Annotated in this window: 446 protein-coding genes, 2 tRNA genes, 1 other RNA gene, 8 pseudogenes, 5 riboswitches and 1 other annotated feature (1 of these 463 only partly in view); of the genes and pseudogenes, 328 read left to right on the forward strand and 129 right to left on the reverse strand. The window is 44.2% G+C overall.

All coding sequences use genetic code 11. The features are described 5' to 3' along the window. Positions 1–253, reverse strand: partial view of a YigZ family protein gene (locus GXP75_RS08230; RefSeq protein ID WP_003326713.1) — the 5' portion only. 401 nt of this gene lie to the left of the window's left edge; only the first 253 of its 654 coding nucleotides appear in the window; it begins with the start codon at positions 251–253; its stop codon lies beyond the left edge, outside the window. Positions 254–470: 217 nt separating this feature from the next. Between GXP75_RS08230 and degS the strand changes: the two genes are divergently transcribed. The 30 genes from degS (at position 471) to minJ (ending at position 26,877) form a co-directional block, all read left to right on the forward strand. Next, entirely contained in the window at positions 471–1,634 is a 1,164-nt protein-coding gene (gene degS, locus GXP75_RS08235) for a two-component sensor histidine kinase DegS (protein WP_003326714.1), read from the forward strand. A gap of 76 nt (positions 1,635–1,710) precedes the next feature. Then, complete coding sequence (degU, locus tag GXP75_RS08240; protein WP_003219701.1) at positions 1,711–2,400, forward strand: two-component system response regulator DegU; 690 nt, start codon at positions 1,711–1,713, stop codon at positions 2,398–2,400. Between the two features lie 106 nt (positions 2,401–2,506). Then, positions 2,507–3,349 (forward strand): DegV family protein, encoded by an 843-nt coding sequence (locus tag GXP75_RS08245; protein WP_242556558.1) that lies wholly within the window; start codon positions 2,507–2,509, stop codon positions 3,347–3,349. 106 nt (positions 3,350–3,455) lie between these two features. Further along, entirely contained in the window at positions 3,456–4,853 is a 1,398-nt protein-coding gene (gene comFA / locus GXP75_RS08250; protein ID WP_242556559.1) for an ATP-dependent helicase ComFA, read from the forward strand. 56 nt (positions 4,854–4,909) lie between these two features. Then, positions 4,910–5,206: a late competence protein ComFB gene (gene comFB / locus GXP75_RS08255; RefSeq protein ID WP_242556560.1), complete on the forward strand. Its 297-nt coding sequence runs from the start codon at positions 4,910–4,912 to the stop codon at positions 5,204–5,206. Next, positions 5,170–5,892, forward strand: a complete 723-nt coding sequence (locus tag GXP75_RS08260; RefSeq protein WP_242556561.1) for a double zinc ribbon domain-containing protein — start codon at positions 5,170–5,172, stop codon at positions 5,890–5,892. Before comFB ends, GXP75_RS08260 begins: the two co-directional genes overlap by 37 nt. A gap of 71 nt (positions 5,893–5,963) precedes the next feature. Continuing rightward, positions 5,964–6,383: a TIGR03826 family flagellar region protein gene (locus GXP75_RS08265; protein WP_242556562.1), complete on the forward strand. Its 420-nt coding sequence runs from the start codon at positions 5,964–5,966 to the stop codon at positions 6,381–6,383. Positions 6,384–6,462: 79 nt separating this feature from the next. Next, positions 6,463–6,723: a flagellar biosynthesis anti-sigma factor FlgM gene (gene flgM, locus GXP75_RS08270; protein ID WP_003326722.1), complete on the forward strand. Its 261-nt coding sequence runs from the start codon at positions 6,463–6,465 to the stop codon at positions 6,721–6,723. Between the two features lie 15 nt (positions 6,724–6,738). After that, entirely contained in the window at positions 6,739–7,221 is a 483-nt protein-coding gene (locus GXP75_RS08275) for a flagellar protein FlgN (protein ID WP_061570804.1), read from the forward strand. 16 nt (positions 7,222–7,237) lie between these two features. Beyond that, positions 7,238–8,761 (forward strand): flagellar hook-associated protein FlgK, encoded by a 1,524-nt coding sequence (gene flgK / locus GXP75_RS08280; protein ID WP_242556563.1) that lies wholly within the window; start codon positions 7,238–7,240, stop codon positions 8,759–8,761. Between the two features lie 11 nt (positions 8,762–8,772). After that, positions 8,773–9,669, forward strand: coding sequence for a flagellar hook-associated protein FlgL (flgL, locus tag GXP75_RS08285; protein ID WP_242556564.1), 897 nt, complete (start codon positions 8,773–8,775; stop codon positions 9,667–9,669). A 47-nt stretch (positions 9,670–9,716) separates the two neighbouring features. After that, positions 9,717–10,283 (forward strand): DUF6470 family protein, encoded by a 567-nt coding sequence (locus GXP75_RS08290; RefSeq protein ID WP_242556565.1) that lies wholly within the window; start codon positions 9,717–9,719, stop codon positions 10,281–10,283. A gap of 34 nt (positions 10,284–10,317) precedes the next feature. After that, positions 10,318–10,749 carry a flagellar assembly protein FliW gene (gene fliW, locus GXP75_RS08295; RefSeq protein ID WP_214916329.1) on the forward strand — a complete coding sequence of 144 codons (432 nt, stop codon included), beginning with the start codon at positions 10,318–10,320 and terminating at the stop codon, positions 10,747–10,749. Continuing rightward, the gene (csrA, locus tag GXP75_RS08300; protein WP_003326728.1) at positions 10,743–10,967 is read left to right on the forward strand and encodes a carbon storage regulator CsrA; all 225 of its coding nucleotides are present in this window, start codon (positions 10,743–10,745) and stop codon (positions 10,965–10,967) included. Before fliW ends, csrA begins: the two co-directional genes overlap by 7 nt. A gap of 143 nt (positions 10,968–11,110) precedes the next feature. Continuing rightward, positions 11,111–12,061, forward strand: a complete 951-nt coding sequence (hag, locus tag GXP75_RS08305) for a flagellin Hag (protein WP_242556566.1) — start codon at positions 11,111–11,113, stop codon at positions 12,059–12,061. Between the two features lie 284 nt (positions 12,062–12,345). After that, positions 12,346–12,684 carry a flagellar protein FlaG gene (gene flaG / locus GXP75_RS08310; protein ID WP_242556567.1) on the forward strand — a complete coding sequence of 113 codons (339 nt, stop codon included), beginning with the start codon at positions 12,346–12,348 and terminating at the stop codon, positions 12,682–12,684. 18 nt (positions 12,685–12,702) lie between these two features. After that, a complete protein-coding gene (locus GXP75_RS08315; RefSeq protein ID WP_214916335.1) occupies positions 12,703–14,205 on the forward strand; it encodes a flagellar hook-associated protein 2 in 1,503 nt (500 codons plus the stop codon). Positions 14,206–14,220: 15 nt separating this feature from the next. Then, complete coding sequence (fliS, locus tag GXP75_RS08320; protein ID WP_003326733.1) at positions 14,221–14,622, forward strand: flagellar export chaperone FliS; 402 nt, start codon at positions 14,221–14,223, stop codon at positions 14,620–14,622. Beyond that, positions 14,619–14,960 carry a flagellar protein FliT gene (gene fliT / locus GXP75_RS08325; RefSeq protein ID WP_063638067.1) on the forward strand — a complete coding sequence of 114 codons (342 nt, stop codon included), beginning with the start codon at positions 14,619–14,621 and terminating at the stop codon, positions 14,958–14,960. Before fliS ends, fliT begins: the two co-directional genes overlap by 4 nt. A 9-nt stretch (positions 14,961–14,969) precedes the next feature. Next, positions 14,970–15,347, forward strand: coding sequence for a DUF8042 domain-containing protein (locus tag GXP75_RS08330; protein ID WP_010790069.1), 378 nt, complete (start codon positions 14,970–14,972; stop codon positions 15,345–15,347). 194 nt (positions 15,348–15,541) lie between these two features. Continuing rightward, a complete protein-coding gene (hpf, locus tag GXP75_RS08335; RefSeq protein WP_242556568.1) occupies positions 15,542–16,108 on the forward strand; it encodes a ribosome hibernation-promoting factor, HPF/YfiA family in 567 nt (188 codons plus the stop codon). A gap of 172 nt (positions 16,109–16,280) precedes the next feature. After that, on the forward strand, positions 16,281–18,806 hold the full coding sequence (gene secA, locus GXP75_RS08340; RefSeq protein WP_242556569.1) for a preprotein translocase subunit SecA: 2,526 nt from the start codon (positions 16,281–16,283) through the stop codon (positions 18,804–18,806). A 78-nt stretch (positions 18,807–18,884) separates the two neighbouring features. Continuing rightward, positions 18,885–19,986, forward strand: a protein-coding gene (gene prfB, locus GXP75_RS08345) for a peptide chain release factor 2 (protein ID WP_100198804.1) whose coding sequence is annotated in 2 segments (ribosomal slippage) — positions 18,885–18,956 and positions 18,958–19,986 — 1,101 coding nt in all. Because the reading frame shifts where the segments join, the coding sequence is not laid out codon by codon here. A 269-nt stretch (positions 19,987–20,255) separates the two neighbouring features. Next, complete coding sequence (locus tag GXP75_RS08350; protein ID WP_242556570.1) at positions 20,256–21,104, forward strand: YitT family protein; 849 nt, start codon at positions 20,256–20,258, stop codon at positions 21,102–21,104. Positions 21,105–21,151: 47 nt separating this feature from the next. Next, positions 21,152–21,490 carry a cytochrome c551 gene (cccB, locus tag GXP75_RS08355; protein WP_242556571.1) on the forward strand — a complete coding sequence of 113 codons (339 nt, stop codon included), beginning with the start codon at positions 21,152–21,154 and terminating at the stop codon, positions 21,488–21,490. A 216-nt stretch (positions 21,491–21,706) separates the two neighbouring features. Further along, positions 21,707–22,393 (forward strand): cell division ATP-binding protein FtsE, encoded by a 687-nt coding sequence (ftsE, locus tag GXP75_RS08360; protein WP_003326742.1) that lies wholly within the window; start codon positions 21,707–21,709, stop codon positions 22,391–22,393. Then, positions 22,386–23,276: a permease-like cell division protein FtsX gene (gene ftsX, locus GXP75_RS08365; protein ID WP_003326743.1), complete on the forward strand. Its 891-nt coding sequence runs from the start codon at positions 22,386–22,388 to the stop codon at positions 23,274–23,276. The genes ftsE and ftsX overlap by 8 nt, the downstream gene beginning before the upstream one ends. Positions 23,277–23,407: 131 nt before the next feature. Continuing rightward, the gene (ctpB, locus tag GXP75_RS08370; protein ID WP_214916346.1) at positions 23,408–24,859 is read left to right on the forward strand and encodes a carboxy-terminal processing protease CtpB; all 1,452 of its coding nucleotides are present in this window, start codon (positions 23,408–23,410) and stop codon (positions 24,857–24,859) included. Positions 24,860–25,247: 388 nt separating this feature from the next. Further along, entirely contained in the window at positions 25,248–25,601 is a 354-nt protein-coding gene (swrA, locus tag GXP75_RS08375; protein WP_042870672.1) for a swarming motility protein SwrAA, read from the forward strand. A gap of 76 nt (positions 25,602–25,677) precedes the next feature. Next, entirely contained in the window at positions 25,678–26,877 is a 1,200-nt protein-coding gene (minJ, locus tag GXP75_RS08380) for a cell division topological determinant MinJ (RefSeq protein WP_242556572.1), read from the forward strand. A gap of 45 nt (positions 26,878–26,922) precedes the next feature. On the opposite strand, the gene GXP75_RS08385 is transcribed toward minJ, so the two are convergent. The 4 genes from GXP75_RS08385 to GXP75_RS08400 all read right to left on the reverse strand — a co-directional run bounded on the left by GXP75_RS08385 (position 26,923) and on the right by GXP75_RS08400 (position 32,906). Next, positions 26,923–28,206, reverse strand: a complete 1,284-nt coding sequence (locus GXP75_RS08385) for a BslA/BslB family hydrophobin (protein WP_242556573.1) — start codon at positions 28,204–28,206, stop codon at positions 26,923–26,925. 182 nt (positions 28,207–28,388) lie between these two features. Next, on the reverse strand, positions 28,389–29,723 hold the full coding sequence (locus tag GXP75_RS08390; protein WP_150224528.1) for an MFS transporter: 1,335 nt from the start codon (positions 29,721–29,723) through the stop codon (positions 28,389–28,391). Positions 29,724–29,754: 31 nt separating this feature from the next. Continuing rightward, complete coding sequence (locus GXP75_RS08395; RefSeq protein ID WP_061570790.1) at positions 29,755–30,324, reverse strand: TetR/AcrR family transcriptional regulator; 570 nt, start codon at positions 30,322–30,324, stop codon at positions 29,755–29,757. 77 nt (positions 30,325–30,401) lie between these two features. Beyond that, positions 30,402–32,906, reverse strand: a complete 2,505-nt coding sequence (locus tag GXP75_RS08400; RefSeq protein ID WP_242556574.1) for a PEP/pyruvate-binding domain-containing protein — start codon at positions 32,904–32,906, stop codon at positions 30,402–30,404. Between the two features lie 385 nt (positions 32,907–33,291). Here GXP75_RS08400 and GXP75_RS08405 point away from each other — a divergent pair, with 385 nt between their 5' ends. The 3 genes from GXP75_RS08405 (at position 33,292) to uvrA (ending at position 38,571) form a co-directional block, all read left to right on the forward strand. After that, positions 33,292–33,522: a DUF2198 family protein gene (locus GXP75_RS08405; protein ID WP_003326754.1), complete on the forward strand. Its 231-nt coding sequence runs from the start codon at positions 33,292–33,294 to the stop codon at positions 33,520–33,522. 182 nt (positions 33,523–33,704) lie between these two features. Beyond that, positions 33,705–35,690 (forward strand): excinuclease ABC subunit UvrB, encoded by a 1,986-nt coding sequence (gene uvrB, locus GXP75_RS08410; RefSeq protein WP_242556575.1) that lies wholly within the window; start codon positions 33,705–33,707, stop codon positions 35,688–35,690. A 7-nt stretch (positions 35,691–35,697) separates the two neighbouring features. Beyond that, positions 35,698–38,571, forward strand: a complete 2,874-nt coding sequence (gene uvrA, locus GXP75_RS08415; protein WP_242556576.1) for an excinuclease ABC subunit UvrA — start codon at positions 35,698–35,700, stop codon at positions 38,569–38,571. Positions 38,572–38,579: 8 nt separating this feature from the next. On the opposite strand, the gene GXP75_RS08420 is transcribed toward uvrA, so the two are convergent. Further along, entirely contained in the window at positions 38,580–38,831 is a 252-nt protein-coding gene (locus GXP75_RS08420) for a hypothetical protein (protein ID WP_242556577.1), read from the reverse strand. Between the two features lie 217 nt (positions 38,832–39,048). Between GXP75_RS08420 and GXP75_RS08425 the strand changes: the two genes are divergently transcribed. The 5 genes from GXP75_RS08425 (at position 39,049) to GXP75_RS08445 (ending at position 45,085) form a co-directional block, all read left to right on the forward strand. Beyond that, a complete protein-coding gene (locus tag GXP75_RS08425; RefSeq protein WP_088118051.1) occupies positions 39,049–39,375 on the forward strand; it encodes a hypothetical protein in 327 nt (108 codons plus the stop codon). Between the two features lie 23 nt (positions 39,376–39,398). After that, positions 39,399–40,493: a DUF4097 family beta strand repeat-containing protein gene (locus GXP75_RS08430; RefSeq protein WP_214916361.1), complete on the forward strand. Its 1,095-nt coding sequence runs from the start codon at positions 39,399–39,401 to the stop codon at positions 40,491–40,493. A gap of 4 nt (positions 40,494–40,497) precedes the next feature. Further along, complete coding sequence (locus GXP75_RS08435) at positions 40,498–40,692, forward strand: PspC domain-containing protein (protein ID WP_003326760.1); 195 nt, start codon at positions 40,498–40,500, stop codon at positions 40,690–40,692. Further along, entirely contained in the window at positions 40,693–41,052 is a 360-nt protein-coding gene (locus tag GXP75_RS08440; RefSeq protein WP_003326762.1) for a phage holin family protein, read from the forward strand. Between the two features lie 214 nt (positions 41,053–41,266). Further along, on the forward strand, positions 41,267–45,085 hold the full coding sequence (locus GXP75_RS08445; protein ID WP_242556756.1) for a metallophosphoesterase: 3,819 nt from the start codon (positions 41,267–41,269) through the stop codon (positions 45,083–45,085). Positions 45,086–45,099: 14 nt separating this feature from the next. On the opposite strand, the gene GXP75_RS08450 is transcribed toward GXP75_RS08445, so the two are convergent. From GXP75_RS08450 to nagA, 3 genes are read right to left on the reverse strand one after another with little or no spacing between them, the layout of a single operon-like run. Beyond that, a complete protein-coding gene (locus GXP75_RS08450) occupies positions 45,100–45,831 on the reverse strand; it encodes a GntR family transcriptional regulator (protein ID WP_003326764.1) in 732 nt (243 codons plus the stop codon). Positions 45,832–45,844: 13 nt separating this feature from the next. Continuing rightward, positions 45,845–46,573: a glucosamine-6-phosphate deaminase gene (nagB, locus tag GXP75_RS08455; protein WP_242556578.1), complete on the reverse strand. Its 729-nt coding sequence runs from the start codon at positions 46,571–46,573 to the stop codon at positions 45,845–45,847. Further along, positions 46,573–47,760, reverse strand: coding sequence for an N-acetylglucosamine-6-phosphate deacetylase (gene nagA / locus GXP75_RS08460; RefSeq protein ID WP_214916369.1), 1,188 nt, complete (start codon positions 47,758–47,760; stop codon positions 46,573–46,575). The genes nagB and nagA overlap by 1 nt, the downstream gene beginning before the upstream one ends. Positions 47,761–47,950: 190 nt before the next feature. Here nagA and hprK point away from each other — a divergent pair, with 190 nt between their 5' ends. From hprK to GXP75_RS08485, 5 genes are read left to right on the forward strand one after another with little or no spacing between them, the layout of a single operon-like run. Beyond that, on the forward strand, positions 47,951–48,883 hold the full coding sequence (gene hprK / locus GXP75_RS08465) for an HPr(Ser) kinase/phosphatase (protein WP_061570783.1): 933 nt from the start codon (positions 47,951–47,953) through the stop codon (positions 48,881–48,883). Positions 48,884–48,894: 11 nt separating this feature from the next. Then, the gene (gene lgt / locus GXP75_RS08470; protein WP_242556579.1) at positions 48,895–49,704 is read left to right on the forward strand and encodes a prolipoprotein diacylglyceryl transferase; all 810 of its coding nucleotides are present in this window, start codon (positions 48,895–48,897) and stop codon (positions 49,702–49,704) included. Between the two features lie 23 nt (positions 49,705–49,727). Next, positions 49,728–50,666, forward strand: coding sequence for a nucleoside recognition domain-containing protein (locus GXP75_RS08475; RefSeq protein ID WP_061570781.1), 939 nt, complete (start codon positions 49,728–49,730; stop codon positions 50,664–50,666). Next, entirely contained in the window at positions 50,663–51,316 is a 654-nt protein-coding gene (gene ppaX / locus GXP75_RS08480) for a pyrophosphatase PpaX (RefSeq protein ID WP_214916374.1), read from the forward strand. Before GXP75_RS08475 ends, ppaX begins: the two co-directional genes overlap by 4 nt. A gap of 3 nt (positions 51,317–51,319) precedes the next feature. Next, a complete protein-coding gene (locus GXP75_RS08485; protein WP_242556580.1) occupies positions 51,320–51,838 on the forward strand; it encodes an acyltransferase in 519 nt (172 codons plus the stop codon). 19 nt (positions 51,839–51,857) lie between these two features. Here GXP75_RS08485 and GXP75_RS08490 read toward each other — a convergent pair. Both GXP75_RS08490 and GXP75_RS08495 read right to left on the reverse strand, forming a co-directional pair. Then, positions 51,858–52,217, reverse strand: a pseudogene (locus tag GXP75_RS08490) (pectate lyase); the annotation flags it as partial. A gap of 211 nt (positions 52,218–52,428) precedes the next feature. Next, complete coding sequence (locus GXP75_RS08495; RefSeq protein ID WP_242556581.1) at positions 52,429–53,145, reverse strand: C39 family peptidase; 717 nt, start codon at positions 53,143–53,145, stop codon at positions 52,429–52,431. A 257-nt stretch (positions 53,146–53,402) separates the two neighbouring features. Here GXP75_RS08495 and GXP75_RS08500 point away from each other — a divergent pair, with 257 nt between their 5' ends. The 21 genes and pseudogenes from GXP75_RS08500 to GXP75_RS08600 all read left to right on the forward strand — a co-directional run bounded on the left by GXP75_RS08500 (position 53,403) and on the right by GXP75_RS08600 (position 72,846). Then, positions 53,403–54,578 carry an ATP phosphoribosyltransferase regulatory subunit gene (locus GXP75_RS08500; RefSeq protein WP_242556757.1) on the forward strand — a complete coding sequence of 392 codons (1,176 nt, stop codon included), beginning with the start codon at positions 53,403–53,405 and terminating at the stop codon, positions 54,576–54,578. Continuing rightward, positions 54,571–55,212, forward strand: a complete 642-nt coding sequence (gene hisG, locus GXP75_RS08505) for an ATP phosphoribosyltransferase (RefSeq protein ID WP_214916378.1) — start codon at positions 54,571–54,573, stop codon at positions 55,210–55,212. Before GXP75_RS08500 ends, hisG begins: the two co-directional genes overlap by 8 nt. Continuing rightward, on the forward strand, positions 55,209–56,492 hold the full coding sequence (hisD, locus tag GXP75_RS08510; protein ID WP_242556582.1) for a histidinol dehydrogenase: 1,284 nt from the start codon (positions 55,209–55,211) through the stop codon (positions 56,490–56,492). The genes hisG and hisD overlap by 4 nt, the downstream gene beginning before the upstream one ends. Next, complete coding sequence (gene hisB, locus GXP75_RS08515) at positions 56,489–57,073, forward strand: imidazoleglycerol-phosphate dehydratase HisB (RefSeq protein ID WP_242556583.1); 585 nt, start codon at positions 56,489–56,491, stop codon at positions 57,071–57,073. The genes hisD and hisB overlap by 4 nt, the downstream gene beginning before the upstream one ends. Beyond that, positions 57,074–57,712: an imidazole glycerol phosphate synthase subunit HisH gene (gene hisH, locus GXP75_RS08520; protein ID WP_242556584.1), complete on the forward strand. Its 639-nt coding sequence runs from the start codon at positions 57,074–57,076 to the stop codon at positions 57,710–57,712. Next, positions 57,709–58,446: a 1-(5-phosphoribosyl)-5-[(5-phosphoribosylamino)methylideneamino]imidazole-4-carboxamide isomerase gene (hisA, locus tag GXP75_RS08525; RefSeq protein WP_242556585.1), complete on the forward strand. Its 738-nt coding sequence runs from the start codon at positions 57,709–57,711 to the stop codon at positions 58,444–58,446. The genes hisH and hisA overlap by 4 nt, the downstream gene beginning before the upstream one ends. Further along, a complete protein-coding gene (gene hisF / locus GXP75_RS08530) occupies positions 58,443–59,201 on the forward strand; it encodes an imidazole glycerol phosphate synthase subunit HisF (RefSeq protein WP_242556586.1) in 759 nt (252 codons plus the stop codon). Before hisA ends, hisF begins: the two co-directional genes overlap by 4 nt. Continuing rightward, the gene (gene hisIE, locus GXP75_RS08535; RefSeq protein WP_242556587.1) at positions 59,198–59,824 is read left to right on the forward strand and encodes a bifunctional phosphoribosyl-AMP cyclohydrolase/phosphoribosyl-ATP diphosphatase HisIE; all 627 of its coding nucleotides are present in this window, start codon (positions 59,198–59,200) and stop codon (positions 59,822–59,824) included. Before hisF ends, hisIE begins: the two co-directional genes overlap by 4 nt. A 35-nt stretch (positions 59,825–59,859) precedes the next feature. Then, positions 59,860–60,066: pseudogene (locus GXP75_RS08540) on the forward strand (DUF6792 domain-containing protein); the annotation flags it as partial. 351 nt (positions 60,067–60,417) lie between these two features. Next, positions 60,418–60,927 (forward strand): GNAT family N-acetyltransferase, encoded by a 510-nt coding sequence (locus tag GXP75_RS08545; protein ID WP_396022449.1) that lies wholly within the window; start codon positions 60,418–60,420, stop codon positions 60,925–60,927. 299 nt (positions 60,928–61,226) lie between these two features. Next, positions 61,227–61,514, forward strand: coding sequence for a hypothetical protein (locus GXP75_RS08550; protein WP_242556588.1), 288 nt, complete (start codon positions 61,227–61,229; stop codon positions 61,512–61,514). A 218-nt stretch (positions 61,515–61,732) separates the two neighbouring features. Then, positions 61,733–63,502 (forward strand): ABC transporter ATP-binding protein, encoded by a 1,770-nt coding sequence (locus GXP75_RS08555; protein WP_242556589.1) that lies wholly within the window; start codon positions 61,733–61,735, stop codon positions 63,500–63,502. A 184-nt stretch (positions 63,503–63,686) separates the two neighbouring features. Next, a complete protein-coding gene (locus GXP75_RS08560) occupies positions 63,687–65,147 on the forward strand; it encodes a tetratricopeptide repeat protein (RefSeq protein WP_214916401.1) in 1,461 nt (486 codons plus the stop codon). A gap of 394 nt (positions 65,148–65,541) precedes the next feature. After that, on the forward strand, positions 65,542–66,957 hold the full coding sequence (gene cwlO, locus GXP75_RS08565) for a peptidoglycan DL-endopeptidase CwlO (RefSeq protein ID WP_214916403.1): 1,416 nt from the start codon (positions 65,542–65,544) through the stop codon (positions 66,955–66,957). A gap of 225 nt (positions 66,958–67,182) precedes the next feature. Then, positions 67,183–68,133 (forward strand): thioredoxin-disulfide reductase, encoded by a 951-nt coding sequence (trxB, locus tag GXP75_RS08570; RefSeq protein WP_242556590.1) that lies wholly within the window; start codon positions 67,183–67,185, stop codon positions 68,131–68,133. Between the two features lie 335 nt (positions 68,134–68,468). Beyond that, positions 68,469–68,936, forward strand: coding sequence for an 8-oxo-dGTP diphosphatase (locus GXP75_RS08575; RefSeq protein WP_035175302.1), 468 nt, complete (start codon positions 68,469–68,471; stop codon positions 68,934–68,936). A gap of 26 nt (positions 68,937–68,962) precedes the next feature. Further along, positions 68,963–69,850 (forward strand): RNase adapter RapZ, encoded by an 888-nt coding sequence (gene rapZ / locus GXP75_RS08580; protein WP_010790026.1) that lies wholly within the window; start codon positions 68,963–68,965, stop codon positions 69,848–69,850. A gap of 1 nt (position 69,851) precedes the next feature. Continuing rightward, the gene (locus tag GXP75_RS08585; RefSeq protein ID WP_061570952.1) at positions 69,852–70,805 is read left to right on the forward strand and encodes a gluconeogenesis factor YvcK family protein; all 954 of its coding nucleotides are present in this window, start codon (positions 69,852–69,854) and stop codon (positions 70,803–70,805) included. Positions 70,806–70,828: 23 nt separating this feature from the next. After that, complete coding sequence (gene whiA, locus GXP75_RS08590; RefSeq protein ID WP_003326796.1) at positions 70,829–71,779, forward strand: DNA-binding protein WhiA; 951 nt, start codon at positions 70,829–70,831, stop codon at positions 71,777–71,779. A gap of 24 nt (positions 71,780–71,803) precedes the next feature. After that, positions 71,804–72,061, forward strand: coding sequence for an HPr family phosphocarrier protein (locus GXP75_RS08595; protein ID WP_003326797.1), 258 nt, complete (start codon positions 71,804–71,806; stop codon positions 72,059–72,061). Positions 72,062–72,084: 23 nt separating this feature from the next. Then, a complete protein-coding gene (locus GXP75_RS08600) occupies positions 72,085–72,846 on the forward strand; it encodes an arylamine N-acetyltransferase (RefSeq protein ID WP_242556591.1) in 762 nt (253 codons plus the stop codon). 45 nt (positions 72,847–72,891) lie between these two features. Here the strand turns inward: GXP75_RS08600 and GXP75_RS08605 are convergent, their stop codons facing one another. After that, positions 72,892–73,293 (reverse strand): ribonuclease, encoded by a 402-nt coding sequence (locus tag GXP75_RS08605; protein ID WP_395939650.1) that lies wholly within the window; start codon positions 73,291–73,293, stop codon positions 72,892–72,894. Between the two features lie 230 nt (positions 73,294–73,523). Between GXP75_RS08605 and GXP75_RS08610 the strand changes: the two genes are divergently transcribed. The 4 genes from GXP75_RS08610 (at position 73,524) to GXP75_RS08625 (ending at position 78,082) form a co-directional block, all read left to right on the forward strand. After that, positions 73,524–74,237 (forward strand): response regulator transcription factor, encoded by a 714-nt coding sequence (locus tag GXP75_RS08610; RefSeq protein ID WP_242556592.1) that lies wholly within the window; start codon positions 73,524–73,526, stop codon positions 74,235–74,237. After that, positions 74,231–75,292 carry a HAMP domain-containing histidine kinase gene (locus GXP75_RS08615; protein WP_242556593.1) on the forward strand — a complete coding sequence of 354 codons (1,062 nt, stop codon included), beginning with the start codon at positions 74,231–74,233 and terminating at the stop codon, positions 75,290–75,292. The genes GXP75_RS08610 and GXP75_RS08615 overlap by 7 nt, the downstream gene beginning before the upstream one ends. A gap of 95 nt (positions 75,293–75,387) precedes the next feature. After that, positions 75,388–76,167 carry an ABC transporter ATP-binding protein gene (locus GXP75_RS08620; RefSeq protein WP_242556594.1) on the forward strand — a complete coding sequence of 260 codons (780 nt, stop codon included), beginning with the start codon at positions 75,388–75,390 and terminating at the stop codon, positions 76,165–76,167. Further along, positions 76,142–78,082 (forward strand): FtsX-like permease family protein, encoded by a 1,941-nt coding sequence (locus GXP75_RS08625; protein ID WP_242556595.1) that lies wholly within the window; start codon positions 76,142–76,144, stop codon positions 78,080–78,082. The genes GXP75_RS08620 and GXP75_RS08625 overlap by 26 nt, the downstream gene beginning before the upstream one ends. Positions 78,083–78,119: 37 nt before the next feature. On the opposite strand, the gene GXP75_RS08630 is transcribed toward GXP75_RS08625, so the two are convergent. Then, positions 78,120–79,094, reverse strand: coding sequence for a 2-hydroxyacid dehydrogenase (locus tag GXP75_RS08630; protein ID WP_277990700.1), 975 nt, complete (start codon positions 79,092–79,094; stop codon positions 78,120–78,122). A gap of 408 nt (positions 79,095–79,502) precedes the next feature. Here GXP75_RS08630 and GXP75_RS08635 point away from each other — a divergent pair, with 408 nt between their 5' ends. Both GXP75_RS08635 and GXP75_RS08640 read left to right on the forward strand, forming a co-directional pair. After that, positions 79,503–80,087 carry a beta-class carbonic anhydrase gene (locus GXP75_RS08635; RefSeq protein ID WP_061570760.1) on the forward strand — a complete coding sequence of 195 codons (585 nt, stop codon included), beginning with the start codon at positions 79,503–79,505 and terminating at the stop codon, positions 80,085–80,087. 18 nt (positions 80,088–80,105) lie between these two features. Next, complete coding sequence (locus GXP75_RS08640; RefSeq protein WP_242556596.1) at positions 80,106–81,716, forward strand: SulP family inorganic anion transporter; 1,611 nt, start codon at positions 80,106–80,108, stop codon at positions 81,714–81,716. A 26-nt stretch (positions 81,717–81,742) separates the two neighbouring features. Here GXP75_RS08640 and GXP75_RS08645 read toward each other — a convergent pair whose 3' ends face one another. Continuing rightward, the gene (locus GXP75_RS08645; RefSeq protein WP_242556597.1) at positions 81,743–82,063 is read right to left on the reverse strand and encodes a MazG-like family protein; all 321 of its coding nucleotides are present in this window, start codon (positions 82,061–82,063) and stop codon (positions 81,743–81,745) included. A 115-nt stretch (positions 82,064–82,178) separates the two neighbouring features. Between GXP75_RS08645 and GXP75_RS08650 the strand changes: the two genes are divergently transcribed. Together GXP75_RS08650 and GXP75_RS08655 are read left to right on the forward strand one after the other, a co-directional pair. Continuing rightward, the gene (locus GXP75_RS08650) at positions 82,179–82,754 is read left to right on the forward strand and encodes a TIGR00730 family Rossman fold protein (RefSeq protein ID WP_061570757.1); all 576 of its coding nucleotides are present in this window, start codon (positions 82,179–82,181) and stop codon (positions 82,752–82,754) included. 83 nt (positions 82,755–82,837) lie between these two features. After that, a pseudogene (locus tag GXP75_RS08655) lies at positions 82,838–83,446 on the forward strand (DJ-1/PfpI family protein). A gap of 33 nt (positions 83,447–83,479) precedes the next feature. Here GXP75_RS08655 and clpP read toward each other — a convergent pair. Next, positions 83,480–84,076: an ATP-dependent Clp endopeptidase proteolytic subunit ClpP gene (gene clpP / locus GXP75_RS08660; RefSeq protein ID WP_003326811.1), complete on the reverse strand. Its 597-nt coding sequence runs from the start codon at positions 84,074–84,076 to the stop codon at positions 83,480–83,482. A gap of 285 nt (positions 84,077–84,361) precedes the next feature. Here clpP and GXP75_RS08665 point away from each other — a divergent pair. Together GXP75_RS08665 and GXP75_RS08670 are read left to right on the forward strand one after the other, a co-directional pair. Continuing rightward, positions 84,362–84,437, forward strand: a tRNA-Arg gene (locus GXP75_RS08665). Positions 84,438–84,601: 164 nt separating this feature from the next. Continuing rightward, the gene (locus GXP75_RS08670; protein ID WP_242556598.1) at positions 84,602–85,087 is read left to right on the forward strand and encodes a DinB family protein; all 486 of its coding nucleotides are present in this window, start codon (positions 84,602–84,604) and stop codon (positions 85,085–85,087) included. Positions 85,088–85,174: 87 nt separating this feature from the next. On the opposite strand, the gene speG is transcribed toward GXP75_RS08670, so the two are convergent. The 7 genes from speG to GXP75_RS08705 all read right to left on the reverse strand — a co-directional run bounded on the left by speG (position 85,175) and on the right by GXP75_RS08705 (position 92,059). Beyond that, positions 85,175–85,702 carry a spermidine N1-acetyltransferase gene (gene speG, locus GXP75_RS08675; RefSeq protein ID WP_242556599.1) on the reverse strand — a complete coding sequence of 176 codons (528 nt, stop codon included), beginning with the start codon at positions 85,700–85,702 and terminating at the stop codon, positions 85,175–85,177. A 25-nt stretch (positions 85,703–85,727) separates the two neighbouring features. Further along, complete coding sequence (locus GXP75_RS08680) at positions 85,728–86,042, reverse strand: DMT family transporter (protein WP_003326815.1); 315 nt, start codon at positions 86,040–86,042, stop codon at positions 85,728–85,730. Then, a complete protein-coding gene (locus tag GXP75_RS08685) occupies positions 86,042–86,377 on the reverse strand; it encodes a DMT family transporter (protein WP_010790011.1) in 336 nt (111 codons plus the stop codon). The genes GXP75_RS08680 and GXP75_RS08685 overlap by 1 nt, the downstream gene beginning before the upstream one ends. An 82-nt stretch (positions 86,378–86,459) precedes the next feature. Then, a complete protein-coding gene (locus GXP75_RS08690; RefSeq protein WP_242556600.1) occupies positions 86,460–87,044 on the reverse strand; it encodes a TetR/AcrR family transcriptional regulator in 585 nt (194 codons plus the stop codon). Positions 87,045–87,149: 105 nt separating this feature from the next. Continuing rightward, the gene (gene aspP / locus GXP75_RS08695; RefSeq protein ID WP_242556601.1) at positions 87,150–88,712 is read right to left on the reverse strand and encodes an aspartate/proton symporter AspP; all 1,563 of its coding nucleotides are present in this window, start codon (positions 88,710–88,712) and stop codon (positions 87,150–87,152) included. A 186-nt stretch (positions 88,713–88,898) separates the two neighbouring features. Continuing rightward, positions 88,899–90,464, reverse strand: a complete 1,566-nt coding sequence (locus GXP75_RS08700) for a glycoside hydrolase family 32 protein (RefSeq protein WP_214916433.1) — start codon at positions 90,462–90,464, stop codon at positions 88,899–88,901. Positions 90,465–90,634: 170 nt separating this feature from the next. Beyond that, positions 90,635–92,059 carry a glycoside hydrolase family 68 protein gene (locus tag GXP75_RS08705; protein ID WP_242556602.1) on the reverse strand — a complete coding sequence of 475 codons (1,425 nt, stop codon included), beginning with the start codon at positions 92,057–92,059 and terminating at the stop codon, positions 90,635–90,637. A 518-nt stretch (positions 92,060–92,577) separates the two neighbouring features. Here GXP75_RS08705 and GXP75_RS08710 point away from each other — a divergent pair. After that, positions 92,578–92,715 carry a GNAT family N-acetyltransferase gene (locus GXP75_RS08710; RefSeq protein ID WP_242556603.1) on the forward strand — a complete coding sequence of 46 codons (138 nt, stop codon included), beginning with the start codon at positions 92,578–92,580 and terminating at the stop codon, positions 92,713–92,715. Between the two features lie 163 nt (positions 92,716–92,878). Here the strand turns inward: GXP75_RS08710 and GXP75_RS08715 are convergent, their stop codons facing one another. Genes GXP75_RS08715 through GXP75_RS08730 form a run of 4 tightly spaced genes read right to left on the reverse strand, consistent with a single transcriptional unit; the run spans position 92,879 to position 96,123 of the window. Next, positions 92,879–93,868 carry an ABC transporter permease gene (locus GXP75_RS08715; RefSeq protein ID WP_242556604.1) on the reverse strand — a complete coding sequence of 330 codons (990 nt, stop codon included), beginning with the start codon at positions 93,866–93,868 and terminating at the stop codon, positions 92,879–92,881. Further along, a complete protein-coding gene (locus tag GXP75_RS08720; RefSeq protein ID WP_061570750.1) occupies positions 93,862–94,608 on the reverse strand; it encodes an ABC transporter permease in 747 nt (248 codons plus the stop codon). The genes GXP75_RS08715 and GXP75_RS08720 overlap by 7 nt, the downstream gene beginning before the upstream one ends. Positions 94,609–94,618: 10 nt before the next feature. Beyond that, positions 94,619–95,557, reverse strand: a complete 939-nt coding sequence (locus GXP75_RS08725) for an ABC transporter ATP-binding protein (RefSeq protein WP_242556605.1) — start codon at positions 95,555–95,557, stop codon at positions 94,619–94,621. Then, positions 95,554–96,123, reverse strand: a complete 570-nt coding sequence (locus tag GXP75_RS08730; protein ID WP_061669219.1) for a MarR family winged helix-turn-helix transcriptional regulator — start codon at positions 96,121–96,123, stop codon at positions 95,554–95,556. The genes GXP75_RS08725 and GXP75_RS08730 overlap by 4 nt, the downstream gene beginning before the upstream one ends. A gap of 263 nt (positions 96,124–96,386) precedes the next feature. Between GXP75_RS08730 and GXP75_RS08735 the strand changes: the two genes are divergently transcribed. Next, on the forward strand, positions 96,387–96,944 hold the full coding sequence (locus GXP75_RS08735; protein WP_242556606.1) for a C1q-like domain-containing protein: 558 nt from the start codon (positions 96,387–96,389) through the stop codon (positions 96,942–96,944). 162 nt (positions 96,945–97,106) lie between these two features. Then, a pseudogene (locus tag GXP75_RS21605) lies at positions 97,107–97,214 on the forward strand (cytochrome P450); the annotation flags it as partial. Positions 97,215–97,449: 235 nt separating this feature from the next. Here GXP75_RS21605 and GXP75_RS08740 read toward each other — a convergent pair. Together GXP75_RS08740 and slrR are read right to left on the reverse strand one after the other, a co-directional pair. Then, positions 97,450–98,922 (reverse strand): carboxylesterase/lipase family protein, encoded by a 1,473-nt coding sequence (locus GXP75_RS08740; RefSeq protein WP_242556607.1) that lies wholly within the window; start codon positions 98,920–98,922, stop codon positions 97,450–97,452. Between the two features lie 168 nt (positions 98,923–99,090). Continuing rightward, entirely contained in the window at positions 99,091–99,546 is a 456-nt protein-coding gene (gene slrR, locus GXP75_RS08745; protein ID WP_010789998.1) for an HTH-type transcriptional regulator SlrR, read from the reverse strand. A gap of 244 nt (positions 99,547–99,790) precedes the next feature. Between slrR and GXP75_RS08750 the strand changes: the two genes are divergently transcribed. The 15 genes from GXP75_RS08750 to GXP75_RS08820 all read left to right on the forward strand — a co-directional run bounded on the left by GXP75_RS08750 (position 99,791) and on the right by GXP75_RS08820 (position 115,541). Next, the gene (locus GXP75_RS08750; RefSeq protein ID WP_242556608.1) at positions 99,791–100,519 is read left to right on the forward strand and encodes a YveK family protein; all 729 of its coding nucleotides are present in this window, start codon (positions 99,791–99,793) and stop codon (positions 100,517–100,519) included. Further along, a complete protein-coding gene (gene epsB, locus GXP75_RS08755; protein ID WP_003326833.1) occupies positions 100,509–101,189 on the forward strand; it encodes a protein tyrosine kinase EpsB in 681 nt (226 codons plus the stop codon). Before GXP75_RS08750 ends, epsB begins: the two co-directional genes overlap by 11 nt. A gap of 233 nt (positions 101,190–101,422) precedes the next feature. Further along, entirely contained in the window at positions 101,423–103,243 is a 1,821-nt protein-coding gene (locus GXP75_RS08760) for a polysaccharide biosynthesis protein (RefSeq protein ID WP_214916450.1), read from the forward strand. An 11-nt stretch (positions 103,244–103,254) separates the two neighbouring features. Further along, positions 103,255–104,394 (forward strand): glycosyltransferase family 4 protein, encoded by a 1,140-nt coding sequence (locus GXP75_RS08765; protein WP_214916453.1) that lies wholly within the window; start codon positions 103,255–103,257, stop codon positions 104,392–104,394. After that, entirely contained in the window at positions 104,391–105,233 is an 843-nt protein-coding gene (gene epsE, locus GXP75_RS08770) for a glycosyltransferase EpsE (RefSeq protein WP_242556609.1), read from the forward strand. The genes GXP75_RS08765 and epsE overlap by 4 nt, the downstream gene beginning before the upstream one ends. Next, positions 105,226–106,374, forward strand: coding sequence for a glycosyltransferase family 1 protein (locus GXP75_RS08775; RefSeq protein ID WP_242556610.1), 1,149 nt, complete (start codon positions 105,226–105,228; stop codon positions 106,372–106,374). Before epsE ends, GXP75_RS08775 begins: the two co-directional genes overlap by 8 nt. Positions 106,375–106,377: 3 nt before the next feature. Continuing rightward, the gene (gene epsG, locus GXP75_RS08780) at positions 106,378–107,481 is read left to right on the forward strand and encodes a biofilm exopolysaccharide biosynthesis protein EpsG (RefSeq protein ID WP_088118011.1); all 1,104 of its coding nucleotides are present in this window, start codon (positions 106,378–106,380) and stop codon (positions 107,479–107,481) included. 23 nt (positions 107,482–107,504) lie between these two features. After that, complete coding sequence (locus GXP75_RS08785; RefSeq protein ID WP_242556611.1) at positions 107,505–108,542, forward strand: glycosyltransferase family 2 protein; 1,038 nt, start codon at positions 107,505–107,507, stop codon at positions 108,540–108,542. A gap of 4 nt (positions 108,543–108,546) precedes the next feature. After that, entirely contained in the window at positions 108,547–109,617 is a 1,071-nt protein-coding gene (locus GXP75_RS08790; protein WP_242556612.1) for a polysaccharide pyruvyl transferase family protein, read from the forward strand. Beyond that, on the forward strand, positions 109,614–110,642 hold the full coding sequence (locus tag GXP75_RS08795) for a glycosyltransferase (RefSeq protein ID WP_242556613.1): 1,029 nt from the start codon (positions 109,614–109,616) through the stop codon (positions 110,640–110,642). The genes GXP75_RS08790 and GXP75_RS08795 overlap by 4 nt, the downstream gene beginning before the upstream one ends. Positions 110,643–110,644: 2 nt before the next feature. Further along, entirely contained in the window at positions 110,645–112,162 is a 1,518-nt protein-coding gene (locus GXP75_RS08800; RefSeq protein ID WP_242556614.1) for an MATE family efflux transporter, read from the forward strand. Beyond that, positions 112,159–112,767 (forward strand): sugar transferase, encoded by a 609-nt coding sequence (locus GXP75_RS08805; protein WP_242556615.1) that lies wholly within the window; start codon positions 112,159–112,161, stop codon positions 112,765–112,767. Before GXP75_RS08800 ends, GXP75_RS08805 begins: the two co-directional genes overlap by 4 nt. Then, positions 112,764–113,402 carry an acetyltransferase gene (locus tag GXP75_RS08810; protein WP_214916475.1) on the forward strand — a complete coding sequence of 213 codons (639 nt, stop codon included), beginning with the start codon at positions 112,764–112,766 and terminating at the stop codon, positions 113,400–113,402. The genes GXP75_RS08805 and GXP75_RS08810 overlap by 4 nt, the downstream gene beginning before the upstream one ends. Positions 113,403–113,418: 16 nt before the next feature. Further along, positions 113,419–114,591 (forward strand): DegT/DnrJ/EryC1/StrS family aminotransferase, encoded by a 1,173-nt coding sequence (locus GXP75_RS08815; RefSeq protein ID WP_214916477.1) that lies wholly within the window; start codon positions 113,419–113,421, stop codon positions 114,589–114,591. Continuing rightward, positions 114,570–115,541, forward strand: coding sequence for a polysaccharide pyruvyl transferase family protein (locus tag GXP75_RS08820; RefSeq protein WP_242556616.1), 972 nt, complete (start codon positions 114,570–114,572; stop codon positions 115,539–115,541). The genes GXP75_RS08815 and GXP75_RS08820 overlap by 22 nt, the downstream gene beginning before the upstream one ends. Before the next feature lie 9 nt (positions 115,542–115,550). On the opposite strand, the gene yvfG is transcribed toward GXP75_RS08820, so the two are convergent. Next, positions 115,551–115,769, reverse strand: a complete 219-nt coding sequence (yvfG, locus tag GXP75_RS08825; RefSeq protein ID WP_214916481.1) for a protein YvfG — start codon at positions 115,767–115,769, stop codon at positions 115,551–115,553. 76 nt (positions 115,770–115,845) lie between these two features. Between yvfG and rpoN the strand changes: the two genes are divergently transcribed. Further along, positions 115,846–117,156 (forward strand): RNA polymerase factor sigma-54, encoded by a 1,311-nt coding sequence (gene rpoN / locus GXP75_RS08830; protein WP_242556617.1) that lies wholly within the window; start codon positions 115,846–115,848, stop codon positions 117,154–117,156. A gap of 34 nt (positions 117,157–117,190) precedes the next feature. Here rpoN and lutP read toward each other — a convergent pair whose 3' ends face one another. After that, positions 117,191–118,879 carry an L-lactate permease LutP gene (gene lutP / locus GXP75_RS08835; RefSeq protein WP_242556618.1) on the reverse strand — a complete coding sequence of 563 codons (1,689 nt, stop codon included), beginning with the start codon at positions 118,877–118,879 and terminating at the stop codon, positions 117,191–117,193. A gap of 232 nt (positions 118,880–119,111) precedes the next feature. On the opposite strand from lutP, the gene lutR reads away from it, so the two are divergent. Beyond that, a complete protein-coding gene (lutR, locus tag GXP75_RS08840; protein ID WP_061570729.1) occupies positions 119,112–119,831 on the forward strand; it encodes an L-lactate utilization/bacilysin biosynthesis transcriptional regulator LutR in 720 nt (239 codons plus the stop codon). 85 nt (positions 119,832–119,916) lie between these two features. Here lutR and GXP75_RS08845 read toward each other — a convergent pair. Continuing rightward, positions 119,917–120,177 (reverse strand): annotated as a pseudogene (locus GXP75_RS08845) (SpoIIE family protein phosphatase); the annotation flags it as partial. A gap of 202 nt (positions 120,178–120,379) precedes the next feature. Here GXP75_RS08845 and GXP75_RS08850 point away from each other — a divergent pair. The 5 genes from GXP75_RS08850 (at position 120,380) to GXP75_RS08870 (ending at position 126,271) form a co-directional block, all read left to right on the forward strand. Further along, positions 120,380–121,096 carry a (Fe-S)-binding protein gene (locus GXP75_RS08850; RefSeq protein ID WP_242556620.1) on the forward strand — a complete coding sequence of 239 codons (717 nt, stop codon included), beginning with the start codon at positions 120,380–120,382 and terminating at the stop codon, positions 121,094–121,096. A 24-nt stretch (positions 121,097–121,120) separates the two neighbouring features. Continuing rightward, on the forward strand, positions 121,121–122,566 hold the full coding sequence (lutB, locus tag GXP75_RS08855) for a lactate utilization iron-sulfur protein LutB (RefSeq protein ID WP_061570726.1): 1,446 nt from the start codon (positions 121,121–121,123) through the stop codon (positions 122,564–122,566). Beyond that, a complete protein-coding gene (locus GXP75_RS08860; protein WP_214916490.1) occupies positions 122,563–123,285 on the forward strand; it encodes a LutC/YkgG family protein in 723 nt (240 codons plus the stop codon). The genes lutB and GXP75_RS08860 overlap by 4 nt, the downstream gene beginning before the upstream one ends. A gap of 188 nt (positions 123,286–123,473) precedes the next feature. Further along, positions 123,474–124,499 carry a glycosyl hydrolase family 18 protein gene (locus tag GXP75_RS08865; protein WP_396022456.1) on the forward strand — a complete coding sequence of 342 codons (1,026 nt, stop codon included), beginning with the start codon at positions 123,474–123,476 and terminating at the stop codon, positions 124,497–124,499. Between the two features lie 118 nt (positions 124,500–124,617). Beyond that, positions 124,618–124,859, forward strand: a binding site (T-box leader). Positions 124,860–124,927: 68 nt separating this feature from the next. After that, positions 124,928–126,271 (forward strand): amino acid permease, encoded by a 1,344-nt coding sequence (locus tag GXP75_RS08870; RefSeq protein WP_242556621.1) that lies wholly within the window; start codon positions 124,928–124,930, stop codon positions 126,269–126,271. 44 nt (positions 126,272–126,315) lie between these two features. Here GXP75_RS08870 and GXP75_RS08875 read toward each other — a convergent pair whose 3' ends face one another. Next, the gene (locus GXP75_RS08875; RefSeq protein ID WP_242556622.1) at positions 126,316–127,236 is read right to left on the reverse strand and encodes a DMT family transporter; all 921 of its coding nucleotides are present in this window, start codon (positions 127,234–127,236) and stop codon (positions 126,316–126,318) included. Positions 127,237–127,334: 98 nt separating this feature from the next. Here GXP75_RS08875 and GXP75_RS08880 point away from each other — a divergent pair, with 98 nt between their 5' ends. Together GXP75_RS08880 and GXP75_RS08885 are read left to right on the forward strand one after the other, a co-directional pair. Continuing rightward, entirely contained in the window at positions 127,335–128,207 is an 873-nt protein-coding gene (locus GXP75_RS08880; RefSeq protein WP_214916500.1) for a LysR family transcriptional regulator, read from the forward strand. 271 nt (positions 128,208–128,478) lie between these two features. After that, on the forward strand, positions 128,479–129,489 hold the full coding sequence (locus tag GXP75_RS08885; protein ID WP_242556623.1) for an LLM class flavin-dependent oxidoreductase: 1,011 nt from the start codon (positions 128,479–128,481) through the stop codon (positions 129,487–129,489). A gap of 62 nt (positions 129,490–129,551) precedes the next feature. Here the strand turns inward: GXP75_RS08885 and araR are convergent, their stop codons facing one another. Beyond that, positions 129,552–130,637 carry an arabinose utilization transcriptional regulator AraR gene (gene araR / locus GXP75_RS08890; protein WP_242556624.1) on the reverse strand — a complete coding sequence of 362 codons (1,086 nt, stop codon included), beginning with the start codon at positions 130,635–130,637 and terminating at the stop codon, positions 129,552–129,554. A 208-nt stretch (positions 130,638–130,845) separates the two neighbouring features. On the opposite strand from araR, the gene araE reads away from it, so the two are divergent. From araE to GXP75_RS08975, 17 genes are all read left to right on the forward strand, one after another. Beyond that, positions 130,846–132,270 (forward strand): arabinose-proton symporter AraE, encoded by a 1,425-nt coding sequence (araE, locus tag GXP75_RS08895; RefSeq protein ID WP_150224682.1) that lies wholly within the window; start codon positions 130,846–130,848, stop codon positions 132,268–132,270. Positions 132,271–132,557: 287 nt separating this feature from the next. After that, positions 132,558–133,595 (forward strand): gapA transcriptional regulator CggR, encoded by a 1,038-nt coding sequence (cggR, locus tag GXP75_RS08900; RefSeq protein ID WP_150224681.1) that lies wholly within the window; start codon positions 132,558–132,560, stop codon positions 133,593–133,595. Positions 133,596–133,628: 33 nt separating this feature from the next. After that, complete coding sequence (gene gap / locus GXP75_RS08905; protein WP_003326869.1) at positions 133,629–134,636, forward strand: type I glyceraldehyde-3-phosphate dehydrogenase; 1,008 nt, start codon at positions 133,629–133,631, stop codon at positions 134,634–134,636. Between the two features lie 320 nt (positions 134,637–134,956). Beyond that, a complete protein-coding gene (locus GXP75_RS08910; protein ID WP_214916504.1) occupies positions 134,957–136,141 on the forward strand; it encodes a phosphoglycerate kinase in 1,185 nt (394 codons plus the stop codon). A 29-nt stretch (positions 136,142–136,170) separates the two neighbouring features. Next, positions 136,171–136,932 (forward strand): triose-phosphate isomerase, encoded by a 762-nt coding sequence (gene tpiA, locus GXP75_RS08915; RefSeq protein WP_003326872.1) that lies wholly within the window; start codon positions 136,171–136,173, stop codon positions 136,930–136,932. Continuing rightward, complete coding sequence (gene gpmI / locus GXP75_RS08920; RefSeq protein ID WP_242556625.1) at positions 136,925–138,460, forward strand: 2,3-bisphosphoglycerate-independent phosphoglycerate mutase; 1,536 nt, start codon at positions 136,925–136,927, stop codon at positions 138,458–138,460. The genes tpiA and gpmI overlap by 8 nt, the downstream gene beginning before the upstream one ends. Before the next feature lie 27 nt (positions 138,461–138,487). Beyond that, positions 138,488–139,780: a phosphopyruvate hydratase gene (gene eno, locus GXP75_RS08925; protein ID WP_013390661.1), complete on the forward strand. Its 1,293-nt coding sequence runs from the start codon at positions 138,488–138,490 to the stop codon at positions 139,778–139,780. A 226-nt stretch (positions 139,781–140,006) separates the two neighbouring features. Beyond that, entirely contained in the window at positions 140,007–141,284 is a 1,278-nt protein-coding gene (locus tag GXP75_RS08930; RefSeq protein WP_242556626.1) for a M28 family peptidase, read from the forward strand. Positions 141,285–141,544: 260 nt separating this feature from the next. After that, entirely contained in the window at positions 141,545–142,879 is a 1,335-nt protein-coding gene (locus GXP75_RS08935; RefSeq protein WP_242556627.1) for a nucleotide sugar dehydrogenase, read from the forward strand. 48 nt (positions 142,880–142,927) lie between these two features. After that, positions 142,928–144,058, forward strand: coding sequence for a DegT/DnrJ/EryC1/StrS family aminotransferase (locus GXP75_RS08940; protein WP_242556628.1), 1,131 nt, complete (start codon positions 142,928–142,930; stop codon positions 144,056–144,058). Continuing rightward, entirely contained in the window at positions 144,055–144,984 is a 930-nt protein-coding gene (locus tag GXP75_RS08945) for an NAD-dependent epimerase/dehydratase family protein (RefSeq protein WP_214916518.1), read from the forward strand. Before GXP75_RS08940 ends, GXP75_RS08945 begins: the two co-directional genes overlap by 4 nt. Continuing rightward, positions 144,950–146,203 carry an aminotransferase class V-fold PLP-dependent enzyme gene (locus tag GXP75_RS08950; protein WP_242556629.1) on the forward strand — a complete coding sequence of 418 codons (1,254 nt, stop codon included), beginning with the start codon at positions 144,950–144,952 and terminating at the stop codon, positions 146,201–146,203. Before GXP75_RS08945 ends, GXP75_RS08950 begins: the two co-directional genes overlap by 35 nt. Positions 146,204–146,219: 16 nt before the next feature. After that, positions 146,220–147,098 carry a peptidoglycan bridge formation glycyltransferase FemA/FemB family protein gene (locus GXP75_RS08955; RefSeq protein ID WP_242556630.1) on the forward strand — a complete coding sequence of 293 codons (879 nt, stop codon included), beginning with the start codon at positions 146,220–146,222 and terminating at the stop codon, positions 147,096–147,098. Beyond that, positions 147,071–147,826, forward strand: coding sequence for a WbqC family protein (locus GXP75_RS08960; protein ID WP_242556631.1), 756 nt, complete (start codon positions 147,071–147,073; stop codon positions 147,824–147,826). Before GXP75_RS08955 ends, GXP75_RS08960 begins: the two co-directional genes overlap by 28 nt. After that, on the forward strand, positions 147,792–148,469 hold the full coding sequence (locus GXP75_RS08965) for a PIG-L deacetylase family protein (protein ID WP_214916525.1): 678 nt from the start codon (positions 147,792–147,794) through the stop codon (positions 148,467–148,469). The genes GXP75_RS08960 and GXP75_RS08965 overlap by 35 nt, the downstream gene beginning before the upstream one ends. Before the next feature lie 7 nt (positions 148,470–148,476). After that, on the forward strand, positions 148,477–149,397 hold the full coding sequence (locus GXP75_RS08970) for a TIM barrel protein (protein ID WP_214916527.1): 921 nt from the start codon (positions 148,477–148,479) through the stop codon (positions 149,395–149,397). Further along, the gene (locus tag GXP75_RS08975) at positions 149,372–150,607 is read left to right on the forward strand and encodes an MFS transporter (RefSeq protein WP_214916530.1); all 1,236 of its coding nucleotides are present in this window, start codon (positions 149,372–149,374) and stop codon (positions 150,605–150,607) included. Before GXP75_RS08970 ends, GXP75_RS08975 begins: the two co-directional genes overlap by 26 nt. A 52-nt stretch (positions 150,608–150,659) precedes the next feature. Here GXP75_RS08975 and GXP75_RS08980 read toward each other — a convergent pair whose 3' ends face one another. Beyond that, complete coding sequence (locus GXP75_RS08980; protein WP_242556632.1) at positions 150,660–151,124, reverse strand: GNAT family N-acetyltransferase; 465 nt, start codon at positions 151,122–151,124, stop codon at positions 150,660–150,662. A gap of 121 nt (positions 151,125–151,245) precedes the next feature. Between GXP75_RS08980 and GXP75_RS08985 the strand changes: the two genes are divergently transcribed. After that, a complete protein-coding gene (locus GXP75_RS08985; protein WP_242556633.1) occupies positions 151,246–153,045 on the forward strand; it encodes a zinc ribbon domain-containing protein in 1,800 nt (599 codons plus the stop codon). Positions 153,046–153,085: 40 nt separating this feature from the next. Here GXP75_RS08985 and GXP75_RS08990 read toward each other — a convergent pair whose 3' ends face one another. After that, positions 153,086–153,787, reverse strand: a complete 702-nt coding sequence (locus GXP75_RS08990) for a zinc ribbon domain-containing protein (protein WP_214916539.1) — start codon at positions 153,785–153,787, stop codon at positions 153,086–153,088. Between the two features lie 248 nt (positions 153,788–154,035). On the opposite strand from GXP75_RS08990, the pseudogene GXP75_RS08995 reads away from it, so the two are divergent. Then, positions 154,036–154,582: pseudogene (locus GXP75_RS08995) on the forward strand (NAAT family transporter). Positions 154,583–154,604: 22 nt separating this feature from the next. Here the strand turns inward: GXP75_RS08995 and GXP75_RS09000 are convergent. After that, positions 154,605–155,165: a GbsR/MarR family transcriptional regulator gene (locus GXP75_RS09000; RefSeq protein ID WP_010789958.1), complete on the reverse strand. Its 561-nt coding sequence runs from the start codon at positions 155,163–155,165 to the stop codon at positions 154,605–154,607. 262 nt (positions 155,166–155,427) lie between these two features. Between GXP75_RS09000 and opuCA the strand changes: the two genes are divergently transcribed. Genes opuCA through opuCD form a run of 4 tightly spaced genes read left to right on the forward strand, consistent with a single transcriptional unit; the run spans position 155,428 to position 158,871 of the window. Further along, positions 155,428–156,567, forward strand: a complete 1,140-nt coding sequence (opuCA, locus tag GXP75_RS09005; RefSeq protein WP_242556634.1) for an osmoprotectant ABC transporter ATP-binding protein OpuCA — start codon at positions 155,428–155,430, stop codon at positions 156,565–156,567. A gap of 21 nt (positions 156,568–156,588) precedes the next feature. After that, positions 156,589–157,242, forward strand: coding sequence for an ABC transporter permease (locus GXP75_RS09010; protein ID WP_010789956.1), 654 nt, complete (start codon positions 156,589–156,591; stop codon positions 157,240–157,242). 13 nt (positions 157,243–157,255) lie between these two features. Continuing rightward, positions 157,256–158,173: an osmoprotectant ABC transporter substrate-binding protein gene (opuCC, locus tag GXP75_RS09015; protein ID WP_242556635.1), complete on the forward strand. Its 918-nt coding sequence runs from the start codon at positions 157,256–157,258 to the stop codon at positions 158,171–158,173. 17 nt (positions 158,174–158,190) lie between these two features. Next, positions 158,191–158,871: a glycine betaine/carnitine/choline/choline sulfate ABC transporter permease OpuCD gene (opuCD, locus tag GXP75_RS09020; RefSeq protein ID WP_063638003.1), complete on the forward strand. Its 681-nt coding sequence runs from the start codon at positions 158,191–158,193 to the stop codon at positions 158,869–158,871. Between the two features lie 37 nt (positions 158,872–158,908). On the opposite strand, the gene GXP75_RS09025 is transcribed toward opuCD, so the two are convergent. Then, positions 158,909–159,442 (reverse strand): GbsR/MarR family transcriptional regulator, encoded by a 534-nt coding sequence (locus GXP75_RS09025; protein ID WP_003326896.1) that lies wholly within the window; start codon positions 159,440–159,442, stop codon positions 158,909–158,911. Between the two features lie 285 nt (positions 159,443–159,727). Between GXP75_RS09025 and GXP75_RS09030 the strand changes: the two genes are divergently transcribed. From GXP75_RS09030 to GXP75_RS09045, 4 genes are read left to right on the forward strand one after another with little or no spacing between them, the layout of a single operon-like run. Then, entirely contained in the window at positions 159,728–160,873 is a 1,146-nt protein-coding gene (locus GXP75_RS09030) for a betaine/proline/choline family ABC transporter ATP-binding protein (RefSeq protein WP_242556636.1), read from the forward strand. A gap of 14 nt (positions 160,874–160,887) precedes the next feature. Then, positions 160,888–161,541: an ABC transporter permease gene (locus GXP75_RS09035; RefSeq protein ID WP_010789951.1), complete on the forward strand. Its 654-nt coding sequence runs from the start codon at positions 160,888–160,890 to the stop codon at positions 161,539–161,541. Continuing rightward, entirely contained in the window at positions 161,531–162,472 is a 942-nt protein-coding gene (gene opuBC / locus GXP75_RS09040; protein WP_277990702.1) for a choline ABC transporter substrate-binding lipoprotein OpuBC, read from the forward strand. The genes GXP75_RS09035 and opuBC overlap by 11 nt, the downstream gene beginning before the upstream one ends. 18 nt (positions 162,473–162,490) lie before the next feature. Further along, positions 162,491–163,174 carry an ABC transporter permease gene (locus GXP75_RS09045; RefSeq protein ID WP_003326901.1) on the forward strand — a complete coding sequence of 228 codons (684 nt, stop codon included), beginning with the start codon at positions 162,491–162,493 and terminating at the stop codon, positions 163,172–163,174. Between the two features lie 41 nt (positions 163,175–163,215). Here the strand turns inward: GXP75_RS09045 and GXP75_RS09050 are convergent, their stop codons facing one another. From GXP75_RS09050 to rghR, 4 genes are all read right to left on the reverse strand, one after another. Continuing rightward, the gene (locus tag GXP75_RS09050) at positions 163,216–164,916 is read right to left on the reverse strand and encodes a methyl-accepting chemotaxis protein (RefSeq protein WP_242556638.1); all 1,701 of its coding nucleotides are present in this window, start codon (positions 164,914–164,916) and stop codon (positions 163,216–163,218) included. A gap of 144 nt (positions 164,917–165,060) precedes the next feature. After that, positions 165,061–165,381, reverse strand: a complete 321-nt coding sequence (gene catR, locus GXP75_RS09055; RefSeq protein ID WP_003326903.1) for a catDE operon transcriptional regulator CatR — start codon at positions 165,379–165,381, stop codon at positions 165,061–165,063. Positions 165,382–165,480: 99 nt separating this feature from the next. Further along, complete coding sequence (locus GXP75_RS09060) at positions 165,481–165,900, reverse strand: helix-turn-helix domain-containing protein (protein WP_242556759.1); 420 nt, start codon at positions 165,898–165,900, stop codon at positions 165,481–165,483. Between the two features lie 40 nt (positions 165,901–165,940). After that, complete coding sequence (gene rghR / locus GXP75_RS09065; RefSeq protein WP_242556639.1) at positions 165,941–166,345, reverse strand: transcriptional repressor RghR; 405 nt, start codon at positions 166,343–166,345, stop codon at positions 165,941–165,943. A gap of 196 nt (positions 166,346–166,541) precedes the next feature. On the opposite strand from rghR, the gene GXP75_RS09070 reads away from it, so the two are divergent. From GXP75_RS09070 to ssrA, 6 genes are all read left to right on the forward strand, one after another. Continuing rightward, positions 166,542–166,730 carry a helix-turn-helix transcriptional regulator gene (locus tag GXP75_RS09070; protein WP_087941799.1) on the forward strand — a complete coding sequence of 63 codons (189 nt, stop codon included), beginning with the start codon at positions 166,542–166,544 and terminating at the stop codon, positions 166,728–166,730. 163 nt (positions 166,731–166,893) lie between these two features. Beyond that, complete coding sequence (secG, locus tag GXP75_RS09075) at positions 166,894–167,124, forward strand: preprotein translocase subunit SecG (protein ID WP_003326907.1); 231 nt, start codon at positions 166,894–166,896, stop codon at positions 167,122–167,124. Between the two features lie 132 nt (positions 167,125–167,256). Next, positions 167,257–167,997, forward strand: coding sequence for an alpha/beta hydrolase (locus tag GXP75_RS09080; protein ID WP_242556640.1), 741 nt, complete (start codon positions 167,257–167,259; stop codon positions 167,995–167,997). A gap of 18 nt (positions 167,998–168,015) precedes the next feature. Further along, entirely contained in the window at positions 168,016–170,355 is a 2,340-nt protein-coding gene (gene rnr / locus GXP75_RS09085; RefSeq protein WP_242556641.1) for a ribonuclease R, read from the forward strand. A 144-nt stretch (positions 170,356–170,499) separates the two neighbouring features. Next, the gene (gene smpB / locus GXP75_RS09090) at positions 170,500–170,970 is read left to right on the forward strand and encodes an SsrA-binding protein (RefSeq protein ID WP_003326910.1); all 471 of its coding nucleotides are present in this window, start codon (positions 170,500–170,502) and stop codon (positions 170,968–170,970) included. Between the two features lie 164 nt (positions 170,971–171,134). Then, positions 171,135–171,496: a transfer-messenger RNA gene (gene ssrA, locus GXP75_RS09095) on the forward strand. An 880-nt stretch (positions 171,497–172,376) separates the two neighbouring features. Here ssrA and GXP75_RS09100 read toward each other — a convergent pair. Beyond that, positions 172,377–172,724 carry an Ig-like domain-containing protein gene (locus GXP75_RS09100; protein WP_214916562.1) on the reverse strand — a complete coding sequence of 116 codons (348 nt, stop codon included), beginning with the start codon at positions 172,722–172,724 and terminating at the stop codon, positions 172,377–172,379. A gap of 362 nt (positions 172,725–173,086) precedes the next feature. Here GXP75_RS09100 and GXP75_RS09105 point away from each other — a divergent pair, with 362 nt between their 5' ends. From GXP75_RS09105 to azoRB, 3 genes are all read left to right on the forward strand, one after another. Next, positions 173,087–173,416, forward strand: coding sequence for a MarR family winged helix-turn-helix transcriptional regulator (locus GXP75_RS09105; RefSeq protein ID WP_313897119.1), 330 nt, complete (start codon positions 173,087–173,089; stop codon positions 173,414–173,416). 16 nt (positions 173,417–173,432) lie between these two features. Beyond that, complete coding sequence (locus tag GXP75_RS09110; protein WP_242556642.1) at positions 173,433–175,373, forward strand: FUSC family protein; 1,941 nt, start codon at positions 173,433–173,435, stop codon at positions 175,371–175,373. Positions 175,374–175,532: 159 nt separating this feature from the next. After that, positions 175,533–176,168 (forward strand): FMN-dependent NADH-azoreductase AzoRB, encoded by a 636-nt coding sequence (gene azoRB, locus GXP75_RS09115; RefSeq protein ID WP_061570692.1) that lies wholly within the window; start codon positions 175,533–175,535, stop codon positions 176,166–176,168. Between the two features lie 42 nt (positions 176,169–176,210). Here azoRB and GXP75_RS09120 read toward each other — a convergent pair whose 3' ends face one another. Beyond that, positions 176,211–177,311, reverse strand: a complete 1,101-nt coding sequence (locus GXP75_RS09120) for an oxidoreductase (RefSeq protein ID WP_277990703.1) — start codon at positions 177,309–177,311, stop codon at positions 176,211–176,213. 104 nt (positions 177,312–177,415) lie between these two features. On the opposite strand from GXP75_RS09120, the gene csoR reads away from it, so the two are divergent. The 6 genes from csoR (at position 177,416) to GXP75_RS09150 (ending at position 184,071) form a co-directional block, all read left to right on the forward strand. Beyond that, positions 177,416–177,721, forward strand: coding sequence for a copper-sensing transcriptional repressor CsoR (csoR, locus tag GXP75_RS09125; protein ID WP_003326920.1), 306 nt, complete (start codon positions 177,416–177,418; stop codon positions 177,719–177,721). Between the two features lie 77 nt (positions 177,722–177,798). After that, complete coding sequence (copZ, locus tag GXP75_RS09130; protein ID WP_010789932.1) at positions 177,799–178,008, forward strand: copper chaperone CopZ; 210 nt, start codon at positions 177,799–177,801, stop codon at positions 178,006–178,008. Positions 178,009–178,089: 81 nt separating this feature from the next. After that, entirely contained in the window at positions 178,090–180,501 is a 2,412-nt protein-coding gene (gene copA, locus GXP75_RS09135) for a copper-exporting P-type ATPase CopA (RefSeq protein ID WP_242556643.1), read from the forward strand. A 254-nt stretch (positions 180,502–180,755) separates the two neighbouring features. After that, positions 180,756–182,867 (forward strand): heavy metal translocating P-type ATPase, encoded by a 2,112-nt coding sequence (locus tag GXP75_RS09140; protein WP_242556644.1) that lies wholly within the window; start codon positions 180,756–180,758, stop codon positions 182,865–182,867. 111 nt (positions 182,868–182,978) lie between these two features. After that, positions 182,979–183,650 carry a disulfide bond formation protein BdbD gene (gene bdbD / locus GXP75_RS09145; RefSeq protein ID WP_242556645.1) on the forward strand — a complete coding sequence of 224 codons (672 nt, stop codon included), beginning with the start codon at positions 182,979–182,981 and terminating at the stop codon, positions 183,648–183,650. A gap of 1 nt (position 183,651) precedes the next feature. After that, a complete protein-coding gene (locus GXP75_RS09150) occupies positions 183,652–184,071 on the forward strand; it encodes a disulfide oxidoreductase (protein WP_003326925.1) in 420 nt (139 codons plus the stop codon). Positions 184,072–184,102: 31 nt separating this feature from the next. On the opposite strand, the gene GXP75_RS09155 is transcribed toward GXP75_RS09150, so the two are convergent. Continuing rightward, complete coding sequence (locus GXP75_RS09155; RefSeq protein ID WP_106047057.1) at positions 184,103–184,912, reverse strand: zinc-dependent metalloprotease; 810 nt, start codon at positions 184,910–184,912, stop codon at positions 184,103–184,105. A 300-nt stretch (positions 184,913–185,212) separates the two neighbouring features. On the opposite strand from GXP75_RS09155, the gene GXP75_RS09160 reads away from it, so the two are divergent. From GXP75_RS09160 to GXP75_RS09180, 5 genes are all read left to right on the forward strand, one after another. Continuing rightward, entirely contained in the window at positions 185,213–185,821 is a 609-nt protein-coding gene (locus GXP75_RS09160; protein ID WP_010789927.1) for a trimeric intracellular cation channel family protein, read from the forward strand. Positions 185,822–186,012: 191 nt separating this feature from the next. Then, positions 186,013–188,334, forward strand: a complete 2,322-nt coding sequence (gene helD / locus GXP75_RS09165) for an RNA polymerase recycling motor HelD (RefSeq protein ID WP_242556646.1) — start codon at positions 186,013–186,015, stop codon at positions 188,332–188,334. Positions 188,335–188,659: 325 nt separating this feature from the next. Continuing rightward, complete coding sequence (locus tag GXP75_RS09170) at positions 188,660–190,477, forward strand: assimilatory sulfite reductase (NADPH) flavoprotein subunit (RefSeq protein ID WP_242556647.1); 1,818 nt, start codon at positions 188,660–188,662, stop codon at positions 190,475–190,477. A gap of 27 nt (positions 190,478–190,504) precedes the next feature. Next, positions 190,505–192,226, forward strand: coding sequence for an assimilatory sulfite reductase (NADPH) hemoprotein subunit (cysI, locus tag GXP75_RS09175; protein ID WP_242556648.1), 1,722 nt, complete (start codon positions 190,505–190,507; stop codon positions 192,224–192,226). Positions 192,227–192,554: 328 nt separating this feature from the next. Next, on the forward strand, positions 192,555–194,570 hold the full coding sequence (locus tag GXP75_RS09180) for a Na+/H+ antiporter (protein ID WP_242556649.1): 2,016 nt from the start codon (positions 192,555–192,557) through the stop codon (positions 194,568–194,570). Between the two features lie 65 nt (positions 194,571–194,635). On the opposite strand, the gene GXP75_RS09185 is transcribed toward GXP75_RS09180, so the two are convergent. Further along, complete coding sequence (locus tag GXP75_RS09185; protein WP_242556650.1) at positions 194,636–195,121, reverse strand: stress protein; 486 nt, start codon at positions 195,119–195,121, stop codon at positions 194,636–194,638. 372 nt (positions 195,122–195,493) lie between these two features. Between GXP75_RS09185 and GXP75_RS09190 the strand changes: the two genes are divergently transcribed. Then, a complete protein-coding gene (locus GXP75_RS09190) occupies positions 195,494–196,324 on the forward strand; it encodes an aldo/keto reductase (RefSeq protein ID WP_003326936.1) in 831 nt (276 codons plus the stop codon). Positions 196,325–196,382: 58 nt separating this feature from the next. Here GXP75_RS09190 and GXP75_RS09195 read toward each other — a convergent pair whose 3' ends face one another. The 3 genes from GXP75_RS09195 to modA all read right to left on the reverse strand — a co-directional run bounded on the left by GXP75_RS09195 (position 196,383) and on the right by modA (position 198,377). Then, positions 196,383–196,808, reverse strand: a complete 426-nt coding sequence (locus GXP75_RS09195; protein WP_214916587.1) for a VOC family protein — start codon at positions 196,806–196,808, stop codon at positions 196,383–196,385. 113 nt (positions 196,809–196,921) lie between these two features. Next, complete coding sequence (gene modB / locus GXP75_RS09200; RefSeq protein WP_242556651.1) at positions 196,922–197,614, reverse strand: molybdate ABC transporter permease subunit; 693 nt, start codon at positions 197,612–197,614, stop codon at positions 196,922–196,924. Beyond that, complete coding sequence (modA, locus tag GXP75_RS09205) at positions 197,586–198,377, reverse strand: molybdate ABC transporter substrate-binding protein (RefSeq protein WP_214916591.1); 792 nt, start codon at positions 198,375–198,377, stop codon at positions 197,586–197,588. The genes modB and modA overlap by 29 nt, the downstream gene beginning before the upstream one ends. A gap of 119 nt (positions 198,378–198,496) precedes the next feature. Between modA and GXP75_RS09210 the strand changes: the two genes are divergently transcribed. Next, a complete protein-coding gene (locus tag GXP75_RS09210; protein ID WP_214916593.1) occupies positions 198,497–199,423 on the forward strand; it encodes a substrate-binding domain-containing protein in 927 nt (308 codons plus the stop codon). Between the two features lie 32 nt (positions 199,424–199,455). Here the strand turns inward: GXP75_RS09210 and GXP75_RS09215 are convergent, their stop codons facing one another. Further along, positions 199,456–201,312: an LTA synthase family protein gene (locus GXP75_RS09215; RefSeq protein WP_214916595.1), complete on the reverse strand. Its 1,857-nt coding sequence runs from the start codon at positions 201,310–201,312 to the stop codon at positions 199,456–199,458. Between the two features lie 47 nt (positions 201,313–201,359). Further along, on the reverse strand, positions 201,360–201,887 hold the full coding sequence (locus GXP75_RS09220) for a metal-dependent hydrolase (RefSeq protein ID WP_061570675.1): 528 nt from the start codon (positions 201,885–201,887) through the stop codon (positions 201,360–201,362). A 176-nt stretch (positions 201,888–202,063) separates the two neighbouring features. Here GXP75_RS09220 and GXP75_RS09225 point away from each other — a divergent pair, with 176 nt between their 5' ends. The 3 genes from GXP75_RS09225 (at position 202,064) to GXP75_RS09235 (ending at position 204,520) form a co-directional block, all read left to right on the forward strand. Further along, a complete protein-coding gene (locus tag GXP75_RS09225; protein ID WP_214916597.1) occupies positions 202,064–202,495 on the forward strand; it encodes a MarR family winged helix-turn-helix transcriptional regulator in 432 nt (143 codons plus the stop codon). Positions 202,496–202,573: 78 nt separating this feature from the next. Then, positions 202,574–202,714 (forward strand): small acid-soluble spore protein SspJ, encoded by a 141-nt coding sequence (gene sspJ, locus GXP75_RS09230; protein WP_003326945.1) that lies wholly within the window; start codon positions 202,574–202,576, stop codon positions 202,712–202,714. A gap of 115 nt (positions 202,715–202,829) precedes the next feature. Beyond that, positions 202,830–203,009: riboswitch (Lysine riboswitch) on the forward strand. 107 nt (positions 203,010–203,116) lie between these two features. Then, positions 203,117–204,520, forward strand: a complete 1,404-nt coding sequence (locus GXP75_RS09235) for an amino acid permease (RefSeq protein WP_061570673.1) — start codon at positions 203,117–203,119, stop codon at positions 204,518–204,520. A gap of 135 nt (positions 204,521–204,655) precedes the next feature. Here the strand turns inward: GXP75_RS09235 and GXP75_RS09240 are convergent, their stop codons facing one another. Next, positions 204,656–205,606 (reverse strand): iron-hydroxamate ABC transporter substrate-binding protein, encoded by a 951-nt coding sequence (locus tag GXP75_RS09240; RefSeq protein WP_242556652.1) that lies wholly within the window; start codon positions 205,604–205,606, stop codon positions 204,656–204,658. A gap of 240 nt (positions 205,607–205,846) precedes the next feature. On the opposite strand from GXP75_RS09240, the gene GXP75_RS09245 reads away from it, so the two are divergent. The 6 genes from GXP75_RS09245 to GXP75_RS09270 all read left to right on the forward strand — a co-directional run bounded on the left by GXP75_RS09245 (position 205,847) and on the right by GXP75_RS09270 (position 211,956). Further along, on the forward strand, positions 205,847–206,881 hold the full coding sequence (locus GXP75_RS09245) for a FecCD family ABC transporter permease (protein WP_242556762.1): 1,035 nt from the start codon (positions 205,847–205,849) through the stop codon (positions 206,879–206,881). Further along, on the forward strand, positions 206,881–207,891 hold the full coding sequence (locus GXP75_RS09250) for a FecCD family ABC transporter permease (RefSeq protein WP_242556653.1): 1,011 nt from the start codon (positions 206,881–206,883) through the stop codon (positions 207,889–207,891). The genes GXP75_RS09245 and GXP75_RS09250 overlap by 1 nt, the downstream gene beginning before the upstream one ends. A gap of 18 nt (positions 207,892–207,909) precedes the next feature. Next, entirely contained in the window at positions 207,910–208,719 is an 810-nt protein-coding gene (locus tag GXP75_RS09255; protein ID WP_242556654.1) for an ABC transporter ATP-binding protein, read from the forward strand. Between the two features lie 151 nt (positions 208,720–208,870). Continuing rightward, positions 208,871–210,064 carry an efflux RND transporter periplasmic adaptor subunit gene (locus GXP75_RS09260; RefSeq protein WP_242556655.1) on the forward strand — a complete coding sequence of 398 codons (1,194 nt, stop codon included), beginning with the start codon at positions 208,871–208,873 and terminating at the stop codon, positions 210,062–210,064. Next, positions 210,048–210,737 (forward strand): ABC transporter ATP-binding protein, encoded by a 690-nt coding sequence (locus GXP75_RS09265; RefSeq protein ID WP_003326952.1) that lies wholly within the window; start codon positions 210,048–210,050, stop codon positions 210,735–210,737. Before GXP75_RS09260 ends, GXP75_RS09265 begins: the two co-directional genes overlap by 17 nt. Beyond that, entirely contained in the window at positions 210,730–211,956 is a 1,227-nt protein-coding gene (locus GXP75_RS09270) for an ABC transporter permease (protein ID WP_242556656.1), read from the forward strand. The genes GXP75_RS09265 and GXP75_RS09270 overlap by 8 nt, the downstream gene beginning before the upstream one ends. Before the next feature lie 88 nt (positions 211,957–212,044). Here the strand turns inward: GXP75_RS09270 and GXP75_RS09275 are convergent, their stop codons facing one another. The 3 genes from GXP75_RS09275 to GXP75_RS09285 all read right to left on the reverse strand — a co-directional run bounded on the left by GXP75_RS09275 (position 212,045) and on the right by GXP75_RS09285 (position 213,944). Then, positions 212,045–212,437, reverse strand: a complete 393-nt coding sequence (locus GXP75_RS09275; protein WP_061570666.1) for a YrvL family regulatory protein — start codon at positions 212,435–212,437, stop codon at positions 212,045–212,047. Between the two features lie 70 nt (positions 212,438–212,507). Continuing rightward, on the reverse strand, positions 212,508–213,665 hold the full coding sequence (locus GXP75_RS09280) for an oxalate decarboxylase family bicupin (protein WP_242556657.1): 1,158 nt from the start codon (positions 213,663–213,665) through the stop codon (positions 212,508–212,510). Positions 213,666–213,788: 123 nt separating this feature from the next. Continuing rightward, a complete protein-coding gene (locus GXP75_RS09285; RefSeq protein WP_003326957.1) occupies positions 213,789–213,944 on the reverse strand; it encodes a YvrJ family protein in 156 nt (51 codons plus the stop codon). 207 nt (positions 213,945–214,151) lie between these two features. On the opposite strand from GXP75_RS09285, the gene GXP75_RS09290 reads away from it, so the two are divergent. From GXP75_RS09290 to GXP75_RS09310, 5 genes are all read left to right on the forward strand, one after another. Continuing rightward, entirely contained in the window at positions 214,152–214,682 is a 531-nt protein-coding gene (locus GXP75_RS09290; RefSeq protein WP_088118517.1) for a sigma-70 family RNA polymerase sigma factor, read from the forward strand. Between the two features lie 3 nt (positions 214,683–214,685). Beyond that, complete coding sequence (gene rsoA / locus GXP75_RS09295) at positions 214,686–214,919, forward strand: sigma-O factor regulator RsoA (RefSeq protein ID WP_061570663.1); 234 nt, start codon at positions 214,686–214,688, stop codon at positions 214,917–214,919. Between the two features lie 124 nt (positions 214,920–215,043). Beyond that, positions 215,044–215,763, forward strand: coding sequence for a response regulator transcription factor (locus GXP75_RS09300; protein ID WP_061570662.1), 720 nt, complete (start codon positions 215,044–215,046; stop codon positions 215,761–215,763). Beyond that, the gene (locus tag GXP75_RS09305; RefSeq protein WP_214919003.1) at positions 215,760–217,502 is read left to right on the forward strand and encodes a HAMP domain-containing sensor histidine kinase; all 1,743 of its coding nucleotides are present in this window, start codon (positions 215,760–215,762) and stop codon (positions 217,500–217,502) included. The genes GXP75_RS09300 and GXP75_RS09305 overlap by 4 nt, the downstream gene beginning before the upstream one ends. A gap of 77 nt (positions 217,503–217,579) precedes the next feature. Beyond that, positions 217,580–218,458 (forward strand): SMP-30/gluconolactonase/LRE family protein, encoded by an 879-nt coding sequence (locus tag GXP75_RS09310; RefSeq protein WP_242556658.1) that lies wholly within the window; start codon positions 217,580–217,582, stop codon positions 218,456–218,458. A 39-nt stretch (positions 218,459–218,497) separates the two neighbouring features. Here the strand turns inward: GXP75_RS09310 and GXP75_RS09315 are convergent, their stop codons facing one another. After that, positions 218,498–219,289 carry an SDR family NAD(P)-dependent oxidoreductase gene (locus GXP75_RS09315; protein ID WP_242556659.1) on the reverse strand — a complete coding sequence of 264 codons (792 nt, stop codon included), beginning with the start codon at positions 219,287–219,289 and terminating at the stop codon, positions 218,498–218,500. A gap of 155 nt (positions 219,290–219,444) precedes the next feature. Further along, positions 219,445–219,583, forward strand: a riboswitch (cobalamin riboswitch). Positions 219,584–219,685: 102 nt separating this feature from the next. Here GXP75_RS09315 and GXP75_RS09320 point away from each other — a divergent pair. From GXP75_RS09320 to liaR, 11 genes are all read left to right on the forward strand, one after another. Beyond that, positions 219,686–220,639, forward strand: coding sequence for an ABC transporter substrate-binding protein (locus GXP75_RS09320; RefSeq protein WP_214919007.1), 954 nt, complete (start codon positions 219,686–219,688; stop codon positions 220,637–220,639). Then, complete coding sequence (locus GXP75_RS09325) at positions 220,602–221,666, forward strand: FecCD family ABC transporter permease (protein WP_242556660.1); 1,065 nt, start codon at positions 220,602–220,604, stop codon at positions 221,664–221,666. The genes GXP75_RS09320 and GXP75_RS09325 overlap by 38 nt, the downstream gene beginning before the upstream one ends. Then, the gene (locus GXP75_RS09330) at positions 221,659–223,002 is read left to right on the forward strand and encodes an ABC transporter ATP-binding protein (RefSeq protein WP_242556661.1); all 1,344 of its coding nucleotides are present in this window, start codon (positions 221,659–221,661) and stop codon (positions 223,000–223,002) included. The genes GXP75_RS09325 and GXP75_RS09330 overlap by 8 nt, the downstream gene beginning before the upstream one ends. A gap of 27 nt (positions 223,003–223,029) precedes the next feature. Then, positions 223,030–223,611, forward strand: a complete 582-nt coding sequence (locus GXP75_RS09335; RefSeq protein WP_242556662.1) for a cob(I)yrinic acid a,c-diamide adenosyltransferase — start codon at positions 223,030–223,032, stop codon at positions 223,609–223,611. Positions 223,612–223,796: 185 nt separating this feature from the next. Beyond that, a complete protein-coding gene (locus tag GXP75_RS09340; protein ID WP_150224998.1) occupies positions 223,797–225,068 on the forward strand; it encodes an MFS transporter in 1,272 nt (423 codons plus the stop codon). Positions 225,069–225,224: 156 nt separating this feature from the next. Further along, on the forward strand, positions 225,225–225,605 hold the full coding sequence (locus GXP75_RS09345; protein ID WP_214919013.1) for a protein liaI: 381 nt from the start codon (positions 225,225–225,227) through the stop codon (positions 225,603–225,605). Between the two features lie 19 nt (positions 225,606–225,624). Continuing rightward, a complete protein-coding gene (liaH, locus tag GXP75_RS09350; RefSeq protein ID WP_214919014.1) occupies positions 225,625–226,302 on the forward strand; it encodes a stress responsive protein LiaH in 678 nt (225 codons plus the stop codon). 108 nt (positions 226,303–226,410) lie between these two features. Next, positions 226,411–227,280: a LiaG family protein gene (gene liaG / locus GXP75_RS09355; RefSeq protein WP_242556663.1), complete on the forward strand. Its 870-nt coding sequence runs from the start codon at positions 226,411–226,413 to the stop codon at positions 227,278–227,280. Positions 227,281–227,316: 36 nt separating this feature from the next. Further along, complete coding sequence (gene liaF / locus GXP75_RS09360) at positions 227,317–228,048, forward strand: cell wall-active antibiotics response protein LiaF (RefSeq protein WP_242556664.1); 732 nt, start codon at positions 227,317–227,319, stop codon at positions 228,046–228,048. Continuing rightward, positions 228,045–229,130: a two-component system sensor histidine kinase LiaS gene (gene liaS / locus GXP75_RS09365; protein WP_214919017.1), complete on the forward strand. Its 1,086-nt coding sequence runs from the start codon at positions 228,045–228,047 to the stop codon at positions 229,128–229,130. Before liaF ends, liaS begins: the two co-directional genes overlap by 4 nt. Next, positions 229,105–229,740 (forward strand): two-component system response regulator LiaR, encoded by a 636-nt coding sequence (gene liaR / locus GXP75_RS09370; RefSeq protein WP_061570649.1) that lies wholly within the window; start codon positions 229,105–229,107, stop codon positions 229,738–229,740. The genes liaS and liaR overlap by 26 nt, the downstream gene beginning before the upstream one ends. Before the next feature lie 34 nt (positions 229,741–229,774). On the opposite strand, the gene GXP75_RS09375 is transcribed toward liaR, so the two are convergent. From GXP75_RS09375 to gerAA, 3 genes are read right to left on the reverse strand one after another with little or no spacing between them, the layout of a single operon-like run. Next, a complete protein-coding gene (locus GXP75_RS09375; protein ID WP_214919019.1) occupies positions 229,775–230,893 on the reverse strand; it encodes a Ger(x)C family spore germination protein in 1,119 nt (372 codons plus the stop codon). After that, positions 230,890–231,987, reverse strand: a complete 1,098-nt coding sequence (locus GXP75_RS09380; RefSeq protein ID WP_214919021.1) for a spore germination protein — start codon at positions 231,985–231,987, stop codon at positions 230,890–230,892. Before GXP75_RS09380 ends, GXP75_RS09375 begins: the two co-directional genes overlap by 4 nt. Beyond that, complete coding sequence (gene gerAA / locus GXP75_RS09385) at positions 231,962–233,404, reverse strand: spore germination receptor protein GerAA (protein ID WP_061570647.1); 1,443 nt, start codon at positions 233,402–233,404, stop codon at positions 231,962–231,964. The genes GXP75_RS09380 and gerAA overlap by 26 nt, the downstream gene beginning before the upstream one ends. Before the next feature lie 118 nt (positions 233,405–233,522). Between gerAA and GXP75_RS09390 the strand changes: the two genes are divergently transcribed. Next, positions 233,523–233,708: a YvzF family protein gene (locus GXP75_RS09390; RefSeq protein WP_003326981.1), complete on the forward strand. Its 186-nt coding sequence runs from the start codon at positions 233,523–233,525 to the stop codon at positions 233,706–233,708. Between the two features lie 68 nt (positions 233,709–233,776). Next, on the forward strand, positions 233,777–235,165 hold the full coding sequence (fumC, locus tag GXP75_RS09395) for a class II fumarate hydratase (protein ID WP_061570646.1): 1,389 nt from the start codon (positions 233,777–233,779) through the stop codon (positions 235,163–235,165). A gap of 39 nt (positions 235,166–235,204) precedes the next feature. Here the strand turns inward: fumC and GXP75_RS09400 are convergent, their stop codons facing one another. Next, positions 235,205–236,080 carry a TetR/AcrR family transcriptional regulator gene (locus GXP75_RS09400; RefSeq protein ID WP_214919024.1) on the reverse strand — a complete coding sequence of 292 codons (876 nt, stop codon included), beginning with the start codon at positions 236,078–236,080 and terminating at the stop codon, positions 235,205–235,207. Positions 236,081–236,267: 187 nt separating this feature from the next. Here GXP75_RS09400 and spxO point away from each other — a divergent pair, with 187 nt between their 5' ends. Beyond that, on the forward strand, positions 236,268–236,432 hold the full coding sequence (gene spxO / locus GXP75_RS09405) for an anti-adapter protein SpxO (RefSeq protein WP_003326984.1): 165 nt from the start codon (positions 236,268–236,270) through the stop codon (positions 236,430–236,432). Between the two features lie 24 nt (positions 236,433–236,456). Here spxO and cssS read toward each other — a convergent pair whose 3' ends face one another. Further along, positions 236,457–237,815 carry a two-component system sensor histidine kinase CssS gene (gene cssS, locus GXP75_RS09410; RefSeq protein WP_239814590.1) on the reverse strand — a complete coding sequence of 453 codons (1,359 nt, stop codon included), beginning with the start codon at positions 237,813–237,815 and terminating at the stop codon, positions 236,457–236,459. Further along, positions 237,812–238,489, reverse strand: coding sequence for a two-component system response regulator CssR (gene cssR / locus GXP75_RS09415; protein ID WP_214919026.1), 678 nt, complete (start codon positions 238,487–238,489; stop codon positions 237,812–237,814). Before cssR ends, cssS begins: the two co-directional genes overlap by 4 nt. A 275-nt stretch (positions 238,490–238,764) precedes the next feature. On the opposite strand from cssR, the gene GXP75_RS09420 reads away from it, so the two are divergent. Continuing rightward, positions 238,765–240,132, forward strand: coding sequence for a S1C family serine protease (locus GXP75_RS09420; RefSeq protein ID WP_242556665.1), 1,368 nt, complete (start codon positions 238,765–238,767; stop codon positions 240,130–240,132). A gap of 44 nt (positions 240,133–240,176) precedes the next feature. Here the strand turns inward: GXP75_RS09420 and GXP75_RS09425 are convergent, their stop codons facing one another. Then, positions 240,177–240,638 (reverse strand): Dps family protein, encoded by a 462-nt coding sequence (locus GXP75_RS09425; protein ID WP_061570641.1) that lies wholly within the window; start codon positions 240,636–240,638, stop codon positions 240,177–240,179. 90 nt (positions 240,639–240,728) lie between these two features. Then, positions 240,729–241,571, reverse strand: a complete 843-nt coding sequence (locus GXP75_RS09430) for an oxidoreductase (RefSeq protein WP_242556666.1) — start codon at positions 241,569–241,571, stop codon at positions 240,729–240,731. Positions 241,572–241,730: 159 nt separating this feature from the next. Here GXP75_RS09430 and GXP75_RS09435 point away from each other — a divergent pair, with 159 nt between their 5' ends. From GXP75_RS09435 to GXP75_RS09450, 4 genes are all read left to right on the forward strand, one after another. Next, positions 241,731–243,515 (forward strand): M3 family oligoendopeptidase, encoded by a 1,785-nt coding sequence (locus GXP75_RS09435; protein ID WP_242556667.1) that lies wholly within the window; start codon positions 241,731–241,733, stop codon positions 243,513–243,515. 140 nt (positions 243,516–243,655) lie between these two features. After that, positions 243,656–244,099, forward strand: coding sequence for a YusW family protein (locus GXP75_RS09440; protein ID WP_214919032.1), 444 nt, complete (start codon positions 243,656–243,658; stop codon positions 244,097–244,099). A gap of 220 nt (positions 244,100–244,319) precedes the next feature. Then, positions 244,320–245,141, forward strand: a complete 822-nt coding sequence (locus GXP75_RS09445) for an ABC transporter ATP-binding protein (protein ID WP_242556668.1) — start codon at positions 244,320–244,322, stop codon at positions 245,139–245,141. Between the two features lie 74 nt (positions 245,142–245,215). Beyond that, on the forward strand, positions 245,216–245,458 hold the full coding sequence (locus GXP75_RS09450; RefSeq protein ID WP_003326994.1) for a YusU family protein: 243 nt from the start codon (positions 245,216–245,218) through the stop codon (positions 245,456–245,458). Between the two features lie 132 nt (positions 245,459–245,590). Here the strand turns inward: GXP75_RS09450 and GXP75_RS09455 are convergent, their stop codons facing one another. The 4 genes from GXP75_RS09455 to GXP75_RS09470 all read right to left on the reverse strand — a co-directional run bounded on the left by GXP75_RS09455 (position 245,591) and on the right by GXP75_RS09470 (position 248,478). Further along, a complete protein-coding gene (locus GXP75_RS09455; RefSeq protein ID WP_242556669.1) occupies positions 245,591–247,219 on the reverse strand; it encodes an MDR family MFS transporter in 1,629 nt (542 codons plus the stop codon). A gap of 22 nt (positions 247,220–247,241) precedes the next feature. Further along, entirely contained in the window at positions 247,242–247,688 is a 447-nt protein-coding gene (locus tag GXP75_RS09460) for a MarR family winged helix-turn-helix transcriptional regulator (protein WP_034717770.1), read from the reverse strand. A gap of 187 nt (positions 247,689–247,875) precedes the next feature. Then, the gene (locus tag GXP75_RS09465; protein ID WP_003327001.1) at positions 247,876–248,208 is read right to left on the reverse strand and encodes a spore coat protein; all 333 of its coding nucleotides are present in this window, start codon (positions 248,206–248,208) and stop codon (positions 247,876–247,878) included. A gap of 12 nt (positions 248,209–248,220) precedes the next feature. Continuing rightward, complete coding sequence (locus tag GXP75_RS09470; RefSeq protein ID WP_010789878.1) at positions 248,221–248,478, reverse strand: hypothetical protein; 258 nt, start codon at positions 248,476–248,478, stop codon at positions 248,221–248,223. A 97-nt stretch (positions 248,479–248,575) separates the two neighbouring features. On the opposite strand from GXP75_RS09470, the gene GXP75_RS09475 reads away from it, so the two are divergent. Beyond that, a complete protein-coding gene (locus GXP75_RS09475) occupies positions 248,576–249,484 on the forward strand; it encodes a proline dehydrogenase family protein (protein WP_242556670.1) in 909 nt (302 codons plus the stop codon). Between the two features lie 29 nt (positions 249,485–249,513). On the opposite strand, the gene GXP75_RS09480 is transcribed toward GXP75_RS09475, so the two are convergent. Then, entirely contained in the window at positions 249,514–249,654 is a 141-nt protein-coding gene (locus GXP75_RS09480; protein WP_003327004.1) for a YuzL family protein, read from the reverse strand. Between the two features lie 197 nt (positions 249,655–249,851). Between GXP75_RS09480 and GXP75_RS09485 the strand changes: the two genes are divergently transcribed. From GXP75_RS09485 to GXP75_RS09610, 26 genes are all read left to right on the forward strand, one after another. Beyond that, positions 249,852–252,230 carry a 3-hydroxyacyl-CoA dehydrogenase/enoyl-CoA hydratase family protein gene (locus tag GXP75_RS09485; RefSeq protein WP_242556671.1) on the forward strand — a complete coding sequence of 793 codons (2,379 nt, stop codon included), beginning with the start codon at positions 249,852–249,854 and terminating at the stop codon, positions 252,228–252,230. A gap of 10 nt (positions 252,231–252,240) precedes the next feature. Beyond that, positions 252,241–253,416 carry an acetyl-CoA C-acetyltransferase gene (locus tag GXP75_RS09490; RefSeq protein WP_003327007.1) on the forward strand — a complete coding sequence of 392 codons (1,176 nt, stop codon included), beginning with the start codon at positions 252,241–252,243 and terminating at the stop codon, positions 253,414–253,416. Between the two features lie 14 nt (positions 253,417–253,430). Beyond that, entirely contained in the window at positions 253,431–255,215 is a 1,785-nt protein-coding gene (locus GXP75_RS09495) for an acyl-CoA dehydrogenase family protein (RefSeq protein WP_242556672.1), read from the forward strand. Between the two features lie 109 nt (positions 255,216–255,324). Next, a complete protein-coding gene (locus GXP75_RS09500) occupies positions 255,325–255,681 on the forward strand; it encodes an arsenate reductase family protein (RefSeq protein WP_003327009.1) in 357 nt (118 codons plus the stop codon). 64 nt (positions 255,682–255,745) lie between these two features. After that, entirely contained in the window at positions 255,746–256,129 is a 384-nt protein-coding gene (gene gcvH / locus GXP75_RS09505; protein WP_003327010.1) for a glycine cleavage system protein GcvH, read from the forward strand. Between the two features lie 61 nt (positions 256,130–256,190). Next, on the forward strand, positions 256,191–256,427 hold the full coding sequence (locus tag GXP75_RS09510; RefSeq protein ID WP_106045557.1) for a YusG family protein: 237 nt from the start codon (positions 256,191–256,193) through the stop codon (positions 256,425–256,427). A 74-nt stretch (positions 256,428–256,501) separates the two neighbouring features. Further along, entirely contained in the window at positions 256,502–256,855 is a 354-nt protein-coding gene (locus GXP75_RS09515) for a toprim domain-containing protein (RefSeq protein WP_003327013.1), read from the forward strand. A 20-nt stretch (positions 256,856–256,875) separates the two neighbouring features. Continuing rightward, the gene (locus GXP75_RS09520; RefSeq protein WP_003327014.1) at positions 256,876–257,196 is read left to right on the forward strand and encodes a thioredoxin family protein; all 321 of its coding nucleotides are present in this window, start codon (positions 256,876–256,878) and stop codon (positions 257,194–257,196) included. Between the two features lie 107 nt (positions 257,197–257,303). After that, positions 257,304–257,648 carry an SCP2 sterol-binding domain-containing protein gene (locus GXP75_RS09525; protein WP_003327015.1) on the forward strand — a complete coding sequence of 115 codons (345 nt, stop codon included), beginning with the start codon at positions 257,304–257,306 and terminating at the stop codon, positions 257,646–257,648. 118 nt (positions 257,649–257,766) lie between these two features. Continuing rightward, a riboswitch (SAM riboswitch) is annotated at positions 257,767–257,873 on the forward strand. A 108-nt stretch (positions 257,874–257,981) separates the two neighbouring features. After that, positions 257,982–259,007 (forward strand): methionine ABC transporter ATP-binding protein MetN, encoded by a 1,026-nt coding sequence (metN, locus tag GXP75_RS09530; RefSeq protein ID WP_150225019.1) that lies wholly within the window; start codon positions 257,982–257,984, stop codon positions 259,005–259,007. After that, positions 259,000–259,668, forward strand: a complete 669-nt coding sequence (locus tag GXP75_RS09535) for a methionine ABC transporter permease (RefSeq protein ID WP_214919042.1) — start codon at positions 259,000–259,002, stop codon at positions 259,666–259,668. The genes metN and GXP75_RS09535 overlap by 8 nt, the downstream gene beginning before the upstream one ends. A gap of 13 nt (positions 259,669–259,681) precedes the next feature. After that, positions 259,682–260,500: a methionine ABC transporter substrate-binding lipoprotein MetQ gene (gene metQ, locus GXP75_RS09540; protein WP_242556673.1), complete on the forward strand. Its 819-nt coding sequence runs from the start codon at positions 259,682–259,684 to the stop codon at positions 260,498–260,500. 128 nt (positions 260,501–260,628) lie between these two features. Beyond that, positions 260,629–260,970, forward strand: coding sequence for a carboxymuconolactone decarboxylase family protein (locus GXP75_RS09545; RefSeq protein WP_373687782.1), 342 nt, complete (start codon positions 260,629–260,631; stop codon positions 260,968–260,970). 191 nt (positions 260,971–261,161) lie between these two features. Beyond that, positions 261,162–261,314, forward strand: a complete 153-nt coding sequence (locus GXP75_RS09550; protein ID WP_106034020.1) for a YuzK family famiily protein — start codon at positions 261,162–261,164, stop codon at positions 261,312–261,314. Positions 261,315–261,494: 180 nt separating this feature from the next. Next, complete coding sequence (gene sufC, locus GXP75_RS09555; protein WP_061570628.1) at positions 261,495–262,280, forward strand: Fe-S cluster assembly ATPase SufC; 786 nt, start codon at positions 261,495–261,497, stop codon at positions 262,278–262,280. A gap of 17 nt (positions 262,281–262,297) precedes the next feature. Further along, the gene (sufD, locus tag GXP75_RS09560; protein WP_061570627.1) at positions 262,298–263,611 is read left to right on the forward strand and encodes a Fe-S cluster assembly protein SufD; all 1,314 of its coding nucleotides are present in this window, start codon (positions 262,298–262,300) and stop codon (positions 263,609–263,611) included. After that, complete coding sequence (gene sufS, locus GXP75_RS09565; protein WP_061570626.1) at positions 263,611–264,831, forward strand: cysteine desulfurase SufS; 1,221 nt, start codon at positions 263,611–263,613, stop codon at positions 264,829–264,831. Before sufD ends, sufS begins: the two co-directional genes overlap by 1 nt. Next, positions 264,821–265,264, forward strand: a complete 444-nt coding sequence (gene sufU / locus GXP75_RS09570) for a Fe-S cluster assembly sulfur transfer protein SufU (protein WP_003327025.1) — start codon at positions 264,821–264,823, stop codon at positions 265,262–265,264. Before sufS ends, sufU begins: the two co-directional genes overlap by 11 nt. Before the next feature lie 20 nt (positions 265,265–265,284). Then, complete coding sequence (gene sufB / locus GXP75_RS09575) at positions 265,285–266,682, forward strand: Fe-S cluster assembly protein SufB (protein WP_003327026.1); 1,398 nt, start codon at positions 265,285–265,287, stop codon at positions 266,680–266,682. A 283-nt stretch (positions 266,683–266,965) separates the two neighbouring features. Further along, entirely contained in the window at positions 266,966–268,111 is a 1,146-nt protein-coding gene (locus tag GXP75_RS09580; RefSeq protein ID WP_242556674.1) for an NAD(P)/FAD-dependent oxidoreductase, read from the forward strand. A gap of 76 nt (positions 268,112–268,187) precedes the next feature. Next, a complete protein-coding gene (locus GXP75_RS09585) occupies positions 268,188–268,562 on the forward strand; it encodes a nucleotide excision repair endonuclease (RefSeq protein WP_214919045.1) in 375 nt (124 codons plus the stop codon). Positions 268,563–268,775: 213 nt separating this feature from the next. Next, positions 268,776–269,762, forward strand: a complete 987-nt coding sequence (locus GXP75_RS09590; protein ID WP_242556675.1) for an SIS domain-containing protein — start codon at positions 268,776–268,778, stop codon at positions 269,760–269,762. A gap of 79 nt (positions 269,763–269,841) precedes the next feature. Continuing rightward, positions 269,842–271,110 (forward strand): ABC transporter substrate-binding protein, encoded by a 1,269-nt coding sequence (locus GXP75_RS09595; protein ID WP_242556676.1) that lies wholly within the window; start codon positions 269,842–269,844, stop codon positions 271,108–271,110. A gap of 59 nt (positions 271,111–271,169) precedes the next feature. After that, positions 271,170–272,048 carry a carbohydrate ABC transporter permease gene (locus tag GXP75_RS09600; protein ID WP_003327032.1) on the forward strand — a complete coding sequence of 293 codons (879 nt, stop codon included), beginning with the start codon at positions 271,170–271,172 and terminating at the stop codon, positions 272,046–272,048. Position 272,049: 1 nt separating this feature from the next. Further along, positions 272,050–272,949: a carbohydrate ABC transporter permease gene (locus GXP75_RS09605; protein ID WP_010789866.1), complete on the forward strand. Its 900-nt coding sequence runs from the start codon at positions 272,050–272,052 to the stop codon at positions 272,947–272,949. Between the two features lie 12 nt (positions 272,950–272,961). After that, positions 272,962–273,816 (forward strand): fructoselysine 6-kinase, encoded by an 855-nt coding sequence (locus GXP75_RS09610; protein WP_242556677.1) that lies wholly within the window; start codon positions 272,962–272,964, stop codon positions 273,814–273,816. A 30-nt stretch (positions 273,817–273,846) separates the two neighbouring features. Here GXP75_RS09610 and frlR read toward each other — a convergent pair whose 3' ends face one another. Continuing rightward, a complete protein-coding gene (gene frlR, locus GXP75_RS09615) occupies positions 273,847–274,575 on the reverse strand; it encodes a transcriptional regulator FrlR (RefSeq protein WP_214919048.1) in 729 nt (242 codons plus the stop codon). 180 nt (positions 274,576–274,755) lie between these two features. Here frlR and GXP75_RS09620 point away from each other — a divergent pair, with 180 nt between their 5' ends. Beyond that, positions 274,756–275,865, forward strand: a complete 1,110-nt coding sequence (locus tag GXP75_RS09620) for an ABC transporter ATP-binding protein (RefSeq protein ID WP_242556678.1) — start codon at positions 274,756–274,758, stop codon at positions 275,863–275,865. 95 nt (positions 275,866–275,960) lie between these two features. On the opposite strand, the gene GXP75_RS09625 is transcribed toward GXP75_RS09620, so the two are convergent. The 3 genes from GXP75_RS09625 to GXP75_RS09635 all read right to left on the reverse strand — a co-directional run bounded on the left by GXP75_RS09625 (position 275,961) and on the right by GXP75_RS09635 (position 278,724). Further along, the gene (locus tag GXP75_RS09625) at positions 275,961–276,629 is read right to left on the reverse strand and encodes a Type 1 glutamine amidotransferase-like domain-containing protein (RefSeq protein WP_242556679.1); all 669 of its coding nucleotides are present in this window, start codon (positions 276,627–276,629) and stop codon (positions 275,961–275,963) included. 89 nt (positions 276,630–276,718) lie between these two features. Continuing rightward, positions 276,719–277,591 (reverse strand): endonuclease I family protein, encoded by an 873-nt coding sequence (locus GXP75_RS09630; RefSeq protein ID WP_242556680.1) that lies wholly within the window; start codon positions 277,589–277,591, stop codon positions 276,719–276,721. A 92-nt stretch (positions 277,592–277,683) separates the two neighbouring features. After that, positions 277,684–278,724 carry an anthranilate phosphoribosyltransferase gene (locus GXP75_RS09635; protein ID WP_242556681.1) on the reverse strand — a complete coding sequence of 347 codons (1,041 nt, stop codon included), beginning with the start codon at positions 278,722–278,724 and terminating at the stop codon, positions 277,684–277,686. Between the two features lie 209 nt (positions 278,725–278,933). On the opposite strand from GXP75_RS09635, the gene allC reads away from it, so the two are divergent. From allC to GXP75_RS09655, 3 genes are all read left to right on the forward strand, one after another. Continuing rightward, positions 278,934–280,175 (forward strand): allantoate deiminase, encoded by a 1,242-nt coding sequence (gene allC / locus GXP75_RS09640; protein ID WP_242556682.1) that lies wholly within the window; start codon positions 278,934–278,936, stop codon positions 280,173–280,175. An 18-nt stretch (positions 280,176–280,193) separates the two neighbouring features. After that, positions 280,194–281,444: a pyridoxal-phosphate-dependent aminotransferase family protein gene (locus GXP75_RS09645; RefSeq protein WP_242556683.1), complete on the forward strand. Its 1,251-nt coding sequence runs from the start codon at positions 280,194–280,196 to the stop codon at positions 281,442–281,444. Positions 281,445–282,131: 687 nt separating this feature from the next. Next, positions 282,132–283,328 carry an MFS transporter gene (locus GXP75_RS09655; RefSeq protein WP_106045541.1) on the forward strand — a complete coding sequence of 399 codons (1,197 nt, stop codon included), beginning with the start codon at positions 282,132–282,134 and terminating at the stop codon, positions 283,326–283,328. A 181-nt stretch (positions 283,329–283,509) separates the two neighbouring features. Here the strand turns inward: GXP75_RS09655 and GXP75_RS09660 are convergent, their stop codons facing one another. From GXP75_RS09660 to GXP75_RS09670, 3 genes are read right to left on the reverse strand one after another with little or no spacing between them, the layout of a single operon-like run. After that, a complete protein-coding gene (locus GXP75_RS09660) occupies positions 283,510–284,262 on the reverse strand; it encodes an ABC transporter permease (RefSeq protein ID WP_003327052.1) in 753 nt (250 codons plus the stop codon). Next, entirely contained in the window at positions 284,259–285,200 is a 942-nt protein-coding gene (locus GXP75_RS09665) for an ABC transporter ATP-binding protein (RefSeq protein ID WP_242556684.1), read from the reverse strand. The genes GXP75_RS09660 and GXP75_RS09665 overlap by 4 nt, the downstream gene beginning before the upstream one ends. A 19-nt stretch (positions 285,201–285,219) precedes the next feature. Then, the gene (locus GXP75_RS09670; RefSeq protein WP_003327054.1) at positions 285,220–285,522 is read right to left on the reverse strand and encodes a winged helix-turn-helix domain-containing protein; all 303 of its coding nucleotides are present in this window, start codon (positions 285,520–285,522) and stop codon (positions 285,220–285,222) included. A 253-nt stretch (positions 285,523–285,775) separates the two neighbouring features. Here GXP75_RS09670 and GXP75_RS09675 point away from each other — a divergent pair, with 253 nt between their 5' ends. The 12 genes from GXP75_RS09675 (at position 285,776) to GXP75_RS09730 (ending at position 295,878) form a co-directional block, all read left to right on the forward strand. Then, positions 285,776–287,086 carry a YcaO-like family protein gene (locus GXP75_RS09675; protein WP_061570610.1) on the forward strand — a complete coding sequence of 437 codons (1,311 nt, stop codon included), beginning with the start codon at positions 285,776–285,778 and terminating at the stop codon, positions 287,084–287,086. Positions 287,087–287,105: 19 nt separating this feature from the next. Next, on the forward strand, positions 287,106–287,771 hold the full coding sequence (locus GXP75_RS09680; RefSeq protein ID WP_003327057.1) for a TOMM precursor leader peptide-binding protein: 666 nt from the start codon (positions 287,106–287,108) through the stop codon (positions 287,769–287,771). After that, positions 287,768–289,492 carry a SagB family peptide dehydrogenase gene (locus tag GXP75_RS09685; RefSeq protein ID WP_242556685.1) on the forward strand — a complete coding sequence of 575 codons (1,725 nt, stop codon included), beginning with the start codon at positions 287,768–287,770 and terminating at the stop codon, positions 289,490–289,492. Before GXP75_RS09680 ends, GXP75_RS09685 begins: the two co-directional genes overlap by 4 nt. Beyond that, on the forward strand, positions 289,492–290,220 hold the full coding sequence (locus tag GXP75_RS09690; protein WP_242556686.1) for a nitroreductase family protein: 729 nt from the start codon (positions 289,492–289,494) through the stop codon (positions 290,218–290,220). Before GXP75_RS09685 ends, GXP75_RS09690 begins: the two co-directional genes overlap by 1 nt. Positions 290,221–290,263: 43 nt before the next feature. Next, positions 290,264–290,434, forward strand: coding sequence for a thiocillin family RiPP (locus GXP75_RS09695; protein WP_003327060.1), 171 nt, complete (start codon positions 290,264–290,266; stop codon positions 290,432–290,434). Between the two features lie 42 nt (positions 290,435–290,476). Continuing rightward, on the forward strand, positions 290,477–290,635 hold the full coding sequence (locus GXP75_RS09700) for a thiocillin family RiPP (protein ID WP_003327061.1): 159 nt from the start codon (positions 290,477–290,479) through the stop codon (positions 290,633–290,635). 16 nt (positions 290,636–290,651) lie between these two features. Further along, the gene (locus GXP75_RS09705) at positions 290,652–290,819 is read left to right on the forward strand and encodes a thiocillin family RiPP (protein ID WP_003327063.1); all 168 of its coding nucleotides are present in this window, start codon (positions 290,652–290,654) and stop codon (positions 290,817–290,819) included. Positions 290,820–290,836: 17 nt separating this feature from the next. Then, entirely contained in the window at positions 290,837–291,007 is a 171-nt protein-coding gene (locus tag GXP75_RS09710; RefSeq protein ID WP_117588294.1) for a thiocillin family RiPP, read from the forward strand. 41 nt (positions 291,008–291,048) lie between these two features. Next, a complete protein-coding gene (locus GXP75_RS09715; RefSeq protein ID WP_003327066.1) occupies positions 291,049–291,222 on the forward strand; it encodes a thiocillin family RiPP in 174 nt (57 codons plus the stop codon). Between the two features lie 98 nt (positions 291,223–291,320). Then, a complete protein-coding gene (locus tag GXP75_RS09720) occupies positions 291,321–292,451 on the forward strand; it encodes a PqqD family peptide modification chaperone (RefSeq protein WP_242556687.1) in 1,131 nt (376 codons plus the stop codon). A gap of 5 nt (positions 292,452–292,456) precedes the next feature. Continuing rightward, a complete protein-coding gene (locus GXP75_RS09725) occupies positions 292,457–294,994 on the forward strand; it encodes a lantibiotic dehydratase (protein WP_242556688.1) in 2,538 nt (845 codons plus the stop codon). Then, positions 294,991–295,878: a thiopeptide-type bacteriocin biosynthesis protein gene (locus GXP75_RS09730; RefSeq protein ID WP_242556689.1), complete on the forward strand. Its 888-nt coding sequence runs from the start codon at positions 294,991–294,993 to the stop codon at positions 295,876–295,878. The genes GXP75_RS09725 and GXP75_RS09730 overlap by 4 nt, the downstream gene beginning before the upstream one ends. Positions 295,879–295,914: 36 nt before the next feature. On the opposite strand, the gene GXP75_RS09735 is transcribed toward GXP75_RS09730, so the two are convergent. From GXP75_RS09735 to GXP75_RS09760, 5 genes and pseudogenes are all read right to left on the reverse strand, one after another. Continuing rightward, positions 295,915–296,550, reverse strand: coding sequence for a hypothetical protein (locus GXP75_RS09735; protein WP_214919064.1), 636 nt, complete (start codon positions 296,548–296,550; stop codon positions 295,915–295,917). A gap of 4 nt (positions 296,551–296,554) precedes the next feature. Next, on the reverse strand, positions 296,555–296,845 hold the full coding sequence (locus GXP75_RS09740) for a hypothetical protein (RefSeq protein ID WP_010789844.1): 291 nt from the start codon (positions 296,843–296,845) through the stop codon (positions 296,555–296,557). Beyond that, on the reverse strand, positions 296,842–297,390 hold the full coding sequence (locus GXP75_RS09745) for an RNA polymerase sigma factor (protein ID WP_214919065.1): 549 nt from the start codon (positions 297,388–297,390) through the stop codon (positions 296,842–296,844). The genes GXP75_RS09740 and GXP75_RS09745 overlap by 4 nt, the downstream gene beginning before the upstream one ends. A gap of 231 nt (positions 297,391–297,621) precedes the next feature. Further along, positions 297,622–297,714 (reverse strand): annotated as a pseudogene (locus tag GXP75_RS09750) (hydroxyisourate hydrolase); the annotation flags it as partial. A gap of 327 nt (positions 297,715–298,041) precedes the next feature. Then, the gene (locus GXP75_RS09760) at positions 298,042–299,637 is read right to left on the reverse strand and encodes a PucR family transcriptional regulator (protein ID WP_242556690.1); all 1,596 of its coding nucleotides are present in this window, start codon (positions 299,635–299,637) and stop codon (positions 298,042–298,044) included. 173 nt (positions 299,638–299,810) lie between these two features. On the opposite strand from GXP75_RS09760, the gene GXP75_RS09765 reads away from it, so the two are divergent. Beyond that, positions 299,811–301,154, forward strand: coding sequence for an allantoinase (locus GXP75_RS09765; protein WP_214919068.1), 1,344 nt, complete (start codon positions 299,811–299,813; stop codon positions 301,152–301,154). A 315-nt stretch (positions 301,155–301,469) separates the two neighbouring features. On the opposite strand, the gene GXP75_RS09770 is transcribed toward GXP75_RS09765, so the two are convergent. Continuing rightward, on the reverse strand, positions 301,470–302,636 hold the full coding sequence (locus tag GXP75_RS09770) for an MFS transporter (RefSeq protein WP_242556691.1): 1,167 nt from the start codon (positions 302,634–302,636) through the stop codon (positions 301,470–301,472). Between the two features lie 763 nt (positions 302,637–303,399). Here GXP75_RS09770 and GXP75_RS09775 point away from each other — a divergent pair. The 6 genes from GXP75_RS09775 to yunB all read left to right on the forward strand — a co-directional run bounded on the left by GXP75_RS09775 (position 303,400) and on the right by yunB (position 308,133). After that, the gene (locus GXP75_RS09775; RefSeq protein ID WP_214919071.1) at positions 303,400–303,759 is read left to right on the forward strand and encodes a YunG family protein; all 360 of its coding nucleotides are present in this window, start codon (positions 303,400–303,402) and stop codon (positions 303,757–303,759) included. A 37-nt stretch (positions 303,760–303,796) separates the two neighbouring features. Beyond that, a complete protein-coding gene (locus tag GXP75_RS09780) occupies positions 303,797–304,648 on the forward strand; it encodes a DUF72 domain-containing protein (RefSeq protein ID WP_003327080.1) in 852 nt (283 codons plus the stop codon). 18 nt (positions 304,649–304,666) lie between these two features. Further along, positions 304,667–305,488: a sulfite exporter TauE/SafE family protein gene (locus GXP75_RS09785; protein ID WP_214919073.1), complete on the forward strand. Its 822-nt coding sequence runs from the start codon at positions 304,667–304,669 to the stop codon at positions 305,486–305,488. A 19-nt stretch (positions 305,489–305,507) separates the two neighbouring features. Continuing rightward, complete coding sequence (locus tag GXP75_RS09790) at positions 305,508–306,896, forward strand: bifunctional metallophosphatase/5'-nucleotidase (RefSeq protein ID WP_242556692.1); 1,389 nt, start codon at positions 305,508–305,510, stop codon at positions 306,894–306,896. A gap of 63 nt (positions 306,897–306,959) precedes the next feature. Continuing rightward, a complete protein-coding gene (locus tag GXP75_RS09795) occupies positions 306,960–307,265 on the forward strand; it encodes a YunC family protein (RefSeq protein ID WP_214919076.1) in 306 nt (101 codons plus the stop codon). A gap of 67 nt (positions 307,266–307,332) precedes the next feature. After that, complete coding sequence (yunB, locus tag GXP75_RS09800) at positions 307,333–308,133, forward strand: sporulation protein YunB (protein ID WP_214919077.1); 801 nt, start codon at positions 307,333–307,335, stop codon at positions 308,131–308,133. Positions 308,134–308,171: 38 nt separating this feature from the next. Here the strand turns inward: yunB and lytH are convergent, their stop codons facing one another. Continuing rightward, positions 308,172–309,152, reverse strand: a complete 981-nt coding sequence (lytH, locus tag GXP75_RS09805) for an L-Ala--D-Glu endopeptidase (RefSeq protein ID WP_214919078.1) — start codon at positions 309,150–309,152, stop codon at positions 308,172–308,174. Positions 309,153–309,384: 232 nt separating this feature from the next. On the opposite strand from lytH, the gene lipA reads away from it, so the two are divergent. Beyond that, positions 309,385–310,281, forward strand: coding sequence for a lipoyl synthase (gene lipA / locus GXP75_RS09810; protein ID WP_106045521.1), 897 nt, complete (start codon positions 309,385–309,387; stop codon positions 310,279–310,281). A 31-nt stretch (positions 310,282–310,312) separates the two neighbouring features. Here lipA and GXP75_RS09815 read toward each other — a convergent pair whose 3' ends face one another. Further along, a complete protein-coding gene (locus GXP75_RS09815; RefSeq protein ID WP_242556693.1) occupies positions 310,313–310,951 on the reverse strand; it encodes a YhcN/YlaJ family sporulation lipoprotein in 639 nt (212 codons plus the stop codon). Positions 310,952–311,068: 117 nt separating this feature from the next. Here GXP75_RS09815 and GXP75_RS09820 point away from each other — a divergent pair, with 117 nt between their 5' ends. Genes GXP75_RS09820 through GXP75_RS09830 form a run of 3 tightly spaced genes read left to right on the forward strand, consistent with a single transcriptional unit; the run spans position 311,069 to position 312,602 of the window. Further along, positions 311,069–311,344, forward strand: a complete 276-nt coding sequence (locus GXP75_RS09820) for a YutD family protein (RefSeq protein ID WP_003327089.1) — start codon at positions 311,069–311,071, stop codon at positions 311,342–311,344. A 21-nt stretch (positions 311,345–311,365) separates the two neighbouring features. Beyond that, a complete protein-coding gene (locus GXP75_RS09825) occupies positions 311,366–311,800 on the forward strand; it encodes a DUF86 domain-containing protein (protein WP_214919080.1) in 435 nt (144 codons plus the stop codon). 31 nt (positions 311,801–311,831) lie between these two features. Further along, a complete protein-coding gene (locus tag GXP75_RS09830) occupies positions 311,832–312,602 on the forward strand; it encodes a TIGR01457 family HAD-type hydrolase (RefSeq protein ID WP_003327091.1) in 771 nt (256 codons plus the stop codon). 31 nt (positions 312,603–312,633) lie between these two features. On the opposite strand, the gene GXP75_RS09835 is transcribed toward GXP75_RS09830, so the two are convergent. Beyond that, positions 312,634–313,134, reverse strand: a complete 501-nt coding sequence (locus tag GXP75_RS09835) for a phosphatidylglycerophosphatase A family protein (RefSeq protein ID WP_106045517.1) — start codon at positions 313,132–313,134, stop codon at positions 312,634–312,636. A 152-nt stretch (positions 313,135–313,286) separates the two neighbouring features. On the opposite strand from GXP75_RS09835, the gene cotNH reads away from it, so the two are divergent. The 5 genes from cotNH to GXP75_RS09860 all read left to right on the forward strand — a co-directional run bounded on the left by cotNH (position 313,287) and on the right by GXP75_RS09860 (position 319,909). Further along, complete coding sequence (gene cotNH / locus GXP75_RS09840) at positions 313,287–314,303, forward strand: spore coat-associated protein CotNH (RefSeq protein WP_242556763.1); 1,017 nt, start codon at positions 313,287–313,289, stop codon at positions 314,301–314,303. Between the two features lie 244 nt (positions 314,304–314,547). Continuing rightward, positions 314,548–315,849, forward strand: a complete 1,302-nt coding sequence (locus GXP75_RS09845; RefSeq protein ID WP_003327094.1) for a homoserine dehydrogenase — start codon at positions 314,548–314,550, stop codon at positions 315,847–315,849. Then, positions 315,849–316,907, forward strand: a complete 1,059-nt coding sequence (gene thrC / locus GXP75_RS09850) for a threonine synthase (RefSeq protein ID WP_242556764.1) — start codon at positions 315,849–315,851, stop codon at positions 316,905–316,907. Before GXP75_RS09845 ends, thrC begins: the two co-directional genes overlap by 1 nt. Then, complete coding sequence (thrB, locus tag GXP75_RS09855) at positions 316,904–317,833, forward strand: homoserine kinase (RefSeq protein WP_061570591.1); 930 nt, start codon at positions 316,904–316,906, stop codon at positions 317,831–317,833. The genes thrC and thrB overlap by 4 nt, the downstream gene beginning before the upstream one ends. Positions 317,834–317,932: 99 nt before the next feature. Beyond that, the gene (locus tag GXP75_RS09860; RefSeq protein WP_242556694.1) at positions 317,933–319,909 is read left to right on the forward strand and encodes a S9 family peptidase; all 1,977 of its coding nucleotides are present in this window, start codon (positions 317,933–317,935) and stop codon (positions 319,907–319,909) included. A 42-nt stretch (positions 319,910–319,951) separates the two neighbouring features. Here GXP75_RS09860 and GXP75_RS09865 read toward each other — a convergent pair whose 3' ends face one another. Further along, positions 319,952–320,287, reverse strand: coding sequence for a NifU family protein (locus GXP75_RS09865; protein WP_170316251.1), 336 nt, complete (start codon positions 320,285–320,287; stop codon positions 319,952–319,954). A gap of 108 nt (positions 320,288–320,395) precedes the next feature. Between GXP75_RS09865 and GXP75_RS09870 the strand changes: the two genes are divergently transcribed. After that, entirely contained in the window at positions 320,396–320,722 is a 327-nt protein-coding gene (locus tag GXP75_RS09870; RefSeq protein WP_061570943.1) for a YuzD family protein, read from the forward strand. Positions 320,723–320,758: 36 nt separating this feature from the next. Here the strand turns inward: GXP75_RS09870 and GXP75_RS09875 are convergent, their stop codons facing one another. Together GXP75_RS09875 and GXP75_RS09880 are read right to left on the reverse strand one after the other, a co-directional pair. Further along, positions 320,759–321,271, reverse strand: coding sequence for a phenolic acid decarboxylase (locus tag GXP75_RS09875; protein WP_242556695.1), 513 nt, complete (start codon positions 321,269–321,271; stop codon positions 320,759–320,761). Between the two features lie 218 nt (positions 321,272–321,489). Beyond that, positions 321,490–322,557 (reverse strand): NAD(P)/FAD-dependent oxidoreductase, encoded by a 1,068-nt coding sequence (locus GXP75_RS09880; protein ID WP_003327101.1) that lies wholly within the window; start codon positions 322,555–322,557, stop codon positions 321,490–321,492. A 265-nt stretch (positions 322,558–322,822) separates the two neighbouring features. Here GXP75_RS09880 and GXP75_RS09885 point away from each other — a divergent pair, with 265 nt between their 5' ends. From GXP75_RS09885 to GXP75_RS09905, 5 genes are all read left to right on the forward strand, one after another. Further along, complete coding sequence (locus GXP75_RS09885; RefSeq protein WP_003327102.1) at positions 322,823–323,059, forward strand: YuzB family protein; 237 nt, start codon at positions 322,823–322,825, stop codon at positions 323,057–323,059. A gap of 159 nt (positions 323,060–323,218) precedes the next feature. Further along, the gene (locus tag GXP75_RS09890) at positions 323,219–324,433 is read left to right on the forward strand and encodes a NupC/NupG family nucleoside CNT transporter (protein ID WP_242556696.1); all 1,215 of its coding nucleotides are present in this window, start codon (positions 323,219–323,221) and stop codon (positions 324,431–324,433) included. 122 nt (positions 324,434–324,555) lie between these two features. Beyond that, entirely contained in the window at positions 324,556–325,410 is an 855-nt protein-coding gene (gene dapF / locus GXP75_RS09895) for a diaminopimelate epimerase (protein ID WP_242556697.1), read from the forward strand. A gap of 79 nt (positions 325,411–325,489) precedes the next feature. Continuing rightward, a complete protein-coding gene (locus GXP75_RS09900) occupies positions 325,490–325,852 on the forward strand; it encodes a HesB/IscA family protein (RefSeq protein ID WP_003327108.1) in 363 nt (120 codons plus the stop codon). Between the two features lie 357 nt (positions 325,853–326,209). After that, on the forward strand, positions 326,210–327,166 hold the full coding sequence (locus tag GXP75_RS09905) for an alpha/beta hydrolase (protein ID WP_242556698.1): 957 nt from the start codon (positions 326,210–326,212) through the stop codon (positions 327,164–327,166). Between the two features lie 185 nt (positions 327,167–327,351). Here the strand turns inward: GXP75_RS09905 and guaC are convergent, their stop codons facing one another. Beyond that, a complete protein-coding gene (guaC, locus tag GXP75_RS09910; RefSeq protein ID WP_150225055.1) occupies positions 327,352–328,332 on the reverse strand; it encodes a GMP reductase in 981 nt (326 codons plus the stop codon). A gap of 287 nt (positions 328,333–328,619) precedes the next feature. Here guaC and GXP75_RS09915 point away from each other — a divergent pair, with 287 nt between their 5' ends. Continuing rightward, a complete protein-coding gene (locus tag GXP75_RS09915; protein WP_003327110.1) occupies positions 328,620–328,763 on the forward strand; it encodes a hypothetical protein in 144 nt (47 codons plus the stop codon). 35 nt (positions 328,764–328,798) lie between these two features. Here GXP75_RS09915 and yumC read toward each other — a convergent pair whose 3' ends face one another. Continuing rightward, on the reverse strand, positions 328,799–329,800 hold the full coding sequence (gene yumC, locus GXP75_RS09920) for a ferredoxin--NADP reductase 2 (protein WP_010789819.1): 1,002 nt from the start codon (positions 329,798–329,800) through the stop codon (positions 328,799–328,801). A 380-nt stretch (positions 329,801–330,180) separates the two neighbouring features. Here yumC and GXP75_RS09925 point away from each other — a divergent pair, with 380 nt between their 5' ends. The 4 genes from GXP75_RS09925 (at position 330,181) to GXP75_RS09940 (ending at position 332,861) form a co-directional block, all read left to right on the forward strand. Next, positions 330,181–331,404, forward strand: a complete 1,224-nt coding sequence (locus tag GXP75_RS09925) for an NAD(P)/FAD-dependent oxidoreductase (RefSeq protein ID WP_150225056.1) — start codon at positions 330,181–330,183, stop codon at positions 331,402–331,404. A gap of 177 nt (positions 331,405–331,581) precedes the next feature. After that, positions 331,582–331,725: a YuiA family protein gene (locus GXP75_RS09930; protein ID WP_157883205.1), complete on the forward strand. Its 144-nt coding sequence runs from the start codon at positions 331,582–331,584 to the stop codon at positions 331,723–331,725. Positions 331,726–331,778: 53 nt separating this feature from the next. Next, positions 331,779–332,099 (forward strand): YuiB family protein, encoded by a 321-nt coding sequence (locus GXP75_RS09935; protein WP_003327113.1) that lies wholly within the window; start codon positions 331,779–331,781, stop codon positions 332,097–332,099. Positions 332,100–332,204: 105 nt separating this feature from the next. After that, a complete protein-coding gene (locus GXP75_RS09940) occupies positions 332,205–332,861 on the forward strand; it encodes a 3D domain-containing protein (RefSeq protein ID WP_150225057.1) in 657 nt (218 codons plus the stop codon). Positions 332,862–332,966: 105 nt separating this feature from the next. Here GXP75_RS09940 and GXP75_RS09945 read toward each other — a convergent pair whose 3' ends face one another. After that, positions 332,967–333,443, reverse strand: coding sequence for a divergent PAP2 family protein (locus GXP75_RS09945; RefSeq protein WP_003327115.1), 477 nt, complete (start codon positions 333,441–333,443; stop codon positions 332,967–332,969). A gap of 159 nt (positions 333,444–333,602) precedes the next feature. Here GXP75_RS09945 and GXP75_RS09950 point away from each other — a divergent pair, with 159 nt between their 5' ends. Both GXP75_RS09950 and GXP75_RS09955 read left to right on the forward strand, forming a co-directional pair. Then, positions 333,603–335,102 carry a leucyl aminopeptidase gene (locus tag GXP75_RS09950; protein WP_242556699.1) on the forward strand — a complete coding sequence of 500 codons (1,500 nt, stop codon included), beginning with the start codon at positions 333,603–333,605 and terminating at the stop codon, positions 335,100–335,102. Positions 335,103–335,254: 152 nt separating this feature from the next. Next, the gene (locus GXP75_RS09955; protein WP_242556700.1) at positions 335,255–336,583 is read left to right on the forward strand and encodes a Na+/H+ antiporter family protein; all 1,329 of its coding nucleotides are present in this window, start codon (positions 335,255–335,257) and stop codon (positions 336,581–336,583) included. Between the two features lie 69 nt (positions 336,584–336,652). Here the strand turns inward: GXP75_RS09955 and GXP75_RS09960 are convergent, their stop codons facing one another. Continuing rightward, complete coding sequence (locus GXP75_RS09960; protein WP_242556701.1) at positions 336,653–337,255, reverse strand: biotin transporter BioY; 603 nt, start codon at positions 337,253–337,255, stop codon at positions 336,653–336,655. Between the two features lie 99 nt (positions 337,256–337,354). Between GXP75_RS09960 and GXP75_RS09965 the strand changes: the two genes are divergently transcribed. Then, positions 337,355–337,951, forward strand: a complete 597-nt coding sequence (locus GXP75_RS09965; protein ID WP_061570576.1) for a sulfite oxidase-like oxidoreductase — start codon at positions 337,355–337,357, stop codon at positions 337,949–337,951. A gap of 103 nt (positions 337,952–338,054) precedes the next feature. Here the strand turns inward: GXP75_RS09965 and GXP75_RS09970 are convergent, their stop codons facing one another. Beyond that, positions 338,055–338,240: a DUF4177 domain-containing protein gene (locus GXP75_RS09970; RefSeq protein WP_003327123.1), complete on the reverse strand. Its 186-nt coding sequence runs from the start codon at positions 338,238–338,240 to the stop codon at positions 338,055–338,057. A gap of 66 nt (positions 338,241–338,306) precedes the next feature. Next, positions 338,307–338,753 (reverse strand): YrvL family regulatory protein, encoded by a 447-nt coding sequence (locus GXP75_RS09975; protein WP_242556702.1) that lies wholly within the window; start codon positions 338,751–338,753, stop codon positions 338,307–338,309. A 445-nt stretch (positions 338,754–339,198) separates the two neighbouring features. On the opposite strand from GXP75_RS09975, the gene GXP75_RS09980 reads away from it, so the two are divergent. From GXP75_RS09980 to GXP75_RS10010, 7 genes are all read left to right on the forward strand, one after another. After that, positions 339,199–340,059, forward strand: coding sequence for an alpha/beta hydrolase (locus GXP75_RS09980; protein ID WP_242556703.1), 861 nt, complete (start codon positions 339,199–339,201; stop codon positions 340,057–340,059). 377 nt (positions 340,060–340,436) lie between these two features. Further along, complete coding sequence (locus tag GXP75_RS09985; protein ID WP_106045503.1) at positions 340,437–341,222, forward strand: 2,3-dihydro-2,3-dihydroxybenzoate dehydrogenase; 786 nt, start codon at positions 340,437–340,439, stop codon at positions 341,220–341,222. A gap of 24 nt (positions 341,223–341,246) precedes the next feature. Continuing rightward, positions 341,247–342,494: an isochorismate synthase DhbC gene (gene dhbC, locus GXP75_RS09990; RefSeq protein WP_242556704.1), complete on the forward strand. Its 1,248-nt coding sequence runs from the start codon at positions 341,247–341,249 to the stop codon at positions 342,492–342,494. A 3-nt stretch (positions 342,495–342,497) separates the two neighbouring features. Beyond that, positions 342,498–344,126, forward strand: coding sequence for a (2,3-dihydroxybenzoyl)adenylate synthase (locus GXP75_RS09995; protein ID WP_242556705.1), 1,629 nt, complete (start codon positions 342,498–342,500; stop codon positions 344,124–344,126). 42 nt (positions 344,127–344,168) lie between these two features. Then, positions 344,169–345,104: an isochorismatase gene (locus tag GXP75_RS10000; protein WP_242556706.1), complete on the forward strand. Its 936-nt coding sequence runs from the start codon at positions 344,169–344,171 to the stop codon at positions 345,102–345,104. Between the two features lie 14 nt (positions 345,105–345,118). Then, positions 345,119–352,303 carry an amino acid adenylation domain-containing protein gene (locus tag GXP75_RS10005; protein WP_242556707.1) on the forward strand — a complete coding sequence of 2,395 codons (7,185 nt, stop codon included), beginning with the start codon at positions 345,119–345,121 and terminating at the stop codon, positions 352,301–352,303. Continuing rightward, positions 352,300–352,521 carry an MbtH family protein gene (locus GXP75_RS10010; RefSeq protein WP_061570567.1) on the forward strand — a complete coding sequence of 74 codons (222 nt, stop codon included), beginning with the start codon at positions 352,300–352,302 and terminating at the stop codon, positions 352,519–352,521. Before GXP75_RS10005 ends, GXP75_RS10010 begins: the two co-directional genes overlap by 4 nt. 155 nt (positions 352,522–352,676) lie before the next feature. Here GXP75_RS10010 and GXP75_RS10015 read toward each other — a convergent pair whose 3' ends face one another. From GXP75_RS10015 to GXP75_RS10025, 3 genes are all read right to left on the reverse strand, one after another. Continuing rightward, positions 352,677–353,354: a YukJ family protein gene (locus GXP75_RS10015; RefSeq protein WP_242556708.1), complete on the reverse strand. Its 678-nt coding sequence runs from the start codon at positions 353,352–353,354 to the stop codon at positions 352,677–352,679. A 122-nt stretch (positions 353,355–353,476) separates the two neighbouring features. Next, a complete protein-coding gene (gene ald, locus GXP75_RS10020) occupies positions 353,477–354,613 on the reverse strand; it encodes an alanine dehydrogenase (protein ID WP_061570565.1) in 1,137 nt (378 codons plus the stop codon). 110 nt (positions 354,614–354,723) lie between these two features. Continuing rightward, a complete protein-coding gene (locus GXP75_RS10025; protein WP_061570941.1) occupies positions 354,724–355,953 on the reverse strand; it encodes a sporulation transcriptional activator AdeR in 1,230 nt (409 codons plus the stop codon). 466 nt (positions 355,954–356,419) lie between these two features. On the opposite strand from GXP75_RS10025, the gene GXP75_RS10030 reads away from it, so the two are divergent. The 16 genes from GXP75_RS10030 (at position 356,420) to GXP75_RS10105 (ending at position 374,604) form a co-directional block, all read left to right on the forward strand. After that, a complete protein-coding gene (locus GXP75_RS10030) occupies positions 356,420–356,713 on the forward strand; it encodes a WXG100 family type VII secretion target (RefSeq protein WP_010789801.1) in 294 nt (97 codons plus the stop codon). Positions 356,714–356,781: 68 nt separating this feature from the next. Then, the gene (gene yukD, locus GXP75_RS10035; protein ID WP_010789800.1) at positions 356,782–357,021 is read left to right on the forward strand and encodes an ESX secretion system protein YukD; all 240 of its coding nucleotides are present in this window, start codon (positions 356,782–356,784) and stop codon (positions 357,019–357,021) included. Between the two features lie 14 nt (positions 357,022–357,035). Beyond that, positions 357,036–358,364: a type VII secretion protein EssB gene (essB, locus tag GXP75_RS10040; protein ID WP_242556709.1), complete on the forward strand. Its 1,329-nt coding sequence runs from the start codon at positions 357,036–357,038 to the stop codon at positions 358,362–358,364. Between the two features lie 60 nt (positions 358,365–358,424). Continuing rightward, on the forward strand, positions 358,425–362,909 hold the full coding sequence (gene essC / locus GXP75_RS10045; protein ID WP_242556710.1) for a type VII secretion protein EssC: 4,485 nt from the start codon (positions 358,425–358,427) through the stop codon (positions 362,907–362,909). Next, positions 362,906–366,106 (forward strand): type VII secretion protein EsaA, encoded by a 3,201-nt coding sequence (gene esaA, locus GXP75_RS10050; protein WP_242556711.1) that lies wholly within the window; start codon positions 362,906–362,908, stop codon positions 366,104–366,106. Before essC ends, esaA begins: the two co-directional genes overlap by 4 nt. A gap of 7 nt (positions 366,107–366,113) precedes the next feature. Further along, positions 366,114–366,590 (forward strand): type VII secretion protein EssA, encoded by a 477-nt coding sequence (gene essA / locus GXP75_RS10055; protein ID WP_242556765.1) that lies wholly within the window; start codon positions 366,114–366,116, stop codon positions 366,588–366,590. Between the two features lie 61 nt (positions 366,591–366,651). Beyond that, entirely contained in the window at positions 366,652–367,383 is a 732-nt protein-coding gene (locus tag GXP75_RS10060) for a (S)-benzoin forming benzil reductase (RefSeq protein WP_242556712.1), read from the forward strand. 214 nt (positions 367,384–367,597) lie between these two features. Then, on the forward strand, positions 367,598–368,128 hold the full coding sequence (locus GXP75_RS10065) for an HD domain-containing protein (RefSeq protein WP_003327139.1): 531 nt from the start codon (positions 367,598–367,600) through the stop codon (positions 368,126–368,128). Between the two features lie 188 nt (positions 368,129–368,316). Next, entirely contained in the window at positions 368,317–368,553 is a 237-nt protein-coding gene (locus tag GXP75_RS10070) for a YuzF family protein (protein ID WP_003327140.1), read from the forward strand. A gap of 240 nt (positions 368,554–368,793) precedes the next feature. After that, the gene (locus tag GXP75_RS10075) at positions 368,794–369,891 is read left to right on the forward strand and encodes an AI-2E family transporter (RefSeq protein ID WP_242556713.1); all 1,098 of its coding nucleotides are present in this window, start codon (positions 368,794–368,796) and stop codon (positions 369,889–369,891) included. 72 nt (positions 369,892–369,963) lie between these two features. Further along, positions 369,964–370,185, forward strand: coding sequence for a spore germination protein (locus GXP75_RS10080; protein WP_061570559.1), 222 nt, complete (start codon positions 369,964–369,966; stop codon positions 370,183–370,185). A 70-nt stretch (positions 370,186–370,255) separates the two neighbouring features. Beyond that, positions 370,256–370,504: a YueH family protein gene (locus GXP75_RS10085; protein WP_242556714.1), complete on the forward strand. Its 249-nt coding sequence runs from the start codon at positions 370,256–370,258 to the stop codon at positions 370,502–370,504. Between the two features lie 190 nt (positions 370,505–370,694). Beyond that, entirely contained in the window at positions 370,695–371,093 is a 399-nt protein-coding gene (locus tag GXP75_RS10090) for a YueI family protein (RefSeq protein WP_003327144.1), read from the forward strand. A gap of 107 nt (positions 371,094–371,200) precedes the next feature. Next, a complete protein-coding gene (locus GXP75_RS10095) occupies positions 371,201–371,752 on the forward strand; it encodes a cysteine hydrolase family protein (protein ID WP_242556715.1) in 552 nt (183 codons plus the stop codon). Between the two features lie 15 nt (positions 371,753–371,767). Beyond that, entirely contained in the window at positions 371,768–373,234 is a 1,467-nt protein-coding gene (locus GXP75_RS10100) for a nicotinate phosphoribosyltransferase (RefSeq protein WP_088117879.1), read from the forward strand. Positions 373,235–373,371: 137 nt separating this feature from the next. Next, entirely contained in the window at positions 373,372–374,604 is a 1,233-nt protein-coding gene (locus tag GXP75_RS10105) for an EAL and HDOD domain-containing protein (RefSeq protein ID WP_150225076.1), read from the forward strand. Between the two features lie 18 nt (positions 374,605–374,622). On the opposite strand, the gene GXP75_RS10110 is transcribed toward GXP75_RS10105, so the two are convergent. Further along, positions 374,623–374,982 (reverse strand): YuzC family spore coat inner layer protein, encoded by a 360-nt coding sequence (locus GXP75_RS10110; RefSeq protein WP_214919115.1) that lies wholly within the window; start codon positions 374,980–374,982, stop codon positions 374,623–374,625. A 459-nt stretch (positions 374,983–375,441) separates the two neighbouring features. Between GXP75_RS10110 and degQ the strand changes: the two genes are divergently transcribed. The 6 genes from degQ to GXP75_RS10140 all read left to right on the forward strand — a co-directional run bounded on the left by degQ (position 375,442) and on the right by GXP75_RS10140 (position 380,228). Next, positions 375,442–375,585: a degradation enzyme regulation protein DegQ gene (degQ, locus tag GXP75_RS10115; RefSeq protein WP_003327149.1), complete on the forward strand. Its 144-nt coding sequence runs from the start codon at positions 375,442–375,444 to the stop codon at positions 375,583–375,585. Between the two features lie 183 nt (positions 375,586–375,768). Then, positions 375,769–376,629, forward strand: a complete 861-nt coding sequence (locus GXP75_RS10120) for a polyprenyl synthetase family protein (protein WP_214919220.1) — start codon at positions 375,769–375,771, stop codon at positions 376,627–376,629. Positions 376,630–376,644: 15 nt separating this feature from the next. Continuing rightward, positions 376,645–376,806: a competence pheromone ComX gene (locus GXP75_RS10125; RefSeq protein WP_010789788.1), complete on the forward strand. Its 162-nt coding sequence runs from the start codon at positions 376,645–376,647 to the stop codon at positions 376,804–376,806. A gap of 7 nt (positions 376,807–376,813) precedes the next feature. After that, positions 376,814–379,108 carry a sensor histidine kinase gene (locus GXP75_RS10130; protein ID WP_242556716.1) on the forward strand — a complete coding sequence of 765 codons (2,295 nt, stop codon included), beginning with the start codon at positions 376,814–376,816 and terminating at the stop codon, positions 379,106–379,108. A gap of 80 nt (positions 379,109–379,188) precedes the next feature. Then, entirely contained in the window at positions 379,189–379,830 is a 642-nt protein-coding gene (gene comA / locus GXP75_RS10135; RefSeq protein ID WP_061570552.1) for a two-component system response regulator ComA, read from the forward strand. A 17-nt stretch (positions 379,831–379,847) separates the two neighbouring features. Next, positions 379,848–380,228: a hotdog fold thioesterase gene (locus tag GXP75_RS10140; protein WP_061570551.1), complete on the forward strand. Its 381-nt coding sequence runs from the start codon at positions 379,848–379,850 to the stop codon at positions 380,226–380,228. A 38-nt stretch (positions 380,229–380,266) separates the two neighbouring features. On the opposite strand, the gene mnhG is transcribed toward GXP75_RS10140, so the two are convergent. Genes mnhG through GXP75_RS10175 form a run of 7 tightly spaced genes read right to left on the reverse strand, consistent with a single transcriptional unit; the run spans position 380,267 to position 386,035 of the window. Then, positions 380,267–380,641: a monovalent cation/H(+) antiporter subunit G gene (gene mnhG, locus GXP75_RS10145; RefSeq protein WP_214919116.1), complete on the reverse strand. Its 375-nt coding sequence runs from the start codon at positions 380,639–380,641 to the stop codon at positions 380,267–380,269. Next, a complete protein-coding gene (locus GXP75_RS10150; RefSeq protein WP_061570549.1) occupies positions 380,625–380,909 on the reverse strand; it encodes a Na(+)/H(+) antiporter subunit F1 in 285 nt (94 codons plus the stop codon). Before GXP75_RS10150 ends, mnhG begins: the two co-directional genes overlap by 17 nt. Then, positions 380,909–381,385 carry a Na+/H+ antiporter subunit E gene (locus GXP75_RS10155; protein ID WP_214919117.1) on the reverse strand — a complete coding sequence of 159 codons (477 nt, stop codon included), beginning with the start codon at positions 381,383–381,385 and terminating at the stop codon, positions 380,909–380,911. The genes GXP75_RS10150 and GXP75_RS10155 overlap by 1 nt, the downstream gene beginning before the upstream one ends. A 5-nt stretch (positions 381,386–381,390) precedes the next feature. Next, positions 381,391–382,872, reverse strand: coding sequence for a Na+/H+ antiporter subunit D (locus GXP75_RS10160; protein ID WP_061570547.1), 1,482 nt, complete (start codon positions 382,870–382,872; stop codon positions 381,391–381,393). Further along, positions 382,865–383,206 (reverse strand): Na(+)/H(+) antiporter subunit C, encoded by a 342-nt coding sequence (locus GXP75_RS10165; protein WP_003327160.1) that lies wholly within the window; start codon positions 383,204–383,206, stop codon positions 382,865–382,867. The genes GXP75_RS10160 and GXP75_RS10165 overlap by 8 nt, the downstream gene beginning before the upstream one ends. Beyond that, complete coding sequence (locus GXP75_RS10170; RefSeq protein ID WP_003327161.1) at positions 383,206–383,637, reverse strand: Na(+)/H(+) antiporter subunit B; 432 nt, start codon at positions 383,635–383,637, stop codon at positions 383,206–383,208. The genes GXP75_RS10165 and GXP75_RS10170 overlap by 1 nt, the downstream gene beginning before the upstream one ends. Continuing rightward, positions 383,615–386,035, reverse strand: coding sequence for a Na+/H+ antiporter subunit A (locus GXP75_RS10175; RefSeq protein WP_242556717.1), 2,421 nt, complete (start codon positions 386,033–386,035; stop codon positions 383,615–383,617). Before GXP75_RS10175 ends, GXP75_RS10170 begins: the two co-directional genes overlap by 23 nt. 243 nt (positions 386,036–386,278) lie before the next feature. Here GXP75_RS10175 and GXP75_RS10180 point away from each other — a divergent pair, with 243 nt between their 5' ends. Then, positions 386,279–386,494 (forward strand): hypothetical protein, encoded by a 216-nt coding sequence (locus GXP75_RS10180; RefSeq protein ID WP_214919119.1) that lies wholly within the window; start codon positions 386,279–386,281, stop codon positions 386,492–386,494. Positions 386,495–386,535: 41 nt separating this feature from the next. Here GXP75_RS10180 and GXP75_RS10185 read toward each other — a convergent pair whose 3' ends face one another. The 7 genes from GXP75_RS10185 to malK form a co-directional block, all read right to left on the reverse strand. Next, positions 386,536–387,876, reverse strand: coding sequence for a 2-hydroxycarboxylate transporter family protein (locus GXP75_RS10185; protein ID WP_010789780.1), 1,341 nt, complete (start codon positions 387,874–387,876; stop codon positions 386,536–386,538). 152 nt (positions 387,877–388,028) lie between these two features. Then, positions 388,029–388,988: a guanosine ABC transporter permease NupQ gene (gene nupQ / locus GXP75_RS10190; RefSeq protein ID WP_214919120.1), complete on the reverse strand. Its 960-nt coding sequence runs from the start codon at positions 388,986–388,988 to the stop codon at positions 388,029–388,031. After that, entirely contained in the window at positions 388,989–390,035 is a 1,047-nt protein-coding gene (locus tag GXP75_RS10195; RefSeq protein ID WP_214919121.1) for an ABC transporter permease, read from the reverse strand. Continuing rightward, positions 390,028–391,560, reverse strand: a complete 1,533-nt coding sequence (locus GXP75_RS10200; RefSeq protein WP_242556718.1) for an ABC transporter ATP-binding protein — start codon at positions 391,558–391,560, stop codon at positions 390,028–390,030. The genes GXP75_RS10195 and GXP75_RS10200 overlap by 8 nt, the downstream gene beginning before the upstream one ends. Positions 391,561–391,707: 147 nt before the next feature. Next, positions 391,708–392,787: a BMP family lipoprotein gene (locus GXP75_RS10205; RefSeq protein ID WP_214919123.1), complete on the reverse strand. Its 1,080-nt coding sequence runs from the start codon at positions 392,785–392,787 to the stop codon at positions 391,708–391,710. A 506-nt stretch (positions 392,788–393,293) separates the two neighbouring features. Next, the gene (locus GXP75_RS10210) at positions 393,294–394,001 is read right to left on the reverse strand and encodes a response regulator (RefSeq protein ID WP_003327170.1); all 708 of its coding nucleotides are present in this window, start codon (positions 393,999–394,001) and stop codon (positions 393,294–393,296) included. After that, complete coding sequence (gene malK / locus GXP75_RS10215) at positions 393,994–395,592, reverse strand: malate sensor histidine kinase MalK (RefSeq protein ID WP_214919124.1); 1,599 nt, start codon at positions 395,590–395,592, stop codon at positions 393,994–393,996. Before malK ends, GXP75_RS10210 begins: the two co-directional genes overlap by 8 nt. 174 nt (positions 395,593–395,766) lie before the next feature. On the opposite strand from malK, the gene GXP75_RS10220 reads away from it, so the two are divergent. Then, positions 395,767–396,324 carry a YufK family protein gene (locus tag GXP75_RS10220; protein WP_061570538.1) on the forward strand — a complete coding sequence of 186 codons (558 nt, stop codon included), beginning with the start codon at positions 395,767–395,769 and terminating at the stop codon, positions 396,322–396,324. A gap of 16 nt (positions 396,325–396,340) precedes the next feature. On the opposite strand, the gene GXP75_RS10225 is transcribed toward GXP75_RS10220, so the two are convergent. From GXP75_RS10225 to GXP75_RS10235, 3 genes are all read right to left on the reverse strand, one after another. Continuing rightward, complete coding sequence (locus GXP75_RS10225) at positions 396,341–396,754, reverse strand: thiol-disulfide oxidoreductase DCC family protein (RefSeq protein WP_214919125.1); 414 nt, start codon at positions 396,752–396,754, stop codon at positions 396,341–396,343. A 20-nt stretch (positions 396,755–396,774) separates the two neighbouring features. Next, entirely contained in the window at positions 396,775–398,649 is a 1,875-nt protein-coding gene (locus GXP75_RS10230; protein ID WP_214919126.1) for a transglycosylase domain-containing protein, read from the reverse strand. Positions 398,650–398,741: 92 nt separating this feature from the next. After that, positions 398,742–399,950: an MFS transporter gene (locus tag GXP75_RS10235; protein ID WP_313897120.1), complete on the reverse strand. Its 1,209-nt coding sequence runs from the start codon at positions 399,948–399,950 to the stop codon at positions 398,742–398,744. Between the two features lie 182 nt (positions 399,951–400,132). Here GXP75_RS10235 and kapD point away from each other — a divergent pair, with 182 nt between their 5' ends. Continuing rightward, positions 400,133–400,750 carry a 3'-5' exonuclease KapD gene (kapD, locus tag GXP75_RS10240; RefSeq protein ID WP_061570535.1) on the forward strand — a complete coding sequence of 206 codons (618 nt, stop codon included), beginning with the start codon at positions 400,133–400,135 and terminating at the stop codon, positions 400,748–400,750. A gap of 26 nt (positions 400,751–400,776) precedes the next feature. On the opposite strand, the gene kapB is transcribed toward kapD, so the two are convergent. The 3 genes from kapB to GXP75_RS10255 form a co-directional block, all read right to left on the reverse strand. After that, positions 400,777–401,163, reverse strand: coding sequence for a kinase-associated lipoprotein KapB (kapB, locus tag GXP75_RS10245; RefSeq protein ID WP_061570534.1), 387 nt, complete (start codon positions 401,161–401,163; stop codon positions 400,777–400,779). A gap of 44 nt (positions 401,164–401,207) precedes the next feature. Next, entirely contained in the window at positions 401,208–402,497 is a 1,290-nt protein-coding gene (locus GXP75_RS10250) for a sensor histidine kinase (protein ID WP_242556720.1), read from the reverse strand. Between the two features lie 133 nt (positions 402,498–402,630). Beyond that, entirely contained in the window at positions 402,631–403,794 is a 1,164-nt protein-coding gene (locus GXP75_RS10255; RefSeq protein ID WP_242556721.1) for a MalY/PatB family protein, read from the reverse strand. A gap of 86 nt (positions 403,795–403,880) precedes the next feature. Between GXP75_RS10255 and GXP75_RS10260 the strand changes: the two genes are divergently transcribed. Further along, a complete protein-coding gene (locus tag GXP75_RS10260) occupies positions 403,881–404,141 on the forward strand; it encodes a DUF1871 family protein (protein WP_061570531.1) in 261 nt (86 codons plus the stop codon). A 25-nt stretch (positions 404,142–404,166) separates the two neighbouring features. Here the strand turns inward: GXP75_RS10260 and GXP75_RS10265 are convergent, their stop codons facing one another. Then, positions 404,167–404,988 (reverse strand): alpha/beta fold hydrolase, encoded by an 822-nt coding sequence (locus tag GXP75_RS10265; protein ID WP_242556722.1) that lies wholly within the window; start codon positions 404,986–404,988, stop codon positions 404,167–404,169. Positions 404,989–405,137: 149 nt separating this feature from the next. On the opposite strand from GXP75_RS10265, the gene GXP75_RS10270 reads away from it, so the two are divergent. From GXP75_RS10270 to yugI, 3 genes are all read left to right on the forward strand, one after another. Next, positions 405,138–405,638: an Lrp/AsnC family transcriptional regulator gene (locus GXP75_RS10270; RefSeq protein ID WP_003327184.1), complete on the forward strand. Its 501-nt coding sequence runs from the start codon at positions 405,138–405,140 to the stop codon at positions 405,636–405,638. Next, entirely contained in the window at positions 405,639–406,802 is a 1,164-nt protein-coding gene (locus GXP75_RS10275; RefSeq protein WP_242556723.1) for an aminotransferase, read from the forward strand. A gap of 197 nt (positions 406,803–406,999) precedes the next feature. Next, positions 407,000–407,392: a S1 domain-containing post-transcriptional regulator GSP13 gene (gene yugI, locus GXP75_RS10280; protein WP_003327186.1), complete on the forward strand. Its 393-nt coding sequence runs from the start codon at positions 407,000–407,002 to the stop codon at positions 407,390–407,392. Between the two features lie 134 nt (positions 407,393–407,526). Here the strand turns inward: yugI and GXP75_RS10285 are convergent, their stop codons facing one another. Beyond that, entirely contained in the window at positions 407,527–407,763 is a 237-nt protein-coding gene (locus GXP75_RS10285) for a DUF378 domain-containing protein (RefSeq protein WP_003327187.1), read from the reverse strand. A gap of 135 nt (positions 407,764–407,898) precedes the next feature. Here GXP75_RS10285 and GXP75_RS10290 point away from each other — a divergent pair, with 135 nt between their 5' ends. From GXP75_RS10290 to GXP75_RS10310, 5 genes are all read left to right on the forward strand, one after another. Continuing rightward, complete coding sequence (locus tag GXP75_RS10290) at positions 407,899–409,062, forward strand: iron-containing alcohol dehydrogenase (protein WP_003327188.1); 1,164 nt, start codon at positions 407,899–407,901, stop codon at positions 409,060–409,062. 120 nt (positions 409,063–409,182) lie between these two features. Beyond that, complete coding sequence (locus tag GXP75_RS10295) at positions 409,183–410,355, forward strand: iron-containing alcohol dehydrogenase (RefSeq protein WP_061570527.1); 1,173 nt, start codon at positions 409,183–409,185, stop codon at positions 410,353–410,355. Between the two features lie 109 nt (positions 410,356–410,464). Next, positions 410,465–411,817: a glucose-6-phosphate isomerase gene (locus GXP75_RS10300; protein ID WP_003327190.1), complete on the forward strand. Its 1,353-nt coding sequence runs from the start codon at positions 410,465–410,467 to the stop codon at positions 411,815–411,817. A 71-nt stretch (positions 411,818–411,888) separates the two neighbouring features. After that, on the forward strand, positions 411,889–412,257 hold the full coding sequence (locus GXP75_RS10305) for a hypothetical protein (RefSeq protein ID WP_242556724.1): 369 nt from the start codon (positions 411,889–411,891) through the stop codon (positions 412,255–412,257). A gap of 79 nt (positions 412,258–412,336) precedes the next feature. Further along, entirely contained in the window at positions 412,337–412,741 is a 405-nt protein-coding gene (locus tag GXP75_RS10310; protein ID WP_003327193.1) for a YugN-like family protein, read from the forward strand. On the opposite strand, the gene GXP75_RS10315 is transcribed toward GXP75_RS10310, so the two are convergent. Both GXP75_RS10315 and GXP75_RS10320 read right to left on the reverse strand, forming a co-directional pair. After that, positions 412,738–413,724 (reverse strand): potassium channel family protein, encoded by a 987-nt coding sequence (locus tag GXP75_RS10315; protein ID WP_242556725.1) that lies wholly within the window; start codon positions 413,722–413,724, stop codon positions 412,738–412,740. The two genes, GXP75_RS10310 and GXP75_RS10315, sit on opposite strands and share 4 nt — an antisense overlap. Continuing rightward, complete coding sequence (locus GXP75_RS10320; RefSeq protein ID WP_082786645.1) at positions 413,721–413,975, reverse strand: protein mistic; 255 nt, start codon at positions 413,973–413,975, stop codon at positions 413,721–413,723. The genes GXP75_RS10315 and GXP75_RS10320 overlap by 4 nt, the downstream gene beginning before the upstream one ends. Before the next feature lie 133 nt (positions 413,976–414,108). On the opposite strand from GXP75_RS10320, the gene GXP75_RS10325 reads away from it, so the two are divergent. The 7 genes from GXP75_RS10325 to GXP75_RS10355 all read left to right on the forward strand — a co-directional run bounded on the left by GXP75_RS10325 (position 414,109) and on the right by GXP75_RS10355 (position 420,173). Further along, positions 414,109–414,372: a YuzI family membrane protein gene (locus GXP75_RS10325; protein WP_003327198.1), complete on the forward strand. Its 264-nt coding sequence runs from the start codon at positions 414,109–414,111 to the stop codon at positions 414,370–414,372. Between the two features lie 43 nt (positions 414,373–414,415). After that, a complete protein-coding gene (locus GXP75_RS10330; RefSeq protein WP_003327199.1) occupies positions 414,416–415,093 on the forward strand; it encodes a zinc metallopeptidase in 678 nt (225 codons plus the stop codon). A 43-nt stretch (positions 415,094–415,136) separates the two neighbouring features. Next, complete coding sequence (locus GXP75_RS10335) at positions 415,137–416,426, forward strand: hemolysin family protein (protein WP_003327200.1); 1,290 nt, start codon at positions 415,137–415,139, stop codon at positions 416,424–416,426. A gap of 239 nt (positions 416,427–416,665) precedes the next feature. Next, entirely contained in the window at positions 416,666–418,327 is a 1,662-nt protein-coding gene (locus GXP75_RS10340) for a glycoside hydrolase family 13 protein (protein ID WP_242556726.1), read from the forward strand. A gap of 118 nt (positions 418,328–418,445) precedes the next feature. Then, on the forward strand, positions 418,446–418,844 hold the full coding sequence (locus GXP75_RS10345; RefSeq protein WP_061570522.1) for a secondary thiamine-phosphate synthase enzyme YjbQ: 399 nt from the start codon (positions 418,446–418,448) through the stop codon (positions 418,842–418,844). Positions 418,845–418,860: 16 nt separating this feature from the next. Further along, positions 418,861–419,886, forward strand: coding sequence for a nitronate monooxygenase (locus GXP75_RS10350; RefSeq protein WP_242556727.1), 1,026 nt, complete (start codon positions 418,861–418,863; stop codon positions 419,884–419,886). Between the two features lie 32 nt (positions 419,887–419,918). Then, positions 419,919–420,173 carry a hypothetical protein gene (locus tag GXP75_RS10355; protein ID WP_242556728.1) on the forward strand — a complete coding sequence of 85 codons (255 nt, stop codon included), beginning with the start codon at positions 419,919–419,921 and terminating at the stop codon, positions 420,171–420,173. 14 nt (positions 420,174–420,187) lie between these two features. On the opposite strand, the gene GXP75_RS10360 is transcribed toward GXP75_RS10355, so the two are convergent. Then, a complete protein-coding gene (locus GXP75_RS10360; protein WP_061570520.1) occupies positions 420,188–420,925 on the reverse strand; it encodes a protein-glutamine gamma-glutamyltransferase in 738 nt (245 codons plus the stop codon). A 170-nt stretch (positions 420,926–421,095) separates the two neighbouring features. Here GXP75_RS10360 and GXP75_RS10365 point away from each other — a divergent pair, with 170 nt between their 5' ends. The 11 genes and pseudogenes from GXP75_RS10365 (at position 421,096) to GXP75_RS10410 (ending at position 436,430) form a co-directional block, all read left to right on the forward strand. Further along, the gene (locus tag GXP75_RS10365; RefSeq protein ID WP_242556729.1) at positions 421,096–423,084 is read left to right on the forward strand and encodes a HAMP domain-containing methyl-accepting chemotaxis protein; all 1,989 of its coding nucleotides are present in this window, start codon (positions 421,096–421,098) and stop codon (positions 423,082–423,084) included. Between the two features lie 325 nt (positions 423,085–423,409). Beyond that, positions 423,410–424,309: pseudogene (locus GXP75_RS21610) on the forward strand (cache domain-containing protein); the annotation flags it as partial. Positions 424,310–424,426: 117 nt separating this feature from the next. Beyond that, positions 424,427–425,254, forward strand: coding sequence for a methyl-accepting chemotaxis protein (locus GXP75_RS21615; protein ID WP_396022457.1), 828 nt, complete (start codon positions 424,427–424,429; stop codon positions 425,252–425,254). Between the two features lie 176 nt (positions 425,255–425,430). Continuing rightward, positions 425,431–427,413, forward strand: a complete 1,983-nt coding sequence (locus GXP75_RS10375; protein WP_106045467.1) for a methyl-accepting chemotaxis protein — start codon at positions 425,431–425,433, stop codon at positions 427,411–427,413. Positions 427,414–427,534: 121 nt separating this feature from the next. Beyond that, on the forward strand, positions 427,535–429,523 hold the full coding sequence (locus GXP75_RS10380) for a methyl-accepting chemotaxis protein (protein WP_242556731.1): 1,989 nt from the start codon (positions 427,535–427,537) through the stop codon (positions 429,521–429,523). 132 nt (positions 429,524–429,655) lie between these two features. After that, positions 429,656–431,725: a bifunctional aldolase/short-chain dehydrogenase gene (locus tag GXP75_RS10385; protein WP_242556732.1), complete on the forward strand. Its 2,070-nt coding sequence runs from the start codon at positions 429,656–429,658 to the stop codon at positions 431,723–431,725. A gap of 100 nt (positions 431,726–431,825) precedes the next feature. Continuing rightward, entirely contained in the window at positions 431,826–432,590 is a 765-nt protein-coding gene (locus GXP75_RS10390; RefSeq protein WP_242556766.1) for a DeoR/GlpR family DNA-binding transcription regulator, read from the forward strand. Between the two features lie 154 nt (positions 432,591–432,744). Further along, the gene (gene rhaB, locus GXP75_RS10395; RefSeq protein WP_242556767.1) at positions 432,745–434,187 is read left to right on the forward strand and encodes a rhamnulokinase; all 1,443 of its coding nucleotides are present in this window, start codon (positions 432,745–432,747) and stop codon (positions 434,185–434,187) included. A gap of 36 nt (positions 434,188–434,223) precedes the next feature. Beyond that, complete coding sequence (rhaM, locus tag GXP75_RS10400; RefSeq protein ID WP_242556733.1) at positions 434,224–434,538, forward strand: L-rhamnose mutarotase; 315 nt, start codon at positions 434,224–434,226, stop codon at positions 434,536–434,538. 29 nt (positions 434,539–434,567) lie between these two features. Then, positions 434,568–435,842 (forward strand): L-rhamnose isomerase, encoded by a 1,275-nt coding sequence (rhaA, locus tag GXP75_RS10405; protein ID WP_242556734.1) that lies wholly within the window; start codon positions 434,568–434,570, stop codon positions 435,840–435,842. Positions 435,843–435,905: 63 nt separating this feature from the next. Next, on the forward strand, positions 435,906–436,430 hold the full coding sequence (locus GXP75_RS10410) for a type 1 glutamine amidotransferase domain-containing protein (protein WP_061570511.1): 525 nt from the start codon (positions 435,906–435,908) through the stop codon (positions 436,428–436,430). 42 nt (positions 436,431–436,472) lie between these two features. On the opposite strand, the gene GXP75_RS10415 is transcribed toward GXP75_RS10410, so the two are convergent. Further along, positions 436,473–437,456 carry a Gfo/Idh/MocA family protein gene (locus tag GXP75_RS10415; RefSeq protein ID WP_242556735.1) on the reverse strand — a complete coding sequence of 328 codons (984 nt, stop codon included), beginning with the start codon at positions 437,454–437,456 and terminating at the stop codon, positions 436,473–436,475. Positions 437,457–437,744: 288 nt separating this feature from the next. Between GXP75_RS10415 and GXP75_RS10420 the strand changes: the two genes are divergently transcribed. The 6 genes from GXP75_RS10420 to GXP75_RS10445 all read left to right on the forward strand — a co-directional run bounded on the left by GXP75_RS10420 (position 437,745) and on the right by GXP75_RS10445 (position 443,665). Then, entirely contained in the window at positions 437,745–438,911 is a 1,167-nt protein-coding gene (locus tag GXP75_RS10420) for an AI-2E family transporter (RefSeq protein ID WP_106045460.1), read from the forward strand. Positions 438,912–439,001: 90 nt separating this feature from the next. Further along, a complete protein-coding gene (locus tag GXP75_RS10425; protein WP_242556768.1) occupies positions 439,002–439,832 on the forward strand; it encodes an undecaprenyl-diphosphate phosphatase in 831 nt (276 codons plus the stop codon). A gap of 295 nt (positions 439,833–440,127) precedes the next feature. Continuing rightward, a tRNA-Ala gene (locus GXP75_RS10430) sits at positions 440,128–440,200 on the forward strand. A gap of 321 nt (positions 440,201–440,521) precedes the next feature. Beyond that, positions 440,522–442,105 carry an MFS transporter gene (locus tag GXP75_RS10435; RefSeq protein WP_242556736.1) on the forward strand — a complete coding sequence of 528 codons (1,584 nt, stop codon included), beginning with the start codon at positions 440,522–440,524 and terminating at the stop codon, positions 442,103–442,105. Positions 442,106–442,438: 333 nt separating this feature from the next. Further along, a complete protein-coding gene (locus tag GXP75_RS10440; protein WP_242556737.1) occupies positions 442,439–443,284 on the forward strand; it encodes a glucosaminidase domain-containing protein in 846 nt (281 codons plus the stop codon). Positions 443,285–443,404: 120 nt separating this feature from the next. Beyond that, entirely contained in the window at positions 443,405–443,665 is a 261-nt protein-coding gene (locus tag GXP75_RS10445) for a YiaA/YiaB family inner membrane protein (RefSeq protein ID WP_010789278.1), read from the forward strand. A gap of 34 nt (positions 443,666–443,699) precedes the next feature. Here GXP75_RS10445 and GXP75_RS10450 read toward each other — a convergent pair whose 3' ends face one another. The 4 genes from GXP75_RS10450 to cudC all read right to left on the reverse strand — a co-directional run bounded on the left by GXP75_RS10450 (position 443,700) and on the right by cudC (position 447,381). Then, on the reverse strand, positions 443,700–445,037 hold the full coding sequence (locus GXP75_RS10450) for a TrkH family potassium uptake protein (protein ID WP_242556738.1): 1,338 nt from the start codon (positions 445,035–445,037) through the stop codon (positions 443,700–443,702). 6 nt (positions 445,038–445,043) lie between these two features. Continuing rightward, positions 445,044–445,712 (reverse strand): potassium uptake protein KtrA, encoded by a 669-nt coding sequence (ktrA, locus tag GXP75_RS10455; RefSeq protein WP_061570498.1) that lies wholly within the window; start codon positions 445,710–445,712, stop codon positions 445,044–445,046. Between the two features lie 80 nt (positions 445,713–445,792). Then, positions 445,793–445,942: riboswitch (cyclic di-AMP (ydaO/yuaA leader) on the reverse strand. A 130-nt stretch (positions 445,943–446,072) separates the two neighbouring features. Then, complete coding sequence (gene bslA / locus GXP75_RS10460; protein ID WP_242556739.1) at positions 446,073–446,612, reverse strand: biofilm surface layer hydrophobin BslA; 540 nt, start codon at positions 446,610–446,612, stop codon at positions 446,073–446,075. 211 nt (positions 446,613–446,823) lie between these two features. Continuing rightward, positions 446,824–447,381, reverse strand: a complete 558-nt coding sequence (gene cudC / locus GXP75_RS10465; RefSeq protein ID WP_061570496.1) for a transcriptional regulator GbsR — start codon at positions 447,379–447,381, stop codon at positions 446,824–446,826. Between the two features lie 202 nt (positions 447,382–447,583). Here cudC and betB point away from each other — a divergent pair, with 202 nt between their 5' ends. The 3 genes from betB (at position 447,584) to GXP75_RS10480 (ending at position 450,958) form a co-directional block, all read left to right on the forward strand. Further along, positions 447,584–449,056, forward strand: a complete 1,473-nt coding sequence (betB, locus tag GXP75_RS10470; protein WP_242556740.1) for a betaine-aldehyde dehydrogenase — start codon at positions 447,584–447,586, stop codon at positions 449,054–449,056. A gap of 17 nt (positions 449,057–449,073) precedes the next feature. After that, positions 449,074–450,282: a choline dehydrogenase gene (gene gbsB / locus GXP75_RS10475; RefSeq protein ID WP_010789274.1), complete on the forward strand. Its 1,209-nt coding sequence runs from the start codon at positions 449,074–449,076 to the stop codon at positions 450,280–450,282. Between the two features lie 94 nt (positions 450,283–450,376). Beyond that, the gene (locus GXP75_RS10480; protein ID WP_242556741.1) at positions 450,377–450,958 is read left to right on the forward strand and encodes an MOSC domain-containing protein; all 582 of its coding nucleotides are present in this window, start codon (positions 450,377–450,379) and stop codon (positions 450,956–450,958) included. Between the two features lie 21 nt (positions 450,959–450,979). Here GXP75_RS10480 and GXP75_RS10485 read toward each other — a convergent pair whose 3' ends face one another. Beyond that, entirely contained in the window at positions 450,980–451,459 is a 480-nt protein-coding gene (locus tag GXP75_RS10485; RefSeq protein ID WP_242556742.1) for a DinB family protein, read from the reverse strand. 223 nt (positions 451,460–451,682) lie between these two features. On the opposite strand from GXP75_RS10485, the gene GXP75_RS10490 reads away from it, so the two are divergent. The 4 genes from GXP75_RS10490 (at position 451,683) to GXP75_RS10505 (ending at position 455,798) form a co-directional block, all read left to right on the forward strand. Further along, complete coding sequence (locus tag GXP75_RS10490) at positions 451,683–452,210, forward strand: NfeD family membrane protein (RefSeq protein ID WP_061570492.1); 528 nt, start codon at positions 451,683–451,685, stop codon at positions 452,208–452,210. An 18-nt stretch (positions 452,211–452,228) separates the two neighbouring features. Next, complete coding sequence (floT, locus tag GXP75_RS10495; protein WP_003327223.1) at positions 452,229–453,779, forward strand: flotillin lipid rafts scaffold protein FloT; 1,551 nt, start codon at positions 452,229–452,231, stop codon at positions 453,777–453,779. A gap of 176 nt (positions 453,780–453,955) precedes the next feature. Then, positions 453,956–455,143 (forward strand): processed acidic surface protein, encoded by a 1,188-nt coding sequence (locus tag GXP75_RS10500; RefSeq protein WP_242556743.1) that lies wholly within the window; start codon positions 453,956–453,958, stop codon positions 455,141–455,143. A gap of 64 nt (positions 455,144–455,207) precedes the next feature. Next, positions 455,208–455,798, forward strand: a complete 591-nt coding sequence (locus tag GXP75_RS10505; protein ID WP_061570489.1) for a class D sortase — start codon at positions 455,208–455,210, stop codon at positions 455,796–455,798. Positions 455,799–455,834: 36 nt separating this feature from the next. Here the strand turns inward: GXP75_RS10505 and thiT are convergent, their stop codons facing one another. Further along, positions 455,835–456,413: an energy-coupled thiamine transporter ThiT gene (thiT, locus tag GXP75_RS10510; RefSeq protein WP_106045445.1), complete on the reverse strand. Its 579-nt coding sequence runs from the start codon at positions 456,411–456,413 to the stop codon at positions 455,835–455,837. A 98-nt stretch (positions 456,414–456,511) separates the two neighbouring features. Continuing rightward, a riboswitch (TPP riboswitch) is annotated at positions 456,512–456,613 on the reverse strand. Positions 456,614–457,318: the final 705 nt, after the last annotated feature.

Genomic DNA, 457,318 nt, shown 5'->3' on the forward strand with positions numbered 1-457,318 from the left:
CCTCAAGCATAGGCACGCCGGCTGTGCCGCTTGGCTCTCCGTCGTCATTCGCTTTTTGGATATGATCGGTTTCGCCAATCATATAAGCAGAACAGTTATGGGTGGCATTCCAGTGCTGTTTCTTTATATCCTGAATAAATTCCTGTGCCTCTTTTTCAGAAGAAACACGGCTTAAATGGCAGATAAACCGGGATTTTTCAATCACAATTTCGTGTTCACCTGCTTCTTTCACAGTTAAATAGCTGTGCAGCATGCTTGCTGACCCTCCTGACAGGCATAAATACCTGCTTTTACAAATTCGAACAGGCTTTAGAATTTTTGTGCGTATTTTGTTATTATTAGAATAAGAAAATATATAAAAATGTTTTTTTCTTGAATATACGCATTCTTTCATTATAATTCGACACAAATTGCAGATCAATTACATTTATAATAAAAATATATGACATCACCGTTACGGAGGGAGATCTATGAATAAAACAAAGATGGATTCCAAAGTGCTGGACTCTATTCTAATGAAGATGCTAAAGACCGTTGACGGGAGCAAGGACGAGGTTTTTCAGATCGGGGAACAGTCCCGCCAGCAGTATGAGCAGCTGGTTGAAGAATTGAAACAAATCAAACAGCAGGTATATGAAGTGATTGACCTTGGTGATAAGCTAGAAGTGCATACCCGCCATGCCAGAAACCGTTTATCAGAGGTCAGCCGCAATTTTCATAGATTCAGTGAAGAGGAAATCCGCAATGCCTATGAAAAAGCACATAAACTTCAAGTCGAACTGACAATGATTCAGCAGCGTGAAAAGCAGCTGCGGGAGCGCAGGGATGATTTAGAACGCAGGCTGTTAGGCCTTCAGGAAATTATTGAACGGTCAGAATCGTTAGTCAGCCAAATTACTGTGGTGTTAAACTATCTGAATCAGGATTTGCGGCAAGTCGGATTGCTTCTAGCAGACGCTCAGGCGAAACAGGACTTTGGATTGAGGATTATTGAAGCCCAAGAAGAAGAAAGAAAAAGAGTTTCCAGAGAAATTCATGACGGTCCCGCGCAGATGCTGGCAAATGTGATGATGAGATCCGAATTAATCGAACGGATCTTTCGCGACCGGGGCACTGAAGACGGTTTTCAGGAAATTAAAAACCTGCGGCAAAATGTGCGAAATGCCCTTTACGAAGTCAGAAGGATTATATATGATTTAAGACCGATGGCTCTAGATGATTTGGGTCTGATCCCCACGCTGAGAAAATATCTTTATACAACCGAGGAGTACAACGGAAAGGTCAAAATACATTTTCAGTGCATCGGTGATACGGAAGATAAGCGAATAGCGCCTCAGTTTGAAGTCGCGCTCTTCAGGCTCGCACAGGAAGCAGTGACTAACGCATTAAAGCATTCAGAATCAGAAGAAATAACAGTCAAAGTTGAGGTCACAAAAGATTTTGTTATCTTAATGATAAAGGATAACGGAAAAGGCTTTGATGTGAAGGATACTAAACAGAAAAAGAATAAATCATTTGGTTTGCTTGGGATGAAAGAGAGAGTAGACTTGCTTGAGGGGACTATTACGATAGACTCTAAAATAGGTCTTGGGACATTCATCATGATAAAGGTTCCATTATCTCTTACTCTATAATTTGTAAAATAGAGCCAAAAGGCATATTGACCGAATAGCAGAGTATATAGAACAATAACATAAGGAGGCGTGGCTTGTGACTAAAGTAAATATTGTTATTATCGACGACCATCAATTATTTCGTGAAGGTGTTAAGCGAATATTAGATTTTGAACCTACCTTTGAAGTGGTAGCAGAAGGTGACGATGGAGATGAGGCAGCTCGTATTGTTGAGCACTATCATCCTGACGTAGTCATTATGGATATTAATATGCCGAATGTAAATGGTGTGGAAGCTACTAAGCAGCTTGTAGAGCTGTATCCCGAATCAAAAGTAATTATCTTGTCTATTCATGATGATGAAAATTATGTGACACATGCCTTAAAAACAGGCGCAAGAGGTTATCTGCTGAAAGAAATGGACGCTGATACTTTGATCGAAGCAGTTAAAGTGGTGGCGGAAGGCGGTTCATATCTCCATCCGAAGGTCACTCACAATCTTGTAAACGAGTTTCGACGTCTTGCAACAAGCGGTGTTTCTGCCCATCCTCAGCATGAGGTTTATCCGGAAATTCGGAGACCATTACATATTCTAACCAGGCGGGAATGTGAAGTGCTGCAAATGCTTGCAGACGGTAAAAGCAACCGCGGTATAGGTGAATCACTATTTATTAGTGAAAAAACAGTCAAAAATCATGTCAGCAATATTTTGCAAAAAATGAACGTAAACGATCGGACGCAAGCAGTTGTGGTCGCGATTAAAAATGGCTGGGTAGAAATGAGATAGGATAAGCGAGACTTGCCTTTTATGGCAGGTCTTTTTTATAATGAAAAATATTTGTATTCTTAAATATGAAAAAGATCAAGTAATCTATAAGGCAGGTAACAAAGACATGAAGATTGCTGTGGTAACAGACAGTACCGCGTATATTCCAAAAGAAATAAGAGAGCAGAATCATATACATATGATTCCTCTTAATGTTGTATTCGGAAACGAATCCTATCGTGAGGAAACAGAAATCGATTGGCGAAGCTTTTACAAGGAAGTAAAAAAACATGATGAGCTTCCCACAACATCACAGCCGGCCTTTGGTGAGCTGCTTGCTTTGTATGAAGAGCTTGGAAAAACGTACGATGCCGTTATTAGCATTCATCTTTCAAGCGGGATAAGCGGCACATACAACAGTGCGGCCTCTGCTAATGCAATGGTGGATAATATTGAAGTTTATCCGTTTGACTCTGAGATAAGCTGTCTTGTCCAAGGCTTTTTTGCAATTAAAGCAGCGCAGTTGATTAAAAGAGGGTACGCTCCTGAAGACATTTTAAAAGAGCTGGATGAAATGAAAAAAACACAGCGGGCGTATTTTATGGTCGATGATTTAGCCCATCTTCAGCGAGGCGGGCGTTTAAGCAGTGCGCAGGCTTTTATTGGGGGCCTTCTAAAGGTAAAGCCTATTTTGCATTTTGACAATAAGCTAATTGTTCCTTTTGAAAAGATCCGAACACGTAAAAAAGCGATTTTGCGGATATATGAGCTTTTGGAAGAAGATGCAAGCAAAGGATTGCCGATGAAGGCGGCCGTAATCCATGCCAACAGGGAAGAAGAAGCTGATGAAATCATTAAAGAGCTTTCTGCAAAGTATCCGCACGTCGATTTTTATAACAGTTACTTTGGCGCGGTTATCGGCACGCATCTGGGCGAAGGCGCGATCGGTATCGGCTGGTGTTTTATGTAATCGGAAATCTCCGTTTTAGAGGCGGAGGTTTTTTTATATTCTGTTTTTTTAGATTGGACAGAGAATTTTCGGTCAGGCATACTTTTTCCCAAGGAGGCAATGCGTTATGCAGACTGAGTTGAAAAAGAAACCTTTATTCTCTGCTGATCTGCAGCAGTTCCTTCATCAGCGCCACTTGCTTAGAACTGAAATCCCATTCTCTGAGGAAATTATCAACTGGCATATTGAGCATGGTTTTATTTCCGCTGAAAAATCAATCATCAAAAATAAAAAGGGTTATTTTTGTAACAGGTGCGGCCAAAATGACCAGCGGTATTTTTCTTCCTACTGGTCATGCTCAGATGAAAAAAATCAAATGTATTGCCGTTCGTGTGTCATGATGGGAAGAGTAAGCGAGAACATTTTCTTATATTCATGGATAAAGGAGGTGGAAGCAAGGTGGCAGCCTATAAAACTTACTTGGGAAGGTAAACTCTCTCTTGGGCAGCAAAAAGCCGCGGATATTTTAATTGACGCGATAACCAAAAGGGAAGAGCTTCTTATTTGGGCTGTTTGCGGCGCAGGTAAAACCGAAATATTATTCCCGGGCATTGAGTTTGCGTTAAATCAGGGATTTCGTGTATGTATTGCAACACCGCGCACCGATGTCGTACTAGAGCTTACCCCAAGGCTGAAAACCGCCTTTCAGACCTCAAAGGTCTCAGCCCTTTACGGAGGGAGTGAAGATAATGGGAGCTTGTCCCCGCTGATGATTTCAACGACACATCAGCTATTACGTTACAAAGAAGCATTTGACGTCATCATCATAGACGAAGTTGATGCTTTTCCTTATTCTGCTGATCAAACTCTCCAGTTTGCTGTTCAAAAAGCAAGAAAGAAAAACAGCACTCTCATTTATTTAAGTGCAACACCTTCCAAAGAATTAAAAAAGAAAGCGCATATAGGGAAGTTAAAATCGGTTCGCATACCCGCAAGACATCATCGGAAACCATTGCCTGAACCACGTTTTTGCTGGTGCGGAAACTGGCAAAAAAAATTAGCCGGAAGCAAAATTCCGAAACAGGTGAAAATATGGGTAGAACAGCATGTGAAAGAAGGCAGACCTGTTTTTTTATTTGTGCCGTCTGTTTCCGTTTTAGAGAAGGTTACTGCCTGTTTCGCCGACATGAGATATCGAACAGCGGGTGTTCATGCGGAAGATAAGAACCGAAAAGAGAAAGTACAGCAATTCAGGGACGGCCGGCTTGACGTATTAATCACAACGACCATATTAGAAAGAGGGGTTACTGTTCCAATGGTGCAGACTGGCGTATTGGGAGCTGAATCGCCTATATTTACTGAGAGCGCACTCGTCCAAATCGCCGGAAGGACAGGGCGGCATAAAAAATATGCTCAGGGTGACGTCATATATTTTCACTTTGGAAAAACAAAGAGTATGATAGATGCCAGAAAACATATAAACGAAATGAATAAATTGGCAAGAAAAAACGAATTAATAGACTAGTTAATTTGTAAAAACATGTTACAGTATACTCAAACATTCAACGAGGAGCTGTAAAAATGCTTGTCAATTCAAAAGAAATCGTGATGAAAGAGCTTCTTGACCGTTATATTGATCAGCTTCATATGAAATGCACATGCCCAGTATGCATGAATGATGTACTGGCACTTTCTTTAAACCAAGTGAAACCAAGCTATGTTACAGATAAAAAAAAGATTGCGTATAACAAAGCCGAACTTGTTGATAAACAGAAAAATACGGCGATGCTTGTTATATTGGCTGAATCGGCTGCTATCGTGTCAGCCGGCCCAGGCGATAATTGTGTGACGAAAAAAAGGGAGGAGCAAAAAAGCTGAACTGCTTATTGTGTGATTCGCAGTTTTCTCAATCTCTTACGTGGAGATCTTTATTTTTATTAGAGCCGGACGAAAAGGTCTGTCATCCGTGCAAAAGACAATTACAAAGGATCACAGGAACGGTTTGCCCTTCATGCGGCAGACCTCAAAACACAAATGAAAAATGCCCCGATTGCACCGAATGGGAATCAAGGATTGATAGAGGCTTCCTTTTAAGCCGAAACCGTTCTGTTTATGTATATAATGAGATGATGAAAGAATCGCTGGCCCGTTTTAAGTTCAGAGGAGACGCAGAGCTTTTGCATGTTTTTAAGACTGATTTTGCATCGGAATTTTCAACTGTCTATCCTGAAAAAAGCTATGTGCTTATTCCAATCCCGCTGAGTGAGGAACGGAAAGCAGAGCGCGGGTTTAACCAGTCAGAACTTCTGGCGAAATGTTTAGACCGGCCCATCATTCATTCCCTAACCCGTCTGGATAATGAAAAACAATCCAAGAAAAACAAAGCGGAACGGCTCCTTTTCAAACGTGTCTTTGATACTGAAATTAATTCCGTTGCAGATATGGATGTCATATTAATCGACGATCTTTATACCACAGGCGCTACCTTACACCATGCAGCCCGTTGTTTATTGGAAAAAGGAAAAGCAGGCTCTGTGTCCTCTTTTACTTTAATCAGAAGCTAAATCATTCTGTATTTGTGCCGATATAATTTTTAGAAATATAACAGGCATATTAAAGAATAGGAGTTAAAACGATGGGTGAACTGGCGAATTGTCCAAAGTGCAATGCTTTATTTTTAAAAACAAAGCTGCAAACTGTATGTCAGGCGTGTATTAAGGAAGAAGAAAAAGCATTTGAAACTGTATATAAATTTTTACGAAAACAAGAAAACCGGCAATCCACACTTAACCGCATTACCGAGGAAACAGGTGTGGAAGAAGAGCTGATTTTAAAATTCATCAGACAAAAAAGAATTCAAATCACTCATCTTCCGAACTTGGCATATCCTTGTGAAAGGTGCGGTACATCAATACGGGAAGGCAAATTCTGCAAGGCTTGCCAGTCAGATATTGAGGGGCAAATGGACCGTTTGAACCAAGAAACCGCTGCGAAATCAAAGGGCGGAAATGGTACTAAAGACACATACTATGCCTATAATACCAAAAACAGCTGATTCCCTAAACTAACTGAAAACGCAGTCGATAAAAGGGTTAGATTGTTTAAAGACTGCAACGGAAAGCGAGAGGAATCCTATGAAAATCAATCAATTTGGAACACAATCCGTTAATCCATATCAAAAAAATTACGATAAACAAGCCGTGCAAAAAACATCTGCACAGCCTAAAGATAAAGTTGAAATTTCTTCACAGGCAAAAGAACTCCAAAATGCATCAGACATTAAGTCTCGTCAGGAAAAAATTGCACAGCTTAAAGCCGAGATTGAAAACGGGTCCTATAAAGTGGACGGAAACAGCATTGCGGAAAACATGGTGAATTTTTATAAAAAGCAATAAAAAAGGAGAAAGCCGATGTCAGCAAAGCCAATTATTGAACAATTAAAGCGACTTTGCGTTCTGCATGAACATTTGCTCACGCTTTCTGAAGAAAAAACCGAAGCGCTAAAGGCCGGCAAAACAAAAGAGCTTTCTAACATTTTGACAAAAGAGCAAAAATATATACAAGCAATTGGACAAGTAGAAGAAGAACGGATGAAAGCAACTTCTGAATTTTTGGGTTTTGGTAAAAACAATACAGTTACAGCATGCATAAAAAAGGCTTCCGGTAAGGAAAAAACCGAGCTTGAACAGTTATTTCAATCGCTTTCTGAACAGCTTAACGGCTTAAAGGAAATAAATGAGCTGAATAAACAGCTTACGAAACAGGCATTGCAATTTATCTCCCTTACGTTTGATATGCTTGTTCCCCAGGAGAATAACATTAATTACGGACAATCAGTTCAAGCAAACCATCCGGCGGGAAGCCGATTAAAATTATTTGATTCACAAGCTTAGAACGGAGGATTTGAACATGTCATCGACCTTTATGGGCCTTGAAACAGCAAGGCGGGCGCTAAGTGCTCAGCAGGCTGCTTTAAGCACCACAGCTAATAATGTTGCCAACGCAAATACAGATGGCTACACAAGACAAAGGGTCTCATTAGAGGCAACAAGCTCGTTTCCTGCTGTTTCAAAAAACGCGGAAAAAGTAGCGGGACAAATAGGAACCGGTGTAGAAGCGAAGTCAGTTGAAAGGATAAGAGACAGCTTTCTTGACTATCAATATCGGTTACAGAATAACAACTCGGGATATTATGATACTAGGGCTAAAGCTCTCGGGCAAATGGAAGGTGTAATGAATGAAACCGATGACAGCGGTTTAAGCAGTGTGCTTAATTCTTTTTGGAAGTCATTACAGGAATTAACAAACAATTCAAATGAAGACAGCGCACGTTCTGTTGTTTCTCAAAAAGGACAGGATGTTGCTGGTACATTTAATCATATTTCTGAGTCACTTACAAATGTTCAGTCAAATTTAAAAACTGAACTTGATAGCAGTGTCTTAGATGTTAACTCCCTGCTGTCTCAATTAAACAGTTTAAATCAGCAGATTGCACAGGTCGAACCATCGGGAAATCTTCCAAACGGCTTGTATGATCAAAGAGATGTGCTTCTTGATAAATTGTCATCTTTAGTTGATATAAAGGTCAGCTATAATAAATCAGGTGGAAATGCACTTGCCTCATCTGAAGGTACTGTATCAATTGAAATCCTTGATAAGAACAAACAGTCTCTTGGAACTGTTTTGGACGGGAAAGATTACAAGGCTACAGAGTTAAAAGTAAATTATGATGAAGAAACCGGCCTGGCAAAAAGTGTGTCTATCGGGGATTCCGAGATACAGGCAGATTCATTCAGCAGCAACGGCTCTTTGTTAGGTTTTATCCAATCATACGGGTATGTGACGGCAGATGGAGAAGAAAAAGGCATTTATCCAGAAATGCTTTCTGATCTTGATAACATGGCGCTTGAATTTGCTAAAGCTTTTAATGAGGTGCACAGAAATGGCTTAACCGCCAGCGGTGAACAAGGCGGCGATTTCTTTGACTTTAGCAGCGGGGAAGCGAATCCTGCAAAAGGAGCAGCCGCTAAGATTAAAGTGACTGACAGCATTATAAATTCAAAAGGCCAAAACATTGCTTTTTCATTAAGCGGCGAAGCTAACGATAATTCAAATGCCACAAAACTAGCAAGTGTTTTAACCGGTAATATAACAATTAGCGGAAAGAAAACCACGGTTTTAGATTACTATGCAAGTTTAATAGGCGAATTAGGCATCAAAACACAAGAGGCGAACCGTTTAGCGGCTAACACAGAAACACAGCTGAATGCTGCTGATTTAAACCGCCAGCAAATGAGTGCAGTCTCATTAGACGAAGAAATGACCAACATGATTCAATTTCAGCATGCATACAATGCTGCCGCGCGAATGGTTACATTACAAGATGAAATGCTTGATAAAGTGATAAACGGCATGGGTGCCGGCGGAAGATAGGTGACGGGTAAATGAGAGTAACACAAGGTATGATTCAGCAAAACTCCTTGCGCTATATTGGTTCAAGCTACGCTAAGCTTGATAAACTTCAATCTCAAGTTTCATCAGGTAAAAAAATCTCTAAGGCTTCTGATGATCCGATTGTTGCTATGAAAAGTTTAAAATATAATACGCAGTTATCTCAGGTTAAACAATACCAAAGCAATGCTTCACAAGCCTTTACTTGGCTCGAAAATACAGAAACGAACATTACTGAAGGTATTGATGTATTGTCAAAAGTAAGGGATCTTGTCGTTCAAGCTAAAAATGGCCAAAATGGCGAGGCTGAATTAAAATCTATAGGCGTTGAAGTTAATCAACTAAAAGAACAGCTTCTTAATATAGCCAATACACAGGTAAATGGACGCTATATATTTAATGGAACTAATTCAGATAGCCCTCCGGTAGTGGATAATGGTGATGGAACTTATACCATACCTGACGCAGATGATGTCAATGTCAATATTTCAAGTAATATGACTTTAAAGGTGAACTCAGATCCGAAATCTGCCTTCGGAGGTACATCAGCAAGCGGTCAAAATGTATTTGAAATGCTTGAATCGCTTGAAAATGCATTAAATTCAGGATCGGTAGACGATATGAAATCAACTTTATCAGACATTGATCAGTTTACTGACGGCATGAGCGCCGAACGTTCTGATATTGGTGCGCGATATAACCGATTAGAATTAATCAATAAACGCTTAGAGACACAGGAAGAGACGGCTACAAAAGTATTATCTGATAATGAAGACGTAGAACTTGAAAAAGTGATAACCGATTTTATTGCTCAGGCAAGTGTTCACAGAGCAGCACTGGCTGTAAATGCGAAAATCGTTCAGCCTACATTGATTGACTTTTTAAAGTAAGCGGCTCTTAATGAGTCCGCTTTTTTTACAATTTAGGAGGCATTATGATGGAGATACCGATGTTAGCCATGCAAAGTATTCCTGCCAAAATTAGTTTGACAACAATTCCGGCCAGCGTAAAAATGGAGCAGCCTGAAGCGGATTTAAAAATCGAACAGCCCGAGGCTGAACTGGATATGTCAGTAACACCTTCAAAACTTACGATAGATCAAACAAAAGCTTGGGAAGACTTAGACAGGAAACATATATTTAAAAGGATAGAAGAAGCTGCACAAAAAGGCCGTCAAGATGTACTTAATGGAATAGCAAGAGCTGCAGATGAAGGAGACGAGCTCATGAGGATTGAAAATGGAGGAAACCCGATTGCTTCCCAGGCGAAACGAAACGCTGCCCATCATCCTATTGAATTGGGTAAAAATTTCACTCCATCTCTTTCAAGAGTAAAAGTCGATTACACGCCATCGGAGCTTCATATAAATGTAACGCCGCATAAACCGGTTATTCAGGCAGCGCCGCGTAAACCAATCATTGATTATACGCCCGGAAACGTTAAGGTTGACATGCTGCAATATCCTGATTTAAAAATAGATGTAGTATATCCTAAAAAAGCGTAAGGTTGAAAAGTAAAAATGAAAAGGATCGTGAACAATGTTCATTAAAACAAAATACCATGGCCAAACGAACGTTAAAGAAGAACAAATGATTGTTTTTGAAAGCGGGCTCCCTGGATTTTCAGAAGAAAAACAGTTTGTCATTTTGCCGCTTTCAGAAGACTCTCCGTTCGTTGTTTTGCAGTCAGTCGTAACAGAGAACCTTGCGTTTATTGTCGTAAGTCCGTTCGTCTTTTTTAAAGATTACGAATTTGATCTTAGTGAATCCGCAGCAGAGCTTTTGGAGATTGAAAATATTGAAGATGTTGAAGTCATGACAATATTAACAATGGAAGAGCCTTTTGAGAAATCAACAGCGAATTTGCTAGCTCCAATTATTGTGAATCGTAAAAATATGCTGGCAAAGCAAGTAGTATTACACAACTCCTCATATACGACAAAGCATCCGATCGGAGGAGAATCATGTTAGTTTTATCTCGGAAAATCAATGAAGCGATTCAAATTGGCGATGATATTGAAGTGAAAATTATTGCTGTTGAAGGAGATCAGGTGAAATTGGGCATCGATGCTCCAAAGCATATTGATATTCACAGAAAAGAAATCTATTTGACGATTCAAGAAGAAAACAATCGGGCAGCTTCTTTTTCCAACAATCTATTATCTGCGCTATCCTCACAAAAAAAGTGAGGATTTTTTTCTTTTTTGTATTAATAAATTTAAGCACAGTCCGATATTAAATATGTAACCGGCAGGGAGTACATTGGACTTCAGCCGTTACATCACATAGCACAAGGACGTGCTATAAAACATATTCAGGGAGGAACAACAAAATGAGAATTAATCACAATATTGCGGCATTAAACACGTACCGCCAGCTTTCAGCAAACAGCAATGCTTCACAAAAAAACATGGAGAAACTTTCTTCAGGTCTTCGCATCAACCGTGCTGGAGATGACGCTGCTGGTCTTGCGATTTCTGAAAAAATGAGAGGACAAATCAGAGGTCTGGACATGGCTTCTAAAAACTCTCAAGACGGAATCTCTCTTATCCAAACAGCAGAGGGTGCATTAACTGAAACTCACTCTATCCTTCAACGTGTGCGTGAACTAGCTGTTCAAGCTAACAACACAGGTACTCAAGATACTACTGATCTTGGAGCAATTCAAGATGAGATCGGTTCTTTACTAGAAGAAATCGGTGGCGTTGACGGAGCAAGTAAAGGTATCTCTGACCGTACTCAATTTAACGGCAAGAACCTACTTAATGGTGATTTCAGTTCTGCAAGCGGAAATCAGCTTCAATTCCAAATTGGCGCAAACGACCAACAAACTCTTACAGTAAACATCGAGGACATGTCTGTTAAATCTCTTGGAACAGCAGATACAACAAACGCTGCTGGGGACGCAGTAGCAGGATTTAAAATTGCTGACTTAGACGTTACAAAACTAACTGGAAAAGCGGCAGATGGCGCTGATCTATCAGACGAAGACAAAGCAAAATTCTCTTTTGAGAACCAACTTTCTGCTATTGACGCAGCGACTAAACAAGTTTCAACTCAACGTTCAAAACTTGGTGCGGTTCAAAACCGTCTAGAGCATACAATCAATAACCTTGGTGCTTCTTCTGAAAACTTAACAGCTGCTGAGTCTCGTATCCGTGACGTAGACATGGCTAAAGAAATGAGCGAGTTCACTAAGAACAACATTCTTTCTCAAGCTTCTCAAGCTATGCTTGCTCAAGCGAACCAACAGCCGCAATCAGTTCTTCAATTGTTACAATAACAGCACGTTCACAAAGACCTTAGCTTTGCTAAGGTCTTTTTTTTGTAGAAATAAATATCTCCTTTCATTAATCTTCTTCGTCAGCGTCTTCAATTTAAGATGATTTTTATTCTGAAACCGATCCTTATGTTAAAATGAAATTTTTCATAAAATGAGTTGAACTATTTACTCTTTTACTCATCATTTTACTATGAATCAACATGAGTTTTTTTCCAAAAAAACATGTAATTTAACTGAACTTAGTCGATATAAACGGTAGATCATCAAATGGGGGATGGTTAAAATTGAATATTGAACGTTTTACATCATTTGAATCTATTTGGGATGCTTATCATACTCGTATGGTAAGTGGTCGAGATGAAGAGGCGGTAAAAAACGGAGCAGCTTCGGAGCAAGGGGTGTCTTCACAAGTTGAACAAACGATACAGAAAGCCAACAAGCTTTTGGAGCCGTCCCAAGTTCATCTTAAGTTCGAGCTTCATGAAAAGTTAGATGAATATTACGTGAAGGTCGTTGACAGCAAAACAGAAGCGGTTATCCGTGAAATCCCGCCAAAACAATGGCTTGATTTTTATGCGGCTATGGCTGAGTTTATAGGATTACTAGTTGATAAATCAATGTAAGATAGGAGTTGTTTGGGTATGGTAACAAGAATAACAGGTTTGGCTTCAGGTATGGATGTTGATGAAATCGTCAGCAATTTAATGAAAACGGAGCGTGTACCGCTAGATAAACTGACACAAAAAAAGCAGCTTCTTGAATGGCAGCGTGACAGCTATCGGGAAGTCAATACAAAAATAAGTGAATTACAAAATTATATTTCGAAAAATACGTTAACCTATCCAAGTGTATATAATAGTAAAACAGTTACAAGTTCAAATGAAGCAGTTGTGACAGCTACTGCGGCCGGCAGCGCTCAAAATACATCAACATCAGTTGAAGTAGCTAAACTTGCGACTTCTTCCACATATAAATCTTCCAATTATACAAGCTACACGGCTGGTGATTACAGTTTATCATTTAATGTCACCGCGCCAGGTGAAACTGAGGCAAAAACTGTAGATATCAGCATCAGCAGTACAGACACAATTGATAAGGTGATTGCTAAGATTAACAAATCAAATTTAGGGGTATCTGCTTTTAAAGACAAGATTTATAACGGTTCTGAATATGTTGAAACGATTGCTTTCTCATCAAAAGCGACTGGAGCAGGGGGCAGTATTCAGGCAGCAGATGATACGACTGCGGGCTTTATGTCCAATCAGCTCGGATTTACACTTGATGCTGAAAATAAACTTACTGCTGATCAAAAAGGGCAAAATGCAGAAGTGAAAATCAACGGTTTTACAATGGAAAAAACCTCTAATACTTTTGCTGTAAACGGTGTAACTTACACACTAAAGGGCACAACGGAAAAAACCGGTCCCATTACAACTTCCGTTTCTACTGATGTAGACGGTATTTATAATAAAATTAAGGATTTCGTTACTAAATATAATGAATTAATTGACGGCATCAATGAAAAGCTGCAACAAACAAAATACAGAGATTATACTCCTTTAACATCTGAGCAAAAAGAGGCGATGTCAGATAAAGAAGTTGAGCTGTGGGAAGAAAAAGCAAAAAGCGGCCTTTTAAGAAATGATAGTATTTTAAGCGGCGGAACAAACCAAATGAGGACTGACTTCTATTCAAACGTCACTGTAGATGGAAAATCCTATCAATTAACCGAATTCGGCATTACTACCTCAAGTACTTATTTAAAAAGAGGACACTTAGAGATAAATGAAGAAAAGCTGAAAGCAAAAATAGAAGAAGATCCTCAAAGTGTGGTTAATTTGTTTGCGGGCGGTTCGAGCAGCAGCAGTTATGGTGAAAAAGGCATTATTAACCGTTTAAATGACTCATTAAAAAATACAGTCAAAAGCATAGAAAACAAAGCCGGAAATTCAACGATGACTAACAATAATTTCTCAATCGGCAAAAGTCTTAATACGGTCAGTACCGATATCACAAGTTTGAAGGACCGTCTCGCAAATATCGAAAACCGCTATTATACAAAATTCACTGCAATGGAGACGGCGATTCAAAAAATGAATGAGCAATCAACCTATTTAACGCAATTTCTTTCACAATCTATGTAATTCGGAGGGTAAAAAATGGCAATCCAAAATCCTTATACAGCTTATCAGCAAAATTCTATTAATACCGCAACTCCAGGTGAATTGACGCTTATGTTGTATAACGGCTGTTTGAAATTTATAAAACTTGCAAATCAAGCTATTCATTTGGGTGATATGGAAAGTAAAAATGTAAATCTCATCAAAGCACAAAACATTATTCAGGAATTAAATATTACTCTTAACCGTGACATTGAGCTTTCCGGTTCAATGGGAGCGATGTATGAATATATTCACCGTAAATTGGTAGAAGCGAATATACAAAGTGATAAGGATATTTTGGCTGAAATTGAGGGTTACATTACTGATTTTCGTGATGCGTGGAAACAGGCGATTCAAATCGAGCGCAAAGACCGGCACGGATCAGGCGGAATTGTATGAGGAAAACGGAGCTGTTATACAGTGAAACGAAGAACATGCTGACACATATACAAGGGACGTCTGAAAGTGACGAACTCGTTAAAGAAATCGAAGATTTTCTTTCGAAACGAGAAGGTTTAATCAATCAGATATCGCTTCCTCTTTCAGATGAAGAAAAAAATCAGATCAAACTTGTATTAACGTGGGATCAGCAGATTGTTCAGGAAATGCAAAGAATTAAGCTGTCTTTAAAAAGTGAGCTGCATAAGCTGAAAAAAAAGCGTGCCGTACATACAACGTATTTAAATCCGTATAACAACATCACGGTTGACGGGCGTTATTATGACAAGCGTAAATAGGTGAGTGCCTTGAACAGAATTGAAGATTATACGCTTTTATCAGCCTATTACCATCTTCTTTTTACAATCGATGAGGGACTTTGTTATTTGATTGAGGCAGACCAAAATTTGGCGAAAACAGAAGGGGATCGGATTTATCATGATCTGATCCAAGCTTTTTTCTATTTGGACTCAACGCATTCTCTTCTTCTCCGCATATTGAAGACGAAGTGCGCCGAAATATGCATTCGAGCTTTTGACGAGGTTTTCGCTGATTTTGATCACTTGGTTTCTTTCACCTTCCCATCTCGGGAATTTTGTGCTTATTTAAAAGAACATTTTCTTATACATTATAGAAAATGGATGCTTACCATCCATCAATGCATGGAACCCTTTATTATGAATTAGATGATATAAGGACAGTTCTTTTTCTCTTTTAAACCGCATATACATATACCTCAGATTAGCTGCTATTCGGGAAAATCGCCCTTAATTCGACAAAGTTCACTGAATCTTCACACAAGGTTTACGTTTCAGCAGGAATTGTAAAGGGTAAAAGAGAAATAGATACATATCCTTATATAAAAGGGAGGCGTTCTTTGATGAACTATAACATCAGAGGAGAAAATATTGAGGTTACACCCGCGTTAAAGGATCATGTTGAGAAGAAGATCGGCAAGCTGGAGCGTTATTTTGAACACAGCGTGAATGCCGATGTAAACGTCAACTTGAAGTTCTATAATGATAAAGAATCTAAGGTTGAGGTTACCATTCCAATGACTGATCTGGCGCTTCGGTCTGAGGTGCATAACGAGGATATGTACAATGCAATTGATCTCGCAACGAACAAGCTGGAACGTCAAATAAGAAAGCATAAAACAAAGGTGAATCGCAAATTCCGCGAGCAGGAATCACCGAAACATTTATTCACGAACGGCAGCGCGTCTGAAACAGACGTTGCGGTTCAGGATGAAATAGACGAGGACAGCCCGGAAATTGTCCGTCAAAAACGGTTCAATTTAAAACCGATGGACAGTGAGGAAGCCATTTTACAAATGAACATGCTCGGCCATAGTTTCTTTGTTTTCACGAATGCAGAAACAAATCTGACAAACGTAGTATACCGGAGAAATGATGGGAAATATGGCTTGATTGAACCAAACGAATAATAAGCAGCCCAGCCTTCCGTGATTTTCGCGGAGGGTTTTTTTCTTCATTATTAATTGCAAATTCTTTGGAAATAACAGAAGGTATGATATGATAATGAGAGGTATACATGGACCAGTAAATCATTTAAAACATGCACTGAAAAAGACATGTGAAGATAGAGGAGCGTTATAGATGCTTGGAATTTTAAATAAAGTGTTTGATCCGACAAAACGTACGCTGAATAGATACGAAAAAAAAGCGAATGAAATTGATGCGATCAGAGGAGATTATGAAAATCTTTCTGATGATGCATTGAAACATAAAACCATTGAATTTAAGGAGCGCCTTGAAAAAGGAGAGACGCCGGACGATCTTCTGGTTGAAGCGTTCGCGGTCGTACGGGAAGCTTCCCGCCGCGTAACCGGTATGTTCCCGTTTAAGGTTCAGCTTATGGGGGGCGTCGCTCTTCATGACGGGAATATTGCGGAGATGAAAACAGGGGAAGGGAAAACGTTAACTTCCACGCTGCCTGTTTATTTAAACGCGTTATCCGGAAAAGGCGTACACATCGTGACGGTCAACGAATACTTGGCAAGCCGTGACGCTGAGCAGATGGGAAAAATTTATGAATTTCTCGGTTTGTCCGTCGGCTTGAATTTAAATTCCATGACGAAAGAAGAAAAACGTGAAGCGTATGCGGCTGACATCACGTACTCTACAAATAATGAACTCGGTTTCGATTATTTAAGAGATAACATGGTGCTTTACAAAGAACAGATGGTGCAGCGGCCGCTTCACTTTGCCGTAATTGACGAGGTCGATTCCATTCTTGTCGATGAAGCCAGAACACCGCTTATTATTTCCGGACAAGCTGCAAAATCAACCAAGCTGTATGTGCAGGCTAATGCCTTTGTCCGTACGTTGAAGGCTGAGAAGGATTTCACCTATGATGTGAAAACAAAAGGCGTACAGCTGACGGAAGAAGGAATGACCAAAGCCGAGAAAGCATTTGGCATTGACAACTTGTTTGATGTCAAAAACGTCGCGCTTAACCATCATATCAACCAAGCCTTAAAAGCGCATGCCGCCATGCAGAAGGACGTTGACTATGTGGTAGAGGACGGACAGGTTGTGATCGTCGATTCCTTTACGGGCCGTCTCATGAAAGGCCGCCGTTACAGTGAAGGTCTTCACCAGGCCATCGAAGCGAAGGAAGGGCTTGAGATCCAAAATGAAAGCATGACCTTAGCTACGATCACATTCCAAAATTACTTCCGGATGTATGCAAAGCTTGCCGGTATGACCGGTACTGCAAAAACAGAGGAAGAGGAATTCCGCAACATATACAATATGCAGGTTGTGACGATTCCGACAAACCAGCCGGTTGTTCGTGATGACCGTCCTGATTTAATTTACCGTTCAATGGAAGGAAAGTTTAAGGCCGTTGCAGAAGATGTTGCCCAGCGTTATATGACAGGACAGCCCGTTCTGGTCGGAACTGTTGCTGTTGAAACATCTGAATTAATTTCGAAGCTTTTGAAAAACAAAGGCATTCCGCATCAAGTCTTAAATGCGAAAAACCATGAACGGGAAGCCCAAATTATTGAAGAAGCCGGACAAAAAGGCGCTGTCACTATTGCCACTAATATGGCGGGGCGCGGTACGGATATTAAACTTGGCGAAGGTGTGAAGGAACTTGGCGGACTTGCTGTCGTCGGTACGGAACGCCATGAATCGCGCCGGATTGATAACCAGCTGCGAGGACGTTCAGGCCGTCAGGGAGATCCTGGTATTACACAATTTTATCTTTCTATGGAAGATGAATTAATGCGCAGGTTCGGTGCCGAACGCACGATGGCGATGCTTGACCGATTTGGAATGGACGATTCCACTCCGATTCAGAGCAAAATGGTTTCACGCGCAGTGGAATCATCACAAAAACGTGTCGAAGGAAATAACTTTGATTCACGTAAACAGCTCCTGCAATACGATGATGTTCTTCGCCAGCAGCGTGAAGTTATTTATAAGCAGCGCTTCGAAGTGATTGACTCAGAAAACTTGCGCGATATCGTCGAGAATATGATTAAATCGTCTCTTGAACGGGCTATCGCCGCTTACACGCCAAAAGAAGAGCTTCCGGAGGAATGGAAGCTGGACGGGCTTGTTGAACTGGTGAACACCACTTATCTTGATGAGGGCGTGCTTGAGAAGAGCGACATTTTCGGAAAAGAGCCAGATGAGATGCATGAGCTGATTATGGATCGGATTCTGACAAAATATAATGAAAAAGAAGAGAATTTCGGCGCTGAGCAAATGCGTGAATTTGAAAAAGTAATCGTGCTTCGCGCGGTTGATTCAAAATGGATGGATCATATTGACGCTATGGATCAGCTTCGTCAAGGTATTCATTTGCGGGCATACGCGCAGACTAACCCGCTTCGTGAGTATCAAATGGAAGGCTTTACGATGTTTGAGCATATGATCGCGTCTATCGAAGATGAAGTTGCGAAGTTTGTGATGAAAGCTGAAATTGAAAGCAACCTTGAACGTGAAGAGGTTGTACAAGGCCAAACAACGGCTCACCAGCCGCAAGACGGCGACGAATCCAAACAGGCAAAAAAAGCGCCTGTTCGTAAAGTAGTGGATATCGGCCGGAATGCGCCATGCCATTGCGGAAGCGGAAAAAAATATAAAAATTGCTGCGGCCGGACTGAATAGGTTCGCGCGTGAGCGTAATGACCGGGGCGCGCCGGAGGCACATCCGGCGCCCTCGGATCTTTTAATGAGGTGAATGAAATGGAATTATCTGAAATCAGGGCAGAACTTGAAAATATGGCTTCTCGTTTAGCTGACTTTAGGGGGTCTCTTTGACCTCGAAACAAAGGAAACTCGAATCGCTGAGCTAGATGAGCAAATGGCTGATCCGGAATTTTGGAACGACCAGCAAAAAGCTCAGACGGTTATTAATGAAGCAAATGGATTGAAGGATTATGTCAATTCTTATAAAAAATTGAGTGAATCGCATGAAGAGCTTCAAATGACTCACGATCTTCTGAAGGAAGAGCCAGATGAAGAACTTCAGCTTGAGCTGGTGAAGGAATTAAAGACTTTGACGAAGGAATTCAATGAGTTTGAACTTCAGCTTCTTCTCAGCGAACCGTACGACAAAAATAACGCCATCTTGGAACTTCATCCGGGTGCCGGCGGTACAGAGTCCCAGGATTGGGGTTCTATGCTTCTGCGAATGTACACAAGATGGGCTGAGCGAAGAGGTTTTAAAGTTGAAACGCTTGATTATCTCCCGGGTGATGAAGCCGGAATTAAGTCAGTCACGCTGCTGATTAAAGGGCACAATGCTTATGGATATATAAAAGCGGAAAAAGGCGTGCACCGTCTTGTGCGTATTTCTCCGTTTGATTCATCCGGCCGCCGCCACACATCCTTTGTTTCGTGTGACGTGATGCCGGAATTCAACGAAGAAATTGATATTGATATCCGCACGGAAGATATTAAAGTCGATACGTATCGTGCAAGCGGAGCTGGCGGCCAGCACGTCAATACGACGGATTCCGCCGTTCGGATTACTCACTTGCCGACGAATGTGGTTGTCACATGTCAAACTGAGCGCTCACAAATTAAAAACCGTGACAGAGCAATGAAAATGCTAAAGTCTAAGCTGTATCAGCGAAGAATTGAAGAACAGCAGGCGGAACTTGACGAAATTCGCGGAGAACAAAAAGAAATCGGCTGGGGAAGCCAAATCCGCTCTTACGTCTTCCATCCGTATTCGCTTGTAAAAGACCATCGTACGAATACAGAGATGGGTAACGTTCAAGCGGTCATGGACGGAGACATTGACGTATTTATAGATGCGTATCTACGCTCCAAGCTTTCTTAGGAAAAAACACACCTGTTAGTCGGGTGTGTTTTTTTGATGAATAAATAGACCAGCCTGCTGCACCGAAAATGAAAAAGGAAAATCTAACCAATTGCAAAATTAACCGGAGGCTTTTTGATTGTGGGACGACAGCATTTAGAAGAGTCCCGCTTCTTTTCATTTGATCCGCTGCTGCTTTAGCATATTAATACGGTATTTGGGTGTTATTTACTTCTTTCACGGGAAGGATTAAAATGCTATCGAAGCAATTGAAAGAACGGAGGATTTATATGAATGGAATGCCAAACAAGGGATTACAGATTTTTCGGGATTATATCTATATTCTTATAGGGGCAGCTATTACGGGTGTGTGTTTTAACGTATTCTTGCTTCCGAACCGGATTGCGGCAGGCGGAGTAAGCGGGATCAGTACGATTTTACAGCCATTTGGTTTTGAGGCTGCCTATGTGCAGTGGATTTTTAACATTCCTTTATTTATCGCTGGTGTAGTGATCCTTGGAGGAAAGTTTGGTCTGAAGACTTTGGCGGGTTCTATCTTTTTGCCGTTTGTGGTGTTTTTAACAAGGGATCTGCAGCCTGCCACCAATAATGAATTGTTGGCGGCTATTTTTGGAGGCGTCGGAATCGGGACGGGAATCGGCATTGTTTATCGTGGAAAAGGCTCAACAGGAGGCACGGCTCTTGCCGCACAAATCATCCATAAGTATACAGGTTTGTCTTTGGGCACATGCCTCGCGACGATTGACGGTTTAATCGTTGTTGCCGCTATGCTTGTGTTTAACATCGAACAGGGTCTATTTGCGATGCTTGGCGTGTATGTATCAAGTAAAACGATTGATGTGGTGCAGGTGGGCTTCAACCGTTCGAAAATGGCGCTGATCATTACGAAGGATGAGGAAGCTGTCAGAGAAGCGGTTTTTAAGAAAATTGACAGAGGGGTCACCAAGATTTCTGCGGTCGGCGGTTATACAGATGATGAACGGCCGATTTTAATGTGTGTAGCCGGCCAAACCGAATTCACAAAACTGAAACAAGTCGTCAAACAAATTGATGAGTCTGCTTTCGTGATTGTTACAGATGCAAGCGAGGTGCTTGGAGAGGGTTTCAAACGCGCGTGAACGGGGTTATAATATGGTTGAGTTCGTAAAGGAGTTGCTTTTCACAAATGAAATCAAAACTAGCGATACTAATGATTGTGTTTGCCATGTCAGTTCTATTGGCGGCCTGCGGATCTAATGATTCAAAGGAAGAGAAGTCAGATACCGGCAGCAGCACGGAAGCCTCTGCCTCTGAAGGAGAAGAGCTTTATCAGCAAAGCTGCATAGGATGCCACGGCAAGGATTTAGAAGGCGTTTCAGGACCTAATCTCCAAGAGGTCGGCGGAAAATACGATGAAGAAAAAATTCAAAGCATTATTGAAAAAGGAAGAGGCAATATGCCGGGCGGACTAGTTGATGATGCCGAAGCCGCTTCCATCGCCAAATGGCTGTCAGAGAAAAAGTAGTGGCTAAAAATCTTTGCCGAATCTTGAGGCAAAGATTTTTTATTTAACAGATGAAAAGAAACTGTAATAGTATTATGTCTAAATTTGACGTATAATGAAGTGTGTTGAAAAAGGAAACTTTCAGATTTTTCATCTTTTTACATATGAACGGGTCATAAAGCTGTCAAAGAATCCGAAGTGTATGACATAAAAAGACATAAAAGATTAGGTGATTACATGATAGAAATGAAAGAGGTATATAAGGCGTATCGTAACGGCGTAAAAGCGATCAACGGGATAACAATCGCCATTCACCCCGGTGAATTTGTTTATGTAGTAGGGCCGAGCGGAGCAGGCAAATCTACTTTTATCAAAATGATATACAGAGAAGAAAAGCCGACAAAGGGCCAAATATTAATTAACAATAAAGATCTCGCCTCTGTAAAGGAAAAAGAGATTCCTTTCGTGCGGCGAAAAATAGGCGTAGTCTTTCAGGACTTTAAGCTTTTGCCGAAGCTGACGGTATTTGAGAACGTTGCGTTTGCTTTGGAAGTCATCGGCGAACAGCCGTCTGTGATCAAAAAGCGGGTGCTTGAGGTGCTTGATCTTGTGCAGCTGAAACATAAAGCGAGACAATTTCCGGATCAGCTCTCAGGCGGGGAGCAGCAGCGTGTTTCCATCGCAAGGTCTATCGTCAACAATCCTGACGTTGTCATTGCCGATGAACCAACGGGGAACTTGGACCCTGATACGTCTTGGGAAGTCATGAAGACGCTGGAAGAGGTCAATAACCGCGGAACAACTGTCGTAATGGCGACACATAATAAAGAAATCGTGAACACCATGAAGAAACGGGTCATTGCAATCGAAGACGGTGTCATTGTGCGTGATGAGTCAAGAGGGGAGTATGGTTCTTATGATTAAAATTCTCGGGCGGCATTTGCGTGAGAGTTTTAAATCTCTCGGCAGAAACACGTGGATGACATTTGCGTCTATCAGTGCGGTAACCGTAACGCTGATTTTAGTCGGCGTGTTTTTAGTGATTATGCTTAATCTGAACAATATGGCGTCTAACGCCGAAAAAGAAGTGGAAATCAAAGTGTTGATAGATTTGACAGCAGATAAGAAAGCGCAAGGCACGCTGGAGGATCAAATCAACGATATTTCAGGTATTCAAAGCGTCAGTTTTTCTTCTAAGGAAAAAGAACTTGATAGCTTGGTCGACAGTTTTGGAGACAGCGGACAGTCCTTAACGATGCAGGACCAGGAAAACCCGCTGAATGACGCATTTGTCGTGAAAACTTCAGATCCGCATGATACACCTAACGTGGCAAAGAAAATAGAAAAACTGGACCACGTGTACAAGGTGACGTACGGAAAAGAAGAAGTCAGCCGTTTGTTTAAAGTGGTCGGCGTCTCACGAAACATCGGGATCGCTCTTATTATCGGTCTGCTGTTTACGGCTATGTTCTTAATTTCCAATACGATTAAGATTACGATTTTCGCCAGAAGAAAAGAAATTGAAATCATGAAGCTTGTAGGCGCCACGAACTGGTTTATCCGCTGGCCGTTTTTCCTTGAAGGACTGCTGCTCGGCGTATTCGGCTCGGTAATTCCGATCGCCCTTGTGTTAAGTACGTATCAATCCTTAATCAGCTGGGTAGCTCCGAAGGTTCAAGGTTCGTTTGTTTCCCTTCTGCCGTATAATCCGTTTGTGTTTCAAGTGTCGATTGTGCTGATCTTGATTGGCGCAGTCATTGGAGTATGGGGAAGTTTGACCTCTATCCGCAAATTCTTGCGAGTATAAATATAGTAAAGTCAGTCCAATGCGGACTGGCTTTTTTGTTTTTCTCTGATTTACATGAAATGTCCATCCTTTACATATACTATCTCTAGGTTTTCATAAAGACAGTCTGGCACAACAGGAGGAGGTAAAGGATGAATCAAAAAATAATCGCTTTTATAGCAGCGGGGAGTCTGCTGTTTGGCGGAGCCGGCGTTGTCGCAGGAATGAACATGCCTCACGCAGAAAAGCCTCAAGCACAAGCGGTAACAGCGGCAGCACAGTCAGACCGCTCCGATTCTGATAGAACCGAGGCAATGGATAAAATTGAAAAGGCGTATGATTTAATTTCGAATGAATACGTAGAGAAGGTTGATAGGCAAAAATTACTGGAAGGTGCCATACAAGGCATGCTGTCTACGTTAAATGACCCTTATTCCGTTTATATGGACAAGCAGACTGCTAAGCAGTTTTCCGATTCGCTTGATTCCTCATTTGAAGGAATCGGCGCAGAAGTAGGGATGGACGAAAACAAAATCATTATCGTTTCTCCATTTAAACAATCACCGGCTGAAAAGGCGGGGCTGAAACCGAATGATGAAATTATCAGCATTGACGGGGAAGCGATGTCGGGCAAGGATTTAAATGACGCAGTGCTGAAAATAAGAGGCAAGAAAGGTTCCAGCGTCTCTATCAAGATTCAGCGCCCGGGAACGAAGAAGCAATTGTCTTTCAACATTAAGAGAGAAGAGATTCCGCTTGAAACGGTTTTTTCTTCCGTCAAAAAAACGCAGGGCCATTCGGTTGGATATATCGCGATTTCTACATTTTCTGAGCATACAGCCGAGGACTTTTCAGAGGCGCTAAAGAAGCTGGAGAAAAAAGGAATCGAAGGGCTTGTCCTCGATGTCCGCGGTAATCCGGGCGGATACTTACAGAGCGTTGAAGAGATTCTCAAACAATTTGTAACTAAAGATCAGCCCTACATCCAAATTGCGGAACGGAACGGCGATAAGAAACGTTACTTCTCAACTTTAAAGCAAACAAAACCATATCCCGTGAATGTGATTACTGATAAAGGGAGTGCTTCCGCTTCTGAAATCTTGGCCGGCGCGTTAAAAGAAGCAGCGCATTATGATGTAGTCGGTGATACGTCATTTGGGAAAGGAACCGTTCAGCAGGCAGTACCGATGGGGGATGGCAGCAATATTAAGCTGACGCTTTATAAATGGCTGACACCTAACGGAAACTGGATTCATAAAAAGGGAATCAAGCCGACCATCGCTATCAAACAGCCTGATTACTTCGAGGCAGGCCCGCTGCAGTTAAAGCAGCCGCTCAAATTGGATATGAACAATGAAGACGTGAAGCATGCGCAAGTGCTGTTAAAAGGCCTCAGCTTTGATCCGGGCAGGGACGATGGTTATTTCAGTGAAGGAATGAAAAAGGCTGTTCTTGCTTTTCAAGATCAAAACAAGCTGAATAAATCCGGAGTGATTGATCAGAGAACGGCGGAGAAAATGAACCAGCTGATCGACGTGAAAAAAACTGATGAAAAAAATGATTTACAGCTGCAAACTGCGCTAAAATCATTATTTGTAAAATAGAGGGAGACGGCAGATGCCGTCTCCTATTCCTATGGACTTAAAAGAAAATGATTAAAAAGTCACATATTTTTTGTGTTTTTGACAGGATATTTAAAAATTTTTCACATATAAACATTTATAAAGGACAACAAATGCCCGATATCAATATATGAGAGAGACTTTCTAACGAGAAAATATGTATTTAAAATGAAACTTTTGCAAGTTGTCTATTAATGGTTTAATTCCTACAATAGAAGAAGGTTCTAAAAAGAACAGTTATTTCATGTTTTGGACAGCTGCACTAATCGTATTGAAAAGAATAACGTTAGCGAGAATGCTTGTAGCACCGCCAGTGCCGCTGTTTGTGCTGGTCCGTGCTTAACTGTATGAAGAAAATGGGGGTTCACAATTGAAGAGGGCAAGTATTGTGCGTGAAAAAAAATACTATGAATTAGTGGAACAATTAAAAGACCGAACACAAGACGTAACATTTTCAGCTACAAAAGCACTAAGTCTTCTAATGCTCTTTAGCAGATATTTAGTCAATTACACAAATGTAGAATCAGTGAACGATATTAATGAGGAATGCGCCGAGCATTATTTTAATTATTTAATGAAAAATCATAAACGGTTGGGAATCAATCTGACAGACATAAAACGATCAATGCTCCTCATCGGCGGTGTGTTGGACGTCGAGGTAAACCATTATTTAAAGGATTTCTCTCTGTCTAATGTGACGCTCTGGATGAATCAGGAGAGATAAACCTTTTAAGATATCCAAGCCATTTATAATTTGGTAGAATAATATTAAAATGCTTGGCTTGAGGCGGTGAACGAAAGTGTCTGTTGAATGGGCAATTGAACTGTTAAAAAGCGCGGGGCTGTTTTTTTTACACCCGCTTTTCTGGTTTTTCATGATCATAAGCCTTGCTTGCGGATATGCAAGGATTAAACGGGAGCGAAAAACATTTCATACGAGAATTGCCGATATTTACGATGAGCTGAAATTTACATATACAAAAGGGCTCATCCCCGGCATTATTCTTTCAGTGATCATGTTTGGGCTCGGGATATCGGTTCCGCTCGGCATGCTCGGGATCATTGCCGTTGTAACGGCTGCCGCAGCGCTGGTCTTACGCGCAAACTGGCTGTCTGCTGCTTATATTGTCGGTGTGAGTATGATCATTGGCTTTGGCCTCAGCCTTTTTCAGGCAGAGCCTTTTTTGAATCGGTTTCCGCAAGGCTTCGAAATCAATTGGCCGGCTATAGCCGTTTTGCTGGGTCTATTGGTCATTACGGAAGGTGCGGCTGCTTATCGTTCGGCACATGTGAAGACATCGCCGGCTCTGGTTGTAAGCAGCCGGGGCCTGCCGATCGGACAGCAGATATCTAATCGTGCTTGGCTGCTGCCGCTGTTTATCCTGGTGCCGGGTAACGGATTAGAATCAAATTTGTCCTGGTGGCCTGTGTTTTCAGTTCCTGGAGGATCTTTCCACCTTATCTGGATTCCTTATATCATAGGATTTGGACAAAGGGTACAGGGATCGCTTCCGGCAATCAGCATTAAGACTACTGCGAAACGGATCGCGATACTGGGTCTGGTGATTACGGCTTTTGGCGCGGCAAGTATCTGGTGGACGCCATTTGCGGGAGCGGCCGTATTGACGGCGGTGTTCGGCCGGATATTCCTGTCGCTGAAGCAGCGGTTGAACGACAATGCGGCCCCTTTTTATTTTTCCAAACGGGATCAGGGCTTAATGGTGCTCGGAATTATCCCGAATACGCCTGCGGAGGATCTGGAGCTGAAAATCGGCGAGATTATTACGAAGGTGAATGGTACATCCGTCAAGCACGTGTCTGATTTTTATGAAGCCCTCCAAAATAACAGGGCGTTCGTAAAGCTGGAAGTCATCGGGTTAAATGGGGAGATTCGTTTCGATCAGCGTGCGACTTATGAAGGAGAGCACCACGAATTGGGAATTCTTTTCGTAAAGGATAACCATGAAGAAGAAGAAAATATAACCGCTTTGCAAGGATAAAACAGTCCGGTGTTACGTGAAAAACGTTGACACCGGACTGTTTTTTTAGATCCGCAAGGCAATGCCTCCGGGATAAATTTCTGATGTGATGGTATTCACCACTGTATCAGAGGCGGTATCAATCACGGAAATGAGGTTGCTCAGCAGGTTTGTTACGTAGATTCTTGAGCCGTCGGGCGTACATGCGGCGCTGTATGGGTATAAACCCACCTGTATGGACGCCGTGATTGTGTTTGTTGCTGTATTTAAAACAGACACATCACTGCCGCTTGAATTCAAGATATAAACCTTCTCACCGTCCGGAGTAACTGTCAGCCCAATGGGATTTTGGCCCGTGCCGACATTCTGCAAAATGGTTTTTGTGCTTGTATCTATGATAGAAATATTGTTGCTGTTCAAATTTGTTACATAGGCAGTTGTTCCGTCAGGAGAAAAAGCGACATCCGCCGGGGAGCTGCTTGTTATTAAAATCGTTGCTGTTACTGTATTTGTCGCCGTATCGATCACAGAGATATTGTTGCAGTTCGTGTTGACGACATAAACGGACTGTCCGTCGGGTGATACGTCAAGGCTTGATGGCAAAAGCCCAACGGGAATGATCTTAATGACGGCGTTAGTCTGAGTGTTGATCACATATACATTGCTGCTTTGCTGGTTTGCCACATAGGCAAAGTTTCCGTTAGGGGTAATCACAATGCTATACGGTACAGCACCCACTTGTATTTTTGTCAGTTCGCTATTGTTTTCCGTTCTGATCACGGAAACGCTGTTTTCTCCCGAGTTGCAAATATAAATGAGGTTTCCGTTGGGGGTAAGGGCAATGCCAAGCGGAGCCGCGCCGGCCGGAATATATTCTGAAACTGTATTAGAGGTTCGGTTTATAGCGGAGATATTATTGCTTAAAAAGTTAGTCACGTATGCGAAGGTTGCCGGTTCAATATATAATTCAGTCATTGCCGGAAGCAATGAGCCGATGATTAAAACCGTATTTTCTGCTGAAAAGGAATAGATCCCTTCAGCCGGCAGGGTTTTATTTTTAAGTGTCAGCGTAAACTGCGCAATTCCGAGAATATCTAGGGTGAGAGGCAGTGTGACTTTTCTGCCGCCTTCAGAAATTTGCGAAGCTGATAGAGCGGAATTGTTGATTGTATCATTTGTTGTCGCAGTAAAACCTTCAGGCAGTTTGAATACGACACCGCCTAAAGACAGCACTGAATTAGGCGAATACGTGACGATAAGATCGGTAGTTGTCCCTTCCGCATCATTTTGGACGGCAGTAATTGTTAAAGAAGGCGCGAGCGGCCGAAATTGGTCTTGAGGCTGAACCATATCAATTCCCCTTTTCTCTTTGCGTATTTGAAAGCTTGGGAATAGAGTCTGGCAGAATGAGAGTCAGATACAGTACCTTATGCAGACGAAAATCGAAAAGCAACTCTGATAGAAAAGATTAAGCAGAAAAACTATACAACGAAAATAAAAAAGGTTCTGAGATGATCTCAGAACCCGAACGATTACGCTGAATTTTTTTGAACGCTGGCTGTTTCAGCAGGCTTAATTCCGAGAGAAACAAAAATACCGATGACTGAAACGCCGATTAAGATGATAAATAGGATATGAAATCCGGAAATCAGACCGATAAGAGCGGAAGAAGTAATGCTTCCGAAATATCGAAAGGTTGAAAAGATACCCGAGGCTGTTCCGGACATGCCGGCATCTACTGTTGATAGAGAAGAAACCTGCATGCTTGTTAAACCGACGCCTGAAGCGAGTCCTCCTAAAATAAGTGAAACCATTAAAAATACAATGGAATGGGACTGACTCAGCAATAAGAATAAAATATTGGCTCCCGCCATCATGGCAAAGGAGAGAAAGATGACCTTTCGAGCGCCCCATTTATTATGCAGCTGAGCGCCGACCCAGTTGCTTGCCGACATGAAAATAGAAAATACGGACAGCGCCATACCGCTTTTGGAAGTTTCAAGCCCAAACTGGCTCGTCATAAATAAAGGCATGATCAGCAATACGGCATACATCATCAGATTACTTAACATAACTGATAGATTCGCATTGGTGAAAGTTGAGTTTTTAAATAAGGATAAATCAATGACCGGGTGCTTCGTTCGGAGCTCCCGTCTGAAAAAAAGCGGGACGAACAAGAGAATCAGCAGACCGTAAATCAGATATCCCCAAGATTCAGCGTTCTTTGTGAGTAGAATAATAGAGATAATGCTTACGGCAAGCAAGGCAGAGCCAATAATGTCCAGCGGCGCATCTGATTTTTTTTCTTTGTATTTTGGAAACATGGTCATTGCCGTAAATAATGCAATGGCCAGAAACGGGATATTAACCCAAAAGATTGAATGCCAGCTAAAGCTGTCGATCAAGATCGAACCGATAAACGGGCCGAGAGCAGCACCGAGTCCCGCGCCGAGCCCGAAAAATCCAAATACTTTCGGCAGACGCTTTTCCGAGACCACGTGCCGGATAATCGCAATGCTGTTCGGCGTCAGAAGCGCGCCGCCGACAGCCTGTAATGCGCGAAATACATTTAATAATAACAGGCTTGGTGAGAGGGCGCATCCCAAGGAAGCGATGAGAAAAAGGCCGACTCCCCATAAATACATCGTTTTGTTTCCGTACATATCGCCGAGCTTCCCTGCAATCGGCTGGGTAACTGCCATGACAATCAGATAGACAGTCACCACCCACGTGATGCTGGCGAGTGATTCATCATACGTATTTGATATAGATGAAAGCGCAACTGCAATCATCGTTGAGTTAATGGGAACGAGTATGGCTCCCAGCAAAAGAGAAACGATCAGCGCCCATTCTTTCCTTGAACCCATTGGTATCCTCCTTACTTTGTCTGCCAGAGGTTTAACGGGCTAAAATTCCTTCGATAAAAATATTGGTGCTATGTTTAATCATTTTATCCTGAGGCAGTGTAATCACTCTTTGCCCTAACTGGAGACGGTGTATAAAATAGCCGAAAATGATAGACATAAAAACATCTGCATTCGCCTCTTCATTTCCTTTGTGAATGATTCCTTTTTCCCCTAATTCCTTAAAGTAGTCCATAAGCAGATGTTTCATGGCTTGGGGATATTGTGTTACATGGTTGATGACTTCTTCAAACATGGCCGGTTCCCTAAAGCTGATATGAAAAATATCCTTTTTTCGTTCAAGCTCTGCCAGCAAACAAGTTCCGATATGAAGCAAATCATTATGCGGGTCACCTGTCGTTTTTCCAATAATGCTGCTCATGCTTTGAGAATGCTGGGAAATGAGTGCTTTCATTAATCCTTGCTTGTTTTTGAAATTGCGGAAGATCGTGGCTTCACTCACATTTGCCTTCTCTGCAATTTCTTTTGTTGTGGTTGCGCGATAGCCATTTTTGACAATCAGCTGCATCGCGGCATCAAGGATTCTGCGGTTTGTCGGTCTCAATACGTTTCACCTCACGAATATACTGGCAGGACAAGTATACACCTGTCCTGCCGGTATAATAAAGAGGCAGCCGGCATTTAAGCGCGGCTGACGATGGTGATCTTGCCGCTGGTGCCGTCCACTGTGACAACATCTCCGTCCCGCAGCCTGTCAGTTGCTGCACGCGTGCCGAGAACAGCAGGTAATCCGTACTCTCTCGCAATAATCGCCGCATGGGACAAAATTCCGCCTGTGTCCGTTATGACGGCTTTGGCATCTTGAAACAGACTGGTCCATAGCGGAGTAGTCATTTTGCAAACAAGCACATCTCCCGGTGAGAAGCGGGAAAACTCATTGGCATCCCGGATCACTTTGACCGGACCGCTTACAATGCCGCTTGAAGCAGCAACGCCGTAAATATGATCCTCTGTATTCTTTTCATCTTCGGTAACCGAGCCGACGATGTCTTCTGCAGCCTTCAGCTGTTCCGCCGTCGGTGATCCGAGATAAGAAGGGGCGTGAACCAATTCATACTCTTTAAATACCTCTCTCCGTTTTGCTGCTTTAGCCTGGAGCGGAACAGGGTGTAAAAGGGCGTTTTCGATTTCGTCATCGTATAAATACCACAGGTCCTCTTTGTCATCAATAACACCGCTGTCTGTAAGCATTTCGCCGATTCTCAGCAGAAAGATTCTTGCCTTTGCATCAAGCATCGCATCAATATAAAAATGATGGTCGTCACGGATGACAGATGAATTCAGCATCCATTGATAATAACGGTCATATTCCTTTCGGAAGGCTTCATCTTCTATCTGCTGCAAAAATTCATTGTACAGCTGCTTTCTTTTTTCAATTGTTTTGTTAAACTCATTGTCAAAGTGATAGCCATTGCGAACATAATTTTGGATGTGGGACAGGGCGTAATAAGGGTTTTCAGCCCAGATCTGTTCAATAAGATCATGGCTTTTCACTGATCTCCAGCCATACTCCCGCAAAAATTCATTTACCTTATCCAAGAAAAGCTTTCCGTCACTTGTTTGCGACAGCGTCTCTTGCAGCTCTTCCGCTTGATGAGTTTCAAATACTTTTTTCAGAGCTGTGTTCTTTTTGACTTCAATAGAAAGCAGCCACAGATGCCGGTCTGTTTCCAAGGATTTGTTCATTTTTCCTGTCAGCATCTCATGAAAATGGGAATTCTCCGTGTCTCCCTGAACTTGCTGATACATGGTTTCCAGCTTCGTATTCAGGAGTAATTGCGGGAAGACGATATTGAAGTGTTCATCATAGGCTTCCATATAAAATGCCTTTAGTTTCTTAAAGGCGTTCAGCGCGCTTTCCGGTGTGTGTGAGGCTGCTGACTGTTCATCTAATGTTTCATAAAAAGGCAGAAAGGTTTTGTTGAGAATGTCGTACATCCGCTCAGCCAAATGAGGAAACAGTTCTTCAGCCGCTTCGGCAGCCTTTGCAGCTTCGGTCGGGTTTCCGCCTTTTTGTTTCGAATAAATATGGCCCCGGTACTGTTTCACTTCTTCAATCGTTACACCGATCGGAAATTGCTCGGAACGTTTTTTCAGCCCGTGCTCCATTGCAGGAATAATAAGAGAAGAGAATAACGGGCTGATCGGTCCTTCAATGTTTGACTCCATGTTCAGCCAGAAATCGTTCATATCCTCCTTGGTGATCATGAAATCACGTTCTTCCTCAGCAGCTTCTTTATCTTGGTCAATGGTTGTAATCGGGCGGGCTTGAAGAAGATATAGTGTGTTTTCGGCGATTCCAAATTCCAGATCAACCGGAAACCCATACAATGCCTCGGTCTTTTTCGTTAAGGCAGCAAGTTCCCGTATGTGCTCGTCATTAAGGCAATAGCGATTCCGCATTTCTTCGTTTGTTTCTCTTTCAGCAATGCCTTCAGATTGAGAAACCATATACAATTCCTTTAAGCCCATCTCTTTTTGAATGGCGAATGAATCTTTACTCACGATGAATGTGTCGGGTGTCACGCTGCCGGAAACAATCGCTTCACCAAGACCGTAGCTTGCGCTGATTAATAATTCTCCGTCATCGTGTGTGACCGGATTGCGGCTGAAAATGACACCTGATACTTCAGATTCGATCAGCCCTTGAACCACGACGCCCATTAACGGCTTACCATGATTATTTTTCATTTTTTCTTTATAGCGGCCGACTCTGGCAGAGAAAAAAGAAGCCCAGCATTCCTTTACTTTTCCGAGAAATTCATCTTCTGTTTTAACATTTAAGTATGTTTCATACTGGCCTGCGAAAGAAGCGCCTTCTAAATCCTCTGAAGCGGAAGAGGACCGGACGGCAACAGACGCGTAGGATTCCCTGAGTTCATAAAAGGAAGCCGTAAGCTCATTCTTCAGTTCATCTGAGAATATGCCGTTAATGATGTTGTTTTCAATGTCTTCTTTTGTTTCATGAAGCTGGTTATCCTCCATAAAACGCGCCAAGGCATTGGTTTGAATGATGAAACCGTCTGGAACGGGAAGACCGTTTTTGGTCATCTTAATCAGGTTCATGCCCTTTGCGCCAGCCAATTGACTGGATTCTTCAGCTTTGTTAAACAGTACTGAATACATGTTTCATAACCCCCTCTTTCCGTCGATATACAGGATGTTTTTCTTTTTTTATATCCTGAAAAAGTAAAAGCACTCTGGAGCCTGTCTTCAAAAATGATAGTGAGCACTATCATCCAATTGTAGAGGGTAAGGAAAATGCTGTCAAATACAATAAGTCCTAAATAAAGTTAATAATTAAGTTGGTTAGAGTGATAATAGTTTCAGGAGAAGGTGGGCTATTTGGCTCACTTATGCTGATGTAGAGGTTTAGAAGAATCATTGCAAAAAGATGATTGAACCATGCTAAAAACGGGTATTGTGTATAAAGAGGGAACGATTGCATCATTGTCCGATTCTTCTTTTTTTACTATAATCAGATGAGATGAAGAATCGGAGGAGGGTTTTTGTGATAACAAAAGCCGTTTTTGCATTAGTTTTTCCTTTTATGCTTGTAGTCCTTTTTACGAGAGTCACATTTAATCATTATGTGGCAATTGCTCTTACAGCCGCACTGCTATTTGCCTCCTATTTAAAAGGCTATACGGAAACGTATCTGATCGTGGGGTTAGATGTGGTGTCACTTGTTGCCGGCGGGTTATACATGGCGAAAAAAGCCGCAGAAAAAAAGGAAGAATAACACGGCCATCATATATAAAGAGATGAATTCCTGCTTTTGCCTGAAGAAAGCAGGTTTTTTATACGGAAAATCAAAATGGAAATAAATAACCATCGAACTTTAGTTCGTATTTTTAGCGATTTTGCTCTTCATTGTGTTACTATATCAATAGGAAGATTTCGTAAAGAAACGGAGGCTTATTTGTGAAAGATCGCTTTGAGTTAGTCTCGAAATACCAGCCCCAGGGAGATCAGCCGAAAGCTATAGAAAAGCTTGTCAAAGGAATTCAAGAAGGAAAGAAACACCAGACTCTTCTGGGCGCGACGGGTACGGGTAAAACATTTACGGTGTCCAACCTGATTAAAGAAGTCAACAAACCGACACTTGTAATTGCCCATAACAAAACGCTTGCGGGCCAGCTTTACAGCGAGTTCAAGGAGTTTTTTCCTAACAACGCTGTCGAGTATTTTGTCAGCTACTATGATTACTATCAGCCGGAGGCATACGTTCCTCAAACGGATACATTTATAGAAAAAGACGCAAGCATTAATGATGAAATTGATAAGCTCAGACACTCCGCAACATCGTCTCTTTTTGAACGCAGAGACGTCATTATCATTGCGAGTGTTTCTTGTATATACGGTCTCGGTTCACCGGAAGAATACCGTGAAATGGTGCTTTCGCTCAGGACGGAAATGGAGATTGAACGCAACCAGCTGCTCAGAAAGCTTGTTGACATCCAATATGCCCGCAATGATATTGATTTCCAGCGGGGAACGTTCCGGGTGCGCGGAGATGTCGTGGAAATTTTCCCGGCGTCACGCGACGAGCATTGTATACGGGTCGAATTTTTCGGAGATGAGATTGAACGGATCAGAGAAGTGGATGCGCTGACCGGGGAGATCCTCGGCGACCGCGACCATGTCGCTATTTTCCCGGCTTCCCACTTCGTCACACGAGCCGAAAAAATGGAAAAAGCCATTCTTAATATTGAGAAAGAGCTTGAGGAGCAGCTGAAAGTCATGCATGAGAACGGCAAGCTCCTTGAAGCGCAGCGATTGGAGCAGCGGACAAGGTACGATCTTGAAATGATGCGGGAAATGGGATTCTGCTCCGGCATCGAGAACTATTCAAGGCACTTGACGCTTCGTCCGGCAGGTTCCACGCCATATACGCTTCTCGACTACTTCCCCGATGATTTTATGATCGTTGTCGATGAGTCGCATGTGGCAATTCCCCAGGTCCGCGGAATGTTTAACGGAGACCAAGCGAGAAAGCAAGTGCTGGTGGATCACGGATTCCGTCTGCCTTCAGCGCTTGACAACCGTCCGCTCCGTTTCGAAGAATTTGAAAAGCATATGCACAATATTGTTTATGTATCAGCAACGCCAGGCCCTTATGAAATAGAGCATACACCGGAAATGATCGAGCAGATTATCCGGCCGACCGGGCTTCTTGATCCGATTATTGAGGTGCGTCCGATTGAAGGACAGATTGATGATTTGATCGGTGAAATTCAAGCCAGAACCGAACGGAATGAAAGAGTGCTTATCACCACGCTGACGAAGAAAATGTCTGAGGATCTGACAGATTATCTGAAAGAGATCGGCATTAAGGTCAATTATCTTCATTCCGAGATTAAGACGCTGGAACGGATTGAAATCATCCGGGATCTCCGGCTCGGCAAGCATGATGTTCTTATCGGAATCAACCTGCTGAGAGAAGGGCTTGATATTCCTGAAGTATCCCTTGTCGCTATTTTGGATGCGGATAAGGAAGGTTTCCTCCGGTCAGAACGCTCTTTGATCCAGACCATTGGGCGGGCGGCAAGAAACGCGGAAGGCCGCGTCATCATGTATGCCGATAAAATGACAAAATCAATGGAAATTGCTATAAACGAAACGAAACGCCGCCGTGAGCAGCAGGAGCATTTTAATGAGGAGCACGGCATTACGCCGCAAACGATTAATAAAGAAATACGCGACGTCATCCGCGCGACAGTAGCTGCTGAAGATAAAGAAGAATATAAAACAAAAGCAGCGCCGAAACTGGCGAAAATGACGAAAAAAGAACGCCAGAAAGTCGTTGAACAAATGGAACTGGAAATGAAGGAAGCAGCCAAGGCGCTTGACTTTGAAAGAGCCGCGGAGCTTCGCGATTTACTTTTAGAGCTAAAAGCGGAAGGATGATGAAAGAATGGCTATGGATCGGATAGAGGTGAAGGGAGCAAGGGCGCATAACCTGAAAAACATAGATGTGACCATTCCGAGAGACCAGCTCGTAGTGGTGACTGGACTGTCGGGTTCCGGTAAATCCTCCCTTGCTTTTGACACCATATATGCAGAGGGGCAGCGGCGCTATGTGGAGTCGCTTTCTGCCTATGCCCGCCAATTTTTAGGCCAGATGGATAAGCCGGATGTCGACGCGATTGAGGGTTTATCCCCGGCTATCAGCATTGATCAAAAAACCACGAGCCGCAACCCGAGATCAACTGTCGGGACGGTGACAGAAATTTATGATTATCTGCGCCTGCTGTACGCAAGGGTGGGAAAACCGCACTGCCCAGAGCATGGAATTGAAATTACATCACAGACGATTGAGCAGATGGTCGACCGGATTTTGGAGTATCCGGAGCGGACGAAGCTTCAGGTGCTTGCGCCGATTGTGTCCGGCAGAAAAGGCGCCCATGTAAAAGTGCTTGAGCAAATTCGAAAACAAGGGTATGTCAGAGTTCGGATTGACGGCGAAATGGCCGAGCTTTCTGAAGAGATAGAGCTTGAAAAAAATAAAAAGCACTCCATTGAAGTTGTCATTGACCGGATTGTAGTGAAAGAAGGCGTCGCGCCGCGGCTGTCAGATTCATTAGAGACAGCGCTACGTTTAGGCGAAGGCCGTGTCATGATTGACGTAATGGGCCAGGAAGAGCTGATGTTCAGCGAGCACCACGCCTGCCCGCATTGCGGTTTTTCAATCGGCGAGCTTGAGCCGCGCTTGTTTTCGTTTAACAGTCCGTTTGGCGCTTGCCCTACTTGTGACGGGCTGGGAATGAAGCTTGAGGTCGATTCGGACCTTGTCATTCCGAATAAAGACCTGTCATTGAAGGAAAATGCGATCGCGCCATGGACGCCGATCAGCTCACAATATTATCCTCAGCTGCTTCAGGCGGTATGCAGCCACTACGGGATTGATATGGAAGTGCCGGTGAAGGAATTGCCCGATCACCTGCTGGATAAAGTGTTGTACGGAAGCGGCAATGAACAGATTTATTTCAAATACGAAAATGACTTTGGCCAGGTTCGTGAAAATTATATTGAATTTGAAGGTGTATTGCGCAATATTAAGCGGCGTTATAAAGAGACGAGCTCAGACTACATCCGCGAACAGATGGAGCAATACATGTCACAAAAACCTTGCCCGACGTGCAAAGGCTATCGTTTAAAGAAAGAAGCGCTTGCCGTTTTAGTAGACGGCCGGCATATCGGAAAGATTACAGAGCTGTCTATAGCAGACGCGCTGCAATTTTTCAATGGTCTTAGCCTTTCGGAAAAAGATATGCAGATTGCGGACTTGATTTTGCGTGAAATCATCGAACGGCTCAGTTTTCTTGATAAAGTCGGACTGGATTATCTCACGCTGAGCCGTGCTGCGGGAACGCTGTCCGGAGGAGAAGCCCAGCGAATCAGGCTCGCGACGCAAATTGGCTCGCGTTTGTCGGGAGTGCTTTATATTTTGGACGAGCCGTCAATCGGCCTTCATCAGCGAGATAATGACCGATTGATCAGCGCGCTGAAAAATATGAGAGATCTCGGAAACACGCTGATTGTCGTTGAGCACGATGAGGATACGATGATGGCTGCCGATTATTTGATTGATATCGGCCCCGGCGCCGGCGTTCATGGCGGGCAAGTGATTTCGGCAGGCACGCCGAAAGAGGTTATGGCTGATAAAGACTCATTAACCGGGAGTTATTTATCGGGGGAGAAATTTATCCCGCTGCCGCCTGAAAGAAGAAAACCGGACGGCCGCTTCATTGAAATTAAAGGCGCATCGGAAAACAACCTGAAAAAAGCGAATGCGAAATTCCCGCTTGGAACATTCACAGCGGTTACGGGGGTTTCCGGTTCAGGAAAAAGTACACTCGTAAATGAAATTCTGCACAAGGCTTTGGCGCAAAAGCTTCATAAAGCGAAAGCGAAGCCGGGAAGCCATAAAGAAATAAAGGGATTAGACCATCTTGATAAGGTCATTGATATTGACCAGGCGCCGATTGGGCGGACACCGAGATCAAACCCGGCAACATACACCGGTGTGTTTGACGATATCCGCGACGTGTTTGCGCAGACGAATGAAGCGAAAGTCCGCGGCTATAAAAAAGGGCGTTTCAGTTTTAATGTAAAAGGCGGACGCTGTGAAGCCTGCCGCGGCGACGGAATTATTAAGATTGAGATGCATTTCCTTCCGGATGTGTATGTCCCATGCGAGGTATGCCATGGAAAACGCTACAATCGGGAAACCCTTGAGGTCACCTACAAAGGGAAAAGCATTTCCGATGTGCTGGATATGACAGTTGAATATGCTCTTTCTTTCTTTGAAAATATCCCGAAAATCAAACGTAAGCTTCAGACACTTTTCGATGTGGGACTGGGTTATATTACACTCGGCCAGCCCGCGACTACCTTATCCGGCGGAGAAGCGCAGCGTGTGAAGCTGGCATCTGAGCTGCACAAGAGATCAACCGGCCGCACGCTGTACATTTTAGATGAGCCGACAACAGGTCTGCATGTCGATGATATCGCACGGCTTTTGATTGTGCTTCAGCGTCTCGTGGATAACGGGGATACGGTACTCGTGATCGAGCATAACCTTGATATTATTAAAACGGCTGATTACATTGTGGATCTCGGTCCGGAAGGCGGAGCAGGGGGCGGAACGATCGTAGCCTCGGGAACGCCCGAAGATGTAATGGAAGTAAAAGAATCGTATACCGGCCATTATTTGAAACCAGTTGTGGAGCGTGACAGAAAACGGATGAAGGCGCTCATTAAAGCAAAAGAAACCGTTACACCTTAACCCTCTTTTTAGAGGGTTTTTTTATGCAGATGGCGGTCTTCGTCTTTGAGCTGCCGGCTCAAGTCCATTAAATCATGAAGGATATGTGTGCTGCTGCTGTCCAGAAGCACTTTTATATATTGAATATCATGAGAGATGGGCAGAGGCGCGTTAATTTGTTCAAGCTCAGCGATCATTTCGCGGTTCATTCTTTTTTGTTCATGTATCAGTTTTAAAAGTGAATTTTGTGTTACTGTATAATCACCAGGTTTCTTTTGCATTATTTTCACCCTCCTTGATTACGATCAGCTTTTTTACATATTGTAAAGGGTACAGGTGAAAGAATCTACATTCAAAACTTATAAAAACAAATTTGCGCAAATGGAAGCATGCCCATAGAATGAAAATGAAACCTAAACATCTTTCATACGTATAAATAAGGAAAAGGTCCCTGACCAATGGTCCCGGACAGCCAATTATTATAGGAGTGTGAATGAATTGAATCGTAATCAAGCATTGATAGCATCACTTTGTTATTTCAGTGTGTTTATCGCACCTCTTATTGTTCCGATTGTTGCTTATTTCGTCGTTGATGAGAAAGAGACAAAGCGGCACGCCGTCCGTTCTCTGGTTTCTCATATTATCCCTTTTTTCGGATGGATCTTTCTCATTGCTGCTTTTATCGGTGGAGCGATTGTTGCCGGTGAAGAAAGTATGATGCCGGTATTTCTTTTAATCGGCGGAGCGATTGTTTATTTCTTAATTGTGATCGGCATTATCATTTGGAATGTCATCCAAGGTATTAAGGTTTTACGCCAGGCATAAGAAAATTAGGGGAGGAGATCAATATGAAACAAGAAAAAGAACGAATATTGAAGCTCGTGGAAGAAGGAAAACTGACGGCCCAGGAAGCACTCACCCTTATTGAAAAGCTGGACAGCGAATATAAAGAAAAAGAAAACAAAATCACTTCGTTATCAACGGATGTTCATGAAGCGGATGAGTCATTTGCCGCAAATAAAGAAGGACAAAAGCCATCCATCGGCGCTAAGCTGTTCGATTGGATTGACTCTGCTGTGAAAAAGGTCAAAGAGGTTGACTTGGATTTGAATTTCGGGCATGCGTTTGATGTGCAGCATATTTTTCAATTTAAAGAAACCGATTTTTCCAGTATGGAACTTCAAATCGCAAACGGCAGCGTCAATATCGTGCCGTGGGATGACAGCGATGTCCGAGCCGAGTGCCATGCGAAGGTATTTCGCGCCGATAGCCAGGAAGCGGCAAGAGACGCATTTCTCCAGCATATTGAATGTGAAGCGAAAGGAAGCAAGTTTTTCATCCGGACAGAAAAGAAAACGATGAAAACGAATGTGACCTTATACATTCCGCAAAAGCAGTATGATAAGATTCGGGTGAAACTGTTTAACGGGCCGATAAGAGGGGAACATTTACATGTAAAAGAGTTCTCAGCCAAAACGACAAACGGTGTACTGTCCTTTTCCCATTTAACTGCTGAAAAAGCGTCTGCTGAAACGGCCAACGGGCAAATTAAACTGGCAAATCACAGCTGCGGCACAATAGAAGCTGAAACCATTAACGGATTGATCGACTTACGGGGAAAAAGCGAGTCGGTTGATGTTCAAAGTTTTAACGGAAATATCGCGGTCACTGTGACAGAACCTGATTGCCGTTCGATTTATACAAAAACAACGACCGGCAATGTGGAGCTTGCGATTCCAAACGATGTTGCAGTAAAGGCTGAGCTTAAAAGCAATCTCGGCTCGCTGTCCCACGAGCTGCTGGATGTTGAGATGCTGAAAGAAAAAAACGAAACGATTCAAAAAGAAATGATGTTTACTTCAAATCAAGGACATGATCAAAACATCGCCATATTCTCAGAATCATTAACAGGCGCTATTAAACTAAAGCATACACAGAGGTGATAAAATGAAAAAGCTTTATCGTTCGAAAAAGAATAAGATGATAGCCGGTGTAGTCGGCGGGCTTGCTGATTACTTAAATATGGACGCATCACTGCTTAGAATTATTACAGTGATTTTAGCATTCGTTACAAGCGGAATCGTTCCGCTTGTTTATATCATATGGATTTTTGCCGTTCCGTCAGAAAAGGAAATCGGATAAATGGTGAAATGGGCAGTCAGCATTTTAGTTAATGCATTATTACTAATTGTTATTGCCGGATACTTTGATTCCGTTCATGTCAGCAGTATTGGAGCGGCCATTATTGCCAGCCTCATTTTGTCTGTTCTAAATGTGCTGGTCAAGCCATTTTTAATCATTTTAACATTGCCTGTTACAGTGGTGACGCTTGGTCTGTTCTTATTTATCATCAATGCGATTACCTTGATGATGACCGCGGCACTGATGGGAGACAGCTTCCAAATCGACGGCTTCGGCACGGCGATCTGGGCGTCAGTTGTACTCTCGGTTTTTCATCTGCTGATTCAAAAAGGAATTTTAGAACCGCTTGGAAAAAAATAAAAAAGCCGCTGATCTGGCGGCTTTTTTGTTATGTCTTTTAAAGAAATTTCAATTTAATGGTGCATTATTTACATAAAACACTACATAAGCTGCATCCTCCCGACGCAAAATACATTCAGAGGGAGGTGCTTTTGTGAAATATAAAATGCCCATTTTAGTTCTTATCAGCCTGTTTGGTTTTGTTCCCGCTGTGAGCGCCGAAGGTTTTTTGCCAATGAAAAATAATGGACCTTCTTTTCCTATTCTGAAACAGGAATCTGTCCAAACGCCACATTACATACCGCTGCTTGAAAACCCTCCTCAAATTGAAGTGAAGTCTGAAATGAAGGAAAACCTGCTCATTCAGGCTCAAGTGCGTGACCCTGAGTATCAAGCTTTTTCTGCCTTTCTGTTTTATAAACAAAGTAATGAACTGGGCTATAAGATGGTGCCGATGGATGCCGGTCCCGGGGCTTTGCGGCAATTTGTCGCGCGGATTCCGAAGCGGTCTATATGGAATAGCGAGATCGAATATTATATCGTGCTCTCCAATGGAAAACAGCAGGTGGAAACGGACACAAAGAAGCTGAAACTTGAGGGCTATCGGGCTGATCTGGACCATATTCCGGAGCTATTGATCACAGAGCTTGCCATTGATACGAAAAACGCCGGGGGAGCCGATGGTTTTGAGTTTATTGAAATTTATAACACGACTGACAGGTCCATTGATTTTAAAGATTACAATATTCGGTACCGCTACCCGAAGGAAGGTCCTGAATCAGACTTGATATGGAAGCCTGAAAATGAACACATTATCATCCCATCAGGCGGCTCGCATGTTTTTTGGCTGAAAAATCAAGCAAGTGCTGAATTAACGGCGGCTGATTTTAATCAGTACTATCGTACGTCGTTGATTGAAGGAAAAAACCTGACTGTTATCGAAGGCACAGAAGGGATGGCCAATTCCCGGCCGCGCGCGGTTGCCATATCAACCAATACGGGAAAAGATATAGCAGTAGCGCATTATCGAAAAAATGTCTTACAGCGGCTGTCATCGGTGCTTTACAAATACCCGCTCAACGGCACAACGGAGCTGCTGAATATCTCAACCGGAGAGAAAAAGCCTGCGCCGGGTTCGGTGTTGCGGGCGCAGGTGCCGGAGCAAAAACGGACAACAATGCCCGACAAAGAAAAGCCGGTCATCGAGGATTTAACCGACCGCAAGCCTGTCCGTCCTGCTGAAAGCATTGAATTACGGGCTGATATACACGACCGCAGCCTTGTCAAAACGGCGGCCTTTTATTATCGGACGGATGAGACAAAGCCGTTCAAGCGCATTCTTGCTGAAAAAGACCGCAACGACAATTTGTATCATTATATCGTTTATTCCCCGGAACTGATTGGAAAGGACCAGCTTGAGTATTACGTGGCCGCGGGTGACGGGACGAATGAAGCAAAAACACCGGTCAAAATGGTTGATATCAAGCAAACAAGCAAGTCGCACGGACTTAGGGTGAATCTTGAAAATCGCGATACATTATCTGGGATTCAATATCTGAAGGCAACGTCTGATGAACGAAAGGACAGAATAAAGCTGTGGATTGACGGAAAAGAACAAAAGACAGAGCCGTCAATGGAAAAGGAGGCGTATTTTGCGTTTGACACCCGTAAAACGAATCTCTATTTTAAAAATGCTGTGATAATGGGAGACAAGGTGCTGAAAATTTTTGATGACACCACTCACCGATACCGGACATATTCCGTTCCGCTGCCGGAGCCGCTCCTGCAAAAAGGAAAACAGCAGCAGCGCATCACGATTCGATCGGGATCAAAGGTATCCCCGTTCGATACGGCAGAAAACCGCGATGATTTCTTGGTGAAAAACGTCCGATTGGTTTTATCAGATGGTACCGTCATCAGGGATTCAACGATTTTACCGAATAAGGAACTGTTTATCGGGGATAATCAGCGCGCAGATAAAAGCAGGCAGTTTCATTTTCATCTCCCGGACGAGCTGTTTACGTCGCGCTTGCTTGAGCTGGACACGGCAAAGCTGTCTGAAGGAGCCCATCTTATCGCAGCCTCCGACGGTAAGGAAGAGCTCAATCTGACGGTACGGGTGGATAATACAGGACCGGCAATTAAGCCGAACATTACCGGCGGACAAACCTACAAAGGAAACGTCGTTCTTCAAGCCGATATTTATGATAAGTGGAGCAAGATTGAAGAGGTAAAGGCTTCACTTGATAATGAAGATATTACGCTGCCTTACCATACATCGAGTTCGGAGCTTGCTCCCGGAAAACACGTGCTGAAAATAACAGCCGTTGATTTGGCGGGGAATGAGTCGGTGACAGAGCGCACGTTCACCACAGAAAAAGAGCATCCGGAGCAGCCGGAACTCGTGGAAAGTAAAGCCGGCAAAGATAAATCGCGTGTTTCTGTACGGGTAAAAGATCCGACAAAGGACGACATGGATATTTCCTTTTATCAGGGCTTTCAATATACGGCGCGTGACCGCGGCAGCATGAAAGTCTTTACACATGCTTCACTGACTGAACCGCCTAAAAGCTTTATACCGCCAAATGAGTCGCTGCTTACAAATAGAGAGATGGAACAGATTTCAGCTGCTGACGGAAAGACGATACAAACTGAACACCAGAACCTATTTCCTTATCATCGGTTTGAAGTGGAGGTTGATCCGTCAATTGACGGAAATGATGTGACAGAAGCAGTCTGGAAGGGAAGCTCATTGCCGGGAAGAAAAGTGACCATGTATGCTTGGAATTACCGGATGCTTCAATGGCAGGCGATAGACAGCTTTGTTGCAAAAGACAAAAAACAATTTACCCTAAAGGCTTCTGTAACTGCCGCCGATTATGTCAGACATGAGAAAATGAATGTGATTGTACAGGATGAAATCCCGGCGCCAAAGGATATGTACACCTTTGTCTGGATGTCGGATACGCAATATTACGCGGAAAGCTATCCGCACATTTTTGATAAGCAAACGGCATGGATCAAAAATAATCAAAAGAAGCTCAATATTAAATATGTCTTCCATACAGGAGATATTGTTGATGATTCCGCACAGGAAAAGCAATGGAAAAACGCCGACAGGTCGATGCGTGTGCTGGATGACAGCGGCATTCCGTATGGCGTATTAGCGGGAAATCACGATGTCGGCCATAAAGACGGATCTTATAAAGCCTTTGGCAAATATTTCGGCAGCCATCGCTTTGAAGGAAAGCTGCACTATGGTGAATCGTATAAAAATAATCGCGGCCATTACGATCTAATATCGAGCAACGGCAACGATTTTATTATGTTGTATATGGGCTGGGGTATCACAGATGAAGATATTGCCTGGTTCAATCAAGTATTGAAAAAATATCCCGACCGTACGGCGATTCTCTCTTTCCATGAATATTTGCTGGTGAGCGGAAACAGAAGCCCGATCGGAGAGAAAATTTTCAAAAACGTAGTCAAACCGAATCGAAACGTTGTCGCAGTGTTAAGCGGCCATTACCATAGCGCCATGAGAAAAACGGATGCCCTTGATGATGACGGGGACGGTAAGCCTGACCGCCTTGTCCATCAAATGCTGGCTGATTATCAAGGAGGGCCTGAGGGAGGACAGGGGTATGTACGGATCATGCAATTTGATCAAGCGAATGATCAAGTGCATGTATCAACCTATTCTCCGTATCTGGATGACCAGAATTATTATGACTCCGAAACATACGGCGATAAGGATGAATTCTCTATTGGAATGAAGCTGAAGCCGCGAACGAAAAAGGTAGAAACCGATTACTTTGAATTAAATGTGTATACTGACAGTCTTCTCGGTAAAAAAGAGAAGGTGAAAAGCGGAGATACGGCAGAATTCGAGTGGGAGAATCTTCAGCCGGATTCCATATATTACTGGTACACAATCGTTGAAGATGCATATAACGGCAAAACAAAATCACCGATCTGGAAATTGGCTACGAAGAAAGCAAAACAGCGCCCGGCTCCCGATCAGTTTGATTTCAGGCATGTCTCCAATCCTTAGGATTGGAGATGTTTTTATTTAAGCCGGTCCATATAATGCACAAATGTATAGCGATCGCCCCGGTATATTGATTTTACATGCTCGAAGGCAATCCCGCTTTGCAGGTAGGTGGTTCTTTTGATCAGGAGAACGGGCGCCCCCTTCTTGATTTCCAGCAATTTTGCCTCTTCCTGAGTTGCCGCGCTCGGTTCAAGCTCTTGCTTGGCATGAGAAATCGGCGAGCTGTTATATTGTTCGATGTGTTCATAAATGGATGTTTGGAAATGTGAGTCATGTAACTCACCGGCCATGTCAAACGGAATGTAGGAAGCTTCAATCGCCATCGGAATATCATTTGCGAGCCGGACGCGAATGACTTTGTGGATTTTGGACGGGTGTTCGCAATCCAATATGCCGGCCAGTTCCGCTGTAGAATCAATAAGCTCATAGTCAACAAGCTTGCTGCTCGGCACCATTCCGCGGCTTTTCATATCTTCGGTAAAGCTTGTCAGCCCTTGGAGCGTTTGTTCCATTTTCGGCCTGCTGACAAAGGTTCCGCGTCCCTTTTGCCGGTATAGAAAGCCTTCATTCACAAGGTTTGACAGAGCTTGCCGCACCGTCATTCTGCTGATGCCGAATTGTTCGGAATACTCGCGTTCAGAAGGCAGCGGCGCATCCGGCTGAAGCTCTCCGTTTTTAATTTGGCTCTTTAATTGTTCCATAATCTGATAATAAATCGGAATGGGAGATTGTTTATCAATGTGCATGTGTCAGATCCTTTCAATGTCTTAGTGAAGCGGCTTCTTTATCAATCAAGACTGAGACATGAGGATGTAAATGCAGCGCTGATGCAGGACACTCTTCACTGATTTTGCCGTCTAAAAGCGTTTTTACAGCGGCGGCTTTGCTTTTTCCTGAAGCGATTAAGACGATGCGCTTGCTGGACAAGATTGTTTCAATGCCCATCGTGATCGCTTTTTTCGGTACGTCATCAATGGAAGGAAAATATCGCGCGTTTGCCTGCCTTGTCTGTTCGTTCAGCTCCACGGAATGGGTGTGTGATTTGAATGATGTTCCCGGTTCATTAAATCCGATATGGCCATTTTGCCCGATGCCGAGAAGCTGAATGTCCGCGCCTCCGAGCGATTCAATAAGTCTGTCATATCGTTCGCACTCAGCTTCAACGTCCTCGGCTTTCCCATTAGGAAGAAAATGCCTGCTTTTTTCGCTGTCGATATGCTGAAACAAATGAGTATTCATATAATGATGATAGCTGTTTGGATCCTCTGAAGAAATTCCGGCGTACTCATCCAGATTAATCGTTGTAATGTTTTTAAAGGAAAGACCCTCTGTTTTATGAAGCCGAACCAGCTCACGGTACACGCCCTCCGGTGTTCCGCCAGTTGCCAGTCCGAGGACGGCGTCCGGCTTTTGGCGCACTGTTTCCGCTAAAATGTCGGCAGCCTTTCTGCTTAGATCTTCATAAGAATGACATTCGAATATATTCATTACCAGTCAGCCTCCTTTGATTGAAAAGCGATTTCTCCGCGGCAAATGGTCAAGAGCACTTCGCATTTGCTGTTCAATATCACTGCGTCGGCGTCTTTGCCTATTGCAACGCTGCCTTTTCGGTGAAAAAGACCGAGCTGCTTTGCCGCATTTGCAGATGTCATATTCGCTATATCCATCCATGTGCAGTTTGTAAACCTCCGCATATGTCCGGCGCCTTCGTTCATCTTTAAAATAGATCCGGCAAGCGTCCCGTCAGAAAGAAGAGCTGTTTTGTCCCTGACGGTCACATTTTGGCCGCCGAAATCATATTCACCGTCTTCAAGTCCTTTCGCGCGCATCGAATCAGTGATCATCAGAAGCTTTTTGCTGCCCTTCGCCAAGAACGCCAGCTTTGCGGCTAACGGGTGGGAATGAATGCCGTCAGTGATCAGCTCTGTGAAAAACCCGTCATGTGTAAGCGCGGTGCCCATAACTCCCGGCTCGCGGTGATGAAACGGGCTCATTGCATTATATAAGTGAGTGATATGCTGAACTCCTGCTTCAGCGGCTTTTAATAGGAGTTCTGAGTCCGCATCGGTATGTCCCATTGAAGGGATGATGGATTGTTCTTTTAGATAACGAATCAGTTCAAAGTCCTTATCTTCTTCAGGCGCAAGCGTCACGACTTTAATCAAACCGTCTGCCAGATGCTGCCACTTCTGAAAGAGTGTAATGTCAGCCGGTCTGATCCATTTTTTCGGCTGCGCTCCCGCTCTTTTCGGGGAGACGAAGGGGCCTTCTAAATGAATCCCGAGCATATCTGCGCCTGGCGCCGAGGAACCTTCGGCAGCCTTCCATTCCTTCGCATTGAGCAGTGCTTGTTCAATTTGCTCATGGTTTTGGGTAATGGTTGTGGCTAAAAAGCTTGTCGTCCCTTCCTCAGGAAGACGCGCGGACAATGTGCGGAGAGCAGAAAAGCTTGCGTCCATTGTATCAGCGCCATACCCGCCGTGAATGTGAATATCAATCATCCCGGGGAGCATGAATGATTCTTCCGGCGCGTGCATTTCGTTATCATAAGGTTCAGCAGGTTTTTCTTTTGACACGGAAGTAATGATTCCTTGTCTGATCCCGACAAAACCGTTTTTAATGATGGCATTCTCCGTGACAATATGAACATTGCTGATGAGGAGACTTTCTTCCATCGTTCATCCCGCCTTTCAGGAAACTGTTGTTACCTTTTATTCTACCCCTTTTAAGACTAGTTATCTAGACCACTGCTCACCTTGTTTTCCTTGTCTTTTATAAATTGTGTTTTAGGTTCATACTTGAAAGTGATAAAATGAAATATATTGTGAGCAAGCTTGGGTCAGCCCGGAACAGGAGGAACATATCGTGGCAAAAGTTCGTACAAAAGATGTGATGGAACAGTTCAATTTAGAACTAATCAGCGGTGAAGAAGGTATTAACCGTCCGATTACGATGAGCGATTTATCAAGACCCGGCATTGAAATTGCGGGATATTTTACATATTACCCGAGGGAACGGGTGCAGCTGTTGGGAAAAACAGAGCTTTCTTTCTTTGAACAGCTGCCTCAAGAGGAGAAAAAACAGAGAATGAATTCACTATGCACGGATGTGACGCCTGCTATTATCCTTTCGAGAGATATGCAGATTCCGCCTGAACTCATAGAGGCGTCCGAAACAAACGGAGTGCCGGTGCTCAGGTCACCGCTGAAAACGACAAGGCTGTCAAGCAGACTGACAAACTTTCTTGAAAGCAAGCTTGCGCCTACCACGGCGATTCACGGTGTGCTGGTTGATATATATGGCGTCGGCGTGCTGATTACTGGCAAAAGCGGCGTAGGGAAAAGCGAAACAGCCTTGGAGCTTGTGAAAAGAGGCCACCGCCTTGTTGCGGATGACTGTGTGGAAATCAGACAGGAAGATCAGGATACACTTGTCGGCAACGCGCCTGATTTAATTGAGCATTTGCTTGAAATCAGAGGGCTTGGCATTATTAATGTGATGACACTGTTTGGAGCCGGCGCCGTCAGAAGCAATAAGAGAATTACAATCGTGATGAATCTTGAGCTTTGGGAGCAGGGGAAACAATATGACCGTCTCGGCCTGGAAGAAGAAACGATGAAAATTATTGATACAGACATTACAAAACTGACGATTCCAGTACGCCCCGGCAGAAACTTGGCTGTCATCATTGAAGTGGCCGCCATGAACTTCCGATTGAAGCGGATGGGCCTGAACGCAGCTGAGCAATTCACAAGCAAGCTGGCGGATGTCATTGAAGACGGCGAACAAGACGAATAGGAGTTGGCAATATGAATGAAGCGATAAAACCACTGAATCCAATTGCTTTTGAACTGGGGCCTTTTGCCGTTCATTGGTATGGGATTATCATTGGAATAGGCGCACTATTGGGCTTATGGATAGCGATAAAGGAAAGTGAAAAACGAGGTTTGCAGAAAGATACCTTCATTGATCTCGTCCTGTTTGCGATTCCGATTGCAATTCTGTGCGCGCGGGCATATTATGTCATCTTTGAATGGGATTATTATTCTGAGCACCCGGGGGAGATCATTCAGATCTGGAATGGCGGCATCGCGATTCACGGCGGTCTGATCGGTGCGATTGTGACAGGGTATGTATTTTCAAGAGTGAAGAATCTCTCTTTCTGGAAGCTTGCTGATATTGCAGCGCCAAGCATTTTGCTCGGTCAGGCGATCGGCCGCTGGGGCAACTTTGTCAATCAGGAAGCGCACGGAGGATCTGTGACCAGGGGATTTTTAGAAAGTCTGCATTTGCCGGACTTTATTATTAACCAGATGTACATAAACGGGCAATATTATCATCCTACTTTTTTATATGAGTCATTATGGAGCTTTGTCGGTGTGATCATTCTGTTATGGCTCCGCCGGGCGAATCTGCGGAGGGGCGAGCTGTTTTTAGGTTATATCATTTGGTACTCAATCGGCCGTTTCTTTATCGAAGGAATGCGGACTGACAGCTTAATGCTGACTGATACGCTGCGGATGGCGCAGGTGATTTCGATTGTTCTGATCGTATTGGCAATCGTTGTGGTCATCGTCAGACGGGTTAAGGGTTATTCAGCGCAAAGATACGCTGAGTAGACGATTTCAAAGGGGAGATGGGGATGAAGAAAATCTTTCGGGATGGCCTGGCGGCAGGGCTTCAGACGACGTGGACACTTGGAAAAATCATTTTCCCGGTGACGCTGCTTGTTACTCTGCTGCAGCATACGCCGGTAATGGATTGGCTGATTAAGCTGATCTCACCGGTTATGGGATTATTCGGCCTTTCCGGCGAAGCGGCGATTCCGCTCGTTCTCGGCAATATGCTGAATCTGTATGCCGGAATTGCGGGGATTCTAACCCTTGATTTATCAGTCAAAGAAGTCTTTATATTGGCTGTAATGCTTTCATTTTGTCATAACTTAATTATAGAATCGACAGTCGCCGCCAAGGTCGGCATCAAAATAGGCGTGATATTGGCTGTTCGTATCGGATTGGCGGCAGTTTCGGCCGTTATCATTCATCTGGTGTGGCACGGCGGACAGAAAACAGCGCAATATGGTTTCATCGCTCCAAAGAGTGAAGCGCCTGACGGCTGGCTCGCCATGTTTACGGAAGCGTTGACAAAAGCCGGGCTTGGCGTCTTGCAGCTGGCTGCGATTGTTATTCCGCTGATGATTGTGATTCAGTTTATGAGAGATTTGGGCTGGCTGAACACTTTTTCGAAGTGGCTGTCTCCGTTTACGCAAATGCTCGGGATGAATAAAAACACGTCAATGACAATGGTTGCAGGGCTGACAATCGGTCTTGCCTACGGAGCGGGTGTGATGATTAAAGCGGTCGAGGATGACGGTGTGAGCAGGAGGGATATGACGCTCGCGTTTATTTTCCTCGTTGCCTGCCATGCGGTCGTCGAAGACACGCTCGTCTTTATTCCGCTCGGCATACCGGTATGGCCGCTGCTTCTCATACGTGTCACCACCGCTATCTTATTGACAATGGCCATTGCTTATACGTGGAAAAAACTGAAACCAACAATGGTTGGAAAGGAAGCTGTATGACTGAAACTAAACAAGTAACGACCATTTTGTTTGATTTAGACGGTACTCTTATTAATACGAACGAATTGATTATCGCGTCATTTCTTCATACGCTTGACCACTATTATCCGGAGCGTTTTACACGTGAGGATGTGCTTGCCTTTATCGGCCCGTCTCTTTTCGAAACATTTTCGCGTATGGATGCTGAAAAATGTGATGAAATGATACAAATGTACAGAGCCTTTAACCATGAGAAGCATGATACGCTTGTAACTAAGTATGAGACGGTCTATGAGACGCTTGAAGAACTGAAAAAAGCGGGGTATAAACTGGGGATTGTGACGACGAAAATTAGAGATACTGTCAATATGGGTCTTAAGCTGACAAATCTCGGCCAATTTTTTGAGGTCATCGTTACAATGGATGATGTCAAAATGCCAAAACCCGATCCGGAACCCGTTCTTTTAGCGCTCGAGCAGATCGGCAGCAAACCGGGTGAAGCCATCATGGTCGGCGATAATTACCACGACGTACTGGCCGGCAAAAACGCGGGCACGGCTACGGCCGGAGTCGCTTGGACGATTAAAGGGGCGGAAGAGCTTGCAAAGCATCAGCCTGATTACATGCTCGAAAAAATGAGTGATCTATTACAAATCGTTGGAGTGAAGTAATCTGTGAGAAAAACTGATCGTCATCCGGTATCAGGTGCCAATTCGCTTTGGCATGTTTACCAAACGGTTCCTTTTTTTAAGGTCGTGAAGAATTTCATTGTCATCCAGACAGCAAGATATACACCGTTTATAGGAATGAAAAACTGGCTGTACCGTACATGTTTACGGATGAAGATTGGAAAACAGACATCCTTTGCGCTGATGGTAATGCCTGACATTATGTTTCCTGAGAAAATCTCCATCGGAACCAATACGATCATCGGCTATAATACGACCATTTTGGCTCATGAGTATTTAATCAAAGAATACCGAATCGGACACGTATCTATCGGGGATGAAGTTATGATCGGAGCAAACACCACGATTTTACCCGGTGTGGAAATCGGAAACAGCGCCATTGTGTCAGCAGGCACTCTGGTCCATAAAGATGTCCCCGCGGGTGCCTTTGTCGGCGGAAATCCGATGAAGATCATTTATACCAAGGAAGAAATGCAAGATCGAATGAAAAAGCCCGCTGATTAAGAAATCGGCGGGCTTTCCTTTAAAATGAAGTATTATTTTTTTCAGTTACATGCTGAACGCCGATCCATTTCTGGCCGACATTGGAATAGCGTGTATTTGTCATTGTGACAGTACTTGTTTTACTGTCAGTTCGGAAAATCGCTTCCTTCATATTTGTGATGGTGCATCTGTCAATGATGACATCAGTATGGAATGTGGAGCCGCCGAGCTGGCGAATGAATTTTCCTCCATTGTCCGCTGTGAAATTCTTCACTGTAAAGGTGCTGGCTTTATTGATTTGAAAAATTTTATCGGATGCTTTTTGGGCGGAACCGCCGTCAATCGTTACTTTTCCTTCTTTTTTCACCGTCAATGCATCTTCACCGACATCTTCCCACTTGCATTTCGGACTATATATACCCATTAACCTTCAAAATAGAGATTAAGACAGTCAGTCATTTACATACACCGACACATTTTTTATTTTTTATCAGAATATTCTTTGTATCATAATTCTAAAATTTATAATAAAAAGTAGATTCACGCATTGTTCTGTTCTAAATTGAGAAAAGCCCAGAGCAAAAAAAGCGCGGAATCTCCGCGCTTTTTGCCTAGTTCTCAATGGCGATCGCCTGACTGCCCATTTGCTTCCAAGCTTTCTCGAAATTCTTCCTGTCTGTTTTTCTGTTTTTATGGCCGTACGGATCGTTTACATATACATAATCCTCATCATATCCGGTCACTGCGACGCTATGGACGCTGTATGTGATATCCACATTGCCGTTTGAAGTTTTCCACGTCTCAATATTATCAACCGGAGCGAATTTAGATGTGGTAATGACCCAGACAGGACGTCCCTGCTCCAGCTCACGGTAAACCGCTTTTATATTTTGGCCTGTTAAATCTTTTACATCGCTGCCAGCGTATTTTTTGGCAAGCTTGTAGATCGGTTCGTGGTATACGCCGAGACCGGGGCCGTTTTCCATATCACCGACAAAACCTTCATTAGGATCCCCTTTCAAACCGCTGTTGTAAGTCAGAGGAACGGTTGGGATATTCTCGGCCAGCGTGTTTTTTGACACGTTGTAGCCCGCGTAATGTAACACCATGGCAAGGCTAGTTACCTCACAGCCGTTATAGAGCTTTGGCGAATCCATTTGATTATAAAGCACAACATCAAGCGGAGAGGCGCTGCCTTTTAGTGTCAGCGTTTTGCTTTTATCGTGATTCAAAAAAGGGATCGTTATATCTTGTGTATACATTTTAAAGCCGACAAATAACGCGGCAGAAATCAATATGAGCACAAATAAAGTTCGCAGTGTTTTCATCTTACTCTCCTGTCTCTTCCTATCTAAAATGCTTGTTTGTATTATAGCATGCAAACTTTTCGCAATAAGACATGTTCATGGACTTTAATGATTTGTTCATCAATTTTTCATATTTGCAGAGAGGGTAAAAAAATGGGTGTGATGAGACAAAAAGCTTGTTATTGATTTTCATTCTTTTATCTGTTAGCATATTATCATATTAGCGAACTAAAGGATTCGGAATTTTCCTTCAATCAAACTCGGAGGTGCACGGATTGATGTTTATGTTTGAAAAACCGCACGGCATGAGAGATACATTACCTGGATTATATGAAACGAAAAAAAAGGTACGCTCCTCGTTAACTGAAATCATTGAAAAATGGGGTTATCAATTTATGGAAACGCCGACGCTTGAATTTTACGATACGGTTGGCGTTCAGTCTGCGATCGAAGAGCAGCAGCTATTTAAACTGCTGGATCAAGACGGCAAAACGCTTGTGCTTCGGCCTGATATGACGGGACCGATTGCGAGAGTGGCGGCATCCAAGCTCCATAAGCAGGATCATCCGCTCAGAGTCGGATATGCGGCAAATGTATTCCGTGCACAGGAACGGGAAGGCGGGCGTCCCGCGGAATTCGAACAGGTCGGTGTGGAATTGATCGGTGACGGGACGACGAGTGCGGATGCCGAAGTGATCGCACTGGTGGTCGGCGCATTGAAAAATACGGGGCTTGTTTCCTTTAAAATTGCGATCGGACACGCGGGGCTCGCGGACGCGCTGTTTGTCGAGGTGCTTGGCAATGCAGAGCGGGCGGACGTATTGCGGCGGTTCTTATATGAAAAGAATTATGTCGGCTATAGAGAGCATGTCAAATCACTTCCGCTTTCTTCAATAGATAAAAGCAGGCTGCTGGAGCTGTTGAAACTGCGGGGCGGATCAGAAATTTGCGCTAGGGCAGAGGAAATTGTCGGCTCCGCCCAAGGGAAAAGCGTAGTGGATGAACTGAAGGCGCTTTGGGATATTCTCGAAGATTACGGCTGTACCGAAAACGTCCGGTTTGACTTGAATATGGTAAGCCATATGAGCTACTACACAGGCATTTTGTTTGAGGTCTATGCGGAAAATGTCGGCTTTGTCATCGGAAGCGGCGGACGCTACAACAAGCTTTTGGGACACTTTGATTCACCCGCGCCGGCTACAGGCTTCGGCCTTCGAATCGACCGAATGATAGAAGCGCTGCATATCAAAGACGAACCAAGCGAAATGGACGCGGTAATTTTCAGCAAGGAACAGAGGGCGCAGGCGATTGCTTTTGCCGAAGAAGAGCGTTTGAAAGGAAGAAAAATCGTGCTTCAGGATTTATTAGGAATCGAAAATATTGATCAAATGACGAAAGTATTTGCTAACGTCACATACTTTATCGGTGCAAGAAAGGAAGAGCAAAATGGGTAAGGTTCTCACAATGGCGATGCCGAAAGGCCGGATATTTGAAGAAGCGGCAGGCTTGCTGCGGCAAGCGGGATATAAGCTGCCGAGAGAATTTGAAGAGTCAAGAAAGCTGATTATTGATGTTCCTGTGGAAAACCTGCGTTTCATTCTGGCAAAGCCGATGGATGTGACGACATACGTAGAGCATGGAGTGGCTGATGTCGGCATTGCAGGAAAAGATGTCATGCTGGAGGAAGAACGAGACGTATACGAAGTGCTCGATTTAAATATCAGCAAATGCCATCTCGCCGTTGCCGGACTTCCTAATGCAGATTGGAGCGGTGTCGCGCCTAGAATTGCCACGAAATATCCGAATGTCGCATCCAGCTATTTCAGAGAACAGGGAGAGCAGGTTGAAATCATTAAGCTGAACGGGTCTATTGAACTCGCCCCTTTAATCGGCTTGGCAGACAGAATTGTGGATATCGTGTCAACAGGCCAAACATTGAAAGAAAACGGACTTATCGAAACAGAGCATATATGTGACATTACGTCGCGCTTTATCGTCAATCCCGTAAGCTATCGCATGAAAGATACTGTGATTGATGAAATGGCGTCCCGGCTGTCACTTGTTGTGGAAGGAGAAACGGCAAAATGAAGATCACAACCATCAGCAGCGGCGATCGTTTTTCCTTAAAGCGCTCCATTGACGCCGGAACAGAAGAACAAAGAAAAACCGTGCGTTCCATTATTGAAGATGTCAAAAGACAAGGGGATCAAGCGGTCAAAGCTTATACAGAAAAATTTGACGGCATCAGTCTCGATGATACACGTGTCACAGAAGAGGAGATTAAACAAGCATACAGCTTACTGGACGATCGGCTTTTACAGGTGATTCGGCAGGCGATTAGAAATATTCAAGAATATCACGAACGACAGCTTCAGTCTTCTTGGTTTTATCACAAGAAAGACGGAACAATGCTGGGGCAGAAAATAACGGCGCTTGATTCAGCGGGTGTTTACGTCCCGGGCGGAACAGCAGCTTATCCGTCATCGGTACTGATGAATGTGATTCCCGCGCTTACGGCTGGTGTTGACCGAATTGTACTCGTTACACCTCCGGGAAAAGACGGGCAGCTTTCTCCGGGTGTTTTGGCAGCTGCAAGTGAACTTGGTATAAAGGAAATTTACAAAATGGGCGGCGCTCAGGCCATTGCCGCGCTTGCATACGGTACCGAAACCATCGAATCAGTAGATAAAATCACTGGCCCTGGAAATATATATGTCGCGTTGGCAAAGCGAGAGGTGTTCGGTGACGTGGATATTGATATGATTGCCGGACCGAGTGAGATTGTCGTGTTGGCCGATGATACGGCCGTCCCAAAAGAGATCGCTGCAGATCTGCTGTCTCAGGCTGAACATGACAAACTCAGTTCAGCTGTGCTTGTCACAGATTCCGCAGCGCTTGCACAAGCCGTTCAATCGGAAGTGAACGAGCAGCTTGACACTCTTCCGCGAAAAGCGATAGCAGAGGCGTCAATAAGAGAGTACGGTCATATTTATGTGGCGGAATCAATGGATGAAGCTGTTGAGGCAGTCAACGCACTGGCGCCGGAGCATTTGGAAATCATCACAAAATCTCCGGAAGCCTTGATTGGCGGCATCAAACACGCCGGGGCGATTTTCTTAGGACGGTACAGCCCTGAGCCGGTCGGCGACTATTTCGCGGGACCGAACCATGTCCTTCCGACCAATGGAACAGCCAGATTTTCAAGCCCGTTGAATGTGACGGATTTTCAAAAGAAATCCAGCATTATTTCATATAGCCAAAAAGCATTTGAAGAACAGGCTGAGAGCGTCGCGGCTTTTGCCAGACTGGAAGGGCTTGAAGCGCACGCCAGATCAATTGAAGCGAGAGGACGGAGGAATTCAAAATGAGAAAAGCGGAACGCGCCAGAAAAACAAATGAAACGGATATTGAGCTGATTTTCGGAATAGATGGAGAAGGGCAGTCAGATATCAAAACGGATGTGCCGTTTATGACGCATATGCTTGACTTATTCACAAAGCATGGCCAGTTCGACCTGTCAATCAACGCAAAAGGCGACGTGGATATTGATGATCACCATACGACGGAGGATATCGGCATTTGTCTGGGGCAGGCTTTGCTCGAATCACTGGGCGATAAAAAAGGAATCAAACGCTACGGCTCCGCTTTTGTACCGATGGATGAGGCGCTTGCGCAAGTGGTTGTGGATTTGAGCAACCGCCCGCACTTGGAAATGCGCGCTGATTTCCCTGCGGCGAAGGTGAGAACCTTCGATACAGAGCTGGTGCATGAATTCTTATGGAAGCTTGCGCTTGAAGCGCGGATGAACCTGCACGTCATCGTTCATTATGGAACGAACACCCATCACATGATTGAAGCCGTTTTTAAGGCATTGGGACGGGCGCTTGATGAAGCGACAACGATAGATCCCCGTGTCAAAGGGATTCCATCGACGAAAGGGATGCTGTAAATGATCGGCGTGATAGATTACGGAATGGGCAATTTATACAGCGTGTCAAAGGCGCTGGAACGTGTCGGCGTGCCGTACCTTGTTTCTGACAAGACGGAAGAGCTGAGAAAAGCGGACGCGTATATTTTGCCCGGAGTCGGCTCTTTCCGGGATGCAATGGGCATCCTCCGAAAAACAAAGCTTGATGAATTTATTCACGAAGCTGTTCGTGAAGGGAAGCTTCTCCTCGGCATCTGCCTCGGAATGCAGCTTTTATTTGAAGAAAGTAATGAACGGGAGGCGACTGCCGGTCTTGCTTTATTGAAGGGAAAAGCGGTGCGGCTGAACAACTCTGATGCGGAAGGAAATCGCCTGAAGGTTCCTCATATGGGATGGAACCGCCTTACCTTTCACCAAGAATCGCCGCTATTATCAGGTGTTGAGGAAGGCTGCGTCTATTTCGTGCATTCCTTCTATATGAGCGGAGTGGAAGATGAAGCATTATTAGCGAGCGCTGATTACGGCATCTGCGTCCCCGCGGTCGTCGGCAAAAACAATGTCTACGGCACCCAGTTCCATCCTGAAAAAAGCAGCACGGTCGGAATGTCTATATTGGTTCAATTTACGAAAATGGCTGCGGAACAGAAGGTGAAGAAATGAGCTCTTTTACATTATATCCTGCAATCGACATGAGAAACGGCAAATGTGTACGGCTCGTCCAAGGTGATTACAATCAGGAAACGATTTATGGAGATTCGCCCTTCAATATGGCATCCCTGTTTGCAAAGGAAGGTGCAGAATGGATTCATCTCGTTGACCTTGACGGTGCGAAAGAAGGAAAGAAAGTGAATGACCGCCACGTAATAGAGATCGCGCAAAAACTTGATCTGAAAGTCGAAATCGGCGGCGGCATCCGTTCAGAAGCGGATGTGTATGATTATTTATCCAAAGGAGTGGACCGTGTCATCCTCGGAAGCTCAGCTGTCTCGAACCCGCCATTCGTCAAACAAATGCTCAAAGAATATGGGCATCTGATTGCCATCGGACTTGATGCGAGAAATGGATTAGTATCTACCGAAGGCTGGCTTGAAACGTCAAGCGTGAAAGCGACTGAACTGGGGAAGGAGCTGGCGAATGAAGGAGCGGAAGTATTCATTTTTACCGATATCGCGACAGATGGCATGCTCCAAGGACCGAATATAGACAGCACGGTTGAACTGGCAAAAGAAACAGGAAAGACAGTTATCGCCTCAGGCGGAGTCAGCTCAGTCCAAGATCTCGAAGCGCTCTCCCGCTGCCAGGCAGACGGCGTATCTGGTGCGATTATCGGAAAAGCGCTTTATACCAAGCAGTTTACGTTAGCGGAAGCGCTTGAAAGGGTGAAGGGCAAATGATTACGAAACGGATTATTCCATGCCTTGATGTCAAAGAGGGGCGCGTTGTAAAAGGGATTCAATTTTTGGGGCTAAAAGATGCAGGTGATCCGGTGGAGCTAGCTGAGGCGTATGACAAGGAAGGCGCCGATGAGCTGGTTTTCCTTGATATATCTGCCTCACATGAAGGACGGAAAACAATGGTTGATGTCGTGGAAAGTGTAGCCTCAAAGCTTGCGATTCCTTTCACGGTCGGCGGCGGCATCAATCAATTAAGTGATATGACAACCATCCTCCGTGCCGGAGCGGATAAGGTGTCAGTGAATACGGCGGCTGTTCTTCGCCCTGAGCTGATCACCGAAGGAGCGGAATTTTTCGGCTCGCAATGCATCGTCCTTGCCATTGACGCCAAGTATGACCCGGAATCAAATACGTATAAGGTGTACACACATGGCGGCCGAAAGAAAACAGACTGGGAAGTGACCGCTTGGGCGAAGGAAGCAGTCAAACGGGGAGCGGGTGAAATTCTCCTTACAAGCATGGATTCAGACGGCGAGAAAAAAGGCTTTGATCACAGGCTGACAAAGCTGGTCTCACAAGCCGTGCCTGTTCCTGTCATCGCCTCGGGCGGAGCTGGAAACGCAAAGCATATGCTTGACGCCTTTACAAAAGGAGAAGCGGACGCCGCGCTTGCCGCATCTATTTTTCACTACAAAGAAACATCTATCAAAGAAGTCAAAGCCTACATTAAAGAGCACGGGGTGAATGTGAGATGAAACGGGCAGATGAATTAACATTTAACGAGAATGGACTCATCCCTGCCATTGTGCAGGATGCCGCAAGCAAGGAAATTCTGACGCTGGCGTATATGAACCAAGAATCCTACGAAAAAACATTGGAAACGAAAGAAACATGGTTCTACAGCCGATCACGCCAAGAATTATGGCACAAGGGAGAGACGTCCGGACATACACAAGCTGTAAAGGGCATTCGCTATGACTGCGATCAGGACGCCCTTATTGTGCTTGTGGAGCCGGGCGGCCCGGCGTGCCATAAAGGAAGCTACAGTTGCTTCACTTCTGAGCAAGCCGAGGAAAAGACAGGCGGCCGTTTCAGCATTCTCAATGAACTGGAGCGCGTCATCGCGGAACGTGAAGCGGAAATGCCTGAGGGAGCGTATACAACATACCTCTTCCGTGAGGGTGTTGATAAAATATTAAAAAAAATAGGAGAAGAAGCATCCGAAGTTATCATCGCAGCCAAAAACCGGGATCACGAAGAATTGAAATGGGAAGCGGCTGACTTGCTGTATCACCTGCTCGTTCTTCTGCGTGAACAATCACTCCCGCTGGATGATGTGCTCGAGGTTTTGCAGAAACGCCATTCGGAGTCTGAATAAAAAAGGAGCTGCAACGTTTGGTTGCAGCTTCTTTTTTTAAAGAAGAAACACATCTAGATCTTTCGCAAGATATAGAGATCTATACATCTAAAGAGCTTCTTCAGCAAAATAAAGACAATTCTATAAAACATTCAGGTTATGATGGAACAGCTATTTATATAAAGGATAAAGAACAGCATATTGGTCAACTTCAGATTATCTCAGAAGGCAGTGTTGATAATGCGGATTGGCCATACAATTTTCGGGAACAGATATTTCCTGATCGTTTTAATAGTTGAAAGGGATTCACTAGCAATCAAATAGCTTTTTCTCCTTTTCCTGATTTGCAAATGGTTTCCATGAATTCGTATGTATCTCCTGATTGTGGCGTCGGGTATACCTGTTTGCTACATCTATAACATAAGCCATTCTTTCATCATATGTCTATAATTCTAGATTTATCAAGGGATTCCCTCAGTCATAGTCATGCCTGTAATTGTTTATTGGTCACCATTATCTTCAACTAACGGGGCAGTTTAGTTAAAGGTTAAATGGATATTTTGTGGTAAAATTCAATGCGAGGAAGGGGAGAGGAATTAATGAACAATGGGAATATGAACATTAGAAAAGCTGTTTTATCTGATGCAAAAGGAATAGCTAAAGTACACGTTGATTGTTGGAAAACTACATATAAGAATATAGTTTCAGACCAATATTTGAATAATTTAACATACGAAAGCAGAGAACAGTTATGGAAAAACAACATTCCTAATGGCGGGGTATATGTAGCAGAAAACAAGGAAGGGGAAATTATTGGTTTTTCTTCTGGTGGTATAGAAAGAAGCGGGGATTACAATGGGTTCGAAGGGGAGTTATATGCAATATACATTTTAAAAGAGTATCAGGGCAATGGCATTGGAAAAGCACTTGTTAAACCAATAATTGATGAAATTAAAAAAATAGGATTAAACTCTATGCTTGTTCTTGTCTTGAAAGATAATATTTCTCGTCTATTTTATGAATCACTTGGTGGTAAAAAAATAGATACTGTTGAAGTTGAGATTTCAGGGAAAAAATTTTCCGAACTTGTGTATGGTTGGGAAGATATTAGGAATATATTTTAGTTTTCCTTCTTCTTGTAAGGTTTGTAATGATTCCATAAGTTTCTGATCACGTTCTTCTTGTTTGTTGTTTATGTATTCCTGTTGTTGGTCAATCGTACAACCAATAACTGATTAAATTTCTTTTGCTCGTTCATGCCTTTCTGCAGTTGTATCAATACTTGTCCAGCATTTACAGCTACTTCATTTTCATTATCAGTCACGGTTATGGTCACGGGTACGTGCATTTTTTTGAGAATATCTTCTAACTGTTTACCCTTATCGTTATATCAACGACATATCATTTTTTAACCAGTGATCCAATGAAGGACAAAGCAAGCCGGATTAATGAAGCGATCAATGATATCCTGCACCTGACAAAGCAATTTGAATCCTCATTAAAGGATGAAATCAAGGGGCAAAAAGGGCTGATTATTGACAAAATCAAAGAAGAAATTGATTCAAAAAGCGAAAAACGGCAATCTGCACTTAAAACTATAAAAGAAGAAAATATCAATAAAGTGAGTCTTTATAAAAGCATTATTGAAGAGCTAAGAGTGCAAGATGTGACGCTTTATTATAAAAAAAAGAAGCCTGAAAAGGGCTTTTAGAACAGCTTCACATTCTCCTATTCGAATACCGGGTAGGAGATTTTTCTGTTTATATTGGGTTGAATAACAAAAAGAAGCTGAAAAAATTTTGCTGAATTGATATGATCTAGTAAGCAGTTCTTTATACTTATGAAATTAACAAATCATTCAATTTATGATTTGTTTATATTCCGTCCTCGCCACGTATAGTCTAGGTATGAGAAACAGGAGGAAACCATATGTCAAATAAACAGCCAACGCAAAAAGGAAAATTCAGCGCATTTTTTACACTGGTGAAAAAGACAAAGCCATCGTACGGAAAATTAGCATTTGCCCTCACACTCAGTATCGTCACCACGCTGGTCAGCCTGCTTATCCCTCTATTGACAAAGCAGCTTGTCGACGGCTTTTCGATGTCTTCATTATCAGGAGGGCAAATCGGCCTCATCGTACTTGTCTTTGTCATTCAGGCCGGGCTAAGCGCGTATGCCACATATGCCCTGAACTACAGCGGCCAAAAAATCATTTCCGGACTTCGCGATTTATTATGGAAAAAATTAATTAAGCTCCCTGTGTCCTACTTTGACACAAAAGCGTCAGGAGAAACGATCAGCCGGGTGACAAATGACACCATGGTCGTAAAGGAACTGATCACAAATCACATCAGCGGCTTTATTACAGGAATCATTTCCGTCATCGGTTCTATCACCATTTTATTTATTATGAACTGGAAGCTGACATTGCTCGTTTTAATTGTGGTTCCGCTGGCAGCTCTTATTTTGGTGCCGATCGGACGCAAGATGTTTACCATTTCTCGTGAAACACAAGACGAAACGGCCCGGTTTACCGGTTTGCTGAATCAGATTTTACCTGAGATCCGCCTTGTCAAATCCTCGAATGCAGAAGATGTGGAGTACAGACGGGGAAAAGCGGGAATTTCGTCGTTATTCCGGCTGGGCCTCCGTGAAGCAAAGGTACAGTCGCTTGTCGGCCCGCTTATCACTCTTGTCTTAATGGCCGCACTTGTTGCCGTTATCGGCTATGGCGGCATGCAGGTGTCGTCAGGCGAGTTAACCGCCGGATCGCTCGTTGCCTTTATTTTATATTTGTTTCAAATCATTATGCCGATGGGGCAGATTACGGCTTTCTTTACACAACTTCAAAAATCAATCGGAGCAACAGATCGTATGATTGAAATTTTGGCGGAGAAAGAAGAAGATACCGTGACGGGAAAACAAATCGAGAATGCCCACCAGCCGATTCGGTTAGAGGATATATCATTTGGCTATAAACAAGACCAGCTCATACTGAAAAATATCAGCGCCACAATTGAAGCCGGCAAAGTAACAGCGATTGTCGGACCGAGCGGCGGAGGAAAAACCACATTGTTTAAATTGCTTGAACGTTTTTACGACCCGACGGAAGGTACAATCAGACTTGGAGATGATCCGATTGACAGCTATTCGCTTGAATCATGGAGGCAGCAGATCGGGTATGTATCGCAAGAAAGCCCGTTAATGTCCGGAACAATCCGCGACAATATTTGCTACGGTTTAGAACGTGAAGTGACCGACGCTGAAATCGAAAAAGCCGCGGAAATGGCATATGCTCTCAATTTTATTAAAGAGCTGCCGGATATGATTGATACAGAAGTCGGTGAACGCGGCATCATGCTGTCAGGCGGACAGCGGCAGAGAATCGCAATTGCCAGAGCGCTTCTTCGTGATCCGAGTATACTGATGCTTGATGAAGCGACTTCAAGCCTTGACAGCCAGTCTGAGAAATCAGTGCAGCAGGCGCTTGATGTACTGATGGCGGGCCGCACAACCATCGTCATCGCTCACCGCTTATCAACCGTAGTGGATGCAGATCAGCTGCTATTTATCGAACAGGGTGAAATTACGGGCCGGGGAACACACCATGAATTAATGGACTCTCATGACCTGTACCGCGACTTTGCCGAGCAGCAGCTGAAGATGAATGCCGACCTGGAAAACAAAGCCGTTTGACAGACAGAATAAGGCAGTTATTTTGATTCCAGCTTTCATGTGAAAAGCGGCATCCAATCTAAAATTTGGTCGATTCAGCCAGAAAAAAACGAATGAATTTTCCCAATCCTTCCTTTTCATCTATTGAGGCGCTCGGGATTTATGGTATACTACTGACGGTAATATTGATAAACGGAGGGTAGTTGTGGGAAAACACACTTCTGAACATAAAAATGACACACAAATTGTCCAGCTGTTTCAAGATGGACAATATTTTTTTCATAAAGGACTGAAGGCTTATAGAGAACGAAATCTCCAGCGGGCGAGCAAGCTGATTCAACGGGCGGTGCAGCTTGAGCCGAAAGATTCTGAAATGCTTTCGCAGCTGGCGGTTATCTATTCTGAAATGGGCCATTATCAGCAGTCAAACGAGCTTCTTGATCTTATTTTAGTGAAACTGAAAGAAGAAATGCCGGAATGCCACTATTTTAAGGCAAATAATTACGCGCATCTCGGCCTCTTTCAGGAAGCCTATAAAGAAGCGTCCGCCTATTTAAACGCGGAGCCTGAAGGCGAGTTCAGCGAAGAAAATGACAGCCTGCTTGAACTGCTTGATTTAGGAGAAGGCGGGCGGGAGGATTCTCTATATGACCAGGATGATCTGCTCGTGAAACAGGACCGCGCCAAAGCGCTCCTTGAAAGCGGCCAGCTTGAGGAAGCCATTGTCATGCTGGAGGAAATCATTCAGGATTATCCGGAATTTTGGTCCGCCTATAACAATCTGGCGCTCGCTTACTTTTACTCCGGCAAGGTGGTTAAAGCCAAGGAAACGGTTTATCAAGTCTTGGAAGAAAGCACCGGGAACCTTCATGCTTTATGCAATTTGCTCGTATTTTGCTATTATGAGCGGGAAGACGAGAAAGTAAGCGAATTAAGCGGCCAGCTTGCCAAAGTGTATCCGATGTTATTTGAACAGCGCTATAAACTCGGAGCCACCTTGGCGCTTGTCGGCCGTTACGATCTCGGCTACAAATGGCTGAAATCTTTATATAGAAGCGGTTTTGAAGGAGACGACACGTTTTATTACTGGCTCGCCAGCTCCGCTTACTATACAGGCAGCCGTGAATTTGCCGAAAGCGTTTGGAAGAGAGCGAGAGAAGAATATCCGGAAACTTCCCGTTTGGCTCCATGGGAAGAACGCCGCGAGGCTCTTCCTTCAAAGACTTCTATAGAAGAGCGCCTGGCAGCGTATTACCTTAGCAGCACAAAAGGTGAAACCGAACAGCTCGAGGCTGTAATCCGCTCAAAGCGAATTACTGCACCGTTTGAGAATCAATTCGTCCAGCTTCTTCTCTCCGGAGAATCGCAAGCTCTCAATGTTTCATCAGATGCTTTATTCGCATACCGTACGGTCAAGCTACTTGAGCAAGCAGAACAAAACGGCATGAAAACAGATGTTATGAGCTGCTGGGTATTTCATGTCATTCAGCAAATCCGCGCATCCGCCGCAAAGAAAAATGAACGCGGATGGGCAGCAGCCATCTATTATATTTGGAAAGAAGTCAATGGCGAAAAGCACTCCAAAAAAGAGACTGCGGCTAAATTCGGCATATCCGCAGCGACCTTGACGAAATATATGAAACAAATTGATGATATACTAGAATAATATATATAAATAAAGCTGACACTTTGTGATTGAAGTGTCAGCTTTATTTTTTTGAAAAAATGATATTGCAAAAATAATTTCGACAAGTTTCCTTGACTTTTAAAAAAGATGACAAACATCGCCGTTCTTGACATGTGTTTGAAACATAAATGTAATAAAATTTATCGTAAAAATGTCGAAACTTGATGGTATAATGAGTCTCGTACATAAAAAGATTAGTGTTTTTTACATATGATGACAAATGAAAAGAACACATAAAACCAGTTACAGAGATTAGTAAAATAACCATAAAATATCATCATTCCTCGTAGTAGTATGAGGAACCTAATTTTGATGTGCAAAATAAAAGAATCCAAATAAGAACAGCTTTATAGTAAAAGGGAGGATACAAAAAGTGAGAAAGAGTTTATTAACACTTAGTTTGGCTTCCGTCATTGGGACAAGCAGTTTTTTGATCCCGTTTACAAGCAAAACTGCATCGGCGGAAACATTAGAAGACAAGAAACAGCAGATTGAGAGCAAGCAATCAGAAGTAGCTTCCAACATTGAAGCGAAAGAGAAAGAATTGACTGAGCTTCAGAACAATCAATCTAAAATCGAAAAAGAACTAAAAGAAATTAACGCCAAGGCGCTTGATACGAGCAACAAAGTAGAAGATAAAAAAGAAGAAAACGATAAAACGAAAAAAGAAATCAAAGCATTAAAAAAAGAAATTAAAGAAACAGAAGCCCGCATTGAAAAACGCAATGAAATCCTGAAAAAACGCGTTCGTTCATTACAGGAAAGCGGCGGATCACAAGGGTACATAGACGTGCTTTTAGGTTCAACCAGTTTCGGTGATTTCGTTTCACGCGCAACTGCAGTATCATCTATTGTTGATGCTGACAAAGATTTGATCAAGCAACAGGAACAGGATAAAGCGAAGCTTGAAGATTCCGAAGCAGATCTGAATGATAAGCTGAAAGAAGTCCAAGCGACACTTGCTAAGCTGGAAACAATGCAAAAAAATCTTGATAAACAGCTTGATGAAAAAGACAAGCTATTTGACGAAGCAAAGAAAAGCCAAGAAAAAGCAACGGCTGCAATTTCCGAATTGAAATCAGAGGCTTCAAAGCTTGCGAATCAAAAAGCGAATACTGAAAAAGAGCAAGAACGCATCAAAAAGCAGCAAGAAGAAGCAGCTGCATTGATCAAAAAACAAGAAGAAGCTCAAAAAGCTTCTGCTGATGAGAACCAAACAGATGACAGCCAGACTGCTTCAGCTCCGGCTAAAAAATCAACAGTACAATCATCTGATAATACAGCATCTAGTTCATCAAACAAATCATCAGGTTCAACATCTAAGAAGAGCACAAGCTCTAATGACTCTGACAGCGGCTCAGGCGGCGGTTCTGTCATCAGTAACTCTGGCGGCATCGAAGGCGCAATCAGCGTAGGTTCAAGCCTTGTCGGTAACTCTCCGTACAAATTTGGCGGCGGCCGTACTCAGTCTGATATTAACAACCGTATTTTTGACTGCTCTTCATTCGTACGCTGGGCATATGCATCAGCAGGTGTGAATCTAGGACCTGCGAGCGGAACAAACACAGATACATTAATCGGCAGAGGAAAAGCTGTAAGTGCATCTGAAATGAAACGCGGCGACTTGGTGTTCTTTAATACTTACAAAACAAACGGCCACGTAGGCATTTACTTAGGAAATGGTACGTTCCTTAATGACAATACGTCACATGGTGTGTCTATTGACTCTATGAGCAACCCTTACTGGAAAAAAGCATTCAACGGCAACGTTAGACGTGTCGTTCAATAATAAGACTTCGGAGCCTTCTGTTGCAGAAGGCTCTTTCTTTTAAGAAAAGGGCTTCATTATATACATACCCTTTATAAGCGTGTGTAATCATTGTTTTGAAAAAGATGAGCAAAAAAATAGCACTTCACCTGAAGATTTTATAGGATATGGGTAAGGAATACGTTTGATGGGGATTCTTATCATAAACGCCGAATCTCGAAAAGACTGGTTTAAGGAGTGAACATTGTGTCTGAAGAAAAAATTTATGACGTGATAATTATCGGCGCAGGTCCCGCTGGGATGACGGCCGCGGTATACACATCAAGAGCGAATTTATCAACATTAATGATCGAAAGAGGAATCCCGGGCGGCCAAATGGCCAATACAGAAGATGTTGAAAACTATCCCGGTTTCGAAAGTATCCTCGGCCCTGAGCTTTCCAATAAAATGTTTGACCATGCGAAAAAATTCGGCGCTGAATATGCGTATGGCGATATTAAAGAAATTGTTGACGGCAAAGAGTACAAAACTGTCAAAGCCGGTTCAAAAGAATACAAAGCGCGTGCCATCATTATTTCTGCCGGGGCGGAATACAAAAAAATCGGCGTTCCGGGCGAAAAAGAATTAGGCGGCCGCGGCGTGTCTTACTGCGCTGTATGTGACGGAGCTTTCTTTAAAGGCAAAGAGCTCGTTGTTGTAGGCGGCGGAGATTCCGCTGTAGAAGAAGGCGTCTATTTAACGCGCTTCGCATCAAAAGTTACGATCGTACACAGACGAGATAAACTCCGTGCTCAAAGCATTCTACAAGCACGCGCGTTTGACAATGAAAAAATTGATTTCATTTGGAATAAGACCGTAAAAGAAATTCATGAGGAAAACGGCAAAGTGGGCAAAGTAACCCTTGTTGATACAATCAGCGGCGAAGAAGAAGAGTTTGCGACAAACGGCGTATTCATTTACATCGGAATGCTGCCTCTCTCAAAACCATTTGAAAATCTGGGCATCACCAATGATGAAGGCTACATCGAAACTAATGAACGTATGGAAACAAAAGTAGACGGTATTTTTGCAGCCGGAGATATTCGCGAAAAATCTTTACGCCAAATTGTAACAGCTACAGGAGACGGCAGTATCGCTGCACAAAGCGTACAGCACTATGTCGAGGAGCTTCAGGAAACGTTAAAAGCACTGAAATAAAAAGGGCTGTCATTGGAGTTTCATAAATCGTTACTGGGTTTTAATTCCTCTGTAACACGGGTGAAATACTTCTGCGTTATGATGAATACAGTAATTGACCCCCTTTTTATAATGAATACACTTTGGCACGGATCCTCCAGTATCCGTGCCCTTTTTTTGTCCAAACAAAGATGGACACACTTTATTCAAGAGTTATCTAAATTCAGCTGATCGAACGGAAGGATTTGCTGTAAAATAAAAGAAAAAGAATGTTAATGTCTCTGCATTGTGAGGGACCATTTGAAACGGTATAATGAAGAGACGATGACAGGGATGAAAAGGTTAGGTGACGCACTTTGCAACGAGTGACAAATTGTGTGCTTCAGACGGATGACCAAGTTCTTCTCCTTCAAAAGCCGAGACGCGGCTGGTGGGTAGCTCCCGGCGGAAAAATGGAGAGCGGAGAGTCGGTCAGAGATTCCGTCATCAGAGAGTACAGAGAAGAAACTGGGATTTATATATTAAACCCGCAGCTTAAAGGCGTTTTTACCTTTATCATAAAAGAACAGGATCAGATCATTTCTGAGTGGATGATGTTTACGTTTGTCGCCGATTCCTATACAGGGCGAAACGTCTCCGAATCGGAGGAAGGCATTTTAAAATGGCATGATGTCAAAGATATTCACAACCTGCCAATGGCGCCTGGAGACGGGCATATTCTCGATTTTATGATGAAAGGACAAGGGCTGCTTCACGGCACCTTTACGTATACACCTGATTTTGAGCTGCTGAGTTACCGTTTAGATCCGCAGCATATAAAATAAAAACAGATACGGCAGGGGGAGAAAAGATGAGTGTGAGTGAAACGCATGATATTCAGCTCGTCATTATAACTGGAATGTCGGGAGCGGGAAAAACAGTTGCCATTCAGAGCTTTGAGGATCTCGGCTATTTCTGTGTCGATAATCTGCCGCCTTCATTACTTCCGAAATTTTTAGAGCTGATGAAGGAATCAAACTCTAAAATGAGCAAGGTCGCGCTTGTGATGGATTTGCGCGGCCGTGAATTTTTTGACCGGCTGATCGAGGCGCTGGATGAAATGGGGGAAAGCCCCTGGATTACGCCGCGCATTTTATTTTTAGACGCGAAGGATTCCATTCTTGTGACAAGATATAAAGAAACAAGGCGTTCGCATCCGCTTGCGACTACCGGCCTTCCGCTTGAAGGAATCGGAATTGAACGTGAGCTGCTTGAGGAACTGAAAGGCCGTTCCCAAATGATTTACGATACGTCTGACATGAAGCCGAAGGACCTGCGTGAAAAAATTGTAAATCACTTTGCGACAAATCAAGGTGAAACTTTTACAGTCAATATTATGTCGTTCGGATTCAAATACGGTCTTCCGATTGATGCAGATCTCGTCTTTGACGTCAGATTTTTGCCGAACCCTTATTACATTGAGAGTATGCGGCCGCTGACGGGGAAGGATGAAGAGGTGTCCTCTTACGTCATGAAATGGAATGAAACGCAAAAGTTTAATGAAAAGCTTATTGATTTGCTGAGCTTTATGCTTCCGTCTTATAAACGGGAAGGAAAGAGCCAGCTCGTCATCGCTATCGGATGTACAGGCGGACAGCACCGCTCAGTCACGCTTGTCGAATATTTGGCTGACTATTTTAAACAGGATTACTATACTCATGTCACTCACCGGGACATTGAAAAGAGAAGCCGGAAATAAAATGGGACAGAAGCCGAAAATCGCAATCTTTGGCGGCGGAACAGGCCTTTCGGTTTTACTGAGGGGCTTAAAGCATAAGCCTGTTGATATTACTGCAATTGTAACGGTTGCCGATGACGGCGGGAGCTCAGGACGTTTAAGAAACGAACTGCAAATTCCGCCGCCAGGTGATATCAGAAACGTGCTTGCCGCTTTATCCGATGTGGAGCCATTGGTTGAAAACCTGTTCCAGCATCGCTTCAACAAAGGGAGCGATCTGACAGGCCATTCACTCGGAAACTTAATTCTTGCAGCGATGACGAATATAACCGGTGATTTTTTTCACGCTGTGACAGAAATGAGTAAGGTGTTGAATGTCCGCGGGAGAGTGCTGCCGGCTGCCAATACCAGTGTCATCCTTCACGCTGAAATGGAGGACGGCCAGGTGGTATCCGGAGAGTCCACGATTCCGTCATACGGACAGCGCATTAAGCGGGTTTTCCTTACACCCGAGAAAATTGATCCGCTGCCGGAAACCCTTGAAGTGATCCGGGGAGCGGACTTGATCATTATCGGTCCAGGCAGCTTGTATACAAGCATTCTTCCGAATCTGCTCGTCCCGAAGATCGGTGAGGAAGTATTAAAGGCATCAGCGAAAAAAGTATATATATGCAACGTGATGACCCAGCCTGGCGAAACGCTGAATTACAGCGCCGCCGACCATGTAAAAGCGCTGAATGATCATATGGATCGTCCATTTATTGATACGATTTTAATAAACAATGAGGACATTCCTGACGAAATAAAACAGAAGTACGCAAAGGAATTGGCGCGCCCTGTTGATTTCAATGTCGATGATCTGAAGACGATGGGGCTCGAGGTCATCAGAGACCGCATCGTAACTTATAAAAATGACGTAATTCGTCACGATACACATAAAGTGGCTTCTCTTCTCGTGGATTTATTGAAAGAATAGAAGCCTTGAAATGAGGTGGCTATATGTCATTTGCATCAGAAACAAAAAAAGAGCTGACCAATCTTGAAGTGAAGGACTGCTGTTCAAAAGCAGAGCTTTCAGCGCTCATTCGAATGAATGGGTCTTTATCGTTTTCCAACCGCCATCTTGTGCTTGATGTCCAAACCGAAAATGCGGCGATCGCCCGCCGCATTTATACATTGCTGAAAAAGCAGTATGATGTGTCGGTCGAGCTGCTCGTCAGAAAAAAAATGCGGCTTAAAAAGAATAACGTCTACATCGTGCGCTTTTCAGAAAAAGCAAAATTGATATTAGAGGACTTAAAAATACTCGGCGAGAATTTTGTGTTTGAACGAAATATTTCCGAGGAGCTTGTCAAAAAAAGATGTTGCAAGCGCTCTTATATGAGAGGAGCATTTTTAGCGGGAGGCTCTGTCAATAATCCTGAGACCTCCTCTTATCATCTGGAAATATTCTCTCTCTATAAAGAGCACAACGATTCCTTATGTGAACTGTTGAATGAGTTTCATTTGAACAGTAAAACATTGGAACGGAAAAAGGGCTATATCACATATTTAAAGGAAGCTGAGAAAATCACCGAATTCCTGAATGTCATCGGAGCCCACAATTCTCTGCTTCGATTTGAAGACGTCAGAATCGTCAGAGATATGCGTAACTCCGTGAACCGACTCGTCAATTGTGAAACGGCAAACTTAAACAAAACAATCGGGGCATCGCTCAGACAAGTGGAGAACATTAAGTACATCGATGAAAGAATCGGACTGGAAGCACTTCCTGATAAGCTCAGAGAAATTGCACAGCTTCGGATTGATTATCAAGAAGTAACACTCAAAGAACTAGGGGAAATGGTCACAAGCGGAAAGATTAGTAAGTCTGGTATCAACCACCGTCTAAGAAAACTTGACGAAATCGCAGAACAGCTGCGAACAGGGCAAACCATCACTTTAAAATAAACCGTACAGAAAAGGGGAGATCTTATGGTTCAGCAGAAAGTGGAAGTGCGATTAAAAACGGGATTGCAAGCACGCCCGGCTGCATTGTTTGTACAAGAAGCAAACCGATATACATCAGATGTATTTCTTGAAAAGGATGGAAAAAAGGTCAACGCGAAAAGCATTATGGGCTTGATGAGCCTTGCGGTAAGCACAGGCACTGAAGTGACCTTGATTGCAGAGGGAGAAGACGAACAAGAAGCGCTTGAGAAGCTTACTGCTTACGTTCAGGAAGAAGTTTAAGCGCATGCTGGGAGGTCCGGAAGATGAACGAATTTCTGAAAGAATGTTTTACAAAAATCGGCTGGGATCAGGATACACTGGCTTTTGACGACCTTCCTCGTTTTTTAACAAAACTGGCTTATCAACTTCCATTTGAAAATCGGGCCGTTTTGGAGAAACATCAATATGATATGTCCAGGGACGGCTTATGGAATCACATCGTGAAAGAGCGGCATGGAGGTCTTTGTTACGATCTGAACGGATTTCTTTACTATGTGCTCTTTGAAGCGGGGTTTGATGTCAGGCTGATTAGCGGTACGGTCTATACTCAAAAGGAAGGCCAGTGGGCGTTAGAGGGAACGCATGCCGTTGTTCTGCTATCTACTGAAGAAGGCGATTATATCACCGACATCGGTTTCGGTGTTAATCTCGCTTTGCAGCCAATTCCTTTATCAGGACAAACCGTGGAAGCCGCCACAGGCAAATACCGCATCATAGAACAACAGACAGAAATGGGCAGCCATGTGCTTGAGATGGACAAAGGAGAAGGCTGGCAGACGGGGTACGCTTTCACCCTCAAAGAAATAGAGGCTGATGACCTGTCAGCTATGAGAGACATCATTTATCATCATGACCTGTCTCCCTTTAATAAAAAGCCGCTCGCTTCCAAACTGTCGCCTGACGGATATTTGGTTTTGACAGAGGATCATTTGACTGTGAACCGGAAGAACGGTGAATCTGTCAAAGAAAATATTCATGCATCAGATTTTGGCCGGAAGCTGGAAGAACACTTTTTCAAGCAATAATGCAAAAACGGTTATCCCTAGGGTAACCGTTTTTTTGTCGCGCTTCTACCTGATTCGTGTAAATGTTTCGTAATGATCCGTTGTTTTGTAAATCAGCCAGTCGCTGGAGTACAGCAGCCGGTCGGCGTTTCTGAAGCCTGATGTATAATTGATATCGGCTTCACGCCATGTGCGGCCGCTTTTTGCAGGCAGCCTGCCTTCACGGTTGCTGAATACATCACCGCCAATGCTTTTTCCCGGCGCTACTTCCGCCAAATTGCCCTTAGAAGCCACCCAGCCAAGCGCCTGGGCTTGTGCCTTCGTGATATAATTGTCTGGAAGCTTTTTGTACGTCAGTAAATAATCAGCAACGCCGTCAAAGGTGTTAATAACTTGAGCTGATGCAGCGGCTGATTCCATTGATCTCTGTTCTGCTTTCGCATCTGGTGAAAACAGCACACTTGCCATTGAAAACAGCAGCATCATACATACAGCAATCCGTGATAAGCATTTTTTCCTCAATTAATCTTCCTCCTGTCTTTAATGAATTTCAAGAGGTATGAGGCTCTAACGATGTTTATCTATTATTTATTGTATCAGCAATAAATAAAATAAATTAATTTTTCTGAAAAATAATTCTTTTCGACTAGCATGAGGCTAAAAATAGCAGGAACACTTTGAGAAAAAGGGGATAAAAGATGTACAGTATATTGCTTGTTGAAGATGATAAACGGATAGCCTCTTTATTGTGCGGACATCTGCAAAAATACGGCTATCATGTGCAAATAGCTGAGAAGCTGAATCAGATTAAAGAAGAGTTTACGGCTATGAAGCCGGACCTTGTGCTGCTTGATATTAATCTTCCTTATTTTGATGGTTTTTATTGGTGCAGGCAGATCAGAACAATTTCAAACGTTCCGATCATTTTTATTTCCGCGCGTACGGACGAGCTGAATCAAGTGATGGCCATTGAACACGGCGGCGATGACTATATCACAAAGCCGTTTCATTTGGAAGTGGTGCTCGCAAAAATTAAAAGCGTGCTGCGCCGGACGTATGGGGAGTATTCTCCCGCAATCTCACAAGAATCAAAAGTAGTAGAGATTGGCGAATTATATATCTATCCGGATAAGTATGAAGCGGAATGGAAAAACAATCGAATGTCATTCTCGCAAAAAGAGTTTCAGCTTCTGTCCATTTTCGTAAAAGAACATAAAAAAATTGTGACAAGGGATGAATTGCTTGAGGCATTGTGGGATGAGATTGATTTTGTGGATGACAACACATTGACGGTGAATGTCAATCGCTTGAGAAAAAAGCTGGAGTATGCGGGAATACAAGAGGCCATCACTACGATAAGAGGAAAGGGTTATAAATTTGAAATAAACCGGAAGGATGAACAAGAGTGTTAAAGACCTATTTGCTTGACCGCATTGCCATTATTCTTTTTTCCTTTTTGAGCATAGGAGCTGCCATGCTGATCGCTTTTTTTAGCATAACGGAAAGCGGCGCAAAGCTTTCATTAGAAAACATGATCTACCTCTGGGTTCTTCCAGGCGTGTTATTGGCTGTCGGTTTTACTGCGGATTATATCAGGCAATATTCGTTTCTATCATTTTTAAAAAGTTGTGCGGAACAAGCGGATTCGCCTGCTTATAACATGGGGGCCGCATTGTCGGCCCGAAAACCCCGCACGAGGGAGCAGGCGATATGGACTGATATTTTGAATGAGCTGAATCAGCAATACGATAGGCAAATTGCACAATATATGAATAAACACAAACAGCACCAAACATTTATTAATCAGTGGATTCACCATATGAAAATACCGGTCTCCGTCATTTCCATGATGATACAGGAAGGCAAAAATTCGGATTCGCCATCATCAGAAGTTTTCTTAGAGGAGCTTGAAGCTGAAAACGAGCGATTTCGGCACGGGCTTGAAATGATGCTGCAGACCGCCCGGCTTGATGAATTCGCCTTTGATGTAAAGCCTGAATCCTTTGATGTGGCGGGGCTCGTCCGAAGTTTGATCAATAAAGAGAAGCGGCAGTTTATAAAACGGCGTATATTTCCGGTGTTGGAAGCGCCTCAAATGCCTGTGCACATTTCCAGTGATCAAAAATGGCTGGCCTTTGTATTAGAGCAGCTTCTTTTTAACGCGTTAAAATACTCTCATCAGGGCTCGGGAGACAGCATTTTGATCAGTATTCAAGAGTGCGGGCCTGAGGTTCGTTTGTCGGTGGCTGATGAAGGAATCGGCATTCCCGACCATGACCTTCCCCGGGTGTTTGAGCCGTTTTTTACCGGTGAGAATGGGAGGAAAATGTCACAGGCGACCGGAATGGGCCTCTATTTGGCAAAGGAAGTCTGCCATCAGCTCGGACATAGGCTGACCGCCGAATCAGAGGAGGGGAAAGGAACGGTGATGACGATCGTCTTTTCCAGCGATACTCTTACTATGTGACAATATTGTAAGGTACAGCGACCGATTTGAAAGAAAGTTCGATGGGAGGCTGCTGACTTCCTTTTTATAATAAAGAAAAAGGAGGCGCAGAACACATGAAAGTATTAGAAACAAAAAAACTGTGCAAAACGTATTATTCAAATAAAGGAACACTCAATTATCAGGCGCTCACCGATTTTGACATCAACGTCGATAAAGGAGAATTTGTCGGCATCATGGGGCCGTCGGGAAGCGGAAAAACGACGCTCCTGAATTTGCTGGCTACCATTGATAAGCCGACTCAGGGTGAGATGATGATCAACGGCATTCAGCCGAAAACGTTAAAGGATCAAGAGATGGCTCTGTTTCGCAGAAGAGAGCTGGGCTTTGTCTTTCAGGACTTTAATCTGCTTGATACGCTGACGATTCGGGAAAACATCCTGCTTCCGCTTGCGTTGGACAAAGTAAAGCTGAGTGAAATGGAAAACAGCTTAGATGAACTGGCAGATACCCTGCAAATCAAACATATTTTAGACCACCGTACATACGAAGTGTCGGGCGGCCAGCAGCAGCGTGCGGCCTGTGCAAGAGCCATTATTCATAATCCGGCTCTGATACTGGCGGATGAACCGACAGGCAACCTTGATTCAAAGTCTGCCAAACAGGTGATGAACACGCTGGCTCAGCTGAATGAAGAAAAGGAAGCAACGATTCTATTGGTTACGCATGATGCCACAGCGGCAAGCTTCTGTAAACGGATCGTCTTTATTAAAGACGGAAGATTTTTTTCAGAGATCCGCAGGGGAACGAATCAGCAGGTGTTTTATCAAAGTATACTAGATACCCTGAGTGTGTTGGGAGGCGATTTTCATGAATTTGAGAACCATCGCCCGTAAAAACATTATTGGGAATCTGCAAAGATATGTTGCCTACTTTTTAAGCTGTGTGTTTGCCGTCTCGGTCTTTTTTGTCTTCACCTCTTTTATTTTTCACCCGGATGTGACGGAAGACAATGTGTATGGCGGAAGCCTTGTGAAAACGTGTTTGAGCGCGGCTCTTATTGTCATTATCGTGTTTTGTATATTCTTTATTTCTTATTCCAATTCAGCGTTTCTGCAGGCGAGAAAGAAAGAGTTTGGCTTGTTTACGCTGTTCGGGACATCAAAGCAGCAGCTTCGAAAGATGATTTACTATGAACAGTCGCTGATTTCTCTTGCGGCGATTGCGGCCGGTATCGGAACGGGGCTGTTATTTTCGAAACTGTTTTTTATGATCATGACATGGATGCTCAGCGTGAAGGTGCCGATCTCATTCGCGATTGTACCGAAAGCGTTTGTGCTGACGGTCGCCGGTTTTCTTATATTGTTTCAAGTCCTGCTTATTTTATCGCTGGGACAGATTCGCAAGCTCGAAATCATAGATTTGATTAAATCGGCTCAAAAACCTAAAAATTTACCAGCCTATTCGAAATGGCTTTCTGTGCTGTCTTTGCTTTGTCTGGCGGGCGGTTATTATCTGTCTGCCACAGCCAATGCGATCGACATGATGTTTCGTGTCTTTCCGATTTTGATTTTAGTGTTAATCGGCACGTATTTCTTTTTTACACAAAGCAGTATCGCGTTTTTCCGCATGCTGTACAGAAAGAAACACAGCTTTTACAAAGGAACCAATATCATTGTGCGTTCCAACATGATATTCAGGCTGAAAGATCACGCACGCATGCTGTTTTTAACCTCTGTCATTACAGCGGTCATTTTAACCGCTACAGGAGTCATCTATATGTTTTATGCTGATTTAGAAAGGCAGGAGGAGCAAAGCATTCCTCAATCTGTTGCCTGGGTGGAAAAAGACGCTTCCCGCTTTCAGGTTATGAAGCCTGAGACGGCTGAGAATACATTGAAAAGAGCAGATACTGAGATTAAATATAAGGTGAATGCCACAGGTATTCCTGTTACATTTCAATCAGACTTGCCGTATGGGAACAGGAAAGCGGAAGCAGAGGCCTTGCTGATTTCAGAGAAAATCTATAATCAAGTCGCAAAGGAAAAAGGTTTTACCGTTATTCATGTACAAGAAAATGAAGCGTTTATCAATGTTCCGTTTCAAATGATGATGAAAGACACGTTCGGAGAAGGGGAAAAAGCAGCGTTTCATATGAAGTCAGGAAAATCACTTTCTTATATCATGAAAAAGCAGCAAAACAAAGGGATATTGATGTCAGTCGGAGGAGTCAGCCGTTTATTGGTTGTCAGCGAAAAAAGCTTTGACAGCTTGACACAGGAGGTGCCGCTGAAGGAGCAGATGAGAGTGGTAGGCTATGAGCTTGAGCATTGGAAGGAGACGGTGGACGTCTCTGAGAAGCTGGAAAGCATGGTGCCGAAAGAACATACATCTGATTTTCAATCGCGTGCTCCGAGTTTTCAAATGGTGAAGCAGGGAGTCGCATTAATGCTGTTTATCGGTCTGTTTGTCAGCGTGCTGTTTTTTATCGTTCAAGGAAGCATGCTGTATTTGCGGATGTTTACTGAAATAGAAGATACGAGAGTGCAAGTGTTAGCATTAAAGAGAATGGGGATTACGGATAAAGAGATTCACTCCATCCTTGGTAGACAAATTGGATTTTTGTTCTTCATTCCATTTATTGCGGGTACGATTCACGCCGGTTTTGCGTATGTGGCGTTAAGCAACATGCTGAATGCTAACCTATTTCTTGAGGCCGTAATTGTCATCTTCACTTATTTTGTGTTCCAGGCTGTTTATTATATCGTCACTCGTCATATTTATAAGCGTGCTGTTCTTCAGCATATGTAATATGAAATCCGGTCTTCATCAGACCGGATTTTTTGATTTACTGAAATTCTCTTGTCAAATTTTTCGGTGTTTCTCCTTGGATGGCTGCGATCATGTTTTCGGCGGCCTGTTTACACATATTGAAGCGTACTTTCGCTGTTGCTGAGCCAATATGCGGCAGTAGAGTGACGTTGTCGAGCTGCAAGAGCGGATTGTCTTTGGCGACAGGTTCTTCTTCATACACGTCTAAACCGGCACCGCGAATCCAGCCTTCTTGAAGAGCGCGGATGAGGGCTTTTTCATCAACCGTCTTTCCCCGGGAAATATTGACGAAAATTGCCGAATCCTTCATCAGCTTAAATTCACGTTCCCCGATCATGTGATACGTTTCGTCAGTCAGCGGAGTAATCAGCAGAACAAAATCTGATTGCTCCAGCAGTGTATCAAGCTCAGCGTATTTAACGCCGATGCTTTCTTCAGTTTCTTGTTTGCGATGGCGGTTATGATAAAGCACGTCCATATCGAAACCGAATTTGGCGCGTCTGGCCACTTGCTCGCCGATTCTGCCCATGCCGATAATGCCTAATGTTTGATGATGGACGTCAATGCCGAAAAGTGCTTCTTCCTCAACCGTCCCCCATTTACCGGCCCGGACGAAACGGTCCAGTTCAGCAACACGTCTGGCAGATGAAAGAATTAAAGAAAAAGCCAGATCGGCCACTGTGTCATCCAGTGTATAAGGCGTATGAGTGCCGACGACGCTTCTTTCTTTCATCGCTTCTATATCAAAATTATCATAGCCTACGGATTGATTGCTGACGACCTTCAGCTTAGGAGCATGTTCGAGCAGCTCGCTGTTGATTGACGGTCCTGATGTTCCAGAAGTTAAAAACCCTTCGGCATCTTTCATTTTCTCGAATAGCACGTCTTTGGGAAGTGTATCCTCCTGCCATATCTCATAGCGGCAATGTTCGCTGATCATCTTCTCAATGTCTTCAGGAATTGGTTTTGCGATAAATACAAATGGTTTCAAAAAGGCTCCCCCTTTATATTGCTGTTGTCTATTTTATTATATCGGAAATAAATAGAAGTTAGAAATTATGACTGTGTTTATTATATTTCTGGTTCTTTTGAACTTAAAATGAAACTTGTGAATGAAAATAAAATGTTTTCCGCTTAAATAAGTTTTTAAATTATCTGAATTCACCTATATTTTTTGTCAGACAATTGCTAGCAAACCTCTTAAAGCAGGATTATAGGATTGAATAAATATAAATTTTATTATCTTTGAAAGATATAAATTTTTATGATTTTTAATTTACGGTTCATTTATAGTGTCTTTTTTTGAAACCCTTTTTGCTGCCTGTTCCTATGCTATAATTCCTTACTGTAGGCTAGGAAAGAAGGCTTGCAATATCATATGGATGGGAGATGAAATCGAATGGTTTCGTTAACAACGATTTTGGAACACAATGATCAATTTGTCAGAGAGAAGAAATATGAACCTTACAAAACGACAAAATTCCCTACAAAAAAGCTTGTCATTGTCACCTGCATGGATACAAGGCTTACTGAACTTCTTCCTCAAGCAATGGGGCTTAAAAACGGTGATGCTAAAATTGTGAAAAATGCAGGAGCCATCGTTTCCCACCCATTTGGAAGTGTCATGCGCAGCATATTGGTCGCCATTTATGAATTACAGGCTGAAGAGGTCTGTATTATCGGCCACCATGAATGCGGTATGTCAGGGCTGAATGCTTCGGCCATTCTTAAAAAAGCAAAGGAACGAGGAGTGGAAGAAAGCTGTCTGAATTTGCTGAATAGCGCCGGTTTGGATTTGGAAACTTGGCTGACGGGTTTTCACAGCGTAGAAGAAAGCGTTTCCCATAGTGTGAATATGATCAAGAATCACCCGCTGTTACCAGAGAAGCTTCCAGTTCATGGACTTGTTATTCATCCCGAAACAGGCAAACTTGATGTTGTCATTAACGGTTATGAAACTGAGTTTATAAAGACTAATTCATAAGGGAGGTTATAACGAAATATGCGATTCTCAGGGAGATACAAGGGATACAATTTACAGAAATTTCAGAAAGACCTGATTGCAGGTATAGTAGTAGGAGTTGTGGCGATTCCTTTAGGGATGGCATTTGCCATTGCCTCGGGAGTCGAGCCTGAATACGGGCTGTATACTGTTGTCATCGCAGGGATCTGTATTTCTTTATTTGGCGGATCGAAATTTCAAATTGGCGGTCCCACAGGCGCCTTTGTGCCGATATTGTTTGGCATCGTGATGCAGTACGGTCTCGAAAACCTATTGATTGCGGGGTTTATGGCAGGAGTTATGCTGGTGCTGTTCGGCCTGTTTAAACTCGGTAAAATTATGAAGTTCGTTCCGAAACCAGTCATCATCGGCTTTACGGCCGGTATCGCGGTATTAATATTCACTGAGCAAATCGCCAATTTTTTCGGATTGAGAAATGTAGAAAAACATGAGAACTTTCATCTGAATATGTTTGAAATTGCACAGAAGATCGGCACATTTAATTGGTATGCCATTTTGATTGCGGTTATTGCACTCGCCATTTTGCTTGTGTCTGCCAAATTGATGCCGAAAATTCCAGGCGCTCTGCTGGCTTTGCTTATTTCAACGATGGTTGCGGTTGTGTTTTTCCCTGATCAAATGGCAACTATTGGATCCACATATGGGGAAATCCCGCGCCATTTGCCAGAGTTTCAATTTCCGGAGTTTACACTGGATAAAATGGTGATGCTGTTTCCGGCCGCGCTTGTCATCGCTCTTCTCGGAGGTCTTGAGTCGATCTTGTCTGCGATGGTGGCCGATAACATGAAGGGGTCGAAACATGATAGCAACAAAGAGCTGGTCGGCCAGGGGATTGCCAATATGGCTGCACCTCTGTTTGGCGGAATTCCGGCTACCGGAGCTATCGCAAGAACAGCAACCAATATTAAAAATGGTGCGGTTTCACCGGTTTCGGGTGTCGTTCATGGCATCGTGGTGCTGCTTGTGCTGCTTGTATTCGCACCATATGCTTCCCATGTGCCGCTTGCGAGCATGGCGCCGGTTCTGATGGTCGTGGCGTGGAATATGAGTGAACGGAAGGAAGTCGCGAATGTGCTGAGGCTAAGAAACGCCGATTCCTTCATTTTAGCAGCAACCTTTATCTTAACGGTTCTTTTTGATTTAATTATTGGTGTGGCAACGGGATTACTGCTCGCTTTTGTGTTCTTTATCAGAAGAATGAGCGAGGCGACCCGCATTCACAATCAGGAATCGCATCCCGTCATGGCCAAAGCCGGAAACAAACAGCAGGGAGCCGATCCTTCTGTCAGCATGTATTCTATTGAAGGACCGCTGTTTTTCGGATCGATTGATTCACTGGAATCCTCCCTGTTAGAGCGTGTCCAAGAGAAACCGAAGACCATGATTTTACTTATGAATAAAGTGCATTATATGGACACGTCCGCCGAAGCGGTCTTGGTGAATATAATGAACAGAATGAAACGGAATAACGGTAAACTGATGATCGTCGGCCTGCAATCCCAACCTAGAGAGCTCCTGCATAAAACAGGTCTCTTCCACAAAATAGGCAAGCAGCATTTCTTTGATCATCAGGATGAAATCACCTGTTAAAAAAAACGGCCATTGCGGCCGTTTTTTCATGCGTTTTCAAATCGTTTTGTCAGTTTATCTTGATGGGCTTTTATCACGTCTTCTAAAGACACATCGTACATATCGGCGAGAATGGCGATATTCCCGATGACGTCGCCCATTTCTTCAATCAGCTCTTGCTTTCGCTCAGCACGAGTCGATTGTTTTTCATCCGGACGGTCTCTGCCGATTTCATAGGCTCTTACAGCCCTCGCCAGCTCTCCAGCTTCCTCCATTAAAAATCCCACCCGTATGAAAGGCCCGTACTCTGTCCAGCCTCTTTTTTTATAAAAATCCTTCATCCATTTTTCAGCTTCAGCCAACTGCAAAAAAAATCACTCCTGTAACTTTTATAAATGATGTTGATATTATCTCATACGCATGGGACAATATATAGTGTAGTTTTTATGTTTTTATACAATATATTGAGTTGGAGATGGCGGGATGAAAACAATTTGTGTATTTGCAGGATCGAACCCGGGGGTCAATGAAGAGTACAAAAGAAAAGCGGAGGAACTGGGAGCGTATATGGCGGAGCAAGAGATAGGCCTTGTTTACGGCGGCTCCAGAGTCGGTCTTATGGGCGCGATTGCCGATACGTTGATGGAACATGGGGGAAAAGCAATTGGAGTTATGCCGAGCGGTCTTTTTTCCGGAGAGGTTGTCCATCAAAAACTGACAGAACTGATTGAAGTGAACGGAATGCACGAGCGAAAAGCGAAGATGAGCGAACTTGCCGATGGATATATCGCCATGCCGGGCGGTTTCGGTACATATGAAGAATTATTTGAAGTGCTTTGCTGGTCGCAAATCGGCATTCACCAAAAACCAATCGGGCTTTATAATGTCAACGGGTATTTTGAGCCGATGATGAAAATGATCAAATACAGCATTCAGGAAGGTTTTTCAAACGAGTCACATTTAAAACTCATCCACAGCTCTTCCCGTCCTGCTGAATTAATACAGCAAATGAGGGACTACGCTTATCCGATTTTAGAGAAAAAGTGGACAGAGATTTAAAAGACTGATATGAACTTGTTTCCATTGCCCGCTGGTTTTTTCTGAACTGGCTGGCTGAAACATTCATGGAAAGAGGCGGCGGTATGAAAGGGAGCTGGAGTGTCGGGTATTTTGCTTTTTGATGATGTTGAGGTGCTTGATTTTGCCGGCCCGTTTGAGGTTTTTCGGACACGGCTGTTACTGATCAAAAAGGGGATGAGCGCAAACCGTTTGCCGTCAAAACAATTTCAGAAACAGGGGAACCGGTAAAGGCGAGAAACGGCTTGACTGTCAGTCCTGATTATTCCATTGAGCAGGCACCGGAATTCGATATTCTGATTGTGCCGGGCGGACCGGGAGCTAGAAATACAGAAATACATAATGATCGTCTGATTGATTGGATCAAGGAACGGTCTGCCTCTGTGGAATTATTGCTGTCCGTTTGTACGGGAGCGCTTCTTTTAGCAAAAGCCGGGCTGCTGGACGGCAAAAAAGCAACCACACACTGGGCAAGCTATGACAGACTGGAACAGGAATTTCCGGAAGTTGAGGTTGTCAGAGAAGTAAAGTATACGGATGGAGGGCATATCGTCACCTCAGGAGGTATATCGGCGGGGATTAACATGTCTTTTCATATTGTAAGGAGGCTTCTCGGAGAACAAACCGCAAAGCAGACCGCGAAACGAATGGAATATGATCATCCGTTTGGATAAAGAAGAGCTGCCTGTTAAGGCAGCTCTTTGGTCTTATTTCTGTTCTTCAGTGTTGCGTGTCAAAACTTTATCAATCAAGCCGTATTCCATTGCTTCTTCGGCTGATTTGAAGTTATCGCGGTCAGTATCGCGCTCAATGACTTCAAGCGGCTGGCCTGTGCGTTCAGCAAGCACTTTGTTTAATTTGTCGCGAAGCAAGAGAATGCGTTTCGCAGCAATTTCAATTTCCGTTGCCTGACCTTGCGCTCCGCCAAGCGGCTGGTGAATCATAACTTCACTGTTAGGAAGCGCATAGCGTTTGCCTTTTTCTCCGGCAGCAAGCAGGAACGCACCCATTGATGCAGCCATACCGATACAAATTGTAGATACCTTCGGCTTAATAAACTGCATGGTATCATAAATCGCCATACCGGCAGTGATGGAACCGCCCGGGCTGTTGATGTAAATAGAAATATCTTTTTCAGGGTCTTCTGCTTCTAGGAATAAAAGCTGTGACACGATGGAGTTCGCAACGTTGTCATCAATCGCAGATCCAAGCATGATGATACGGTCCTTCAATAGACGAGAGTAAATGTCATATGCTCTTTCCCCGCGGTTCGTTTGTTCAATGACTGTAGGTATTAAATTCATAATGCTCCTCCTTCACCTTTTAGGTAAGTATGTAGTTACATGATACATTTTTGGTCAATAAAGGTCAAACAAAAAGCTGACTAAAAACAAAAAGAAGTATCTTTTCACCATTTTTCCCAAAATAAAAGGCGTTCAAACCATTGTATTATGGTTTATGAAGAGAAGTGAATCTTTATGTGAGCAAGTTTGTGAAAAGGCAAAGGGCCAGAAATTATAGGGTTGTCATCCGTCGTAAAATCCCGTATAATAAGTTGTGCTGACGTTGTAAGAAATTTTTATTTATATGCGCTCGTAGCTCAGTTGGATAGAGCGGTGGTTTCCGGTACCACGTCTGCCGGGGGTTCGAATCCCTCCGAGCGCGTCCAATAGAACAACAGGAAAGACAAGGATTTTGGCGATTTGCCGTCCTTGTCTTTTTTTTTATGTGTAAAAATAAATCGCAAACCTTTCGTTAGATGTACGAGCAGGGATTACTTACTGATTCATCGAATAATGCTTGTTAGTTACACATAAGGAGGATCACTTATGACTGACAAAACAATATTTATCGACCAGCTGGCTGCCTGTTATGATCAAAATACTTGGTTTGTTTCATTAAAGCATGCAATTGAAGGATTGTCCGAAGAACAGGCACAATGGAAAAGTGTCAGCGGAACAAACTCTATACATGAAATCATGAATCATCTTAATTTTTATAATGAGCGTTATTTACTTCGTTTTAAAGGAGAAGAAGTATTGTCTTCTAAAGGTGATAATAACACAACATTTCATGCGGGAAAAACGTCTTGGCATGACACCGTTGAAAACATGGAGAGCATTTTCCTCAGCTGGCGGGAGGAATTACATCAGAGTGAGGACGAAAAATTTACTTCTGTTGCTTATATAAACGATGACGAACCATGGTCCTCTGTTCTGACCCATCTATTTCTTCACAATACCTATCATATCGGACAGATTCTTCATATCCGCAAAGAGCAGGGCAGTTGGGATTCTGCTAGGGGTGTACACTGAATGTCATGCGTCTCATTGCTGCATGATTCTTCAGAACAGCATAAATATACCAAGAGCGCCAGGCCCTTGGTATTTTACTCATTATTGTTATGATCTATTCTGCTTCATTGTCAAAAACTCTTTCTGAAAAATGCACATTCTGATGGCATTATGGTAAAATCCGTCGACGAAAAATTCGTCTTGCAGCTCGCTTTCCATAGAAAAACCGGATTTTTTATAAAGGTGAATGGCTTTTGTATTTTCTTCATCCACGATTAAATAAAGTTTGTGCAGATTCAATACTGAAAACGCGTAATTCATCGCCAAATAGGTCGCGATGATTGAGTAGCCATTGCCCTGATACCGCGGATCAATAATGATTTGAAACTCTGCCCTGCGGTGGATATAATCAATCTCGACTAATTCAACCAGTCCGACCATTTCTGTGTCTTTTTCGACAATAAAACGCCGTTCACTTTGGTCATGAATGTGCTTGTCATATAAATCCTGCAACTCTACAAACGCTTCATAAGGCTCTTCAAACCAATAAGACATGATTTTCGCATCATTATTAAGACGGTGGACAAATGCCAAGTCTTCTCGTTCTAACGGACGCAATTTAAGCTGGTTATGCATGGGGATATCCTCCAATGTGTATAAGTTATGATGTAAGTCTTAAGCCGATGACGCCGACGAGTATGAGACTAAGGGAGATCAGCTGTGAAAGGGTAAACCGTTCTTTAAACCATAAAAACCCGACTGCTGTAACTCCGATGCTGCCCACTCCGGTCCATACGGCATACGCAACTCCTGCTGGCAAGACCTGCATGGCTTTTGAAAGGCAGTAAAATGATAGAATAAAGCCGAAACACATCACGATGATGGGCCATTTTTTTCTTGTGCCGTCTATATATTTCATTGCAATTGCAGCTATAATTTCCTCTATGCCGGCAATGACTAATAACAACCACGCCATTACTGTTCACCTCTTGATTGATTGTTTTGCTCTTTGGTAAAGAGTTTCATTCCTAAAATTCCGAATAACAGCAAGGCTAAAAAGAATAATTGGCCTGCGGAAAAGGGTTCGCCTAAAAAGATTCCCGTTACGTAAGTGCCGACTGTCCCAATCCCGACAAAAACGGTATAAGCGGCTGTCATAGGTATTTTTTTGTAAGAACGAATTAACAAAATAAAGCTTACTGCAATCAACATAAAGATAATAATCCAATCGAATAGCGAATCCGCGTATTTAAGGCCCGAGGCCCATACAACTTCTAAGAAACCGGCGATGAAAACAAGTAACCAATACATTTGAAACACCTCTGTAATTTATGAATGAACGTCAGTCATTTTATAGGAAGCAAAAAACAAGCAGGACAATCCCGCTCAATTTTTATGCGGTAAGTAAGCTTCTTTTTAAGAATGTAAAGATCTCCTTCTTAAACACTTCGATATTTTCCTCTTGTTCAAAACCGATATAAAACCGTTCAGCTGTATTTTCAACCAAGTTTATAATCGTTCTGGCCGTCCATCTCACATTAATATCGCTAATAATTTCGTTGTTTTCAACAGCTTTCTTAATGATATCCTCAAGCCAAGAATAATACGGCTGATAGATGGCTTCCCACTTTTCCATGGAATGGTCAATAGCAAGACCGGAGTAACAAAGAACAATAATATCTTTATGAAGGTTCGTAATGTTGAATGTCTCGTCGATTAAGATATCTAAGACAGACCAGAAATTTTCGTTTCCGTTCATTTTTTCTTTGATCTGATCTAAAGTGTGTGTAAGAAGATTCTCTGCGATAGCCGGTATAAGAGCATTTTTAGATGAGAAATACAAATAAAATGTACCCTGTGCAGTCCCGGCTCTTTTCACGATATCTGAAATGGAAGCTTTATCTAATCCTTTTTCAGAAATGACTCCAATGGCCGCGTGCAGTATTTTTTCATATTTTCCTGACGTGTGTTTTGGCATAGTGAAGATCCTCCTAAAATGAATGACTATCATTCATTTTACCTTAAAGCTGTTTTTTTGTAAAACAAAAGAAGTAAGATTTCACTCTTACTCCTTCTGTACCAATTATTTATCATAATCAATGGCTGCTTTCGGAAGGCCCGTATACTTCGCCCAGTAATAAATTCCGAGCGAGCCGATGCCGACTAAGATGAGATCAACAGGATTGCTGATGATGCCTAAACCGTGTCCAAAGGAGCCGATATAAGAAAAGATCAGCATCATGATGTAAAAGCCGACAAGCCACCAGGCCGATTTTAGCTGCTGCGCTAAGCTGACATCTTCCTTCGGCGCATACTTGTTGAAGCAGAGATAAATCAAAAACATAATAAGCTGTGAGCCAAGAAGCCAAGAAACGGTATTCCAACCGGACCAATACACGATATAGGCTGTGAAAATAAATGAGAGCGGCCCGATGATACTCATTCCTTTTAAATAAAACGGTCTGTTTAAGTCTTTTGCGTTTACTCTCAATGCAGCAGAAGATATTGGCGCGATGGCATATGAAAGAATTAACGCAACAGAGCAAACATTGACGAGTGCATTCCAGGAAGGGAAGGGAAGCGTCCAGAAAATAGCCAAGCCGAACGACAGCCATAGCGAGGCCCGGGGTGTTCCCGTCTCTTTATTCACCTTCGAAAACACATGAAATAACGTGCCGTTCCGCGCCCAGGCGTAAACGAGACGCGAGGTTGTATTCATAAAAATATTTCCGTTGCCTCCCGGCGATAAAATGGCATCTAAGATGACTAATGTAGCAAGCCAACCTAATCCGAGCATAACCGCGATATCTTTAAACGGCAATGAGAACTCCCGTCCGATCGCCGGCCAGCCGTGTTTTAACGTCTCAGTCGGAATCGCTCCGATAAAAGTAACCTGAAGGATGGTGTAAATGATCGTTGAGACGATGATACAGATAATTAAAGCGATCGGGATGTTGCGCTTTGGATTTTTTACTTCACCTGCAACAGCCACAATCGGGTGCAGCCCGAGGTACGCAAACATGACGCCGCCGGTGGAAATAGCTGCCTGAATGCCGGTAAAACCAAATGGAGCAAAACCGCCGACTGACATATTGCCCGGTTGAAAATGAAAGATTAACACAATGATGATGGTGACCGGAACAATGTATTTAAAGATAGAAATAATGAAGTTCGCTTTTGCAAAGGTTTTGACGCTCCAATAATTCAACAGAAAAAACAAGCAAAGTAAGGCGAATTGCAAGATCCAGCCGGCAATGGTCGGAGAGTCAGACCCTTTCACTGTCAGGCCGGGAAACCAATAAGCCACATACTGGCGGACTGCCGTTACTTCAATTGAAATCAGGCTTGTATAAGCTACAATCGTTACGAAGGAAATTAAATAGCCTACAAGGTGGCCATGTGAATAGACAGGATATCTGATAATTCCTCCGGTACGGGGCAAGGCAGCACCAAGCTCTGCATAAACCAAACCGATTAACAGGATGATGGCACCCCCTAGGACCCAGGAAAAAGCGCCTGACGGACCTGCTTTGGAAGCGACATTACTGACAGCGAACAGCCACGCTGAACCAAAGATGGCCCCCATTCCAATCAGAATAAGATCAAATAGCGACATGGATTTTTGGAAATTTCCTTGTTTAGACATCCGCTTCCTCCTTAAGATCAAGCCGTTTTTAACACTTCAAATGAATGATCGCTTTACTTACAATACCCATTCTTAAGCCGATCATACACGATCTGTTGATTGATATTTGATTAGCCGAAAGCACTCAAACAAGCAGTAAGATAAAAACAGGTGCTAGACCATGCTGCACCTGTTTTCTTCAGTCTGTTATTTATAGATAGACTCTAAATGATTGATCTCGACATTTTTAAAGACAGAAGTGCCGCCTTCAGCAAAAAGGGTGATTCCTTTATCGTGTGCACGGGGAAATACTTCACTTGAAAAAACGGTTTTCCCATCGTCAATAAATACTTCAATACTTGTCTTATCAATCAATACTTTGAGATGGACTTTCTTGTTATGTGCATCAAATGGCGCTTTGCTTTCAAGAAATGTTTTCTTTTTGTCGGGCTGTCTTACAGAAGCTCTGCTGACATACGAGTAGGAGCCTTCTGCAAAAACGCCAACATCAATATGGCGCTTTTTATCTGCTGATTCACGAAGCCGTATACCTGTATTTTTGATATCGGACCAAAGGATATCGGTGTCAAGCTGATACGTGTCACCTGTGACATTCAGTGTTTTTTCACCAGTCACCTCAAGATGTTTAATAGTATCCGTTGAACTGATTAAGCTGTTCAAGGCTTCGATTGGTTCTGATTTCAGAGTGTATCCATTATCTCCTTCATGTGCCAGCTTGATTTGGCGAACAATAGAATCTGTTCCGTTAAAGCCATCCCGCAGCGTGGGTATATTGTCCGGATAATCCCAATTGTTCATCCAAGCCAGCGCATAACGTTTTTGGTATTTATCACTGCTTGTCCCGTCTTCAAATGTCACGCCGCCATACCAATCAAAACCATAATCAAGCCATTGGGGCTCCTTGTCCTCGGCCGCGAATTCCTTGCCATTATAGTCGCCGATCCAATAGGCGTAGGTGTTCGGATTGCCCTCGGATTTGCCATTCGCGCTGGCGCCCAGCACCCATTTATACGTCCCGTCATCTGCACGCATTTTGAAAAGGTCGGGACATTCAATTAGACCGGTATGTTGAGTGAGGAATCCTCCTGTATAGTGCCAGTCCTTTAGATTATGGGACTCATAAAACCCAATCTTTGTTCCCTCGGCCATCACCATCACCCATTTACCGGCTTCATCATCCCAAATTACCTTAGGGTCTCTGAAATCCTTTGTTCCCGGGTTGGCCATAACCGGATCTACACTGTATGATGTGAACGTTTGTCCTTTGTCAGTGCTGTACCATAGATATTGTTCCTGCTTGCCGCCGTTGGCAGAGGGCTGTGTCATAATCGCGACAATGGCATTCTTTCCGAAGCCCGCTGTATTTTCTGCATCAACAACGACTGAGCCTGACCATATATCACCATTCTTATTAGTGTATTTAGGAATGGCGACTCCTTCGTCTGTCCAATGCACCAAATCTTCTGATGTTGCATGGCGCCATTCTGTCCCGTTGCCGCTTGGATAATCACCATTATAGAGATAATAGTAATGATACTTTCCGTCAAAATAGATAGGTTTCTGCGGATCATTTTTCCATTTATCCGGTGTTGTAAAATGGTACGCTGCCCGATAAGAAGGGGGATCAGTTGTTTTCTTCTTCTCCTCCTTATGGTGGACCGCAAACCCAATGCCGATGAATAGGCCTAGACAACACACAATGAAAACACTTAACCGCTTATATACTTTTTTGTTAAAGACTCTTTTTTTCAAATAGATTTCCCGCTTTCATTATTTTACATCTTGGAATGTTTGCAATTGAATTGTGATTGGGCGAAGAATCTGGATACCTGGAAAATAAATGAATAACGAAAAGAAAAATGCCAACGGTTCATCGGCATTTTCTTTTCGTTATTATACAGGAGCTTATTCAGTGCTTCTTCTTATTTAGTAACTGTTAGTTGTCCTTGATCAAGGATGCTGTTTTTAACAACAGATGTTTTCTTGCCTTTAATGTTTAGTAAAAAGCTTGGCGCAAACGTAGCCTGTTTGTCTGAATAGAAGCCTCTGTTTGTCATGTAGCTTGTGATTACGACATTATTTCCTTTAGCTTGCGGTACGGCAAAGTGAGAGTACGTAAAGGTGACATCGCTAGGATCTTGGTCCATTTGTAAAACAAGTCCGGTTTTGTTTAACGGTTTGTATGGGCCAGTTAAGGAGTCAGATACATAACCTAACATATAAATATCGTCAGACGTAATGCCATCGATTGTCATTTTTGATCCTCTTGAATCAGTGAACAGGTACCATTTTCCATTCATTTTAAAGACATTCGCACGTTCAATTTCATCTGTTACAGTATTAGACGTAATCAGCGGCTTCATGACTTTTTTCAGCGTGTAGTCATCGTTTAATTCAACAATGCCGAGTGCGCCGTTAGCTAATTCAGCTGTGCGTTTTTTATCGCTTTGCAGAAGTTTTTGACTTTCTTTACGGAAGAATGATGTGCTTTTGCCATAGTATGCTTTGTTAAATAAAGATTCTTCGCCTTGGTAGCCAACTTCAGTTCCCGTATTGGCTTCGAACACAAGATATTTATGACCGTTTTCTTCTACATAGTGAGGATCTCTTAGTGTATGGTTATCGCCGGAGCTATAGTTGCCCTCATCAATAAATTGCTGCACATTTTGATAGGTTGTGCCGTCGCCGTCAAAAATAGATTTATAATCTTCAACACCGTCAATTTTGAGAGAGTTCTGATCAGGCTGAGACACATTAACCTGAGCTGTTGTTAAGGTTTGTTTGCCGTAATTCTTACCAGAGAAATCTGTGTAAAATAAACGAACCTTTCCATCAGATGTTAATGTCGCTGAACCGGACCATTCTTGCGTTTGATCTTTTAGAATCGGATCGTTAGCTGCAAATTTATCGCCATCTTTAAACACTCTTCCTGCGTTTTTCCAGCTGTCGATTGAAGTCTCGCCTGCTTTTTGGTAGAACACGTAAATAGAAGTGTCGTCCGCGTTTTTAGGATCTCCAGCTAAAGCGAATACAATGTGGTAGCCATGATAATTTGCAACGGTGCCGTCAGCATTTTGCAAAGGCCAGCTGTCCCATACGTCCAGCCCTTTTGCAGAAGAGATGTTTTTAATTGTTGATTGATCGAATTGAGGCACTTTATATTTATCGCTTTTTTGCTGTTCAGGGATTTGCAGCATGTCATGGCGGGTAATATGGGAAACGCCATATGTTTCTTTGTACGGTTTGTTATGCGTTTCTTTCGCAAACGCTTGAGTCGCGCCTCCTGCCAGCAATGCAGTTGTAAAAGTTAATACTGTTGCTTGTTTTGCAAACTTTTTGATGTTCATCATTCGTGTCTCCTTTTTTATGTACTGTGTTAGGTTAGCGGTCTGCTTCTTCCAGCCCTCCTGTTTGATAGATGGCAAGTCAGTCACATACAATAAAAAAAGACCTAAAATATGTAAAGGGATGACGCCAAAGAATACACTTTGCCCTTAACACATTTTAGGTCTTGCCTGCTTTATCAGTAACAAACCTGCGTTATTTTCTTTTCACCATTACTCTAATTGATTGGTTATTTGATTTCAACCGGACTTTTTTCCTCTTTTAGAATCGTCTTTTAATCGTTTTTTTTATTTTATATAGGCGAAAAGACTGGTAATCGCCGCGTATTATGAGTCATCAGATTTCCGAGAATTCTTTGTTAAACTCTTTATTGCCATCTTTAAGAAGTAAATCAGGAGGGAGACAAGTGGTGCATATACGAAGAGCAAAGGAAAGACCTTATCGCTATTTTAGACATCTATAATCAACGTATACGGGATCGCATTGCTCCCTTGAAACAGAAGAGAAAGACTTGAAGTACATGTCTGACTGGTTTCTCCAGCGTTCCGATAAATACGCGGTTTTGACAGCTGCAATTGAAAACGAGGTGGCGGGATGGGCTTCTCTTAATCCTTATTCTCATCGCTGCGCTTACGGGGTGTGGCTGATCTATCTCTAAGGGGGGAGAGGGTCTGAGACTTATTTTTGTTAATATTCAGCCAAGGAATCAGCTCCCTGAGGGTCGGTTTTAATGTAGGAATGGGATTCTACAGTCAATAGAATCCCTAAGCAGAATTTATCATCCCTTCAAGGATCGAATATTCGCCAGCCGTCTTTGCCGTTTAATAAATTCCTTTGTTTGTTCTGCTTTTTGTGATAAATCCTCCAAGCAGCCAAAGGGTTGCAGACCAAATAAGCAGATAGATAAGCTGGTTATTGAAATCCCACATATTTTGTCCCATTTCCAAACCATGAACAAGTGTCATAAATGCCTTTTGCGGAAGAATGGAACAGATGACGTCTAACATTTTATTGTTTGGTGTAAAGGAGATGAAACACCCTGCTAATACACTCGTAACCACACTGATTCCACTCGTTACTAAACTTGTATTTTGTTCCATCACTGAGGCCATAAATAAAGAGAATGCTGTTGCCAGCACTGTAAGAATAGCCAGCAATAAAGCCAGCATGCCAAAACCAAAGCCGATCTCAACGCCAAAAGATACTTTAGTAATCACAATGGCCAAATAGGACGGAATATATAAACATAAAAACGTAAAGATAGATTGTACCAATAAATATTTTTTTTCGCTTACCGGTGACGTTAAAATTCTTCTGAAGGTTTTTAGCATCCGGTCTTCTGGATAAAGGGTAGTCAATGCAACACCCTGCATTAAAATTAACATAACAATGAAACCTAAAATATTTGTGCCTGCGCCCCGTTCAGCTCTAAGCTCATCCTCTCCCTGATAGTTATCTGGAAGTCGCCCCGTCTCAAAAAACTGTTCAATCACTTTTTTATCCTCTTCGCTTTTCAAAGTAGTTACCGAATAACTATTATTTTTTTTCTCTACAACAGCTGTATATTTTCCTGTCACAAGATCAGAAAACTTTGGCTTTTTATGTACCAGTACCACTCTGAATGTGGGATCGTTTGGTATGTTCTGCGTATTGCCTTTGTCGGTCACCAATGCGATCTTCTCTTTTATAACTGGTTCACCGGAAAAAAAGATGGCCATTCCAATCATAAGGGGGACAATGACCACCGCAATAATAATAATTGCTTTTTTAGTTAACATACGTTCCCATCTGTTTTTGAATAAATTCAGCATACATATTCCTCCGGTTTAAACACGATCTGACTTACAATGATACAGACAATTGAAGCTAAAAGCAGGGAGGACAGCACTGGGAGAAAAATGCTGAAATCATTATCATAAATGATGCGAAAGGCACATTCCGAAACCCATTTAACTGGTGACAAATTGGAGATTTTATTTACGGTGACCCCAAGTCTATGAATCCCGAAAAATACGCCGCCAAAAAAGACAAAGAAGGCTACCGGAATTTGCATGATGCTATTTGCCTGCTCTTCATTTTTGCAAAAACAGCAGAACATCGTACCGAAACAGCAGCCAAATAACAAAAAGACATTGATTAACAACATAACGTAGGGAAGGTTCCGACCGCCAAAATTCAGCTGAAAAAGGGTTTGGGCCAAAAATAAAATAAAGCTGTAGGAAATAGTGCCAAAAAGATAAGTAGATATTAATTTAGAAAGATAAATGTCCATTTTCGAAACCGGAGCATATAAAATCCTTATATTTCCCTTCTTTACCTTTTCCTCCATAAATGTATTGGCAGCTGTCATGGCGATGAGAGCCACCGCAAAAATCGTCATATTGACTCCATAATAATCGTATGAACTAACACTGCTTGCGCCAAAATTGCTTTTTGTCACAAAGCCCATGATCGCAATCAAAATAAAAGGAAAAACCGTATTTACTAATAATAGGGCGGGTGTTCTTAATATATTCATAAAATCAAATTTGAGGATTCGTATAAAGTTCATATGTTCACTCCTAATCTCTTAGGTTTCTACCTGTTAATTCTAGAAAAACTGTTTCTAAAGAAGCCTCTTTGCTGGTCATGCTTTGAATTTTACAGCCTTCAGCAGTCAATACGGCGATCAGTTTATCAAGATGAAATTTTGACTTTTGAGCTATTACCTCCAAAATATTTTCTGTTACGTTCACTCTTATAATCCCATCCATTTTACTTATCAACCCTCTGTTTAATTGATCAAAATGGGTTAACTGGAAGGAGTACGCGGTTTCATTATGTACTTTTTGATTTAATTCCTCTTTTGTTCCATGGGCAATAATGTTGCCATCGTTCATTATAATAATCCGATCAGAAATGGTCTCAACTTCTTCCATGTAGTGTGTTGAATAAATAATTGTCGCACCTTTATTCTTCAGCACTTTAATAGATTCTAAAATGTGGTTTCTGGATTGAGGATCAATTCCCACTGTAGGTTCATCCATGATAATCAGCTTCGGCTGATGGGCAATGGCACATGCAATATTTAATCTCCTTTTCATCCCGCCTGAAAAGGTTTTAGGTTTATCATCTTTCCGATCATATAGCTGTACTAGCTCTAATGCTTCCTTTACTTGGGTTTCCAACTCTTTTCCTTTAAGATTATAAAGGCCGGCAAAAAAACGAACATTTTTTTCAGCAGAAATTTCTTCATAAATGGCGATGTCCTGAGGAACAACTCCGATGCCCTGCTTGATCAGCTTTACATCTTTTTTTAAATCGCGGCCAAATATAGTTACTTTTCCGGCGGTAGCTGATAAAACTGTGGCTAAAATATTAATAGTTGTGCTTTTACCTGCCCCGTTTGGACCAAGCAAGCCGAGAATTTCCCCCTCTCTCACTTCAAAAGTAATGCCATCAACCGCAACTTTATTTGGGTAATGTTTCTTCAAATTTTCTACTGCGACAATGTTGTTCATTCGCTATCTCCTTTTTGCAAGCGGCGTTTTGCAAATTCCTGTAACGCTCTGGTTTGTAATGCTCCCCGGTCTTGTTCAATTTCAAAATCAGGCGCTGTTTCTTCAAAACCATCCTGCTCTTCTCCGTCAAAGCTATACAATTTCTTTAATAAATTCCATAGTGTCTCTAGCTCTTCCGTTGTAAATTCTTTAAAAAGATCTGCCATGAAATATATTGCTTTTTCACCGCATTCTGCCATAATCTGATTTCCTGATTCAGTAATTTTTACATTCACCGCGCGTTTGTCTCGTTTGCTCGGTTCTGTGCGCAAATATCCTCTTTTTTCAATACTGCCAATCAGTTTGTTGGCATTCTGTTTCGAAGTGCCTAATTTTTTAGCAATATTATTGATTGTTGTTTCCTCCTCCGGTAAGTGGAGGATGGCTACCATAGTCATAAATTGCCTTGAAGTTAAACTTTCAAAATACACATCCCCTCGAAATTGAATTTTGTTAAGGACGGAAAAAAGTGTAGCGTATGCTTGCTGCATAAAAAATAAATCTTTTAGTTCTTTTGAAAAGTCCATTATATTCCTCCTAAAGACAATATATTGTCTATTATGATAGCATCTTTTGGAAAAATGTCAACTTGTTGTCTATTTTTCACCTCTTTGTTTCAAACCTCGGACAGAGCCGAGGGATCCTCGCTTTTTTTGCACATAAGCGTATCCATTTAAACTTATTTCAGCTTTTCCGGGCAGATACCGTTTCTATTTCTGTATCTATCAATATGATAGTGTATCGCTATAAGTCTAATAGAAGAGAAAGTGACTATAAGGAGGAACAAGCAATGCCGCCACGGCCGACTAAATGGATTAAGAGGAACATTCGTCCGGAACCTCTTTTATCACCTAGTGTCATGCAAGGGAGAAATGGCAATACCCCAGCTGCTCAACAAAACCAGCTCTTCGGACCTGCCAATAACCAGCCTATTTCAGCGTTCAGAGCCGTCAACAGTACTGCTCAGTCTTTGCCTGCAAACGCAGCCAGCGGAGTCTTATTTCAAAATGAACAATTTGATTTAGCGAATGAATATAATCCCAATACCTCTACATTTACGCCAAGAACAGCCGGAGTCTATTCGCTTATCGCATCCGTTGAGTTTCAAACGACTGCCATCGTTGACTTTACCTTCGAAGTTGTTTTTCTTGTCAATCAAGATGTTGTAGGCGGAGATAACGAATTTCGGGGAGGGGCTCTTCCGGCAATCGTAACTATTAATGATATACTACAGTTAAATGCAGGGGATACGGTGACAGTTGCGATGAGAAGCACTGCCGCGGGCGCCGTCCAAGTTAGCACAAGCACACATTTTGCAGCCGCCAGACTTCCATCTCCGACTGCATAAATATGCTGATCAATGTAACGGAGCCAATCATGAAAGTTGGTTTTTCCTATTTTTCTAAGGAATGATCGACTTTTTTTACATATGTTTACCTTTTGGAATAAGCTTGTTTGTTATGATTTTGCTTCGCAGGTCGATTGAAAAATCTTTGATAAATGTTCCTGCAAAGTACCGCATTTTTGTTTAGGAGCGTCTCTTGCAAAATTGGAGGCTGAAATTGTGTTGACCTCTTTCGTCAATAAGCTTTCTCATATTGAAAAAGACCCGGCATTTGATTTTTGATGTACAAGTGCAGTACTTGAAGAGTTGTCCTATGGTGATTAGATGATAAGGACCTCACAAGTGAAGTAGAAAAGACAAGGCTAGCCGGCCTTGTCTTTTGTATCGTGTTTTCCTTCATTCTATGTGATGTAAAGCTTAGGAAATAACTTGGCGTTGCATGATAGCATGTATCGTCTCGGTGATTCCTTTTTCAAATGAAACAGCAGGAATAGGGCCTGCTAAACGCTCATATTTTTTTCCGCTCAAGCTGTTTTCTTTTATCTGCATCCGGGTCTTGTTCGATAGAAATCGAGCTGTTAAAGATCAAGGTTTTCCGTGTTTCTTCATTATAATTAGGCCATTCGACGGTGCTGTGGTTTGGGTCGCCTGTACGGGCAAATGTGATCCAGGCGGTTTGAATGTGTGTGGAAAGCTGTTTTGTGTCTTCGCTGATTTTTGTTTGCAGCGCCGCTTCAAGGGATTCAAAATTACCGAAAACAAACGGTATTTCTAAGGCATGAATCGCCTTGTCAAGCGGCGGTCGCCCTAGATGCCAGTCGAATCGGTACATCCAGACAGGTGCGATATTGGATTGTGCTGAGGCATAAGTAATAGACGGACGCCAAAAGAGCAGATCGGTCATCATATGAATTTGGCTTTCCAAAGATGGAGGATATAAGCCAGCTGCTCTTCTCGCAAACTCCTGTCCTCCAAATTGCTCTAGCGCCTGATTGATTTCTGCTTGAGACATCACTTCTGAATCAGGTGTAAAAAATAAGTAGCCTTCATCCTTGTTGGTTCCGATTAAAAGAGGAATCCCCTCTGCCGCTCCTTGTGCAATCGCTTTTTCCGGTTCAACTGGAAGGGTGTCCGGGTCTGTTGTCGGCTGGAAAAGGAGTGAGAAGATATTTTCATTATTCGTATTCCTGATCTTGTCAGCCGCGTTTAGAATATCCTCAGACGTTTTGGAATGGAGAAGCTCTGGTTGATCAGGCTCAATGTCGAGCGTTTCCAGAAATGCCGCAGCAATATCAGCCGCTTTTTCGCTTGGCATGGTTTGAGAAGCGCCGCTTTCCATAATCGCTTTTTGGAATAAGCCCTTTGCCTTTGGCATTGTAAGAAGAGCGGCAATACTCATTCCGCCTGCTGATTCTCCGAATATCGTCACGTTTTCCGGATTCCCGCCAAAGGCAGAAATGTTATCTTTTACCCATTGTAAGGCCGCGATTTGGTCAAGAAGACCGAGGTTATTTGTGTATGAGTTATCAATAGAAGATAAATGTAAAAAACCGAAAGGCCCTAAACGATAGTTAAGAGTGACCACAATGACGCCGCCCGCCGCCGCAAGTGCAGACCCGTCATACAGAGGCTCGCTTCCCGCTCCGAGGTAAAATGCCCCGCCGTGAATCCAGACCATTACCGGCAGATCCTTTTCGGGCGTATCAGGTGCATAGACATTTAAATAAAGGCAATCCTCCGACTGAACGGGCATTTCCGCTCCTGCAAACGACCTGGACAGCAAATCAGACGGCTGGGGGCACACAGGGCCAAATTCTGCGGCATTCCGTACACCGCTCCAAGACTTTGGAGCTTGAGGCGCTTTGAATCTCAATTTTCCTGTGGGAGGCTGTGCAAATGGGATGCCTTTCCATGTATGCACACTATTTTTTGCAGTGCCTTTCAGCGCTCCGTACCGGGTTTGAACAGTAAGAACAGCCATTTCTATCACTCCTCTTTTTACCCTTCATTATAAACAGACAGCATGGTTTAGGCTAACCAAAGGCCTCCTGCTATGTGCCAGGCGGGCTGTGCTAGATATAATGTTCTATAGAAGAAGGGCGGAGTAATGACAAATGCTTCAGCGTCAGTCAAACTCTTGCCCTCTGGTTTATCTTCCCATCGTTTTTAAAAATGTCTGCACTTCATCAACCGAAAGACCCATTTCTTTTGCTTCCAGCATTAAAGCTTTCCATTCCTCTATGTTCGATTCGGTTAATTTTCTGTTTCTATATGAGGCCGATTCAGTTCTTTCTGTTTTCAGCCTGTTCGTAAAGGTGAACAGTTCTTCTTTTTCCATTCCGGCTTGGACGGCTTGGACGAGAAGGAGGCGCCATTCCTCTTCACCGCCTGTTTTTTGGTGCAAAATCGTTTCTGCGTCAAATAATTCAGTTAATTCAACCTCCAGCGTTTCTGATACTTTTTTCAAAAATTGGATTGACGGATTGGTGTGCACGCCTCTCTCAATCTTGCTCAAATAGGATTTAGAGACACCGGCCTCGACTGCCAGCTGGTTGATAGAGTAGCCTTTTCTTTTACGATATAAACGAATTATTCTTCCAATCATTATGCTGTATTCTCCTCATTTCACTGTCGTTATTTCGTTCATTATAAGAAATAAATCGTTCTTTATAAAATTTGAAATAGTAAGGGAAGTGCAGTAAATAAGAGGAAAATAATGATAATGTTCTCTAAAAAGAACTAAATAGCCTATTTTGCAATTTTCCAATTGTTGTGTTTTCTTTTATAATCCAATCATTAACAGAAGGGGGCGTAAAGCCTGCGGTGATAAGGCTGAAGGCTATTAAAACATGAATGAGAATATGAGTTTTAAAGAATTATTCGCGATTGTCAAACGCAGATTCGTACTGATTTTGATGATCACAATAGGAGTCACTCTGCTCGCCGGTATTGTGCAGTATAAGATCATTTCTCCAATTTACCAGGCGTCGGCTCAGGTGCTGATTCATGAATCAGACGGTGAAGAAAACTCGAATCTCAGTGACATCCAGCTAAATCTCCAATACAGCAATACATTCCAAACGATTATGAAAAGCCCGGCGGTGCTGGAAAAGGTCAAAGCAGAACTGCATCTTTCTGAAACGGCTGCCTCGCTGAAGCAACAAGTGATCACAAGCAGTGAAAATGAATCAGAAATCATTACGGTTGCGGTTCAGGATGAAAGCCCGGAAGAAGCGGCTAATATTGCGAACACCCTAATAAAGGTGTTCAAAGCCGAAGTGAACGACAGAATGAATGTCAAAGGCGTACATATCATTTCCGAGGCAAAGGCTTCCGAAAGTCCGATGGTGAAGCCTTCCCGTGTTCGAAACATGGTCATGGCTTTTGGAGCAGCCGTTCTGGGCGGTATCACGTTGGCGTTTTTTCTTCATTTTCTCGATGACACATGCAAAAGCGCGAGACAGCTTAGTGAGAAGACGGGCTTGCCCTGCCTAGGGACTGTTCCCGACATAAAAACGGGCAGACGGGGACGGGGACAAACGAAAAAAAATTCTAGGAGTGAGGCGAGTGGGCTTTAGAAAAAAGAAAGCAAAACGAGGCTTGGCTCAAATATCTGTTTTACAGAACAAATCGTTAGTCGCTGAACAGTATCGTACGATTCGGACAAACATTGCGTTTTCTTCTGTCCAGACCAATTTGCGGTCGATTCTCGTTACCTCCTCTGTGCCTGGCGAAGGAAAATCATTCAGCGCCGCGAATCTTGCCGCAGTATTTGCCCAGCAAGAGAAAAAGGTGCTCCTTGTTGATGCGGATCTGAGAAAGCCGACCATCCATGAAACCTTTCAGCTTGAAAATGTAACCGGGCTGACAAACGTGTTGGTGGGAACCTGTTCTCTCAGCGAAACAGTTCAACAAACACCGATCGACAATCTGTATATCCTGACGAGCGGACCGACGCCGCCGAATCCGGCCGAGCTGTTATCTTCAAAAGCGATGGGAGATCTGATACTGGACATCTACGATCAATACAGTCTTGTTATCTTTGATTCTCCGCCGCTTTTGGCTGTGGCAGACGGTCAGATTTTAGCCAATCAAACAGATGGCAGCGTGCTGGTCGTCCTCAGCGGAAAAACAAAAATCGACACGGTTCAAAAAGCAAAAGATGCTCTGGAGCAATCAAAGGCGAAGCTCTTGGGCGCTCTATTAAATAAAAAGAAACTGAAAAAACCGGATCTTTATTCATATTAGATTTGTTTAGGTGATGTCTCCTGACCTTTATCAACGGAGGCACTCGGCTCTGCTGTGGGCATGTTACTTGCTGCCTTAGATGCTGGTCGTCGCTGGCGGGGTGTGAGGGCGGGTTAAATGCCCACTTTTATTTCAGATATTAGAAAATGTTGTCGGTTTAGCTGTTATGTATGTTTTTGACAAACAAAAGCCGTCACAGCTAAACCGATAAATGGATTATAGGAGGGAAAAGTTTGAGTTACCGGAGAAGACTGTCTATGATTATCGCGCTGGATACTTATCTCGTCTTACTTTCAGTTATTATAGGATACCAATTTTTTGAGGATTCTTATCAATTTTATGACTCCGGAGCATTATTGCTTACTGCGGTCAGCTTGCTCGTCAGCCACCATGTGTGTGCCATGTTGTTTCATCAATATAAGCAGATGTGGAGCTATACCGGCATCGGGGAATTGATTGCCCTCCTTAAGGGAATTACGCTGTCTGCCGTAATGGCCGGCATTGTTCAGTATGCAGTGCTTCATACGGTTTTGTTCCGCCTGCTGGCCGTGAGCTGGATGCTGCAGCTTCTTCTTATCGGCGGAACACGTGTGGTATCAAGGGTGTTAAAAGAAAGTATGGGAAAAAAACGGAGCTCTTCGTCCCGGGCGTTAATCATCGGAGCGGGATCAGGAGGAACGCTGATGGTCAGACAGCTGCTCCAGCAAAATGACTTTGACATTACGCCTGTGGCCTTTATAGATGATGATCAGACGAAGCACAAGCTTGAGATTATGGGAGTACCCGTCATCGGGGGAAAAGAAAGCATCATGCCGGCGGTGCAAAAATTAAGAATTAATAACATCATTATTGCGATTCCGTCTCTTCGGACACATGAACTTCAGATTTTATATAAAGAATGTGTGCGTACCGGGGTGAGCATCAAGATCATGCCGGATTTCGATGAAATGCTGCTCGGCACGCGGACGGCCAGCCAAATCAGAGATGTAAAGGCTGAGGATTTGCTCGGCAGAAAGCCGGTTACGCTTGATACAAGCGAGATTTCTAACAGTGTGAAAGGAAAAACAATTGTCGTCACAGGGGCGGGCGGTTCTATTGGCTCGGAAATCTGCCGGCAGATCAGCGGTTTTCAGCCAAAAAATGTGGTGCTTCTCGGACACGGGGAAAACAGTATTCATTCAACCCATTCCGAGCTGATCGGACGCTTCGGTAAACATGTCACTTTTCATACGGAGATCGCTGATGTGCAGGATCGAGACAAAATGTTTTCAGTGATGAAAAAATATGAACCGCATGTAGTGTACCATGCCGCGGCCCATAAGCATGTGCCGTTAATGGAGCACAATCCTGAAGAGGCTGTAAAAAATAATATTATCGGAACACGAAATGTGGCTGAAGCCGCCGATATGTGCGGAACAGAGACGTTTGTGCTGATTTCATCGGATAAGGCGGTTAATCCCGCCAATGTGATGGGGGCGACAAAACGTTTCGCGGAAATGATTATAATGAACCTCGGGAAAGTCAGCCGGACAAAATTTGTCGCCGTTCGCTTCGGCAACGTGCTTGGCAGCCGCGGAAGCGTCATTCCCGTTTTCAAAAAGCAAATTGAAAAGGGCGGGCCCGTCACAGTGACACACCCGGCGATGACACGCTATTTTATGACCATCCCGGAGGCTTCGAAGCTGGTGATACAAGCAGGGGCGCTCGCAAAAGGACGGCAGATTTTTGTGCTTGATATGGGTGAGCCTGTCAAAATTGTGGATCTTGCCAAAAACCTGATTCATCTATCAGGCTATACAACCGAACAGATACCCATTGAGTTCACCGGTATTCGTCCGGGCGAAAAAATGTACGAGGAATTGCTGAATCAGAATGAAGTCCATGCGGAGCAGGTTTTCCCGAAAATTCATATCGGTAAAGCGGTTGACGGTGATTGGCCAATGTTAATGGAATTTATGGAAGATTTTAAAGACCTCTCGGAGGCAGAACTGAGAAAGCGTCTGTTCGCGGCGATTGGATCAACGAAAGAAATGGCGGCCGCGGGCGCTCATTAGGAGGGGTGAAAATGGCAAAAACGATATTATTTTGCGCTACTGTCGACTATCATTTTAAAGCTTTTCACCTTCCTTATTTTAAATGGTTTAAACAAATGGGCTGGAAGGTGCATGTTGCTGCAAGCGGCCAGCTCCGGCTTCCGTATGTGGATGAGAAATTTTCCATGCCGATTCACAGAACTCCCTTTCACTCTCAAAATCTCGCAGTCTATCAGAAGCTGAAGCAATTAATTGAAACAAACGAATATGATATCATTCACTGCCACACGCCGGTCGGAGGCGTGCTTGCCCGCCTTGCGGCGAGGCAAGCGCGGCGAAAAGGAACGAAAGTGCTGTACACGGCTCACGGCTTTCATTTTTGCAGCGGAGCGCCGGTGAAAAACTGGCTCCTTTATTATCCGATTGAGAAAATGCTTTCTTCCTATACTGATTGCCTGATCACGATTAATGAAGAGGATTATGCCCGGGCGAAAGGGCTCCGTAAAAAGAACGGCATGACGGAAAAGATACACGGGATCGGTGTGGATACAGAGAGATTTCAGCCTGTCAGCCAGGAAGAAAAACAGCGGCTGAGGGAAAAGTACGGTTTCAATGCCGGCGATTTTATTTTAATATATCCGGCTGAACTGAATGCGAATAAAAACCAGCAGCTGTTAATTGAAGCAGCCGCTTTATTGAAAGATCGGATTCCGGAGCTGCGGCTCGTTTTTGCGGGAGAAGGGGCAATGGAAGAAACATACCGATCCAGGGCTGAACAGCTCGGCATTTCGAGGCAAGTACAATTTCTGGGGTTTTGCCGCGATATCCACGAGGTGATTCAGCTTAGTGATGTGTCTGTGGCATCGAGCATCAGGGAAGGACTTGGCATGAATGTGCTGGAGGGCATGTCTGCGGAGAAGCCGGCAATCGCCACTAATAATCGCGGACATAGAGAAATCATTCGCGACGGAGAAAATGGCTTCTTAGTCAATATTGGGGATAGCGCCGCTTTTGCCGACCGCATTGACCGGCTTTACCAAGAGCCGGCGCTCCGAAGAACATTAGGGCTTGAAGGCCGTAAAACCGCCGAGCATTACTCAGAAAAACGCACAGTTGAGGAAATGGCGGAGATTTATTCCGTTTATATGGGGAAAAAGGAGAAAAGCGTATGAAATCAGGTGTAAAACCGAAAATTTCCGTCATTATGGGTATTTACAATTGTGAAAGCACGTTGGCAGAAAGCATTGAATCCATCCTCAGCCAATCCTATAAAAATTGGGAGCTGATTATGTGCGACGATGCTTCAACCGACGGAACGCTTCAGATTGCGAAGCAGTATGCCGCCCATTACAGCGATCGGATCAAGCTCATTCAGAATAAAACCAATCAGAGGCTGGCAGCTTCTCTGAATCATTGCCTTTCCTACGCTACAGGAGACTATATCGCACGTCAGGACGGTGATGATCTGTCTTACTCCCGTCGGCTGGAAAAGCAGGCCGCGTTTTTAGAAAAACATCCCCATTATCAAGTGGTCGGCACAGGCATGCTGGCCTTTGATGAGTTTGGCGTAAGGGGTGCGAGAATGCTCCCGGCAACACCGGACAAAAGAATCATGGCAAAAGGAACGCCTTTTTGCCACGGTACGATCATGATGCGGGCCAGCGCCTACCGAACGCTTGAAGGCTACCGCTCCGGACGGCGCACACGGCGGATGGAAGATATTGATTTATGGATGCGTTTCTTTGAAGCCGGATTTACGGGTTACAATCTTCAGGAAGCCTTGTATAAGGTAAGAGAAGACAGCGACGCTTTTAAAAGGAGGTCGTTCACCTATTCCATTGACAACGCAGTGGTTGTGTATCAGGCATGCCGCCGCCTGAAACTCCCCATTTTTGATTACATATATATCGCAAAGCCTTTAATCCGCGCGTTTACGCCTCCGTTTGTGATGAACCGATATCACAAAAAAAGAGTGATGAATCAAAAAGAAGGGCTTGTGAAACATGAATAATGGAAAACAGCGCGTCCTCCACATCTTAAGCGGGATGAACAGGGGCGGCGCGGAAACCATGGTGATGAATTTATACAGAAAGACCGACAGAACCAAGGTGCAATTTGACTTTTTAACCCATAGAGATGATCCGTGCGCTTTTGATGAAGAGATTTTATCTTTAGGCGGACGGCTTTTTTATGTGCCGAGCATCGGCCAGACCAATCCGGTTACATTTGTACGGAATGTCAGACGGGTGATGGAAGACAATGGGCCGTTTGCCGCCGTTCATGCCCATACGGATTTTCAGTCAGGGTTCATTGCGCTCAGCGCCAAGCTTGCGGGTGTTCCGGTCAGGATCTGCCATTCCCACAGTACATCATGGAAGGTGCGTTCCAATTGGATCAGCCGTATGCAGCTGTTTGTGTTTAGACGGCTGATATTAGCCAGCGCGACATCGCTATGTGCCTGCGGGGAAGAAGCAGGCCGCTTTTTATTCGGCCGTTCAAAAATGGAACAACAAAAGGTGCATTTGCTTCCGAATGGGATTGACCTCGATTTGTTTTCCAGCGGCGAAACGAATGCCGACGAGGAAAAACAAGCGCGCGGAATCGCATTAAACCGGCTTATCATCGGTCATATCGGCCGTTTTACAGAGGAGAAAAACCATGCGTTTCTCTTGACTCTGGCTTCCTATCTGCGGGATCAGGGATGTCATTTCCAAATGGTTCTTGCGGGTGACGGCCCGCTCCGGCCGCAATTAGAGGAGGAGGCCAATCGGAAGGGGCTTCGTTCTCACGTGCTTTTTTTGGGCACGGCCGAACGTATCCACCAGCTTATGCGCGCTTTTGATGTCTTTGTGATGCCGTCTTTATATGAAGGGCTGCCTGTTGTGCTGGTTGAAGCGCAGGCGTCCGGCCTTCCGTGTGTGATTTCTGATGGCATCACAGAAGAAGCGGACGCAGGTCTGGGGCTGATGACGAGGCTCAGTCTCTCAAAGCCGCCGGAGATCTGGGCGGAAGCTGTGTCAAGGGCTGCCGCCTCCGCCAGACCGAATCGGGAGCTGGTAAAAGCCGCTCTTGCCAAACGCGGCTATGACGCGCAAGAAAATGTCGGTTATTTAATGAATCTTTACAATCTTACCTGCGAAAAAGGACAGTAAGCCATGGTCGTGTATGTCGTGAATATGGGAATTGTATATATTTGGTCTTGGTTTGCGAAAATGTGCGGAGGATATGACGAGCGGCTCGCGACGGGCTACCGGCCGAATAAGCTCGTGATGTTTATCCCGCTTGCTTCGCTTGTCCTTGTATCCGGTCTGAGATACAGAGTCGGCACTGATTTTCAGACCTATGGGCTCATGTATCAGCTGGCGGGAGACTACCAAAACATTTGGGAGATATTTGGATTCGGCGCGGGAAAAGCCGCCGTTGATCCCGGCTTTACCGCCTTCATATGGCTTTTGAATTTTATCACGCCTGATCCGCAAATCATGTATGTGACAGTGGCGGCCGTGACGTACAGCTTTATCTTGAAGGCGCTTGCCGATTACGGAAGACCGTTTGAATTGAGCGTATTCTTATTTCTAGGTACATTCCATTATTACGCCTCCTTTAACGGAATCAGACAATACATGGTGGCGGGTGTTTTATTTTGGGCGATCAAGTATATCATCAGCGGGAACTGGAAGCGGTATTTTCTCATTGTGCTGATCAGTTCGGCCTTTCATTCATCCGCGCTGATTATGATTCCGGTTTATTTTATCGTACGAAGAAAAGCATGGTCGCCGGCGATTTTCTGCCTGTCGGCTGTTTTTCTCGGAATGACTTTTTTATATCAAAAATTTCTTTCTGTCTTTGTCGTTGTACTTGAAAACAGCTCATACAGCCATTATGAAAAGTGGCTGATGACCAATACAAACGGCATGAACATCACAAAGATTGCCGTTTTGATATTGCCTCTTTTTCTGGCCTTTTGCTATCGGGAGCGGCTGCGGAAACTGTGGCCTCACATAGATATTGTCGTCAATTTGTGCCTGCTCGGTTTTTTGTTCGGATTATTGGCGACAAAGGACGTGATCTTTGCCAGATTTAATATTTATTTCGGACTGTACCAAATGATCCTGATTCCGTACTTTGTCAGGATTTTTGATGAAAAATCGAATGCGCTGATCTATATCGCTATTGTCGCTTGTTATTTCTTATATAGTTATTTGCTCATGCCGGTTGATTCTTCTGTGCTTCCGTACAGAACGATTTTTTCCCGGTAATTTATGCAGAGGAGCCGGTCGAAATGGAAACACCTGCGGTTAGTCTGTTAGTCGCTGTCTATAATACAGAAGCTTATTTGCCGAAGTGTCTGTCATCGTTACTCAATCAGACGCTGGACAATATCGAAATCATTATCGTCAATGACGGGTCAACAGACGCCAGCCCGCGTATCATTCAAGAATTCGTTCAAAAAGATGCCAGAATTCGCGTCATTGATCAAAAAAACCAAGGGCTGGGAGCGGTCCGGAACAAAGGCCTCAAGGAAGCCCGGGGCGAATTTGTGGCTTTTATCGACTCGGATGATTGGGTCGAGCCGGATTATTGCTTGCAAATGTACGAAAAAGCGAAAACCGACAAGGCTGACCTTGTCATTTGTAATTATGCCGCGGAGTTTGAAGAGACGGGAAAAACCGTACATTCAACGATTGCCGAGACGTATCGGGAAAAAACGAAGGAACACTATATGAAGTCGCTGTTTGAAGGAAAAGTCAGCGGGTTTTCGTGGAATAAGCTGTACAGAAGGACCATGATTGAAGCGCATCAGCTTTCCTTCCCGCTTAGGGGAGAACTGGAGCATATTGAAGATCAATTTTTCAGCTTCAGGGCCCATTTTTTCTCTGAAAGAGTGTCCTATATTGAAGCTTCTCTGTATCACTATAGAATTCACATGACTTCCATCGTGCAAAGTTATCAGAAGAAACTGTTTGATTACGGTGTGGCACTTTACGAGGCGAATGTGCAGTTTTTAATGGAGCACGGCAAGCTGGAGGATTATCAGAAGGAGCTTGATTTTTTTATCGTTCAGCATGGCAGCGTTTGTCTGCTGAATGAATGGAAACGAAGCAATAACAGGCTTCTTCGGGAGAAATTCAAAAATGTCAGCCGGATATGCGGAGATCCTGTCTTCCGGTTAAGCCTGACGAAAACGGGCACGGCGCCTTTTGATGCGAAACGGTCTTGCCTGCTTGGTTTGGCGAGACTTAAAATGGTTCCGTTTGTCTCCTTGGCGTCAGCATTATATCAAAGAGCAATTGAGCACAAAATGAAAATCAGAGGGTGAAGACATGTCGATACATTCGTGGAAAATCAATCTGGCAGAATGGCTGCTGCTTAAGGTCAAATACCCATCACAATTTGTCATGGGAACGAACCGGATACAGGCGGCTGCCCATAAGAAAAAAATCATTTTAACCTTGCTGCCGTCTCACGACAATCTTGGCGATCATGCCATCGCCTATGCCAGTAAAGCATTTATCGAAAGAGAGTATCCTGAATTTGACGTCATTGAGGTTGATATGAAGGATATCTATAAATCTGCGAAAGCTTTAATGCGGGTGCGCCATCCGGAAGATATGGTATTTATGATCGGCGGCGGAAATATGGGGGATTTATACCGTTATGAGGAATGGACACGCCGCTTTGTCATTAAGGCATTTCGCGACTATAAAATTGTACAGCTCCCGGCGACAAGCCATTTTTCTGATACGAAAAAAGGACGCAAGGAGCTGAAGCGCGCCAAAAAAATTTACAACGCGCATCCGGACCTGCTGCTTATGGCGAGAGACGAAACGACATACCAGTTTATGAAGCGCCATTTTACAGATAAACCGATTCTGAAGCAGCCTGATATGGTTTTATACTTAGACAAAAGCGCACACCGCGCTGAACGCGAAGGTGTTTATATTTGTTTGCGGGAGGACCAGGAGAGCGCGCTCGGAGAAGAACAGCGGCACCGGCTGAAGGATGCGCTGGCTGGAGAATTCGGAGACATAAAGTCCTTTACGACCACCATCGGGCGGAGGGTTGACCGCACTTCTCGCGAAGAGGAGCTCGAATCGCTATGGAGTAAGCTGCGGGGCGCAGAAGCGGTTGTCACTGATCGGCTGCATGGCATGATTTTTTGCGCGCTGACAGGAACGCCGTGTGTCGTCATCCGTTCCTTTGATCATAAAGTGATGGAAGGTTATGACTGGCTGAAAAGCATTCCGGCGATGAAACTGATGGAACATCCGGAACCGGAAACGGTGACCGCCGCCGTCAAAGACCTGCTCACAAAAGGAATGCATGATTCAGGGTTTCCGCGTGACCAATATTTCAAAGGACTGCGAAACAAAATCAGCGGTGAAGGGAAATGACCCCGCTCGTCAGCATCATCGTCCCTATGTATAACGTCGAGTCCTTCATCGAAGAATGCGCTGAATCTCTGCTCAGGCAAACGCTTTCTTCGATTGAAATCATTTTTGTCAATGACGGTTCGCCCGATCGTTCCGCCGACATTGCAGAGGCGTATGCCAAACGGGATGCAAGGATTCAAGTGATCCATAAACCAAACGGCGGGTTAAGTTCAGCGAGAAACGCCGGAATGAAGATTGCGCGCGGCACGTATATCGGTTTTGTGGACGGTGATGATTATGTGGCGGAAACTATGTTTCAGCGGCTTGCTGAAGAGGCGGAGAAGGACCGTCTTGATATTGCCGGCTGCGGATTTTATAAGCAAACCTCCCAACGGCGGACCTACGTGCCGCCTCAGCTTGAGACGACGCGTGTTTTGACAAGGGAGGACATTGCTGAACGGCTGAAACAGGCGCACGAATCGAGGTTCATCTGGTATGTCTGGCGGTACTTATATCGCCGGGAGATGTTGGAAAGAGTGAATCTTTCTTTCGATGAGGAGATTCGCTTTGCTGAAGACTCTCCGTTCAATTTGTCCGCGTTTTTTTCAGCGAAGCGCGTCAAAATGCTGGATGAAGGCTTGTACATGTACCGGGAAAATCCAGAAAGTCTTACGGAAGCTCCCTATAAACCTCTTATGGATGAAAATTTACAAAAACAGTACATGGCAAAAACCGCATTTTACGAGAATCACGGTCTAACGGACATGTGCAAGGAAGACTTAGAGACATATATCTGCAAGCACCAGATTCCGATGCTTCTGGCAAACGCCTGTGCTTCGTCTCAGTCTTCACGGGAGATCAAGACACGCATCCGGCATGTTTTGTCCTATGCGATGGTGCAAGAAGCCGTACGAAACACGTCGTGGAGGCATAAAAAACTATTAAAAGGCGAACGCGTTGTCTTGGGCCTGTGCAAATTGCGGCAGCCATTTTTTCTGAAACTGTTTTTTGATCGGCGGGGGAAACCGAAAGGCAGTGCGGGCTGATTATGAAATTTACCATCAATTTCAGCGCCAATGTTGTTGCTTTTTTACTGTCGGTTTTTTTGTCGGTCTGGATGACGCCCTTTATTGTGAAAACGCTGGGTGTTGAAGCGTTCGGATTTGTTCATCTTACGCAGAATGTCATTAATTATTTCTCAATTATTACGGTTGCGCTCAGTTCCGTAGTGGTGCGGTTCTTCTCTGTCGCCGCCCATAGAGGAAAACTGGAAGAGGCCAATGGGTATTTGAGCAATTACTTGGCAGCCTCCGTTATCTTGTCGCTGCTGCTGTTTTTGCCGCTTACCGGAGCGGCTTTTTTTATTGAGAGATTCATCAATGTTCCGGCGGCGCTGCTGGCTGATGTGCGGCTGTCGATCCTGATCGGCAGTGTGCTGTTTGTCTTAACCTTTTTCATGGCGGGATTTGCCACCGGCCCGTTTTATGCCAACCGGCTTTACATTTCAAGCTCGATACAGGCGGTGCAAATGCTTGTCCGTGTGCTTTGTGTGCTGGTTCTGTTTACATGCTTCACCCCGGAAATTTGGCAGATTCAGCTCGCGGCCTTAGTCGGTGCTGGGGCTGCTGCTGTATTATCGGTGTATTTTTTCAAAAAGCTGATTCCATGGTTTTCCTTTCGAATGAAGGATTTGTCGTTCCAAAAGAGTAAGAAGCTGTTTCAGGCGGGGGCATGGAGTTCAGTTAATCAGATCGGGGTGCTCCTGTTTTTGCAGATTGACTTATTGACAGCCAATATGATGCTCGGCGCCTCAGAAGCCGGAAAGTATGCGGCAATCATTCAGTTTCCTTTGCTTTTACGCAGCCTGGCGGGAACGCTTGCATCTCTTTTTGCGCCGGTCATTACCTCCTATTACTCAAAAGGAGATATGGAAGGGTTGGTCAAGTATGCCAACCAGGCAGTCAGGCTGAATGGATTGCTTCTTGCGCTGCCGGCCGCCCTCTTGGGAGGATTGGCAGGGCCTTTTCTGACGATCTGGCTCGGCCCCGCGTTTGCGCAATTAGCGCCGCTCTTATATATTCATGCCGGATATTTGGCTGTCAGTCTCGCGGTCATGCCGCTTTTTTATATATGGACCGCCTATAACAAGCAAAAAACACCGGCGCTTGTCACCTTGCTCTTAGGAGCGCTCAACGTCTTGCTCGCCGTCACGCTGAGCGGGCCGGCTCATCTCGGGCTGTACGGCATCACCATTGCGGGTGCGGCAGCGCTTATATTAAAAAATGTCGTGTTCACGCCGCTATATGTCTCTTATATTACCAATCATAAAAAACATGTGTTTTATAAAGGAGCGCTTGCGCCGCTTTCAGCAGCCGTGTTTGCCTGGGCTGTTTGTATGGCGCTTCAGCTTTTCTATAAGGTTGACAGCTGGACATCACTGATCGCGACCGGTCTTGTTGTAAGCTGCTGCTATGCCGTTTTCGCTTTTTGTGTGATTTGTACGAAAGAAGAAAGACAAATGGCAGTCAAACGGTTGAGAAAACAGAAAGGAGCTGTGAATATTTGATCGCAAAACGAGTGTTTGATCTGACGGCCGCCATTCTTTTATTGTGCTGTGCAAGTCTTATTATCGTGTTCGCCATGTGTATCATCAGGCTGAAAATAGGGTCCCCGGTCTTCTTTACACAAGTGCGGCCAGGACTGAACGAAAAGCCGTTTACACTTTATAAATTCAGGACGATGACGGATGAACGGGACAAAGAAGGCAATCTTCTTCCTGATGAAGTCCGTCTCACAAAAACAGGAAAGCTGATCAGAAAGCTGAGTATTGATGAGCTGCCCCAGTTGTGGAATGTGATCAAGGGAGACTTGAGCTTAGTCGGCCCGCGTCCGCTGTTAATGGAGTACTTGCCGTTATATACAAATAAACAACAAAGGCGCCATGAAGTAAAACCCGGCATAACGGGCTGGGCGCAAGTCAACGGCAGGAACGCCATCTCGTGGGAGAAAAAATTTGAGCTGGATGTGTGGTACGTGGATCATCGTTCCTTTTTCCTTGATTTGAAAATCCTGTTCCTTACCGTGCGCAAAGTTCTTATATCCGAAGGCATTCACCAATCCGATCATGCAACCTCGGAGCGATTCAGAGGAAGCGGTGACGTGTCCTTATGATCAAGGTGGCGGTGATTGGAGACGGCGGACATGGAAAGGTTGTCAAAGAGATTGTAAGCGCCCGGACTGACACCCGGTTAATCGGAGTTCTGGACGATACGTTCAGTGCGCTTCAATACAGCGGTGAGCTGTACACGGGCCCCGTGGACTCTATTCAGGAACTGCGCAGGCTTATCCCTGACATTGTATTTGTGCTGGCCATCGGCAGCAACAGCGTGAGAAAGCAATTGGCAAAGAGGCTGGGACTTGAACAGAAAGATTTCGTTTCGCTGATCCATCCCTCGGCCATGATCAGCAAGTCTGCCAAAGTCGGAAATGGAACGGTTGTCATGGCGGGCGCGGTCATTCAGGCCGGGGCTATAATCGGCGCCCACAGCATCATTAACACGGGCGCTGTCGTAGAGCATGACAACAGAATCGGGGACTTTGTCCATCTTTCTCCGCGTGTCACCCTTACCGGCGCGGTTGCCGTTTCAGAGGGGGCGCACCTGGGCGCCGGCGCGGTGGTGATTCCAGAGATGTCAATCGGCCGCTGGAGTGTAGTCGGCGCAGGTGCGGCCGTCATCAGCCCCATTCCGGATCAGGTAACGGCAGTCGGCACTCCGGCTCGCGTTATTTCTCATATTCAAACATAAAACAAAGGATGATTCCATGCATGCAAACAAAAGAATTTACTTGTCCGCTCCGCATATGAGCGGCCGGGAACAGCACTATATTGCAGAAGCCTTCCAGTCGAACTGGATCGCTCCGCTTGGCCCGCTCGTGAATACATTTGAAGAAAAAGTGGCTGACTGCGCCGGCGTAAAAGCGGCAGCGGCACTCAGTTCCGGAACGGCGGCGATTCATCTCGCCCTGCGTTTACTCGGTGTGGCAAAAGGGGATACGGTGTTTTGCTCTTCCTTTACCTTCGTCGCCTCAGCAAATCCTATTTTATACGAACAAGCTGAACCGGTCTTTATTGATTCAGAAAGAGAAACGTGGAATATGTCGCCGGCGGCGCTTGAAAGAGCCCTTGTTGAAGCGAAACGCGCTGGAAAGCTGCCGAAAGCGGTGATTGTGGTCAACCTTTACGGCCAAAGCGCGAAAATGGATGAAATCATAGGTTTGTGTGATGCCTACGGGATTCCTGTGATTGAAGACGCCGCCGAATCTCTTGGCACGACCTATAAAGGAAAGCAGAGCGGCACATTCGGACGTTTCGGCATCTATTCCTTTAACGGAAACAAGATTATCACGACATCCGGCGGCGGCATGCTGATTTCAGATGACGAAGCCGCTATCGAGAAAGCAAGATTTCTCGCGTCACAAGCCCGTGACCCCGCCGTTCACTACCAGCATAGCGAGGTCGGACATAATTACAGGCTGAGCAATATCCTCGCAGGTGTGGGCATTTCCCAGATGGAGGTGCTCGGGGAGCGTGTGAAAGCGAGGAGAGCCGTATTTGAGAGATATGAAAAAGCACTTGGGGATGTTGACGGCGTCAGCTTTTTGCCTGAGCTCTGCGAAAGCGTCTCAAATCGCTGGCTGACCGCCATCACGCTTGATAATGGGGTGAGCCCGCATGATGTGATCAATTGTCTTGCCGAAGAAAATATTGAAGCGAGGCCGCTGTGGAAACCGCTGCATACGCAGCCGCTTTTTGCTTCATCTTTATACTATCCTCATCAAGAAAACGAAAGCGTATGTGAAGACTTATTCAGCCGCGGCATTTGTCTTCCTTCCGGTTCTAATATGACAGAAGATGAGCAGGGGCGTGTTATTAATCTGCTGATCAAGCTTTTTCAAAAAAATGAGGTGAATACATGGACAACAAGCATTCAATGATCAGCTTAAAGGAGAAATTGGCTGAGCTGCTCGAGATCATTCCTAAGCAATCTCACATTGTGTATGCCGACTATCCTCTATATGGGAATGTAGGGGATTTATTTATTATGAAAGGAACAGAATCTTTTTTTAAAGAACATGGCATTCGCGTTAAAAACCGCTGGAATCCTGACAATTTTCCGTTTGGCAGAAAGCTTAGCAAAGATACAATTATCGTCTGCCAAGGCGGCGGGAATTTCGGAGATTTATATCCGTATTATCAGAATTTCAGAGAAAAGGTGGTTCAAGCGTATCCGCATAATAGAATTGTCATCCTGCCGCAATCCATTTACTATCAAAACGAGGAGAACTTAAAACAGACTGCCGATATATTTTCAGGCCATCCTGACTTGTACATCGTCACAAGGGAAAAGGCCTCCTATCAAATTGCCGGCAATGCTTTTAAAAGAAACCACATCAGGCTTCTGCCCGACATGGCGCATCAGCTGTTTCCCATTTTGCCGACAAGAGCTTCTTCATCTCGCAAACTGCGTTTTATCAGAACCGACCATGAAGCGAATGAAGATTTACAGAAACATATGCAGACAAAAAGTTATGACTGGTATACCGTGCTGTCAACGGGTGACCGCCGGATGATCGCCTGTTTTCAAACGCTCAATGTTTTGAATAAAAAAGCGGGAAATCTTCTGCCTATGGCGTATATGTGGGAAAAATATTCCGCATACATTGTCAGAAAAGCCATCCGTTTCTTCAGTGCTTATGAATCTGTAGAAACCTCAAGGCTCCACGGGCATATCTTATCCTCTCTTCTTGAAAAAGAGAACACCGTCATCGACAACTCTTACGGGAAGAATGCCAATTACTATCACACTTGGATGGAGGGGCTTCCATATGCCCGCATCCTCCGGGAAAGCGCCCGGAAAAAGGAAAACCTTCCTGCTCATTTATGAGCGGAAGGTTTATTTTGATTCGACTCGTTTTATCTTGTTATAAGCCTCGTCCAAATGCTGAATCCGTTTTAAAACCACCGAGTTTTTTGTCAGCTGATCCTGCACAAGAGTGGATACGACCGAGCGGTAGTAGCTGTTCATCGCGTGAATTTTATCCTCGGATTGGTTCATTTCTATATGCTGTTTAAAATTTTCCATAAAGTAAGGAACGGAAAAAAGTTCAGACATCTATAAAGCATCTCCTTTTCATAAGTATATACGGTGTGAAGCCAATCATGTACAATGAAAAAAGGGGAGTGAGCATATGGATATGAAACTTCAGCAGGTACAAGTGTTAAAACCTCAATTAACCCAGGAGCTTCGGCAGGCCATCACGTTACTCGGCTATAACTCGGCTGAATTGACCGAATATATTGACGAGCTCTCACTGGAAAACCCTCTGATTGAACGAAAGGAAACAGACACGCCGCCACTATCTTATCATAAATCAAACAAAAAGATGATGAATGGGCAGGAAGCGGAAATCCAATTAAGTGATCCTCAAAAGACATTGCAAGACGTACTGACACATCAGGCGTTAGATCTGAAGCTGTCAAATTCCGAAAAAAGAATTTTTAATTATCTGATTCATTCACTAGATTCAAATGGCTATTTAGAAGAAGACCTGAGCATTGCGGCCCAAAATATATCAGCATCGGCTGCTGAAATAGAAGCGGTACTGTCACAGCTTCAATCATTAGAGCCGGCCGGCGTCGGAGCAAGATCGCTTCAGGAATGCATCCTTATTCAGCTGCAGCGTCGAACGGTGCGGAACAGCCAGGCGGAAATGATCATAGCGGACCATTTTGAGCTATTTGCGAAAAAGAACTGGAAAGCGCTTTCAATTAAGTCGGGCTTACCTCTTCAGACCATTCAGGAAGTTTCTGATCTGATTGCGGCGCTTAATCCGAGGCCGGGCCTTTTGCACGGAAAAACAGAGCCGGACCTTTATATTGAACCGGATATTTTTATCACGGTGAAAAACGGGCACATTAAAGCGAAACTCAACAGCCGCTCCTTCCCCGATATTCAGATGCATGCTCATTATCAGCCGCTGTTAACAGGGGGAACCTGCCAAGACACGGCATCCTATTTGTCGTCTAAGTATCAGGAATGGCGCTGGCTGAGCCGTGCGCTCGCACAAAGAAAGCGAACCATCACCAGAATCATCGGCGAGCTGACCGTCCGGCAGAAACCCTTCTTCATTGAAGGGCGCGGCCGCATGAAACCGCTGACGCTGAGGGAGGTCGCCGATGCGCTTGATCTTCATGAATCAACCATAAGCAGAGCGATTAAAGGAAAAACAGTGCAAACGCCTTACGGATTGTTTGAGATGAAAACATTTTTCTCGGGAAAAGCGGAGGCGTCAGGAGACGGGGAAACTTCAAATTACGCTGTCAAAACACAGCTCCAGTCACTGATCACAAATGAGAATAAAACAAAGCCGCTCTCAGATCAAAAGCTGGCTGATTTATTATACGAGCAATGCAATATTCGAATTTCCAGACGCACAGTGGCAAAATACCGCGACCAGATGAACATTCCATCTTCAGCGGCCAGGAAAAGATATGAATAAAATCCTCCCATGCCGGACACGGGAGGATTTTTTTCTATGGAATCATCCAGGCAAAAAAATGATGCTGCAAAAAGGTAATGATACAGACAAGCAATAGCAAAAACAGGCTGTGTTTAATCGTAAATCTGAAAAGCTCCGATTCTTTTCCGGCCAAGCCGACCGCCGCGCAAGCGACCGCGATCGACTGCGGAGAAATCATTTTTCCGGTGACGCCGCCTGAAGAGTTTGCCGCTACGGAAAGAATGGGGTCCATCCCGACAGAAAGCGCCGTTATCTTTTGCAGGTTGCCGAACAAAAGGTTAGCTGAGGTATCAGAACCTGTAATGAAGACACCGAGCCAGCCGAGAACCGGTGAAAAAAAGGTAAACATCGCACCTGTCATGGCAAGCGTCATACCGAGCGTCGTGCTCATCCCGGAAGAGTTGGTGACATAAGCAAAGCCGACCACCGATGCAATGGTAAGAAGGGGAAACTTTAATTCCCGCAAGGTTTCTCTAAATACGGCCCCCCACTTTTTCCATGAGAGCGCGGTAATAAACTTTGAAAGCAAGGCTGCAATCAGGATAGCTGTTCCCGCCGATCCCAGAACTTCGAGTTTATAAACCGCTTCAATCGGCGTCCCGTCCGCATGTAGGATCTGGTTATTCAAAAAAGGTACGCCAGGGGCAAAGGTAAGCTTTTCACCTGCTGCATTCAGCCATTTAAGCCAAACAGCAGTGCCTTCGTAATGGCCGGTAAGCGCCGATTTCACTGAAGGAATTCCCCAAATCGAGATCATCAATGTCAGTAACAGAAACGGAGACCAAGCCTTGAAAATCTCGCCGCCGCTGTAAGTTGGTTCAGATTCGCTTTTTTGCTTTTCAAGTGAGGCTGCCGCTTCTTGTTCGGCGGGAAATCTGAATGTCGTTTTAGGCTTCCAAAACTTTAAAAACACGGCAAGCGCGGCCATGGAAGCAAGCGCCGACAGCACATCCGGCAGTTCGGGTCCTAAAAAGTTGGAACTGACATACTGCACAGCCGCAAAGGAAACCCCCGAAACAAGAATCGCCGGCCATATTTCCAGCGCTTTTCTGAATCCGCTCATGATAATAATTAAGTATAAAGGGATAAATAAAGATAAAAACGGAAGCTGCCGCCCCACCATTTTTGAAATGTCCATCGCCGGAATTCCGGTCGGGCCTTCAACGGCGGTAATCGGGATGCCGATTGCTCCAAAGGCAACCGGTGCTGTATTGGCAATCAGACAGATCCCAGCCGCATAAAGCGGATTGAACCCGAGTCCGACAAGCAAAGCGGCGGAAATTGCGACCGGCGCTCCGAATCCGGCGGCTCCTTCTAAAAAAGCCCCGAAAGAAAATGCTATCAGCAAAGCCTGCAGCCGCCGGTCATCTGTAATCGACAGAACAGAACTGCGGATAATATCAAATTGTCCGGTTTTCACGGTAATTTTATACAAAAAAACAGATGTAACAATGATCCAGCCGATCGGCAATATGCCGTAAACCGCTCCTTGTGTAGCGGACATAAGCGCTTTCTCCGCAGGCATCCCATAAATAAATACAGCAACCCCTAAAGCAATCCCCAAAGTTGCCAGGCCTGCTGTATACCCCTTCATTCTTTTAATCGCAAGCGCCCAGAAAAAGAAGATAATCGGTATAAGCGCGGCAATGGCAGATAAAAGCAGGTGATCCCCCAAAGGCGTGTACATCTGTGTCCATTGCATCCCCAAACCCCTCCTATAAAAAATGTCAGCCGGCCTATATGTAAGCGATTACGAAATATGATATGATCATCAGATGACTGGGTAATAGGACCAGCTAACTAGCATTATATTTTGAAAAAAATGAAAGCACAATACTTTTTTGCGGAAATTGTCTAAATCTTTTGAAGGAGACTAAAAGAGAGTATAATAGAGCAGAAACAGCCAGACCTTACAATTTACGAGGTGACAAGCATTGAAATACAAACAAATAAAAACAAAAAAAATATACGAAGAAGTGGCAGATGCCTTATTGGATATGGTGAAAAGCGGCGAACTGAAGCCGGGTGACAAGCTCGACTCCGTTCAGGCGCTTGCCGAAAGCTTTCAAGTCAGCCGGTCGGCGGTTCGTGAGGCGCTCTCTGCCTTAAAAGCAATGGGGCTGGTCGAAATGAAGCAGGGGGAAGGAACCTATCTGAAAGAATTCGAACCGAATCAAATCTCTCAGCCGCTGTCATCCGCCCTTTTGATGAAAAAAGAAGACGTGAAACAGCTGCTTGAGGTCAGAAAATTGCTTGAAATCGGTGTTGCTTCCTTAGCTGCCGAAAAGCGGACGGAAGAGGACTTACAGCAAATTCATGCGGCCTTAAAGGAAATGGGAGAAATAGAATCGGACGAAGAACTGGGCGAGAAAGCCGACTTTGCTTTCCACCTGGCGCTTGCAGAGGCTTCAAAAAATGACCTGCTGAAACATCTGATGAACAACGTCTCATCACTATTGCTGGAAACGATGAGAGAAACGCGGAAAATCTGGCTGTTCTCCAAGGAGACAACGGTTCAGCGGCTTTATGAAGAGCATGAACGAATTTACAAAGCCGTTCATGCTCAAGATGGGGCAAAGGCGGAAGAAGCGATGCTTACGCACTTAACGAATGTGGAGAGTGTGCTTTCTGGATATTTTGAAGGAAATGCGTAACCTATTCAGGAGTGTATATGGATTGAGTATCTAGACGAAAAAACCCATGAGAATCAACATCACATGGGTTTTTTCATGTTTGAATTTATTTCAAATCAACTAAAATAAAGCACTCATCATCGCTTTTGTGATAGACACTTTTTTGACGATTCAGCAATTGTATAACCTTTTCTGTTAGTTTTGTAATAGGGATATTGCGATGATCCTTTAATATGGGTGATAAGTAGTCTGAATCTGCAGGGCCCATTACACCGTCTGTATAAAGGAGCAGCCTGCCTCCCCGCTTGTATGTGAAAGTGTATGTTTGAAACGAAGCATCTTCATACATACCGATGGGGATGCTTGTGGAATGTAACGGTTTTTAACATGATATAGGATCACAAGTTGTTAGAAGGAGCCGAAAGAACGTTAGTATTCCGCTGATTTTAAGACTTATGGAAGAAAATCCTTTCAATTTTGTGTCCAAATAGTGTACGATATTTGTAAAGAGGTAAATTCAGGTCATCAGATGACCGGATCTTATATTGAGGGTGAAAGAGGGGTTCATCATGAAAGTCTCACTATTTGTCACTTGTCTTGTCGATATGTTTCAAACGAATGTTGGAAAAGCGACGGTCGAGCTGCTTGAACGGCTGGGGTGTGAGGTTGATTTTCCGGAAGGGCAGATCTGCTGCGGGCAGCCCGCATACAACAGCGGCTATGTAAATGACGCCAAAAAAGCGATGAAGCGTATGATCAAGTCGTTTCAGGAGTCAGATTATGTCGTCAGCCCATCGGGATCTTGCACAACGATGTTCAGGGAATATCCCCATTTATTCAAAGACGATCCGAAGTGGGCTGAGGAAGCGCAGCGGCTTGCGGATAAAACGTATGAGTTAACCGACTTTATCGTGAATGTGCTGGGGGTAGAAGATGTAGGCGCAACACTTCATAAAAAAGCGACCTTACATACATCGTGCCATATGACGAGGCTGCTCGGTGTGTCAGAGGAGCCCATGAAGCTGCTGAGCCATGTGAAGGGGCTTGAGTTCACCGCACTTCCCGGAAAGCACAAATGCTGCGGCTTTGGAGGAACGTTTTCCGTCAAAATGGCGCAGATTTCTGAACAGATGGTGGATGAAAAAGTCGCGTGTGTGGAAGAGACAGAAGCTGAAGTGCTTATCGGGGCGGACTGCGGCTGTCTGATGAATATTGGGGGCAGGCTTGGCCGAAAAGACAAGAATGTCAAAGTGATGCACATCGCCGAAGTGCTAAACAGCAGATAACTAGATACAGAGGGGGAAAAGGTCATGGCGATGAAAATCGGTACTGACGCTTTTAAAGAGCGGGTATCACAGGGGCTTGACAACCAATTTATGAGAGGCGCCGTCTCAGGCGCACAAGAACGTCTGCGGACGAGGCGCCTTGAAGCGGCGGAAGAATTGGGGAATTGGGAAGAGTGGCGCTCTTTATCAGAAGAGATCAGGCAGCATGTCCTTGAAAATCTTGATTTCTACTTAGAACAGCTTGCGTCAAATGTGGCGAATAGAGGTGGACATGTTTATTTTGCCGAAACAGCGGAACAAGCGTCCTCTTATATTCGGGATGTTATTCAAAAGAAGAATGGCAAAAAAATCGTAAAATCAAAATCAATGGTTACAGAAGAAATCAATTTAAATGAAGTGCTGGAGAAGGAAGGCTGCGAAGTCGTTGAAACCGATCTTGGGGAATACATTTTGCAGATTGATGATCATGACCCGCCGTCACACATTGTCGCGCCGGCCCTTCACAAAAACAAGGAGCAAATCCGTGATGTGTTCAAAGAAAGGCTCTCTTATGAGAATACTGAGAAACCGGAAGAGCTGGTCATGCACGCGCGCGGTATTTTGCGAAAAAAATTCCTTGAAGCCGACATCGGCATTACCGGCTGCAACTTTGCCATTGCCGATACCGGTTCGGTCAGCCTTGTCACAAATGAAGGAAACGGCAGGCTTGTCACCTCGTTGCCGAAAACACAGATTACAGTGATGGGCATGGAGCGGATTGTCCCATCTTTTTCTGAGTTTGAAGTGTTGGTCGGCATGCTGACAAGAAGCGCTGTCGGACAGCGGCTGACAAGCTACATTACCGCGCTGACAGGGCCTAAACTGGAAGGGGAAGCGGATGGTCCGGAAGAATTTCATCTTGTGATTGTCGATAATGGGCGCTCCGGCATCCTGGGCACAGAATTCCAGTCTGTGCTTCAGTGTATCCGCTGCGCGGCATGTATTAACGTATGCCCGGTGTACCGGCATGTCGGCGGGCATTCATACGGATCCATTTATTCAGGGCCGATCGGAGCGGTCTTATCGCCGCTGCTTGGCGGCTACGACGATTTTAAGGAACTTCCTTACGCATCCACATTATGTGCTGCATGCTCGGAAGCGTGCCCGGTTAAAATCCCGCTGCATGAGCTGCTTCTCAAGCACCGGCAGAATATTGTCGAAAAAGAAGGCAAAGCGCCGATCAGTGAAAAGCTTGCGATGAAAGCATTTGGTCTCGGTTCGTCCTCCAAGTCGCTTTACAAATTGGGGTCTAAATGGGCGCCTGCTGCGATGACACCTTTTACAGAAGATGAAAAAATCTCGAAAGGCCCAGGCCCATTGAAAGAATGGACGCAAATCCGCGATTTCCCAGCACCGCATAAATCCAGATTCAGAGACTGGTTTGCAGATCGGGAAAAGAGCGAAAGCAAGGAGGAGGAGAAGAAGCGATGACAAAGGGAACCATACAGCATCAGGACAGCTTTTTAAATCGGATTGCATCCAGCCTCGGCCGGGACAGAAGAACGGAAGGAGTCATCGTTCCTGAATGGACGCATCAGCCCCAGCATAAAGTGTATGAAGGATATTCAATGGATGACTTGGTCGGCGTGCTGAAAAATCAATGTGTCAAAATCCATACGGAATTAATCGAGACTGATTCGGCGGGGCTTTATGATGCGCTTCGCGAGCAAGTGAGCCGATTCTCCGGAGGCCCCGTGATCATACCGAAAGATCCGCGATTTGAAACGTATGGATTAAGAAGTCTGCTTCAGCAGGATTGGCCTGCTGAAGGCATTCCGGTTTGGGAATGGGATGCAAAACAAGGCGAAGACAATATCGTCAAGGCTGAAGAAGCTAATGTGGGGATTACATTCAGCGAAATCACGCTTGCGGAATCAGGAACGGTCGTTTTATTCTCTTCCAAAGATAAAGGAAGGTCCGTCAGTCTCCTGCCTACCACCTATATCGCCATTGTCCCAAAATCAAGCATCGTGCCGCGGATGACGCAGGCAAGCGACATCATCAAGAAGAATATCGCCGAGGGCGTCACCATTCCTTCATGTATTAACTATGTGACAGGGCCGAGCAACTCGGCTGATATTGAAATGGATTTGGTCGTCGGTGTCCATGGGCCGGTAAAAGCCGCCTATATCCTTGTGCATGATAGATAAAAAGGAACCCCGGCAAATGCCGGGGTTCCTTTATTTGCTGATTTCAAGGCCTCCTCCTTTAACGTAAACATATACTTTTGTGATATAGCATGTCTCTGATTTGGAAAACTTATTTTTTTATTGAATCTAAGAAACCCATAGCCGATCATATTAATATACATATAGGAGGAGGCACCATCTTGAAAAAAATGTTTCTGCTCGTTATTTCACTGGCCATCGCTTTGGCTCTATTTACATATTCAAACACAGAAGCAAAAGCAGCGAAAATGACCCTCGGTTATACAACAGGGGACACGGCTTCTTATAACTCGCTGACGAAATTTCACAAATATCTCAATTCAATCGCAACAGATACGTTTGCCTTTGATAAAAGCGGAAATCTAATTGGGGAGGCTCCCAATAAACAGCTTACATTCGCGAAAAAAAATAAAATCAAAACATGGGCAGTCATTTCCAATTATAATGATGCGATTTCTGATTTTGACGGGGACTTAGCCAATCGCGTCATGACCAATAAAACAGCCAGAAAACACTTTATCGATCAGCTGGCCAAGCTTGCGAAAAAACATTCGTTTTACGGTGTTAATATCGACTTTGAAGCGGTGAATCCAAAAGACCGATCAAAGTATTCCAGCCTCATCCAAGATGTCTCGGCTGCTTTAAAAAAGAAACAAATCAAAACAATGGTTTCAGTTCCTGCCAAAAGTGCAGATGATAAAGGCGATGACTGGAGCTGGCCATACGATTATGCAAAAATCGGAAAATATGCCGATTACGTACAAGTCATGACCTATGATGAACATGGCATTTGGGGCGAGCCAGGTTCTGTTGCAAGTACAAACTGGATCAAAAGCTCTTTACAATTTGCAGTGAAAAAAATCAAACCGAATAAAGTCGTCATGGGAATTCCTTCATACGGAAATGACTGGGATCTGACAGACCAAACAAACAGCACAGTAAAACAGTGGACTGAGATCAATACCCTCAAAAAGAAGCTAAAAGCCAAGCCTGCTTACAATAAGAAAACAGGGTCGATGACGTTCTCTTATGTAGATAAAAACAAACATAAACATATCGTTTGGTATGAAAATGAAAAAACCATTCAAACGAAAAGCCATCTGGTAAAGCAATATAAAATCGCCGGTGTCTCTGTCTATGCTTTAGGGCATGAATCGGCGTCGTTTTGGAAAGCCATTCAAGCAGGAATAAAATAATGAAAAAAATGGATCTTCTGATTCGAAAGAAATATATTTTTTAGTATTGACATACAAAAGTTAAGAACGTATATTATGTTAATATATTCAGAAAATAAAGTTTCATCTAAACAGAAAATAAAACACATAGATCGGGAGCAGTAAAAGAACCAAATCAGTAACAGAGAGCTGCGGGGTGGTGCGACGCAGTCTGATTCTTCTTTGAACTCGCCCGGGAGTGGTAGGACAAAACGGAATAGAAAGAATATTCCCTATGTTTTAACGGGTAACCTACGTTATGAGGTTCAAAAGCAGGATTCTGTCACAAAAAGAATCAACAAGAGTGGTACCGCGGTCAGCCAAAGGCTCGCCGTCTCTTTATCTCATCGTATGATAAAGAGGCGGCGGGCCTTTTTTATTAAAGAAAAGAAAGCAGAGGACATGTATAAATGGAAAAGGACAAACAAACTTTAAAGCGGACGATGACGTCGCGGCATATTATGATGATGGCATTGGGCGGAGCGATCGGTGCAGGCTTATTTAAAGGAAGCAGCACCGCGATTGATGTAGCAGGCCCATCTGTTATTATCGCTTATCTTATCGGAGGTATTATTTTACTTTTTATTATGCAGGGATTAGCCGAAATGGCTGTTCGAAATAGTAATGCCAGAACATTCCGGGACCTTGTGCAATCTGTTTTAGGGAATTACGCGGCATACTTTTTAGATTGGATTTATTGGAAAATGTGGGTGCTGAATATTGCGGCAGAGGCCGTAGTTGCCGCGATTTTTCTCCAGTATTGGCTGCCGGACTGTCCGATATGGGCATTGGCGCTGGGGATTTCTCTTCTGGTAACGATTGTGAATCTGCTTTCCGTGAAAATATTTGCTGAGACGGAGTATTGGCTTGCGCTGATTAAAATTGCAGTGATTGTCATATTTATCATATTAGGTTTACTGCTATTATTTTTTACATTCGGCAATCATTCAGCTGTAGGCTTATCTAATTTAACGGAGCACGGCGGATTTTTCCCGCATGGACCAAGCGGGCTGATCACAGCTATGCTCGTTGTCATCTATTCTTACGGCGGCACTGAGATTATCGGTGTAACCTTGGCGGAGACCAAAAACCCTGAGAAGGTTGTGCCAAAGGCTGTTCGCAGCACATTAACACGTATCGTGGCGTTTTATTTGCTGCCGTTTTTCATCATTGTCAGCCTGATCCCGTGGAATCAAGTAAATTCCGTTCCGGAAAGCCCGTTTGTCATGGTGTTTAAAATGGTTGGAGTTCCCGGTGCGGATCATATCATGAACGCAGTCATCTTGTTAGCGATTATCTCATCCATGAATTCCGGCTTATACGGTTCCTCCCGCATTTTATATACGCAGGCAATGGATGGGCGGGTTCCGAAGATTTTTTCCAAGCTTTCAAAGAAAAAAGTTCCCGTCTATGCGATTTTAATGTGTACGTCGTTTCTGTATGTAGGCGTACTGATTTCTCTATTTGCGGGCAGCCAAACCTTTACCTACTTAATGGGCTCTCTTGGCTATACGGTCTTATTTATTTGGCTGATTATCGGATTCGCCCATTTGAAATCAAGGAAAAACCAAACGGAAATGCCGAGCTATTATGTGAAATGGTTTCCTTACACCACATGGTTCGCGATCCTTTCATTAATTGCCATCCTGATAGGCGTCATCTTGACAACATCCATTGTGATTACCTGCATTACCGCAGCGATTTATCTTTTGATTACAGCGGCGTATGTGTGGAAAGGAAGACGTCATCAATAGAAAAAAACTCTTGTCTCAAGCAGACAAGAGTTTTTTTGTGCCGTTTACTGTGCAGCTTTTCCTTTGATGCCAAGCGGATTAGCGGTTTTAAGCTTTTTCGGCTTTGAGTTCACAAAGCAAATACTGATGACAATGAAAAGCAGGCCAGCTAAAAGATTGAAGGTGAGCGGCTCATGAAAGAACAGCGCGCTGACCGTAATTGAAATAAGCGGAATCAAAAAAGTATAGGATGCGACCTTGCTCGCTTCTCCGGATCCGACAAGCATAAAGAACACAAGCCAGCCGAGCGCAATGACAAACACGGAGATGAACAAAAGGCTGATGACAAAAGGTGCCGTCCATTGGATCGCGGACCAGCTCTCTGTTGAAAATCCTGATACAAGTAAAAACACACTGCCGATAGTCAGCTGCATGGCAACCATCCAAATGGAATCGACACGGCTTCCTGTTTTTTTCATAAAGACTGTCCCGAGCGCCCAGCTGATGGCTGAACCGAGCGCAAGCAAAATGCCGGTCACGGAGATGTGCCCGCTGAAGCCGGCCGCACTGATGACGGCGACACCGGCGAAACCGACTGCCAGCCCGACCAGCTTCAAAGCAAACATGGATTCGCCGAGCCACATCCACGAGAAAATGCCCATTAATACAGGCTGAAAGAAAACGATAGCGGAAAACAAGCCCGCCGGCAGATAATTCAGTCCGATGGTTTGCAGTCCGTAAAATAATGAAATATTTAAAATGGCAGAAATAAGATAGATATGCCACGTCTGTTTAAAACGGAGCTTTTGCAGACGCGGTAAGGCAACCAATAGCAATAACAGCCCGCCGATCAGCGTCCTGATACCCGCAAATAATAAAGGCGGCGAGTAAGCGAGCGCGGCTTTTGACAGCGGCCAGTTGACTCCCCACATGATGACCAGAAACGCAAGAAAGAACGCTGTCTGCGTCTTAGAAAGCTGTTTCAATTTCAATCACTCCTTGTAGAACATTTCCATCATATGATACGGTATTAAACAAGATAAATAAAATGAATCTTTTTTATAAGGAGCATAAGTAAATTGTTATGACTATAACCCAATTGCAAGTTTTCGTAAAAATAGCTGAAACGGGAAGCTTTACAAAAGCCGGGCAGGCGCTGAATATGACGCAGCCGGCCGTCAGCCACGCAATTTCCGCGATCGAGGCCGAGCTAGGTGTGAAACTGATCATTCGCGACCGCCGGAACGGACTGATGCTGACGGATACGGGGAAGAACATTTTGGTTCATATCAGAGAAGTATTAAAAGGGATTGAAAAAGTCGAGCAGGTCGCTGCCGCGGAAAAAGGGCTCGAGCTTGGGACGATTCATATCGGCACCTTTCCTTCCGCGTCCGCACATTTTATGCCAAAGCTGATCAGTGTGTTTAAACAAAAGTATCCGAAGCTTGAGCTGATTTTGCATGAAGGAACAGTAGATGAGGTGAGAGAATGGCTTCAATCACGGATTATTGATGCAGGCATTCTGCTTTTCCCCGCTCGGGATATGGAATATATTCCGCTCAAAAAAGACAAGATGGTTGTGGTGCTTCGCGATGACCACCCGCTGTGCAGCCGTTCAGCCATTACGCTGAACGATTTAGACCAAGAACCGATGGTTGTATGTTACGGGGGCTATGAATCTCCCTTTATTGAATTATTTAAGCAGGCCGGTTCCACGCTCAACACAGCGTATACCGTTTATAACGTCAATACCTCCATCAATATGATCCGAGAAGGCTTAGGGCTTGCGATTATATCCGAGCTTTCCATGTCCGGAATGCCGCTGCCCGAGCATGTGGTGACGCGTGACCTTGACCCGCAGGTGTTCAGAGAGATCCAGCTCGCTGTTCCTTCATTAAAGGAAGCCTCGCTTGCGGCCCAGCTTTTTATTCAGACCGCTCAGGAACTGTTTACGTAACACCCATCTTCCATCCCATCTTCAAAAGCATCGGTATAAGCAATCAATGCGGAGCGCATATAGCGCTGCGCATTTTTTTATGCTTGTGTATTTCCTTGCCATATATCATTGTTCGAATTTCATCGAATCAATTTCTTTAAATGGGAGGTACGGGTGTGGTATGGTGGTTCTTAGATGCCCTTCAGTAAAGAAAGGCTCCGGATTTTCCTAAATTGCACACTCAAACGGCTTTAGGCCGTTCACTTACATTACATCTTTAAAGGAGAGAAAAATGTCAAACAAACAACTGAAAGATACAAGGTTTTCCGTATTGAATTTATCTCCTATCGTCAAAGGAGGAACTGTTGAAGAATCCTTTAAAAACAGCATGGATTTAGCCCGCCGCGCGGAAGAATGGGGTTATAACCGCTACTGGCTTGCCGAGCATCACAATATTGAAGGTGTCGCAAGCTCGGCGACGTCCGTATTAATCGGCCATATAGCCGGCGGAACAAAAAAAATCCGCGTCGGTTCCGGCGGGATTATGCTGCCGAACCATTCCTCGCTGGTCATTGCGGAACAATTCGGAACCCTTGAAACGCTCTATCCCGGCCGAATTGATTTAGGGCTGGGCCGGGCGCCGGGTACCGATCAATTAACGGCAAGAGCATTAAGAAGAAATGTAAACAGCGGTGAAGATTTTCCCGAACAGCTGGACGAATTGCGCAATTACTTTAAGCCGTCAGGAAACGTGCGCAATCAAGTCCGCGCCATCCCTGGAGAAGGCTTGAATGTGCCGATCTGGCTGCTTGGTTCAAGCGGCTTCAGTGCCCGTCTTGCCGGTGAACTCGGGCTTCCGTTCGCATTTGCGGCTCATTTCTCACCGGCGAATACCGTTCCTGCTTTAGAGCTGTACCGCAATTCTTTTACGCCGTCAGATGTATTGGACGAACCGTATGCAATGGTCGGCGTAACAGTTATTGCCGCCGATAAGAATGAAAAAGCGCAGCGTCTTGCAACCTCGCACTATCAGAAATTTTTAGACCTTGTCCGCGGCAAACCGAACCAGCTTAAACCGCCTGTCGAAGATATGGACCAAATCTGGAGTCCGTATGAAAAAGCGATGGTCAATGAGCAGCTCAGTTCCACAATTATCGGCGGTCCGAAAGAGGTAAAGGCGAAGCTTGAAGACTTTATCCGGACGACCGGGGCTGACGAAATCATGGTGAATTCTGAAACCTTTGAGCACAGTGACAGACTGCGCTCCTTTGAAATCATCGCCGATATTATGAAAAACAGCTGAGTTCTTTCAATATATTCATACACAAAAAGCAATGTAATGGGAATTCCATCACATTGCTTTTTTTATTCCCCGATTTTCTTCACCGAATGGCGGATGATTAATTCCGGTTCGAAAATCACATCATCCTGCTTTGGCTTTTTATGTTCCAGACAGTCAATCACATATTTCGCTGCGGCTTTTCCCATCGCGGATTTCGGATGCTTGACCGAAGTCAGCTTCACCTCGGAAATCTGGGCGAAATGAGAATCATCATAACCGACGATCGAAATATCGTCAGGCACCTTCAGACCGATGTCACGGATCGTATTGATGACCTTCAAAGCGATTTCATCATTGTAGCAAAGGATCGCCGTCGGCCTGCTGCTGTTCTTTTCAAGAATGTGTTTCACTTTTTCCAGTAAAATCAATTCCTTTTCCTCTGTTGTAAACGTAACAATCATGTCAGGGGAAGGAAATAGCTGGCGGTCACGGTGTGCCTGAATATAACCGTTCATTCGTTTGACGCCCTGCGTGTCATCGGCTTTAAAAATCCCCATAATCTGAGTATGCCCGAGAGAAAACAGATGCTCGGCTGCCATTATGCCGCCTTTTATGTCATCTACCCGAAAGCTTGGCGCCGCCAGCTCAGTATACGATGCGTTCATCATCGCAAATGGGATTCCGTTTTTTTCGAGGTTGAGATAATACCCTATATTAGGGGTTTGCATTGCGCTTTTCGTCGGTTCGACAATGAGCCCGTCAATATTTTTAGACAGCAGGTTCTCTAGGCCTCTTCTTTCGTTTTCTGTCTGATTGTTTGTGCTTGTAAGCAGCATGGAATAGCCTTTCTCGCTTAAATAAGACTCAATCCCCCTGATGATGCTCGGAAAAATATAGTCTGATATGTATGTTGTCAGAACACCGATCGTTTTATTGGAATGGATGGCCGACTTTGAGGAGCGGGAGGCGACGAAAGTGCCCCCGCCTTGCACGCTGTAAAGCAGTCCTTGTGACACGAGGTCTCCGATTGCTTTCCGTATCGTATGGCGGCTAACACCGAATTGCTGCATTAATTCACTTTCTGTCGGCAGTTTTTGATCAGGCAGAATTTTGCCTTGATTAATCCATGAGCAAATTTCTTCTTTTACTTGAACATATTTCGGTAACATGTGAATTCCTCCAAAATGTATACGCACAAATTTTAGTATAACACAGCCATCTGTACAATAAAATGTAATAACCATATGATTAGATTTATTTGTACGTTCAAATGAAGGAATAATGCAGATTGTGTTGAATATAAGTACGTACAACAAGTGTATTCACACAAAAATGAAAACGCTTTTATTAACGCATTGCTATAGGAGGGTGTATAACATGAAGAATAATCCGGCACAAACTGAACCGAATGTCCCAGTAACGAGAGGCCATTCAATGGGTTTTGTGATTCTCATTTCTTGTGCGGCAGGGCTGGGCGGATTGCTGTACGGCTATGACACGGCGGTTATTTCTGGAGCGATCGGCTTTCTGAAAGATTTATATCGTCTGACTCCCTTTATGGAGGGGCTTGTGATTTCCAGCATTATGATCGGCGGTGTATTTGGCGCCGGTATTTCCGGATTTTTGAGTGACAGGTTCGGGCGAAAAAAAATCTTGATGACGGCGGCTCTTCTATTCGCCATTTCCGCCGTAGTTTCAGCAATTTCCCGTGATGTTTCTACATTAATTATCGCGCGGGTGATCGGCGGCTTGGGTATCGGCATGGCTTCCTCGCTGTCCGTAACCTATATTACGGAAGCCGCTCCGCCGGCGATACGCGGCAGTTTGTCTTCTCTGTACCAGCTTTTTACGATCCTAGGCATCTCGGCAACGTATTTTATTAATCTGGCGGTTCAAAGGTCAGGCACATACGAATGGGGCGTGCATACCGGATGGAGATGGATGCTAGCCTATGGGATGATTCCGTCAGTAATCTTCTTTCTTGTTCTGCTGGTTGTGCCTGAGAGTCCGCGTTGGCTGGCGAAAGCGGGCCGAACCAAAGAAGCTTTGGCTGTTCTTCAGCGAATAAACGGGGAAGCCGCAGCTAAAGAAGAAATCAAAAATATCGAAAAATCCTTGCAAATTGAAAAGATGGGGTCATTATCCCAGCTTTTCAAACCCGGTCTTAGAAAGGCGCTTGTCATCGGTATTTTGTTAGCCCTTTTTAATCAGGTGATCGGCATGAACGCGATTACATATTATGGCCCGGAAATTTTCAAAATGATTGGTTTTGGCCAAAACGCAGGGTTTGTCACGACTTGTATTGTCGGGGTTGTGGAAGTGATTTTTACGATCATTGCCGTCTTGCTCATTGATAAAGTCGGCCGGAAAAAATTAATGTCCATCGGATCTGCATTTATGGCTGTTTTTATGATTTTAATCGGAACATCATTTTATTTTCATCTGACAAGCGGTCTTATGCTGATCTTTTTCATTTTAGGCTTTGTCGCTGCGTTCTGCGTATCGGTCGGACCGATCACATGGATTATGATTTCAGAAATATTCCCGAATCATCTCCGCGCAAGAGCAGCAGGAATCGCCACTATATTTTTATGGGGCGCCAACTGGGCGATCGGGCAGTTTGTGCCGATGATGATCAGTTCATTCGGCCTTGCGTATACATTCTGGATATTCGCCGTCATCAACATCCTTTGTTTTCTGTTTGTATTCACGATTTGCCCGGAAACGAAAAACAAATCCCTTGAAGAGATCGAACAGCTTTGGATAAAAGATAAAAATGAAAGCGTTTCAAATTTTAATTGAAAAACGGAGTCCTTTCATTCGAGAGGACTTTTTTAAATTCATCTGCACGCATGTCAAGCAGCCTGTATATAATGAATCTATATCCCCCATACTAAAATAAGAAGCAAGCCGGGCTGCCGGCAGTGCGAATATTGTCGATAATTAACCTTTAACAGTTGAATAAACAAGTACACCCTGTTAAAATAATTAAAGAAAGCAGAAATAATTTTTTTTGGCTATGATGGGACGTTTTTTGTCATAGTGGGACGTTTTGAGTCCAGGTGTGAATAGAAAGGAACGTTTAAACCATGAACCAATTAATACAAGCACAAAAAAAATTATTGCCTGATCTTCTGGTTGTGATGCAAAAAAGATTTGAAATCTTGCAGTATATCAGGCTGACAGAACCCATTGGGCGAAGAAGCCTGTCTGCCAGTCTCGGAATCAGCGAGCGTGTGTTGAGAGGTGAGGTTCAGTTTCTTAAAGAACAGAACCTGGTCGATATTAAAACAAACGGCATGACTTTGACAGAAGAAGGCTACTCACTGCTTTCTATTCTAGAAGATACGATGAAAGATGTTTTAGGTTTGACTGTTTTGGAAAAGACATTAAAGGAACGTTTAAATCTAAGGGATGCCATCATCGTATCCGGAGACAGCGACCAATCCCCTTGGGTCAAAAAAGAATTGGGGAGAGCGGCTGTCGCATGTATGAAAAAAAGATTTTCTGGAAAAAATATCGTCGCTGTTACTGGCGGTACGACAATTGAGGCTGTCGCCGAGATGATGACGCCGGATTCAAAGAACCGCGAGCTTTTGTTTGTGCCTGCAAGAGGCGGTTTAGGCGAAAATGTCAAAAATCAGGCGAACACCATATGTGCGCATATGGCAGAAAAGGCTTCAGGCACTTACCGGCTTTTGTTTGTTCCGGGACAGCTGTCTCAAGGCGCATACTCATCTATTATTGAAGAGCCTTCGGTTAAAGAGGTGCTGACAACGATTAAATCCGCAAGTATGCTGGTTCACGGAATCGGCGAAGCTAAAACAATGGCGGAGCGGCGAAACACACCTCTGGAAGACTTAAAGAAAATTGATGAAAACCACGCCGTGACAGAAGCTTTCGGCTACTACTTTAATTCTGACGGTGAAGTTGTCCATAAGGTGCATTCGGTCGGAATGCAGCTGGATGACCTTGACGCGATTCCGGATATTATTGCGGTAGCGGGCGGATCATCAAAAGCCGGGGCGATCGAGGCTTACTTTAAAAAGCCCCGCAATACGGTCCTCGTCACTGACGAAGGAGCGGCAAAGAAGTTATTAAGGGATATAAACAGTCCCTCAATATAAATATCTCTCACTTATTTAAAGGAGGAAACAATCATGGCAGTAAAAGTCGGTATTAACGGATTTGGTCGTATTGGACGTAACGTATTCCGCGCAGCGTTAAAAAATTCTGAAGTTGAGGTAGTAGCAGTTAACGATTTAACAGATGCTAATATGCTTGCTCATCTTTTACAATATGATTCTGTACACGGAAAATTGGACGCAGAAGTTTCTGTTGACGGAAACAACCTAGTGGTAAACGGCAAAACAATCGAGGTTTCTGCTGAACGCGATCCTGCTAAACTTAGCTGGGGCAAACAAGGCGTTGAAATCGTAGTTGAATCTACTGGTTTCTTCACAAAACGCGCAGACGCTGCAAAACACTTAGAAGCTGGCGCGAAAAAAGTAATCATCTCTGCACCTGCTAACGAAGAAGATATCACAATTGTAATGGGTGTTAACGAAGACAAATACGATGCGGCTAACCATGACGTTATCTCTAATGCTTCATGTACAACAAACTGCTTAGCTCCATTCGCAAAAGTACTTAACGATAAATTCGGCATCAAACGCGGTATGATGACAACTGTTCACTCTTACACGAATGATCAGCAAATCCTTGATCTTCCGCACAAAGACTACCGTCGTGCGCGTGCAGCAGCTGAAAACATCATCCCAACATCAACTGGTGCTGCAAAAGCTGTTTCTCTAGTTCTTCCTGAACTAAAAGGAAAACTAAACGGCGGAGCAATGCGTGTTCCAACTCCAAACGTATCTCTAGTTGACTTGGTTGCTGAACTTAACCAAGACGTAACGGCTGAAGATGTAAATGCAGCTCTTAAAGAAGCGGCTGAAGGAGATCTTAAAGGAATCCTTGGTTACAGCGAAGAGCCATTAGTTTCTGGTGACTACAATGGTAACCAAAACTCTTCTACAATCGATGCTCTTTCTACAATGGTAATGGAAGGCAGCATGGTAAAAGTAATCTCTTGGTACGATAACGAAAGCGGATATTCTAACCGCGTTGTTGACCTTGCAGCTTACATCGCGAAACAAGGTCTTTAATTCATAGCTGATAAAGGGCCGGACTTGGTTCTTTTGTATAGAAACGCTATAATGAAAGCGGACAAGGGAAGGGGACGGACTCCCTTTCCCTTTTTCCATGAAGACCGGCTTTCAGAAAACGCCGGATAAGTGCTTACCCCGCGTTTTGCTTGCGTTGGCGGCGCCTTCATGTTTTTGGCCGACTGCCCTGGCTAAAACCATGATCTGCCCTGTGCCGGCTTTCGTTTGCAATCTGCCCCGCGGTTTAAGAGTGCTTGATCAGGCGGTTTCACGTTTTTCGTGCTGTTTGTAAACCATTTTGAAGGAGGATCTCCTAAAGCATGAATAAGAAAACTTTAAAAGACATCGACGTAAAAGGTAAGGTTGTATTCTGCCGCGTTGACTTTAACGTTCCAATGAAAGACGGGGAAGTAACAGACGATACTCGTATCCGCGCTGCGCTTCCAACAATCAAACACCTTGCAGACCAAGGCGCGAAAGTCCTTCTAGCGAGCCATTTAGGCCGTCCGAAAGGCGAAGTCGTTGAGGAGCTTCGTTTAACTCCTGTCGCAGCGCGTTTAGGAGAACTGCTTGGCAAAGAAGTGAAAAAAGCGGATGAAGCTTACGGCGATGCTGTTCAAGCGCAAATTTCCGACATGAAGGACGGAGACGTTCTTGTGTTAGAAAACGTACGTTTCTATCCTGGCGAAGAAAAAAATGATCCTGAACTTTCAAAAGCATTCGCAGCGCTTGCTGACGTATACGTGAATGACGCATTCGGCGCCGCTCACCGCGCGCACGCATCAACTGCGGGAATCGCTGAGCATCTGCCGGCTGTTGCAGGTTTCTTAATGGAGAAAGAGCTTGACGTTCTCGGAAAAGCAGTCTCCAATCCTGAGCGCCCGTTCACAGCAATCATCGGCGGAGCGAAAGTAAAAGACAAAATCGGCGTCATCGAAAGTCTTCTTGATAAAGTGGACAACCTGATTATCGGCGGCGGTCTTGCTTACACATTTGTAAAAGCGTTAGGCCACGAAGTCGGAAAATCTCTGCTTGAAGAAGATAAAATCGAGCTTGCGAAAACCTTTATGGACCGCGCAAAAGAAAAAGGCGTTAATTTCTATATGCCTGAAGATGTATTGGTAGCAGATGATTTCTCTAACGATGCAAACACAAAAATCGTGCCGATCTCTGAAATCCCTAGCGATTTAGAAGCGATTGACATCGGAACGAAAACACGTGAAACGTATGCTGATGTTATCAAAAACAGCAAGCTTGTCGTATGGAACGGACCTATGGGTGTATTCGAAATCGACTTGTTCGCAAAAGGAACAAAAGCGGTTGCTGAAGCTTTGGCAGAGGCAAAAGATACATACTCTGTCATCGGCGGAGGAGATTCTGCGGCAGCGGTTGAGAAATTCGGCCTTGCTGATAAAATGAGCCACATTTCAACAGGCGGCGGCGCTTCTCTTGAATTCATGGAAGGCAAAGAGCTTCCTGGAGTCAGCGCGTTAAACGATAAGTAAGACTAAACTGCTATAAGGAAGTGGAACAGATGAGAAAACCAATTATAGCCGGTAACTGGAAAATGAATAAAACACTTGGCGAAGCTGTCAGCTTTGTTGAAGAAGTGAAATCTTCCATCCCAGCAGCAGACAAAGCTGAAGCTGTAGTTTGCGCACCAGCGCTTTTCTTAGAAAAACTGGCTACAGCTGTGAAAGGCACTGACCTTAAAGTCGGCGCCCAAAACATGCACTTTGAAGAAAACGGCGCGTTCACAGGCGAAATCAGCCCGGTAGCATTGAAAGACCTTGGCGTTGAATACTGCGTCATCGGCCACTCAGAGCGCCGCGAAATGTTCGCTGAAACGGACGAAACGGTTAACAAAAAAGCACACGCTGCTTTCAAACACGGCATTGTGCCGATTATCTGTGTAGGCGAAACGCTTGAAGAGCGTGAAGCAGGCAAAACAAACGATCTTGTTGCAGATCAAGTGAAAAAAGGCCTTGCCGGACTTTCTCAAGATCAAGTCGCAGAATCTGTTATTGCTTACGAGCCTATTTGGGCAATCGGAACAGGCAAATCTTCTACATCTCAAGATGCGAATGACGTGTGTGCGCACATCCGTCAAACAGTCGCTGGCGAATTCGGCCAAGAAACTGCTGACAAACTGCGCATTCAATACGGCGGAAGCGTAAAGCCTGCCAACATTAAAGAATACATGGCCCAGTCCGATATTGACGGTGCTTTGGTTGGCGGCGCAAGCCTAGAGCCACAGTCATTCGTTCAATTATTGGAGGAAGGTCAATATGAGTAAAAAACCAGCTGCACTCATCATTCTTGATGGGTTCGGATTACGCAATGAAACAGTAGGTAACGCAGTAGCCCAAGCGAAAAAACCGAATTTTGACCGCTATTGGAACCAGTATCCTCATCAGACATTGACTGCTTCAGGTGAAGCTGTCGGCCTCCCTGAGGGTCAAATGGGGAACTCCGAAGTAGGCCACTTAAATATCGGTGCCGGGCGTATCGTGTACCAAAGCTTAACACGCGTGAATGTTGCCATCCGTGAAGGAGAATTTGAACGCAATCAAACATTCCTTGACGCGATCAGCCACGCGAGAGAAAACAACAAAGCCTTGCACCTGTTCGGTCTTCTGTCTGACGGTGGCGTACACAGCCATATTAATCATTTGTTCGCACTGTTAAAACTTGCGAAAAATGAAGGGCTGACAAAGGTATACATCCACGGTTTCTTGGACGGCCGCGATGTAGGTCCGCAAACAGCGAAAACTTACATTAAGCAGCTGAATGACCAAATCGAAGAAATCGGTATCGGCGAGATTGCCAGCATTTCCGGACGCTATTACTCCATGGACCGCGACAAACGCTGGGACCGTGTAGAAAAAGCGTACCGCGCAATGGCATACGGCGAAGGCCCGACATACCGCAGCGCGATGGATGTTGTTGAAGATTCTTATGCGAACGGAATTCATGATGAATTCGTCATTCCGTCCGTCATCACAAAAGAAAACGGTGAGCCTGTTGCGAAGATGCAGGACGGCGATTCTGTGATTTTCTATAATTTCAGACCGGACCGCGCCATCCAGATTTCCAACACGTTTACAAATAAAGATTTCCGCGATTTCGACCGCGGTGAAAATCATCCGAAGAACCTGCATTTCGTCTGCCTGACACATTTCAGTGAAACAGTTGACGGCTATGTGGCGTTTAAACCGATGAATCTTGATAATACTGTCGGGGAAGTATTGGCACAGCATGGATTAAAACAGCTTCGCATTGCCGAAACTGAAAAGTATCCGCACGTCACGTTCTTTATGAGCGGCGGACGTGAAGCTGAATTCCCTGGTGAAGAACGCATCCTCATCAATTCGCCGAAAGTCGCAACGTACGACTTAAAGCCTGAGATGAGCGCGTATGAAGTAAAGGATGCGCTTGTGAAGGATATCGCTGATGACAAGCATGACGCGATTATCTTAAACTTTGCGAATCCGGATATGGTCGGACACTCCGGAATGGTGGAACCGACAATTAAAGCAATTGAAGCAGTGGATGAATGCTTAGGCGAAGTGGTCGATGCCATCATCGCTAAAGGCGGACACGCCATCATTACCGCTGATCACGGTAATGCTGACATTCTGATTACAGAATCAGGAGAACCGCACACTGCGCATACGACAAACCCTGTCCCTGTTATTGTGACAAAAGAAGGCGTGACATTGCGCGAGGGCGGAATCCTAGGCGACCTTGCACCAACGCTTCTTGACCTTCTGAACGTTGAAAAACCGAAAGAAATGACAGGAACTTCTTTAATTCAAAAATAATTGCAAACAAAAAGGAGAGACAAACACATGCCATACATTGTTGATGTTTATGCACGCGAAGTATTAGACTCACGCGGCAACCCAACAGTTGAAGTTGAAGTTTATACAGAATCAGGAGCATTCGGCCGCGCATTAGTTCCAAGCGGAGCTTCTACAGGTGAATACGAAGCAGTTGAGCTTCGTGACGGCGACAAAGACCGTTACCTTGGAAAAGGCGTGTTAACAGCTGTTAACAACGTAAACGAAATTATTTCTCCAGAGCTTCTTGGCTTTGATGTAACAGAACAAAACGCAATTGACCAGCTTTTAATCGAGCTTGACGGAACTGAAAACAAAGGCAAGCTTGGCGCTAACGCAATTCTTGGTGTATCTATGGCTGTTGCACGCGCTGCTGCTGATTTCTTACAGATTCCTCTTTATCAATATCTTGGAGGATTCAACTCAAAAACGCTTCCTGTACCGATGATGAACATCGTCAACGGCGGAGAGCATGCTGATAACAACGTTGACATTCAAGAATTCATGATTATGCCTGTAGGTGCTGAGAACTTCCGTGAAGCGCTTCGCATGGGCGCTCAAATCTTCCACAGCTTGAAATCAGTTCTTGCTGCTAAAGGCATGAACACAGCTGTAGGTGACGAAGGCGGATTCGCTCCAAACCTAGGTTCTAACGAAGAAGCTCTTCAAACAATCGTTGAAGCGATTGAAAAAGCCGGCTTCAAACCTGGTGAAGAAGTAAAGCTTGCAATGGATGCTGCATCTTCTGAGTTCTACAACAAAGAAGACGGCAAATACCATCTTTCTGGCGAAGGCGTTGTGAAAACTTCTGCTGAAATGGTTGACTGGTACGAAGAAATGGCTTCTAAATACCCAATCATCTCAATCGAAGACGGCCTTGACGAAAACGACTGGGAAGGTCACAAACTTCTTACAGAACGCCTTGGCAAAAAAGTTCAGCTTGTGGGTGACGATCTATTCGTTACAAACACGAAAAAATTGGCTGAAGGCATCAAAAACGGCGTAGGCAATTCTATCCTGATCAAAGTAAACCAAATCGGTACATTGACTGAAACATTCGATGCAATCGAAATGGCGAAACGCGCAGGATACACTGCCGTTATCTCTCACCGTTCTGGTGAAACAGAAGACAGCACAATCGCTGACATCGCTGTGGCAACAAACGCAGGCCAAATCAAAACAGGTGCTCCGTCTCGTACGGACCGTGTTGCGAAATACAACCAATTGCTTCGCATCGAAGACCAATTGGCTGAAACGGCTCAATACCACGGCATTAACACTTTCTATAACTTGAATAAGTAATAATAAAAGACCGCCGAGATTTCTCGGCGGCTTTTTGATATTCGTATGAACTAAAAAACCTCTTTGAGACTTTTTTACATCCCCATGTCTTTTCACTCACCGAAAAACCAACAGTTCCCTTCTTTTATATTAGATTAATTTGGTAATTAGTATTCATTTTTCTCATTTTTAAAGGAATCATTAGGATTGAACCGAAGAGAAGAAGTTTAATAAGAGGAGGGATTTGATGAAATATGTATTTATGTCAGCAGCACTTGCCTCAAGCTTTATATGGGGAGTGCCTGCTGATCTGGTAAAGGAGAAACAGATTCAATCAGCCTCGGTGATTGAGTCAAAGTTTGATGCGGATGGCGCGTTTGAAACCATTCATGATTTGAGTGAGACAATAGGGCCTAGGGAAACAGGAACAGACAAAGAGAAGGAAGCGGCAGAGTATTTATCAAATCGGCTGCGGGCTGAAGGCGTATCGGTTCGTATGCAGCCGTTTGAATTAAAAAACTACTTTTCCGGCTCTATCACGGCGGGCGATCACGAATTTCCGATTCGGTCAGCAGATGATGCCGCTGTAAAGGGTGAAGTAAAAATAGACGCTCCCATTTACGATGGAGGTTATGGTTTAAGCCGTGATTTAAAAGGTGCCGAGGGCAGAATAGCAGTCATAAGGGAGGGGAAAATCCCGGTGTCTCAAAAAATAAAACATGCGGAAAAAGCAAACGCAGCCGCTGTCATTATTTATAATCATAAGACAAAACCGCTTGCCATACGCCCAAATAAGGAAAAGAATATAACCATACCGACGGCGGGTATGAAGAAAGAAGACGGGGAAGCCTTATTGAAAGAGAATCAGGCGGTGATTCAGTTTAAGAACTATCAACACCGCATCTCAAGAAATGTGATAGGGACCCGCAAAGCGAAAAGCTCGAAGCATCCTGATATTATTTACGTCACCGCCCATTATGATAGTGTACAAGGAGCACCGGGAGCAGATGATAATGCATCAGGTACGTCTGCTGTACTGGAAATGAGCAAGATGTTTAAGAATCTGCCAGATAATAAAGAGATTCGGTTTATCTTATTTGGTTCAGAAGAATTGTGGTCTGCCGGTTCATCCTATTATGTCAGTAAGCTGACAAAGGATGAGATCAAACAAAGCCAGGCGAACTTTAATGCAGATATGATTGCGACTGATTGGAAAGAAGCGAGTCAACTATTCGTGACCACTCCTGACGGTAAGACCAATCAAAGTATCAGGTATGCTGTAAATGCCGCTGAAAAGCAGCATATCAAGAAACCAAGTCTTATTCAGCTCGGCTATTCTGATCATGTCTCTTTTTATGAGGCGGGTATTGCTTCTGCCAATTGGATTTGGCTTAGCCCAGAAACGAATGAGCCTGGCCCTTGGTATCACACAAGCAATGACAATATGGAACACATTAACAAAGATAGATTAAAGAGTGCAGGGGAGCTTATTTCTGCTTCCGTATCAGAAGCTATTCAAGATTGATTAAGCAGGCTCCGGCCTGTTTTTTATTTTTCAGTATATTCTTTTAATTAGGGGTAATATGCTTAATGATTCCCTGGTTTATTCCTTATTATGGGTAGTGTAATTCTGAAAAAAAGAAAAAATATTATATATTACCCAACATTTAAAAAGGATATATAACCCATTTATCATATTTATCCTTTTGTTATAATTACAATATCGATCGATATTTGTTTTATTTTGTAAAAATATATCCTTTTCTATCAATTAGGGGGTAAAAAATGAATACTGTCACTAAAGAAATACATAACCTCGGTCAAGAACGGCTTTTGAAGCTTATTGAAACAAAACAGGCTGTAGTAGGCGTTCTGGGAATGGGGTATGTAGGATTTCCTCTTGCCTTGGAATGTGTCAATAAAGGATACCATGTCATCGGCTTTGACAAAAACAGTGAAAAAGTATCCTTATTAGCCGCCGGGCATAGCCATATCAATGATATAGATGAAAATAAACTGAAGGAAGCTTTACATACAAAGCGGTTTCAAGTAAGTGACAACATGGCCTCTATCCAGGATTGCGACATTATTGTGATATGTGTGCCGACACCCCTAGACAAAAAAGAAAAGATCCCCGATTTAACCTACATCGACAGTGCAGTTGACAGCATGATCGCTTATGGAAAGACAAATCAGCTCTTAATTTTAGAAAGCACGACCTATCCGGGAACAACGAAAAAAAAGATTGCGGAAAGAATGGAAGCCAGCCGGCAAATGAACATAGGCACCGACTTTTTTACAGCATACTCTCCTGAAAGAATTGATCCGGGAAATATTCAGTATGAAGTATCTGATATACCGAAAGTGGTCGGGGGAATAACAAAGACTTGCACAGAACTTGCCTCAGCGTTTTACAGCACAATCGTGAACAGCATCCATCCCGTCACCTCAGCTGAAGTAGCAGAAACAGCCAAACTCCTAGAGAATACCTACCGTTATGTAAACATTGCTTTAATCAATGAAATGGCGCTAAACTGCCGGGAACTCGATATTGATATTTGGGAAGTCATAAATGCCGCGGACACGAAGCCGTTCGGTTTCCAAAAGTTCAATCCAGGCCCCGGCGTAGGCGGACATTGTATACCGATAGACCCCTTTTATTTTAAATGGGTGGCCAATCAAAAAGGATTGAAGACAAAATTGATTGATTTGGCGGATGAAATTAATTCGGAAATGCCGATTTCTGTATCAGATTATGCCATAAAGTTAGTCAACAAAGAAAAACGCAGCATTTTATTAGTTGGTGTAGCTTATAAAAAAAATACGAATGATCCTCGGGAATCCTCAGCGCTTACAATTATGGGGGACTTGATGAAAAAGGGCTGCGAGACAGACTATCACGATCCTTTTATCGGGAAAATCCGCTTGGACGAGGGCAGTGTGAAGTATTCTGTCCCTTTTACAAAAGAACAGATCGATCAATATGATGTGGTGATTATTCATACCGATCATGATGATATAGACTACAGCATCTTGCAGGATACACCTCCGGTTATTTTTGATACAAGAAATGTTTGCAGTAATAAATTAGCTGACAATTTAAAGCTTGTCACACTATAGGAGGGAAAGACCATCAGTAACCGATATATCCCCTTTCATAAACCAGATATGACAAATGAAGAAATAGCAAGTGTAACTGAAACACTGCAATCAGGCTGGATTTCAAAAGGTCCAAAGGTGATTGAATTCGAAAAACAACTAGGTGAATTTACAGGAGCCGAACACGTGATCAGCTGTAATTCAGGAACCGCTGCCTTACATATGGCCTTACTTGCGCTAGGTGTAGGAGAAGGCGATGAAGTCATTGTGCCGAGCTTTACATTTTGTTCGAGTGTCAATGTCATCTTGCATGTCGGGGCAACCCCGGTTTTTGCAGACATTCGGGAGGCTGATTTATGTATAGACCCCGAGGATGTCAGACAAAAATTATCTCCACGCACCAAAGCGGTAATCGCCGTCCATTTTGCGGGCTATCCGGCAGATTTGGATGAGCTAGATGCAATATGCAAAGAAAATCAACTGTATTTAATTGAAGATGCCGCCCACGCGCTTGGGACTCAATATAACGGAACAATGATAGGCACTCATGGCGACGCGGTTTGCTTCAGCTTTTACGCTACAAAAAATATTACAACCGGAGAAGGCGGAGCTCTCATTGTGAAAGACGGCGAAGCGGCAGAGAGGGCCAGACTGTACGGCTGGCACGGCATTACGAAGAATGCCTGGAACCGCTACGGTGAAAAAGGCAGCTGGAGATATGACGTTTTATTGCCCGGTTTTAAATACAATATGACAGATATACAGGCGGCGCTGGGACTGGTACAGCTAAGCAGGGCTATCGACATTCAAGAAAAGCGGGAGCGTATTGCTCATTACTATGCTGCCGAGCTTGCTGATTCAGCTGACTCGTCACGGCTTCCTCTCGTTGATATACCTACCGGAATTACGCACTCATGGCATTTATTTATTTTTAGAATTAAAGGGCGCAGCGGGATGGACAGAGACCTGTTTATCGAGGAAATGAAAGCGAAAAATATCGGTCTTAGCGTCCACTTTATCCCTGTGCATATGCATCCGTATTATAAAGAGCATTTTCCCGCAAAACTGCCGGTAACGGAGAAAATTTTTACCGAAATTGTGTCACTTCCTTTGTATAGTCAATTATCTGAGGAAGATTGTGAATATATCATTCAGTCTATTAAAGAAACTTTAACTATCGAGAAGGGGGTTCGACAATGAAACACATTGCAATCATCGGAGGCGCAGGTTTTATCGGAAGTGAATTGGCAGCATTACTGCAAGATAAGGGTTTTTACACGACCATTGTAGATCAAAAAAAGCCGAATTCTGATGCACCGTTCCGTTATGCGGATATTTTAGATCAACAAACACTTCGTGAATCATTGCAGGGAGCGGATGCCGTCGTTCATTTGGCGGCAATGGTCGGTGTAGACAGCTGCCGCAGTAATGGTGAGGACGTCATCCGGGTCAACTTTGAGGGAACGAAAAATGTAACCGAGGTATGCAAAGAATTAGGGATCAGCACTCTTCTGTTTTCATCAAGTTCAGAAGTTTTCGGGGATTCGCCTGACTTTCCTTTTACCGAGACCAGCCAAAAGCTTCCGAAATCTGCATATGGAAAAGCGAAGCTGAAATCAGAAGAATATCTGAGGGAACAAGCGTCAGAACAGTTACATATCCGTGTTGTCCGGTACTTTAATGTGTATGGCGCGAAGCAGCGGGAAGATTTTGTCATGAACAAATTTTTCAGCCTGACCGAGTCCGGCCGGGACCTTCCGCTTTATGGAGACGGCGGGCAAATCAGATGCTTCAGCTATATCAGCGACATTGTCAATGGAACGTACCTTGCTCTCGTACATGAGGGTAATGAATTTGAAGACTTTAATATTGGGAATGACCAGCCGATCACCATAAAAGAACTGGCTGAGAAAATCAATGAAATCTCCGGCCGAAGCAAAGAACATTACATATTCAAAAAGCTGGGAGAAGACGGTGTCAGGGGTAAAGACATTGAAATCTTTAAACGGGCTCCTTCCATTGATAAGGCAAAACGTCTGCTTGGATATGTTCCCAAAGTCAGCCTTGATGAAGGATTGAGGATTATTAAAGATGAAAGAAAAAAACACAAGCTATCATTATCCTAAACACCCGGAGGAGATCAAGTTCCCCATTTATCCCGGACAGCTTTCAGGCATAAGCCGTTTGCATGCAGCCAAATCCTTGTTTACAGCTACAAAAAGCCGGTTAGCTGAGAAACTGGAGAGACGATATGAAAAAGGCGTTGTATTAACATCAAGCGGCAGTGCGGCTTTGGTGCTGGCCTTGACCTATTCGGGAGCCGGACCTGGTAAAGAAGTCATTCTGTCATCCTTTAATTGTCCAAATGTGATTGATGCGATCCTTCAGTGTGGAGCAACACCGGTTTTTGCCCAATTGGAGTTTGATTTGTCCCTGTCCGTTTCGGATGCCAGAAAAAAAGCGACTCGGCATACATGCGCCATTATTTTGACGCATGTATATGGCCGAAGTGAAAATCCGGAGATAATAGCCTGGGCAAGAGCGAATGGCATTTATATCATTGATGATGCTGCCCAAGCGATGTTTACGAAGCAAGCCGGAGTATATGCGGGCGGATTGGGGGATTTCGGCATCTTAAGCTTTGGGCCGTCCAAGCCTCTTGCCAGCATTGGAGGAGGAGCTTTAATTGCGACCAAAGATTTTCTCTGCCAACAAGACAGGCCGCCAATGGAAAAGCGCAGGCAAGTGATATCTGATTATAAACATTATATGAAAAATCAAAGAATGCAAGCTCTGATGAAACGAAAACAGCCTCAGCCCATTTCATATGTATTGAAGAAAACTGGTTTGGTGCCTTCTATGAAAGTAAGCAAGCTTGAGGTTCTGCCGCAATATCCGTCTGTCGTCTCTGTTTTACGGATGCATCCCTCAAGAGAAGCTATTATTGAATATCAACTGTCAAAAATAGATCAATTGATAAAAGCTTCAGCCAAAAATATAGAAACAGCCAGAGAACGATTTGAACAGGCGGAAACGACTTACGGCGTACAGATGATTCAGCCTAAAGAGGGAGAGTGTTTGAATTACTTGACGATTGTATTTCCGCAAGAAGAGGAGCGGTATGCCTGCTCCGTTTATTTAGCCGAAAAAGGAATTCAAACTTGCTGGAATTACCTCCCTCTCGATCTCATTCCGATTTATCAAACATATGCAACGCAGGCTGATGAAAATCCGTTTTGGAAAAGAGTCCTTTCATTGCCGTTCAAACCGCCGTTGACAGAAGAACAGACAAGGCAAATTGCCGAAACCGTTTTAAAGTTTGCAGAGCATCAGAATAAGAACTGAATGTTGGTGATAAAACATGCAAAATACCGTATGCAATAGTCAGCAAGTATGGGATCAGGCCGCTGCCGCGCACGAGGCGACACTATTTCAAAGCTATGAGTGGGGAAAGCTTATGGAAGAGCTTCCCGATACTTCATTTCACCCAGTCATACTGAAAACGGATGACGGACAAGCGGTCTATGTGCCTGTTTTTGAGCAGAATGGCAATATCAGCGGCAATATGATTGGGTACGGCGGACCTTTCTTAGAGGGGCCGATCTCGTTTGAATGGCTGCAGAGAGAGATCAAGGCTTTATTTGGCCGGGAGATGTCCAGGATGCTGCTGCCACACGATCAAGCCACATTTAATGAAGAATTAGGACCAAGATGGGAAGTCAAAACGACACATATGTTAACGCTGCCGGACACATTTGAAGAGCTATGGACGAGCTGTTCAGGAAAAGCTCGCACAGCTGTCAGATACGCAGAAAAGGAAAGTGTAACCATTCGGCAAATCGGGCAAAAAGAGCTGAATGAATTTTATGACCTGTACAAAGCGCATTCAGCAGCAATTGGCGCTCAATACGTATTACGATTATCTTTTTTTCAGAGGCTGCTTGAGAATCTTAGCAGCCGAGTCTTTTGGGTGGGGGCGTTTCTAGAACAAAAACTGATTAGCAGCAGTATTTTTCTCTATGACAGCTCTCATTTTTATTACTGGCAAAATGTAAACAGTCTCGACGGTAAAAAAGTACAGGCATCCTATTTATTAATGCGGGACGCATTACAGTTTGCCATTAATGCCAAGCTTCGTTGGGCTGATTTTGGCTACTCTCACAGTAAAGAGATTGCGAGACCGAAACGATATTGGGGAGCTGAAGAGAAACGATGTCTACAATTTACGGCAGCGGAGTAAAAGTGGTGAGCGGTCATCAATCCAGCTACATTCCGTGGTATGGTTTTTTTGAAAAAATTCATAAATCTGATCTATTTGCCATTCATGACACGGCTCAATTTGAGAAAAAAGGATTTCTTAACAGAAACCGAATTAAAACGCCCCAAGGCCCCAGATGGCTGACCGTTCCTTTACAGATGAAGAACTACAAGGAAATCGAGCTGCGCCATATGAAAATCGACCAGACACAGGACTGGCAAAGAAAACACTGGATGGCGATCCAAATGAACTACGCAAAAGCGCCTTACTTTGAACAATATCGAGCCTTTTTTGAAGATATATATCAAAGGGATTGGGAGTATCTCCATGAATTGAACATGTATATCATTCAGTTTTTTCTAAAAGAGCTGCGCATCTCAACGCCCATTTGTTATGTTTCAGAGCTTGAGTGCCGTAATGAGAAAAAAAGTGATTTTGTTCTTGCTCTTTGTCAAGAGCTGGGAGCCGGCCGATACTATTCAGGGAGCCAAGGATCGGACTATTTAATAGAAAGTGATTTTGAAAGAGATGGAATTGCCATTGAATATCAGACCATTAGATCGATTGAGTACCCGCAGTTATTTGGAGAGCATATTCCTCATCTTTCCATGATCGATATGCTGATGAACTGCGGAGCCGATATGGCGGAAACGCTAGTCAAAGGAGGGCAATATGATGAAAGTAATGGTGTTTGCGGCACATCCAGATGATGAGATTATCGGAGTCGGCGGAGCGCTGGCTAAACATGTGCGCCAAGGGGACAATGTGTCAGCGGTCATCATGGCAGAGGGGAAATCGTCAAGAAAAGCTGATTATGAAAAACCTGAGAATTCAATTATGCAAGATTCAAACAATGAAACGAAACAGGCACTCAGCACTCTTGGTATTGAAGATTTTGTCCGCTTAAACCTGCCTGATAACAGACTTGATTCTATGGATTTATTAGATGTTGTGAAAGAAGCAGAAAAACAAATCGAGCGGTTTCAGCCCGATATTGTGTATACCCAGTACGGAGGAGATATTAACATTGATCACACCGTCGTATTCAGAGCGGTGATGACGGCAACCCGCCCGCTCCCCGGTAATTTTGTTAAACAGGTGCTGGCCTATGAAACTTTATCTTCGACAGAATGGAATTATCTTCAGAAGGATCAATTTCACGCCAATTATTTCATCAATATTGAGGAAGAGCTTGATATGAAGCTGAAGGCCATGGCGTGCTACGGGTCTGAGCTTAGAGACTTTCCCCATCCCCGCTCCCTGCAAGCGATAGAAAATAATGCGTATGTATGGGGCGCAAAATCCGGCTTTAAAGCGGCGGAAGCGTTTATGCTTGTGAGAGGAACATGGTGAGGGCCTTATGATTGCTCAAATTCCTTTTTTCGGACTTGATCCGAAACAAATCGATGGCCGATGGGTCGAAGAAGGGTACGGGCTTGAAGCTAATATTTTTGACGGCCGCTCTTTTGAAGAAAAAGATTATGTGAAAAAGATCAATCAAACACTCGCATACGCACAACAGTTGCTTCCGTCTCTGTTAACGCTGCATTTTCCCACGGACAATGCAGATTATATTCATGAAAAACGCATCAAAGATCAGCTCCTCCATTTTGCGGAGCTCGCTGTGAAATACGATGCGAAGGGCATAACGGTTCACGCCAATCAATTTATGAATGTAGAAGAATTTCAACAATATGATCTGCAAGGAAACCGTAAAAAAATTATTGAATTTTTTGCAGAGTTTGATGAGGATTTGAAAGGCACGGATATTTGGATCGGTGTCGAAAACCTTCCGATTATCGGAAACCTGGGTGAAGATTTTGATCCAATTTTTATTTATCCTGAGGATTTTGAAGAGCTGGTTCAATTGAAATTGAAGCATGTCGGCATTACATGGGATATATGCCACTGGGCAATCACCTACCAGACGCACTTATCATCCTCTCTTATGTTTCGAAATGAAACATTGAAGTATCCCGATTTTTTTCAGTTTCTTTCGTTAGAAGAAGCCATTAAACATTATCATTTCAGCTCCTTTCGACAGCTTGCTTTTCCGCATGGGGATGTCCGCTGTTTTGAGGGGCAGCATCCCAAAACAGGAACCATTGATGAACGCCTGCTCCGACAAGCGACAGAGAAGTTGAAAACGCGTCATCAGGATGATGAAATGGGTATTGTATTTGAAGTGATGGAAACGGATTATACACAAAGGCAACAATCATGGAGAACTCTAGAATGGTTCGGCGGTGCTTCTGATGAAAAGGATAAAAAACAGTCGTAATCAGACATATCGAACACCGAGTTATGCAAGACTTTGGGCTGCGCAGGTGTTTTCTTCGGCGGCGGATGGTGTATGGCTGATTGCGCTTCCGCTCCTTGTTTTGGATTTAACCGGCAGCAAAATTCTTGTCGGCGTTATTTCTTTTATTGAACTTGTGCCTTTAACATTTGGAGTGTTAACGGGGCCATTGATAGACTCTTTTCGTAAAAAATCTATTTTATATATATGCAACACGGGAAGAGCCGCCATTATGGTGCTTCTGGCGGTACTTAGCGCAAACCATTTGTTATCCGTATGGATAGCGGGAGCGTGCGCTTTTTTTCTTTCTCTGCAATCGATGCTCTTCGCGCCTGCGAAAGTTGCGCTCATTCCGTTGCTTGTTCGCCAAAAACATCTGGATCAGGCGACTTCTTTAATGAATACAAGTGATTTAATAGGCTTGATCGTCGGAAAACTGATATGCGGTGTGTTACTGGCCACGATCCCGTTTAGCTTTCTGTTTACGATAAATGGGGCGGCTTTTTTTATCTCTGCCGTGCTGATTCTGCTCATTCGCACATCAGAACCTATTGTGCAAAAAAGCAAAGGAACAGAAGATATGAAGGCCGGTTATAGGATGCTGAAAGGAAATAAGACATGGCTGACATCTGTCGGTTATTTTTTCATTGTCAACCTTGTAATCGCCGGCCTGATTTCGGTTATGGGGCCGATTCTTGCGGTTGAACGTTTTGGTAAGGACTATTCGGTCTGGTTTGCCGTTATGTATGCAATGTTCCAGGCGGGTATGCTGTTAGGAAATCTGGCTGTATTTTTTAAGTGGAATACGAAACATCTAGTCCGCTTATATCCGCGGACTTTAACGGGGGCGGGGGCACTTATTATGATCTTGTTCTTTCCGCTTCACGGATTTGAATGCGTGATCTTTCTTATGCTTGGCATCATCATTTCATATATCGATGTGCAAACGGTGCTGTATTTTCAAAAAACAGTTCCGACCGCTTATTTTGGGAGGATCTTTGCTCTTATTTTTTCTATCGTAAAGATGGGAGAGCCGCTTTCTGCTGCTTTATATACGGCACTTTTGTTATTATTGACAGCAAACTACATTTTTCTGAGTATAGGACTATCTCTCATTTTAATCTTCTTCACTCTGTCAGTAATGCAGATTGTTCAAAGAACATCACATGAAAAAGCAGATCGGTCTGTCTGACAGGACATCAAAAAGAAGCGGCAGCCGAATATTTTGCGGCAGCCGCTTCTTTTTATAAATCAAGATAAAGCCTCACCATATCCCGGCACTGAATGCCGTTTTCAAAAATCTCCTCCTCATAATGTCTGATAAAAAAATCATGGTCAATAGCCTGCAGCCGGAACCCGCACTTTTGATAGAGAGACAGCTGATGAATGCTGGAATTTCCAGTACCGATCTCGATTGTGTCAGCTCCCCATCCTCTCGCCTTTTCAATGGCATCCTGCACAAGGCGTTTACCAATACCTTTGTTCTGCATAGATTCTCTCACAGCGATATTGACGATTTCAACCGTTTGCGGTCTGGTTTTTAAGAGTACATAGACTCCTGCCAGTTCGCTGCCGATCCAAGCTTCGTAACATTCGCCTCTTACCAGGTATTCATCAACAATTTCCTTTGAAGGATCCGCGAGCAGCAGAAGTTCATATAGCGCCTGATTCGCTTCTGTTGCTTTTTGAATGCTGAGTTGCATATTCACTCCACCTTTTTGTTATCGTTATATATTTTACTAATTCGCTCCAATTTCAATCCATTCTATTATAAGATATATAAGATAGGAAATGTTATACAAGTTAGTAGAATTGAATAGGAGGAAAGTCATGTTTTTTTGTAAGGAATGCGGCCAAAAGAATAATGAAGGGGCAAAGTTTTGTAAACAATGCGGAACCCCAATAGGAGGGGGGAGCAGGCCGGAAACAGCAAGTGCTGCAGAAAGCTCAGCCGTTCCGCGCAAGCCGATCCCTAAGAAAACCATCATGTTATGGAGCAGCATTGCCGCAGCGTGCGTCATATTATTCGCCGCATATAAAACCGGAGCGTACTTGACTTCAAAGGATAGGTTAGTCGACAAGTTTGAACAGGCTGTAAATGATGAGGATAAAGATCAAATCGCGTCTCTCCTTACGCCGGTAAATGACAAGCTTAAGCTGACTAAAAATAATGTAAAGCCGTTTCTTACATATTTAAAGGATCATCCTGACAAAAAAGATGAGCTTTTTGCATCGCTGCGTGCTGAAACAGCCCAAAAAGAAATCGTATACGCGGAGAAAGACGGGAAAAGCTTGCTAGTATTTGACCATTATGATTTAAAGATTACACCTGTTTATTTTGAAGTAACCAGCAATTATAAAAATACGGATCTCTATGTGAATAAAGAGGATGCAGGATCTATAAATAAAGCAGATCAAGCACAAACTCTCGGACCGTACATTCCCGGCGAATATACAGTCTCAGCCAAACTGAAAAACGATGTAGTCGATCTTGTGAAAAAGGAAGAAATTCAGGCGGTTGGTGATAACAGCTTTCGTGTTGATCTCTCATTGGAAGCAGACGATGTGACATTCAGCTTAGCGGATGACATCAAAAGCGCGAAGGGAGATTTGCTGATTAACGGAGTATCCATACATAAGGATCCGTTCAAAACTTTTACATACGGCCCTCTTTTGACTGATGGCAGTATGACGGCGACTGTGAAAACTGACTTTCCATGGGGCAAGCAAAAGACTGATGCAATGCCAATTACTGATAGCAACATGAAGCTGAGATTAGTTCCTGATAAAGAAACAAAAGAAAATATCATAGAAACCATAAATAAGGCTACTGAGCAATACACGGCTGCCTTTTCCGATGGAAAAACTGAACAGATGACAAATGCGTCATCCGATGTTAAAGCTCAAACGAAAAAACAAATATCAGAGATGAAGAGCAATCATATGTATTATAAGGGTAAGTATATAGAAACAGATTACGATCTCGATTCATTTTCTATTTCACAAAGTGACAAGGGACAATGGATTGTTTCAGTGAACGGAAATGAACTTCACGAATCATCGTATTTTGATGATTATACAGAACCTGAGATGACACAAGCACATACAGCCTATCGTTATTATTTGTCATATGATAAAAAACAAAAAAAATGGAAGCTTGAGAGTGCGGAGATCACTTCTGAAGCCATAGGAGACCACATGAAAACTCTAAAAAATGAAAATCCTAAAATATACACTTCCGCCTGGGCATCATCAAATGAGTCTAAAGTTAATTCCGGCATACTTACAAAAGAGCAAGTTACATCATTTATGGTTGATTATCTGACAAATCAATCAACCGCAGTGAATTTAAATGAATTTGCGGTCATGGAAGGCAATTTGGAAAAAGGAAGTTCATTATATAATGACCAGCAGAAATTGGTTAAGAAGCTGAGCAGCGAGGGAACGACCGAAGTATTTATTGATGTAGAGGTAAAAAGCTTTAGTCAAAGCGGCTCGAATATCACATTTAAAACATATGAAGAATTTGATATTACAAAATCAGGCGGCAGTACAAAGCGGAGAACGTACAACTGGACCTACACAGGCACAGTAAAGGACGGAAGAATTTATTTAACGTCTATTCAATAAAAACAAACCCCCATCACCAGCAGGCGATGGGGTTGTTTTTTTAAAAGAAGATATAACGGAAAATCTCTTTGATATAATGTTCGATGATTAACCGAAACGCAACGCACGTGATCAGATAAATCACAATGGTTGAGTAAATGATATCAGCCTTTCCTTTATACGAATGCTGGTAACTGCTCAACATCGCAGGAGGAATAGCGAAGAATGCGCCGATTAAACCAATCACTAACACGGTGAAACAAAGCTCTGTATGTAATAAAAACAATAGAAGTGCAAGAATCAAAATAGCCGTAAAGGGAATAAGAAACGCACCAAATCTGGAGAGTGAATCTTTAAATGACACTTGGTTTCCCGCGATTTTTAAGGAAAAAAAGATCAATGCATGCAACCCGAAAATAAAAAGGGCAAAGTAAATGGTTGGCTTTAAAAAGATTTCTGTAAAGCTCGCACTGCCGGGACCGTCTGAAAAAAGAATATAAAACATCAGCGGAGTTAGTAAACTGAAAAGCACCATTGTAATCATTCCGCTGATCAGCTGTTCTCCGCCTGTTGTTTTGCATTCCTGATAAGGTCGTTTCAGAACGGCTAGGACAAATGAACCGAACTGCTTTGCTGCTTGTTTTGCAGCTTCAGCTCCCGCCTGTGCTCCTTGATTTTCGCCCGTTTGGCGTGGCAAAGGTGAACCGCATTTTTCACAAAACTTTCCGCCATCCGTTTGATGGCCGCATTGAGGACAATACATACTTTGACTCCTTTTCCTTGTAATATAGGGATATTGTACTAATTACAATTATAAAAGAAAAAAATTGAAAAGGAACCTTATTTCTAAAATATAATTTTGTCTTCTTTGGCCGGCTAACCAAACCCGGACAAAAAAACGAGCCATACGTCTGCATTCTGGAATGTTTTCGCTGAACAGCCCTTTAGAGGAGCAGGAATAAATGTTCAGCCGGGATCAAAAGATCATATAACAGAGCGAGGAGGCATAGAATGTTCTCATTTATCATCCATATTTTTGTATCCTTATTCGCAGTCTCCAATCCAATCGGCAATGTTCCGATTTTTATTACGCTGACGGAAGGCTGTACAGCTAAAGAAAGAACTGCCATCGCACATAAGGCTGTCATTCTATCATTTTTTTGCCGGCGTTTCTTATATTCGGCCAGCTAATTTTTAAGCTGTTTGACATCAATATTCACGCACTTCGGGTGGCGGGCGGCATTTTTATTTTTGGCATCGCCTATCATTTTATTAAATGCAAAAGAGTCTCATGTACAATCTCTTCATCAAGATGAACATAGAGAGAGTAAGGAAAAAGCGGATATTTCGGTGCCGCCGCTATCAATCCCGAATGCGACCGTTATGAGATTATCAGCCTGACATATCGGAGCCGGCCATTACATCAGTGTGACCATATAAGCTTGGCAAGACGGAGATGAATGTGATTACCCGGCTAATGGGTTTGATTCTGGCGGTGGCAGCAGCCGGAATGATCGGAGCAGGTCTGAAAGGAATGTTTCCTGTACTTGTTTCTTAACGATAAAAAAAGCAGTTCCCTTTTATTCACTGAGGGAGCTGCTTTTTATTGTTTTGGGGACATATTGAAAAACTTCTTCGCTTTCAAAAAAATCAATTAAGCGGCTCAGCCAATCATAATAATTAAGCCATTCTTTTAATTCAATCAAAAGCTGGTCAACCTTCGCTTCTGCTTCAGGACTCAGGTTTTCCTCTTTTAATAGATCAGTCAGCTCGCGGCTGAGTTTTTTGTGGAGCATTTTATTTTTGCTAACGACTTTTGTCCAATTCGCTGTAAATAAAGAAATGAAGGTTTGATAGTAGTCCTGTTCGACGTCGTAGAGATCCTTTCTGACCCCTCTTTCAAACACTTTTTCCGCAAGGTTGGCATCTATCATTTCCCGGACAACCTGGCTCATCCGTGTTTTGCTCATTCCGGTAGCTTCAGAAAGCTCGCTTAACGTCATCGGCTTGCGGTTCATATAAATGATGCCGAGCACACGCCCGACAGTAGCGGGCATTCCAAACGTATGCATATTTTCCGCAATCTTCTCAATGAGGTGCTCCTCAGCATGTTCGATGATTTCAAGAGCATTTTTTTCCACAGATGATCATCCCTTCACTGACAATTCATGTTGTCAATATATCATATTTTTGGCAGTTGTTGAAAACGTTTATATGCTGAGGATAAGGGAGGAAATGAGAGAGATTGTAAGAACACTGCCGCTGGTTATGTCATAACAATAAATAATATGTGTATTACATGTAATTTCAACACATTGTAAACTTTTTATTTTATAAAGTTTATAATATAATAAAGGTTATACTTTTCAGAAAAATAACGGAAACCTGTTGGAGGTGCACGGATTGCTGAAATTAGAAAATGTTTCAAAAATATATAAAGGCGGAAAAAAAGCTGTCAACAGCATCAATTTAGATATCGCGAAAGGCGAGTTCATCTGTTTTATCGGGCCGAGTGGCTGCGGAAAAACAACGACAATGAAAATGATTAACCGTTTGATTGAGCCTTCGTCAGGCAAGATTTTTATCGACGGTGAAAACATCATGGAGCAGGACCCGGTTGAGCTGAGAAGAAAAATCGGCTATGTGATCCAGCAGATTGGTTTATTTCCCCACATGACCATCCAGCAAAACATTTCACTCGTTCCGAAACTGCTGAAATGGCCGGAAGATAAACGGAAAGAACGGGCAAGAGAGCTGTTAAAGCTTGTTGATATGGGACCTGAATATTTAGAACGTTATCCCCATGAGCTGAGCGGCGGCCAGCAGCAAAGAATCGGCGTGCTAAGGGCGCTGGCAGCGGAACCTCCCCTTATTTTAATGGATGAACCGTTCGGAGCGCTTGATCCGATTACACGAGATTCTCTTCAAGAAGAATTCAAAAAACTGCAAAGAACATTAAACAAAACCATTGTCTTTGTAACCCACGATATGGATGAGGCCATTAAGCTTGCCGATCGTATCGTCATTTTAAAGGGAGGAGAGATCGTCCAAGTCGGATCGCCTGATGACATTCTCCGAAATCCGGTTAATGAATTCGTAGAGGAATTTATCGGAAAAGAAAGGCTGCTTCAATCCCGGCCTGATATCGAGCGGGTTGAGCAAATGATGAATAAAAAGCCAGTTACCATTACGGCGGATAAAACACTTTCTCAAGCCATTCAATTGATGAGAGAACAACGTGTGGATTCACTGCTGGTTGTTGATGAGCAAAACGTGCTTCAGGGCTATGTCGATGTCGAAATCATAGATGAAAAACGGAAAAAAGCAAGCCTTGTCGGTGATGTGTTCCGTTCTGATATTTATACGGTGCAAAGCGGAACCCTCCTTCGCAATACGGTCCGCAAGATTTTAAAACGGGGAATCAAATATGTTCCGGTAGTTGATCAAGAGAATCATCTGGTCGGCATTGTGACGAGAGCGAGCCTTGTGGACATTGTGTACGATTCAATCTGGGGAGAAGAAGACCAATTAGTGACGACATAATGTGAGGAGGTGCTCTTTAGAATGAATCAGTTTATAGATTTTTTGCAAACGAACGGCGGAGAAATGCTTTATAAAACATGGGAGCATTTATATATTTCTATTATTGCCGTTATATTAGGCATTCTTGTTGCCGTTCCGCTCGGTGTCGTTCTGGCGAGAATGAAGAAAGGAGCCGGCACGATCATCGGTATCGTCAATATTGTGCAAACATTGCCGAGCCTTGCCATTTTAGCCTTTTTTATTCCTTTGCTTGGCGTAGGAAAAGTACCGGCTATTGTCGCGTTATTTTTCTACTCCGTACTGCCGATTCTCAGAAATACCTATACAGGCATTCAAGGGGTAAACAAGAACCTGCTGGAGTCAGGAAAAGGAATCGGAATGACCGGCTGGGAGCAGATCCGGTTAGTCGAGCTTCCGCTTGCGGTGCCGATTATTATGGCGGGAATCCGAACGTCTACCATCTATTTGATCGGCTGGGCGACACTCGCGTCCTTTATAGGAGGCGGCGGACTCGGTGATTATATTTTTATCGGATTGAACCTGTATCAGCCTGAATATATCATCGGAGGCGCGGTGCCGGTCACGATTTTAGCAATTATAATTGATTATCTGCTGGCTGTAACGGAACGGAAAGTGACACCGAAAGGACTGCAAGGGATGAAGGAAGTTTCATAAGGAGTTGGCTGTCTTGAAAAATAAACGAATCAGATGGTTTGGCGCGTTCGCTCTCGCTTCAGCTCTGCTGTTAGGCGGCTGTTCACTGCCGGGGCTCAGCGGAGCTTCAGATCAAACGATTAAAATTGGCGCGCAGAGCATTACAGAGTCGGAAATATTAGCGAACATAATCGCTCAGCTTATCGAGCATAACACGGACTTGAATACAGCATTAATTAAAAATCTCGGCTCCAACTATGTGCAGCAACAGGCGATGGTCGGCGGTGATATTGATATTTCCGCCACCCGTTATTCCGGGACGGACTTAACGAGCACCCTCGGAATGGAGGCGGAGAAAGACCCCAAAAAAGCGCTGGATATTGTGCAAAAAGAGTTTGAGAAGCGTTTTAAATATAGATGGTTTGATTCTTACGGGTTTGAAAACACATACGCGTTTACTGTGTCAAAAGAGCTTGCTGAGAAAGACCATTTGAATACCGTTTCAGATATTAAGAAAAACGCAGACAAATACAAGCTGGGAGTCGACAATGCGTGGCTGAAGCGGAAAGGCGACGGCTACAATGGATTTGTCAGCACGTATGGGTTTGAGTTTGGCACAACCTATCCGATGCAGATTGGTCTTGTGTATGACGCAGTAAAAAACGGAAAGATGGATGCCGTCCTTGCCTATTCTACAGACGGACGGATTAAGGCGTATGATTTGAAAATTTTAAAAGACGACAAGCAATTTTTCCCGCCTTATGACTGTTCGCCGGTTGTTCCCGAGAAAGTGCTGAAACAGCATCCGGAGCTTGAAGGCCTTTTGAATAAGCTGATCGGACAAATTGATACGGAAACAATGCAGGAGCTGAACTACGAAGTGGATGGAAAGCTGAAAGAACCGTCAGTCGTGGCGAAAGAATTTTTGGAGAAACACGATTACTTTGAGTAAGAAACGAGGGGAAGCAGATGGAAGTGTTACAGCAGCTTGGCACTTATTATTCACAAAACGGGGGTTACGTGCTGCATGAGTTTTACCGCCATTTTCTGATGTCAGTGTATGGCGTTTTATTCGCGGCTGTTATCGGCATTCCCACAGGGATTTTCATTGCCAGATACAGAGCATTAAGCGGCTGGATTTTCGCGATTACAAATGTGATTCAGACAGTTCCCGCGCTCGCCATGCTCGCCGTCTTGATGCTTGTGATGGGGCTTGGCGCCAATACGGTGATCTTGTCTTTATTTCTGTATTCGCTTTTGCCGATTATCAGAAACACGTACACAGGCATTGTCAGCATTGAGCACGCGTACCTGGAATCAGGAAAAGCGATGGGTATGACGAAATTTCAGGTGCTCCGCATGGTGGAACTGCCGCTGGCGCTTTCGGTCATCATGGCAGGCCTCCGAACGGCGCTTGTCATTGCTATCGGCATTACGGCGATCGGAACATTCGTCGGCGCGGGCGGACTCGGCGATATCATCGTCAGAGGCTCAAACGCGACAAACGGCACCGCGATTATTTTAGCCGGCGCGATTCCGACCGCTCTCATGGCGGTTATCGCCGATTTGGTGATGGGCTGGCTTGAACGCGCGTTAAGCCCTGTGAAAAAGAAAAAAGGAAAACAGCTGAAACCGACTGCTGTATCTTGATGGTTTAAAAAAACGCCTAGTAGCTAAGGCGTTTTTTTTATGGTTTCGGGACATGCTTAAAAACCTCTTCACTCTCAAAAAATTCAATTAAACGGCTGATCCAGTTATAGTAATCGAGCCATTCCTTTAATTCTTTGAGCAATTCATTTATTTTCACTTCGGCCTCAGGGGAAAGGTCGCCCTCAAGAGCAGTCAGCAGCTCGCGGTTCAGCTTTTTATGCATCATTTTATTTTTGCTGACCACCTTGCTCCAGTTTGCCGAAAATAATGTGATAAAGGTTTGGTAGTAATCCTGCTCTACATCGTATAGATCCTTACGCACGCCTTTTTCAAATACTTTTTCGGCTATATTCACATCAAGCATTTCCCGAACGACCTGGCTCATTCTTGTTTTGCTCATGCCGGTTTCTTCTGATAATTCGTTTAACGTCATGGGTTTGCGATTCATATAAATAATGCCCAAAATTCGCCCCACAGTCGAAGGCATTCCGAACGTGTGCATATTTTCCGCGATTCTGTCTATTAAATGGTCCTCTGCTTGTTCGATGATTGTTAACGGATCCTTCTCCAACAGTTTCAATCCTTTCAGATGGCAATTCCGATGTCAATATACCACATTTTTAATACAACGAAAATGCTATAAATAGAGAATTTGGCAGGAAATTGGAGCAAATATAAGAACATCGGTGATGCATAGGCATAAATCAAGGCTTACACATACTTTATATATAATATGAACATATTGTAAACTTTTTATTTTATAAAGTTTAATTTATAATGGTTAAAGCTCAATTTTCTGAAAAATTAAATACGAATTTAACAAATTGAATGAATTTAATTACGGAGGTGTTCATGTTTGCTGACATTAGAAAATGTCTCGAAGAACTATAAAGGCGGGAAAAAAGCCGTCAACAGCATTAACTTGAAGATCGAAAAGGGCGAATTTATTTGTTTTATCGGACCGAGCGGCTGCGGAAAAACGACAACGATGAAAATGATCAACAGGCTGATTGAGCCGTCATCTGGCACCATTTCTATTGACGGTGAAAACATTATGGAGCAGGACCCGGTAGAACTGAGGAGAAAAATCGGATATGTCATTCAGCAGATCGGGCTGTTTCCCCATATGACGATTCAGCAAAACATTGCGCTTGTGCCGAAACTTTTGAAATGGCCGGAAGAAAAACGAAAAGAACGGGCGCGAGAGCTTTTAAAATTGGTCGATATGGGACCGGAATATTTAGACCGTTATCCACACGAATTAAGCGGAGGACAGCAGCAGAGAATAGGTGTGTTACGGGCACTTGCAGCAGAACCGCCGCTTATCTTAATGGATGAACCGTTCGGGGCGCTTGACCCGATTACGAGGGATTCCCTTCAGGAAGAATTTAAAAAACTGCAAAAAACCTTACATAAAACCATCGTATTTGTTACCCATGACATGGATGAAGCGATTAAACTGGCAGACCGGATCGTCATTTTGAAAGCGGGAGAAATCGTACAGGTCGGAACGCCAGATGAGATTTTGAGAAATCCTGCAGACGAATTTGTAGAGGAGTTTATCGGCAAGGAACGGCTGATTCAGTCGTCAAGCCCCGATATGGAGCGTGTTGACCAGATCATGAACAGGCATCCTGTTACCATTACGGCAGATAAAACCCTCTCAGAAGCCATTCAAGTGATGCGGGAGCACCGTGTAGACTCCTTGCTTGTCGTTGACAGCCGAAACGTCCTGCTAGGCTTTGTGGACGTGGAGATGATTGATCAGCATCGTCGAAAGGCAAAGCTTGTGGCGGAAGTGCTGAATCCTGATATTTACACTGTGTTAAGCAGCACCTTATTGCGTGATACGGTTCATAAGATCTTGAAACGGGGCGTGAAATATGTGCCGGTAGTTGACGAAGATCATCACCTGGTCGGCATTGTGACCAGAGCGAGTCTCGTGGACATCGTCTATGAGTCGATATGGGGAGAAGAAAATCAGCTCGCGGTTATGTCATGAGGAGGTGGTAAAACATGAATCAGACCGTTCAATTTTTACAAACCAATGGCGGAGAAATGCTTTATAAAACATGGGAGCATTTATATATTTCTATCATCGCCGTCATATTAGGCATACTTGTCGCTGTGCCGCTTGGTATTGCCTTAACGAGAATGAAAAAAGGCGCCGGGTTGGTCATCGGCATTGTCAATATCATTCAGACCTTGCCGAGTTTGGCGATTCTCGCTTTTTTTATCCCGCTGTTAGGAGTGGGAAAGGTTCCGGCTATCGTGGCTCTATTTTTCTATTCCGTTTTGCCGATTCTCAGAAACACGTATACAGGCATTCTCGGTGTGAACAAAAATCTGCTTGAGTCAGGAAAGGGAATCGGCATGACCGCAGGCGAACAAATCCGCCTTGTTGAGCTTCCGCTCGCTGTGCCTGTCATTATGGCGGGTGTCAGAACTTCAACGATTTATTTAATCGGCTGGGCGACACTCGCGTCCTTTATCGGAGGCGGCGGACTGGGTGATTATATTTTTATCGGCCTGAATTTGTATCAGCCTGAATATATCATCGGCGGAGCGGTGCCGGTCACAATTTTGGCGATTCTCATAGATTATTTGCTTGCGGTGACGGAACGAAAAGTCACACCTGATGGATTGCAAGGATTGAAGAATGTTTCATAAGGAGGTGGCTGTTGTGAAAAAGAAACACATCCAGCGGCTCGGTGGGCTTGCGTGTTTGTTTGTATTGCTGTTGAGCGGCTGTTCGCTTCCGGGACTCAGCGCAGCGTCCGATCAGACGATTAAAATCGGCGCGCAAAGCATGAGCGAGTCGGAAATCATCGCCAGCATGCTTGGACAGCTGATCGAACATAACACAGATCTGAAAACAACAACGATAAAAAATCTCGGCTCCAATGCGGTTCAGCAGCAGGCGCTGATGAGCGGAGAAATTGATATTGCCGCGACCCGTTACACTGGTGACGCTTTGACAGGCACACTCAGAATGGATGCTGAAAAGGACCCTGAGAAAGCATTAAAACTTACACAGCGGGAATTTAAAAAAAGGTACGATCTCAAATGGTATGATTCGTATGGCTTTGATAATACATATGCCTTTACCGTCTCAAAGGAGCTTGCAGACCGATATCATCTTGAAACGGTTTCAGATGTGAAAAAACAGGCGGCTGATCTGAAGCTCGGCGTTGACAACTATTGGATGAAGCGTAAAGGAGACGGGTATGAGGATTTCACGAAAACCTACGGCATGAAGTTCGGCGGAACATTCCCGATGCAAATCGGCCTCGTGTACGATGCGGTGAAAAACGGCAAAATGGACATCGTTTTAGCGTACTCAACCGATGGGAGAATTAAATCCTACGACCTGAAAATCTTAAAGGATGACAAACGCTTCTTTCCGCCGTATGACTGCTCTCCGGTCGTTCCCGAAAAAGTCTTGAAAGAGCATCCTCAGCTTGAAGGCATCATTCAAAAGATGCTCGGTCAAATTGATACGGAAACAATGCAGGAGCTGAACTACGAAGTGGACGGAAAGCTGAAAGAGCCGTCAGTCGTGGCAAAAGAATACTTGCAAAAACACAATTACTTTGAATAAAGAAAGGGGATGCATCAAGTGAATGTGCTAGAACAGCTGATGGCGTACTATTCACAAAATGGAAGCTACGTCATGTATGAATTTTACCGGCACTTTCTGATGTCGGCGTACGGCGTGTTGTTTGCGGCGATCGTCGGCATTCCAGTCGGAATTTTCATCGCCCGGTATCGGCGCGTCTCAGGCTGGGTGTTTGCCGTAACGAATGTGATTCAGACAGTTCCCGCGCTCGCCATGCTCGCCGTCTTGATGCTTGTGATGGGGCTTGGCGCCAATACGGTAATCTTGTCTTTATTCCTGTATTCGCTTTTGCCGATTATCCGAAACACGTACACAGGCATTGTCAGCATTGAGCACGCATACCTGGAATCAGGAAAAGCGATGGGCATGACGAAATTTCAGGTGCTCCGCATGGTGGAGCTTCCTCTGGCGCTTTCGGTCATCATGGCGGGCCTCCGCACGGCGCTTGTCATCGCCATCGGCATTACGGCGATCGGAACATTCGTCGGCGCGGGCGGTCTCGGCGATATGATCGTCAGGGGCTCAAACGCGACAAACGGAACCGCGATTATTCTGGCAGGCGCGATACCGACAGCCGTGATGGCGGTGGCTGCCGATCTGTTAATGGCATGGCTGGAACGCGCGCTCAGCCCTGTGAAAAAGAAAAAAAGGGTGCAGCCGAAAGGTGCGCAGCCGGCTGCATAAAAAAATGCCCCTCACGACATGAGGGGGATTTTTGATGTTAATTAAATTGTAAACCGATTCATCCGTTCATTCAGCTCCTCGGCCAGCTTTTCCAGCTCTTCTGCATTCGATAAGATGTGGTCCATCGAATGGCTGGATTGCTCTGTAACCGAGAATGTTTCTTCAATGCCGGCTGCTGATTCTTCGGACACGGAAGCGATATTTTCAATTGACTGATTGATCGTAATGGATTGGTCAGTTAGGTGCTTCAATCCGTCTGTTACTTCTTTTATACTGCCGGCCACAAGTGTAATGGATTGCTTGATATTATGCATGGCCTGGCCGGTTTCAGATAAATGCTGAGTTCCTTTTTCTACTTCGGTATAACTGCTCTCCAAGTATTGGATCGCACCATGGATATCCTTCTGGGTTCCGTTGACAATCCGGGTGATGTCCTGAACCGAGCCAGAAACGCCGTCTGCCAGCTTCCTCACTTCCTCGGCCACCACAGCGAAGCCCTTGCCGCTTTCTCCTGCGCGGGCGGCTTCAATCGCGGCGTTTAACGATAATAAGTTCGTCTGCTCCGCGATGCCGTTGATCACTTGAACAAGCTTGTTTATATCTTGGGAGTGCTGTTCAAGGGCCCTTACTTTATGAACGGCTTCTTGGACAATATGATGAATGGACTGCATTTGTTTTAATGATGTATCCATATTTTCATTTCCGCTGACCGCCAGTTCAAGAACATTTTGCGAGGTGCTGCTGATGGTCATTCCGTGATGATAAGCTTGATCAATGCTATCTGTGAATTCATTCATCGACTCGGCGATGGTAACGGCGTCCTGAGCCTGCTGCTCGGAGCCTTCCGCCATTTCATTCATCGTTTCCGTAATATGCTGGCTGCCTGATCTTGATTCATTTGTTGCCGCTGTTAAGACTTGTGAATATGTGAGAACACGATTTGAGATGTCTTTGGAGTATCCGACAATATCTCTTAGATTTCCCACCATTTTTTGAAGGGCTTCATTCAAATCCCCGATTTCATCTTTGGAGGTTAAGTCCTCAATATCATTCGAAAGATCTCCTCCGGCAATTTCATTTGCCGCCTGCCTCATGTGAATGATTGGTTTTGCGATTTTTCGATTAATATAGACCCAAAACAGGACGCTGATCACAATGGCGGCCGCCAGAAGCAGTGCCGTTAATATCAGCCCTTTATGATAAATGTCGTCAGTTTCCTTTACTGCAGAATTGCTGCCCTCTTTATTCAAATTGACCAGCTGGCTGATTGATTTTTTCATATCCTCAAAGCTGGCTTCAGTTTGAACCAGTAATCCTCTTGCTTTGTCTATATCATTTGTCCGCCCGCTCTCAATGATTTGCGAGTGGATGTCAGAATATGTTTTGACCTCGTTTGTCAGCTTTTCATAGACTTCCCGTTCTTTGGAGCTTGAGATGGTTTTTTCATACAGCTTAAGCTTATCATTGACCTCATTAAGCGTTGTTCCCATTGTCTTTTCAAGGGAGTCCATTTTCTCTTTATCCTTATAGATCAGAAAATCCTTCTCTTGGGCTGAAAGGTGTTCGGTCAGGTAGTTAACCGTCGTAATCTCTTTGATTCCATCTATCCATTTTGTATTGATTTCATCTGTTTTTTTGATGATATGCTGCATGTTTAAGGCTCCCAAACCGCCAACAAGCAGCATAATGACCATCAGGGATATAAAAACAAGACTAAATTTGCGAGAAATCGTTAATCGCATCTAGGTGATCTCCTTTAAAAGTAATTTGATTAATGTATATATCGGCTGACGCTCGCATTTTTCACAGGACATTATCAATAAAAGATGAAAAAAGAAAAACGGCATATCCTCTGAAGGCAGAAGATTGCCGTTTTTCGTAAATGATTATAAGGAGGGGTCAATCCATTCAGAAGACCATTTAGAAATTTCACTAAGAATGGGAGCTAACGCGTTTCCCTTTTCTGTTAAAGAATATTCTATACGAACAGGAGTTACCGGAATGACATCCCGTTTGACCACTCCTTCAAGCTCAAGTTCTTTCAGCCTTTCTGATAGAACTCTGCCGCTTAGATTTGGCAGTGCTGCTTCAATTTCACTAAACCGCTGCTGTCCATTTAATAGTTGAAAGACGATTAAGGCGACCCAGCGTTTACTCAAGATGTCGACGGCTTTCTCAAATCTAGGGCACATTTCTGATTGGTTCATACTTTTCACCTCGTCTAAAGCTATTATAACGCAAATAACGAGGGAACGTACGTATGGCGCTTGTTAAAATGAAGGGAATAAGCGGGAAAAACTGAATGATTAAGAAGAAGAGATGCGGTTTTTTGCTTCAGCGGCTAAAAAATCAAAGTATTTACTTAGGTTTTCAAGATCTTGTCTGGAAAAATACTGCCATTTTTTACAATCGAAAAGAGAAAGGTGCTCAGCTCTTTTGGCAACAGCCGTCTGGTATATGGAATAGATGGATTGATAGCTTTCCGACGCTTCGCGGATTTCATCCGGAAATGGAGTGATATGCCCAGCGGCTGCCATCAGGTTTTCGTATGGCATCTTTAGCGTACCCGCCAGTTTTCTGATTGTCGCAGGCTTAGGAATTCCCCGTTTGCCGTTTTCGATTCTCGAAATCGTCGCCGAGCTGACGCCGGAGTAAATAGCCAGCTGGTTGACTGTTAAATGGCGTGCCTTACGAAGCGCTCTTAATTGCTCTCCGAACGCGGTCACTATTCTCACCTCGCTTTTTTCTGTGTGGGATGGTTTGTGTTTACTCGTTATCAATGCGTTTTTTCGCTTCATCTGATAAAAAGGCGAAATAATTATCCAGCATCACCAAGTCCTCTTTAGATAAATAATTCCATTTCTCCTTTTTGAGAAGTGACAGGTCTTCTAATTGATAGCTCTGCGCTTTTTCAATCAGCTTGCAGCTTGTGCTGTACGTTTCCCGGGCTTCGCGGATTTCCTCGATATACCCCGCTTTTTTCATGAGATCTTCATAAGGGATCTTTAAGGCTTCGGCCAGCTTTTTAATGGTGGTGGGTTTCGGCACACCGCGTTTGCCATTTTCAATTCTGGATATACCTGCGGCACTGACACCGGAATAGATGGCCAATTGATTGACTGTTAACTTTCTCTCTTCGCGCAGCGTTCTTAATTGTTCTCCAAATTCCATTTCGTTCACCCCGTCCCTCACTGTTACTCATATTTTAGTATGTTTGTTGACTAAAGGGAATAGCTGGACTGGAAATGTATTGACAAAAGTTAACAAAAGCCGTATGTTAAATATATAGAAAAAAGTTACTGAAGAACGGTAGGTGAGGAAAGTGGTAGAAAAGATACAGATTAGAAGAGATTATGTGCTGCAATATATGGTCAATAAAGACCTTTCGCTAAACCAGCTTGCTCTGGAGATCGGAATTTCCCCCGCCACACTAAGCCGCGTACTGAATGGAGAAAGACGGCCGGGACAGCTGGTCATCGGAAAAATGCTGTATTATTTTGATATGCGGTTTGAAGACCTATTTTACTATGATTTTGTTGACAAAAGTCAACGGTAGATGAATACAGGAATGCCGGCTGTTATTTTTTTATGATGGGGATCGTGCGTGCGTTTTTTCCAGCTGGGGGCAAGAAGCATACGTATGAATACAGCGTGACATGCCCAAGCTTTTCATGTAAAATAGAACATAATGTAGGCCAGTCAGTCTGGAGGTGTATGGAATGCACGCAGTTTTGATTACCTTGTTGGTTATCGTCAGTATTGCACTTATTATTGTCGTATTGCTTCAATCCAGTAAAAGCGCCGGTTTGTCAGGTGCTATTTCAGGCGGAGCGGAGCAGCTGTTCGGAAAACAAAAAGCAAGAGGGCTTGATTTAATACTACACCGCATAACCGTTGTGCTGTCAGCCTTGTTTTTCGTTTTAACGATTTCGCTAGCTTATATATTATAGGGCAATTCTTGTATAAGGTCTGATGTGAAGTCAGGCCTTTTTTCTCGTTTCGGGCAATTCGTTCCGGGCGTTTGTTTCTTATGATATTGTGGAAAACTAAAATGATCGTGCAGAAGAAAAGGAGTTATGAGCATGAAAGTTGTGACACCAAAACCATTTACATTTAAAGGCGGAAACAAAGCGGTGCTTTTGCTGCATGGCTTTACAGGGAATACGGCGGATGTCAGAATGCTTGGCCGTTATCTCAATGAAAGGGGCTATACATGCCATGCCCCTCAATATGACGGACACGGCGTTCCTCCCGAAGAACTGGTCCATACAGGGCCTGAAAACTGGTGGAAGAATGTCATGGACGGATATGAATATTTGAAATCAGAAGGATATGACAGCATTGCCGCTTGCGGGCTGTCGCTTGGAGGGGTTTTTTCGCTGAAATTGGGTTACACTGTACCCATAAAGGGAATTGTTCCTATGTGCGCCCCGATGCATATTAAGAGTGAGGAAGTCATGTATCAAGGAGTCCTTTCGTACGCGCGCAATTATAAAAAATTTGAAGGAAAAAAACCGGACCAAATTGAGCTGGAAATGAAAGAATTCGAAAAAACGCCAATGAATACGCTGCAAGCGCTGCAAGAACTGATTGCCGATGTGCGTAAAAATGTCGATATGATTTATTCTCCTACCTTTGTTGTTCAGGCACGGCATGACCATATGATTAATACTGAAAGTGCCAATATCATTTACAACGAGGTTGAAACAGACGATAAGCAGCTGAAATGGTACGAAAATTCCGGCCATGTGATTACTCTGGATAAAGAACGGGATATCGTGCATCAAGACGTGTATGAATTTTTAGAAAAGCTGAATTGGTAACAAACAGGAGGTTGGATAATGGAAAAAGAAGCATTTATGGATAAACTTCTCTCCTTCATGAAGGAAGAGGCATATAAGCCGCTTACCGTTCAAGAATTGGAAGAGATGATGAATATTACAGATGCCGATGAGTATAAAGAGCTGGTAAAAGCTTTGGTTGCGCTTGAGGAAAAAGGGCTTGTCGTAAGGACAAGAAGCGACCGCTACGGTCTTCCGGAAAAAATGAATTTAATAAAAGGAAAACTTTCAGCGCATGCGAAAGGATTCGGCTTTTTGCTGCCGGAGGATACGTCTTTAAGTGATGTATTTATACCGCCGACTGAACTGAACACAGCGATGAACGGCGATATTGTCATGGTCCGTCTCAATTCGCAATCAAGCGGTTCAAGGCAAGAAGGAACCGTCATCCGTATTTTGGAGCGGAGCATTCAGCGGGTCGTCGGAACCTACACAGAAACAAAGAGCTTCGGCTTTGTCATTCCGGATGATAAAAAAATCACAAGTGACATTTTTATTCCCAAGCATGCCAATCATGGAGCGGTGGAAGGACATAAAGTGGTTGTCACACTGACGAGCTATCCTGAAGGGCGGATGAGCGCTGAAGGAGAAGTCACAGAAATTCTCGGCCACAAAAATGATCCGGGCATTGATATTCTGTCTATTATCCATAAGCACAGCCTGCCGGGCGAATTCCCGGGAGAAGCGATGGAGCAGGCAAACAATACGCCTGATACAATTGATGAAAAGGATCTGAAGGACCGCCGCGATCTGCGCGATCAAATGATTGTCACTATTGACGGCGCGGATGCGAAGGATTTAGATGACGCCGTGACAGTGACTAAGCTTGAGAACGGTAACTACAAGCTTGGTGTCCACATTGCCGACGTCAGCCATTATGTGACGGAGAACTCTCCGATAGATAAAGAGGCGCTGGAAAGAGGAACGAGCGTTTACTTAGTCGACCGGGTGATTCCGATGATTCCGCACAGATTGTCAAACGGCATCTGCTCATTAAATCCGAAGGTGGACCGCCTGACACTATCCTGTGAAATGACAATCAACCAGCAGGGGCAAGTCGTCGAGCACGAGATCTTCCAGAGTGTCATCAAAACGACAGAGAGAATGACATATTCAGATGTGAAGAAGATCCTTGTTGATGACGATGAAGAGCTGAAAACAAAGTATGAGCAGCTTGTTCCTATGTTTAAAGACATGGAGAAACTCGCCGAAATTCTTCGCGGCAAGCGAATGGAGCGCGGAGCTGTAGATTTTGATTTTAAAGAAGCCAAGGTGCTGGTTGGTGAAGACGGAGCCGCAAAAGACGTCGTGATCAGAGAGCGGTCGGTTGCTGAAAAACTGATCGAAGAATTTATGCTGGTTGCGAATGAAACGGTCGCCGAGCATTTTCATTGGATGAACGTTCCATTTATTTACCGGATCCACGAAGAGCCGAATGCTGAGAAACTGCAAAAGTTTTTGGAATTTGTCACTACATTCGGTTATGTTGTGAAAGGAACGGCGGGCAATATCCATCCGCGGGCGCTGCAAAGCATTCTTGACGCAGTTCGTGACAGACCTGAAGAAACCGTTGTATCAACTGTTATGCTTCGTTCGATGAAACAGGCGAAATATGATCCGGAAAGCCTTGGGCACTTCGGGCTGTCTACGGAATTCTACACTCATTTCACCTCGCCGATCCGCCGTTATCCGGATTTGATCGTGCATAGATTGATCAGAACGTATTTGATCAATGGAAAAGTCGATGAAGCAACGAGAGAAAAATGGGCTGAGCGCCTGCCGGAAATCGCCGACCATACGTCGACAATGGAACGCAGAGCTGTGGATGCAGAACGTGAAACAGATGATCTGAAAAAAGCGGAATTTATGCTTGATAAGATCGGTGAAGAATTTGACGGGATGATAAGCTCTGTAACTAATTTCGGAATGTTCGTCGAGCTACCGAATACAATTGAAGGGCTCATCCATGTCAGCTTTATGACGGACGATTACTATCGTTTTGATGAACAGCATTTTGCCATGATCGGCGAACGGACGGGTAATGTCTACCGCATCGGCGACGAGATTACAGTAAAGGTTGTCGATGTCAATAAAGAAGAGCGGAATATCGACTTTGAAATCGTTGGTATGAAGGGAACGCCGCGCCGCCCGAAAGATACGGATAAGCGGAAAAAACGCGGAAAACCGGCCAGAAAGCGCGTATTAAACACCAATACACCTGTATCTCCGCCCGCATCGGAGGAAAAAGGGGAATGGTTTACAAAGGCAAAGCCGAAAAAGAAAAAGAAAAAACGAGGCTTGCAAAACGCGCCTAAGCAAAAACGCAAAAAGAAGAAATAAAACGAAGAAGCAAATAGGGCCGGCGGCTCTGTTTGCTTTCTTTCGCAAACTGCATTTTCATTGTCGATAAGCGTCTCATTTGTTAGAATAGAGCGTATCGCATAATGGACAGTTTTTCCTTTAGAGAGAGGGGGTTCTAGGGGCATGCCAAAAGGATCTGGAAAGGTATTATCTCAGAACAAAAAAGCAAATCACGATTATTTTATAGAAGAAACATATGAAACCGGCATTGTTCTGCAAGGAACGGAAATTAAATCCATCCGCGCCGGCCGTGTCAACTTAAAGGATTCCTTCGCAAAAATCGAAGGGGGCGAAGTGTTTCTTCATAATATGCACATCAGCCCATACGAACAAGGAAACCGTTATAACCATGATCCTCTGCGGACAAGAAAGTTATTAATGCACCGAAAGGAAATTAATAAACTGATCGGTCTGACGAAGGAAAAGGGATATTCGCTTGTCCCGCTGAAGCTGTACTTGAAAAACGGCTTTGCCAAAGTGCTGCTTGGCCTTGGAAAAGGGAAGAAAAACTATGATAAGCGTGAAGACCTGAAGCGTAAGGACGCTAAGAGAGAAATTGAAAGAGCGTTCAGAGACAGCCAAAAAGGCTTCTAAAGCGCAAAGCTTGATCTGAAAATCGGCCTTGTGTTATACTGATTTCAATCATGATAGCAAGTTCTTTTTGGAATGATTTCCAATTGAATTAGGCTGAGATCATGATATAATATGAATGTAGCCAGTGAGCAAAAGCTTGATATTTTTCCCGTATTCCCTTACAAGGGGACGTTACGGATTCGACAGGGATGGATCGAGCTTGAGTCGCGAGCCGAGAGGCGATCTCGTTAACACGCACCTAAATATAACTGGCAAAACTAAAAGTTTTAACCAAAACTTAGCACTAGCTGCCTAATAAGCGCAGCGAGCTCTTCCTGACATTGCCTATGTGTCTGTGAAGAGCACATCCAAGTAGGCTACGCTTGCGTTCCCGTCTGAGAACGTAAGAAGAGACTGACAGACTAGCTCTCGGAAGGCCCGCCCGCAGGCACGAAGATGAGTGAAATCCTAATATGCAGGCTACGCTCGTAGACGCTTAAGTAATCGATGTTTCTGGACGTGGGTTCGACTCCCACCGTCTCCATACATAAGACCTAGACCGCAGTGTTATCAAGGCTTTCAAAGCTTTCGACGGCACTGCGGTAACGTTTTTGTAATAAAATTCTTCATTATGCATGTAGCTTACAATTTCCTTCTGTACTGATGGGGAGAGAGGCTGTATGTATTTCATGTTTCATCCACTTTTCTGTGTCCCAGTTTTTGAGATGAAGCGTGAATAAAAATTATCCAAATCCCCAATAAACATGATTTAACTGGCGCAATTTTTTGGCGTTTTTTTTATGCCTATATGATGTTTTCAAAATCTCCATTACCCCACATTATGCGAGTAATTCGCAATTTCTCGCGCCTTTGTGCAGAGATGATCTCTTTAAATTCCTCAAACCTTCAAAAAACAATCGTTTATTAATATCCATTTCCCACGCAACCCATACCAGGATGTTCTTAGTGTTGTGAAATCTCAGCGGAAAATTAAATACAGCTGGTAACGTGGTGTGAACCTTTTAATGAAATCATTTTGATATAGCATGACTTTTTTATGAGTGATGGATTCAAGCTTAGACCACCAAACTGTGATGAGATAATTAAAGAGGATGTTCTGGATAATAATGAACACTTTTTTCGATGTGCTATATACCAAGTGAAATCACTGTCAACTGCTTCTTTAAAAAGTTATATAAGAGAAATTTCTCTTCTTAAATAAAAATTTAAATTTTGCCTCAAATAGGCACATTGTGGGTGTTGGGGAAAACATAGTGTGCCAGGATAATCGTACCTCGCCGGAGACACATGAGGAGTTGTGAAAAATGGAGGGAATCCTCAGTAAGAGTACTATTCTATATATAGCTCAAGCCACAAGAAGAAAGCGCTGATTTTCAACTCTTCTTGCGGCGTTAAACATTTAAAGGTTATTGTACTGTGACATATACCTTACCAAGAACAGACCTATCTTGCTTTAATAAAGTAATTGTAGCCTTACCCTTACTTACACCTGTCACTACTCCGCCCTGTGTTACAGACGCTACACCGCTGGAATCAGATGAATAGTAATATGCTACTGGGTTAGAAATGTCTCGTTTCTCTCCGACCTTTAATGTTATCGAATAGTCTTGAACCTTGATTGGACTAGAGACAACAATAGGTTTAGCTTTCGGGACCGGAGATGTGTTCATTTCTTTTGCAGATGCTGCTCCGCTAACCGACAAAGCTAATGCGGAAATAGAAAGTGCCGAAATTACAGTTTTTTTGAAACTCATGTTAAAACACTCCTTAAAAATTTTTTGGTGTTGCATAGTATATATTAGATGTTTGTAATTATTTTCCTTGTAAATATTTGTTAATATTATGTGAATAAATTAAAAAGTGCTAATTGGCAGGCTTGAGCTTCATGAAAAAACGGTACTATTCTATCTATCATACTTATGGGGCTGCTTCACTATGCGATGGTGAAGTCTTAGGACACTAACCACTGCACAGTGGTTAGTGTCCGTTTTTTGAAGCAGAAGAAAAAAAGCCTGCTGAGGAGCAATAGGAATGCTCTAAACACTTTTGGAGAGAGCTCATGGGAAGTTGACAGAGAGTACAGATGGTTTAAATGGGAAATTAAATATTTCCTTCCATATCCAAATGTAATTGCGTCGGCGAATCCAGGGGCATCAGCCAAAAGGAGCTGTCAGCACGGGCGGATAAAGACCAGGAGACCTTGACGGAAATTTTGGATCTGTTAGAAAAGAAGAACTTCATTCGGCGAAAAGCAAATCCGCGGGATCGGCGCTCTTTTTCAGTGGTGCTCACTGAAGCGGGTGAAGAGCTAAAGCAGACTCTCACTGATAAAGTGGAGATTCTATTCGCAGGTTTGCTTGAGAATACGTCTGATGAGGATCTGGCTGTGTTTCTGGGCATACTAGATCGCATAAACGGGAACATAGCCAATAATACGACGAGTTAAGAAAAGGATTTTGTAAATGAATAAGTACTCAGAAAAGGATAATGAAACAAAACAAAGAGTCGCCCCTGCACAGCCGGTACCAAGCGGAATAAAAGATGTCTTCCGTATAAATGCGAATCCTCTGCCTTGGAAACGGGCGGTCGGGTCGGGCATTGCTTCAGGTTTTCCGATTTTCATCGGCGCTTTGTTCGGCCATGTTGATAATGGTCTTGCGGCAAGCATTGGCGGTTTTGCTTATTTATACACCGGGGGGGAACCGTATACAAAGCGTGCGGTGAAATTGCTGCTCGTCGCGATCGGTCTTGCGGTTTCCTTTGGATTGGGCACGCTGTTAGCAGGTACGTTTTGGAGTATGGCAATAGTACTGGGATTGATTGGCGCGGCGGCGGTTTTTACCTTCGGCGCATTTGGGATACAGGGGCCGGCTCCGCTGTTTTTTGTGCTTGCGTTTTTGGTGAGTTCCGGCTTGCCTGTCGATCCTTCAGAAGCGCCGTTAAGAGCGGGCCTCGCGTTTTTAGGGGGGCTTTTTGCGTGGATAATAGCAATGCTCGGCTGGCTGTTTGACAGACATGGACCGGAAACCGAGGTATTGCAAAAAACATATCGGCAGCTTGCAGCCTGCCTTTCAGCAGTGGGCACGCCGAATTTCCACTCCGCACAGCACCAGACGGTTCTGATGCTGAGAACAGCCCGCCTGACCGTGTTGGGAAGAGGAAACAAACGCAAATATTCCCGGCATACGGAGCGCTTGATTCGCCTGCTCCAAAAAGCGGAGGACATGTTTATGGCGATTATTCACTTTTCCGCAGAGGCGCCTAAAGCCGATACTGAAGAAATGGTTACCGCCATTCGCAATGTGGCGGATCTTCTGGGACATTCAAAGGTGTCTGCGGACATCAAGCTGCAGCCATCAAAACGTGAAACAGAAGCACATGAAAAGCTTTATGGAGAAATCAATGCGGTATTGCTTGCCGCCTCAGATCAGCTTAGTAATCCGTTAAGCGCAGAGACAAGCCGTGTGCAATCGGCGGGTTTCTTCCTCCGCAACGCTTTTGACTGGCACTCACCTGTATTGATCCGAGCATTAAAGTACGGAATCGTGCTTGCGGCAGCAGCGCTGTTTGCCAATGCGCTCGGTTTTCACCGCTCCTATTGGATTCCGCTTTCCTCAGCGGCAGTTATGCTTGGCACGACAGTCGTATTTACGATGCATAGGGCGATTCAGCGCTCAATAGGTACGGTACTTGGCATCATGTTAGCCAGCGTGATTTTGTTTTTGAAACCGGAGGGCATGTATATCGCCTTATGTGTTACCGTACTGCAATTTCTTTTGGAAATGTTCATCGTCCGCAACTACGTGTTGGCGGTGCCTTTTTTGACGGCAAACGCCTTGATCATTACTGAGAGCATGCATGCGGATATCGCTGTCTCATATTTTATAACGGCTCGGCTGACGGATGTCGTTTTAGGAAGTGTAATTGGATTTTTAGGAGCCATGCTTTTGTGGAGACGTTTTTCTTCAAATCGGCTGCAGGAATTGTTAAGTGATGTCATTCAGCAAGAGGGCCGGTATTTGCAAAAGCTCCTTTCTTTTGAAGAGGCAGGACAGGAAGCGGAACTTCATAAACTGAGAGTGAGTTTGGTGAAGCTGAGGGATTTGTTTGATACATCTCTTGGAGAATATCCGAAAACAAATATAGATAATCTGTGGCCGGCGGTTGCGGGAGCGCAGCATTTAGGGTATTTCTTAATCTCGGCGTCAAACCATCGCCGGCACAAACCCGTTTCAAAAGAAGAACTTAATCGCCTGAAAGAGCTGTTTGACAGCATGGCGCAAGCTGCTCTGAAAAGAGAGCAGCCGATAGATACAGAGGTGCCGCGCGTCGAGAGCTATCCGCGAATCAGTGAGGAATTATCGGCGATGTATCATGGATTAAGAACCGCTTATGAGCATTAAGCTCAAGGCGGTTCAAAAAAATATACTAATTTCGAGGTATTATTCTTGCAAAAGCCTTTCGGTGTAACTATAATAATTACAAGATAAAGAAGTATAAAAATACATACATATTTCATACTAATCTTGTGTGTAATTTGAAAACGAAAGGGCTGTTAAAACATGGCAAAAGTACTTTATATCACCGCTCATCCGCATGATGAAGCAACATCATACAGCATGGCAACAGGTAAAGCATTTATCGATTCTTATAAAGAAGCGAATCCGAATGATGAGGTTGTACATATTGACCTGTACAAAGAAAACATTCCTCATATTGATGCTGACGTATTCAGCGGATGGGGCAAGCTTCAATCAGGTTCAGGCTTTGAAGAGCTTCCGGAGAACGAAAAAGCGAAAGTCGGACGTCTTGCAGAGCTTAGCGATCAATTTGCCGCAGCTGATAAATACGTGTTTGTAACACCGTTATGGAACTTCTCATTCCCGCCGGTTATGAAAGCGTACCTTGATTCAGTCGCAGTAGCAGGCAAATCATTTAGATACACAGAACAAGGTCCGGTCGGTTTATTAACTGATAAAAAAGCGCTCCACATTCAAGCGCGCGGAGGCTATTATTCAGAAGGCCCTGCGGCTGACATGGAAATGGGTCATCGCTACATCGGCATCATGATGAACTTCTTCGGCGTTCCTTCTTTTGACGGCTTGATTGTCGAAGGCCATAATGCTGAGCCTGATAAAGCGCAGCAAATCAAAGAAGATGCAATCGCCCGCGCGAAAGAAGCAGGTAAAACATTCTAATATACAGAAAATCCTCCTCACGCCATGTGAGGAGGATTTATTTTATAATTTAATTGTAATGGTGCGCTTCTCTTCACTGCTCTTTATCGCCGCATCAATGATACGAATCACATTAATGCCTTCTTCCGCAGTAACCGGAAGCGCATTGCCTTCCCGTATGCTATCCGCTATTTTTTCATAGTAGTTAAGATAAGAGCCATTAACTGACGGGATCGTTTCTGTTTTCCGGTCATCTCCGTGAACGGTTGTTAATTCTCCATAAAACGCCGGGTCATCCGCTCCCCAGTTGTCATCAACCGGTTTTTCGCCTGCTCTGAGCGCGTCCTCCTGCCCGTCAATACCGTATTTAATAAAGCTTGAGCGCTGGCCGTGGATTTGATAGCGCGGACCGTTTGCCGCAGCGATCGAACCTGCATGAAGAATAACTTGAAGCTTGCCGTAATGCAATGTCATATGAAAATAATCAACTGTTTCGGCGTTTTCCCTTTGTGCCGTTACGTTTGCAGTTACAGCCTGCGGCATGCCGAATAAGTGGAGTGCCTGGTCGATAATATGAGAGCCAAGGTCATATAGGGTGCCTGTGCCGGCTCCTTGCTTTTCTCGCCATCTTTCTTGAACTTTGGGTTTATAACGATCATACGAAACCTGATATGTATTAATGTCTTCAAGCTTACCCTCGTGAATCAGCTTTTGAATCGTCAGAAAGTCATTATCCCAGCGTCTGTTGTGATAGACGCTCAGCAATACGCCTTGTTCCTCTGCGATCTGTTTCAGCTCTTCTCCTTCTTCCGCTGTTGCCGTCATTGGTTTCTCAATCACAACATGCTTTCCTGCGCGAAGACATGCCTTTGCGTGTTCGTAGTGAAGTCCGCTCGGAGTAGTGACGATGACAAGCTCAATGGCAGGATCACCCGTAATGTCTCCAATATCATGGACCACCTCGGCTTCTGGCAAATCCCGTTTCACTTCTTCTGTCCGCGATGTCATAACTTTACTGATATGAAACTGATCGAGAACAGTAAGAAGCGGTGCGTGAAACACTGAGCCTGAAAGCCCGTACCCCAATATTCCAACCTGAATTGTATTCACTTTTTTTCCTCCCCTATAAAGCGTTTGAATAATGATATATACCCTTTTTGCCATTTGGTAAAACCTAGCACCGGAGTTTTTTTCAATTTCACAAGTTTAGACATAGGGTTTAACAGCAAGTATAATGGGAACTAATCAAAAAAATCAGAGGTGTACGCATGGAAAAACATACTGACCATAAAACATTAAATCATAAAAGTTCAAACGATAAAGAACAAATCACAAACCGCTTAAAACGGATTGAAGGACAAGTAAGAGGCATTCAAAACATGATCGAAAATGATCGTTACTGTGTGGACATTCTGGTTCAAATTTCAGCCGTTCAGGCGGCAATGCAAAAGGTTGCCCTTCATTTGCTTGAAGATCATACGCATCATTGCGTGTCAGATGCAATCAAAAGCGGTGACGGAGAGCAAGCCATTACTGAGCTTCTTGATGTGTTTAAAAAATTCGCAAAAGCTTAATGAGCGTGCCTATTGATATACCCTACAGGGGTATGGTAGACTGAAATCAGAATAAGAAAACAGGGAGGAAACTAATCATGGAACAAACAACAATAAAGGTAGAAGGAATGTCCTGTCAGCACTGCGTCAAAGCAGTTGAAAGCAGCGTGGGGGAGCTGAACGGCGTAAGCGCGGTTCATGTCAATCTTGAAGCAGGGGAAGTCGATGTGTCCTTTCATGCCGATCAAGTTTCATTGAAAGAGATCACCGATGCCATTGAAGACCAAGGCTATGACGTAGCCGGCTGATCCGCCTATCGCGCTTTTTATTATGGCGCGATTTTCTTTCATTTTCATATACCCCCAGGGTGTATCTGAGGAGTGAGTATGTTGAGTGAACAAAAAGAGATTGCGCTCCAAGTATCAGGCATGACCTGTGCAGCGTGTGCTTCAAGAATTGAAAAAGGGCTGAAACGGATGGATGGAGTTGCGGACGCTCATGTCAACCTGGCACTCGAAACATCAAACGTCACGTATAACCCATCTGAGACAGGAGCGGCCGCCATTAAAGAAAAAATTGAAAAGCTCGGCTACGGAGTAGTGACGGAAAAAGCAGAGTTTCAAATAACCGGCATGACATGCGCTGCATGTGCGAACCGAATTGAAAAACGGCTGAACAAAACAGAAGGAGTCAATAGCGCCCCGGTGAACTTTGCATTAGAAACAGTGGCTGTAGAATATAATCCCAAGGAGGTTACCATCAATGATTTGAAAGAAGCCGTCGCAAAGCTCGGTTATCAGCTTGAGCAAAAAGGGGAAGCAGACGGCGAAACCGAAAGTCCGCTAAAAAAGGAACAGCGGAAGCAGACGGCAAGGCTCATCTTTTCAGCGATCTTATCGTTTCCTTTACTATGGGCGATGGTAAGCCATTTTTCGTTCACATCATTTATTTGGGTGCCGGATATTTTCATGAATCCATGGATGCAATTTGCCCTTGCGACTCCTGTACAGTTCGTCATCGGCTGGCAGTTTTATACGGGAGCGTACAAAGCGCTTAGAAACAAAAGCGCCAATATGGATGTCTTAGTTGCGCTTGGCACCACAGCCGCTTATGTATACAGCCTTTATCTAACCATTCAAAGCCTGGGCGCTCACGGGCATACCGACGGTCTCTATTATGAAACAAGCGCCATATTGCTGACGCTCATTTTATTAGGCAAGCGGTTTGAAGCGAAAGCGAAGGGCCGATCATCTGATGCAATTAAGAAACTCATGAAACTTCAAGCAAAGACAGCGACTGTTGTCAGAGAGGGGCAGGATCTAGTCATCCCGATTGAAGAGGTCATGACGGGAGACTTGGTCTATGTGAAGCCCGGCGAAAGAATTCCTGTTGACGGAGAGGTAACCGAAGGCCGCTCAGCAGTGGACGAATCAATGATTACAGGCGAGAGTATTCCTGTCGATAAGTCTCCGGGAGACAGTGTGACAGGTGCGACGATGAATGCTAACGGTTTTTTGAAAATCAAGGCTGTCAATGTAGGTAAAGACACCGCTCTCTCGCAAATTATCAGGGTCGTCGAAGAGGCGCAAGGTTCAAAAGCGCCGATTCAGCGACTCGCAGACCAAATTTCCGGTATCTTTGTGCCGATTGTGTTAGGCATTGCGCTTATCACGTTCCTTATATGGTATTTCTGGGCGTCTCCCGGCGATGTTGGTGAAGCGATCAGCAAGCTCATCGCTGTTCTTGTGATCGCCTGTCCTTGCGCTCTTGGCTTGGCCACTCCGACAAGTATTATGGCAGGCTCAGGACGTTCAGCCGAATTCGGCATCCTTTTTAAAGGTGGAGAGCATCTTGAAAAAACACATCGCCTCGATACGATTGTCCTTGATAAAACAGGGACGGTCACAAACGGGAAGCCGGTGCTGACGGATGCTGTTGCAGCTGACGGCTTCGAAGAAACAGAGCTGCTGCGGCTGGCGGCGGCTGCCGAAACAGGCTCAGAGCATCCGCTTGGCGAAGCGATTGCTGCCGGGGTGAAAGAAAAAGGAATCGACATTCCGAAGCTGACCCGCTTTGAAGCGAAAATCGGTGCTGGCGTCTCGGCTGAAGCGGCAGGCAAAGCGATTCTTGTCGGCTCAAGGCGATTGATGGAAAGTGAAGGGGTTCAGCATGAGGCTCTTCTTTCACAAATGTCAGCTCTTGAAGGTGAAGGGAAGACCGTCATGCTCGTATCCGTTGACGGGGAACCGGCCGGGCTGATTGCAGTAGCCGATACCATTAAAGAGACGTCGCGGGAAGCTGTGAAACGCTTGATGTCTATGGGACTTGAGGTCATTATGATGACGGGAGACAATCTCAAAACGGCAGAAGCCATTGCGAAAGAAGCGGGCATCACCCGTGTGATTGCCGAGGTGCGCCCAGAACAAAAGGCGGAAGAAATCTCCAGATTACAGCAAACGGGAAGTCGGGTGGCGATGGTCGGAGACGGCATAAACGACGCGCCCGCTCTTGCAACGGCTGATATCGGCATGGCAATCGGAACCGGCACAGATATCGCGATGGAAACAGCGGACATTACATTGATCCGCGGTGATCTAAACAGCATTGCAGATGCCATTAGAATGAGCCGCCTGACGATGAAAAACATTAAACAAAATTTATTTTGGGCGCTCGGTTATAATACACTCGGCATTCCGATCGCAGCCTTCGGTTTTTTAGCACCGTGGGTAGCGGGAGCAGCGATGGCGTTTAGCTCAGTGTCAGTTGTTTTAAATGCCTTACGTTTGCAGAGGGCAAAATGATTGTTTCCAAAAGCCGTTTTCTCAGCAGTTGAGAAAACGGCTTTTTTAACTTCAGGTAAAGACGGAGGAAAATCTCCGCTTTTTTTGATATAAGTAAAAAAATTGGACAGTTATTCGTTGACAATTTTTCCGAAACCGCCATATAATATAAGTAATCAATATATGAGTATGTGCTCATATATATAAATTTGTTAAACAATGCTCATTCATAAGTGTAAAGCGGGAACCCTAAGTCGGAAGGTAAGGTGAGACAGATGGAAAAAGGCAAACAGGAATTTATGCTGAACGGTTTGGATTGCAGCAACTGTGCGAAAAAAATTGAAAATGGCGTCAGGGGCATTGACGGAATTGACTCGTGCGCAGTCAATTTTGCGGCAAGCACGTTAACTGTCTCATCTAGCGAAAAAAATGAACAATGGCTGCTGAATGAGGTGGCGAAAAAGGTAAAATCAATTGAATCCCATGTGACGGTCCGACCGAAACATGAGAAAAAACCAGCAGATGACGGCTATAAAAAACGATTGCAGTACATGCTGTTAAGACTTGCGGCAGGAGCGGTTCTGGGAGCGATTGCGCTTTTGGCCCATCCCGGCGCGGCAATGGAATTTTTACTATACCTCGCGGCTTACCTCATCATCGGCGGCGACATTGTCGCAAGGGCAATCAAAAATATTTTCCGGGGACAAGTGTTTGATGAGCATTTTCTGATGGCTCTGGCCACAATCGGCGCCTTTATCATTCATCAATACCCTGAAGGCGTTGCGGTTATGCTGTTTTATCAAATCGGCGAACTGTTTCAGGGAGCAGCCGTCAGCCGGTCTAGAAAATCGATTAGTGAATTAATGGACATCAGGCCGGATTATGCGAATCTCAAAACCGGCGAGGGCATTCGTCTTGTCTCGCCCGAGGAAGTAAAGATCGGAGACATTATCATTGTGAATCCGGGAGAAAATATTCCGCTGGACGGGCGTGTTGCAGCCGGAGCGTCAATGGTTGACACATCAGCATTGACAGGTGAATCCGTTCCGAAAAAAGCGGAAAAAGGAAAAGACGTGATGGCGGGCTTTATCAATCAAAACGGCGTGCTTCACATAGAAGTTACAAAAGGTTATGAGGATTCCGCCGTTTCGAAAATATTGGATTTAGTCCAAAACGCAAGCAGCCGGAAAGCGCAGACAGAAAACTTTATTACGAAGTTTGCCAAGTATTATACGCCGGCGGTTGTCATCATTGCCATGCTTCTGGCATTTTTGCCGCCGCTTCTTATCTCCGGCGCCGTGCTGTCTGACTGGGTGTACCGCGCGCTTATATTCTTAGTCATTTCTTGTCCGTGCGCCTTGGTCGTCTCTATTCCGCTCGGTTTTTTCGGCGGTATCGGAGCAGCGTCTAAAGCGGGCGTACTCGTGAAGGGAAGCAATTATTTAGAAGCACTGAACCAGGTGAAGTACGCAGTCTTTGATAAAACGGGAACATTAACAAAAGGAAGCTTTGAAGTGACTGAATTGAATCCGGCAGGGGAATTTACAAAAGAAGAGCTGCTCGAGGCTGCTGCTTTAGCTGAGATGCACTCACAGCATCCGATTGCCGAATCAATCAGAAAAGCTTATGGGAAAACGCTATCTGCTGAAACGATTAAGTCCTACGAGGAAATTCCCGGACACGGCATTAAAGCAACGGTAAACGGAAAAGCCATATTGGCGGGTAATATGAAGCTGATGGATAAGGAGCAAATTGATCACGGTCAAACCGGGATAACGGGAACCGTCGTTCACATCGCGATTGATCATCGGTATGCCGGCTCAATTGTGATTGCCGATGAAATCAAAGAAGACGCCAAACAGGCCGTCACTGCATTAAAAGCACTCGGGGTCAAACGCACCATCATGCTGACTGGTGATACGAAACAGACTGGAGAAGCTGTCGGAAAGTCAGTTGGGATTGACGACATATATGCAGATCTGCTGCCGCAGGGTAAAGTGGAGCAGATAGAGGCACTGGAAGCCAAGCTCCTGCCCAATGAAAAACTGATTTTTGTAGGTGACGGCATCAATGACACGCCTGTACTAGCACGGGCGGATATCGGAGCTGCAATGGGCGGACTTGGATCAGATGCCGCAGTAGAAGCCGCGGATATCGTCCTTATGACAGATCAGCCTTCCAAAATAGCAGAAGCAATTCGTGTTGCGAGACGGACACGGCGCATTGTATGGCAAAATATCGGCTTCGCATTAGGCGTTAAAGCGATATTCCTTTTGCTCGGAGCGCTTGGTTTTGCGACAATGTGGGAGGCTGTTTTTTCAGATGTCGGTGTTACGCTGCTTGCGGTGGGGAACGCTATGCGGATTATGAGACTGAAAAATGAGTAATTGTCGGAGAGTATTCATTTTTTCAGGCTTTTCTATAACAGGTTGTCTTGGTAAAATGAAGAAGCGGTCATAGCCGCTTCTTTTTTAAATTTTAAACGATGAGGTGTCTGAGTGAAAAAGAAACAGCAGTCTTCTGCGAAATTCGCGGTTATCCTTACGGTTATCGTCGTTGTGTTATTGGCAGGGATCGTTTTGATTAACAATAGTACACAGCAAAGCAGCGAAACGGTTTCGAGTCAGCCGTCCATTAAAGGACAGCCTGTGCTCGGCAAGAATGATGCGCCTGTAACGGTAGTGGAATTCGGAGATTACAAATGTCCTTCCTGCAAAGTATTCAATAACGACATTTTTCCAAAAATCCAGAAGGACTTTATTGACAAGGGCGATGTGAAATTTTCTTTTGTAAATGTTATGTTCCACGGTAAGGGTTCAAGGCTGGCGGCTCTTGCATCAGAGGAAGTATGGAAAGAAGATCCTAACTCTTTCTGGTCATTTCATGAAAAGCTGTTTGAAGAACAGCCGAATACAGAGCAAGAGTGGGTAACACCTGCGTTACTGGGAAATGTCGCAAAGAGTACAACGAAGGTCAATCCTGCTACGCTGAAGGAGAATCTCGATAAAGAAACGTTTTCTTCGGAAGTGGAAAAGGACTCTGAGCTTAATAATAAATTAAACATTGTAGCGACCCCAACCATTTATGTGAATGATAAAGTCATTAAGAAATTTGGCGATTATAGCGAGATTAAAAAAGCGATAGAAAAAGAGCTGAAAGGAAAGCAGTAGCATGAAAAATAGAATTGTATTTTTATATGCTTCCTGGGTCGTCGCTCTTATCGCCATGCTGGGCAGCCTGTATTTCAGCGAAATCAAAAAGTTCATCCCGTGTGAACTGTGCTGGTACCAGCGAATTCTCATGTATCCACTTGTCCTTATTTTAGGGATCGCAACATTTCAAGGTGATGTCCGCGTAAAGAAATATGTGCTTCCGATGTCGATTATCGGAGCATGTATTTCGATCATGCATTATCTGGAACAAAAAGTGCCGGGATTTAGCGGGATAAAGCCTTGCGTAAGCGGTGTGCCTTGCTCTGGCCAATATATCAACTGGTTCGGTTTTATTACAATTCCTTTTTTGGCGCTGATTGCCTTTATCCTCATCATCATTTTTATGTGCTTTGTCAAAGGAGAAAAATCTGAACAATAGAAAAAAGCATCCGCATAAGCGGGTGCTTTTTTTAACGGTACCAAGCTTTGTTTGTTGTAATCTGCCTGTTGTGGGCACTGTCCCACGTATCGACGGTATAAGAATAATCATAGTTCATGATGCAGCGGATGCCGCTTCCTTGTGCGTCATGAGAAAGTCCGAAGTTATGGGAGAACTCGTGCTGGGCCGCTTTTGCCGTATTCGCTGTTCCTTGATCAAGGTTGACGCTGAATGCCGGACCGCTCGGCTTTCCGTTGTATACGTAAGCAATGCCGCCTGCGTCAAAACTTGATTTTGCAGTAAAACCGGCAACAAATTTATAGTTTTGGGATCTGAAGCTATTTTGGAGATTAGAGAGAATTTGAGAGCTGTTTGAGCCGGAAGAAGTCCACGGCTGGACGGCCTGCACAACAAAATCAATGTCATGATCCCGGTTAAAAGCCACATCGGCCTGTTCGATAATTTGGACAATTCTTGTCTGCCAGTCACTGTACTTTGCGCGGTATTCAGCATCCGCTACAGCGAGTACGCTCACCTTTTGGCTTCCGGTGCCTGCTTTAGTTGAAGCTTTGTCTTCCCTAACATTTGCTTTATAGCGTTTTTTGCCGACTTGCTTGCCGTTTTCGTCCAGAATCTTTGTGTCGACTGTTTGTTCGATTTGAACCTTTCCGTTATAATCTTTAAAATCTTTTGCCTTCGGAAGCGAATCCGCATAGGTTGTTTTCGCCTTCTCCGCATGATGGTGATGATCGTGGCCGGCCTCAAGATTTCCCGCAGATGTCAGGCCCGGAATAATACCCGCTGTAAGCAAAACTGAAAAAGCAATTGAACGCATTTTCATCCATGATTCCTCCTTTTTTTTACAGTAGATGTATTCACTGCACATAATGAAATACCTTCTTCTATAGTTAAAAACAGGAAAATTGTTCTGGCTTTTTTTAGTTTCCAGAGGGCAATGTAACTGTTTATAAAATGGAATGATGCCGAAAAATAAGCTATGGTCCCGGCTGCTTCAGCATTATTATCTGATCTTTCTAAATTTATCTTTTTTTCTGTGTAAATGAGGTTGATTTTAGAGCGAAGCGATTATAAAATCTAGAGGTCGTCAGAAAATTTCATAAATATAAAGGGAGTCAGAGGAATGGCTTGGGAACTGCTCAGTGTAATTGGTATCATTGCGTTTGCGGTCAGCGGCGCGATTGTTGCGATGGAAGAAGAGTATGATATTTTAGGAGTTTATATATTGGGAATTGTCACAGCGTTCGGAGGGGGCGCGATTCGCAATGTGCTGATTGGAGTGCCCGTTTCGGCTTTATGGGAGCAGGGCGCATTCTTTCAAATCGCTTTAGCGTCGATTACGATTGTTTTCTTGTTTCCGAAACTGTTGTTGAAGCATTGGAACAAATGGGGAAATTTATCGGATGCGATCGGCCTCGCTGCCTTCACGATTCAGGGAGCGCTGTATGCCGTTAAAATGGGGCATCCGCTTAGTGCGGTCATTGTCGCGGCTGTACTGACGGGAAGCGGGGGCGGAATTGTTCGCGATTTACTTGCCGGAAGAAAGCCGATGGTGCTGAAAGCAGAAATTTATGCCGTTTGGGCGGCGCTGGGCGGTTTAATTGTCGGTCTCGGCTGGATGGGAAACTCGGTCGGGCTATACGTGCTGTTCATTATGCTCGTGGCATGCCGCGTCTGTTCATATATGTTTAAATGGAAGCTGCCAAACCGTTCCTTTTATGTGAATAACTAATATACAAAAAAACCGATATCCAATAGGAATCGGTTTTTTTCATTATAAATAACCCAAACCTTGAACTCAGGTGGGCAAATATGTTAAGATGAACTGTATTTAGTATTTTTTTGTATATATTAAATTTATATCCAATTTAATTATACAGTATTTTGTCTTCGCTTGTCAAATACTTTCCGGAGGTGCCGTTCATGGAAAAAGAGAAAAAGGAATGGGAACAGGAGCAGTCGAGAGTCGAAGCTGTACTGACAGAGCTGGACAAAAAACAGAAGAAGCTCGAAACATCAGCCGGCGGGTTAAAGCATGATATTATCGGCATCAGAAAAAACTTTTGGGAGGACGTCACGGTTAACATGGATGACGCTCATGAAGCTGCCGAAACGTTTTCCAGCATCAAGCAGCAGGCTGAAATTCTGTCTGAAAGGGAACGGAGCCATCGGCACATATATCGGCAGATTCAAAATATAAAAAAATTAAGGGCATCTCCTTATTTCGGGCGGGTTGATTTTATTGAACAAGGAGATCAGAAACCGGAACAAGTATACATTGGCTTGACCTCATGTATGGATGAGAATGAGGAACGCTTTCTCGTCTACGATTGGAGGGCGCCGATTTCAAGTCTCTACTATAATTATTCCCCAGGAAAAGCTGAGTACGAGGTGCCGGGTGAAACGATAGAAGGAGAGATTGTGCTGAAGCGCCAGTTTATGATTAAAAACGGCACGCTTAAGGCAATGTTTAACACAGATATGACAATCGGGGATGAGATGCTGCAAGAAGTGTTAAGCAGCCATTCGAACACCCAAATGAAAAACATCGTGTCTACAATTCAAAAAGAGCAAAATCAGATTATCCGTAATGAAACAAGCAAATATTTAATCGTTCAGGGAGCTGCGGGAAGCGGAAAAACATCCGCGGCGCTTCAGCGAGTTGCCTATTTGCTCTATCGGTGGCGCGGGGTGATTGATGCCCGGCAAATTGTGCTGTTTTCCCCAAACTTTTTGTTTAACAGCTATGTGTCCGCCGTGCTGCCTGAGCTTGGAGAAGATAACATGGAGCAGACAACGTTTCAGGAGTATATCGAGCATCGGCTTGGGAGGAAGTTTCAATGTGAAAGCCCTTTTGAGCAGTTGGAATATTGTCTGTCAGAAACAGAAGAGAAAACCGCTGCCACAAGACTGGCCGGTATTCAGTTTAAGTCGGCCTTGGCTTTTCAAGGATTGATTGACCGTTATGTCAACTGGCTTTCTTCCGAAGGGATTTTATTCAAAAATGTTGTTTTCCGGGAAGAAAAGCTGATCACAAAAGAGCAAATACAAACCTATTTTTATTCGCTGGCACAAAGCATTTCCATCCCGAACCGTATGGAGCTGACCGCGGAATGGCTGCTGTTGGAAATCGGCAAAATGGAAAAGAAGGAACGGCGTAAAGAATGGGTTAATCAAGACATCGAGCTTCTCGACAAGGAAGAGTTTTTAGAAGCCTATAAAAAGCTTCAAACCCGTGAGCAATTCAGCGAGCATACCTTTAACGATCATCAAAGAGAGCAGCAGCTGCTGGCGGCCATGATCGTAAAGAAGGCGTTCAAACCGATTAAACATGCGATCAAACAGCTTGCTTTTATTGATGTAAAACAATTGTATCTCCAGATGTTTGCTGATTGGGGCGATAATAACGCAACTGAGCAGTGGGAAGCGATTGGAAATCTGACTCGTGCGAGTTTTGCGCAGCACTTGCTGCATTATGAAGATGCGGCGCCTTTTCTATATATGCAGGATAGTATTGAAGGCAGGAAGCAAAACACACAGATCAAACACCTGTTTATCGACGAAGCTCAAGATTATTCAGCATTTCAGCTTGCGTATTTGCGAAGCTTGTTTCCCGCCGCAAGAATGACCATTCTTGGCGACATCAATCAGTCCATCTACGCGCATGCGATGAATGGCGCTCAGTGTATGGATGCCTGTTTTGAAGAAAATGCCGCAGAATATATCCGTTTAATGAGAACCTATAGATCAACAAGGCAGATCGTTGAATTTACAAAAGGGCTGCTCGTCGACGGGGCGGAAATTGAACCTTTTAACCGGAATGGAGAAAAACCCCTCCTACAAAAGACGGAAGGACGGGCAGAACTGCACGCGCAGATCAAAGACACGATACAGCACTTCAAGAAAAATGGGCACGAAACCATCGCGGTTATATGCAAAACTGTTCAGGAATGCAGACAGGCGCACAATGAGATCAGCAAGTATACGGACATCCGGCTGATCGATAAAGAAAATCAAACGTTCCAAAGGGGAGTCTGTTTGATTCCGGTTTATTTGGCAAAAGGAATCGAATTTGACGCGGTGATTGTCTATAATGCATCAGGCGAACAATACAAAACCGAGTACGACCGCAGGCTGTTATATACTGCTTGCACGCGCGCTATGCATGCTGTAACAATATTTTATCTAGGTGAAGCAAGTCCGTTTTTGGAGGCTGTTCCATCTCATTTGTATGAGAGCAAATAAAAGAGTGACGGGAACATTACAGTAATATAATGCCGAGAGAGAAGGGAAACCTTCTCTTTTTTTGTGAGGATATTCTGAGTCTTTTAATAGATTTCAAGCCGGCTTATTGGAGAAGTGTACTGAAAACAATCCATTCAAAAAGGAACAAAAGCAAGTACAATTATTTCTAGTTATCATTAGTAATCTTAATCGTTATCATCATGTTTATCTATTTTACTTAATTCTTATATTCCGGTAAAGTTCAATAAGAAGCTTTTTTTAAAAAGACCAACTATTTAAAAAAATGACGTACGATGAGTTTATATTCTTTGTGAGGTGGATATCGTTGCAACTTCAGGTAATGAACAGTCCGTTTAATCAGGAGCAGGCAGAGCTCCTTAACCGCCTTCTGCCGACCTTGACCGAATCTCAAAAAATCTGGCTGAGCGGTTATCTTGCCGCAGCCCAGTCTGGTTCTGTCCAAGGAACAGCGGAAGCGCCGGCGGCGCTTCCTGCCGGGGATACGGCGCAGACGATTTCAAAAGAGGTGACCATTCTTTACGGATCACAGACGGGCAACGCGCAGGGGCTTGCGGAAAATACGGGCAAGACGCTTGAAGGCCGCGGCTATCAAGTAAATGTTTCGTCCATGAGCGATTTTAAGCCGAACAATTTAAAGAAAATAAAAAATCTTCTTATTGTGGTGAGTACACATGGAGAGGGCGACCCGCCGGATAATGCATTGTCATTCCATGAGTTTCTTCATGGCAGACGGGCGCCGAAGATTGATGATCTCCGTTTTTCTGTTTTGGCGCTTGGAGACAGCTCCTATGAGTTTTTCTGCCAAACAGGAAAAGAGTTTGATGCCCGTTTGGAAGAGCTCGGCGGCACACGGCTTTCTCCGCGGGTTGACTGCGATCTTGACTATGATGAGCCTGCGGCAGAATGGGTTGAAGAGGTCCTTGGCGGCTTGAGCGAAGCGCAAAGCGGTATGGCTGAGCCAACTCCGGCAGCGGCGCCTCAATCAGGTGAGTCGGCATATACCCGAACAAATCCGTTCAGAGCAGAAGTGCTCGAGAATATCAATTTGAACGGACGCGGTTCAAATAAAGAAACACGACATATTGAGCTGTCGCTTGAAGGATCAGGCCTCACATATGAACCGGGGGACAGCCTCGGCGTTTATCCGGAAAATGATCCGGCTCTTGTCGATATGCTTTTGGAGGAAATGAACTGGGGCCCGGAAGAAGTGGTGACGGTCAATAAACAAGGAGACGTTCGTCCGCTCAAAGAAGCGCTTATTTCTCACTTTGAAATTACCGTTTTAACCAAACCGCTTCTTCAGCAGGCGGCGCAGCTTTCTGTGAACGAGGATTTGCGTGAACTGTTATCGCCGGGCAATGAAGAAAAAGCAAAGGCGTATCTTGAAGGCCGCGATGTGCTTGATCTGGTCCGCGATTTCGGTCCATGGGGCGTATCTGCGCAAGAATTTATCGCAATTCTCCGGAAAATGCCGGCCCGCCTTTATTCAATTGCGAGCAGCTTATCAGCGAATCCGGATGAAGTGCATCTGACAATCGGCGCTGTCCGGTATGATGCACACGGCCGTGAAAGAAAAGGCGTTTGCTCGATTTTGTGCGCGGAACGTCTTCAGCCGGGAGATACATTGCCGGTCTACATTCAGCATAACCAGAATTTTAAACTGCCGGATAACCCTGAAACACCGATCATTATGGTTGGCCCGGGGACAGGCATTGCGCCGTTCCGTTCCTTTATGCAAGAGCGCGAAGAAGCGGGAGCGGAAGGGAAATCATGGGTGTTTTTCGGCGATCAGCATTTCGTGACGGATTTCCTTTACCAGACGGAATGGCAAAAGTGGCTGAAGGACGGCGTGCTGACGAAAATGGATGTTGCGTTCTCGCGTGATACGGACGAAAAAGTATATGTGCAGCACCGCATGCTTGAACACAGCAAAGAAATGTTCGCGTGGATTCAAGAAGGAGCGGCTGTTTACATTTGCGGAGATGAGAAGCACATGGCGCATGACGTGCATCAGGCTCTGATTGATATTATCGAAAAAGAAGGCGGCATGAGCCGCGAAAAAGCGGAAGAATACTTAGCGGATATGCAGCAGCAAAAACGTTACCAGCGTGACGTATACTGATTTTGGTTTGAAAGGAGTTTTTTCAACATGGTGAACAACATTTTAAAAGCACCGGAAGGCTCTCCGAGTGATGTTGAGGACATTAAAGAAAAAAGCGACTATTTGCGCGGCACACTCAAAGAAGTGATGCTCGACCGGATCAGCGCCGGAATCCCAGATGACGACAACCGCTTGATGAAGCACCACGGTAGCTATTTGCAGGATGACCGGGATCTCCGCAATGAACGACAAAAGCAAAAGCTTGAACCGGCGTATCAGTTCATGCTGCGCGTCCGTATGCCGGGCGGTGTTTCGACGCCGGCTCAATGGCTTGTCATGGACGACTTGTCCCAGAAATACGGCAATAATACCTTAAAGCTTACAACACGTGAGACATTTCAAATGCACGGCATTTTAAAATGGAACATGAAAAAAACAATTCAAGAGATTAATGAGGCTTTGTTAGATACGATTGCGGCTTGCGGTGACGTGAACCGTAACGTCATGTGCGCTTCAAATCCATATCAGTCTGAGATCCATACAGAAGTGTATGAATGGTCCAAAAAGCTGAGTGATGATCTTTTGCCGCGTACTAGGGCATATCATGAGATTTGGCTGGATGAGGAAAGAGTGGCCGGGACTCCGGAAACCGAAGAAGTCGAGCCGATGTACGGTCCTCTTTACTTGCCGCGGAAATTTAAAATCGGTATCGCTGTTCCTCCATCCAATGATGTTGATGTTTTCTCACAAGACCTCGGCTTCATTGCGATTGTGGAGGAGGGCAAGCTTGTCGGTTTTAACGTGGCAATCGGCGGGGGCATGGGGATGACGCATGGTGACCAAGCGACATATCCGCAGCTGGCTAAAGTCATCGGATTCTGTAAACCTGAGCAAATGTATGATGTAGCGGAGAAAGTGATTACGATTCAGCGTGATTACGGAAACCGTTCCATCCGAAAAAACGCGAGATTTAAGTATACAGTTGACCGTCTAGGAGTGGAAACGGTCAAAGCGGAGCTGGAAAACCGGCTCGGCTGGAGCTTGGCGGAAGCAAAGGCTTTTCATTTCGACCATAACGGCGACCGCTACGGCTGGGTAAAAGGTGTAGAAGGCAAGTGGCATTTTACGCTCTTTGTTGAAGGCGGCCGTATTACCGATTATGACGATTACAAACTCATGACGGGATTACGTGAAATTGCAAAAGTCCATACCGGCGAATTCCGGCTGACATCAAATCAAAACTTGATTATTTCAAATGTCACAAGCCAGAATAAGGATGCCATCAGCAACCTGATTGAAAAGTACGGGCTGACAGACGGAACGCAGCATTCAGCATTACGCCGCAGCTCCATGGCGTGTGTCGCACTGCCGACATGCGGACTGGCGATGGCGGAAGCGGAAAGATATTTACCGGTTCTTATTGATAAAATAGAAGACATTGTGAATGAAAACGGCCTTCGTGATGAAGAAATCACGATTCGTATGACAGGGTGCCCGAACGGATGTGCGCGCCATGCACTCGGCGAAATCGGGTTTATCGGGAAAGCGCCGGGCAAATACAACATGTATCTGGGTGCGGCCTTTGACGGCAGCCGCCTAAGCAAAATGTACCGCGAAAATATCGGTGAAGAAGAGATTTTAAGCGAACTGAATGTGCTTCTTTCCCGCTACGCGAAAGAACGGAATGAAGGGGAGCACTTTGGTGACTTTGTCATCCGCGCCGGTGTCATCAAAGCAACGACAGACGGAACGAATTTTCATCATGAATAAAGTGTATCAGAGACAGGATGGCATGCCTGTCTCTTTTTTTATCATTTAAAAGGCAGAATCAGGCCATTCTAATAAGGAATGGGTAAAGGCAGTCGAAAAAAGGATTTTTTTACTAAGGCAAAAAAGTTCCCAGTAAGCATAATATGAGAAATTTTCTGCAAAAAAGGGTAACATATATAGAGAGACTAGTGTGGACGAAACTCATATCGTATGGAATTATGATGAAAAACAAAGCCTTCATCTTCTCCTGCAAAGCACATCAAGACACAGGAAAACCATCATTTGTAATGAATGTTTTAAACATGCAGAGATTGAGGAGGTCGTGCATTTGGAAATATTTTTAGTTGTCCTTGTTCTACTAACCATTATTGCGATCTCAAATATCGTGAATCGGTTTATCCCTTTTATTCCGGTGCCGTTAATTCAGGTGGCGCTTGGAATCTTAGCAGCTGCATATCCGCGGGGGCTCCATTTTGATTTGAATCCCGAATTATTTTTTGTCCTGTTTATCGCACCGCTGTTATTCAACGACGGAAAGAGAACGCCGCGGGCGGAGCTTTGGAATTTAAGAGCGCCGATCTTACTTCTGGCTCTCGGCCTCGTGTTCGCTACCGTAATTGTCGGAGGGTATACGATTAATTGGATGATTCCGAGCATTCCGCTTCCTGCCGCATTTGGGCTTGCGGCCATTCTGTCGCCTACAGATGTGGTGGCGGTAAGTGCTTTATCAAGCAGAGTGAAGATGCCAAAAGGAATTCTCCGCCTGCTTGAAGGAGAAGGGCTGATGAATGATGCATCGGGACTTGTCGCCTTTAAATTTGCGATTGCGGCAGCCGTTACGGGAACTTTTTCATTAGCGGAAGCTGCCTTCAGCTTTGTGCTCATCGCTGCCGGTGGTTTATTGAGCGGTGTGATCATCTCCTTTTTGATCATACGCTTTCGGCTTTTCCTTCGCCGTCTCGGGATGCAGGACGTCACCATGCATATGCTGATTCAGATCTTGACTCCCTTTGTCATTTATCTGGCAGCTGAAGAAATCGGTGTTTCCGGCATTTTAGCAGTTGTGGCAGGCGGAATTACCCATGCGGTGGAACAAGACCGTCTGGAATCTTCAATGGTGAAACTGCAAATTGTATCATCAAGTACATGGAGTATTATTCTATTTATTTTAAACGGTCTGGTCTTTGTTATCCTTGGAACGCAGATTCCTGATGTTATATCTGTTATCTTTAACGATACGGCATTTAATAATATGATGGTGATCGGTTATATTCTTGTCATCACCTTTACATTGATGCTTCTCAGGTTTCTTTGGGTGCTGTTCTTCTGGAACGGCAAGTGGTTCTTTAATAAAGACCAAAATATTTATAAACCGGGCCTTCGTTCAACGTTATTAATCTCTATTTCAGGCGTACGGGGAGCGGTTACGCTTGCGGGTTCGTTTTCGATTCCTTACTTTCTGGCGGACGGTACGTCGTTTCCTGAGCGAAACTTAATTATCTTTTTAGCGGCCGGCGTCATTTTGTGCACACTTGTCATTGCCAGTATCGTGCTGCCTATGCTGTCTGATAAAGAAGAGGAGAACGTGAAAGAGGAGAATGAAAAGCTGATGACAGCGAGACGCAAGCTGATTAAAACAGCCATTCATACGATAAAAGAAGACCTGAACGATACAAACAAAACAGCGTCCTTAGCGGTCATTGCCGAATACAATGAGAAAATGAAAAATCTTCGTTTTCAGCAATACACGACCAAAAGCCGTGTGAAAAAATATGAACGCAAACTCCGCGCTCACGGAGTGAAGGCTGAACAAGCAGAATTGATGCGGCTGCTTGACCGCGGAGAGATCCCTGAAGAAACGGCGAACAGCCTTCAGGAAAGATTCAATGAATTAGAAATGCTTTATGCCAATCCGTTTAAGGTTGGTTTATCAAAAACAAAGCTGAAACGCCTTTTGTATTGGATCTTTTTCGGACAGCTTAAAAAACCGGAAATGTCGATTCTGAATGAAGAGGGCTTGATCCGGTCAACCAGAGTGAAAACAGCTAAAGCAGCAATAGAAAACCTGAAAAAACATACGACAGATGAAAATAAAGAAGTGACGTACTCTGTGATCGCGTTTTACAATCACTTGATTTTCAGATTGGAACAGGGCCATCATGAGCAGAAATCGAATTCCCATTTCGAAAATCAAAAGCTTGAAGTGAAATTGAAGGCTGTGCAGGCCATACGAAATGAAATCCAAACACTTTTTGAGGAACGGGAAATTTCCCGCGATATCACCCATCAGCTCCGTCAGTATATTAATGATGTGGAAGCTGCGATGCTGGAGGGCGGAGATTAATTTTTACACAAAAAAGCTGGCGGTTAAGAATCATCGGTCTTATCCGCCAGCTTTTTTTGTGTATGTTAAGGGCGATGGAATTCGACAGTATTGTCATTTCGGTCAAACCAGCCTCGGAAGGCCCAGTTAATCCAGCCGCCGTCCCCTTTGTTAGTGAAGCTTCCGTCTTCAAATACCCAGATTCCGTAAGTAATGCCGTCATAAACAGCTGATCCGTAAAATTTGACGCCATTAAAGTGATCCTCATATTCTTGGCTTAGATTAAACACCATGACATTATACTTTTGGCCTGATGCATAGAAAGAGGATTCCATTAAGTTTTTCACAAATCCGTCCCGGTTCTGAGCTGATTTAATGGAGTCAGCAATTTGGTTGGCGATTCCTAATACATCAACATTAACATTTAAACCGACTTCGGCAGCCGTTGTACCGGCCGTCGATTGTTGTGAAGCCTTAGGCGCGGGGGGTTCCTCAGCAGAAGCAAAAGAAATAGGAGCGAGTGATAAAACGGCACCAAGCATAAGGGTCATAGGGATACGAGAACGTTTCATGTGTTTCCTCCTTTAAAAGTTTTGGGTACAGTTTGCATTTACCCCTTATGCTGTTTTATATTCATATTTCTATAAAAATGAGAAAATATTGGTAGATTTATTGCTGGCCTAATAACCTTTTACTAGAAAATGTACGTTTATATTATGAAAAAAGGAGGGGGTACGCCATTTTTTTGAACGAAAGCAAAAGTGGCTGTTTTCTCCGTAGTGCTATTGCATCAGAAGAAGGTTAACCGTTTTGCTTCATTCAAGGGAAAAAATCTATTTTTTAGGCAGCCCAAAGCAGCAAAGCTTATTATTGGTTTCCGTTGGTAAGAATATGAGATAATAAAGGGGATAATTAGAATTCGAGAGAAAAGGTGGTTGTTCAAAGTGGTTGCAAGTTTAAAGGATACTGTAAAGTTGCATAATGGAGTGGAAATGCCGCGATTTGGTCTTGGTGTTTTCAAAGTGGAAAACGGAAGTGAAGCGACGGAGTCCGTAAAAGCGGCAATCAAAAACGGATACCGCAGTATTGATACGGCTGCTATTTACAAAAACGAAGAAGGTGTCGGAGCGGGCATTAAAGAATCCGGCGTTGCCAGAGACGAGCTGTTCATCACATCTAAAGTGTGGAACGAAGATCAAGGGTATGAAACGACACTTGCTGCTTTTGAAAAAAGCCTTGAAAGGTTAGAACTTGATTATTTGGATTTATATTTGATCCATTGGCCTGGCAAGGATAAATATAAAGATACTTGGCGCGCCCTGGAAAAGCTGTACAAAGACGGCAAGGTCCGCGCGATCGGCGTAAGCAACTTCCAAGTTCATCATTTGGAAGAACTGCTTAAAGATGCGGAAATCAAACCGATGGTAAACCAGGTTGAATTCCACCCGTGTCTTACACAGGTTGAACTAAGAGAGTATTGCAAAAAGCAAGGCATTCAGGTTGAAGCGTGGTCTCCGCTTATGCAGGGCCAGCTGTTAGACAATGAAGTGCTGAAACAAATTGCTGAGAAACATAATAAGTCCGTTGCCCAAGTTATTTTACGCTGGGATTTACAACAAGACGTCATTACAATTCCAAAATCAATTAAGGAACACCGCATTATAGAAAATGCAGATATCTTTGATTTTGAACTATCTCAAGAAGATATTGAAAAGATCAATGCGCTGAATAAAGATGAACGTGTCGGACCGAATCCGGACGAGCTTCTTTTCTAAGCAGCAAAAATCCCCGCCGGCAGGCAGGGGATTTTTTAGTTCAATTCAAACTTGATAGTTAATTGTTGATTTGTTCTGTTATTTCATCCATCGTTTTATTCTTATCGATTTGCATGGAAAGTGTGATGAGATATCCGTCAGGGTCTTGTAACACAAGCTCGCGAGCGTTCCATGGGCGGTCAATAGGGCCTTCTATAATTTTAGCCTCTGCGCTTTTTGCTTTATCAAAAAAAGAACCGACATCATCTGTCGTCACGTTTAATTTAACTCCCTTTCCATTGATGTCTGTATTCATTTGTGCAGATTCCAATAAGATGTCTTGATACTTTTTGCCGCGAATATGTGCCATCACCTTTTTCCCGTCCTTACCCGTCAATTCAAAAACCGATTCAAAGTGAAGCACAGCTTTATACCAGCTAAGCGAACGTTCTATATCACTTACTGACAATTTGACAAACAAAGGCATTGGATAAAATTCTGTCATGATTACACCCCTTTTTTGAAGTTACATATAAGATAAATGATCACGTAACGGGAGGGTCAAGCAAAAACAGAAAAAGACCGGAGCAATGTTACGGCCCTGGTCTTTGTGACAATTTAAGCTGATTTTTTTAATTGAATCAAAAATAACATAATGAAAGAAATGACGATAATGCAGATGACCCAAGCCCAGGCGAGAGAGTTGCTGCCTGAATCCATGGCTACGTAAATCGCAGTCGGCAGAGTTTGGGTGACACCGGGAATGTTTCCGGCAAACATCAGCGTGGCGCCGAATTCACCAAGTGCCCGGGCCAGACTGAGAATGCTACCGGACAGCAGTGATTTAAATGCGAGCGGAACAGAAATGTACATGAAGACCTGCCACCTGCCGGCTCCGTCTATTTTTGCGGCGCCTTGAATGTCAGGGTCGATGTCAGCAAAGCCTGTTTTCGCTGATTGGTACATAAGCGGAAAGGCGACAATTGCCGAAGCGATGACTGCGGCCCACCATGTGAAAATAACGGGACGGTCAAACATCCATTCTATCGCTTGTCCTGCTATGCTGTGTTTTCCGAAGATCACAATCAAAATAAAACCGACGACTGTTGGCGGAAGTACAAGCGGCAGCATAAAGATTGTTTCGACGACGGTTTTGCCGAAAAAACGCGCCCTTGCCATCCATGCGCCTGCCAGTGTGCCAAGAATGATAACGGCGATCCCTGCCGCCGCGGCGACTTGAAACGACAGAAGAACAGGCGTGAAAAACTCGGAAGCCGTGATGTTATTGGGCAGTAAATCCATATTTCTCAAACACTTTCATCGCTTCATCCGTTTGCAGATATTCGTAAAATTCCTTTGCTTCTTTCCGATGCTTTGTATCTTTTACAATGCCCAGCGGATAGACAATCGGGCTGTGAGTGTCGGCATCTGCTTCATCGGCAATCTCCGCTTTTTTGGAGACGAGCGCATCTGTTTTATAGACAATGCCCGCGTCGACATTTCCGGTCTCCACATAGGAGAGCACTTGCCGCACATCTTTTCCGTATACGATTTTGTCTTTTACTTTATCCCATAATGACAGCTTTGTCAGTGACTCCTTCGCGTAGGCTCCGGCGGGAACGGACTCAGGTGTTCCAAGGGCGATTTTTTCTGTTTCTGACTTTGTGAGATCATCGAAATGCTTCACAGGAGAATCGCCGTTTTTGGGCACAACAAGAACGATTTCGTTCCCGACTAGGTCCGTGCTGTCCTTTTTGGCGATATCACCGTCGTCTACAAGCTTTTGAAATTTATCCTCAGCCGCCGAGAAGAATAAGTCGGCTTCCGCGCCTTGGGAAATTTGTTTTTGCAAGGCCCCTGAAGAGCCGTAATTGTCTTGAATGGTAATGTTTGAGTGTGTCTTTTCATAATTGTTTTGGATTTCCTCTAACGCATCCTGAGCACTGGCAGCCGCTGAAATGGTCAAGGTGACGTCTTTGTCGGCATCCTTTGACGTTTGATTGGATGAACACCCTGCGGCAAGTAAACAGACGGTCATGGCTGTTGCTGTTAAGATCAAGTTCTTTCTTCTCATAACTGCACTCCTTATCATTATATATATCTAATTATCATTAATTATAACGTATTGAGGTCTTCTTATGTGGTTTTTTTCAAACATGTAAAAAGGTATAATAACAGTGGAGTGTGATAACGATGAGCGAAGTCTCTTCCTATACAATCGAAGAAGTCGCGGGCCTGCTGAAGGTTTCAAAGCTTACCGTATATGATCTGATAAAAAAAGGCATGATTCCCGCTTATCGGGTTGGAAGGCAAATGCGGGTTGATGAAGAAGATTTGAAGCTGTATAAAGCAAAAATGAGGATGCCGCAACAGGCGCCCCGTCATGAAGAACCAAAAACGTCAGATACACTGCAATCGGGCGAGAAAGAAACGGTCATTATCAGCGGCCAGGATGTGTCCATGGATTTGCTCAGCAAACAATTGGAGAAGGCCATTAAAGAAACGCCGCTTCGTAAATACAGCGGGAGCTTAAACAGCCTCATCGAAATGTATCGGGGACAGTGTGATATTGTCAGCTTGCATTTATACGATGCGGAAACCGGGCAATACAATATTCCTTATGTGAAACGCATTCTGTCTGGCGAACCATTCTGCTTGATTAATGCCGTCATTCGCCAGGCAGGATTATATGTTCAAAAGGGAAATCCGCAAAACATTCAAGGCTGGGAAGACCTGAAAAGAACCGATATCCGGATCGTCAACAGGGAAAAGGGCTCAGGCGCAAGAGTGCTGCTTGATGAACAGCTTGGCGTGCTTGGTATAAAGCCGTCTGGCGTAAAGGGATACAACGATATTGTGACTGATCATTTTTCGGCTGCCTCTCAAGTCTCAAGGGGGCAGGCGGATGCGGGCGTAGGCGCACAGCACGCAGCCCATATGGGGAACGCCGACTTTATACCGCTTATCGAGGAACAGTACGACATCGTCATCCTGAAAAAAAATCAAAAGCTGCTCGACACTGTAACAGACATCCTGAGTTCAAAAGAATATAAATCTCATCTTTCACAACTAAACGGATATGATACGAAAATGAGCGGCAGAATGGTATATGAAACCTAAAAAATCCCCCTTTGTCAAAAGAGGGATTTTTCTTATTGCTCATAAAACCGCAGCAGGTCGCCGTTTAAAATTTTATCAGAAAGCGACAGCTCTTGATTTGCTTTTTCGCCAAAGGACTTACATTCGTTTTGGTCTTCAGCTGGTTCTCCGGTTTTCTGGCGGTAGCACGTGTTTTTGGTATAAATATAATCATTTGTGATAAAGCTGCCGTTTCTTAACACGGCGAATGGTGTTCGGTCTTTTGAAAATAGATCGTTTCCGAACTGAATGTCTCCTTTGGTTTCAATGCCAAGGAGGTGCAGAAGCGTCGGTCTGACATCAATCTGTCCCCCCACATCAGAGACGGTTTCAGGCTGTTGATCCGTCACGCCGGGAATATGAATAATGAAAGGAACACGCTGCAGCTGTACCGTGTCGTACGGTGTGATCTCATCTTTTCCTAAAAACTCGCCAAGCGCCTTGTTATGTGCTTCAGAAATTCCGTAGTGGTCACCCATAAACACGATCATTGAATTTTCATACTGACCTTCTTTTTTCAGCTTGCTGATAAAATGCTTTAACGCTTCATCCTCATAACGGACTGTCGTCACATAACGGTTTAACAAGTCGCTGCTTGAATCATACTCGTCAATCAGTTTGTCCTTATCATCAATTTCAAACGGAAAATGATTAGTTAATGTAATGAAATTGCTGTAATAAGGCTGAGGCAGGTTTTTTAATTTACTTGCGGATTGCTCTAAAAACTCCTTGTCCTTCAATCCCCAATTGGTTGATGTTTCAGGTGCGACTGTAAATTCATCCACGTCAAAAAAACGGTCAATTCCAAATGATTTGTACATCACATCTCTGTTCCAAAATCTCTTATGGTTAGCGTGAAAGACGGAAGTATAATAATGGTGCTGTTTTAATGATTTGTACATGGTTTGGAACGTATTATCGCTTTTCGTGAAAAAAACTGCTCCGCTTAAAGAAGGGTACAATGAGTTGCCGACAATAAATTCAGAATCGGACGTCTTGCCCTGCTCTGTTTGCTGGTAAAAATGATCAAAGTTGTAGCTTTTCTCGACCAGGTTATTGAGGAAAGGGGTAATCTCTTTTCCATTTACTTTTTCATGTAAAACAAAGCTTTGTGTTGATTCGAGCGTCACAAAAATGACATTGCGGCCTTTCGCCAGCCCGAATTTGTTTTTGTCAGGTTTGCTGTAATCTGCTTTCGTGTAATTTTCAATCGTTGACAGGCTGTCTTCATCAGCAAATGCTTTCGCGCTGACATTTACCGTCTGTGAAATCGTGTCATACACATGAAATTGAAACAGCCCGATGCTTTTCACAAGCACTTCCCTGTCAAAGGAATGGGTCAATAGCTTCGGCTGTTCGGCTTCTGCAAGAGCCAGATTGAACAGAATCATTCCGGCCGAAACCGCGTAATACTTTTTGATCGTCCCGGACGCGGTTTTTTCGGCTGGCCCTTTATGGGTTCTTGCAAGCCACGCCAGCACCGCCAAATCCAAGAGCAGGGCGATAAACAATGGATTGAACAGCTCTTTTACACTGCTGCCCATATCTCCCATATTGCTGGCTTGGAAAAGAACCGGTATGGTTATGAAATCAATATAAAACCCATAAAAGATGGTATTTGATATTAAAATAATTGTTAGGACCAAATTGGCAATGAGCAAAAAGAGCCGCTGTTTGTTCCCTTTCAGCAGCAAGCCGATCCCAAACAATGGGATTATAAAGCTGAGCGGGTTCATCAGCAAAATGATCTCCTGCAAAAAGGAGTCAATCTGCAAATCAAAGCCAAGCTTATAAATCAAATAGGTTTTTATCCACATAAACAAGACGGATAAACATAAAAACCACTGATTTTTAAAAAAGGTTCCGTTCATATGTATGGCTCCTCACGTACAAGCATTGGCACAAAAATAAGTGTCCCTTATGTAAAGCTACTAAAAAAAGCTGCGCCGGGCAATGAAAAAGCGGCTCCCATGTGCCCGTGGAACAGCTCATAGAAGTAATAGCATGAAATAATCGTCAAGCCCGCTAATACAAGCTGCTCTGAAAAGCTGCCTGTTCTCATATAAAAGGGAAGCCGAATGCGGATGGTTGACGGAAACAACAGCTTAATGCCGTTAACCGTCCACGCATCAAGCAGTAAGTGGCTCGCCATTCCGACCATTAACCCGGCCTGGATATTTTGGTTCGGAATATATGTAGTGATGATAAAAAACATAATCAGCATAAACAGCAGGCTGTGTGTAAACGTGCGGTGCCCGAATACTGAGCTGATGATCTTTGATAATAAAGGAAATTTTCTCCCGATTTTACTTCTTGTATGGCATATATCCGGCACCAATGCCCCAAATGCTCCGGACGCTGCCATAAGAACAGGATCATAACCGTAATAATAAGCAATAGCCGTACAAGAAGCGATGCCTCCCATGATGTGTGTTTTCCCTGTCATTTCTCGCTTCTCCTTTTTATCTTTTGCCAAAATCTCTGAATTACAAATATATCAAGAGAATGCCTGTTTGAGCAACAGAACTTTGTCACGATAAAAGCATATCATTTGCTTCAATGGAAAAAATCACCCTATAATTGCTTTATGGTAAAGATACGACACAACAAAGGTGCTAAGACATGGATAAAGGTAAACAAGGCATTATGAAAGACATCATTCATACACAATTTGAAGTGAATCGGGCAGTAAGAAAAAAACTGTTTCAGACAGAGCGGACGATTACGCCCACTCAAATGTATATGTTAAGTCTGCTCGATAAAGGGGAAGCATCGACCGTTTCTGAACTGCGAAAGCGGCTTGATTTAACTTCAGGGGCGGCAACGATAGCGATAAACCGTTTAATCGAAGGGCAGTATATCAAACGGGAACGGGATCAAGGGGACCGCCGTGTTGTCCGTTTATCTTTGACTGATAAAGGGATGGAGATTTATCAAAAATTAAATGACCAATTTCAAGTGACATACAGTCAATTGTTTAAGGACTTTTCAGCTGAAGAATTGGAACAGTTCCTTGTGTTTTTCAACAGAATGAAGGAACAGACGATGCTGTAAATGCAAGACAATTTGTATATTATTTAAGAAAAAAGCCACATTAAAAGTGTACCCATTTTTCTTAAAGAGGTGATACTTTTGGCTTTCTTTAATAAAGATAAAGGCAAACGTGACGACAAAGAAAAAAACGTCATCCAAGGCGCGCTTGACGATGCCGGTTCTGCCCTTAAAGATGATCCGCTTCAAGAAGCGGTACAAAAAAAGAAAAACAACCGATAACAAAAAGCGGATAGGGCTTGGCTCTATCCGCTTTTTCCATCTGTTCCCTTTGACAGATCTTTCTTTCTCTGATAACCTTCTTGAGTAAATGAATAAATAAATCCTCACTCTTTCTCAGTGAGGTAGAGGTTGCGCGGATGATAAGTCACACATGCCAGGCTGACAGGAGCTGTTAAACATGTGTAAAAGGCATCAGCGCCGAAGTGTGAAGAAAGCCGATCCTTCTTCATGCTGGGACTGTATCTGAATAAGTGCAGGACTGCCGCGTGCTTTTTCGCGGAGGGCTATCCGGAGATCAAGGGTGTGTGTTTCTTTAAGCATGGACTTTTGTTCAGGCTTTTTTTATATTTTAAAATGATCTCGGGTTCTGTCCGTATTTACAAGAATGTTGGAGGTACTGGAATGGAACAGACAAAAAAATGGGGTTTTTGGTTATTAACGGCGTTTGTCGTTGGAAATATGGTCGGATCAGGCATTTTTTCTTTGCCAAGCACGCTCGCGGAAATTGCGAGTCCGCTCGGTGCAGTATCAGCGTGGCTGTTAACGGGAGCCGGCGTCCTTATGATCGCTCTCGTCTTCGGACACTTATCGATTCGCAAGCCTGAGCTGAAAGCAGGGCCGCAAAGCTATGCGAGAGCGCTGTTTCAGGACCGAAAGAAAGGCAATGCCGCCGGATTCACAATGGTGTGGGGTTACTGGGTGGCAAGCTGGATCAGCAACGTGGCGATCATTACCAGCCTTGCCGGTTATTTAACATCGTTCTTCCCGATTTTAGTGGATAAACGCGTGCTGTTTGCGCTGGGCAGCCAGGAGGTTACCCTTGGGCAGATTTTGACGTTCGGCGTGTGCACGGTACTTCTTTGGGGAACACATGCGATTCTTGTATCAAGCATAAACGGAGCAAGCAAACTGAATTTTATCACGACGTTTTCAAAAGTTTTAGGATTTGTCTTTTTTATTGTTGCAGGATTATTCGTGTTTCAAACGGCTTTGTTTGGTCACTTTTATTTTCCGATTCAAGGTGAAAACGGCACAAGCATCGGTCTTGGCGGCCAGGTTCATAACGCGGCCATTTCTACTCTATGGGCCTTTGTCGGCATTGAATCTGCCGTCATTCTGTCAGGCCGCGCATCCTCACAGCGGGATGTAAAGCGGGCGACGATTACCGGATTGCTTATTGCACTGGGCATTTATATTATTGTGACGATGATTACGATGGGTGTGCTTCCGCATGAGAAGCTCGTCGGGTCAGAAAAACCGTTTGTCGATGTGCTTTACGCGATCGTCGGAAACGCGGGAAGCGTCATTATGGCGCTGCTTGCGATACTTTGCTTGTTCGGTACGATGCTCGGCTGGATTTTGCTCGGCTCAGAGGTGCCGTACCAAGCGGCAAAAGCAGGAGACTTCCCGGCGTTTTTTGCTAAAACAAATAAAAAGGGAAGCCCGGTAAATGCTTTGATTATCACAAATGTCATGTCACAGGTCTTTATTTTTTCCGTCATATCACGGACGATCAGCGACGCATTTACCTTTTTAACAACAGCGGCCACTTTGGCGTACTTAATTCCTTACCTTGTCTCGGCGATCTACAGCTTTAAGCTCGTATGGAAAGGCGAAACGTATAATGAGCTGAAGGGCTCCAGAGTGAGAGACGGAGTTATTGCGCTTCTTGCTTGCGTGTATTCCCTGTTTGTTATTGTGACCGGAACAGCGGATTTAACAACATTTATTCTCGGAATCGGACTATTCTTTGTCGGTCTGGTGATTTATCCGTTTGTTTCTAAGAAATTCAAGCAGGAAAAATAAGTATAATAAAAGACGCCTGACATTCGTGTCAGGCGTCTTTTTGATGATTAAAAAATGATCTCTCTTGTTAATGTAATCAAAAATGTTTCGCTCCATTCAATAGAAAAGGGCCGCGTGAACCGCGGCCCTGCTGTGTTATTTCGTTAAGCTATCTGTAATAAATGCCAACTGTCCTTCTAATGAAATCGGATCAGAAAAATAAAAACCGATCGGATCAATTTTGTAGACATGATCTTTTTTGACGGCGTCAAGGTTCTTCCAAAGCGCGCTGTCAAACACGCCGCCGTCATCCCCGCCTGATTGCCATGGGCCCATAAAAAGATAATCTCCTGCAAAGTCAGGTATTTTTTCTAAAGAAATACTGGTATAGCCGGGGCCTTCATCAATCGCTTTTTCTTTTGTCAGCTTTGTGGCGTTCAGCCCAAGCTCATCGTAAACAATGCTGCCGCCTCGGCCGAATTTATCACCGAATACATAGATCGCTTTTCCATTCGTTTGCATAATGGAGACGGTTTTATCGCCAACTGCTTTTTGTACCTTTGTTTTTGCCACTGCAACTTTTTTATCCCATTTCGCGAGCCACTTATCCGCCTTATCTTCAGTGCCGGTCATCTTGGCGAAGTCTTTCAGCCGTTCTTTATTGTCTAGTGAATCATATTTGAGCGCGACAGTCGGCGCGATTTTTTCAAGCTTTTCGATGTCGGCGCCTTGTGTAGTCCATACGATAATCAAGTCAGGATCTAAATCGACGACTTTTTCAACTGAGGTTCCGTCGCCAATGTTTGTTACACCGTCGGTTTTCCCTTTGTAATACGGGTTTTTGAAGACATTTTCAGGAGCTCCGACCACATTAATGCCAAGTGTTTTGAAATAGCCATAATAGCCGTCCGCCATTACGACAACCCTTTTTGGATGTTTCGGAATCTTAATATTTCCGTTTTCTGCTTTGTATGTAATAGTTTCTTCCTTTTTAGAGCTGGAAGATGAGGAGCCTTTACTGTCTGATGCATTTCCGCAGGCTGCCAAAGCCGCAATAAGAAACAGAGCAAAAAACGCAGCTCCGATTTTTTTGCATGTATAGGTCATAACGTATTCCTTCTTTCGTACGTTTATTGAATGATAAAGAGAATCATTATCAACGTGATTATACCACCGCTTTTGCCGATAAGCACGATTTTTTTGAAATTCATTATTTACAATATAGAAAAGACTCTATTACCTCTGAAGAAAAAAATGATATACTGATACAGCTATTGATAATAATTCTCATTATCATGAATAAGAAAGGAAGAACGGACGTTGGGTGTAATAAAAAATAAACAGACTATGAGCACGCATGATTCCTCAGAAGAAATCGAATGGAAGTCCCGGCCGTTTGGGGCGTTCCTTCTATTAATAGCGGGAATCCTTCTTTTATTGTTCGGCGCCGCTTTATCAATATCAGTCGGCGCAGCAAATATACACCTGGGGACAGTGTGGGACGCGGTCTGTCATTTTCAGCCTGACAACACGTCTCATCAAATCATACAGGAACTAAGGCTGCCAAGGACGGCTGCGGCCGCGCTGGTTGGCGCTTTTTTGGCTGTATCCGGCGCCATTATGCAGGGGATGACAAGAAACCCCTTAGCGGAGCCTTCAATCATGGGCGTTACATCAGGTTCTGCCTTTGCGGTTTCAATCGCGTTCGCCTTTTTTCCCGGTCTTTCAGCGATGGGGCTCATCATTTGGTCCTTTGCGGGAGCCGGTTTGGGGGCTTCCACTGTATTTGGCATAGGCATGTTTTCCAAGGGCGGGCTGACGCCGGTAAAGCTTGCGCTCGCCGGTACGGCTGTCACCTATTTTTTCACTGGTATTTCAACAGCGCTTGCGATTCGCTTTGATGTGGCTCAGGATTTAAGTTTTTGGTATGCAGGAGGGGTAGCGGGAGTTAAATGGCAGGGTGTTCATCTGCTGCTCATTGCGGGGGCTGTCGGGCTGACGTTCGCCTTAATCATTGCCCGTTCCGTCACGGTATTAAGCCTCGGTGAGGATCTTGCGAAAGGGCTTGGACAATATACTTCAGCGGTGAAGCTGATTGGAATGCTTGTCGTCGTACTCTTGACGGGGGCGGCTGTTTCTATTTCCGGGACCATCGCGTTTATCGGACTTATCATTCCCCATGTCACACGGTTTTTGGTCGGTGTTGATTATCGATGGATCATTCCCTGCTCGGCTGTCCTGGGGGCAATTTTGCTAGTGTATGGAGATATTGCCGCGAGACTTGTAAATGCTCCTTTTGAAACGCCGGTCGGGGCGCTGACAGCGCTCATCGGAGTTCCCTTTTTCTTTTATTTGGCACGACGTGAAAGGAGAGGGCTGTAATGGAAAACAAAACGAAAAAGCCGTTCATTGTCATGGCGGTTACGTTCATTCTTATATTAGTGATCTTTTTTATCAGTCTGAATCTGGGTGTAATCAGGATAGCCCCTCTGGAAACGCTGAAAGTATTTTTGGGACAAGGCACTGCCCGTGACGGGCTCGTGCTGTTTGAATTCAGACTGCCAAGGATTATTCTTTCCTTGCTTGTCGGCGCCGGGATAGCGGTGTCTGGAGCCATTTTGCAAAGTGTGTCCCAAAATGATTTGGCGGAACCCGGGATTCTTGGCATTAATGCGGGCGCCGCGCTTGCTGTCGTTCTCTTTATTTATTTTTTTCAAGGGTCAACGGCAGATTTAAGCTTTTTAGGCACGCTGATTTTACCGTTCAGTGCGCTGGCCGGTTCACTTCTCGCCGCTTTTCTCATCTACGCTTTGGCATGGAAGAAAGGCGTGACTCCGATTCGCCTGATTTTAGTCGGAATTGGAGTGAATGCGGGTTTTAATGCGATTCTGCTTATTTTTCAGCTTAAAATGGACCCGCAAGATTTCATGCAGGCAACCATTTGGATTTCCGGCTCTATTTGGGGGGCGAATTGGAAAATGATTTGGGCTGTCTTGCCATGGATATTCATTCTCTTACCCTTTACTTTATATAAAGCCCGGTACTTGAACATTTTACATTTAGGCGATCAATTGGCGACAGGTCTGGGAACAGCGGTGGAAAAGGAAAGGCGCATCCTGCTTGTGGCGGCGGTGGCGCTTGCAGGTTCATGTGTTGCGGCTGCCGGCGGCATTGCATTTCTCGGATTGATTGCGCCGCATGTGGCCAGACGGCTTACCGGCCCGCGCCATCAGACACTCATCCCGGTCTCCGCACTTATCGGCGCATTGCTGTTTCTTTTCGCTGACACATTGGCGAGAAATGTATTAGCTCCTTCGGAAATTCCGGTCGGGCTTGTTATTTCTATTTTAGGCGCTCCGTATTTTATTTATTTGCTGATGAAAACGAATTAGAGGAGGGGATACTAAGAGATGGATTCACTATCAACAGAACAGCTCGGAATCGGTTATGGCGACCGGCTGATTGTAGAAGATTTGAATATATCAATTCCTAAAGGGAAAATTACCACCTTAATCGGCCCGAACGGCTGCGGCAAGTCAACCATATTAAAAACGATGTCGAGAATCCTGCGTTCGAAAACAGGTGCTGTTTATTTAAACGGGAACGGCATACATCAGATGTCGACAAAGGATATAGCGAAGGATATGGCGATTCTTCCGCAGACACCGGAAGCGCCGAGCGGTTTAACCGTATATGAATTGGTTTCATACGGAAGATTTCCGCACCAATCAGGATTTGGGCGATTACAAGCCGAAGACCGCCGCATTATCAAGCAGGCGCTTGAGGAGACGGGAATGGCTGAATATCATGAGCGGCCGATTGAAGCTCTGTCAGGCGGGCAGCGCCAGCGCGTGTGGATCGCCATGGCGCTTGCCCAAGGAACCGAACTGCTTTTGCTTGACGAACCTACGACATATTTGGATCTCGCCCATCAGCTGGAGATCTTGCAGCTTCTTGAAAAGCTGAACAAGCAGCAGGGCCGGACGATCTTAATGGTCATTCATGATCTCAACCATGCCGCGCGCTTTTCCCACTATATGATTGCTCTTAAAAAAGGAAAGGTCATAAAGGAAGGGACGGCAGAAGAGGTTATGACCCCGAACGTTTTGAAGCAGGTGTTTCAGATAAACGCGGAAATTGTGAATGACCCGCGCACAAACAAGCCGATTTGTTTGACGTATGATTTGATCCAACATGATAAAGTGATTGAACATGTATAAAGAAAATCCCGGTCCATGGCCGGGATTTTTGTATTTTCATGCAGAAACATACGATTTTTAGAAAAAGATTGCAAGCTATATAGAAATAATAGATAATATTGGTTAGAATGTTTCAAAAATATTACAGAGTGAACGGAAAGAGGAGATAAAAGTGTCCAAAAAGAAAAAATGGCTGATATTCAGTCTGATATTTGCGGGTGTACTGTTGTTGGCGGGTGTCGGCTTCGGAGCGGTTTACTTCTTTACACATGCAAGATCAGTGGGAGGGGCTGAAGAACCGTACGCTCAATCAGTTTCCATGTTCATGGGTGAAGAAACGGCTTCCGCTAATTCGTTTTCTGGAAAAGTTGAACCCGAAAAACAGCAGAAAGTATACATAGATTCAGAGAAAGGCAGCATTAAAAAAACCTATGTAAAAGAAGGCGACAAAGTAAAAAAAGGTGACAAGCTGTTTGAATATGACACAGCGGACAATTCAGACGAGGTCGAGCAAAGCAATCTGGACATAGAAATGGCCAATCTCCAAATTAACCGTTTAGAAAAAACAATTGCCGATACAGAGAAAAAATTAAAAAAAGCTGGCAAAGAAGAAAAATCACAGCTGGAAGATGAGCTTGATCAAGCAAGATTTGATCTGAAGACAAGCAATCTTGAACTGAAACAGCATCAAAAAGAGCTTGCGAATCTGACAAAAAGCAAAGGATCAAACGTCATCACGAGTAAACATGACGGAATCGTGCAAACCGTTAATCAGGACATAGCTGACGGGGCGAGCGGCGATCAGGCATCAGGACCGTATATTCAAATAGTGTCTACAGGCGCCTATCTCGTTAAAAGCCAAGTCAACGAGCTGTTAATGGACACGATCAAAAAAGGCAGCAAAGTGAAAATTACGCTGAAAACAGGCGGGGAAGGCGAATGGACAGGCAAAATCACTGACATTGGCAAACTCCCGGCAGGCACTGAAGAGGACGGACAGGCAGAAAGCTATGGTGAAGAGGAAATGAATCCTCAGTCCTCAAACTATCCTTTTACGATATTGCTTGATAATCATAAGGGGCTTGAGGTCGGCTACCATGTCAACATTGATGTACTCGGAGACGACACGAATTCAGACAGCGTTAAGCTCCCTTCGGATATGATCGTGCAGGACGACGGCGAGCCGTATGTCTGGAAGACTGATGAAGAGCAGAAGGCTGTGAAACAAACCGTGGAAATCGGGGAGCCGGACGAGAATGACATGGTTGAAATTAAGAGCGGCCTGACACCGGAAGATTATGTGATCTACCCGGATCTTCCAATTAAGGAAGGGGAGCAGGTTACAGTCGATGCTGACACTGAATAATATTTATAAATCGTACAAGCTGGGAAAAGAAGAGGTCCCGATCTTAAAAAACATTAATCTGACAGTAGAAGCCGGGGAATTTATCGCGATCATGGGGCCTTCTGGTTCGGGGAAATCAACTTTAATGAATATCTTAGGCTGTTTGGACAGGCCGACATCCGGCAGCTATAAGCTTGAACAGATGGATGTGCTGAGGGGAAAAGATGGCGCCTTAGCCGACATCCGCAACCAATCAATTGGTTTTGTATTTCAGACATTCCATCTTCTGCCTCGGCTGACGGCGCTGCAAAATGTCGAACTTCCTATGATTTATAACAAGATAAAGAAAAAAGAAAGAAGACAAAGAGCGTATGATGCGCTGGAAAAGGTCGGTTTAAAAGACAGAGTAGCTTATAAGCCGACGAAGCTGTCAGGCGGTCAAAAGCAGCGTGTGGCCATTGCCAGGGCTCTTGTCAATCAGCCGCGTTTTATCTTGGCGGATGAACCGACCGGAGCGCTTGATACCAAATCGAGCGAGCAAATTCTGTCCTTATTTTCACAATTAAATGAAGAAGGCACGACGATTATTATGATCACACACGATCCGGATGTTGCCAGAAAAGCGGACAGAACGGTCTTTATCAGGGACGGCGAGCTGGTTTTAGATGAGAAAGGGGATGTGAACCATGCTTGAAAATATACGTATCTCCTTTCAATCCATTCTCTCACATAAACTGCGGTCAATTTTAACGATGCTTGGGGTCATTATCGGAATCGCGGCGATTATCGCGATAGTTTCTATGATTAAAGGGCAAAGTGAGCAGCTCAAGCAAAGCATGATCGGGATGGGAAACAACTCGATTAATGTGGTGTATCAGCAGAATGGCGGAGAAGAGGAAGGCTTTCATGAGCTTTCTTATACAACCGCTCCTCCCATATCTGATGAAACCATTGAGTCTATTACATCAGATCCGATGGTAAAAGGAGTTTCATTGTATCACTTGGCAGAAGGCGTCACAGCCTTTCATTTAACGAATTCCGCTTACCCGCAGGTGTATGGTGTAGATCAGGACTATTTCAATATGTTTCCGATCCGTACCACAGAAGGAAAAGCGCTGACTGACAAGGAGCTGGGGAGCAAGCATCAGGTTGTCATGATCAATGAAGATGCAAGAGACGAGCTGTTTCCCGACGGAGACGCGATTAATAAAAAAGTGGAGATTAACGGTACGCCATTCCGCGTCGCCGCAATCTTTACTGAAAAAAAGCAGGACGAAAGCGTGTATTACGGGGAGTACGGAAATCCGATTTTTTATCTCCCTAAAGGAGTATGGCCGCTCATTGAAGGTTTTGACGCTCCGACGCAAATTGCCGTACAGGCTGATTCATCTGACCATATTCAAGAAGCCGGTATGATGGCTGCCGATTTGCTTAATGCAAGCCTGCCGGAAGCTGAATTGGAAAAAGCGGAATACAGCGTGACAAATTTACAGGAGATTGCAGAGGAAATGGAATCTTTCAATCAGGCCTTTGCTCTATTGCTCGGCGGCATCGCCAGCATCTCTCTATTGGTCGGCGGCATCGGCGTAATGAATATTATGCTTGTTTCTGTGACAGAACGCACGCGTGAAATCGGCATTAAAAAAGCCCTTGGAGCGAAACGCCGTGTCATTTTATTTCAATTTTTAACCGAAGCGGTAGTGCTGACCAGCCTTGGCGGAATTCTCGGCGTTCTTGCTGGATGCGGCATTGCCAAACTGATAACGGTATTTTATCCAATGCCTTTTATCGTTTCAGTTCCTGCCGTGGCCGGCGCGCTCATTTTCTCGATGGCGGTCGGCATCATATTCGGACTGCTGCCGTCTATCAAGGCCTCAAAGCTTCAGCCTGTAGACGCGCTCCGGTATGAATAGGAAAGTGACATGTCTTAGAAGCGATTGTTTGTAAAAATAATGAAAAGACCTTCGTCCCCGAAGGTCTTTTTTTACTTAAAGCCCCCATTCACGCAAAAGCTTTCTTTTTGTAAAAGCATGCATCAAAAGCAAAAAACACCCCGGCGATGATAAACTCCTCTGTTGTGGACAGCCAGATCCCCTTAATGAATTCATCTGCTGTGTAGATAGTCATCCATAAAAATAACACCTGAACACAGCCGGCTAAAAAAAACAAATGGTTTTTATTCAGTTTGAAGCTTTTGAAGCTATGTATCATTAGCAGCTCAAATGGTTCAAAGCATAGGCTGAGGCCCAAAAATATGGCGGCAAACAGAAGCACATAAAAGATCGATTCATAATTTGCATCGGTCAGATGAAAGACAATAAAAATACCTAAAAAGTAGCCTGTAAATACAGCAGCCGCCGCCACTGCATATTGGATGAAATGTGTCAGTTTCATCATTGGTTCCCCCTCTCCAACAGAGAAAACTTGCAAAGAAACGCTGTTGGTTTCTCTGCAAGCCGATAATTTATTTGTTTTGGTTTATTTTGAGAACCGGATGCTTCTCTTTTTGGAGTGCATCTGTAAACTCTTTTCCTAAATCGACATGATTCTGAACAAATGTCTCAGGCAGCATGGCAAGCCATTGGTTTAAAGAAACATCTGCATAATGATCATCTTTGAAAATTTCTAAAAAGACCAGAGGCTCGTCCCCGGTATTTTGCACGTAATGTCCCATGGCAAAAGGAACATAACCGACATCGCCTGCTTGATAGTTAAAGGTTCTGGCATGACCGTCTGAAGCGAATACCGTCATTTTTGCCTGGCCTGAGATGAAATACTGCCATTCGTCTGTGTTTGGGTGCCAATGCATTTCCCGCATTCCGCCCGGCTCTACTTCAACAAGGGCAGAGGCAATGGTTTTAGAAACTGTAAAATTAGAAGAATCGGCAATCCACACTTTTCCTCCATCAGTTGTAATCGGTTCCTGCTCAAGAAGACGGTAGCTGAATGGATGAGGAACCTCGCCATTCGGGCCTTCCACCTGGTCATTCTCAAGGGAGCCGGGTAAGGCTGTCTCAAAAATATACTTTTCTTTAGACGGAAGGTTGGCAATATCCTTTTCCGTAAGGCCGAAATTCGCTGCCACTACATCTTGCGGTGTGTGTGCGAGCCAATCTGTCAGCTGGAATGTACTGTTCTCAGAGAACCCGCCGTTATCGAATACTAACAAAAACTCGCAGCCTTCATCCAATGCCTGAATAGAATGCGGCAGCCCTGATGGGAAGTACCATAAATCTCCTTCTCCCACATCATCAATAAAGCTGCGGCCTTTTTCATCAACAAGCGTAATCCGGGCTGATCCATAGATGACATAAGCCCACTCGGCTTCTTTATGCCAGTGAAGCTCGCGAATGGCCCCCGGCTTCAGCCGCATATTAACAGAAGCGATGTTATCGGAGACCGGAAGTTCCCGAACTGTTACTTCACGGGCATAACCGCCTTTTTCTAAACGGTTATGTGTATCTGAGAAAGAGAATTTCAGGTTTTCAACTGTTCCGTGATCCGTTTCCGGCGGTACAAGCATATCCGGATTTTGGCGGTCACGCTCTATGTTGCGCGGAATTTTTACTGTTGCCCCTTTTTCTCCGCTGATTGGCTGCGGGATGTTTTTTTCGTTTTTCATGTTTTGTTCTCCTCTCAAATTTGGTTTGTTATTTGTCGTTACAAAGAGAATGTGAAAGGCCCTTCGTTTTCCCTCTGTCATGTTAAGTGAAAAAAGTGAACGGTACGTCAACCTGATGAATCATTATTTTTTAAATTGTTGTTCTTTCAGGTCTGTCATCAATTCAAGAAGCTGATCGAATTTCTTCTCAAAACGGGTGAGGAGATAGATGGCGATCAATGCCGGAAAGCCGACATTGCCGATCTGCCTCACAGCCTCTTCTGCAAAAACCTGATCCATTTTTAAACACCTCCCTGCTTTTTATGCAGTCATTTATATAAGTGAAAAAAACAAATGAAATCGCAAACCCTATTAAAAATTTTCAGCGGGTGATGTTCTTAGGCTGATAGTAGTAGTTTACTTTCTTTTGTTTTCTTTCATTTAATTTAAATAGGAGGCGGTTTTATGGACTATCAAGTTCTGTTACGGTCAAAATGTAAGGAAATTATGAAACATCCCATTGTAAAGCATTTTTTGAGCAATCCTCAGCATTATCGCTTGTTTAAAAATGTAATGGAAAATCCCAATGAGAAGGATGCGGAATCGCTCGACGCAAAGTTCAAGCAATTTTACAAAGAAATTCGTATTATCAAATATATGAATTCTATGATCCGCATCTTTTCAATCGACTTTGACAAACGCATTCGAAAAAATCAAAACCGTTATCCGCTGACTGTCGATCATCCTGAGGCTGGGGAGCGGCTGCCTGTACAAGGGGGAAATGATGCCTATGAGGAATTTTTGAATCTGGAAGAGGATTTAGGCCAGCATATTCAAGACCAAAATCTTTATCAGGCCATTCAGGGGCTGACTGAAAAACAAAAAAGCGTATTAACGAAAATTTATGTACATGGGGCTGCCATGCAAGAAATCGCCGACTCATTGGGAGAATCCCGCCAAAACATCTCAAATATTCATAAGAAAGGGCTGGAGAATATCAGAAAACAGATGGCAGCGCTAGAAAAGGGGGAGAAATAAGCTGTGAGCCGGTTGCATGAGAACCATAACAACAAAACAGATGCAGAAGAAATAGAAAGACTGATCGCAGGGTTTTCACCAATGATTAAAAAGAAATTGAGGAATACATCCTTTCAGGAAAGAGAAGATTTGGAGCAGGAGCTGAAAATCAAGATATTTGAAAAAGCGGACATGCTGCTTTGTCAGGAGGTCCCGGGGTTTTGGGAATTTATTGTAGAATATATGGAAGAAAACTGATTTCAGCTGATTTTTTTCTCATTTTCGGAAAAACTTGACTGATGCGCGGTTCTCGTTTTTCTTTCCAATTCTCCACCATATAATGATATGATGAAAAAAAGACAGAAAGAGAGGAAAGTGGGAAGTGGAAAAAGCTTCAATTTTGATCGTAGATGATGAGAATGCCATTGTAGATATGGTCAAACGCGTTCTCGATAAAGAAGGATTCCAAAACGTGATGACAGCGGGAAGCGCCGAAGAAGCCATCCCAATCGTCAAAAAGGAAAAAATAGACCTTTTGGTGCTGGACGTCATGATGGATGGAATGTCCGGTTTTGAGGCATGCGCCGCGATCCGTGAGTATTCCGACGCGCCGATTTTTTTCCTGACAGCCAAGTCCTCCGACGCGGATAAGCTGTCAGGCTTTGCCTCAGGAGCCGATGATTATATTACAAAACCCTTTAATCCGCTTGAATTAGTGGCGCGGATCAGGGCGCATTTGAAACGGACGTATAAACAGGAAGACGGGCGCTCAAGCACGCCGTATTCATATGAGCATTTTACATTTTATCCTCAGTTTGCCGAGTTAATTGTAGGCGGGAAAGTTGTCAGCTGCTCCGCCCAGCTTTTGCAGCTTCTCCAGTATTTTTGCGACCATCCCAATGTTGTGTTGTCAAAGGATCAAATCTATGAAAAAGTATGGGGCTATCCTTCATATGGAGATAACAATACGGTCATGGTCCATGTCCGCAAGCTGAGAGAAAAAATAGAACGCGACGCCAGTGATCCGGAATACATTGTGACAGTCCGCGGTCTTGGATACCGATTCATTCCGAATCCGGAAGAAAACGGCAAACAATCATGAGAATGAGAGGGAAATTTCTGCTGCATTTTTTCGGACAAATGCTGCTTATTCTTCTTCTTGTAACAGCGATGGCCGTGTCTTCCTTTTTTTATTTGGATTGGCGTTTCAGCGAAGCGGAATCCAATTCGGGACTTACAAAAGCGACGCCTGATACATTCGAGTCATGGCTGGATAAAACGTCAGACGGTTCATGGGATGTAGATGATTTCTTGAAGAAGTCGGTGAAAAAGCAGCGCGGCTGGCTGCAGATTATCAATGAGGATGAAAAAACGGATTACGCCTACCGCGTGCCCAAAGACGTTCCAAGCAGCTACAGCAAAAAAGAGCTCTTATCCATATATGAAAATAAGAAATTTGGGAACTACAAGCTGAATTACTGGACGGTCACGATTGAGGACGATACGTACCTCATTTTATTTGGCTGGAAATCAGAAAGTGAACAGCTGCTGACCTATATAGAAAATCAGGAAAAACCGATCGATTCGCTCAAGGACTATAAAGACAGCACGAAAGACTGCATCAAGCAGGAAAAAGGGGCTGTCTATCTCTTGAATGATGACGGCAAGCTCATTGACAGCTTAAACAGCACAAAAAGTGAAAGGGAAAGCCTGAATGAGCTGGAACTGTTGAAATACAGCTCCGCGCCCTGGAACTATAAGCGGGAAATCTCATTTAAGAGAATTGACGAATCAAGATGGATGGTGGCTTCTGTACCGAACCCTGTTTACATTCCCGATCACGAATTTAATAAGTCATTTTTAAAATTTGCGCTAAAAGCCCTGTTCCTTATTATGGGTGCATTGGTGTTCATGCTTTGTTTAATGACGATTTATTATTCCTTCAGATTCGGCCTGCCGATCCTGCACACGATCAAATGGCTTGTGAATCTATCAAAAGGACGGCTGGAAGAACCAAGAAACCGAAAAGGGCGCCCTGTCAGCAAAAATAAAAAAGGCAAAACAAAACAGCCGTACCGTTTCTTCGGGGAAATTTTCGAATCAATGGACCAGCTGACAGAAACTTTGAAAAGAGACAAGAAAAACAGGGAAAAAATTCAGACCACAAGAGAAGAATGGATTGCGGGCCTCTCTCACGATTTAAAAACACCGCTCAGCACAATTTACGGCTACAGTATGATGCTCGAATCAAAACAATACGACTGGTCGGCTGAAGAGGTGAAAGAAATCGGGCATGTCGTCAGGGAAAAATCAGAATACATGTCAAAGCTGATCGAGGACTTAAATTTAACCTATCGTCTGAAAAATGCTGCTCTGCCGATGAATAGACAGCTGATCAATGTGGTTCCATTCTTCCAAAATGTCATTGAGGATTTTAAGAAAAATCCGTTTTCAGAAGGTTATGATGTCTCATTTGTTTCAAGGGAACAGAATATCCGTTTTCCGATTGATGAAGGCTGGTTTCGGCGTATTTTAGAGAACCTGCTTGCAAATGCGGTGAAGCATAATGATAAAGGTACGGCGATTCAAGTGATATTGGAGGATTCTAAGGAACATCTCTCATTGAAAGTAAAGGATAATGGCAAAGGGATGGACGAAGAGACCATTACCAACTTGTTTAACCGTTATTACAGAGGAACGAATACAAAAGATTCAACAGCCGGAACCGGGCTGGGTCTCGCAATTGCCAAGGAGCTGGTGCATCTTCATAACGGAACCATTCATGTGAACAGCAGAATGAGGATCGGCACTGTCATCACGCTCTTGTTCCAAAAAAAGTAAAGCGGGGATCTGTTTCAGGCGCCTCTTTGCAGGGAATAACAAAAGCACAACAAACCAGCAGAGAGGTGTTTTTTATAATGGAAGCTGTTTTAGAAGCTGACACAAGGGCTGTAATTGGAGAAAGCCCATTATGGGACGAGGAGAAAAAGTGCTTGTACTGGGTGGATATTTTGGGAAGTCGGCTCCATGTGTTCGATCCCGCTGAAAAAGAAAATCATACTGTATCATTCAAATCTTTTGTAACATCGCTTGCTAAGTATTCAAGTGATGAGCTGATCATGACAATGAAAGACGGTTTTTACCTTTATCACCTTCGGGAGAATAAACTCACTCCGATCAAGCAGCCGGAAGATATGGACAAAAGCCTTCGTTTTAATGATGGAAAGTGTGACCCGTCAGGAAGGCTGTGGGCAGGAACGACAAGCATGGAAGGAAAACAGGAAGCAGCCTCGTTTTACCGTTTGGAGTCAGACGGCGGGCTTGTAAAGATCAAAGACAATGTATCAACATCAAACGGTCTGGATTGGGACCGAGAACGTAAGCTGATGTATTATATTGACACACCGACACAGGAGATTGTTTGTTATCAATACGATCCTGACAGCGGTGATGTGTCAAATCCGGAAACAGTTTATCGCTTCCAAGAATCTGACGGCTCGCCGGATGGGATGACGATTGACCGTGACGGTATGCTTTGGGTGGCGTTGTTTGGCGGGGGCAGGGTCGCTAAAATTGATCCGTTCCAAAAGAAGTGGATTGATTCGATCATGGTTCCCGCCAAATATGTGACATGCTGCGCGTTCGGCGGTGAAGATTTAAAAACCCTCTATATTACAACGGCGACAGAGCAGATGACGGAAACCGAAAGATACAACCAGCCTCATGCGGGCGGCCTGTTTTCCGTCCGGCTTACAACTGGCGGATATATCCCGGCGCCATTCTCAGGTACACTATAAGTAAAAAACGCACCCTGCTCGGGGTGCGTTTTTTATCGTTTAAATGGACCGGATAATCCCGCCCTCTACGCGCTGGGACGTTCCGTTGATTGCTGAAGCTGCATCCGAAGCCAAAAAGACGATCGTATTGGCGACTTCTTCGGCAGTCGCATAGCGCTGGATAAGTGATGTCGGTTCATTCACTTTAAAATAATCTTTTACAAATGTATCGGTATCCTGTCCTTCAGCCTTTGCTGCCCCTTCCATGTAGGAGGCCACGCCTTCTGTCCAAGTAGGGCCCGGAAGCACTGAATTAACGGTCACATTTGTGCCTTTTGTCATTTCTGCCATCCCTCTGGACAAGCTGATTAACGCTGTTTTGGTCATGGAATACGGAATCATTTGCGGAAGCGGTTTGACCCCCGCTTCACTCGCGATATTCAGGATACGCCCGCTGTTTGCAGCAAGCATCTTTGGAAGGAAATGCCGGCTCAAACGGACCGCGCTCATCACATTCACTTCAAAATATTGATGCCACTCCTCATCCGTCACCTCTGCAAAATCCTTCACTTCAAAAAATCCGAGGTTATTGACAAGAATATCAACTTCGCCGATTTGATTGACTTGTTCAATGAAGTCTTTTGCTTCAGCAGGATTGGACAAATCGGCGGCGATTCCGTAAACCGTTCCGTATGAAGCAAGCTCTTCTGCCGCACGCTTCGCTGTTTCTTCTTTTCGCCCGTTCACAATCACCGCCGCACCTTCTTGCAAAAAGCTTTTCGCTGCGGCTTTGCCGATGCCGGATGTCGAGCCTGTTACGACAACAAGCTTATTGTTTAATTGTAAATCCATCAAATCATTCCTTTTTCACAATAATGGTACTTAGTATACAGGATGAATTTTAGTGTTTACGAGAATTTTGCTTTCATACATACAAGGAGCTTGAAAAGCCAATGATATCACGTATACAAGCCTCACAGACTTATAGTATAATTACTCCGAAAAAAGGATACGAATGTCAAATGGGTGCCGGTACGTGAAAATAGCCGGCTTAATAGGGAAACCGGTCGAAGCCGGTGCGGTCCCGCCACTGTAATTGGCCTTTGCGCCAAAAGCCAGGATACCTGCCTGTTTGATCAACACGTAGTCTGCGAGGACAGATGATGTGTAAACAATGCTTATTTGTTGTTTACAGCATCTTTACCGTCGTAGAGATGCTTTTTTAATACATCCACAGGAGGAAGTTATATGAAAAAGGTCGCGGGGATATGGACAGCGCTTGTCTTGACAGCCATTTTGATGACGGGGTGCAGCGGGGCTGACAGCCAAAGCGGCTCCAAAGCAAAACAGGAGTCAGGCTCTTCTGAAGCGTTCCCGGTCAAAATTGATGATGCCTCTAAACAAGACGTCACCATCAAAACAGAACCGAAAAAAATTGTCTCTCTTATGCCGAGCAACACGGAAATTACATATGCCCTCGGGCTGGGTGACAAAGTAATCGGCGTCACGACAAACGATACCTATCCGAAAGAAGTCAAGAAGGTAGAAAAAGTCGGAGATATGAACGTTAATGTCGAGAAAGTCATTTCTCTTAAGCCAGACCTTGTCCTAGCCCATGAATCGGCGATATCAAGCTCTGCGGACGCTATGAAACAGCTGAAAGACGCGGGTATTACCGTCTTGACTGTAAATGACGCGCAATCGTTTCAAGAGGTATACCAATCCATTGAAATGATAGGTGAAGCAACCGGCGCTGAAGATAAGGCTGATAAACTAATCAGCAGCATGAAGTCAGACTTGCAGGAGATTAAAGACAAAGCGAAAACCATTTCTGAAAAGGATGAAAAAACGGTATTTGTCGAGGTGTCTCCTGCCCCTGAAATCTATACCACGGGAAAAGACACGTTTATGAATGAAATGCTGAACGTCATTCACGCGAAAAATGCAGCATCTGGCCAAACCGGCTGGGTGCAAATGACAGATGAAGCGATCGTTAAGCTGAACCCTGACGCGATCGTCACAGCTGACGGAGAAAAAGCGGCAGATGTGGAAAAACGCGACGGCTGGAATGTGCTAAAAGCAGTGAAGCATCATAACGTTTATGATGTTGATCCTGATCTGGTTACACGTTCCGGCCCCCGCTTAATTGAAGGGGTCGAAGAACTTGCGGAAAGCATTTACCCTGACACGTTTACAAAATAATCGCTTGGCCGCGTATATAATCAGCCTGCTGTTTCTGGCCGGCAGTATTTTGATGGGAATCTCTATCGGCAGTTTAGAGATTCCCGTTTCTGTCATTCTTCGTATCTTTTGGCATGAAGGCTTTGGGGGTGCGGCCGGTTCTTATGATCCGATGTATACCAATATTATGATGAACATCCGCCTGCCGAGAGTCGTGCTGGCAGCGCTTGTCGGTGCTGCTCTTTCATTAGCCGGCGCAGCTTTTCAAGGGCTTCTGAAAAATCCCCTTGCTGATCCCTACACATTGGGCGTCTCATCAGGAGCTTCCGCCGGCGCGGTGATGACATTGTTTTTCGGTTTGCAGCTTCCTATGATCGGCGGTTTTACACTGCCGGTTATAAGTGTCGCGGCTGCATTGGCGACGATGTTAACCGTTCTCTCCTTCAGCCGGCTTATCCATGATTCCATGTCCGTTTCAACTCTCATCCTGACCGGGATCATCACAAACTCATTTTTGGGCGCTCTGATCTCGCTTGTGATTGCTCTGACGGGGGATGACCTGCTTCCGATTGTCCATTGGCTGCTTGGAAGTGTGTCGATGCGGGGCTGGCGCTATGTGATTTTATTCCTGCCTTTTTTTCTGAAAGGAGCGGTGTTATTGATCCTTAATGGAAGAGAGCTGAATGTCATGACATATGGAGAGGATAAGGCTAGAATGCTCGGTGTCAGCGTTCAGCGGAGAAAAATCATCATATTGATTGCCGGCTCCCTTCTGACGGGGAGCGCTGTCGCTGTATCGGGGACGATCGGCTTTGTCGGCCTGGTTATTCCGCATATCACAAGGCTGATCTGGGGAACTGACCACCGGCATTTGCTTCCGCTGTCCGCTTTGATCGGCGCGGGTTTTCTCGTTCTTGCTGATGTGGTCTCACGGACTTTAATTGAGCCCGTTGAGCTGCCTATCGGAATTATGACAGCTTTGGCCGGGGCACCGGTTTTCGCACTCATTCTTTTACGCCAGCATCGCGGAGGAAAAACTCATGATTAACGTTTGTAACCTGTCGGGAGGATATGGAAGCCAGCGTATCATAAAGAATATAAGCTTCTCTGTTGAAAAAGGCGAATTTCTCGGCATTCTTGGCCCTAATGGCAGCGGAAAAACAACACTTTTAAATGCAATGGCAGGTACTCTGCCAGCGGCGGAAGGGTCCGTTTATCTGGCCGGAAAGCCTGTTGCGCGGTACAAGCCGAAAGAGCTCGCGCAAATCATGGCGGTTTTGCCGCAAAAAACGAGCCAAACCTTTACCTTCACCGTAAAAGAAACCGTTTCGTTCGGCAGATACCCCTTTCAAAAAGGGTTATTCAGACAGATGGACGAAAAAGACGAAGCGATTGTTCAAGAAGTGATGGAGCAGACGGGGGTGGCCCTATTCGCTCAGAAATCCATTCGTGATCTGAGCGGGGGAGAGCAGCAGCGGGTTTACTTGGCTCAGGCCTTGGCCCAACAGCCGGATGTTTTGTTGTTAGACGAACCGACCAATTTTCTTGATATGTCGTATCAAAAGGAATTGCTCGATTTAGTGAAGCGGCTTACGAGAGAAAAAGGGCTGGCTGCCGTCGGTATTTTTCACGATGTGAATGCGGCCAGTCTGTACTGTGACTGGTTGTTGTTTATGAAAAACGGAACGGCGGGCCAAAAGCGAAAACCAGAGCACGCGATGACTGAACGGCAAATCAAAACGGTTTATGATACGGAAGTAAATACATTAGTCCATCATGAATCACCTAAACCGTTCATTGCCATAAAACCCGAGCAGCCAGTACTTAAGGGGCCTGAAATCATTCCTTTTGCATCTTTGTTGAAATCAGAAAGGGACTGCCTCCTCTTACAAACAGAGAGGCCGCTCCGCGTGTTGTCCGCTTGTGGTATTGGGTCGGGTTTTTCATGGAGCCGGACATTTATACAAAAGCAGATGCCGGCCCATACGAAAGAAGAGTTAGCCGCTCTGCTGACGGCTGAGGGTTTTACTCTCCAGGAAACATGCGCGATGGCTTCTGCTGATAAGCCTGGCCAGCCCGTATGCCGGACATTTGAAGATGGAGGCCTGTCCGTTTGTATTTCCGTATCGTCCCATTTCACGATTTGGATGTTCATAAACGGTTATCTTTCAGACGAAGCCTTTGTGCGTGCTGTAATGACGGCGGGAGAGGCCAGAGGAAAAGCCCTCGGCGCTGGGAGGCAAACAGCGGATGGAGGCGTACTCATAGCGGCTTCCCAGGAAACCGGGATTGCACCGAAAACAGCCGGTGAAGAGCGGCTCATGCAGTTGATCCGCTTTGGAGCAAACGAGTGTGTGAAAGAGGCGGTAAACAGGTTGAAATAAGAAAACGCTGAAAAGGTGGAATGCGTGTTGAAACTTTATACAAGAACAGGTGACAAGGGGAAAACAAGCTTGATCGGCGGAAGAGCGGATAAAGACAGTCTGAGAGTGGAGAGCTATGGAACGGTTGACGAACTGAACAGCTTTGTCGGGCTTGCGTTGGCTGAGCTTTCAGAATATCAGGGCTTTGATGATATAAAGGCAGAGCTTCTTACGATTCAGCACGAGCTGTTTGATTGCGGCGGGGACTTGGCGGCAGTTACGAAAAATAAAGACTGCAAGCTAAAGGCAGAAGCGGTGTCCTTTTTGGAAGCGCGTATCGACGCTTATACAGCAGAAGCCCCCGCGCTTGAGAAGTTTATCCTTCCCGGAGGCTCCAAAGCGTCCGCCCTCCTTCACACGGCGCGTACGATTACGAGAAGAGCGGAACGGCAGGTCGTTGCGCTGATGAAAAAAGAAGACATCCATGAAGTGACCCTCCGCTATCTCAACCGTTTATCTGACTACTTCTTCGCTGCTGCACGAATTGCAAATGCGAGACTCGGCATTGCCGATGTGGAATATGAAAGAAGCGCCATCGTTTTTCAAAAACGGAACAGCGCCGAATTATAAGCTTCAAAAAAAGCCGGTATACCGGCTTTTTTCTATGTGTGGCATATCCGTCTTTCTCTTTCTTTGTCAATTCTCTCCCTTTTATGACAATAAAATGAACCTTATGCATTATTGACTGAAAAATGAGAAAATGAGATATTGTAATGAGTTGTAAAATATAGGCAATCGAGGGGGGGCTCTGATAGATGGTGAAATTCATTGATGGGGAAAGCGTCTGGAAGAGAAATTTCAACTATCTTTTTTACTCTAGACTGGTAAAGATATCCGCAGACAGTTTTGCGTTTAATTCAATTTTATGGTTGTTGATTTATGATGGGGAAGGTGCGATCGGCACGGCCCTTCTTATCGCCGTCACCTTTTTGCCAGAGGCGTTTTTAGCCCCGATTACAGGGCCTTTTATGAAAAAAAACACGCTTAAATTTTGGATGTACTTTTCAGATATAACGAGAGCGGCAGTTGTACTTATAATTCCTATATGTTATTTCAATGGTTTTTCTCCTTTATGGTTCGTTATGGCACTTATGATCTTACATTCAGCGACAGGTGCTGCCTACAACCCGGCATCTGTTGCCATTATTCCGCAAATCGTAAACGAGCAGGGGATTCAAAAAGCGAATGCATTGCTGCAGTCTTCCGCCCAAATTGTTAGGCTCGGCGCTTTTACGCTATGCGGAGCTATCCTGACTTTTATCGGCCCTGCGTATACAATGCTCTTTGCCCTCATCCTTTACCTGATTTCAGGCTTTTTAGTTCTCTTTATCAAATATAAAGCGGTTCAGACAAAAACGATGGATCTGCCGGCAGCCACACAAAGAGGTACATATTTTGGCAGATTAAAAAGAGGCTTTGTTCTAGTAAGAAAACATCAAATTCTATATCCGTTGGCCATTTATTGTATCTTCATGAACTTAGCAGCCGCTCCGTGGGAGGCGTTAAGCGCGGTGTATGTGGCAGAGGAGTTAAACAGTCTGCCGATCACATTTTCTCTTTTAAAGGCAGTCACATCCGGCGGTGCGTTTTTAATGGGATTCCTCCTTGCGAAAGTGAAAGTGAACAAATACGGGCTGCTTTTTGTAACAGCCGGTATCATAGAAGGAATCGCCTTTTTTATCACGGGAATGAACACGTTTTTGCCGCTTGTATTCCTCGCCGCATTTGCATTTGGGGCGGCGGTAAGCGCGATCAATGTTCCGGAATACACCATTATCCAAACGTCCGTGGATGAAGAAGATCAGCCTCAGGTATACGCGGTCATCCATATGATCTCGAATCTTTCGCTTCCCGCCGGGGCCATTGCCTGCGGATATGCTGCAAATGCCTTTGGTTCCGGGAAGGTCATTGCTGTCGGAGGCGCGATTGAAATTCTCGCGGGAATCGGAATTCTGCTGTTCACCAAGCTTGCCAAAGCCCAACGCTCTGATTTAATAAGAGAAAGAGAAGCAAGTGTACATATATAAATATTCAAGGCGCCCATGCAAAAGCATGGGCGTTTTTTGTTTAGGGTCCTGCACAGAATACGACTCTGGTCTTATGACAAAATCAATCTCTGACTCGTTTTGCCGCTTCTGCAATTTGTTTATAGTAAAGACATGGAATACGAAAGGAGGATCAGCATGAACATAAACGTAAAAACAGCAGGCGGATTTCTATTAATCGTATTTGGGATTTCTGTCTTTTTCGGAGGAGGCAATTTTGCCTTTATCATCCCGCTCGCGATCGGCGGTTTGCTGTTATATGCAGGAATAAAAAGATTCGCCAAAGGCAAAACCGTCACAGGGATCATCTTCGGCGGAATCGGCGCCATGATGCTTGTCAGTTCATTGCCGTTTTTGGTCGGGATCGCTCTGGCGGCGGTAATGATCTACTTCGGCTGGAAGATGATGAAAAACGGTTCAGACGAAAGCCGTACAGCATCCTTTGACCCAGAGCCTGCTTCAGCAGCTTATGAAACTAATTTTGACGCCGAATGGGAAGAGTTTTTGAAAAAAAAGTAACCAAATAGGAGGAAATATAATGGTTTTAAAAAGAATAAGAAACATGTTTGTCGCATCTGTTAATGAAGGTCTGGATAAGCTGGAGAATCCTAAGGTTATGCTGAATCAGTATGTTCGTGACATGGAAAGTGATATCGCAAAAGCAAAGCAAACGATTGTCAAACAGCATACGATTGCCCATCAATTTAAGAAAAAATATGAGGAAGCAAGCCAAACGGCTGGTAAACGCAAAAATCAAGCACAGCTGGCTTTTGATGCAGGCGAAGAAGAGCTGGCGAAAAAGGCGCTTACAGAAATGAAATACTTGGAGGGCAAGGCGGCCGAACATAAAACATCCTATGAGCATGCTGATCAACAATTGGCAGAACTGAAAGAACAGCTCAGCACGCTTGAAGTCAGACTTCAGGATGTGAAAGACAAGAAGCAGGCGCTTATCGCCCGCGCTAACGCGGCAAATGCCAAAGAGCATATGAATGCGTCATTCGACAAAATTGACAACGAAAGCGCGTACCGCGAATTTTTGAGAATGGAAAATCGAATAGAAGAAATGGAAGTGCGCGCGAATTATTCTCAGTCAGCTGAAGCGGGAACAGAATACAGCCGGACTGAATTCGCCGGAGAGGTTGAAGCGGAGCTTGAGAAAATGCGTTCTCTCTCATTAAAAAAAGCGGAACAAACATCAGCAGTAAATGAATAATGGTGCAGCGGGGAAGGGTTTTGAAAAAAGTCCTTCCCCAGATGTACGTATCAATTACAGGCCTTTTCCCTTATAATAGAATGAATGAATAAAAAGGATGAAAAACAAATGAAAAAAATGTTTGGCAAACTGCTGATTGTTGCGGGCGTTTTTATTTTTGCAGCTATTATGATGAAAGACGTGCTTGCTGAACGATTTTCTCCATTAGAAGGAACAGAAGCAGAATCAGCGAGTGCGTCGCCACATGAGGTTAACAGCATGACGATTTCCGCAGAAAACATTCATGTACATGTCATTGCGGAAGAGCGTAACGACATTTCGGCAAGCATAACAGGGAAATCCGGAAAACTATATGTAACAGAAAACGGAAAAACACTGGGGCTGACAGCAAAGGAAAAGGGATTTCAATTTCTGAATTTCTTTCATCAGTCCTCTCTTATTGTCCGGGTTCCGTATGCCTATAAAGATGAAATTCTCGTTCGCTCATCCAGCGGCGATGTCGATCTTGATGGAAACGGAAGCTTGGCTCTCCGGCATTTGAGCGCAAAGTCATCGAGCGGAAATATGACGTTTAAGAATGCAAAAATCAAGGACCTTGAAGTGAAAGGCTCTTCAGGAAATACGGTTTTGTCAGAGCTTGAGACCAAAACGGCAAGCATACGCTCTGCATCCGGCAATGCCAGCCTGGCCACTGTGACGGGATCTCTTGATGTGCGTATGTCATCAGGAAATCTCAATGCCTCGTTTCAGGAAATCAACTCCCCCGCATCTCTCAAGCTGGCGAGCGGCAATGTTAAAATGTCGCTTCCTGATAAAGGTGATTTTACAGTGAATGCCGCAACTACAAGCGGGAATATCAATCCATCGTATTCGTTTGATGATACAAATCTTGATCAAAACAAACTGACAGGAAAACGAGGCAGCGGAAAACAGCAGATTGAGATTAAAGTGACAAGCGGGAATGTTACAATCCGGTAGCAATCTGGCAGGAGAAAGGAGGCGGAACAGCTGAGAATGACAAAAAAACAGCTTCTTGGACTTATCATTGCTCTATTTGGCATCAGTATGTTTTTACAAATTATCGGCATCGGAGATTTACTCTTTTGGCCGCTCTTTTTTCTGATTGCCGGTTATTTTCTGAAAAAATATTCCCGCCACTGGCTTGGATCTGTCATGTATATCTTTGCCGCTTTTCTTTTTTTGAAAAACCTGTTCAGCATTACGTTTAACCTATTCGGCTATGCCTTCGCCGCTTTTTTAATTTATGCCGGCTACAGGCTTGTGAAAGGAAAAGCCGTGTTTGACCAGGAGAAGAAAATCAATTTGGACAAAAAGGAGAAACAGCCTGAGTCCTCAGGCCAAGCCGATTATAAACAGACGGAACTGAAAAGCTTTTTTATCGGTGAGCTGAGACTGATGAAAAATCCGTTTGACCTGAATGACTTAAATGTTTCTGGTTTTATCGGCGATGTGAAAATTGATTTATCGAAAGCCATTATTCCGGAAGGTGAAAGCACCGTCGTCATTAGCGGAGTGATCGGGAATGTCGATATTTATGTACCGGCCGATCTTGAGGTATCTGTCAGTTCTTCTGCCTTTATCGGAGACATTGATCTTATCGGATCGAAAACAAGCGGCATGAGCACAAAGCTGTATGCGGCTTCACCTGATTACAGCCAAGCAAAACGGAGGGTCAAAATATCGATTTCCTTATTTATCGGTGATGTGGATGTGAAATATTTATGAGGAAAAAAATACTCGCCAATATTCAATGGCGTGCGATCCGCATGACAACAGGGATCAGCCTGCTCTTATGTGCCGCCTTAATCGGGCTTCTTCTGTTTTATTATCAGCTTGATCCCGTGCTGTTATTATCATCCGGCTGGTTCGGCATTCCGTTTATTTTGATTTTGCTGCTTATCAGCCTTGCTGTCGGCTTCGCATCGGGGTACATGTACGGCAACCATTTGAAAACGAGAATTGATAAGCTGATAGAATCAATTTTAAAGTTTGAAAACGGCAATTTCTCGTATCGGGTGCCGCCGCTTGGAGAAGACGAAATCGGCCTTGCCGCTGATCAGCTGAATGAAATGGCGAAACGGGTGGAGCTGCAAGTTGCTTCTTTGCAAAAATTGTCAAATGAACGGGCCGAGTGGCAGGTGCAAATGAAGAAATCCGTTATTTCAGAAGAACGCCAGCGGTTAGCAAGAGATCTCCATGATGCCGTAAGCCAGCAGCTCTTTGCCATTTCGATGATGACGTCCGCTGTTTTGGAAAATCTAAAGGAAGCGGATGATAAAACAGTCAAACGGATCAGAATGGTAGAGAACATGGCGGGAGAGGCCCAAAATGAAATGAGGGCGCTGCTTCTCCACTTAAGACCGGTCACCTTAGAAGGAAAAGGATTAAAGCAAGGCTTAATCGAACTGTTAAACGAATTTCAAGCAAAGCAGCCGATGGATATAGAATGGGATATTCAGGACACGGGAGTTTCAAAGGGTGTGGAAGACCATTTATTCAGAATTGTCCAAGAGGCGCTTTCTAACGTGTTCAGGCATTCAAAAGCCTCTAAAGTCTCAGTGCGCCTCGGATCAAAAAATCGGCAGCTTCAGCTGAAGGTCATTGATAATGGCGCGGGTTTTACGATGGATAAGGTGAAAACATCCTCGTACGGCTTACATTCAATCAAGGAACGGGCAAGTGAAGTCGGCGGAGTAGCGGAAATCATATCAGTAGAAGGGAAAGGAACACAAATCGATGTAAAAGTCCCGATTTTCCCAGAAGAAAAAGGAGAGAGCGACAGTGATTCGAGTGTTGTTGATAGATGATCATGAAATGGTCAGAATGGGTCTTGCGGCTTTTTTAGAAGCGCAGGCGGATATTGAAGTGATAGGCGAAGCTTCAGACGGAAGCCAGGGCGTACAGCTTGCCGTGCAATTGAAGCCGGACGTTATTTTGATGGATCTTGTGATGGAGGGAATGGACGGCATCGAAGCCACAAAACAAATTTGCGGCGTGCTCGATGATCCGAAAATTATTGTGCTGACAAGCTTTATCGACGATGACAAAGTGTATCCTGTCATCGAAGCGGGAGCGCTCAGCTATTTGCTGAAAACATCAAAAGCGGGAGAAATCGCCGACGCCATCCGGGCAGCAAGCAAAGGAGAGCCCAAGCTTGAATCGAAAGTGGCGGGAAAGGTTTTATCCAGACTGCGCCATTCAAGTGACAGTGCACTCCCGCATGAAACATTGACGAAAAGAGAGCTGGAAATACTCTGTCTCGTGGCAGAAGGCAAAACAAATAAAGAAATTGGTGAAGAGCTGTTTATCACAATAAAGACCGTAAAAACCCATGTCACCAATATTTTATCAAAGCTTGAAGTCGCCGACCGGACTCAAGCGGCTGTCTATGCCCATCGGAATAAACTCGTCAAGTAGACCGGCCGCGCTTTCAAGCCATGCGGCGCTTCATTTATTGCGTGACACCTTTTGTCCCGAAGTCTCTGACAATCACCTTCACATGGTACTCAATATCTGATTCGCTGAATACTTGATCCCATTTTTTTGAGATTTTTCTCCACTGCTGAGGATAATGAATTCGCACTTGGTCTCCTAAACCGGTTATATCGGTTTTAATATCATCTTGCAGCAGAGTGATAAACTCTGTCACTTGAGCTTGGATTTGTTTCTTTGTCGCTTCCTCAATCTCTTTTATATACGAATCCTGAAACGAGTTTTCTTTCGGGTTCCAGTCCTCTGACAAGCGCCCTTCCACTTCTCTGTTCACGACGAATTTAAATTTACCGTCCCGATATGAGGTTTTAATGTTTTTGTGGCTGGAATAGACTTCGTAGGAAAAAAGCTCCCCATCATGTTGGGCGTCAATTACACCGCCTTCCACTTCTCCAGTAAACAAATTCATGGCTTGCACCTGGCCGGGCGACAAATCAGCATGCCAGTATTTGTTTTTAATAACAGAGGCTCCATCAATTTCAATTTTGCCAGCTTGGACACCCACGTGAGGAATAACAAATGAATCTCCTGCCGTCATTTTCTTTGAAACATCCCCTAATGTGACAGCCTCCATCATTCTGACGGTCACCTTATTATTGTCTGTTAATTCGTAGATAACGTTAGAAGCAGGATCGCCCTCATCGCTGATTTTTAAAATGTCTTTTGCTTTGTCAGCTACGACAAATACATGGGAGCTTCGCCTTGTTCCGTTATCTCTTACAAACTGATTAAGAAGCGCGTCCATTTGAATATCATTGGAGAGCAGCTTCTTAGACACCAAGATCACTCGCAAATGCTGAGAGAAGGAAGGGCGGTTTTTTAAAGCTGCCGTCCTGAAAACTTGATGGACGGTTTCCCCCTGAGTCGTAGAGATTTTCGTCGGATCTCCTGAAGAGGATTGCTGGGCGCTTATTTTTCTAGGAATTAATATTTGCTGTGAAATTTCCAGATTCTTGCCGTTTTCCGGTTTGTCGAGCCCCAGCCCGATAATTAGGCTTAAATCCTCAAGGTTGCGGCTGTCCCAGCAGCCGGATAAAAGAATTGTGCACAAGATGAATAAGAGGATGGGTTTTCTCATTGCGCTTTCAGCCTCCTTTTCAATGCGACCAATAGAAATGTAACAAAGGGCGTCACAAACAGCCCTAAGAAAATATAGCCCAGATAATCACTAAACGCCATGACTTGATTCGCATCTTTGGGCCATAGAGAAATGAAAAAAGTGACAACGGAGATAATGAAGATTCCCGTTTTATTAGAAGATCTGAACACTTTTTTCAGACCGGATGCTGCAAAAAACGTGTACATCACATAAGTGGTGAAAAATTGAATGATCCAAACGATAAGCAAAAATGATTCAAATCGTTCAACAAACAGTCCCTTTGTTTCAAAGGATTGAAATAGGGTGATCGTCGGCCAAATAATGGATACGACCTCAGGGACGGACAACGAGCCGACCACAATGACATAAGTGATGATGTATAAGAAAATCGGGATGGAAAATCCAATTGCCGATGACTTAAACATCTGTTTCCTTTTTTTCATATACTTAGGCAAAAACAGCATAACCTCCACACCTAAGAAAGAAACGGAGACGATAGTAAGGGAATTAAAAACAGAGCTCATTCCCTGTCCAAGCACAGGCCGCATATTATTAATGTCGAATATTTGTAAGCTGAATGCAAACACAATCAGCAGAATGATAATTGTCACTGTTAAGAAGAAAGGAAAAAGTCTTGATATATCACTCATTCCGCCAATCATTAAATAGATGCCGCAAAAGATAAAGCTTAACAGGATGACCTGAATGGGCGTGTTTTCAAGCAGAAAGAATTTCACCATTTCAGCCATCGCCCTTGCTTCAAAACTGGCAACGCCAATAAAGTAACCGGTAATTCCCAGATTCAGCAAACTGCCCAAAAAACGGCCGAATCCTTCTTGGACATAATCAAAGTAGGATTCATATTGATGTTTTTGTATGATTTTTGTGTTTAAGAAAATGAGAAATATAAAAATCAGGCCTTCCAGCATTAAGACAATCCAGCCGTCCGGGGAGTTTGCTTTTGCCGTAAGCGTTCTTGGCAGTGACAGAAGCCCCGCGCCGAGCATGGTGTTTGAAATAATGGCTGTTGCTTCATAACTGTTGATTTTAGTTGGAGTCTTCTTTTGGCTCATTTGCATCATTCGCCTCTTTTGGTTCGTTTTTTGTAGGAAGCCGGAAAATGGAATCATCGGCGTTTTTCAAACTGAAAAATCCATTAGGTGAAAAATAGGGCGAGCCAAAGCTTCTTTGCCTTGTTAAATGTGTATAAATAACCAGCATAAACAAAATGATGCCGTACAGACCGAGAGTAGCCGCGGTAATCATAGAAATAAACCGGAGCACACGGAAGGAGAGCCCCATTCCGTATTGCGGAACTGTAAAAGAAGCTAGCGCGATGATGCTTACTACAATCACCATGATGGAGCTGACCAGGTTTGCTTCAACTGCGGCCTGGCCGATGACGACTCCTCCGACAAGGCCGATGGTCTGGCCGAGCGGGTTAGGAAGCCGAAGTCCCGCTTCCCGCAAAAGCTCAATTGTAATCTCCATCAGCATGGCTTCAATGATAGGCGGAAACGGAACATTTTCTCTGTTAGCTGAAATCGTGACAGCAAGAGAAGTCGGCAGCAGCCCTTGCTGAAACGAAACGAGAGCGATATAAATCGATGATAAAAACAAGGTGAGAAAAATAGACACAAAGCGCAGCGTTCTGATGAGAGACGCGGAGATCCAGCGTTCATAATAATCATCAGGCGACTGCATCAGAACGCCGAGAGACGCCGGCACAAGCAGCGCAAACGGAGAGTTGTCTACAAAAATCGCCACACGCCCATTAAAAAGGGCGGAGGAGACCTTATCCGGCCTTTCCGTATTTTGAATTTGCGGAAACGGTGAATATTTATTATCTTCAATCAGCTCTTCTAATGTGCCGGAATCCTGAATATCATCTAATTTCACTTCTTTTAGCCGGCTTTTTACATCCTCGATGACGGACTTTTTCGCTTTGCCTTCAATGTACATAATGGTGGCGTATTTGAGCTTGTTTTCTCCAATGAGCATTTTTTTGACAACAAGCTTAGGGTGATTCGTCCTTTGTCTGATCAGAGCGACGTTCGTGTCTGTATCTTCAACAAAGGCAACCTTTGGCCCCCTGACCACCTTTTCAGATGTAGGCTCCGTCAAACTCCTGACCTTTTTTTTGCTTGCTGATAGAACATAAGCTTCATTCAATCCGTTCACAAATATAATGCAATTGCCTCTGAGCACGGAATTCACCGTGTCCTTAACTGTCATCACGGGGCGGGCATCAATTTGGTCGAGGCGGTTTTTTAACTGATCCAAAGTGAGCGTATCTTCATCCTTTGTCAGTGTCTTAACTGCGTCCTGCACTTTGCTTTGATCAATGAGTTCGCTAAAATACATATAGTAAAACACAAGCCCGCTGGCGAGCATTTTTTTATTTTGAATCAGATCGTCATTCTGATTTAAATCAGGAAGCACCAATGCTAAATTGTCGTGGATATATTCTTTAAACTCAGAGTGTTTCAACGCGCTCACCTCTTGTCGCAAATCCTTATTAGAGGTTATCTTTTCCTGTTAAAAAAATGATATACTGTGTTACAGTATTTCTTGATACAAGTTTTTTAGAGGAATGAGAGGATACAAGGTGGCACAGGTCAGACTGGCGGGGAAAAAAGAAGAAATCGAGCAAATCATCAAATCGTTTGAAGAAAATTATGAAGTGGCATACACGTCAAAGGAGTATGGGAAAACGAATCCGAGATATAAATACTCTAAGGACTTGCGTGTGTATCTGGACTTGAAATTAAAATCAGCAAAGATTGAAAAATAAAAAGGATTTCAAGGACAGCCGGCGAATTATTTTCTATTGAAGCAACAGTTATGGAGGGATACATAAAAATGGAATACAGAATTGAAAAAGACACCATGGGAGAAGTAAAAGTTCCTGCTGATAAATTTTGGGGCGCCCAAACACAGCGAAGCAAGGAGAACTTCAAAATCGGTTCTGAGAAAATGCCGAAGCAAGTTGTGAAGGCGTTTGCAATTTTGAAACGAAGCACTGCTATCGCCAATGAACGACTCGGCAATTTGGATTCTGAAAAAGCGGAAGCAATCGCAGCGGTATGTGATGAAGTGCTCAAAGGCAAGTACGATGACAACTTCCCGCTTGTCGTATGGCAGACAGGAAGCGGCACGCAAAGCAATATGAACATGAATGAAGTGGTGGCAAACCGGGCGACTGCTTTATTAAAAGAAAAGAACTCCGATAAAGCGATTCATCCAAACGATGACGTCAACCGCAGTCAGAGCTCAAATGACACATTCCCGACTGCCATGCACGTGGCGGGAGTCCTTGCCATTTATGAGCAGCTTGTTCCTGCGCTTGATCAGCTCCGCAATACGCTGGATGAAAAAGCAAAAGCATATCAGGATATCGTGAAAATCGGCCGTACGCACCTTCAGGACGCAACGCCGTTAACGCTCGGCCAGGAGATCAGCGGCTGGGTTTATATGCTGGACCGCTCAAAGGAAATGATTTTGGAAGCAACGGAAAAAATCCGTGAGCTTGCGATTGGCGGCACGGCTGTTGGAACGGGAATCAACGCCCATCCGGAGTTTGGAGAACTCGTATCAGAAGAGATCACGAAACTAACCGGGCAAACGTTCAAAAGCTCACCGAATAAATTCCATGCGCTTACAAGCCATGATGAAATCACGTATGTACACGGCGCATTAAAAGCTCTTGCGGCTGACTTAATGAAAATCGCCAATGATGTCAGATGGCTGGCGAGCGGACCGCGCTGCGGAATCGGAGAAATCGTTATCCCTGAAAATGAGCCTGGAAGTTCTATTATGCCGGGTAAAGTCAATCCGACACAAAGCGAAGCACTTACGATGATTGCTGCGCAAATCATGGGGAACGATGCAACAATCGGCTTTGCCGCGAGTCAGGGGAACTTCGAGCTGAACGTATTCAAGCCGGTTATCATTTATAACTTCCTTCAATCAGTACAGCTTCTCAGTGACGGAATGAACTCTTTCCATGACAAGTGTGCTGTCGGTATTGAGCCAGATAAAGAAACCATTCAGGAAAACCTGTCAAACTCTCTGATGCTTGTGACAGCGCTGAACCCGCATATCGGCTACGAAAATGCGGCGAAGATCGCGAAGCTTGCCCATAAAGAGGGATTGACCTTAAAAGAAGCGGCTCTCAAGCTTGAATTGCTGACAGAAGAGCAATTTAACGAGATGGTCAAACCTGAGGATATGGTGAAACCAAAAGCGTAATAGAAAAAAGACGGCTGCTTGTATAAGCAGCCGTTCCTTCTAAATAAATTGCTGTTTTAATAAGTAACGGAGCTGTTCTGCCTCTTTGGCAATTGCTTCCGACTCCTTCAGGTTAAGAATCATCCCCTTGATGATTGCTTGTTTCGGTGTTTTTTTCTTCATCTCCGCTTCAAGAATATCGAGGCTTTCAGTTAATTCAGGCGCAGAGATTGTGTTTATCTTGCCGATCTTTATGCGAATCTCTTTGATAATAGACTCACTAAGAGGGTCAGGCCTCCCGTGATACAGGGGCCCAAACAGCGAGCTCGCTTCATCAAGCGAGATGAAAGGATATTCATTTCTTTCTGCCATCCCATTCACCATGTCATCAATTCTCTTAATAACCGTTTCCGCTAATTGCTCAGGCTTCAGAGTTTGCCCTGTTACAATAATTAATTCCAGATAAATCTGACTGATTCCTTCGATCAAAAAACAAAGCTCGGCTGTATAAGGCTCTGCTTTTGCTCCGTACATATTCAATAGACTGTCAATGTGAAACTGAAGAACAGCCTGACGGATTTTTTTCGCGCATTGCTCGACTTCTTCCGTATAAGGAAGAGATCCTTCTCTCATCTGCATAGTAATAAAGTCTTTATGTTCAAGAATATTTTCAAAAAAAACAGCAAGCTGCTCCTTATAGGCTGACCTTGGGGTGCCGCTCTTTGTTTGAATATGATGGATTCGGGTAAACATTTTATCATAATAGTAGTTCAGCATAGATAAGAGCAGCGCTTCCTTGGAAGGAAAGTAAATATAAAAAGCGCCTTTAGACATTTTGCATTCATCGGCAATTTCTTGTACCGAAGTTGATTTATACCCTTTTTGAGCAAACAGTTTAATTGCAGCTTCAATAATCAGTTTCTCTTTTTCCTTCAATGGTTTCACCCTTTCGGAGCCCGGAGGCTGACGGTTGCGACAAAAAAAATATGAGGATATGACTATAGGGTCATATCTGTATATTATAAATTTAACCGTATTGTAACTTGTTTTTTTATCCTGTATTATTTATATTATAAAGTGAGATGACCAAACGGTCAAAATTCACGTGAAAGGGTGAATCTACATGAAAGAATTGGACGAAATGATCAGCCGCTTACGAAACAGAGGGATTAAAGTTGAAAAAGTCACTTATCCTAAGCAAACCTTGTCTGAGAAGAAATGGGTTCATCAATGTAAACAGCCGATAAAAACGAACTACAGAGATTTTAACGGTTATTCCTTCACATAAAAAAAGACTGCAAAAAGTCACAGTCTATTTCTTTGGTACTGCTATACGGTAGGTTACTCCTGTTTTGTCATTTTCAATTGCGATTGACGCCTTATGAAGAGTTAAAATACGTTTTACGATGCTGAGACCAATGCCGAATTCGCCTTTCTTCCCTTTATTAAAAGGCTCGTACAGGCTGGAAAGCATCTCATCTTCAATATGGGGCCCGTCATTTTTAATCGTGATGAAGATGTTCTGAACATCCTTTTTAATGCTGACTTCAATCTTTGTTTCAGCGTACCGGATTTGATTTTCCAGTATGTTTTCGAGCAGCTTGCTCCATTGTTCAGGATCACCGGGCATTACGGTGTCTTCTTCTACATCAATGACCCACGACAATTCTTTTCGAGACCATTTCAGCCTCTCGATCACTTCTTCAGTCACTTCTGCAATGCTGAATGTTTCATGATGCACATTTTGCTTTAATAAATAATCCAGCTTGGTTAAATATAATAAATCCTTAATTTTCTTCTCTAATTTTTCCGCTTCGCCTTCAATGACATCTATCGTATTTTCGAGGTCCCCTTTAGGAAAAATCCCATCTTTAATGGACTGCGTATAACCTCTGATGACCATCACCGGGGTTTTTAAATCATGCGAAATATTTTGCAAAAGCGTTCGCTCTGTTTCATCTTTTTGAACCAGCTTTTGGCGCATGTCCTCAATCGTATGGCCCAGCTTCCCGATTTCATCTTGGCGGTCAACGATAACCGGATCATCCCAATCTTGTTCCGAAATGCGTTTGACGTGCTTTTCAAAGCTGACAAGCGGACGTGATAAGTACTTTGCAAGCCAAATCGCGGGAATCCAGCTTAACAAGATGACGCCTGTGAGAATAAACAGCAGCTGCTTGAATAAAGTAAATGCCAGATCATCCCGATAGGAATCAAGAGCGTAGGAGAGCATCATCGCAGATTGGCCATTTACCGAAAGCCCCTTTTTAATAACAAAAAACACCTTTTCTCCGTTTACATCTTCGCTATAGCGTTTCATTTTTACATCCTGCTTGTTCGCCAGCTTGTACACCTTATGAATAAATGATGATGACAGCGTTGTTAAATTCCTGTCGCTGGCAGCATCTTCACTTTCAGGCAAGAGCACGTGCTGCACGGATCGCACAGTCGTCGGAGCCGTTGCTTCCTCGCTGTAATAGCGTCTTTCGATTGAACCGGGAAGACGGTACTCGGTCAGCACATGCTGCTCATTTTCGATTGTTGTATACGTCTCATTAGTAAAGAAATCTCTTAATGTATTAGAAAAAAGCACGAGTAATAAAATGGATATAGCCAGCAAAATCCCTGATATGACAACCCAAATCTGAAAAGCGAGCGGCCTGTTTTTCATGATGTCATCATCCTGTAGCCGAACCCGTAAATGGTTTCGACTTTTAATTCAGGCATCTTCTTGCGCAGCCGCCGTACGAGGTCATCGACGACTCTGTCGGTTCCGAAATAATCATGTCCCCACACCTTTAAGAGAATATCTTCTCTGGAATAGGGGTGTCCTTTATGATGAATAAATAAGAGCAGCAGATCAAATTCCTTCGATGTCAGGTTGATTAAATTCCCCTTCTCATCATAAACCTCCCGGGCTTCCTCGGCGACTTTATAGGAAGACACGATCGTTTCAGTCCTTTTCGCCGCAGGCCCGTCCTTATATACAAGCTGCAAAAGCTTTTGAACACGAATGATCAGCTCTCTCGGCAAAAAGGGCTTTGCAATATAATCATTGCTCCCAAGCTCTAAGCCAAGTACTCTGTCAATATCAGCGTCACGTGCGGAAATAAAGATGACCGGCACATAAGGGTCTTTTTCTTTTATTTCTTTTATTAAAGTGTAGCCGTCCGTATCAGGCAGCATAATATCGAGAATCCATAGATGGGGTGACGGCTGCATCTGTTTTCTGGCATCCTCCCCTTTTGTGAAAGATGTAATGTCCCAGCCCTCGTTCTCTAAATATTTTGTAAGCAATTCATTCAGATTATCCTCATCTTCAACTAGATAAATGGTATATGACAAGGCAATTCACATCCTTTCAACGTCATTATAACTAGTTTTAACACAACTCAGGCAGATTTTCATAATTTCACATATTCTTTTCATTTTTATCCCACAATGTTTGTTTATGATGTGTATAAGGGAAGAAAGGAATGAAAAAAGCGAGGAAAATGTTATATGATAAAACATACACTATTTTGGTGCTTTGCTTTTCTCCTCATTATAGGAACAATTGAACTTGTACATGCGATAAATATGTAATGATAAATGGAAAACCGTATAAGGAGCGTGCGAAAATGGATTATAAACGTGATGACAAAAATGAACCCCTTCATTCAAATGATGAACCGTCACATACAGACAAGCCAGAGCTGATTGAGCATCAGGAACAAAAATTGCTTGATCAGCCTGTTTCTCAGGAGGCCGGACACAAAGAAACAGCAGCTGCTTTAGAAATGGAACAGAAAGAAACGGCCGTAAAAAAAGAAAAAAAACGGAGAGCCGCATGGTTGAGTCCGATTTTAGGCGGAATCATCGGCGGAGGTTTGATGCTCGGCATCGCGCCTCATCTGCCGTCTAACCATAATCAGACAACCGAGACCGTTTCAGCGAATAAGCAGGTGCAGTCAGACAACTTTACAACAACGCCGGTGACGAACGCGACAAACGTAGCTGACATGGTAGAAGACTTGGAGCCGGCAATTGTCGGAATCTCCAACCTTCAAAGTTCTCAAAATAATACATTCGGCACAGAAAGCAGTTCGAGTTCTGAGAGTGAGAGCGGAACAGGATCGGGTGTTATTTTTAAGAAGGACAATAAGAAAGCCTATATCATTACGAATAACCATGTCGTAGAGGGCGCTAATAAACTCACGGTTACGTTATATAATGGGAAAACGGAAACCGCCAAGCTCGTAGGAAGCGATGCAATAACCGATTTGGCTGTTTTGGAAATAAGCTCAGAAAATGTTGATAAAGTAGCGAGCTTCGGAGATTCTTCACAGCTTCGCACCGGAGAAAAAGTGATCGCCATCGGAAACCCGCTCGGACAGCAGTTTTCCGGTACGGTGACGCAAGGGATTATCAGCGGCCTTGACCGGACGATTGATGTGGATACAACCCAAGGAACAGTTGAGATGAATGTGCTGCAAACAGACGCTGCGATCAACCCGGGGAACAGCGGAGGCCCGTTAATCAATTCCAGCGGGCAAGTCATCGGAATCAACAGCCTAAAGGTCAGTGAAAACGGCGTAGAGTCTCTCGGATTCGCCATTCCAAGTAACGACGTGGAACCGGTCGTTGACGAGCTGCTGGCAAACGGAAAGGTAGAGAGACCGTTCTTGGGAGTTCAAATGGTCGATATGTCGCAAGTCCCGCAAACCTATCAAGAAAATACGCTGGGCCTATTCGGAAATCAGCTGAGCAAAGGGGCTTATGTAAAAGAAGTCCAATCCAATTCCCCTGCGGCAAAAGCCGGCATTCGCTCTGAAGACATCATCGTCAAACTAAACGGCCAAGATGTGGAGAGCAGTGCGGATATTCGGGAAATCCTTTATAAGGATTTAAAAGTGGGCGACAAAACAACGATTCAAGTCATTCGAAACGGAAAAACAAAAACACTCAATGTTTCGCTGACGAAGCAAACAGAAAGCAGTTCCCGCTGATTGGCCGGATATGAAAAAAGCTGAACCCTTGGGGTTCAGCTTTTTTAGTCTAAGAAAGAGGACAGCATCCACACTTGTTTTTCAATGTCTTCTATCAATCCGACAAACAGGTCAGCCGTTGCATGATCATTGTTTTCTTCGGCAAGTCCAATGACGAATTTTGATTCGCTGCTGATTTGTTTATAATCATCGACCAATGTCTTGACCATTTCTGATGCGGCTGTTTCGCTGCCTCCGTCAGAGATGGATGCCTGCTTAAGGTACTCACTCAGCGTAGCCGCAGGATGGCCGCCGATGGCAAGCAGACGTTCCGCAATGGTATCGGCTGTTTCCGCCGCTTGGTTATATAGCTCTTCGAATTTTTCATGAAGTGTAAAGAAATGCGGTCCCTTTACATACCAGTGAAAACGGTGGAGCTTAGAGTAAAGCAGAAACCAGTTAGATAATTGGGTGTTCATTGAATTCTCAATTACTGTGCTCTCTTTTTTTACATCTTGTACATTCATATTATAACGTCCTCCTTGTGATCTGTTAAATTAATTGTACCACATCTCATATAGAAATCAATACTAAATTATAATTATTATAAATAACGATTATTTGAACAGTTTTTTCTTGAGGATATACTCCCAGAAAGACCAAGGAAAAAGGGCGCGGAACAGCAGTGTCAGCTTAACGCCTTTTCCGACCGGGTAACGTAATTTTCTGATGCGTTTTTTCAATGCTAATTGATAAATGAGATCGGCGACTTCTTGAGGGTTTCCGCTTTCGATTTCATTTTTTTCTACATATGACAGAATCGTTTTGTAGTAGTGGTGATAGGCTGATTCGGGTGCGGGTGCTGTCATATTGCCTGATATGGATTTCCGCCAGATCGAGGTTTGGTAGGAGCCGGGTTCTACCAGCGCTGTTTCTATGCCGAAGGGAAGCATCTCAAGGCGCAGGCTTTCCGAAAACCCTTCCAGCGCATGCTTGGAAGATGCATAGGGGGATAAAGCGGGAAATCCGGTCAAACCGCTTATGCTGCTGACATTTATGATTTTGGCGCCGCCGTGTTTTCTCAAATAAGGCAGAACAGTTTTTGTGACGCTGATCAAACCGAACACATTGGTTTCAAACTGTTTTCTGAAATGATCCATTGGCAATTCTTCAATAAATCCGCCATAGGCCGTTCCGGCGTTGTTTACGAGCAAATCGACCGGGCCGTATGCCTGCAGTGCTTCCCCGAAGTCTGAAATGGACCGCTCATCGGTTACATCCAACGCTGTGATATGAATGAACGCTTCCACATTGTGCAGTGCGGCCGTCTCCCTTAGTGCACTCGCTTGTTCCGGTTGTCTCGCCGTTGCGATAACGGTGTAAGTCTGCGCGAGCTTTACAGCAGTCAAAAGACCGAAACCGCTGGTGGCTCCAGTCACAATCGCAATTTTTTGATTCAAAATAATTCCCCCGTTCTATATTCATAAAGGTATTGTACTATCATCAGGCCCATTCATCTATAAAGGCCGTAGAAAAGATTTCCTGAAATAGGAGATATTTTTATACAATAATTCAGAATTATTTTATAATGAAAGAAAGTGAGAAAGGGGTTTTGGGTCATGACATTGCAAGGCGTAAACGAAACGTGGGATCTTGAGACATTTTTTAAAGGGGGAAGCGGGTCTCCGGAGCTTACAGCGTATATCGGAAAGCTATCCCAAAGTCTGCATGCTTTCAAAGAAATGACAGATGCATTTCAGCTGCCAAAGACTGCCGAAGATGAAGAAGAGCTGGTAAGAATACTCAGCAAGTTTGAAGAGATCGTCGTCAAAATTCAGCAGGCGGGCGCCTTTGTCATTTGTCTTCAGTCTCAAAACATCAATGATCAAAAGGCCAATGAACACAAAGCGCGCATCAGCCGGCTGAATGCGGATTTCAAGTCTGCTCTCGTCACATTCGATCATAAGCTTGCCCGCATTGATGATGCTGTATGGAAAAAGCTGCTTAACAGGCAGGATCTTCAAGAAATCGCATACATATTACAAGAAAGAAGAGAACGTATCGCTGAAAAACTCAGTGCAGATCAAGAAACACTTATCGAGGGATTGGCCGTTGACGGCTATCATGCGTGGGGGGATTTGTACAACACGATTGTCGGGAAAATCACAATTCCGTATGAAGATAAACAATTATCCGTCGGACAGGCGGAGAATCTGCTGTCTTCCCAAAACCGTTCTGTCAGAAAAACAGTGTGGGAGCGCCTGAATAAAGCTTGGGAGCGGGAAGAGGACATTTTCAGCAGCACATTAAACCATCTGGCGGGATTCCGTCTGCAAACCTATAAAGCGCGGGGCTGGGACAATGCGCTTAAAGAGCCGCTTGCCATTAATCGAATGAAAAAAGAAACGCTGGATGTCATGTGGCAGGTCATCACCGATCATAAAAAGCCGTTTGTTAATTATCTGCATAGAAAAGCGTCACTCCTTGGCGTCGACCAGCTGAATTGGTTTGACGTTGAAGCGCCCGTCGGAGATGACGTGAAGGAATATTCGTATGATGAAGCGGCGAATTTGATTGTCAGTCAGTTTGCGACGTTCGGCCAAAAGCTTTCAGCATTTACCGAAAAAGCGTTCCGAGACCGCTGGATTGAAGCGGAAGACCGCAGCGGAAAAAGAGTCGGAGGCTTCTGTACAAGTTTTCCGGAAAGCGGGGAGTCACGCATATTTATGACCTATTCGGGCAGCGCTTCAAACGTCGCCACACTAGCCCATGAACTCGGCCACGCGTTTCATCAGGAAGCCATGCTGAATGTGCGCCCGTTAAACAGAGGCTACGCAATGAACGTAGCTGAAACGGCTTCTACCTTTGCGGAAATGATCGTTGCTGATGCAACAGTAAAACAGGCGGAAACCAAGGAACAAAAACTTGTTTTGCTTGAAGATAAAGTCCAGAGAAGCGTCGCGTTTTTCATGAATATCCATGCCAGATTTTTATTCGAAACGGCATTTTATGAAGAGCGGAAACAGGGAATTGTACCGGCTGATAGATTAAATGAGCTGATGATTGAGGCTCAACAGGAAGCTTTCTGCGGCGCTTTAGGAGAGTATCATCCGCATTTTTGGGCGTCAAAGCTTCATTTTCATATTACAAGAGTGCCGTTTTATCATTTTCCGTATACATTCGGCTATCTGTTTTCACTTGGCATTTACGCTTCGGCTTTACAGGAAAAAGCCGGGTTTGAAGAAAAATACATGGCTCTCTTGCATGATACAGCTTCAATGACAGTGGAAGATTTGGCGATGAAGCATTTAGGCGCTGATTTAACCAAACGGGATTTTTGGGAACAAGCCATAAGTCTGACGGTACAGGATGCCGAGGAGTTTTTGAAACTGACCGAATCTTAAGCTATAGGATAAGCCGGGGTCTTTTTAGGCTCCGGCTTTTTTGTGCGAAAAAGCATAATGGCTTCGGTTTTTTCTTCATGAATGAGGAATCCTTCCCTTGGACATAGCTAAAAAGAATGGAAACTATAGGAGTGAATAAAATGAGCGTGATCAGGATGACGGGAGCCATTTGTCTCGTGGTGATATTAATAGCGGGCTGCCGGCTGAATGAAGAACAACAGCAAGGAAATTCCGCGGCCGAAAACGCGCCTGTTTCAAATATGAAGCCTGTGCCTTATGATCACTTCTCGCTCCAGGTGAACTATGGAAACGGGGAGCATAACCGCTATGAAGGCATGTACCAAAAGAACGGGGAGAATGAAAAGGCTGAAATTGAAGATAAGCTGTCAGGCATTCACCAGGAAGGTGAAGAAGCGCTGGATGAAATGAAAATGATCCTGAGCGAGCTTGCGGTCAATCAGCATATGACAGATCAAGAAACGATTCGGAATGTACTGGAATCCTTTAATTTAGACAGCCACTACGACCATCTTCGTTTGAACATAAAGCTTCACGACGGAACTGTAAGAGAAATAAAAAAATAGCATCATCCGGAAGAGCCCGTAAGATTCCCATTCGTTCCAAAAACTAATTGAAAATGATTTTCAAAGTCATTGTTATCTGCTACAATGAAGGATATATGGCCTTATAGTGAAGTGATTATTTTATCACTTGTATAGATGATGATATTTGAGAAACATACATTCAGTATAAAGCGCAATACATAAGTGTTGCTAAAGTCAGCGAAAAGGAGCGGTTACGGGTATGAGTGCAATTTCTACAGAAACGTTGAGCTTAGGGTACGGGGATGCTGTTATTATTGATGAGTTGAATTTAACGATTCCAAAAGGTGAGATAACCGTATTTATCGGCAGCAACGGCTGCGGAAAATCGACACTTTTACGTTCTTTGGCGCGGCTGATGAAGCCGCAGGGCGGATCTGTGCTTCTCGAAGGAAAAGCAATCGCCAAACTGCCGACAAAAGAGGTCGCGAAGGAGCTTGCGATATTGCCGCAGGGGCCCGCTGCTCCGGAGGGATTAACCGTGCATCAGCTGGTCAAGCAAGGAAGATATCCGTATCAAAACTGGCTGAAACAATGGTCAAAAGCTGATGAGGATGCCGTGAATAGAGCGCTCAAAGCGACAAAGCTGGAAGAGATGGCTGACCGTGCCGTTGATTCGTTGTCAGGCGGACAGCGGCAGCGGGCTTGGATCGCAATGACACTCTCACAAGAAACGGATATTATTCTTCTTGATGAACCGACAACCTATCTGGACATGACCCATCAGATCGAAATCCTGGATTTGCTGTTTGAACTGAACGAAAAGGAACAACGGACGATTGTGATGGTTCTGCATGATTTGAATTTAGCCTGCCGCTACGCCCATCATTTGGTTGCGATTAAAGACAAACAAATTTACGCTGAGGGCCGGCCGGAAGAAGTCATAAACTGTGATCTCGTGCAAAATGTGTTTTCTATGAACTGTCAGGTGACACAAGACCCGCTGTTTGGAACGCCTCTTTGTATTCCGCACGGACGGGGCAGATGTATTGTTCAGGAAACGGCTCTTTCATCTCACGGATAAGTACCGCAGCAAAGGAGATTCCGCCAGAGAGCGGCTGCTCCTTTTTGTTTTTACGCAGAGAGGAAGGTGTGAAAATGGAGCAAAAACTACAAGAACAGCTCGACGGATTACTGGAAAAATACACAGAACTTCTACTTGGTGAAACAGACGCTGAATTAAAAGAAGACGTGAAGCAATGGATATTGTATACGCACATGGCCAAAAGCATGCCTCCGCTTGTGAGGCATTGGAACGAATCGTATCCTGACGCCAAACAGGGCATTAAAGAAGTCATTCAGCATATTAAAGAGTTAAATGAAGAACATCGAAAAAAATAGTGACCTATAAAAAAGCAGTTTGCCACGCAGCTCACACGGCAAACTGTTTTTTGTGCTGACTGACAAACTGCATTTTTTAACAGCAAAAAACCCGCGGAATAATAAAATTCTGCGGGCTTCTCATCATACAAACTAGTGGGAAGGAGATCCGACTGCTTTTGCCTTCTCCTCTTTTTCTTGCTCCTCCCCAGCCTTTTTATTAGAAAGCTTAATCGGTTTGACGAACAAAGTGAGTACGGCTCCGATCACAATAAAGGCGAGGCCTGTGTAAAACACACTGTGGAGCGAATCCATCAAAGATGTTTTTAAAATCGGCACGATGTGTGAAGAAAACGCCGCCGGAATTTGTTTTACTGCTTCCGGACTGAACAGAGACTGAAGCAGCCCTTGCGGATCTTTGTCTATCATGCCTTTAAACTGGTCGGCAAAGGAACTGGCCTGTGCCGGAAGCGAGTTTAAGTAAGGAACGAGTTTGTCGGTTAAAAGGGTGCCTGATCTGGCGTTCATTACGGCCCCCAGCACCGTAATTCCAAATGTTCCTCCAATCGAGCGGAAGAACTGGCTTGAGGAGGTGACAACTCCAAGCTCCTCTTTTGAAAAGCTCTCTTGCAGCGCTAATGTGAGAATCGGCATGACCAGACCCATGCCAAGCCCTATGATCGCCATGTAGCTTGTCGCCACAAGCTTACTCGTATCAAGGTCCAATGTTGTTAACAGAAGGAACCCGCCTGCCATAATCACCATACCTGTAATAATTTGCGGCTTAATTCCCACTTTATACACAAGCTGACCGCCGATAATACTCGTAATAATCATAGAGACCATCATCGGCGTCATAATGGTGCCTGATTCAGACGCACTGACACCCACAATCCCCTGCATAAAGAAAGGAACAAACGTGACTGCGCCGAACATCCCGATACTCATAAAGAAGCCGATCAGATTCAGGAATGTAAACGTTCTGTTTTTAAATAAATACATAGGAAGAATCGGTTCTTTTGCTTTTGTTTCCGCTATGATAAAACCTATAATGCCGATAAGGGCGAGCGCGAACAACCCGAGAATCTGCCAAGAATCCCAAGCGTAATCTTTACCTCCGAAACTAAGAGCAAGAAGCAAGCTTACGACACCGACAACCATGGTGAAAATGCCGGCAATATCGAAATTGATCGGCCCTGTCTGTTTGCGGCCCTGTAACCCTCTGGCAATGAAAATAACGGCAACAATCCCGACAGGAAGGTTAATGTAAAAGACCCATTTCCAATTTAAAGTATCGACAATCCAGCCGCCGATCTGCGGTCCGATGACGGATGCAAGACCGTAAATCGCCCCAAAGACCCCTTGAAATTTGGCACGCTGTTTACCTGTAAATAAATCCCCGACTACAATCATAGCCATTGGCATCATGATACCGCCGCCTATTCCCTGTAATCCGCGGAATATAATCAATTCAGTCATATTGTTGGCCATACCGCACAGTGCTGACGCGGCCATAAAGATGATCAAACCTGAAACATAGACAACGCGGCGCCCTAATAAGTCGGCTAATTTACCGGCAATCGGGACAACAGTCGTTGAGGTTAAAAGATACGCCGTAGTCAGCCAGGTCATCATACTTAAACCGCCAAGATCACCCACAATTTTCGGCATGGCAGTTCCTACAATCGTACCGTCAAGCGCTGAAAAAAACATGGCTATAATTAAGCCTGTTAATAATAAAGTGCGTTTAGGATTTTTGCTTTCTGTACTCATTTCTACCATTTCCTCTTTTCATTAGTAATGTTTAAGTTTCCGTTGTTTCTGCAGCCGCTTGAGCAAGTTTTTGAGTAATCTGTGCTGCCTGTAACAATTCTTCTTCTGTCAGAAACGAAAGGTATCGTGCCAATATTGCTTTTCTTCCCGTCAAAATGTCTTCAAACTTTTTGTCTCCTTCAGCAGTAAGGCTAATATTGATGACTCTTCTGTCTTCTGTATCATGTTTTCTGACGACAAGATTCTTTTGTTCAAGGCGGTCCACCATTAAAGTCACCGCACTTGGCTTGACCTCCATGCGCTCTGCAATTTCAGAAATTTTGCAGCTTCCGTGTTTCTTTAAGCTGGCCAAAACGAACAATTGTGCAGGTGTGACACCCTGTTTTTCCATACTTTCTACCATTTCAGGCTGTATTTTTTGGAAAAGTGTCTGAAGTGACAATTGAATATCAGACATTACTTGATCCGCATTCATCATAATTTCTCCTCTGTTATAGATAATATGAATTTATATTTAACCCACTAAAATAATTAATGCCTATTAAATATAAATAAGGATTAAGTATAAGTCAACTCTTTTCTTAAGGGATTAAAAACAAAACAAAAAAGGATAAGATGCTCATAGAACATCGTATCCTTTCGCCGGTCTGGTTTTACCGTATGACTTACTGATAAGGCGATTGCTGTTGAAGGGTTTGCTGGAATTTTTGATGAGACTGCTGCAGCTTTTGCGCGTCCTCCGCCTCTATAGAGTACCACCCATACTGGAACATGAGATCATAAAGTTTTCTTTGCGCTTTTTGTGACTCATCAAAAATGGATTGAATATCCTGATAAAGAGACTCATGGCTGAATTCGTGCAAGGCTGTGCAATAAGAAGAAGTGATATATTTTTCTGTTGTCAGCAGCTCATTGACGAAATCTCTGTCATTCATTTGAGAAGTCGCCGGCACTGGTGTTTCCGGGTTGCTGATTTTTTGCTGATTTTGCTGATTCATGATTTGAGCCTCCTATTGCATGTAGCCAGATGGCTGCTGCCCTTGATTTGGATTCAAGTGGTTTAAAATTCTCTGGTAGTGATCATGATGCATTTGTCCGACGCGGTCAAGCTCTTGCTTTAAGGCTTGATCCTGGCATTGCTGCGCCATAAAATGGGCTTTTTTCATCGCGATTAAATTCCAGTTCAGCATGTCGTTCAGATACAAATGGTCCTTTGTCGAAATGACAGCAGGCGGTGTCATACCTGAGTTTTGCTGCTGATTATCCATAAAAACGCCTCCTATAGTTCTGTTCTTTTTATGTTTCCTTAAGCTGGCGAATGTATACAGATAAAATGCTGATTCATTAAGAAACGGAGGGAATCACATGTTGCGAAGCCTGTTTTTGTTTTTATCTAAAAACAGAACCCTGACCAAGCTCGCCAAGACATATGGCATTCGCTTAGGTGCTGGAAGATTTGTTGCGGGCGACACAATTGCTTCTGCGGTGAAAACCGTTAAGAGGCTGAACCGGGCGGGTCTTTCCGCTACAATAGATTATCTGGGCGAATACGCGCGCACCGAACAAGAAGCAAAAAAAACCGCGGCGCAATGTAAGCAGGTGATCGAGGCAATCGCGGAACATCAGCTGGATTCTGAGCTGTCTCTAAAGCTTACTTCAATCGGACTGGACATCTCGGAAGAACTTGCCGTATCCCATTTGAAGGCGATTTTAAAAGAAGCCAAACACCATGAAGTCGCCGTAACAATTGATATGGAAGATTACTCTCGCTATGAGCGGACGCTTCGGATTTACAAACGGCTGAAGCCGGAGTTTGAAAAGCTGGGAACCGTCATCCAGGCATACTTGTACCGCGCCGCAGAGGATATTAGGAACTTGCAACCCCTTAAGCCGAACCTCAGGCTGGTGAAAGGGGCGTATAAAGAATCTGCCGCGGTGGCGTTTCCGGATAAGAAAGGAACCGACCTTCATCTGCAAAACTTGGTTAAGCTTCAACTGTTAAGCGGGAACTATACCGCCGTTGCGACCCATGACGATGCCATCATTGCATTTACGAAAAAGCTCGTTTCAAAGCACCGCATTCCGAACAGCCAATTTGAGTTTCAAATGCTGTACGGAATCAGACCGGAGCGGCAGAAGGAGCTTGCGAAGGAAGGATACCGAATGCGGGTATACGTCCCGTACGGTACGGATTGGTACAGCTATTTTATGAGAAGGATTGCAGAAAGACCGGCCAATGCGGCTTTTGTGTTAAAAGGAATCATCAAAAAATAAAAAACAGCCGCGAAAGCAGCTGCAATCTGTTATTCCATGTTATGTTTTTTATATTGCTGGTTTTGGCTTGTCCGTTTTCCGCCTTCATACTTTTGAGACGGACCCGCATTTCCTTTTACGCTTGCAGCGCTCACCGCGGCTGAGGACGGATCTTTTCTTTCTCGTACCATTCCCTTCACCTCCGGCTTTAAGTTGCCCTTATGGTGAATGGTTCATACGCATCGCTAAAACAGACAGAAATGAAAAATTTACAATTTAGCTATTGAACTCAGTACCGAAATCTTTTAAGATGAAAGAAGAAAAGGGTTTCATTTTTTTTAGCTTAAAAATGAATGATTATTCATTCAAAGTTCAAGGGGGATGTTTCATGCACAAACAAATTAAGAAAGCAGCCGTTTTGGGATCAGGGGTCATGGGTTCTGGAATCGCGGCGCATTTAGCTAACATCGGAATCCCAGTTCTGCTGCTTGATATTGTGCCGAACGAATTGACGAAGGATGATATGAAAAAGGGCAGGACATTAGACAGCCCCGAAGTTCGCAGCAGGATGAGTCAAACAGCGGTCAAAAAACTGCTTAAACAAAAGCCCGCTCCATTGACTTCTGCCAAAAACATCAGCTATATTACGCCCGGCAACCTAGAAGATGATGCCGGAAAGCTCAATGAAGCTGACTGGATCATTGAAGTCGTGGTCGAAAATCTTGAGGTGAAAAAACAAATTTTCTCTCTGGTTGATGAACATCGCAAACCCGGCAGTATTATTTCCAGTAATACATCCGGGATTTCAGTGCAGGACATGGCAGAAGGCAGATCAGATGATTTTAAGGCGCATTTCTTAGGCACACATTTCTTTAATCCGGCCCGATATTTAAAGCTTCTGGAGATTATTCCTATTCAAGAAACCGCGCCGGACGTTGTGTCATTTATGAAGTCATTTGGAGAAAACGTCCTTGGCAAAGGCGTCGTGGCCGCAAAAGATACGCCAAACTTTATCGCCAACCGCATCGGGACTTACGGCCTTTTAGTGACAGTCCAAGAAATGCTGAAAGGCGGCTATCAAATCGGAGAAGTTGATTCCGTCACAGGCCCGCTGATCGGCAGGCCGAAGAGCGCCACTTTTAGAACTCTTGATGTTGTTGGCCTTGATACATTCGCCCATGTCGCTAAGAATGTGTACGACAAAGCTGAAGGAGAAGAGAAAGACGTTTTTCGGCTGCCTGATTTCATGAATAAAATGCTTGAAAATGGCTGGATTGGAAGCAAAGCCGGCCAAGGCTTTTATAAAAAAGAGGGGAAAACGATATATGAGCTTGACCCGCTGACCCTCACTTACGGCGAGCGTACAAAAATGAGAACAGCCGGTCTCGAAGCGGTGACGCAGGTTAAGGGAATTAAATCAAAATTGAAAGCGCTTATATATTCAGAGGACCGGGCGGGTCAACTGTTATGGAATATCACGTCGCCAACGCTTCTATATTCTGCTCAGCTGACCGGGGAGATTGCCGACCATATTCTCGCTATCGACCAGGCGATGAAATGGGGCTTTGGCTGGGAACTCGGACCGTTTGAAATGTGGGACGCCATCGGGGTCAGACAGTCAGCCGAAAAGCTGGAGCAGGAAGGTGCAGCGATACCAGGCTGGATAAAAGAAATGCTGGATAAAGGACATGAAACCTTCTATATCAAAGAAAACGGCTCACTATTTTATTACGACCGCGGTGAATACAGAGCGGTGAAAGAAAACAAAAAACGCCTGCACCTCGCTTCTCTTAAAGAATCTAAGGGTGTTATTGCTAAAAACAGCGGAGCCAGCCTGATCGACATTGGGGATGATGTGGCGCTGCTTGAATTTCATTCAAAAAGCAACGCGATTGGTTTGGATATCATTCAAATGATCAATAAAGCTTTAGAGGAAACAGACCGTCATTATAAAGGGCTTGTCATCGGAAATCAGGGAAAAAATTTCTGTGTGGGCGCGAATCTCGCCATGATTTTGATGGAAGCGCAGGATGACAATTACGCTGAAGTAGACCTTGTGATACGGCGTTTCCAAGAGACAATGATGAATATTAAATACAGCTCTAAGCCCGTCGTCGCAGCTCCTTTCGGAATGACGCTCGGCGGAGGCACGGAGGTATGTCTGCCGGCGGCGCGGATTCAAGCGGCAAGTGAATCGTATATGGGGCTTGTTGAATCCGGCGTGGGGCTGATTCCTGGCGGAGGAGGAAACAAAGAGCTTTACTGCCGCCATTTGAGAGGCCTTCAAGACGGAGCTGATATCATGCCGGCCGCAATCAAAACATTTGAAACCATTGCGATGGCAAAAGTTTCTAGTTCCGCTCAAGAAGCTCGGGAAATGAACATATTGTCAGAAGTTGACCATATCAGCATCAATCAGGATCATCTGCTGTATGATGCGAAAAAACTTGCGGCTTCATTATATGACAAGGGCTACCGTCCGCCTGCGAGACAAAAAATCAAGGTGACCGGAGCAACAGGATATGCGGCACTCCTATTAGGTGCAGAACAAATGAAGCTGTCAGGCTATCTGTCAGAACACGATATGAAAATTGCGAAAAAACTAGCCAATGTGATTTCCGGAGGAAAAGTTCCGTTCGGCACAGAGGTTGAAGAAGACTATTTATTGGAGATAGAAAGAGAAGCATTTCTGAGCCTTGCAGGCGAAGCGAAATCTCAAGCGAGAATGCAGCATATGCTTGTAAAAGGAAAACCTTTACGGAATTAGGAGGGTGTTTATGAGAGAGGCAGTCATTGTGGCAGGAGCGAGAACTCCGGTTGGCAAAGCGAAAAAGGGATCATTGGCAACAGTCCGTCCAGATGATTTGGGAGCTATTTGTGTGAAAGAAACATTAAGAAGAGCAGGCGGTTATGAAGGCAATATTGATGACCTCATAATTGGATGCGCCATGCCGGAAGCCGAACAGGGATTAAATATGGCAAGAAACATCGGCGCGCTTGCGGGTCTTCCGCATACAGTGCCGGCAATTACAGTCAACCGCTACTGCTCTTCGGGCCTGCAATCTATCGCCTATGGAGCTGAAAAAATTATGCTCGGCGCATATGATACGGCAATCGCCGGCGGCGCGGAGTCCATGTCACTAGTTCCGATGATGGGGCATGTAACACGCCCGAACATCACGCTGGCTGAAAATGCGCCAGAGTATTACATGAGCATGGGACATACCGCCGAGCAGGTAGCGAAAACATACGGCGTTTCCCGCGATGATCAGGATGCATTTGCTGCACGCAGTCACCAAAAAGCGGCAAAAGCCATTTCGGAAGGCAAATTCCAAGATGAAATTGTGCCTGTCGAAGTGAAAGTGACACAAATCGGGCCTGACCATAAGCCGAGTGAAAAAAGCTTTACGTTTTCCCAAGATGAAGGCGTTCGTCCGCAAACGAACACGGACATTTTATCATCGCTGCGTCCGGCGTTTGCTATGGACGGAACCGTCACGGCGGGAAACTCGTCACAAACAAGTGACGGCGCGGCGGCTGTGATGTTGATGGACAGGGAAAAAGCAGATGCTTTGGGGCTTTCTCCGCTGGTGAAGTTCCGTTCATTTGCAGTAGGAGGCGTTCCGCCGGAGGTTATGGGAATCGGACCTGTGGAAGCCATTCCTCGCGCACTCAAGCTTGCCGGACTGGAATTGAGCGACATCGGTTTGTTTGAATTGAACGAAGCCTTTGCCTCACAGTCCATTCAAGTCATGAGACAACTCGGAATAGACGAAGAAAAAGTAAACGTTAATGGAGGGGCGATTGCGCTTGGACACCCGCTAGGCTGTACAGGCACAAAGCTGACCCTGTCACTCATTCACGAAATGAAACGAAGAAATGAACAATTCGGCGTGGTCACAATGTGTATCGGCGGCGGTATGGGAGCAGCAGGCGTATTTGAATTACTTTAAAAGGGGGATGAACAATGAAACATGAAGCGGTGAAAGTGCAAAAGGGCGGAAGTTTTTTAATAGAGGATGTCACATATGATCAAATTTACACACCGGAGGATTTCACAGACGAACATAAAATGATTGCGAAAACAACGGAGGACTATATCGTCAATGATGTGCTCCCGTTTGTAGATGAAATTGAAAACCATCAGTTTGAGCACTCTGTCAGGCTTTTGAAAAAAGCAGGCGATCTGGGGTTGCTCGGAGCGGATGTACCGGAAGAATTCGGCGGGATAGGTCTTGATAAAATCAGCTCAGCGCTGATTACGGAAAAGTTCTCACGGGCGGGCAGCTTTTCACTTTCATATGGCGCCCATGTCGGAATCGGTTCATTGCCGATCGTCTTTTTCGGAACTCAAAAACAGAAGGAAAAATATTTGCCTGATTTGGCTTCCGGCAATAAATTCGCGGCGTATGCACTGACTGAGCCCAGCTCCGGTTCAGATGCACGCGGCGCCAAAACAACCGCCGTCTTGAATGAAGCGGGAACTCACTATATTCTCAATGGAGAGAAGCAGTGGATCACCAACTCAGCATTTGCCGATGTGTTTGTCGTTTACGCCAAAATAGACGGTGACAAGTTTTCTGCGTTTATTGTGGAAAAAGATTATCCGGGCGTGTCCACTGGTCCTGAAGAAAAGAAGATGGGGATTAAAGGGTCCTCGACTAGAACGCTTATTTTAGACCAGGCAGAGGTGCCGAAGGAAAATCTTCTTGGAGAAATCGGCAAAGGCCACATCATCGCGTTTAATATTTTAAATATCGGACGCTATAAGCTGGCGGTCGGGACGATCGGCGCTTCCAAACGAATCATCGAGCTGTCAGCAGCTTACGCGAATCAGCGCCGCCAATTCAATACGCCAATTTCAAGTTTCGCGCTCACACAGGAGAAAATCGCCACTATGGCCTCAAAGCTATACGCAATGGAAAGCTCAGTATACAGAACCGTCGGATTGTTTGAAGAAAACATGAGCGTTCTGACAGAGGAAGATCAAAAGGATGGAAGGCAAGTAGCAAAATCAATCGCCGAATATGCCATCGAGTGTTCCCTTAACAAAGTTTTCGGTTCTGAAACGCTTGATTACATTGTGGATGAAGGCGTTCAAATCCACGGCGGCTACGGATTTATGCAGGAATACGAAGTGGAAAGGGCATATCGTGATTCAAGGATCAACCGGATCTTTGAAGGAACAAATGAAATCAACCGCATGATTGTGCCTAGCACCTTTTTGAAAAAAGCAATAAAAGGAGAATTGCCGCTGTTTGAAAAAGCTCAGGCGCTTCAAGAAGAGCTGATGATGCTCATGCCGGAAGAACCGGGAAGCGGTGCGTTGGAACAGGAAAAATATATCGTCAGACAGGCGAAAAAAATTGCCCTGCTTACCACCGGGCTTGCCGCGCAAAAATACGGCAAATCCATTGATCAGGAACAAGAAGTGCTTGTCAACATCGCAGACATTGTCAGCCTTGTGTATGCGATAGAATCAGCGGTGCTCAGAACCGAAAAAGCCATCGCGGCGCATGGGGAAGAAAAAGCCGCGCAAAAGCTGATGTATACGGAAATTTTCACACAAGAAGCCTTAAATGAAATTGAAGCACACGCGAAAGAATCACTGATTGCAATGGAAGAAGGAGACGCACTCCGCATGATGCTTTCCGCGCTGCGCAAATTAACGCGTATCACGCCGAAAAATGTCATCCGGAAGAAACGCGAAGCAGCGTCAGGCATTTTCCAAGCGGAAAAATATATCGTGTAATTCACAAAGTGCTCCGGTTTCTCGGAGCACTTTTCATGTAAGCAACGTTTTAGGTTTTTAAAACAATCTATGTTAAAATAACCTCGATCATTTACTGGGGGTGAAGAAGATGTCTTTGAATTTTTACTGGTACCCTAAATGCGGAACGTGCCGCAAAGCGAAAAAATGGCTTGAAGAGCACGGCAAAGAAATAAACGAGATACATATTGCAGAACAGACTCCAAGCAAAGAAGAAATCAAGGCGCTTTATGAAAAAAGCGGACTGGAGCTAAAGAAGTTTTTTAATACGAGCGGCTTGAAATACCGTGAACTGAATTTGAAGGAAAAACTGTATCACATGTCGGAAGATGAGCAGCTTGAGCTTCTCGCTTCAGACGGTATGCTGTTGAAACGCCCGATTACATCAGACGGAGAAAAAGTGACGGTTGGTTTTAAAGAAGACCAATTCGAAAAAAACTGGATGTAATGTAAGTTTTTAAAGAATTATGGTATCTTCTTATTATATGCAGTAAAAAAATGGAGGGATTTACATGAGCACACCTAAAGATTTGCGTTACTCAGAAGAACACGAGTGGGTAAAAGTTGAAGGAGAAAAAGTCAGAATCGGGATTACGCATTTTGCCCAATCCGAGCTTGGCGACATCGTATTTGTCGAGCTGCCAGAAGTCGGCGCTGAAATTAAAGCGGACGAGCCTTTCGGAAGTGTAGAATCTGTTAAAACGGTATCAGAACTTTACGCGCCGATTAACGGAAAAGTGGTAGAAGTAAACGAAGACCTTGACGACAGCCCTGAGTTTGTAAACGAATCTCCTTACGAAAAGGCATGGATGATCGTCGTAGAACCTTCTGATGCGTCTGAAATTGAAAGCCTAATGACATCAGAGCAATACGATGAAATGACACAGGAAGACTAATCGCTACATCGGATAACCGTGCAGTCAATTGGATACTCTAACTTTATGGGAGGTGTCCAATATGGCTATCAGCAAACAAAGGTTTGATGTGACAGATCATGTAACAGGCCGCTTTCAAAACGGCCGGCTGTCGTTATACCATGAGGATGAAATGATTGGCCAAATGACAGGCATGAATGAATACGAACTTAAACCCGGTTTTTCATTTGAAAATGAAAAATTTTATAAGACAGCCGATGCAGTTTCAGGAAGCGATGCGAAGTACGTGGATTGCGACTATGAAAACGGCTGGTGTTAATGTGTTGGCGGTGATATTCACTGCCTTCTTTTACAATCTGAGCGCTTCAAAATTCATGTGACAGGTGATGACAAATGATATTGGACGATTTACAAAAAGTCATTATAGTTGAAGGGAAATCCGATAAGCAAAAAATCAAAAGCGTCCTCAATGAATCTGCGTGTATTGTGTGTACAAACGGAACGCTCGGCCAGACGAAGCTGGAAGAACTTGCTGATCAGCTTTATGATAAAGATGTGTATATTTTGGTTGATGCAGATGAATCCGGAGAGAAATTGAGAAAACAGCTGAAGAGAGAATTGCCCGACGCCTGCCATTTATATATCGACAGAACGTTCAAAGAGGTGGCGGCAGCGCCGAGCCGTCATATTGCTTCCGTATTACTTCGCGCAAATATCAATGTTCATACAAATTTTCTTGATGGATAAACCCGAGGTGTTTGAATCAAATGAAAGAACTTCAAGAGCAAGAGCTCGAATTGATAAAAGAAGACGTCTATCTCCTATATTTATATACTCCTTTTTGCGGCACTTGCCAGCTTGCGGGCAAAATGCTGTCTGTTGTTGAAGAAATGCTGCCGCAAGTCGCCTATTATAAAAATAATGTAAACTATTCTCCGACATTCGCAAAAGCCTACAAGATTGAAAGTGTTCCTTGTTTTCTTCTTTTCAAAGATGGAAAAGTAGTTGAAAGAGGTTATGCTTTTCACTCTGTTTCCTACCTGTACGATATGATTAAACAAAAAGCTTCCAATACATCCCGTTTATGACATATTTCTCGGGAAATAACTATGGAAAATGTCGTTCGTTTTATAGAGGGTTCTAGCTGCCCGCAGAGAAATGTGTATGTATGACCAATGAATAGGAGGTTGTACAAGTGGAAAAAACGGAAGTGTTAGAGGAAGAGTATCAGCGTCTGTTTTTAAAACCCCTATTGAATGCTTCAACCCTGCTTATCACCTTTCAAGGTGAGACAGAAGCTTTTACCTTCTCGATAAACGAACGGGGAGAAATGAAAAAAATTTCTCAGCCCAAAACGTCCAACCTGACCTTTTATGGAAATCAAGCGGAGATCATTCATCTGCTGCATGGAGATACTTCCCTTCAAAATTTAATTCAAAGCGGAAGCCTTAAAGTGAAAGGATCTTTTAGAGCGCTGCTCAAGCTTGAAGCCATCCTCTGGCTGACAAACGGTTTTTTCCAGAGGGTTCAAAAAGTATAAAACTAGAATATTCATAATTTTATAGAAAAAGATGGCATCATTTATTTTATTGACATCATATGATTTGCCATGCTATTCTACATTAAGAATTTCCGGACGTAAAAAGAACTATATATTTCTCTTATCAAGAGAGGTGGAGGGAAGTGCCCTATGAAGCCCGGCAACCATCAACATTGTTGAAAAGGTGCCAATTCACACAAAGCGATTCGCTTTGGAAGATGAGAGAAAGGCGATGAAAAGAAGCCTTTCTGCTCATATGTGCAGAAAGGCTTTTTCTTTTGCCGATTAATCGCCGGAAGATTTCTTAGAATAGTGTTAAGGCAGGTGATTGATTTGATCAATCTTCAAAATGTTTCAAAAGTTTATAAATCAAAACATGGGGATGTCAACGCTGTCCAAGATGTTAACCTCTCAATAAATAAGGGTGAGATTTTTGGAATTATTGGATATAGCGGAGCGGGTAAAAGCTCCTTAATCCGTCTGCTTAACGGTCTTGAGAAACCAACCTCAGGCATCGTGGAGGTAGCGGGCAGCAAAATAAATGAAGTAAACGGCCGCGGCTTGCGAAAAGCCCGCCAAGAAATCAGCATGATCTTTCAGCATTTTAATTTGCTTTGGTCTCGTACGGTGAGAGATAACATTATGTTTCCGTTAGAAATCGCCGGCGTGAAAAAAAGCGACCGAATCAAGCGTGCCGATGAACTCATTAAACTGGTAGGATTAGAAGGAAAAGAAAAATCGTATCCATCACAGTTGAGCGGCGGACAAAAGCAGCGTGTCGGGATTGCAAGAGCGCTCGCCAATAATCCGAAGGTTCTCCTTTGCGATGAAGCGACATCCGCACTTGATCCGCAAACGACAGATTCAATTTTGGCTCTCTTATCCGATATAAATGAAAGACTCGGTCTGACCATTGTGCTGATTACGCATGAAATGCATGTAATCCGCAAAATTTGCAACCGGGTGGCTGTTATGGAAAACGGTATAGTTGTGGAAGAAGGCGATGTACTCGATGTCTTCAGAAATCCGAAGGAACAAATGACGAAACGTTTCGTACAGCAAGTGACAGAACCGGAAGAAACAAAGGAAACGATCCAGCATTTCCTTGATGAAAATACGTCAGGGAAAACTGTTCAGCTCACCTTTGTCGGAGAAGCTGCAGAACAGCCTCTCATTACAGAGATGATCAGGAATTTTAATGTAGATGTTAATATTCTGCAAGGGAAAATCTCGCAAACGAAGGATGGGGCTTACGGCTCTCTCTTTATCCATATTGATGGAGAAAACGAAGAAGTACAAAACGTGATCCGGTTTATTAAAGACAAACAGGTGGAAGCAGAGGTGATCACGAATGTTTGAAAAATGGTTTCCGAACGTTGATTTGACAGAACTATGGGGCGCAACGTATGAAACGCTGTACATGACGCTGATTTCCTTGTTCTTCGCTTTTATTATCGGTATCGTTCTCGGGTTGCTGCTCTTTCTTACAGCTAAAGGGAGCTTGTGGCAAAATAAAGCGATTAACAGTGTGATTGCGGCGGTTGTCAATGTTTTCAGATCCATTCCATTCCTTATCTTAATTATTTTATTACTGGGCTTTACTAAGATTTTAGTAGGAACGATTTTAGGTCCGAATGCGGCTCTGCCGGCACTAGTGATCGGTTCGGCGCCATTTTATGCCCGTCTTGTCGAAATTGCCTTGCGCGAGGTGGATAAAGGTGTGATTGAAGCAGCCAAATCCATGGGCGCAAAAACATCAACCATTATCTTTAAGGTGCTGCTGCCGGAATCAATGCCGGCGCTTATCTCAGGTATTACAGTCACTGCCATCGCATTGATCGGCTCTACAGCAATAGCCGGCGCGATCGGTTCGGGAGGACTTGGAAACCTAGCGTATGTTGAAGGCTATCAATCAAATAATGGTGATGTTACACTAGTTGCAACTGTGTTTATTCTGATCATCGTCTTTATTCTTCAGATTATCGGTGATTTGATAACGAATATAATAGATAAACGATAAGGGAGGATTTACATTGAAAAAGTTATTCTTAGGCGCACTACTTATTGTTTTTGCAGGGGTTATGGCTGCTTGCGGATCAAATAATGCAAGTGATTCAAAAGAAATTGTCGTTGCTGCGACAAAAACACCGCACGCGGAAATTCTCGAAGAAGCAGAGCCGCTGCTGAAAGAAAAAGGCTACACGCTAAAAGTAAAAGTGCTGAGCGATTATAAAATGTACAATAAATCGTTGGCGGAAAAAGAAATTGATGCAAACTTCTTCCAGCACGTTCCTTATCTTGACCAAGAAAACAAAGAAAATACAGATTACAACCTTGTGAATGCCGGCGCGGTTCACCTTGAGCCATTCGGTATTTACTCTAAAAAATATAAATCATTAAAAGATCTTCCAGACGGCGCGACGATTATTTTAACAAATAACGTGGCTGAGCAGGGACGTATGCTTGCAATGCTTCAAAACGCCGGATTAATTACGCTGGATTCAAAAGTAGAAGCAGTGGATGCGACTCAGAAAAACATCACAAAAAATCCGAAAAACCTTAAGTTCAAGAAAATCGCACCTGAATTAACTGCAAAAGCATATGAAAACAAAGAAGGAGACGCAGTCTTCATTAATGTGAACTATGCGATCCAAAATAAATTAAACCCTAAAAAAGATGCGATTGAAGTTGAGTCAACAAAGAACAATCCGTATGCCAACATCATTGCAGTCCGTAAAGGTGAGGAAGATTCTAAAAAAATTAAAGCTTTAATGGAAGTTCTTCATTCTAAAGAAATTAAAAACTTCATTGATAAAAAGTACGATGGAGCTGTGCTTCCAGTAGCTGAATAAGAATCAAACCCCCGGATGATGAAAATCCGGGGTTTTTTGTGTAATTTCCTAAAAGCGGTTCATAATAAAAAGGAATTTTAATCGAGCTGGAGGGATATTTGTTGACTCAATATAATGAAAGTGGAAACATGCAGAACGCCTTAAAACAATATAAAGAAGGTTTAGGCACTTTTGAACAAAAAATGCCGATGATGGGAAGAAAATTTAATGAATTCACTGAGCAGTGTTTTGCGGCCAATTCACTGACTGAAAAGGAAAAACAGCTGATCGCTCTCGGAATCAGCATTCATGCCCAAGATGAATACTGCATGATCTACCATACGAAAGGCTGCATCGACCAAGGAGCGACTGAGGAAAACATTCTCGAAACAGTCAGCGTCGCGGCTGCTTTCGGAGGCGGCGCCGCATTAAGCCAAGGCGTAACGGTTGTGCAGCAATGTATTCAGGAATTTGGCAGCACAACGCATTAATAGCAGGAATATTCCGAAAATCCTTTCTCGTTTAACCTGACGGGACGTATATGGTTTATGTGACTTCATATCAAGTCTCAGCCTCTTTGAAGAGATGCTGTATCATTGATAAAATAGAAGCAAATACTTGAAGGGATTGATTCATTATTTGCAGCAGCCAGGATAAACTTGATTTGGACTATACGGCGGAAATGGAAAAAGCGATGCACAAAACATATGGCATCGGATACGGAGAATACAGCCGCCGGCTGGACGCAAGGATGGAAGTTGAACGGCAGCGCGAGCTTGATTATGAGAAAAGCAAACACTTTTCTGAGCAGCTTAATGAGAAAATCAATCTTTAACAAAAGGGTGGGATTCCACTCTTTTTCTTTTTAAGCGGCTTTAATAAAGCGCTGATCTTTGTTACACTTGAGACCGTTCAATCAAATCAATTTTTAAAGTTGTATTTACTTTTCATTTGTTATAAAATTAGAATGAGAATAAAATGAGAATAATGATTATATATTTCTGGAGGTATAGATATGGCTGCTTCAACATTAACGATAAAAGATCTTCACGTTGAAATCGAAGGAAAAGAGATCTTAAAAGGGGTAAACCTTGAAATAAAAGGCGGAGAGTTCCACGCTGTAATGGGACCGAATGGTACAGGTAAATCCACATTGTCAGCTGCAATTATGGGACATCCGAAGTACGAGGTAACGAAGGGCAGCATTACGCTTGACGGCAAAGATGTCCTGGAAATGGAAGTGGACGAGCGTGCTCAAGCAGGCCTTTTCTTGGCAATGCAATATCCTAGTGAAATCAGCGGTGTGACAAACGCCGACTTCCTTCGTTCTGCGATCAATGCGCGCAGAGAAGAAGGCGATGAAATTTCTCTTATGAAGTTCATCCGCAAAATGGACGAAAATATGGAGTTCCTTGAGATGGATCCGGAAATGGCACAGCGTTATCTTAACGAAGGTTTCTCCGGCGGTGAGAAAAAACGCAACGAAATCCTTCAGCTTATGATGATTCAGCCGAAAATCGCAATTCTTGATGAAATCGATTCAGGTCTTGATATTGACGCCCTTAAAGTCGTATCAAAAGGCATCAACAGAATGCGCAGTGAGAGTTTCGGCTGCCTGATGATCACTCACTATCAGCGTCTGTTAAACTACATCACACCTGATGTCGTTCACGTAATGATGCAGGGCCGCGTTGTCAAATCAGGCGGTGCAGAGCTTGCACAGCGCCTTGAAGCAGAAGGTTATGACTGGATTAAACAAGAACTTGGCATTGAAGACGAAACTGTTGGCCAAGAAGCGTAAGCGTTAGGGGGATTAACATGACATTAGAAACAAAACTATCCGTAGATCAGGAATATGTCAAAAGCTTTTCTGAAAAGCAGCAAGAACCTGCCTGGCTGAAAAACCTGCGCTTACAGGCTCTTGAACAAGCTGAGGATCTGCCGATGCCAAAGCCTGACAAAACAAAAATCACAAACTGGAACTTTACGCAGTTTGACAAACATACAGTAGACAATGCACCTTTATCTTCATTAGAAGACTTGACCGATGAAGCAAAAGCGCTGATTGACGTTGAAAATGCTGATAAAACGTTATATGTTCAGCGTGATCAGACGCCGGCTTATCTTTCTTTATCACAAGAGCTGAAAGACAAAGGCGTTATTTTCACAGATATTCTGACGGCTGCGCGCGAGCACAGCGATTTAGTTGAAAAATACTTTATGAAGGACGGCGTGAAAGTAGATGAGCATAAATTAACAGCTCTTCACGCGGCACTCGTTAACGGAGGCGCATTCCTTTATGTTCCGAAAAATGTTCAGGTGGAGACGCCGGTTCAAGCTGTTTATGTGCACGAAAGCAATGACACGACACTATTTAACCACGTGCTGATTGTGGCTGAAGATCATAGCTCAGTCACTTATGTGGAAAACTACATCAGTACGGTAAACCCTAAAGAAGCTGTATTCAACATTATCAGTGAAGTCATCACAGGTGATAATGCCAACGTGACATACGGTGCGGTTGATAACTTATCTGCGGGTGTGACAACATACGTGAACCGCCGCGGCGCTGCACGCGGGCGCGACAGCAAAATTGAGTGGGCGCTCGGCTTGATGAATGACGGCGACACCATTTCTGAAAATACCACAAACCTCTACGGAGACGGCACATACGGCGATACGAAAACCGTTGTTGTCGGAAGAGGAGAACAAACACAAAACTTTACGACGCAAATCATTCATTTCGGTAAGGCTTCAGAAGGTTATATCTTGAAGCATGGCGTGATGAAGGATGCCGCTTCTTCGATTTTTAACGGAATCGGCAAAATCGAACACGGCGCGTCTAAAGCAAATGCGGAACAGGAATCCCGTGTGCTTATGCTTAGCGAAAAAGCGCGCGGAGACGCAAACCCTATTCTTTTGATTGACGAAGACGATGTAACTGCAGGACATGCGGCATCTGTCGGCCGTGTGGATCCGATTCAGCTTTACTACTTGATGAGCCGCGGAATCGCTAAAGAAGAAGCAGAACGCTTAGTCATTTACGGGTTCCTTGCGCCGGTAGTAAAAGAACTTCCGATTGAAGGCGTTAAGAAACAGCTTGTTTCTGTTATCGAAAGGAAAGTGAAGTAATGAATATCACAGATATTCGGGAACAGTTCCCGATCCTTCATCAGCAAGTGAACGGACATGATCTCGTCTATTTGGACAGCGCTGCGACTTCCCAGAAGCCGCGCGCTGTTATTGAAGCAGTGGACCAGTATTATAACCATTACAATTCCAACGTCCACCGTGGTGTTCATACACTTGGAACAAAAGCGACAGACGGTTATGAAGGGGCGCGTGAAAAAGTCCGGAAGTTTATTAATGCATCATCCATGCAGGAGATCATTTTTACGAAAGGGACCACGACTTCACTCAATATGGTCGCACTCAGCTATGCCCGCGCCAACTTGAAACAAGGCGATGAAATTGTGATTACCTATATGGAACATCATGCGAACATCATCCCTTGGCAGCAGGCGGCTAAAGCAACAGGCGCAACCTTGAAATATATACCGCTTCAAGAAGACGGCACGCTTTCTTTGGAGGACGTCAAGCAGATCGTGACAAGCAACACAAAAATTGTCGCCGTTTCGCATGTGTCCAACGTGCTCGGCACGATTAATCCAATTAAAGAAATTGCCAAAATCGCTCACGATAACGGAGCTATTATCGTAGTCGACGGGGCGCAAAGCACACCTCACATCAAAATTGACGTGCAGGACCTCGATTGCGACTTCTTTGCACTGTCTTCCCATAAAATGTGCGGCCCTACCGGTATCGGTGTGCTGTACGGAAAGAAAGCCCTGCTTGAAAACATGGAACCTGCTGAATTCGGCGGCGAAATGATTGACTTTGTAGGGTTATACGAATCAACTTGGAAAGAGCTTCCGTGGAAATTTGAAGCGGGCACTCCGATTATCGCGGGCGCGATCGGTTTAGGCGCTGCGATTGATTTTCTTGAAGAGATCGGGCTCGATGAGATTTCCCGCCATGAGCATAAGCTTGCATCCTATGCGCTTGAACGCTTCCGTCAGCTTGACGGCGTAACGGTTTACGGGCCGGAAGAACGTGCGGGATTGGTCACATTTAATCTTGAAGACGTTCATCCGCACGACGTAGCGACTGTTCTTGATTCAGAGGGCATAGCAGTCAGAGCCGGGCATCACTGTGCGCAGCCGCTGATGAAATGGCTGGATGTATCAGCTACTGCGAGAGCGAGCTTTTATCTGTATAATACAGAAGAAGAAATTGATAAACTGGCGGAAGCACTTCAAAAGACAAAGGAGTATTTTACAAATGTCTTTTAATGCAAACCTAGATACATTGTACAGACAGGTAATCATGGATCATTACAAGAACCCGCGAAACAAGGGCGTCTTGGATGACAGCATTGTCGTGGATATGAACAACCCGACATGCGGCGACCGAATCAGACTGACAATGAAACTTGACGGAGACATCGTGGAAGAGGCGAAGTTTGAAGGGGAAGGCTGTTCCATTTCCATGGCATCGGCTTCCATGATGACGCAGGCCATCAAAGGTAAAGATATTGAAACAGCCGTGCGGATGTCGAAGATTTTTTCTGACATGATGCAGGGCAAAGAGTATGATGAATCTATAGATCTCGGGGACATTGAAGCCCTTCAAGGCGTTTCAAAATTCCCTGCCCGTATAAAATGTGCCACCCTCTCATGGAAAGCACTTGAAAAAGGAGTCGCTGGCGAAGAAGGCGGCAATTAAAAGGATTGGAGTGAAAATGGATGGCTAAAAAAATGCCTGATATTGGTGAATACAAATACGGTTTTCACGACAAAGACGTTTCCATTTTCCGTTCAGAGCGCGGATTGACAAAAGAAATCGTAGAAGAAATTTCTCGCATGAAGGATGAGCCGCAGTGGATGCTTGACTTCCGTCTGAAATCTCTTGAGCATTTCTACAACATGCCGATGCCTCAATGGGGCGGAGATTTGAACGCCCTTAACTTTGACGAAATTACGTACTACGTAAAACCGTCTGAGCGTTCAGAACGTTCTTGGGATGAAGTGCCGGAAGAAATTAAGCAAACGTTCGACAAGCTTGGAATTCCTGAAGCTGAGCAAAAATACCTTGCGGGTGTTTCTGCGCAGTACGAATCTGAAGTGGTTTACCACAACATGAAAGAAGACCTTGAAGCTCAAGGAATCGTGTTCAAAGACACAGACAGCGCGCTTAAAGAAAATGAAGATATTTTCCGCGAGCACTGGGCGAAAGTGATTCCGCCGACTGATAACAAGTTTGCGGCGCTTAACTCAGCTGTATGGTCAGGCGGATCTTTCATCTACGTGCCTAAAGGCGTGAAAGTGGATACACCGCTTCAAGCGTATTTCCGCATCAACTCTGAGAATATGGGTCAGTTTGAACGTACGTTAATCATCGTGGATGAAGAAGCGAGCGTTCATTACGTAGAAGGCTGTACAGCGCCTGTTTACACAACAAACTCACTTCACAGTGCGGTTGTTGAAATCATCGTCAAAAAAGGCGGCTACTGCCGTTATACGACGATTCAAAACTGGGCGAACAACGTCTTCAACCTTGTGACGAAGCGTACGGTTTGCGAAGCGAACGCAACGATGGAATGGGTGGACGGAAACATCGGTTCTAAATTGACGATGAAATACCCTGCTGTCATCCTTAAAGGAGAAGGCGCGCGCGGTATGACACTATCTATCGCTCTTGCCGGTAAAGGGCAGCATCAGGATGCAGGAGCGAAAATGATTCACCTTGCACCGAATACGTCATCCACGATCGTGTCAAAATCCATTTCGAAACAAGGCGGAAAAGTGACTTACCGCGGTATCGTTCATTTCGGACGCAAAGCGGAAGGCGCACGCTCAAACATCGAATGTGACACACTTATCATGGATAACAAATCAACATCAGATACGATCCCTTACAACGAAATCTTAAATGATAACATTTCATTGGAGCACGAAGCGAAGGTTTCAAAAGTATCTGAAGAACAGCTCTTCTACTTGATGAGCCGAGGCATTTCTGAAGAAGAAGCAACAGAAATGATCGTTATGGGCTTCATCGAGCCATTCACAAAAGAGCTTCCGATGGAATACGCAGTTGAAATGAACCGCTTGATTAAGTTCGAGATGGAAGGCTCAATCGGTTAATCAGCCTGTAATAAAAAGGACGTGACTGGGAATACCAGTTCATGTCCTTTTTTATATGAACCGCTTTGTGAGATTGGAGCCGCACAATGGATTGTCAGACAAACAAGCGGAGTCACCACGTATAAATCGGCCTTCCTGGCTGGATCATTGTGCTGTTTGTTTTTTTATTATTTTACATCAGGAGCGGGGCGAGCCCATTCACTTGCGATGTGAATCCGCGCGCTTGTTTTGTTAAAATAAATAAGGCTATAAAAAAGATTCAACATAGAAAAGGTGTTAAAAGATGAAAACGTATATTGTAGTCGGCGCCGGCATTCTCGGTGCATCAACAGCCTATCATCTTGCTAAAGCGGGTGCGCGAGTAACGTTAGTTGACCGAAAAGAGCCCGGACAAGCCACTGCCGCAGCGGCTGGGATTGTCTGTCCTTGGCTTTCGCAGCGCCGCAATCAGGACTGGTACAGGCTCGCCAAAGGCGGAGCCCGGTATTATGCTGATTTAATCAAACAATTAGAAGAGGATGGAGAGACGGATACGGGGTATAAACGAGTTGGCGCGATCAGCATCCATACAGATGCCGCGAAGCTTGATAAGATGGAAGAACGGGCGTATAAGCGGCGTGAGGATGCACCGGAGATCGGTGAGATTACCCGCTTGTCTGCGGATGAAACAAAGAAGCTGTTTCCGCTTTTATCAGAGGAGTATGAATCGGTTCATATCAGCGGTGCGGCCCGTGTAAACGGAAGAGCGCTATGCCGGTCTCTTGTAAGCGCGGCGAGAAAACATGGCGCCGTTATTCTATACGATAATGCCAAATTGTTGTATGAAGGCAATCACGTTCGCGGAATAGAAATGGAAAAGGAGACGCTGCTTGCAGATCAGGTGATTGTAACAGCGGGTGCTTGGGCAAGTGAGATTTTGAAGCCGCTGGGCATGGATTTTCAAGTAACATACCAAAAAGCGCAAATCGTCCATTTCGAAATGCCTGATAATGATACAGGCGAATGGCCGGTGGTCATGCCGCCAAGTGACCAATACCTCCTCGCGTTCGCTAACGGCCGGATCGTAGCGGGAGCGACACACGAAAACGAGGCAGAACTTGGGGACTGCCGGGTGACAGCGGGAGGAGTCTCCGACATTTTAAACAAAGCGATGACAATCGCGCCCGGACTTTCAGAAAGCACGATACTTGAGGCAAGAGTGGGATTCCGACCGTTTACGCCTGGTTTTCTGCCTGTAATCGGAGCGCTGCCGAATGTGAAAGGCTTGCTGATCGCCAATGGACTCGGGGCTTCAGGGATGACGAGCGGGCCTTTTTTGGGTGCAGAACTTGCAAAGCTTGCGCTCGGAAAGCAGACAGAATTGGACCTTAGTCATTATGATCCTGCCGGCGCCTTGCATAATAATCAGAAACATAACAAACAAATATAAAAGCAAGCCGTTGTAGCTTTTCTTTTCTACCTGTGTTAGCATTTACCTTTAATGAAAAAGAGGACGTGAACTGATTTTGATAAAAATTGATATACCTGCTCCAAATGTAACCATTACCGAACGGCAGCAGTCAGCGAATGAAAACGAACCGAAAATAAAGCCGATTCACGGTTTCATTGACTTTCATCAGATTCCAAGAGATAAAGGCGGCATCTTTATGTTTTATAACATTAATGATGAGCTGCTTTTTGTCGGCAAAGCAAGAAAGTTAAGACAGCGAATCAAAAAGCATTTCGAAGACAATGTGTCACCAATCAAACAGCACAGAGACGAAGTGTATAAGATTGAAGTATGTTTAGTTGAAAATCCTATGGATAGAGAAATTTACGAAACATATATGATCAACACACTTCAATCGAAATACAACATAGACAAAGTATTCTATAAATAAGCCATCAGTCTGCGGATTGATAACAAAGCCAGAGCTTTTTCTAAGCTCTGGCTTTTGCATGAGAAATAATGGGACATTCGTCATCATTAAAAACATAACATAAATTTTTGAGAAATTTCAGAAAATAATATTGACAACGATCACCTCTGCCTATTAATATAACAATATATAATGTTATATAACGTTATATAATAAAAAAGGGGAGTGAAGGATTTGAGTCAGGCCACAGCAAAAGTAAATCGTCAGGTTCAAGCTTTTTTGCAGGATTTGAAAGGGAAGACAATTGACCATGTATTCTTCGTCGCATGCGGAGGGTCTTCGGCTATCATGTATCCGAGTAAATATGTGTTTGACAGAGAGGCAAAAGCCATCAGCTCCGATCTGTACAGCTCGAATGAATTTATCCGCCGCAACCCGGTTCAGCTTGGGGAGAAATCACTCGTCATATTGTGTTCTCATTCAGGGAATACACCGGAAACAGTAAAGGCCGCAGCTTTTGCCAGATCAAAAGGCGCGCTTACGATCGCAATGACCTTTAAACCGGATTCTCCATTGGCGCAGGAGGCCCAATATGTGGCCCAATATGATTGGGGAGATGAGGCACAGGCGATCAACACCAACTATGGGGTGCTTTATCAAATCGTCTTCGGCGCCTTGCAAGTGTTAGAACAGCATACGAAATTTGAACAAGCGATAGATGGGTTAGATAAGCTGCAAGCCGTGTATGACGAAGCGCTGAAGCAGGAGTCAGGAAACGCGCAGCAATTTGCTAAGACACACGAAAAAGAAAACATCATTTATACAATGGCGAGCGGTGCAAACTACGGTGTCGCCTACTCCTACAGCATCTGCATTCTCATGGAAATGCAATGGATTCATTCCCACGCTATTCATGCCGGAGAATATTTTCACGGACCGTTTGAAATTATTGATGAATCAGTTCCTTTTATCATCCTGCTCGGCTTAGACGAAACAAGACCGCTTGAAGAGCGGGCGCTTTCCTTCTCGAAAAAATATGGCAAAAAGCTGACGGTTCTGGATGCTGCCGCTTATGACTTCTCCGCAATTGACGATTCAGTTAAGGGTTATCTTGCTCCGCTTGTGCTGAATCGTGTGTTGAGAAGCTATGCAGATTCATTGGCTGAAGTGAGAAATCATCCTTTATCTCATAGAAGATACATGTGGAAGGTAGAGTATTGATCTGAAAAATGGATATATTATGCATCAGACTATAATGTTATATAACATTATAGTCTGATATCCATAGGAGGCCAACCCTTTGAAAAAATTTGTTTTCTTCCTAGTTATTGCGTCCGTATGTATGCTTGCCATCTCCGGCTGTTCAAGCCAAAGCAGCTCTTCAGATGGAAAGGTCACATTAAAGTTTTTCCACAGATGGCCGAAAGAGCCCGAAAGACGCTATTTTGAAGAAGTCGTGAAGGAATTTGAAAAAGAGCATCCGGATATTCATATTCAAACTGAAGCGGTTCTGAATGATTCGTATAAGGATAAAATCAAGGTTATGCTGGGAACAAGCAGTCCGCCTGATGTTTTCTTCTCTTGGAGTGACGAGTTTGCTGCTAAGTTCATCAGAGGAAACAAGGCGCTGGATCTCTCTTCCTACTACAAAAATGATACAAAATGGTCGTCCCAGCTAGTGGGGACACAAATTAAGCCGTTTACTTATGAAGAAAAAGAATATGGCGTACCTTGGCAAATGGATGCCAAATCGTTTTTTTACAATAAGGACATTTTTGAAAAGCTTAATTTGAAGCCGCCTTCCACATGGGAAGAATTGATCAAAGTGTCAAAAAAGCTGAAAGCAAACGGCTATACACCGATCAGTTTCGGCACAAAGGCGCCATGGACGATCTCCCATTATATCGGCACGCTGAATCAGCGGATGGTGGACGAAAAAACGAGAGAACGGGATTACGACGCAAAAACAGGAGAATTTACGGATGAAGGTTATATAAAGGCTCTCGAGAAGCTGAAAGAGCTAATGCCTTACTTTAACGAGCATGTAAATTCCATTGATCATGAGTACGCAAGACAGCAGTTTAAAAGCGGCAAATCGGCGATGATGTATGCCGAAACAGCAGAAATCAAGCTGGTTGAGCCCGTTAAATTAGGCTTATTTTCATTCCCTGACATAACAGGACAAAAAGGATCGTCCAATGCGCTGACCGGCGCTCCAGAAGGATTTATGATCTCCTCCAAAACAAAGCATCCGAAAGAAGCAATGGAATTTTTACAATTTTTGACCTCGAAAAAAATGGGTGAAAAGCTGGTCAAGGATGTCGGCAAATACAGCGCAGTGCAAGGAACGGCAACAGAGGAAAATTCCACAGCGACGCAGCGTGAAGCCGTCCAGCAAATCATTGATGCCGACTCAATGGTGTCTTGGTTTGATATGGATGTTGATGTGGAAATCGCGGATGTGTACTTGAGCAGTATCCAGCAAATGCTCGGAGGCGATATGACGCCGGCTGAGGTGATGAAGTCCGTACAAAAAGCAGCCAAACAAGTGAGAGAGGCTGCTGAATAAACCGAAGAAAAGGTGGGACACTCACGCCTTTTCTTTTTATAAAGGAGATGAGTTTAGCCTTGGTCAACCAAAATAGAATAATCCCCTATTTGTTTTTACTGCCCGCTCTTGTTTTTTTACTATTCGTTTACATTCCGATCTTTGAAAATATCTTCCTCAGCTTGTTTCAATGGAGTTCTTTTTCTCCAGAAAAAACGTTTATTGGCCTTAAAAATTATAGTGATTTGTTTCATGACCCTGTCTTTTACAAGGCGCTCACCAATAATGTCCTTTATGCCGTTATATCTATCGTCTGCCAAGTATTTGGCGGTTTGATATTGGCGGCGGTGCTGGAAGACAGGCTGGTAAGAAAATGGTCGCCTTTTTTTCGTACGGTGTTTTTCCTTCCCGTTGTCATCTCTATGACGGTCATCGCCCTGTTGTTTGACTTCATTTATAATCCTGAGATCGGGCTTTTAAACCAGCTGTTGGAGGCTGTCGGGCTTGACCAGTTTACGAGGGCGTGGCTTGGGGATGACAGCACCGCTATGATGTCGGTTATTTTTGTTTCCCAATGGCAGTCTGTCGGTTATATCGCTATGCTTTACATCGTGTCCATTCAAAAAATTCCTGATGAATTGTACGAGGCGGCCCGGCTTGACGGCGCGGGCAAACTCCAGCAATTTTTTCATATTACAGTGCCCCAGACAAAGGAGATGTCGTTTGTTGCAGTGGTCATGACGCTGACGGGCGCCTTTACGGTGTTTAACGAGCCGTATATTCTGACAGGCGGCGGCCCGGGGAACGCATCCGAAGTGTTAAGCACCTTTTTATATAAAAGCGCCTTTACAAAGGATATGATGGGCTATGCGTCCGCGATTGCCACGGTTGTTTTACTCATCACGCTCACATTGTCGCTTATGCAGATGAAATTCTTTAACACAGGAAAGGAGGATTAATATGCTGCCTCAGAAGACTGATTCATTCCAATTAGATCCCGTGCCGGACCGGCAGACAGAAGGAAAAAGAACGGCCAAACGAAAATGGTACGCCGGAGAAACATCAGTGTGGATTTTTTTGTTTATTTATCTGATTGCGATTGCGTATCCGCTTCTTTGGATGGTCATGAGCTCCTTTAAAAGCTCTGAAGATATCTTTGCGAACAGCTGGTCTTTGCCGTCAGAATGGCACTTTGAAAACTATGCGTCCGCCTGGAATCAGGGTATTTCCTCATACTTTATGAACAGTGTCATCGTAACGGTGCTGACTTGTCTTATCACCGTGTTTGTCAGCGCATGGGCGGCGTATGGACTTTCGAGATTCCAATTCAAAGGCAAGGGGTTCTTTTTAGTGATTTGTCTCGGCGGTTTGATGCTGACGCCGCAGGTCAGCCTTGTGCCGCTCTATTCGATTATTCAGTCGCTGGGGCTTTACAATACGTATTGGGCGCTGATATTGCCGTATGCCGCCTATCGAATTCCATTTACTATCATCCTGATCCGCTCATATTTTCTTTCCATTTCTAAAGAACTGGAGGAAGCGGCTTATTTGGATGGGTGTACAAGTATTGGAGTTTTTTTCAGAATATTCTTGCCAATGAGTGTGCCGATTTTGGTCACTTCCGGAATATTGACCGCTTATCATACATGGAATGAATTTATGTTTGCGATTATTTTCATTGACGATGAGAATTTACGGACGATTCCGGCCGGGCTGATGCAGTTCAGGGATGCGCTTCAAACGGATTGGGGCGTCTTGTTAGCTGGTTTAACCATTTCGGCCGCTCCGATTATTATCTTATTTTTATTGATGCAGAAGTATTTTGTCCGCGGTATTGCAAACGGAAGTGTAAAAGGATGAAGGAGGAACACGATGAAACTCATTGCTGTAGGAGATAATGTGGTGGATTATTATCAGGATCAGGAGACGTTTTATCCCGGAGGAAATGCTTTGAATGTGGCGGTGCTGGCTAAGCGTTTGGGGCACGCCGCTTCTTATATCGGCATTGTCGGAAACGATGAAGCTGCTTCGCACATTGTGAAAGTGCTGAAGAAAGAAAAAGTGAATACAGATCACCTTCGGCAGGCTTTCGGCGAAAATGGAATGGCGGTTGTCACCCTTGATGAGAGAGGAGACAGAGTATTCGTCAAATCAAATAAAGGCGGCATACAGTCACGTCTAAAGATTGTTTTTCAGGAGCATGATTTGTCGTTTGCGGCAGAGCACGATTTGCTGCATACAAGCGTCTACAGCCGTATCGAGAATGATCTGCCCCAACTGAGCCTGCTGCTTCCGGTCTCCTTTGATTTTTCCACAAATCGCGAGGAGGAGTATATGAAGAAGGTTTGTCCTTACGTGACTTACGCGTTTTTTTCAGGAAGCGATCTGAGCGAAACAGAGTGCCGTCAGCTTGCGGAGAAGGCTCATCAGTACGGGGCGAAAATGGTTTGTATGACCAGAGGGGAGCATGGCGCCGTTTTATATGCGGACGGGCGCATTCATTATCAGCCAATTGTTGAAACTGATATAATAGATACACTTGGAGCGGGAGATTCATTTATTGCAGGTTTTTTGACGTCCTTTTATGAAAAACAGGACATCTCTTGCGCTTTACATGAAGCGGCGCAGACGGCTGCAAAGACGTGCGGCGTTTACGGGGCCTTCGGTTACGGCCATCCTTATAAACTCGATGGCGGAAAAGGCAGTGAAAAAACGAGAATACTATAATATTTTAGCAGTGTCTCGTTTTTATGCACGTTATGTGTAAGGGCTGTCGATGGTAAATGTCACCCTGTTTGTATGCATCATAAACAGTGAGCAGTAAATCGGCTGATCTTTTGACATAAATGCCGTTTTGTCGATTTCAAACAGTGCGTCTCCGATATCGCAGGCCAGATACCGGCTTTCCTCTTGTTTGGCATATACCACGTTTAAGAGCTTTGTATTATGAGTGGGGACGACTTGGTATTGCTGCTTTAAAATATCATGCATGGAAACACCGTCACTGATAAATCGGCCGATATCGGGAAACAAAGCAAGCGGATAATGGGTGATTTCAAAGGATAGCGGCTGATCTTCATTGTATAAAATACGTTTTAACTCGACGACTGTGCTTTCCGGTTCAATTTGAAGCTTTGCGGCAATGGGTTTAGGCGCTGATATGACCTCATGGGAAAGGACTTGATGTTTTGGTTTTTTTCCGGTTGACTCCATAAATTCGGAATAGCCGTTGACAGCGATCAGCTCTCTTTTTAATTTAGGGCTTTTGACAAATGTTCCTTTTCCCTGCTGCCTGACAAGATAGCCTTCATCGACAAGATCGAGAATGGCTTTTCTGACGGTGATGCGGCTGACATTGTATTTGCTGCACAGTTCACTTTCAGTCGGCAGCTTAATGGAAGGGGAATATATGCCTTTTTTAATGTCATCTGTGAGGATTTGTTTTAACTGGATGTATAAAGGTTTAGAGCTTCCGTTATTTAACAAGGGATGAACCTCCTTTAAGCGATTATCATCATTATAATGTATTATGATGTTATAATACAAATTTGCGTTTCATCTAGAAATATGGAAATGGAACACTATAAAAATAACAGAAAGAGCAAAGTGTTTCCAGTGGCGAAATAGTGTCGGCATCATTTGAAAAAGACGGGGGAGTGTTTTCAGATGGCTTCGTTAACATTTGAACATATAAAAAAGACGTACGGTTCCCAGAGCAATTTAACGGTGAAGGATTTTGATCTGGAAGTAAGGGATAAGGAACTGTTGGTGCTGGTCGGTCCGTCGGGCTGCGGAAAATCAACGACACTAAGGATGGTGGCCGGTTTAGAAAGCATTTCTGAAGGAAGCCTCTATATCGGCGGACAATTGGTCAATGATATGCCGCCGAAAGAAAGAGATATCGCAATGGTTTTTCAAAACTATGCACTTTATCCGCATATGACGGTATTTGATAATATGGCGTTTGGTTTAAAGCTTAGAAAAATGCGAAAAAAAGAAATCGCGGAGCGGGTGCACGCCGCAGCAAACATTTTGGAGATTGAGCATCTGCTGAAACGAAAACCGAAGGCTCTTTCAGGGGGACAGCGGCAGCGAGTGGCGCTCGGCCGGTCAATCGTACGCGAGCCGAAGGTGTTTTTAATGGACGAGCCGCTGTCCAATTTGGACGCAAAGCTTCGGGTGACGATGCGGACGGAGATCAGCAAGCTTCATCAGCGCTTGGAAGCGACTATTATTTATGTGACACACGACCAGACGGAAGCGATGACGATGGGCGACCGGATCGTTGTCATGAATGAAGGCGACATTCAGCAGGTAGCGAGCCCTCATGATATTTATCATTATCCGGCAAACTTATTTGTAGCGGGATTTATCGGCTCACCCGGCATGAATTTTCTGAAGGGAGTCATTGAAGAGAAGCATGGAGAACTGTTTTTTTCAAATCCAGCCGTCCGCCTGCTCATTCCCAAAATGAAAGGCAAGCTGTTGAAGGTAAAGGGATATGTCGGAGAAGAAATGATAGCGGGTGTGCGGCCGGAGCATATAACCCATGTGGCGGAGCAGAAAAAGCCGTTTGCCTCATCTTTTAAAGCAAGGGTTGAAGTGAATGAAAATCTGGGTTCAGAGCTGATTGTGCATGTTTCCGCAGGGGACGAGCGGCTGACAGTGCGGCTTGACGGCAGTACCAGCCTTGCAGCGGGCGATTCGATTCAGCTTGCGGTGAAAATGGACAAAGCGGTCTTCTTTGACGCTGATACAGAACAGGCTGTTTATTAAAAAAAGGACGCCGCTTTTTGAGCTAAGCAGTTCGATAATGTGGAGAAAATAAATTCGCGCATAAAAACGCTTGGATGATTGGTCCAAGCGTTCCCTTACTTTATAAAATGATCGTGATAGATAACGGTCTTGCGTTCTCCCTTATATACATAGGCAGGTTTGGTTCCAATGACTTGTATACTCGTATCACTGACTAAAATACCTGTTTCTTCTGGTAAAGATATAACAGGAGCTTTATATTCTTTAACATACTTTTTTATCAATGGGTCATTTTCATGTTTGTAGTGACACCAAATAGAGTATTCTTTTACAAGTTCTAAACCATTAAACTTGTTTAATCCAACTTGGTTAGGATCCATATGTGAACATGTCATTATATGTTTACCAAGAATGATGGCGCCGGCACTTCCGCCATAGACTATGCCATCATTTTCTGTATAGCCTTTTAAAACCTCGATGAAAGCAGTATCAATGAATTTTTTTAGTAAACTAAAAGTATTTCCTCCTCCGATGTATACTGCCGAAAAATCATCCAGATCTTGAATGCTCTTGTCTTTAACGTTAGTCCACATGGTGATGTCTTTTATACCTAACGGATTAAAAAGCCTGTTTATCCACTCAAAACAATCAGCAAATTGGGAAGTATCCATTGCAATAGGAATATACAATAAAGGCTTATCTTTTTCTAATTCTTTTACAAAACGTTTATCTATTGTTTGAGTTTGGCCAGCATCTCCGCCTCCAGAAAGAAATAATGTCCCCATAAAAACCCTCATTCAATTAAACTTATAACGATTTCAAATTTATAAAAGGGATTAGTTGGCTTGAATTTCGAGCGGGCACCCTTTTTGTTTTACGGCCAAATCTCGTCCGCCCATTCCGGGTGGTCGATGAAAGGATTGCGATTATGCTGAAATTCATCGTAAATGATATCATTTCTTCTTCGTTCGGAGTCGTCAACAGGGTCTTGCTTGTTCCATTCGAGAAGAACGGATTGTTTGCCATGATAGGGTGAAGAACCGTTTCCTGTTTTATCATTCAGTTCAAGGTCCGGGTACCCGTCATCTCCCTCATAGCGGACAGCCATGTAAAAAAGCATGCGCGCCACATCGCCTTTCACCTCATCGCGAGGCTCCCATGAGTCTCCGTCATAATAATTTCCCGGTGCTTTTGGGTGTTCGCTTCCTCCGTTGTCAAAATCCATATTTCCTCTGGCGCTGTTGACTTGCACGTCAGCAGGACGCAAATGATGGATGTCTGTGCCAGGGCCTTTGCTTGTACCGAACCCGCCATGGGATTTGGCCCATATATGCTCCCGGTTCCAGTCGCCGACACTGCCGCCGTTCAGGCTTTTCGCACGAGATTCATTTGTATAGAGCAAGATGACATTGTTCGGATTTGCGGGATCTTCATCCGTTTCTTTCAATGCTGTCCACACGTCGCTGTATGACAGCATCGTATGCCCGCTGATGATGCGGTGCAGGGCACTTTTTAATGCTTCACCGCTTTTCCCCTCAGCCGTTTCATAATAAGTATCCGTATCAGCAGACGGGGCAGCGGGGGCTGGAGCAGCTGATGAAAAGATGTTTTTAAAACCGGCCGAAGCATAGACCAATCGGCTGTTCAGGCTGTTATCAGCTTGAACGCTTGCTGATGCTGACGGCGCAAATCCTCCGAAAATAAGCAATGTACAGACGAACGGCAAAACCCATAATTTTTTAGTCATCACTTGCCCTCCTTTTCTCTATTATCTAAAAGATGCTAGGAGGAAGAAAGTTAAGTTTTGTGTATTTTTATATAAAAATGTAAATTGGTTCCTTAGTATGAACCGGAAATCCATCTTTCCAGTATCCTTAGTCCTTGTTTTTGGCGGAGCTGGGATTCTGCCAGCTCCGCTCCTTCTTCAATCGAAGCGGTATGGCCGAATAAATAGTAACGGAGGGCGGCATTCATTAAGACTTGCTTTCTTTCATAGTCCAATGAAGGATCTTCGCTACCGCTCAAGAGCGCTGTTATTTTTTCAGCCTGGCTCTCGGCAGTCAGTGCTTTATCAAAAGCTGCTTCATCCGCTTTCAGTCCGTAATCTTCCGGCTTCAGAATAAAGGATGACATGTCGCTTCCGGTGATGGTGAAAACAAAACTGTTGCGATGAACAGGAACATCCTCTGATCCTTCCGCTCCTTGGACAATAAACGCTTGTTCATAGCGGAGCTTTTCAAAAACGGGATATATATTTTGGATGGCAGTCCGATGGAACGCGCCCATCATGATATTGGCGGCTCCAGCGTAATTCAGTAATTTTTCGGCAGTGTTTAATACGGTGCGGACGCCAATGTCATCACGGATGGTTCTGAAACGGCTGAACGGCTGCCAAAATATTTCGGCGGAAGCAAAGCCGATGTTCAGCTCCTTGACCGTTTTTGCTGTTTGTTCCGGTGAAGCGTCTGTCTTCACGCCAAGCTTGTCTAAGACAGCTTTAATACTGGTCGCGTATTTTGGCGGAAGGGCGTCGCTGCTGTGGAGAAAAGCTGGGATTCCGCTTTCCGCAAGTAAAATAGATACGGGGATGGTTGCCAAAAAGGACTGCCTTCCGGTATAAGGGCCTGCAAAGTCTATGACACTGTTTCGAATATCAGACGGCAGTTGAAGTACGGCTGCGCCGGCTCTCATTGCTTCCGTAATGGCGAGCAGTTCGTCAGGCGTTTCCGTTTTGATCCGTTCGGCAATGAGAAATGCGGTGATTTGCACATCAGTCGCTTCTTCTGAAAACAATGTTTCTGCCGCAAGCTTAGCCTGTTCGTATGATAAATCTTTTGCTCCTCTTTTTCCTCTTGCCACTTCTTTTATCCATTGCTGCATGTATGATTCTCTCCCTTATTAAAACGATTAACTTGACTGTACATGAAAATGGCGGACATCGGTAGAGAAGGATTTTGATTTTTTACAAGAGTCAGCTATTTTGACTAAAAATTAAAAGATTTTTTGGTTTATTTGTCAATGAACACCGGCCGTTCTCCTTCTATAATGAAGGCACGATACGCGTTTTTTCAAACAAGAGGGGGGATTTTATGGATCATCGGCCGCAGCTTTCAGTCAAAAACGGCATCGCCGATTATATAGAATGGCTGTCTCAATATGGCGCATCCGCAGAAGGAGGCGTAACGAGGCTTTTGTACACAAAAGCTTGGATGGACGCACAGCTTGCAGTAAAAAGTGAAATGACTTCATTAGGCTTTGAAACAAGTTTCGACGACGTCGGCAATGTATATGGGAAGCTATCGGGCTCGCAATATCCCGCTGATATTATCATGACAGGGTCCCACATTGACACAGTGGTGAATGGAGGGAAATATGACGGCGCATACGGCGTGCTCGCGGGACTGCTTGCTCTGAAACAGCTCAAGGACACATACGGAGCACCGAAGAAAACACTTGAAGTTGTTTCATTATGCGAGGAAGAGGGAAGCCGTTTTCCCCTGACGTATTGGGGATCAGGCAGTGTGACGGGTACATTTGCCCTTGGTGATGCAGCAGGGCCAAGCGATGGGGCCGGTGTTTCCTTGCAAGCTGCCATGCTGGAAAACGGATTCGGAAAAGGAGCTTTCAGGCCGGCGCACCGTACTGATATCAGCGCATTTATTGAGGTTCATATTGAACAGGGGCAGACGCTTGAACAGTCGGGGGCTGATATTGGGGTGGTCACGAGTATAGCCGGACAAAAGCGTTATCTGGTGACGCTTGAAGGTGAATGCAACCATGCCGGAACGACTTCTATGAAATGGCGCAAAGATCCTCTCGTCACAAGCAGCCGCATTATTCAGGAGCTGGTCATCCGGGCTGGCAGGCATCCGGAAGAACTTCGATTGACTTGCGGGAAAATGAATGTAGAGCCTAATATGCCGAATGTTATACCGGGCCGGGTCCAGTTTTCTATTGACATTCGGCATCAAGAGCAAGAAGTGCTGAAGGAATTCCATGACGAGCTTGTTTCCGTTATCCGCAGAATAAGCGATGAAAAAGGAATCTGCGCCGTTATTGATGAATACATGAGCATTGAGCCGGTGCCGATGGATCAGACACTGAAGGCCGCCGCTTTGCAAACGGCAGCGGAGAACCGGATCAGCTGTGAAGAAATCGTCAGCGGAGCGGGACATGATGCGCAAATGATTGGCAGGCGATTCCCTGCTTGTATGCTGTTTGTGCCCAGCCAAGGCGGCATCAGCCATTCACCGCGAGAGTTTACATCCGCCAGGCAGCTTGACATCGGAGTCCGCGTCTTAACCGATTTATTGTATAAACTGGCTTACTGAAAAAAAGGAGGAATGGCTGTGTCAGTCAGAAGGGAATTACTTACACCATCGAGAACCATTATGACGCCGGGTCCGGTTGAGGTCGATCCGCGAGTGCTAAGAGTGATGGGCACTCCTGTCGTCGGCCAATTTGACCCGGCTTTTACAAACATCATGAACGAAACAATGGCAATGCTCCGTGAATTGTTTCAAACGGAAAACCGCTGGGCTTATCCGATTGACGGCACATCAAGAGCGGGAATTGAAGCTGTTTTGGCCAGTGTGATTGAACCGGGTGACAGTGTGCTCATCCCGATTTACGGCCGTTTCGGTTTATTACTGACTGAAATTGCGGAACGTTACGGCGCAAAAGTCCTCACAATGGAATGTGAGTGGGGAAAGGTTTTTGACCCGGAAGACATTATTCAGGAGATACAGCAGGCCAGACCGAAGATTGTCGCATTGGTGCATGGAGAAACCTCAACAGGCAGGATCCATCCGCTGCGTGAAATCGGGGAAGCGTGCCGGGCTTATGATGCGCTCTTTATCGTTGACGCGGTCGCAACTGTCGGAGGCTGTGAAATAAAGGTGGACGATTGGAAAATTGATGCCGCAATCGGAGGTACGCAAAAGTGTTTATCCGTTCCATCGGGCATGGCCCCGATCACATATAATGATCGTGTGGCGGATATCATTGCAAAGCGAAAGAAGGTAGAACGCGGAATTGCTACTCAGGCTGACAGCACTCGGCTTTTGGGAAATCGCCCGATTATCAGCAATTACTTTGACTTGAGCCAGCTTGAGGACTATTGGAGCGAGAGAAGGCTGAATCATCATACAGAGGCGACGTCGATGCTGTATGCATTAAGAGAAGGCGTGCGTCTGGTGCTTGAAGAAGGGCTAGAAGAACGCTTCGAGCGGCACCGTGTGCATGAGCAGGCATTGCAGACCGGAATTAAAGGCATGGGGCTTGAATTATTCGGAGATGAAAGCTGCAAAATGCCTGTCGTCACATGTGTTCAAATCCCGGAAGGCATTGACGGTGAGTCTGTCCGAAATATGCTGCTCACTCAATTTGGGATTGAAATCGCCAGCTCCTTTGGCCCGCTTGCCGGGAAGATTTGGCGAATCGGAACAATGGGATACAGCTGCAGGAAGGAAAATGTGCTGTTTGTGCTTGCCGGTTTGGAAGCTGTATTGCTGAGGCATGGGGCAGCCATTGAAGCGGGGAAGGCTCTTCAGGAGGCGCTTCATTTTTATGAAGAAACTGAAAGTCGGGCGATTATATAGGATAAGAAAGCGTGCGGAGAAAGGACCGCACGCTTTGTACGTCTGAAGTAAATGAATCACATGACAGTCAGAGTGGAGAAGCCTTTTTATTAATGAAGCAACCCATCAGCTGAAAATAAATCAAATGGATGACAAATATCCAAAACTTTAACCCGTTTTGGGTATTTGTATGAGCACATGGCGGCTGCCCGTCTCTTTTTCCGTATTTCTTAGACGCAAAGGGAGAGGGAAATCAAAAAGATTCTTGGCGCTTATGAAAAAGATTGATAATCCGATTGATCAAATCTTTTATGGCACTGTCAAAATACTCTTCTCTTTGGTTTGTCAGAATCCCTATAGGCGGTGAGATTGTTAAGTTATTAATTGGGATGACCTTCGTGCCTTTAAGCGGGTTCTGAATGTGCCGTGCTGGTGAAGATATTGAAACACCGACATTTTTCCCGAACGATTTACCCGCTAATCAAAAGTTTCTATCGGACCAAAATTCTTTACTGTGCTCATGCACAGAAGAATAAGACTGGTTTAAAAAGCTTAGCCCTGCCTGACCTAAAGAAAGTTGAAAAGAAGTAAAGAATTGAAAAAATCTGGACTTTATTCCCTTTTCACCGTTATACTGTTGGTAGAAAATTGATGACAATTTTGGAATAAACACATGTTTTTTTCCAAGGGGAGAAGGTATAACAAGCCATGAATTATATGGGACGACTATCTATTTTGATGCTGAATATGTTTATTGCCATGCTGGGGATCGGGCTGATCATCCCGATTATGCCTACATATATAACTGAATTCGGCGCTACAGGAAGCACAATGGGGCTTCTTGTCGCAGCCGCGGGGCTTACTCAGCTTTTGTTCGCGCCGATTGCCGGGGAAATAACCGATAAATACGGACGGCGGAAGCTGATTATTTTTGGAATTGCCTCGTTTGCGGTTTCTCAAATCATTTTTGCCTTTGCCGGCAGTCTGTGGCAGCTGTTTGCGTCACGACTGTTAGGCGGAATTGGCGCTGCTTTCTTAATGCCGTCCATGTTCGCTTATATTGCGGATATTACAACGGAAAAAGAACGCGGCAAAGGCATGGGGCTGTTTAGCGCGGCGATGACGCTCGGCGTCGTCATTGGGCCGGGGGTCGGAGGATACTTGATTCATTACGGCATCGCGGTTCCTTTTATTGTATCCGCAAGCCTTGCCTGCTTTTCAGCAATACTGTCGTTTTTCTTTTTGCCGGAAACGCTTGAGAAGGAAAAGCAGCTTGAAGCGCGGGCGAAGAAGGAAAAACGTGAAAATTTGTTTCAGCAAATGTCACGCGCCCTCAAATCACCTTACGCGTTTATGTTGATTTTAGTATTCGTACTCAATTTCGGTATTATGAATTTTGAATCTATCTTTGGACTGTATGTTGACCGTAAGCATGGTTTTACCGCTTCGGACATTGCTTTAATCATAACAGCCGCGGGCCTTGTCGGCGTTTTTGTGCAGGCGGTTGCGGTAAGCTTCTTAGTCGGCAAGTTCGGCGAGAAAAAAGTGATAAATGGGACACTTATCGGCGCGGCGGCCGGCCTTGTTTTTTGCAGCCTGGCCCAATCCTATTGGACTGTTTTCGCCGCGGCCATCTTTTTTATGATGCTAACATCATTGCTCCGGCCGGCGGTGAACACACAGCTGTCAAAACTGGCCGGCGATCAGCAAGGATTTGCGGGCGGTATGAATACGGCATTTATCAGCTTAGCCAATATTGCCGGTCCGTCGGCTGCCGGTTTTTTATTTGATGTAAATATTGAATTTCCTTATATACTCGGAACCGTCATCCTTCTGATCAGCTTTTTCGCTGCTTTGAATGGGGGCAGGAAAGAACAGCCGAGACAGTTATCGCAAGAAGGATAAAGGGAAGTCCCGGTTAACGCCGGGGCTTTAATCAAGAAATCGCAGAAGGGCTGTCGGGAAGCATATGCCGCTGCATAGGATATGGCGGGATCATGAGAGCGGCCAGAAAAGAGATGAATCGCCGTAACACAGAAGAATTATAGCAAAAAGGCCGGAATCTACATTCCAGCCTTTTTGCCTTTTAAGCGCGAATATGGTCCCATCGAAACAAACGGATGGCTGCAAAAGCGAGTAATATAGTAGAAATGATTAAAATGAGATAACTGAATAGGACACCGAGAGAGGGAGCATCTCCGTTCAAATAATAACGCAGTAATTCACCAAAGTAGGTAAGCGGAATAAACTTTGATACAGTTTCAAGCCAAGAAGGAAGCAGGTTCATCGGCATTATTAAGCCGCACACGATTAGCAGAGGGGCGAGCATTCCGCCTGAAAGACCGTTTACAGCTTCCATAGAAAGACGCATACTTCCAACGGTATAACCAAGTGCAAACAACATGAGAAGCCCGATGAGAGAGACCAGCATAATTTGGGGAATATTCTGCGCTTGTAACATGCCGTTGAAATAAGCGACACTCAGCAGCACAAGCAACTGAAAAGCGGCTAATACAAAACGTGCGCATATTTGTGAAAGGACAAATGTCAGCTTAGAAGCTTCAGTCAATCCGATTAAGCGCAGTGTTCCTTGATCCCTCATCTGAATAATAGGAGTGGAAGTGCCATTTATAGCGAGTGTAAAGAACGCCATGACGATAATGCCGGGTACGATAAACTCGAATAAATCCGTACCGACGCCGGTTGAACTCGATAAAACGCCGAACATGATCAAAAACAGAAAAGGAAACGCTAAAACCATAAAAAAGGTCAGGGGATTCCGTATCAATTCTTTTATATTCATCCCTAAAAGTGCAGAAAAAGCGCGTTTATTGATCACACCAAGACACCCTCTCGTATTTTTTTACCGGTTAATTTCAGAAATACATCCTCAAGTGTTCCTTGTTCAATGCGAATACTGGACCAATCGGCATCAATCTGTTTCATGATGGATGAGATAACATTTTTCGTAATAGGCTCAGCTACAATTTCAAGCTCATAGCCGGCCGGAAGGGTTTTTATAGAAGATTCCTTTATTTCGGGAATGCTTTTTATTTGTTCGACTCTTTTTTGGCCGGCATATTTTAGGAACAAGCGCTGCTGAGGGCAATAGGTTTGGATTAAATCTGCAGGGGTTCCGAGTGCAGCAAATTTTCCATTATATAAAATGGCAGTGCGGTCGCATTGAGTATAAGCTTCTTCCATTGAATGTGTCGTTAAAAATACGCTTTTCCCCTTTTCTTTGAGAGATTGGATAATGTCCCAAATTTGCCGGCGGGAATGGGGATCCAAAGACGCCGTCGGTTCATCCAAAAATAATATATCAGGATCGGATATGAGAGAAATGCTGATCAGAAGCCTTTTTCTTTGTCCGCCTGATAGTTTGCGGGTGGGTTTATTCATCATCTCTTCAAGCCCGACTAGCCTTAATATTTCCTCAGGCGGCCGTGATTTCTTATATAAAGAAGAAAATAATTTCAGCGTTTCCCCTACTTTTAAATAAGGGAAAAGATTTGTTTCTTGAGGTTGGACTCCGATAAAAGATCTGATTTTTTCCGGCTGCTTCAAGGGGTTGCAGCCCATAACCGAAATCTCGCCGCTGCTCGGCTTTCGTAAACCGATAATAGATTCCAAGATCGTTGTCTTCCCCGCTCCATTGGGACCAAGAAGCCCAAAAACCTCCCCTTTTTTCAAATCAAAAGAAATGCCCTTTATAACCTGATGATCGTCGTAAGACTTAAACAAATGTTGGACAGTGATCGGCTCGCCGTTTTTCATATGTTTCTTTCACGCTCCTTTAATGTTTTGGATAAAGAATGTAGCCTTCTTTTCGCAGGCATAAGATATGTTTAGGCCGCTTCACGTCCTTTTCTACTAACTGTCTCAGCCGGTTGATATATACATATAGTGCGTTTTTTGTAGCGAAACCTTCCTCTCCCCACGCATATTTAATGAGGTTGGCTTTGGATACAGGCCTGCCGTTATGGACGGCTAAACAATGCAGTAAACGAAACTGAATTCTGGAAAGCGGAATAGTAGATGTTTCATTTACCAACATTTCGCGTTCAGAGTCTAAAAACCAATCGCCAATAAGAAGCATATCTTTTTGCCGTTGAATAATCTGAATCTCCCCCTTTAGTTACGTTAACTGAGACGTATGATTTCATTACCATATACGACGGGATTGGCCATTCAGTTCAGATAAAAATGACAATTAAGATAAAAATAGGAATATAGTTTCAGTAATCTTAACGTATATTAAGTTTTTCGACATAGATCATGGACGATTTATTTAATATAATAAACTCACAACCCAATATTTACGTTTTTTTTGAAAAAATGGAGGTGCGTTCATGGCTCATTCGTTGGAAAAATTAGTACAGCCTTTAGGAGGATTTATTAACCGTGTATCCTCCCTCCCGACCTATCCAGGTGAACCTGATTTCCCAATTCAAGTTGCTTCAACGGGAGATATTTCTCAATCACTTCCCCATATTGCTTATTTGAATGCGGGAAGATCAATGTCGGGCGATATGGATGGGGCTGGAGGCTCACTTCATGAAAAAGATAGTCGAATAAAAGCGATTGCTGAAGCATTAGAACGATATTCAAGCTGCGTGTACAGCGAAGACCAGTTTATTTGGGCAACGGCTGAGGAACTGGGATCAAAAGCTCTAGATTTGACAAAGATTCCCGTATGCTCGGAAGCTGAACTCTCGCATCCGAGATGTCCTGTCAATAAACCTTTATTCAATTCTCCGCTGAGGTGGGTAAAGGGCATGTCCCTCCATACGCAAGAAGAGACATGGATCCCGGCGATTATGACCTATTTGCATCTGCCGGCCATGAGCCAAGGCGAGCGCTTCTGGCTTCCTATATCAACCGGCTGCGCTGCACATACCTCTTATGAACAAGCGCTTATCAACGCCATTTGTGAAGTGATTGAAAGAGATGCGATCTCTTTAACATGGTATCAGGAACTTCCTCTGCCTCACATCGTATTTGATGAAACACCAGATCAAGAAATGACTGAATTTTTAAACAGAACATATAAAAACGGGAATATCAAGCAGTATTTATTTAACGGAACGACAGATCTCGGCATTCCGACCATTTATTCCTTGCAGCTGACGCCTTACAACAAAAAACTGGCAGCCTTGATTATGTGCGCGACGGATTTGAACCCTCAAAAAGCAATAAACAAAGTCATGAGGGAGGCCGCTTCTTCACGTATCGCCATGATGGCAGAGCGTCCCGCCCCAAATGATATAGACGATTTCTTTAATGTGTTCCACGGTGCGACCTACATGGGGAAACCTGAACGGCTGCATGCATACGATTTCTTAGTACAATCACCAAACCGCTCCAACCTTTCAGAATTTAAAAATCTTGAACAAGAAAATGCAGGAGAGAATTTGGCATTTCTTTTAGATCGGCTCGAAGAAAAAGGGCTGGAGGCATTTGCGGTTGATCTAACAACCGATGAAGCCATTCGTGCCGATATGCGTGTGGTCCGGGTGGTTATTCCGGGGCTTCAGCCATTGTCTTTCAGCTATCGCTGCCGTTTTCTGGGGCATCCCCGGTTATATGAAGGAACAAAAGCGATGGGTTATCCAGTAAAACCTGAGAGTGAAATCAATTCTTGGCCTCAGCCTTTTGCTTAATAAGGAAGGAGATTTTAAAATGAAACCCATTCATATTATGTCCTCAGGAGCTTTTGGGGAAGAAGTGGCAGAGCAATTCTCCAAGAGGTATCAAAACACTGCTGTTACGGCATTACCCGAGCCTATGTATCTACTGCCATCAGATCGCTTCCCATCTGCACGTTTACATATTTTTGCTTCTTGGAAATCATCTTCATACATTTCGAAACAATTAGATCAGCTTTTCTTTAAATGGAGAGAACCGTGGCTGCCGATTACCATGGACCATCCTTATGTCAGAATAGGCCCTCTTGTCATTCCGGGTGAAGGACCGTGCTTTCACTGTTTTGAATCGAGGTCTTTACAGCATTCGCCGGTTCCTCAGTATGTCAGAAAGATGGATGATTATTATCACAGGCATCCAGATGCGGGGCCGAAAGGGTATTTACGAAGCTTTGCAGGCTGGTCAGCCGTCTTTGCCTCGACAATTATAAAATCAATCGATAAAGATGCGCCGTCATTAGCCGGTTCAATCTGGCAGATGAATATGCTGACAAGAGAGTCTTTCCGCTCCAAAACGGTAGGTATCCACGGCTGTCCCAGATGCGGGTTAAAACGGCCTGAGGAAAATCGAAGTGTGGCGCAGTTATCAGAAAGCCTTCAATCGCTGTTAGGCGAAAGAAGAGGGGAGGCGCTCACAAAATGAAAAACACTTCAGTCATGTCTGCGGAACAAGTCGGTCATGCGGCATATTTCGATCCGAATTTTAATTTGCCCAAAAAACCGCGTTTAATGTCAAGCCTTCAAATGATTCCTGACCAAGATTCTCTGTTGTTCCATGGAACGGAAAATTTACAGGTGCTGAAGGGAAATGCCGTGACACGGTTTTTGCCGAAATTAATACCTTTTCTAAATGGTGCATATTCTTTAGATGAAATCATAAAAGAATTTGACCAATATTCTCCGAGGGATGTCAGTAACATTCTTTCACTATTGTTCATGCGAGGCCTGCTTGATGACGCGGAGGGAGATGAGAGGGTCGATATCAGCCATTTCGATGCTGACGTGCTGCATTTTTTCCAGCGGAGCACGGACTCCACCAGGGTAAACAGAAGTGCGGCTGAAGGCCTGAATAGATTAAAAACCGCCAAGATCCTGCTGCTGACAGATTCAGATCACGGAAAAATCCTTCAAGAAGAACTTCTGTTTATGGGGGCAGATCATGTCAGAGCAGAACTGCTTTCAGATGAAGTTAAGCTTGATCAAGCAACAAACGTCATTGTCTTTTGCACGAACCCTTTGGATCACGAGCGTCTGCTTTCGTTAGACCATCTTTGCCGTGAGAAAAATATTCCCTGGCTCCTCACGCGGGTTACAGAGGAATGCGGTGTAGTCGGTCCTTATTTTGAAAAAAATGAAACAGCGGCCTATCAAGATTATAAAAAAACGGTTGAATCAGAAGAAAAAAATGGTGCGCCCGACTTGGATCATATTGAAATGTGGGAATATTATTCTGCGATTGAAATTGCTTATTTCATTACAAGACTCGCACCTTCGGCAACGGGGCCGGAATATTTAACCTTTCAATTTGATGATTGGACGAGCACCAGCAAAAAAGTACATCCAAGACCGGATGACATATGCGCTTCCGGCAGCTCCGAGAATGAACTTCACCCGGCATTGCAATTTGAGAATGCCATCGCCTTTCCATCGAAACATTTAATTAATCCTAAAAGTCATCAAGTCCATTACAATCCGAAGAATCTCTTATTAACAAATGAAGCAAAAAACTATCCGAGCGCGGCTTTAACTGGGCTGCCGAAAGAAGAATCCCTTCCGCATCCGAAGGGCAGTTTTTTAAAAAATAGAAATGAGCCAATTCCTGTGAAGGAAGAATTGAATCTCGAATCATTGACCCGTCTGTTTCTCACAAGCGGAGGCTTAAGAGATGCCGGCAGCGGCCAGGTCTCCGACAAAGTGCAAAGATGGGCGCCGACGGGCGGTAATTTAGGATCATGCCAGATTTATATTCTTGCGCTGTCTGTAAAAGGACTGGTCCCTAATTGTTACTATTATCAGCATTTAGACCACTCCTTGGCGAAAATCGGCCCTTCTTTAACTGAGGAAGAGATAAAGAAACAAATGACTGATATAACCGGTCTGACAGAGGATCAGCTTCCAAAGGCTCTTGTGGTCTTTACCGGCGCATATGAAAGGGTGGCCAGCAAATATAACGGATTCGCATATAAAGTGATCCATTTGGATGCCGGTGTCGCTTTATCGCAAATGCATGCTGTATCAACCGGACTTGGAATCACGTTAAGTGCAGTTGATCAGTGGAACGAGCAAGAGCTTATAACCTGCTTGGGATTAGATCCTAAAAAAGAACCGGTTACCGCGGTAGCCGGAATAGATGACGGGCGGTGATGGCAGTGGCTTCTTTTGAACCATTTCAGCTGATAGACCAATTAATCGAGGAAACAAAAGATTTTCATTTTGATAGCGGCACGTTACAGCAACTGCAAGAGATCGAGCATCACAAAAACGACAGCCGGTCTGTGCTCCTCCCAGATCAGCGCATTGAAGGAGAAGAGCTTTTTCAGGTATTTAAGGAGCGTACGGCCACTCGTTTTTATGATCGGGCTCCCGTTGATTTCAGCGATGTAGGAACGATTTTATCAGCAGCAAAAGAAGAGGATGCGAGACATTGGCAGCGGCAAATCAGCAAGGGAATTGACATTACGTTATCCGTTATCGCGTGGCGTATCGAAAATCTCCAATGTCCTTACTTTTACGATTATTGTCCAGAAACCCATTCCTTAGTGCCTGCAGGCGAAATTCCCGAACAAGCAGAAGCGGAGAATTGGTTCTTACAGAAGGAATTCATGTTTGCTCCCGCCATTATCATTGTACACGGGACGATGAACAAAGCCGTACAGCATTATGGAGGCCATGGATACCGGCATTTGATGGTGCGCGGCGGAGCAGCAGCTCATAATGCCTGGCTTTCGGCTTTAACACTTGGGCTTACAGGGACTGTTTTTGCCGGCGCTCTTCCAAGGCCTCTCAGGGAATGCACTCACATTGACGGACGGCACCACACCCAATTGTGCGCATTCTCATTTGGGAAACCAATAACCTTTGCCGATAGCTAAAAACCTTCTTTTACAACGTGTAACTTGAAAGGAGGTGATAAATATGGAAGAGAAAAAAGCTGAATTGGAATTATTCGCAGAAGAGCTTGAAAACCAGATGGACTTTACCGTTGGTCCGTTAGCAACGTGGGCTTCTGCCACGACTCTTGGATCTGCTTCATGTCCGGGAAGCACAGCAGGCACAGCAGGCACGGCATCTTCATTTTCTGGGTAAAGAAAGTGCATTTCTACAATTTTATTTCAGGAGGCTTACCATATGGAAGAGAAAAAAGAATTTGAGTTGGAGCTTTACGCTGAGGAAATGACAGAAATTCAATCGCTTTCAGGATTCACGACGGCAGCGTCCTTCGGAACAGTTGCATCAGCAGGATCGTCGGCATCTACTGCCGGCACAATTTCGTCTTATGGCGGTTAATAAGGGGGATTACAAAATGGAAAAAGATAAAATGCATGAATTAGAACTTTTTGCTGAAGAACTGCCGGAGCAAGTTGATTTAGCAACCATTGCGGCTTCTTTCAGCTCTACATCATCAGTCAGCACGGCATCATGTCCGGGAACGACAGCGGCATCCGCCGGAACTGTCAGCTGCTACGGATAATTTGATAGGTGGCGGACATGTTGAAGGACGATAACAATCATTTGCAAAACCTTGAACTATATGCGGAAGAGCTGCCTGCGCAAGTGGACCTGTCATCTGTCATCTCAACGATGTCGACAGGGGCATCATATGCGAGCTGGACAACTTTCGTGTCAACGATAGCAACCATTTCTACAGTAGATGTATAGGTCTGTTTCGAAACACAAAATCATGATTAGGCGGTGACAATATGTCAGAAAAAGATACATCCATTAAAACATTGGAATTATACGCCGAGGAGCTGCCTGCGCAAGTGGATTTGGCGACTGTTGCGGGAACAGCGAGCACTGCTTCCTCCTTTACAACAGCTTCATGTCCGGCAACTACAGCGTCTACAGCCGGAAGTGCAAGCAGCTACGGGTGATCAATTGAAGTAAGACAAGTGCCTGTTGGGAGCAGGCGCATGTCTTACTTTCCTTACTATTATATCGTATTTAAAAGTCATTTAAAGGAGTTTAATGTATGCTCATAAACAACGCTCAGGTTCAGTCTCACTGCGATGAAGAGCTTTTGGTGAATCCCCTTTACTTGGAAGAAGGAGTAGAGTTGTTAATAGGCGCGAATGAAGAACCCATGTTGTTTGACCAACATAATGGAAAATATATCAGGCTTTCCAAAGTCGGTCTGGAAATTTTCAATTTGATGGACGGTGCTAATACCGGTCACGATATTATTAAAAAATTAGAACGTGATTATGCGAAATACTCTAACTTCCCGGAAATTGTGCATGTGTTTTTTTCATCTTTAAGAAAAGCTGATGTACTGAATATTAAACCTTTGCCTGAACATCAGGTGAAGCGGGTGATGCGCCGGGCTGCTGACAAACCGATGCTTCGCTTGCCTTTGGCCAAATCGTTAAATAAGACAACTGACGCTTTATTGCTTATATACCATTCTATTCCCGCTATGGTTCAAAAAATAACTTTATATGTCCTGTTTTTTTGTGCGCTATCCTCTTTTATTCTGCTAAACGTGACAGCCGGTTGGCAAATCGGGTGGACGTCTGTTAATTGGATATTGCTGGCGTGTGTCATTATTTTTCATTTAATTCTGCATGAAATGGCTCATGCCCTCGTAACGAAGGCGTACGGCGTCAACATTCGTGAAGCGGGCGTCGCGCTGTTATATTATTTTATCCCTGTTGCTTATGTGGATCGGACAGACACATACCGTTTAAAAAGCAAGAAAAGCCGTATTCATATCGCACTGGCCGGTCCGTATTCAGACCTATTGGCCAGCGGTCTGTGGGCGGGGATTGCCATGTTGGCTCCTCAGGGAACAGTGAGCGAAACAGCCCATCTCATTTCATTTATGCAAATATGCTTTGTCCTCAGCAACCTGAATTTGCTGCTGCCGACAGATGGGTATCACGCTGTAGAAGCCGCAGCCGGAGAATTATCACTTAGAAAAAGAGCCTTAACTTATTTACTGCATGTGATGACGTTTAAAAAGCTTCCGGCTTATTTAAATAATATGGCGAAAAAACGGAAAGCAGTTTATGTAACGTACTCCCTAGTTTCACTCACTTATTTCTTTTGTCTATTGTCAGCTTTTCTCTTTCTTGTAAAAAATGTATTCGGAAATATGGGGTGATTTGTATGGCGGAAAATGTGGCGCCGTTTGTTATGCTACGGGCTGCGGGCGGCAGCATCGACAGTTTGAAAAGTATGGATATAGCAGAATCGGCAAAAAATGTTGACAAGATTCTTGATCTGGAACTAGCCCTTGAAAACTTGAAAGAACCTTTAAGCGACATTTTTTATGAACTGATTTCCCGGCTGCAGGATGAGGAAACGACGATCCTCCGTTTCCTGCTAAAAATCAAACGGGATATTTTTAATAGCCGTGCTGTCAAGATTTCAGAAGAAAATAGAACGGAATTAAAAAAACGTATGTCTGAAGCCGATTTTGATTTATTTGATCAATGGTATACGGCGATTCACGACAGACAGACATATATGGAAGACACAAAGCAGCTTTTTGAGGAAGAAATTAAGCAGGCTGGTAAACGGTTAGCGTATGAAATGGAAAATAAAGAATGGCAAAAAGGAATGGCGCTGGCCAATCCAAAATATTTAACCGCCTATAAAAAAAACAAGCCGAAATTGTGGCAGCCTCATAAACAATACGCACGCTCCAGTATGGCTTATTTAGGAAGAATCACTGCAAAAACCAGCCCGTTCAGCACCTTTACAAAAATCGGATTGACCTCTTTTTCAGCTGATGATGCGCCGGCCCCCAGCACTCAGAAAACAAACTTTTGCAGCATTTCCAAATCGATTTGCAGCGAACTCATTTTTGAAATGGCACAGCATCCTGAATTTTCCCGGTACTTGCAATATGAAAAAAACCAATCTCTTCAACCAGCAGAAAAAAACAATATACAGCTGATGAAAAGCTCTTATACGATTTTGAACGGATTTGCATGGCGGGAGGATAAAATGGTTTCAGAAAACGTATCAGATGAACAGATGAGTGTGATTGAGTCACTCTGTTCAGGAAGTTTCGAGGAAGTAACGGAACTGCTGAAAAACACGTCGTTAACCATACCTTGTTTGTCAGCTGAACAATGGATCAAACCGGTTCTCCCCTTTTCAAGAAAATCCGAGCAGCCTTTGCTAAGTTTATACGATTTCCTTCAGCCGATACCTTCCCGAAAAGCAAGGCGGCTGGCGCGCATTGTGAAATGGATGGATGGCTGCATAGAGGCGCTTGCGGTCAGTGAAGCAAAGCGAAGACTTAAGTATCACCAGCTGATTCACAGACTCGCCAAACGTGCATTCAGTGAGCTGACACATAAGGCTCCAAAAAGCTTATTGAATGAAAAACTCGTTTATGAAAATGTGAAATTTGCCGGAGATCATCCGCCATTAGGTGAGTATGTAAAACGTGATATGGAAAAGTTGTCTCATCAGCTCAGAAACTATCAATTCCGCACACATCTGTACGATTTACTATGTGAGCATTTCGTAGAAACGTATGGGAGGGGAGGCGTGTGCAGCGACATTCAAGCATTTTTGTATCAGTTTGAAAAGAGAAAAGACCGGCCGCGATTAATCAAAAACGCCTTGCGGAAAGATAAGAAAACCGCTTTGAAACTGGAGGAGTCAAGAGTCTTTGCCCCTTATAGCGCCAGTTCCGCGCCGCCAAGCGCAACCGTTTTTTATCAGTTGGCCGCAAATAACGGCAGAGACAGCATTGCGGCGGGAGACTACCAGTTGGTTATCAATCAAATCAGCTCCGGGCTGGGGTTGCTGCTTCGATTCCAATCTATGTTTCAAGAGGACGGACGGAATTTAAGCACACTCATGAAGCAATGGGTGAATGCTATGAACCCCCGCTCAGATATCGTTCATTTTCCGATGATTTCAGATTTCAGCAATTTACAGACTGATCCCGGCATTACATCACAATCCTTAAGATGGCTTGGCGAAAATCCTACATCAGACCAGAATGATATTCTATTAAAAGATCTGCTTTTGGTTCATGAAGATTCCGGCACGCTGGCTCTTGTTAATAAAGAAGGACGTCCTGTCGCCCCCATGTATTTCGGTGCCGTCCCTCAGCATATGATGCACGGGCCTGTATCCTATCTGTTTACAATTATAATGCCGTGGATCAATGGTTATCAGGCGGATTGGGTGTCTTCTCCGTTATTTTCAAAAGCACCTCCGCCGGAAAAAGTGGAATTTCATCCCCGTGTGCAAGAGGGAAGAATCGTTCAAAGGCGGTCCAGGTGGCGGATTCCGGCTTTCTTATTTCCTCTAAAAGAAACTCGTGAAAGTGAGTATGCCTATTTTACAAGAATGAAAGCATTCCAAAAGAATTACGGACTTCCTGATGAAGGCTTTCTTTCCGGTGAGAGGACAAGCGTCATGCTGAATCCGAAGCAAAGAAAACCGATGTACATGAATTTTAATAGCTATCATTCAATAGAAGCGGCTGTGAACACGGTTGCAGCAGAAGACGATCTTTTGTCGATTACGTTTACTGAAGCGCTGCCTGACCGGAACCAGCATTGGCTCAAGAGTGAGGAAGGGCATGTGATTGCGTCTGAATATATGTCCTTGTTCCAATGGCCTGGTGTGAAGCATGAAAAATCAGTTATAGCCAATCAGAAAGGGGTTTTCATATGAAAGAATGGGTGTTTTACAGCATTTATGTGCCGAGGGCCGAGTATTTAGAAAAGATTATCGTCAACATTGTGACACCTGCTGTGCAGCAAATCAAAAACAGTGTTCAAGTACATAAGTGGTTTTTTATCCGTTATATTGATATGCAAGGCCCTCATATCCGTTTGCGATTTCTGGTGGATGAGGCTGAGATTGAAGCCGCTGAAGAGCTTCTTGAAGAGCGTTTCAGCCAGTGCCTTTCGGCGGTCATAGCCGAACCGGTTCCAGACTTAAGCCGTTTGCTGCCTGTCAAAGCAGAGACAGCAGACTTTGAATCTGGATTTCAGCCGGAAGAATATGAACCGGAGTACGAAAAATACGGCGGCCTTCAAGGAGTGGATATCGCTGAAAATATCTTTCAGTCGTCAAGTGAACTTGCTCTTTTATTTGTGAATCATGATTATTTTTCCGATAAAGACCGCTTTGATCTGGCGCTGTTATTAATGAAAATAACTGCTGAAAAAGCCTCTCTGTCAGAAGCGGAAACGCGGCAGCTCTGGGAAAGCATGCTGCATTACTGGAGCGGAGCTGATTACACGGAAGGGATATCTTATAAAACCAAACTGGAAGAGGCTGCGAAAAAAAGGATCGATGTCATCAATCAAGTGATGGAAAGGATGGCCGCCGATCCGCGTGTCAAGGAATTAACGGACAGTTATGGACAAGTGCTTGAACATGCCTTTTCTGAGATTGAAGAGTCTGAGAAAATCAGAACCCCGGTTTCCCACTTGGCTTTCCACTATATTCATATGATGAATAATCGTTTAGGAGTCTGGCCGATAGAGGAGGCATATCTTGGCGCTTTGCTGGCGCATACGTCAGGATACGTGCCAGAGGCAAAATCATAAAAAAAGAACTTCAGCTTTATAGCAGCTGAAGTTTTCTTATTGGCGCTTGCTTCTATGATAAAGGGAATTAAATATCAACATAAACAATAAGTAGCATGCCGCTAAAATAATGAAAACGACAGGGAATTTGAGAAGCAAAAGACCTCCCGCTATAAAAAGAATGGTCGCTGCTGTTACAACAGTCCAATAGACTGTATGCTTCCTTTTCGTCTGTGTTTCTTTTGGCGGAGCTGCGGTCGTGTCGTCCTCACTGATAGGCTGAACACCATATTTATACACATGCATCAATTGAATGAATCTGCCAAGCATCAAGACGGATGACACGGTAATCCAGCTAAGAGAATTAACTAAAAAAGCAAGCTGGAGCGTATCTTGAAACGGGGTGCCCCCCGCTTCAAATCGAATTATCACTAAAGCGGCGGCTCCGGCAAGGAAAAGAATCCCTAATAAGAAAACGAACACATTATAACTGTCAAATCGGTTCCATTCTCCCAAAAATCTGCAATGCTTCGCAATTAGCGCATATTTTCTTTTTGGATCCTGCGGAAGCGAGTCGACACCGATTGTATTCAAAATCTGCCGGTTAAACGCCGATCCCACTAAAGCCCCGATTGATCCTACGGCAAGCGCCGCCGCACCGCTTATGATTCCGATCATTGTACCGATTGTCATTTCATCACCTTCCTAAGAATAAGAAAAAGAGTATTTGTGCCGCAAAGCTTCCGGATAAAATCGGGAAAATCGCAAATGTATGAGAGAAAGAACGCAGCGATAATAGATCAGGCAGCTGCCAACTGGGATATGTCAGCCAATGGCTCAGGCGGTCAAACCAAGTTTTAGGCGGAAGAGGCGATTGGGCTGCATCTTCTGGAAGTGGGACGCTGTTCAGGCGCAACAGATTATTAAGTTCAGGCATTTGCTCGTGCAAGCCTTCAATCATGCTTTTGACTTCATCGTGTTCCTTCATTCGTCATTCATCTCCTTTTTCAGCTGTTTGTTCAGTTTTTTAAGTGAATAATGAAGCTTTGATTTGACGGTTCCTTCCGGGATGTTAAGAATATGGGAGATTTCTCTGCCGGAAAACCCTTGGTAATAAGCAAGAATCAGAATGGAACGCTCCTTGTCAGGCAACTGTCCCACATACTGCTGAATCAGCATTTTATTCTGTACATGATATTCCACAGATCCGGAATCCGCATCTTCATGTTCATTTGGCTCGATCTGCTGCCATTTAAACTTAGAGTGCTTTCGATAGTGGTCAATGCACAATCTGTGCGCGATTTGATGAAGCCAAGTACGAAAGCTTGCTTTTTCACTTTTGTAAGTGCGGCTTTTTACATAAACGCGAATAAAGGTTTCTTGCAGGAGATCTTCAGCCGCCTGTTTTTGGCGGATGTATAGAAAAATAAATTGATATGTCTTTTGAGCGTGACGGGTATATAGGCTGTTGTAGGCCTCCATATCCTTTTGTTTTACTTTTTCCATCAATTCTTCATCTGAAAGAATGTCCATACCCCACCTCGAAACTTGGTTTCGTTACTATATACGAATGCCGGCTGTAAAGAGTTCAAATAAAATGAAAAGAAGCAGATGGAGATGATCCGGGGTCTATGGGTGTAGGGGAGCTGCAATTTTAAGAGGATCTCTGCCTTTTTATTATAACAGGGCGAAAACCGCGGTAAACATTTAATAAAAAAGCCTGACCGTAAAGGCCGGGCTTTACAATTAACTCCCCCTATACACCTATAATCCAAAAGGCGAAATCAGCAGCGGGATATGATAGTTTGCTTTCTGATCGGAAAGACAGAAGCGGACGGTGACAATCGTTAAAAATGGGCTGCTCAGAAGAGGCGGCTTAACGCGCAATCTAAGGAAAATGCTCATAAATGACTCCGAGTAGCTGCAATCTGCGCGTCAGAATGTCGATTGCTAATAGATATGACAGATGTTCTGATGCCGAATATAACGATCTCCCCACAAGCAGAGATACAAATATTACCCCTGCATCCATGGCTATACATGCTCGAAACCAATGACCATAACCGTTTTTCCTTCATTATGGTGATTTTAGAACATGGTATCGTTCGGTAGTGTCATTGGATAAAACAGTGCAGAGCTGCTGGAATAACCAAAATACTGAATATTAGTGAGAAAATATAACATTCAACCGATCAGCCGCTGTATTCTTAGCGCGAGGCGTAATCGCATGGTCGTCTCTGGATCTTTTAAACTTTTGCCAAGCAGCTCCTCACATTTTTCCAAACGGTAGATGACCGTATTGCGATGTACATATAATCGTTTGGCTGTTTCGGAAATCTGGCAGTGTGTTTCCAAATAAACGGATAAAGTATGAAGCAGGCTTTGATCCTCCTGCTGCCGGTCAGCGAGGCTTTGAAGGGTGGCGCTGTAAAATTTCTTCAAGTCCTCTGCAGGAAGGAGCCGGAGCAGTTCGGGAACATCTTTGGCGTGGTACACTTGAATGAATTCAGTACTCCTTGACAAATGTCCGGAATGGAGAGCGTCGGAAGCCTCTGTAAACGCGTCGGGAACCTCGATCAGTTTTTGGCAGATGTTGCTGATGCCAAAGGAGAGCGTTCGCTTAAATTGGATCCGCACCTGTGTTTGAAACTGTTCCAAAAAACGGATGACCGCTGTATGCATTTCACTCCAGCTGTCCGTTGCTTCAATCAAAAGAATACCGACGTTCCCTTTGACAAAAAGGTGGGGAGGGAATGGAAACGAAGACAGCTCTCCCTCGAGGAATTCAAATACACTGTCAGAAGCCAGCTGATTTTCTGTAAAGCTGATCGCTTTGTCGTTACGATCAAGCTTGCCCGCGATGCACATATATTTTTGATCCCAGCGAAGCCGGAATTCTTTGGCGCGGTTTTTGATTTCTTCATGGGTTGAAAAGGAATGCTCGATAAAATTGCTGAAAAACTCATTGCGCGCCCGGCGGCTGAACTGCTTCAGCGCGTTTTCTTTCAGCAGCTCGAATGAAATAACATTGGCCGCCTGCTCAATCGTGAGGACAATGCCTTTATCTGCGGCCGGCACCATTTCTGGAATGAACAGAAAGCCACAGTTTTTTTCATGGGTATAAATAGGAAGGACAGAATACGTTTTCCGGTCAGACAGCATAGAAAAACAAGTGAAGAAGGGGCCGGATAAAGCGTGCAGCATGCCTTTCAGCTTTGCGGTGTCGATTGGAATCTGATGGGATGCCGAGATCAGCTTTGTATGCTGGTCGAGCAAAATGACAGGAAGCTGGAGAATGGCTGACACCTTTTTGAGCAGGGATTGAAGGCCTTTGCCGCTCATAATGTGGCTGGTGAATTTTTTGTGGGCATAAATGGCCTGCTGAAGCTCCTTCGAACGCATATCAAGAATATGGCTCAGTGTAGCGTTCACAATGTCGCCCAGCCGAATATCCTCAGCAAGCTCAATGATGGGGAATTCATAGTGGTCCGCAAGCTCAATAGCGTCTTTGGGAATATCATCGAGGTAGCGCTTTGTTTTAATGCCGAGACCGGCGCAGCCCCGCTTGGCCATTTGCTTAATCAGCTCAGATAATTGATAGGGGTTATCTTTAAGATGATAAGCGGTCGTCACGAGCAATTCATTTTTATGGAGGAAATCCGCAATATCAGGCGCATCCATCATATTTACATGCTGAACCTCTCTGGTTGCCCCGGGCTGCCCCGCAATGATTTTTGCAGACTGATACGCCGGGATTTTCATGACATCGAAAATATTCATAGATCATTCTCCTTTTCTGTGAAAACTAACTATTGGTTAAGATGAATAAAAATCATCAGAAATTATAGCGGTTTTGCTGATGTAATACGATTATAATAGCAGTAAACTAACATAAATAGATTGAAATTGTTACATTATATGACATGAAAAAGTCATCGCAGGGGGGAAAGCAAATGGCTTATGATCTGATCATAAAGGGCGCAAAGGCAGTGGTAAGAGAAGGAGTAAAAGAAGTTGATATTGCAGTCAAAGACGGAATCATCGCGGCGCTCAGTCCGGTTATTGAAGAAGAGGCGGACGAGGTGGTGCAAGCAGACGGGCAATATTTGTTTCCGGGGGCTGTAGACTGCCATGTCCACTTTAATGAACCAGGCAGAGAAGAGTGGGAAGGTATCCGGACCGGCTCGCAAATGATGGCGGCAGGCGGCTGTACAACTTACTTTGATATGCCGCTTAATTGCATTCCATCCACGGTGACTGCTGAAAACTTACGTGCAAAAGCGGAACTCGGCAAGCAAAAATCCGTGGTGGATTTTGCCTTGTGGGGCGGATTGGTTCCGGGGCATATAGCCGACATTCGCCCGATGGCGGAAGCGGGAGCGGTTGGCTTTAAAGCATTTTTATCTAAGTGCGGCACAGAAGAATTTCATTCAGCCGATGAGCGGACACTTTTTAACGGAATGAAAGAGATTGCGGGTTGCGGTAAAATACTTGCACTTCACGCGGAGAGCGATCCGATCACAAGCTTTTTGCAAGCTGAGCTGACGGATCAAGGAAAAATGGACGCTGATGCGTATGCTGCATCCCGTCCGGAGGAAGCGGAGGCTGAAGCGGTATATCGGGCGATTCAGTATGCGAAAGTGACCGGCTGCCCGCTTCATTTTGTACATATCAGCACGAGAAAAGCTGTTTTGCTGATTCAGCAGGCAAAAGAAGAGGGAATGGATGTTACAGTTGAAACATGTCCGCATTATCTGCTGTTCAGCCATGAAGACCTTCGGGAAAAAGGCTCTGTGGCTAAATGCGCTCCGCCGCTTAGGGCGGAAGCGTCCAAGGAAGAATTAATCAACATGCTGCTTGCCGGAAAGATTGACATTGTCTCCTCTGATCATTCTCCTTGTCCGCCGGCGCTGAAACGGGAGGACGATCTCTTTCTTTCCTGGGGCGGCATCAGCGGCGGGCAATTCACATTGCTGAGCATGATTGAGCTTGCCGCAAGCCGGAATATTCCTTTTGAAGCCGTCGCCGAATGGACAGCCGCTGCCCCGGCAGAACGTTTCGGCCTGTTGAAAAAAGGACGGATTGAAGCGGGGCGAGATGCCGATTTTGTATTCATTGAAATGAAGCCGCACACCGTGACAAAAGAAACAATGTTTTCCAAGCATAAACAAAGCATTTACGAAGATCATACATTTCCCTGCCGAATCACAGCGACATACAGCAGGGGGCGATGTGTGTATAAACATGAAGGAGAAAAGCTCACCCGGCATGAGGGAGAGCTGGTTGTTCCTTCATAAAGCCGGTCCCGAACGGGGATCGCATGAGTGACTTCCATCCGATCATAATCTCTTCAGGCTTCATGGAACTCAGTTCCATTGGGGATGGGAAAAGCCTTAATGTGGTGATTGCCCCTTTAGCGACATAAGAACAGAACAGTACCGTTGCTTAAGTATTGCCCCCGTTACTTTAATGAAGATATTTCACATATTATGATTAAAAATACTTATTCCTATAATGGATACCGCCAACATTCGAAAATTTGTACGCTAAGCAAATATCAACAAAACAATTCCACCTCTTAACATAGAAGTGGAATTGTTTTTATATCGATTTTATATATTTTTATACTTTTTCTTTTCATTTAAAAAATCCTTATAGACTAAAACAGCAACAAAAATAAAACTTAGACTAACAATCCGGAAGATCATCTCTAAACTCATCCATTCAGCTAAAATCCCTAATACAAATGCGCTAACTCCAACACCAACGTCAAAACTGGAAAGAAAGGTTGCGTTGGCAGCGCCGCTTTTTTCTTCACTTACCTTTTGAACCGTCCATGTTTGTAAACATGGCATAACAGTTCCATAACCAGCGCCAAATAAAATCGCTGCAATAATAAGATAAAGATTATTTGTCGTATAAGACAGCATGACAAGTGACAAAAATCCTAGAACTGCTGCCACAACGATGATAGACCAAGGTCCTTTTTTGTCATACCATTTTCCTGTAAACGGACGTAGTAAAGTAGAGACAGTCGCATTGATAAGGAAGAATAGAAAAATATGATCTAATCCCTTTTGTTTTCCAAAAAGAACTAAAAAAGTAATGATCGCTCCAAAACCAAGTGTTGTAATAACCGTCAGTAATGCTGGGAACCATGCGTCTTTTTCAAAAATGGCTTCAAAAAATTGAAATGGCTGCCTCTCGTGTTTAACAGGAGCAGGTGAATATACAAATTGAAGCGCAATTACTGCCAATAGACTGAGTACTACGGATGACCAAATTAAAATATTGAAGGAAAAAGAGCCATAGATAAGGATACCTACACTCGGCGCAATGATAGCCCCGACCGTTGTTGAAATAGAAAAATACCCTATGCCTTCTCCTAACCGTGTCTTAGGAATTAAATCGACTACAATTGTACTATTGGCTGTGGTTGATACCCCCCACGCTGCGCCATGGAAAAGTCGTAGCAATAGCAAAAGCCAAATAATATGAAGAAAAGGATATAGCATTGTAATAATCATTAAAGCTACACTTGCAATAATGGCAAGACTTTTCCGTTGGTTATCAATTAAATAGTACCCCACAAAAGGTCTGATTAGAACAGCGCCTAGTGTAAATAATGTTGTCATTAGACCTACTTGAATGGAAGATGCATTCATGCTTAACAAATAGGCTGGTAAAATAGGCAGCAACATTTCAAACCCTATAAACACTAAAAAGTTACTTATAAATAAAAATAGAAATGATTTATTAAAGATTTTTTGTTTTTTCATATTATGATTCCTCGCTTCTAATTATTTTTCTAAATTAGAAGCGTTTGGAACACTGAAACGTTTCTATATTGCCTAAGTTTTTTAAACAATTGTCTCACCCTTTCTAAAACTCCTGGGACCACACCAATTATTGCAACTTATTTTTCGTTATTTGGTGGTTCCTTACCTGATCTTTGTCCACTTCTTCATGAATTTCATCCAACAAGAGGCTGTATACACATATTCATCTCAATTCTTCACCTGTATAACGCAAAAAGACGCCATATAAAACCGGCGTCTGGTTATTGTATTGCTTAGTATTTAATCAAAATGCACAAACCATTTAAGGGTTTTCTGCAGATTCTAAAATAAAAAGACAAAAAGCTTCCGGTCGCTGGTCTCTATATGAAGTTTGCTTAAAAAAGGACAGACTGGTCCCATTGAAAGTAAATCTCCTAGATGTAAATATGACTTTACTTCTGTTGCAATTCTTCTGAAAACAGCTTCCATGACTTTTTGCCTCCTTTCTTAATAGTAGTAAATAGTTTTATCTACTTTAATATATGTTGATAAAAAAAGCAAATCTATCTGAGAATCCGTTATTGGCATTACTAAACACCAACTAACCTGACCATTAGTTTAAATAGAAATCTTCACGTATTTACCCTAACATAAATACCCATTTGCAACTTTATATGTTTATTCTCTAAATCAATCTTTACCATGCCTTTGTTTTTAAAACATGATAATAGTGGTATCTTTTACATGAAGAAGGAGGAAAACAATGATTCAGGATGAGCAAGAATTAAAAGACATTTTAATGAAATCATGGTCGCAGAAGACCAGTTCCAAATGGACGAAAGAATGCCCGGCGTGCGGCCAGTGCGGTGTGACCGCTTTGGTTATCCAAGACCGTTACGGCGGCTCCATATTAAAAACAAAAGTCGGCGGCAGCTGGCATTTCTATAACAGCATAAACGGGGGCGTGTATGATTTCACGAGCGACCAGTTTCCGCAGCGGATTGTATACCAAAATATACCTTCCTCTAGAGAAGAAGCGTTTTTAGACACTAATGAGGAACAATATCTTTATCTGCTATCAGCTTTTTCTCAAAACATCAACAGCTTTTACAAGGAAACCTGAAAACACGTGTGATAAACTGGAAGAGAGGTGAATGATTGTGATTTATATCGGACTGACGGGCTGGGGGGATCATGACAGCATCTATCCGCCGAAAACAGGCAATCAGCAAAAATTACAGGCCTATTCTTCCCATTTTCCCATCGTAGAAGTAGATGCGAGTTTTTACGCGGTTCAGCCGCAGCGCAACAATGAAAAATGGGTGAAAGAAACACCCGCAACCTTTCAATTTATCATAAAGGCTTTTCAAGGAATGACCGGCCACCAGCGCGGCGAGATACCGTTTGAGACAAAAGAAGAGATGTTTGACGCTTTTAAGGTGTCATTAACGCCTTATCTACATACCAATAAGCTGGCCATGGTGCTGTTCCAATTTCCGCCATGGTTTGATTGTAAAAAAGAAAACGTCGCCTACTTAAGGTGGTGCAAACAGCAAATGGGGAGCATTCCGTGCGCCCTTGAATTCCGGCACCGTTCGTGGTTTTCGCCCCAGTTTTATGAACAGACGCTTTCCTTTATGAAGGCTGAAGGCTGGATTCACAGTGTGTGCGACGAGCCGCAAATCGGTGAGGGCAGCGTACCGACCGTTTTAAAGGCGACAGATAAGAACAAAACGCTCGTCAGGTTTCATGGCCGGAATAAACAAGGCTGGATCAAACCTGATGGGGGACAAAACTGGCGTGAAGTCAGATATTTATACCGTTATAATAAACAAGAGCTAGAAGATTGGAAAAAGAACCTTGCCATTCTCCAGCAGCAATGCCGTGATGTTTACGTGCTGTTTAACAACAATTCCGGCGGAGACGCGGCTGACAATGGAAAAGAGATGCTGAGTATGCTCGGAATCGAATATACCGACCTCTCTCCAAGGCAGCTCGATTTATTCAACTAGGGAAAGAGGAGAATGTAAGTGTCTTATATGATTTTAATTGTATTGGGTTTGATTGCGGGTACGGTAGGAAGCCTGATTGGCCTTGGAGGAGGGATTGTCATTGTTCCCGCCTTGCTGTTTTTAAGCAGCGCGACCCCTTTCTTTCAAGATGTAACACCCCAGGTTGCCATCGGGACCTCGCTTTTGGTCATTATTTTTACAGGCTTATCTTCCACGCTTGCTTATATTAAATACAAAACGGTTGATTATAAAAGCGGACTGATTTTCTTTATCGGTTCAGGCCCCGGAAGTATAATCGGAGCTTACGTATCAAAGCTATTTAATTCTGATTCGTTTTCTGTCTGGTTTGGGATTTTTATGATTCTGATTTCTGTATCATTAATGCTGAAAAAGAAAGCAAGGCCGCTGAACAAAGAGCATCAAGGGATCATTCGGACTTTTCGGGATGATTCGGGCGAGCCGTATACCTATTCCTACAATGCGGCTGCCGGAATTGCCATCGCCTTTGCCGTCGGTTTTTTAGGCGGGCTTTTCGGCATTGGCGGCGGTTCGCTGATGGTGCCCGCCATGATGCTTTTATTTTTATTCCCGCCAAAGGTCGCGGTCGCAACATCAATGTTTATTATTTTCCTGTCTTCTGTTACAGGATCTGTTTCTCACGTTCTCTCTGGCCATGTTGATTGGCTGTATGCTCTTGCTCTCATTCCGGGTGCTTGGTTCGGAGGGAAATTTGGCGCGGCTATTAATAAAAGAATGCAGACCAAAACGATCGTTGCCACTATGCGGATTGTGTTAATTTTAATCGGCTGCCAATTAATTTATGAAGGCATATTCAGATGAAGGATTAGGGAGAGATTGTATGTTAGAGAAACTCCGCTTATATCACACCAATGATTTGCACAGCCATTTTGAAAACTGGCCGAAAATCGTCCACTATATTGAGCAGAAAAGAAAAGAGCATTTGTTAAACAGCGAAGAGGCGCTCGTCTTTGATATCGGCGATCATGTCGATCGTTTTCAATTCGTGACAGAAGCGACATATGGAAAGACAAATGTAGATCTGCTGAACCGTCTTCATATAGATGCGGCTGCCATCGGGAATAACGAAGGAATTACCCTTCCTCATGAGGAGCTGGCGGCCTTATACGATCATGCCGAATTTCCCGTTATCGTCTCCAACCTGTTTGACAAACACGGAAAACGGCCGAATTGGGCAGTGCCTTATGTGATGAAAACACTCGAAAATGGAATGACGATGGCCATTTTAGGCGTGACCGTTCCGTATTATCCTGTTTATGACAAACTGGATTGGACTGTAACCGACGCTTTCGAGAAGATAAAGGAAACGATCGCAGAAGTGAAAGACAGAGCCGATATTATCATTTTGCTTTCCCATTTAGGCATTATTGATGACCAGGCGGCGGCTGAAGCATTTCCTGAGCTTGATGTGATTTTAGAATCGCACACCCACCATTTACTTGAAAACGGCCAAATGGTAAATGGCGTTTTGCTCGCTTGCGCCGAAAAGTACGGCAACTATGTCGGCTGTGTCGAGCTGGTCATTGACAGCAAACGGAGGCAAATTGTTGAAAAGAAAGCATCCGTTCAAAACATGTCTGAATGGCCGGAAGAATCAAAAGAGACCAAGGCGTTTCTTGAGGAAAAAGAACGTGAAGCCGAGGAATTGCTGGCTGACGAGATCGGCGTTTTGGACAAGGATGCGGGAGTCAAGTGGTTCGAGGAATCCGCATTGCCGAAACTTTTGGCCGAGGCGCTGCAAGAGTGGTGCGGCAGTGACATCAGCATGGTGAATTCGGGCATTATTTTGGGACCGCTGAAATCCGGACCTGTGACAAAGCTTGACCTGCACCGCATCTGTCCGCATCCCATAAACCCTGTTACCGTACGTCTCACAGGAGAGGAACTCAAAGAAACAATCCTTCAGGCCGCCACAGAGAAAATAGAGCAGCTTCGTATAAAAGGATTGGGATTCCGCGGAGAAGTGATGGGGAAAATGGTATACGCGGGAGCCGAGGTTCAAACGGAACGGCTTGATGACGGCATTACTCATATCATCCATATCATGATAAATGGAGAACACATAGAAAAAGACCGCGTGTACACAGTCGGAACGTTGGACATGTTTACATTGGGAAGGCTGTTTCCTCTTATACGGGACGCGGAGGAAAAAGAATTTTTCATGCCGGAGTTTTTACGGGACCTTCTGGCCTGGAAACTCACACAGTAAGCTTTCTGCCCACAACAAGCTGTGCCCTTCTTCATAAAGTAAAGATGAAGGGAGTGATTTGATGTGGTAAACCTTACACCGATTCTCATTGAGGGTGAACCTTTTACAGCGGTCACAGTTAAGCTTCCCAAAACAAATTTTATGGCGGTGGCCAATGATCACGGATATATTATGTGCGGCGCGCTGGATGTTGCGCTGCTGAATGACAAATTAAAGGAGCGTGGGATCATCGCGGGCCGGGCTGTCGGCGTCCGCACCATTGACCAGCTGTTGGACGCTCCTTTGGAATCCATTACGTTTGCCGCGGAAGAACTCGGGATTCATGTGGGAATGAGCGGACGAGAGGCTCTTTTGAAAATGGCAAAATAAATTGTCCCGGCTATTACTATGTCCCCCTTTACAAGCATACATTGTGATATGTAAGGGGGGATTTTGCTTGCCAAGATTTCGCGGCCCTCTTCGCAAAAGAGGTCCTTTGCCTTTTCGGTACGTTATGCTGCTTACACTTGTATTTTTTGTCATTTCCACTACGGTAAGCCTGTGGATCATTAATGCCTCCATCAAACCGATCTTGATGGATATCGGAGAAATGGAAACGAAACGCGTGGCGATAGAAGTCATTCAAGCATCAATTGAAGACTATATGTCAAATAGTGATAACATGAAAGACATGTTTGAAATGAACTCCGATGAAAACGGCAAATTAACGACAATCGATTTCAATACACAAATCGTCAACAGTATGAAAACGAAGATAACAAAACAGCTGCAATCGCATCTGAAAGAAGTGGAAACAGGCGAATTCACGCATAGCAAGAAACACGGAACAGGAAAAGATAGCGGCGCCAACGAGAATATTATGATCAATATTCCACTGGGACAGGTGACCGGCAATACCATTCTCGGGAATTTGGGGCCGAAAATACCGGTGAGGTTTAGTTTAATCGGTGACGCGCTCACTGATGTGAAGACAAAAATTGAGCCGTACGGCATTAATAACGCGCTAATTGATATCAGTATCTCTGTTGAAATTAAAGTGAAAGTCATTATTCCGTTCGCAACCAAAACATCCGTCGTCACAAACACCATTCCGGTCTCTATCAAAGCGGTGCAGGGAGAAGTTCCGCAATTCTACAATGGAAGCGGAGGAACCGGCGTCACTCCATCTGTTCAGCTGCCAAGCAGCAAAGAGGAAGACAGCGGATCTTCAAAAAACAGTAAAAAAAGCAGCGAGTAAAATCAGCCGCCTTCCTTTAGAGAGGGCGGCTGTTTTCGCTACTTCTTTTTTCGTATTTCAAAACGTTCCCATGCTCTCAAATGCGGGTACGGATCAAACGACCATTCGGTTCTGCCGTTATCCTTGTACATGCCGTAATGTAGATGCGGAGGGAATTTCCCGGCTGTTCCGGGCGGACCGTAGCCTGAACTGCCGACAGAACCAATCACTTGCCCCGGTTCGACAATCTGACCCGTTTTGATTCCTTTGGCAAAGCCGTTAAGGTGGGCAAAGTAATGATACGTATTATTGATATCTCTGATTCCAATTCTCCATCCTCCGAAGCGGTTCCAGCCTTTCATTTCAATCACCCCGTAGCAGGTAGACCGGACCGGCATCCCGTAATGGGCGAACAAATCCGTTCCTTCATGGATGCGCCTGCCTCCAAAACCGCGGGCATCTCCCCATGTGCTCCGATAGCTGTAATCTGTTCTGACGGGCAGCGGAAAGGCATGCTCACCGAGATCAATGTGACCGTAAGCCTTAAACAGTTTCATAAACTCTGTAATAATTCCGACAGTCTGATCACGATGATAAAAATTCCAAAGTCCGATGCGGATATTGTCCACGTCCGTTCCGTATGACAGCAAGTATTGGGCGAATGTATACAAGATATCCTCATCATTGCTGACCTCGGCTTTGCCGTCGCCATCCCCATCCATGCCGATGCCGTCAAACACTTTTATACTTAGCGGAGCATCATCCTTAGGGTTAGGATTTTCAGGTCCGCTCCATATGTCATCCGGAATATAGATACTGATGATTCCTGATTTTTCGGGCAAATCGTTTCGGTTGCTGCGCACATTTTCTTCATATTGATCAACAGCGGCGAGCGCGTACCAAGGGATTTGCGTTACCGCTTCCGCTTTGCGGTATAATTCCATGCGTGCAGAGAGTACGGAATCCTGCTTTTCTTTGCCCGAAATGCTAGGCTCGAATGCAAACAAAAGGAGAAGAAGAGCGGATAACACAATTTTCACAAAATGATCTCCTTTCATATTGAATACGTATAGTTTGCGGCAACTCAATAAGAAAATGTCAGTAATTCTCTTCCCTTGTCGAGAAATTTTTCCTATGTTAAAGTGTCTAGAGAAAAGACTTTCTTTAGTTAGAAAAATAATATTTTTTGCAGAAACCAAGGTGTCTGCATCCATCGAGATTTCAGAATTTTTCGCGCTCAGGAAAACATATTGGATATTGGAGATGATGGGATTGGCAAAGAAAGACGAACACCTCAGAAAGCCCGATTGGCTTAAAATAAAATTAAATACCAATGAAAATTACACGGGCCTCAAAAAATTAATGCGGGAAAACAATCTGCACACGGTGTGTGAGGAAGCGAAATGCCCCAATATACATGAATGCTGGGCTGTCAGACGTACAGCTACATTTATGATTTTGGGCTCTGTCTGTACAAGAGCGTGCCGCTTTTGCGCGGTTAAGACAGGCCTTCCGACAGAACTTGATTTGCAAGAACCGGAACGCGTTGCTGATTCAGTCAGCATTATGAATCTGAAGCATGCCGTTATCACAGCTGTTGCGCGTGATGACCAAAAAGACGGCGGAGCCGGTATTTTCGCAGAAACCGTACGAGCGATCCGCAGAAAAAGCCCGTTTACAACCATTGAAGTGCTTCCGTCTGATATGGGCGGCAATTACGATAATCTAAAAACATTAATGGACGCGCGTCCCGACATTTTAAACCACAATATTGAAACGGTCCGCCGCCTCACTCCAAGAGTCCGCGCACGAGCGAAATACGATCGGTCATTGGAATTTTTGCGCCGTGCAAAAGAAATGCAGCCGGACATTCCGACGAAATCAAGCATTATGATCGGTCTGGGTGAAACAAAGGAAGAAATCATCGAAGTAATGGACGACCTGTTGGCAAACAATGTTGATATCATGGCAATCGGCCAATATCTGCAGCCGTCCAAAAAACACTTGAAAGTCCAAAAATATTACCACCCCGATGAATTTGCTGAATTAAAAGAAATCGCTATGCAAAAAGGCTTCAGCCACTGTGAAGCAGGTCCTCTTGTCCGCTCATCCTACCATGCGGATGAACAGGTTAACGAAGCTTCTAAAAAGCGCCAAGCGCAAGCATAATGCCAAAACGCCAGAATATCTGGCGTTTTTGTCATTTATGATTCGTTTGCAGCGGTCCTTGTGCTTGATCCTGATCTGTTTCTCCATTAGCATTTTCGTCTTCAGAGACAGGCCCTCCCTGCGGAGATTTTTTCATTTCTTGAATGGTATCCGCCATGATGTCACTGATATCTCTTGAATCAGAACGAAGCCTGCTGTAGTTCTCTATGGATTGCACAAGGTTTGGATTATCGGAAATATACACATGATAGTACCGCGGGATAACAGAAGCTGCTGTTTTTTTGACCTGGTCGGCCGTCTGCTCCCGTCTTTTTGAATTCGTTTGGTAAACAACGAGCGCTTCTTTGTCTGTCACGAGTGTCGCGGTATCTTGAACATGCGGGAGCTGAACCGTTAAACTGGAAATAACATGTGCGGTTTTTTCACGGTCAATTGTCGGCACTTTCGTTTGAGTGTCATCCGGCATGCTGTTTGCTTGGTAGCGGACATATCCAAACTGGCCGTTTTTGTTATCCTGATTGAAAGACTCCTTTCGATCAGACACACTGATGGTCTTGCCGCCGATCTCCTTGTCGGTCTTGATATCCCGTTGCGCATCGTTTGTTCCGGCTCCCGCACAGCCCGTCAAAAGGCCAGCTAAAAGGCAGATGATATAAGCAGTATGTTTCATTTTAGTAAATCCCTCCTTACAGCTTAGGGTAGCCAAATCAGATGATTTACTCTTTAGTAATTGATGGGGGCGAAGCAATGAATTATGATATAAATGAGTGATAAAAGAGGTGAAATCATGATTCTCATTCAAAACGCTGAGTTCGAGTTAGTCCGCAACTTCAAAGAGGGGTTCAACGAAGAAGCCTTCAAAGCCCGCTATTCCGACATCTTAAATAAATATGATTACATTGTGGGAGACTGGGGATACAGTCAGCTTCGGCTCAAAGGCTTTTTTGACGACCAGAATCAAAAGGCAACCTTTGAAACGAAAATCAGCACGTTAGACGAGTATATTTACGAATATTGCAATTTCGGCTGTGCGTATTTTGTCTTGAAACGACTACGAAAATAAAGAAGCAAAGGGGAGACTGTCATGTATTTTGTAGACAGGAACAGGATTGAAGAAACCCTCGGATTTCTTGAAAAAGAATTGGCTCTTTTTAAAAAACAAACAGACTGGCAGACGGAGATTGAAAAAAAAGCGCTTGAGCGGATCGGCCATGTCGCCATCGAATGCATTATCGACACGGGAAATTATATGATCGACGGTTTTATTATGCGGGACCCGGGCAGCTACGACGACATCATGGACATTCTTGTTGACGAAAAAGTTGTAACGGAAGAGGAAGGGACGCATTTAAAACAGTTTATTTCCTACCGTAAAAAACTGGTTCAGCAGTATCAGCTGGCGGACGCCGCAGAACTTCTCAAACTGATCCAAGAGCATCACACCGTGCTGCAAGACTTTCCGTCACGGATCAGGAGCTACTTAGAGACGGAACTCGGCCCTGTTTCTGCATTTAAATAAGCCATCAAGAAAAGCAACGGGAGTGTAGTTGATGAAAACATATAAAGGATATTTAATTGATTTAGACGGTACAATGTACAACGGAACCGAAAAAATTGAGGAAGCTTGCGAATTTGTCAGAAAGCTGAAAGAACGGGGCATTCCGTATTTGTTTGTGACAAACAACTCGTCCCGCACACCGAAACAGGTGGCGGACAAGCTGGTTTCTTTTGACATTCCGGCGACAGAGGAGCAGGTTTTCACAACAAGCATGGCGACGGCTCAGCACATCGCGCAGCAGAAGCAGAATGCGTCTGTTTATGTGATCGGCGAAGAAGGCATCCGCCAGGCGATTGAAGAAAACGGCCTGACCTTTGCTGAGGAAGACGCAGACTTTGTAGTGGTAGGGATAGACCGCGGCATTACATACGAAAAGCTGGCAACAGGCTGCCTCGCGATCAGAAACGGCGCCACTTTCATTTCTACAAACGGTGACGTGGCGATCCCGACAGAAAGAGGGCTTTTGCCGGGCAATGGCTCACTGACTTCAGTGTTAACCGTATCTACAGGCGTTCAGCCCGTATTTATCGGAAAGCCTGAATCCATCATTATGGAACAGGCCATGCGTGTCCTCGGAACAGATATCTCTGAGACATTGATGGTTGGTGATAATTACGCAACAGACATTATGGCGGGTATGAACGCAGGGATGGACACTCTTCTTGTGCATACAGGCGTGACCAAAAGAGAGCATTTGGCCGATTATCCTGATAAACCGACCCATGCCGTTGATTCCTTAACAGACTGGCTTAACCATATATAAGAAAAAAGAGGGCGGTCCATATGGACTGCCCTCATTCTGTATTTCTGGCGCGATGAGCCAGCCTGCTGGATGCAGCGGCAGCGATCGCGCCGACAATATCATCGAGAAACGTATGGCATTCACCGGTAGATTTATCATTTAAACGGCCGAGAATCCCCGGTTTTTCTTTATCAATGTAGCCGTAGTTGGTGAACCCGATCGACCCGTATATATTCACAATCGAAAAGGCAAGAACCTCATCGACTCCATAAAGGCTTTCATCAATGGCCAAAATTGTTTGCAGCGGTTCTGAAAGCTTTTTTTGCTCAGCGAGAACATCCAATTCAATTCCGGTTAAAATCGCATTTTGCACTTCGCGCTTTGCGATCACACGATTTACATTATAAGTGCAGGTTTCAATTGTTAAATCAGGATGGTATTTTTCCTGGAGAAAAAACACAAGCTCGGCAATATCCGCAATCTCTACCCCGCGCTGCCTCATTTGTTCCCTTGCCGTTTTTTCCATCTGGCTTATTTGTTCCTTTTCTGACATCAGCTTCACCCAATCTTTTTTACTAGTTTATACAAAACGCGATAGATGTGTACGTTATTTCTTGCGCCTCCGAAAGGTTTAAAATATGTATTCATAATTCCGGCTCCGTATGACTACGATGTGAAGAACCCCAATTCAACAGGCAGGTGATCATTTTGAAGGGTGTCATCAAAGAAAAGTTCGGCATTCAAATCAGACAGCTTTCGGTATATCAAACGTACCAATGCTTTCAAACGCCAAATTCCTTTTTTTTAATCATTCCGGTTTCGCAATTTTCCAAGGCGGAACTGACGGAGCTTTATTACATGAGTCAGTATTTACAAGAACAAAGTGACCCATACGTTTCCGTTTTTATCTTTACAAAAGATGGGGAGCTGACGTTTGAACATGAAGGCAAATCCTATGCGCTGCTAAAGGCGGTTCCGCCCGTGACGAACCGTACTTTTTCTGTCGGAGCAGAGCTCGCGGAATTCCACAGAAAAGGCAGAGGTTTTCCTTATGAAGTGAAAGATGCCGGAAGAATCGGCCAATGGAAGGACTTATGGGGGAAACGGATTGACCAGCTTGAAGCCTTCTGGCAGCAAAAAATTCAAATGCCTCCGCATGAGCCATTTGATAAAAAAATGATCGAATCGTTTCCATATTATTTAGGCCTTTCGGAAAATGCGGTTCAATACTTGGTTGATACGGAACTGGATGATAAGCCTCAGGTGACCGATTCGGGAACCATTTGCCATCAGCGCATGGAACGGAATACATGGTCGCCCGAGTCATTAATCAGAATACCGGCAGATTGGGTTTTTGACCATGCGGCCCGTGATTTGGCTGAATATATGAGACATACTTTTTTATACCATAGAGAGGATTTGCTGAATCAAGGCTTTCATTTTCTGCAGGAGTATGAGCAAATCACCCCGTTGTCCTCTTTTTCCAAACGCTTGATGTACAGCAGGCTGCTTTTCCCCCTTCATTATTTCGAAACCGTGGAGGGTTACTACATTTCTTCGGAGACAGAAAAGCACTATTATGAGGAGAACCTTGACAGTATTCTTGCTGATTCCGGCCGTTATGAACAGTTTTTAAATACAGGTCAGGAATTAATGAATATGAGATCCGGGCAGGTATTTGTTCCGCCTGTCACTTGGCTCGGAAAAGGTTCCTTGAAGTAGAGCGGGAGCCGGGGCTGGAGGCGGAGAAAGCTCCGGCCTTTAAATGAAAAAGTCCAGTAAAAATATTTAGAAAATATAGAATCTTGTCATATCAATGTGTTAAGCGCTTACAAAAGGAGAGGCTTGAAGATTGTTGTCTTGTCAAATTGAAGATGGACTTATATAATATTTGTAACTTAAATGTCTGTGTTGAGTTAACAAATGTCTTTTATAAGAGGACAGTTGAATGAAAGGTGGAGTTTTTTTGAAAGCGATTCGAGTGGGGCTTTTAGGATTAGGCACTGTGGGAAGCGGTGTTGTCAGAATTATTCAAGAACATCAGGATAAGCTGATGCATCAAGTCGGCTGCCCGGTTACGATAAAAAAAGTGCTTGTAAAAGATATAGATAAAAAAAGGGAAGCGGATTTGCCGAGGGAAGTATTGACGACGGAAGTGTATGACGTCATTGATGATCCCGATGTCGATGTCATTATTGAAGTAATTGGCGGGGTTGAGCAGACGAAGGAATACCTGCTTGACGCCCTGAAATCGAAAAAGCATGTCGTCACGGCAAACAAGGATCTAATGGCGGTCTGCGGTTCAGAACTGCTTGCCGAAGCCAAAGAAAACGGCTGTGATTTGTACTTTGAAGCAAGCGTCGCCGGCGGTATCCCGATCCTGCGTACGCTTGAAGATGGACTGGCATCTGACCGGATCACAAAAATGATGGGAATTGTAAACGGAACAACAAACTTTATTTTAACGAAGATGATTAAAGAGAAGAGTCCGTATGAAGAAGTGCTGAAAGAAGCCCAAAGCCTCGGATTTGCCGAAGCTGATCCGACAGCTGACGTTGAAGGGCTTGACGCGGCGCGGAAAATGGCGATCTTGGCACGTCTCGGCTTTTCCATGAATGTCGATCTGGAGGACGTCAAAGTGAAAGGGATCTCTCAGATTACAGATGAGGACATTAACTTCAGCAAGCGTCTCGGCTACACGATGAAACTGATCGGCATTGCCCAGCGTGACGGAAGCAAAGCCGAAGTCAGCGTTCAGCCGACACTGCTCCCTGATCACCATCCGCTCGCTGCCGTCCATAATGAATATAACGCGGTTTATGTATATGGCGAAGCGGTCGGCGAGACCATGTTTTACGGACCTGGTGCCGGAAGCATGCCGACAGCCACATCGGTTGTGTCCGACCTTGTCGCTGTCATGAAAAACATGCGCCTCGGCGTAACCGGCAACAGCTTTGTTGCCCCGCAATTTGAAAAAAATATGAAGTCGCCGTCCGACATTTACGCCCAGCAATTTTTAAGAATTCATGTCAAAGACCAGGTCGGCTCATTCTCGAAAATTACTTCTGTATTCTCTGAGCGCGGTGTCAGCTTTGAAAAAATTCTTCAGCTGCCGATTAAGGGGCATGACGAACTGGCTGAAATTGTTATCGTCACCCACCATACATCAGAGTCTGATTTTAGTGATATTCTGCAAAACTTAAATGACCTGGAAGTCGTGGAAGAAGTAAAAAGCACGTATCGTGTAGAAGGGAACGGTTGGAGCTAATGTGGAAAGGACTTATCCATCAATATAAAGAACTTTTACCGGTAACTGATCAAACGCCGGCACTGACATTACATGAAGGAAACACACCGCTCATTCATCTGTCAAAGCTGTCTGAAAAACTGGGCATTGAACTTCATGTGAAAACAGAAGGCGTGAATCCGACGGGCTCCTTCAAGGACCGGGGAATGGTAATGGCAGTCGCGAAGGCCAAAGAAGAAGGCAACGACACGATTATGTGTGCGTCTACCGGAAACACGTCCGCTGCGGCAGCCGCTTACGCAGCCCGCGCCAATATGAAATGTATCGTCATTATCCCGAACGGGAAAATCGCGTTCGGAAAACTTGCCCAAGCCGTGATGTACGGAGCAGAAATCATCGCGATTGACGGCAACTTTGACGATGCGCTGAAAATTGTCCGATCCATCTGTGAAAAATCGCCGATCGCCCTTGTGAACTCAGTAAACCCTTACCGGATCGAAGGCCAAAAAACAGCCGCTTTTGAAGTGTGTGAACAGCTTGGCGGAGCGCCTGACATTTTGGCGATCCCGGTCGGAAATGCCGGAAACATTACAGCATACTGGAAGGGTTTCAAAGAATACCACGAGAAAAACGGCACGGGGCTTCCAGAAATGCGCGGTTTTGAAGCGGAAGGGGCTGCGGCCATCGTACGCAACGAAGTCATCGAAAATCCTGAAACAGTGGCGACGGCCATCCGTATCGGAAATCCTGCGAGCTGGGATAAAGCCGTTCAAGCAGCCGAGGAATCTGCCGGGAAAATTGACGAAGTCACTGATGAAGAAATCCTGCACGCGTATCAGCTGATTGCCAGCGAAGAAGGCGTGTTTGCAGAACCAGGATCTTGCGCGTCCATCGCCGGCGTGCTGAAGCAAGTCAAATCAGGAGAGATTCCGCAAGGCAGCAAAGTCGTCTCCGTCTTAACAGGAAACGGCTTAAAAGACCCGAACACTGCCGTCGATATTTCAGAGATCAAACCGGCTGCGCTGCCGACGGATGAAGACAGCATCCTTGAATACTTAAAGGGAGCGTCTCGTGTATGAATGAGGCCGACATGCTGTTTTCTGTCACCGTCCCGGGCAGTACTGCCAATTTAGGGCCTGGCTTTGATTCAGTGGGAATGGCGCTCAGCAGATATTTGAAGCTGACAGTCTATAAAAGTGTGGAATGGACTTTTGAAGCTGAAACAGAAACAGTTGCCGGAATCCCTGCTGGTACAGAAAATCTCATTTATCAAGTCGCAAAACGGACGGCTGATACGTATGGGAAAGAAATGCCTCCGGTGCACGTAAAGGTATGGAGCGACATTCCATTAGCGCGTGGGCTCGGAAGCAGTGCGGCTGCGATTGTCGCTGCGATCGAACTCGCTGACGAGCTGTGCGGCCTACGTCTTTCAGAGGCTGACAAGCTTCATCTTGCCAGCCTTGAGGAAGGGCATCCGGACAATGCCGGGGCTTCTCTTGCCGGAGGCCTTGTGATCGGGCTGCATGAAGAGGAACATACACAAATAGTTCGTGTACAGAATGTAGACATTGATGTTGTCGTTGTGATCCCTTTTTATGAAGTGCTGACAAGAGATGCGAGGGACGTGCTTCCAAAACAGTTTCCTTATCAAGACGCTGTAAAAGCAAGCGCCGTCAGCAACATTCTCATCGCGGCACTCATGTCACAAGACTGGCCGCTTGTCGGCAAAATGATGAAAAAAGACATGTTCCACCAGCCATATCGGGCGATGCTTGTCCCTGAATTGTCTAAAGTCGAGCATGTGGCTGAGCTGAAAGGCGCTTACGGAACGGCGCTGAGCGGAGCGGGGCCGACGATCCTCGTATTTACCGAAAAAGGCAAAGGAGAGGCGCTGAGAGAGCAGCTTTCCCTTAATTTCCCGCACTGTGAGATTGCCTCACTCTCAGTTCCGAAAGAAGGCAGTATCATAGAAAGAAACCCGTTACACCAAGTAAAAAGTGTATAGCGAAAAAAAGCGTTTCTTCAGCTTCTGGAGAAACGCTTTTTTTAAAGGTTTTTTTATCTAGAAAATCGAAATATAAGACAGATAAAGGAGGAGAATGATATGAAAAAGCTGGTTCTCGCAGAGGATATCACTGCCTTAGTTTCGGTGACTGATCCGCATTATTCGCCCGACGGCAAGCGTGCGGCTTTCGTCCAAACACAAGTGAATAAAGAAAAGGATTCATATACCTCACACATCATGGTGTATGACACAGAAAGCGGTCATTCCGTGCCATGGACTTATGGAGAAAAGAAAAACAGCGAGCCGAGATGGTCACCGGACGGCCGTCAGCTCGCATTTATATCCGACCGGGAAGGCGACGCCCCGCAGCTCTATATCTTGAATACAGACGGCGGAGAAGCCAGAAAACTGACAGATATTCCTTATGGAGTATCGCAGCCTGTATGGTCTCCGGACGGCTGTTCCTTGCTTTTGTCAGTAAACCTCGCAGCCTCCGAGCATGTAAACGACAAAGAAAAAGCAGAGCATGATCACAATGAACCGGTTGAAATTCATTCTTTAACATATAAAAAAGACGGAAAAGGCCTGATCAACGGGAGGTATACACAGATTATTTTGGTCAGCGCCGTCACGTGTGAAATCAAGCAGCTGACCGCGCACAAAGCGGACCATTTGGATCCCGTTTTCTCACCGGACGGCAAATCTATTGTGTTTACAGCTAATCTAACTGATCAAGATGATGCCAGTAAGCCTTATGATGTATACATGATGTCGCTTGACAGCAGTGATGTCACCCGAATTACCCCTCACCGCGGTTTCTTTGGCTCCTGTTCTTTTTCTCCGGACGGAAAATACATCGCTCTTCTTGGTGATGAACATGAATATCAAAATGCCACGTTAACGAAAGCATGGCTCTATCACTTTGAGAGCGGCAGTCTCACTTGCCTGACCGACATGCTGGACGTACATTTAGACGACGCTCTCATAGGTGATTCACTGATTGGAGGCGGTCAGCAGCGTCCGGTCTGGACTAAAGACAGCCAAGGGTTCTACGCCATCGGAACAGAGCAAGGCAGCACGGGCGTTTACTATATCTCAATTGAAGGTCTCGCCTATCCGATCCGGCTTGAGAAAGAGTATATCAACAGTTTTACGCTGCATCCAGATGAACAAAGCTATATCGCCAGTATTGCAAAGCCGACGCGGCCGAGCGAGCTTTACAGCATTCCGCTTGGAGCAGGAGAAGAGAAGCGCCTGACAAATGCCAATACACGCTTTATCGAAGAGCATATCTTATCAGACCCGCAAGAGCTTCAATATGAAACAGAAGACGGAGTGACAGTGAATGGCTGGCTGCTGAAGCCCGCCCGATTTGAAGAAGATAAGAAATATCCGCTGATTCTCAATATTCACGGCGGCCCACATATGATGTACGGCAATACGTATTTTCACGAATTTCAGGTACTGGCAGCGAAGGGGTATGCTGTCGTCTATGTGAATCCAAGAGGAAGCCACGGCTATGGGCAAACCTTTGTCAATGCGGTAAGAGGAGATTATGGATGCAAGGACTATGAAGATGTGATGCAGGCTGTGGATGAAGTGATCAGCGCTCATTCATTTGTCGATACAGAGCGGCTGGGCGTAACCGGCGGAAGCTACGGCGGCTTTATGACCAATTGGATTGTCGGCCATACAAACCGCTTTAAGGCGGCTGTGACCCAGCGTTCCATTTCAAATTGGCTCAGTTTTCACGGCGTGAGCGATATCGGTTTTTTCTTTACTGATTGGCAGCTTGGACATGATATGTTTGAGGATGCGGAGAAGCTTTGGGATCGCTCGCCATTAAAATATGCAAAACATGTGGAAACGCCGCTGCTCATTCTGCATGGGGAGCGTGATGACCGCTGTCCTGTAGAACAGGCGGAGCAGCTGTTTACAGCACTGAGAAAAATGAACAAGGAAACAGTTTTCGTCCGCTTTCCGGGCGCGTCGCATAGTTTGTCACGCAGCGGCCATCCGAAGCAGCGGATCAAGCGTCTGGATTATATCGGCTCATGGTTTGATAAATATCTCTAATTAAAAAAACAGGCTGACGTTACATCAGCCTGTTTTGTCTTATTAAAATACTTGTTCTACTTCAACTACACCCGGCACTTCTTCAAGAAGAGCGCGTTCAATTCCGGCTTTCAGCGTAATTGTTGAACTTGGGCAGCTTCCGCATGCGCCAAGAAGGCGAAGTTTGACAATACCTTCATCCACATCAACAAGCTCACAGTCACCGCCGTCGCGAAGTAAAAATGGACGAAGTTTGTCCAGTACTTCCTGCACCTGTTCTTTCATTTCAACCTCAGTCATGACATTCGCTCCTTTCGTCGTCATAAAACCATTATATTCACAGTAACAATAAAAATCTATTGTTTGGTTTGCAAAGTTGCTTACATTATTATAGCATATCTACACTTGAACACAAAAACCGATTTTTATACAAAAAAGCCGCCCGTCTCTGTATACTATTGGCAAGGGGGAGTTCCGAAAAGACAAGAGGGAAAAGGAGCGCTTATCATGACAAAACCGGTTATGCTCAGTGTTTACGGAGCTGAAACAATGTGTGCGAGCTGTGTCAATATGCCCGCCGCAAAGGATACATATGAATGGCTGGAGGCTGCGCTGAAAAGGAAATATCCCGGACAGCCCTTCAAGATGGCCTATATCGACATTGACGAGCCGCCCAATGATGAACACATCAAAAACCTTGTACAGAAAATACGTGATGATGAATACTTTTATCCGCTTGTGCTCGTGGAAGACAAAATTGTCGGAGAAGGAAACCCAAGATTACAAGACATATATAAAGAAATGGAAAAGTACGGCTATACGGCAGTCAAATAGAAAAAACCGCTGAAACAAAATCAGCGGTTTTTTCTATTATTTTAATTTTCCGGCGCGGATATCGTCTGTCATTCCCTCATACGGCGCTTTGGAAATGGTGTCTTGGTTGTCGATGCCGGCATTCTCTAAAAATGTGATATCGGCAAATTCCGGCACAACGTATTTAGGATACGTTTCGTATTTCTCACGTGATTCTTCCATTACGTCAATATAATCATTTTGATAGCAAACCGTAATCTCCGGATGCTCGTGAACCCATTTCGGGAAAAAGATGATACCGTGCATTCGTTTTTCATTTGGCATAAAGTTTAAGGAAACGTCGGTTCCGGTCGGCTCAGTCCATGAAACCTTATAAACGCCTTCTGTCAGCTTCACAAGATCTACTTCCTGGTCGCGCACCCAGCGGCCGGCAACCATTCCGCTGTGAATGCGGTAATCAATTGTTTTGTCATTTTTAATATAGATTTCATATTCCCAGCCGTTTTCATACGTATAAATCATATGGCTTCCTACAAAGTCTTTTACATCTTCTCTAGGTTGATTTGTCATCTCAATCTGCTCCTTTTTTAACGATTTCATTTCAGATCACACATGAGTCAACATATTGCCGGCAATATTGAGTAAACATGAACATGTTGTTATTTACATATATAAGTATAAATCTATAAATGCTCTATGTCAATTAAGAGACTTGAGGCCAAGAGAGGCCCATTCGACATAAAAAAATACGCTGATTTAAAATCAGCGTATCTTCAAGCAGTAAAAGCCTATCCGTTATGGTGCTTATACATCCACAGCAAACCGGATTTTAACAGACGCGGGACCCTGCCGATCAGCGGACGGTCCGCCACCAGGCCGAATCCTGCTTTTTTGCCGAGTGAACCAAGCACACCTTTTAATTTAAATTGCGGTAATGATTCAGGGAGCGCTTCTCCGCTCCAGCGTTTTTGCATGATTTGAACGATTTGTTCGGCTTGTGCTTCTGCGAGCTGTGCACTTGGAGCATGAGGAAGGCTGGCGCAATCTCCGACAACATAAACATGTTCATTGTCAGGGAGGTTATGATATGGCGTTAATACAACCCGCCCCTGGGCGTCTTTTTCCACGTCCAAATCCCGAACCACCTTATTCGGCTGTATGCCGGCTGTCCAGACAATCGTATCGGCGGATATGGCTTCATCGTGGTTATACACAATTCCGTCCTCCACTTTTGTAATGTTTGCCCGGTTGATGATGGTCACGCCATGCTCTTCAAACCATTTTTGCACATACTTGCTCAGGCGCTCCGGGAAGCTTGATAAAATAAGATCTCCGCGGTCAAACAGAATAATTTTTAAATCGTCTCTGCTTTCACGCAGCTCACTGGCAAGTTCGACACCGCTTAATCCTGCGCCGACAATGGCGACTGCCGCTCCGGCGCTTAGATTATTCAGCCTTTGATACGTTTCACGCGACTGATCAATCGTCTGAATGCTGAATGTGTATTCCTGCGCCCCCGGTACATTATGATATTTATCCTCGCAGCCAAGTCCGATAACCGCGTCATCGTAGGAAATAGGTTCACGGTCATGAAACAGCACTTGTTTTTGCTCTAAATCGATGGATGAAATATCTCCGTATTGGACATCCAGATTCGGATGCTCAGGAAAAGACACTCTGATATGATGGTCAGAGATTGTTCCGGCAGCCAGAGCGTAGTATTCTGTTTTTAAGCAGTGATAAGGATTTCTGTCAATTAACGTGATTGAAACATCATTTGGCAGCTGATTTGGCAGCAAGCGATGAAGAACTCGCATGTTTCCGTAACCCCCGCCGATCAAGACCAATTTTTTCATGTGGATTCCCCTTTTTACCCGAAGAGTATGATAGACAAACCGAAAAAAAACACGAACTATGTAAAATAACAACTAGAATTATATCGAATTTGATCTAAAATCACAATAATAGTTTCAAAATAACCTACGAATTAGCTAAAAAGAGATCAATAGTAAAACATTAAAACGTAATTAATATGTTACGATAATGTTTGAAGGAAATGCTTTCCTTTGACTAATTATAACAATTTCGTTAGGATAATGTACATATGTGAGGTGAAACCGCATGAATCCAATGATTGAATTTTGCGTCAGCAATTTGGCTCACGGCTCTCAAGAGGCTCGGGCGATTTTGGAAAAAGATCCAAATTTGGACGTGCTTGAATACGGATGCTTAAGCCATTGCGGAAAATGCATGGAATCCTTATTCGCACTCGTAAATGGAGAAGTCGTCACGGGAAGCGATGCCGCTGAACTTGTCGAAAATATATATACTTTTCTTGAAGAAAATCCAATGTTTTAAAAAAAGGGCCTAAAAGCAGGGCCCTTTTTTTATTGGTTTATTTATATAGGAAAGAAGGATGGCGAATTCAACTGATTTCTAAAAAATCAGTAGACATCAAAAATAAATATTGTTATCTTAAAAAAGGTCTTTTTTAAATAAAAAGTAAGAGGTGTATTGATGAATATAGTGTGGGGGCTGCTTGGTGCAGTGGCGATGTTTGCCATTGCGTTTTTGTTTTCAGAAAAGAAAAGCAAAATTAATGTAAGAATAGTAGTAATCGGTTTATGTATACAAGTGGCGTTCGGTTTTATCGTCTTAAAGTGGGAGCAGGGGCGGGCCGTGTTTTTATGGTTCTCAAGTCTTGTTCAGCTTCTCATTGACTATGCGAATGAGGGCATCAGCTTTATTTTCGGCCCGCTGCTTAAAGTCGGCGACAGCCCGGCGTTTGCCTTAAGTGTGCTGCCGGTTATTATTTTCTTCTCGGCGCTGATTGCCGTATTGTATCACTTGAAAATCATGCAGTTTATTTTCCGCGTAATTGGCGGAGGGTTATCAAAACTGCTAGGGACAAGCAGAACGGAATCTCTGGCTGCCGCTGCTAATATTTTTGTCGGCCAATCAGAATCTCCCTTGGTGATCAAACCGTTTATCGCCGGACTCACGCGGTCAGAGCTGTTTACGGTTATGACAAGCGGTCTTGCCGCCGTGGCAGGCTCCACTTTGTTTGGCTATGCTCTTCTCGGTATCCCGGTTGAGTATTTGCTCGCAGCAAGCTTCATGGCTGCACCGGCCGGATTGATTATCGGCAAAATGTTTATTCCGGAAACGGAAACTCCGCAAACCGTAAAAGGCGATTTCAAAATGGACGAAGGAGAAGGCGCAGCGAATGTAATAGATGCAGCCGCAAAAGGAGCGTCTACCGGACTTCAAATCGCGCTGAATGTCGGTGCGATGCTGCTTGCTTTTGTCGCCTTAATTGCTGTAGTGAACGGAATTCTCGGCGGAATCGGCGGATGGTTCGGAATAAAGGGCCTCACATTAGAATACATTCTCGGATATGTGTTTTCTCCAATCGCGTTTGTGATTGGCGTGCCATGGCATGAAGCCTTGCAGGCAGGAAGCTATATCGGGCAGAAACTTGTGTTGAATGAGTTTGTCGCTTACTCCAACTTCGGTCCGCATATCGGCGAGTTTTCTAAGAAAACCGCTACGATTATCAGCTTTGCGCTTTGCGGCTTTGCCAACTTTTCTTCGATTGCGATTATGCTCGGCACCCTTGGCGGATTGGCGCCAAGCCGCCGTTCGGATATCGCGCGCCTCGGATTAAAGGCTGTTGTTGCGGGAACGTTAGCCAACCTTCTCAGCGCGGCAATCGCCGGCATGTTCGTATAACAAATAAAAGCTCCTTGCATATTGGCAAGGAGCTTTTATGTATGAAAAACGGGGGATAATTGTATTGTGTCCGCTTATAATAGCTTTTATACTAAGTAAAAGAGAAAAAGTTGGAGGCACCTATGAATTCATTTCGATTTACCAAAATGCACGGTCTTGGAAACAGCTACATTTATGTTAATCAATTTGAAGAACAATTGCCGGAAGAACAATTGGCGGACATTGCTGTCAAGGTGTCTTCCGTATATACAGGCATCGGTTCAGACGGAATGATCCTTATCTGCCCTTCTGACAAAGCACCGGTGAAAATGCGGATTTTTAACAATGACGGATCAGAAGGGAAAAACTGCGGAAACGGCCTTCGCTGCGTGGCAAAATACGCGTATGAGCATAAGCTGACAGAGGAAACGTCCTTTTTGATTGAAACGCTGTCCGGCCTTGTCAAAGCGGAAGTTCAGACAGCGGACGGTAAAGTGAATGTCGTTACCGTCGACATGGGTGAACCGCGTCTGACAAAGGCAGAGCTTCCGATGCTCGGCGGCGGTGAAGAGCAAACGATCAATGAAACGATGACATTTGGCGAAGCTGAGCTAAAGGGAACAGCGGTTTCAATGGGAAATCCTCATATCGTTTTTCCGATTGAAGACATCGAACAGGCCCCGCTTACGACATTGGGACCGGTGATTGAAAAAGACCCGAGATTTCCTGAAGGCATTAATGTGGAATTTGTGGAGACCGTCAATGAAAAAGAACTGCATTTCCGCGTATGGGAACGGGGATCGGGGATTACGCAGGCATGCGGAACAGGTGCATGCGCCGCGGCTGTCGCATCTGTGCTAAACGGGATATCCAAACGTGATGATAACATTACGGTTCATTTAGCGGGCGGCGATCTGGTGATTAACTGGAAAGAAAATGGCCACGTAATGATGACAGGCCCGGCTGAGACCGTTTGTGAAGGTGTATATTTCCTCTGAAACGCCTTGTTTGAGAATTAAGCCGATCAAGTTTATAATGATAGAACAACATCCGGTATCTAAAAGGAGGTTCACAAATATGAGCAACCCGGTAACAATTACTGAAGCAGCAGCTTTGCATATAAAAGATATGATGAAAGAGCATGAAGAAGAAAATGCTTTTTTACGCGTAGGAGTAAAAGGAGGCGGCTGCAGCGGCCTTTCCTATGGAATGGGTTTTGAACATGAAAAAGGCGAGCAGGACAGCGCCTTTGAACAGCACGGCATCACCGTTCTGGTCGACAACGAAAGCATGGATATCATGAACGGCACGATTATTGACTTTAAACAATCCATGATGGGCGGCGGCTTCACCATCGACAACCCGAACGCCATCGCATCATGCGGCTGCGGCTCTTCTTTCAGAACTGCTCAAAATGCTGGTAAGCCTGAGGAGTGCTGACGTATTATATCATCTTAAATGAAATGCCTTCTCGATAGTTAATTGAGGAGGCTTTTTGCTGTTTTAAATATGAAAGTAATGCCTCACTATGAAACTTAAACCGCTGGCTCTTTTTATTTCTCTTTAAATATTTCTTTTTCTTGATCCAATTGCCTCTCGAGAGAAAAACATGATACAACCGACATCAATATGTTCAAGTACATGAAACTTTCTCCTAAAAGCAGATGTATTTTTGGAATATTCTGTTGACGACTATAACATATCCACTTTACAATTTAATTGTGATGATTTTATCACCATTAACTACTTAGAATACACCGCACTTATTTGAAAATAGTTACAAATAGAGGTGTTAAAATGAAGAACCGAGTAAATCCAGAGTTATTACCAGGATTAGAAATGTTTCAAGACCTCGATTTACGCCCAGAGAACTTGCAAGCAATTAGAGAAGAAATATCGCAAATGAGACCACCTACAGTTGTTGATGAATTCCTTTCATTAACAGATGAAGTCATTGCAGGGCCTGATGCTAATCCATTACCATTAAGAATTTATCGTCCAAAATCAAATAATGAATCCTTACCTGTCCTGTTATGGATACATGGTGGCGGTTATATCTTAGGGTCTATAGATGATAATGATGATACTTGTATGAGATTTGTAAAAGAAGCCAACTGTGTGGTCGTTTCTGTAGACTACCGTTTAGCTCCTGAACATCCTTATCCAGCACCAATTGAAGATTGTTATGCAGCATTAAAATGGATTGCTGATAATGCAGAGCCATTAAACATTGATTCGAATCGAATTGGTGTTGCAGGAGCGAGCGCTGGCGGCGGACTAACAGCCGCATTGACATTATTGGCCCGCGATCGGCAATATCCTTCTATTTGTTTCCAAATGCCGCTCTATCCAATGATTGATGACCGAAATAATACACCTTCTACGAATGAAATTAAAGAAGGATTTGTTTGGAATCAAAAGACAAATGAAGCTGGCTGGAAAATGTATTTAGGAGAAATATATGGAACGGATAATATCCCTGCCTATGCAGCCCCTGCTCGGGCAGAGGATTATAGTAATTTGCCATACACCTACACATTTGTTGGTCAATTAGATCCATTCCGCAGTGAAACATTAACCTATGTAACCAAACTTGCGCAAGCTGGTGTTGATGTCGAATTTCATTTATATCCTGGGGCCTATCACTGGTTTGAAGGATTAAATCCAAATGCCGACGTATCTATTCACGCTGTGAATGAAATGATACAAGCAGTAAAGGCTGGTTTCGCAAGAGTAGGCAAGGTAGAGGCTTAATCTCATTACAAAAGAAACACTCACAAGCAGTACACATTTGTGAGTGTTTTTACCTTTTAAACATGTATCAATTTGTTTTCGAGATACTTCCAGACCTTCGTAAAAAACGATTTGAATTACGTTAATTGGATCGGATTTTAGTTGAATTGATCTGGTTGAAATTTAAAGAGCGGTCTATCCATTCATTAATACTTATCACCATTAAAAATCGAATTCTTCACAACAACATAATCCACGTTGCGGATTGCATCCAGTTTGTTTCCGCCGGCATATGAAATAGAGGACTGAAGATCCTGTTCCATTTCGATCAACGTATCCTTTAAAGAACCTTTGTGTTCCACATGCATTTTCTTGCCTTCTACATTTTTCTTTTCACCTTTTTGAAATTCAGAAGCTGATCCAAAGTATTCTTTGTAGAGCTTTCCGTCTTTTTCAATGGTTTCTCCCGGAGATTCTTCGTGTCCGGCAAATAGTGATCCGATCATGACCATAGACGCGCCGAATCTGATTGATTTTGCGATGTCTCCATGGGTGCGGATGCCTCCGTCGGCAATAATCGGTTTGCTTGCGGCTTTTGCACACCAGCGCAGCGCCGCCAATTGCCAGCCGCCCGTTCCGAATCCGGTTTTGATCTTCGTAATACATACCTTACCGGGTCCGATGCCGACTTTTGTTGCATCTGCTCCGGCATTCTCTAATTCTCTGACAGCTTCCGGCGTTCCGACATTTCCCGCAATCACAAAGCTGTTTGGCAAATGTTTCTTAATATGCTGAATCATCTCGATGACTGCTTTTGAATGTCCGTGCGCGATGTCGATTGTCATGTATTCAGGTGTAAGATTTTCCTCAGCTAACTGTTGGACAAATTGATACTCCTCATCCTTGACTCCTACACTAATGGAAGAAAATAATCCGCGTGAGTTCATGTCTTTTATAAAATCAAAACGTTTTTCAGGTTCAAAACGGTGCATTACATAAAAGTAACCATTTTCAGCTAATGAAATAGCGAGGTTTTCATCTATAATCGTCTGCATATTGGCAGGCACCACAGGCAATTTGAATGTACGTCCGCCCAGACGTACGGATGTATCACATTCAGATCGGCTATTCACGATGCATTTTGCAGGAATTAATTGAATATCTTCGTAATCAAACACGTTTTCCATAGTATCCACTCCTAAAAACGAATATTATTCAAATTTTTATATTAAATGTTCGCCTTGTATAATGTACTCTGTTTTATTTAGGTTGTCAAATTTTTAACATGAGTATCGCAGCTGCTTCGAATGACAATGCTTGTCATATACGATGAGTTTGGGTATCATAGTCTTAATGAATTGTCCGGGCTTGATAGGGCAAGGAGATAAAACGAATCATGAGGAACGCTAAACATATAATTTCAAAAAAGCTTGGGCTTAGCACCAAGTTTTCTTTATGAAAAGGAGAGTACGGAATGAATCAGCATGATCAAGAAAACACATCTAAGTCGCAAAAGATTCAAGACCGAATTATATTAGGGGCAATATGGGTTGTGTCGGCACTCGTTATTGCGCTGGTTGTCGGGACTGCGATGAACTACCTTACCATATTTAAATAAAAAAGGAGATGTGTCAGCGACACATCTCCTTTTTATTATTTTTTATTTTCAAAAAGACTTGTTGAGTGTAAAGGCTGGACGCGCGCTTTCGGGTCCATGTAAGCCTTCGCGTTATTTACTGCTGTCGGCGCTTCTCCAAATCCGCTTGCAATCAGTTTGACCTTACCTTCGTAGGTGCAGATATCACCGGCAGCGAAGAAACCTTCAATGTTGGTTTCCATTGTGGATTTGACGACAATGGAGTTTTTCTCGATATCAAGTCCCCAGTTTTTAATTGGGCCGAGCGATGACACGAAGCCGTAGTTGACGATCAAATCATCAATTTCAACGATCTCTTTCCGGTCACCCTTTACTTCTTCAAGCACAAGCTGTTCAATGCGGTCTTCGCCGACAAGCTCTGAAGGAACAAACGGCGTCAGTACATTGACCTTTGAATTGTGAAGGTTTTCTACACTGTGCTCATGCGCGCGGAATTTATCGCGGCGGTGAACAATGCTGACTTCTTTTGCGATTGGCTCAAGCATAAGCGCCCAGTCCACCGCGGAATCGCCTCCGCCCAGAATCGCCACGCGTCTTCCGGCAAACTGATTGAGATCATCAATAAAGTAGTGGAGGTTCTTGCCTTCATACTGAGCTGCTGATTCAAGCTCAAGTTTTCTCGGCTGGAACGCGCCGTTTCCTGCTGTGATAATGACTGTTTTGGAATAATGGGTTTCTTTGTCCGTCACAAGTTTAAAAACACCGTCCGCTTGTTTTTCAACAGACTCAACGGCTTGTTCCAAACAGATGGTTTGATCAAATTTATCCATTTGTTCTTTTAAATTGTTCACAAGCTCTTGAGCGCGGATTTTAGGAAATCCGGCTACATCATATATATATTTCTCAGGGTATAAAGCGCTGAGCTGTCCGCCGAGCTGAGGAAGACTTTCAATGATTTTAACGCTGGCCTGCCTCATGCCGCCATAAAAAGCGGTAAATAGGCCAACCGGTCCTCCGCCGATAATGGTGATATCATAAACCTTTGAATCCTCTTGCATACAAATAAAGCCTCCTAATTGAAAATTGTTATTAATTATACCATATTTACTTCGACTTATGATGTGTCCTGCCTAAGAAAGTTTTGATGAAAAATGGGGATATTCAAGGCTTCATCAGGAAACATACACTGTTTTGGCTGAGCACTTTTGAACTTGATAAAAAGGACGTAAGCCGCTAATATAGTGGGGAGAACTTAAATGTTAATTTTTTCTGAATTTTTGGGAGGGCGGCCAGTAATCATCATTGCATTGCGATAAAGTGCAGGCTTTCACAAAAAAATTTCAATACATTTCATAAAAACCCGCCAAAAAGCTGAAGCTAACACAAATGAATATTTTATTATGCGTCTTAACAGCAAAATAAAAAGAAGGTGGATGTGATGGCATTGAATAAACCCAAAATCGTAATTTTAGGTGCAGGTTATGGCGGATTAATGACGGTCACAAGGCTGACAAAGCAAGTCGGCCCTAACGATGCTGACATTACGCTTGTGAACAAGCACAATTATCACTATGAAACAACATGGATGCATGAAGCGAGCGCAGGAACGCTTCACCATGACCGCTGCCGTTATCAAATAAAGGATGTTATTAACCAGTCGCGTGTGAACTTTGTTCAGGATACAGTAAAAGCGATTCATATAGAAGAAAGAAAGGTTGTGCTTGCAGGCGGAGAGCTTCCGTATGATTATCTGGTTATCGGTCTCGGCGCTGTGCCTGAAACATTCGGCATTAAAGGCTTGAAAGAGTACGCGTTTCCGATTGCGAATATCAATACGTCCCGCCAGCTGAGAGAGCACATTGAACTGCAGTTTGCGACTTACAATACGGAAGCGGAAAAACGTCCCGACCGTTTAACAATCGTTGTCGGCGGCGCCGGATTTACCGGAATTGAATTTCTTGGCGAATTGGCCAACCGAGTGCCGGAGCTTTGCAAGGAATATGATATTGAGCGCAGTCTTGTGCGGATTGTCTGCGTGGAAGCGGCTCCGACTGTGCTCCCTGGATTTGATCCCGAGCTTGTTGACTATGCGGTTCATTACCTCGAAGGGAAGGGTATCGAATTTAAAATCGGCACAGCCGTTCAAGAATGTACGCCCAACGGGGTGACAGTCGGCAAAAAAGACGAAGAGCCGGAGCAAATCAAGTCACAGACGGTTGTCTGGGCAGCCGGTGTCCGCGGGCATCCTATCGTTGAGGAAGCCGGCTTTGAAAATATGCGCGGCCGTGTAAAAGTGAACACCGACCTTCGTGCCCCGGGGCATGATAACGTTTTTATTCTCGGTGACAGCTCGCTTTTTATCAACGAAGAAACAGACCGCCCGTATCCGCCTACAGCGCAAATCGCCATGCAGCAAGGAGAAACTGTCGCGAAAAACCTTGGCAGGCTGATCAAGGGCGGAGGCCAGCTTGAAGAATTCAAGCCGGACATCAAAGGAACCGTGGCCTCGCTAGGTGAACATGATGCGGTCGGCGTGGTATACGGCAGAAAGCTCAAAGGAACACCGGCCTCCATTATGAAAAAGGTCATCGACAACCGTTCGCTGTTTATGGTAGGCGGAATCGGACTCACACTGAAAAAAGGTAAATTCAAATTCTTCTAAGGAAATCCGCAGCCGCGGATTTTCTTCTTTTTTGAAAAACTGCAATACAAAAAGAGAACGAGAGTAAACAGAGGTTGTTTCCGCTTACATCAAATATCCGGTTATAAAATCTGACTTTATCATTGACACACAGATATGTTATATTATCAGAAAATTAAGAAAAAGGAGGAATCTTTCATGAATACTGTCACACAAAGTGCCTCGAAAACATGTTCACTTTGTTCAGGAAAAGGGTATATTCAGTTGCTGCTCGGCGGGTCAGAAACATGTCCTTCTTGCGGGGGAACCGGCAAAGCTGATCGATCATTTTCCAGCCGTTGACTTTTTTGCCGCCCCCGCGGTACACTTAAAGTGGCCGCAGGGGGTGGAATATTTTGATTAGTTTGCCTGTCGTAATAATTTCAGTTGTCCTATTTTTTGTGCTGTTTTTCGGCATTGGTTTTCTATTGAACATGCTGTTAAGAATGTCTTGGATCATGGCTGTTGTCTATCCGATTGTATGCCTTTTCATTATTAGTAAGGATAAGCTTATCAGTTATTTTCACGCGCCGGGAGAATCGTTTTCCAGCCTGTTTCAGCGTGTGATCTCATTAGCAGCGGCCGATGTGCTGATATTGGCAAGCGGTCTGGCCGGCGCTATCGTTTCAGGCGTTGCCATCAATGCGCTTAGAAAAAGAGGATATCAAATGTTTTAAATGCCGCTTTCTTTAATAGAAAGCTTTTTTTGTGCATCCGAAAAAGACACATCTGCTTGAATAATGCTCTCTGAGTTGGGAACACTGACTGAAGGAGAGAGGTGGATGATGTTGAAAATAATCAGACGTTTGCTGATGTCCATTTTGTTTATACTTGCCTTTGGCACGACGTATTTAGCTGTTTCAGGAGTAGAGGCGAAGGACCTGTCAAACTGGGTCAATGAAAACCATGAAAAGTCTCTGAAGCAGCTTGGCCTGACATTGAAATCGATCCAGCAGAAAAAAGCCGAATCTATGTCTGGATCAGTTAAGTCCAGCAAATCATTGGAAGAGGCTTTTGACTGGAAGCAGTATCCCGCGCATAAAGTAACAGCAACCGGTTATACAGCCGGACCCGAGTCAACCGGAAAACATCCTGATGACCCTCAATACGGTCTTACATACTCAGGCGTAAAGGTGAAAAGAGATTTATATTCCACCGTTGCCGCAGACCCGTCCGTTTTTCCGATCGGGACGATTTTGTTCATCCCGGATTACGGATATGGCGTAGTCGCGGACACAGGCTCAGCTATTAAAGGAAGCCGCCTTGATCTTTATTATGAAACGGTTAAGGATGTCTATAGCAATTGGGGCAAAAAAACCCTTGATGTATATGTGATTAAAAAAGGAAACGGTTCAGTGACGGAAGACGAACTTCTAAAATTAAACGAGAATAAATCAATGCAGGTATTCAGGAATCAGTATAAAACGGTGAAGGAATAACGTTCGCGAGCTTGGAGTTCAGCGTGAGCGCTGAGGCGCAGAAAGAATGGAAAAAGCCCAAAACTGTCAAAAGTTTTGGGCTTTATTGTCGCTTCTGTAATGGAATTACATGAAAAAGTAATTTAAAATCAGAGTCAGCAAAATGCCGGTTAACCCGCCGAAAAAGACCTCAATCGGCTGATGGCCGAGCAGCTCTTTCAGTTTTTTCTGCTTTTCTTTTTCCTCCGCTTTCTGAAAATCTTTCGCTTCACTGACAAACCGGTTAAAATCAATGACTAGTTTATTGATGACTGTCGCCTGTTCTCCGGCATGTCGTCTGACGCCTGTGGCATCAAACATGGTAATGACAGCGAAAATTGCCGAGACCGCAAATAAGGAAGAGCCCAATCCGTGTTCCAGAGCCACGCCTGTGGACAGTGCCGTCACTGCGGCGGAGTGGGAGCTCGGCATGCCGCCGGTGCTTGTTACCAGTGACCAGTCGAGCCTTCTTGATACGATAAATTGGATAGGCACTTTAACGACTTGGGCAAATACAATAGCGGCCAGACTTGATAATAAAGGAAAATTCATAAAGAGTTCCATATGTGAACATCCTTTCTTTAAGAAAATCAGTTATGTTTTCATAATAAAAAGCAGCTCTGCTTCATTGTTTGTTAAAATAAGTGTATGGGAAAGAATGTTTTTCCTATTATACCATTGTTGCTGACAAATACCCATTACGTTGACAAGGAGTGTGTGCTCATGTTTTACGCAGTCAATCAATTGGAAAATAAAGAAACGCTTTTGGTCGGGCTTTTTCAAAAAAGCCAGCTGACTGAAAACGTAAAGGAAATTGATGAAAAGCTGGATGGCCAGCTGACGCAGCTTCTGAAAGACGGCGATGTTTCTGCGAAACGGTATCTAGTATCAAAAGTATTCCCGCCCCTCGCCTCAGGTATGAAACGCATTTATTTTATTGGTTTGGGAAGAGAGGCAGATTATACATTTGAGGATGCAAAGGAATGCTTTGCACACGCTTTTCAAACCATCCATAAAGATCGGAAAGAAGAGGTTTCTGTTTTGCTTGATACCTTTATGACCGATAAAGTGCCGGCAGCCGATGCCGCTCATGCCTTAGCGGAAAGCTGCCTGCTTGCTACATACGAAGTGCAGGATTATAAACATAAATCAAACGAGCCGGAAAAACAGATTAAGTCGGTCTATGCCTTGACAGAGGGAGATTCTCAAGAGGTTCAGGCGGGTCTTCGGGTCGGCCGCGCTTTCGGCCAGGCGGCCAACTCTGCAAGAATGCTTGTCAATATGCCCGGCAATATGCTGACTGCAACTGATTTGGCTTCTTATGCGGTTGAGCTTGCCGCCAAGTACGATTTTGAATGCGAAATTTTGGAAAAAGATGATATGGAAGAGCTCGGCATGGGAGGCATACTTGCCGTAAACCAAGGCTCGGCGGAACCCCCGAAAATGATTGTGCTGAAATATCAGGCAAAAGAAGCTTGGGAAGATGTCATCGGATTTGTCGGTAAAGGGATTACGTTTGATACCGGAGGCTATTCGATTAAAACAAAAGATGGCATCGTCGGCATGAAATCAGATATGGGAGGGGCAGCCGCGGTGCTTGGCGCAATGGAGGCTATTGGAGAACTCCGGCCTGAACAAAATGTGCTGGCTGTGATCCCATCGACGGATAATATGATATCAGGCGCGGCGATGAAGCCTGATGACGTTATTGTATCCTTAAGCGGAAAAACCATTGAAATTTTAAATACAGATGCGGAAGGAAGACTTGTGCTGGCTGATGGCATCACATACGCCAAGCAGCATGGCGCGTCTGTATTGGTGGATGCAGCAACGCTGACAGGCGGTGTCGTTGTTGCATTAGGAACGGAAACAACGGGCGCCATGACAAATGATCAAGCGTTTTATCAGCAAGTGGCTGAGGCTGCGGAAGAGTGCGGTGAGGCGATCTGGCAGCTTCCGATCACTGAAAAGGATAAAAAACGCGTGAAAAACAGCCAAATGGCGGACTTGAACAATTCACCGGGAAGAGAAGGCCATGCGATTATGGCAGGAACGTTTATCGGAGAATTTGCTGAACATACGCCTTGGGTTCACCTTGATATAGCGGGCACCGCAACGTCAAAAAAAGCAACATGCTTTGGACCGGCGGGCGCCACAGGTGTGATGGCTAGAACACTCGCGACATTGGCAGAGCGCTTCACACCAGAAAAAACAAAAGCATAACCCCTTCTCCCTCCACTGCGAAACTGCAGCGGGGGATTTTTATTTTCTGCTTAAATCTTTAGTTGACTAAAGTGTTTGTCATATGATAAGATACGTTCATCACTTTACTTATCTACTACATTAGCAAACTAAAGGATTTTTGGAGGGGTAGTATGAATGCAGTCGTTATCGCAGTGCTGCTTATGCTGGTATTAAGCTTGCTGCGTGTCAATATAGTTATTGCTTTAATGATAGGTGCCTTAGCCGGCGGTTTAACAGGAGGCCTTGGTCTTGGGGAGACCGTTAAAGCCTTCACAGAGGGGCTTGGGGGCAATGCCACCGTTGCCGTCAGTTATGCGCTGCTTGGCGCTTTTGCGGCGGCCTTAACAAAAACAGGCTTGCCGGATGCAATGGTTGAAGCATCTGTGAAATTAATCGGGAAAAAGGAAGATACACGGAAAAAGGCGCTGTCTAAGGTACTGATCGTCTTCATTATTTTAATCGTATCGTGCTTTTCGCAAAACGTGGTCCCTGTTCATATCGCGTTTATTCCGGTGCTGATTCCGCCGCTGTTAAAAATCTTTAATGAACTTGAAATGGATCGCAGGCTGATTGCGTGTGTGATTACCTTTGGGCTCACAGCGCCGTATATTGCACTGCCTGTTGGTTTCGGACAAATTTTCCAAGGTATGCTAAGAGATAACATGGCGGATGCCGGGTTGAAAGTTTCTCTCGGAGACATCCCATACGCGATGATCATTCCGACTGCGGGAATGGTTGTCGGTTTGATTTTAGCTGTGCTCGTGTACCGTAAACCAAAAGTATATGAAACGAAAGACGTTTCGGGAATGAAAGCATCTCCCTATACGAAAAAAAGCCTCGCCATAGCCGTTTTGGCTATCGTTGTGTCACTTGGCGTCCAGCTTTACTTATCGCAAGTATTAGGAGTAGAAGGAATGATCATGGGGGCGCTTGCCGGTCTCATTATCCTGTTTGTTACCGGTGTAATGAAGCGTGAGGAAGCTGATTCTTTAATTACAGATGGTATGGTTATGATGGCCTTTATCGGGTTTGTCATGCTGGTTGCGGCTGGATTCTCGAATGTCTTGACAAAAACGGGCGATGTCGGTGCGCTTGTGAAATCAGCAGCCGGCATTATCGGACATAGCCAGTCATTGGGCGCTTTTCTCATGCTGACTGTCGGTATTTTAATCACGATGGGGATCGGATCATCTTTTGCCACGATCCCGGTCATTACCACGATCTTTGTTCCGCTGTGCCTTCAGCTTGGATTCAGCCCGATGGCAACGATTGCGATCATCGGTGCTGCGGCCGCGCTTGGAGACGCCGGCTCTCCTGCAAGCGACAGTACGCTCGGCCCGACCTCAGGGCTTAGTGCAGACGGACAGCATCACCATATTTGGGATACTTGTGTGCCGACATTTGTCTTTTATAACATTCCGCTTGTTTTATTTGGATGGATTGCGGCGCTTGTGCTGTAAAAAAAGCTCTCCGGCCGGAGGGCTTTTTTGTTTGGGCATAAAAAAGAACCGCTCAAAGAGAACGGTTCATTATGTGGAAGAAATATGATTTCTGCTGAAGCCGGTTGCTTTATGGATAGAACGGTAAATGGAAGGCGCGATAAAAGCCAAAACAATTGCAAAAGCCATATCCTTAACTATAAACCAAAACATGAAAATCCAGGCTGTTCCATAGCTGATGGGTGCATCAATCCAAACCTTTAAGGCAAGATACATATAAGTAGTGCCGACCAGATACATGATGGCAGTTCCGAGCAAAGAAGCGATAAGAAAATGAAGTCTGCTTGGCTGCGCTTTCCGTTCTAAATACCACCCCGCAGCAAAGGCTGCCGGAATATAAGATAGAATGAAGCCGCCGCTTTTACCGGCAAACGGAGCAAAGCCTGCTGAAAACTGAGCAAAGACAGGAGCGCCGATTAATCCGACAAGCGCGTAAACAATCATAGCGATAGAAGCTCGTCTGCTCCCGAGAAGCAGTGCGGCCAATAGACAGAAAAAGGGCTGCATAGAAAGCGGAATACCTGCCACTTGCAAAAAAGGTGCCATTGATGTAATGTTGGCGCCGACACCCATGAGTGCTGCGAACATGCCGATCAGCGCCATATCACTCACACGAAGTTTATTCTGAATCATCTTTTTTCCCCCTTGGATATATACACAATCATAGAGTAATCGAATCCAGATTAATTGTCAACTTAATTATTGAATAAGTTAACATAAGGAGGGAGCCGTATGTTTTTCGGAAAACCAAAGCAAACCGATCAATCCGGAAGAGTGCCGCCCAACCAAAACGTCACAACCACATTTCCCGTGCTTCATGCCGGAAACGTGCCGTATTATAAGGATATGACGAAGTGGAATCTGCAAGTCTACGGATTAGTTGACGAGCCGATGCTTCTAAGCTTCAATGATATAAAAGCTTTTCCGGCAGCTGAGACGAAAAATGATATCCATTGCGTAACAGGCTGGTCCCGGCTTGATAATGTGTGGAAGGGAGTGCGGGCAAAAGATATCGCGGAAAAAGCGCAGGTAAAGAAAGAAGCGGGCTTCGTTATTCTGCATGCGGAAGAAGGCTGGACGGCCAATCTGCCTCTTGCGGATTTTATAGCAGAAACCTCTCTGCTCGCATATGAGCATAACGGGGAACCCTTAACACCGGAACACGGCTTTCCGCTGAGAGGGGTTTTTCCTCATCTGTATTTTTGGAAAAGCGCCAAGTGGCTGCGCGGCATCCAGTTTACGAAAGAAAACCACCCGGGATTCTGGGAACAAAACGGATACCATATGAGAGGCGATCCGTGGCAAAATCAAAGATTTCAATGGGATTAAATAAGGGGAGATTATTCCCCTTATTTAATTTGTTATGGAATCTCCCTTCATCTAGCCTTGAAAAAAAGGGAAAAACATACATAAAAAAAGCTCAGCCGAATGACTAAGCCTCTTTTTCAAATATGATCTCAAAATAAGCAGCCGCACCGTAGCCGTCAATACTGGGAGCAAAGATCTGAACAAGCTTCCAGCCTTGTTTCGCATACTCATGTATGATTTCTTGATAATCCTCTTTAGGTCTTCTTCTCATGGAACTTAATTCAACTCTTACAAATTCATATTTCTTCATCAATAAAAGACCTCCTTACTCAATTAATACGGATCAGGAAAGGAAAAAGTTCACGGCTGAAGCAGACTATTGATCAGGCTTATCATCAAATGCCAGTTCGGCGAAAGCCATTACTGCCGAAATAACAGTAATGAGAGAATCTGGAATATAAATAGAATCCATGAAAAAGTCTACAATACTGATAGTGATAACATTGCCAATGAAATAAAATACCAGCCTGGTTATGGCTGTCTTTTTCATTGCCGATAAATGATAAACAAACATGGAAAACAACTTAATACATGGTTCTATAATCAATCCCGCTCCAAAACAGCCCAATATAAAAAACAGTAATGTTTTATCAGATTCATATGTAACCCCAAGGATTGAAAATAAACCTTTTATGCCAAAGAAATATCCGCCGACAATGACCCCAATGGCCGCAGCAATAATGAGTAATAGTGAAGCGATGACTAGTAATTTAGAACTGAATGTTAAGTCTTTAAAGGGTGTATCTGGTTCTTCGTTGTTCATAACGATATCCACTTCCTGATTACAAGGTTAAGAGTAATAATACCATATTGTGGGTATTGGATGAACAACTAAGTCATTGGAATGCAGGTTTTTATGCCGGGACCATTCGTTGGTTTTATATGAAGTTGATAAAGTATCCAATAGATGCTCCGTATCAGTTTCTTAAACGAGAAATGAAAGTAATTATTTTCCATCAATCTAGTTCCTAGGTACCTTATTCAAATTAGGTGCCTTTTTTATTTGGAAAAAAGTTGACTTTCTTTGTCAGAGAAACTATTATTTGAGGTGTTTAGTTGATATTGAAAATCATTATCACTAGGTATTTTTTAATAAAAACCCATTCCTGTTTCACCATGAAATTGATCATTTGAATCCTAAATTGACTATGATATTCGGGCATATCATCACCCTCAGCTAATCGAGAGGAAGAAAGGAGGTATATAAAATGGACGGAAAAAAGACTGAACAGGCGGCAGCCTTGTCCGCTCGCGCATTCACGATACCGGGAACAGAATCACGTCTGATGTATTCACGTACTGGAAATCGCGAATATCAAATCTTTGTGTCAAAACCGAGTGAAGATCCGCCTCCTGCTGGTTATCCTGTCATTTATCTGCTTGACGCCAATTCCGTATTCGGAACGATGACAGAGGCAATTCGCGTGCAAAGCCGGCGTCCGGAAAAAACAGGTGTTATTCCGGCAGTCATCGTCGGCATTGGTTATCAGACAGAGGCACCGTTTTCTCCGGCCCGCCACTGTGATTTTACACTGCCGCTCCCTGATTCAGAGCTTCCTTCAAGACCTGGCGGGACACCGTGGCCGGAACAAGGGGGAGCTGAGGATTTCTTAACCTTTATTGAAGAGGAAGTAAAACCTGAAATCGAGCGTGATTATCAGATTGACACCAGCAGGCAGACGATTTTTGGTCATTCTCTTGGAGGACTTTTTGTGCTGCAAGTGCTTTTTACAAAACCGGATGCGTTCCAAACATATATCGCGGGGAGTCCATCTATCCATTGGAACAAACGGTTTATTCATAAGGAGTCCCGCCAATTTGGCGACCGTGTAAGCCGGGAAAAGCTGAATGTCAATGTCATGCTCGCAGCGGGAGAATTAGAGAAAAGCCATAAAAGCCGCATAAATGATCATGCGAAAGAGCTTTCAGAACAGCTGTCGTCCCTGGCCGGGCACGGAGTGCGAACGCAATTTCACGAGTTTGAGGGAGAAGGACATATATCGGTGCTGCCCGTTTTGATCAGCAGAGCTTTACGATTTGCCCTGCATCCTGACGGTCCAAACCTGTAGTTTAACAAACACCGCTGCAGCATCATGTCAGAGGCAGCTCGGAGATATGCTGCTGTAGTGAATCTATTTTCCTATTATTTAGGTAATGGGAAAAAGAGAGCTATTCATGCCTCAATATGCTTGGAAATGACTGAATATTGACTGAAATAGACACCGATAAGCTAAAAATGTATTTGACTGAAAGATTTGATTTAGTTATGATAGTTTTGAAGATTAATTGATAATGATTATCATTATCAATATAAAGCGATATTTCATGCTAAATAAATGAACAAGGCCGCCCGCCGCCCTGTCCGGAGGCGCGGTGTGCTTTCGTTCGTCCGCCGGAAGTCTGGTATGGGACTTAAAGCGTCATGAAGAGAAAGGAAATGAGTCAGATGGATGTTATGGGAATTAAGGGAAAGACCGCTTTAGTAACCGGAGCTGCTCAAGGCATCGGGGAAGAAGTTGCTCGTGCACTTGCTGAACTTGGAGCAAGGGTTGCGGCAGTCGATCTAAATGCGGAGAAACTTAATGGACTGATGGCAGGCCTTAGAGCTGACGGGCACCAAGCGGAAGCCTTCCCGGCTGATGTAGGTGACAGCAGTGCGGTTGATGAGATAACGGCGAGAATCGAACGAGAAATCGGCCCGATAGACATTCTCGTAAACGTTGCAGGGGTACTTCGTCCCGGGCTGATTGAATCTATCAGCGATCACGATTGGGAGGCGACTTTTTCAGTTAATTCCACTGGCGTATTCAACGTGTCCCGATCGGTCAGCAAATACATGACGAGTCGAAGATCAGGTTCAATTGTAACGGTAGGCTCAAATGCCGCTGCTGTGCCGCGTACGTCTATGGCAGCTTATGCATCTTCCAAAGCGGCAGCCGCGATGTTTACGAAGTGCCTCGGACTGGAACTTGCGGAATATAATATCCGCTGCAATGTGGTTTCTCCAGGGTCAACGGAAACGGAGATGCAATGGTCGCTGTGGCCAGATGAGAACGGGGCTCAGGCAGTAATTGCCGGCTCACTTGAAACATTCAAAACAGGAATTCCGCTGAAAAAGATCGCCAAGCCATCTGATATCGCCAATGCCGTGCTCTTTTTGGTTTCTGACCGGGCAGGGCATATCACAATGCACGATTTGCGTGTTGACGGCGGCGCAACGTTAGGTGTGTGACCATTTTAAAAGGAGGCTATAAAAATGTCGGAACATCATGTTATTTCTGAAGAGAAAGCGGAACAGCTTCTCAGCCAATACAGAGCAGGTTCTTTTTTCTTATCCACCCCGCATCGGACTTTGCTTGCGGAGGGGGCTTTTGCCGAGGTGCCAAACCGGGATGGGCATGAAAATCAATTAAAAGATCTGCCCGAGCGCATTGCCGCCGTCCTAAACGAGGCCAAGGAATCCGGACACAGCAATCCTGCCGTTGCAGGGGCCATTCCTTTTGACTATACAAAACCAGCCAAGCTTATTGTACCGATGAACATTCGCTGGTCGGGCCCGCTTCAATTAGATCCTGCCGGCCGTCATCAGCAGCCGCCAGAGAATACATACGAAATGCAGCCGATTCCTGAGCCTGCGGAATATATGAGAGGCGTTGAACGAGGACTGGAAAGAATAGAGGCCGGCGATCTGAGCAAGATTGTGCTGTCAAGATCGCTGCAGCTCACTTCGCCGAAACCTATTCATATTGAAAGCCTGCTTCATCATTTGGCGCAGCATAATACAAACGGCTATACCTTTGCCGCAGATGTATCGAAACAGGAAACGGACAGCGCCGATTTGGGCGCGTCTCCTAGCCGGCGGACATTAATCGGAGCAAGCCCTGAACTGCTTGTTTCCAGATCGGGAACACAGGTAGTGTCGAATCCTCTGGCAGGATCCAGGCCTCGCAGTGAAGATCCAGTTGAGGATCAGCGGAGGGCGGCGGAATTGCTTTCTTCTGCCAAAGATCTGCATGAACACGAAGTGGTTGCTGATGCGGTTGTCGCCGCACTCCAGCCGTTTTGCCGGACATTGGATGTTCCGGCTGAACCTTCTCTTGTCCAAACCGAGACAATGTGGCATCTCTCCAGTGAAATCAGAGGGGAGCTTTCTGATCCGTCAACGTCTGCGCTGGACCTGGCAATTGCACTTCATCCGACTCCGGCCGTTTGCGGAACGCCGACCGATTCGGCACGGGAAGCAATTAAAGAAATTGAACCCTTTGACCGCGGTTTCTTTACGGGAATGGTTGGCTGGTGTGATTCTGAGGGGGACGGTGATTGGGTCGTCACGATCCGCTGTGCAGAAGCAGAGGATTACGCGCTTCGTCTGTTCGCAGGAGCGGGCGTTGTCAAAGGATCAAAAGCCGAAGACGAGCTGGCGGAGACTTCAGCCAAGTTTCGCACGATGCTTCTGGCTATGGGCCTGAAAAACGAATTGCTGAAATCATTGTTGGAGGGATAAAGGATGCTGACTGGATGCCATGCATGGCCTAATGAATTTGCAGAAAAATATCGGAAAGAAGGCTGCTGGCTGGGTGAAACCTTCGGCGGAATGCTGAGGGAACGGGCCGCTTTATACGGCGGACGAATTGCTGTCACCTGCGGAGAAAGAAATTGGAGTTACAAAGAGCTTGATGAAAGAGCAGACCGTCTGGCAGCGGGATTCCGGAAATTAGGAATCAAGCAGCTGGACCGTGTGGTGGTTCAGCTCCCCAATATCGCAGAGTTCTTTGAAGTGTGCTTTGCGCTGTTCCGACTGGGTGCGCTGCCCGTCTTTGCCCTGCCTTCCCACCGAAGCAGTGAAATCACTTATTTTTGTGAATTTGCAGAGGCTGCGGCTTATATCATACCTGACACATATTCAGGATTTGATTATCGCGGACTTGCCAGACAGGTTCAGGACAAGCTTCCTACGCTGCAGCACGTGGTTGTTGTCGGTGAAGCGGAAGAGTTTATAGCGCTCGGCGACTTGCACGCTGACCCTGTCAATCTGCCTGAAGTCAGTTCCGCCGAGGTTGCTTTTCTTCAGCTTTCAGGAGGAAGCACCGGGTTATCGAAATTGATCCCGCGGACTCATGATGACTATATATACAGCCTGCGAATCAGTGCTGAGGTCTGCCATCTTGATGAAAACAGTGTGTATCTGGCAGCTCTTCCGATGGCTCATAATTATCCGCTAAGTTCGCCGGGTGTTCTTGGTACCTTATATGCCGGAGGAAGAGTTGTTCTTGCCCCGACGCCAAGCCCGGATGACTCATTTCCCCTTATTGAGCGGGAGCGTGTCACGATTACCGCGCTGGTGCCGCCGCTTGCTATGGTGTGGATGGATGCTGTGTCAACAAGGCAGGATGACCTAACAAGTCTTCAGGTGCTCCAAGTGGGAGGCGCCAAGTTCAGTGCAGAGGCTGCACGGAGGGTTAAAACGACGTTTGACTGCACCTTGCAGCAGGTATTCGGAATGGCAGAAGGACTGGTCAATTATACGAGACTGGATGACCCGGAAGAATTGATTGTCAATACGCAAGGCAGACCGATGTCACCGTTTGATGAGGTTCGGGTGTTAGATGACGACGATCGTGAAGTTGAACAAGGCCAAACAGGGCATTTGCTGACCCGGGGACCTTATACGATCCGCGGGTACTATAAAGCCGACGAGCATAACGCGAAGTCGTTTACTCCGGATGGCTTCTACCGTACAGGCGATCTCGTAAGCTTGACTGAATCAGGTTATGTCGTCGTAGAGGGACGTGCCAAGGATCAAATTAATCGGGGCGGGGACAAAGTAGCTGCCGAGGAGGTCGAGAACCACCTTCTTGCCCATCCTCATGTACATGATGCGGCGATGGTATCCATGCCTGATGAGTTTCTTGGTGAACGTTCCTGTGTATTTGTCATCCCGCGCGGAAATCCTCCAAAAGCCGGTGAGCTTAAAGCATTCCTTCGGGAGCGCGGGCTGGCGGCATATAAGATTCCCGATCGGGTAGAGTTCATTGATTCATTTCCGCAGACAGGCGTAGGAAAAGTGAGTAAAAAGGCGCTCCGTGAGACGATTGCCCAAAAGCTGTCTGTCTCAAAAGCCCCTGCAGGAAAATAATAAAAAATCGTTTTGCCAAATAGATGAAAGGACGTGATGTAAATGGCTATTCCTGCCATTTCTTCTTATCCGATGCCGTCAGCATCGGACCTGCCGAATAATAAAGTAACATGGGAGCCTGATCCGAAGCGTTCAGTTCTCCTGATTCATGATATGCAAAACTATTTTGTCGATGCTTTTACAGCCGGAACATCGCCTGTAGTCGAGCTTGTAGACAATATTCGTAAGCTGAAAAGCCAATGTGCAGAGCTGGGTATACCTGTCATTTATACGGCTCAGCCGGGCGCACAAGCACCGGAAGACCGCGCTCTTCTGACTGATTTTTGGGGTCCCGGCCTCAATGACGGCCCTTATGAGCAGGAGATTGTTGACGAGCTTGCTCCTGATGATCAAGATACTGTCCTGACCAAGTGGAGATACAGCGCTTTTAAAAAGACCAATCTGCTGGATATTTTGCGGGAAAAAGGCCGCGATCAGCTGATCATCTGCGGTATATATGCAAATATCGGATGTCTATTGACCGCATGTGACGCATTCATGCAGGATGTTGAGCCGTTTTTTGTCGGTGATGCGGTAGCTGATTTTTCATTGGAACAGCATAAAATGTCTCTTGAATATGCAGCCGGACGCTGTGCGGTCACCATTTCAACCCTTGATTTGCTTGAAAAACTGAAGAACGCGCCGAAATCAGTTTCTGAACCTTCATCCAGTTCGTCCTCACAACTGCTGACACAGCAGGCAGTCCGTCAGCAAATTGCTGAGCTTCTTCAAGAGTCTCCTGCTGATATTGCAGACACCGATGATTTGATTGACAGAGGGCTTGACTCAGTTAGGATCATGAGCCTTGTCGAGCAGTGGCGCCGTGCAGGAGCGGAGGTTACATTTGTTGAACTTGCTGAAAATCCTACGCTCGAAAATTGGTGGAGATTGCTTTCTTCACGTTCACAGAAGGTGCTGCCCAACGCAGACTATCTATAAAGGAGGTCATATGAATGCCTGATACAGAAACAAAAGATGCTCAATTGTCTTTATCCGGAGCCCAAGCCGGCATTTGGTTTGCTCAGCAGCTTGATCCGGATAATCCTATTTACAATACCGGCGAATACATAGAAATTGATGGACCTGTTGATGCTGTCCTGTTTGAAAAAGCTTTAAGGCACGCTGTAATGGAAGCAGAATCGCTGCATGTCCGCTTTGGTGAAAATGTGGACGGACCTTGGCAGAAGATGAATCCGTCCCAAGATTTTCCGCTGCACTTTATTGATGTCAGCGAAGAACCTGATCCCAAGGCGGCAGCATTACATTGGATGAAAGAAGACTTGGCAAAGCCTGTCGATCTGACATCCGGCCCATTGTTCAACGAAGCTTTGTTTAAGGTTGCGCCTAATCGCTTCTTCTGGTATCAGCGCATTCATCATATTGCAATTGATGGATTCGGTTTCTCGCTTATTGCCCAGCGGGTGTCAAAAATCTATACTGCACTTGTGAATGAGCTTCCTTTTGAAGAAGCGGGCTTTGGTTCTTTGCAGCGCATTCTGCAAGAAGATGAGGAGTATCGCTCATCAGAGCAGTTTGAACGGGATCGGCAATTTTGGCTTGAGCGCTTTGCGGATGAGCCGGACGTTGTCAGTTTGGCTGACCGGGCGCCACGGACGTCGGAAAGCTTTCTTCGCCAGACGGCGTATTTGTCCCAAGCCAGCGCAGATGAACTGAAAGCAGCCGCACGCTCTCATGCGGCAAACTGGCATGAACTTGTCATTGCAACGACAGCATCCTACATACACAGAATGACAGGTGCTGAGGATGTTGTTCTTGGCTTGCCGATGATGGGACGACTCGGTTCGGTTTCGCTGAATATCCCCGGTATGGTCATGAATCTGCTTCCATTGCGATTGTCAGTGCGTCCGGATATGAGCTTTGCCGAACTTGTCTCTCAGGTTTCACAGGAAATTCGTGAAATCAAGCGTCATCAGAAGTATCGGCATGAAGAGCTGCGCCGGGATCTTAAATTGATTGGAGATAATCATAGGTTATTCGGTCCGCAGATTAATCTTATGCCGTTTGACTACGGTCTCGACTTTGCGGGCTGCCGCGGTACCACACATAATCTCTCGGCTGGGCCTGTCGATGATTTGTCAATTAATGTGTACGACAGATCAGATGGCAGAGGGTTAAGAATTGATTTGGATGCGAACCCTGAAGTCTACAGTAGTGAGGATCTGGAGCTTCATCAACACCGTTTTCTGAGATTTCTGGAAACGGCAATAGCTGTCGGACAGGAAACGCCGATTGGGCAAATGGATCTTCTTTTGCCAGAGGAGCGCCGACGTGTATTAGTTGAGTGGAACGATACAGCCCGTACGGCGCCTCAAGCGAGTCTGCCGGAGTTATTTCAGGCACAGGCTATCCGTACGCCGGAAAACATTGCTCTCGTTTGTAATGAGGCTGAACTGAGTTATAAAGAACTGAATGAGCGTGCGAACCGGCTTTCTCATTTATTAATTGCCCGCGGTCTGGGCCCGGAGCAATTTGTGGCTTTGGCTTTGCCGAGGTCTGCGGATATGGCCGTTGCAATGCTGGCTGTCCTGAAGACGGGTGCTGCATATCTGCCGCTTGATCCTGATTTTCCGGCTGACAGAATCTCCTATATGCTAAATGATGCGAAGCCTGCGTGTATGATCACGATTGAAAAGGTTGCATCAAGCCTGCCAGATGACGGCACAACACCGCAGCTCGTGCTTGACGATCCCGTAACCTCTAAAGTATTGGAGCGTTATCCAGTCGCTGATCCGCTTGATGCCGACCGTACGGAGTCGGTGTCGCTTCTTCATCCGGCTTATATCATCTATACATCCGGTTCGACCGGAAGGCCTAAAGGCGTCGTCGTCACCTTGAAAAGCTTAAGCAACTTTCTTATGTCCATGCGGGAGACATTTTCATTGGATGAACACGACCGGCTGCTCGCTGTAACTACAGTTGCTTTTGATATTTCAGCTTTGGAATTGTTCCTTCCCCTTCTGAACGGCGCCGGTTTTGTCATCGCTCAAAAGGAAACGATTCAAGATCCGCCGGCATTAACGAAAATGATTGAAAAGCACAACATCACAATCATGCAAGCTACTCCGACGCTGTGGCACGCGCTTGTGACCGGCAGTCCCGAAAAATTAAAAGGGCTCAGAGTACTTGTCGGCGGCGAAGCGCTGCCGAGCGGTCTAATGAATGCATTACAGGAACTCGAGTGTAAAATTACGAACCTTTACGGACCTACTGAAACGACAATTTGGTCGACTGCAGCCGTGCTTGATGACAAGAAGGCGGGAGTGCCGCCAATCGGCAGACCGATTTGGAATACGCAGGTATATGTGCTGGATGACTGTTTACAGCCTGTTCCGCCAGGAGTTGTGGGAGAGCTGTATATAGCCGGTGACGGGCTGGCCCGAGGTTATTTAGGCCGTGCCGATTTGACTTCCGAGCGTTTTGTTGCCGATCCTTATGGTCCGCCGGGCTGCCGCATGTATCGCACAGGTGATCAGGCAAGATGGCGTACCGACGGTTCCTTGGATTACATTGGCCGTGCCGATCATCAAATTAAGATTCGCGGCTTCCGAATTGAACTGGGGGAAATTGATGCCGTACTGGCCCGCCATCCTGATATCGAACAGGTTGCGGTTGTCGTTCGGGAAGATCAGCCGGGAGATAAGCGTTTAGTTGCTTATGTCGTCTTTTCGCAGGAAGCGAATCTTGAGTCTGCAGAGCTTCGGCGGTATGCCGGCGGCAGTCTGCCTGATTATATGGTGCCATCGGCCTTTGTTTCAGTGAATGAATTGCCGCTGACACCAAATGGGAAACTGGACCGAAAAGCGCTGCCTGCGCCTGATTTCACCGCGTCGGTGGCTGGCCGCGGCCCTAGGACGCCGCAAGAGGAAATTCTTTGTGATTTGTTTGCTGAGGTTCTCGGTCTTTCACGTGTAGGGATAGATGACGGATTCTTTGAACTGGGTGGACACTCTCTGCTTGCTGCACGATTGATGAGCCGGGTTCGCGATACCCTTGGGGCGGAGATGGGCATCGGCAAACTGTTTGATGATCCTACAGTGGCCGGTCTTGCCGCACAGCTGGATCAAGCGCAGAGTGCTCGTCCTGCTTTGCAGAAAGCGGCTCGACCTGAGGAAATTCCGCTCTCCTTTGCCCAGCGCCGATTGTGGTTCCTGCACTGTCTGGAAGGGCCAAGCCCGACCTACAATATTCCTGTGGTCATACGCTTATCTGGCCAATTGAACCGAGATGCTCTGCAAGATGCTCTACGTGACGTTGCAGCCCGCCATGAAACCTTGCGCACCATCTTCCCGGAGTCACAGGGAACATCGCGTCAGCTCATTTTGGATGCTGCAAAGGCACGTCCTGAATTAATTGTTACTGGCATTCACGAAAATGCGCTTTCTGAGGCACTGTCTGAAGCTGTGAGATATTGTTTTGATCTCGCCGTTGAACCGGCAATTCGCGCCGAACTGTTCGTCACTGGAACGGATGAGCATGTTTTGCTGTTATTGCTTCACCATATTGTAGGTGATGGGTGGTCATTAACGCCGCTTACTCGTGACCTTGCTGCAGCTTACACGGCACGCTGTCAAGACCGGGCTCCGGAATTGCCGCCGCTGAAAATTCAATATGCTGATTACGCACTCTGGCAGCAAAACCTGCTCGGCAGTGAGAATGACCCGGACAGCTTGATTGCGAAACAGCTTGATTTCTGGAGTGAGACGCTGGCGAATCTGCCTGATCAGCTGGAGCTGCCTGCTGATTATCCGCGTCCCGCTGAGCCGAGTTATCGCGGGGATACGATTCATTTCAATATTGATCCGGACCTGCACCATCGTTTGCATGGCCTCTCACGTGATAACAGGGTCAGCCTGTTTATGGTGCTGCAATCAGGCCTTTCCGCACTGCTCACTCGTCTCGGCACAGGCACTGATATTCCGATCGGAAGCCCGATTGCCGGCCGCAGCGATGATGCGTTAGGTGATCTTGTAGGCTTGTTTATTAACACTTTGGTGCTGAGAACAGATACTTCCGGTAATCCGAGTTTCCGGGAGCTTCTCGACAGAGTTCGAGAGGTGAATCTGGCGGCATATGAAAATCAGGATGTGCCGTTCGAGCGTCTCGTCGAAGTTCTTAATCCGGCGAGATCACGGGCCAGACACCCGCTGTTCCAAATTATGCTGGCATTCCAGAATACGCCGGACGCTGTACTGGATTTGCCAGGTATCCACAGCGATCTTCACATCAGCAGTGTCGGATCTGCCAAATTTGATTTAACAATAGAGCTTAGTGAACGCCGCCATTCAGACGGCACACCGGCCGGACTCGATGGATTGGTGGAGTATAGTACAGATATATTTAAGAAAGAAACAGTCGAAGCGCTTGCGGCACGGCTCCTGAGGTTGTTGGAAGCAGCAGCGGCTGATCCGGATCAGCGGATTGGAAGCCTGGACATCCTCACACCTGAGGAGCGTCGGAACATGCTGGCGGATTGGAATAAGGTTTCTCAAGAAAAAACAGAAACATGCTTGCCGCTATTATTCGAGAAGCAGGCCGCAATAAATCCTGGAGCTTGTGCCGTAGTGTTTGAGGACGCTGCACTGAGCTATGACCAGCTGAATAAACGGGCGAATCGTCTTGCCCATATGCTGATTGACAGGGGAGTGGGACCGGAACAAATTGTTGCTTTGGCCCTTCCGCGTTCGTTAGATATGGTTGTCGGTCTTTTGGCGGTCCTCAAGGCAGGCGCGGCGTATCTGCCGCTCGACCCTGACTATCCGTCTGACCGTCTGGCATTTATGCTCAGCGATGCCCAGCCCGTATGCGTGATCACCGGCACGCAGGCTGAGGCAAAAGTTCCTGATACAGATTCTTTGCCGAAGATTATACTTGATGATCCTAAAACGGCTGAGAAATTAAACAAATATAACGACAGCAATCCGAATGATGATGACCGCGTCCAGCCATTGTCACCGCTTCATCCGGCTTATATTATCTATACCTCCGGTTCAACCGGTGTTCCAAAAGGTGTGATCATACCGCACCAGAACGTCATCAGACTGTTTGGCTCTACCAAACAGTGGTTCCAATTCAGTTCATCAGATGTATGGACGATGTTTCATTCCTATGCTTTCGATTTTTCAGTTTGGGAGATTTGGGGTCCTTTACTGCATGGCGGACGTCTTGTAGTGGTGCCGCACGAGATAAGCCGGTCGCCTGAAGATTTTCTATCTCTGCTTGTAAAAGAAGGTGTGACGGTTCTGAACCAGACACCATCGGCATTCTATCAATTTATGCAGGCGGAACGGGAACATGACGAGCTCGGTCAGGCTCTTTGTTTGCGCTTTGTCATTTTCGGCGGTGAAGCTCTTGAGCTTAGCCGCTTAGAAGACTGGTATAAACGCCATCCGGACAATGCACCGAAGCTGATTAACATGTATGGCATTACTGAGACGACGGTTCATGTCAGCTATATTGAGCTTGATAGGGACATTGCCGCCATGAGGGCTAATAGTCTTATTGGCTGCGGAATACCTGATCTTGGTGTTTACGTGCTTGATGCCGGATTGCAGCCTGTTCCGCCGGGCGTAGTGGGAGAAATGTATGTCGCCGGAGCAGGGCTTGCGCGAGGATATTTAGGGCGTGCTGGTTTGACAGCTGAGCGATTTATCGCTGATCCATTCGGTCCTCCGGGCACTCGAATGTATCGGACCGGCGACTTGGCGCGGCGGCGTGCGGATGGTTCACTGGATTACATGGGCCGTGCGGATCATCAGATCAAAATACGCGGGTTCCGAATTGAATTAGGTGAAATTGAAGCTGTGCTCGTTCAGCATCCTGATGTCGGACAAGCCGCGGTTGTCGTCCGTGAAGACCAGCCGGGAGACAAACGCCTTGTCGCTTATACCACGGCTGCTTCCCAAGCCGTTCCTGATCAAGCAGAACTTCGCCGCTATACTGCCGGCAGTCTCCCGGATTACATGGTTCCTTCAGCTTTTGTAATGGTGGACGAGCTGCCGCTGACACCAAACGGCAAGCTTGACCGTAAGGCATTGCCGGCGCCTGATTTTGCAGCGGACGTTACCGGACGGGGACCAAGAACCCCGCAAGAGGAAATTTTGTGTGACTTGTTCACTGAGGTTCTTAACTTGCCGCGCGTAGGCATTGATGACCGTTTCTTTGACATTGGCGGTCACTCGCTGCTTGCTGTACAGCTGATGAGCCGGATTCGTGAGGCTCTCGGAGTTGAGCTGAGCATCGGCAATCTGTTTGAGGCACCGACTGTAGCCGGTCTTGCTGAAAGGCTTGAGATGGGCTCCAGCCAAAGCGCGCTGGATGTCTTGCTGCCGCTGAGAACGCATGGAGAGCAATTGCCCCTGTTTTGCGTACATCCCGCCGGCGGACTTAGCTGGTGCTATGCCGGGCTGATGACATCTTTGGGGACAGATTATCCGATTTATGGATTACAGGCGCGCGGGATTGGACAGCGTGAGAACCTTCCGAAATCACTCGACGAAATGGCAGCGGATTATATCGAACATATTCGTACGGTGCAGCCAAAAGGTCCTTATCATTTGCTTGGCTGGTCGCTTGGAGGCAATGTGGTTCATGCTATGGCGACTCAGCTGCAAAACCAAGGCGAAGAGGTTTCGCTCCTTGTGATGCTGGATGCCTATCCAAACCATTTCTTGCCTATTAAAGAAGCTCCTGATGAACAGGAAGCACTTATCGCGCTGCTGGCTTTGGGAGGATATGATCCTGATAGTTTGGGAGACAAACCGATGGATTTTGACAATGCAATTGACATTCTTCGCAGTGACGGGAGCGCGTTAGCCAGTCTTGACGAATCTGTCATTTTAAACTTGAAAGAAACGTACGTCAATTCCGTCGGCATTTTAGGCGCCTATACACCTAAAACATATCATGGCAGCCTTCTGTTCTTCAGGTCAACCGTCATACCGGAATGGTTCGATCCAATTGAACCTGATTCGTGGATGCAATATGTCAATGGACGGATCGAACAACATGATATTGATTGCCGCCATAAGGATCTGTGCCAGCCGGGACCGCTTGCTGAAATTGGGCAGATTCTTGCTGAAAAACTGGAAAAAATGAATCGGGGGAGAAATGACAGATGACAAATCCTTTTGAGAATGCGGACGGCACATACTTTGTGCTGGTTAATGAAGAAGGGCAGTATTCACTCTGGCCCGGCTCCATTGAAGTGCCGAACGGCTGGAGTGTAGTCTATGAGCAGGAGGGACGTCAGGCTTGCCTCGATTACATTAATTCACACTGGCATAATATGCAGCCGAACAGCCTTAAACCTAAGGCGGGCATTGCCGAAGAAAAGTAATGCTGATCGACGGTCTGTATCAGAAGCTATAGTCGTGTCACTATCTTAAAGAAGACTGCCGGCATCACGCCGGCAGTCTTTCTTTTTTAAAAGGATCTTGCGGTTCACGTATCACTCCATAAAAAAACGCTCCCCCGAAAGGGAGGAGCGTTTTTTTAATATTTTTGATGTGTATGGTCACAGTCCTCTACAGGATTGCCCTCATCGTCGGTACACCAAGATTGTGATAAGAAAGCTAAAAACACTGCCGCCCATTGGTCGGCAAATTGTATCAAAATGCCTCCATCATGCCATGAGCCATTATCTTTTTTCCACCGGGTATCCATGGCGTTTCCTTGATTCATGTGAATATTGTGCATCCCGTTTGTCGGGGTAAAACCGAAAATTTTATCCGGCGCCTGTTCCGGTCCGAACTTTGACCCGTAAATATAAACGGGCGCTTTTTCTTCTTTGGCCTTTTGCATGTAGGTTTCAATAAAATCATTTAAGTCATTATCAGGCCCGGTCACTTCATGAGGGAGAGGTTTCATTTTTGCAGAATCGAAAAGATTGCCCCGCACATAGTCTAAAGCAAGATCCCGATTCGCGGCATCAATCTTTTTATATCCATACGGCAGGTTCGGAAGTAAGGTGATGGAACTAGAATCAAACTGATCATCAGCCAGATACAAAACCTCTGACTCTTCAGAACTGGACATCACATTAATCGCACATCTATAACGCGTATCCTTTTCACCAATCACTTCTACTTGGAAATGCGGACTGTCAATATCTGTTTCTCTTCTCATATCTGAGACGATTCCTTTTAACACTCCATATTGTTGAACTGCCATACGAATCCCCCTTTACCTTCAGTATAATCATCTATTTCGGCCTGCCATCTCTTTTTTCCTTTGAAAAAGAGCATATTTTACAAAAAAAGCTTGCAGAATGGAATCTGCAAGCTAATGTTTTATTAAGCGCCTGCCACAGAAGACTCGTCCTGTAAGGCTTTTTCGGCGGGTACATAATCATATCCTAAATCTCTTGCAACGGCTTCATATGTCACATGGCCGTTCGCTGTGTTTAATCCGGCCTTTAATGCCTGATTTTCAGCTATTGCTGCAGCAGCGCCTTTGTTCGCAATTTGCAAAGCGTAAGGAACCGTTACATTCGTCAATGCCACTGTTGATGTACGCGGCACAGCTCCCGGCATGTTTGCAACAGCATAGTGCACAACGCCGTGTTTTTCATAAGTCGGCTGATCGTGTGTTGTGATATGATCGACAGTCTCCACGATACCGCCTTGGTCAATGGCGACGTCAACAATCACTGAGCCGGCTTTCATTTGTTTGACCATTTCTTCCGTAACGAGTGTCGGAGCTTTTGCACCGGGAATTAATACGGCGCAAATGAGGAGATCCGCTTCTGCTACAGCATCTGCAATATTGACGGGGTTAGAGATTAACGTTTTAATCTGATGGCCGAAAATATCGTCCAACTGGCGCAAACGGTCAGCGTTTAAGTCGATCATCGTAACATCAGCACCCAGCCCGACAGCCATTTTCGCTGCGTTTGTACCGACCACTCCTCCGCCGATAATCGTTACTTTGCCTCGGGAAACTCCAGGCACGCCTGCTAATAAAATGCCTTTTCCGCCTTTTGGCTTTTCAAGGAATTGCGCGCCTATTTGTGCTGCCATTCTTCCCGCTACCTCTGACATTGGCGTGAGAAGAGGCAATGACCGCCCGTCGCTTACCGTTTCATATGCAATGGCAGTTACGCCTTTATCTTTTAATGCTTTTGCAAGCTCAGGTTCTGCGGCTAAATGAAGGTAGGTGAATAAAACAAGCCCTTCGCGAAAATACGCATATTCCTCAGGAAGAGGCTCCTTGACCTTCATTACCATCTCGGCATCCCACACCTGTTTGGCGTCCGCGATGATTTCTGCGCCTGCAGATACATAATCTTCATTTTCGAATCCGCTTCCAAGCCCGGCGTTAGATTCGATGAATACGCGATGGCCTCCGCTGACGAGCTGTGAAACCCCGCCCGGCGTTAAAGCGACACGGTTTTCATTATTTTTTATCTCTTTTGGAACTCCGATAATCATATCTGTTTCCTCCCATTTGTTGCGTAGTTGCTATGCTTTTAGTGTATCCCGATTTTTAAGAAAATTCTTTGTTTGAAAAAGAAAATAAAAAAACACCGATTTGTGAAATTTCACAAATGAGTGTTTCGAAGCTTGATATCCAGATACATCGTGAATTTCTCATTAATATTCTTTAAATCGAATTCAGCGATCTGGCTGATTCTCTTCAGCCGGTAATTCAGCGTGTTCACATGAATATTTAAAGCTTTTGCGGCTGTATTGACGTTGCTGTCAGCGTCTATAAACCGTTCCAAGGTCTCAACCAGGTTTGATTGATGCTCTTGATCGTACTGTTCCAGCTTTGCCAGAGAGTAATTGAAGTATCCGGTATGCTTGCGTTTTTCATCCAATACATCGAGATACTGATAAATGCCCAGCTCCGAAAAGCTGAATAGGTGTTTGGTTTCTCTCACAAATCGCTCTTTTGCCTTTAAGACAGCGAGAGCCTCCTGGTAGGAGCGGTATACATTTGAGATTGATTCGTATATCCCGCCGAAAGCAATTGAAGCGTCCCCCAATTTATAACGCTCTGTCAGCTGTTTTTGTATGCGGAAAGCAAACTGCTTCAGATCTTTAAAGGGCTGATCATTTTTGGGAGCTGTTAAAATAATAAGTTCATTATAATCCGCAGTTGCCAGCAATACATGAACCTGCTGGGTGGTCTCTTGTAAATATTGCAGCTGCCGTTCTTTTTTCTCAGTCATTTCGCTTTGCAAGCGAATAATCATGACAGAAAAAACAGGAGGGACCGCCATCCCGAGCTTATGAAAACCTTCTGCCATTTCACTTTCTTCATGTATGTGGCCGGTCAGCATTTTCCAAAAGAATTCTTGGCTGCGTTCTTCATTTTTTGTTTTTCTGATTTGAAGATTGAGGAGCTTATTCCGCACCGCTTTTGCAGCCATTTGCAAGGTCAGCAAATCATCGTCCGATAGCGTCTTTTGAATTTCAAGCGCCCAGATGAAACCAAGCACCTGATTGTTTTTCCAAATGGAAATGGCCACGCGATTGCTTAGGCCGACCTCATCAATTTCCTTCACTCTGATCGGCTGGTCCGTTTTATGCAAAGCGGGAATCGTCCCGTCCTTCCATAATTTATTAATGACCTTTTCGGGCACTCTTCTGCCGATGATCGTAGACGTCCGGGCCGGATCAGTACAATCGCTGTGGGTGCTGTACGCAAGCAGCTTGTGATTGACATCTTCTATTGTAATGGGGCATTGAAGAACCTCGCTGATATGGTCGGCGACATCCTCAAGCCTGTCAAAACTGTATTTAAACGGATCACTTAGATTGGTCATACATATCCCTACTTTTTCATAGCTTTCATATGTTGTTGGCAAGATGCCATCCCCTGCTTTTATTATGTGTGCAGTTGTTTGGGGAAATCAACAAAAATCATCTGACACGGCCTGTTTGTCTGCTTGGTGAACGAAGGATTATTCGGATGGGAAGACATGCGAAATGAATCTCATTGAAATTGGTGCAGAGGCCTCAATTTTTCTGAAAGCTTCCTTTCTAAAAAGACTGCGATAGTTGAGTCTTTTGAACCAATCGGAAAAAGAAGGAATATGTAAGAAAATAAACCTATTTGTTTCATATTTTATGGAATTTTTACGTAAAGAGAGATACCCCAATGGACTCATTTTGTAAAATTAAAACATATTTGTTTGACTATACCGAAATCTTGTTTTTATAATAGAAACGTTCTAAAAATAAGTGAATTAGCCCATATTTAGGCTGATGGCACAGGAGGTAATGAGGAATATGTCAGGAATTATTCGTGTCACACCCGAAGAGCTAAGAGCAATGGCAAAGCAATATGGCGTTGAAAGTCAAGAAGTAATGAATCAGGTAGATCGTTTAAACAGAATGATCTCCGATTTAAAAGGAATGTGGGAAGGTGCTTCAAGTGAAGCGTTCGCAGATCAATATGAGCAGCTCAAACCTTCATTCATCAAAATGTCAGAATTGCTTCAAGATGTGAATCAGCAGCTTGATCAAACAGCAAACACTCTTGAGTCTACTGACCAAGATATCGCAAGCCAAATCCGCGGATAATAGTATGAAAGCGAAGGAGCGCCTGATTGAAAGAAGATGGCGCTCTTTCTATGTAAGGGTGATTATAAATGTATATTGATATTACCATAGATTTGAAACATTATAACGGCAGTGTCTTCGACCTCAGATTGTCAGATTACCACCCGGTGAAAAAAGTGATTGATATCGCTTGGCAGGCCCAAAGCGTCTCACTTCCTCCGCGAGAAGGCTATTGGGTCAGAGTGGTAAATAAGGAAACAGTGTTTTCTGGAGAGTGCAAATTATCTGACTGCGGCATTACAAGCGGAGACCGGCTTGAAATACTATGAAAGGATCTGGTTGAATGTCAGATAAAAAAAAGTCCTATTTAGAAAACCAATTAGAAGCTGAAACCGCAAAGACGGAAACAGGCTATACATTTACCTTTCAGCGGGAAAAAATCAAACTTCTGAACGGTCTCGAAGCAAATGTGATTAAAGATGTTAATCCATTTTTTCATAAAGAGATCGGCATCACAGAAGATGAAGTGAACATCACAGTCCAACCTCCTCCCTCATACAAAGAATTTCGCTCTATCAAAGCTAAAGATAAAAAAAGCAAGTGGCAATTCGCCTATCAGCTCGTTCAGGCTGTCCAGCAGCACACAATGAAGCGGCTTCATCTGATTGTCGCACCGGAAAATATCGTATTCAACAAGGGCTTAACGCCATACTTCCTTCATTATGGAGTGAAAGAAAGCATCCCTCCATATGACAATGATGAGGAGAGAGTGTGGAACGAATTGAAAGCTGCCGCAGCCTTGGCTGTAGACGGCGAATTTGCGTTTGAAGATTATCTCAAATTCAGCGAAACGATGACCTTTTCAACGGCAGCAAAGGAAATATTAAACGCGAAAACGGCTGATGAATTGCTTGAACTCATTCAGACCAATATTGATCAGCTTGAAGCCAAAGAGAAGACATACATACATATCCCGAGAAAAAAGTGGAGCATCCAAAGGTATATCGGCCTGGCGCTGATTGTTTTGCTCGTTCCGTCGCTGATTTATGCCATGTATACATTATTTTTCGCCCAGCCGAAGCATGAAGCGATTGTGGAGAGCAACCGCGCGTTCTTAAATAAGCAATATAGTGAAGTCATCAGCAAGCTGTCCAAATACGATGCGGAAAGCCTGCCGGAATCGGTGCAGTATCAACTGGCATCATCATACGTGGCGGTTGAAAAACTAGGTGAGAACCAACGGAAAAATATTCAAAATCTGGTCACGCTTCAATCAGACCCTCAGCATTTTCTGTATTGGATTGATATTGGAAGAGGCGATAACAAAGAAGCAATCAGCATTGGGCGCAAGCTTGAATACAACCCATATATAGGTTTAGGCCTCATTAAATATAAACAAGAACTATTAGCAGATGACAGTATGAAAGATGAAGAAAAACAAAAAGAACTCGACTCTGTACAAAGTGAGCTAGAAAAAGTAGATAAAGAAATAAATGAACAAAAAGAAGAATCAGACACTGAAAACGCTCAAAGCGATACAGCCGAACAAACATCCGCAGAAGAGGCGAAAGCAGAGGAAGAGAAAAAGAAAGCGGAAGAGAAAGAAAAACAAGAACAAGAGAAAAAAGAAGATAAGAATGATAAGAAAGATGAGAAAAAAGATGATAAATAGCTTCATTCAAAATGTGCAAATTGATACATGCTGTTCTAAGGCCGCGAGGAGGTTCGCCATATGAGTCTTTTATGGATTTTCTATCAGCAAAACTTCCAAAAAATAAAATTGTCTGATCTCCCGGCATCCCAGCCGGTGACAATCGGACGTGATGTGAAGGATTCCGTCACCATCCTCAGTATGCCGTTTGAAAACGGATCTGTTTCTCTTCACAGGAGTGAGGATGATGAATATGAAGTTTTCCTGGGAAATGACCGACTCGGTGTTTTGTCCTTAAGAGAATGGTTTTCTTTGCAGTCCGGTCAGCAGGAGGTTCGGCTGCTGTTGACAGACGATCAGCAGGGCGCGTCTTTCTTCTATGTAGGTGAAAAAAACGAAATCACTTGTTCATCTGATGTTCAAAAAGCCGACATTTATAAAGAGAGTAATGAGTCCGCTTTTCCTGGTAAAGGCGCTTTTTCATTGCTTCAAACGATGGGGTGCTGGAATGTCATCCCGGCGGATCAGGACGTTTTCCTGAACGGTGAGAAGGTGAAAGTGGATACGCCGCTTCAGGCGGGAGACGAGCTGTTTTGGAATTTTCTTCAAATGAGAATTGTGGAACATGATCTTTTGGAAATTATTCATTATGAACCATATGAAACAACTTTAGTGGAAACGGCAAAGCCAAGCTCGGAAATGAAAAAGAAATATCCGCAATACCGGAGAACACCGCGGATGGTCTATGACCTTCCTGAAGACCGGGTGTCATTCAGCTTTCCTTCACAAGAAAGCGACCAAAACAACAGAGGGCTGTGGCTTGTTATCCTGCCGCCTATTGTCATGCTGATTGTGATGGGGATTGTTGCCCTCATTCAGCCGCGCGGAATCTTTATCATCGTGTCTCTGGCAATGTTTATGATGACCCTTATCACGTCGACGGTTCAATATTTCCGTGAAAAAAGCCAGCGGAAAAAACGGGAAGAAAAACGCGAGCGTGTCTATAAGCTTTATCTGGATAACAAACGGAAAGAGCTTCAGGAATTGGCTGAAAAACAAAAGCAAGTGCTGGAATTCCATTTCCCTTCTTTTGAAAAAATGAAACATCTCACCACAGAAATCAGCGACCGCATTTGGGAAAAATCACTGGAAAGCGCTGATTTTCTTCAGCTCCGCCTCGGGACCGGAACGGTTCCGTCCAGCTATGAAATTTCCATGAGCGGCGGAGACCTGGCTAACCGAGATATCGACCATTTAATGGAGCAATCGCAGCACATGCAGCGGGTGTATAAGGAGGTCCGCCAAGCGCCTGTTACGGTTGATTTGGCAGAAGGGCCAATGGGACTTGTGGGAAAATCGCAAATTGTGAAAAACGAAATTCATCAGCTGATCGGACAGCTGGCTTTCTTTAATAGCTATCATGATTTGCGGTTCGTCTTCATTTTCCATGAGCATGAATATAAAGACTGGGAATGGATGAAGTGGCTGCCTCAATTCCAATTGCCTCATATTTATGCGAAGGGCTTTATATACAATGAACAAACCCGTGACCAGCTTTTGTCTTCCATTTACGAAGTGTTGAGAGAGCGCGATTTGGAAGAGGAAAAAGAAAAGCTGCTGTTTAAACCGCACTTTGTATTTGTGATTACGAACCAGCAGCTCATTTCAGAGCATGTCATCTTAGAATATTTAGAAGGGCGTCACGAGCATCTCGGCATCTCTACGATCGTTGCCGCGGAAACAAAGGAAAGCTTATCGGAAAATATTCATACCCTTGTCCGCTACATCAATGAGCAGGAAGGGGATATTTTAATCCAAAAGAAAAAAGCGGTGCGGATTCCGTTTCAGCTTGACCATCATCAGCGGGAAGACAACGAACGGTTTTCACGAACGCTCAGAACACTGAATCATCAAGTCGGCATTACCAACTCCATTCCTGAAACGGTATCGTTTTTAGAACTGTTTCATGCAAAGGAAGTCAAGGAAATCGGAATCCGGCAAAAATGGAAAACCAGCGAATCAACGAAGTCGCTGTCCGTTCCGATCGGCTACAAAGGAAAAGATGACATTGTCTATTTGAACCTTCATGAAAAAGCCCACGGGCCACACGGATTGCTTGCGGGGACAACGGGTTCCGGAAAAAGTGAATTTCTCCAGACCTACATCTTATCGCTTGCGGTTCATTTTCATCCGCATGAAGCGGCCTTTTTATTGATTGACTATAAAGGCGGGGGCATGGCGCAGCCGTTTCGCAATATTCCCCACCTGCTCGGTACGATCACCAATATCGAAGGAAGCAAAAACTTCAGCATGCGGGCGCTCGCTTCTATTAAAAGCGAATTGAAAAAACGGCAGCGCCTGTTTGATCAGTATCAAGTCAATCACATCAATGATTATACAAAGCTGTTTAAACAGGGGAAAACAGATATCGCAATGCCGCATTTGTTCTTAATTTCAGATGAATTCGCCGAGCTGAAGAGCGAGGAGCCTGATTTTATCAGGGAGCTTGTCAGTGCTGCGCGTATCGGCCGAAGCCTCGGGGTTCATTTGATTTTGGCGACGCAGAAGCCTGGCGGAATCATTGACGATCAAATCTGGAGCAACTCGCGCTTTAAAGTGGCGCTCAAAGTTCAGGATGCGAGCGACAGTAAAGAAATTCTGAAGAACAGCGACGCCGCAAATATTACTGTAACAGGACGGGGGTATTTGCAGGTCGGAAACAACGAAGTGTACGAGCTGTTCCAATCCGCGTGGAGCGGAGCGCCTTATTTGGAGGAAGTGTACGGCACTGAGGACGAAATCGCCATTGTGACGGACACTGGGCTTATCCCGCTTTCTGAAGTTGATACGGACGAGCTTGCGAAAAAAGAAACACAGGCTGAAATTGAAGCCGTTGTTGATGAAATCGAACGAATCCAAGAAGAGATGGGAATCGAGAAGCTGCCAAGTCCATGGCTGCCGCCGCTTGCGGAACGAATCCCGCGCACTCTCTTCCAATCCGAAGAAAAAGGGCAATTTCATTTTGCTTATATTGATGAGCCTGATAAACAAAGCCAAACGCCGCTTGCCTATACAATGATGGATGACGGCAATATCGGTATTTTCGGATCGTCCGGCTACGGAAAATCCATCGCGGCGACCACGTTCCTAATGAATTTCGCGGAAGGGTACACGCCTGAAGAACTGCATATGTACATCTTTGACTTTGGCAACGGAACGCTGCTCCCGTTAGCGAAGCTGCCGCATACAGCGGACTACTTTTTAATGGACCAAACACGTAAAATCGAAAAGTTCATGATTCGGATCAAAGAAGAAATCGACCGCAGAAAAAGGTTGTTCAGGGAAAAAGAAATCAGCCATATAAAAATGTACAATGCGATCAGCGAAGAAGAGCTCCCGTTCATTTTCATCACGATTGACAATTTTGACATCGTGAAGGACGAAATGCATGAGCTTGAATCGGAATTTATCCAAATCACCCGTGACGGGCAGAGCTTGGGAATTTATTTCATGCTGACAGCGACACGGGTAAACGCTGTCCGCCAATCGTTATTAAACAACTTAAAAACAAAGGTCGTTCATTACTTAATGGATCAGTCTGAGGGCTACTCCATTTACGGCCGTCCGAAATTCAGCCTGGAGCCGATCCCAGGGCGCGTCATTATTAACAAAGAAGAGCTTTATTTCGCGCAGATGTTCCTGCCGGTGGAAGCAGATAATGATATGGACATGTTTAATGAATTGAAAGCGGACGTTCAAGCCCTTCTGGAGCGTTACAGTCCGCACCAGTCTCCGGCGCCGATTCCGATGCTGCCGGAAACCTTGTCAGCAAAAGAATTTTCTGTCCGCTTCAAAAAAGCTCGCGCGCCTTTATCCATTCCGATGGGCCTTGATGAAGAAACAGTCAGCCCGGTATATTTTGATTTGGCGAAACATAAGCACTGCCTCATCTTGGGACAGACGCAGCGCGGAAAAACAAATGTCATGAAAGTGATGCTTGAACACCTGATAGATGATGAGACTGAACTGATCGGCCTGTTTGATTCAATTGACAGAGGCATGTCGCAGTATGCAAAAGAAGCGGACGTGTCCTATCTTGAAACGAAAGAAGATATCATGCAATGGATCGAAGCTGCCGAAGAAGTTTTCAAAACGAGAGAAGCAATGTACTTAGAAGCCGTTCGGCAGGGTGATGCCGCCAGCCTTCGTTTCTCACAAGTTGTGCTGATGATAGACGGCATCACGAGATTCCAGCAAACCATCGACACGAGAATCCAGGATCAGCTGGCACTGTTTATGAAATCTTACGCCCACCTTGGCTTCAGCTTTATCCCGGGCGGAAATCACAGTGAATTCTCAAAAGGCTATGATTCATTGACGACAGAAATGAAGCAGATTCGCCATGCGATTCTTCTGATGAAAAAATCTGAACAAAATGTGATTCCTCTCCCTTACCAGAGACAAGAGCCAGACATCCAGCCGGGCTTTGGCTACATTGTTGAAAACGGGAAGGAGCAAAAAGTTCAAATTCCTTTATGTTCTGCGGAAAGGGAGAATGCAAGATGACAGAACAACGAAAAAGCGTGATCAAATTAATATCTGCCATCATCATCATTTTGCTTTTGCCGGTGTTGTTTTTCCGATTTATCGGAGACGACCCGACAAAGCAAAAAATAAACGCAACACGGCAAATCGCCGTGGTCAATGAAGATACCGGCTTATTAAATGAAGAAGTGTCGGCGGATGAAGAGGATGAGCAATCGGCACAGTTCGGTAAAGAGGTGGCAGCTGTCTTAGGCGAGCGCCCCGATTACTCGTGGACGGTTGTCAACCGAAGCGCCGCTGAAACCGGACTGGCATCCAAAAAGTATGATGCGGTAGTCTATATACCTTCTGATTTTTCGAAAAATATTTTGAGCTATGATCAAGAGCGCCCGCAAAAAGCAACGCTGGAATTCAGTGTTCAGGATAATCTGAATGCCGTAAACAAAGAAAAGGTGCAGCGTGAGCTTGAGGATGCCCAAAAGTCCATGAATAAAAAAATGTCGACATTATATTGGAACTTTGTCTCGCAGAAAGTTGACAATGTCAGAGAAGAATTTGACAACATCGTCAACAAAGAATCAGAATTTCAAAATGTCATGTACAATTTCTATAAACCGAGTTCCAATGATTTAGCAGGTGAGATCAAACGCCAAAAGGACCTGATCGACGAGCTGAAAAAATCAATGAATGAAGCGCAAGGCACAACGAAAGAAAAAGCGACAACAGCAGACGAAGCAAAAAGTGTGATGAAAGACTTCGTTGAAACGGTAGAGAAATACAAACAATATCAAGAAAATCAAAAAAAGCTGCTTCTGGCGGCACAAGATTCAAACCAAAAACAAATCCAAACCGGGCTTGACGCGATCAAAGCACGACAAGCGGCTAATCAGTTCAGCGAGATGATGAGCCGACTGTCTACAGGCATAAGCCAAGTGAAAACGCAGCTTGGGCAAACAAGCACAGTTTTGGCAGCTACCCAGCAAATCAGAGAAGGCCAGGTGCCTAAGCAGGAATTTGGAATGGCGAAGATACAAAGCGAACTTATCAACCAATATCAAGCCGCATCAAGACAGACTGCGCTAAACCAAGTGTATGATCAGCTCGTTGACGCGCGTAAAGCGCTCACGATTGCGAAAGGTGACCCGGTTCCGGATGAAGATAAGGGTTCTGACGATGAAGATCAAGATCAAGATCCAAAAAAAGAAGATCCGGAAGAACTGAAAATTGATCTGGAAAAACAGCGTGATGAACTGAAATACATCGCCGCCGACATTCAAGACATTTCAGACAGTCTGAAGGAGCCTGAAAAAGAAGATCAAACGACAGAAAAACCTAATGACGGAAGCACTCCTGGTCCCGATCCTGATGATCAACAGGGAGACGCTGGGAACGGCGATAAGGGCAGTGATACCGGGGACAACGGACAAACGGACGGCGGGACTCAGGAGGATAAGGACCAGCAGCAGGGGACTGCCGGCGAAGATCAGAACGATGATGCCTTTAACGGTAAGTCAGACAGCGAAGAAACCGAAACAAATGCATCTGCCAAACAAACTGCGTCATCTGATTCAGCACTCAATTTTGTCCAGCTGGCAAATGAAGACGGAACCGGAGATTCTGGTGATACCGGAGGCGACGGAGACACGACGCAGCCAGAGGATGAAGATCAGGCAGGAAGCGATTCTGATATCGCCAAAGCAAAAGAACAGCTCAGCAAAGCATCAGCACGAATTAAGGAAATTGAAGAAGAGCTTAAAGAAAAAGAAAATACGCATAATGAAGAGCTGAAAAAGAAACTCAAAGAACTGCAAGATCATATGGATGGTCTTAATGATGAAATTGACGATTTGAAAGACAAAGTAAAAACGCTCGATAATAAACTCGAAAGACTCGAAGAGAAACGAAAGCAGGAGTTTGAGAGGATTTACAGTGCAATTCGCGATTTAGAATATAAAGATCAGCTTCAATTCTATGGAGAAATCAATACAGAAAGCATCTCTGCTTTAATGAAATACTATAAATATCTATCTGTATATGACTCTGTATTATCTGGAACCATTGATGTTGCTGCAAAAAGCAGTGCCATTGAGGGCCAGCAGGGAAACGTCACATCAGTCCTAGCCATCAAACCGGAAGAAACCGCAAGCTGGGAGAATCTCAAAAACAATACGATGGCTACCGATGAAGACATCGACAATTTCATTGAAGGCATGACTGAATTTGCGAGCAACTACAGCAACTATATCAGAGACGAGCAGTCTGGCGTGTTAGATGAGCTTTCCAAAATCTCTGAAAGCGCGGCAAATGCTTCTGATCAGTTGACAAGTGGCGCCGCTCAAGAAGCAGCCACATTTAATGACGGCGGCCTTTCAGGTACGATGGCGCTCACTGTACAGGATACGGTAGGGCAAGAGGTGCTTCAGATTTCAGACATGATGGGCTCTTTATCTGACCGCCAGTCAGGCATCATTGATTACACCAGCAACATGCAAGAGAGTGTAAATGAAGTACAGACGAAAGCAGATACGTTAAATAACAACTGGGGCAAAAACGTGGATTCCACGAAGCTTGTGCGTAAAGATGTCTACGGAATCTTGGGCAACACGCTTGTCGACGGGCAAAATAACGGGTATGTCTATGACTATTTGGCGAATCCGCTCAAAATCAGCGGTGAGGTTCCAGAAGAACGGACGCAGACTGTACCGCCGGTTGTAATACTCGTCATTATTTTAATCAGCAGCCTCTTGATCGGATATTTCAGCTCGTATTATCAAAATGCCCCGATCCTTGTAAAAGGTGCGCTCTTTGGTATTCTGAACATTTTGGTCGGACTGATGATCAGCTTGTTCGGGCTTAATATCTATTCACTTCCTGACGATCAGACGATTCAGTGGTCAATCTTTACAATTTTGCTTCTGGTTGCAAGTTCGGCCTTTATTCGGGCGGCATTTATGTTTGGATCAATAGCAGGCTGGATCGCGTCATCAGCTATGATTTTATTCTATGTCGCACCGCTGATTGATTTGGTTATGCCGAATTTCAGCTTCGATAACCCTGTTTCAAAAGTATATATCGACATTCAGTACGGAACGGGCCATTTGTTTACGATGGGAATCACTGCTTTACTGATCATTACGCTGATTACAGTGGCTTTGCCGCTGGTTATTCGGCTGATGGCAGATAAAACGGCGGAGATTGAAGAAACCCATGACGTATAAGTGGTGTATGGAAATGGGGATCATGTTTTTTATGCTCTCCTTTTTCCTTTTCATTCCGTCCGCCGCCGCCGTAACTGAAGAGAATACAGATGTAAAACCGAATGAGTATCAACAGAAAGATGTTGAAATCAATACAGATTACTTACATGAAGAATCCTATTATGAAGAAAAAACGGCTTTGCCTGAGGAGCAAAAAGATTTAACATTTGAACTGCCGTCAAAAGATCCCGACGTTGAGCTGAAAAAAGAGCTGTTCACCTCATCTGATATTGAGGATTCAAACACCATTAAAGTCCAAACGAAACAGCTGGGACTTACGTTTGATGAAAAACCGGCTGTAAAGTCGGCTCAGAGTCAAACGGATGAAACGGCTAAACCATCATTTTTACTGCCGATGATATACACAATTCTAATTTTGCTCGGAATTGCCGGCATTGTCTTCCTCATTCCGAGGGTAACGCTGCAAGATAACAAAAAGCGTTAAGTTCAGATGCTTGTTTTCCCATTCCGCAGTACGTAAAATAAACCAGGAAGGAGGAATTGCCATGCAGCTTTATATCATCACCGGGGCTTCAAAGGGCTTAGGAGAAGCGATTGCGCAACAAGCTTTAGAAAAAGGCCATAAGGTGCATGCCTTATCCAGATCGGAAAGCGAAATCCGCCATGAGAGGCTCTCACAGCATCAAATCGACCTTACGAATCTCAAGGAAGCGGAGCATCAATTTAACACGCTGCTTCAATCCATACAGCCTGATGACTTCTCCGCCGTCACACTGATCAACAACGCCGGAATGGTCACGCCGATTAAAAGGGCCGGAGAAGCGTCGCTGGAAGAACTGCAGCGCCACTATGATCTCAACCTGACAGCTCCCGTGCTGCTAAGCCAGATGTTCACAAAACGCTTTAGCACATTTGAGGGTGAGAAAACGATCGTAAACATCTCATCTGGGGCTGCGAAGAATCCATACAAAGGCTGGAGTGCATATTGCAGTTCAAAAGCCGGTTTGGATATGTTTACGAGAACATTTGGATATGAACAAGAGGACGAACGTCTTCCAGTGAAAATGATTTCATTCTCACCGGGCGTCATGGACACCGACATGCAGGCGGTCATCCGCTCATCATCAAAAGAAGATTTTCATGACATCGAACGGTTTCAAAAGCTGAATGAGACAGGAAACCTGCGCAGTCCGGAATTTATCGCAGGCACCTTGCTATCTCTTTTAGGCGATGAAGTGGAAAATGGGCGTATATACAGTATAAAAGAGTTGTTGTAGAGCGGGAGACATCCCGCTCTTTTTTATGTGGAGAAATGGGCAGTCTCGGGGCCGGCTTATATCCAATCATTCGCCAGTCGGGTGCATACACTGACTGAAACATACTTTTTGCCGTATAGGAAACGTGGATAAAAGGCAAAATGATGTGACATAAGAATTGAGTTTCTTCTCAGGATATGTTAGGATTCTAAAAATATATAAAGGAGGGGTTTCCATGAGAAAGGTTACATTAATGGATGTCTTCACCCATCCAGTTGCACAAAAATATTTACAGCGTTCCGGTGTGGCTCATGCGATTGCCTGCGCTTTTCATGCGTATCGTCTTTCGGTAAAAGCGAATGTCAGTCCTGATTTGGCTGCGAAAGCGGCGCTGCTGCATGATATCGGACATTACGAATGGTACACAGACGGTGAGTGGGATTATGAAAAGTACAGAAGAAATGATATTCACGCCATAAAAGGTGCGGAGCGCGCCCATAAGCTGCTGATTCGGCTTGGTGAAGAACCTAAAGCGGCAAAAGAAGTGGCGCTGGCCATTTTGCTTCATACAGATTCTTATTTGCCTGAAGGCGAGTTGGATAAAAACACGCTGCAGCAAATTGTGAAAAAAGCGGACGAACTGGATGAAGAACCTGGCGGGCATCACCATTACCGTCAAATAGATCATACGGCCGCGCTCAAAAAAATTCAAAAGCTTGATCAGTTAATCGACCAAGCCCAGTCCCCCATAACAAAGCCAGTATAGGCCTTTTTCGGCCTTCCGCTTTTACATAACCCTACGGTGACACCGTTTCCCGTCATGTATCCCGCCCATAGTTGTCTCCGTGTTGAATTCCCTTCCTTTTCCTTTTCATTTCTTGGCGGTTTGCCTATGTCATACGCCTTATTCGAGGCATATGCTGAGGTAAACCAAGAAATAAAGGGGACTAAAAAATGGCTCATCAGGGAAGCCCGCAATTGGTGTCTTTAGTAGATCCTTACGTATATCAAACCATCCAAAAACTGATCGGCTCCAGGTTCGTTGTTCAGACTGTAAAAGACATCGTCAGAGGAAAATTGAAAGAAGTCAATCCGGACCATATCATTATTGAAGGCAGCGGCGGTTCCGCTTTCTTAGTCAGAATCGGGCAAATCGTATCCGTTATGCCGGATTACAGCGAAAGAGTGTAAAGTAAGGCAGCGGCATAGAAAGAGGAAGAAGGGACAATCCGGTTTTCCGGGGATGTCCTATTTTTCTGTTGCAAGCTATAACGCAAAGAAACGCGATTTGCATCTCATCCTGCATAGATGGCTATGCTCTTAAAGAACTCTTTAAAACATGGAGTACTGACAGCCTCCCTTTTTTGATACAATCATAGTACCAGTCCGATCTTTCATCAGACAAGATCGAAAAAACTAGGAGGAAAAAGCTTGTTGAAATCGAAAGTTCACTTTTGGACATTGCAAATCTTATTTGTATTGCTCATTATCCTTGTATCAACGAAAGTGTCATTTATTTTTCAGCCGTTTATCATCTTTATCTCTACGCTGTTTTTCCCGATTTTAATCGCGGGGATCTTATTTTTTATTTTCAATCCGGTTGTCCGTCTGCTTGAGAAAAAAATACCGAGGACATTATCAATCTTATTGATTTATTTACTGTTTATCGGGTTGCTTGTTTTTGTATTTGCGACGGTCGGACCTATTCTTACATCCCAAATCTCCGGATTATTTGAAAATCTTCCTGAATACATAAAACAGATTCAGGGCTTAACAAATGATTTATCCCATTCCCAGTGGTTTACATGGATGATGAATCAAGATTACGTGTCGATATCAAAAATCGAACAGTCACTGACAAGTTTTCTCCAGAGCCTGCCGCAAAATATTACATCAAGCCTGTCAGCGGTCTTTGGCGTTGTGACGAATATCACGCTTGTCATTATCACTGTTCCGTTTATCCTTTTTTATATGCTGAAGGACGGCCATCGTTTTCCGCACTTGGCTGTCAAAATATTGCCCGCCTCCTATCGGACGGAGGGAATGAAGATTTTTAAAGACTTATACGATACGCTGGCTGCTTATTTCCAAGGACAGCTGCTGATTTGTCTTTTTGTCGGAACCGCTTGCTTTATCGGTTATTCCATTATCGGTCTGCCGTATGCTTTGATTCTCGGACTCGTCATGGCCGTCACTAATATTATTCCGTATGTCGGGCCATTTCTCGGAGCGGCTCCCGCAGTCATCATCGGGCTGATGGATTCACCGGCTAGAGCGCTTTTTGCGATCATTGTTGTAGTGGTCGTTCAGCAGCTTGACGGCAATCTTTTGTCACCGCTTGTGATCGGGAAAAGACTGAATACCCATCCATTAACGATTATCCTTTTGTTAATCGGGGCCGGAAGCTTTGGCGGTATTCTCGGCATGATTTTGGCTGTGCCGGTTTACGCTGTGTTAAAGGCGTTTTTCCTGAATATTGTCCGGCTTATTAAGCTTCGCCAGCGATCTAAGCTTGAAGCGGATCATTGACGCCTGTAAGACGCGGGCACCTTTTCAGCCCATCCGCATATGATGCTTGAAATAAGCGCGGGAGGTGTTTGTATGCCTGCAATTGTAGGGCCGATCTATATCATGTCAATAACCGGAGATGCCGCGGCAAGCTTCGGCGATGTTTTTGCCATTTCCCCCAAAAGCGTTGATCAAACAGGCGCAGGGTCCGGTGCGTTTCACAGCGGTGATTTTGTGAAAGTAAACAACCGTTACAGCAAAACGTACTACAGCGACGCCGATGTGATTGACGAGACAATATCTTTTAACGGGTAACAGCCTTGATAAGAGGCTGTTGCTTTTTTATAGTATAATATGAATAGTCTTTTATTAGAGGAGCAGTCTTATGAAAATCAGAAAAGCAAATATCACTGCACAAATCGGCATGATCGGCGACGTCTATCTTCATGAAAATAAAAAAGAATTTCATACGCTTGTCGCCGTTCCCCATCTGGAATGGAGCACAATCATCGCCTACGAAGAAGAGAAAGCCTCTCTTTCTGAAAGGCTGGAAGCGTCATTACGGCGTCTGACAGAAGAAGAGCCGGCTTTAGAATTGACGAAAAAAATCATTCATTGGGTAACTGAAATGTAACACATGCGGACAAGCATTCAGCAGACCAGTTTAGCCTCCGCCGCACGAGGGAATACTCTTTATCGGGGAGTACTCAGGGCGGGGCTGACATGCCAAGCGGTCTTGTCTGTGGGCTATATTGATTTCGAATTATTGAATCCGGCATCATGCCGGTCACACATCATGTTATCTGAACCAGGAGGACGGGCTTTTGAGCGACGAAACAATCGATCTCTATTTGCAGCAGGGGATGTACGGGCCTTTGGAAACAAAACCTGATGAACGGCACTTATTTTTAGGGTCACTTCGGGAAAGAGTCATTATTGCGTTAACGAAAGGACAGGTTTTGAGAAGCAAACCCTACGAAGAAGTGAGGCAGGCGATTCAGAAAAATAAAGGAGCTTCTCTATTAATAAATGGTGAGCTGAATTATACGGCTTATTCTCCGTATATGAAGATGGCCCGCCAGAATGGCATGCATTTTTCTATCATATCAGACCTGCATTTCAATACGCCTTTAGGCCTCGTCATTGTTGAGCAACAGGCGATTAATCGAGATGCCATATATGTTCAGGACGATATTTTTAAACGGTCGGTTCTGAAAACCTGAAAGAGGCAAACTTACGGTTTGTCTTTTTACTGATTTTTCAGATGCCAATTCACTTACAACTGTAGATAAGATATAATGTTCTCATACCGATGGCGGGGAGGCCGGCTATGAAAAAAGCACTTATTTGTATTGATTATACGAATGACTTTGTTGCAAGCGGCGGCAAATTGACTTGCGGAGAGCCAGGCAGATTGATTGAAGATGAAATCGTCAGTTTGACAGAGGCCTTTATAAAAAATGGTGAATACGCCGTTTTTGCCGTAGATTCACATGAAGAAGATGATGCATATCATCCGGAAACCCGGCTTTTTCCTCTGCATAACGTAAACGGAACGGAAGGAAAAGAGCTGTTCGGAAAGCTATTGCCTGTTTATAAGAAACATGAGAACGAAAAAAATGTATACTATATGGAAAAAACGAGATATTCTGCTTTTGCGGGTACCGATTTAGAGCTGAAACTGCGTGAGCGGCAGATTGAAGAGGTGCACTTAGCCGGAGTCTGCACTGATATATGTGTGTTACACACAGCTGTCGATGCGTACAACAAGGGCTTTCGGATTGTTGTTCACAAACATGCTGTCGCAAGCTTTAATCCTGAAGGGCACACTTGGGCTCTTTCCCATTTTGCAAATAGCATCGGAGCGAAAGTGGCAGAGTAAGGAAGGGGAAATAAATTGGTGGAGCATGGTTTTAAAGATGACAGTTTGTCATTACATACAGATCTTTATCAAATTAATATGGCGGAAACGTATTGGAGAGACGGCATTCATGAAAAGAAAGCGATTTTTGAGCTTTTTTTCAGAAAGCTTCCGTTTGAAAACGGTTATGCGGTGTTTGCCGGACTAGAAAAAGCGATTGAATACCTGGAAAACTTCAAGTTTACCGAGAGTGACCTCAATTATTTAAGACTGGAGCTTGGGTACGAAGAAGATTTTATCGAGTATTTGCGCGGCTTGACGTTTACGGGTTCGCTTTATTCCATGAAAGAAGGCGAGCTTGTTTTTAACAATGAGCCGATCATGCGTGTGGAAGCGTCTCTTGTCGAAGCCCAGCTGATTGAAACGGCTTTGCTCAACATTGTGAATTACCAAACATTAATTGCTACAAAAGCAGCGCGGATTAAAGGCGTCGTAGGTGATGAAGAGGCCCTCGAATTCGGCACGAGACGGGCGCATGAAATGGATGCGGCCATGTGGGGAGCGAGAGCGGCCCTGATCGGCGGATTTAGCGCAACAAGCAATGTCAGAGCCGGTAAGCGCTTTAATATCCCGGTGTCGGGCACACACGCACACGCACTTGTCCAGGCCTACCGTGATGAGTACACCGCTTTTAAAAAATATGCGGAGACCCATAAAGACTGCGTATTTTTAGTGGATACCTATGATACGATCCGTTCAGGAATGCCGAACGCGATCAAGGTGGCAAAGGAATTCGGAGACCGCATTAACTTTATCGGCATCCGTCTCGACAGCGGCGATTTGGCCTACCTTTCGAAAAAAGCGCGGGCGATGCTTGATGAAGCGGGATTTCCGGAAGCTAAAGTCGTAGCTTCAAGTGATCTGGATGAACATACCATTTTGAACCTTAAATCACAAGGAGCACGGATTGATATCTGGGGAATCGGCACGAAGCTCATTACAGCCTATGATCAGCCGGCTCTTGGCGCAGTGTATAAGCTTGTTTCGATTGAAGAAGACGGTAAAATGGTCGATACGATCAAAATCTCTTCAAATCCGGAAAAAGTGACCACACCGGGAAGAAAGAAAGTATACCGCATCATCAATAAATTGAATCACCATTCTGAAGGAGATTATCTGGCGCTTTACGACGAGCAGGTGAATGATCAGAAGCGGCTGAAGATGTTTCATCCGGTTCACACGTTCATCAGCAAATTCGTTACGAACTTTTACGCGAAAGACCTTCATGAACAAATTTTTGACAAGGGCGTCCTTTGCTATGAAAACCCCGAAATTACGGACATCCAGCAATATGCACAAGACAATCTTAAGCTTTTGTGGGAAGAATATAAGAGAATCAGCAAGCCGGAAGAATATCCGGTCGACTTGAGCGAAGAGTGCTGGAGCAATAAAATGCAGCGCATTCATGAAGTGAAAAGCAAACTTGATGAAGAGCTTGAATAAGTATGAAACAGACCTTTCTGACGCGGAAAGGTCTGTTTTTGATTTGAATATTATTTTTCATATTTAGACAAGATTCGCCAATTTATTTGATATACTTAAGATTGAAGGAACGTGCCTATGCTAAGGAGGATAAATCAATGAGGGTGTTTGTTGCAAGACAGCCTATTTTTAATATAAAAGAACAGGTTGTCGCTTATGAACTTCTATACAGAGAGAGTGAAGAGAATGTTTACTCGGCCGCAGACGGCGATCAAGCAACAACCGATTTAATCATTAACAGTTTTTTAAACATCGGGATTGAGAAGCTGACAGAAGGAAAACGCAGCTTTGTAAACTTTACCGAAAGCCTGATGTTTTCAGATCTCCCCACCTCCTTCAATCCGAATCAGCTCGTCGTTGAAATTCTTGAAGATATTCCGATCACCCCGGATTTGATCTCAAGATGCAGACAACTGAAAAAAATGGGGTATACCTTAGCGCTGGATGATTTTTATACCATAAACCCAACGGATGAACAACTGCTGCACAAGATGATGCAATATATTGATATCTTAAAAATAGACTTTTTAAAGACATCACGAGTGGAACGAAAAAAAATTATGCAGACCTATAGATCCAAAGGGCTGAGCTTTTTAGCGGAAAAAGTGGAGACCCGCAAAGAGTATGAGCAGGCTGCGGCGGACGGCTTTCATTTGTTTCAAGGGTACTTTTTCAGTGAACCGCGCGTGATCTGCGGACATGATCTGTCGTTCCATTTTCACTCATATTACGAGCTGCTGAATGAATTGAGCAAGGAACAGCCCAATATACAGCGTGTCACAGAATACATAGAACGGGATTTATCATTATCCTATCAAATATTAAAGTTCTTAAATTCATCGCACACCCGCCTGACCCAAAAAATCGAAAGCATCAAGCAGGCCATTATGCTGCTTGGCTTTAATGAAATAAAAAGATGGGTGTATATTCTTTCTTTTAAAGATTTAAAGAAAAAAGGAAATTCAAGCAAACATGAGGTTATTAAAATCTCTTTAATGAGAGCAAAGCTCTGCGAACTGCTCGCAAAAAAAACAGCCCGCCCGCATCCATCCTCTTATATGCTGATCGGAATGTTTTCCTTAATAGACACACTGCTGCATAGAGAAATAGAAGATATCGTGCAAGAACTGCCGTTAATGGACGAGGTCGGACAAGCTTTGCTGGGGCACGAAAATGACTATTATAACATTCTTAAGCTTGCGAAGCTGATAGAGTGCAACAAATGGGACAGCTGCGAAGAAATATACCGTGAACTAAACAGAGAAGAAGCGTATAAATGTTATCTGGAAGCCATAGAGTGGTGCGATAAGCTTATGGGCGAAAAGGGTTAAAATTGTATTGCGTTCTGCTTACGACCACTGCAGTGCAACGACAAAACGGCTGCGCGAATGAAGCAGGCTGATATGAATGCCATCCGGGTTAAAGGAGACATCAAGATTGCTTTTCACGCCTGTTTGCCGAATCAGCCGCTTCACAGTTTCTGGTTTAGACTCCTGCGCAGCGGCGATAATGCGGCGTGACAGTTCGGGTGAGGCCGCAATGCCATAAATCGCAAGCTGGGCATCCGCAAGCAGCCCCGCAGCGTCTTTTGCGGAACGAATAAAGGATGCTGTATTCACTGACGGATAAGCGGGCGGGCGCCAAGAAGCGTCTCTATATAGGCGGACAGCTGATGGATTCACATGATAACAGGGAATGGGGTATCTCATTCGGCACCTCTTCTCGAAGGGTATCGTCTATATTAGTATAGACCCTGCCATAAAAGATATGACAATGCAAAAAGGCCCTAACCTGAGTTGCGGTCTTTTCGGTGTTTGTCGGTCAGCAATCATGCATGTCGGCGTATCGATTTTTGAAAAAGAAACGCAAAGGACTATAGTCTTGGTGGAAAAATTGAGAAAACACTGAAAAACCAATGGGGGCAAGATTTTCTGCAATATCCATTCAAAATATTTGCCCACAAACTTAGAGCAATAGTCCCGTTCTCTTTATGAGCAATTAGTGAATATTGACCTATTGATATTTGCGGTGTCACGCATAGACTTTTTGCATACTTTTCGGTGAAAAATAACGCAAAACCGTTTGCACTATTAATAACAGATCAAATACCTAGGACTCGTTCACCATACACAATTCATTGATCTTTCAAAAAAAGGAGTGTGGAAACGGTGGAAAAGAAAAAACTTGAAGAAGTGAAACAATTATTATTCCGACTCGAACTTGATATCAAAGAAACGACAGATTCATTACGAAACATTAACAAAAGCATTGATCAGCTCGATAAATTCACATATGCAATGAAAATTTCGTGAAAAAGACTTGGAAACAAGTCTTTTTTTTGTGCTTTCCCATACAATAAAAGGATAAAGTATTATATGATTGTTAAAAAACGAAAAACCCGCTGTCCAACCTGGGCGCCATTTAGTAAAATGGAATGGGAGGGGGAAGTCGTTATTGAGCAAATGTGTTTAGATACTACTCTGATCAAGATGAAAATGAAGGAGATTGTAAGCCAAAAGATATTTAATGAGGATTTGAATCGATATCTTCAAACTTTTATTGAATCCAAAGGTACGTTTGAGTTTGCTGAATTGGCTTTTCATCATTATCAAGCTTTTAATGGACAGGACGAAAAGGCAATTGAACTGTTAGCTGCCGGAATTGAATTGTTAATATTGTCATTTGATATTTATGATGACTTAGAGGATAGAGATAACTTAAATGCTGAATGGATGAAGATAGACTTGCCTATTTCTTTAAATTCAGTGACTGCTCTTTATACGCTAAGTATACAAATTATGAGTCAATCCAGTCATGATCCTCAATTTTCACAAGAGATATTGAATTTTGCATTAAAATCTATTCAAGGCCAGCATGATGACATCGTTAATGCTCCGCAAACAGAAGAAGATTGTCTTGAAATGATTAAAAATAAATCAGGATCGCTAACAGCACTGCCGTGTGTTATGGGAGTAATGCTTGCGACTGGAAAAATCCATCCAACCGTTGTGTCTTATTCTTATGAGCTCGGCATTATTTCACAAATCGAAAATGATTACCAAGGTTTATTTTACTTAAATAACGATTTTGTTCAGAAAAAAAATACATTGGCATACTTATATTTGAATAAGCGCTTTAATGAAGAATCAGTAGAACTTCTGCGTTTATATGAAAATCCAGATGTGTTTGTTTCAATGAATACTAAAATTTTAAAACAAAAATTAACTGAAGCAGGAGTAATACAATATTTGCTCGTGATGAAACATTTATCTCTTCAGAAAATAAAAAAAGAAATTTCGCATTTAGAATTAGAAAATTATAAAATACAAAAATTGTTGTCAGTTATGATCAAATAAAGGAGGGGATATAATATGCAAGAAATGGTTGGATATTTAGTTAGATACCCACATGTTTTAAGAGAAGTTATGGAAGGCAATGCATGTCTATTGGGTGTGGATAAAGATCAATTTGAAAGTATTATAAACGGTTTTAAAGGCTTTGAAATTTATTCAAATGTCGATTGGAAGTACTGAGGCTTAAATGAAGGCTAGATATAATAAAATTTCTATTCTGTTAGTTTTGATGAGCTTGGTATATGTAATATATTTAACTTATATTAGTAATAATAATTTGTTAGTTGGAGCAACTGTTTCTAAAAATAAAAAAAGTGACGTTGTAATTACGAATGTGGAAGATTATACAATGGCTTATTACAGCGGTATACAAAAAGGCGATATTGTAAAGAGTATTAATAATAGCAATATAAATCCAAATGAAATAAAAATGAATAAACTGAAAAATGTGAGCTCAATGATTGTGGAGAGAGATGGCAAGAATGTTGAGCTTAAGCTGACTCTATTAAATGATAAGAATTTTTCTACCTATTTAATACCATTAATATTTTATGCAGTTTGTTTATTTTGTTGTTTATTTATATTGAAAATAAATGAATCAAAGAATTTACTATCGGCTTTAATATTAATCGTTTTTCTATTATCAGCCTCTATTGCATTTATAAGTGCGGGAGGATCTACTAAGGGAGACTTACTTAGCAGATGTATGATGGTATTAACATTAATATCTGTGCCGCTTAACTATCTTCTCTTTCTTTATCAATATTTTAAAGAGTTAGGCACTATATTATTTAGTAAAAAAGTTTTTATTTTGTATTTGATTCCTGCAATAAATGTAGTATGTGAACTGTTTCGTTCTTATCTTTTATTCAGAGATTATGTGCCTAAACTAAATCTACTTTCGTTTTTTATTTTATTCATAATAGTAGGTATTTATTTCGTTATTATTTTAATGAAAAATAAAGATACTGAACAAGCACATATTATAAAAATTCTTGCGATAATTAATATCTTTTCATTTTCGCCGTTCTTGTGTTTATATCTGATACCTTATGTTTTCTTAAATGCGCATTATGTGTCTTCATTTTTATCTGCTTCATTTATGTTGCTTATACCATTTTCTTTGGTTTATCAATTTATGACAAATAAAATTTATAATATTGATTTTATTTTAAGTAGATTAAAATACTATGGTTTTTTAGCTCTGACTCCAACAATTATTCTAATTTCTACAATCGAGTTATTTCGTAGCCCGGAAAGTGATTATTATAATATTAAACTAACTTTGTTAATTTACATTATTATGCTTGCAGTTTTTTATTATAAAGAAGTGCTGGATTTTAGGTTTAGATTAAAAAGGGTATCTGAAAAGTTTAATTATCAAGACAGTGTATATAAATTTACACAACTAATTAGAGACTCATCTTCTGTAACGCAGGTATTTGGAGAACTAAAAACTACCATTCTTGAGGTTTTACTTGTAAGCCGAGCCCATATATATGAAGTTACTTTTGATGGGAATATAAAAGCATACGAGGAAGTAAACTTACATTCATATCATGATACCTATCAAAAACAATTTAGTAAAGTAATATCTGAAATTGGGAAAATCGTTGAATTTAATAACGGTTTTGTCATGAAGATAGGTGAGCGCGGGGGTAAATCATTTGTTATACTTTGCTTATCTAAAATGAATACTCCCCGTCTTACGTTTGAAGAAATTTCTTGGCTTAAAACATTGGCTTTTTATACAAATGTATCGATTGAAAACGTCATGAAAATTGAAGAACTGATGAGTCATTTAGAAGAAATAAAACAACAAGAATCAAACCCAGTCTGGCTCAAAAAACTGATGTACACTATCGAAGAAAAACAACGATCCGACCTTGCGCGTGACCTCCATGACTCCGTTCTTCAGGATTTGATCTCCTTAAAAAGGCAATGCGAGCTGTTTCTTGCTGATTTTAAGAAGGAAGATCCTTGTAAGAATGAGGTGCAGGACAAGCTGGTGCAAATGAATCAGCAGATGTCTGATGTGATTTTGATGACGAGGGAGACGTGCCATGAATTGCGGCCGCAGCTGTTGTATGATTTGGGATTGGTAAAGGCGCTGTCAAAGCTTGTTGCGCAGCAGCAGGAAACCGCGCCGTTTCATATCCGGCTGAATACGGGAAGGTTTACGGCATCGCTCGATCTTGATTCTCAGCTGAATTTGTACCGGATTATTCAAGAGTTTTTATCAAATGCCATGAAGCATTCCCAAGCCGGCGAGGTGCTGATTATGCTGATCAGTTTTCAAAATAAAATCGTTCTTCATTATGAGGATGACGGCGTTGGCTTTGATAAGGAAAAATTGAATGAACAATCGATGAGTATGGGGCTTTCGGGCATTAAAGAGCGGGTTCGTGCGTTAGACGGGCACCTTCGCATCGATACAAGCGTAGGAAATGGATTGCGAGCCGATATTGAAATAGAATTGTAATGGATTTATAACGGAATCGACTTGGCACAAGCCAAGTCTTTTTTATAAAATGGAAATGAATGAGTAAAAGGGAGGAAAACATGAAAAAGATACTTGTGATTGATGACCATCCGGCTGTCATGGAAGGCACCAAGACAATTCTGGAAACAGATTCAAATCTTTCTGTCGATTGTCTCAGTCCTGATGCCAGTGAACATTTTGTTCACAATCATGATTTTGCAGCTTATGATCTCATCCTAATGGATTTAAATCTAGGTGAAATCAACGGGATGGAGCTTTCTAAAAAGATATTAAAAGAGAATCCTCTCTGCAAAATCATTGTTTATACCGGCTATGAAGTGGAGGATTATTTTGAGGAGGCCATTCGTGCGGGGCTGCACGGCGCGATCAGCAAAACCGAATCAAAAGAAAAGATTACGCAATACATATATCATGTGCTCAATGATGAAATCTTAGTGGATTTTTCTTATTTTAAACAGTTGGTCACTCATCAAAAAACAAAACCGGCTGCCGCTTCGCAAAATGATCAAGATGTTCTGACGCCAAGAGAATGCCTCATTCTTCAAGAGGTGGAAAAGGGATTTACCAATCAGGAAATAGCTGACGCGCTCCATCTGAGCAAGCGTTCGATTGAATACAGCCTGACGTCCATTTTCAACAAACTGAATGTTGGTTCCCGGACGGAAGCGGTGCTGATCGCAAAATCGGATGGCGTACTTTAAAAAAGGGAGTTAACGTAATGGATATGAAACATACATTGCTTGAAGCGCTGGGCATTGAGATTACGGAGAGCACGGCGGAAAGGTGTGTTTGCGTAATGCCCGTTGACCATCGTACGGTGCAGCCGTTTGGCTACCTGCATGGAGGTGCGTCAGCCGCTCTGGCGGAAACAGCGGCAAGCGTGGGAGCGCAGCACTTGATCGACCAAGAGACTCAGGCATGTGTGGGTCTGGAGATTAATGCGAATCATTTGAAAGCTGTAAACAAAGGAACGGTGAAAGCGATAGCTGAGCCCGTTCATAAAGGCAGAACGACAATTGTGTACGTCATCAACATTTATGATGACGAGGAGAGACTCATTTGTACCTCCCGATGCACGATGGCTGTCATTACGAAATAGAAAAACAGCCGGAACTCTGCCAGTCCGGCTGCTCACTTTTATAAGTATGAATCCTCTTTTCGTTTAATGACAAAGTTCCTGATCCCCTCGTAATCATCCTGCACACTTCTTTTATCCAGCTTGACGCCCGCACTATACGCGGCACGGCAGATTAAGTGTCCGCCGACAGGCGCTGTGATAAAGATGAATAAAATGCCGAGCAGAATTTTAATCGATATTTCTCCCGTTATAAACCACAAAAAGAAAAATACACCGAGCAAAATCACATTCACGCCGAGTGTTGATCCTTTTGAAGCGGCATGGGACCGCGTATACATATCCGGCAGCCGGAGCGTCCCGAAGGAAGCGACAAGACAGATGAGAGATCCCATAAGAACAAGGATGGCCACAATCCATTCAGCGATCGCGATCATTTTCGATAACCTCCCCTTTTTCTAAGAATTTAGAAAATGCGATTGTTCCGATAAAAGACAGAATGCCTAATAATAAAATAATATCCAAAAACACGCTCGTGCGCAGTAAAATGGAGACGAGCGCCGTAATGGCAATCAGGTTGATGCCGATTGCATCAAGCGCCACCACCCGGTCTGGCACAGACGGCCCTTTGATGACCCGGATGACATAAAGAAGAGTCGAGACCGCCATAATGCCGAGTGAAATCTGAAGAATGACAGTAAGCATCAGCGGCTCACCTCCTGAATTGCTTTTTCAAAAGAAAGGCGGATGTCGTGTATCGCTTTTTCAGCATCTTCGATATCCATCGCATGGATATAAAGAATGTCTCCATCATCGGAAATATCCATCACAAGTGTACCCGGGGTTAAGGTAATAAGCAGAGAAAGCAAAGTGATCTCCCAATCCTCCGTTAACTCAGTTTTAAACGCGAAAATCCCAGGCCGTATGTTGAGTTTCGGCTTTATAATCGCTTTTAACACACTGACATTGGCAAGGTACAATTCTTTTATGAATATCAGAACGAGTTTGATGACAGCCCACAGCTTCCACAGGTAGAATGGGTGGGCAAAGAACCGCCTGAAGAAAAAGAGCGACACCATGCCTAACACAAACCCCGTTACGAAGCTGACGGCGCTCGCATCATTACTTAGCAGCATCCAGCAAAAAGCGAGAAAAATATTTAATAAAAGTTGAAAAGCCATGCCATCTACTCCTTCAAAACAGCTTCAATATATTTTTCCGGATTCAGTAATGTTTCTGCCGCCTGGTTGACGTAAGGTGACACATACTCTGTTCCGAGTCCGAAAAGAAGGGACAATAAGAGGAATACCGCTGCCGGATAAAGCAGTCCCTTTGCTGTTCGTTTTTCCTGATTTGGCGTTTCTTTTTCTTCTCCCCAAAAAGCATACATGAAGATTTTCAGGACCGAGTACAGAACGAGCAGGCTGGACAATAAGACCAGTATGGATATCACAAATTCCCCTTGGGCAAAACCGCCTTCCGCAATTTTAAACTTACCGACAAACCCGCTGAACGGCGGGATTCCCGCGAGAGAGACAGCGGATATTAAAAACATCCACCCGAGAACAGGATACCTCTTAATCAGTCCGCTCATTTTATGAAGGCTGGCCGTGCCTGTCAGGGTGATCAGCGTGCCCGCCAGCATAAATAACGCGCCTTTAATCAACATATCGTGGATTAAGTAGTAAATCGCCCCTTGAATTGAAGCGGGTGTATTGACTGCAATCCCAAATAAAATGACGCCAACCGCCGTAATAATATTATAAATGACAATTTTCATCACATCAGAATAGGCGATTGAGCCGATGACCCCGAATAAAATCGTAAGAGCCGCAAGCCACATCATTAACTGATGGGTAAATGGGGTGTCGTGGATGAAAATGAGCGTAAATACCCTCGTAATGGCATATAAGCCGACCTTTGTCAGCAAAGCGCCGAACAAAGCGGCAATCGCGGTCGGAGGCGCATAATAAGACCCCGGCAGCCAAAAATAGAAGGGGAAGATCCCGCCTTTGAGGGCAAACACGATGAGAAAAAGAACACCGATCACAGTAATCAGCCCCGTTTGGCCCGATTCACTGATTTTTACACTCAGATCCGCCATATTTAACGTCCCTGTCACAGCGTACAGAAAACCGACACCGATGACGAAAAGTGCGGATGACACAATATTAAACACAATATACTTTAACGATTCTCTAAGCTGGATCTTTGTTCCTCCGAGAACGATCAGCATATAGGATGCAATAAGCAAAAGCTCAAAAAATACATACATGTTAAATAAATCGCCTGTTAAAAACGCCCCGCTGACACCGGCAAGCAAAAATTGCACACCGGAATAATAGAATGAGCGCTCCCGTTTTTCACCGATTGAACGGTATGAATAGAGGACAATCAACAGGCCGATGACGGCTGTTGTTAAAACAAGCAGGCTGGCAAACTGGTCTGCGGCAAGCACAATGCCGTAAGGCGCTTTCCAGCCGCCGAGATTCAGGGTTTGAACCCCTTTTGTAAAAACGGTCTGAACGAGGATTGCGCTGATGACAATCGCAAGAACAGAAGCCGCTGCGCTGAAGACCCGTGTGAGCATAATGCGCTTGTTCATAAAAATCAGCGCTACTGCCGCCAGCAGCGGAATAAGAATTGGTAAAATAACAAAATTATTCATGTTGATCATTTCCCCTCATTTGATCCATATCATCTGTATGCAATTCCTGATAGGCGCGAAAGGCCATAACGAGGATAAAGGAGGTAACGCCGAATGAAATGACGATAGCCGTCAAAATCAAGGCTTGCGGAAGCGGATCAACAAATGCCTTCGCATGCTCGCTTAAAACCGGCGGAGCGCCTTTCTTTAAGCCGCCCATGGTAAGAAGCAGCAAGTGTACGCCATGGCTCAAAAGCGCCGTTCCGATAATCACCCGGAGCAGGCTTTTAGAGAGCAGCAAATAGGTTGCCGCCATAAATATAATTCCGGCAATTACAGCCATTAAGATTTCCATTATTCTTCCTCTCCAATCGTCTGAATAATGGTCATCGTCACACCGACAACAACAAGATAAACACCTAAATCAAACAGCGTGGCTGTCGCAAGTTCAGTTTTGCCGAGAAACGGCAAATGAAAATACCCGAACGTATGGGAGAGGAAAGGGGCGCCGAAAACGAAAGCCCCCGCACCTGTTAAAATCGCGATGAGAAGTCCCGTACCCGCCACATAAATGAAGTTTACCGGCAAAATGGCCTTCACTGTTTTTAAATCGTAGGCCAAGAGTAAAAGGACGATAGAAGACGAGGTAATCAGCCCGCCGACAAATCCTCCGCCAGGCGCATTATGCCCTGATAAAAACAAATAGAAAGAGAAAAGCAAAATAATAAAGGATACGAGTTTTGTTACGGTTTGCAATATCATGTCATTTGTCTTCTCTTGGTTCAACGCTTTTCCCCTCCTCATTCACTTTTGTTTTGATCATGCCGTAGATGCCGAGAGCGGCTATCGTCAATACCGTAATTTCGAACATCGTATCAAAGCCCCTGAAATCAACCAGGATGACATTGACTACATTGTCTCCTCCGCCAAGATCATGGCTGTGTTCTGTGAAAAAGGAAGCGATGCTGTCTTTTGTCCGCTGGCTTGAAGATGCGATGCCGAGCAGAGTGACGATGATGCCGACTCCTAAGCTGATGATAAAATTGTTCAGGCGGAACGTTCTTGTTTTCTTTTTCCATCGGAGTTTCGGCAAATGATAGAAGCAAAGAAGAAACAGCGCAACAGAAATCGTTTCGATGACAAGCTGCGTCAATGCTAAATCCGGCGCTCTGAAAATCACAAAAAACAGTGCAAGGGTATAACCGACGACCCCGAGCGAAATAATGGCAGTTAATCTTGATTTGGCGAATACAGTCGCCGCGGTTGCACTGATCATGACAACTGAAAGAATGATTTCATATAACCCGATTTTTGCAGTTCCTTCTGCCGAAAACGAAAATCCGCCTTTAAAGACGAGAGCGGACCCCATCAGAATGATAAAAGCCGCAAATACATACAGCAAATAATCTCTTAAAAATCCGGTCATATACCGTTTTGTCACTTGATACGACCCTTTTTCCATCCCGATTGTCAGCTTGTCGTAAAGCCGGTTCAGCGTGAGCTTTTCTGGAAATAGCTTATAAATGCCTTTCCACTTCGATAAGGTCAAGTATCCGGCCGTTCCGATGACAATAATGCCTAGTGTCATAAATACCTCGGCAGTAAATCCATGCCATTGCGAGATATGAACATGAAATTTTTCATGGCTGTCCAGGAGAGTCGGATAAATCGAACTCACCGCCGGCTCTATCAGGCTGTAGGACAATATATTCGGAAAGAAGAACAGGCTCACCGCAAATGCGACAAGAATAACGGGTGAAATCAGCATGCCGATTGGAGCCTCATGTGCTTTTTTCTCAAGCTTGTCGGGCTGATAGGTGCCCCTGAACGTTTGAAACAGCAGTTTCATGCTGTAGATAAATGTAAAGACACTTCCGATCCAAGCGAGTACAGGGAAAAGCACTCCCCACGTCTGGACATTAAATAAGTCAACATGAGTTACCCGTAGCATACTTGTAAAAAACATTTCTTTACTCAAGAACCCGTTAAAAGGCGGAAGGCCGGCCATTGAGAACGTTCCGATCAGAGAAATGGTGAAGGTGATCGGCATAATGGCCATCAGACCGCCCAGCCTGCGTATATCTCTTGTACCCGTTTCATGATCAATGATCCCGGCTGCCATAAATAAACTTCCTTTAAATGTGGCATGGTTGATCAAATGAAAGATTGCGGCCATTGTTGCGACCGTATAGTACTCTGTGTTGTCATAATGCAGAGCGGCTGCACCGGCCCCGAGCATGGCCACGACCATTCCAAGCTGGCTGACTGTGGAAAAGGCCAAAATCGATTTTAAATCAGTTTGTTTCACAGCATGGAACGAACCCCATACCATGGTAATAATTCCGGTAAGAGACACAATCCAAAACCACTCAGAAGAAAAGGCGAAAACAGGACTGAATCTTGCAATGATATAAATGCCCGCCTTTACCATAGTAGCGGAATGAAGATAGGCGCTGACAGGGGTTGGCGCTTCCATGGCATCCGGCAGCCAGATGTAAAATGGAAACTGTGCTGATTTGGTAAATGCCCCTAATAGAATCAGAATCATCGCAGGAATAAAGAAATCATGACCCGCAATCAAGTGAACCTGGTTAATCATTTCTCTGATACTGAAGGAATCTGTAATGATATACAGAAGGATAAAGCCCCCAAGCATACAAAGTCCGCCAAATACAGTAATCAGCAATGATTTCGTTGCCCCGTAGCGTGACTTTTCCCGTTTGTACCAATACCCGATCAATAAAAACGATGACAGGCTAGTCAGCTCCCAGAACATATAAAGGACCATTACATTGTCTACCAAAACAACGCCGAGCATGGCACCCATAAACATCAATAAGTAGACATAAAAAGGGCCGAGCTGTTCCTTTTCCTTTGATAAGTAAAAAATGCTGTACAGTACTACCAAAGCTCCGATCCCTGTGATCAATAAGGCGAACAGCAAACCGAGACCGTCTATATAAACGGTAAAGTTAATGCCTAATGACGGAATCCATTCTAATACGGACCTGACTGTCTCTCCAGCCATCGTAATGCTGAGCATACGAATAAAGTATATAAACAGCAAAACCGGAAGGGCTAATACAAACCAGCCGGTATGAATTTTTTTTGCATATTTTGCAAAAAAGGGAATGAAAAAAGCGAATAAAAAAGGCGATAAAATAGCGAAATGTAATAGCTGCAAAAAATAAGACCTCCTTCTGTCTTTCTCGATTGGCGTATGGCTCTATGTATAAATAAACCGTAAGAATAAACAGTCAAACGACCCAGTCCAAATTATAACGCACATTTTATACGGATGTCATGATGCAATGCGGGAAAATGAGGTTTATAAGGTCCTTTGAACTCAAATTAAGTTTAACAAAAATCAATCTGTTTGTATATTCAATTTGTCCCTGGCTCATGCTGTTAACAGGGAGCTGATAAGATGAGAAGAAAAGCCGCCGTATGTTCTGTCTTATTTTGTACGATAACAGCGGGAACATTCATCGTGAATAAATATGAAGGTCGACGCTCATCCGTAAGTGTGGATGAATGGGAACATTTTTTTCTTGCAGAGCATCTGACAGATGAGATAAAAGAAACGGAATCTCAGCATATTCCATTCGAGCCGCGGGAGTATATGAGGATTGTCACACGATAAAAAAGAGTTCTGCCGCAAGGGCAGAACTCTTTTCCGGTATATTATGAAGTGAAAAATCGCAGTAAGATCGTTGCTGAAATGACTGTTCCCGCTCCGCCGAGACGGGTTGAGATTTGAGCGAAAGGCATAAGGCCCATTCTTCCTGAAGCGGACAAAATCGCGACATCTCCTGTTCCGCCGAGTCCGCTGTGACAGCAGGTGACAATTGCAGATTCGACAGGATACATGTTCATCAGCTTGCCCACAAAATATCCCGATGTAATCATGGCAACGACTACTGAGATACAGATGATAACAAATGGAATCGAAATGACAGACGCCACGTCATCTAACGGAATAAACAAAATACCGAGACCTACCATAAGAGGCCATGTAAAGCTTGAAGAAATAAATTTGTAAAGCTGATAAGCTCCATCTTCCATCTTTTTCGGCAGGATATTCGCATATTTCACTGCCGCTGCCGAAATGATCATTAAAATCGCACCGGGAATGAAAATGAATTTTTCTAATAATCCTCCGAAGATAAAGAACGTACAGGCAAGCAGAACACCGGCGCCCATTAGTTTAAAATCAATTTTTGCTTCAACTTCCTTCTGGTTGAAGATATCATTTGCTTGCTTTGATTTCACGAGGCGTCCGTTGCCGTTAAGCTCAGGCCGTTTTTCGCCTAATTTTTTCATCAAAGCTGCACAGATGATGGCGACAACGTTCCCGATGATCGCAGCCGGCACAAGCTGAGACACGTATACGTCGGCTGAAGAACCCAAGATTTGCGAGTACGCAAGCGAGAGAGGTAAAATTCCTTCACCTATTCCCCCGGCAATAATCGGAACGATCACAAAGAAAAAGGAGTCGTACACGCTGTAGCCAAAAATCAAACCGACAAGCACACCCGCAGCCACCGCAGCAAGCGTACCAGCGACCAAAGGGACGAACATTCTGATAAATCCCTGGATCAATACAATTCGGTTCATGCCGAGGATACTTCCTACAACAAGACAAGCAATATAGAAATAAAGGAAATTCGATGTTTTCATTAAATTCGTAACCGCGTCTAAAGAGGCGGGGTTTAACACTTTAAAAAACACCAAAAAAGAAGGGACAAACAGAGACAAAATAGCCGGTCCGCCGATATCTTTTAAAATCGGAATGCGCTGGCCGATATCTCCGAGAAAAACACCCAGTATCATGATGATGGCAAATCCGCCAAGCATGTTTGCCGGCAGCTCATTGTAATAAGCTGAAAGAATAATAATAACTGCTAAAACTGTATATAATGGCAGAGGTATCACACCAATTTCCCATGTCCATATTTTTTGAAACAGGTTTTTCTTTTGTGGTACATCAGGTGAAACCACCTCTGTTTTATTGACAGCTCCCATTGTCATACACCCCCATGTCTTTTGTTACAGTGTAAAAGAAAGCGTTAACAATTAATATTTTTTTAAATTAAAAAATCAATAAATAACTAAATTAACAGGGTATATTGACATAGTAAAAAACCCCCAGGAACATACTTCCGGGGGAGGGTGAGTTAACGTTTTCCTTTAATATAAGGGATGCCGTTAGCTTTCGGCGCATCCGCACGGCCGATAAAACCGGTCAGTGCGAGAATGGTTAATACATAAGGGGCAATCAGCATATATACGTTCGGTATGTCTTTGAAAAGCGGAAGCAGCGAGCCGATGATGCTTAAGCTTTGCGCAAAACCGAAAAACAATGCCGCGCCGAGCGCTCCGATTGGATGCCATTTTCCGAAAACAAGTGCGGCGAGCGCGATGAAACCTTGGCCGGAAATGGTGGAGTGGGTAAAATCAAGTGCGATTGTAGAAGCATACACGCCGCCGCCGAGACCGCCTAGCAGTCCGCTTAGCATGACGCCGATATACCTCATTTTATATACATTGATCCCCATAGTATCAGCCGCCAGCGGATGCTCGCCGACTGACCGGATGCGAAGGCCGAATGGTGTTTTGAACAGAATAAACCAAGAAACAAAGGCCAGCGCGATGGCGAGGATAGATGTATAATACACATCTGAAAAGAAAATCTTTCCTAACACGGGAATATCGCTTAAACCCGGAATATTCGTTTTATAAAAGGGTTCGGGGATTTTATCGGTTTGCGCTTTTCCGTAGATAAGCTTTACGATAAATAAAGTGGCCCCTAATGCGAGCATATTAATCGCTACCCCTGTGACGGTTTGATCCGCCCGAAATGAAATCGCGGCGACTGCGTGAATGATAGAAAACAGCGCGCCGGCAATCATAGCCGCTAAAAGCGAGAGCCAAGGTGCGGCTGCCCCGAGATCATGTCCAAAAAATAAGTTGAATAAGACACTGGTGAAGGCGCCGATGATCATCAGCCCTTCAAGGCCGATATTTACTACGCCTGATCTCTCGGAAAAGACACCTCCGAGCGCCGTTAAAATGAGCGGGGCTGCATACACAAGCGTGGCCGGGACAATGATTGATAAAATTTGCAGGAAGTCCACTTATTTTGCCCCCTTTTTCTTCAATTTCTCCAGCATCAAACGGATGGCATAGCTGGACGCAACAAATAAAATAATAATGGCGATTACGATGTCGACAACTTCTGTCGGCACACCCGATTCAATCGGCATGTTTAAAGCGCCGACCTTCAGCCCGCCTAACAGACAAGCCGCAAGCACAACGCCTAAGGCTGTGTTTCCTCCAAGAAGAGCCACGGCGATTCCGTCAAATCCTACGCCTGTAAATGCCCCTTTCACTCCGGCGTAACCAAAAGTTCCGAGACCTTCCATAGCGCCGGCAAGGCCCGCAAAACCTCCGGATATCAGCATCGAGGTCATGATATTTTTACGCACGCTCATTCCGGCATATTGAGAAGCGTGCTGGTTGAAGCCGACTGCCCGAAGCTCAAATCCTTTGGTTGTTTTATTGATGATAAACCACATCAAAACAGCCGCAAGAAGCGCGACAAGAATCCCCCAGTGAAGGCGCGAAAAATCGGTAATCTGCTCAAAAAAAGGAGAGCGGAGGGAGGCCGATTCATGGATTTTCTCTGTTTTATCCTGATTGTCTGTCATCACATTTGAGATCAAATAATTAGTCACATGCAGCGCAATATAATTCATCATAATGGTGACGATTACCTCATGAACGTAGAAGCGCGCTTTTAAAAATCCGGGAATGAAACCCCATAAACCGCCGGCGGCAGCTGCTGTAATCAGAGCAAGCGGCAGGTGAATATACGCCGGGCCGTCAAATGCCGTTCCGACCCACACGGCAGCCGTCCATCCGACAAGGAGCTGCCCCTCAACACCGATATTAAAAAGACCGGTTCTGAATGCGAAGGCTACAGCCAAGCCGGATAAAATATACGGTGTAACCTGGCGCACCGTTTCGCCGATATAGTAAATTTCGCCGAATATCCCATTCCACAAGGCGGAATATCCGCTGACAACGCTGTAGCCGCTGGCAAGCATAATCACTGCCCCGGCTGACAGCCCGAGAATAATGGCGATCAGCGGAATGAGTAAATGAGAGAGACGTTTATACATTTGCTTTCCCCGCTTCCTTGTGCGTACTTCCTGCCATCAAGAGGCCGAGCTCCTGCTCCGTTGTTTCTTGCGGATTTACATTTGCGATAATGCTGCCTTCAAATATGACGGCAATGCTGTCACTTAGATTGATGATTTCATCCAGTTCAAAAGAAAGAAGGAGAACGGCTTTTCCAGCGTCGCGCTGTTCAATCAGCTTTTTATGGACAAATTCAATGGCCCCGACATCAAGCCCGCGTGTTGGCTGAGCGGCGATTAACAAATCCGGGTTCCTGTCCACTTCGCGGCCGATAATGGCTTTTTGCTGGTTTCCGCCTGATAAAGCCCGCGCATGTGTATATTCATCAGGCGTCCTGACATCGTATTCTTTTATCAGGCTGTTCGCTTTTTTATAAATCTCGCTTTTATTTAAAACGCCGAACGCCGAAAAAGGTTTATGGTAATAGCTTTGAAGGGCAATATTTTCTCCGATCGGGAAATCAAGCACGAGCCCGTGTTTATGGCGGTCCTGCGGGATATGACCGACGCCTGATTCTGTCACCTTTCTTGGCTTCAAGTTTTGAATTTGCTTTCCGTTTAAGGAGATTGTTCCAGATTCCGTTTTTCTAAGGCCTGTGATCGCTTCGATTAACTCGGTCTGCCCGTTGCCGTCAACGCCGGCTATACCGACGATTTCACCCGCCCTTACAGAAAGGGACAGCTTTCTGACCGCTTCCACTCCGCGAATATCTTTTACAGTAACCGCATCAAGTGTGAGGACTTCCCCCTTTTGCCGGGCGGCTTTTTTTTCGGTTGTGAACGAGACGTCCCGTCCGACCATCAGGCTGGCCAGCTCATCTTTGGTGGTATTTTGTACATCAAGTGTTTTGATGCCTTGTCCTTTTCGGATGATGGTGACGCAATCACAAACCTCCATGATTTCTTTTAATTTATGGGTGATGAGAATAATGGATTTTCCTTCACTCACCAAGTTTTTCATAATTTGAATCAGCTCTTTAATCTCCTGAGGCGTCAAAACAGCAGTCGGCTCATCGAAAATCAGAATGTCGGCTCCGCGATACAGGGTTTTTAATATTTCTGCACGCTGTTGCATTCCGACTGAAATATCGGATACCTTGGCTTCCGGATTAATTTGAAGGCCGTATTTGTCAGATATCTCCTGTACCTCTTCGGAAGCTCGCTTCCGGTCTATCCGGCCAAGCTTTTTTGGCTCCTTGCCGAGAATGATATTTTCGGCGACCGTAAACGTATCAACGAGCATAAAATGCTGATGCACCATTCCGATTCCAAGTTCATTCGCCTTGTTTGGGCTGTTAATGTGGACGCGCTCCCCGCGAACCCGTATTTCGCCTTTTTCAGGCTGATAGAGGCCGAACAGAACATTCATAAGGGTTGATTTTCCCGCTCCGTTTTCGCCGAGCAGCGCATGAATTTCGCCTTTTCCGACTTGGAGAGTAATGTTGTCATTGGCGACGATTCCGGGAAATTCCTTGCGTATATTGAGCATTTCAATAATATATTCCACAGGTTTGACCGCTCCTTTTATGTAGAGATGCTTTTTAGAAAGAGTCTGGCAAAAGAAAAGCTGCAAAGGAGAAAGTGCAGCTTTTCCTTTACCGCTCTGTCAGTAAAACAGGGGATAAGGGTTCGTTTCTCCTTATCCCCTGGGTTCTTATTCAGCTTTGAAGTTTTTAAGTTCCTTATCGGTTGACGGAACTTTTAGACCGTCGATAATTTTTTGTTTCCATTCATCAACTGATTTTTTGACATCGTCAGACAGGTTCTGGTCAGAGGATGAGATGCCCACCGCATCTTGGTCTAATCCGTATGTGATGGTTTTTCCGCCTGGGAAGTCGCCTTCACTCGCTTTTTTCGTTAAGTCTTCAACAGCTTTATCAACCTTTTTCACCATGGAGGTCAGTGTGACATTATCATCGGTTCCTTCCACTTGGCCTTCTGCGTATTGGTCTTTGTCAACGCCGATGACCCAGACGTCGCGTTTAGGATCTTCTTTTTTTAGGTTTTTCGCTTCTGTGAAGACTCCGGTTCCCGTCGCGCCTGCCGCGTGATAGATGACGTCAACGCCAGATTTGTACATGCTTTCCGCTGTGGCTTTACCGACTTCGGCTTTATCAAAAGCTCCGGCGTACTTTACTTCAACTGTCGCTTTAGGATCGGCAGCTTGTACACCCGCACGGAACCCGATTTCGAATTTTTTAATTAATTCAGATTCCATTCCGCCTACAAATCCGATTTTTCCTGTTTTACTGGACAGCGCTGCGGCAGCACCGACGAGGAAAGAGCCCTCATGCTCATTAAATGTAAGGCTCGCCACATTGTTTTTATCCACTACAGCATCAATGATCGCGAAATTCGTATCTTTGCGCTGATCGGCGATTTCACTGATGGAATCTTCCATCAAATAGCCGACGCCGTAGATCAGATCGAATTTTTCACGGGCCAATTTATTTAAGTTCGTTGTATAATCTGCATCAGATTTTGATTGAAGGTAGGTGTATCCGTTTTTGCCTTTTTTCAGCCCGTTATCTTTACCGAAAGCTTGAATGCCTTCCCAAGCTGATTGGTTAAAGGATTTGTCATCCACTCCGCCGGTGTCTGTTACCATCGCCACGCTGAATTTGTTTTTGTCCCCGCCGGAGCCGCTGCTTTTCTCGCTGTTCCCGCATGCCCCTAAAATGGCGCCTGCTGCGACCACAAGTGACATCGCCAAGCCGATTTTGCGTTTATTCAAGATATAACCCCCCAGTATAATTTGGTTCGTGCTGATCTGGCAGTCATGCTGATGGTTGTCCTGATCAAGTTTTCAATGGAAAAAGTGTGGGAATCAAGAAAACTTTCTGATAATAATGAAAAGATTGATCAAGGGCAGGTCTTTCTTCCCCTATACGGCATTATTCTTTGAATTTCCATCAAAAGGCGGGGAAGAGATGGATGTTGAGTCATTCCATTACGGAAAAACGTGAACACCGCTTTCAGAAGCGTGACTTATGACTTATGCATGAGGATCAACTAACCAATCATAATTTATCATTTTACTGGCAATAAATAAATAGAATTTCACACAATTTTTTAAAAAATAACTATTTTCTGAATTGAACCCCAAATTGTATCAAAAAAATGAATCAGACATGCCGTTGTTATTTCTATATAGCTTAAAGCGGGGAGAATTCAAGCTCTTTGGCATGATATGTACGCACAAAAAAAGCGCACTGTCCCGGGCAGAACAGTGCGCTTTTATTATAGATATTGTTTAATCCCGCTGGCATTTCCCGTGTTAACGTTGTACTGGAATACGGGTCTGCCGATCGTTCCATATGCCATTTCGACATTCAGCACTTGAATGTCTTCTAAAAATTTTAAATATTTTCGAATGGATACTTGAGAAATCTCTGTATGATTCGCTAGGTCTTCCGTCGTGAAGGAGGCACCTTCAAACGACTGAATGCTGGACCAAATGAGTTTCAGCGTGCTTTTTGTCAGGCCTTTTGGCAGATGCACTTTTTCAGATGCTTCTTTTTTCTGGAAAAGCTCCGCATCAAGTTCCTTTTGGCTCATGCTTCTGTGGGTCGAGTATACTTTTTGTTTACGGCGATAGTCAGAAAGAGCGGTTTGGAAGCGATCAAATTCAAAGGGCTTGATTAAATAATCGACGGCTCCGTAGCGGAGTGTTTTTTTGATAACATCAAGCTCACTCGCTGCTGAGATGACAATAACATCGACCGATTCATTCTGGCTTCTGATTTCAGTCAAAAGCTCCAAGCCGTTTTTCCCTGGCATATAAATATCGAGCAGAATCAAGTCGATATGATGCTCGCCTAAAACGTGCAGCGCGCTTTGAAAGGAAGAGGCGATTCCTTTCAGCTGGAAGCCTTCAATTTGGCTTAAATAGCGTTTATTTAATTCACCCACCATGGGGTCATCCTCAACTATTAATACATTAATCATGATGTTCCTCCTTCGATTCGTACGGTATGCGAAGACTGAAGGTCGTTCCTTCGTTCTTTTCACTGGTTACAATCATCTGGCCTTTCAGGTTCTCCATGCTTTGCTGGGTAAAGTAGAGGCCGAATCCGCGGTTTTTTCCTTTTGTTGAGTAGCCTTGTTCGAATATTTTTGTTTGGTCTTCTGCCGACAGGCCTGACCCGGTATCTGAAATTTCAATGTGCAGCTGTTTTTCGTGATAGCGCATGGACATGGATATTTGCTTTTTCGGCCTGTTTGACACCGCGTCGAGGGCGTTGTTTAAGAGATTGCCGATAATCGTAATCAGCTCATGGACCACAGACGGATCAGCCGCGTTCGGGATGACATTGTCGCATTGAATGTCCAAATCCGCGCCTTGCTCTCTTACATAGCTCTGCTTTCCTAACAGGAAACCCGCAAGGACCGAGCTTTTCACATCATTTATAATTTCACTTGTTTCTGATTTTTGCTGAATGGCAATGTCTTTAATATAATCTCCTAGATCATCATACTCTTTCAGCTGTACAAGGCCTAATATGACATGAAGTTTATTCATGAATTCATGAGATTGCGCTCTTAACGCGTTTGCGTACATTTTAACACCTGAAAGCTGTTCGGCTAAATGTTTAACCTCCGTTTTATCCCGAAATGTCGCGATTGCGCCGACAGTTTGTCCTTTCAGCTGGATGGGGACTTCGTTAAATACGAGCTCTAATCCGTTAATTCGGATATCTCTGTCTTGAAGAGGCTTTTTCGTTTCGATCACTTGTTTCAGCCGGCTCTTTGGCAAAACAGCATTAACATCCTGGTCGATCGGATTGACCTGTATGCCCATTTTAATAAACAGGCGCTTTGCTTCCGCGTTGGCAAGCTTGATTTTCCCTGATTCATCGACGGCGAGTATTCCTTCTTTCGTTGATTCAAGCATGGCGCTACGTTCTTGAAGAAGTGTCGCTATTTCATACGGCTCGAGACCATACATAATGTTTTTGACAGTACGGGCGACGATGACGGCTCCGATGACACCTACGAAGATGCTGACGCAAATAATAAAGTACAGCGGACGTAAGCTGTGGTTGATAATCTCATCTATTTCATTGATCGTTATGCCGACCGCTACCGCTCCGACCTGTTTCCCGTGCTTGTTATAGACAGGAACAAACGCTCTCATTGACTTTCCGAGCGTACCTGAGGCAGTACTGATATGAACATGCCCTTTTAGCGCTTTTGTTTCATCTCCGCCGGTAAACCGTTTTCCGATTTTGTCCGGATTCGGATGTGTTTTTCGGATCCCGTTCATGTCCATCACCACAACAAATTCAGTGTTTGTGATTTTTTGGACTTGGGAGGTATATTCGCGCAGCTCTTGATCTTTGCCATTCTCTAATGAATCGGGGACAATCGGAGCATCCGCAACCATTTCAGCGGTTTGCAGGGCAGTGGATTTTTCCTGCTCTCTGATACTTCGCGACGTTTGGGCGCCGATCGTAAAAAAGGTGATAAACAGTGCGATTAAGACGACGATACAAACAAAAATCGTTAATCTGGTTTGCAGTTTCAGCGTTTTTTTCATAGAAGCATTCCTCACGTTTTTAATTCCTGCGTACTACTTTACTCCCAAAATGCCGGTTTGTGAAGATTTGGGGCTTTATTTCGTAAAAAGGAGAAAAAATGGAATAATTTATCTTGTCAATGCGTTTTAAGTCCTCCATAATAAATGAGGTAGATTACAGAAAGGGACTTTACTATGAAAAATACATATTTGACAGGATATTTTCCGCTTATTGCTATCCTGCTCTTTAGTTCGTCTTTATCCATTTCAACTGCTCTCTATGCGATGAAGCTTCTGTCTTCATTGGGAATTTATGATGGAATGCTGGAGTATTTCTCGGAGAAAGGGATCAGACTCGCGTTATTCGCAGCATTTGCTCTTTTATATTTTATGGTTTTATCCGCTCTGAAATTAATTGCGAATACTGTGACGGAGCTTTCGCTTCTCTTTTTTGCACAAGACCCTGAGGGAAACAACCTGAAAAAAATCAGGCTGGGCGCTGCCATTTATTTAGGCGGAGGCATTTTATCCTTTGCGCTTGTACAAAATGTGTTTTGGATTGCGGCTCTCTTTGCCGTTGTCACACTTGCTTATTTTGTCTTTATTGTGTACAAAATTCATCCGACGCTGTCTATGGTTTCGCTAATCGGCTTCATTCTGCTGGAACTGCTGTTTTGGTTTACGTTTATTATTGGCATTTTGTTCATATTTATCAAGCTTTATAATAGCATAATGGCTAGCTTACCTGTGTAAGCTAGCCATTTTTGTATTACGGTAAAAATCTTTTTTTAATCGCAGGGGAGGGGAGCATGCATTCATTTTTCTTGCCGAACCATTTGTAGCGGTTTTTGGCAATCAAAGAGTAAACCATGTTTCTGACAGGTCTTGGCACGGCCAATAGGACAGCGGAGAACCGCCACGCCCCGCGTAAGTGGCGGAAGACTTTTATGGCGGCCGTAGATTTTGTGTAGACTTTGCCGTCTTCAATAAAAACAAAGCTGTCAAAGTGTTCCGTCGGCAGTCCGTTCAGTTTCAGCAGCCGCTGTCCCGTTTCTGATTGCAGCGATGAAAAGGAAATCAAACCGTCTGGATCTCGCTTAATGATGAATTGAACGGCGCCGTTGCATAAATTGCACACGCCGTCAAACAGCAGCACGCGATTTGGGATGTTATCAAGCTTCATGTCAGATCCCCTCCGATCTTTTAATAAGCCGCTTGCAGCGTGTTTCTCCAAATAGAAAGCTGCGGCCCCGCATTGTGAAGGTACTCGACGCTTCCCGGATTATCTTTTCCGACCCATACACCCATTGTGTACGTATCTGTTAAGCCGACAAACCACATGTCTTTATAATTATTCGAGGTTCCAGTTTTCCCGCCTACATAAGGAGCCTTGAAATTTGCTTTTTTCCCTGTTCCGCTTTTGACAACAGAGGCCATTAGCTGCCTTAATACATTGTTGGTGCGAATGCTGTATACTTGGACAGGTTTATCTTTCCATTTCAATATGGTTTTTCCGTTTAAATCAGTGACTTTCGTAATCGCACGGCTCGGCGTATAACTTCCGCTGTTTCCGAATGTCGTAAACGCGTTTGTCATTTCAAGCGGTGACATGCCGTCTGTAAAACCGCCAAGCGCCGCTGGCAGAACATAATCAGTATCTTTCAGTTCAGCAAAGTGAAACGGCTTTAAATAACTGAATCCAGTATTTACGCCGACACGGTCCAGCATTCTGATGGCAGGTGTGTTATACGAGTTTTTAAACGCTGTATCCAACGTCACAGTGCCATATGTGCGATTATTGTAGTTTTGCGGACAATATTCCTTGCTGCAAAACTTGCTGGCATCAATTGAGCTGGATGCCGTGGCACCCGTTTTTTCAATATAAGGGCCGTAATCCAGCAGCGGTTTAATTGATGAACCGGGCTGTCTGTAAGCCTGGTATGCGCGGTTAAAATCATATTTCGCATAATTTTTCCCGCCCGATAAGGCGACGATTTGATGCGTTTGATGGTTAACGACCGCGGCACCGCCCTGCACGCCTTCATAAGGAAGGTTCTGATTGACCTGGGCGACGACTTGATTTTGCATATACGGATCAAGCGCTGTGTAGATTTTCACCCCGTCTTTTAATAGGGAGCTTACTCTTTTTGACAGCTCTTTCTCTATTTTTGCTTTTTCTTTGTCATTTGCTTTTGCTAGACGTTTATCGAATCCTTCAGAAGAAGATACCAATTGTGTGAATTCCTCATTCACATAGGTAACATAGTCCGGATATTTGTTCTTCTTCTGGACGACGTCAAGCTTAATGTCCTCTTTGAGCGCTTTTTTCAGCTGTTTGTTTGTGATGACTCCTGCTTTTTTTAAGCCGTTAAGCAATCGTTCTTGACGGCTTTTCGTGTAGTCAAAATGCTTTAAAGGATCATATAATGTAGGGTTATTAGGTATAGCGCAAATAAAAGCCATTTCTCCCAGAGTGAGAGATTTCAGCGGCTTATTGAAATAAAACTGAGCCGCAGATCCGACGCCGTAAACGCCGTTATTAAAGTAAATCGTATTTAAGTAGCTTTCCAGAATTTCGTCCTTCGTAAGCTTTTTTTCAAGCTGATAGGAATACATGAGCTCAGTCAGCTTTCGGTTGAAGGTGCGTTCATGGCTTAAATACAGATTCCTCGACAGCTGCTGGGTAATGGTGCTCGCGCCTTGGTCGATTTTCTGGTCTTTAACATTGGACGCAGCGGCTCTGACCATTCCCATAAAGTCAAAGCCTTTATGTTCGTAGAAATGCCGGTCCTCGGAAGTCAGAAACAGCTGTTTGACTTCTTCTGGTATCTTCTTATAAGGCACCAGCACCCGGTTTTCATCATCGCTGACGATTTCAGATACGAGGGCGCCGTCTCTGTCATACATGTAGCTGTTTTGCACAAGGCTGACTTTTTCGAGATTGATATTTTTATCAAGTACCTGATCCAGAGATTTCATCTCTTTTACTTCTTTTCCGGAAGCGATTAAAGTAAATGCGAACAACGGGATTATGCAAAGGAGCAAAATCCATCCGATAATTGAACGTAACATGGCCACTCTCTTTTCTCCTAAATTCTAGCCATATCGTACCATTCTTTTGAGATTACGAGAAGGTTAAATTTAGAAGAATCATGAATTTCTAAGAGAAATCAGTGTGCATTGGCAGGCGACTCCTTTTGCAGCCGCTGTGTGATCCAAAGCAGGCAGGCTCCGGCGAAAAAGAGAAAGCTTGTCACGTAAAAAGCCGCCGAAATCGTAAAGTGGCTGGATATGACGCCGCCTAAAAGAGGACCGAGAACATTTCCTAAAAATCGAAAGCTGACATTGTAGCCGAGCACTTCCCCTTGAATGCTGCCGGGAGCCTTAAGGCGGATAGCAGCCGTTATACAAGGCAGCAGCCCGCCCATCGCCATACCGAATAAAAACCTGAAAACGAGCAGCATGCTGAGAGAGGAAGCAAGCGCTTGAGGGATAAAGAACACCGCAGCCGCAGTCAAAAGAATCATTAAGATCCGGTGATGGCCGTAACGGTCTCCAAAATCTCCCCACTTTCTTGCAAGCAGCAAACTCCCAAGTCCGGTGGCTGAGAATGCCAAACCGGAGAAAAAGGCTAAATTTACAGGTCCGTGCAGCTCATTTACATATAAAGCGAGCAGCGGCTGGATACTGAAATTTCCTATTTGAATCAGCATAGTCAGCAGCATCATCACAAGAAGCGCAGGCTGGTGAAAGATATAAGAGAGCACTTCTTTTCTGGAATAAGAAGCCCGCTTGCCTCCGCGTTCGTGAAGCGGCTGCTCTCTCACTCCCGCCAATACGAGGATCACGGCTGAAAAAATGACAAAGGATGTAATAAAAAAGGTATACGTAAATCCGAAATTGTCGGCAAGCAGTCCGCCCAGTAAGGGACCGAACAGACTTCCCGATACTTGTCCCATCTGCAGGGTTCCAAGCGTTTTTCCCGCTGTGTTTTTAGGTGTCTGAGCGGAAATCATGGCAAGCGATGTCGGAATGAATCCGGTTACAAGACCCATCGCCATCCGGAGAAAAAATAATTGATGGACGGATGTGACAAAGCCCATTAATAGAATGCTGACTGCGATTCCGGACCCGGTCAGTAAAAGGATTTTCTTGTAACCGCGTTTGTCTCCGAACCGGCCCCATAGCGGAGACACCAGAAAAGCCATTAAAAAAGTAATGCCGAACACGTAACCGCTCCACCTCTGAACATAGCCGTTCGAATGGGTGCTGAGCGTTTCAATATACAAAGAGAGGAAAGGAATAATCATCGTTGTGCTGGCTGACACGAAAAAATTCGCCAACCAAATAATCAAGAAATTTTTCTTGCGGACAGAGATACCATCACCTTCTTATTATTTCGGGTACCTTAATAATTATAAAGAAACGGTGATTGATTTAAAAGAAAGAGTGTGGCTGGGAAAATTCATTATTTTCAGAAAATGAGGAAAGTAAGAGAAGGGGAAATGATATACTATAAAGAATAGCATTTTCCCGATCGGAGGAAAGGCAGGTGTAAAAAGTGGACCAGAACAACTTACTCATTATTGATTTTGAGTTTACAATGCCCGAAGGAAAATACAGCCCGCAAAATTTTTTCCCGGAGATTATTGAAGCCGGGATTGTAAAATCGGTTGATGATGCAGTGGTTGAGACGTTTTCAAGCTATATTAAGCCAAAGAAGTTTCCGAAGCTGACCAAACGGTGTAAAACATTTTTGAAGATTACCCAAAAGGATGTAGACGAGGGGATGAAATTCGAAGAGTTTATCCGGAAACTGAACGAGCTGGACCCGCAGAAGGATTGTACGATTGTTACGTGGGGAAATATGGACATGAAGGTGCTGAAGCAAAACTGCATGTTCAATCATATACCTTTCCCGTTTAAAGGAGAAATGCGAGATTTGTCGCTAGAATATAAAAACTTTTTCGGAGACCGGACGCTGACGGGGTTATGGAAGGCTGCTGAAGAGTATGGGGATGAAGGGACGGGAACCCATCATAAAGCACTGGACGATGCGCTGACGACTCATAAGCTGTTCAAACGTGTCGAACAGGATAAACAGTATCTCGAAAAACCAAAGCCGCCGACGATTGGTGAACGGATCGATCTGTCAGAGGTACTGCGGCGCGCCACATAAATAACCCAATCTGCTGTCAGACTGGGTTATTTCCTGTTGAAGTATTCTTTTTCCAACACATTCAGATTCTGAAGCGATCGCTTTGCCCACTCCGATCCATCTTCAGTCAGCCGTTCTTTCATCCGGCTGACTGCCTGCTCCAAGGATTCCTTGTAATCCGGCACTTCGCCTTCATAAGGCTTTACCATCTGATGTGTAATATTGGTCTGTTCGCCGAAGGCAAGCGCTCTTCTTTCATGGAAAAAGGGCACATCCGCCTGCTTCGGGTGGTGCAGGTCACCTTGTGTCGGATGAGTCAGAACCGCTTTTATTTTGACTAAGTAATGCTGCGGCCTGCAATCGGTGATTACTCCTATGTATACACCTGTTTTATAAAATCCCTTTACTAAAGACCCGATCTCAAAAGAACTCATTTGATTCACCTCTCTTTTATTCTATAGAAGATGGGGCCGATTTTCTAGTGGGGGAGATCCGCAGGAAGCTTAATGACAGCCGTGGTGCCTGAATGAAAGCTGCTATTAAATGATATTGTGCCTTGGTGATGCTTGATAATGGAAAAGGTGACGGTCAGCCCGAGCCCTGTTCCATTGGTTTTTAATGTGTAATACGGTTCGCCCAGTTTTTTCATTTGATGATCGGTCATGCCGATTCCGTTATCAGTAATATAAATGTGGATCATATGATTGTGCCTTTTGGCGCTCACCCGGATTAAGCCGTTTCCGGGCGTTACAGCTTCAATGCTGTTTTTGATCAAATTGATCATCGCCTGTTTCAGTTTCGTCACATCACCGTATACAGACAGACCCGGTTCTGTTTCAACCTGTATCGTGACAGACTTAAAGTTGGCGTATGACACCATAAGCGAGCCTGTCTCATTAAGAAGCGCGGATAAATCGAATACTTCCTTTTCATAGTATTGCGGCTTTGCCATGTCAAGGTAGTTTGTGATAATGTCTTGAGCGCGGTCAAGTTCTGACAGCACAAGTTTTTTATAATCTGCACTCGATTTGTTTTGAAGCGATTCATCGTTAAAAAGCAGCTGTACGAACCCTCTGACCACTGTAAGCGGATTACGCACTTCGTGAGCCACACTGGCGGCCAGCTCACTGACAATGGTCATTTTTTCTGATTGGATAAGCTGTGAGCGCAAGATGACAGTTTCTGCAATGCTTTCAATTGTATAAATGCTTACCATCAGTACACAGATGCTAAAGAGTCCCGCGACAGCGCCATCTAAAACAAATGTTCCAAAATTTTGAAAATTGGAAATATTTTGTACGGAAAAAGTAAAGATTGAGATGAATAATAAGATGATTTCCCAGCATCCGATGAAAAAGCCAAACAGCAGTTTCTTTGGTTTGGACATAAACGGCCATTTCTTTTGCAATAAAATAGGAAGAATAATAATAAAAGGAAGTGCGAGTAAAAAGGCAAAGGCGGAAGAATCAAAGAACATCAGTTGAAAACAAAAAGCCGAAGCGGCGACAATAAGACCGGAAACAATGCTTATGTAAATAAAGCAGATGATGATAGGAATCGTCTGAAGTCCAAAATGGACATGGTGTTCCATTTCCTGAATGGGATACAAAATGCATAAGCACGAGGATACGGCCGCGAGCGCAGTCACCAGTTTGCTGTTCGCTTTTGGCGCGGTAATAATCGGTTTGTTCAGCCAGATGGCTTGGTAAAGAAAGATAGGAAATAAAATAAAAGAGATGTGAAGCAGATAATCTTTTAGAATTTCCATTTGTGTAAAATCCTTTCATGTGAAATATATTTATATTATAACACTTATTAAAAGAAAAATATAAAAGCAATAGAACAAATTTTCTTTAAAAAGAACGCCTTTTTTCTCAGCTAATGGCGTTCTTTTTTGAATGTTATTGCAATGCGTTTTTGATTCTGCGAAGGCCTTCCTTGACGTCGGCCAAAGAACACCCAACGTTGATTCTCATAAACCCTTCTCCGCCGGCTCCGTATTTCGTTCCCGGTTCTAAAATAATTTTGCCCTGCTTCAGCATTCTTTGGTTTAATTCTGCATCTGACAAACCGCAAGCGCGGAAGTCCAGCCATATCAAATAAGAAGCATCAGGTTTCATCATTTTGACAGCCGGCAGTTCATCCTGCAAAAAGGATTGAACCGCATCTATATTTTTTTCGAGATAAGAAATTAGTTCATCGAGCCACGGTCCGCCTTTTAAGTAAGCGGCCTCGATAGCAGTCACCGCAAAAGCATTCAGATTAGATATGCCTTGGCGCTGCAGCATCGCTGTGAACCGTGCGCGTTTATAACTGTCCGGAATAATGACAGCGGAAGCTTGCAGGCCGGCGATATTAAATGTTTTGCTCGGTGCCGTGCAAGTCAGGGAAATTCGGGCAAACTCCTCAGAAAGAGAAGCGAACGGGGTATGCTTATTCCCATACAGCATGAGATCAGAATGAATTTCATCGGAAACGACAATGACATCATGTCGGAGGCACATTTCTCCGATTTTGATCAAATCGTCGCGGCTCCATGCCCTGCCTGAAGGGTTGTGCGGGTTGCATAAAATAAACATCTTCACACTTGATTCGCTGAGCTTTGCCTCCAGATCATCAAAATTGATAAAATACCTTCCGTTTTCCTCTTCTAAAAGATTGTGTAAAATACGGCGCTCGTTTTTCTCCACCATGTGAAAAAACGGTGTGTAGACGGGTGATTGGACAACCACTTGGTCATTCGGTTCAGTAAAGGCTTGGACCGCCATGCTGAGTGCTGTGACAATTCCGGGACTGAACGTGATGCTTGCGGGATCGACCTGCCAGTTATGCCGTTTGCTCTGCCAAGTGCAGACAGCTTCTTTTGTCTTGGCGTCTGTTGTTGTATATCCAAAGATGCCGTGGTCTAAGCGCTCTTTTAACGCGTCGGTGACGGCTTCCGGCGCACGGAAATCCATATCCGCGACCCACATCGGCAGTGCGTCTGACGTGCCAAATAAAGCCTCGGCCTTATCCCACTTAACTGATTGCGTGCCAATTCTGTTTTCTTTATGATCAAAATTCATTGTTGTCACCTCAGGAGTTCATTTATTTTTATTTGCATAACTATGATAAAATAGATTTGCAAACTTTATTATAAGCGGTGATGAATATGGAAGAAAGCCAAGCGGTCAGAGAAATGATGAAAATCATTTCAAAGTGGGACCCGTTTAAATATGGGGAAGAGTTTTATGAAACTGAGGCTGTGGATATCGTGCAGGCTGTATATGCGAAAGAGAACCCGCAGGCGCTTGCCGAATCCATTCAGGATATTTTTGAAGCTTCATTTGAACAGATTCTTCCTCTTGACAATTGCATGAAAGTGGCGGAGCAGCTATTGATCATCAAAGGCAGCAGCTCCTGCACACCTTAAAAACCGGCAGACATACCGGTTTTTTTTATCTGACAAACTCAAGAATTTGTTCTGATACGAATTCGGGCCGTTCCTCAGGTACCAAATGCCCCGTTTTTTCGAGGGAATACAGCACGGAATCAGGCAGGTCCTGATGAAGGCGTTTCCCGATTTCTACAGGCACCACCCGATCTTCCTTTCCCCATATTAACAAAGTGGGCTTTTCCATTTTTTTTAATGCCTCAGACGGCAAATCTCCTTCTCTGTGCCGGATCAGCCTCGTCATCGCCTTGAAAATCTGGCCGTCCGTAAAAGGCTTTCCATATCCGTCTATCATTTCATCATCAATCAGAGACTTGTCGTACACCACATTATGCAAATTTTTCAGTACACCGCTTTTTGAGAGCCAGCGTTTAACATACAGATGAAAATACGGAAGATGGGTCCCGAAAGTAATCGTTGGGTGCGAGCGCTGCAAATATCCTGAGCTGCAAAGAAGCACGACCTTTGTGAATAACTCCGGCTTTTGCAGTGCGGCCAACAGAGAAATCTGGCCTCCCATGGAATGACCGACTAGCGCGGCTTCTTTAATTTGCAATTGTTCAAGAAGGCCGATAATAAGCCGCGCCAAATTACTGTACGTATATAAAAACGTCCGTGATTTTTCCGATTGGCCAAAGGGAGGAAGATCAACGGCAATGATTTCATAATGATCCCGGAGAAGAGGAATCAATTTCCTGAAGCTGAAGGCTGATGATAAAAAACCATGTATACAGACAAGCGTCTGCTTGCCGGGATTTCGATAATGCTCATAATATAAATCGATTCCTTGTACGATGAGTCGGTTTACCGGTATAACGGCAGTCATGTTGTCCTCACTCCATTTGCGGTCTGCTTTTATTCTGCCCTGAATTTGTCAATTCTAGCGGAAGTTTCTCGGCTTTTTTTCTTAGCATTCGCCAAGAAACGTGATATAATGTCGTGAAGATTTCTTGACATTGCAAAGGTGTGAAATGAATGAAATTGACAGAGAAAGAAACAGAAATATTAGAAATTTTAGACGAAAACAGCCGTGCCGATGTGGATATGATCGCAAAGATGGCGAACATCCCGGCAAGTGAAGTAAAAGACATCATTGATAAACTGGAAAAAGAAAAGGTTATCATTGACTATTCTGCCATGATTGACTGGCGCAAAGTTGACGGTCATGAAGGCGTAACTGCCATGATAGATGTAAAGGTAACGCCAAAACGGGGCGTCGGCTTCGACGAAGTGGCGGAAAGAATCTACAGATTCCAAGAGGTTGAATCTGTTTATCTCATGTCAGGCGTATATGACTTGTCTGTCGTGATCCGAGGGAGCTCGATGTCTGATATTGCCCGTTTTGTTTCTGATAAGCTGTCTACGCTTGATTCGGTTGTATCAACGACAACCCATTTCATCTTGAAAAAATACAAGCATGACGGCAAGGTGTTTGAATCAGGAGACGACGACAAAAGAATCGTGGTGTCTCCGTAAATGAGCACGTCCTATTTATCCGAATATGTACAGCAGATTAAACCGTCCGGCATCCGCAGGTTCTTTGATTTAGCTGCGACAATGGAGGGTGTGATTTCACTGGGGGTGGGTGAACCTGATTTTGTAACGGCGTGGAATGTCAGGGAAGCAAGCATTCTTTCCCTGGAACAAGGTTACACATCATACACCGCCAATGCCGGGCTTTACTCGTTAAGAGAGGAAATCAGCCGATACTTGAGCAGACGGTTTGATCTTCACTATTCACCCGATCATGAACTGATTGTCACGGTGGGAGCAAGCCAGGCCTTGGATCTCGCAATCCGGGCCATTCTGAATCCAGGGGAAGAAGTGATTATCCCTGAGCCTTGTTTTGTCGCGTATGAATCGCTTGTTTCACTGACAGGCGGACGTCCGGTTCACCTTCATACCACAGCCGCAAGCGGATTCAAAGCAACAGCGGCAGACTTTGAAGCACTTGTGACTGAAAAAACAAAAGCCATCCTCATTTGCTCGCCTTCCAACCCGACAGGTTCTGTTTATTCGAAGGAAGAGCTGAATGATATTGCCGAATTTGCAAAAAAACACGATATTATTGTCTTGGCCGATGAGATCTACGCGGAACTTACGTATGATCAAGAATTTACAAGCTTGGCTGAGTTAACAGATATGAAGGAACGGACGATTGTCATATCCGGTTTTTCGAAAGCTTTTGCCATGACGGGCTGGAGATTAGGCTTTGCAGCTGCGCCTGCCGAGATCCGAGACGCTATGCTGAAAATTCATCAGTACTCCATGATGTGTGCTCCATCGATGGCGCAATATGCGGCGTTGGAAGGGCTTAAAAACGGCATGGAAGATGTAGAGAAAATGAAGAAAAGTTACCGCAGAAGACGTAACTTATTCGTAGACACACTCAATGAGATCGGCCTAGAATGCCATCACCCGGGAGGCGCTTTTTACGCATTTCCGTCTATTAAAAGCACGGGGATGAGCTCTGAGCAATTTGCCGAGGAACTTCTTGTTCAGGAAAAAGTGGCCGTTGTTCCGGGAAATGTGTTTGGCCCGAGCGGTGAAGGCTATATCCGCTGTTCGTACGCAACTTCAATCGAACAGCTGCAGGAAGCTTTGGCAAGAATGAAACGTTTTGTGAACCAAACCACATAAAAAAAGATGCGAACTGTCAGTTCGCATCCAATAAAGGGGGGAATACTAGAAAGCCTTTGGTATTTGCAGTATACCCCCTTCTTCATATTGATAAACCAAAAACGGAAAAAAAGTTTTTTTGCTAAAAAAGGACTTGTATGATATAATTTTAAATTGCGTATAAACAGATATTTAATTTAACTTAGGAGTTGTTATGAATGGCAGCAAAATTTGAAGTGGGCAGTGTTTACACTGGTAAAGTAACAGGGTTACAAGCGTATGGTGCGTTTGTTGCATTAGATGAAGAAACTCAAGGACTTGTGCATATTTCTGAGGTGACTCACGGTTTCGTAAAAGATATTAACGAGCATCTTTCAATCGGTGACGAAGTACAAGTAAAAGTACTTTCAGTTGATGAAGAAAAAGGTAAAATCAGCCTTTCAATCCGTGCGACTCAAGCTGCGCCGGAGAAAAAAGAAAGCAAGCCAAGAAAACCTAAAGCTGCGCAAGCAAAAGAAGAAACATCTGCGCCTCAAGGCTTCAACACATTAAAAGATAAGCTTGAAGAGTGGATTGAGCAATCAAACCGCAAAGATCTTATCAAAAAATAAGCATGAAAAAAGCACCGGATAAAAGTTCGGTGCTTTTTTTTATGCCGCCTTTGCACTCCATACAAAAAATGCGGGGCAGCAAATAGCTCAGGGGGTGCACCGGATATGTACGCCTCGGTGCTATTTTGTTTGGCTTATCTCATTTCAGGCTTAGCTGCTTCCTCACGTGAAGCTTCCTCACTTGGCTTAAACAGCAGACCAAGATTGATCAGGCCGGCAATTCCGACAAGACCGTATATGATACGGGAAAGAGCTGAACTTTGGCCTCCGAAGATCGCCGCGACTAAATCAAATTGAAAAAAGCCAATCAGTCCCCAGTTAATAGCGCCAATAATTGTTAAAACAAGGGCAATTCGTTGAATCGTGCTCATTGTACAACCTCCTTCATAAATTAAGTGACACATTTATAGATTGTGACAGTTTGGGGAAACTATACATGTCAAAAGCTGATTGCTTTACATCGGAAAGAGAAATTCTGCATAATGAAAACCTAAGGAGGAGATGTCATGCAAAACTTTACATATTGGAACCCGACAAAATTAATTTTCGGGCGCGGAGAAGTTGAAAAGCTGCCGGAAGAGATCAAGCCGTATGGAAAAAACGTATTGCTCGTATACGGAGGCGGCAGCGTGAAGCGCAGCGGCTTATACGGACAAGTGACAGACTTACTGAATAAAGCAGGCGTCACAGTGCACGAACTGGGAGGCGTTGAACCGAATCCGCGTGTTGCCACTGTCAATAAAGGCGCAGCGATCTGTAAGGAACATCATATCGACTTCCTTCTGGCTGTCGGAGGCGGGAGCGTCATCGACTGTACAAAAGCGATTGCCGCGGGTGCGAAGTATGACGGAGATGCTTGGGATATAGTGACCAAAAAGCATCAGCCGAAAGAAGCTTTGCCGTTCGGCACAGTATTAACCTTGGCAGCCACAGGCTCTGAAATGAATGCAGGTTCTGTAATCACGAACTGGGAAACACAAGAAAAGTACGGATGGGGCAGTCCGCTTGTTTATCCGAAATTCTCTATTCTTGACCCGGTGAATACATTTACCGTGCCGAAAGACCACACGATTTACGGCATGGTTGATATGATGAGCCATGTATTTGAACAATATTTCCATCACACATCAAACACGCCGTATCAAGACCGGATGTGTGAATCATTATTACGTACAGTGATTGAAACAGCTCCTAAGCTGATCAATGATCTTGAGAATTATGAACTGCGGGAAACGATTTTGTATACCGGCACAATTGCGTTAAACGGCATGCTGTCAATGGGTGCCAGAGGGGACTGGGCCACTCATAACATCGAGCACGCTGTATCAGCGGTATACGATATTCCGCATGCGGGAGGACTCGCGATTCTCTTCCCGAATTGGATGAGACATGTGCTTGCAGAAAATCCTGCCCGTTTTAAACAGCTTGCGGTCCGTGTCTTTGATATTGACGAAGCTGGTAAATCAGACGAGGAAATTGCTCTTGAAGGCATTGATAAGCTGTCTGCATTTTGGACAAGCCTCGGCGCTCCGAACAAACTTGCTGATTATGAGATCACTGATGAAAAATTGGATACGATCGCAGACAAAGCAATGGCCAATGGCGCCTTCGGACAGTTTAAATCATTAAATAAAGAAGATGTTCTCGCTATCTTAAAAGCATCTTTATAAAAACGGAGAAAAAGGGGGAAAGCGGCGCACTTAGCGCCTGCCTCTTTTTCTTTTTTTAATTTTATGGTATATTGGAAAATCCGCTATTTATTACCCAGCGACTATTATGGAGGCATATATATGGAGAATTTTACTTACTACAATCCGACAAAACTGATTTTTGGCAAAGGCCAAATCGAACAATTAAAAAAAGAGCTTGCGCAATATGGAAAAAACGTGCTGCTTGTGTACGGGGGCGGAAGCATTAAACGAAACGGCCTGTACGATCAAGTGACTGCCATTTTACAAGAGGAAGGCGCGGTTGTGACTGAGCTTGCAGGAGTAGAACCAAATCCACGCCTCGCCACTGTGAAAAAAGGAATTGAAATGTGTGAACAAAAGCAGATTGATTTCCTTCTCGCTGTAGGAGGCGGAAGCGTCATCGACTGTACAAAAGCAATCGCAGCCGGCGCGAAATATGATGGAGACGCATGGGACATCTTCAGCAAAAAGGTGACAGCGAAGGACGCTTTGCCGTTTGGAACCATTTTGACGATTGCCGCGACGGGCTCTGAAATGAACCCGGACTCTGTCATTACGAACTGGGAAACAAATGAAAAATACGTATGGGGCAGCGATGTGACTCATCCGCGCTTCTCTATTTTGGATCCTGAAAATACATTCAGTCTTCCTGAAAATCAAACCGTTTACGGCATGGTTGATATGATGAGCCATGTATTTGAACAATATTTCCACAATGTCGAAAACACACCGCTTCAGGACAGAATGTGTTTCGCCGTACTTCAGACGGTTATCGAAACAGCGCCGAAGCTCTTAGAGGATTTGCAAAACTACAAGCATCGCGAAACCATTTTATACGCTGGGACAATTGCGTTAAATGGCACGCTTCAAATGGGTTACTTCGGCGATTGGGCGTCTCATACTATGGAGCATGCCGTTTCAGCTGTGTATGATATTCCGCATGCAGGCGGTCTGGCGATTCTCTTCCCGAACTGGATGAGATATACGGTTGATACAAATGTGGAGCGATTCAAAGCGCTTATGCTTAATATGTTTGACATCGACACAGAGGGCAAATCTGATAAAGAAATCGTGCTTGAAGGGATCGACAAGCTTTCCGCATTTTGGACAAGCCTCGGAGCGCCTTCCCGCCTTGCAGACTATGATATTGGAGAAGAAAAGCTTGATCTGATTGCCGATATCGCTGCTAAAGAAATGGAGTACGGCGGCTTCGGAAACTTCCAAAAACTGAACAAAGACGACATACTTGCCATTCTTCGGGCGTCACTATAATATCAAAGGACGGAATCAAGGTATTCCGTCCTTTTTCCTGACTTGATTTAACCGTGTAGTTCATATAAAGTGAAAGGGAAAACATTATATCGTTATGGAGGGACAAGCAATGACGCATGTACGCTTTGACTACTCAAAAGCGTTGACTTTTTTCAACGAACATGAACTTACATACCTACGTGATTTTGTAAAAACAGCACACCATAATATCCATGAAAAAACAGGCGCGGGAAGCGACTATTTAGGATGGGTGGACCTCCCTGAACATTATGATAAAGAAGAATTCGCGCGTATTAAAAAAAGCGCTGAAAAAATTAAATCTGATTCAGACGTATTGCTGGTCGTGGGAATCGGCGGTTCATATTTGGGCGCCCGCGCTGCGATTGAAGCGCTTAACCACGCTTTTTATAATACATTGCCAAAAGCCAAACGCGGCAATCCGCAAGTCATCTTTATCGGAAACAACATCAGTTCATCCTATATGCGAGATGTGATGGATCTTCTTGAAGATGCTGACTTCTCCATTAACGTGATTTCTAAATCAGGCACGACAACTGAACCTGCAATCGCTTTCCGTATTTTCCGCAAGCTTCTTGAAGAGAAATACGGCAAAGAAGAAGCGAAAGCCCGCATTTATGCGACGACTGATAAAGAACGCGGCGCGTTAAAAACGCTTTCTAATGAAGAGGGTTTTGAATCGTTTGTCATTCCTGATGATGTCGGCGGCCGTTTTTCTGTATTGACGGCTGTAGGTCTTTTGCCAATTGCAGTCAGCGGTGTAAACATTGACGATATGATGAAGGGTGCTCTTGATGCGAGCAAGGATTTCGCAGCTTCAGAATTAGAGGAAAATCCTGCATACCAGTACGCTGTCGTTCGCAACGTTCTTTACAATAAAGGCAAAACCATTGAAATGCTGATTAACTATGAACCGGCTCTTCAATATTTTGCTGAATGGTGGAAGCAGCTTTTCGGAGAAAGTGAAGGGAAAGACGAAAAAGGCATTTATCCGTCTTCCGCTAATTTCTCAACTGATCTTCACTCACTTGGCCAATATGTGCAGGAAGGCCGAAGAGATCTGTTTGAAACTGTACTGAATGTAGAGACGCCAAAACATGAGCTGACCATTGAAGAAGCTGAGAACGATCTTGACGGCTTAAACTATTTGGCCGGAAAAACGGTTGATTTCGTCAACAAAAAAGCGTTCCAAGGCACAATGCTTGCTCATACGGACGGGAAAGTCCCGAACTTAATCGTCAACATTCCGGAGCTGAACGCATATACTTTTGGATACCTTGTGTATTTCTTTGAAAAAGCCTGCGCCATGAGCGGTTATCTCCTCGGTGTCAATCCGTTTGACCAGCCGGGAGTTGAAGCTTATAAAGTCAACATGTTTGCGCTTCTTGGCAAACCCGGATTTGAAGAGAAAAAAGCAGAACTTGAAAAACGTCTCGAAGAATAGATATCAAAGGCTGACTGGCTTGCAAACCCGGTCAGCTTTTTTAAAAAAACATAAAGGATGCTGATGTGTTTATGAAACAAGCTGTTATGAAACATCTCATCATTGCCGGCCTATCTTCGGCTGTTTTATTTTTGCTGATGTATATCGAAGTCGTTCAGCCTGAGTTTTCTTCAAATATTGGCAGCACGTTCCCACACTATTTCATTCATTCATTTCTTCTTATCGGCCTTCCGCTTGGGCTTTTTACAGATGCTGTACAGAGACTTTTACAGCTCAAACGGCCGCATACGCTTCTGACCAAATTAGGTCTTTATCTTGCGATTGTCTATGTTTCCTGGGAATCAGCCGCCGGATTTGCGGCAGGGCTTCTGATTTACTTCTTAATTGAATGCGCTTTCTTTTCTGTGTCCCGAACGAAAGAAAATACATTCTCTATGTAATCGGCTCTTTTTGTAAAGTTATTCCGCCCCGAATGAAGATGATCGGAGAGGGGAGGATAATGAAAAAAGGAGCCATTCGATGATTACCATACCTTCTGCGATTGAGGGAGAATCTTTTTCTCTTCATGATCTTGAACAAATAATGAAGCCGCTCGGTTATGTGATAAGCGGCGGCTGGGAGTACGATCATTGCTTTTTTGATTATAAAATTGATGACAAAGACGGCTATTTGTTTTTGAGAGTCCCTGCGGAAGCCAAACAAGGGCAGCTTGATGAACGTGGAGCAGCCGTCCGCATGGGAACGCCTTTTTTGCTGCGCCATGTGTATCAGGCTGAACTTGACGATCATGCCGGCAGCGGACAATTTCAATCTATGTTTAATCAATTTTCTGAACCGGAAAGGCGGGACGCAGACATTGACCAGGCATACATGGATATCGGTATTTCTCTCGTAAAAGAATTAGAAGATGTACTTTTGCATTAAAGAGCGAGAAACTGGTCGGTTTGAAGCACTTTGTAAGTAAGAGGAGGGGAGAGCATCGGCCCCTCCTCTTTTTGAATGCCGATAATTGTCACTTTATGATCAAGATAGTGTAACACGCAGGAGCGGTAAGAGGCTCCCGCTAATTCCGCGGGCACAGGAATCATATACACCATCTTTTCAAGTGTCAGCTCCGTAAGGGTTCGCGGTTCGGCAAGCTGCTGTTTCACCCGATAATGCTCAAGCATCACCCGGCTCAGCAGCTGTGATGTTCCAAGAATTTTATTTGCGCCGGCCCGTTCAGCATTTGTCACATAGCGGTCAGTCAAGATTTCAACGATACAGTAGACTGAAGGGTTCAGCCCTTTGACGGAAAGAAGTGTCAGCACTGAAAGCATATCGGCTTCCGCTTCGTTTTTATGCTGATCAGCAGTGACCATGACGGTGTCAGCAGAGGCGATATTCGCTTTTTTCAGCGTATCGTCATCAGCGGCATGCCCGCGGATAAAATGCACATTTTCAATCAGCGGCCCCTCTTTTAACGAATCATCAATCAGTACCACGGTTTTGGAAGGAGCGGCAAGCTGAAGCTCCCTCAGCAGATGGTTTGATTTTTCATTCCAGCCGATAATGATGACATGGTCCCGCCCTTTGAATTTCACCTTTCCTTCAACATAGCGGTGCTGTTTGCTGAAAGCTGCGGAGGCAAGCGTCGCAAAATAGGCGGTGACAAAGCTTGCGCCGCTTAAGACGAGCAGCATCCCGACGATCTGGCCCAATGGGGTTTGCGGGACATAGTCTCCGTAGCCTACTGTAGAGACTGTAATCACCGCCCACCAAATGCCTTCAAATACCGACGTAAATTGTTTAGGCTCCAGCAAATAAATGGTCTGCCCGAATAATAGGATAAGGACAAGGATAATTAAGCCGATTCTGATATATAGCGGCCATCTCAGCCAGGAAATAAAAATCCGGTTTGACTTCATTTTTTCTTCCCTTCTTCAGATAGAGAAATAGATAAAATTTGTTTAATGATGGCATTTAGTGTTTCGTTCAGCTTATCCTGTCCGTATAATTCACGGGCTTCTGTCATTAATTTAGCTGTATCGTCCTCAAGCTGAATCAGCGGTTCATCTTTTTCCGATTCGTTATAAAACTGAATAAATACATCCAGCCCTTCATTCATCCGGTCAATCGCAGCGCTTAGCTGTTCTTTCTCGTCACTTGTCACTTTCATGATCATCACACCCGTTGTGTCTTTTTTATTCAGTATGTCCCAGTTCTTGCGATGTGTTTCAAGAAATAGCGAAAACATATTAAACCCATTTTCTCCATACACTAAAACAAACTAGATGCAGAGGATGGGAAAGATGACGATCATACAAAGAACCATCACGATATTGATCGGTGCGCAGCTGATCGCTTCCGCGGTCATTTTGATTATTTTTGATCTGAATGCGTATGACCATTTTCTCGGAGATTTTTCCTGGATTCGTTATATCAAAGAACTGAACGGAACGATCCCCTTTTTTTTACTGATGGGCGGCCTGTTCTGTTTGCTTCTCGGTTTTTGCTTCCCCGCGAGAAAAAGGAAGCGCATTTCTGTACATGGCAAAGAAAACTCATTAAAATAATCTAAAAAGAAATGTCGATCAATATAAAAAGGAAGATGATAATATGCTGTTTATATTTTTAACAATTGCCGCATTGGGATTGTCGTTTTGGGCACAATTTAAAGTGAAGAGCAACTTTGAAAAATATTCAAAAGTCGAAGCCTCCAGTCAGCGTACAGGGGCAGAAACGGCAAGACGGATTCTTGATTTGAACGGTCTTTATGATGTGCCGGTAGAACCGGTAAGAGGCGCTTTGACAGACCATTACGACCCGACGAAACGGGTGGTGCGTTTATCCGAGCCGGTCTATTACGGCCGCTCGATTTCCGCCATTTCCGTTGCTTCCCATGAAGTCGGACATGCCTTGCAGCATCAGGAATCGTATGGTGCGCTTGTGCTGAGACACAAAATCTTTCCCGTCGTGAATTTTGCTTCCGGTGTGGCCCCTTTGCTATTCCTAGGCGGCATGCTTCTAGGCAGCTTGAATTTAATCGGCCTTGGAATTATTCTTTTTTCCGCCGCCGTCTTTTTTCAGCTTATTACTCTGCCGGTCGAATTTAATGCAAGCTCACGCGCGAAACAGATTATCGTGTCAGAAGGAATCATTCGAAACAGCGAAGAACATGGCGTGAATAAAGTGCTGAATGCCGCCGCTTTGACCTATGTGGCCGCCGCGCTTGTGTCACTGTTTGAGCTGCTCCGGTTTGTGATGATCTTCTTAAACGGTCGTAATGAGAACTAACGTTAAGGAGGTGGCCCCTTACCATTTGTGGTAAGGGCTTTTTTTGCTTATATTAAATATCGCTCTGATTATTTTATTAATCGGCTTAACCGCTATTTTCGTCGCAGCTGAATTTGCGATTGTGAAAATACGCGGATCGAAAATCAGCCAGCTTGTGGAGAGCGGCGACAGCCGGGCGATTGCGGCGCATAAAGTCATTTCGAATCTTGACGAATATTTATCCGCCTGCCAGCTCGGCATTACGATAACGGCTCTCGGACTTGGGTGGCTCGGAGAACCGACTGTCGAACGGATCCTTCACCCTGTGTTTGCGCTTATCGGAATGCCTGGATCTATCACTCATATCGTGACATTTATTGCGTCATTTATCGTCATTACATTTTTGCACGTCGTGATTGGCGAGCTGGCTCCGAAGACCATCTCCATTCAAAAAGCGGAGGCTGTCAGCCTGTGGACAGCCAAACCGCTTATAGTGTTTTACAAAGTGATGTATCCGTTTATTAAAGCGTTAAACGGGTCCGCGCGTTTTTTAGTTAAGCTGTTCGGCTTCCATTCGGTGAAGGAGCATGAGGTGGCGATCAGTGAGGAAGAATTGAGGCTGATCCTTTCAGAAAGCTATAAAAAGGGTGAAATCAACCAATCTGAATTCCGGTACGTCAATAAAATATTTGAATTTGATAATCGCGTGGCCAGGGAAATTATGATACCGAGAACGGAAATGGCAACGATTTCAATTGATCAAACCATTGATGAAGCGATTCATTCAATTATAAACGAACGATATACGCGTTATCCCGTGATAAAAGAAGATAAAGACCATATTATCGGCATTATAAACAGTAAAGACACGTTTAAAGCATTTTTTCTCGGACAGTCGATTAAACTGAGCCAATTAACGCGGCCTGTTATCAGAGTCATTGAAAGCATTCCTGTTCAAGAGCTGCTGATCCGTATGCAGAAAGAACGGATTCATATGGCGATTCTTGTCGATGAATACGGAGGAACCGCAGGGCTTGTCACCGTCGAGGATATATTAGAAGAAATCGTCGGAGAGATTCGGGATGAATATGATCAGGATGAAATGCCGCACATCGTGAAAAAAGGCGAGCACCATTATATTATGGATGGCAAGGCTTTAATAGACGAAGTAAACGAGCTGCTTGATATCGCGATTGAAAATGAGGAGATTGACACAATTGCGGGCTGGCTTCTGACACAAAAAATGGAACTGAAAAACGGCGATGTGTTTTATACGGAAGGGTGCGAATTTAAAGTTCTTGATGCTGAAGATCATCACATCCGGTTTGTAGAAATTAAAAAAACAGATTTTTAAGGTGAAAACAGTCGCATATTACGCAATGCGGCTGTTTTCAGCGAGGTAACGAAGCATTCGGGACAGAAATCTTCGGAGGCAGCAGTCAATTTCTCAAAATAGAGATGTTTAAGTCAAATAACATTTTTATTTTCAGTCTCTTGCAAATAGCGAGAGACTTTTTTTCTGAAAAAAGAATGCTTCTTAGCCTTTTTTCTCCATATCATATAAAGACCGCACTATGAGTAAGGAGTGGTTTCATGGAAAAGGCTTGGTGGAAAGAAGCGGTGGTATACCAAATCTATCCCCGCAGCTTCAAGGATTCGAATGGAGATGGAATCGGCGATATCAACGGGATCAAATCAATGCTGCCTTACATAAAAGACTTGGGGGCGGATGTCATCTGGATATGTCCGGTCTTTGACTCGCCCAATGCAGATAACGGATATGATATAAGGGATTACAAAAAGATTTTAACTGAGTTTGGAACCATGGATGATCTTGATAGCCTGCTTAATGAAATACACGAGCTTGGCATGAAGCTGATTATCGACCTTGTGGTCAACCATACGAGTGATGAGCATCCGTGGTTCATTGAGTCACGCTCGGCCTTAGACTCCGAAAAAAGGGACTGGTACATCTGGAAAGATGGAAAAAACGGCAAAGAACCGAACAACTGGGAAAGCATTTTCAGCGGATCAGCCTGGCAGTACGATCAAACGACAGACCAATACTATCTCCATCTGTTTGACAAAAAACAGCCGGATCTGAATTGGGAAAACCAAAACATGCGGTTTGCCGTTTTTGAAATGGTGAATTGGTGGCTGGACAAAGGAATTGACGGATTTCGGGTGGACGCCATTTCTCATATCAAGAAAAAGAAAGGGCTTCCCGATCTGCCGAATCCCGAGGCTCTTCCATATGTCCCTTCTTTTCCGTACCATATGAACGTGGAAGGGATCATGGATTTTTTAAGAGAACTGAAAAGAGAAACGTTTTCCCGCTATCCGATCGTGACAGTCGGAGAGGCTAACGGCGTTACGGCGGACGAAGCAGCGGATTGGGCCGGAGGAAAATCCGGAATTTTTGATATGATTTTTCAATTTGAACACCTTGGTTTGTGGGATATTGACGCAGATGAGCGCATTGATGTCGCGGAGTTGAAAAGGATTTTGTCTAAATGGCAAAACAGTTTGGAAGGCGTAGGCTGGAACGCTCTCTTTATGGAGAATCACGATCAGCCCCGCTCGGTCTCCGCATGGGGAGACGATCAAACCTATGTAACTGAAAGCGCAAAAGCTCTCGCCGCTATGTACTTTTTGATGAAAGGCACCCCGTTTATCTATCAGGGACAAGAAATCGGCATGACAAATGTGGCCTTTCCTTTAATTGAAGATTACGATGACGTGGCGATGAAACGGTTATACGATATGGAGACGGCCAAAGGGGTTCCTCATAAAGAAGTGATGAAGGTGATCTGGAAAAAGGGAAGAGATAACTCAAGAACTCCGATGCAATGGAATGAAAGCAAGTACGCAGGATTTTCGGATGCTCCCCCGTGGATCGGCATCAATGACAATTACACATGGCTGAATGCTAAATCACAAATGAAGGATAAAGCATCCGTTTATCATTTTTATAAAAATCTAATCGCACTTCGACGAAAACATGATGTATTTATTTACGGTTTGTACCAATTGCTTCTGCCGGAAGATAAACAAATCTTTGCTTATTTGCGAAAGAGCGATCGGCAAACCGCGCTTATCCTGACAAACCTGACGAAGACACCCGCTCTATACAGACATCCCGCCTATCCGTTAAGCTCAGATTCGCTTGTCTTATCGAACATCGAGACAAAACATCATCAGCATACCACCTCAATCCTCTTACAACCTTACGAGACAAGAATATACGTATGGTAGCCAGGCTCCAGTTTCATACTGGAGTTTTTTTGTGATTTAAGTTTATGACCGCAAATTTACAGGAAAAAAAGAAGATAGAACGAATAATCAAGTAGATAGAAGTGAAAGGGGAGAAAACATGCTGAAACAATTGCAGATTAACACGGAAAAACGGGATGAAATGCTTGATATCACTCATGAAGCTGAAGCATTTCTGCAAGAAACCGGAGTGAAAAGCGGCACGGCGCTAATCTACTGCCCTCATACGACAGCCGGCATTACGATAAATGAAAATGCCGATCCTGATGTAAAAAAAGACATGCTTAGAAGATTCAATGAGGTATATCCGTGGGAACACGAACTTGACCGCCATATGGAAGGAAATACGGCAGCCCATTTGAAATCAAGTACAGTCGGGGCTTCCCAGCATGTCATCATCGAAAACGGCCGCTTGCTGCTCGGTACATGGCAAGGCATTTATTTTTGCGAATTCGATGGCCCAAGAACCCGGACGTGCTATATCAAAATAACGGGATAAACAGGAGGCTTTGCCCATGAAGGAATGGATGAATATTTTATCACTGACAAAGCCTGTCATACAGGCTCCGATGGCCGGCGGGCTTGTCACGCCTCGTCTTGCCGCCGCCGTCTCTCGTGAAGGAGCGCTTGGAAGCCTTGCGTCAGGCTACCTCAGCCCGCAAGTCCTGGAAAAGCAAATAGCTGAGATGCAGGCGTTAACAAGCCGCTCTTTTCAGGTGAATGTATTTGTCCCTGAATCGAGAGAAACACCGGACGAAAAGGTACTGGAGAAATGGAAAACCAGCATACCGCTGGCAGAACAGGCTCCGCCGATGACCACTGAGGAGCAGGATTGGGAAGATTTTTTTGAAAAAATAATGCTTATCATCAAGTACAAGGTAAAAGCATGCTCATTCACATTTGGGATGCCGCCCGCTGCCACGGTGCGGCTGCTAAAGGACAATGGCTGCTATCTCATTGGCACGGCCACATCAATAGAAGAAGCTGTTGCCCTTGAAGAACGGGGAATGGATATGATCGTGCTGCAAGGAACCGAAGCGGGCGGACATCGCGGGACCTTTCTGCCGGCAAAAGGTGAATCCTCTCTGGGCTTAATGGCGTTCATTCCGCAGGCGGCTGATGCCGTTAACGTTCCTGTCATCGCGGCCGGAGGGGTTTTTGACAGCCGTGGAGTAAAGGCGGCTGAAATTCTCGGCGCTCAAGGAGTTCAGGTCGGGACCGCATTTCTTATGTGTGCAGAAAGCGAAGCATCAAGAATATACAAACGGGAACTGCTTGCCGCTCAGGGCACGGATACTCGGCTGACCTCATTGTTTTCAGGAAAACCGGCAAGGGGGATCGTCAATGAGTGGATGAAGCAAAAACAGTCAAAAGAGGCTGACACATTGCCTTATCCTATTCAGAACACTTTAACAAAGCCGATGCGCCAAAACGCGGCCGCTCAGCAAGATTCCGGGCATATATCCCTGTGGGCCGGACAATCAGCAGGAGGCCTGCAAACTGCGACAGATGTGAAAACCTTATTAGACCAGCTCTGCTAAAACCTAAGGCGAATCAACGGAGGTGACTGCTAATGAATATCCTTCAGTATTCGTATAAAAAAAGAGGAGAAATACAATTTGTATTTGAAGGCTGGCCTCATTCTAAAGTAATCATGGCGCCGATCAAAGGTTATTATTTTGTCCGTTTGATCAGATGGAGCGGACGCGATCCGATCGTCACAAGGCATGACCTTGAAAAGATGGAGTGGGCCGCAAATCAGTATCTTGGCACAGTCCCGTTCTACAGAATAAGAAAAGCATTACAAATCCCATCGTCATCCCGATAGACGATGGGATTTTTTTAATGCATCGTACGATAGAGAGATGGAATGTCCAGTCTTGTCGCTTGTGCAAGAAGATAAGCGGACTGTACGGCATCTTTTTTTCTGTAGGAATTCAGCTTTTCAATGATTTTTTCACCGCTCAAAATGCCAAGGCCGTGGGCGAAGTACTGATCCTTTTCTAATAAAATGACATTTTCCCCTCTCCACTGCGATTTTTGCGGATTAAAGTCCGGATTATTAAAATATAAACAATCTCCTATTACAAACTCGCGGCCGGCTTCCGTGTAAATCGGCAGCTTTTCATAGTGCCAATCATAAAGAGTTATTCTCTGGAAGTTCAAATCAAACCGGTCATCGCCGATGGTTTTAAGCACGGCCATATAATAAATTACGACGATAGCGGTCGCACATTCAAACGCGTAAAATGACCCGTGTTCAAAAATATCCCGAATAGCCTTTGAAGGCGGCATTTTGTATTTCAGCTCTAAAGCCCCTTCAGGCGAAACTCTCCAGAATGCCGTATTCCCATACGTTTTGACGAAGGTAGCGAATTTCGCGCCGCTTTGATGCAGCGCTCTGGCAGATGCCACGATGTTTTTTCGTATATTTAGTTCAAAAATAAGTTCAGCGACAGAATTGTAATCAAACTGAATGGGTGAAGCGATCATCTCGTTTAGCAGCGGATGCAGACCCTCTTCAATCTTCCAGTTTGCCGTATCCTGGGGACGGAGCCATTGTCCTGATACAATAATCATCTAAAGCCCCCCTAAGCTTTTTTATAAGATATGCATCAAGCTTGGGCAATGAAAACTCTTTTCGGAGAGGCCCAAAAGTGAGATAACTGTAAAAAAGATGATCTTGATATTATAAAACTTTTTAAAGCAGCCGATATATAATGTATCTAACCCCGAAGGAGCAACAATACATGAAGACATTTATTAATTGGCTTAGACGTCCGTCCATATCAAAGAAATTAATTATTTCCTTTTGCATCATCCTAATCATCCCGATTCTCATTTTAGAATGGAGTTCATATCGCACGGCAAGCGGCACGCTCGATCAGGAAATCATGGGAAACGCAAAAAATAATGTCAACACATTCGATACGACCATTACAAATAATTTAGACGGCAAGGCGAAGGCGGTTTCTTATTTCAGTGAACTGCTGAAAGCCAAATCATTTGAAGGGAAAAATCAACAGCAGCTTGAGGAGAAATTCTTGCAATATACCTCCATTAATGAAGATGTCGCCAGAATTTACGGAGGAGCGGAAGACGGAGCTTATGTACAAGCCCCGACAGAAAAAGTGCCGGACGGCTATGACCCGAGGGAACGTCCCTGGTACAAGGACGCGGTAAAGGCCGGCGGCACACTTATCGTGACTGACCCTTATATAGCAGCCAATGACGGAAGCATGGTCATTACGATCGCGCAAAAATTAAAAGACGGTTCAGGCGTTATCGCTATGGATATTACGATAGATCAGCTTCTTGCACAGATGAAACAAATCAAGATCGGGAAAAAAGGCTATGTCTTCATCGCAACTAAAAATAAAACATATGTGGCCCATCAAGACCATAAACCAGGTGAAAAGCTGTCCGGCGACTGGGTATCCGACATGTATGATAATGACAGCGGGCAAGTACAATACAGCATGAAAAATGAAGATAAAAAAATGGCCTTTACGACGAATAAACTGACAGGCTGGAAAATAGCCGGAACAATGTATAAAAGTGAAATCGAAGAGGCTTCACAGCCGGTGCTTAATATGGGCATGATCGTACTTGCCGCTTCCATTCTCATTGGCGGAATCCTGATCATTTTCATTGTCGGCTCAATCACAAGACCGTTAAAACGCCTCGTACAGTCGTCTCAAAAAATCAGCAGCGGCGATTTGACTGAAACGGTTCAAATCCAATCGAAGGATGAATTAGGCGAGCTCGGCGATAGCTTTAACGAGATGGGAAAATCTTTACGTTCCTTGATCAGCGCCATTCAAGATTCTGTCGACAATGTCGCGGCATCATCTGAACAGCTTACAGCGTCCGCTTCGCAAACAAGCAAAGCGACTGAGCATATTACGATGGCGATTGAACAATTTTCGAACGGCAATGAAGATCAAAGCGAAAAAGTCGAGTCAAGCTCCAAGCAGCTTAGTATGATGAATGACGGTCTGTACCATATGACCCAAACCACATCAGCCGTTACAGAAGCTTCTTTGCAGTCCACAGAAATTGCGGGAACCGGAGAACAGCTTGTCCAGCAAACCGTCGGCCAAATGAATTCCATAAATGAGTCAGTGCAGCAGGCTGAATCTGTGGTAAAAGGACTGGAAGGAAAATCAAAGGATATCACAAACATTTTGAGAGTCATAAACAGCATTGCCGATCAGACGAATCTGCTTGCGTTAAATGCGGCAATTGAAGCTGCAAGAGCCGGAGAGTATGGCCGGGGCTTCTCGGTTGTGGCGGAGGAAGTGCGCAAGCTTGCTGTCCAGTCAGCCGACTCTTCAAAAGAAATAGAAAAACTGATTCAAGAAATCGTTTCAGAGATTGAAAAATCATTGCATATGTTTAAAGCGGTGAATCAAGAAGTCCAATCCGGGCTTAGCATTACAGACGACACAAAAGAAAGCTTCCAAAACATATTCGGCATGACAAATGAAATAGCCGGCAAACTGCAAACGATGAATACCACAGCGGAACAGCTTTCTGACAACTCACAGCACGTCACGGCAGCAGTCAGTGACATCGCGGACGTATCAAGAGAAAGTTCAGCAAGCATTCAGGACATCGCGGCATCAGCCGAAGAGCAGCTCGCGTCGATGGAAGAGATCAGTTCCTCAGCGAATACGTTAGCGCAGATGGCAGAAGAACTGCGTGATTTAACAAAACGCTTTAAAATAGAATCATAAGAAAAAACAGCACTTTCCCGAGATGGGAGGTGCTGTTTTTTATATAGTCAATAAAATTGAGAATAAAGACCCTTTTATTACAGAGTATTTAGAACTATTTTTCATTTTTACCTTCTTTTACAATGTAATTATAAGGAATATCATCCGATATAATATGTAAATTATTGAAAGAGGTATCCAGCAAATGAAAAAAACAATCACCACGGTGCGAAAATCATCTATTGGCAGAAGGCTCATTATTTCATTTTTATTAATCTTGATTCTTCCAATCGCTGTACTCGCAACAAGCGCTTATAAATCGTCGGTCTCATCGCTTGAAAAACAGATGGTGCTAAGCGCGAAGGAAAATGTCGCAATATTGGATAAAATAATCGATGAAAAAGTTAACAGCAATAAAAAATACACGGAATTTTTCAGCAAAGACGTAACCGCCGAGAAATTAAAAGGAAAGAACCAAAAAAAGCTTTACCAAGAATTTGAACAATTTATTCAGATGAATGACGAGGTTGAAGCTGTATTTTCAAGCAGCAATGACGGAACATTCACCCGCTATCCGAAAGCAGACATGCCGGATGATTTTAATTCCCTTGAACGAGATTGGTATAAAGAAGCGGTTGCACATAAAGGAGAAGCGATTATCAGTGAGCCATATGAATCCATCTCGACGGGAAAAATGGTCGTCACCATCGCCAGGCAGACAAAAGACGGTTCAGGGGTAGTTGCTGTTGATATGAAAATAGACGGTCTGGTCAAAACAGCAAAAGCAATTAATATCGGAGAGGAAGGATACGCCTTTATTTTAAGTGCAAATAAAAAAGTCATCGCCTATTCCGGTGAAAAAGCAGGAACTGAATTAAAAGGGAAGTGGGTTGATAAACTTTTTAATGAGAAAAACGGCGACTTCGAATACAAGCACGATAATAAGGCGAAAAAAATGGCTTTTGAAACGAGTGATACAACGGGCTGGAAAATCAGTGGAACGATGTATGCGGATGAAATTAAGCAGGCGGCAAGAGATGTATTAATTAAAGCATGGATCGTACTCGGAATCGCAATCATATGCGGAGTGACCGCAATCTATTTTATTATCCGTTCGATCACAAAACCATTAAGGCACCTTGTCACATCGGCGAAAAAGATCAGCAGCGGCGATTTGACTGAAACAATAGAGGCTAGATCAAAAGACGAACTGGGAGTGTTAAGCCAAAGCTTCAACGACATGCTGCACTCCCTCCGTTCTCTGATTCACGGCATTAAGGACTCAGTCGAAAATGTAGCGGCTTCATCAGAAGAGCTGACGGCTTCGGCTGATCAAACAAGCAAAGCGACTGAACATATTACAATGGCAATTGAACGATTTTCAAACGGCAGCGATGCGCAAAATGACAAAATTGAAACGACAACAGAACAGATAAACGAAATGAAAGACGGTCTGAACGACATGGCGCGCGCCACAGCAGTAATTACGGAATCTTCCATTCAATCAACTGAAATATCGGGAGCCGGAGAACAGCTTGTCCAAAAAACGGCAGGCCAGATGACTGCCATTGACCAATCTGTAAAAGAAGCTGAGCAGGTAGTGAAGGGCCTGGAGATTAAATCAAAAGATATTACAAATATTTTGCGTGTCATTAATGGAATAGCGGATCAAACCAATCTGCTTGCCTTAAACGCGGCCATCGAAGCGGCGAGGGCGGGAGAATACGGCCGGGGATTTTCCGTAGTAGCTGAAGAAGTAAGAAAACTTGCCGTGCAATCGGCAGATTCAGCCAAGGAAATTGAAACTTTGATTAATGATATTGTTAAAGAAATCAATACATCACTTGGCATGTTCCAATCCGTCAATCAAGAGGTGGGGGCAGGACTTGTCATAACCAATCAAACCAAAGCAAGCTTTAATGATATATCGGAAAAGACAAATCAAATCGCGGGAGAAATGCAAAATATAAACGCCACAGTCGAACAGCTTTCCGCAGGCTCACAAGAAATATCCGGAGCATCAGAGGAGATTTCAGCCATTTCAAAAGAAAGTGCGGCAAGTATTCAAGATATTGCAGCATCGGCGGAGGAACAGCTTGCTTCAATGGAAGAAATCAGCTCATCAGCCAATACATTAGCGGGAATGGCGGAAGAACTTCGCGAGCTGACAAAGCGTTTTAAAATAAAATAGAGCCTGAAACGTGAAAAGCACCCCATCAAAAGGGTGCTTTTTCACATTAAATAGGTATATATTACTACTTAACTTTAGGTATAAAGTTCTTTTTATCTAGTTTCTCTTTTAACGTGTATATATTTACCCATATAGAGCCGATATGAAGGATAACCTAGTTAAGGAGAAATGAATAAATGAAAAAACTAATCAATCTAATCAAACAGCGATCCATTACAAGAAAACTGGTTGTGTCTTTCTTGATCATTCTTATTATTCCAATTTCCATATTGGCCTTTAGCGCCTATCAATCCACAAAGAGCTCGCTTGATAAGCAGATGATGGGCAGCGCATTAGAAAATGTTCAGCAGCTGAATGAAATCATTAATGACAATATCGGCGAAAAAGAAGACAGTGCTGCTTACTTTAGCGAATGGCTGAATAAAAAAGTGTACAAAGACAAAAAAGCTTCAATAAAAGACAAATTCGCACAATATATCAGTCTCAACAAAGATGTTGAATCTATTTACACAAGTGATCAAAACGGGTCATTTACACGTTATCCGGACATCCCTATGCCGAGAGATTATAATCCGGTCGAACGGGACTGGTACAAAAAAGCTGTGGAAAGCAAAGGAAAAGTGGTGATTACAGATCCTTATAAAACAGCTTCCACAGATACAATGGTGGTGACGATAGCCCAGCAGACAAAAGACGGGTCAGGGGTAGTCGCCATTAATATGACCATTGACCAGCTTTTAGAAACGACGAAAAAAGTGAAAATCGGGAAAGAAGGCTACGGATTTATTCTGGGCAAAGACAAAAAAGTGGTCGCCCACCCTGAACAAACACCGGGAACCGAGCAAAAGGGCGATTGGGTGGATCAGCTTTATGATAATAAAAAAGGCGAATTTCAATATGCTTTTGAAGGCTCAGAGAAAAAAATGGTGTTTGATACAAATACATTAACCGGATGGAAAATCTCAGGAACTATGTATGAGGATGAAATTCACGAGGCAGCTGTACCCGTGCTTCATCTCGCGTTAATCGTTCTTACGGCCGCCATTGCTGCGGGGCTTGTTGTAATGACGCTCATCATCCGCTCAATTACCGGCCCTCTGAAAAAACTTGTGGTTTCTTCAAAACGAATCAGTGAGGGAGATCTCACTGAAACCATTGACATCCGTTCAAAGGATGAATTAGGTGATTTAGGAAACAGCTTTAATCATATGGCAGGATCACTCCGTTCGCTCATTCATGCCATCCAAGATTCTGTCGACAATGTCGCGTCTTCTTCTGAGGAGCTGACGGCGTCGGCTGAACAGACAAGCAAAGCGACTGAACATATCACAATGGCGATTGAACAATTTTCAAGCGGAAATGAAAGCCAAAGTGAAAAAATTGAAGAAGCAGCTGAACATATCTATCAAATGAATGACGGTCTCTCGGATATGGCAAAAGCCTCCTCCGTCATTACGGAATCATCCATTCAGTCCACTGAAGCAGCCAGTAACGGAGGAAAGCTGGTTCACAAAACAGCCGGACAAATGAACATGATTGATCAATCTGTAAAAGAAGCTGAAAACGTCGTAAGAGGATTAGAAACAAAATCGAAAGACATTACAAACATTTTACGTGTCATTAACGGAATCGCAGATCAGACCAACCTGCTGGCACTAAACGCTGCCATCGAAGCGGCACGTGCCGGGGAATACGGACGGGGCTTCTCCGTTGTCGCGGAAGAAGTGAGAAAACTAGCGGTTCAATCGGCTGATTCCGCAAAAGAAATCGAAGGCCTGATCAAAGAAATCGTCAAAGAAATCAATACATCACTCGGCATGTTCCAATCAGTGAATCACGAAGTGAAGACGGGACTTGAGATTACAAACGAAACAGAATCCAGCTTCAAACAAATTTCTGACATGACAAACCAAATTGCGGGTGAATTGCAAAATATGAACGCTACAGTCGAACAGCTGTCCGCGGGCTCCCAAGAAATATCAGGGGCCTCAGAAGACATTGCGGCCATCGCTAAAGAAAGCTCAGCAGGTATCCAAGATATCGCGGCATCTGCCGAGGAACAACTGGCCTCAATGGAAGAAATCAGCTCATCAGCGGAGACACTGTCCCGAATGGCTGAAGAATTAAGAGACATGACGAAGCGATTCACAATTGAATAAAGCCTGTTAACGTATAAAAATACCCGGGAGCACATTCCCGGGCATTTTTTTTAGTTTTTAAATTAAACCTTTTGACCTATCTGACGATAATAGTTTTATCTTAAAGAAGGAGTCACCACGAATGAAAAAATTAATGAAATGGATCAAACAACCATCAATCAGCAAACCCCTTATTGCTGCGTTTCTGGCAATATTGATTTTGCCAATTGGGGTATTAGCATATTTCAGCTATCAATCAGCAGGAAGTTCTTTGGACAGAGAACTGATGCACAGTGCCAAGGGCAACGTCAAGGAGTTGAACAACGTTCTGCAAAATAAGCTGGACGACAAAACAAAAGCTCTCGATTATTACAGTAAATTGATTAACACAGATTTATTTAATGGAAAGAACAAATCTTTATTAAACGAGGAATTCAAGCAATATACCATGCTGAATGACGATGTGTCAGCGATCTATACAGCTTCAAACGACAAAACATTATATAGATATCCTGAAGGCGGCGTACCGAAGGACTTTGACCCGACAACACGGGATTGGTTCAAAAACGCCGTTGAGAAAAAAGGGCAAGTGGTTTTCTCTGAACCATACACCGATGCAGCAACAGATAAGACGGTCATCACCATTTCACAGCAAACAAAAGACGGATCAGGTATCGTTGCGCTTGATTTAAATCTGGATGAACTGCTTGCCGCCTCAGAAAGAATTCAAATCGGACGCAAAGGATTCACATTTATTACAACGGGCGATAAAAAATATATTGCCCATCCGACGATTGACCCGGGTACAGCAGGTACAGGAGCGTGGACGAACGAAGTATATTCGAAAAATGAAGGCGAATTCCAATATACCTTCGAAGGGCAAGAAAAGAAAATGGCCTTTACGACAAATAAACAGACAGGCTGGAAAATTGCCGGCACTTTCTTTGTCAGTGAAATTAAAGATGCGTCAAGCCCGGTATTACACATGGCGCTCATTATTTTTTGTGCATCATTGATGATTGGCGGCATTTTAATTTTCTTCATTATCAGAGCCATATCAAAACCTTTAAGAAAGCTTGTCTCAACATCTGCCAAAATCAGCGGAGGCGATTTAACGGAAGTCATCGAAATTCGATCGAAAAACGAATTGGGCCAGCTCAGTGAAAGCTTTAACGAAATGTCTGCATCACTGCGCTCTGTGATCGGCGTCATTCAAACATCAGTTGAAAATGTCGCCTCCTCATCAGAAGAACTGACGGCCAGCGCCGAACAAACAAGCAAGGCGACCGAACATATTACACTGGCTATCGAACAGTTCTCAAATGGAAACGAAGCGCAAAGCGAGAAAATGGAAGCAAGCTCAGAACACCTTTCTGAAATGAATGCAGGCATCGCCGAAGTTGCCCGGGCTTCCGCTAAAATTACCGAGACCTCCATTCAATCCTCTGAAACGGCCGGAAGCGGAGAATCATTAGTGGAGCACACAGTCGGCCAAATGAAAACGATAGATCAATCCGTTCAGAAAGCGGAGGCCGTGGTAAAAGGGCTGGAGATAAAATCAAAAGACATCACAAGTATTTTAAATGTGATTAACGGGATAGCAGATCAAACAAATCTGCTGGCGCTAAATGCGGCTATCGAAGCGGCCCGTGCCGGAGAATACGGCCGCGGCTTCTCAGTGGTGGCGGAAGAAGTAAGAAAACTGGCGGTTCAATCAGCAGGCTCAGCCAAGGAAATCGAAGCGCTTATCCAAGAGATTGTAAGAGAAATCAGCACATCGCTGTCCATGTTCCAATCAGTCAATCATGAAGTCAAAGAAGGCTTGAACATTACAGATCAAACAGCAGCAAGTTTCAAAAAAATCTTTGATATGACGACACAAATTTCCGGTGAATTGCAAAATATGAATGCAACGGTTGAACAGCTGTCAGCCGGATCACAAGAAGTGTCAACAGCTGTAGACGACATCTCAGCGGTTGCAAAAGAAAGCACGGCAAGCATACAGGACATCGCGGCCTCAGCCGAAGAACAGCTTGCCTCAATGGAAGAGATCAGCTCATCTGCCGAAACTCTCGCCAACATGGCTGAAGAACTGCAAGAAATTACGAAAAAATTTAAAATTGAATCTTAACCTAACAAGAGAGCGGCATAGTGATATGCTGCTTTCTTTTTTATAAAAACAAAAAATAAAAATATTCAAAAACAAACAAAAGTTATATATAATAAAATGAGAAATAAAAACAGAGAAACGGAGGTTAACAAAATGGTGAAGCATTTATGGGAAGAACAAAGGGCTGCCCGATTGCCGCAGGGAGCCGAAGAATTGGTGTACCGTTCTAATCTGATCGGCTCAGACCGCGCTGTATGCAACTGGGGCGGCGGGAACACGTCTATAAAAACCTATGAGAAGGATTTTAGAGGCCGTGATATAGAAGTCATGTGGGTAAAGGGCAGCGGCTCAGACTTGGCAACAATGAAAGCGCATAACTTTACCGGTTTAAAACTGGAAGACATACGTCCATTAATCGAAAGAGAAGAAATGACGGATGAGGAAATGGTAGAGTACTTGGCTCATTGTATGATAGACAGTAAACACCCCCGACCGTCTATTGAAACGCTGCTGCACGCATTCCTGCCTTATCAGCATATTGACCACACACACCCAGACGCCATCATCAGCATTTGCTGCGCAGATAATGGAAAACAAATCGCCGAAGACATATACGGAAACCGTTTTGTGTGGGTTCCATATGTCCGCCCCGGGTTCACCTTGTCAAAAATGATCGCCGAAGGTGCGGCAAACAACCCGCACGCTGAGCTGGTTTTAATGGAAAAACACGGCCTAGTCACATGGGGAAATACGTCAGCAGAGAGCTATGAAAAAACCATTTCTATTATTAACGAAGCAGAGAGGTACATCAACAAACGAATTGAAGAAAAAAACGCTTTTGGAGGAGAAAGATACGAGTCTCTCCAGGCCGAAGAACGCAGACAAATCTTAGCGAAGATCATGCCTGTCATCCGCGGCGCGGTAAGCAGTGAAAAGAAAATGATACTCTCATACGATGACGCAGACGATGTTCTGCGATTTGTAAACAGTGTAAACGCACTCGAGCTTTCACAAATCGGCGCAGCCTGCCCGGACCACCTCGTTCATACAAAGCGCGTTCCATTGTATGTGGACTGGAATCCGCAAGAACAAGACATTGATGCACTATTGAAAAACGTGAAAGCAGGCATCACACGTTTTAAATCAGAATATAAAGCGTATGTCGAACGCAATAAACAGGAAGGTGACCAGTGCTTTGAATCAGCGCCCAGAGTCATATTAATTCCGGGCATTGGTATGATAAACACAGGGAAAAGCCTGGAAATGTCCAAAGTAAGCGGCGCATTATACCATCGGGCGATTGCGGTGATGAAAGGTTCTTCCGCTTTGGGACGTTTTGTTTCTTTAAGTGAAAATGAATCTTACAATATCGAATACTGGCCGCTTGAGCTTTACAAACTCACTCTGGCACCGGCAGAAGCTGAGTTTTCACGAAAAGTGGCGTTTGTTACGGGAGGTGCAGGCGGAATCGGAAGTGCTGCCTGCCGCCGTTTCGTTTCGGAAGGCGCGCACGTTGTTGTGGCTGATCTTAATGTTGAGGGCGCTCAAAGAATTGCCGGGGAAATAAACAAAACATACGGAGAAGGCAGCGCAATGGCCGTGAAGATGGATGTTACAAAGGAAGAAGAGGTACAGCAGGCTTTCGAACAAACCGCGCTTACATACGGCGGTGTTGATATTATTGTTAATAATGCAGGTTTGGCCACTTCAAGTCCGCTTGAAGAAACCACGTTAAAAGAATGGAATCTCAATATCAATGTACTGGGAACAGGCTATTTCTTAGTGGCACGTGAAGCATTCAAACAAATGAAGCAGCAGAATGCCGGCGGAAATATGGTCTTTGTCGGATCAAAAAATTCTGTTTACGCAGGGAAAAACGCAGCCGCCTACAGCTCGGTTAAAGCGCTTGAAACGCATTTGGCAAGATGTATCGCTGCTGAAGGAGGCGAACATGGCATTCGGGTCAACTCGGTTTTGCCTGACGCCGTTTTGCAAGGATCGGCGATCTGGGGGTCGAGTTGGCGGGAAGAACGGGCCGCGGCGTATGGCATTGAACCAGATCAATTAGAGGAGCATTATCGAAAACGCACAACCCTGTTAGTCAATATTTATCCAAAAGATATTGCGGAATCAATCGCTTTTTTAGCATCCTCTAAAGCGGAAAAAACGACGGGCTGCATGATTACGGTAGACGGCGGCGTTCCGGCGGCGTTTACACGCTAACAAAATACGCAATGAACCAAGGGGAAAATATGCTATGATATAAAGACAAAAACACAGAATGAAGCTGTGCACAGCGTAGAATAGAGGAAGGGCGTTGCCAATGCTAGTAGCCGAACGACACCAAAAAATAGTCGAATTAGTCAATTTACGTTCAAGCATACGTGTATCTGAATTGAGTGATATATTCTCTGTAACCGAAGAAACCATTCGGCGCGATCTTGAAAAACTCGAAAAAGAAAACAAGCTGAGCCGCAGCCATGGGGGCGCGGTCAGTATTCAGCAGCAGGAGTCGGAGGTTCACTTTTCTGAACGGGAAATCACAAATGTATCGGAAAAGAAAGCGATTGCCCGTGAAGCCGCTGAATATGTGGAAAGCGGAGACCGAATCATTCTTGATGCAAGTACAACTGCGTGGTATATGGCAAAAATACTTCCCGATATTCAGCTGACCGTTATTACGAATTCAATGAAAGCGGCGGTTGAACTCAGTCAAAAAGACAAAATTGAAGTGATATCGACGGGAGGATTTTTGCTGTCTGAATCCTTATCATATGTCGGGCCTTTAGCGGAACGTTCCCTTGAGACCTATCATGTAAATAAAACATTTCTTTCCTGTAAAGGCTTTGATATAAACGGCGGATTGAGCGACTCAAATGAATGGCAGGCGCTGTTAAAGAAACGGATGATTGAACGGTCAGACCAGACAATCCTGATGGCGGATTCAAGTAAATTCGGCAGCCGTGAATTTTCTCATATTGCGCGTATTCATGACATCAGCCGGATCATCACCGATTCCAAGATCAATCCGGAATACACGAAAGCGCTTGAAGAGAAAAAAGTAAAAGTGACAACCGTACACCCATAAACAAAAAAGACAAACGTTTGCTTGTTTGTCTTTTTATTTCCTGTAAAACAAAAATAAAGAAAGAATATAATGTTGAATTGTTTTTGTTTGTATAATAAAATAATCATAAAAAAAGAAATGAATGGCCGATTCTCTGAAGGAGAGTGGAGAGCAGATGGTCTATGCCGCGGTAGATATAGGGGCGTCGAGTGGAAGAGTAATGATAGGAGAAATAAAAAATAGCAAATTATTAACAAAGGAAATTCACAGATTCGCAAACGGATTTACGTCCCATAACGGGGTTTGCTGCTGGGATATTGACCATCTGTTGGAGCAAACCATAAAGGGTCTGGAAAAAGTAAAATCTCTTGGCTATGAACACTGTACCGTCGGCATTGATACGTGGGCGGTAGATTATGTTTTATTAGACCAAAAAGGAAAGCGCTTACGAGAAGTTGTCTCATATCGGGATAAAAGAACAGAACGCACGATTGACAAACTGACTGTTGCCATTTCCAAAGAAACCATTTATCAGAAAACAGGCATACAATTTTTGCCCTTCAACACGATCTATCAGTTATATGAAGAGGACCATGCAGTTTTGGAAAAAACAGACCGAATTTTAATGGTGCCTGATTATTTAGGCTATTGCTTAACCGGCAACGGTGTAACAGAAGCAACCAACGCTTCTACCACGCAGCTCTTACATGCCTCAAAAAGAATATTCGATAAAGACTTACTTGATGCGATATCCGTAAAGAAGGAGCAATTCGCACCGTTGATAGAACCGGGACAGGAACTTGGCATGCTGAAAAACGAACGATTTCCCGCCTTTGATCTGCCGATATGCAAAGTGATAACCGTAGCCTCCCATGACACCGCCTCAGCGGTCATCGCGGCGCCCGCTGAAATTGATAAGTGGGCCTATATCAGCAGCGGGACGTGGTCGTTAATCGGTGTGGAAAACGCCACGCCCATTCTCACTGATCTGGCTATGTATAACAACTATACAAATGAATGGGGCGCTTTTAAGACCATTCGATTCTTAAAAAACATTATCGGTATGTGGGTGTTGCAAGAAGTAAGAAAACAATTAAAAGAAGATTACAGTTTTGCACAGTTAGTAGAAGAAGCACAAAAAACAGTGCCGTTCCAGCAATTTGTTAACTTCAACGATGATCGTTTCCTACATCCTGATAACATGATAAAGGAAATACAGGATTATTGCCGGGAAACGCACCAAAAGATTCCTCAAACAGCGGGTGAATTGGCCTGCTGCATCTACACCAATCTGGCCATCATTTATGCAATTGCCATCAAGGACTTAGAACAAATCACAGGGAGACCCATTCAGCAGCTTCACATTGTCGGCGGCGGCGCTCACAATGATCTGCTTAACCAGCTAACAGCCGATATGTGCGGCAAAATGGTATATGCCGGACCGGCGGAAGCCACAGCAATCGGAAACCTGCTTATGCAAATGATTGCATCAAAAGAAATACAGGACCTAAAACAAGCACGCCTGTTGGTAAAGAACTCTTTTGACATCAAAGTCTTCACTCCGCAGGAAACAGACCGGGATTCTATGATTCAATTATTTAAGCGGGCAGTTTTGTAAGCGCTGTTAATTCAGATAATGAAAGCGGTGATGATCTTGAAAAGAAAAGCAGGCATTATGTTTGTTCATCAAAATAAGTATCAGGAATACAAGAAACGTCACGACGAAATTTGGCCAGAGATGGCAGAAACGCTGAAAGCTCATGGCGCACATAATTATTCTATTTTTCTAAACGAACAAACAGGCTGTTTATTTGCTTATTTAGAAATAGAGAGTGAAGAGAAGTGGAGCAAGATGGCGGAAACGGAGATTTGTCAAAAATGGTGGAAATCAATGTCGCCGTTAATGAAAACAAATCCTGACCACAGCCCGGTTTCAAAAGACTTACAGGAAGTATTTCATTTGTCGTAATCTTTAGTGGAGAAAGGATTGAAGCCGAGATGACAAGTAATGAGAACTTTGAAAGAGCAAAACAAGAATACGAAAAATGGGGAATAAATGTAGAACAAGTCTTAGAGAAAATAAAACAAGTCCCGATTTCAATCCATTGCTGGCAGGGTGATGATATCGAAGGGTTTGAACCGAATAAGAGCGAACTTTCCGGAGGTATTGACGTGACGGGAAACCACCCCGGAAAAGCGCATACCCCTGAAGAATTAAGAAGAGATTTAGAGAAAGCACTCTCTCTTATTCCGGGAAAACACCGTGTAAACTTGCATGCCATTTATGCAGAAACAAATGGGGAAGCTGTCGAACGAGATGAACTGCTGCCCCGCCATTTTGAAAAATGGGTGCGATGGGCAAAAGATCGCGGCCTTGGATTAGATTTTAATCCGACATTATTTTCACACCCCAAAGCGGCCGACGGTCTTACACTCTCCCACCCTGATATAGAGATCAGGGAATTTTGGATCAATCACTGCATAGCGTGCCGACGTATAGGTGAGTATTTTGGCAGAGAATTAGGAACGCCTTGTTTAACGAACATCTGGATACCGGACGGCTATAAAGACATCCCAAGCGACAGGCTGACACCGAGAAAAAGATTAAAAGAGTCATTAGATCGAATCTTCAAGGAAAACATCAGCGAGAAACACAATCTCGACTCTGTAGAGAGCAAATTATTCGGATTGGGTTCAGAGTCATTTGTCGTCGGCTCACATGAATTTTATCTCGGCTACGCGCTTAAAAATAATAAGCTGTGCTTACTCGATACTGGCCACTTTCATCCGACAGAAGCGGTGTCAAACAAAATCTCAGCAATTCTGCTTTACAGTGATAAGCTCGCCCTGCACGTCTCGCGCCCGGTCCGCTGGGATAGTGACCATGTCATCACATTAGACGATGAACTGCGCGAAATTGCTCTTGAAATAGTCCGTAATGAGGCATTGGATAACGTCATGATCGGCCTCGATTTCTTTGATGCCAGCATTAACCGAGTCGCCGCTTGGACAATCGGGACGCGCAATATGATTAAAGCGTTATTGTATGCAATGCTTGTACCGAACGGACATTTAAAACAATTACAAGAAGAAGGGCGCTTCACAGAAAGGCTGGCTTTATTCGAAGAGTTCAAAACGTACCCGTTCGGCGCTATCTGGGATTACTACTGCGAAGAAATGGGTGTTCCGGTAAAAGAGGCATGGCTGGAAGAAGTAAAGCAATATGAACGGGAAGTTCTGTTTAAAAGACAGAAGCCGTCCCAAACAGTGTGAGAGCTTTTATTTCCTTAACCGCGAATCATGTCGTACACTGGGGGAAAGAAAGGAGCTGTCTATATGAGACTTGAAGGGAAAAAGGTCATCGCTTTCGTCAGTGATGATTTTGAAGATTTAGAGCTTTGGTATCCTGTTTACCGGCTGAGAGAAGAAGGGGCAATCGTCCATTTGGCAGGAGAAAAGGCGAACCATCAATATAAAGGGAAATACGGTGTTCCGGCTGTTTCCGATTATGATTTCAAAAGCATTAATGTGAATGAATACGATGCGGTGCTTGTTCCAGGCGGCTGGGCTCCTGATAAACTCAGAAGATATCCGGAGGTTTTGGAGATCATTCGCACGATGAATAAAAATGAAAAACCAATCGGCCAGATATGTCATGCAGGCTGGGTGCTTATTTCCTCGGGAATATTGTCAGGTAAAAAAGTAACAAGCACACCGGGTATTAAGGATGATATGACAAATGCGGGGGCTGAATGGTTTGATGAAGCGGTTGTTGTAGACGGACATCTCGTTTCAAGCCGCCGTCCGCCCGATCTTCCGCAGTACGCAAAAGCGTTTGCTGACATTTTAGCGGGTGAATAATGTAAGAAAATCCGCCGACGGCCAACAGCCGCGGCGGATTTTTTAATGATCAGCTGGAAAAACCACACCGATTTGTTTTCTGGCTTCATCCATAATGTTTAAGGTCATCAACGAGCGGTCGAATGTATTTCCGGCAGATTCAAGCTGTCGCTCTTTGATTAATGTGATGAATTCGGCAGCTTCATAAAACATAGCAGGTTTATCGTCGGCGACTGATATATCCTCAACACGTCCGTCGCGGTACCGAATTTCAACCTTTTCAGGCCGGTGAACAGTATCTAATATAATGGTTCCGTCTTCTCCCTGAATTTCCGCAGGGGCATAAGATGTAGCAATTTTAGAATGCATCAGAACGGCTTCCAACCCATCATACGACAGAATAACCGTTCCCTCTCCGTCAACACCTGATGATAAGAGGTAGCCGCTCGCTTTGACTTCCTTTGGTTCGCCGAACAATACAACCGCGGGATATATACAATACACGCCTATATCCATTAATGAACCATTGGACAATTCAGGCTTAAACGCATTAAGCACGGTGCCGTTTCTAAAAGCATCATATCGGGAAGAGTATTGGCAGTAGCTTGCGGTAAATCTGCGGACTTTCCCGATTTTATGTATGTGGTTTTGTATATTGACGAAATTAGGGAGAAAGGTTGTCTTCATGGCTTCCATTAAGACAACTTCATTTGCCTTAGCCGCTGAAATCATATCGGCTGCATCTTTGGTGTTTGAAGCAAGCGGTTTTTCGCACAATACATGCTTGCCGTGGTTCATAAAGAGAATGGCCTGTTCTTTATGATAAGCATTCGGGCTGGCGATGTATACGGCGTCAAAGCAGTCGCTCGCCGCCATGTCCTGAAGGTTTGAGAAAGAATGGCCGGCGCCGTGTGTTTTTGCAAATTCAGCAGCGCGTTCATCTGATCTTGAATAAACAGCAGTTAACTGAAAATCCTGAATATCAGACGCGGATTGGAGAAAACGTTCCGTAATCCAATTGGTTCCTACAATTGCAAATCGAATCATAGTGATTGCTCCTTTTTATACAAGATATCTTTAATTATAGCTGTTTTTTCTGAGAAAAGGGATAAAGAGAGACGGAAACAAATATGAAAGCGAAAACGGCGAGCTTTGGCGGCTCAAGCATTTTTTATTTTATCTGAAAATCTAAGCTATATCGGGATGGACTTCGCAATACTACCAGTGTCAGTTACATGAACAACAGAAAAATCCAATTATTAAGCGGTTTTCATTTTTCATTATAAGACCGATAGTGTACAATTTAAATAAAATATGTATGACGGAGGAACGACAGTGGAAACGTTGCAAACATGGAGCGGCAGATTCAAGCGATTCTTCTTAGATAATAAATTTGTCTTATTTTTACTTGTTTTGCTGCTCATCGGCTTAAATATACTGGTTTTTACCAAAACATCATTTATCTTTACTCCAATTATCGTTCTGCTCAAAACAATATCACTGCCAATTATATTAACAGGCATTGTCTTTTATCTGCTAAATCCTATAGTCGATTTCCTTGAACGGAGAAAAGTAAAAAGGATTTATTCCATTTTGCTGCTATATATCTTAATTATCGGGCTGATTACGATCACCATCGTGTCAATCATTCCATTTTTGAAAGAGCAGATCATGAGTTTGATTGATAATCTGCCGAGATATGTGGATATAGTAGAGGATCAGACCGCACAGCTGATCGGCAGTGATTTTGTCAATCAGGCGCAGCAGACGATGAATATTAATATTTCAGATCTGGCCAACAAAGTATCAGATCAGGCGGCAACAATTGTGAACAGCACATTTACAGGCGTGGGGAATTTTATCGGCGCGATTACCGAGATCGTGATTTCTATTATAACGGTGCCATTTATTCTTTTCTATCTGTTAAAGGACGGAAAGAAATTGCCGGTTTACATATTAAAATTTGTGCCGACTCGCTTAAAAGAACAGACATTCACTGTATTAAGCGAAATGAACCACCGTTTAAGCTCCTATATCAGAGGCCAGATCATCGTCAGCTTCTGCATCGGATTTTTGCTGTTTATCGGTTATTTGATTATCGGTCTGGATTATGCATCTCTGCTTGCGATCATCGCCGCATGTACAAGCATTGTTCCGTATTTGGGCCCGACAATCGCGATTACACCCGCCATTATCATTGCGCTTGTCACATCGCCTCTTATGCTGCTGAAGCTTGTGATTGTGTGGACAATCGTCCAGCTGATTGAAGGGAAATTGATTTCTCCGCAAATTATGGGGAAAAACCTTCATATTCATCCCATCACAATCATTTTCGTTCTCTTAACCGCAGGAAAGCTTTTCGGCGTTGTCGGAATTATTCTGGCAATCCCCGGCTATGCCGTGGTTAAAGTAGTAACAACCCATTTATTTGACTGGTTTAAAATGCGCTCCAATTTATACGGTGAAGAAAAAAATGGACGTGCTGCAAGTCATAAAAAGTAGGCATGACCGATATTTATAGAAGACGGGCTTTCCATTAATGGAAAGCTTCAGTTTTGCCAAAAATAAATGTCTGATGAAGGGAAGAAAATCATGACTCTATGGGAGATTTTTGTAGCAGCTGTTTTAGGGATAGTAGAGGGGTTAACAGAGTACGCGCCGGTTTCTTCTACGGGACATATGATCATAGTTGATGACATTTGGCTCAAATCTAAGAGCCTCATGACACCTGAAGCGGCAAACACATTTAAAGTGGTCATTCAGCTCGGTTCAATTCTGGCCGTAGCCATTGTTTTTAAAGACCGTATTCTGAATTTGCTGGGAATGAAAAAAAACATCACAAGCGATCAAACGAAAGGGCACAAACTGAGCATTGCCCAAATTGCAGTAGGTCTTGTGCCTGCCACAATCCTCGGCTTTTTGTTCGAAGATTACATTGATCAATATTTGTTTTCCGTCAAAACCGTAGCCTTCGGTTTAATCGCCGGTGCTGTATTGATGCTTGCGGCCGACTTTATGAACAAAAGAAATGAAACAACGGAAACGGTGGACCGAATCACATATAAACAAGCGATCGGAGCCGGATTATTTCAATGTCTCGCATTATGGCCGGGCTTTTCCCGTTCAGGCTCAACAATCGCCGGGGGTGTCATGCTCGGTTTAAATCACCGAGCCGCCGCCGACTTCACTTTCATTATGGCGATTCCGATCATGATGGGCGCAAGCACTTTAACGCTTGTGAAAAACTGGGACAGCTTAAACGCGGATCTTCTGCCGTTTTTCTCCGTCGGCTTTATCAGTGCGTTCATCGTGGCTCTGTTCGTCGTCCGCTTTTTCTTACGGCTCATTAACAAAATCAAGCTCGTTCCATTCGCGATCTACAGAATCATTCTCGGCATTGTGTTGTTGATGATCTTTTTCTGAAATAAAAATAAGACCTCTGAGCAGGTCTTATTTTTTTATTTAGAAATCAATAATTTAAGAATGGTGCAGCAATAATAATATCTTCCTTATCATAAATCTAATTCCATAAAACAACACTTCAAATAAATCAGCATAATCAAACCACTCGCTTCTTTTTTTCTTACTTCTCTTTTCCATAACAGTCACCTCGTCTGTTATACGTACGAAAATCAAATAAAAAAGTTCCTCTAAAAAGAAAAAAACAACTTGTGTTTCCAAAAAAAATCTTCTATAATAAAACATGACGTTACAACACGGGGCCATAGCTCAGCTGGGAGAGCGCTACGCTGGCAGCGTAGAGGTCAGGGGTTCGAGCCCCCTTGGCTCCATAAATATGATTGTCTGGCAAAAGCTTTTGAAGCTTTTGTTTTTTTGTGCTGAAACCCAGTGCCGTTGACAAATCCCAAGCAGTTTGAAATAATAACTGAGTTTAATGCTCATTTTTTCACATATTATAATAAAATAATAAATGATAAAATCCTTCGTCATAGATGCACCTATGGAGCAGGGATTAATGTAAAGCTAATGGCCTATTTCATCTATTAGCTTCTTTTGCTTTGATAAAAATGATACGCACAAGGACAGTCAATCGTCAGGCCCGTCCGCATTTTCTTCTATTTAATCAGGACATTATAGAAAGGAATGGCAACATGAAGACGAAACATTACTGGGTGATTTCTTTACTTGCTGTCTTAGCTGTCGGACCGGGGTTAATGTCCAACACGGCATTGACGGGAGTTCAAAGTCTTGTTCAAAAGACTGTGGTGACGGGGAGCTTTGCTTCACTAAATCCCATAATTATCGGAAATATGGCCTTTGCTTTATTTGTACCGATGGGGCCCTTGCTGAGAAAAAGATTCGGCGCCCGGCCGATATATATGGCATCATTGTCTGTTTTTATAGTAGGGGCGCTTCTATTTGCATTATCCAATGATATCCTATGGCTGGCAACAGGCCGTTTTTTACAAGGAGCTGCCACTGGCATCATGCTGATGATTATGATTCCTATGCTTGTTTTGTCATTTCCGCTGGATCGTCGGAACTACGCATTATTAGTTCTCATCGGCGGATTTTATGGTTCGGTTATTACCGGAACAATATTAGGATCAATAGCCTTAAACTACGGCCATTGGAGATGGCTGTTTTATACCTTTGGCATTCTCTCTTTAATAGGAATAATCGTAAGCTATTTCTTTCTGCAGGATGAACAACATGCCAGCACAGAAAAGGAGAAGTCATCATTTGACATCACTGGAGCCGTTTTAACCGGATGTCTTTCTGTCACCGCAGCCTATACATTCATTCATCTGCCCAAGTGGGGCTTTTCATCAGGCTATGTATGGGCAGGTATTGGCGGAAGCATTTTTATTCTCCTGATCTTATTGATAGTAGAGTATAAAGTGAAAAATCCTTTTATCTCAATTAAAATGATGCTGATTCCAAAGCCTGTATTGGGATTATTCATTATAGCTGCGGGGACTATTGCCATTGCAGTAAGTCTCTCGGCGTTTCAGGGCCTGCTTCATGAGATGTATGATATTTCACGAGAACACCTGATTCTTTTGAATATGAGCCTTTTGATCGGAGTGGCCATTGCTGCTGTGATAAGCGCTCTCTTTTTTGATAAAGTCGGACCGGGGATGCTCGGAATTATAGGTTCTCTCACTCTCGTTTTTGTTAATTTTCAATGGATTCATATAGAATCTCATATGTCTTTATATATGTTTGCCGCCATTTTTATCATGTTGGCAGCGGGAACCGGACTGACAGTTGCCGCGGGTTTGATGGGAGCTGCTTTAGGCGGCCCTCTTCCGGATCTTGTAAAGAGAATGACAGCTGTTCAATTTTTGAGGCTCTTTGTATATATGGGAGTGCCAATATTGATAGGCTATTTTACGAAAAAGGATTCTGCCGGCAGGCTCCTGACATCGAATAAAGGTATGGATCAAGAAGGAACCCAATCATTGCATGAAGCGCTGATCGCCACCTATCACGATCTTTTTCTTGTGTCCTTTATTTTAAGTTTGCTTTTAGTATGCTTATCGTTCTTTATGAATGCTACAGGCATGGGTCATAAGTTAGCTCACAAACCCCATGATAAACGTGAGAAACACGCAAATCAGGTATTTCAGCAAGTTGCCGAATTCACTCATCATAAAGTGATTCATGATAAGGAATATCGGGATGCGCTTAAAAATTTCAACAAGCCGGGTTTGACAAAAAGCGATACATGAGATATTTTTAGTAACTATATATGCTAAGGCAGAACCCTTTCTCATAACGAGGAAGGGTTTTTTATTTTCATAATAAACTAGGTTATTGTAACTATTCTCCTCCGGTTTCCGTCAGACTACTAGTACTCTAACTGGAGACAGAACGATAACGATTCTAATATAACTGTTCATTTTCATACGACCGCTTGAAATGCGTATGCAGCAATGCATGAAAAAGTTTGGCGTATCAGCAACTTTTTCCCTAAGGAATTGAAAAATATTAGAAGTGCAAGTAAAATTCTTAAATGTATCGTTCTTTTACACTCTTCATCTTTTAATTAAAGGAAGGTTCTTATGTCCCGCAAAAAATCAAAACTTAAACTCTTTATATCTGTATTTTTCGTTGCAGCGATTGCTCTTGGGTTGTTTGTTCTTGTGACAACTTTATCAAAACCTATTGAAACAGCCAAAGAACCTGAAGAAATTGATGAGAAGCAGGTATTTATTGACAGTCTTTCAGGTCATGCGCAAATTTTATATGAAAAATATCACGTGCTTCCCAGCATCACAATCGCTCAGGCCATTTTGGAATCAAACTGGGGAAACAGCGAACTTGCCTCTGAGGCCAATAATCTGTTTGGGATTAAAGGGGATTATAAAGGAAAGCACGTCACCATGGAAACGGACGAATTTGAAAAAGGGGAAAGAAAAACGATTCGTGCAAAATTCCGGAAATACCGCACATTCTTTCAATCAATGAATGATCACGCCAAATTATTTGTCCGAGGCACGTCATGGAACAAAAAGAAATATCAGCCTGTACTAGAGGCCAAAGATTATAAAAAAGCGGCCGTTGCCCTCCAAAAATCCGGTTATGCGACAGACCCTGATTATGCAGACAAAATCAGCAGCATAGTCGAGAATTACGGTTTGGATGAATTCGATCAAGTAAACCCTTCTATCAAATCAGTAGATTTAAACGGCTCAGTTAAAGATAATGCGTTTGAAGATGTTTGGTCGAAGCCTTCTAAAGATGCAAAATCTATCAAACTATCTTCCGTACAGGATTTTGTCGGGGAGAATATTAAGGTAGTCTCTAAAAAGCAAAAAGGCCAATCAGTCTGGTACCAATTCCAAATCAATGATAAATTAGTCGGCTGGGTTGATGATTCAGCTATTCAATTGAGTGAGGAAACGTAAGCGCCGATCGGTTGCGATAAACATATAATCAATATTTTAAATTTTAGTTCCAATGGAGGAAATATACGGTATAATAATTCACAGCAGTTTGTATATTCATACACCAGGGGAGGAATAAAGATGCAAAAATATAGAAGAAGAAATACGCCTGCCTTTACGATATTGGCCTATTTCACTTTTTTTGCGGGAGTCTTTTTATTTTGTATCGGGCTCTATAATGCAGATAACCTTGAACTGAACGAAAAAGGGTACTACATTGCTGTGATGATTCTTGTAGCGGTTGGCGCAATCCTCACTCAAAAGGTAACAAGAGACAATGCTGAAGATAACGACATCATTGCCGAGCAGGAAAAAAAACAAAACCACTCACATGCAGAATGAAAAAGCTGGCGCCGACGCGCCAGCTTTTTTGCTGTTATCCTGTAAATACTTCACCGTCAGGATAGCGGATATTTGACTTTTCAGTTTTGGCGAATGAAAAAACCAATGTCAAAGGGCCGATTCTTCCAATAAACATTATGACAATGATGATACATTTTCCGGCTGTTGACAATTCTGGGGTCAGCCCCATAGACAATCCGACTGTACCAAAAGCTGAAAAGGTCTCAAAAACGATCTGAAGAAATGGAGCATGTTCTGTGATAGTGAGGGCAAAAATGCCTATAAACACTATAAATAAACTGATGACGCTGACAGCTAAGGATTTAATGATCACGGCGTGTTTAACGGTACGGCGGAAAATAACGGTATCTTTATTTCCTTTTAAAAACGCGATAACAGACATCATGATAACGATAAAGGTAGTCAGTTTTATTCCGCTCGCTGTAGAACCGCTGCCGGCACCGATAAACATCAGAAGCAAAATGAACACAAGAGTGCACTCTCTCATGCTGCCGAAATCAACAGAGTTAAATCCGGCAGTTCGAGGGGTCACAGCTTGAAAATACGAGGCCCATAGCTTATCAGTAAAATGCATAGAGCCGAGAGTGCCTGGATTGCTGTATTCAAGAGTCAGAATCACAAGCATTGCAAGTACGTTTAATAAAAGGGTGCCTGAAAGCATCAGTTTAGTATGAAGCGAAAATGCCTTAAACCGGCGATATGTCCATATATCATACAAAACCGTAAACCCGATTCCTCCTGTAATAAATAAGAAGGTAATGATAATATTGACCGCAGGATCACTTGCAAAACCCATTAAATTATCCGGCCATAAAGAAAACCCGGCGTTGTTAAAAGCGGATACTGCGTGAAATAAACTGGTAAAAAGACCGTATCCCCATCCGTACTCAGGTACAAAACGAAAAGACAAAAGGAAAAACGCTGTCAATTCAATGCTGATTGAAAACATAAACAGTACTTTTACGAGACGTATCACTCCGCCGATTGTTGGTTGATTCAACGCTTCTTGAACGAGCATTCTTTCTTTCAGGCCGATTTTTTTCCCTAACATAATGACGATGAGCACGGCGAATGTCATAAAACCAAGGCCGCCGATCTGGATCAGAGCCATGATGACAATCTGGCCAAATACAGTAAATTCAGTCCCGGTATCAACAACAGCCAGCCCTGTAACTGTAGTCGCCGAAGCAGACGTAAAAAGAGCATCAATCCACGTTAAAGGCCCATTTGACGCGATTGGCAGCTTTAGCATCAATGAGCCTATCATAATTGTAAGGAAAAAACCTATCGCTAGCACTTGCGGCGGGGAAAAACGAACCCATTTGATCACAGTTTCCTTTTGAAACGTCACCTTCGTCTACATCCCTTCGATTTCAAAACGTTTAATATCTCTTTTATGGCCCATCAGCACAAGACAGTCTCGTTCATGGATGACCGCTTCCGGCGCTGGAGAAACGTTAATCTCACCATTATGCTTAATAGCCAGAATAGTGCAGCCGTATTTTGCTCTCACATTCAAATCAAGTATAGATTTAAAATGCAGTTTTTTCGTAGCGAGCAATTCGACGATACTGTACTCCTCAGATAAATCAATGTAGTCGAGAACATTTTCGTCAGAAAGGCTTTGCGCGATTCTAATTCCCATGTCTTTTTCGGGATGGATGATCCGATCGGCGCCTATTTTTTCAAGCACTTTATGATGATAATAATTTTGAGCCTTTACCCAGATATTCGGTATGTTCATCTCTTTTAATAATAACGTTGTCAGAGTGCTTGCTTGGATATTTGCTCCGATCGCGACAATGACATATTCGAAATTGCGGATCCCCAATGAATTCATCTCATTTTCTTCCGTCGCATTTGCAACAACCGAATGAGTTGCAAAGGAGGAGTGCGCGTTTACTTTATCTTCATTTATATCTACTGCCAGTACTTCATGGCCCATTCTGTGCAGCTCTTTACAGATGCTTCCCCCAAAACGGCCGAGACCGATTACAGCAAATTGTTTATTTTTTATTCTCCCCAATTTTCATGACTCCTTATAAACATAATGATCTATCGTAAAAAGATAAAAAAAGACCATTACAAAAAATGGCCGCAAAATAGACCTCCTCTCTGTATACGCCTGCGAGGTTAGCTGTCGGATTAGGAGTTCAGAGTACCCCTTCTTACAACGTAAGATTCACCCCAAGATCGCTTTTTTGAAACGATCGAAAATGGTTCCCCCGTTCATGTGTGATTAAGCGGTAAAAGAGACTGTATTGATGGATCACTCAAGAATGTACTCCTGTTTCAAGTGTTTGTCAATAAAATTTATAAGACGGGAAAAATACAAAAAAAAGGACCGATACAAGCAAGCTGTGCTTGTGCCGGTCCTTTGAAAAGATTAGTTGCAATTACAAGGCTTTGTAGGCGGTGTGCTGCGCTTTTCTACAACAATGCTATCTTCCGCATAAAACTTCGAGCCGATGCTCAAAGATTTATTTTCTGCACGGAAAGTATATGTACCGGCAGCAGGAAGTGTTTTATTGTTTAACTTCAATTTAAATTCTGCAGCGCCTAGTAAATCAAGGTTTAATGGAAGTCTTACTGTTTTTCCGTTATTAAGAATCTGTCTTTCGCGCAACGCATGCCCGTTGACAGTATCCTTTGTTGTCGCTGTAAATCCGCTCGGTAATGTAAACTCCATCACACCTAAACTAAGAATCGTGTTTGGACGGTAAGTCAATTCAATATCAGAAAACGACCATTCTTGTTTGCTTGTGCCAGTGATTTTTGCAAATAAGGATGCAGTTGCTGTGGTATGCATAGTAGGCTCATTTGCAGCTGACTTAGATTCAGCCGCAAAAGAAGTAGCAGGAGCGGCCATCAGTAATACAAGGCCTAATAAACTTGTGATCAAAGAAGCGAATAGCTTACGTTTCATGTTAGTTAAATCCCCCTAAAAAGTAGTTGTAATTGTAAAGCATGGTCCCCCCTTATTTTCACCTCCTTCGAGGAATGTCGACCAATTTTTACCTATTAAAATTATCATCAATTGTTTTGGAAGTAAATGGGTTGTTATTCCTATATTTTCAAGAGGATTGTCATGCAAAAGAAACACAAAACGACAAAATGAAAGAAAAAAACGCCCGTTTTCACTCAGGCGTTTTTCCTTCGGTTTCTATAGGGATAAACTTGAAAATCTCACCGCTCTGAACGGATTCTGCAAGCCGCTTCAGCCAATCATAATATGCTTTAGAGCTTTCCAGCTGTTCATATAAATGCCTGGCTTCATTTCTAGATTCCTCATGAAGTTCTTCTTTCTCCAGCACTGTTTGTAAGTCAGCCTGGGCATCCTCAATCGCTTTCAGATTAACCTGAACCTCCCGCTCCCATTTAGGAGGGAAAAAATTCGTGAAAAACTTAAAGAAATCCTTTTCCGCCACAAATGTATGCTTTCTGATTCCGCGGTGAAAGGTTTTTTTCACAACATTTAAATCTTGTAGCTTCTTGACCCCGGTGCTCATGCTAGGCTTGCTCATTTGCAATTCCTCGCGCATTTCATCAAGCGTCATCTCATCCCGCATATACATTGTTCCATATAATATCCCGACACTGCGGGTGATTCCGTAGAGATCCATCGTTTCAGCAATTGAATCTATCACAAGATCTCTTGCTTGTTCTATAGCTGCGAATTCTGGATTTTCATCCATACTGTCCCTCTTTTCCTTTAGAAGATTAAATTTGTTAAGTCATTTCTTTATGTTCTTTATCTTAACGAAACACAGAGAAAAGTCAAAACAAAAAATAAAACAAGCAGGGCTTTGACAGCATAAAAACCATATGTTACATTTAAATTGTTAAAAACATTAAATTTTTATTTAACAAACTTACTTTTCGGTAAGGAGGGTTTATATGAGTCAAACATTATATATTGACGGTGAATGGATCAGCGCAGAAAAAAAGCAGATCCGAAGCATTATCAATCCATTTAATCAAGAAGAAATTGCAACAGTATGCGAAGGGGAACGGGAGGATGCTGTAAAAGCAATCGCAGCCGCCCGAAGAGCCTTTGATGAAGGAGAATGGTCAAACCTTCCGGGACTGGAACGCGGCAAGCTTGTTCTGAAAATTGCGGAATTAATCAGACGAGATCTGGACGAATTGGCAGAACTTGAATCGCTCGATACCGGAAAAACATTAGAGGAAAGCAAAGCGGATATGGACGATATCGCAAATGTTTTCCAATATTACGCCGGCCTTGCGGATAAAGACGGAGGAGAAGTTATTGCATCTCCGATTCCCGATTCAGAAAGCAGAGTCGTCAGAGAACCGATCGGCGTCTGCGGACAGATTACCCCTTGGAATTATCCGCTCTTGCAAGCAAGCTGGAAAATCGCTCCGGCATTGGCTGCTGGAAACACGATCGTCCTCAAGCCGAGTGAAATCACGCCGCTGACGACAATCAAAGTATTCAAGCTGATGGAGGAAGCCGGAATTCCAAAAGGTGTCGCAAACCTAGTATTAGGACCTGGCGCAACGGTAGGTGACGAGCTTGCCAGAAACATAGATGTTGATTTGGTTTCATTTACAGGCGGCATCGAAACAGGCAAAAAAATCATGCAGGCCGCAAGCGGAAACGTCAAAAAAATTGCGCTTGAGCTGGGCGGTAAAAATCCGAATATCGTCTTCAAAGATGCTGATTTGGAAACAGCTGTTGATCAGGCGCTGAACGCTGTTTTCTTCCATGCCGGCCAAGTCTGCTCCGCAGGATCAAGATTGCTTGTGGATGAAGCCATTCATGATCAGTTTTTAGAAGAGATTGTAAAACGGACGAAGCGCATTAAACTCGGAAATGGCTTCCATGAGGACACAGAAAGCGGACCGCTTATTTCTGCGGAACATAGAGCTAAGGTTGAAAAATATGTGGAAATCGGGATCGAAGAAGGTGCAAAGCTGGAAACAGGCGGCAAACGCCCTGAAGACCCAGCGCTTCAAAATGGCTTTTTCTATGAACCTACGATTTTCTCAAACTGTAAATCTGGCATGAGAATTGTTCAGGAAGAAGTGTTCGGCCCTGTTTTAACAGTTGAAACCTTCAGTTCAGAAGAAGAGGTTATCGCACTTGCGAACGATACCATTTATGGTTTGGCCGGAGCAGTTTGGTCAAAGGATATTGAAAAATGTGAACGTGTAGCCGCTCGCTTGAGAATGGGTACAGTTTGGATCAACGACTTCCACCCATACTTTGCACAAGCGCCTTGGGGCGGTTATAAGCAATCCGGATTTGGACGAGAGCTTGGTAAAATCGGGCTTGAAGAATATACAGAAGTCAAACACATATACCGCAATACAAAACCAGCTGCAGTTAATTGGTTTCATTCATAAGAAGGAGGAGATTATAAATGACTTTAAATATGAAAGTAGAAAGCATGCATAAATTCCATACATTCGAAATTCCAACGGTGATCAAGCACGGAATCGGCGCGGTGAAACACGTAGGGGAAGAAGTGGGCGCACTAGGCGTCTCAAAAGCGCTGCTTGTGACTGACCCTGGAATTTACAAAGCGGGAGTCGCGGATCCGGTTATTGAATCATTAAAGGAAGCGGGCATAGAAGTCGTCCTTTTCAATAAAGTAGAACCAAACCCTCCTGTTCGGCTTGTTAATGAAGGATCAACTATTTATAAAAAAGAAAACTGCAATGGTTTGGTCGCTGTCGGAGGCGGAAGCTCTATGGATACAGCAAAAGCCATCGGAGTAGAAGCGACACACGAAGGAAGCGTGCTTGATTATGAAGCGGCAGACGGAAAAAAACCGCTAGAAAACCGTATTCCTCCGCTTACAACGATTCCGACAACAGCGGGAACAGGTTCAGAGGTAACGCAATGGGCTGTTATTACAGATGAAGAGCGCGAATTCAAGTTTAATACAGGCGGACCGCTGATCGCGGCTCACTTAACAGTAATTGATCCTGAGCTTCATGTTTCTATGCCTCCTCATGTAACGGCAATGACGGGAATCGATGCGCTTGCTCACGCAATTGAGTGCTATACAATGAAATTTGCCCAGCCGATTACGGATGCCGTGGCGCTGATGGCGATTGAATACGGGGCGCACTATATCAGAAGAGCCTTTGCCGACGGAGAAGACCTCGAAGCAAGATACGGAATGGCACAGGCTGCAATGCTTGCCGGTCTTTCATACGGAAGCGAATCAGCAGGTGCGGCACATGCGATGAGCCAAACACTTGGCGGCATTATTCCTGTTGCTCACGGCCAATGTGTCGCAGCAATGATGGGACCTGTAATGGAATTCAATTGGAAAGGGTACCCTGAGAAATTTGCCCGTATCGCAAAAGCATTCGGCATTGATACAAGCAATATGTCTACAGAAGAAGCGGCGAAAGCATCTGTAAACTGGATGTATGATCTTGTAGAAGATTTAGAGGTTCCGACTTTAGAAGAGCAAGGCGTATCACCTGATATGATCGAGCGCTTATCTAAAGAAGCGATGAAAGACCCTCAAACATTCGGCAACCCGAGAGATTTAAATGAAAAAACGTACAACTGGATTTATAAACGCTGCTTTAACCTTACGCCTAAAACAGTATAATGAAACGCCCCGCTCCTTTACAGAGCGGGGTTTTTTTATGATAAGATAATTGAAATAGTTGGAATTCAATAATAGAAAAAGGATGTGCCGGCATATGTGGAAGCGTCTTGCTGCTGCAACAGAAGGGCTTTATATTGCGGATACAAAGAATTTTGTTACAAAACATATGGATGAATTGCATTTTGATTATGGCGGCATACCCGGTGATTTGCATTTCGGACTTACAAAACGGGCCGGTGCGCGAGAGCCGATGTATAAAAGAGGGACTGAAATTTTCAATCGCAGACAAATTTCAATTGTCTCTGCTGAAGAATGTGCAGAGATCGCCGGGAAAATGGGCGTGCCTGAAATTTTTCCGGAGTGGCTCGGTGCGAATGTGGAGATCAGAGGCCTGCCTGAACTGACTTCTTTACATGAAGGTAGCAGACTGATTTTTCCAAGCGGAGCCGCGTTATTGTGTGAGGGGGAAAACCACCCATGTATACAGCCGGGAGAGGTGATTCAATCTTATTATCCGGACAAGCCTAAGCTAGCCTCGGCATTTGTGCGTCACGCGATGGGCAGGAGGGGAATCGTTTGCGTCGTCGAGCGCCCTGGTGCCGTTTTTGCGGGAGATTCTATTGAAGTCCACTCTTACAATCCGATAAAGATAAAGCCAAAAGCAGAAAGGGTCTGAATCATCAGACCCTTTTTTTCATTATATCTTCTCTTTAATCTCTTTTATTTGGCTGAGATGCCGTTTTTCATGATGGCCGATAAAATCAATGAACTGTTTGATTGTCAGCTCCTGAAAAACGGGATGAGGCAGCACTCTATTGAAGTCGTCCTCTTTTAATGAGGCGATGATAGACGTCAGCTGTTCTCTCACGACATCAAGCTCCTGTTTCATTTGGCTGCCTGACATGTAGCTTTGATCCGGTTCGAAATGGCTCGGAGCCTTGCGTTTGTTCGTTCTGTCCTCTGCCATTCCAACCGGTTTTTCCTCAATTTCTTTTAATGGTGCATCCTTCAGCCGATCTTTAAAGGCGGTCTGTGCAGCTGCATCAATTAGCTTTAAATGATCAAGGACTTCACGTATACTCCATTCGTCCGCAGACGGTTTTTTGTTCAGCTGATCATCAGTAAGACCTTTAATTTCATTCCATGTTTCCAATCTGGCTTCATAAAAGATACTCATGACATCTCCTCCTGCAAAAAGCTTATCATAAACCGCCTCTATAATCATTTTTAAACTTCGCTAAGCGGCTTATCTATATAAATATGAAACTTTTTACCGCTAAAGCCGTATTAAAAGATAGCCCCAAAAGCAATCAATCCGTCAGCATCACTCAAGACTCTGTCCCCGCAAAGTAAAGATTGAAGTAACGATAACTTACCCAAGATAAGAAAGGATGAGGTAATTGGAACTCGGTTTTCCGATTCAAACGATTTATCTTTATACACTCATCATAGCCGGAAGCCTGACGCTGCTATTTGTATTTTTCAGTGATATGTTTGAAGGGCTGCTGGAGGCTGTTCCAATTTCTTTTCTTAATCCGGCTTTAGTGCTCGCGTTTTTCACTTTTTTTGCGGCATCAGGCTATATAGGAGAAACAGCCGTACCGCTTTCCAGCCCGATGATCGCACTTTTTTCTTTCATACTTTCAGTGCTGTTAGTCAGTTTGCTGCATATATTTGTACTTGTTCCGCTGTCATCTGCGGAAGAATCGCTGACCTACAGAGAAGGAGATTTAAAGGGAAGAGTCGGAAAAGTGATTACAGCTGTACCGGTTGATGGCTATGGAGAAGTATTGATTGAAGGAATCGGCGGCGCCATCTCAAAATCTGCAATCAGCTTTGACAACGAACAGATCGGTTACGGGACAGTCGTATTGATTGTCGATGTAAACAAAGGGGTTCTCTCCGTCACACCTCATGAACCATTATAAAACAAGGGGGAATAAAGAATGACCATGCCTATTTTAATTGTAATCGGAGTTGTATTCTTTTTACTTATCGCACTCATTGCCGTTTTTATTACAAAATATCGAACGGCCGGGCCTGATGAAGCATTAATCGTGACAGGAAGCTATCTCGGCAATAAAAACGTACATGTGGATGAAGGCGGAAACCGTCTGAAAATCGTCAGGGGCGGAGGAACCTTTGTCCTTCCGGTTTTCCAGCAGGCAGAACCGTTAAGCTTGCTATCGAGCAAACTCGATGTATCAACACCTGAAGTATATACCGAACAAGGCGTGCCAGTTATGGCCGACGGAACAGCGATTATTAAAATCGGCGGTTCAATCGGAGAAATCGCCACAGCAGCCGAACAATTTTTAGGAAAATCAAAAGAAGACCGTGAACAGGAAGCGAGAGAAGTATTGGAAGGGCATCTGCGTTCCATACTCGGGTCTATGACAGTAGAAGAAATTTATAAAAACAGAGAGAAATTTTCTCAAGAAGTGCAGCGTGTTGCGTCCCAGGATCTCGCTAAAATGGGGCTTATCATTGTATCGTTTACGATCAAAGACGTCCGCGATAAAAACGGCTATCTGGAATCCTTAGGGAAGCCGAGAATCGCTCAGGTAAAGCGTGATGCTGATATCGCAACCGCAGAGGCAGATAAGGAAACAAGAATAAAACGCGCAGAAGCTGCGAAAGATGCGAAAAAATCAGAGCTTGAACGTGCGACGGAAATAGCCGAAGCCGAAAAATTGAACCAGCTCAAAATGGCTGAATACCGCAGGGACCAAGATACTGCGAAAGCAAACGCCGACCAGGCATACGATTTGGAAACGGCCAGAGCCCGACAGCAAGTAACTGAGCAGGAAATGCAGGTCAAAATCATCGAGCGGCAAAAGCAAATTGAATTAGAAGAAAAAGAAATTCTGCGCCGCGAACGCCAATATGACTCCGAAGTGAAGAAAAAGGCAGATGCCGACCGTTACTCAGTTGAACAATCCGCAGCCGCTGAAAAAGCGAAACAGCTGGCAGAAGCAGACGCCAAGCAATACAGTATCGAAGCGATGGCAAAGGCTGAAGCTGAAAAGGTGCGAATTGACGGGCTTGCGAAAGCCGAAGCTGAAAAAGCAAAAGGGGAAACAGAGGCAGAGGTTATCCGCTTAAAAGGTCTCGCAGAAGCGGAAGCGAAAGAAAAAATTGCGGAAGCCTTTGAAAAATACGGCCAGGCAGCGATCCTCGACATGATTGTCAAAATGCTTCCTGAATACGCAAAACAAGTGTCAGCTCCGCTTTCTAATATTGATAAAATCACTGTCGTTGACACCGGAGGTAACGGTGAGGGCAGCGGCGCCAACAAAGTAACGGGCTATGCGACCAATTTGATGTCCAGCCTTCAAGAAAGCTTAAAAGCATCTTCAGGAATAGACGTTAAGGAAATCATTGAGAATTTTTCGGGAAAAGGAAATATCAAACAAAGTATTCATGAGCTAACCAATGAACTGAAAGAACCAAAACAGCCTATTAGGGAAACTTCAATAGAAGAAAAGACAGAGTAAGAAAGGTGCGGCACTGCTCCGAATAATAGAATAACCTTGAAATAAAGAAACAGCAGGCAAAAAAAGACTTGCTGTTTCTTTATTTTCTCTAATCATATATTTTACGGAATAATGCCTATTATTTTTAAGAAATTCCAGTATAATCTATTTGTATAGTAAAAAAGGGGGTCATATACATGACTAAAAAATTAATGTGCGTTATTATCTGCCTGCTGATCATCGCCCCGGCGATGCAAGTATCAGCGGCACCAAAGCAAGAAGAGCTTCAAAGCTATCTAAAAGAAATAGGAATGACAAAAACAGAATTGCAAACCTATTTAAAAGAAAATTATGATGAAGATTTGAATGACTTTACCTCCGCCGCTGAATTGCGGGAGTATCTTGGAGACAGGCTGACGGATAAAACGCTCGCCGCTTACTTAAAAGAATACGGCATGAGCAAGAAAGAAGCGGAGCAGCAGCTGTTTGTGTTCGGTTTTCTTCAAAAAAGCCAAGCCATTCAGGATGTGTATGTATTTGCCGATGACTTTGTCAGCGCACTTGATTACATAACAAGCTACACACCGCTGACTGACGAAAATTTTGCAGCCCTGCTGAAAAAATACGGACTGACTAAAAGTGAATACGCAAAGATGTTCCCTGGTGATGAAGACATCAGGTTATATACAGATTCAATAGAGGATGCAGAAGAGTATCTATCCGCAGCATTAGAAGAGAAGCAGGCGGAAGAACAATTTATGAAACTGTTCAGCCAAATCGGCATCGACCAAAATGAATTGGAGAATCTCTATCAGCATATGTCCGCTTTGGAGAAAAAAGATCCTCAGTTTTCGGACAAGCTATTAGCTTTATCAGACCGCCTGCTTGATTTGCCAAGTTTTACGAGCATCAGTGAACTATCTGCAGGCGAAATTGCGGAACTGCTCGATGTGATGAACGATTTTCAAAACACTTTTCAAGTGAAAACGAAATTTTACCTCATTAATGGGAACAGCAAAAAAGAACTTACAGCCCGGAGCCTGTTGTCTGTCAACCCGGCCCAAGGGTCCAAGCTTTTGGTTGAACTATATGACTGGAACGGAAAATTCCTGCTTGACGCTATTTTTACAGCGGACATGGTAGACTCTGAAACAGCACATCAAACCGGGAGCGATATCCGAAAAGCAGAACAGATTGTAAAAGAGAGTAAAACGTCAACAAAGCCTAAAAAAACCAGCGCCGCACAGGTGGAAAAAACGGTAAAAGGCGCCAAGCTCCCTAAAACAGCAGGCCATTATGCGGAATGGTCTATGTTTGGGCTTTTATTGCTGGCCGGCGGACTGCTTATGATAAGAAAACTTCGTAAAACAGCATCATTGAAGTAAAAGAAATGAGTGACTGCACATTAAACGTTTTAAACAATCTAACAAACGAAAAACAGTCTTTATTTTGTCCATATGCCTAATAGCCGGAGGTCTATATATTACTTCCACAAATGCATGGAAGCTATTACAAGGTTACGCGCTGTTTCAATTCGGCCAGTTCAAAGAGCAAAAGCAAACAGCAAATGAAAAAAATGCTTCAGGCGCCGCTAAGGCGGCAGAACCAAAAACAAAAGCTGAAGAAATTAACGCAACCTTTCAAACGGGAGAAAAAATCGGCGATTTGGTCATACCGAAGATAGGCGCCGAATTGCCGATTTACCATGGAACCGATGAGGACGAGCTTGAAAAAGGAGTTGGACATTATGCAGGTTCCGTCTTGCCGGGTGAAAATGATAATTCGGTCCTTGCCGGCCACCGTGATACTGTATTCAGAAAGTTGGGGGAAGTTGGAGAAGGGGATAAGTTAATCGTAAAAGCATCCTACGGCACATTCACTTATAAAGTTAAAAAGGTGCGAATTGTAGATTCAGACGATCGGACAATCATTGTGCCTAAGCCGCGTGCCACGCTCACATTATCGACTTGTTATCCCTTTGACTTTATCGGCTCTGCTCCGGAAAGATATGTACTGGTTGCGAATCTAGAGGAAACATAAAAAACCAGCGGATTGATTCCGCTGGTTTTTGCGATGTTAAGCCTTCTCTGTCTGTAAAAGACGCGGAGCTGTAATAAATAATAAACAGAGCACAACAGCGCATATTATGAAAGAAGGCACCATATAGGTTGCATTATAACTTAAAGAATAAATCCATACCGGAGTGCCTTTGGGGGCAAAACTGCCAAAAAACACCGCGCCGGAAATGACATGGGCGGCATAGCGTAAAAAACTTCCCATAAAAACAGCGATAATGACAGAAGTAATCAATTTCCCTTTTTCTTTTGAAACAGCGGCTTTATAAACAACAGAAGCAAATAATCCGCTAATTCCTATGACAGCGAAAGCGACAAGATAGTCGAGCAGAAGCTGAACAGGATGCTGGGCGAACAGATTACCGATAGCAATCTGCACAAGGCCGGTCAGAAGTCCGGAAGTAAGGCCAGCTTTTACTCCCCACCTGAACGAAATCAAAAAGATGGGTATCATCATAATGGAGATCGATCCTCCTTGAGGCATCCGCAGAAACATCCCGGAAATAATGTCTAATATGACTGCAGCCCCTGTCATGATTGCAATTTCAATAAGGCGTACCAGTTGTTTTGATTGATTCATAAAAATTCCCCTTCCATTAGACAATCCATAAGGACAAACAAAAAAGCAGTGCGGGGAAGGATGGGAAAGTTCCACGCACTGCTTTACGTTCTGCAATTCATTTGGCTTTGCCACATCCCTACGCCAGCGTTAACTAACAGGTTCAAAGGGTCAGAACGAAACCGTTCACTCTCAGCTTTAATGCTCCCCTTGCGGTCATCAAGTATTTAGTTCATTTCTACTATACAAGAAAGTAAAAGAAACAACAAGATAACATGTAAGTGATTAAAACAGCAGCATATATAGTTCGGTCCTTTGAAACATAAGCTTATAACGGTCTCTCTCAAAATCTAAATTTAGTTTACTCTTCATATAGAAGAAAATATTCAAAGGGGGAGTTGTAAGGTGAATTCAAATGGGTCCAAAAGAGATGACACACTGTAAAGAGGTGTGCCAGTTTTTACGCACTTAACACTAATACATTTCCCTGAAGTATGCGGTGTTCAATTAGTATTCAAATCAAACAGTCCCTGAGATTAAAAGAGTTTAGAGGAATAAATAGAATTGCCTTATTTATGTTTCTGATTTTATTCTAGATTTTTTTAAAAAAACTATTGCAATAAATGTTTCAGAATGATATATTATTATTCGTCGCTGATAAACAACAGTGACACAACAACAAGCTTCAAAAAAACTTCAAAAAAGTTATTGACATAAATGAAGCTGGATGTTATAGTAATAAAGCTGCTTCAAACGAAGCGGACAAGATGATCTTTGAAAACTAAACAAGACAAAACGTACCTGTTAATTCAAAGTTTTAACATAAAAATCGCACAGCGATGTGCGTAGTCAGTCAAACTGAGGCCTGCGCGATGCAGGTCACGCAGATGTTGCCACAGGATGTGGCGAACTTAATCTGCGATCCA

The organism is Bacillus sp. HU-1818, from assembly GCF_022695965.1.
In the GTDB taxonomy this organism is placed as follows: domain Bacteria; phylum Bacillota; class Bacilli; order Bacillales; family Bacillaceae; genus Bacillus; species Bacillus atrophaeus.

Coding starts and splice junctions, on each gene's coding strand:
- degS (WP_003326714.1), top strand. CDS start 471: ATGAATAAAACAAAGATGGATTCCAAAGTGCTGGACTCTATTCTAATG.
- GXP75_RS08245 (WP_242556558.1), top strand. CDS start 2,507: ATGAAGATTGCTGTGGTAACAGACAGTACCGCGTATATTCCAAAAGAA.
- comFA (WP_242556559.1), top strand. CDS start 3,456: ATGCAGACTGAGTTGAAAAAGAAACCTTTATTCTCTGCTGATCTGCAG.
- comFB (WP_242556560.1), top strand. CDS start 4,910: ATGCTTGTCAATTCAAAAGAAATCGTGATGAAAGAGCTTCTTGACCGT.
- GXP75_RS08265 (WP_242556562.1), top strand. CDS start 5,964: ATGGGTGAACTGGCGAATTGTCCAAAGTGCAATGCTTTATTTTTAAAA.
- flgM (WP_003326722.1), top strand. CDS start 6,463: ATGAAAATCAATCAATTTGGAACACAATCCGTTAATCCATATCAAAAA.
- GXP75_RS08275 (WP_061570804.1), top strand. CDS start 6,739: ATGTCAGCAAAGCCAATTATTGAACAATTAAAGCGACTTTGCGTTCTG.
- flgK (WP_242556563.1), top strand. CDS start 7,238: ATGTCATCGACCTTTATGGGCCTTGAAACAGCAAGGCGGGCGCTAAGT.
- flgL (WP_242556564.1), top strand. CDS start 8,773: ATGAGAGTAACACAAGGTATGATTCAGCAAAACTCCTTGCGCTATATT.
- GXP75_RS08290 (WP_242556565.1), top strand. CDS start 9,717: ATGGAGATACCGATGTTAGCCATGCAAAGTATTCCTGCCAAAATTAGT.
- fliW (WP_214916329.1), top strand. CDS start 10,318: ATGTTCATTAAAACAAAATACCATGGCCAAACGAACGTTAAAGAAGAA.
- csrA (WP_003326728.1), top strand. CDS start 10,743: ATGTTAGTTTTATCTCGGAAAATCAATGAAGCGATTCAAATTGGCGAT.
- hag (WP_242556566.1), top strand. CDS start 11,111: ATGAGAATTAATCACAATATTGCGGCATTAAACACGTACCGCCAGCTT.
- GXP75_RS08315 (WP_214916335.1), top strand. CDS start 12,703: ATGGTAACAAGAATAACAGGTTTGGCTTCAGGTATGGATGTTGATGAA.
- fliS (WP_003326733.1), top strand. CDS start 14,221: ATGGCAATCCAAAATCCTTATACAGCTTATCAGCAAAATTCTATTAAT.
- fliT (WP_063638067.1), top strand. CDS start 14,619: ATGAGGAAAACGGAGCTGTTATACAGTGAAACGAAGAACATGCTGACA.
- hpf (WP_242556568.1), top strand. CDS start 15,542: ATGAACTATAACATCAGAGGAGAAAATATTGAGGTTACACCCGCGTTA.
- secA (WP_242556569.1), top strand. CDS start 16,281: ATGCTTGGAATTTTAAATAAAGTGTTTGATCCGACAAAACGTACGCTG.
- GXP75_RS08350 (WP_242556570.1), top strand. CDS start 20,256: ATGAATGGAATGCCAAACAAGGGATTACAGATTTTTCGGGATTATATC.
- cccB (WP_242556571.1), top strand. CDS start 21,152: ATGAAATCAAAACTAGCGATACTAATGATTGTGTTTGCCATGTCAGTT.
- ftsE (WP_003326742.1), top strand. CDS start 21,707: ATGATAGAAATGAAAGAGGTATATAAGGCGTATCGTAACGGCGTAAAA.
- ftsX (WP_003326743.1), top strand. CDS start 22,386: ATGATTAAAATTCTCGGGCGGCATTTGCGTGAGAGTTTTAAATCTCTC.
- ctpB (WP_214916346.1), top strand. CDS start 23,408: ATGAATCAAAAAATAATCGCTTTTATAGCAGCGGGGAGTCTGCTGTTT.
- GXP75_RS08385 (WP_242556573.1), bottom strand. CDS start 28,206: ATGGTTCAGCCTCAAGACCAATTTCGGCCGCTCGCGCCTTCTTTAACA.
- GXP75_RS08390 (WP_150224528.1), bottom strand. CDS start 29,723: ATGGGTTCAAGGAAAGAATGGGCGCTGATCGTTTCTCTTTTGCTGGGA.
- GXP75_RS08400 (WP_242556574.1), bottom strand. CDS start 32,906: ATGTATTCAGTACTGTTTAACAAAGCTGAAGAATCCAGTCAATTGGCT.
- uvrA (WP_242556576.1), top strand. CDS start 35,698: ATGGCTATGGATCGGATAGAGGTGAAGGGAGCAAGGGCGCATAACCTG.
- GXP75_RS08420 (WP_242556577.1), bottom strand. CDS start 38,831: ATGCAAAAGAAACCTGGTGATTATACAGTAACACAAAATTCACTTTTA.
- GXP75_RS08430 (WP_214916361.1), top strand. CDS start 39,399: ATGAAACAAGAAAAAGAACGAATATTGAAGCTCGTGGAAGAAGGAAAA.
- GXP75_RS08435 (WP_003326760.1), top strand. CDS start 40,498: ATGAAAAAGCTTTATCGTTCGAAAAAGAATAAGATGATAGCCGGTGTA.
- GXP75_RS08440 (WP_003326762.1), top strand. CDS start 40,693: ATGGTGAAATGGGCAGTCAGCATTTTAGTTAATGCATTATTACTAATT.
- GXP75_RS08445 (WP_242556756.1), top strand. CDS start 41,267: ATGAAAAATAATGGACCTTCTTTTCCTATTCTGAAACAGGAATCTGTC.
- GXP75_RS08450 (WP_003326764.1), bottom strand. CDS start 45,831: ATGCACATTGATAAACAATCTCCCATTCCGATTTATTATCAGATTATG.
- nagB (WP_242556578.1), bottom strand. CDS start 46,573: ATGAATATATTCGAATGTCATTCTTATGAAGATCTAAGCAGAAAGGCT.
- nagA (WP_214916369.1), bottom strand. CDS start 47,760: ATGGAAGAAAGTCTCCTCATCAGCAATGTTCATATTGTCACGGAGAAT.
- lgt (WP_242556579.1), top strand. CDS start 48,895: ATGAATGAAGCGATAAAACCACTGAATCCAATTGCTTTTGAACTGGGG.
- GXP75_RS08475 (WP_061570781.1), top strand. CDS start 49,728: ATGAAGAAAATCTTTCGGGATGGCCTGGCGGCAGGGCTTCAGACGACG.
- ppaX (WP_214916374.1), top strand. CDS start 50,663: ATGACTGAAACTAAACAAGTAACGACCATTTTGTTTGATTTAGACGGT.
- GXP75_RS08495 (WP_242556581.1), bottom strand. CDS start 53,145: ATGAAAACACTGCGAACTTTATTTGTGCTCATATTGATTTCTGCCGCG.
- GXP75_RS08500 (WP_242556757.1), top strand. CDS start 53,403: ATGTTTATGTTTGAAAAACCGCACGGCATGAGAGATACATTACCTGGA.
- hisG (WP_214916378.1), top strand. CDS start 54,571: ATGGGTAAGGTTCTCACAATGGCGATGCCGAAAGGCCGGATATTTGAA.
- hisD (WP_242556582.1), top strand. CDS start 55,209: ATGAAGATCACAACCATCAGCAGCGGCGATCGTTTTTCCTTAAAGCGC.
- hisB (WP_242556583.1), top strand. CDS start 56,489: ATGAGAAAAGCGGAACGCGCCAGAAAAACAAATGAAACGGATATTGAG.
- hisH (WP_242556584.1), top strand. CDS start 57,074: ATGATCGGCGTGATAGATTACGGAATGGGCAATTTATACAGCGTGTCA.
- hisA (WP_242556585.1), top strand. CDS start 57,709: ATGAGCTCTTTTACATTATATCCTGCAATCGACATGAGAAACGGCAAA.
- hisF (WP_242556586.1), top strand. CDS start 58,443: ATGATTACGAAACGGATTATTCCATGCCTTGATGTCAAAGAGGGGCGC.
- hisIE (WP_242556587.1), top strand. CDS start 59,198: ATGAAACGGGCAGATGAATTAACATTTAACGAGAATGGACTCATCCCT.
- GXP75_RS08545 (WP_396022449.1), top strand. CDS start 60,418: ATGAACATTAGAAAAGCTGTTTTATCTGATGCAAAAGGAATAGCTAAA.
- GXP75_RS08550 (WP_242556588.1), top strand. CDS start 61,227: ATGAAGGACAAAGCAAGCCGGATTAATGAAGCGATCAATGATATCCTG.
- GXP75_RS08555 (WP_242556589.1), top strand. CDS start 61,733: ATGTCAAATAAACAGCCAACGCAAAAAGGAAAATTCAGCGCATTTTTT.
- rapZ (WP_010790026.1), top strand. CDS start 68,963: ATGAGTGTGAGTGAAACGCATGATATTCAGCTCGTCATTATAACTGGA.
- GXP75_RS08585 (WP_061570952.1), top strand. CDS start 69,852: ATGGGACAGAAGCCGAAAATCGCAATCTTTGGCGGCGGAACAGGCCTT.
- whiA (WP_003326796.1), top strand. CDS start 70,829: ATGTCATTTGCATCAGAAACAAAAAAAGAGCTGACCAATCTTGAAGTG.
- GXP75_RS08595 (WP_003326797.1), top strand. CDS start 71,804: ATGGTTCAGCAGAAAGTGGAAGTGCGATTAAAAACGGGATTGCAAGCA.
- GXP75_RS08600 (WP_242556591.1), top strand. CDS start 72,085: ATGAACGAATTTCTGAAAGAATGTTTTACAAAAATCGGCTGGGATCAG.
- GXP75_RS08605 (WP_395939650.1), bottom strand. CDS start 73,293: ATGGCAAGTGTGCTGTTTTCACCAGATGCGAAAGCAGAACAGAGATCA.
- GXP75_RS08610 (WP_242556592.1), top strand. CDS start 73,524: ATGTACAGTATATTGCTTGTTGAAGATGATAAACGGATAGCCTCTTTA.
- GXP75_RS08620 (WP_242556594.1), top strand. CDS start 75,388: ATGAAAGTATTAGAAACAAAAAAACTGTGCAAAACGTATTATTCAAAT.
- GXP75_RS08625 (WP_242556595.1), top strand. CDS start 76,142: ATGAATTTGAGAACCATCGCCCGTAAAAACATTATTGGGAATCTGCAA.
- GXP75_RS08635 (WP_061570760.1), top strand. CDS start 79,503: ATGGTTTCGTTAACAACGATTTTGGAACACAATGATCAATTTGTCAGA.
- GXP75_RS08640 (WP_242556596.1), top strand. CDS start 80,106: ATGCGATTCTCAGGGAGATACAAGGGATACAATTTACAGAAATTTCAG.
- GXP75_RS08650 (WP_061570757.1), top strand. CDS start 82,179: ATGAAAACAATTTGTGTATTTGCAGGATCGAACCCGGGGGTCAATGAA.
- clpP (WP_003326811.1), bottom strand. CDS start 84,076: ATGAATTTAATACCTACAGTCATTGAACAAACGAACCGCGGGGAAAGA.
- GXP75_RS08670 (WP_242556598.1), top strand. CDS start 84,602: ATGACTGACAAAACAATATTTATCGACCAGCTGGCTGCCTGTTATGAT.
- speG (WP_242556599.1), bottom strand. CDS start 85,702: ATGCATAACCAGCTTAAATTGCGTCCGTTAGAACGAGAAGACTTGGCA.
- GXP75_RS08680 (WP_003326815.1), bottom strand. CDS start 86,042: ATGGCGTGGTTGTTATTAGTCATTGCCGGCATAGAGGAAATTATAGCT.
- GXP75_RS08685 (WP_010790011.1), bottom strand. CDS start 86,377: ATGTATTGGTTACTTGTTTTCATCGCCGGTTTCTTAGAAGTTGTATGG.
- GXP75_RS08690 (WP_242556600.1), bottom strand. CDS start 87,044: ATGCCAAAACACACGTCAGGAAAATATGAAAAAATACTGCACGCGGCC.
- aspP (WP_242556601.1), bottom strand. CDS start 88,712: ATGTCTAAACAAGGAAATTTCCAAAAATCCATGTCGCTATTTGATCTT.
- GXP75_RS08705 (WP_242556602.1), bottom strand. CDS start 92,059: ATGAACATCAAAAAGTTTGCAAAACAAGCAACAGTATTAACTTTTACA.
- GXP75_RS08710 (WP_242556603.1), top strand. CDS start 92,578: ATGTCTGACTGGTTTCTCCAGCGTTCCGATAAATACGCGGTTTTGACA.
- GXP75_RS08715 (WP_242556604.1), bottom strand. CDS start 93,868: ATGCTGAATTTATTCAAAAACAGATGGGAACGTATGTTAACTAAAAAA.
- GXP75_RS08720 (WP_061570750.1), bottom strand. CDS start 94,608: ATGAACTTTATACGAATCCTCAAATTTGATTTTATGAATATATTAAGA.
- GXP75_RS08725 (WP_242556605.1), bottom strand. CDS start 95,557: ATGAACAACATTGTCGCAGTAGAAAATTTGAAGAAACATTACCCAAAT.
- GXP75_RS08730 (WP_061669219.1), bottom strand. CDS start 96,123: ATGGACTTTTCAAAAGAACTAAAAGATTTATTTTTTATGCAGCAAGCA.
- GXP75_RS08735 (WP_242556606.1), top strand. CDS start 96,387: ATGCCGCCACGGCCGACTAAATGGATTAAGAGGAACATTCGTCCGGAA.
- GXP75_RS08740 (WP_242556607.1), bottom strand. CDS start 98,922: ATGGCTGTTCTTACTGTTCAAACCCGGTACGGAGCGCTGAAAGGCACT.
- slrR (WP_010789998.1), bottom strand. CDS start 99,546: ATGATTGGAAGAATAATTCGTTTATATCGTAAAAGAAAAGGCTACTCT.
- GXP75_RS08750 (WP_242556608.1), top strand. CDS start 99,791: ATGAATGAGAATATGAGTTTTAAAGAATTATTCGCGATTGTCAAACGC.
- GXP75_RS08765 (WP_214916453.1), top strand. CDS start 103,255: ATGGCAAAAACGATATTATTTTGCGCTACTGTCGACTATCATTTTAAA.
- epsE (WP_242556609.1), top strand. CDS start 104,391: ATGAAATCAGGTGTAAAACCGAAAATTTCCGTCATTATGGGTATTTAC.
- GXP75_RS08775 (WP_242556610.1), top strand. CDS start 105,226: ATGAATAATGGAAAACAGCGCGTCCTCCACATCTTAAGCGGGATGAAC.
- epsG (WP_088118011.1), top strand. CDS start 106,378: ATGGTCGTGTATGTCGTGAATATGGGAATTGTATATATTTGGTCTTGG.
- GXP75_RS08785 (WP_242556611.1), top strand. CDS start 107,505: ATGGAAACACCTGCGGTTAGTCTGTTAGTCGCTGTCTATAATACAGAA.
- GXP75_RS08790 (WP_242556612.1), top strand. CDS start 108,547: ATGTCGATACATTCGTGGAAAATCAATCTGGCAGAATGGCTGCTGCTT.
- GXP75_RS08795 (WP_242556613.1), top strand. CDS start 109,614: ATGACCCCGCTCGTCAGCATCATCGTCCCTATGTATAACGTCGAGTCC.
- GXP75_RS08800 (WP_242556614.1), top strand. CDS start 110,645: ATGAAATTTACCATCAATTTCAGCGCCAATGTTGTTGCTTTTTTACTG.
- GXP75_RS08810 (WP_214916475.1), top strand. CDS start 112,764: ATGATCAAGGTGGCGGTGATTGGAGACGGCGGACATGGAAAGGTTGTC.
- GXP75_RS08815 (WP_214916477.1), top strand. CDS start 113,419: ATGCATGCAAACAAAAGAATTTACTTGTCCGCTCCGCATATGAGCGGC.
- GXP75_RS08820 (WP_242556616.1), top strand. CDS start 114,570: ATGGACAACAAGCATTCAATGATCAGCTTAAAGGAGAAATTGGCTGAG.
- yvfG (WP_214916481.1), bottom strand. CDS start 115,769: ATGTCTGAACTTTTTTCCGTTCCTTACTTTATGGAAAATTTTAAACAG.
- rpoN (WP_242556617.1), top strand. CDS start 115,846: ATGGATATGAAACTTCAGCAGGTACAAGTGTTAAAACCTCAATTAACC.
- lutP (WP_242556618.1), bottom strand. CDS start 118,879: ATGCAATGGACACAGATGTACACGCCTTTGGGGGATCACCTGCTTTTA.
- GXP75_RS08850 (WP_242556620.1), top strand. CDS start 120,380: ATGAAAGTCTCACTATTTGTCACTTGTCTTGTCGATATGTTTCAAACG.
- lutB (WP_061570726.1), top strand. CDS start 121,121: ATGGCGATGAAAATCGGTACTGACGCTTTTAAAGAGCGGGTATCACAG.
- GXP75_RS08860 (WP_214916490.1), top strand. CDS start 122,563: ATGACAAAGGGAACCATACAGCATCAGGACAGCTTTTTAAATCGGATT.
- GXP75_RS08865 (WP_396022456.1), top strand. CDS start 123,474: ATGTTTCTGCTCGTTATTTCACTGGCCATCGCTTTGGCTCTATTTACA.
- GXP75_RS08870 (WP_242556621.1), top strand. CDS start 124,928: ATGGAAAAGGACAAACAAACTTTAAAGCGGACGATGACGTCGCGGCAT.
- GXP75_RS08880 (WP_214916500.1), top strand. CDS start 127,335: ATGACTATAACCCAATTGCAAGTTTTCGTAAAAATAGCTGAAACGGGA.
- GXP75_RS08885 (WP_242556623.1), top strand. CDS start 128,479: ATGTCAAACAAACAACTGAAAGATACAAGGTTTTCCGTATTGAATTTA.
- araR (WP_242556624.1), bottom strand. CDS start 130,637: ATGTTACCGAAATATGTTCAAGTAAAAGAAGAAATTTGCTCATGGATT.
- araE (WP_150224682.1), top strand. CDS start 130,846: ATGAAGAATAATCCGGCACAAACTGAACCGAATGTCCCAGTAACGAGA.
- cggR (WP_150224681.1), top strand. CDS start 132,558: ATGAACCAATTAATACAAGCACAAAAAAAATTATTGCCTGATCTTCTG.
- gap (WP_003326869.1), top strand. CDS start 133,629: ATGGCAGTAAAAGTCGGTATTAACGGATTTGGTCGTATTGGACGTAAC.
- GXP75_RS08910 (WP_214916504.1), top strand. CDS start 134,957: ATGAATAAGAAAACTTTAAAAGACATCGACGTAAAAGGTAAGGTTGTA.
- tpiA (WP_003326872.1), top strand. CDS start 136,171: ATGAGAAAACCAATTATAGCCGGTAACTGGAAAATGAATAAAACACTT.
- gpmI (WP_242556625.1), top strand. CDS start 136,925: ATGAGTAAAAAACCAGCTGCACTCATCATTCTTGATGGGTTCGGATTA.
- eno (WP_013390661.1), top strand. CDS start 138,488: ATGCCATACATTGTTGATGTTTATGCACGCGAAGTATTAGACTCACGC.
- GXP75_RS08930 (WP_242556626.1), top strand. CDS start 140,007: ATGAAATATGTATTTATGTCAGCAGCACTTGCCTCAAGCTTTATATGG.
- GXP75_RS08935 (WP_242556627.1), top strand. CDS start 141,545: ATGAATACTGTCACTAAAGAAATACATAACCTCGGTCAAGAACGGCTT.
- GXP75_RS08940 (WP_242556628.1), top strand. CDS start 142,928: ATGACAAATGAAGAAATAGCAAGTGTAACTGAAACACTGCAATCAGGC.
- GXP75_RS08945 (WP_214916518.1), top strand. CDS start 144,055: ATGAAACACATTGCAATCATCGGAGGCGCAGGTTTTATCGGAAGTGAA.
- GXP75_RS08950 (WP_242556629.1), top strand. CDS start 144,950: ATGAAAGAAAAAAACACAAGCTATCATTATCCTAAACACCCGGAGGAG.
- GXP75_RS08955 (WP_242556630.1), top strand. CDS start 146,220: ATGCAAAATACCGTATGCAATAGTCAGCAAGTATGGGATCAGGCCGCT.
- GXP75_RS08960 (WP_242556631.1), top strand. CDS start 147,071: ATGTCTACAATTTACGGCAGCGGAGTAAAAGTGGTGAGCGGTCATCAA.
- GXP75_RS08965 (WP_214916525.1), top strand. CDS start 147,792: ATGAAAGTAATGGTGTTTGCGGCACATCCAGATGATGAGATTATCGGA.
- GXP75_RS08970 (WP_214916527.1), top strand. CDS start 148,477: ATGATTGCTCAAATTCCTTTTTTCGGACTTGATCCGAAACAAATCGAT.
- GXP75_RS08975 (WP_214916530.1), top strand. CDS start 149,372: ATGAAAAGGATAAAAAACAGTCGTAATCAGACATATCGAACACCGAGT.
- GXP75_RS08985 (WP_242556633.1), top strand. CDS start 151,246: ATGTTTTTTTGTAAGGAATGCGGCCAAAAGAATAATGAAGGGGCAAAG.
- GXP75_RS08990 (WP_214916539.1), bottom strand. CDS start 153,787: ATGTATTGTCCTCAATGCGGCCATCAAACGGATGGCGGAAAGTTTTGT.
- GXP75_RS09010 (WP_010789956.1), top strand. CDS start 156,589: ATGAATCAGTTTATAGATTTTTTGCAAACGAACGGCGGAGAAATGCTT.
- opuCD (WP_063638003.1), top strand. CDS start 158,191: ATGGAAGTGTTACAGCAGCTTGGCACTTATTATTCACAAAACGGGGGT.
- GXP75_RS09035 (WP_010789951.1), top strand. CDS start 160,888: ATGAATCAGACCGTTCAATTTTTACAAACCAATGGCGGAGAAATGCTT.
- opuBC (WP_277990702.1), top strand. CDS start 161,531: ATGTTTCATAAGGAGGTGGCTGTTGTGAAAAAGAAACACATCCAGCGG.
- GXP75_RS09050 (WP_242556638.1), bottom strand. CDS start 164,916: ATGCGATTAACGATTTCTCGCAAATTTAGTCTTGTTTTTATATCCCTG.
- catR (WP_003326903.1), bottom strand. CDS start 165,381: ATGAACCAATCAGAAATGTGCCCTAGATTTGAGAAAGCCGTCGACATC.
- rghR (WP_242556639.1), bottom strand. CDS start 166,345: ATGGAATTTGGAGAACAATTAAGAACGCTGCGCGAAGAGAGAAAGTTA.
- GXP75_RS09070 (WP_087941799.1), top strand. CDS start 166,542: ATGGTCAATAAAGACCTTTCGCTAAACCAGCTTGCTCTGGAGATCGGA.
- secG (WP_003326907.1), top strand. CDS start 166,894: ATGCACGCAGTTTTGATTACCTTGTTGGTTATCGTCAGTATTGCACTT.
- GXP75_RS09080 (WP_242556640.1), top strand. CDS start 167,257: ATGAAAGTTGTGACACCAAAACCATTTACATTTAAAGGCGGAAACAAA.
- rnr (WP_242556641.1), top strand. CDS start 168,016: ATGGAAAAAGAAGCATTTATGGATAAACTTCTCTCCTTCATGAAGGAA.
- smpB (WP_003326910.1), top strand. CDS start 170,500: ATGCCAAAAGGATCTGGAAAGGTATTATCTCAGAACAAAAAAGCAAAT.
- GXP75_RS09100 (WP_214916562.1), bottom strand. CDS start 172,724: ATGAGTTTCAAAAAAACTGTAATTTCGGCACTTTCTATTTCCGCATTA.
- GXP75_RS09110 (WP_242556642.1), top strand. CDS start 173,433: ATGAATAAGTACTCAGAAAAGGATAATGAAACAAAACAAAGAGTCGCC.
- azoRB (WP_061570692.1), top strand. CDS start 175,533: ATGGCAAAAGTACTTTATATCACCGCTCATCCGCATGATGAAGCAACA.
- GXP75_RS09120 (WP_277990703.1), bottom strand. CDS start 177,311: ATGGCAAAAAGGGTATATATCATTATTCAAACGCTTTATAGGGGAGGA.
- csoR (WP_003326920.1), top strand. CDS start 177,416: ATGGAAAAACATACTGACCATAAAACATTAAATCATAAAAGTTCAAAC.
- copZ (WP_010789932.1), top strand. CDS start 177,799: ATGGAACAAACAACAATAAAGGTAGAAGGAATGTCCTGTCAGCACTGC.
- GXP75_RS09140 (WP_242556644.1), top strand. CDS start 180,756: ATGGAAAAAGGCAAACAGGAATTTATGCTGAACGGTTTGGATTGCAGC.
- GXP75_RS09150 (WP_003326925.1), top strand. CDS start 183,652: ATGAAAAATAGAATTGTATTTTTATATGCTTCCTGGGTCGTCGCTCTT.
- GXP75_RS09155 (WP_106047057.1), bottom strand. CDS start 184,912: ATGAAAATGCGTTCAATTGCTTTTTCAGTTTTGCTTACAGCGGGTATT.
- GXP75_RS09160 (WP_010789927.1), top strand. CDS start 185,213: ATGGCTTGGGAACTGCTCAGTGTAATTGGTATCATTGCGTTTGCGGTC.
- helD (WP_242556646.1), top strand. CDS start 186,013: ATGGAAAAAGAGAAAAAGGAATGGGAACAGGAGCAGTCGAGAGTCGAA.
- cysI (WP_242556648.1), top strand. CDS start 190,505: ATGGTGAACAACATTTTAAAAGCACCGGAAGGCTCTCCGAGTGATGTT.
- GXP75_RS09185 (WP_242556650.1), bottom strand. CDS start 195,121: ATGAAACGTTCTCGTATCCCTATGACCCTTATGCTTGGTGCCGTTTTA.
- GXP75_RS09195 (WP_214916587.1), bottom strand. CDS start 196,808: ATGACAGAATTTTATCCAATGCCTTTGTTTGTCAAATTGTCAGTAAGT.
- modA (WP_214916591.1), bottom strand. CDS start 198,377: ATGAGAAGAAAGAACTTGATCTTAACAGCAACAGCCATGACCGTCTGT.
- GXP75_RS09210 (WP_214916593.1), top strand. CDS start 198,497: ATGAGCGAAGTCTCTTCCTATACAATCGAAGAAGTCGCGGGCCTGCTG.
- GXP75_RS09215 (WP_214916595.1), bottom strand. CDS start 201,312: ATGAACGGAACCTTTTTTAAAAATCAGTGGTTTTTATGTTTATCCGTC.
- GXP75_RS09220 (WP_061570675.1), bottom strand. CDS start 201,887: ATGACAGGGAAAACACACATCATGGGAGGCATCGCTTCTTGTACGGCT.
- GXP75_RS09225 (WP_214916597.1), top strand. CDS start 202,064: ATGGATAAAGGTAAACAAGGCATTATGAAAGACATCATTCATACACAA.
- GXP75_RS09235 (WP_061570673.1), top strand. CDS start 203,117: ATGGAACAGACAAAAAAATGGGGTTTTTGGTTATTAACGGCGTTTGTC.
- GXP75_RS09240 (WP_242556652.1), bottom strand. CDS start 205,606: ATGACCTATACATGCAAAAAAATCGGAGCTGCGTTTTTTGCTCTGTTT.
- GXP75_RS09245 (WP_242556762.1), top strand. CDS start 205,847: ATGAGCACGCATGATTCCTCAGAAGAAATCGAATGGAAGTCCCGGCCG.
- GXP75_RS09250 (WP_242556653.1), top strand. CDS start 206,881: ATGGAAAACAAAACGAAAAAGCCGTTCATTGTCATGGCGGTTACGTTC.
- GXP75_RS09255 (WP_242556654.1), top strand. CDS start 207,910: ATGGATTCACTATCAACAGAACAGCTCGGAATCGGTTATGGCGACCGG.
- GXP75_RS09265 (WP_003326952.1), top strand. CDS start 210,048: ATGCTGACACTGAATAATATTTATAAATCGTACAAGCTGGGAAAAGAA.
- GXP75_RS09270 (WP_242556656.1), top strand. CDS start 210,730: ATGCTTGAAAATATACGTATCTCCTTTCAATCCATTCTCTCACATAAA.
- GXP75_RS09275 (WP_061570666.1), bottom strand. CDS start 212,437: ATGAAACTGACACATTTCATCCAATATGCAGTGGCGGCGGCTGCTGTA.
- GXP75_RS09280 (WP_242556657.1), bottom strand. CDS start 213,665: ATGAAAAACGAAAAAAACATCCCGCAGCCAATCAGCGGAGAAAAAGGG.
- GXP75_RS09285 (WP_003326957.1), bottom strand. CDS start 213,944: ATGGATCAGGTTTTTGCAGAAGAGGCTGTGAGGCAGATCGGCAATGTC.
- GXP75_RS09290 (WP_088118517.1), top strand. CDS start 214,152: ATGAAACATCCCATTGTAAAGCATTTTTTGAGCAATCCTCAGCATTAT.
- GXP75_RS09305 (WP_214919003.1), top strand. CDS start 215,760: ATGAGAATGAGAGGGAAATTTCTGCTGCATTTTTTCGGACAAATGCTG.
- GXP75_RS09310 (WP_242556658.1), top strand. CDS start 217,580: ATGGAAGCTGTTTTAGAAGCTGACACAAGGGCTGTAATTGGAGAAAGC.
- GXP75_RS09315 (WP_242556659.1), bottom strand. CDS start 219,289: ATGGATTTACAATTAAACAATAAGCTTGTTGTCGTAACAGGCTCGACA.
- GXP75_RS09320 (WP_214919007.1), top strand. CDS start 219,686: ATGAAAAAGGTCGCGGGGATATGGACAGCGCTTGTCTTGACAGCCATT.
- GXP75_RS09330 (WP_242556661.1), top strand. CDS start 221,659: ATGATTAACGTTTGTAACCTGTCGGGAGGATATGGAAGCCAGCGTATC.
- GXP75_RS09340 (WP_150224998.1), top strand. CDS start 223,797: ATGGTGAAATTCATTGATGGGGAAAGCGTCTGGAAGAGAAATTTCAAC.
- GXP75_RS09345 (WP_214919013.1), top strand. CDS start 225,225: ATGAACATAAACGTAAAAACAGCAGGCGGATTTCTATTAATCGTATTT.
- liaH (WP_214919014.1), top strand. CDS start 225,625: ATGGTTTTAAAAAGAATAAGAAACATGTTTGTCGCATCTGTTAATGAA.
- liaG (WP_242556663.1), top strand. CDS start 226,411: ATGAAAAAAATGTTTGGCAAACTGCTGATTGTTGCGGGCGTTTTTATT.
- liaF (WP_242556664.1), top strand. CDS start 227,317: ATGACAAAAAAACAGCTTCTTGGACTTATCATTGCTCTATTTGGCATC.
- liaS (WP_214919017.1), top strand. CDS start 228,045: ATGAGGAAAAAAATACTCGCCAATATTCAATGGCGTGCGATCCGCATG.
- GXP75_RS09375 (WP_214919019.1), bottom strand. CDS start 230,893: ATGAGAAAACCCATCCTCTTATTCATCTTGTGCACAATTCTTTTATCC.
- GXP75_RS09380 (WP_214919021.1), bottom strand. CDS start 231,987: ATGAGCCAAAAGAAGACTCCAACTAAAATCAACAGTTATGAAGCAACA.
- fumC (WP_061570646.1), top strand. CDS start 233,777: ATGGAATACAGAATTGAAAAAGACACCATGGGAGAAGTAAAAGTTCCT.
- spxO (WP_003326984.1), top strand. CDS start 236,268: ATGAAAGAATTGGACGAAATGATCAGCCGCTTACGAAACAGAGGGATT.
- cssS (WP_239814590.1), bottom strand. CDS start 237,815: ATGAAAAACAGGCCGCTCGCTTTTCAGATTTGGGTTGTCATATCAGGG.
- GXP75_RS09420 (WP_242556665.1), top strand. CDS start 238,765: ATGGATTATAAACGTGATGACAAAAATGAACCCCTTCATTCAAATGAT.
- GXP75_RS09425 (WP_061570641.1), bottom strand. CDS start 240,638: ATGAATGTACAAGATGTAAAAAAAGAGAGCACAGTAATTGAGAATTCA.
- GXP75_RS09435 (WP_242556667.1), top strand. CDS start 241,731: ATGACATTGCAAGGCGTAAACGAAACGTGGGATCTTGAGACATTTTTT.
- GXP75_RS09440 (WP_214919032.1), top strand. CDS start 243,656: ATGAGCGTGATCAGGATGACGGGAGCCATTTGTCTCGTGGTGATATTA.
- GXP75_RS09445 (WP_242556668.1), top strand. CDS start 244,320: ATGAGTGCAATTTCTACAGAAACGTTGAGCTTAGGGTACGGGGATGCT.
- GXP75_RS09450 (WP_003326994.1), top strand. CDS start 245,216: ATGGAGCAAAAACTACAAGAACAGCTCGACGGATTACTGGAAAAATAC.
- GXP75_RS09455 (WP_242556669.1), bottom strand. CDS start 247,219: ATGGTAGAAATGAGTACAGAAAGCAAAAATCCTAAACGCACTTTATTA.
- GXP75_RS09460 (WP_034717770.1), bottom strand. CDS start 247,688: ATGATGAATGCGGATCAAGTAATGTCTGATATTCAATTGTCACTTCAG.
- GXP75_RS09465 (WP_003327001.1), bottom strand. CDS start 248,208: ATGAATCAGCAAAATCAGCAAAAAATCAGCAACCCGGAAACACCAGTG.
- GXP75_RS09470 (WP_010789878.1), bottom strand. CDS start 248,478: ATGGATAATCAGCAGCAAAACTCAGGTATGACACCGCCTGCTGTCATT.
- GXP75_RS09475 (WP_242556670.1), top strand. CDS start 248,576: ATGTTGCGAAGCCTGTTTTTGTTTTTATCTAAAAACAGAACCCTGACC.
- GXP75_RS09480 (WP_003327004.1), bottom strand. CDS start 249,654: ATGGTACGAGAAAGAAAAGATCCGTCCTCAGCCGCGGTGAGCGCTGCA.
- GXP75_RS09485 (WP_242556671.1), top strand. CDS start 249,852: ATGCACAAACAAATTAAGAAAGCAGCCGTTTTGGGATCAGGGGTCATG.
- GXP75_RS09490 (WP_003327007.1), top strand. CDS start 252,241: ATGAGAGAGGCAGTCATTGTGGCAGGAGCGAGAACTCCGGTTGGCAAA.
- GXP75_RS09495 (WP_242556672.1), top strand. CDS start 253,431: ATGAAACATGAAGCGGTGAAAGTGCAAAAGGGCGGAAGTTTTTTAATA.
- GXP75_RS09500 (WP_003327009.1), top strand. CDS start 255,325: ATGTCTTTGAATTTTTACTGGTACCCTAAATGCGGAACGTGCCGCAAA.
- gcvH (WP_003327010.1), top strand. CDS start 255,746: ATGAGCACACCTAAAGATTTGCGTTACTCAGAAGAACACGAGTGGGTA.
- GXP75_RS09510 (WP_106045557.1), top strand. CDS start 256,191: ATGGCTATCAGCAAACAAAGGTTTGATGTGACAGATCATGTAACAGGC.
- GXP75_RS09515 (WP_003327013.1), top strand. CDS start 256,502: ATGATATTGGACGATTTACAAAAAGTCATTATAGTTGAAGGGAAATCC.
- GXP75_RS09520 (WP_003327014.1), top strand. CDS start 256,876: ATGAAAGAACTTCAAGAGCAAGAGCTCGAATTGATAAAAGAAGACGTC.
- GXP75_RS09535 (WP_214919042.1), top strand. CDS start 259,000: ATGTTTGAAAAATGGTTTCCGAACGTTGATTTGACAGAACTATGGGGC.
- GXP75_RS09545 (WP_373687782.1), top strand. CDS start 260,629: ATGCAGAACGCCTTAAAACAATATAAAGAAGGTTTAGGCACTTTTGAA.
- GXP75_RS09550 (WP_106034020.1), top strand. CDS start 261,162: ATGGAAAAAGCGATGCACAAAACATATGGCATCGGATACGGAGAATAC.
- sufC (WP_061570628.1), top strand. CDS start 261,495: ATGGCTGCTTCAACATTAACGATAAAAGATCTTCACGTTGAAATCGAA.
- sufD (WP_061570627.1), top strand. CDS start 262,298: ATGACATTAGAAACAAAACTATCCGTAGATCAGGAATATGTCAAAAGC.
- sufS (WP_061570626.1), top strand. CDS start 263,611: ATGAATATCACAGATATTCGGGAACAGTTCCCGATCCTTCATCAGCAA.
- sufU (WP_003327025.1), top strand. CDS start 264,821: ATGTCTTTTAATGCAAACCTAGATACATTGTACAGACAGGTAATCATG.
- sufB (WP_003327026.1), top strand. CDS start 265,285: ATGGCTAAAAAAATGCCTGATATTGGTGAATACAAATACGGTTTTCAC.
- GXP75_RS09580 (WP_242556674.1), top strand. CDS start 266,966: ATGAAAACGTATATTGTAGTCGGCGCCGGCATTCTCGGTGCATCAACA.
- GXP75_RS09605 (WP_010789866.1), top strand. CDS start 272,050: ATGCTGCCTCAGAAGACTGATTCATTCCAATTAGATCCCGTGCCGGAC.
- GXP75_RS09610 (WP_242556677.1), top strand. CDS start 272,962: ATGAAACTCATTGCTGTAGGAGATAATGTGGTGGATTATTATCAGGAT.
- GXP75_RS09620 (WP_242556678.1), top strand. CDS start 274,756: ATGGCTTCGTTAACATTTGAACATATAAAAAAGACGTACGGTTCCCAG.
- GXP75_RS09625 (WP_242556679.1), bottom strand. CDS start 276,629: ATGGGGACATTATTTCTTTCTGGAGGCGGAGATGCTGGCCAAACTCAA.
- GXP75_RS09630 (WP_242556680.1), bottom strand. CDS start 277,591: ATGACTAAAAAATTATGGGTTTTGCCGTTCGTCTGTACATTGCTTATT.
- GXP75_RS09635 (WP_242556681.1), bottom strand. CDS start 278,724: ATGCAGCAATGGATAAAAGAAGTGGCAAGAGGAAAAAGAGGAGCAAAA.
- allC (WP_242556682.1), top strand. CDS start 278,934: ATGGATCATCGGCCGCAGCTTTCAGTCAAAAACGGCATCGCCGATTAT.
- GXP75_RS09655 (WP_106045541.1), top strand. CDS start 282,132: ATGAATTATATGGGACGACTATCTATTTTGATGCTGAATATGTTTATT.
- GXP75_RS09665 (WP_242556684.1), bottom strand. CDS start 285,200: ATGAAAAACGGCGAGCCGATCACTGTCCAACATTTGTTTAAGTCTTAC.
- GXP75_RS09670 (WP_003327054.1), bottom strand. CDS start 285,522: ATGCTTCTTATTGGCGATTGGTTTTTAGACTCTGAACGCGAAATGTTG.
- GXP75_RS09675 (WP_061570610.1), top strand. CDS start 285,776: ATGGCTCATTCGTTGGAAAAATTAGTACAGCCTTTAGGAGGATTTATT.
- GXP75_RS09680 (WP_003327057.1), top strand. CDS start 287,106: ATGAAACCCATTCATATTATGTCCTCAGGAGCTTTTGGGGAAGAAGTG.
- GXP75_RS09685 (WP_242556685.1), top strand. CDS start 287,768: ATGAAAAACACTTCAGTCATGTCTGCGGAACAAGTCGGTCATGCGGCA.
- GXP75_RS09690 (WP_242556686.1), top strand. CDS start 289,492: ATGGCAGTGGCTTCTTTTGAACCATTTCAGCTGATAGACCAATTAATC.
- GXP75_RS09695 (WP_003327060.1), top strand. CDS start 290,264: ATGGAAGAGAAAAAAGCTGAATTGGAATTATTCGCAGAAGAGCTTGAA.
- GXP75_RS09700 (WP_003327061.1), top strand. CDS start 290,477: ATGGAAGAGAAAAAAGAATTTGAGTTGGAGCTTTACGCTGAGGAAATG.
- GXP75_RS09705 (WP_003327063.1), top strand. CDS start 290,652: ATGGAAAAAGATAAAATGCATGAATTAGAACTTTTTGCTGAAGAACTG.
- GXP75_RS09710 (WP_117588294.1), top strand. CDS start 290,837: ATGTTGAAGGACGATAACAATCATTTGCAAAACCTTGAACTATATGCG.
- GXP75_RS09715 (WP_003327066.1), top strand. CDS start 291,049: ATGTCAGAAAAAGATACATCCATTAAAACATTGGAATTATACGCCGAG.
- GXP75_RS09720 (WP_242556687.1), top strand. CDS start 291,321: ATGCTCATAAACAACGCTCAGGTTCAGTCTCACTGCGATGAAGAGCTT.
- GXP75_RS09725 (WP_242556688.1), top strand. CDS start 292,457: ATGGCGGAAAATGTGGCGCCGTTTGTTATGCTACGGGCTGCGGGCGGC.
- GXP75_RS09730 (WP_242556689.1), top strand. CDS start 294,991: ATGAAAGAATGGGTGTTTTACAGCATTTATGTGCCGAGGGCCGAGTAT.
- GXP75_RS09735 (WP_214919064.1), bottom strand. CDS start 296,550: ATGACAATCGGTACAATGATCGGAATCATAAGCGGTGCGGCGGCGCTT.
- GXP75_RS09740 (WP_010789844.1), bottom strand. CDS start 296,845: ATGAAGGAACACGATGAAGTCAAAAGCATGATTGAAGGCTTGCACGAG.
- GXP75_RS09745 (WP_214919065.1), bottom strand. CDS start 297,390: ATGGACATTCTTTCAGATGAAGAATTGATGGAAAAAGTAAAACAAAAG.
- GXP75_RS09760 (WP_242556690.1), bottom strand. CDS start 299,637: ATGAATATTTTCGATGTCATGAAAATCCCGGCGTATCAGTCTGCAAAA.
- GXP75_RS09765 (WP_214919068.1), top strand. CDS start 299,811: ATGGCTTATGATCTGATCATAAAGGGCGCAAAGGCAGTGGTAAGAGAA.
- GXP75_RS09770 (WP_242556691.1), bottom strand. CDS start 302,636: ATGAAAAAACAAAAAATCTTTAATAAATCATTTCTATTTTTATTTATA.
- GXP75_RS09775 (WP_214919071.1), top strand. CDS start 303,400: ATGATTCAGGATGAGCAAGAATTAAAAGACATTTTAATGAAATCATGG.
- GXP75_RS09790 (WP_242556692.1), top strand. CDS start 305,508: ATGTTAGAGAAACTCCGCTTATATCACACCAATGATTTGCACAGCCAT.
- GXP75_RS09815 (WP_242556693.1), bottom strand. CDS start 310,951: ATGAAACATACTGCTTATATCATCTGCCTTTTAGCTGGCCTTTTGACG.
- GXP75_RS09820 (WP_003327089.1), top strand. CDS start 311,069: ATGATTCTCATTCAAAACGCTGAGTTCGAGTTAGTCCGCAACTTCAAA.
- GXP75_RS09825 (WP_214919080.1), top strand. CDS start 311,366: ATGTATTTTGTAGACAGGAACAGGATTGAAGAAACCCTCGGATTTCTT.
- GXP75_RS09830 (WP_003327091.1), top strand. CDS start 311,832: ATGAAAACATATAAAGGATATTTAATTGATTTAGACGGTACAATGTAC.
- GXP75_RS09835 (WP_106045517.1), bottom strand. CDS start 313,134: ATGTCAGAAAAGGAACAAATAAGCCAGATGGAAAAAACGGCAAGGGAA.
- thrC (WP_242556764.1), top strand. CDS start 315,849: ATGTGGAAAGGACTTATCCATCAATATAAAGAACTTTTACCGGTAACT.
- thrB (WP_061570591.1), top strand. CDS start 316,904: ATGAATGAGGCCGACATGCTGTTTTCTGTCACCGTCCCGGGCAGTACT.
- GXP75_RS09860 (WP_242556694.1), top strand. CDS start 317,933: ATGAAAAAGCTGGTTCTCGCAGAGGATATCACTGCCTTAGTTTCGGTG.
- GXP75_RS09870 (WP_061570943.1), top strand. CDS start 320,396: ATGACAAAACCGGTTATGCTCAGTGTTTACGGAGCTGAAACAATGTGT.
- GXP75_RS09875 (WP_242556695.1), bottom strand. CDS start 321,271: ATGACAAATCAACCTAGAGAAGATGTAAAAGACTTTGTAGGAAGCCAT.
- GXP75_RS09880 (WP_003327101.1), bottom strand. CDS start 322,557: ATGAAAAAATTGGTCTTGATCGGCGGGGGTTACGGAAACATGCGAGTT.
- GXP75_RS09885 (WP_003327102.1), top strand. CDS start 322,823: ATGAATCCAATGATTGAATTTTGCGTCAGCAATTTGGCTCACGGCTCT.
- GXP75_RS09890 (WP_242556696.1), top strand. CDS start 323,219: ATGAATATAGTGTGGGGGCTGCTTGGTGCAGTGGCGATGTTTGCCATT.
- dapF (WP_242556697.1), top strand. CDS start 324,556: ATGAATTCATTTCGATTTACCAAAATGCACGGTCTTGGAAACAGCTAC.
- GXP75_RS09900 (WP_003327108.1), top strand. CDS start 325,490: ATGAGCAACCCGGTAACAATTACTGAAGCAGCAGCTTTGCATATAAAA.
- GXP75_RS09905 (WP_242556698.1), top strand. CDS start 326,210: ATGAAGAACCGAGTAAATCCAGAGTTATTACCAGGATTAGAAATGTTT.
- guaC (WP_150225055.1), bottom strand. CDS start 328,332: ATGGAAAACGTGTTTGATTACGAAGATATTCAATTAATTCCTGCAAAA.
- GXP75_RS09915 (WP_003327110.1), top strand. CDS start 328,620: ATGAATCAGCATGATCAAGAAAACACATCTAAGTCGCAAAAGATTCAA.
- yumC (WP_010789819.1), bottom strand. CDS start 329,800: ATGCAAGAGGATTCAAAGGTTTATGATATCACCATTATCGGCGGAGGA.
- GXP75_RS09925 (WP_150225056.1), top strand. CDS start 330,181: ATGGCATTGAATAAACCCAAAATCGTAATTTTAGGTGCAGGTTATGGC.
- GXP75_RS09930 (WP_157883205.1), top strand. CDS start 331,582: ATGAATACTGTCACACAAAGTGCCTCGAAAACATGTTCACTTTGTTCA.
- GXP75_RS09940 (WP_150225057.1), top strand. CDS start 332,205: ATGATGTTGAAAATAATCAGACGTTTGCTGATGTCCATTTTGTTTATA.
- GXP75_RS09945 (WP_003327115.1), bottom strand. CDS start 333,443: ATGGAACTCTTTATGAATTTTCCTTTATTATCAAGTCTGGCCGCTATT.
- GXP75_RS09950 (WP_242556699.1), top strand. CDS start 333,603: ATGTTTTACGCAGTCAATCAATTGGAAAATAAAGAAACGCTTTTGGTC.
- GXP75_RS09955 (WP_242556700.1), top strand. CDS start 335,255: ATGAATGCAGTCGTTATCGCAGTGCTGCTTATGCTGGTATTAAGCTTG.
- GXP75_RS09960 (WP_242556701.1), bottom strand. CDS start 337,255: ATGATTCAGAATAAACTTCGTGTGAGTGATATGGCGCTGATCGGCATG.
- GXP75_RS09965 (WP_061570576.1), top strand. CDS start 337,355: ATGTTTTTCGGAAAACCAAAGCAAACCGATCAATCCGGAAGAGTGCCG.
- GXP75_RS09970 (WP_003327123.1), bottom strand. CDS start 338,240: ATGAAGAAATATGAATTTGTAAGAGTTGAATTAAGTTCCATGAGAAGA.
- GXP75_RS09975 (WP_242556702.1), bottom strand. CDS start 338,753: ATGAACAACGAAGAACCAGATACACCCTTTAAAGACTTAACATTCAGT.
- GXP75_RS09980 (WP_242556703.1), top strand. CDS start 339,199: ATGGACGGAAAAAAGACTGAACAGGCGGCAGCCTTGTCCGCTCGCGCA.
- GXP75_RS09985 (WP_106045503.1), top strand. CDS start 340,437: ATGGATGTTATGGGAATTAAGGGAAAGACCGCTTTAGTAACCGGAGCT.
- dhbC (WP_242556704.1), top strand. CDS start 341,247: ATGTCGGAACATCATGTTATTTCTGAAGAGAAAGCGGAACAGCTTCTC.
- GXP75_RS09995 (WP_242556705.1), top strand. CDS start 342,498: ATGCTGACTGGATGCCATGCATGGCCTAATGAATTTGCAGAAAAATAT.
- GXP75_RS10000 (WP_242556706.1), top strand. CDS start 344,169: ATGGCTATTCCTGCCATTTCTTCTTATCCGATGCCGTCAGCATCGGAC.
- GXP75_RS10005 (WP_242556707.1), top strand. CDS start 345,119: ATGCCTGATACAGAAACAAAAGATGCTCAATTGTCTTTATCCGGAGCC.
- GXP75_RS10010 (WP_061570567.1), top strand. CDS start 352,300: ATGACAAATCCTTTTGAGAATGCGGACGGCACATACTTTGTGCTGGTT.
- GXP75_RS10015 (WP_242556708.1), bottom strand. CDS start 353,354: ATGGCAGTTCAACAATATGGAGTGTTAAAAGGAATCGTCTCAGATATG.
- ald (WP_061570565.1), bottom strand. CDS start 354,613: ATGATTATCGGAGTTCCAAAAGAGATAAAAAATAATGAAAACCGTGTC.
- GXP75_RS10025 (WP_061570941.1), bottom strand. CDS start 355,953: ATGACCAATCTAAGTGATCCGTTTAAATACAGTTTTGACAGGCTTGAG.
- GXP75_RS10030 (WP_010789801.1), top strand. CDS start 356,420: ATGTCAGGAATTATTCGTGTCACACCCGAAGAGCTAAGAGCAATGGCA.
- yukD (WP_010789800.1), top strand. CDS start 356,782: ATGTATATTGATATTACCATAGATTTGAAACATTATAACGGCAGTGTC.
- essB (WP_242556709.1), top strand. CDS start 357,036: ATGTCAGATAAAAAAAAGTCCTATTTAGAAAACCAATTAGAAGCTGAA.
- essC (WP_242556710.1), top strand. CDS start 358,425: ATGAGTCTTTTATGGATTTTCTATCAGCAAAACTTCCAAAAAATAAAA.
- esaA (WP_242556711.1), top strand. CDS start 362,906: ATGACAGAACAACGAAAAAGCGTGATCAAATTAATATCTGCCATCATC.
- essA (WP_242556765.1), top strand. CDS start 366,114: ATGGAAATGGGGATCATGTTTTTTATGCTCTCCTTTTTCCTTTTCATT.
- GXP75_RS10060 (WP_242556712.1), top strand. CDS start 366,652: ATGCAGCTTTATATCATCACCGGGGCTTCAAAGGGCTTAGGAGAAGCG.
- GXP75_RS10065 (WP_003327139.1), top strand. CDS start 367,598: ATGAGAAAGGTTACATTAATGGATGTCTTCACCCATCCAGTTGCACAA.
- GXP75_RS10070 (WP_003327140.1), top strand. CDS start 368,317: ATGGCTCATCAGGGAAGCCCGCAATTGGTGTCTTTAGTAGATCCTTAC.
- GXP75_RS10080 (WP_061570559.1), top strand. CDS start 369,964: ATGCCTGCAATTGTAGGGCCGATCTATATCATGTCAATAACCGGAGAT.
- GXP75_RS10085 (WP_242556714.1), top strand. CDS start 370,256: ATGAAAATCAGAAAAGCAAATATCACTGCACAAATCGGCATGATCGGC.
- GXP75_RS10095 (WP_242556715.1), top strand. CDS start 371,201: ATGAAAAAAGCACTTATTTGTATTGATTATACGAATGACTTTGTTGCA.
- GXP75_RS10105 (WP_150225076.1), top strand. CDS start 373,372: ATGAGGGTGTTTGTTGCAAGACAGCCTATTTTTAATATAAAAGAACAG.
- GXP75_RS10110 (WP_214919115.1), bottom strand. CDS start 374,982: ATGAGATACCCCATTCCCTGTTATCATGTGAATCCATCAGCTGTCCGC.
- GXP75_RS10120 (WP_214919220.1), top strand. CDS start 375,769: ATGAAGGAGATTGTAAGCCAAAAGATATTTAATGAGGATTTGAATCGA.
- GXP75_RS10125 (WP_010789788.1), top strand. CDS start 376,645: ATGCAAGAAATGGTTGGATATTTAGTTAGATACCCACATGTTTTAAGA.
- GXP75_RS10130 (WP_242556716.1), top strand. CDS start 376,814: ATGAAGGCTAGATATAATAAAATTTCTATTCTGTTAGTTTTGATGAGC.
- comA (WP_061570552.1), top strand. CDS start 379,189: ATGAAAAAGATACTTGTGATTGATGACCATCCGGCTGTCATGGAAGGC.
- GXP75_RS10140 (WP_061570551.1), top strand. CDS start 379,848: ATGGATATGAAACATACATTGCTTGAAGCGCTGGGCATTGAGATTACG.
- mnhG (WP_214919116.1), bottom strand. CDS start 380,641: ATGATCGCGATCGCTGAATGGATTGTGGCCATCCTTGTTCTTATGGGA.
- GXP75_RS10150 (WP_061570549.1), bottom strand. CDS start 380,909: ATGCTTACTGTCATTCTTCAGATTTCACTCGGCATTATGGCGGTCTCG.
- GXP75_RS10155 (WP_214919117.1), bottom strand. CDS start 381,385: ATGGCTTTTCAACTTTTATTAAATATTTTTCTCGCTTTTTGCTGGATG.
- GXP75_RS10160 (WP_061570547.1), bottom strand. CDS start 382,872: ATGAATAATTTTGTTATTTTACCAATTCTTATTCCGCTGCTGGCGGCA.
- GXP75_RS10165 (WP_003327160.1), bottom strand. CDS start 383,206: ATGGAAATCTTAATGGCTGTAATTGCCGGAATTATATTTATGGCGGCA.
- GXP75_RS10180 (WP_214919119.1), top strand. CDS start 386,279: ATGAGAAGAAAAGCCGCCGTATGTTCTGTCTTATTTTGTACGATAACA.
- GXP75_RS10185 (WP_010789780.1), bottom strand. CDS start 387,876: ATGGGAGCTGTCAATAAAACAGAGGTGGTTTCACCTGATGTACCACAA.
- GXP75_RS10195 (WP_214919121.1), bottom strand. CDS start 390,035: ATGTATAAACGTCTCTCTCATTTACTCATTCCGCTGATCGCCATTATT.
- GXP75_RS10210 (WP_003327170.1), bottom strand. CDS start 394,001: ATGATTAATGTATTAATAGTTGAGGATGACCCCATGGTGGGTGAATTA.
- malK (WP_214919124.1), bottom strand. CDS start 395,592: ATGAAAAAAACGCTGAAACTGCAAACCAGATTAACGATTTTTGTTTGT.
- GXP75_RS10220 (WP_061570538.1), top strand. CDS start 395,767: ATGAAAAATACATATTTGACAGGATATTTTCCGCTTATTGCTATCCTG.
- GXP75_RS10225 (WP_214919125.1), bottom strand. CDS start 396,754: ATGAAGCTTGATAACATCCCAAATCGCGTGCTGCTGTTTGACGGCGTG.
- kapB (WP_061570534.1), bottom strand. CDS start 401,163: ATGAGTTCTTTTGAGATCGGGTCTTTAGTAAAGGGATTTTATAAAACA.
- GXP75_RS10250 (WP_242556720.1), bottom strand. CDS start 402,497: ATGGAAATTCTAAAAGATTATCTGCTTCACATCTCTTTTATTTTATTT.
- GXP75_RS10255 (WP_242556721.1), bottom strand. CDS start 403,794: ATGAATTTTGATCATAAAGAAAACAGAATTGGCACGCAATCAGTTAAG.
- GXP75_RS10260 (WP_061570531.1), top strand. CDS start 403,881: ATGGAAGAAAGCCAAGCGGTCAGAGAAATGATGAAAATCATTTCAAAG.
- GXP75_RS10265 (WP_242556722.1), bottom strand. CDS start 404,988: ATGACTGCCGTTATACCGGTAAACCGACTCATCGTACAAGGAATCGAT.
- GXP75_RS10270 (WP_003327184.1), top strand. CDS start 405,138: ATGAAATTGACAGAGAAAGAAACAGAAATATTAGAAATTTTAGACGAA.
- GXP75_RS10275 (WP_242556723.1), top strand. CDS start 405,639: ATGAGCACGTCCTATTTATCCGAATATGTACAGCAGATTAAACCGTCC.
- yugI (WP_003327186.1), top strand. CDS start 407,000: ATGGCAGCAAAATTTGAAGTGGGCAGTGTTTACACTGGTAAAGTAACA.
- GXP75_RS10285 (WP_003327187.1), bottom strand. CDS start 407,763: ATGAGCACGATTCAACGAATTGCCCTTGTTTTAACAATTATTGGCGCT.
- GXP75_RS10290 (WP_003327188.1), top strand. CDS start 407,899: ATGCAAAACTTTACATATTGGAACCCGACAAAATTAATTTTCGGGCGC.
- GXP75_RS10295 (WP_061570527.1), top strand. CDS start 409,183: ATGGAGAATTTTACTTACTACAATCCGACAAAACTGATTTTTGGCAAA.
- GXP75_RS10300 (WP_003327190.1), top strand. CDS start 410,465: ATGACGCATGTACGCTTTGACTACTCAAAAGCGTTGACTTTTTTCAAC.
- GXP75_RS10305 (WP_242556724.1), top strand. CDS start 411,889: ATGAAACAAGCTGTTATGAAACATCTCATCATTGCCGGCCTATCTTCG.
- GXP75_RS10310 (WP_003327193.1), top strand. CDS start 412,337: ATGATTACCATACCTTCTGCGATTGAGGGAGAATCTTTTTCTCTTCAT.
- GXP75_RS10315 (WP_242556725.1), bottom strand. CDS start 413,724: ATGAAGTCAAACCGGATTTTTATTTCCTGGCTGAGATGGCCGCTATAT.
- GXP75_RS10320 (WP_082786645.1), bottom strand. CDS start 413,975: ATGAAAGTGACAAGTGACGAGAAAGAACAGCTAAGCGCTGCGATTGAC.
- GXP75_RS10325 (WP_003327198.1), top strand. CDS start 414,109: ATGACGATCATACAAAGAACCATCACGATATTGATCGGTGCGCAGCTG.
- GXP75_RS10330 (WP_003327199.1), top strand. CDS start 414,416: ATGCTGTTTATATTTTTAACAATTGCCGCATTGGGATTGTCGTTTTGG.
- GXP75_RS10340 (WP_242556726.1), top strand. CDS start 416,666: ATGGAAAAGGCTTGGTGGAAAGAAGCGGTGGTATACCAAATCTATCCC.
- GXP75_RS10345 (WP_061570522.1), top strand. CDS start 418,446: ATGCTGAAACAATTGCAGATTAACACGGAAAAACGGGATGAAATGCTT.
- GXP75_RS10350 (WP_242556727.1), top strand. CDS start 418,861: ATGAAGGAATGGATGAATATTTTATCACTGACAAAGCCTGTCATACAG.
- GXP75_RS10355 (WP_242556728.1), top strand. CDS start 419,919: ATGAATATCCTTCAGTATTCGTATAAAAAAAGAGGAGAAATACAATTT.
- GXP75_RS10360 (WP_061570520.1), bottom strand. CDS start 420,925: ATGATTATTGTATCAGGACAATGGCTCCGTCCCCAGGATACGGCAAAC.
- GXP75_RS10365 (WP_242556729.1), top strand. CDS start 421,096: ATGAAGACATTTATTAATTGGCTTAGACGTCCGTCCATATCAAAGAAA.
- GXP75_RS21615 (WP_396022457.1), top strand. CDS start 424,427: ATGGCAATTGAACGATTTTCAAACGGCAGCGATGCGCAAAATGACAAA.
- GXP75_RS10375 (WP_106045467.1), top strand. CDS start 425,431: ATGAAAAAACTAATCAATCTAATCAAACAGCGATCCATTACAAGAAAA.
- GXP75_RS10380 (WP_242556731.1), top strand. CDS start 427,535: ATGAAAAAATTAATGAAATGGATCAAACAACCATCAATCAGCAAACCC.
- GXP75_RS10385 (WP_242556732.1), top strand. CDS start 429,656: ATGGTGAAGCATTTATGGGAAGAACAAAGGGCTGCCCGATTGCCGCAG.
- GXP75_RS10390 (WP_242556766.1), top strand. CDS start 431,826: ATGCTAGTAGCCGAACGACACCAAAAAATAGTCGAATTAGTCAATTTA.
- rhaB (WP_242556767.1), top strand. CDS start 432,745: ATGGTCTATGCCGCGGTAGATATAGGGGCGTCGAGTGGAAGAGTAATG.
- rhaA (WP_242556734.1), top strand. CDS start 434,568: ATGACAAGTAATGAGAACTTTGAAAGAGCAAAACAAGAATACGAAAAA.
- GXP75_RS10410 (WP_061570511.1), top strand. CDS start 435,906: ATGAGACTTGAAGGGAAAAAGGTCATCGCTTTCGTCAGTGATGATTTT.
- GXP75_RS10415 (WP_242556735.1), bottom strand. CDS start 437,456: ATGATTCGATTTGCAATTGTAGGAACCAATTGGATTACGGAACGTTTT.
- GXP75_RS10425 (WP_242556768.1), top strand. CDS start 439,002: ATGACTCTATGGGAGATTTTTGTAGCAGCTGTTTTAGGGATAGTAGAG.
- GXP75_RS10435 (WP_242556736.1), top strand. CDS start 440,522: ATGAAGACGAAACATTACTGGGTGATTTCTTTACTTGCTGTCTTAGCT.
- GXP75_RS10440 (WP_242556737.1), top strand. CDS start 442,439: ATGTCCCGCAAAAAATCAAAACTTAAACTCTTTATATCTGTATTTTTC.
- GXP75_RS10445 (WP_010789278.1), top strand. CDS start 443,405: ATGCAAAAATATAGAAGAAGAAATACGCCTGCCTTTACGATATTGGCC.
- bslA (WP_242556739.1), bottom strand. CDS start 446,612: ATGAAACGTAAGCTATTCGCTTCTTTGATCACAAGTTTATTAGGCCTT.
- cudC (WP_061570496.1), bottom strand. CDS start 447,381: ATGGATGAAAATCCAGAATTCGCAGCTATAGAACAAGCAAGAGATCTT.
- betB (WP_242556740.1), top strand. CDS start 447,584: ATGAGTCAAACATTATATATTGACGGTGAATGGATCAGCGCAGAAAAA.
- gbsB (WP_010789274.1), top strand. CDS start 449,074: ATGACTTTAAATATGAAAGTAGAAAGCATGCATAAATTCCATACATTC.
- GXP75_RS10480 (WP_242556741.1), top strand. CDS start 450,377: ATGTGGAAGCGTCTTGCTGCTGCAACAGAAGGGCTTTATATTGCGGAT.
- GXP75_RS10485 (WP_242556742.1), bottom strand. CDS start 451,459: ATGAGTATCTTTTATGAAGCCAGATTGGAAACATGGAATGAAATTAAA.
- floT (WP_003327223.1), top strand. CDS start 452,229: ATGACCATGCCTATTTTAATTGTAATCGGAGTTGTATTCTTTTTACTT.
- GXP75_RS10500 (WP_242556743.1), top strand. CDS start 453,956: ATGACTAAAAAATTAATGTGCGTTATTATCTGCCTGCTGATCATCGCC.
- thiT (WP_106045445.1), bottom strand. CDS start 456,413: ATGAATCAATCAAAACAACTGGTACGCCTTATTGAAATTGCAATCATG.